Raw genomic sequence first — 461373 nt, forward strand, 5'->3', positions numbered from 1 at the left:
CGAACTGCGGATCGGCACCGCCGACCATGGCGCGCACTTCACCGCTGAAGCGGTCCACTACCACCATCGCGGTTTCCAGATCTTTCAGGCCACGCTGTTTTTTCAGCGTTGGAATGCCTTCAATCACCGCTTTCTCTGCGGCATCCTGCGAAATCGCATCCAGCGTGGTGAAAATCTTCACGCCGGAGAGATCTTTCATTTTGTCGCCGAGCTTAGCCTGCAGCTCGTTACGCACCATCTGCATAAATGCCGGCTGAGGCGTGATCACGCCGCCTTTTGGCTGCACGCCAAGCGGACGCGCCGACAGCATGTCATACAGTTCCTGATCGATGACGTTCTGCTGCTGCAACAAACGCAGCACCAGATTACGTCGCTCCAGCGCCAGTTTCGGGTTACGCCACGGATTGTACAGCGACGCACCTTTCACCATGCCGACCAGCATCGCCTGCTGATCGAGGCTCAGCTCATCCACCGGACGACCAAAGTAGTAAAGGCTCGCCAGCGGGAAACCGCGGATCTGGTCATTACCGGTCTGGCCGAGATACACCTCGTTGAGATACAGCTCGAGGATGCGATCTTTGCTGTAGCGCGCATCCATGATCACCGCCATATAGGCTTCACGCGCTTTACGCCACAGCGAACGCTCGTTGGTGAGGAACAGGTTTTTCACCAGCTGCTGCGTCAGCGTACTACCGCCCTGCACCGCTTTACCGGCGGTGATGTTGGCGAGGAACGCACGACCAATCGAATACGGGCTAATGCCGTCGTGCTCGTAGAAGTGGCGATCTTCAGTGGCGATCAAGGTACTCACCAGCAGATCCGGGAAACCGGCGCGCGGCACGAACAGACGCTGTTCACCGTTCGGCGACTGCAACATGGTGATCAGGCGCGGATCGAGGCGGAAGAAGCCAAAATCGCGGCCGGTATCAAGGTTTTTAATCTCGCTCAGCTCATTGTTGCTAAAGGTCAGGCGCGCGTTGATCTGCCCCTCTTTGCTGTCCGGGAAATCAAACGGACGGCGCAGCAGATCAATGGTGTTGCCTTTGACGCTAAACTCGCCCGGACGGGTAATGCGCGACACTTCGCGATACTGCGTGCCTTCCAGCAGCGCAATCATCTCTTTTTTGTCGTACGACATGCCCGGTTCAAGGCTGACCATGCGGCCATAAACGGCGGCCGGCAGTTGCCACACTTTACCGTCGATGCGGCTGCGGATTTCCGAGTCGAGATAGACGCCCCAGGCGGCCATCACCACCACAAAGACCAGGAAGAGTTTAATCAACCAGCCCAACCAGCGACGTTTGCCGCGTGGCGGACGTTTTTTACTTTTTGGTGGCACCGGTCCACTCTCCTCATCTTCTTCGTCAAAATCGTCCTGATCGATATCATCATCAAGTTCCCTGCGGCGACCCCGCCGCGCACTGCTGCGCGGCGGCTTTGGCGCTTTTCCTTTGCGCCCGATAGGTTCGCGATCGTTCCCAGACATGCTTTTATTCTCCAGGTATTGCTACGGCGGCGGCCGTTACTCTATATACGTCATAATTCGATTTGCAGATGCGTTGGCTGCTCTCGCTCACCCGAATCACTTACTGAAGTAAGCTCATCGGGATTCTCTCGTTTGCCGCCTTCCTGAAAATCGAATTATTTAGTCTACAACTGCTTTCTCGTGCTGCGCATGGCAGAACCCTCTGAATTCGATCCACAGCGTTTCACGATGAAAATTTCTTGGTCCGCCTTGTGGGTAAGGCGTTGGCCGGATCGTCCGGCCACGGATGCTTTGGATAGCGCCCTTTCATCTCTTTCTGCACTTCGGGATACGCACCACGCCAGAACGCCGCGAGGTCACGGGTGATCTGCAGCGGACGGTGCGCGGGCGAGAGCAGCTCTAACACCAGCGGTACGCGGCCATCGGCCACCGCCGGATTCTGTGCTTCGCCAAACATCTCCTGAATCCGCACCGCCAGCGCGGGTGGCTTCTCTGCATCGTAGCGGATCGGCAGGCGGCTTCCGGTCGGCACAGTGTAATGAGTTGGCAGCACAGTATCCAGCCGCTGACGTTGTGACCATGTCAGCAAATGTAATAATGCGCTGACAAGGTTGATGCTCTGCAATCCTTTCAGATCGCGTACCGCGCTCATCTCCGGCAGCAGCCAGCTTTCAAGCGTATCGAGCAGGCTTTCATCGTCCAGCGCCGGCCACGCCTCTTCCGGCAGCCACTGCGCGGCACAGTGCACCCGCAAGCGTAGCTGTTCGGCGTCTTCTTTCCAGCCCAGCACCGACAATCCTTTTTCGCGGATCCAGCGCAGCATCGCCGGATGCAATATTTCCGCCTCCGGGCGTGCCTGCGGCTGCGCTTTTAGGACCAGCGCGCCGATCAGTTCGCGTTTCCACGCGCGCAAAGTGCCTTTATCTTCATCCCACTCCACGTCGGTACGCTGCTCAATTAAGGTGGGGCATTCGCGGCGCAGCGCGTCGATATCCACCGGCAGCGCCAGTAACATGCGCGCCTCGGCGGCGCTGGCGCCCTGCAGCAGTGTCGGTGCAATCAGCCACTCATAGCGGCTCAAACCATCCTGCTCGTTAAGCATCGCGCCAATGCCGTTCGCCAGCTGATAGCGCGCGCTGTCGCCACGACGCTGCGCCAGACGATCGGCAAAACCGGCGGCCAGCAGCTGCGGGAACAGGTCGGGATTAATGGTGCCGCCGCTGGCGTTGAGGCGCTTCTGCCACTGACGCGCGCGGCGCTGCCAGTGCGACTGCGGATGGTTAAGCGCATCACGCAGATCGGCGCTGCCGCTGCGTGGCGGATCTTCCAGAATCGCCACCAGCAGCGCGGCGCTGGCGATGGCATCGTTGTTTTGCCCGGCAGCCACCAGAATCGCGCTCAGGCGCGGATCGCTGCCCAACGCGGCCATTTTTCGACCGCGCGCGTTGAGCTGGTGATTCTCCAGCGCGCCTAGCTGGGTTAACCGCTCGCACGCCGCACGCACGTTGCGCGGCGGCGGCGCGTCAAGCCACATAAGCTGCGACGCATTCTGACATCCCCATTGCAGCAGATCGATCTGCAGCGAGGTCAAATCGCTATTGAGAATTTCCGGTTCACTCTGCGCCGCCGCACGCAGCGCCTGCTCTTGCGGCAGTAAATGCAGGCAGATGCCAGGTTCCAGTCGACCAGCACGACCGGCGCGCTGCGTCATCGACGCCTGGCTGATACGCTGCGTTTGCAGCCGCGTCACGCCGCTGCGCACGTCAAACTGCGCCGAGCGCTCCAGCGCGCTATCGACCACTAAGCGGATACCTTCGATGGTCAAGCTGGTTTCGGCGATGTTGGTCGCCAGCACCACTTTGCGGCGGTCCGCCGGAGACGGCAGGATGGCGCGGCGTTGCGCCTCCAGCGACAGCGCGCCATATAAAGGAGAAAGATCCACCTCGTCACTGACCCGCGCTTCCAGCTCGCGCTTAACCCGTTCGATCTCCGCCACGCCGGGCAGGAACAGCAGCAGCGATCCTGACTCTTCGCGCAGCAGTTGCGCCACCTCGCGCGCTACCGCTTCTTCAAAACGTTGCTGGCTGTTGAGCGAAGCATAGCGGCGCGTGACCGGGAAGCTGCGGCCCTCAGAGACCACAAAGGGCGCATCCGGCAGCAGCTGACGCAAACGCTGATTATCGAGCGTGGCCGACATCAGCAGAATTTTCAGATCGTCGCGCAATCCTTGCTGCACATCGAGCAGCAGCGCCAGCGCGAGATCGGCCTGCAGGCTGCGTTCATGGAATTCATCGAGGATCACCAGCGAGACGCCTTCCAGCATCGGATCGCGCTGCAACATGCGCGTCAAAATGCCCTCGGTGACCACTTCGAGGCGCGTGTTGGCACCGCAGCAGTTTTCACCGCGCATGCGATAGCCAACGATGCCGCCCGGCTGCTCGCCAAGCTGTTCTGCCAGACGCTGCGCCACGTTGCGTGCCGCCAGTCGGCGCGGCTCCAGCATGATGATGCGGCCGGGCAATGGGGCGTGTTGCAGCAGTTGTAATGGCAGCCAGGTTGATTTACCTGCGCCGGTCGGCGCCGCCAGCAACACCTGCGGCGACTGCGCCAGCGCGTCCAGCAACGCAGGCAGCACCTCGCTTACCGGTAACTCACTCAAACTCAACTCCCAAAATGCCTGTGCTAAGATGGCGCGCATTGTAGCACTCTGAGGCGCGGATTACCGGAGGCCAACCTGGCAACGCAACGTCTGTTTTTTGCTCTTGAACTGCCCGCTCCGCTCCAGCAACAACTGGTGCAGTGGCGCGCGGATAATTTTGCTGCCGAAGCCGGGAAACCGGTGGCGGCGGCCAACCTGCACCTGACGCTGGCGTTTCTCGGCGAGGTCAGCGATGAGACGTCACGCAAGCTGCAGCGGCTGGCCTCACGCATCGAACAGCCCGGTTTTGCCCTCGATTTGGATGACGCCGGTCACTGGCCGCGTCCCGGCGTGGTGTGGCTCGGTTGTCAGCGGGCGCCGCGCGGATTACTGCAGCTCGCCAGCCTGCTGCGCGCGCAAGCGGCACGTCATGGCTGCGCACAGAGCCCGCAGCCGTTTCATCCGCATGTCACGCTGTTGCGCCACGCAGCGTCACAGATCGCGCTGCCGCCGCGCGGTTTTCACTGGCGCGCCGATATCCGCCATTTTGCGCTGTTCGCTTCGAACGTGACGCGCGGCCGCACACGTTATCAGGCGCTGACCCGCTGGCCGCTACTATCATCCACAGGAGAGTAAATGGAGTTCGACCCACCGCTCAAACCCGCCCGCTTGATTGCCCGTTACAAACGCTTTTTAGCCGATGTAGTTACGCCAGAAGGTGAAACGCTGACCATTCACTGCGCCAATACCGGCGTGATGACCGGCTGCGCCACGCCGGGCGATACCGTGTGGTATTCGACGTCCAGCAGTGCCACGCGGAAATATCCGCACAGTTGGGAACTCACCGAGACCCAACAAGGCCACTGGATCTGCGTGAATACGCTGCGCGCCAATCAGCTGGTGCGCGAGGCGCTGACGCTCGACACGATTCCGGAATTATCCGCTTACAGCCGCTGCCAGCCTGAAGTGAAATACGGCACGGAAAAAAGCCGAATTGACTTCCTGCTGCAAGCGGATGGCCGATCCAACTGCTATATTGAAGTCAAGTCCGTCACCCTTTTACAAGCAGGTAAAGGCTATTTTCCGGATGCGGTGACGGCTCGTGGACAGAAACATCTGCGCGAATTGAGCACCATCGTGGCAGAAGGTCATCGAGCCGTTTTGTTGTTCGCAGTTCTGCATACGGGGATTGAGGACGTTTCCCCGGCACGCCATATCGACGTGCACTACGCAGAACTACTGGAACAGGCGCAGCGTGGTGGTGTGGAAGTTTTGGCGTATCAAGCTCAAATTTCACCGTTAAAGATATTACTTACGCAACCGATTAACGTAGCGTTGTAATATTTAAGGCAATTTGGTGTGATAGGAATGTTCTGGGCGAGGCGCTGAATACGCGATTGTTCAGAGGCTTGTCAAGTAGTGGTCAGGAATAATTGCCAACCTTGATTGCTTCTGCTATTTATAGCGGCCTGTTTTTTTCCCTTTATGGGAATCGATAAGCCCTAAATCGTTTAGGTTGCAGGCACACAGTCAACACATGCAACTTGACGTATCTAGGGAAGTGCGTGTTATCCAGGAGAAACAACATGCAAGAAGGGCAAAACCGTAAAACATCGTCCCTGAGTATCCTCGCCATCGCTGGAGTGGAGCCGTATCAGGTGAAACCGGGCGAAGAGTATATGAACGACGCCCAGCTAGGCCATTTCCGTAAGATTCTGGAAGCCTGGCGCAACCAACTTCGGGATGAAGTAGATCGCACTGTGTCACATATGCAGGACGAAGCTGCCAACTTCCCGGATCCGGTCGACCGTGCTGCGCAGGAAGAAGAGTTCAGCCTGGAATTGCGTAACCGCGATCGTGAGCGCAAACTCATTAAAAAGATTGAGAAAACGCTCAAGAAAGTGGATGACGACGATTTCGGTTACTGCGACTCCTGCGGTGTAGAAATTGGTATTCGCCGCCTTGAAGCGCGTCCGACTGCCGATCTCTGCATTGACTGCAAAACGCTGGCAGAAATCCGCGAGAAGCAGATGGCTGGCTAATGGCCGTAAGCAAATTGCTACCGCACAGCCGGGAAAATCCCTGTTTTCCCGACGTGCGGTACACTTCGTTATGAATCCCTCAAACTGCATTGGGCGTTTCGCTCCCTCCCCTTCTGGTGACCTCCATTTTGGTTCGCTGATTGCTGCGTTAGGCAGTTACCTGAGTGCGCGCGCGCAACAGGGACGCTGGCTGGTGCGCATCGAAGATATCGATCCCCCGCGTGAAGTTCCCGGTGCCGCAACGCGTATTTTGCAGCAGCTGGAACATTATGGTCTTTACTGGGATGGCGACGTTTTATGGCAGTCACAGCGCCACGATGCCTATCGCGCCGCGCTAAGCTGGCTGCAAACGCATCGACAAAGTTACTTCTGCACCTGCACGCGTAGCCGCATCCAGCAGCTGGGCGGTTTTTACGATGGTCACTGCCGCGATTTGCAGCTGCCGCCGGACAACGCCGCGCTGCGCCTGCGTCAGCATGCGCCGGTTAGCGGCTTTGACGATCGCCTGCGTGGCCATTTACAGGCTGAAGCGCAGCTGGCGCAGGAAGATTTTATTATCCATCGCCGTGATGGGCTGTTTGCCTACAATCTCGCGGTGGTGGTTGATGACCATTTTCAGGGCGTAACGGAAATCGTGCGCGGCGCGGATTTGATTGAGCCCACGGTGCGCCAGATTGCGCTGTATCAGCAGTTTGCCTGGCCAGTGCCGGATTATCTGCATTTGCCGCTGGCGGTCAATCGCGATGGCAACAAGCTTTCCAAGCAGAATCATGCGCCCGCGCTGCCCGCTGGCGATGCGCGGCCGCTGCTGGTGCAGGCTTTACGCTTTCTTGGCCAGCCGGTTTCGGCTGGCTGGCAGGATGAATCGCTGGAAAGTCTGTTGAAACAGGCCGTCGCGCAGTGGAATATCCGCCTGATTCCGTTGCAGAACGGTCTTAAAGAGGATGAAACGACATCACCATTCCTAAATGGTTCTCAACAGGCTATGATTAGCCGCTGATTTTATTAACACCCTTTTTCTCACTGTCGAGGTGTCCCATTTTTACCCGAGTCGCTAATTTTTGCCGGAGAGTCCTCAAGCGTGATGAGGAGGCGCCTGAAGAGGTGGAAGCTGAAAGTCCTGGTCAGATGACTGTCATTCCACGAGAAAGCCACAACATCTCACGCAAAGATATCAGCGAAAACGCCCTCAAAGTGCTCTATCGCCTGAACAAAGCCGGATTCGAAGCCTACCTGGTTGGCGGCGGCGTGCGCGATTTGCTGCTCGGCAGCAAGCCGAAAGACTTTGATATCACCACCAACGCCACGCCTGAACAGATGCGCAAGCTGTTCCGCAACTGCCGTTTGGTGGGTCGTCGTTTTCGTCTGGCACATGTGATGTTCGGTCCGGAAGTGATCGAAGTCGCCACCTTCCGTGGTCATCATCATGAAGAGAGCGAAGAAGATCGCAACAGCTCGCAGCGCGGCCAGAACGGCATGCTGCTGCGCGACAACATTTTCGGCAGCATTGAAGACGATGCCCAACGCCGCGATCTCACCATCAACAGCCTCTATTACAGCGTGGCCGATTTCACCGTACGTGATTACGTCGGTGGCTTGCACGATTTGCACGAAGGCATCATTCGCATGATTGGCGATCCGGAAACGCGCTACCGCGAAGATCCGGTGCGCATGCTGCGTGTGGTGCGCTTCGCTGCCAAGCTGCAGATGCGTATCGCGGCAGAAACGGCCGAGCCGATCCCGCGTCTGGCGACGCTGCTGAATGACATTCCGCCGGCGCGCATGTTTGAAGAGTCACTCAAGCTGCTGCAGGCCGGTTACGGCTACCGCACCTATCAGATGATGCGTGAATATCAGCTGTTCCAGCCGCTGTTCCCGATGCTGACGCGCGGTTTCACCGCCGAAAGCGACAGCCTGATGGAGCGTATGCTGGCGCAGGTTCTGAAAAATACGGATACTCGCCTGCAAAATGATATGCGCGTCAATCCGGCTTTCCTGTTTGCCGCAATGTTCTGGTATCCGCAGCTGGAATCCGCCGAACGCATTGCGCAGGAAAGCGGCCTGACTTATTACGATGCTTTCGCCTTGTCGATGAACGAAACGCTTGATGAAGCCTGCCGCGCGCTGGCGATTCCCAAGCGTATCACCACGCTGATTCGTGATATCTGGCAGCTGCAGCTGCGCATGTCGCGTCGTCACGGCAAACGTGCATGGAAGCTGATGGAGCATCCTAAGTTCCGTGCCGCTTACGATTTGATGGCGCTGCGTGCCGACGTGGAAAACAATCCTGAGCTGCAAAAGCTGACGCATTGGTGGGGCGAGTTCCAGGCGGCGGCACCGGTGCAGCAGAAAACCATGATGACCACGCTGGGCGACGATCCGGCCCCGCGCCGTAAACCGCGCCGTCCGCGTCGCCGTCCAACCGGGCCTCGCACAAACAGTCCGCAATGACCCGCGTTTACCTCGCTTTAGGCAGTAATCTGGCCGATCCGCTGCATCAGGTTGATGCAGCGTTGGCCGCGCTCGATGCCATTCCACATACCTCGCGCATCGCCACATCTTCCCTGTATCGCACGCCGCCGTACGGCCCGCCGGATCAGCCTGATTACCTTAATGCGGTAGTGGCGCTGGAAACCGCGCTAGACGCTGAGGCGCTGCTCGATCATACCCAGCGCATTGAGCTGCAACACGGTCGCGTGCGCAAAGCTGAACGCTGGGGACCGCGCACGCTGGATCTCGATATCATGCTGTTTGGCAACCAGACCATTAACACGCCGCGCCTGACCGTGCCGCACTACGACATGCACAATCGCGCATTTATGCTGGTACCGCTGCTGGAAATTGCCCCGCAATTGTCGATGCCGAATGGACAAGCCTTATCTGTGATTCTTGCCACCCTGGATCGCAGCGCTATCCGTTTGTGGTCTGAGTAAGCCGTAGTACACTGCGCGCATCAGAAAACTCTGGAGCGTGTGATGAAACCAACAACCCTCTCCCATTTACGCCAACTCAAAACCAGCGGGCGCAAATTTGCCACGCTGACGGCGTACGACTTCAGTTTTGCCCGCCTGTTTGCCGATGAAGGCATTCAGGTAATGCTGATTGGCGATTCGCTCGGCATGACCGTGCAGGGCCATGAATCGACCTTGCCGGTCACCGTGGACGATATCGCCTATCACACCGCCGCCGTGCGCCGTGGCGCACCGCTGGCGCTGCTGATGGCCGATCTGCCGTTTATGAGTTACCCCACGCCAGAACAGACGTTTACTAACGCCGCACAGCTGATGCGCGCCGGCGCCAATATGGTGAAGCTGGAAGGCGGCGAGTGGCTGGCAGAAACCGTGCGTATGCTAACCGAGCGCGCCGTGCCGGTGTGCGGCCATTTGGGCCTGACGCCGCAGTCGGTGAACATCTTCGGTGGCTACAAAGTGCAGGGCCGCGATGAAGCCGCCGCTGAACGTCTGCTGGCCGATGCGCTGGCGCTGGAAGCCGCCGGTATGCAGCTGCTGGTGCTGGAGTGCGTACCGGTGGCGCTGGCGGAACGCGTTACGAAAGCGCTGTCGGTGCCGGTGATCGGCATCGGCGCGGGCAACGTCACTGACGGCCAGATTCTGGTGATGCACGACGCCTTTGGCATTACCGGCGGTCACATTCCCAAATTTGCCAAAAATTTCCTCGCAGAAACCGGCGACATTCGTGCAGCGATTCGCCACTATATCGCCGACGTTGAAGCGGGCCTCTATCCAGCCGCTGAACACAGTTTCCAGTAAATCAGGAGATTTGCAGTGCTGATCATTGAAACACTGCCGATGCTGCGTCGTGAGATTCGTCGCTGGCGTCAGGCAGGTAAACGTATTGCGCTGGTGCCCACCATGGGCAACCTGCACGACGGTCATCTGACGTTGGTCGATGAAGCGCGCGAGCGCGCTGACGTTGTAGTGGTCTCGATTTTCGTCAATCCGATGCAGTTTGATCGTCCCGACGATTTAGCGCGCTATCCGCGCACGCTGCAGGACGACTGCGAGAAGCTGAATCGTCATAGCGTGGATCTGGTGTTTGCGCCCGCGCCCGCCGATGTCTATCCCAAAGGCCTGGATAGCCAAACCTTCGTGGAAGTGCCGGGTTTATCATCGCTGCTGGAAGGCGCCAGCCGTCCGGGACACTTCCGCGGCGTCTCCACCATCGTCAGCAAACTGTTTAATCTGGTGCAGCCAGATATCGCCTGCTTCGGCGAGAAGGATTTCCAGCAGTTGGCGATTATCCGCAAGATGGTGGCGGATATGGGCTTCGATATCGAGATTGTGGGCGTGCCAACGGTACGCGCAAAAGATGGCCTGGCGTTGAGTTCGCGCAATGGCTATCTCACCGCCGACGAGCGTAATATTGCAGCCGGTCTTAGCCAGGTGATGAACAGCATGGCCGAACGTCTGAGCAACGGCGAGCGCCATGTTGAAGAGATTATCGAGCAAGCGGAAGTGGCGTTGCGTGAGAAGGGGTTCCGTCCGGATGGACTGGCGATTTGCGATGCCGAAACCTTACAAGCGCTGAACGTGGACAGCCAGCGCGCGGTGATATTGATGGCCGCATGGCTCGGCAATGCGCGTCTGATTGATAATCAGCAAGTGGATCTGACGGAGTAGTTTTCCGTTGTTTATTGGCAGCTTAACAAGGTTAGACAGTTATGATTCGCACCGTACTTCAAGGCAAACTGCATCGCGTTAAAGTCACTCAGGCAGATTTGCATTACGAAGGTTCCTGCGCCATTGACCAGGATTTCCTCGACGCCTCCGGCATTCTGCAATACGAAGCCATCGACATTTACAACGTCACCAACGGCCAGCGTTTTTCCACCTACGCGATTGCCGCTGAACGTGGCTCGAAGATCATCTCAGTCAACGGTGCCGCCGCACGCTGCGCCTGCGCTGGTGACATCATGATCATCTGCTCTTACGTGCAGGTCGAAGATGAAGTCGCACGCAGCTGGCAGCCGAAAGTTGCCTACTTCGAAGGCGATAACGAAATGAAGCGCCTCGCTAAGGCGTTACCAGTTCAGGTCGCCTAAACTCAGGGGCGCCCAAAGCGGCGCCCTTTTCCGATTCCCACAACCCGCAGCCTGCTACGGAATGCCGGTTTCGACTTTAAATTCCAGCCTCAGCGTGCCTGAGTACTGACCCGCCGCCTTAGTCGCGTGATCAAAGGCCGGCGTCGATAAGCGTAATCGTCCCAGCGTACAGGCCACCGGAACATTGATTCCCGGCAACATCACCAAGCGGTAGTCACCGTAGTCGTTACGGGGAATGACCAGCGCGTACTGGTTAGTGAATTGACGCGTCATGCCATTCCACTCCACGAATGCCTGAAAATCGATACGCTGGCTTTTATCCGTGTTCAAAGCGCCTTGTTTAATAATCGTGAAATCGGTACTGCTGCGATCGGGCAACATTACGCCATCAGAGAGCGTTAATTGCAGAGATTGACTGTTGGCGCCATAACCATCGTACATGCACATATCCAGATAGCTGTGGCCTGCGCCCGCCATATTTTTTCCCGTATCACGCAAGTTAAGCGCCATACGCGGCGTAGCGGTATGAAACGCGGGAAAATAGAGTTGCGCCGCATTGTCATCGATATTCAATTGGATATTTACGCGCCATTCCGCGGCTTTTTGAAACGGCTCTCCCTGCATCACATTTATTTTTAAATCGGCTTCCCATATGCCGCCGCTGGGCAACAGCGCGAGCTGATCTGCACTGATATAGACGCTCAGGCCCGATCCCTGGCGCAGATAGCCGCCACAGTTGGGCGAGAACTTATCGTTAATGGCATAGTGTTCATGGGTAAAATAGCCTCCGGTGCAGCGTGCAGCCTCGCCACGCCCATAAGGCTGCCGGTAAGCGATCAATTTCAGATTGACGCTATTTTTCGTTTTACGCTCGGTGAAAGTTAATACGATTTCAGATTCCGCTTCGCCGCCAGAATATTTCGCGCTCGTTTCACATGCCCCGTGCTGCGGATCAGTTGATGAGTCGCACAAATAGGTGCCATAGCCCCAGCGCCGGGCATCATCCACCTTCCAGCCAGCAATTTCGCGTACAAAAATATCAATTTTGCTCGGTAGTTTTTGTTTGGATACAGCGGCGGTGACAATTTTATTAATATCACTCGCTTCCTGATCGGCATGGGCCATCGGCGTGATTAACATCGTGCCGCATATTATTATGCCTACCCACTTATATATGCGTGAGCTCAGGGTTAAAAAGTGCATTGTTTGTCACTCGCTTTTGAAGCCATTAAGGGTTATTAAACGCAGCGAGGTTTATATTCTTGCGCATCGCGTCTGGTAGCGCCGCCACATCTATAAGCGGACACATCACTTCACCAACAAACTGCACAGCATTTTTACGCTGCTTTACACGTAGCGCGCAGGCGTATATCTGCATCGACTCCTGCAGATAAAGCGTGGTGATGCGCTGTGCGCTATCAAATAACATGCCGCCGTCGCTATCTAATTGCGCCGGTGTATTTATCACCCTGGCGTCGCGCAATGGCATACCATTTTCTTTGAGCGCCCGTCCGACATAGGTTAAATTCAGCCGCGCTTTTACCTTGCGCTGCACAATTTTACCCGGCAGCAAAAACAATGATTGTTCACTGCCACCGGTACTGAGCGTGGCGGCCTGCTGATTATCACTCGATGTGCTCTCACGAATGCGGTGCGTGCCCGATTGATATCCCACCGCCGGAAGAAAAGCACTGTCGCCAAAATTGAGCGCATAAGTATGGCCATTGGCCATGACTTCTGCCGCTGGACCCGATAACGCGCTGTCAGCATCCACGCTTACCACCACACCCGCCGGAGAATCCGTGCTGCCTGCGCTGCTGCCCGACCACAATCCCTGAGGCGTGGCGGCGAAGGCCGAGTTATAGCTTCCGGTTAAACTGGTTCCACCCTGGTTATGGGATAAGGTTCCATAGACGTTGCCATGCATCCCATCACGTCGCCCCGAGAGCTGAGAATACATTTCGCCTCCCTGGCTGCCCGTCGCGGTCACGCTTAATTCACGATATTCCGGAGCAAACCATGAAACCGCATGTGAAGCCTGCCAACCCATTTCAGCCCCCTGGCTGTGTTGGCGGCGATACTCGCCTCCAATCTGCGAAGTGTGACGCCGATCCGAAGCGGCTTCCTCGCGCGGCACATAGGACAGGGAAATACCGATGTATCCACCGCGATCGGGTTCCTGACCACTACTTATGCTACGAAAGATGCCCGCACGCGCCGACACTAATAGCGTGTTAAGTGTGAAAGTGCGGCTGATATCCAGCTGCCAGCGCGTCTGTTTGCTGGCCTGCTGATCTGTATAGCGCGGATATGAAGGCGCGGTATCAACCCTAACGTCAGGCGTTACTGAGGCGCGGCTCTTGCTGTATCCCAGCGACACCGCGCTGCCCGCAAGCTGACCAGAAAGCGTTGCATTCAGACTCTGTGAACAACGATATTGACCTGCGTGCGTGGCCGATATGCAGGTATTACCTTGCTGCTGATAACGATATAAGGAAAGCGTTGCGCCTTTAGTCATCGCAAGCTGCTGAATATTGCCAGCCAGCCCATGTTTGCTCGCCATTGCCCCGATTCCCAAATTGACTATTCCGAGGGATGAGACGTTTTGCCAATCCAGACGGGTTTCATTAAAGCTTTCTCCTGCCAGCACTGAAACGGCGCTGGTGATCGTCAGCGGTTCGGCAAGGCGCGTTCTGAAGCCACTCTGCAAAGCAAAAGGGGGAGGATTTTTAACGTCTGGCACCGAATTAACGGCCTCAGCCACCTTCCCCAGCTGTGTGAACCATTGAAAATCTGCCGGACCCTGCTGCAGCGTCGTTTTGCTAAACGGGTATTGTTGTACGCGGCTTAATGCGCCCTCTTCATAGAATTTCAACGTTAAAAGATAACGTCCCTGGGGAAATGCCTGACTATTTAGTTTCACCACGCCTGCGGGCAGGTATTGCGTACCCAACAGTTCATCATCGCGATAAACATCCACCCGCGTGGTTCGCGATAATAATAAGGTGATAGGTGTTGTTGTTTCGCTCTCTTCACTGTTATTAACGTAACTTTGGGTGGTGCCCAGCCGTACTCCATAAAATTTAGGCAGCGGTAATAACGATAAATTAAAATTTCCGCCGAGCGCGCCATAGAGATTGCGCTTATCCATTTCGCCAGCCTGAACATAGCGGCGTGTGCCAATATCATGACGAACATACAGATCATCATGGCGAAATGTTTTTTCCGTGTAATGTGATTGTTGATTGAACAATGCTTGCCAGCTACCGGAGAGATAACTTTTTTCGCCCAATCCCAATGCACCATTTCCTATAATGCTGATATTTTTAGTTGTGTCAGACGTAGCGATATTGATTTGCTGCTGATGGATAAGTGCATTGTGCGCGTTCAGCGCAGGTGCGTAATAGCCAGTACCCGCAGGGGCTAGTGGCAGCCATGTGACGTTAATAAACAGATCAACATCATTGCGGCTTTCATTATAAATTAGCGCAGCACTTTCGGTATCCAATTGCCCACAACGTATTGAGGAAACATCATTTAAACAGGCTTTATGCCCATTACGGGCGAGTGGCTGACGCAAAGCCGTTGTTAGCTTTTTTTCGTGTTCCTCACTTAAACCATAAATTTCTTTGATCCGCTTAACCAATTTTTCTGGTTGCGAAAACTGGATTTCATCAGGTTTTACCAGCGCATCATAAAGCCCTAAGTCATGGCTGGCTAAACGCACAGACAGTAATTCATGCTGACCCAGTAATAACTCTTCAAAACCTAATGGCACGTTCTCCTGGCTCTGCGCCAGGCAGGGATAAATCGCTGCACCGACCAAAAATAGAATTAACCAGGAGAACGTCTTCACAATTAAAATCTCAAGCCAGAAATATTACGATTGTCACAACAGCATTAAGGTGCCTGCACCACTGCCAGTCTTACCAGACCGGTATAAAAACCTGCTGCAGGCGTAACATTGCCGCTGGAGATTTCCAATGGAATGGAACGCGACGCACCGGCACCTTTTGCCGTTGAAAACAGGCTGGTCGCGGTAAAAGTAGTGTTAGCCGTCGTCAACGCTTTCCCATCAAATTTAACCGTCAGCTGAATGGTGTTTGCTGGCGTCAGGGTGTGCGTCAATTGCGCTGCGTTATACAGTTTGATGTTGAGGTCTTTTTCAACATCATTGGTATGCACGCGGGTATTAATAATTTTAGGCGCCAATTTATTCATATCGGCCAGATACTTCATTTCAATCGCTGAGGGTAGATTTGAGCCATCTTCCATCATTAATGTCATCATGGGATCAATGGATGCCGTGACGGTAATATCCTGATCAACCGCATAGGCATTTAAGGCCATGCCTCCCATTAAAGCCATTGCCGCGAGTAATTTCACTTTCATTTCCTATTCCTTTATTCACTTTTATTGAATTGGCTAAAGTTAGCCATTACGCAGGACAATCAAGGGAAGACACTTATTTTCTCTTGATCCTCTCCTTGTAATTTAAATACCAGCCTTAAAGCACCATGCTTAGGCTGATTTTTCAGCGTGTAACGTTCACCGGGATAGACACTGCGTTGATCCTGGATCCATTGACATGCATTCTCTTTCATCTCTTTTTTGCAATAACTATAACGTTGCAGAATCACGCGAACATTACCGCGATTATGCAACTGCTGTTTATGTCGATCATATTCCACGGCAGGCTGAGCGATTAATGGTTGCTGGCGCACCAGCACGCCCCAAATTAAGCTCATACCAATCGAAGCATTGATTTTATTGGTCACAGCCGGTGCATCACTGTCTAAAGCGGCGACCGGCTCAAAGTAAATACGGTAAACATGCTCATGACTCACCGGCTGCAGCGCTATAATCCGCACGAGTTTATTCGCTCCGGCAGGCAAAGCGAACTTAACCGGGGATACCACAATATTTTTACCCTGCCAGCTTTTTACTTCGCGTTCTTGTTCCTCTGGCGTTGCAGGATGAATAACCTCTTTAACCACCACACGTACATATTGGGTATTTTCGCTTTTAGAGGTGATTTGAATGGGCGTGTTTTCATTACGCTTTTCATCCAGGTTTATTACCATGGGATAAACGCTCATATTGGCCATCGCGGCATGAATCCCCATTAAGCCCAAAAGAATGGCGCTCAATACTGCTGTTAACTGCTTCATAATGCCTAAACGTCTTATGCTGTTCCGATAGCCTTTTATGACGACAATCTATTGTGGAAATTAAGTCACATCAGGGAAGACGTTTCGGGATAAGGCAGCGAGGAGAAAAGCGGATGCGGTTAAAATTTTAATAAGACCAGTTTCTTCAATATTTTAAGTCCAACCTTTAGAAGGTATTGGCTGTTAGCATCAGTCTTAAGCGCCAAAACAGGGCAGCGTTTGAGACATATCTCAATCTCAACCTGACCCGTTAAGAAGGTGTTAATGCCACAGGCGACAAACTCAGGACGAAAAAAAAGGCCATAAAATGGCCTTTACAAAGGAGGGGACAGAGGTGCTATGCCAGGTTAGGTCCGTAACCCGCGCCCACGCTGAATCAGCGAATACACCAGCACATAAAACACCACGATAAAGGCGATCAGCACAGATAGCGTGAACACCAGCGGCACATCGTTGATGCCGAGGAAACCATAACGGAAGCCGCTGATCATATACACCACCGGATTCAGCTTCGACACCGCTTGCCAGAACGGCGGCAGCAGCGTCAGCGAGTAGAATACGCCGCCGAGATAGGTTAACGGCGTGAGCACGAAGGTGGGAATCAGGCTGATATCGTCAAAAGTGCGCGCGAATACCGCATTCAGCAGGCCCGCCAGTGAGAACAGAATCGCCGTCAGCAACAGCGTCAGCGCCACCATCGACCACGAATGCACGTGGAACGGCACGAAGAACAACGAAATCGCGGTAACCAAAATCCCCACGCACACGCCGCGCGCCACGCCGCCGCCGACATAACCGGCGATAATGATGTGCGTTGGCACCGGTGCCACCAGCAGCTCTTCAATGTTGCGCTGGAACTTGGCGCTAAAGAACGACGATGCCACGTTGGCGTAAGCGTTAGTGATCACCGCCATCATAATCAGGCCCGGCACGATAAACTGCATGTAGCTGAAACCGTGCATATCGCCGATGCGTGAACCGATCAGATTGCCGAAGATAATGAAGTAGAGCGTCATGGTGATCACAGGCGGCACCAGCGTCTGAATCCAGATGCGGGCGAAGCGATTGATCTCTTTGCTCCAGATGCTCTTGAGCGCCACCCAATACAAGTGCGTCATGCTTTCACTCCTGTTTTTCCCTGTGTCAGGCTGACGAACAGCTCCTCAAGGCGGTTAGCTTTGTTACGCATGCTCAGCACCTGCACGCCCTGCGTGCTCAGCTGGCTGAACACGCTGTTCAGACCTTGCTCACGCATCACTTCCACTTCCAGCGTCGAGGTATCGACCAGTCGATACTGGAAGCCCTCCAGCTGCGGCAGCGGGCTACGCGGCGCCAGATCGAGGATAAAGGTTTCGGATTGCAGCTTGGAGAGCAACCCTTTCATCGAGGTGTTCTCCACCAGCTCGCCGCTCTGAATAATACCGATATTGCGGCACAGCATTTCCGCCTCTTCCAAATAGTGCGTGGTGAGGATGATGGTGGTGCCTTTAATGTTCAGCTCTTTCAGGAAACTCCACATCGAACGGCGCAGTTCGATATCTACGCCCGCGGTCGGTTCATCGAGGATCAGCAGCTTCGGCTCATGCATCAGCGCACGCGCGATCATCAGGCGGCGCTTCATACCGCCCGAAAGCATGCGCGCACGTTCGTTGCGTTTGCCCCACAGGTCGAGCTGATTGAGGTATTTTTCCGCGCGCTTGTTAGCTTCAGCGCGTTCAACACCGTAATAACCAGCCTGATTGACCACGATCTGCATTACGGTTTCAAACGGGTTGAAGTTGAACTCCTGCGGCACCAGCCCAAGCTGGCGCTTGGCGTTGACCACATCTTTTTGCAGGTCATAGCCAAACACGCGCACGCTGCCGCCGGTTTTATTCACTAACGAGCTGATAATACCGATGGTGGTGGATTTACCGGCGCCGTTTGGCCCCAGCAGGGCGTAAAAGTCGCCCGCTTCCACGTTGAGATCGAGTCCTTTCAGCGCCTGTACGCCGCCGGGATAGGTTTTGGTCAGCCCGGAAATTTCCAGTGCATATGTCATTGCGAATCCATACCTTGTTGTAGAGACATCAAAGGCCTATGAAAATGGTAATGCGCACGAGCGATGTCGCGGTCATTAACATTAAGAAATCAATGGAGTTTAGCAGAGAGTCGAGCCAGCCCATAAACCGTTGGCTTACGGGCTGCGCAGTGTATCGCAGGCGGGGAAGTTTAGCCTTGGACGATTGTGCGGTTATTCACCGGTCGGGATAACTTTGCCGATATACGGCAGATGGCGATAGCGCTGGGCGTAATCGATACCAAAGCCGACCACGAACTCATCGGGAATGGTAAAGCCAACAAATTCGACGGTGACGTCCACTTCACGACGCTCTGGCTTATCCAGCAAGGTACAAATCGCCAGTGACTTTGGCTCGCGCAGGCGCAGGATTTCACGCACTTTGCTCAGCGTATTGCCGGAATCGATGATGTCTTCCACGATCAGCACATCCTTGCCGCGAATATCTTCATCGAGATCTTTGAGGATTTTCACATCGCGGCTGCTCGACATGCCGCTGCCGTAGCTTGACGCCGTCATAAAGTCGACTTCATGCGGCACGTCGATGGCGCGGCACAGATCGGCCATAAACATAAAGGAGCCGCGCAGCAAACCCACCAGCACCATTTCGCTGCCGCTATTGCGGTAGTGCTCGTTGATCTGTTTGCCCAGTTCGGCAATTCGGGTTGCGATCTCTTGCTCGGAGATCATCACGTCGACGGTATGTTTCATTGCATGCGTCCAGTTACGGTTTTTGGAAAGCCACGAAGTCTATCATAGACGAGCCAGCGTCTAACGCCGCGCACAGAACGCAAACGATTCCGTGGCGAAATTTATCGCGCTGGCGTTAACTGTAGGAACACGTCCGCCCCTTTACCGCCGAGTTCTGGAGTTCCTATGACCGCTTCATTCAGTAAAAAAACCAAGATTGGTACGCGCGATCTGCACCCGGAAACGCAGATGCTGAATTACGGTTACGATCCGCAGTTATCGGAAGGCGCGGTGAAACCGCCGGTGTTTCTCACCTCCACCTTCGTGTTTAACAGTGCCGAAGAGGGGCAGGATTTTTTCGATTTCGTCGCCGGGCGCAAGCAGCCGCCGGAAGGCAAAACTGGCGGGCTGGTCTATTCACGCTTCAATCATCCCAACAGCGAAATCGTAGAAGATCGGCTGGCGGTGTATGAAGGCGCGGAAAGCGCGGCGCTGTTCTCTTCCGGCATGTCGGCGATTGCCACCACGCTGCTGACGTTTGCGCGTCCGGGCGAAGTGATTCTGCATTCCCAGCCGCTGTACGGCGGCACCGAAACGCTGCTGAGCAAAACGCTGCACGATTTGGAGATCAAAGCGGTGGGTTTCAGCGATGGCACCGATGAAGATAAGGTGCATGAAGCGGCGAAGCTGGCATGGCAGCGCGGACGCGTGGCGCTGATTCTGATTGAGACGCCCGCCAATCCCACCAACAGCCTGGTGGATATTCAGTTGATGCAGCAGGTGGCGGATGTGATTGCGCAGCAGCAGGGTTCACGGCCGATTCTCGCCTGCGATAACACGCTGCTCGGGCCGGTGTTTCAACAGCCGTTGCAGCATGGCGCAGATTTGTCGCTCTATTCACTGACCAAATATGTCGGCGGCCATTCGGACCTGATTGCCGGTGCGGTGCTGGGTAGCAAAGCGTTGATCGGCAAGGTACGTTCGCTGCGCAGCGCCATCGGCACGCAGCTGGATCCGCACTCCAGCTGGATGATTGGCCGCTCGCTGGAAACGCTGTCGCTGCGTATGGAGAAAGCCACCAGCAATGCCGAAAACGTGGCGGCGTTTTTACGCGATCATCCGCAGGTTGAAAAACTGCATTGGCTGCCGTATCTGGCGGCAGAAAGTCCGGCGGGCAAAACGTATCAGCACCAGTGCAGCGGCGCGGGTTCAACCTTCTCGTTTGATATCCGTGGCGGGCAAGCGGCGGCGTTCCGTTTCCTTAATACGCTGGAACTGTTCAAGCTGGCGGTGAGCCTCGGCGGCACCGAATCGCTTGCCAGCCATCCTGCCAGCACCACCCATTCGGGCGTGCCGCAGGATGTGCGGCAACGTATTGGCATCACCGATGCGACCGTGCGCTTGTCGATTGGTATCGAACATCCTGACGACCTGATCGAGGATATCCGCCTGGCGCTGGAGGCGTCGGTTAACTGACGCTAAAACCGAGCATCATGCCGGTATCTTCATGCTCCAGCAGATGGCAATGCGCCATGTACGCATTGTCGGCGTTAGCGACATAGTTGAAGCGCACCAGCACTTCGCTGCGCCAGCCGTTAACGCTGACGATGTCCTTCCAGCCTGCGCGATGCGGCGCAGGCGGCTTGCCGTTTTCTGACAGGATGCGGAACTGCGTGCCGTGAATGTGGAACGGATGCAGCATGTGATCGCCTTCACCGGAAATCGTCCACTTCTCCACTTTGCCCAATTCCACGTTGAACATCGGCTTGGTCATATTAAATGCCTGACCGTTAATCTTGTTGCCATTATGGAAATCATAGGCGGCAGTTTTGCCGTGGCTGCCGTGATCCATCGCCATATCGCCATGATCCATCGGCTTCGCGCTATCACTCATCGCCATGTTGCCATGATCCATTTTCATGCCGCCCATGGCTTTATCGCCGTAACGATCCATCAGCGCCTGCATACCTTGCTGATCAAGCTGCGGATCCATCATCAGCTGCAGCCAGCGGCTTTGCAGGCCTTCGGTGGCGGGAATGGGCGGCAGATCCACCAGCTTGTCCGGCAGCGTACCGCTGGCCATCACGCGCAGCGGCAGAATGTTGACCAGCGGCAGCGGTTGGTCAAACGGCGCCAGCGTCATGCCCATCTGCGTCACCGGCAGCGTCACCACGTCGAAGGCTTTGCCATCTGACGTATCCACCAGCACTTCAAAACGCTCGCCCGGCAGCAGCGGCAAGCTATCCACTTTCACCGGCTCGGCCAGCAAACCGCCGTCGCTGCCAATCACATACAGCGGACGTCGATCGCTGGTGGCGATATGCAGCGAACGCGCGTTACAGCCGTTAAGCAAACGCAGACGCAGCCAGCCGCGTGGCACCGCATGCTGCGGATATTGCACGCCGTTGGTGAGCATCATGTCGCCAAACCAGCCGACGGCGGCACGCATGATATCGAGCTGATAATCGATTTGCGTTCCCGCTTTATTTAGCTGCTTATCCTGGAAAATCAGCGGCACATCGTCTTCGCCCCACTGCATCGGCAAACGCAGCTTGCCGGACGCTTCATCTTCCAGCAGCACCAAACCCGCCAGACCTTGCGCCACCTGATAACCGGTTTTGCCGTGGTGATGCGGATGGAACCAGCAGGTCGCTGCGGGTTGATCAGGGGTGAAACTGACCTGACGCGTCGCGCCGGGCGCAATAATCCCTTGCGGGCCGCCATCAACATCGCCGGGGATCTCCAGCCCGTGCCAGTGCAAGGTGGTGGCTTCCGGCAGTTGATTATGGATATTCACCGTGACGGCTTTTTCGCGTTGCAGACGCAGCGCGGGTCCGAGCAATCCACCGTTGTATCCCCAGGTAGGCACCGCTTTGCCATTCCATTGGCTGCTACCGGTCATGGCGGTCAAGGTGTATTGCCCGCGGGCATCAGGCTGCAAAATGGAGGGAATCGGTAATAATGGGCGCGTGGCGGCCATTAGTGAGCGGCTCCACAGCGGCAGCGCACCGGCGGCGCTGAGTGCGGCAGTCAACTTTAGAAAATGACGACGTTGCATATTCTTATCCTTGTCGTGAATAAGGGCACAGCGTAAACCTTTACCCTGCGGGAGGGTCAAGCCCTGAAACAGATTGCACTGATAAAAAGGGTGGGAATGGCCCGAAAGGGCAAATTTAGCGGAATAGCGGCAATAACTGTGCTAACGTCAATAAATTGTCCCTTGTTGAGAATGATTATGACGAAAAGCATCAAGATCCTGCTGCTGGCGGGACTCCTTGGCTTCTCCTCCACCAGTTTTGCCCTGAGCGAATCCGAAGCAGAAGATCTGGCCGACCTCACCGCCGTGTTCGTTTATCTCAAGAACGATTGTGGCTATCAGGATTTGCCGGACGCACAGATTCGTAAAGCACTGGTGTTTTTCGCCCAACAGAACCGTTGGGATTTAAGCAACTACAGCAATTACAACATGAAGTCGCTGGGCGAAGAGAGCTACAAGGATTTGAGCGGTATCGCCATTACCAACGACAAGAAGTGTAAGTCGCTGGCGCGCGATTCGTTGAGTTTGCTGGCTTACGTTAAGTAATCATTGCCCGCAGGTTGGTGCTTGCTGTCCCCCTCCTCGGTCCTCCCCCACAAGTGGGGGAGGAAGATGCTGCAATATGTCAGTTCGAGAGTTGCATGTGGCAGCGTCTCCTTCCCCCGCTGGCGGGGGAAGGCCGGGATGGGGGGCAGCCAGCACAATCTCAATCTAAATCTAAACCGTCAACTCCAATCCAATACCCCGCTCGCGCAGGTCGCGGCACACCGCTTCATCCAGACGTGCATCCGTCACCACATCAGTCAGGCTATCAATCGGCGCGGCGCAATACAGCGACCATGAACCGTATTTACTGCTGTCAGCCAGCAGAACGCGGCGGCGCGCGTTGGCCAGCAGATCCATCTTCAATCCGGCTTTCTCTTCGGTTGGCGTGGTAATCCCGCGTTCGATGCTCCACGAGTTGCAGCTGACAAAGGCAATATCAGGATTGATGCTGCGCAGCAAACGGCGACCATGTTCGCCAATGCACGACTGGCTGGAATCGTCGATGCGTCCACCAATAATGGTGGTTTCGATTTGCTTAAACTCCGACAGAAACAGCGCGATATGCAGATCGGCGGTGATGACCCGCAGCTTGAGGTGCGTCAGCTGGCGCGCCAGCTCCAGCATGGTGGTGCCGGCATCCAGCACCACCGCATCACCCGACTGCACGTAGCTGGCGGCAAACTGCGCGATGGCCTGCTTCTCGGCGAGATTACGCTGCATCTTCTCCAGCGTGGTCGGCTGATTGGGGATAAAGCGATTCAGCGTAACGCCGCCGTGGCTGCGGCTGATAACGCCCTCTTTATCCAGCTTGATCAGATCGCGGCGGATCGTCGCTGGCGAGGCAGAAATCGCGCTCACCAGTTGTTCAACAGTGACCAAATTATGGCTCTTCAGATAATCCATAATCTGGTCGAGACGGCTTTGTCCCTTCATATTTCCCTATGCAAGCTGCATCGCGAGTTTAATGGAGATCGCCATGCTCGCAGAGTTCGCTTTACCTGTCCAGGCGATATCAAACGCGGTGCCGTGGTCCGCCGAGGTGCGGATAAACGGCAGGCCCGCAGTGATGTTAACACCATCATAAAAGCCTAGTAATTTCAGCGGAATATGGCCTTGATCGTGGTACATCGCTACCACCATATCGTACTGTCCTTCCTGACACTGCAGGAACACGGTATCGGGCGGACACGGGCCACTGACATCAATGCCCTGCGCTTTCATGGCGTTAATGGCAGGCGCGACGATGGTGATCTCTTCATCACCAAACAGACCGTTTTCACCGGCATGCGGATTAACGCCTGCCACCGCGATGCGGGGCTGGTCGAAACCGACGCGGCGCAGGAAGCTGTCGGCCATGCCGATCACCGTTTGAATGCGCTCGCCGTTTAAGGTATCGAGGAACTTACGCAGCGCAATATGTGTGGTGACGTGAATCACTTTCAGCTTATCGGTGTAGAGCACCATGGCGTAATTTTTGGTGTTGGTCAGTTGCGCCAGCAGTTCGGTGTGGCCGGGATAGATATGACCCGCCGAGTGCAGCGCCTCTTTGTTTAACGGTGCGGTGGCGATCGCCTGCACGTCGCCAGCCAGCGCCAGTTCGGTGGCGCGTTTAACGCAACGCCAGGCCAAATCACCCGCTGCTTTCTGCACCACGCCAGGCTGCAGCGCGGCGGCATCCGCCAGCGGCTCATCAATCACGTTGATCATGCCGGGCGCGAAATGCGCATCCTTGACCTGGTCGAGCACGCGCAGTTCAGCCTGCGGCGTGACATGTAAACCCATCACCCGACGCAGCGTGTTAGCACAACCGACCACGACGGCAGGCACGCCCGCTAACTCACCTTCTGCCAGCGCTTTAATGATGATCTCCGGGCCGATGCCCGCCGGATCGCCCATGGTAATCGCAATAATTTTACTCACTCGACTTCTCCTCAATAAAACGAATGGCTTCTACCAGGGTGTTTTCATCACCAAAGCCACCTGCTTTGGTCATCACCGGCAGGTGTAATTCACTGTTAAGCAAAACCCCGTGCGGCACGCAGCCCGCTACAAGGCCCTGAATCTGAAAACCGCGGGCACCTGATGCCTGGGCCACGGCAATCGCCACATCGCCGCCAGAGAGATAAAGCCCAGCAGGCTGCACCTCGCGGCACACGCGGCGGGTTAACTGCGCGAGAAACTGGCAGATGCGTTCGCCCAATAGCTGACGAGAAACCTGATGCTGTTGGCACAACTGCGCAATCTCATGACGCTGCCCGGCATGTTGGGTAGTGCGTACCACGCAATGCGCGCCGTCGTGCAGCGCCTGCTGTATCTCTTGCTGCCACCGTTCAGCCTGCGGCCAGGCCGGTTGGGCAAACAGCTGACGGATATCAATGTCGATAATGCGGATGTCACGCTGGCTGGCGAGGCGTGTAATCTGCTGCTGCGCAATGGCGCTCATCGAACCGACCACCGCCAGCACCGGACGCGACTGACGTGCCGCCAGCAACGCGCCGAGCGCATCGCTGAGCCCGGACGCTCCGGCCAACAACGGTCGCGTCTCCAGCGTGGCTGCCGCGGCCATCAACAAGGCAATGTCGGCGTCCTGCTCGATATCCACCACCAGCAAGCCTTGCTTGCTGGCCAGCACCTGCGCCAGTTGATCGCTGCGCAGCGTGGCGAGATCGAGGGTTTCACCCGGCAATGTGCTCTGCATCTGCAGACGCGTCAGCACATGGCCGCTGGTGACCGGCGTTTTGGGATCGCTGGCGAATTCGCTGTCGATCAAACGCTGCTGATGGATCCACACGTCACCCGCACGCGTGGTGCGTCCGAGCTTCGGCACCGCCGGCACCACTAAGGCTAATGTTTTACCGCTGGCCTGCATCGCGGCTTCGATCTCCGCGCCGGGATTGCCGCGCAGCGTGGAATCGATCTTCTTAAATAACCAACCGTCGTTAGCGATGGCCTGATGTTGCTCAATGGCAGCTCGCGTGCGCCGGGCCGCTTCTTGTGCGCTGGTTGCACGGCTATCGGTGCTGATCACCAGCACATCGGCAGCACCAGCGTCGTGTGGCGTGCTGCTCTCAAACAGCACATGCACACGCGCCCCGGCTTGTGCCAGCCCGCTGCCCGCGTCATTGGCGCCGGTAAAGTCATCGGCAATCACTAAGACTGGCGTTTTCCATGGCTGTGAAGTCATGCTCTCTCCTCTTCCGGCCGCTGCCGGGTCGCAATGATTATATTCAATCATGATTGATTATATGTGAGCAAGATCAAATTAATCGAAATCAATTTGCCCTATAAAATTAGGCACTGCAGTGATGGAACTCGCGGCGATTGAGCAAAATCAATCATTCCGCGCAAAAAACGTAAGGGTAAGAGATGAATATCAACAGCACCGTGATCAGTGGCTTTCAGGCGCTTAATGACCTCAGCTATTTACTGCAAGGTAAAGACAAAGCGCTGCTGGTGACCGATAAAAATATTGAAGGCATTCCGGCGGTACAAAAGCTGATCGCCCAGCTCACGCAGCAGATTGCCAGCCTGAGCATCGTTAACACGGTGCCGCCAGAGCCTAGCCAGCACGATGTGGCGGCCATTGTCGCCGCGCTGCCGAGCACCGATGTGGATCTGGTGATTGGCATCGGCGGTGGTAGCGTACTGGATGTCGCTAAGCTGCTGTCGATTCTGTGTGTCGAAGATGCGCCGACACTGGAGGCGTTACTGGCTGGTGAGAAGCCGCACACGCGCACCACTTCGCTGCTGATTCCGACCACCGCAGGTACTGGCTCGGAAGCCACGCCCAACGCGATTCTGGCGATCCCCGAGAAAGAGACCAAAGTCGGCATTATCACGCCGGTGATGCTGCCAGATTATGTCGCGCTGGTGCCAGAACTCACCACCAGCATGCCAGCGCACATCGCTTCTTCCACCGGTATCGATGCGCTGTGCCATTTGATTGAGTGCTTTACCGCGACCGTGGCGAACCCGGTGAGCGATAACTATGCGCTGATCGGCATGAAAAAGCTGTTTGCCAGCCTCGAAACCACTATCGCCGAACCCGACAATCTCGAAGCGCGCCTGAATATGCTGTGGGCGTCTTATTACGGTGGTGCATCGATTGCGCATGCCGGTACGCATCTGGTACATGCCATGTCTTATCCGCTGGGCGGCAAATATCACCTGCCGCACGGCGTCGCCAATGCCATTCTCCTCGCGCCCTGCATGCGCTTTGTACGACCGGCGGCGGTGAGCAAATTCGCTCAGGTTTACGATCTGCTGCCGGATGCCGATATCACGCTGGACGACGAAGCCAAATCCCACGCGCTGGTGGCATATTTTGCCGCGCTGGTGAAGCGCCTGAAGCTGCCCGCCAGCCTGGAAGAGCTGGGTATCGGCCCGGATCATCTGCCGTATCTGGTGGAAGCCGCGCTCGACGTGCAGCGCCTGATGAAGAATGTACCGATGAAAGTGGGCGCCGATGACGTACGAAACGTCTACCTGACGCTGTTTCCGGCTTTGAATCACTAAGGATTATTGAGGACACCATGAGTAAGAAAATTCAGGGCGTATTAACCGCCATCGTCACCACCTTCGATCGCGACGGCGCATTCAACCCAGCCGCCCAGCGCGAGCAGGTACAACGCCAGTTAAGCGCCGGCAACGGTATCTTCTGCGGCGGCACCAACGGCGAATTCTTCGTGCTGAACGAACAGGAGAAGCTGGCGGTGACGCAGACCTGCGTCGATGAAGTGAACGGCAGCGCGCCGGTGGTGGCGCACATTGGCGAGATCTCCACGCGTGAAACCATTCGCCTTGGGAAACAAGTGGCGAAGCTGGGCGTGGATGCGGTTTCGGTCATCACACCCTATTTCGTGCCGCTAAAGCAGGAAGAGCTGATTGCCCACTATCGCGCGGTGGCTGACGCCATCGACGTGCCGCTGTTCCTTTACAACATTCCGGCGCGCACCGGCAACACGCTGCAACCGGAAACTGTACGCACGCTGGCCGCACACCCAAACATCATCGGTATCAAAGACAGCGCCGGCAGCTATGAGAGCCTGAGCGGCTTTCTGCAAGCGGCTGCAGGCATCAACAGTTTTGATGTGCTGAACGGCCCGGATTCGCTGATCCATCAGGGCTTTGTCGACGGCTGCTCGGCCTGCATTTCTGGCCTTGCTAACGTGGCGCCTAAAGAGATCAACGCGATTTGGGCGCGCTTCCATGCTGGCGATATCGAAGGTTCGCGCCTGGCGCAAGAGAATGTGACCGGTCTGCGCACCGATCTGTATAGCGTCGGCTTCTCTCCCGCTGCAGTGAAAAAAGCAGTGACGCTGCTTGGTTTTGAGGTTGGTGACAGCCGCTACGCGGTGAGTTTCTCAGCCGAAGAAGAGCAGAAGATCCGCCAGATTGTGAATCAGTATTTGCAGTAATTAGAGTCATCACCATAGCAGCGTGAAGCCGATTTCAATCGCCGCACAAGCCGTAGCGGCGCGATTTTTCGCGCAATAAATTGCGCCGCTACGATGCATGCGATCCGCGGGAACGGTATTTATTTTCAACATCGGGAAGAATTATGAAAGTCATCTGTACCTCACCGTCGTTTGCAAAATATGACGCGACGCCGATAACTACGCTGCAACAGCACGGTTTTGAGCTGATCACGCTGCCCGCCGATGCGCCGCTGAGCGCACTCCAGCCGCATCTGGCTGACACCGTGGCGCTGATCGTGGCTTTTACAGACATCAATGAAGAGCTGCTGGCGTTAGCACCTCAGTTGAAAATCGTCTGTAAGCACGGCGTTGGGGTCGACAACATCAATCTGGATGCCACGCGTGCACGCGGGATTTACGTCACCAACGTGCCGGATGCCAATAAACATGCTGTCGCTGATTTCGCCTTTGCTTTGATCCTTAACAGCGCGCGTCAGATCACCCAAGCCGCCATCGAAACCCGAGCGGGCTGCTGGCCGCGTATTTTTGCCACCGACGTGTACGGCAAAACGCTGGGCATCATCGGGCTGGGCAATATTGGCAAGCAGGTCGCGCTGCGCGCCAGAGGTTTCAACATGCGGGTGATCGCATTTGATTTTTATCCTGATGAGCCGTTTGCTGCTGAACACGGCATCGAATTCGTCACGCTGGATCAGCTGACCGAAACCAGCGATTTCATCACTCTGCACATGCCGCTTACCGACAAAACGCAGAATCTGTTTGATGCCGCGCGCCTCAAACGCATGAAGAAAAATGCCTTCCTGATTAATGCCTCACGCGGCGGTGTGGTGAATGAGCAGGATCTTTATCAGGCGCTGCTGGATAACGTGATCGCCGGAGCAGCGGCTGACGTGTTTGTGCAGGAACCGCTGACCGAGCATCCGCTGTTTACGCTCAGCAACTTCATTCCCACTTCGCATATCGCCGGTTACACCGACGGTGCGATCAGCGCGATTGGTGAACGCTGCGTGACGCAAATTGTGCAGTGCATCCAACAGGGCGAACGCCCAATCAACGTGATGAACGGGCTGGAATAACACGCCGCCTTATCCTGTAACCTTTTTCGAGTGGATAATTACTATGACTAACTCTGCGCGCTCGAGTCGTATCCGTTGGTGGATTGCTGGCCTGATGTGGCTGGCCATCGCCATTAACTACATTGACCGCACCGTTCTCTCGGCAGCGGCTCCGCATCTGATCAAAGAACTCGATATCAATCCTGAAATGATGGGCTTCATCATGGCGGCGTTCTTCTGGTCTTATGCGCTGTTGCAGATCCCAGCGGGCTGGTTTGCCGATCGCTTCGGCCAGAAAAAAGGGCTTGGTATCGCCGTCGGCTGGTGGTCGATCGCCACCATGGCGATGGGACTGGCGACCGGCTTTAAATCGCTGCTGGCGCTGCGTTTAGCGCTCGGCGTCGGTGAAGCCGCCGCCTATCCCAGCAACGCGGGCATTACCGCGCGCTGGTTCCCGGATCGCGAACGCGCCACGGTTTCTGGCCTGTTCGACAGTGCCTCCAAATTTGGTGGTGCGGTGGCCATGCCGCTAATCGTCTTTATGATCGCCCTGTTCGACTGGCGTCTGACCTTCCTCGCTATAGGCGCGCTGGGCTTGTTCTGGGTGATTGCCTGGTACTTTATCTACGCCGAGAATCCGGAAGATCATAAGTCGATAAGCCAGCAAGAAGTGCGCTTCATCCGTAATGGTCAGACGCAAAAGCACGGCGACAAAAGCGTGCGTCCGATGAAGTGGTACAAGCTGCTGCGCTATCGCAATATCTGGGCAATGTGCATTGGCTTTTTCACCATCAACTACACCTCCTATTTCTTTATTACCTGGTTGCCGACCTATCTGGTGAAAGATAAAGGCATGGATTTCCTCAAAATGGGGATGGTGGCTGCGCTGCCGCTGATCTGTGGCATGGTGATTGAAGTGCTGGCGGGTTGGGCATCGGATCGGATGGTGCATAACAAAGTGCTGTCGCTGACCGCTACACGCAAACTGTTTCTCACCATCGGCCTGCTGATGGCGCTGTGTATCGGATTTGCCCCGTTCACCGATTCGGTGTTTATGACCGTGCTGCTGCTGTGTATCGCCAAATCCGGCACCACCGTGGCGGCATCACAAGTGTGGGCCTTGCCGGGCGATGTGGCACCGCAAAACAGCGTGTCGATTGTGGCGGGGCTGCAGAATACCGTTTCAAACATGGGCGGCGCGGTGGGTCCAATCATAACCGGCGCGATTGTTGGCGCAACCGGTCACTTTACCTGGGCGCTGGTGTTCTCGGCGGTGCTGGTGGTTATTGGCATTCTTAACTATCTGTTCCTGATGGGTAAAGTTGAACCTATCGTCGATGAGGAACAGGTGACGCATGCGCATTCCGTGGCAAGTGGCGCGGCGCGGTAATCGTCTGGGTCGCCATCAATGGCGACCTTACTGTTTAGTTATTTACCGGCAATAAACAGCCGATAAGCGGCAATCACTGCGAGAAAATCGTCGACGCCACAGAAAGAGAGGCTCTCTTCGTCGTAATAAGTCATGCCCTCTTCCATGCCGTCATCTTCCAGCGCCAGCTGGTTGGCACGAATCATCACCTCTTCATCATCCAGCCACAGCGTGTATTCATGCCCGACACGCTGCCACTGATTGATGGTGCCTTTCACCTGTTGGGCGGCGGCCTCAACCTCATCCAGCAATGGCAGATTGTCTTTGACCTCTTCGTTGAACCAGTGCCCCACCGCTTCGTGGTCCATCGACATACGCACTTTGACCTGACCGGTCAAATCACGCAGAAATTCATATTCCATGATTGCCTCATATTGATGACGCGCTGCGCAGCACAGTGTTAGTGCATTTTGTGCGCAGCACGCTGAATAAAGTGGGATCGCGCTCGCATTATGCCTGGAGATGTCAGCGGAAAAAAGGGCATAAAAAAAGGGACGATTTTCATCGTCCCCTTGTTCATCCCGATAACCGATTAAACGGCAGTCTGGAAGATCACTGTGTCGGCTTTGTCAGTGTATTGTCCCAGCTGATCAAAGTTGAGGTAGCGATACGTGTCAGCCGCGGTCTTATCAACCTGCAGCATGAACTGCTGATACTCGTCCGGCGTTGGCAGCTTGCCAAGCAGCGAAGCGACCGCCGCCAGCTCTGCTGACGCCAGGAAGACGTTCGCGCCGGTACCCAGACGGTTCGGGAAGTTACGGGTTGAGGTGGAAACCACCGTCGCGCCGTCTGCCACACGCGCCTGGTTACCCATGCACAGTGAACAGCCCGGAATCTCGATACGCGCACCGCTCTTACCAAAGACGCTGTAATAGCCCTCTTCGGTCAGCTGGGCGGCGTCCATTTTGGTTGGCGGCGCAACCCACAGACGGGTTGGCAGCTGGCCTTTATGGGCATCCAGCAGCTTACCGGCCGCGCGGAAGTGACCGATGTTGGTCATGCACGAACCGATGAACACTTCGTCAATCTTCTCACCCTGCACGTCAGACAACCAACGCGCGTCGTCTGGATCGTTCGGTGCGCACAGAATTGGCTCTTTGATCTCGGCCAGATCGATATCGATCACCGCCGCGTACTCAGCATCCGCATCGCCTTCCAGCAGTTGCGGATCGGCCAGCCATTTCTGCATGCCTTCAATGCGGCGCTCCAGCGTACGACGATCGCCGTAGCCTTCCGAGATCATCCACTTCAGCAGCACGATGTTCGAGTTGAGATACTCGATGATCGGCTCTTTATCCAGCTTGATGGTACAGCCGGCAGCAGAGCGCTCAGCCGAGGCATCGGTCAGCTCAAATGCCTGCTCAACTTTCAGTTTCGGTAGACCTTCGATTTCCAGCACGCGGCCAGAGAAGATGTTTTTCTTCCCTTTCTTCTCAACGGTCAGCAAGCCAGCTTTGATCGCATACAGCGGGATGGCGTGTACCAGATCGCGCAGGGTGATACCCGGCTGCATTTCGCCTTTGAAGCGCACCAGCACCGATTCCGGCATATCCAGCGGCATCACGCCCGTCGCAGCAGCAAACGCCACCAGACCAGAACCTGCCGGGAAGGAAATACCGATTGGGAAACGGGTGTGTGAGTCACCGCCGGTACCAACGGTATCTGGCAGCAGCATACGGTTCAGCCAGCTATGGATAACGCCATCGCCCGGACGCAGCGACACGCCGCCACGGTTCATGATGAAGTCTGGCAGCGTATGGTGCGTGGTCACGTCGACCGGCTTCGGATAGGCGGCGGTGTGGCAGAATGACTGCATCACCAGGTCAGCGGAGAAGCCGAGGCACGCCAGGTCTTTCAGTTCATCACGGGTCATTGGACCGGTGGTGTCCTGAGAACCCACTGAGGTCATTTTTGGTTCGCAGTATGAACCCGGACGGACACCCTCTACGCCGCACGCGCGGCCGACCATTTTCTGCGCCAGCGAGTAACCGCGGGTGCTAACAGCCACATCTTTGGCTTGCACGAACACATCGCTATGCGGCAGACCCAGCGATTCGCGCGCTTTGGTGGTCAGGCCGCGACCGATGATCAGCGGAATACGACCGCCAGCACGGACTTCGTCCAGCAGCACGTCGGTTTTCAGCTCAAAGGTCGCCAACAATTCGTCGGTTTCGTGATTGCGCACTTCGCCTTTGTACGGGTAAACGTCAATGACATCGCCCATGTTCAGACGATCAACGTCGAGCTCGATCGGCAAGGCGCCCGCATCTTCCATGGTGTTGAAGAAGATTGGAGCAATTTTACCGCCGAGGCACAGACCGCCGCCCTTTTTGTTTGGCACGTAAGGGATATCATCGCCCATAAACCACAGCACCGAGTTGGTGGCGGATTTACGTGAAGAACCGGTACCGACCACGTCGCCGACGTAAGTCAACGGGAAGCCTTTGGTCTGCAGTGCTTCGATCTGTTTGATCGGGCCAATGTTACCCGCATCGTCGGGTTCGATGCCTTCACGGGCGTTCTTCAGCATTGCCAGCGCGTGCAGTGGAATATCCGGACGTGACCATGCATCCGGCGCCGGAGAGAGGTCGTCGGTGTTGGTTTCGCCGGTCACTTTGAACACGGTGGTGGTAATTTTTTCAGCCAGTTTTGGACGCTTCAGGAACCATTCGGCATCGGCCCATGACTGGATAATTTTTTTCGCGTGTGGGTTACCCGCTTTGGCTTTCTCTTCGACATCGTAGAAGTTATCGAACATCAGCAGCGTGTGAGACAGGGCTTCGGCAGCAATCGGTGCTAAGGCTTCATCTTCTAGCGCTTCAATCAGCGCATGGATGTTATAACCGCCCTGCATGGTGCCCAGCAGCTCAACGGCTTTTTCGCGAGTAACCAGAGGAGAGTGGGCTTCGCCCTTAGTGACAGCTGCCAGGAAACCGGCTTTTACGTACGCCGCTTCATCAACACCTGGTGGGACACGGTTGACCAACAGGTCGGTCAGGAATTCTTCTTCACCCGCTGGCGGGTTTTTCAGCAGTTCAACCAGCGCGGCCATTTGGGAAGCATCTAACGGCTTAGGTACGATTCCCTGGGCAGCACGCTCGGCAACGTGCTTACGGTATTCTTCTAGCACGACGTTCTCCTCGCTCTCATTGTATAGCTTTCCGGTGCACCCCTTGATGCTGTCGAACAGTAGGGTGAGGTGCCCGGTTCCGCGTGGGGCAGCATAGCAGCATTTCGCCTGATTGTTAATCTGTTTACAAAAAAGCAACATTCGTGCGTTTTTTAGCAGCTTCATCTGCAAATTGAGCGGGATCACATAAAAAAGCAGGCTATGAAAGCCTGCTTGTTCTCATGTACGCAGAAGAGTGTTAACGATCAACCAGCACAAATTCGCTGTCGCTATAGCGTTCGCCCAGAATATTTTTCTCGCTAAACAACTCGTCCAGCGTGGCGACATCCGCATGACGTAATGCTAAATCGGCGGCGGCACAGCTCTGTTCCAGATGGGCGATTTTGCTGGCACCGGGAATCGGCACAATAAACTCGCCTTGTGCCAGCACCCACGCTAACGCTAGTTGAGCGGCTGTTACATCATAACCTCCAGCCATCTCGGTAAGTTGATTCACTAACTTCTGGTTATGAGCCTGCGCATTCTGCAGGGTAGTAATGAGCGGATATTACAGGCAGCCCGTGCGGGCGTAGGCATTGCCTTTCTGCATGAGGCTACGGTGCGGGAAGATTTAATTCGCGGTGACTTAGTAGAAATACTGGCGGACTTCACTCAGGTAGAAGAAGGATTCTGGCTCTACTATCCGAGCCGTAAATATCTTTCTGCTCCGCTAAGGCATTTTATTGATTGGCTTAAAGAAATTAATAGATAATTAAAAACATCCATTGCTCGATCTATTTAAATGGTTAGATAATATATGAATCCATTAATCATAAATAATTTTAGAATTAAGGTGAAATATAAAAAGTTTGGCGTACACTGCCTGCGGGCGCTTGAGGCAACTTGCTTCAAGCTGAAAAGATTGGGGTAGGTTGTGGAGAGTGAACCCGTGAGATTAATTTTCATTAACCACACGGGTGAGCGACTTAACACCCTAACACCTAGACAATGTCAGGGTAGTCGCTTGCTCGTGCTAAATCAAGAGGAACGTGACTATGAAGTCTATATTCAGCAAGCTGATTATCAGCGGACTCATTCTATTAGGATTGTGTCTGGTTAATCGCAGTTCACTCTGTGAATTACGATTACGGATATTCACTGCTGAATTATCGGCTGTTATGGCTTACGAAGCACAACAGTAAAACTTCACTAGCGGGAGTTCGCTCCCGCTATTCCGGCATTGCGCATGTGTTAGCTCTCGCGCCTTTTTTATTTGTTTATGTAAATAGAACCACTAATAAAAAACGGCTCCTTAAAGGAGCCGTTAATTTATTCGAAGCGCAAACTTATTTCTTTTTCGCTTTAGGGTTCGGCAGGTCCGTGATGCTACCTTCGAACACTTCGGCAGCCAGGCCGACAGACTCATGCAGCGTTGGGTGCGCGTGAATGGTCAGAGCGATATCTTCGGCATCACAGCCCATTTCAATCGCCAGACCGATTTCACCCAGCAGCTCGCCGCCGTTGGTACCGACAATCGCACCACCGATAACACGGTGAGTCTCTTTGTCGAAGATCAGTTTAGTCATACCGTCTGCACAATCAGACGCGATAGCACGGCCTGAAGCGGCCCACGGGAAGGTGGACACTTCGTAGCTGATGCCTTTCTCTTTGGCTTCTTTCTCGGTCAGACCAACCCAGGCAACTTCTGGCTCGGTGTAAGCAATGGATGGGATCACTTTCGGGTCGAAGTAGTGCTTCAGACCCGAGATCACTTCCGCCGCTACGTGGCCTTCGTGCACACCTTTGTGCGCCAGCATTGGCTGACCCACGATGTCACCGATAGCGTAGATGTGCGGTACGTTGGTGCGCATCTGCTTGTCGACGCGGATAAAGCCGCGATCGTCCACTTCCACGCCTGCTTTACCCGCATCAAGGCCTTTACCGTTCGGTACGCGACCAATCGCCACCAGCACCGCATCATAACGCTGTGCGTCAGCTGGCGCTTTTTTGCCTTCCATTGATACGTAGATACCATCGTCTTTCGCTTCAACAGCGGTCACTTTGGTTTCCAGCATCAGGTTGAATTTCTTGCTGATACGCTTGGTAAAGACTTTCACTACGTCTTTATCGGCAGCCGGGATCACCTGGTCGAACATCTCAACCACGTCGATCTCTGAACCCAGCGCTTTATAAACGGTGGCCATTTCCAGACCGATGATGCCGCCGCCCATAACCAGCAGACGCTTCGGCACTTCTTTCAGTTCCAGCGCATCGGTTGAATCCCACACGCGCGGATCGTTGTGCGGAATGAATGGCAGTTCGATTGGACGAGAACCGGCCGCGATGATCGCGTTATCGAAGTTAATGGTGGTTGCGCCACCTTCACCTTCGACCACCAGCGTGTTAGCACCGGTGAATTTGCCGAGGCCAGTCACCACTTTCACTTTACGACCTTTCGCCATACCCGCGAGGCCGCCAGTGAGCTGGTTGATCACCTTCTCTTTCCACGAACGAATTTTGTCGATGTCAGTTTGCGGCTGGCCAAACACGATACCGTGCTCTTCCAGGGCTTTTGCTTCGTCGATCACTTTGGCGACGTGCAGCAGCGCTTTTGACGGGATACAGCCTACGTTCAGACAAACACCGCCAAGGGTGCTGTAACGCTCAACGATTACGGTTTCCAGACCTAAATCAGCGCAACGGAAGGCTGCAGAGTAACCTGCAGGACCTGCCCCAAGTACCACGACTTGAGTTTTAATCTCTGTACTCATCATGACCTCTTGTTTGATTACCGGCAGTCAGGAAAAAGCTTTTCCCAAGCTCTAATGCCCTATATCCGCCGGGACATTTCACCGCGAGAGTTTACAGAATTGTTAACAAACTGCCAACCGCGGCAACATTGAATGCTTACAACAAGGCCGGCTTTCGCCGGCCTTGATTAACTTCACATCACCAGACGGCGAATGTCGGACAGTGTGTTGTTGATGATGGTGATAAAGCGCGCACCATCAGCACCGTCGATCACGCGGTGGTCGAAGGAGAGTGAGATCGGCATCATCAGACGCGGCTCAAACTCTTTACCGTTCCACACCGGCTCCATCGCTGACTTGGAAACACCGAGGATAGCCACTTCCGGCGCGTTGACGATTGGCGCGAAGTGCGTGGTGCCCAGGCCGCCAAGGCTGGAGATGGTGAAGCAACCGCCCTGCATGTCGCCGGCGGTCAGCTTGCCATCACGCGCTTTCTTCGAAATCGCCATCAGCTCGCGGGACAGTTCAGTGATGCCTTTCTTGTTCACATCTTTGAACACTGGAACCACCAGACCGTTTGGCGTATCAACCGCCACACCGATGTTGATGTATTTCTTCAGCGTCAGTTTCTGTGCATCTTCAGACAGTGAACTGTTGAAGCGTGGCATCTGCTCAAGAGCAGCGGCAACGGCTTTCATGATGAACACCACTGGCGTGAATTTCACATCCAGTTTGCGTTTCTCTGCTTCGGCATTCTGCTGTTTGCGGAACGCTTCCAGATCGGTGATATCGGTTTTGTCGAAGTGTGTAACGTGCGGGATCACCACCCAGTTACGGCTCAGGTTGGCACCGGAGATTTTCTGGATACGGCCCAGTTCAACTTCTTCGATTTCGCCGAACTTGCTGAAGTCCACTTTCGGCCAAGGCAACAGACCTGGCAGGCTTCCGCCACTGGCTGCTGCAGCCGGAGCCGCTTCAGCGCGTTTCACTGCGTCTTTGACGTAAGTCTGCACGTCTTCTTTCAGGATGCGACCTTTACGGCCGGTACCTTTGACTTTTGCCAGGTTAACGCCGAACTCGCGCGCCAGGCGACGAATCACCGGCGTCGCGTGTACGTAAGCATCGTTCTCAGCGAACTCGCCTTTCGCATCCGCTTTCGCTGCTGCTGGGGCCGCTGCCGGTTTCGCGGCTTCTGCCGCTGGAGCCGCTTCCTGCTTAGCCGCAGGCGCCGCAGCCGGTGCCGCGCCTTCCACTTCGAACACCATGATCAGTTTACCGGTGCTGACTTTATCGCCAGTCGACACTTTCAACTCTTTCACGGTACCAGCGAACGGTGCAGGCACTTCCATTGAGGCTTTGTCGCCTTCAACCACGATCAGGGATTGCTCAGCAGTGACTTTGTCGCCCACTTTCACCAGGATCTCGGTGACTTCAACTTCGTCGCCACCAATGTCCGGCACGTTGACGTCTTTAGCGCCAGACGCCGCAGGTGCTGCTGCTGGAGCCGCTTCCTGTTTAGCTGCTGGAGCAGCCGCCGGCGCTGCGCCTTCTGCTTCGAACACCATGATCAGTGAACCGGTGTTCACTTTGTCGCCGGTGGAGATTTTGATCTCTTTCACCACGCCCGCGAACGGTGCCGGGACTTCCATTGAGGCTTTGTCGCCTTCAACGGTGATCAACGACTGCTCAGCCGTTACGGTGTCGCCCACTTTGACCAGGATCTCAGTGACTTCAACTTCGTCGCCGCCGATGTCCGGTACGTTGACTTCTTTGCTGACCGCAGCAGCGGCAGCAGCTGGAGCAGGAGCGGCTTCCGCTTTCTTCTCTTCTGCTGGCGCTGGCGCCGCTTCTGCGGCACCTTCTGCGTCAAAAATCATAATCAGCGAGCCGGTTTCTACTTTGTCGCCGGTCGAGATTTTGATCTCTTTAACCACGCCCGCCTGCGGCGAAGGCACTTCCATGGAGGCTTTATCGCCTTCCACGGTGATCAGCGACTGTTCAGCTTCAACTTTGTCGCCCACCTTTACCAGGATTTCGGTGACTTCAACTTCGTCTGCCCCGATGTCCGGTACGTTAATTTCGATAGCCATTACTCTCTTACCTCTTATGCCAGACGCGGGTTAACTTTATCGGCGTCGATATTGAATTTGGTGATGGCTTCTGCCACCACTTTCTTATCGATTTCACCGCGTTTAGCCAGCTCACCCAGCGCAGCCACAACCACATACGATGCATCCACTTCGAAGTGGTGACGCAGGTTTTCACGGCTGTCAGAACGACCGAAGCCATCGGTACCCAACACGCGATAATCGCTGGAAGGCACGTAGCTGCGAACTTGTTCTGCGAACAGCTTCATGTAGTCGGTCGATGCGACGGCCGGTGCTTCGTTCATCACTTGCGCGATGTAAGGTACGCGTGGCTCATCGGTTGGATGCAGCATGTTCCAGCGCTCACAATCCTGACCATCACGCGCCAGTTCGGTGAACGAGGTCACGCTGTAGACGTCAGAAGCGATGCCGTAATCTTTCGCCAGGATCTGCGCGGCTTCACGCACGTGACGCAGAATTGAACCTGAACCCAGCAGCTGCACTTTGCCTTTGCTACCTTCTACGGTTTCCAGCTTGTAGATACCCTTACGGATACCCTCTTCCGCACCCTGCGGCATCGCAGGCATGTGGTAGTTTTCGTTCAGCGTGGTGATGTAGTAGTAGATGTTTTCCTGCGCTTCGCCGTACATACGCACCAGGCCATCTTGCATGATGACCGCGATTTCGTACGCGTAAGACGGATCGTAAGAGATACAGTTCGGGATAGTCAGCGACTGAATGTGGCTGTGACCATCTTCGTGCTGCAAGCCTTCGCCGTTCAGCGTAGTACGACCTGAAGTACCGCCCACCAGGAAGCCGCGTGCCTGCATATCGCCGGCCAGCCACATCAGATCGCCGATGCGCTGGAAGCCGAACATCGAGTAATAGATGTAGAACGGAATCATCGGCAGGTTGTTGGTGCTGTAAGAGGTCGCCGCCGCCAGCCAGGATGAACCTGCGCCCAGCTCGTTGATCCCTTCCTGCAGAATCTGGCCTTTCTCGTCTTCTTTATAGTACGCAACCTGCTCGCGGTCCTGCGGGGTGTACTGCTGACCGTTCGGGCTGTAGATACCAATCTGACGGAACAGACCTTCCATACCGAAGGTACGGGCTTCGTCGGCAAGGATTGGAACCAGACGATCTTTGATCGACTTGTTCTTCAGCATCACGTTCAATGCACGCACAAAGGCGATGGTGGTGGAGATCTCTTTATTCTGCTCTTCCAGCAGTGGACGGAACTCTTCCAGCGTTGGCATTTCCAGCTTCTCGCTGAACTCAGCCTGACGCGTTGGCAGGTAGCCGCCCAACTTCTCACGCTGACCGTGCAGATAGTTGTACTCTTCAGAGCCTTTTTCGAAGGTGACGTATGGCAGCTCTTCGATTTTGTCATCGGCCACCGGCACATTGAAGCGATCGCGGATGTAGCGAACGCCATCCATGTTCATCTTCTTAACCTGGTGGGCGATGTTTTTACCTTCAGCAGTGTCACCCATGCCATAACCTTTGATGGTATGGGCCAGAATCAGCGTTGGCTGACCTTTGGTTTCCTGCGCTTTTTTCAGTGCAGCGTAGACTTTCTTCGGATCGTGGCCGCCGCGGTTCAGCGCGAAGATCTCTTCGTCTGACCAGTCTTTCACCAGAGCTGCGGTTTCCGGATATTTACCGAAGAAGTGCTCACGTACGTACGCGCCGTTACGGGATTTGAAGGTCTGATAATCGCCATCAACGGTTTCGTTCATCAGCTGAATCAGCTTGCCGCTGGTGTCCTGACGCAGCAGTTCATCCCAACGACCGCCCCAAATCACTTTGATCACGTTCCAGCCAGCACCGGCAAAGATGCCTTCCAACTCGTTGATGATCTTACCGTTACCGGTGACCGGGCCGTCCAGACGCTGCAGGTTACAGTTGATGATGAACACCAGGTTGTCCAGCTTCTCGCGGGTGGCGATGGTGATCGCACCTTTGGATTCCGGCTCATCCATCTCGCCATCACCGAGGAAGGCGTAAACGGTTTGTGCTGAGGTGTCTTTCAGACCGCGGTGTTCCAGATACTTCAGGAATTTCGCCTGATAGATCGCGTTCAACGGACCCAGGCCCATTGATACGGTTGGGAACTGCCAGAAGTCCGGCATCAGTTTCGGGTGCGGGTAAGAAGAGAGACCTTTGCCCTGCACTTCCTGACGGAAGTTGTTCATTTGGTCTTCGCTCAGACGACCTTCAAGGAAGGCGCGGGCGTAGATACCTGGAGAAATGTGACCCTGGAAGAAAACCAGATCGCCGCCGTCTTTGTCGCTACGCGCGCGGAAGAAGTGGTTAAAGCACACTTCATAAATGGTCGCGGAAGACTGGAAGGAGGACATATGGCCACCCAACTCCAGATCTTTCTTCGACGCACGCAACACCGACATGATGGCGTTCCAACGAATTGCGGAACGGATACGACGTTCAAGAGAGGTGTTGCCCGGATAGTCCGGCTCATCTTCAACAGCAATAGAGTTAATGTAGTTGCTGATTGCAGAGGAACCTGCGGCAACTTTCACGCCACCTTTGCGTGCTGCACTCATTACCTGATCAATCAGATACTGCGCGCGCTCAACACCTTCTTCACGGATGACCGATTCGATCGCTTGTAGCCAATCACGAGTTTCGATCGGATCCACGTCATTCTGTAAACGTTCTGACATGGGGTGTATTCCTTATCTGTGTCTAATACGTTGAAATTATCAGGAGCCTGTCTTCTTGTGCTTTGCTTCTGGTTCACAGCACAAGAAGACAGGCCCGTCGTGTTTTCCGCACGTTCGTTGCCGTGCGTTATTCCTTACGTTGCTGTAAACGACGCAGGGAGCGTTCACGACGACTCTGCTCCCGACTTCTATCCAGCAAGATTTCCTCAATGAACGCCAGGTGACGATGAGATGCCTCGCGTGCTTGTTCTGGCTCACGAGCTACAATCGCCTCGTAGATACTGGCGCGGTGACCGCTCACTTTCGCCAGCATTTCCCGACGAGCGTAGAGCAATTCAAAATTCTGACGGACGTTTTGTTCCAGCATAGGGCCCATGGAACGCAGCAGATGCAGCAACACCACATTATGGGCGGCTTCTGTGACAGCGATCTGATACTTCATCACTGCATCCGCTTCGGCGTCGAGATCGCCGCTGTCCTGTGCCTGCTGAATATGAACATGGCAGTCGCGGATGCGCTGCAGATCTTCATCGGTGCCACGCAGTGCCGCGTAATAGGCTGCCACGCCTTCCAGCGCATGGCGGGTTTCCAGCAGGTCAAACTGAGATTCTGGATGTTCGGCAAGCAGACCGACCAGCGGGTCGCTCAGGCTTTGCCAGAGATTTTTTTGGACGAAGGTGCCGCCGCCCTGACGACGTAGCAGCAGGCCTTTAGCTTCCAGGCTCTGAATCGCTTCGCGCAGGGATGGACGTGAGACATCAAACTGTTTCGCCAGTTCACGCTCGGGGAGCAGTTTTTCACCCGGCTGGAGCGTCCCTTCCATAATGAGGGATTCCAGCTGTTGCTCAATCGCATCGGAGAGCTTGGGTTGGCGAATTTTACTGTAGGCCATCTTCCCTTCTTATCAGCCAAACGTCCGGAGTAAATTGGTAATACCAATTGAAAAATGGTGCCGGTAAAGTAACAAAGTATTCACCTTGTGTCTATATGGGTGCGGTCACACTTCAGGGGAGGATCGTAGCGCTGGTGCGCTAACCTACCGGCATCAAGCGAGAAATCCCCCGCACGCGGCAAATGTTAATGAATTGCACTTTTACCTAACCTTACACTGAGTTAGCGCCCAGAAAACGGCCCAACCATAAGGGAAACCTATTCGTGTTCACCCTTTTTTCATGGCAGAAATACTGCGACGGGCGCGCAGAGGATGCTGCTGCTTTTTCAGTCATCTCTCAGCACAAAAAGCAAAAGCAGGTGCAAACTGACGCGCTTATCACTATTCTGAACGCCGTGGTAGCTCATGCATGCACACAGCACGCCAGATACCGTAAAGAAAAGAATACATTAAGGTAAACAGCCTTACAGTGCGCGCACTGCAGGTGCACAATAACAACATCACGAGGTTTGTATGGAACAACAGCATGGCGACACGCTGCACCGCGGCTTAAAGAATCGCCATATTCAGCTGATTGCGCTGGGCGGAGCCGTAGGTACTGGCCTGTTTCTGGGTAGCGCATCAGTGATTCAATCGGCCGGTCCGGCCGTGATTCTGGGATATGCGATTGCCGGTTTTATTGCCTTTCTGATCATGCGCCAACTCGGCGAGATGGTGGTTGAAGAGCCGGTTGCCGGCAGCTTCAGTCACTTCGCCTACAAATATTGGGGCAACTTCGCCGGTTTCGCCTCGGGCTGGAACTATTGGGTGCTGTATGTGCTGGTTGCCATGGCCGAACTCACCGCTGTGGGCAAGTACGTACAATTTTGGTGGCCGGATTTTCCTACCTGGGCCACCGCCGCCATCTTCTTTGTATTGATCAACGCCATTAACCTGACCAACGTCAAAGTGTTCGGTGAGATGGAGTTCTGGTTCGCGATTATCAAAGTGGTCGCGGTCATCGGCATGATTCTTTTCGGTGGCTGGTTGCTGTTTAGCGGCAACGGAGGCCCGCAGGCGAGCGTCAGCAACCTGTGGGATCAGGGCGGCTTCCTGCCGCACGGCATGACCGGATTGGTGATGATGATGGCAATCATTATGTTCTCGTTTGGTGGTCTGGAGCTGGTGGGCATCACTGCCGCAGAAGCCGACAATCCACAAGAGAGCATCCCGAAAGCCACCAATCAGGTGCTGTGGCGTATTCTGATTTTCTATATTGGCTCACTGGCGGTGCTGCTTTCGCTGCTGCCTTGGACGCGAGTCACTGCCGATACCAGCCCGTTCGTGCTGATTTTCCATGAGCTGGGCGATGCCTTTGTGGCCAACGCGCTGAACGTGGTAATCCTGACGGCGGCGCTGTCGGTCTACAACAGCTGCGTTTACTGCAACAGCCGCATGCTGTTCGGCCTGGCGCAACAGGGTAACGCGCCGAAAGCATTGCTGAAAGTGGACAGTCGCGGCGTGCCGGTCGCCACCATTCTGGTCTCAGCCGTAGCGACCCTGCTGTGTGTACTAATCAACTACCTGATGCCAGGCGAAGCCTTTGGCCTGCTGATGGCGCTAGTGGTTTCCGCACTGGTGATCAACTGGGCGATGATCAGCCTCGCGCATCTGAAATTCCGTAAAAAGAAAGACCAACAAGGTGTCACCACGCGCTTTAAAGCTGTTCTCTATCCGCTGGGTAACTGGATCTGCCTGGTGTTCCTCGCCGGTGTGTTGGTCATTATGCTGATGACGCCGGGCATGGCGATATCGGTATGGTTGATTCCGGTATGGCTGGTGATTCTGGCTATCGGTTACACCATCAAGAACAAACTACAGAAAGCGTAATGTTGTTCCCTGCCCGGCACGCTGATGCCGGGCAGCACTTCTGATCTGGCTCACACTTTTCCCCGCCCGCGCGTTTTGTCCATCTACCCGACCATTTGCTCCCCAGCAGATTACTGATTTTGCACAGATAATTCCTGCTCATCATATCGCTGGAGACGATCAATGAAAGGAGCAGCCCTCTCGTTCAGAGAGAAACTGGGATATGGCATGGGCGATGCCGGATGCAACATGATTGGCGGTGCCATCATGCTGTTCCTCAATTATTTCTACACTGATGTGTTTGGTTTAGCCCCGGCGCTGGTCGGTACGCTATTACTGTCGGTACGCGTACTTGATGCGGTAACCGATCCGATCATGGGGGCGATTGCCGATCGTACGCACAGTCGCTGGGGCCGCTTTCGTCCGTGGCTGCTGTGGGTTTCCGTGCCTTACGTGCTGTTTAGCGTGCTGATGTTCACCACGCCGGAGTGGAGCTACGACAACAAGGTTATCTGGGCGTTTGTCACTTACTTCCTGATGTCACTCACTTACACCGCCATCAACATTCCTTACTGCTCGCTGGGCGGTGTGATCACCAACGATCCGGGTGAGCGCGTGTCATGTCAGTCCTATCGCTTTGTGATGGTGGGCATTGCCACGCTGATCCTCTCACTTTCGCTGTTACCGATGGCCGAATGGTTTGGAGGCGACAACAAAGCGCGCGGTTACCAAATGGCCATGGGCGTGCTAGCGCTGATCGGTTTGGCGATGTTCCTGTTCTGTTTTGCCAATGTGCGTGAACGCATTCATCCTGCGACGCCAAGCAACGATGATTTGAAACAAGATCTGCGCGACGTGTGGAAAAACGATCAGTGGGTGCGCATTCTGCTGCTCACCTTCTGCAACGTCTGCCCCGGTTTTATCCGCATGGCCGCCACCATGTATTACGTTACCTGGGTGATGGGGCAATCAACGCACTTTGCCACGCTATTTATCAGCCTTGGCGTCATCGGCATGATGTTCGGCAGCACGCTGGCGAAAATCCTCACCGATCGCTGGTGCAAGCTCAAGGTGTTCTTCTGGACCAACATCGCACTGGCGCTGTTCTCCTGCGGCTTCTACTGGATTGATCCGCACGCCACCGTCGCGGTGGTCATCGCCTACTTCCTGCTGAATATCCTGCACCAGATTCCCTCGCCGCTACACTGGTCGCTGATGGCCGACGTGGATGATTACGGCGAATGGAAAACCGGCAAACGCATCACTGGTATGAGCTTCTCCGGCAACCTGTTCTTCCTCAAAGTGGGGCTGGCGGTGGCGGGGGCGATGGTCGGTTTCCTGCTGTCGATTTATGGCTACGATGCCGGCGCAAAACAGCAGGCTCCTAACGCGATTAACGGCATCATGCTGCTGTTCACGGTCATTCCGGGCGTGGGATATCTGATCACTGCCGGCGTCGTGCGTTTAATGAAAGTGGATCGCAACTTAATGCGTACGATTCAGGCCGATCTGGCGCTGCGCCGTGCCCATTCACACCACGAATCCCCTATCGCGTCCTCTGCGACTGCGCAACCCGGAGAGATCAAATGAGCTGGCCCAATCCTTTTATTACGCAACGCGCCGATCCCTTTATTCTGCGCCATGCCGATGGCTACTATTTTATCGCCTCGGTGCCGGAATATGACCGACTGGAGATTCGCTATGCCTCAACGCTGACTGGCCTGATTGAGGCAGAAGCAGTAACGGTGTGGCACAAACCGGATACCGGCCCGTTTAGCGCGCTGATCTGGGCGCCAGAACTGCATCACATCAACGGGCAATGGGTGATCTATTTCGCCGCCGCACCGACGCGGGCGATAAAAGATGGCCTGTTCCAGCACCGCATGTATGCGCTGGTGTGTAATGATGCCGATCCGCTGAGCGGTTACTGGCAGCCCTGCCGCCGCGTACATACGCCCATCGACTCCTTCTCACTGGACGCCACCTACTTCCACCATCAAGGTAAACACTGGTATCTGTGGGCGCAAAAAGATCCGGCGATTCCCGGAAACTCTAACCTGTATCTCGCCGAGTTGCTCAATCCGTGGACGCTAAAAAGCGCCCCGCTGATGCTGAGCCGACCGGAGTATGAATGGGAGTGCGCAGGATTTAGCGTTAATGAAGGACCGGCGGTGATTCAGCATGGCGACCAGCTGTTTGTCACCTATTCCGCTAGCGCGACCGATGAAAATTACTGTCTAGGGATATTAAGCATTGATGTGTTGGCCGATCCGCTCAACATCAACGCCTGGCGTAAATCCGCGCGACCGGTATTTGCCACCAGCTGGGATAATCAGCAGTACGGGCCGGGACACAACAGCTTTACGGTGGATGAAGCGGGAAGAGCGGTCCTGGTGTATCACGCGCGTAATTACACCGAAATTGAGGGCGATCCGCTGTGGGATCCGAATCGCCATACGCGCTTGAAATATTTCGACTGGCGCGAAGACGGCACACCGGATTTTGGCGTGCCGCCAGCCGATCACACCAGCGTGCCGTAGATCGTCAACAGCGCGACCACCACCACCAGCACCAGAGAAATACGTTTCGCCAACGCCACTGCAACACGTGGCGTTTCAACTTTATCCATGTGCGGATCGCGCGCCAGCGAGAACTGCGCCAGGCTGGTCAGCACCTGATATTGCGGGCGATGCAGATCGCCCAGCGCGGCAAACCACGCTGGCAGCGCACGTTCGCCGTGGCCGAGCAACGCGTAAGCCACGCCGGCCAAACGCACGGGGATCCAGTCCAAAACGTGCAGCAGACGATCAACGCCAGACTGCGAGCGCGCCAGCGGCGTCTGATGCTTAGCCAGCCAGCTCTGCCAGGTTCGCAGAAACGCATAACCCACCAGCAGCACCGGGCCGTAAGGTCCACCGACCACAAACCAGAACAGCGGCGCAAGATAGAAGCGGAAGTTAATCCAAATCAGCGCGTTCTGCAGTTCACGCAGGAACTCGCGCTCGCTGCACTCAACCGGCACGCCGTGAATCAGCGTCAGTTCGGCCGCCATCGCCTGATGCGCCGCTTCATCGTCATGGCTCGCGGCTTTGAGATAGCTGTGATAGTGCAGTCGCACCGAACCCGCGCCGATACACAGCAATCCCACCAAAATCCAGAACAGCAGTTGCGCCACGCCAAACAAGATGCCTTTCAGGCTCCACACCACCAGCCAGACGATCAGCATCGCTACCACTGTCATCATCAGCGTGCGCAGCAGGGAAAAACGCTGGCGGCCACGAAACAGCGGCTCCAGCCGATGGTCCAGTTGCCAATGCTCACCCAACTTAAACAGGCGTTCCCAACCTAAAACCAATAACAAGCTAAACAACGTCATACCCGCTCCTGCTGTCTCAGGGATTCTCCTGCCTGATGGATTCTTTATAGCGCAACCAGTCAAAAGAGGAACCGGGATCGGTTTTCCGCTCTGGTGCGATATCGCTATGGCCGGTGATGCGCGCAGGCGTCAACGGATAGTGCTGCAGCAGGAGTTGAGTCACCTGTTGCAAAGTCGCGTACTGGGCATCGGTATAGGGCAGCGTATCAGTGCCTTCCAGTTCAATGCCCATGGAAAAATCGTTGCAGCTTTCACGTCCTTCAAACTGCGACACGCCGGCGTGCCAGGCGCGCTGATCGAAAGAGACGTATTGCACCAGCTCGCCGTCGCGACGGATTAAACAGTGCGCCGCCACACGTAAATGGGCGATGTCCGCAAAATAGGGATGCACATCGGCAGGCAACGTGCCGGTAAATAAGCGATCAATCCACGGCCCGCCAAACTCACCGGGCGGTAAGCTGATGTTGTGAATCACCAACAGCGAGGGCACTTCATCATTTGGACGCTGATTGAAGTGTGGTGAAGGTACTTTACGCGCGCTGGTAATCCAGCCCTCTTCCAGTTTCATGCTGTTAAATCCTAAGCAAAATCAGGCTGAGAATAACATGTTTCACCCAGCAGACTTGCGACTTAATGCGCCGACACAGTTGAGTTCAGGATACTAAACATTTCACCGCCAGCAACTGGCAATCGTCGATAAATCAGGCTAAGGTGAGCGCACGAAATTTCGTCTTGTGAAGGGGCAAACCATGGCAACGCGTCGTTACGATCCCGATCATCGCCGTCAGGAACTGATTAAACGTATAGAACAGGATATCCCGGAGGCCGTTGCCCGGGCGCTTCAGGAGGATTTAGGTGGCGAAGTGGATGCGAATCGCGATATCACCGCGTTGCTGCTGCCAGCAGAAAAGCAGGCGGTGGCAAAAGTCATCACCCGTGAAGCCGGTGTTTTTTGTGGTAAACGCTGGGTAGAGGAAGTATTTATCCAGCTCGGTAATAAAGTTACTCTTAACTGGCATGTAGAAGATGGACAAGCGCTGGTTGCCGATCAGCTGCTGTTCGAGCTTACCGGCCCGGCGCGCCTGCTGTTAACCGCAGAACGCACCGCACTCAACTTCGTGCAGACGCTCTCTGGCGTGGCCACCGAGGTTAGCCGTTATGTCGCCCTGCTGGCGGGCAGTGAAACCCAGTTGCTTGATACACGCAAGACCTTGCCAGGCCTGCGTACCGCGCTGAAATATGCGGTGTTGTGCGGTGGCGGTAATAACCACCGTTTAGGCCTTTCGGATGCTTTCCTGATAAAAGAAAACCACATTATCGCCAGCGGCTCGGTGCGTAACGCCGTAGAAAAAGCGCTGTGGCTGTCGCCGGATGTGCCGGTAGAAGTTGAAGTTGAATCGCTGGCGGAACTGCAGGATGCCATCGATGCCGGAGCGGACATCATCATGCTCGACAACTTTAGCCTTGAGATGATGCATGCAGCGGTTGCGCTAACCCACAAACGCGCGCTGCTGGAAGTCTCTGGCAACGTAACCGAAACCACGCTGCCACAAATTGCCCAGACCGGCGTTGATTATGTCTCTGTTGGTGCGCTGACCAAACATGTACGTGCGCTGGATCTGTCGATGCGTTTCCGCGAGCTTTAATGCCCCGTTCTGCCGCGTGTTAGTGCGGCAGATATGCGAGCTGGCTTCCAAAATGCTGTTATCTCCGCTGTAAATCTGACGATTCTCTGCGCGATGCTTTCCAGCATCGCGCCGCCATGACTTCCGCTTTCCCTCGTCCTTTTCTACCGTAGCGGCTCCACAACAAGGAGCCTCACTATGGACAGACAACGCGGTTTTACCCTTATCGAATTAATGATTGTGATTGGCATCGTCGCCATTCTCAGCGCCATCGGTTTACCGGCCTATCAAAACTACCTGCAACGCGCAGCGCTCACCGACATGCTACAAACCATGGTGCCGTACAAAACAGCAGTAGAACTCTGTGCCATTGAGCGCGGCGGACCGGCGCAGTGTCAGGCAGGAGAACGCGGCATTCCGGTGGCCAAAGGTTCGCGCTATGTGGCAACGCTGAGCGTGGTCAACGGAACCATCAACCTGACCGGCCAGGAAAGTCTCAGCGGATTAACGGTTGAAATGCTGCCGATTTGGAGCGCAACGGATGGCACGTTGAGCTGGCAACGCACTTGTACCAGCGATAACAGCAGCCTGCGCGATAGCTGCCTCGAGCAGTTTCGCTTTGCCGACAAGGATGCCAACTGATGGACAACCCTAATAGTGCGCTGCACACGTTGTGCGCCCGTTATCAGGCGGTGATTCTGCACCATGACGCCACGCTACTGCGCGTAGCGGTAGCCGACACACCCGATCCGCTGCTGCTGGAAGCGCTACAGTTCGCCAGCCAGTGCAAGGTGGAGGTCGAGTGCTGGCCTGCGGCACGGCTTGAGCAGTTGCTACACGAGCCGGATGCCGCTGCAGCACCACGTGAACAGGCCAGCGCTGAGTCAGCGATTAACGCGGTCGATCAGATTTTGCGCCAGGCCATTCAGCGGCGCGCCTCAGATGTGCATTTTGAACCGCAGCGCCATGGACTGCGGGTGCGTCTGCGCATCGATGGCGTGTTGCACAAACTACCTCAGCCTTCTGAAGCACAACCCGCTGCGATTCTGGCGCGCCTGAAAATTCTTGGAGGATTGGATATCGCCGAACGGCGTCTGCCGCAGGACGGACAGTTTACGCTGGAAATAGAGGACAAACTGGCGGCGTTTCGACTCTCTACGCTACCGGTAAGCCAGGGTGAAAAAGCCGTGGTGCGGCTGCTACAAAGTGAAAACAGCGCCATCACCCTCGATAAACTCGGCATGCCCGCAGCACAACTGCGTTTACTGAAAAACGCGCTGGCGAAACCGCAGGGTTTAATTCTGGTCACCGGACCGACCGGCAGCGGTAAAACCTTCACGCTCTATAGCGGGTTAAGCGCGCTTAATGTGCCAGAGAAGAACGTTTGTAGCGTGGAAGATCCGGTTGAGATCCCGCTGGATGGTATTAATCAAACGCAGATCCAGCCGCGTAGCGGGCTCGATTTCAATCGTGTGCTGCGCGCACTACTGCGCCAGGATCCCGATGTGATTATGGTGGGGGAAATCCGTGATGCCGAGACGGCCAGCATCGCCGTTAAAGCAGCGCAGACCGGCCATCTGGTGCTTTCCACACTGCATACTAACTCGACTGCTGAAACCCTGACGCGCCTGCGCCAGATGGATATTCCCGGTTATCTGCTGGGCCCCGCTTTGCAGTTGGTGGTGGCGCAGCGTCTGGTCAGACGCTTGTGCGTGCATTGCCGTCAGCCGGGACAAGCCATCGCCCATCTGCCGGCCGAACTCTGGCCGGGCACACTGCAAACCTGGCGAGCGCCGGGCTGTGATCACTGCTTCTCCGGCTATTACGGGCGGCTGGCGCTGTTTGAAGTCTTGCCGCTAACCAGCAAATTGCAGAATGCTATCTCGGCAGATATGCCGCTGGAACATCTGCTAACGCTGGCAAATGAACAGGGAATGAAAACATTGCTAGCTGCGGGGCTGGAAGCAGTAAGTCGCGGCGATACTTCTTTCGAAGAGATGCAGCGCGTGGTGGGACTGGGCGATGGCTAATCTCTATCATTTCCGCTGGCAGGCTCTTGATACCATGGGTGTGCTGCAGGAGGGCGAATCACTTAATGCCAGCCAGGATGCGTTGCTCAATCAACTCTCCGATCGCGGCATGCTGCCGGTGAACTGGCAGCGTGGAAAATGCTGGCGTTCGCGCGACTGGAAGTGGCAGCAAAAAATCGATTTGGTGCGGCAACTGGCGACGCTGCTAAAGGCCGGCTTACCGCTGGCGGAAAGTCTGATTCTGCTGGCAGAAGGCCATCCTCATGCCGGTTGGCGGGTATTACTGAAAGGATTGCAGCGCCGCGTCATCGCCGGTGAGCCCTTCTCGCAAGCCTTGCAGGAGTGGCCGCAGATCTTTCCCCCGCTGTTTCCCGCTTTGATGCAAGTGGGTGAATTAACCGGCCAACTCGACGAGTGCTGTCGCCAGCTGGCGCAGCAGCAAAGCAAGCAGCAATACTTACGGCAAAAAGTGGTGAAGGCGCTGCGCTATCCTCTGTTTATCTTGCTGGTAGCGCTCGCGGTCAGTGCTGGCATGCTGCTTTTTGTTTTGCCAGAATTTGTCTCTGTCTATGCCAGTTTTGATGCGCCGCTGCCCGCTTTTACTGCTGCAGTGATGTCGCTGTCAGAACTGCTGCAGAAGGCCGCGCTGCCGCTGTCGCTAGTAGGTGCCGTATTAGTGATGATTGTGCATCAGACTTATCGACGTTCGGTACCGTGGCAAAAGCGCGTACATCAATGGTTACTGCGTATGCCACTGTTATCTCCGCTGTGGCGCGGCGGGCAGCTCAGCCAGATATACGCCATCCTGCAACTTACACAACAATCCGGTTTGACCTTGTTGCAAAGCCTGCAGGCGGTTGAAGTGACCTTGGTATCGCGATTGTGGCGCGATGCCATCGTTCAGTTGCAGCAGCACATTGCTGCGGGTGCGCCGCTGCATCAGGCGCTGCAACAGCATCTGCTGTTTACACCCCTGTGTGCCCAACTCATCCGAGTGGGTGAAGAAGCAGGTGCGTTAGATGTGATGCTGGCACGGCTGGCGGAGTGGCACGAGGCGCAAACATTAGCGCGCGCTGATGCTCTGGCGGCATCGCTGGAACCGATGATGATGGTGGTAATCGGCGGGATTGTTGGCACCTTAGTGATTGCAATGTATCTGCCGGTATTTGGTCTTGGCGATGCCATTCGATGACGGGCACGCGCGATGCGCGCCCGTTGGCAGAGATTAACGAGTGAACACGCGGTTCTCTTGTTCAGCGACGCGGATAAAGGTGGTGCGTTTCGTCAGCTCTTTCAATCGTTCAGCACCGACGTAGGTACAGGCCGAACGTAAACCGCCGAGGATATCTTTAACCGTCTCCTCAACCGGGCCGCGCACTGGTAACCGCACGGTTTTGCCTTCCGCCGCACGGTATTGTGCGACACCGCCAACGTGGCGTTTCATCGCCGATTCGGAGCTCATGCCGTAGAACAGCATAAATTTCTCACCCTGTTCTTCGACGATGGTTCCTTCACACTCGTCATGTGCCGCAAGCATGCCGCCGAGCATGGTGAAATCTGCACCGCCCCCGAAAGCTTTGGCAATGTCACCTGGAACCGAGCAGCCGCCGTCGCTGACGATTTGTCCGCCTAAACCGTGTGCCGCATCTGCGCACTCGATAACGGCAGAAAGCTGAGGATAACCAACGCCGGTCTTCACGCGTGTAGTGCACACTGAGCCGGGGCCAATACCCACTTTGACGATATCTGCGCCAGACAAAATCAGCTCTTCCACCATTTCACCGGTAACCACGTTGCCTGCGCAGATGGTTTTACCTGGGAAGCTTTCACGCACGCGCAGCAGGAACTGAACGAAGTGCTCAGAGTAGCCGTTAGCAACGTCGATGCAGATAAAGTTGAGCTGCGATGATAACGCCAGAATGGCGGATAACTTCGTGAAATCTGATTCTGATGTACCAGATGAGACCATCACATGACTCAGCACCGCCGCTGGCACGCGTTGTACAAATGCCTGCCACTCTTGCACGCTGTAATGTTTATGCACTGCGGTCAGTACGTTAAAACTCGCCAGGGCTTCAGCCATCGTGAAAGTACCGACGGTATCCATGTTGGCGGCAATAATCGGTATGCCACTCCAGTTCAAGCCTGAGTGTTTAAAGGTGAAGGTGCGTTCCAGCTCAACCTCGGAACGGCTTTTCAAAGTGGAACGTTTTGGGCGGATCAAAACATCTTTAAAGCCCAGTTTTAAATCTTCTTCAATGCGCATAGCTGATTATCCTGGTTAGTGACGACGAACCGCGGTTCGGGTAGCGCTCACGGCTCCAGTGTCGTTATCATACGCGCCATTCGTTCCGCGACAAGACTGCGAATTTCACTTTATTTAGGCTACAATCCCTTAAATTTAGCTGAGAAAATTGATTGTGATCATGCTCTCATCTTGCTGTGGTTAATCGCCGCTCACGATATAAATTTTGCGAGAACGCTATGCCTTATACCGTTGCGCTCACCGGCGGCATTGGCAGTGGTAAAACCACTATTGCCAACGCTTTCGCAGCGCTAGGCGTTGATATTATTGACGCTGACGTCATTGCCAGAGAAGTTGTTGAGCCCGGAACGCCTGCTCTAAAGGCGATTGCTCAGCGTCATGGAGATACCATTTTGACGGCAGAAGGCACGCTCTATCGTGCGCGGCTTCGTGAAATTATTTTCCAACAGCCACAAGAGAAAAATTGGCTCAATCAGTTGCTTCATCCACTCATCAACGCCCGCACGCAACAATTAAAATTATTGGCCACCTCACCTTATGTGCTTTGGGTGGTGCCGCTGTTGGTCGAAAACGGCTTACAGCATCAGGCCGATCGCGTGTTGGTCGTGGATGTGGATACCGCCACGCAGTTGCAACGCACCCAACAGCGAGATGGTATTTCGCTAAGTCAGGCGAAAAATATTCTTGCCGCACAGGCTAGTCGCGAACAGCGTCGGGCCTGTGCGGATGACATCATTGATAACAGTGGTACGCCTGAACAGGTGCTACCGCGCGTTGCTGAGCTTCACCAGCGCTATCTACGCCTGGCAGCAACCGGAAAGGATTAACATCATGAGCACAATTGTTCTGTTTGAACACCCATTGAATGAGAAGATGCGCACCTGGCTGCGCGTCGAATATCTGATTGATCAGCTGCATGAAACGGTGCCGGTTAACGGTTCGGTATCAGCACTCGGCGTTTTCCGTATTCTTAGCGATTTACTGGATATTTTTGAGCGTGGAGATATGCGCACTGAATTGTTAAAAGAACTGGAGCGCCAGCAACAAAAATTACGCGCCTGGCTGGATGTGCCAGGCATTGATGAACTGCGCGTGAATGATCTGCGTCAGCAGCTGAAGCAATGCTCAAGCGAACTCATGGCGGCACCGCGCATGGGCCAACAGTTACGTGAAGATCGCCTGGTTGCTCTGGTACGTCAGCGTTTGAGCATTCCCGGCGGCTGCTGCAGTTTCGATCTACCCAGCCTGCACATCTGGCTGCATCAGGAGCAAGCGGTGCGAGATGTTCAGGTGAATGGCTGGCTGGCATCACTGAATCCGCTGCGTAATAGTTTGACGATGATCCTCGATTTGGTGCGTCAGTCTGGCATATTTCGTCATCAAACCAGCCTCAACGGTTTTTATCAGGATAACGCCGAAGGATCCGATTTACTGCGCCTGCAATTAACTCTGGAAGACGCGCTGTACCCACAAGTCTCGGGTCACAAAAGCCGTTATGCGATTCGTTTCCTGCCATTAGACAGCGAACGCGGAGAAGTACCAGCCCGACTGAATTTTGAATTAGCTTGTTGTTAGAGGAAGTTATGCCGGAAGAGATAATTAACGTACCTTGCCCCAATTGTCGTCGCGATGTGATTTGGGATGAGTTGAGCCCGTGGCGGCCATTCTGCAGCAAACGTTGCCAGCTGATTGATTTAGGTGAATGGGCAGCAGAAGAGAAACGTATTCCCAGCAGCGGTGACCAGATGGACAGCGATGACTGGAGCGAAGAACAGCAGTAAAAAGTAAGGGGCTTAGCGCCCCTTCACTTAAATCTCGCCAGCCACTAATCGGCTGATCAATTCATGGTTCGCAGGCGGAAATTCATCCGCGACCAAATCCTGCTGTTCGACCCAACGCTGTGGCTGACCTTCACGACCATAAGGTTCGCCGTTCCAGCCTTCAACCAGGAAGAAATGCAGCGTAACGCGCAGATCTTCATAACTGTGATCGGCCTGACCAATCGCGCTTGCCGACGTGACTTCAATACCGGTTTCTTCCATCAGCTCACGCTTGAGCGCCTGCTCGGCAGATTCATCTTGTTCAATTTTTCCGCCGGGAAACTCCCACTTATTCGCCATATAGGAGCTTGCCGCACGCTGGGCAAGGAAGATTTGACGTTCTGTATTGCGAATGATGCCCACCGCAACCTGCAGGTGTTTCATAAGCTGGATTCCGCTTTTTTAATAAAATGAGCGCTGAGTGTAAATCAGACATCGAGTGATGTTAACCTTTGAGAGGAAAGTGACGTCCCACGCCCTACAAAAGCCAGTGATTAAGACATGTCGTAAGGATCGCAACCGGGAATGTTGGGAATACTCGCAGCACTTTCTTCTGTTAAACCCGACTACCTATGGAATTCAAAGAAACAACGTTTCTGGCGCAAACTACGCCGGAACAATTACATGCCCTACGCCATCTGGTATTTCATGACATCCTGACGTTAGACAGCGCAAAGAACACCTTAACATGGTGGCCTGAACACAAAGTTATTTCGTTGAATGAAGCGCAAAAACGATTCTTCTCCTGTCTGTTGCTGCGGATTACCTCGAAGCGTCAGATTATTGCCACCGTTTGGAATGAGAGCTATCCGAGCATCAGCGATAACAATTACCATCAGCTACTGTTCCAAAGCCGGGCGCTGTTGAAGCGAGCTGGCTTACCGGATGGTTTGCTGGTCACGCTGCCGTATCATGGCGTGCGCCTAAACGAAGAGAAACTCATGGCGATAACACGCTAAATCGTCAGCAAAAAAAATGGAGCCCGAAGGCTCCTTTTTTTATCAGGCCAGACGGCCGTGACACTGCTTGTATTTTTTGCCGGAACCACATGGGCAGAGATCATTACGGCCCACTTTACGCTCCCCGCCTTGTGCGGCTAACGCTTCGGCTGCTGCGGTGGCATCATCAACATGGCTCAGCTGCTGCTGTTGCGCTAAACGCTCCGCTTCTTCACGGCGCTGCTGCTCCATCGCTTCCACTTCTTCTGGCATGCGTACCTGAACTTTGCTCAGGGTGCTAATCACTTCGTACTTCAGTGATTCAAGCATCGCCGCAAACATAGAGAAGGATTCGCGCTTGTATTCCTGCTTCGGATCTTTCTGGGCATAACCGCGCAGGTGGATGCCCTGACGCAGGTAATCCATCGCTGCCAGATGCTCTTTCCACAACGAATCCAGCGTTTGCAGCATCACGCCTTTCTCAAAGTTGCGCATCATCTCTTCGCCAACCACTTCTTCTTTAGCAGCATAGCTTTCTGCGGCGTGGGTCATGATACGTTCGCGCAGCGTCTCTTCGTGAAGATCGGGCTCTTTATCCAACCACTCAGCAATAGGCAAGTTGAGATCGAAGTCGTTACGCAGACGCTCTTCCAGGCCGGCAACATCCCACATCTCTTCCAGTGACTGCGGCGGAATGTAGGTATCAATGGTAGTTTTATAGACATCTTCACGGATGCTATTGATGGTTTCAGACACATCAGACACATCCAGCAGTTCGTTACGCTGGCTGTAGATGGCGCGACGCTGATCGTTGGCAACGTCATCGTATTCCAGCAGCTGTTTACGAATATCGAAGTTGCGGCTTTCCACTTTACGCTGCGCGTTGGCAATCGCTTTAGTCACCCATGGATGCTCGATTGCTTCGCCTGGCTTCATGCCCAGTTTACGCATCATGTTCGATACGCGATCTGAAGCGAAGATACGCATTAATGCATCTTCCATCGACAGGTAGAAGCGTGAAGAACCGGCATCACCCTGACGACCCGCACGACCACGCAGCTGGTTATCGATACGGCGAGATTCGTGACGCTCAGTACCAATAATGTGCAGACCGCCTGCAGCCAGCACCGCATCGTGACGCAGTTCCCACGCTTCTTTCATCGCCTGAATCTGCTCTTCGGTTGGCTCGTCCATTGCGGCGAGCTCAGCCTGCCAGCTCCCGCCCAGCACGATATCGGTACCACGACCGGCCATGTTGGTTGCGATAGTAACCGCTGCAGGTTGACCCGCCTGAGCAACGATATCCGCTTCGCTGGCATGGAATTTGGCATTCAGTACGCTGTGTTTAATGCCCGCGCGCGTCAGTTCATTGGAAACGACTTCAGATTTCTCAATCGAAATTGTGCCCACTAACACCGGCTGCCCTTTAGCAGTGCAGGCACGGATGTCTTCGATAATGGCGTCAATCTTCTCTTTCTCGGTCATATAGACCAGATCGGCCATATCTTTACGCACCATCGGACGGTTGGTTGGCACCACGATAGTATCGAGCTTGTAGATGGAGCTGAATTCGAATGCTTCGGTATCTGCGGTACCGGTCATACCGGCCAGTTTCTCGTAGATACGGAAGTAGTTCTGGAAGGTAATGGAAGCCAGCGTCTGGTTTTCATTCTGGATTTCCACGCCTTCTTTCGCTTCAACCGCCTGATGCAGACCATCTGACCAGCGGCGACCTTGCATGGTACGGCCGGTGTGTTCATCAACGATGACCACTTCGCCATCTTTAACGATGTAATCAACATCGCGGGTGAAGAGTGCATGAGCACGCAGCGCCGCAGTAACGTGGTGCATCAGCATGATGTTGGTTGGGGAGTAGAGTGACTCGCCCTCTACCATGATGTTTTGGCTAACCAGTAGCTCTTCAACTTTTACCAGGCCGCGCTCGCTCATGTGTGCCTGGCGCGCTTTTTCATCGACCCAGAAATCGCCTTCGCCCTGGAAGGTTTCAGAGTCTTCTTTTTCCTGACGCACCAGATGCGGGATGATCTTGTTAACTTTGGTATACAGCTCAGAGCTGTCTTCCGCCGGACCAGAGATGATCAATGGCGTACGTGCTTCATCGATCAGGATTGAGTCGACTTCATCCACTAATGCGTAATGCAGCTTACGCTGCACGCGCTCTTCCGGACTGAACGCCATGTTGTCGCGCAGGTAGTCGAAGCCGTATTCGTTGTTGGTGCCGTAGGTGATGTCAGCGGCATAAGCTGCACGCTTAGCCACGGCTGGCATGTTTGGCAGGTTAATGCCGATGGTCAGGCCAAGGAATTCAAACAGTGCACGGTTATTTTCGGCATCACGCTGCGCCAGATAGTCATTGACGGTAACAACGTGCACGCCTTTGCCGCTCAGCGCGTTCAGGTAAGCGGGCAGAGTCGCGGTCAGGGTTTTACCTTCACCGGTGCGCATCTCTGCGATGCAACGTTCGTTGAGCACCATGCCGCCAATCAGCTGCACATCAAAGTGACGCATACCGAAGACGCGCTTACTTGCTTCACGTACGGTGGCAAAGGCCTCAGGAATCAGGCTCTCAAGGCTTTCGCCTTTTTTCAGGCGCTCGCGGAACAGGTCAGTTTTCGCTTTCAGTTCATCGTCAGAGAGCTTTACGAAATCCGGCTCCATCTTATTGATGACGTCGACGATTTTGCGCATACGGCGCAGAGTACGATCATTGCTGCTGCCGAATACTTTAGTTAATAATTTGATTAACATGATAAATTTTTCTCAATTCAGCCGTGATTTCACGGGCTGCAAAATCTGATTCAGGATGTGGAAAAAACGTTAGCAGTTAAGCAATGAAAGGCCCGGCGCGGATGCCATGAATAGCAGCCTGCCAATCAGCAGAGGAAAGAATTTGTGGTTCGTTGTGACGCAGTTTTTGTTGCGGCTCAACAACAGTCAGCGATTGCGCCGGAGAAGTCAGCAACGCCTGAAGCGAACCTATCAACGCCAGCTTTTGTGCCGTCAGCGGCAGAGCTTGATCGGCTTCCGCCTGAGCGGGCGGCGTCATACTAAAGGAAAGATGGCGAATAACGGTGCGAATCGCATGCTGGTGCCAGTAGTCGACGTTGAAATTCGGTCGACGCGCGCTTTCCTGCAGACGAATCAGATGATCAAAGTGGACAACATTGCCGACAAACAGGCTGCTGATCGGCGAATCATTCGCTTTCGGCTCAGCACTTTGCGCACAGGCAGGCAAACCTAAACTGGCCGCCACCATCCCCAACAGGAGATGTGGCCAGAAATAGCGTCTGCCTAATTGTCGCCAGCGTGAGAAAATCCCGATCACAATCCGTCCACAATGCATTGAATAAAGTAATAAAGCGGTAGCAAAAATCTGCGTTACCCAGCTTATGTGAGCGCCAGATGATAGCACTTATGTGGGGCTTCGACACCAGTGATTAAAGGGGCTTCGGCGGAATTCACGTTTTTTTGTACAGGGTTTCGCCAGTTGCTACAGCGAATTGAGATCGGCTTGGCAGGAATAAAAATGAGGCAATAAAAAACGGCAGGTTCAACTGACCGGAGAGGGTGTCAGCGAAACCTGCCGTTTTATGTCTGACTTACGCCAGAACTAAATTTGGTGCTTTGAATGCCAGTGGCAGTTCAGCTTCATCTTCGAAGGTCGCCCATTCCCAGGCTTCCTGCTTAGCCAGAACCGCTTGTAGCAACTTGTTGTTCAACGCATGGCCCGATTTAAAGGCGGTAAACGCGCCAATAACATTATGACCGCACATGAACAGGTCGCCAATCGCATCGAGCATTTTATGACGAACAAATTCGTCTTCAAAGCGCAGACCGTCTTCGTTTAATACGCGGAAATCATCAAGGCCAATCGCACAATCTAAACTACCGCCCAGGCACAGGCCTTTAGACTGCAGATATTCGATTTCACGCATAAAGCCAAAAGTGCGCGCACGGCTGATTTGACGAACAAAGTTCTCAGCCGAGAAGTTGAGCTGGTAACGCTGCGAGCTTGAGTCGATTGCTGGATGTTTGAAGTCGATAGTAAAGTCGAGTGAGAAACCGTTATACGGCTTGATCTCGGCCCACTTATCGCCATCTTCCACACGCACCGTTTGCTTAACGCGTACGAATTTCTTCGCGCTGCTTAGCTCTTCGATGCCAGCGTCCATCAGCAAATAGACAAAAGGCGCGGCACTGCCATCCATGATCGGGATTTCCGGTGCATCAACTTCAACAATAATGTTGTCGATGCCCAAGCCCGCCAATGCGGCGTTCAGGTGTTCAACGGTTGAAATACGCACGCCTTCATCGTTCACCAGGCAAGTACTCAGCATGGTGTCGCGCACATATTTTGCATCAGCCGGGAAATCTACCGGTGGATTCAAGTCAGTGCGACGATAGATGACCCCGGTGTTAGCCGACGCAGGGCGTAACGTCAGTGTGACTTTCTTGCCGGTATGTAAACCGACACCAGTCGCCTGAACAATACGTTTTAATGTCCTTTGTTTGATCATCGCTTTATCTCGCAATATTACCTGTCCGACCGCCAGTATAAATTACCAGCGGGCGAATACTTTAGCACAAAGAGCGGAGAATCCCAATTCTCGGGATATTCTTAATCAGCCTGCTTACGCAAGAAGGCTGGAATATCAAGGTAATCGGGTTCTTTGCTGGATGCCGCCGGTTGGTCATTCACCACTTTCGCAGCCGGTTTCTGCTCCTGCGGCAGCGGCGCCATGCCGTGCTGCTGGTAGCGATGATCCATCACTGGCTGAGTGGCCGGCTTGTTGGTCACCAGCGTGATTTCCGGACGCTTATCCATGCCGATGCCGGTTGCAACTACGGTCACACGCAGTTCGTCGTTCATCTCTGGATCCAGAGAAGTACCGATAACCACGGTTGCGTTGTCAGAAGCGAAGGCGCGGATGGTGTTACCCACGGTTTCAAACTCATCAAGACGCAGGTCGAAGCCCGCAGTAATGTTGACCAGTACGCCGCGCGCGCCGGACAGATCGATGTCTTCCAACAGCGGAGAAGAGATAGCCATCTCTGCCGCTTCTTCCGCACGATCTTCACCACATGCCACGCCTGAACCCATCATGGCGTAACCCATTTCTGACATCACGGTACGCACGTCCGCAAAGTCAACGTTCATCAGGCCAGGACGGGTAATCAGTTCAGCGATACCCTGTACAGCGCCTTTCAATACGTCGTTGGCTGCGCCGAACGCATCCAACAGAGAAATACCGCGACCCAGAACTTTCAGCAGCTTGTCGTTTGGAATAGTAATCAGTGAATCGACATGCTTAGACAGTTCAGCGATACCTTGCTCAGCAAAAGCCATACGCTTTTTGCCTTCAAAGTTGAACGGTTTAGTTACCACCGCAACGGTCAGGATACCCAAATCTTTTGCCACTTCAGCCACAACTGGCGCTGCACCAGTACCGGTACCGCCGCCCATGCCAGCTGCGATGAACACCATGTCTGCACCATCCAGCGCAGCACGCAGTGCTTCGCGATCCTCTTCTGCAGAGTTACGGCCCACTTCTGGGTTCGCACCTGCACCAAGACCTTTGGTGATATTGGTCCCGATCTGGATCGTCTGGCCGACCGCTGTCTTACGCAACGCTTGCGCGTCGGTGTTCACAGCGAAGAATTCCACACCTTCGATACGCTCGCGTACCATGTGCTCTACGGCGTTGCCACCGCCACCGCCGACGCCGATGACTTTAATCACCGCGTCATTGGTTAATTCCATAGGTTCAAACATGATTTCTCTCCGTTATGTGCCTGTCGCCTGGAGATCATAAACATTGCCAGCATGATCTCCTTTTTCAAAAATTAAAACTCTTTCTTCAGCCAGCTGTTGATTCGTTTGAACCAGTTGCCCACTGAAGCACGTTTTTCCGTTTCTGCATCACCGTTCATGTGTGACTCTTTGCCGTAATGCAGCAGGCCAACCGCCGTAGAGTAATACGGCTCCTGCGCATAGTCCGTCAGGCCGGTGATGTTAAGCGGCTGTCCGATGCGCACTTGCGTGTGGAACACGCGCTGTGCGCAGGCTGCCAAACCTTCAATCTGCGCCGCACCACCGGTCAGCACGATACCGGCCGCCAGATGATGTTTTACGCCTTGCTGGCGCAGCTGCTCCTGTAATTGCAGAATCTCGTCGTTGACCAGATTCAACAGTTCGGTGTAACGCGGCTCGATGACTTCAGCCAGCGTTTGACGCTGCAGGCTACGTGGTGGACGTCCACCTACGCTCGGCACTTCAACATTTTCGTCTTTGCCGACAATCGAGCCCAATGCACAACCGTGACGCACTTTAATCGCTTCTGCGTCGGTCGGCGGTGTACCAAAAGCGTAAGCGATATCGCTGGTTACCACGTTCCCGGCATACGGGATCACTTTGGTGTGACGCAGTGCACCGCCAGTATAGACAGCGATATCCATTGTACCGCCACCGATATCAACAACACAGACGCCCAGCTCACGTTCATCTTCCGTCAGTACGGAGAAACTGGATGCCAACCCGGCAAAAATCAGTTGGTCAACTTTCAGGCCGCAACGTTCAACGGCTTTGACAATATTTTTTGCCATATCGTTGTGGCAAGTGATCAAATGTACTTTCGCCTGCATACGTACGCCAGAAAGTCCCACTGGATTCTTAATGCCTTCCTGATAATCGATGGCATATTCCTGCGGGATAACATGCAGAATACGATGCTCATCGCGTACGCGAACGGATTTCGCCGTATGCACCACGTTCTCTACATCATCCTGAGTCACTTCCTCTTCCGAAATCGGAACCATCCCGATTTCGTTCTGGCAACTGATATGTTTGCCCGATAAAGCAAGGTAGACCGAAGAAATCTGGCAGTCCGCCATCAATTCAGCCTGATCGATGGCGCGCTGTACGCATTTCACCACCGATTCCAGATCGTTTACGCCGCCTTTATCCATGCCGCGAGACGGGCAACTGCCCACCCCAATAATATTGACCATACCATCGGGCAGAATTTCCCCAACCAGGGCGGACACCTTCGCGGTGCCAATTTCGAGTCCTACTACCAGTTTTCTGTCCGTTGCCTTGATCATTGTGGTTTAGCCTGTGCCTGGTTCTGTTGCTGATTACTGTCCTGTGGCTCTATCGGTGCAGCGGCCCAACCGACTGCGGCGCCCGAATCGTAGCGCAAATCAACGTACGTGATGCGCTGGTTCTGACTCTGGCCCTGCTGCTGCAAATCCGGATAAAGCTCAATAAAACGGTTCAGACGCTTCATGGTATCGCTACGACCTAATTCGATGCGCACATCGTCACTGGTCACTAACTGCCACGAGCGCCGCGCCGTCATCGACGCGACCTTCAGGGTAAACTTGTTAGCCTTTAATACATCACTCATGGTGTGATAGCCGGCTAACACCTCGTTTTCACTGCCTTCCGGACCGTACAGCATCGGCAACGTTTCTTTGCCAACGTGACTGGCCGGAACGCTGAAGGAGACGCCAGCGGCGTCCACCATATGTGAGTCATTCCAGCGTGCAACCGGAACATACTCCACCAGATTAATCTTCAGCTCATCAGGCCACTGCTTGCGCACACTGACCTGCTTAATCCAGGGTAAACGCTCAATCTGCTGCTGGATGATATCCACGTTCTGCGACATGAAGGTTCCCGGCGCGCCAAGCGATAAAATGGCCTGACGAATATCATCATGCGTGGTGTAGTGGGTTTGCCCGGTCACCACCAGCTTCGATAACGGCAAGCGTGACGCGTCATTCATCCACTTCAGCACCACGAGGCCACCCGCCACCATAATGCCCAACACAATCAACAGGAACACCATGCCAAACAGTCGCGCACCGTTACTGCGCCCGGAGCGTGTCCGCTCCTGAGGTTCGCGATTGCGTACTCGTATCGCTGCCTGAGACATATCAGTCAGCCAGCTCCAGAATACGCGCCACCAGCTGCGGGAAGCTGTATCCCGCTTGCTTCGCGGCCATCGGCACTAAACTGTGGCTGGTCATGCCGGGCGAAGTATTCACTTCCAGCAGCTGGAAGTTGCCCTCACCGTCAGCCATCACGTCCACGCGACCCCAGCCGCTGCAACCCAATGCGCGCCAGGCTGACCACACCAACGTCTGCAATTCTGCTTCCTGCTCGGCGCTTAATCCGCTCGGGCAGAAGTATTCAGTATCGTCAGAAATGTATTTAGCTTCATAGTCATAGAACTCGCTGGCGGTTTTAATTCTGATAGAAGGCAGAATTTGCTCACCCACGATGCCCACGGTGTATTCCGCGCCGCTCAGAAAAGCTTCGATCAGCACGTCATCATCATGACGAAAGGCTTCTTCAAGCGCTGCGGGTAATGCATCCGCATGGTTCACGCGGCTGATACCGACGCTAGAACCTTCGCAGCTTGGCTTGACAAACAGCGGTAAACCCAGCGCCTCAATGGCTTTGATGGTATCCGCGTTTAAACCTTGTTCATGTTGCTGACGCGTCAGCCAGACAAATTTGCCTGAGGGTAATCCCCTGCCCTGCCACAGCAATTTGCTGCGCAGCTTATCCATGGTGATGGCGGAAGCCATCACACCGCTGCCGGTGTAGGGCAGTTGCAGGAACTCCAGCACCGCTTGCAGCGTGCCGTCTTCACCACCACGACCGTGCAAAGCAATAAACGCTTTAGCGAAGCCTTGCTGTTTCAGGTCAATCACCGACACATCACGCGTATCGACTGCATGCGCATCAATGCCCATTTCACGCAGTCCGGCCAGCACTGCCGCACCGGACATCAGCGACACATCACGCTCGGCCGAGGTGCCGCCCATCAATACTGCAACCTTCTCAGTCATGGCGCGCCTCCGACTTAACGGCAGGCTGTAATTCGTTTTCGGCCAGCTTGCGGGCAATCTTGCCGATGTTGCCTGCACCCTGCACGATCACCAGATCGTCGCCCGACAGCAACGGTGCCAGCGCATCTGGCAGCGCGTCATGCTCAGAGACCAGAATCGGATCAACTTTGCCACGGTTACGAATCGCGCGGCACAGCGAGCGGCTATCAGCGCCGGGAATTGCCGCTTCACCCGCCGGATAGACATCCAGCATCAGCAACACATCCACCTGCGACAGCACATTCGCGAAATCATCAAACAGGTCACGCGTACGCGTGTAGCGATGTGGCTGGAACACCATCACTAGCTTCTTGTCAGGCCAGCCCGCACGTGCGGCTTTGATGGTGACATCCACTTCGGTGGGATGGTGGCCGTAATCGTCGACCAGCATCGCACTGCCTGGATTACCGTTGACGGCGGCGGTATCGAACTCGCCCAGCACGTCAAAGCGGCGTCCGGTGCCCTGGAAGCTCTCCAGCGCGGCCAGAATCGCGTTATCTTCAATCCCCTCTTCGCTGGCAACAGCTACCGCGGCGGCTGCGTTCAGCGCGTTATGACGGCCAGGCGCATTCAGCGTCACTTTCAGCACCGGCTTATCCTGACGAATAATGGTGAAGTGGCCTTGTGCGCCACGCTGCTCGTAATTCTCGATACGCACATCCGCGTCATCGCTGAAGCCGTAGGTTGTTACCTGACGGCCTACGCGCGGGATCAGGTCACGAATCACTGCATCATCCACGCACATTACCGCGCGTCCATAGAATGGCAGGTTGTGCAGGAAGTTAATGAACGTCTGCTTCAGGTTCTCGAAATCGCCCTGATAAGTGTCCATGTGATCCGCTTCGATGTTGGTGACAATTGCCACCATCGGTTGCAGATGCAGGAAGGACGCATCACTTTCATCTGCTTCAGCAATCAGATAACGGCTGCTGCCCAGGCGCGCATGCGTACCTGCGGCTTTAACCAAGCCACCGTTAACGAAGGTGGGATCCAGTCCGCCTTCCGCGTAAATGCTGGTCACCATCGCGGTGGTGGTGGTTTTACCGTGCGTGCCCGCAACGGCGATGCCGTGACGGAAACGCATCAGTTCAGCCAACATCTCAGCACGACGAATCACGGGAATACGCTGCTCACGAGCGGCAACCAGTTCAGGATTATCCTGCGCTACGGCCGTCGACACCACGACAACGCTGGCATCGGTGACGTTTTCCGGACGATGGTTGAAATAAATCGTCGCACCCAGCGCAGCCAGATGCTGTGTCACCGCGTTCGGCGCCAGATCAGAACCGCTGATGTGATAGCCTTCGTTCGCCAACACCTCGGCAATACCGCCCATGCCAGCACCACCGATGCCGACAAAGTGAATGTGCCGGACGCGACGCATCTCGGGCACAATAGAACGCAGTTTTGCCAATTGTTGTGTATTCATCTGTTTCAATTACCTGTTTTTCCCGTTTGTACCTGCTAAAAGGTACGGGCCAAATCAACTGGCCGATTAATTTACTTCGCGACGCGCGCCACTTCATTTGCAACCCGCTCGGTTGCATCGGGAATCGCGACCTGACGGGCTTTTTCTGCCATCGCCAACAATGTGGTGCGATCCCAGTGACGCAGCGTGTCCGCTACCACAGCCGCGGTGAACTGCGGCTGCTCGAAAATTTTGGCTGCGCCCGCTTTTTCCAGCGGCAACGCATTCCAGTACTGCTGACGATCTTTGTGCTGAAACGGTACGAAGATTGCCGGTAAACCTGCGGCCGCCACTTCACTTACCGTCAATGCGCCCGAGCGGCACACTACGACATCGGCCCAGGCGTAAGCTTCGGCCATGTCATCGATAAACTCGGTGACTTTGTGCTGCGGCTGACCCGCTGCGCGGTAAGCCTGCTGCACGGTTTCCAGTCCGCCTTTACCGGTTTGATGCCAAACCGTAATGGCTTCGCCCAACGCTGCGGCCACTTGCGGCACGGTCTGGTTAAGGATGCGCGCGCCCTGGCTGCCGCCAACCACCAGCACGCGAATCGGGCCGAAACGTGCGCTCAGTCGCTCTGCCGGTAACGGCAGCGCTAACACGTCGGTACGCACCGGATTGCCAACCACTTCAGCATTTGGAAACGCCCCCGGAAACGCCTGCATCACTTTGGTGGCGATCTTCGCCAGCCACTTGTTGGTCAGTCCGGCAATGCCGTTCTGCTCATGCAGCACCACCGGAATACCGCAGCTCCACGCCGCTAAGCCGCCAGGACCCGAAACGTAGCCGCCCATTCCCAGCACCACATCCGGCTGCCAGCTCTTCATGATGCGACGCGCCTGGCGCCATGCATTGAAGATGCGTACCGGTGCCAGCAACTGCGCTTTAACACCTTTACCGCGTAAACCGCTGATGCGGATAAAATCAATTTCAATGCCGTGTTTCGGCACCAAATCCGCTTCCATTCGGTCAGCGGTTCCCAGCCAGCGCACCTGCCAGCCTTGTTCCATCAGGTGATGGGCAACGGCCAGACCGGGGAACACATGTCCGCCAGTACCGCCTGCCATGACCATCAACCGTTTGCCACTCATCGTGCACCTCGGGTAAACGCCTGCGCTTTTGCCAAACGCGTTTCATAATCTATGCGCAATAAAAATACGATGGCGGTCGACATGATGATCAGACTCGAACCACCGTAACTGATCAGCGGCAGCGTCAGACCTTTCGTCGGCAGCATGCCAGCAGCTGCACCCACGTTAACCAGCGCCTGGAAGCTAAACCACACGCCAATTGAGCAAGCGAGGAAGCCTGAGAAGCGCTGATCGATCTCCAGAGCACGGCGACCAATCGACATCGCGCGAAAAGCGACGAAGAATACCATCAACAGCGCTAAAACCACACCGACATAACCCAACTCTTCACCGATGATGGAGAAGATGAAGTCAGTATGTGCTTCCGGCAGATATTCCAGTTTCTGCACCGAGTTGCCTAAGCCCTGCCCCCAGAACTCACCGCGCCCAAACGCCATCAACGATTGCGTCAGCTGGTAGCCGCTGCCGAAGGGATCTTCCCACGGGTTCCAGAAGGAGGTCACACGGCGCATACGGTACGGTTCGGCGATGATCAGCAGCACCACGGCGAAAATGCCGGAGCCGATGATCGCCAGGAACTGCCACATTTTCGCCCCGGCGAGGAACAGCATCGCCAGCGTGGTAACAAACAGTACAACCACGGTACCGAGGTCCGGCTGCGCCAGCAGCAGCACGGCCAGTACCACCATCACGCCCATCGGCTTACAGAAGCCCCAGAAGTTGTTACGCACCTCTTCGACTTTGCGCACCAGATAGCTGGCGAGATAGCAAAACAGCGTCAACTTCGAAAGCTCGGCTGGCTGAATACGCAGCGGGCCAAGGGCAATCCAGCGCGATGCACCGTTCACCGAGCTACCGACGACCAGGACGATCAGCAGCATCACCACGGACACCATCAGCATCACGTTGCTGTAGCGCTGCCAGAAATCCATCGGGATGCGTAAGGTCACCAGCGCCATGCCAAACGCCAAAGCGATATAAAACGCATCACGCTTGGCAAAGTAGAACGGATCTTCATTCAGACGTTGACCGACCGGCATCGACGCCGACGTCACCATCACAAAACCGATCAGCGCCAGCCCAAAGGTGAGCCACAGCAACGTGCGATCGTACAGCACCACCGGCGCATCATCACTGTCGCGCGCGCCCATCACCCACTCACGCAGGCGCAACGACAGATAGTTGGCGATACCGGCTCCAGGAATGCGCATCAGCTCAACTCCTTCGCCAGTTGCGCGAACTGATCGCCGCGCTGTTCAAAATTACGGAACTGGTCAAGGCTGGCGCAGGCCGGTGATAACAGCACCATATCGCCGGCTTTAACCTGGGCGGCAATCTGCGTCATCGCCTGCTGCATGGTTTCAGTGCGCGTGGCGATCTCCGGACGCAATGCCGCTAACGCATCACCATCTCGACCAAAACAGAACAGCTTCACGTTGTCGCCCTGCAGATAGCGCGCCAGCGGGCTGAAATCAGCCGACTTGCCGTCGCCGCCCAGCAGCAGCCACAAGGTACCTTTCACCTGCAAGCCATTCAGCGCCGCTTCGGTGCTGCCAACATTGGTGGCTTTGGAATCGTTAATCCAGCGCACACCGTGGGCTTCATGCACCAGCTGGAAGCGGTGCGCCAGGCCGGTAAATGTGGTTAACGCTTTCAGGCTGGAAGCACGCGGGATGTTCACCGCGTCGGCCAATGCCAGCGCTGCCAGCGCGTTGGTGTAATTGTGTTGACCGACCAGCGTCATCTCATCGGTGTTCAGGACTTTCTCGCCCTTTGCCCGCAGCCAGGTGCTGCCCTGCTGCTGATTGAGATGATAATCGCCGAGATTGATGCCGAAGCTTACGCAGCGCTGATCAACACCGCGCACCGGCATGGTCATACCATCGTCGGCATTCACCACGCAGACGCTGGCGTTTTCGTAAATGCGCAGCTTGGCGGCACGATACTGCTGCATGCCGAGCGGATAGCGATCCATGTGATCCTCGGTGAGATTGAGGATCGTCGCCGCCGCCGCCTTCAGGCTGTGGGTGGTTTCCAGCTGGAAGCTGGAGAGTTCGAGTACATAAAGCTGTGCTGGCGATTTCAACAGCGTCAGCGCCGGCAAACCGATGTTGCCGCCCACGCCCACCTGCCAACCTGCAGCACGTGCCATTTCGCCTACCAGCGTCGTCACGGTGCTTTTGCCGTTCGAACCGGTGATCGCCACAATCGGAGCCTGCGCTTCACGGCAGAACAGCTCAATATCGCCGATGATTTCAATCCCGGCATCGGCGGCTTCGCTTAATGCAGGATGCGCCAGCGCGATGCCGGGGCTGGCGATAATCAGATCGGAGGCCAGCAACCAATCACTATTCATACCGCCAACATAGCGCTCCACCGAAGCTGGCAGTTTGTCCAGCCCCGGCGGCGAGACACGGGTATCCATCACGCGTGGCGTTACGCCTTGCGCGAGGAAGAAATCAACACAGGAGAGGCCAGTAATGCCTAATCCAATGATGACGACTTTTCTGCCCCGATAGTCAGCCATGATTAACGTACCTTCAGCGTTGCCAGGCCAATCAGCACCAGCATCAGCGAAATAATCCAGAAGCGCACGATGACGCGCGGCTCCGGCCAGCCTTTCAATTCATAGTGATGGTGAATCGGTGCCATGCGGAAAATGCGTTGACCGCGCAGCTTGAACGATCCCACCTGCAGAATCACCGACAGCGTTTCGACCACAAACACGCCGCCCATGATTAACAGCAAGAATTCCTGACGCAGCAGCACGGCGATGGTGCCGAGCGCGCCACCCAGCGCCAGGGAGCCGACATCGCCCATGAACACTTGCGCTGGATAGGTGTTGAACCACAAAAATCCGAGTCCAGCTCCGACAATCGCGGTGCAGACAATCACTAATTCGCCCGCGTGCCGTAAATAAGGAATGTGCAGATATTCGGCAAACTTGACGTTACCGGTCGCCCACGCCACCAGCGCAAAGCCTGCTGCCACGAACACCGTTGGCATAATGGCTAAGCCATCAAGGCCATCCGTTAAGTTAACTGCGTTGCCGGTACCGACAATCACGAAGTAGGCCAGCACCACGTAGAACAGGCCCAGCTGCGGCATCACGTCTTTAAAGAATGGCACCACCAGCTGCGTTGCAGGCGTATCTTTACCAGCGATAAACAGCGCGAACGCAACCGCCAGCGAAATCACTGACATCCAGAAATATTTCCAGCGCGCGATCAGGCCTTTGGTGTCTTTGCGCACCACCTTACGATAGTCATCCACAAAGCCGATGATGCCAAAACCGACCAGCACCACCAGTACGCACCAGACGTATGGATTAGACGGATAGGCCCACATCAGCACCGAAATAGTGATGGAGGTGAGGATCATTACGCCGCCCATGGTTGGCGTGCCGCGTTTGCTGAAGTGTGACTCTGGACCGTCGTTACGCACCACCTGACCGATCTGCAGCTTCTGCAGCCAGGCAATCAGGCGCGGGCCCATCCACAGAGAAATGAACAAGGCGGTCAGCAGGCTGACAATGGCGCGAAACGTCAGATACGAGAAGACGTTAAAGCCGGAATAAAATGCGACCAGATGTTCGGCCAGCCAGACTAGCATGTTCCTTTCTCCTGTAAGCTCTGTACTACCTGCTCCATGGCGGCACTACGTGAACCTTTAACCAAAATAGTGATGTCCTGATGTTCGGACAGCAATGTGCGTAAACGTTCAGTTAGCGCGGCTTTCGTTGCGAAATGCTCGCCTTTACCGCTGTTTTCGCCAATCAGCTGGCTCAGAGTTCCAATGCTCAGCACGCGATCGATACCTGCCGCTTTGGCCGCATCGCCGACCTGGCGATGACACAATTCGGCTTCATCACCCAATTCAGCCATATCGCCCACTACCATCACGCGGTAGCCCGGCATATCGCCTAGCACCTGTGCGGCGGCAGTCATAGAACCGACATTGGCGTTGTAGCTGTCATCCAGCAGCAGTTGATTGGCCGCCAGGCGAATCGGGAACAGTCGACCAGGAACAGCCTGCAAGGTTTTAAGGCCAGCTTGAATCGCCGATAGCGGCGCATCTACTGACAATGCCAACGCTGCAGCGGCTAACGCATTCGAGATGTTATGACGGCCCGGCAGCGGCAGCTCCACGGCGATATCACCGCGTGGCGTATGCAGCGTGAACAGCGTGGCATCGGCTCGCAGCACGATTTCGCTGGCGCGGAATTCTGCATCAGCCATCGGCTGCGGCGAGAAGCGCCACAAGGTTTTATCTGCAAACTGTGATTGCCAGTTGGCCAGATCGTTGCTGTCAGCGTTGACGATCGCGGTGCCGTGTACCGGCAAGCCGCCAAAAATTTCGCCTTTGGCTTTCGCCACGCCCGCCAGCGAGCCAAAGCCTTCCAGATGGGCGGCAGCAAGGTTATTCACCAGCGCAGTTTCCGGACGCACCAGATCGGTGGTGTAGGCAATTTCACCCTGATGGTTGGCACCTAACTCGATCACCGCGTAAGCATGCTCTTTGGTGAGACGCAGCAGCGTCATCGGTACACCGAAGTCGTTGTTCAGGTTGCCTGCGGTGTAGAGCGTTTCGCCACACTGACGCAAAATCGCGGCGGTCATCTCTTTGACCGAGGTTTTGCCGGATGAACCGGTCAGCGCAACTACGCGAGCGTTCGCCTGTTGGCGTACCCACGCGGCGAGTTGCCCAAAAGCAATCCGCGTATCAGCCACAACCACTTGCGGGACAGAAACCGGCAGCAGTTGACTGACCAGCAGCGCCTGCGCACCGTTGGCAATGGCATCGTTAGCGAAATCGTGAGCATCAAAACGTTCACCCACCAGCGCCACAAACAGGCTGCCGGCGGTGACTTTTCGTGTATCGGTGGTGACATCGGCAAGGGTTAAATCCGCGCCGTGCAGTTGACCGCCACTGAGTTCGGCCAGCGTATTGAGAGAAACGGGAATCATGCCATCACCCCCAACAATCGGGCGACGGTGTCGCGGTCGGAGTAATCCAAACGGCGGTTGCCAATGATTTGATAATCTTCGTGGCCTTTTCCGGCCACCAACACGATGTCATCGGCGCTGGCTTGCATCACGGCGTTGGTGACCGCCTGCGCACGACCGGAAACCACGCGTGCGCGGCCCGGATCGAGCAAGCCGGTGAGAATGTCATTCACAATCGCCATCGGCTCTTCGCTGCGTGGATTATCGTCGGTGATCACGACGATGTCGGAGAATTGCTCAGCAATCGCGCCCATTAGCGGACGTTTGCCTTTGTCACGATCGCCACCGCAGCCAAACACGCACCACAGCTGGCCTTTACAGTGCAGACGCGCCGCTTCCAGCGCTTTTTCCAGCGCATCCGGCGTGTGAGCGTAATCGACAACCACCGTAGGTTTGTCTGGCGCAGTGAATACTTCCATGCGACCACATACTGGCTGCAGCTGTGGTGCAGTGGCAACCAGCGCATCAAGCGGATAATCCAGCGCCAGCAGCGTACCCAGCGCCAGCAACAGGTTGCTCACGTTGAAAGCGCCCATCAGGCGGCTATCAAACTCGCCGTTGCCCCAGCTGGAGCTGAACAGAATATGCGCACCGCCGTCGTGATAATCCACCGCCGTAGCTTTCAGCCAGCGGCCATGACAACCCGATTGCAGATTGTCTTCCATGGTGACCGCTACCGCATCCGGCAATTTTGCCAGCCAGCGACGCCCCACTTCATCATCAGCATTGATGATGGCTTCAGCGACCTGATGCTCAGAGAACAGTAACCATTTAGCGGATTCATAACTCTGCATATCACCGTGATAATCGAGGTGATCGCGGCTCAGGTTAGTAAATACCGCGGCCGCAAACGGCAAGGCGGCAACGCGATGCTGCACCAAACCGTGTGAGGAGACTTCCATTGCCGTCAGGGTTGCGCCCTGCCCGACTAAATCATTCAGCACATGCTGCACATCCACCGCAGAACCGGTGGTGTTTTCGGTTGCCACCAGTTGACCGTAAAGGCCATTGCCTACCGTGCCCATCACTGCGCCGGTTTCACCGAGCAGATTGGCCCACTGCGCCATCAGTTGCGTGGTGGTGGTTTTGCCGTTAGTGCCAGTAACACCAATCAATTTCAGTTTGCTTGCAGGCTGCTGATAAAAGCGTCCGGCCAGTGCAGAGAGACGCTGCTGCAACTGCGCCAGATAGATAACCGGGACGCCATGCATCTCGCGGATATCTCCATCGCTGGCTTCGCCTTCGGCTTCGGCAATCACTGCCGCTACGCCTTGTGCAATAGCCTGCGGAATAAAACGACGTCCATCAGCATGATGGCCCGCCACGGCGATAAACAGATCGCCAGAAGCCGCCGCGCGGCTATCTAGTGTCATGTCACGGAGTGGACGCGCCGGCGCACCCGGCACCCACGGGGCCAGTAAGTCGCGCAGGTTACGATCTGTCACTTGATCCCTCACTTCTATTCTTCACCAACTCGTTCTTATCAACTGTCGGCAGCGCATCAGGTTCGATATTCATGGTACGCAATACGCCGCCCATGATGGCGCCAAACACCGGTGCTGAAACCGCACCACCATAATATTTACCGGCCTGGGGATCGTTGATCACCACCACCAGCGCAAAACGAGGACGGCTGGCAGGCGCAACGCCTGCGGTATAAGCAATGTATTTGTTGACGTAACGTCCATCCGGTCCAACTTTCTTGGCGGTACCGGTTTTGATGGCAATGCGATAGCCCTTGATGGCGGCTTTCACCCCACCACCGCCAGGCAACGCAACGCTTTCCATCATGTGCATCACCGTTTTCACCAGGTCTTCCTGGAAAACGCGTTCACCCGCCACTGGCGGGTCAACTTTGGTGATCGACAGCGGGCGATTAATGCCGTAGCTGCCAATGGTTGCGTAGACTCGCGCTAACTGTAACGGCGTTACCATTAGCCCGTAGCCGAAAGAGAAGGTGGCCCTCTCTATGTCAGACCACCGTTGTTTTTGAGGGTATAAGCCACTACTTTCCCCGACCAGCCCCAAATTGGTCGGTTTACCCAGTCCAAAGCGCGCGTAAGTATCTACAAGTGCTGAGGAGGGCATCGCTAACGCCAAACGTGAAACCCCGACGTTACTCGACTTCTGTAAAACCCCGGTAAGGGTCAATTCGTTGTAGCGCGCCACGTCTTTGATCTCATGACCATTGACGCGGTACGGCACGGTATTCAGTACGCTGTTCTCTTTCACCACACCGCGCTGCAAAGCCGTCATCACCACCATCGGTTTCACGGTGGAACCTGGCTCGAAGATGTCGGTAATAGCGCGGTTACGCATCACGTCTTTCGGCGTGTTGCTGAGATTATTCGGGTTGTAAGCGGGGCTGTTCGCCATCGCCAGCACTTCGCCGGTGTTTACATCCACCAGCACCGCGGTGCCTGATTCGGCTTTGTTGAACGCCACGGCATTATTCAGTTCGCGGTACACCAGCGCCTGCAGACGTTCATCAATGCTCAGCGTCAGGTTGTGCGCGGCGCGGCTATCTACCGAGGAGATATCTTCAATGACGCGGCCGTTGCGGTCTTTACGCACCGTACGTTCACCCGGTGCGCCGGTCAGCCATTTGTCGAAGCTTTTTTCGATGCCTTCAATGCCCTGGCCATCAATGTTGGTAAAACCAATCAGGTGCGCAGTCACCTGGCCCGCCGGATAGTAGCGGCGCGACTCTTCACGCAGATAGATGCCCGGCAGCTTAAGCTTTTTCACATACTCGCCAATCGCTGGATTCACCTGACGCGCCAGATAGACAAAGCGCCCTTTCGGGTTGGCATTGATACGTGCAGCAAGTTGATCGAGCGGGATCGATAAGGCATCCGACAGCGCTTTCCAGCGACTATCCAGCGAGACGCCGCCGTGTTCGGTCAGCTCTTTCGGATCGGCCCAGATCGCATTCACCGGCACGCTCACCGCCAGCGGACGACCGGCACGATCGCTGATCATACCGCGCGCGGTTGGCACCGATTGCACGCGCAGCGAACGCAAATCGCCCTCTTTCACCAGCTTGTCAGGGTTGATCACCTGCAGCCACGCTACGCGCGACAGCAGTCCGCCCAGCGCCAGTAAAATGCACCCGCACAGTAACGCAAAGCGCCAGCTTACAAAGCTGGCCTTATCTTCTTGTTTTTTTAACTTTAGCGTTTTGCCTGCGCCACTCATTGAGTTCTGCGATTCCTTATTTCTGCACCACAATATTTTCCTGCGAAGGATCTACATGCTGCATTTGCAGTTTATCGGTTGCTATCCGCTCTACACGGCTGTGATCGCCCAGTGCGTTCTCTTCAAGAATCAGGTTGCGCCATTCGATATCGAGCGCATCACGCTCCAGCACCAGCTGTTCACGCTGCGCAGTTAACAGGCGCGTCTTGTGCGTGGTGGTCACGACCATTACCGAGGACACCAGCACCGCGATCAACAGCAACAGCGGGATCTTGCCAAATCGCAGCAAGTCCCCACCAATGACACCGGGTAAGCTGTGGCGCTCGTTGCCAATCATGAGGCCGTTCGCTCCGCGATACGCAATACCGAACTGCGCGCACGTGGATTTTCGTTCACTTCGGCTTCGCCAGGAATCAATTTGCCCAGCGTTTTCAGCTCACGACCGCCTAAGGCTTTAAGCTGCGACTCCGTCATCGGAATGCCTGCTGGCACCTGAGGACCGCGGCTCTGATCGCGCATAAAACGCTTCACTAGGCGATCTTCCAGTGAGTGGAAGCTGATGATCGACAACCTGCCGCCTGGCGCGAGAACCGACAAGGCCCCTTTCAGCGCGGTATCGATCTCTTCCAGCTCACTGTTGATCCAGATACGAATCGCCTGGAAAGTACGCGTTGCCGGGTGCTTAAATTTGTCTTTGACGGGCATTGCGGCGGCAATCACCGTCGCCAGCTCTTTGGTGCGCGTCATCGGCTGGTCGCGGTTACGCTCTACGATGGCGCGCGCAATACGTTTACCGAAACGCTCTTCACCGTAGGTCTTGATCACGAAAGCGATATCCGCCTCCTCTGCGCTCATCAGCCATTCGGCGGCCGATTGCCCGCGTGTTGGATCCATACGCATATCCAGTGGCCCATCACGCATAAAGGAGAAGCCACGTTCGGCATCATCCAGTTGCGGAGAAGAGACGCCCAGATCGAGCAGAACGCCATCGATCTGGCCGGTCAGCCCGCGCTCTTCAACGTATTCTGCCAAAGCCGAAAACGGCCCATGGACGATCGAGAAGCGCGGATCGTTTATCTCAGCGGCTGCGGCTATCGCTTGCGGATCGCGATCAATCGCTATCAGTTGCCCTTTCTCGCCAAGCTGCGAAAGGATTAAGCGCGAGTGACCGCCGCGACCAAAAGTGCCATCGATATAAATGCCGTCTTCCCTGATATTGAGGCCGTTTACCGCCTCATCCAGCAGCACTGTGGTGTGTTTGAAATTTTCCTGCATAGCTATAGCGACAAGTCCTGCAACCGCTCAGATAAAGGCTCCTGAGCCGACTGTTCTGTGTCAATATCATCCTTAACTTGTTGATACCAGGTCTGTTCATCCCACAGCTCAAACTTATTGAACTGTCCAACCAGCATCACTTCTTTGGTCAGGCCGGCATGTTGACGTAACGTGTTCGCCAACAACAAACGACCCGCATTATCCATCTGGCATTCACTGGCATGTCCCAACAGCAGTCGCTGTACGCGACGCTCGGCAGGATTCATGCTGGATAAGCGAGACAGCTTTTTCTCAATGATTTCCCATTCGGGCAGGGTATAAAGCAGCAGGCATGGCTGGTGGAGGTCAATGGTGCATACCATTTGCCCCTGAGACTCTGCGACAAGCAATTCACGATAGCGCGTTGGTACTGCTAATCGTCCTTTGCTGTCGAGATTGACTAACGTTGCTCCACGGAACATGCCAGCCTTACCCCTCAATCACCCGTTTTCACCACTTTATCCCACTTTTTACCACGAAACGAGTTTACGGAGCCGATGAAATCCTTGTCAAGCCGCAACGGCAAGTGAATATCACTATTTACATCGGGTGAAATTAATCAATGAGGGAATTAATCGGCATGGATTCGTAAAATAAAAAATTAACCTGATGAATAATTGAATAAAATTTTCTGCACGAGGATAAATGGCGAAAAATAAAGCGCTTCGGCGCAAAAGTATAATTGCCCCGCAATCTGCGACAGCGGCGGCATTTTAGGGGATTTCTGAAAGGATGCCCAGCATCATCGCGCCAGCTCTGCCACGCCTCACTGATGAACATGTAAACAATTAAGAAAAGTCAGCAAGGTTAATTTGTTAGCTGGAGTGGCGATTATTTACGCTTATTTACGCCGTAAGGTTTCAAAATATCGACAGGATTAATAAATGCTGGGCAGCGAACTGCCCAGCATTTCATTTAGAGCGGCGACTTAATTGTCCGCGGCGGAATAAATTGCGACGAATACGGGTTAAACCAGGCTTGGGTTTACGTGGTTCATCTAGCGAGGCTAACACCAGTTCCAGCACGCGCTCAGCCACGTCGCGATGACGTTGCCCCACCGCCAGCACCGGGCACTCGAGGAAATCCAGCAATTCGTGGTCGCCAAAGGTGGCGATCGCTAAATCCGTCGGCAGGCGACCATCACGCTTCAGCGTAATGTCCATTACGCCCTGCAGCAGCCCAAACGACGTGGTGAACAGCGCCTCCGGCATCGGATGATCTTCGAGGTACTTCTCAAACAGCGCGGCAGCGGCGGCCCGATCAAAACTGTTGCAGTAGATGTAATCAATTGGCCGCTCATCATCTTTCCACGCATCGCGGAAACCTAACTCACGCAGGAAGCTGACCGACAACTCAGGCAGCGCGCCGAGGAACAGCACATTTTTCACCGGTAGCTGACGCAATTCAGCCGCCAGCGCCTGCGCATCATCCTGATCGGCACCCACTACGCTGGTAAAGTGTTCACGATCCAGCGCACGGTCCAGCGCGATAATCGGTAGCGGATCGTTGATCCAACGCTGATAGAACGGATGCTCTGGTGGCAGTGAAGTTGAAACGATGATGGCATCAACCTGGCGCTGCAACAAATGCTCGATGCAGCGCATTTCGTTGTCTGGCTGATCTTCTGAGCAGGCAATCAGCAGCTGATAGCCGCGCTGACGCGCCTGACGCTCCAGATAATTCGCAATGCGCGTGTAACTGGTGTTTTCCAGATCGGGGATCACGAGGCCAATCGAACGTGTGCGCCCGGCGCGCAGCCCAGCCGCGACGGCATTGGGGTGATAGTTGTGTTCACGCACCACCGCCATCACTTTTTCGACGGTTTTTTCGCTGACACGATACTGCCGCGCTTTGCCATTAATTACATAGCTGGCCGTGGTGCGCGACACGCCTGCCAGGCGCGCAATTTCATCCAGTTTCACGGTGACACCTTAATTCTGATAAGCCAGCGCTGACGAAAATATCCGCAGAGTAGCTATGGGTAAAACATTTGTAACATCTAACCGCAGAACACTACGCCGAGCAACCGCTTTTCTCTCGCATCCTGGTTAAGCGCATAAAATAAAAAAACCCGGCATTTCGCCGGGTTAGAATCAGATAAAATCGTTACTTTGGGTGATTAACGCATCACGCGATCGCCGCGCGACACACCCACAATTCCTGAGCGCGCCACTTCGACAATTTCTGCCACGTCACGCACGGTGTTGAGAAACGCATCGAGTTTATCGCTGGTGCCTGCCAGCTGAACCGTGTAAAGCGTTGGCGTGACATCGATAATCTGCCCACGGAAAATTTCCGCGCTGCGCTTCACTTCTTCACGGCCGTAACCGCTGGCCTGGATTTTCACCAGCATGATCTCACGCTCAACGTAAGCGCCCTGACCCAGCTCGCTGACACGTAACACGTCCACCAGCTTGTGCAGCTGCTTCTCAATCTGCTCCAGCACTTTCGCGTCGCCGACCGTTTGAATGGTCATGCGTGACAAGGTGGGATCATCGGTCGGTGCCACAGTCAGGCTTTCGATGTTATAGCCACGTTGAGAGAACAGCCCCACTACGCGGGACAATGCGCCGGATTCGTTTTCCAGCAGAACCGATAAAATACGACGCATAATTAAGTCCTCTCCGTTTTGCTCAGCCACATCTCATCCATCGAACCACCACGAATTTGCATCGGGTAAACGTGCTCGCTGCCGTCAATGTTTACATCGACAAACACCAGACGGCCTTTCGCCAGCGTATCCAGTGCCAGCTGCAGCTTCTCTTCCAGCTCCGCCGGATGCGCAATGGAAATGCCCACATGCCCATACGCTTCGGCCAGACGCACGAAGTCAGGCAGCGATTGCATGTAGGACTGCGAGTGGCGGCCCGAGTAAATCATGTCCTGCCACTGCTTAACCATGCCGAGGAAGCCGTTGTTGAGGTTTAATACCAGCACCGGTAAATCGTACTGCAGTGCGGTCGACAGCTCCTGAATGTTCATCTGGATACTGCCATCGCCGGTCACGCAGATAACCGTCTCATCCGGCAGCGCCATCTTCACGCCTAACGCTGCAGGCAAGCCGAAGCCCATGGTGCCTAAGCCGCCGGAGTTGATCCAGCGACGCGGCTTGTCGAACTGGTAGTAAAGTGCGGCAAACATCTGATGCTGACCAACGTCAGACGTCACGTAAGCTTCGCCTTTGGTCAAACGACAGATGGTCTCGATGACTGCCTGCGGTTTGATTTTGTCGCTGGTACGATCGAATTCCAGGCACTTGCGACCGCGCCAGCCTTCAATGGTCTGCCACCAGTCGCGCAGGCTATCAAGTTCCTGCTTCGCATCGCTTTGCGCCAGCAGCTCTAACATCTGTGCCAGCGTCTGCTTCGCATCGCCAACGATTGGAATGTCGGCGCTGACCGTTTTGGAGATCGACGTCGGATCGACATCGATATGCATGATGGTGGCGTTCGGGCAGTACTTCGCCAGATTGTTGGTGGTGCGGTCGTCGAAGCGCACGCCAATACCGAAAATCAGATCGGCATTGTGCATGGTCATGTTGGCTTCGTAAGTGCCGTGCATCCCCAGCATGCCGACACACTGACGATGTGTGCCAGGGAACACGCCCAAGCCCATCAGCGAGGTCGTTACCGGAATATTCAGTTGCTCTGCCAGCTGCAGCAGCTCGGCTTCGCAGCCCGACATAATCGCGCCGCCGCCGGCGTAAATTACCGGCTTGTGTGCTGCCAGTAATGTTTGCAGCGCGCGCTTAATCTGTCCTTTGTGGCCTTGAATGGTCGGATTGTATGAGCGCATGCTCACCGTTTCCGGCCAGACGTACGGCAGCTTGTTGGCTGGGTTCAGGATATCTTTTGGAAGATCGATCACCACCGGACCCGGGCGACCGCTTGCTGCCAGCCAGAAGGCCTTTTTCAACACGGTTGGGATCTCTTCGGCGTTTTTCACCAGGAAGCTGTGCTTCACCACCGGGCGGGAGATGCCGACCATGTCGCACTCCTGGAACGCATCGTAACCAATCAGTGACGAAGGCACCTGACCCGACAGAATTACCATCGGGATCGAATCCATATAGGCGGTTGCAATACCGGTAATCGCGTTGGTGGCGCCCGGACCGGAGGTCACTAGCACCACGCCCACTTCACCGGTCGCACGCGCAAGGCCATCGGCCATGTGCACCGCGCCTTGTTCATGACGGACTAATACGTGGTCAATACCACCGACCGTTTGCAGCGCATCGTAAATATCGAGCACCGCTCCGCCCGGATAACCGAATACCTGCTTAACGCCCTGATCGATCAACGAACGGACGACCATTTCGGCTCCTGACAACATCTCCATTTTCTGCCTCCAGGCTTGAGGGACTGAATCCACTGACGTTCGCGTTTCCCGCACGCCACTGATATCCGGCCCCCGATCGCCAATTAAGATCAAAACCTTATGTTTATGCTCAGAAGGCGGCGTTCTGTCCGCCTTCCAGGTACAGGGAATCTACTTGAGTTAATTATATGAGAGTAGGTCGATTACCATAACCGCAGACAACCCGCCCTGCAAACGCCAGGACGCCACGTCGCGCCCGATCCGGCAATAAAGGCACTGATGCGTGATTATTGCCTGCGAGGATTAAACTAATGCTTCGTCATAACCACAGAGGAAAATGCTGGTTTATAGATTATTTGCAGCGTGTTCTAAGAAATATGATTTTCATATTGCCTGACCACTCAGTCCACAATCTTTTGTGATAATTACTTTCTGGCGTGATTATCTATAAAACGACCTGATCACATCATATTCTTCTTAACAACAAGCCTAATCTTGTTTTATCAGTAATGCGCATTAGCAACTTAAAATTTTAATTATCAACAATTTAAAATAAATTCTATTTTCTAAACGATTTTTTAAGTGGATGGATTCACTTATTCTGTTGCTAATTAATGTCATTGCTCTGCGCAGCCGAAAAATCACAGCACATCGCCCTTCTGACTTCACAGAAATACCCTTGTACTTAAGGTTGACTTCACACGTCAATTCCAGTACCAATATGTGCAGCACTCAATTTACGAGGTTTGACTCATGTTTCATTCTTTCCGCCTACTCGGTCTACTACTAAACGCATCCAGTTTGCGCGGTAGACTAGTGGGCGGAATCAACAACTGATTCGAACCTGCAGAAGTTTAAGAAACCCGCGCCAATGCGCGGGTTTTTTTATGCTCGTAGCACCGGCAAAGTTAATGCATAAGGAAGATTACGATGAGCCAGCAAGTTATTATTTTCGATACCACTCTGCGTGATGGCGAACAGGCTTTACAGGCCAGCCTGAGTGTTAAAGAAAAACTGCAAATCGCTCTGGCGTTGGAACGTATGGGCGTGGATGTAATGGAAGTGGGTTTCCCCGTTTCCTCTCCAGGCGATTTTGAATCCGTACAAACCATCGCTCGTACCATTAAAAACAGCCGCGTCTGCGGACTGGCACGCTGCGTTGAGAAGGACATTGACGCCGCTTACGAATCACTGCGTGTGGCTGAAGCGTTCCGTATTCACACCTTCATCGCGACTTCGCCGATGCACATCGCCACCAAATTGCGAAGCACACTGCCAGAAGTGATTGAACGCGCAGTGCACATGATCAAACGCGCCCGCAACTACACCGACGACGTTGAGTTCTCCTGTGAAGATGGCGGTCGTACGCCAATCGACGATTTGTGCCGCATGGTTGAAGCCGCGATCAATGCCGGTGCAACCACCATCAACATCCCGGACACCGTCGGCTACACCTTGCCAGGCGAATACGCTAACATCATTGGCCAATTGGTGGCACGCGTTCCAAATATCGATAAAGCCATCTTGTCGGTTCACACCCACGACGATTTGGGTATGGCGACCGGCAACGCCATCGCTGCGGTATTGGCCGGTGCGCGTCAGGTTGAAGGTACGCTGAACGGTTTAGGCGAGCGCGCCGGTAACTGTGCGCTGGAAGAAGTGATCATGGCGATCAAAACCCGCCAGCAGATCATGAACGTCCACACCAACATCAATCATCAGGAAATCTACCGCACCAGCCAAACCGTGAGCCAAATCTGCAACATGCCGATTCCAGCTAACAAAGCGGTGGTCGGTTCTAACGCCTTCGCCCACTCTTCCGGTATTCACCAGGATGGCGTGCTGAAGAACCGCGAAAACTACGAAATCCTGACGCCAGAATCCATCGGCCTGCACAAAATCCAGCTGAACCTGACTTCCCGTTCTGGCCGCGCGGCGGTGAAACACCGCATGGAAGAGATGGGCTACAAAGAGTCTGATTACAACCTCGACACTTTGTACGACGCCTTCCTGAAGCTGGCCGACAAGAAAGGTCAGGTCTTCGATTACGACCTGGAAGCGTTGGCCTTCATCAACAAGCAGAACGAAGAGCCGGAATATTTCGAGCTTAACGAATTCAACGTGCAGACCGGCTCCAGCGTAACCGCAACGGCCTCCGTGCAGTTGGGCTGCGGTGAAGAGACCAAAGCTGACGCCGCAACCGGTAACGGTCCGGTTGATGCGGTCTATCAGGCTATCAACCGCATCACCGGCTTTGAAGCTGAACTGATTAACTACAAGCTGACGGCGAAAGGCCACGGCGAGAACGCGCTGGGTCAGGTCGATATCGTGGTCAACTACAACGGTCGTAAATTCCACGGCGTTGGCCTGGCGACCGATATCGTCGAATCATCGGCGAAAGCGATGGTGAACGCGTTGAACAATATTTGGCGTGCTAAGCAGGTGGAAAAAGAACTGCAGCGTAAATTTAAAGATCAGAAGGAAACGGTGTAACTATGTCTAAGTCTTCTCATATCGCGGTATTGCCAGGCGACGGAATTGGTCCGGAAGTGATGGCGCAGGCCCTGAAAGTTCTCGATGCAATTCGTACGCGTTTCGACATGCGTATCACCACCAGCGAATATGATGTTGGCGGTATTGCCATCGATCGTCACGGTGAACCGCTGCCACCGGCTACCGTTGCCGGCGCAGAGCAAGCGGATGCGATTCTGTTTGGCTCGGTAGGTGGTCCGAAATGGGAACATCTGCCGCCTGCGCAGCAACCTGAGCGCGGTGCGCTGTTGCCGCTGCGTAAGCACTTCAAGCTGTTCAGCAACCTGCGCCCTGCTGCGCTGTATAAAGGTCTGGAAGCGTTCTGCCCGTTGCGCAGCGACATCGCCGAGCGCGGTTTCGACATCCTGTGCGTGCGTGAGCTGACCGGCGGCATCTACTTCGGTCAACCGAAAGGCCGCGAAGGCAGCGGCCCGCACGAGCGCGCTTTCGATACCGAGGTTTATCACCGTTTCGAAATTGAGCGCATCGCGCGTATCGCCTTTGAATCAGCGCGTAAGCGCCGCAACATCGTCACCTCAATCGACAAAGCCAACGTTTTGCAGACTTCCGTCATGTGGCGCGAGATTGTGAACGAAGTGGCAAAAGATTATCCGGATGTGCAGTTGAGCCACATGTACATCGATAACGCCACCATGCAGCTGATTAAAGATCCATCACGGTTTGACGTGCTGCTCTGTTCTAACCTGTTTGGCGACATCCTGTCAGACGAATGCGCGATGATTACCGGTTCCATGGGCTTGCTGCCTTCCGCCAGCCTGAATGAAGAAGGTTTTGGCCTGTTTGAGCCAGCGGGCGGTTCCGCACCGGATATCGCCGGCCAGAACATCGCTAACCCGATTGCGCAGATTCTGTCGCTGTCACTGCTGTTGCGTTACAGCCTGAATGCGGATGAAGCCGCCGCAAGCATTGAACGCGCCGTGAGCCGTGCGCTGGAAGCGGGTTATCGCACCCGTGATTTGGCCGGTGACGGCAAAGCCGTGAGCACAGATGAGATGGGCAGCATCATTGCCGGTTTCATCGCAGAGGAAAAATAATAAAATGAAAAGCTTATACCAGAAGTTATTTGATGCACATGTCGTTAACGAAACCCCGAACGAAACGCCGTTACTCTATATCGATCGCCATCTGATCCATGAAGTGACATCGCCGCAGGCCTTTGATGGTCTGCGTGCGCACGGCCGCAAAGTGCGACAGCCGTCGAAAACCTTCGCTACCATGGATCACAACGTTTCGACGCAGACCAAAGATATCAATGCGTCTGGCGAGATGGCGCGTATTCAGATGCAAGAGCTGATGAAAAACTGTGCTGAGTTCGGCATTCAGCTGTATGACCTGAATCACCCATTCCAGGGCATCGTGCACGTCATTGGGCCAGAGCAAGGTATGACGTTGCCGGGCATGACCATCGTCTGCGGTGATTCCCACACCGCCACGCACGGCGCGTTTGGTTCGCTGGCATTCGGTATCGGTACTTCCGAAGTTGAGCACGTGTTTGCCACGCAAACCCTGAAACAGGGCCGCGCGAAAACCATGAAGATTGAAGTGCTGGGCGAAGCGGCGCCAGGCATTACCGCCAAAGACATTGTGTTGGCCATTATCGGTAAAACCGGCAGCGCTGGCGGTACCGGTCACGTTGTCGAATTCTGTGGCCCAGCGATCGAAGCGCTGAGCATGGAAGGCCGCATGACGCTGTGTAACATGGCGATTGAAATGGGCGCCAAAGCGGGCCTGGTCGCGCCGGACGACACCACTTTCAATTATCTGAAAGACAAGCAGTTCTCGCCGAAGGGCGAGCAGTGGGAACAAGCGGTCGCTTACTGGCGCACGCTGAAGTCTGACAGCGATGCCAAATTCGACAGCATCGTCACGCTGCACGCGGAAGATATCGCTCCGCAAGTGACCTGGGGCACCAATCCAGGCCAGGTAATGGCGGTAGATCAAGCGATTCCGAATCCACAATCCTTTGCCGATCCGGTTGAGCGCGCCTCAGCAGAGAAAGCGCTGGCTTACATGGATCTGCAGCCCGGCATCAAACTGACTGACGTGGCGATCGATAAAGTGTTTATCGGTTCCTGCACCAACTCACGTATTGAAGATTTGCGCGCCGCTGCTGCGATTGCCAAAGGCCGTAAAGTGGCGCCGGGCGTGGTGGCGATGGTGGTGCCAGGTTCGGGTCCGGTAAAAGCACAAGCCGAAGCCGAAGGTCTGGACAAAATCTTCCTCGAAGCCGGTTTTGAATGGCGTTTACCGGGTTGCTCCATGTGTCTGGCCATGAACAACGACCGCCTCAATCCAGGCGAACGTTGCGCATCAACCAGCAACCGTAACTTTGAAGGCCGTCAGGGCCGCGGTGGACGTACTCACCTGGTGAGCCCGGCAATGGCTGCTGCGGCTGCCGTAACCGGTCGCTTTGCCGACATTCGTGAATTGACTCAGGGAGCGTAAGCCATGGCGAACAAATTTACTCAACACACCGGCATTGTGGCGCCATTGGATGCGGCCAACGTCGATACTGATGCCATTATTCCAAAGCAGTTCCTGCAGAAAGTGACGCGCACCGGTTTTGGCGCGCATCTGTTCCACGACTGGCGTTTTGAAGATGATGCGGGCACCGTGCCAACCGCCAGCTTTGTCCTGAACAAACCGGAGTTCAAAGGCACCAGCATTTTGCTGGCGCGTGAGAACTTTGGCTGTGGTTCATCGCGTGAGCACGCGCCGTGGGCGCTGACCGACTTCGGCTTCCATGTAGTGATTGCGCCAAGCTTCGCCGACATTTTCTACGGCAACAGCTTTAACAACCAGCTGCTGCCGGTGAAGCTGAGCGATGAAGAAGTGGATGAGATGTTCAAACTGGTTGCCGCGCAGCCGGGCATCACCTTCACCGTGGATCTGGAAGCGCAAACTGTAACCGCAGGCGATAAGACTTATAGCTTCGAAATCGACAGCTTTCGCCGTCACTGCATGATCAACGGCCTCGACAGCATTGGCCTGACGCTGCAACACGAAGCGTCTATCTCCAGCTACGAGACCAATCAGCCCGCGTTCTTACGCTGAGGCAACAAGGGCGACATCCTGTCGCCCTTCTCTTTGCTAGCTATCAACCACATCCCGCACGCGCGACGCCAATCCCAACGCCAGCACCGCCAGCCCCAACGCCAGCCAGTAAACCGACTCATGACCAAAGCGTTCGCTCATGGTGCCCTGAATGATGCCGGCGATAATCATGCCGGTGGAAATTGAGGTGGTGAACAGCGTCGTCGCCGCACCTGCGCGGCCCGGCATTAAATCCTGGAACCACAACATGCCAATTCCGGCGATGATGCCAACAAACGCGGCATTAAACAGTTGCAGCACCATCAACGCTGTCCGCGACTGGAACATCACCAATCCGAGATAAAACACAATCGCCGCCACCAGCGCCAGCAGCATCAGGTTGCGTTTGCCGGTGCGCCGCGCGTAATGCCCGGCCAGCAGCATAATAGGAATCTCCAGCCCGGCGGCGGTGCCCATCAGCAAGCCCGCCAGCTTCTCCGGCAGGCCAAGCGTGGTACTGATATACAGCGGCATATCAATGATATACATGGTGTTGCACGCCCACATGGTGACCGAGGCGATAAACAGTAACCGCACCTGACTGTCCTTCCACGGGCTCAGCTGCGTCAGCACCTCTTCAGGCGAGGCCACCACGCGCGGCACCGAGGGCAAGGTGCGCCAGACCAGCAGCATGCTTAGCAGGAAAATCCCCGCCGCCACGCAAAACAGCGTCACAAAACCGTAATTAAGCGCCAGCGCAAACGACAGCGGTGGCCCGATCACCCACGCCAGCGACAGCTGCGCACGCATCACCGAGCTGAACATCACCACTTCACGCGCCGACTGATCGGCATATTCCCGCGCGAGGGCGAACACCTGCGGAATCGACACGCTGGCCAGCGCCGACAAAAACACGCCCAGCGTCACCAGCGTTAAATAGTGGCGATTGAAGGCAAACAGCAGCGCATTCAGCGTCGCCATCAGGCAGCAAAACAGAATCAGATTGCGGCGATCGCCCTGATTATCGGAGCGTTTCGCCATTAGCAGGCTGACCACAATCCCCGCGATCGCATTGATGGTAAAGAACAAGCCGACCCAGAACGGACTTACCTGTACTTCGCGCGTCAGAAACAGGCTCAGCGTCGGCGCCTGCAGCGCACCGGCCACGCCGGTCATAAACGACACCGCCATAAACGAGAGGTAGACCGGATTGATGCGACGTTGACGCGTTAACAGCGATTTCATGCAGAAATCCCTTTGCGAATAAAAAAGGTAGAGAAATGAGGGTAGAAGATTCTACAGTAAAACGAAAAAAGCCAGCAGATAAAGCGCTGCTGGCGGTGAAAATGCACCCTACTCAGAAAGGGGTTCCACGTCGGCGGAACCGCTGGCAGAGCGCCATTCATTACTGAATGCCTCCCGCTCTTCCATTGCCGGGCAGTATGCCTCTAATATGAGGCAGGAAAAACTGAGCGATTCTGACAAGGAGTTCCCCTTTTATGTCCTCTTCACGTCTGCAGCAGCAATTTATCCGCCTATGGCAAAGCTGTCAGGGGCAGGATCAGGAAACCACGCTCAGCGAGCTGGCCGATCTGCTGCACTGCTCGCGTCGCCATATGCGTAACCTGCTCAACGCCATGCAAAGCCAAGGCTGGCTGATTTGGCAGGCAGAAGCGGGACGCGGCAAGCGCTCAATGCTGAGTTTTTGCTACACCGGCCTGGCGCTCCAGCAGCAGCGCGCCGAGGATCTGCTGGAACAAGATCGTATCGAACAGTTAGTGCAGCTGGTGGGCGATAAAAACCAGGTGCGCCAGATGATTGCGGCACATTTAGGCCGCAGCTTCCGCCAGGGCAAACACATCCTGCGCGTGCTCTATTATCGCCCGCTGCCCAATCTGCTGCCCGGTTCGCCGCTGCGCCGCTCGGAAACCCATCTGGCGCGACAAATTTTCAACGGCCTGATGCGCATAAATGAGGAAAAGGGGGAAATCGAACCCGATATCGCCCATCACTGGCAGCAAACCTCGCCGCTGCAGTGGCGTTTCTTCCTGCGCCCGGCGATTCGTTTTCATCATGGCCGTGAACTGGAAATGGCGGATGTGATTGCTTCGCTGGAGCGCGTGCGCAGCCAGCCGCTGTTTTCTCACATCAGTAAACTGGATTCGCCCGCGCCCTGGACGCTGGATATCCATCTGAGCCAGCCGGACGATTGGTTGCCGTGGCTGCTGGCCAGCGTCAGCGCGATGATCCTGCCGCGCGAATGGCCCACGTTACGCCAGTTTGCCCGCCAGCCGCTTGGCACCGGTCCGTACAGCGTGGTGCGCAATCAGCAAACGCAGCTGAAGATCGCCGCCTTTGATGATTACTTTGGCTATCGCGCGCTGATTGACGATGTGTCGATTTGGGTGCTGCCGGAGATCAGCGACGAGCTGGTGTATGCCGGAGTCAAGTTGCAGGGCGAAACCGCCGATGAAAAATCGGAAGAGAGTCGTCTGGAAGAAGGCTGCTACTTCCTGCTGTACGATCAGCGCTCCGAGTTGGGTCGCGATGCGCATTTCCGCCGCTGGGTAAGCTATCTGTTTAATCCCATCGCCTTACTGAATCATGCAGGCGTCGGCTATCAGCGTTATTGGTTCCCGGCTTATGGCTTGCTGCCGCGCTGGCACCATCGCCGCGATCTCACCTCCGCCGATAAACCGGCAGGCTTAACTCAGCTGACGCTGAGCTGGTACAGCCATCACGTTGAGCATGAAGGTATCGCTAACGCGCTGCGACCGCTGTTGGCGCAGCAAGGTGTTGAGCTAATTACTCGTGTCGTGAGCTACGAAGCGTGGTTCGAGGGCGAAGGTGAAAGTGATATCTGGCTCGGCAGCGTCAACTTTACCCTGCCGCTGGAGTACGCGCTGTTCGCGCAACTGTTCGAGCTGCCGTTGATGCATCACTGCATTCCGATTGACTGGCAAGCCGATGCCGCGCGCTGGCGGCAGAAAGCGTTACCGCTGGCGGAATGGAGTAAACAGCTGATCGACCGCGACTATCTGCATCCGCTGTTCCATCACTGGCTGCTGCTGGAAGGGCAACGCAGTATGCGCGGCGTGCGGCTGAATACGCTCGGCTGGTTTGACTTCAAATCAGCCTGGTTTGCACCACCGGAGCTGTGATCCTTTCGCGCTGTCATATAAATGTCTAGAATGAGCCGTTCTCAACGGGGTGCCTTGATATCAGGGCTGAGAGAAACCCGTCGAACCTGATCCGGCTAATACCGGCGTAGGGATTTGAGATGCCTCACGCCTCAGATCCTTTGCGACTCAACATCTCTTCTCCTCAAGGAGCGCAAAGTGTTAAACAAAGTTCTGCCTGTGTTGCTGCTGGTTACGGCACCGGCTTTCGCTGCTAAACCGGTTCTGACCGTTTACACCTACGATTCGTTCTCTGCCGATTGGGGCCCCGGCCCAGCGGTAAAAAAAGCCTTTGAAGCGCAGTGCGACTGCGAATTGAAGTATGTGGCGCTGGAAGATGGCGTATCGCTGCTCAATCGCGTGCGCATGGAAGGCAAAAACAGCAAAGCCGATGTAGTGCTGGGGCTGGATAACAATCTGGTGCAGGCGGCGGAGAAAACCGGCTTGTTTGCTAACAGCAGCGTGGATACCCGCAGCTTAAAACTGCCGGATGGCTGGAACAATCAAACCTTTATCCCGTTCGATTATGGCTACTTCGCTTTCGTCTACGATAAAAACAAACTGAAGAACCCGCCGAAAAGCCTGAAAGAGCTGGTCGAAAGCCCGGAAAAATGGCGAGTGATTTATGAAGATCCGCGCACCAGCACGCCGGGTCTTGGCCTGCTGTTGTGGATGCAAAAAGTGTATGGCGATAACGCAGCTGATGCGTGGCAGAAGCTGGCGCAAAAAACCGTTACCGTCACTAAAGGCTGGAGCGAAGCTTACGGTCTGTTCCTGAAGGGCGAAGGCGATCTGGTGTTGAGCTACACCACTTCTCCGGCTTATCACATTATCGAAGAGAAGAAAGAGAACTACGCTGCGGCCGAATTTAGCGAAGGCCACTATTTGCAGGTGGAAGTCGCCGCGCAGCTCGCCAGCAGCAAACAGCCCAAGCTGGCGCAGCAGTTCATGCAGTTTATGGTTTCTCCGGCCTTCCAGCAGACCATTCCCACCGGCAACTGGATGTATCCGGTGATCAAAAGCGATCTGCCAGCCGGTTATCAAACGTTGCAGGTGCCCGCGAAGGCGTTGCAATTCACGTCAGCCGAAGTCGCCGACCATCGCGCCGCGTGGATCAGCGCATGGCAACGCGCCGTTAGCCGTTAATGCCCGGCTGGTTGATTCCCGGTAGCGCCATCGCGCTGTTGCTGTGCGCGGTAGCGCTGCTGGCGTTTGGTGCATTGGTGATGGTCGCTCCGGCCACTGACTGGCGCGCGCTACTCGACGACAGCTATCTGCATCATGTGCTGCTGTTCTCCTTTGAGCAGGCGCTGCTGTCGGCGCTGCTTTCGGTGCTGCCCGCGATCCTGCTGGCGCGCGCGCTCTATCGCCGCCGTTTTCCGGGACGCAATCTGTTGCTGCGCCTGTGCGCCATGACGCTGGTGCTGCCGGTGCTGGTGGCGGTGTTTGGCTTGCTCAGCGTGTACGGTCGCAGCGGCTGGCTGGCGCAACTGTGCGCGGCCATCGGCCTTGACTACCACTTTTCGCCGTATGGCCTGCAGGGCATTCTGCTAGCGCACGTCTTCTTTAACCTGCCGCTGGCGACGCGCCTGCTGTTACAGGCGCTGGAGAGCATTCCCGGCGAGCAGCGGCAAGTCGCCGCCCAGCTCGGCCTGCGCGGCTGGAATCTGTTTCGCTTGCTTGAGTGGCCGTGGCTACGCCGTCAGATTCTGCCGACGGCCGCGCTGATCTTTATGCTCTGTTTCGCCAGCTTCGCCACGGTGCTGGCGCTGGGCGGCGGACCACAAGCGACCACGCTGGAACTGGCGATCTACCAGGCGCTGAATTTCGATTACGATCCCGGCCGCGCGGCGCTGCTGGCGCTGTTACAGCTCGCTTGCTGTTTACTGCTGGTGCTGCTGAGCCAGCGCTTTAGCAAAGCCATTCCCACCGGCAGCCAGAGCATTCGCGGCTGGCGCGATCCGCAGGATTCATGGCAGGCGCGCATCAGCGATACGTTGCTGATTGGCCTGGCGCTGCTGCTGCTGTTACCGCCATTGGCGGCGGTTATCGTCGATGGTTTGCGCGGCGGCGTCGCCGGTGCGCTACAACAAGCGGCGCTGTGGCAAGCCACCTTTACCTCGCTGCGTATTGCCGTGGGCGCCGGCGTGCTCTGCGTGGTGCTGACCATGATGCTGCTGTGGAGCAGCCGCGAACTGCGGCAGCGCCAGAACAGAGTCGCCGCGCAGGCGATGGAGATGAGCGGCATGCTGATTCTGGCGATGCCGGGCATTGTGCTGGCGAGCGGTTTCTTTCTGCTGTTCAACGCCACCGTGGGGTTACCGCAGCGCGCCGATGGTTTGGTGATCTTTACTAACGCCCTGATCGCCATTCCTTATGCGATGAAAGTGCTGGAGAATCCGATGCGCGATATCAGCGCCCGTTACAGCCAGCTCTGCGCTTCACTCGGCATCTCCGGTTTCAACCGCTTGCGGCTGATTGAGCTGCGCGCGCTGAAACGCCCGATTGCTCAGGCGCTGGCGTTTGCCTGCGTGCTGTCGATTGGCGATTTTGGCGTCGTCGCGTTGTTTGGCAGCGCCGATTTCCGCACGCTGCCCTTCTATCTGTTCCAGCAGATTGGCGCCTATCGCGGTGCTGACGGTGCCGTCACCGCACTGCTGCTGCTGCTGCTCTGCTTGCTACTCTTCACTCTGATGGAAAAATTACCGGGTCGCCATGCTGACACTGAATAACCTTACTTACCTTTATCAGCATCTGCCGATGCGCTTCAGTTTTGCGGCACAGGCGGGTGAACGTCTGGCGATCCTCGGTCCGAGCGGCGCGGGGAAAAGTACCTTGCTGAGTCTGATTGGCGGCTTTTTGCCGATCAATCAAGGCGCGCTGATGATGAACGGCGTTGATCATACCCACAGCGTGCCGTCGGCGCGCCCGGTTTCCATGCTGTTCCAGGAGAACAATCTGTTTCCGCATCTCACGGTGCAGCAAAACATGGCGTTGGGCTTACATCCGGGCCTGAAATTGACGCGCGAACAGCAGCAGCAAGTGGTGGATATCGCCGAGCAAACCGGCTTGCAGGCGATGCTCACGCGTTTGCCTGGTCAGCTTTCCGGTGGCCAGCGTCAGCGCGTGGCATTGGCGCGTTGCCTGCTGCGCAATCAACCGATTTTGCTGCTGGATGAACCCTTCTCAGCGCTGGATCCGGCGCTGCGCAACGAGATGCTGCAGCTGGTACGTTCGGTATGCGAAAACCGCAACATCACCTTGTTGATGGTGTCGCACAGCCTGGAAGATGCTCAGCAGATTGCGCCGCGCAGTTTGGTGATCGTCGACGGGCGCATCTATTGGGATGGCAGTACAGAGAGTTTGGTGCGCGGTGAAAGTGCCGCAGCCGCCATCCTTGGCGTGACAGCGCGTTAAGCGAAGAAAACTTTCCACAGCAGGTGGCGGAAGATTGGCATCATCGGATGGAACTGGATCGCGATAAACGCGCCCAGGCCAATCGCCGCCACCAGCGGTGCCAGCCAGCGCAAACGCGATGCAGGCAGATACTTAGTCGCCCAATCCACCGTTTTACCGCTGCGCGACCAGCGCCACAGCAACCAGCCACCGATCCACAGCAGCAGCGCCACCAGCAACAGCAGCCATTTAAAGCTGCCACCCTGCGCGGCCTGCGGTACATCAATCGCCACGCCCGCCAGAATGCCCGGCATCAAATACGCGGGCGGCCAGAGAATGCAGCCAATCAGGTTAGGCGGCAGGAATTTGCGCACCGGCAACTCCAGCATGCCCGCTGCCAGCGGAATCAGCGGACGCGTCGGGCCGACAAATCGCCCCACCAGAATGGTGAACATGCTGTGTTGATGCAGCGCATGCTCGGTTTTATCCAGCAAACCCTTGTACTTTTTCAGATATTTCCAGCGATGCAGCGGCCCCTGAAACTTCCAGCCAATGCCGTAAGAGACCCAATCGCCGATTAAACAGCCAACGAATCCGGCCGCCCACGCAGGGTAAAGACCAATTTGTCCGCTTCCGACCAGCGCCCCAAGGCTGGCCATTAATACCGTGCCCGGCAACAGCAATCCCACGAAGGCCAGCGACTCAAGGAAGGTCACCAGCGCCACAGCGATCAGCGCGTACTCCAGCGATTGCGAAAACAGGTGTTGAATCCAGGCTTCCATAAATATCCTCTGCGGAATATAGAGGCTGGATTGTCCAGAGCATACACATGGTCGTCAAGGCAAGAATTGTAGAACGATGTTGACAAAGTGGTGACAATTTCGCCTGCAGGACACTGTATAAACATCCATGTTATACTCAATGCAATTCATTCTCTGGAGTTCACGTGACCGATCCGCGCGCAGGTTTTCTGCTTACCCGACATTGGCGAGATACGCCGACCGGCAGCGAAGTGGTGCTGTGGCTGGCCACCGACAGCGGCCCGCAGCGGCTGGTACTGCCTGCCCAGGAATCCGTGGCGTTTGTGCCCGAGGAGTTTCGCACGCCAACCGAAGCGCTGATCCGCGACGAACGTCATACGCGCCTGCAAACGCTGGAGCTGAAGGATTTCCGCCGCCGCCCGGTGTTTGGCCTCTATTGCCGCAGCAATCGCCAGCTGCAAAATCTGGAAAAGCGCCTGCGTGAAAACGGCATTCCGGTCTATGAAGCGGATATTCGTCCACCCGAACGCTATTTGATGGAGCGCTTTATCACCGCGCCGGTGTGGTTTAGCGGTGAAATACGCGGTGACAGCGTGGTCAACGCGCGTCTGAAACCGCATCCTGATTACCGTCCGCAGCTGAAATGGGTATCGCTGGATATCGAAACCACGCAGCACGGTGAGCTCTACTGCATCGGGCTGGAAGGCTGCGGTCAGCGCCAGGTTTACATGCTCGGTCCGCCCAACGGCGATGCCAGCACGCTCGATTTTGAACTGATCTATGTTGATAGCCGCCCGCAGCTGCTTGAGCAGCTCAACGCATGGTTCGAGCGGCATGAACCGGATGTGATTATTGGCTGGAATGTAGTGCAGTTCGATCTACGCGTACTGCAGAAACACGCCGATCGCTACGGCATTCCGCTGCGTTTAGGGCGTCAGAAGCAGGCGCTGGAGTGGCGCGAGCACGGCTTCAAACCTGGTGTGTTCTTCGCGCAGGCAACGGGCCGCTTAATTATTGATGGTATCGACGCGCTCAAATCCGCGTTTTGGGATTTCCCGTCATTCAGCCTCGAAGCGGTCTCGCGCCAGCTGCTCGGTGAAGGCAAGGCCATCAATAATCCGTGGGATCGCATGGAAGAGATCAACTGGCGCTTTGCCAACGATAAGCCAGCGCTGGCGAAATATAATCTCAAGGATTGCGAGCTGGTGACGCGCATTTTCCAGCACACCGCCATCATGCCGTTCCTGCTGGAACGCGCCACGGTAAATGGTTTAGCGGTGGATCGTCACGGCGGTTCGGTGGCGGCCTTTGGTCATCTCTATATCCCGCGCATGCACCGCGCCGGTTTCGTGGCGCCGAATCTCGGCGAAGTGGCGCCGGAAGCCAGCCCCGGCGGCTACGTGATGGATTCGCGGCCCGGCTTGTACGACTCGGTGCTGGTGCTGGATTACAAAAGCCTCTATCCCTCAATTATTCGCACCTTCCTTATCGATCCGGTGGGTTTGGTGGAGGGTCTGGCGCACCCGGATGACGCCGATTCCGTGCCCGGCTTCCGCAATGCGCGCTTTTCCCGTGAGACCCACTGTTTACCGGCAATTGTCGAGCAGATTTGGCAAGGGCGTGAAGCCGCCAAGCGCGACAACAACAAACCGCTGTCGCAGGCGCTGAAAATCATCATGAATGCTTTTTATGGTGTGCTCGGCACCAGCGCCTGCCGCTTCTTCGATCCGCGCCTCGCGTCATCCATCACCCTACGCGGCCACGCCATCATGCAGCAAACGCGCGAGCTGATTGAAGCGGAAGGCTTTGATGTGATTTACGGCGATACCGATTCCACCTTCGTCTGGCTGAAAGGCGCGCACAGTGAAGCGGAGGCGACGGCGATTGGTCGTCATCTCGCTGAACAGGTTAACGGCTGGTGGCGGCAGCATCTGCAATCAACTTATGGGCTGGAGAGCGCGCTGGAGCTGGAGTATGAAACGCACTTCAGCCGTTTCCTGATGCCTACCATTCGCGGCGCCGAACAGGGCAGCAAAAAGCGCTATGCCGGGATGATTCGCAGCGAGGGCGGCGAGCGGCTGGTGTTTAAAGGCCTCGAATCCGTGCGCACCGACTGGACGCCGCTGGCGCAGCAGTTCCAGCAAAATCTGTATGGCCGTATTTTCCGTGGCGAGCCGTGGCAGGATTACATTCGCGAAACGGTGGCGCAGCTGCTGAACGGTGAACTCGACGATCAGCTGGTGTATAAAAAACGCCTGCGGCGCGCGCTGAAAGATTACGAGCGCAATGTGCCGCCACATGTGCGCGCTGCGCGTCTCGCCGATGAGCAAAATCGCAAGCTGCAGCGCCCGCTGCAGTATCAAAACGGTGGCTCGATCCGCTATGTGATGGCCACGGCCGGACCGGAACCGCTAGAGGCGCGTAATACGCCCCTCGACTACGATCATTACGTCACCAAACAGCTGCAGCCGGTGGCTGACGGCATTTTGCCGTTCGTCGGTGACGACTTTGCTACACTCATTACTGGGCAGCTGGGGCTTTTTTGACAGGTGACGAATGCCTTGCCATCCAGTACCATAGCGCCCTTCCTGATTCTCACCGCACTCACAATCTGACCAAACACCCGTTTGGCGGTTGGGTATTGCCTGAGTACAGGTGAACTTCTTTATGGCATGTCAGAGAGTCGAGCAAAAAATATATGGTTTTTACACTGGGTCAGCGCTGGATTAGTGATACGGAAAGTGAACTGGGATTGGGCACGGTGGTCGCGCTCGATACGCGCATGATCACCATGCTTTTTCCGGCAACCGGCGAAAACCGCCTGTATGCCCGAAACGATTCTCCGGTCACTCGTGTGATTTTCAATCCGGGTGACACCATCACCAGCCACGAAGGCTGGCAGATGACCGTCGATGAAGTCCGCAACGAAAACGATTTAATGACTTACATCGGCACACGTCTCGACACCGAAGAAGCGGGCGTCGTCATGCGCGAAGTGATGCTGGACAGCAAACTGGTGTTCAGCAAGCCGCAGGATCGCCTGTTCGCCGGTCAGCTCGACCGCATGGACCGTTTTGCGCTGCGTTTCCGCGCACGCAAATACCACAGCGAGCAATACCGCCTGCCGATCAGCGGCCTGCGCGGGATGCGCACCAATTTGATTCCGCATCAGCTGCACATCGCTCACGATGTCGGCCGTCGCCACGCGCCGCGCGTGCTGCTGGCGGATGAAGTGGGCTTGGGTAAAACCATTGAAGCCGGGATGATCATCCAGCAACAGCTGCTGGCCGGTCGTGCCGAGCGCGTGCTGATTGTGGTGCCGGAAACGCTGCAACATCAGTGGCTGGTGGAAATGCTGCGTCGCTTTAACCTGCGCTTTGCGCTGTTTGATGACGATCGCTACACCGAAGCGCAGCACGACAGCGACAATGCCTTTGAAACCGAGCAGCTGATTATCTGTTCGCTCGATTTTGTACGCCGTAACAAGCAGCGTCTTGAGCTGCTGGCCGATGCCGAGTGGGATCTGCTGGTGGTTGATGAAGCGCACCATCTGGCATGGAGCGAAGACGCACCAAGCCGCGAATATCAGGTTATCGAGCAGCTGGCAGAGAAAACCGCTGGCGTACTGTTGCTGACTGCCACGCCAGAACAGCTGGGCTTAGAGAGCCACTTTGCGCGTCTGCGTCTGCTCGACCCAAATCGTTTCCACGATTTCGGCCAGTTTGTCGAAGAGCAGCAGCATTATCGTCCGGTGGCCGATGCGGTGAGCTCGCTGCTGGCCGACCACGCCATCAGCAAAGATGAGATGAACCTGATTAACGATCTGATCGGTGAACAGGATATCGAGCCGCTGCTGCAAGTGGCGAACAGCGATCGCGATGGCAAAGAAGACGCGCGTAAAGAGCTGGTCTCGATGCTAATGGATCGCCACGGCACCAGCCGCGTGCTGTTCCGTAACACCCGTAACGGCGTGAAAGGCTTCCCGAAACGCGAGCTGCACCAGATTCGTCTGCCGCTGCCGGCGCAGTATCAAACCGCGATTAAAGTCTCCGGCATCATGGGCACGCGCAAAAGCGCAGAAGAGCGCGCGCGTGACATGCTGTATCCCGAGCAGATTTATCAGGAATTTGAAGGCGATAGCGGCACATGGTGGAACTTCGATCCGCGCGTTGAGTGGCTGATGGGTTACCTCACCAGCAACCGCAAAGAGAAAGTGCTGGTGATCTGCGCCAAAGCCGCCACCGCGCTGCAACTGGAGCAGGTGCTGCGTGAGCGCGAAGGCATCCGTGCCGCCGTGTTCCACGAAGGCCTATCGATTATCGAACGCGACCGCGCAGCAGCCTTCTTCGCCTCCGAAGAGGATGGCGCGCAGGTGTTGCTGTGTTCCGAAATCGGTTCTGAAGGCCGTAACTTCCAGTTCGCCAGCCGTTTGGTGATGTTCGATTTGCCGTTCAACCCGGATCTGCTGGAGCAGCGTATCGGTCGTCTCGATCGTATCGGCCAGATGCATGACATCCAGATTCTGGTGCCGTGGCTGGAAAAAACCGCGCAGGCGGTGCTGCTGCGCTGGTATCACGAAGGGTTGGATGCGTTTGAACACACCTGCCCAACTGGCCGCGCCATTTATGACAACGAGTACAATCAGCTGATTGAATATCTTGCCGCGCCGGAAAATCCGCAGGGACTCGATGAGTTCATCAGCGCAAGCCGCAAGCAGCACGATGCGCTGAAATCACAGCTGGAACAGGGACGCGATCGCTTACTGGAACTGAACTCCAACGGCGGTGAAGCCGCTCAGGAGCTGGCAAATGCCATCGGCGAGCAGGACAACGATACCGATCTGGTTAACTTTGCGCTGAACCTGTTCGATATCGTCGGCATCAATCAGGAAGACCGCAGCGATAGCCTGATCGTGCTGACGCCGTCCGATCACATGCTGGTGCCTGATTTCCCTGGCCTGCCGGAAGAGGGTTGCACCGTGACCTTTAACCGTAACCAGGCGCTGTCGCGTGAAGATACCCAGTTTATTACCTGGGAACATCCGCTGATCCTCAACGGCCTCGACCTGATTCTTTCGGGCGATACCGGTAGCTGTGCGCTGTCGCTGCTGAAGAACAAGGCGCTGCCGGTCGGGACGCTGCTGGTCGAGATGATCTATGTGGTTGAAGCGCAAGCGCCGAAAAGCCTGCAGCTCACCCGCTTCCTGCCGCCAACGCCGGTGCGTTTGCTGATGGATCGCGCCGGGAACAATCTGGCGGGCAAAGTGGAGTTTGAAAGCTTTAACCGTCAGCTGAATGCGGTGAATCGCCATACCGGCAGCAAGCTGGTGAATGCGGTGCAGCAAGACGTGCACGAGATTCTGACCCAGGCCGAAAAAGCGATCGTTCCGGAAGCGCAGGCGATTATCGCGGCAGCGAAAGTGGAAGCCGAAGAGAAACTCGGTGCTGAGCTGTCACGTCTCGAAGCGCTGCGCGCGGTTAACCCCAACATCCGTGATGACGAGGTTGAAGCGCTGGAAAGCAATCGCGAACAGGTATTGGAAAGCCTGGGCGATGCAGTCTGGCGTCTCGATGCGCTGCGTCTGATCGTTGTCACGCACCAATAATGTTCAGGACCGCGACATCATGCTGATGGAAGCTTACAACCCGCCGCTCGAACCCTGGCTGCATATTCTGTATCAGGACGAGCACATTATGGTGGTGAATAAACCGAGCGGGTTGCTGTCGGTGCCGGGCCGTCTCGAAGAGCACAAGGATAGCGTGATGACGCGCATCCAGCGTGATTTCCCACAGGCGGAATCGGTGCACCGTCTCGATATGGCAACCAGCGGCGTGATCGTCGTGGCCCTGAATAAAGCGGCTGAGCGTGAGCTCAAGCGCCAGTTCCGTGAGCGCGAGCCTTCTAAATACTATGTGGCGCGCGTGTGGGGCCATCCAGCGGCAGAAGAGGGTTTGATCGATCTGCCGCTGATTTGCGACTGGCCGAATCGGCCGAAGCAAATGGTGTGTTTCGAGAACGGCAAAGCGGCGCAGACCGAGTATCAGGTGCTGGAGTATGAAGCCACGAACAGTGCGCGCGTCAAGCTTAAGCCAATTACCGGACGCTCACACCAGCTGCGTGTGCATCTGCTGGCGCTGGGGCATCCGATTCTTGGCGACCGCTTTTATGCACATGATGAGGCGCTGGCGATGGCGTCGCGTTTGCAGTTGCATGCGGAGTCGCTGACGATCACCCATCCGGCGTTTGGCAATAGCATGACGTTCAGGCAGCCGGCGGGATTTTAGTGTTGGAGATGCTGCCCCTCCTCGGTCCGTGCTTGCAGTCCCCCTCCTCGTTCCGTGCTTGCTGCCCCCCACCTCGGTCCGTGCTTGCAGTCCCCCTCCTCGGTCCTCCCCCATGGATGGGGGAGGAAGATGTTGCTACATGTTAGTGATGAAGCTGCATGTGGCAGTATCTCCTTCCCCCGTTTGCGGGGGAAGGCCGGGATGGGGGACAGCAATAAAATTATTTAAACCCTTTCTCCTTACGAATCAGATCGTAAGCCGCCTGAATCTCCTGCGCTTTCTGCTTCGCCATCTCCATCATTTCCGGCGGTAAACCTTTCGCCACCAGCTTGTCAGGATGATGTTCGCTCATCAGCTTACGGTACGCGCGCTTGATGGTGGTGCCATCATCGCTGCTTTTCACGCCCAGCACGCTGCAGGCATCTTCCAGCGTAGGACCGCGTTGCGCCTGCTGATAGGCGCCGCCGCGGGAAGAACCGCCGCCACCAAACTGCTGACCGCCTTCCATCATGCGCAGGAACTGATCGAACTGTGCGCGTGAAATACCCAGCTCTTCGGCAATCACATACAGCACCTGACGTTCGTTGGGATGCAGTGAACCATCGGCGAAGGCGGCCTGGATTTGGATTTCCAGAAACATCCGAATCAGATCAAACCGGCCAAAGCAGGCGCTGCGCAGCTCGCGCAGTTTACTGCGCAACGGATAGTCGCTCTGTTTACCTTCACGGAACGCACGCTGCGCGGCAGTGCGCGCATCGCCATGCAGCTGCATGCGATCCATAAATAAGGAAGCAATCTGGATATCCGCTTCGGTGACGCGCCCTTTTGATTTGGTCAAATGGCCCATCACCTGAAATGTGGTACTGAAAAACAGCGTCTGACGCGCCTGGTTATTGGCGAAATAGCCCTGTCCTTTTACGCTGCGCACTTTGTCAAACATGTGACCAATGATCAGACCCAGTACAATGCCCCAAAAGCCTGCCCCGGAAAATATCCCGAGCGCCAGACCAATTACTTTTCCCCAGTAGCGCATAAACTCCTCAATTCGCCATGCTTGCGGCTGAAAATTGCATTATCATACCTGTCATTTATCTCAGCGCCTAACGGCAACGCGGACAGACAAGGATTAACACTGGCGCAACGCCGGGCAGTAAGTTAGTCTCTGACCGGATTGTCGGCATGATGCCAGTTTTCATGGAATTATCGAAACCGCGTATGAAAAAACGTATACCTACCTTGCTGGCTACCATGATTGGTGCAGCGCTTTATAGCCAGTCATCACTCGCCGACGATCTGATGTCGCAGTGCATGCTGGGCGTGCCGAGTTACAACCGCCCGCTGGTCAATGGCGACACCAACTCGCTGCCGGTCACCATCCATTCTGATTCCGCCAAAGGCAACTATCCGGATGATGCGGTGTTCACCGGTAACGTCGACGTGCAGCAAGGCAATAGCCGCCTGCGTTCCGACGAAGTGCAGCTGCATCAACGTCAGCAGGAAGGCCAAACCACGCCGGTTCGTACCGTGGATGCGCTGGGTAATGTGCACTATGACGACAATCAGGTCATCCTCAAAGGTCCGAAAGCCTGGTCAAATCTGAACACCAAAGACACCAACGTGTGGAACGGTGATTATCAGATGGTTGGCCGTCAGGGCCGCGGCGATGCCGATCAGATGAAACTGCGCGGTAACAATCGCTACACCATTCTGGAAAACGGCAGCTTTACCTCTTGTTTGCCGGGTTCCAACAGCTGGAGCGTGGTCGGTTCCGAAGTGATTCAGGACCGCGAAGAAGAAGTCGCGGAAATCTGGAACGCCCGCTTTAAGCTCGGCAATGTGCCGGTATTCTACAGCCCTTATTTACAGCTACCGATTGGCGATCGCCGCCGCTCCGGTTTCCTGATCCCGAATGCGAAATACGGCAGTAATAACGGCTTCGAATTCATGCTGCCGTATTACTGGAACATCGCGCCGCAGGCCGATGCCACCATCACGCCACACTATATGGAAAAACGCGGTCTGCAGCTGCAGAACGAATTCCGCTATTTGACGGTATTTGGCGCAGGCTTGATGGAGCTGGATTATCTGCAGTCAGATAAGCAGTACGACAATGACAAAGCAGTGCGTGGTATCGCGCAGGACGATAGCTCCGATCGCTGGCTGTTCTACTGGCGCCATTCGGGTGTATACGACCAGCACTGGCGCTTCAACGCTGACTACACCAAAGTAAGCGATCCCTATTACTTCAACGATCTTGAGTCGAAGTACTACAGCTCCACCGATGGTTACGCCACGCAGAAATTCAGCCTTGGCTACGCGGATACCAACTGGGACGCGACGCTGTCGACCAAAGACTTCCAGGTGTTTGGTAACACCAGCAACAGCAACGTCTATCGTGCGATGCCGCAGCTCGATCTGAACTTCTATCAGAACGATATGGGGCCGTTTGATGGTCGAATCTTTGCGCAGGCGGTGAAATTTACCAACGTCAATAGCCAGATGCCTGAAACCACGCGTCTGCATGTTGAGCCAACGTTGAATTTGCCGCTGTCTAACGGCTGGGCGAGTCTCGATACCGAAGCGAAATTCCTGGCAACCCATTATCAGCAGGATGACGTTGAGTATTACAACACCTCGGTAAATACCGCTCGTGATAATCAGCTGGAAAACTCGGTCAACCGCACGCTGCCCCAGTTCAAAGTGGATGGCCGCCTGGTGTTTGACCGCGATATGGACTGGGAACCAGGCTATACGCAAACGCTGGAACCGCGTGTTCAGTACCTTTACGTCCCCTATCGTAACCAGAGCAATATCTATCCGTACGACTCGACGTTGCTGCAAACCGACTACACCGGCCTGTTCCGCGATCGTACCTATAGCGGCCTGGATCGCATCGCTTCAGCAAATGAAGTGGCGACCGGCGTAACCACGCGTATTTATGATAACGATCTGGTTGAACGTTTTAACGTTTCTGTGGGTCAAATCTACTCGTTTACCCCGTCTCGTACCGGCGTAAACCAGACGAACAAAGAAGATGACACCGGCAGCTTGGTTTGGGCCGGCGACACGTACTGGAAAATCAGCGATCGCTGGGGGGCGCGTGGCGGTCTGCAATATGACACCCGCCTCGATAACGTCGCGCAGGGCAATGCGGTAGTTGAGTATCGTCAGGATGCCGATCGTATGGTGCAGCTGAGCTATCGCTACAGCAGCCCGGAATATGTGGCGCAGGCGCTGAATAACTCAAGCCTGGTGACTAACCCGATCTATAAAAACGGGATTTCACAGGTGGGCGGCACTGCCAGCTGGCCGATTGCGGATGCCTGGTCACTGGTGGGCGGTTATTACTACGATACCCGCAACAGTCGTCCGGCTGAACAGCTGGTCGGCCTGCAGTACAGCTCGTGCTGCTATGCCATTCGTTTGGGTTACGAACGCAAGATCAACGGTTGGGAAAACAACGACAGTAAGTATGACAACCAAATCTCATTCAACATTGAGCTGCGTGGTCTGAGTTCTAACTATGGCTTAGGCACCAACGAAATGCTGCGTCAGGGCATCATCCCTTACCAGCGCGCTTTCTGATGTTGTGATGTTTGACAGGCTCTCCCGCAGTGCGGAAACAACAATGGATAAAGTATGAAGAACTGGAGAATGCTGATTCTTGGTGTAGCGATTACCGCTAACACTGCGTTCGCAGCCCCACAAGTGGTTGATAAAGTTGCCGCAGTCGTGAACAACGGCGTGGTACTGGAAAGTGACATTGATAACATGATGCGCACCGTGAAATCACAGGCGCAGCAGGCAAACCAGCAACTCCCTGATGACAAAACCTTGCGTCATCAGATCCTTGAACGCCAGGTCATGGATGCCATCATTCTGCAAATGGGTGAAAGAGCGGGCGTGCAGATTACCGATCAGCAGCTGGATCAGGCAATTCAGAACATTGCCGCGCAAAACCGCATGAGCCTCGATCAGCTGCGTAGCCGTCTGGCCTATGACGGTATGAACTACAACGATTACCGTGCGCAAATCCGCAAAGAGATGCTGATTTCAGAAGTGCGTAACAACGAAGTGCGTCGCCGCGTCACTATCCTGCCGCAGGAAGTGGATACGCTGGCTACGCAGGTGGGTGCGCAGAACACGCAAGGTACTGAGCTGAATATCAGCCAGATCTTGCTGCCGCTGTCAGAAAACCCGACGCAGCAGCAGGTTGACGACCAGGAAACGCTGGCGCGCCAACTGGTTGCTCAGCTGAAAGGCGGTGCCGACTTCGGCAAGCTGGCCGTGACTTACTCAGCCGATCCGCAGGCGCTGAAAGGCGGCAACATGGGTTGGGGCAAAATTGAAGAGCTGCCAACGCTGTTCTCGCAGGCGCTGAGCACCGCGAAGAAAGGCGATATCGTCGGTCCAATCCGTTCAGGTGTTGGTTTCCACATCCTGAAGGTGAACGACCTGCGTGGCGAAAGCAAAAGCATCTCTGTGACTGAAGTGCATGCGCGTCACATTCTGCTGAAGCCGTCACCGATCCTGACCGACGCTCAGGCGCAGGCCAAAATCGAACAAATTGCAGCTGATATTAAAAGCGGTAAAACCACCTTCGCCGCAGCGGCCAAACAGTTCTCCGACGATCCGGGTTCGGCTAACCAGGGCGGCGATCTCGGCTGGGCATCTCCAGAGATTTACGATCCGGCATTCCGCGATGCATTGCTGAAGTTGCAGAAAGGCCAGGTCAGCCAGCCGGTTCACTCCTCATTTGGCTGGCACTTGATTCAGTTGCTGGATACGCGTCAGGTTGATAAGACCGATGCCGCGCAGAAAGAGCGCGCCTATCGCATGCTGTTCAACCGTAAATTCGCGGAAGAAGCGCAAACCTGGATGCAGGAACAGCGCGCCAGTGCTTACGTGAAAATTCTGGATAACAATGGTCAGTAATTATCGAGTGGTGATCACGCCCGGCGAACCCGCCGGGATTGGTCCCGACCTCACCCTGCAACTGGCGCAGCAAAACTGGCCGGTTGAATTGGTGGTCTGCTGCGACGGCGAGCTTTTGCGCCGTCGCGCTGCTTTATTGGGTTTGCCGCTGACGCTGCGTGACTATCAGCCTGCCGTTGCGGCACAACCGCAGCAGGCCGGCACGCTTACGCTGCTGCAGGTCGATACCGCTCAGCCAGTGACCGCCGGAGAACTCTGCGTCGCAAACAGTCACTACGTGCTGGAAACCCTGACGCGCGCCTGTGACGGTTGTCTGAACGGCGAATTTGCCGCGCTGATTACCGGTCCGGTGCACAAAGGCGTGATCAACGATGCGGGCATTCCGTTTACCGGTCATACCGAGTTTTTTGCCGATCGCGCCGGTGGCAATGTAGTGGTGATGATGCTGGCAACAGAAGAGTTGCGTGTGGCATTGGCTACCACACATCTGCCGCTGAAAGATGTTTCTACCGCAATTACCCGCGACACGCTGCATGAAGTGATCACCATTCTGCATCGGGATCTGCAGCAGAAGTTTGGTTTACCGCATCCTCATATTTTCGTCTGCGGCCTTAATCCGCATGCCGGCGAGAGCGGCCATATGGGCCGCGAAGAGATTGATACTATCATTCCGGCCCTCAACGAACTGCGCCAGCAAGGCATCCAACTTACCGGACCTCTGCCAGCCGATACGCTGTTCCAGCCGAAATACCTGCAACATGCCGATGCAGTTCTGGCGATGTATCACGACCAGGGCTTGCCGGTGCTAAAATTTCAGGGGTTTGGCCGCGCGGTGAATATCACACTTGGCCTGCCCTTTATCCGGACTTCTGTCGATCACGGCACCGCGCTTGAATTAGCCGGTCTCGGTCAGGCAGAACCGGGCAGCTTTATCACGGCGCTTAATCTCGCCATCACTATGATCAAGAGCAGTAATGAATAATCGCGTCCATCAGGGGCATTACGCCCGTAAACGTTTCGGGCAGAACTTCCTGAACGATCAGTACATTATCGATAGCATTGTCTCCGCCATTCACCCGCAAAAAGGTGAAGCTATCGTGGAAATCGGCCCCGGCTTGGGTGCATTAACCGAGCCGGTAGGCGAACGTCTGGATGAGCTGACCGTGGTCGAGCTGGACCGCGACCTTGCTGCGCGTCTGCAAACGCACCCGTTCCTCGGTCCTAAGCTGACCATTTTCCAGCAGGATGCCATGACCTTTGATTTCTCTGCGCTGGCGCAAGAGAAAGGCCAGCCGCTGCGCGTGTTCGGCAACCTGCCGTACAACATCTCGACGCCGCTGATGTTCCACCTTTTCAGCTATACTGGTTCGATTAAAGATATGCACTTCATGCTGCAGAAAGAAGTGGTGAATCGTTTAGTCGCCGGTCCGGGCAGCAAAGCTTACGGTCGTTTGAGCGTGATGGCGCAGTACTATTGCCAGGTTATTCCTGTGCTCGAAGTGCCACCAGAATCCTTCACGCCGGCACCGAAAGTGGAATCAGCCGTGGTGCGTTTAGTGCCGTACATGCAGCCACAGTATCCGGTCAGCGATATTCGACTGCTGAGCCGTATCACCACGGAAGCCTTTGGTAAACGCCGAAAAACGCTGCGCAACAGCCTTGCTCATATGTTTGCGGCTGGTGCGCTGGATCAATTAGAAATCGATGCCTCGCTGCGTGCAGAGAACGTCTCTGTGGCGCAATATTGCCAACTGGCAAACTGGTTGAGCAAGCATCAGGCAGAAACTCCGGAGAGTTGAGTGCATGAGTGATTTGGCCCGCGTCTGTATCCATGTGCATAGTCAGTATGTGGAGTCGCAATCCTTGCCCGACGAGGATCGCTACGTGTTTGCCTACACCATCACCATTCGCAATTTGGGGCGCAGCAACGTCCAGCTGCGTAGCCGCTATTGGCTGATCACCAACGGCAACGGTCGCGAGACTGAAGTGCAAGGTGAAGGCGTGGTCGGCGAACAGCCGCACATTGCGGCCGGCGGCGAGTATCAGTACACCAGCGGCGCGATTCTGGAGACGCCGATGGGCACCATGCAAGGCCACTATGTGATGATCGACGATGCGGGCGAAGAGTTCCACGTCGAGATTCCGGTGTTCCGACTCGCGGTGCAAACCCACATTCACTAATCCTCCTCCGCCCGGCCCGTCCGGGCGGCGCGTTTTAATCGGACTGACAATGAGTACATACCTGATTGGCGATGTTCATGGCTGTTATGACGAGCTTCGTGCGCTGTTGGCGCAGGTTGACTTCGATCCGCAGCAGGACACCTTATGGCTTACCGGCGATTTGGTGGCGCGCGGCCCCGGTTCGCTCGATGTGCTGCGCTATGTAAAATCGCTGGGAAATTGCGTGCGCCTGGTGCTGGGTAATCACGACCTGCATTTGCTGGCGGTGTATGCCGGTATCAGCCGTAACAAGCCGAAAGATCGCCTAACGCCGCTGCTGGAAGCCGATGATGCCGATGAGTTGATCAACTGGTTACGTCGTCAGCCACTGTTGCAGGTAGATGAAGAGAAGAAGCTGTTGATGGCGCATGCGGGCATTACGCCGCAATGGGATTTAGAGACGGCGCAGCTGTGCGCGCGTGAAGTGGAAGCGGTGCTCTCCAGCGACAGCTATCCGCTGTTTCTGGATGCGATGTATGGCGACATGCCAAACAACTGGACGCCGGAACTCAGCGGTCTGGCGCGACTGCGCTTTAGCACTAATGCGCTGACGCGCATGCGCTTCTGCTTCCCGAACGGCCAGCTGGATATGATCTGCAAAGAGTCGCCTGAATCCGCGCCGCCGCCGCTCAAGCCGTGGTTTAAGGTGCCGGGCAAAATCGACAGCGACTATACGCAGATCTTTGGTCACTGGGCATCGCTGGAAGGTAAAGGCACACCGGAACATGTGATTGGTCTGGATACCGGCTGCTGCTGGGGCGGAACATTGACGCTGCTGCATTGGGAAACCAAACAGTATTACGTACAGGCATCCAATCGCGAACAGGCAATGGCCGACAGCGCGGTGAGTGCGCATCCACCGTTAAGTGATACGCCGTAAATAAAAAACCCCGCATAAGCGGGGTTTTTTATGGGTCGCCATCACTGGCAACGTTACTTGCGGCGATCCAGGATCTCGAAGCAGTAGCTGTGCGAGTTCTGCTCATCGGCGTCATGGAATTCGCTGAAGGTTGACTGCCACTCGTCCGGTTCGTAATCCGGGAACTGCGTATCCCCTTCCACTTCCGCATCGATATGGGTCAGGTAGAGGCGATCCGCGCGAGCCAGCATCTGCTCGTAAACGCGTCCACCACCAATCACCATCATCTCTTCGACATCACCCGCCGCTTTTACCGCCTCTTCCAGCGATGTCACCCAGGTGACGCCTTCATGGTTGCCCGGCTGGCTGCTGACCACAATGTTCAAGCGTCCAGGAAGCGGGCGGCCTATCGATTCAAAGGTCAGACGACCCATAATCACCGGCTTATTCAAGGTATTACGTTTGAACCATGCCAAATCTGCTGGCAGGTTCCATGGCATGGCGTTTTCCATACCAATAATGCGATCCGCTGCCAGTGCCGCGATCAGACTAATCATGTTAAAAGACCTACTGGAAAAAATTGGCGCCATCATACGTAAAGGCGAAACTTTCGTCGATAGGCCGCCCCCGCTATTTGCGTAAAGCTCCGATGCCACCGCACTTTTGTTATTGGACAGAGTTTTACACCGACTTTCCCGGCAATTGCGGGGCGAGGAGCCAGAAATTGCTGACGAGGCGGCACAACTCCGCGCGAAACGTCGCGTTATTGGTATCGCAGTGTAAAGAAAAGCGCACTCTGTGCAAAAAAAGAAAACGGCTCCCGCAGGAGCCGTTGAAACGCTTTAGAAATCGTAGCGTAGACGCACCAGATTCACGTTGCCCAGTGACTTGTCGGTGCTGGAGGTGATGACATATTCGTAGTCGACACGGAAGCCGTAATCCAGCTGCGCACTCACACCAACGCCGTTATCAATACGCTTGTAGTCACGTCCGTTGACGAACTCCAGACGGTCGCCCATGAAGTAAGGCTGAATAGATTTCACCGCATACTGGCCAATTGGGAATTTGTAGCCGGCAAAGTATTCGATGCCCCACGCGTCATCCGCGAAGTAATTGTTAACGGTATTACGTTTGGTTGGGGAGAAGTTCTCATACCAACCCGCTCCGGCTGACAGCGTCCAGTTATCCGGCGTCCAGCTCAGAGCGGTACCGTAGATATTCTGGTCATAGCGTTTGCTGTCGCCATTGCCTGGATTGCGGATATCGGCGCGGGTGTAGTTCCACGCGGTTCCCCACGCCAGGTCTTTGGTGATGTGATAGTTCACACCCAGCGAGCCGCCGCCTTTACGCTTATAGCGCAGGCCGTTACCTGGCAGGAACTCATTATCTTCAAACAGGTACGACGCATACACATCCGCATCGCCGAAGGTATTTTTGTACTTCAGCATTTTGCGCGAACGGTAAGAACCATCGTAATCACCATTGATGCCGTTGCCCGGCGCCTGCGCCAGCATGTCGTAATCCCAGATATCGGTCTTCGCTCCTACGACATCGTAGTAAACGCTGTTCTGCTGACCAAAGTAGAGCTCACCCAAGGTGGCGCTTTTGAAGCCAGTATAAAGTTGGCGGCGCGAGGTGTTATTCGCACCATCTGCATGATGATTGTCCCAACCCCACCAGGCCGGGAAGTTAACGCCCAGCTCGTAGTAACCGACCCAGCTTACGTCGTCAAACAGGTAATAATTGGCGCTGAAGCGGAAGCGTGAGCCACCGTCGTAGCCATTACGTTTGTACGATTTGTCGTTCACGCCATTCTGATGTTGGAACTGCGGACGAATACTGCCGCCCACTTTGAAGTCGAGACGGCTTAGCGCATCGCCCGCCTGTGGATCCTGCTTGAGTAAAGTAATTTCCGCCTGGCTGGCGAGTGGCGCCGCTGCGAGTAACGCAGCAATAGCGCTGAGAGTGAAAGCACGCATTTGCATTTTTTATATCCCAGTTAAGGTGAGCGCTCTATTGGTGAGCGAGCGAAATAGTACGGTGCGCTAACTGGGATCTTATTTATAATTTTGTGCGGATATTCCGAGGTGTAACGCTTTCCGCATCAACTGATAAAACATATGTCAAATCAATAGGATTTTTACAGATAAGGAAATGCGGGCATTGGTAAAAGGATAAAAAAACGGCCCCCGCAGGAGCCGTTAATGGGTAGCCAGTTGGAATCAGCCTTTAATTTGCGCGTGCATTTCCTGCACCGAAATTACCTGCTCCGTTGGATCCGCGTTCAGCGCCATCGCTGTGGCAAAACCGCCGTTCAGCGTGGTGTCGTAATGCACTTTGTACTGTAGCGCGCTACGACGAATCAGCTTGGAGTCTTCAATCGCCTGACGTCCCGCCGTGGTGTTGACGATGTAGGTATATTCGCCATTCTTCAGGCGATCCTGAATGTGCGGACGACCTTCATGCACCTTGTTCACCAGACGTGGATTGATGCCCGCTTCGCCCAGCACCACTGCGGTACCGTGTGTCGCATCCAGCTCGAAACCAAACTTCTGCAGTTTTGCCGCCAGGTCGACGATGCGTTTCTTATCGCCTTCACGCACTGACAGCAACGCGCGACCGGTTTTCTTCATGTTGCTCTGCGCACCCAACATCGCTTTGGCGAAGGCTTCAGCGAAGGTGCGACCGACGCCCATCACTTCACCGGTAGAGCGCATTTCTGGGCCGAGGATTGGGTCAACGCCTGGGAACTTGTTGAACGGCAGCACCACTTCTTTCACCGAGTAATACGGTGGAATCACTTCTTTGGTGACGCCCTGTTCAGCCAGCGTTTTACCTGCCATCACGCGCGCGGCAACCTTCGCTAGCGCCACGCCAGTGGCTTTCGACACGAACGGCACGGTACGCGCGGCACGTGGGTTGACCTCAATCAGGTAAACTTCATTGTCCTTCACCGCGAACTGCACGTTCATCAGGCCACGTACGTTCAGCTCGAAGGCCAGTTTTTCCACCTGCTGACGCATCACGTTCTGGATTTCAGTGCTCAGCGTGTAGGCCGGCAGTGAACATGCGGAGTCACCGGAGTGCACGCCCGCCTGCTCGATGTGCTCCATGATGCCGCCAATCAGCACGCGCTCGCCGTCGCAAATCGCATCAACATCCACTTCAACCGCATCATCGAGGAAGCGATCCAGCAGCACTGGCGCATCGTTAGAGACCGACACCGCCGTCTGGAAGTAACGCTTCAGGTCGATTTCGTCGTAAACGATCTCCATCGCGCGGCCGCCCAGCACATAAGAAGGACGCACCACCAGCGGATAACCGATCCCAGCTGCTTTCTCAACGGCCTGTTCCAGCGTGGCAACGGTGGCGTTAGCCGGCTGCTTCAGGCTCAGGCGATCAACCGCCTGCTGGAAACGCTCACGGTCTTCTGCACGGTCAATCGAGTCCGGGCTGGTACCAATCACCGGCACGCCAGCCGCTTCCAGCGCGCGTGCCAGTTTCAGCGGCGTCTGGCCGCCGTACTGTACGATGACGCCTTTCGGCTTCTCGATACGCACGATTTCCAGCACATCTTCCAGCGTGACCGGCTCGAAGTAGAGGCGATCCGAGGTGTCGTAGTCGGTTGAGACGGTTTCCGGGTTACAGTTGACCATGATGGTCTCGTAACCGTCTTCACGCAGCGCCAGCGCCGCATGCACGCAGCAGTAATCGAACTCAATGCCCTGGCCGATACGGTTTGGACCGCCGCCCAGAATCATGATTTTTTCACGATCCTGGTTTGGATTGGCTTCGCACTCTTCCTCGTAGGTTGAGTACATATAGGCGGTGTCGGTGGCGAATTCAGCCGCGCAGGTATCAACGCGTTTATAAACCGGATGCAGGTTAAATTGCTGACGCAGCTTACGGATTTCGCCTTCAGATACGCCCGCCAGCGCGGCCAGACGGACATCAGCAAAGCCTTTACGCTTCAGCGCGCGCAGGAACTCCGCGTTCAGCGAGTTCACACCTTCGCGTTCAACCTGCTCTTCCAGACGCACCAGCTCTTCAATCTGCACCAGGAACCAGCGATCAATGTTGGTGAGGTTGAACACACCATCAACTGACATGCCGGCGCGGAACGCATCGGCGATGTACCAGATACGGTCAGAACCGGCATCTTTCAGTTCGCGGCGAATGCGCGTTAACGCTTCTGGATCGTCGAGGCTGACTTTCGGGTCGAAACCGTTGGCACCGACTTCCAGACCGCGCAGCGCTTTCTGCATCGATTCCTGGAAGGTGCGGCCAATCGCCATCACTTCACCGACCGATTTCATCTGCGTGGTCAGACGATCGTTGGCACCGGCGAACTTCTCGAAGTTGAAGCGAGGAATCTTGGTAACGACGTAGTCGATAGAGGGTTCGAACGACGCAGGCGTTAAGCCGCCGGTGATGTCGTTCATCAGCTCATCAAGGGTAAAGCCCACCGCCAGTTTCGCCGCCACTTTGGCAATCGGGAAGCCGGTCGCTTTTGAAGCCAGCGCTGATGAACGCGATACGCGCGGGTTCATTTCAATGACGATCATACGGCCATCTTTCGGGTTCACCGAGAACTGGACGTTCGAACCACCGGTTTCGACACCGATTTCACGCAGTACCGCCAGCGAGGCGTTACGCATGATTTGATACTCTTTGTCGGTCAGAGTTTGCGCGGGCGCCACGGTGATAGAGTCACCGGTGTGGATGCCCATTGCATCGAAGTTTTCGATCGAGCAGACGATGATGCAGTTGTCGTTTTTATCACGTACCACTTCCATCTCGTACTCTTTCCAGCCAATCAGCGACTCATCAATCAGCAGCTCATTGGTTGGCGACAAGTCCAGACCGCGTTCGCAAATCTCTTCGAACTCTTCGCGGTTATAGGCGATACCGCCGCCGGTGCCGCCCATCGTAAAGGAAGGGCGGATGATGCACGGGAAGCCAACGTCTTCGGCCACCGCCAGCGCTTCTTCCATGGTATGCGCGATACCGGAACGTGCGGTGCCCAGACCAATGCTCTTCATCGCCACGTCGAAGCGACGACGATCTTCGGCTTTATCAATGGCATCGGCAGTCGCACCAATCATGGTGACGCCGAACTCAGCCAGCACGCCCTGACGCTCCAGCTCCAGCGCACAGTTCAGCGCTGTCTGGCCGCCCATGGTTGGCAGCACCGCATCCGGACGCTCTTTTTCGATAATCTTGCGTACCACTTCCCAGTGAATCGGCTCGATGTAAGTCGCATCGGCCATTTCCGGGTCGGTCATAATAGTTGCCGGGTTCGAGTTCACCAGAATGACGCGGTAGCCCTCTTCACGCAGCGCTTTACACGCCTGCGCACCGGAGTAGTCAAATTCACATGCCTGGCCGATAACGATCGGGCCAGCACCAAGAATCAGGATGGATTTTATGTCTGTACGTTTTGGCATCGTGGGCTCCTGATTACTTCGCGTTAGAACGGTATGCTTTGATCAATTCGTTAAAGTGATCGAACAGTGGCGCCGCATCGTGCGGGCCTGGGCTCGCTTCCGGGTGTCCCTGGAAGCTGAAGGCCGGTTTGTCAGTGCGATGAATGCCCTGCACGGTTTGGTCGAACAGCGACACATGCGTCACGCGCAGATTGGCCGGTAATTGGCTGTCATCAACCGCAAAACCGTGGTTCTGTGCGGTGATCATCACGGTGTTGTTATCAAGATCTTTTACCGGATGGTTGCCGCCGTGGTGGCCGAGTTTCATCTTGATGGTTTTGGCACCGCTCGCCAGCGCTAACAGCTGGTGCCCAAGGCAGATACCGAATACCGGAACATCGGTTTTCAGGAACGCCTGAATGGCGTTAATGGCGTAGTCGCATGGCTCCGGGTCGCCAGGACCGTTCGACAGAAAAATACCGTCTGGATTAAGTGCCAGAACCTCTTCCGCCGGAGTTTGCGCCGGCACGACCGTCAGGCGGCAGCCGCGATCCACCAGCATGCGCAGGATGTTGCGCTTGGCGCCGTAATCGTACGCCACCACATGGAACGGCAGCTCTTCCGCCGTTTTCTGCTCCGGCAGGTCACCTTCCAGTGTCCAGCTGCCCTGCTGCCACGCGTAGGTTTCCGCGGTGGTCACTTCTTTCGCCAGATCCATGCCTTTCAAGCCTGGGAACGCCTGCGCTTTCTGCAGCGCCAGTGCGGCATCCGGATTATCACCCGCAATAATGCAGCCGCTCTGTGCACCCTTCTCGCGCAGCAAACGGGTCAGTTTGCGCGTGTCGATATCGGCGATGCCAACGATGTTATTGCGCTGCAGGTAAGCTGCCAGACTTTCTTCGCTGCGGAAGTTGCTGGTAATCAGCGGCAGATCGCGAATAACGAGGCCTTGAGCATGGATTTGGCTGGATTCTTCATCGGCTGCGTTAACGCCAACATTGCCGATATGGGGATAAGTGAGGGTAACGATTTGGCGGGAATAGGAAGGATCAGTGAGGATTTCTTGATAACCGGTCATTGAAGTGTTGAAAACAACTTCCCCCACTGCCGACCCCGTAGCCCCGATGGCCCGACCGTGGAATTGGGTTCCGTCTTCCAGAACCAAGAGCGCTGACTTAATCAAAACATCCTCCAGGGAATAAACAGTCACAATATTTGCATATTAATTCAAAAGCAGTACCAGAATCAATGCAAAACCCGCCTGAGTACTCGAATTTTGGCAAATTGCGCGCATTCTAATGATCGCCCCGCACCTTGTCTACAACATGTGGTTATTTTTTTGTATATTTCGGGCAACTGAATGTTAAAAACGGTGAAAGGCGATAAAAGAGTGAGATAACTCGGAAAAATAATCGGTTGCCTGACGGCGATAATGGCAAAGTGGTGCTGGCGCGCATAAATTTTTGACCAAACGGTCAAAATTAGCCATCACAAGCCTGATAATTACACATTTACTACCATAAATAAGCATTTCGAACCCATAATAAAGCAAAGCGGTCATTTACAGATAAAATAAAGGGCAATGATCACATTGCCCTCGTCAATCAAGGTCTTACCGATTGAAATAACCACATCACGATGGTTCACAACACTCACAACATCGATAAATCCAGCACATCACGCATATCATAAAGGCCAGATTTCTTGTTCTTTAACCAGCTTGCCGCTTTAACTGCACCATTTGCAAAGGTCATACGGCTGGAAGCCTTGTGGGTAATCTCTACGCGCTCACCAATATCTGCAAACATCGCGGTGTGTTCGCCGACGATATCACCAGCGCGCACGGTAGCAAATCCGATGGTTTGCGCTTTACGCTCACCGGTATGACCTTCACGGGCATACACCGCGTGCTCATCCAGATTCCACTTCATGGCATCGGCAATCGCTTCGCCCATCGCCAGCGCAGTACCTGATGGTGCATCAACTTTGTGACGATGGTGCGCTTCAACGATTTCGATGTCCGCGTAGTCGCCCATCACCTTCGCCGCCTGCTGCAGCAGATTCAGCACCAGGTTGACGCCCACGCTGAAGTTAGCGGCGAACACGATGCCAATCTCTTCAGCAGCCGCGCGAATCGCCGCTTTACCGGCTTCATCAAAACCGGTGGTACCGATCACCATCGCTTTGCTGTGCTGTCGGCAAAATGCCAGATACTCCAGCGTGCCTTCCGGACGGGTGAAATCGATCAGGACATCGAAGTCGTTAACCACCTTTTGCAGGTCGTCAGAGACGATCACGCCCGTTTTGCCGATGCCCGCCAGTTCGCCAGCATCTACGCCCAGCAATGACGAACCGCTACGCGCCAGTGCTGCGCCTAGCGCAACACCTTCCGCCTGCTGTACGGCCTGAATCAAATTGCGTCCCATGCGACCCGGCGCACCAACAATAGCAATGCGGATTTCACTCATAATTATTCATTCCTGATACAAATCTATGCATGTAAAGCGTAAACAGGTTAACGGTCAGATAACAGTCACGCCACAATAATAAAGGGATATAAGAATTTTATGCCAGCCGCGAAACATTATCAGTAAAAGCAATCCCGCATGCTGGAAGAAGGATTTTCTACAGCGACAGGCAAAGAAAAGGCCGAACAATGTCGGCCTGATTTTACTGCGGTGTAAACCGCTTACTGCACGTTTCGCACGTCGACGCGCAGCTCTTTTGGTACTTCAAACACGATGTTCTCTTCACGGCCAATCAGCTCAATCGCCGCTTCACCGCCGAGCTCACGCAGACGCTGAATCACCTGTTGCACCAGAATATCAGGAGCAGAAGCGCCCGCGGTGACGCCGATGACCTGCTTGTCTTTGACCCACTCTTCCTGGATGTCATCAGCCGAATCAATCAGCTTCGCCAGCTTACCAGCACGCTGCGCCAGTTCGGCCAGACGGTTCGAGTTAGAGGAGTTTTTCGATCCCACTACCAGCACCACTTCAGCATCACGCGCTAAGACGCGTACCGCTTCCTGACGGTTGGTGGTGGCGTAGCAGATGTCATCTTTTCGTGGACCGATAATCGCCGGGAAGCGCTGACGCAGTGCATCAATCACGTCCGAAGTATCATCGACTGAAAGTGTGGTCTGCGTCATAAAGCACAGGTTGCTCTCATCTTTGACGTTCAGCTTGAACACATCTTCCGGCGACTCCACCAGATACATGCCGCCGTTAGGATTGCTGTATTGGCCCATGGTGCCTTCGACTTCCGGATGCCCCGCGTGACCAATAAGAATCGCTTCAACACCTTTACGGCTAGCGCGCGCCACTTCCATATGCACTTTGGTCACCAGCGGACAGGTTGCATCAAACAGCATGGTGAGGTTACGCGCTTTGGCTTCGGCGCGAACCGCTTGCGATACGCCGTGCGCGGAGAAGATCAGAATGGCGTTATCCGGCACTTCAGCGATCTCTTCAATAAAGATCGCCCCACGTTCGCGCAAGCTACTCACCACGTAGCGGTTATGCACCACTTCGTGACGCACGTAGATGGGCGCGCCGTACATCTCCAGCGCGCGCTCAACGATGCTGATGGCGCGATCAACGCCTGCGCAGAAACCGCGTGGGTTAGCTAACAGGATTTGCATCGTTGGCCTCCAGCGCCGGATCAATCTCCAGCACTTCAATGTCAAACTGAATGCGCTGGCCCGCCAGCGGATGGTTGAAGTCTACGGTGATCGAGTCACCGGAAACTTCACGGATCACGCCAGGCATTTCGCTGCCGCCGCGGCCGCTGAACAGCATGATGGCACCCACTTCCGGCTCGCCCGCATCGTTAAAGTCACGACGTGAGAAGTACTGAACCAGATCCGGGCTGGTGCCGCCAAACGCATCTTGCGGCTCCAGCGTAAATGCGTGCTTGTCGCCCACTTTACGCCCGAGTAGCTGCTGTTCCAGCGCGCCCGACAGGCTGCCATCACCCAGACGGAACAGCGCAGGTTTGCCGTTGGCGCGCGTGGATTCGGCCGTCGAGCCATCCTCCAGCTTCAGCGTAAAATGCACCAGCAACGCGCTATCGCGCTGAACTAAGTCTGTCATCAGTTACCCTTTCTGTTTAGCCGGTTTGCCGTTCGGGCTGAGAAAACCTTCCAGCACCACCAGCGCCGCGCCGATGCAGATGGCACAGTCGGCGATGTTAAAAGTCGCGAAGTGCCAGTCACCGACATAGAAGTCGATAAAATCGACCACAAAGCCGTGATACGAACGGTCAAACAGGTTACCCAACGCCCCGCCGATAATCAGCGCGTAGGCAATATTGGTTAATTTGTTGCTGGCAGCGTTGCGATACATCATCACCAACAGCGCCACCACGATAGCAATGGCGATGCCGGCGAAGAACCAGCGCTGCCAGCCGCCTTTGTCGGCCAGGAAGCTGAACGCCGCGCCATAATTATGTGCGTAGAACAGGTTCAGGAACGGCATCAGCGTCTGCGTTTCATGCAGCATCATGTTGTTGATGACCCACATCTTGCTGCCAAAATCGATGGCAATCACCACCAGCACCAGCCAAAGCCAGCGCAAACCGGTTGAAGAGAGCGCTTTACTCATCAGGCAAATTTCCGCTGTTCGCCATTGCCGGCGACGTTGGTGTAGCAACGACCACACACCGCAGCATGCTCCGGGTTCTGGCCAACGTCAGTAGTGTAATGCCAGCAGCGCGGACATTTCTCACCTTCTGCTTTATGCAGCGCGATTTTCAGACCTTTGAACAGCTCGCTCTGCTGCGCTTCATCGCTGGCAGTGGCGTAATCCGCCACGGTCGCGCCTGAAGTTAACAGCACGAAACGCAGCTCATCACCCAGCGCCTGCAGCTTGGCTGCCAGCTCGGCATCCGCATACAGCGTAACCGTCGCTTCCAGTGCGCCGCCGATGCGTTTGTCGCTACGCGCTTGCTCAATCACCTTGTTCACTTCACCGCGGACTTTCAGCACATCATCCCAATAGGCATCGTTCAGCGTTTCGTTATCTGCCAGACCAAACAGATCCTGATACCACTCTTCGGTGAACACGTACTTCGCGCGATCGCCCGGCAGGTAGCCCCAGATTTCGTCTGCGGTGAAGGACATGATTGGCGCCATCCAGCGTACCAGCGCTTCAACAATGTGCCACAGCGCGGTTTGGCAGCTGCGACGCGCCAGGCTGTCGCCTTTTGCGGTGTACTGACGATCTTTGATCACATCGAGATAGAACGAGCCCATTTCGATTGAGCAGAAGTGCATCAGACGCTGCACCACTTCGTGGAAATCATAGTTTTCGTAGGAGTGCACGATATCCTGCTGCGCTGCCAGCGCACGGCCAACCGCCCAGCAATCCACCACCACCATCTCTTCCGGCTTGACGCAATCGGTCGCCGGGTTAAAGCCAGCAAGGTTTGCCAGCAGGAAACGCGCGGTGTTACGGATACGACGATAGCTGTCTGCGGCACGCTTCAGGATTTCGTCGGAAACCGCCATCTCACCGGAATAATCGGTAGAAGCGACCCACAGACGCAGAATGTCCGCACCCAGCTTATCCATCACATCCTGCGGCGCCACGGTGTTGCCGATCGATTTCGACATCTTGCGGCCCTGACCATCCACGGTGAAACCGTGCGTCAGTACCTGACGATAAGGCGCTTTGCCTTTCATCGCCGTGGAGATCATCAGTGAAGACATGAACCAGCCGCGATGCTGATCCGAACCTTCCAGGTACATATCTGGCGTATGGCCGCCGAATTCAGGACGCGCATCCACCACTGAGTAGCTGGTAGATCCAGAGTCGAACCAGACGTCTAAGGTGTCTGGCACTTTGACGTAGTGGTCAGCGTCGTCGCCCATCAGGTCGCGCGGATCGAGATCCCACCACGCCTGGATGCCGTCCTGCTCAACCCGTTTCGCGACTTTCTCCATCAGCTCCAGAGTCTCCGGATGCAGCTGCTCGCTCTCTTTATGCACGAACAGCGCCATCGGCACGCCCCACGTACGCTGACGGGAGATACACCAGTCCGGACGGTTCGCTACCATCGCTTCGATACGCGCCTGGCCCCAATCCGGGATCCACTGCACGCCTTTGATCTCTTTCAGCGACTGCGCACGCAGGCCTTTCTGATCCATGCTGATGAACCATTGTGGCGTGGCACGGAAGATGATTGGCGTTTTATGACGCCAGCAGTGCGGGTAGCTGTGCAGCAGTTTCTCAACGTGCAGCAGCGCGCCCTTCTCTTTCAGCAGCTCAACGATCATGTCGTTGGCTTTAAAGACGTTTACACCATCCAGCGTCGGGTAGGTGCCTGGCAGATACGCGCCATCCGGCCCCACTGGATTGGCGGTTTCCAGACCGTATTTCTGACCGATAACATAGTCATCCGGGCCGTGGCCTGGCGCAGTATGTACCGCACCGGTACCGGCCTCCAGCGTCACGTGATCACCCAATACCACTTTCGATTGGATCTGCTCGAGGAACGGATGCTGGAACAGCTGCAGCTCCAGCGCCGCGCCGTTGCATTCGCCCAGCACGGTCCAGTCGCTGATACCCGCGCGCTTCATCACGCTCTCAACCATCTCTTTGGCGAGAATCAGGCTGCGACCGTCGATCTGCAGTAGCTGGTATTCAAATTCTGGATGCAGCGAGATACCGCGGTTAGCTGGCATGGTCCACGGCGTGGTGGTCCAGATCACCAGTGAAACCGGGCCTTCTGAAGCAGCGACGCCAAACTTCGCGCGCACCGCATCGGCATCCACGGCATTGAACATCACATCGATGGATGGCGAAGTTTTGTCGTAATACTCCACTTCCGCTTCAGCCAGCGCCGAACGGCAATCCATGCACCAGTGCACCGGCTTAGCGCCTTTGTGCAGATGGCCGTTGCCGATGATTTTACCCAGCGCACGGATGATGTTGGCTTCGGTCTGGAAATTCATCGTCAGATAAGGACGATCCCAGTCACCGAGCACGCCGAGGCGGATGAAGTCATTTTTCTGGCCTTCAACCTGCTCTGCCGCATATTGGCGGCAAGCGGCACGAAATTCAGCCGCGCTCACTTTTTCGCCCGGCTTACCAATCATCTGCTCAACTTTGTGCTCAATCGGCAAGCCGTGGCAGTCCCAACCTGGAACGTACGGCGAGTCGTAGCCCGCCATGCCTTTCGACTTAACGATAATGTCTTTCAGAATCTTGTTAACTGAGTGACCAATATGAATGCTGCCGTTCGCATAAGGAGGGCCATCGTGCAAAATAAAGGTTTTTTTCCCTTTTTTGGCTTCGCGGATGATGCCGTACAGGTTGTCATCATACCAACGTTGCAGCATTCCCGGTTCACGCTTGGCCAGATCGCCACGCATCGGGAACCCCGTTTCCGGCAAATTCAGGGTAGATTTATAGTCACTCATCAGATTCTCGATTCCGTATTTCGGTCATTAAACCGGTGTTTTTAGCCCAAAGAATTGGCGGGCTGTCACCACATCTTTCGCAATTTGTTCTTTCAGCGCGTCCAGCGAAGCGAAACGCTGTTCATCGCGAATCTTCTGTTTCAGCACCACTTCAATGTGACGCCCATAGAGATTCATATGTGTGTCGAGCAGATGAACTTCAAGCTGCTGACGTAAACCTTTTACCGTTGGGCGCGTACCAATATTGGCCACGCCGGGCAGCGGCTGATCGCCAAGGCCCAACACTGCCACCGCAAACACGCCTTTAACCGGCGTAACGGTGCGACGCAAAGGGAGATTAGCCGTTGGGAAACCGATAGTGCGCCCGAGTGCATCGCCGTGCACTACGCGGCCTGAGATGCTGAACGGATGGCCCAGCAGCGCTTCGGCTTGCGCAAAATCATCCTGCGCCAGCGCCTGACGAACGGCGGTACTGCTGATGCGCTTGCCGCTGTCACAATAAGTCTGGGTGCTGATAACCTCAAAGCCATACTCCGCACCGGCTTTCTGTAATAACAGGAAATCCCCCTGGCGACCAGCGCCGAAGCGGAAATCATCGCCGACGGCCAGGAACTTGACGTTGAGCTTGTCTACCAGCAATTCAGAAATAAAACTCTGCGCCGAATGCGCAGCGAAGCGACGATCAAAACGTACGCAGAGTACGGCATCAACACCCGCTTGTTCGAGGTACTTCAGCTTTTCACGCAAACGCGTAAGGCGCGCCGGGGCTTTGTCGCCGGCAAACAGCTCAAGCGGTTGTGGCTCAAATACCATCACCACCACCGGCAGATTGCGTTTTCGTCCTTCGGCAATCAGCTGCGCCATCAAAGCCTGGTGGCCGCGATGTACGCCGTCGAAATTGCCAATGGTCAGGACGCAGCCGCGATGCTGCTCTTTCAGATTATAAATACCGCGGATAAACTTCATGGCTGACTCAAACCGGTGGAAATCGGCGGATTATACCCTTGAATGGCGTTTAGGTTAACCCGTATACGTGCCTTTCCTGCTTCTGGCGCGGCTTATTCCACGCGTGGGCAATTGCTTAGCAAGGATCTGAAGATTTTTGCTGCGAAATACTGTATTCAACGCCGCGTTGCTGGTAGAATCCTGCGCCATCAATTACGTAATCGAGTGTTGTTTTTAAAACGACGCTTATTTGCACAAATCCATTGACATAAGAAGGCGCAAAAGGCATAGTCCTCGGCCTTTGATTTGTCCATATAGATCACATTTGGGAGTTGGACCTTGGCTAATATCAAATCAGCTAAGAAACGCGCCGTAACATCTGAGAAACGTCGCAAGCATAACGCAAGCAACCGTTCAATGATGCGTACTTTCATCAAGAAAGTATACGCGGCTATCGCAACAGGCGACAAAGCTGCTGCGCAGAACGCATTCAACGAAATGCAACCACTCGTGGACCGTCAGGCTGCTAAAGGTCTGATCCACAAAAACAAAGCTGCACGTCATAAAGCAAACCTGACTGCTCAGATCAACAAACTGGCTTAATCGCCCGTCTGTTAATCGCTTTGTAAAAAAGAACCGGCGTTTAGCCGGTTTTTTTATGCCTGCAATTCAGGGGTAAACAGCGCACTAAAGTCGCGATGGCAGATCCGCTGTACCGCCGGATGCTGAATCATCCGTTCGGCAAAGATCACGTGATACTCCTCCATCACCGCATCCAACCGCCCAATCTCTTTGATGGCGTCATCCCGGTAAATCTCGTCGCCATACAGCGTCGGAGCCACAAATATCGCGTTGTTAAGCGCACCAAAAGCTTTCATTAATGCCGCATCATCAAACTCGCCCAGAATCTCCACCTGCAATCCCTGGCTGTGAATCCAGTTCAGCAGTTTGCGACCCAGCATCGAGCGACGCCCCGGAATCAGCAAACGCCGCTCTTCCAGGCTGGCAGGAAACGGCAGCGTCGGTAACGGTGTGTTGCACCAGAAGCTGATCGGACACTCGCCCAGCTTGACCGAAAACAGCCCTTCCTGCTGAGTCGAATCAATTGGGCAATCGGAAAGAATCATATCCAGCTTGTGCTGGCTTAACTGTTCCAGCAGCATCTCGTGCGTTGATTCAAAGCAGCGCAGATGGATTCCCTCTTCAGCCACCACCGCAGCCTGCAGCACCTTGCTCACCAGTTGCTTAGACAAGGCATCCGCTACGCCAACATCAAACAGCAGATGCGACTCTTTGCGGTAGTTAACGATATCGAGCATCTCCTGGCTCAGCATGAACATGCGGTCGGCATAGCGGAACACCAGCTGACCAAGCTCCGTCGGCACTAAACCGCGCCCCTGACGACGAAACAGCACGCCGCCGAGTTGCTCTTCCAGCGATTTAATCTGGCCAGTGACCGTCTGTGGCGCCAGGCACAGCACATCCGCCGCGCGCACTACCGAACCGGTTTTACACACCTGCCAGAAATAGTAGAGATGATTAAAGTTGAGCTGATTCATCGGCAAAAAAAGGAGGCTTTCGCCCCCTTCCTCTTTTAACGCAATTTGATGCGCAGCAGCGTGTAACCAATCACCGCTGAGAGCAGCGAGCCACTGAGAATCCCTAGCTTGGAGAAGGTCACCAGTTGCTCATGGGCGGCATCAAACGCCAGCGAACTGATAAAGATTGACATGGTGAAGCCGATACCGCACAGCACACCAATCGCCATGATATCGCGTATCGTGGTGCCCGCCGGCAACACCGCCAGCCGCCACTTCACCGCCAGCCAGCAGAACAGCGTGATACCCAACGGTTTACCAATCAGCAAGCCGAGAATGATGCCCAGCGGCTCTGGCGACAGCGTATCCATAAAGGTAATGCCGCTCAGCGAAATGCCGGCGTTGGCAAAAGCGAACAGCGGCAGAATCAGCCAGTTTACCCACGGCATTAAACCATGCGCCAGGTGCTCGGCTGGAGAATGGCCGTTCTTCTCTTCCAGCGGCACGAAGAAGCCAACAATCACGCCCGCTAACGTTGCGTGCACACCCGATTTGAGCACCGCCGTCCACAGCACAATGCCGACCAACATATAGATGGCAATGTTACGCACGCCGCAACGATTGAGAATCGCCAGCAGCACAATCGCACCTGCCGCTACGCTCAGCGACAGCACGGATAGATCGCTGGTGTAGAACAGCGCGATAATTACGATAGCGCCGAGATCATCAATAATCGCCAGCGCCATCAGGAACACTTTCAGCGCGGTTGGCACGCGGCTGCCCAACAGTGCCAGCACGCCCAAAGCAAAGGCGATATCAGTAGCAGTAGGAATTGCCCAGCCGTTACGTGCAATAGGATCGCCATGATTGAGCAGCAGGAAAATCAGTCCCGGCATAACCATGCCGCCAATTGCCGCAATCACCGGGAAAATGGCGCGATCGCGGCTGGCGAGTTCACCGGTGATCAGTTCACGTTTCACTTCCAAACCAATTAACAGGAAAAACAGCGCCATCATGGCATCGTTGATCCACAGCAGCAGGTTTTTGCTGATGTCTAATGCACCGAAGCGAATCTGCACCGGTTCGGCGAGAAACGATTGATAAGCTTGAGCGGTTTCCGCGCTGTTAGCCAAAATCATTGCCGCGACGGCCGCCAGAATCAGCACCATGCCGTTGCTGGCATCACTGGCAATAAAGCTTTTCAGTAAGCTTCGAAGAGAACGGGGTTTGTTCACAACTCCTCCTGAGTAGAGACATTTAGGCTGTGAAGTGTAGCGACTCAAACACCTCGTTAAAAGCAGCTTATTTCTCGTTAACGACTCGATAATACCGATGCATTATGAGAAGGTTTCTGCTTTTATCTCACGCCAGGCAGATTGAGCTTATATCAGGAGCGACGCGTTGGCGGGAAAACATAAAAAAAGCGGAGAGTTTCCTCTCCGCTTTATTAAGCATGCCAGACGGGATTAACGTGTTAAATCGTCAAAAAACTTCTTCACGCCATCGAGGAAGCTTTTAGAGCGCGGGCTGTTTTTCTCGCCGCTCGGGCCGCCAAAACTCTCTTCCAGTTCACGCAGTAACGCTTTCTGTTTGTCATTGAGGCTAACTGGCGTTTCCACCACCACACGACACAGCAAATCGCCTACCGCCCCGCCACGCACCGATTTCACGCCTTTACCGCGCATGCGGAACAGCTTACCGGTTTGCGTCTCAGAAGGCACTTTCAGGTTCACACGGCCATCAAGCGTCGGCACTTCAATCTCGCCGCCCAATGCTGCCATCGCGAAGTTAATCGGCACTTCGCAATACAGGTTGTTATCTTCACGCTCGAAGATCGGGTGCTTTTTCACCGAAACCTGAACGTACAGATCGCCCGCTGGTGCGCCCTGTTCGCCCGCTTCACCTTCGCCGGTCAGACGAATGCGATCACCGGTATCCACGCCTGCTGGAATTTTCACCGACAGGGTTTTACTGCGCTCAACGCGACCGTGACCATGACAAGCATTGCACGGATCTTTGATCACTGAACCGCGACCGTGACAGGTCGGACACGCCTGCTGCACGGTGAAGAAGCCCTGACGCATCTGCACCTGGCCTGCACCATGACAGGTATGACAGGTCTGCGGTTTGGTCCCCGCTTTCGCGCCGCTGCCGTGGCAGACATCGCACTCTTCCAGTGTTGGAATGCGGATCTCTTTGGTCACGCCGCGTACCGCTTCTTCCAGCGTTAGCTCCATGTTGTAGCGTAAATCGGCGCCACGAGCGGCACGCTGACGGCGGCCACCACCAAAAATATCGCCAAATACGTCGCCAAAGATATCGCTGAAGTCAGCACCGCCGCCGCCGAAGCCACCACCGCCGCCCATGCCGCCTTGTTCAAAGGCTGCGTGACCATATTGGTCGTAGGCCGCACGCTTCTGTGCGTCGGTCAGAATTTCGTAGGCTTCCTTAATTTCTTTAAACTTCGCTTCGGCTTCTTTATTGTCCGGATTACGGTCCGGATGGTATTTCATCGCGAGGCGCTTATAAGCCTTTTTGATTTCACGCTCATCTGCGGATTTAGAGACGCCTAAGATCTCGTATAAATCACTCTTAGCCATATTTGTTCTGCCCTTAACATGATCGCACGGGCGTGGAGAGATCTCCTACGCCCGTGCTGGTTTCAACGGCTGTCAGGCCAGCCGTCGCGCCCGGTCAGGGGCAATTATTTTTTGTCTTTAACTTCTTCGAACTCAGCGTCGACAACGTCGTCTTCTTTCTGTGCAGAAGCATCGCCTGCATCAGCTGCCTGACCCTGCTGCTGTGCCAGCTCCATCAGTTTGCTGGACACTTCCATCAATGCCTGCATTTTGGCTTCGATTTCTGCTTTGTCTTCGCCTTTCAGCGCGGTGTTCAGCTCGGTCAACGCAGCTTCGATTGGCGCTTTGTCGTCAGCAGACAGTTTGTCGCCCGCTTCGTCCAGCTGCTTACGGGTGCTGTGCGAAATCTGATCGCCCTGGTTACGGGTCTGAACCAGCTCTTCGAACTTGCGGTCAGACTCCGCGTTCGCTTCCGCGTCACGCACCATTTTTTCGATCTCTTCTTCATTCAGACCAGAAGAAGCCTTGATGGTGATCTTCTGCTCTTTACCGCTGTTTTTGTCTTTCGCAGACACGTGCAGGATACCATCCGCATCGATATCGAAGGTGACTTCGATCTGCGGCATACCGCGCGGTGCAGCCTGGATACCGTCGAGGTTGAACTGGCCCAGGGATTTGTTATCACCTGAACGCTTACGCTCACCCTGCAGCACGTGAATCGTCACGGCAGACTGGTTATCTTCAGCGGTAGAGAACACCTGGCTGTGCTTGGTTGGGATGGTGGTGTTCTTGCTAATCAGCGAAGTCATCACGCCGCCCATGGTTTCGATACCCAGCGACAGCGGAGTCACGTCCAGCAGCAGAACGTCTTTCACTTCACCCGCTAACACGCCGCCCTGAACCGCAGCACCCACGGCTACCGCTTCATCCGGGTTCACATCTTTACGTGGCTCTTTACCAAAGAACTCAGTCACTTTCGCCTGAACCATTGGCATACGCGTTTGACCGCCCACCAGGATCACGTCGTTGATGTCTGAAACAGACAAACCTGCATCCTGCAGAGCCACTTTCAACGGCTCGATAGAGCGAGAAACAAGGTCTTCAACCAGTGATTCCAGTTTCGCACGTGTTACTTTGATGTTCAGGTGCTTAGGACCGGTCGCATCCGCCGTGATGTACGGCAGGTTAACGTCGGTCTGCTGTGCTGAAGACAGCTCGATCTTGGCTTTCTCTGCCGCTTCTTTCAGACGCTGCATGGCCAGCGGATCGTTGTGCAGATCGATGCCCTGATCTTTCTTAAATTCAGCCACCAGATAGTTAATCAGACGGCTATCGAAGTCTTCACCACCAAGGTGGGTATCACCGTTGGTTGCCAGAACTTCAAAGGTTTTCTCGCCATCAACGTCATCGATCTCAATGATTGAGATATCGAAAGTACCGCCGCCCAGGTCGTATACCGCGATGGTGCGGTTGCCCTGACCTTTATCCAGGCCGTAAGCCAGTGCAGCTGCGGTTGGTTCGTTGATGATACGTTTTACTTCCAGACCCGCGATACGGCCGGCGTCTTTGGTCGCCTGACGCTGCGCATCGTTGAAGTAAGCTGGAACGGTAATAACCGCTTCAGTGACGGCTTCACCGAGGAAATCTTCCGCGGTTTTCTTCATCTTTTTCAGCACTTCAGCCGAGATCTGCGGCGGTGCCATTTTCTGGCCTTTTACGTCCAGCCATGCGTCGCCGTTATCTGCGCCGATGATTTTGTACGGCATAATTTTAATATCACGCTGTACTTCTTCGTCCTGGAAGCGACGGCCAATCAGGCGCTTGATCGCAAACAGGGTGTTCTGCGGGTTGGTCACAGACTGACGTTTAGCCGGTTGACCCACCAGAGTTTCGCCATCCTGTGCATACGCAATGATCGACGGCGTGGTGCGATCGCCTTCGGCGTTTTCCAGTACGCGTGCTTTACCACCATCCATAACTGCAACACATGAGTTGGTTGTACCCAAGTCAATACCAATAATCTTGCCCATCTAAACGTCTCCTACTTAAATTCTTTGCCAATTTGGGTTGTGAAACAGAGATGCGGTCAAACTGACCACTTTCAACTGCTGAAGCAGGCTTTTTTTGCTGCCTCACAACGCTCGATGACAAGTAAATGGGGCCGGTTCGATGCGCATCAAGGGTTAAAACTAAAAAAAATTTCATTCTCTCGTCGATTCAGATCAAAGTTGGGCAAAAAGAGGCCGCTTATTATGCAGCGCCTCGCGCCCCCAGCGGTTTGCGCGGGTGTAAAACACGAACAACATCTTCAACGCTGCTTCTGAGGAATTATGAGCAATACCACGCTGGCGAATCCCGCCCCGTTGGGCCTGATGGGATTCGGTATGACCACCATCCTGCTCAACTTACACAACACCGGCCTGTTTGCGATGGATGTGATCATCCTGGCGATGGGGATTTTCTACGGTGGCATCGCGCAAATTTTTGCCGGGCTGCTGGAGTATAAGAAAGGCAACACCTTCGGGCTGACCGCCTTTACCTCTTACGGCAGCTTCTGGTTAACGTTGGTGGCGATTCTACTGCTGCCAAAACTGGGGCTGGCAGAGGCGGCCGACGGCCACTTCCTTGGCGCGTATCTCGCGCTGTGGGGCGTGTTCACTGCATTCCTATTTTTCGGCACGCTGAAGTCACCGAAAATGCTGCAGTTCATCTTCGCCAGCCTGACGCTGCTGTTTGCGCTGCTGGCTATCGGCCACCTGACCGATAACGCGGGGTTGCTGCGCGTTGCCGGCTGGATTGGCATTATTTGCGGTTCGAGTGCGTTCTATCTGGCGATGGGCGAAGTGCTGAACGAGAAGTTTGGTCGTACGGTATTGCCGATTGGCGAGTGACAAATGAATAGCGGAGCTGTTTGGCTCCGCTTTTTGCATTATGACGAGTGCAGCGACATATCTAACTGCGCATACTGCTGACGGCTATCGCGCCACAGCCAGATTCCCACCATAAAGCCAATTATCGCCAGCGCCAGCACATACCAGGCAGGCGCCATTGGCGTCAGGCTCATCATCAGCGTTACGCTAATCGGCGTCAGACCACCGAAAATCGCGTAAGCAACATTGTACGAGAATGAGATGCCGGTAAAGCGCACCGCCGCCGGGAATGCGCGCACCATCACAAACGGCACTACACCGACGACCCCCACGCTCAGGCCCGCTAAACCGTACCAAACAAACAGCATTTCCGGCGTGCTACTTAACTGATGGAAGAAGTTCCAGCTGCCGATCGCCAGCAGTATTGAACCGACCATCAGCGAACGCGCCGCGCCGAAGCGATCCACCAGCCATCCGGCGATAACACAACCCAGCAGCAGCATAATGGTGGCGAAGCTGTTGGCCTGCAGACTGAGCGCGGCGGGAATGCCATGCTGTTTTTGCATCAGCGTCGGCGCCATCAAAATCACCACCACAATGCAGGCCGACAGAAGCCAGGTGAGCAGCATCGAAATTACGATGCCGCGCTTATGGCTGGCAAAAATGGTTTGCAGCGGCATTTTTTCTGCCAGCGCTTTACGCTGCTGCATCTGCTGGAACACCGGGGTTTCATGCAGCCAGCGACGCAGATACATCGCCAGCAAGCCAAACACACCGCCGAGGAAGAAAGGAATGCGCCAGCCATGATCGCGCATCGCAGCCGGTGACAGCGTGGTGTTCAGCACCGTTGCCACCAGCGAACCGAGCAGAATCCCTGCGGTTAAGCCTGCGGTCAGCGTGCCGCAGGCAAAACCAATGCGTTTTTCAGGCACATGTTCGGCGACAAACACCCACGCGCCAGGCACTTCACCGCCGATAGCCGCGCCTTGCAGCACGCGCATTAGCAGCATCAATAACGGCGCAGCGATGCCAATGCTGGCATAAGTGGGCAATGCGCCCATCGCTAACGTCGGCAGCGCCATCAGCAGAATACTGAGGCTGAACATCTTCTTACGCCCCACTTTGTCACCAAAGTGCGCCATGATAATGCCGCCTAACGGACGCGCCAGATAACCCGCAGCAAAGATGGCGAAAGTCTGCACCTGACGCAACCATTCAGGAATGTCAGGCGGGAAGAACAGTTCGCCAATCACGGCGGCAAAGAAGACGAAGATAATGAAGTCGTAGAATTCCAGCGCCCCACCAAGGGCGGCCAGCGACAGGGTTTTGTAATCCTGCCCGTTGAGTCGGCGCGTTGCGTGCGTATCCATAATCCAGCGGTATCCAGAGGCAAAACAACTTATGTAAAGATTGAATTACTATACCGTCAATATTTTGCCACACCAGTGCCGCTGGATTTTATGCCTGAAAATGCCGATTTTTAGTCATTTGTCTCACAACGGGCGCTTTTCGGGCGAAAAGCTGCTACCACATCGGCATGAGTTTCCACATACGGCCCTTCCAGTAGCTGTAAACAATAAGGTACAGCGGCAAAAATCCCCGGCACCTTTACCGTTCCATCTTCCGCTTTCAGCCCTTCCAGCGTCTCTTTAATGGATTTTGGCTGGCCCGGCAGATTGAGGATCAGCGACTGCTTGCGGATCACGCCAACCTGGCGAGACAAAATAGCGGTCGGCACAAATTGCAGGCTAATTTGGCGCATCTGCTCGCCGAAGCCCGGCATTTCACGGTCGGCAACCGCCAATGTGGCATCTGGCGTCACATCACGCCGCGCCGGTCCAGTGCCGCCGGTGGTGAGGACCAAATTGCAGAACAGCTCATCGACCAGCTCGCAAATCGCCTGCTCAATCATTGGCTGCTCATCCGGCACCAGACGCGTTTCGATTTCAAACGGCGTAGCCAGCGCAGCGGTGAGCCAGCTCTCTAACGCCGGAATGCCCTGATCCTGATAGATGCCGTTAGCAGCACGATCGGAAACGGAAATTAATCCAATTCGTAAAGTATCCATAGAGTTATCGCTGTGGTTAGCTGCATGGCAGCAAATGACGTGAGTAGTTAGAAGGATAATACAAGAAGCGGGGGAAAAACGTAAAACCGTGGCAGCGGTTGCCGCCACGGCCAATCACCTTACAGCAGTTCGGCGATCATCTTCTCAAGTTTGCCCTGATCGATAGCAAAGTTGCGGATACCTTCAGCCAGTTTGGTAACGGCCATTGGATCCTGGTTGTGCTGCCAGAAGAACTCAGCTTCGGTCATCTTCGCTGGACGCGCTTTCACTTCGCCGGTGTAGCTCAGCTTACGCTCAACGGTGCCTTCGCTCTCAGCCAGCTCTTTCAGCAGGCCCGGAGAGATGGTCAGACGGTCGCAGCCAGCCAGCTCAATGATTTCACCAACGTTACGGAAGCTTGCGCCCATTACCACGGTTTCATAACCGTGCTGCTTGTAGTAGCTGTAGATTTCAGCCACAGACACCACGCCTGGATCTTCGTGGGCTGCATACTCTTTCTTATCGGTGTTCTGCTTGTACCAGTCGAGGATACGGCCAACGAATGGAGAGATCAGGAACACGCCCGCTTCGGCACAGGCACGCGCCTGCGCGAAGGAGAACAGCAGCGTCAGGTTACAGTTGATACCTTCTTTTTCCAGCTGCTCAGCAGCACGAATGCCCTGCCAGGTTGACGCCAGTTTGATCAGGATACGGTCATTGCTGACGCCCGCATCGTTGTACAGTTTGATCAGGCTACGCGCTTTAGCGATGCTCGCTTCAGTGTCGTAAGAGAGGCGCGCATCGACTTCAGTCGAGATGCGACCAGGGATCAGTTTGAGAATTTCCAGACCAATGTTGACGGCCAGCTTGTCAGAAACCAGCGCCAGCTGATCTTCTTTGTTGCTGCTCTGCTGACGTGCCCAGGTAATGGCTTCGTCAATCAGTTTGCGGTATTCAGGGATTTGAGCGGCGTTGAGAATCAAAGAAGGGTTCGTGGTCGCGTCCTGCGGCTGGTAAAGTTTCATCGCCGCGATATCACCGGTGTCGGCGACCACAGTAGTCAGCTGACGCAAGGAAGTAAGTTTGTCCGTCATGGTTCTCTTTCTCTTAGGTTGACTGTCAGGGTGTAAAAGGCTGTTGCGATAATATCACGCACAAGTGACGGCGCAACACCACGAAGTGCCCTTTACGATAGCGCTAACAAATGGGAGCGATTTGCCGATCCATGCCGCTTTTTTGCTACACTCCTTGCGACATTTTCCCTTCAATTCCCTGATAAACCTGCGGGTCAAAGAGGACGTACACGATGCTGATGGTTATCTCACCAGCGAAGACACTGGACTATGAAAGCCCGCTGGCGACACAACGTTTTACCCAACCGGCGCTGTTAGAAAAATCACACCAATTAATTGACGTTGCGCGCGATCTTTCACCGGCGCAAATCAGCTCACTGATGGGCATTAGCGACAAGCTGGCGCACCTGAATGCCGATCGTTTTAACCAATGGCAGCCGCCCTTCTCGCTGGAGAATGCGCGTCAGGCGATCCTGGCGTTCAAAGGCGATGTGTATACCGGTTTGCAGGCCGAAACTTTTAGCGACGACGATTTTGACTTTGCCCAGCAGCACCTGCGCATGTTGTCGGGTCTTTACGGCCTGCTGCGCCCACTCGATTTGATGCAGCCTTATCGCCTGGAGATGGGCATCAAGCTGGCGAATCCGGCCGGGAAAGATCTTTACGGCTTCTGGGGCGATTTGCTGACTGAGAAGTTAAACGAGGCGATTGCTGAGCAAGGCGATGACGTGCTGATCAATCTGGCATCCGATGAGTATTTCAAAGCCATCAAGCCGAAGAAACTCAACGCCGAGTTGATCAAGCCGGTGTTCCTCGATGAGAAGAATGGCAAATTTAAAGTCATCAGCTTTTACGCCAAGAAAGCGCGCGGTTTGATGAGCCGCTATGTGATTCAGAACCGCCTGACCAACCCTGCGCAGCTGAAGAAATTCGATGTGGATGGGTATTTCTTTGACACGGCAGAAAGTAAAGATAACGAGCTGGTGTTTAAGCGCCGCGAACAGAAATAGTTCAACAAGCGCTGTCCTGGATCGTGCTCGCTGCCCCCCTCCTTGGTTCGTGCTCGCTGTCCCCCTCCTCGGTCCTCCCCCATAAATGGGGGAGGAAGATGCTGCAATATGTGAGTTTGGAGGCTGCATGTGGCAGCGTCTCCTTCCCCCGCTAGCGGGGGAAGGCCGGGATGGGGGACAGCGAGCACTGACCCCAGTCAGCACTTACTTCAGCAAGAACGCCCGCAGCTCCGCGAAATCGCCTTTCAGGTTGTGCGACAGCAGCGGCAAATCGGCGCGCTCGGCCAGCTCTTTTGGCAGCGGCAGATCCTGACCCAGAATCTCATCCACGCTCTCTTTGAACTTCGCCGGATGCGCAGTCCCGAGGAACAGGCCATATTCGCCCTCCTGCAGGTTGTCGCGCAGCAAACGGTAAGCAATCGCCGCATGCGGTTCAGAGATGTAGCCAATCTCCGCCAGCTCGCGCATGGTGGATTTGGTGGTTTCATCGGTTACCGCGCCGTACGCCAGATCGGTCAAACGCCAGGTTTTGCGGCGGAACAGCTCTTCCACGCGCGGCCAGTTGTTCGGCTGGCTGACATCCATGGCGTTCGACAGCGTTGCTACCGTGGCGTTTGGCTGCCATGCGCCGTTGCCGAGGAAACGCGGCACGGTATCGTTAGCATTGGTCGCAGCGATAAAGCGCTTGATCGGCAGACCCAATGATTTCGCCAGCAGGCCAGCCGTTAAGTCACCGAAGTTTCCGCTCGGCACCGACACCACCAGCTGATTACGCTTCTCTTGTGGCAGCTGCGCCACCGCTTCGAAGTAGTAGCAAATCTGCGCCAGCAGACGGCTGATGTTGATGGAGTTCGCCGAGTTCAGGCCAATCGCCTTTTTCAGCTCTTCATCATCAAACGCCTGTTTCACCAACGCCTGACACGCATCGAAATCGCCTTCAACCGCGATGGTTTCGATGTTGCCGCCCAGCGTACAGAACAGTTTCTCCTGCAGCGGGCTGATTTTACCCTGCGGATAGAGAATCACCACGCGCACGTTTTCCATGCCGTAGAAGGCATGCGCCACGGCGGCGCCGGTATCGCCGGACGTGGCGGTCAGAATGGTGATCTGCTCATCCGCACCGCTCACATAGGAAAGCATCTGCGCCATAAAGCGGCCGCCGAAGTCTTTAAACGCCAGCGTTGGACCGTGGAACAGCTCGAGGCAGGCTACATCATCGCTGACCTTTGCCACCGGCGCCGGGAAAGCAAAGGCGTTTTTTACGCGCTCGGCCAGCTGATGCGCCGCAATTTCATCACCAATGTAGGCAGAGAGAATTTTGCTGCTGCGGCTGACGAAATCCATCTCCAGCATGGCATCGATATCGGTCAGTTCGAATTCCGGCAGTTCGAGCGGGAAAAACAGCCCTTGCTGCGAGCCGAGGCCCTGTTTAACGGCCTGAGCAAAACTAACCTGCTCGTTGTGATCCTTAAGGTTGTAGAGTTTCATGCGTTATCCCAATTTACGTGCGCCAGCCGTATCAAGACGGCAGATGTGGACGAAACCTTCTTCATTCTGCAGATAGTGCTGGCTCAGCCAGTCCGCCATCCGCTGTGCCGTTGCCATCTCGTTGCAAACGGCGAAAAGTGTCGGGCCGGAGCCCGAAATGCCGCACGCCAGCGCACCAATATCCTGCGCTGCTTTACGCGCATCGGCGAAGCCTGGCAGCAGTTTGGTGCGATACGGCTCGGCGATAACATCCTGCATAAGTTTAGCCGCAAGCCCAGGCTGACGCGTATGACAAGCGTGAATAAAGCCCGCCAGCAGGCGGCCATGCTTAATGGCATCCTCTTTGCGGTACTGTGCCGGCAGAATGGCACGCGCTTCGGCGGTGGAGACTTTAATCCCCGGATACGCCATCACCCACAGCCATTCGTCAAAGCACGGCACGTCCTGACTGATGATGCCGTTCTCTTCAATCATCAGCTGCACGCCGCCAAGGAAGCACGGCGCAACGTTATCAAAGTGTACGCTGCCGGAAATACGCCCTTCCAGCTCGCCCATCAGCGCCAGCAGTTCGGTGTCGTTGAGCGGTTTGCCGCAGAATTCGTTCATCGCCATCAAACCGGCAACCACCGAACAAGCACTTGAGCCGAGTCCGGAACCAATCGGCATATTCTTTTCCAGCGTCATCGCCACCGGAATTTGTTTACCAATCGCCTGGCAAAAACGCTCCCAGCACTGATAAACGATGTTCTCCTGCGGATTGGTCGGCAGTTTGCTGACAAAACGCCCCGAGTTCACCAGGCTAAAGCTGTCGGCGGCTTCCACGGAAACGCAGTCACCCAGCAAGGTGCCATCCACCGGCGAAACCGCCGCGCCAAGCACATCAAAGCCGACGCTGACGTTACCTATCGAGGCCGGTGCATAAATTTTTACCATCATCAAACTCCCAACTTCCACGACAGCGTACGCAGCAGGTCAGCAAACACGCCCGCTGCTGTGACATCATTCCCTGCACCATATCCACGCAGAACCAGCGGGATTGGCTGATAGTAGCGGCTGTAGAATGCCAGCGCATTCTCACCGTTCTTCACTTTGTACAGAGGATCGTTGCCGTCCACCGCGTCAATCTTCACTTTGCAGACGCCACCCTCTTCTATCGCGCCGACGAAGCGTAATACTTTACCTTCGTCACGCGCTTTGGCAACGCGCGCGGCAAAGGCGTTATCCAGCTCCGGCAGACGTTGCATAAACTGCTCCACGTCGGCGATCTCCGTCAGGCTGGCGGGCAGCAGCGGTTCGATATCGATATCGCTAAGCTCCAGCTGATGCCCCGCTTCACGCGCCAGAATCAGCAGCTTACGCGCCACATCGGTGCCAGAAAGATCGTCACGTGGATCCGGCTCGGTAAAGCCCATCTCACGCGCCATTTTGGTCGCTTCCGACAGCGAAACGCCCTCATCAAGCTTGCCGAAGATAAAAGAGAGCGAGCCAGAGAGAATACCGGAAAATTTGATCAGTTCATCCCCGGCATTCATCAGGTTTTGCAGGTTTTCGATCACCGGTAAACCGGCACCAACGTTGGTGTCGTACAGGAACTTACGGCGCGATTTTGCTGCCGCTGCACGCATCTGCTGGTAATAATTCCACGACGACGTGTTGGCCTTTTTGTTCGGCGTGACGACATGGAAACCTTCGGCAAGGAAATCGGCATACTGATCGGCAACCGCCTGGCTGGAGGTACAATCGACGATCACCGGGTTTAGCAGATGATACTCTTTCACCAAACGCATCAGTCGACCAAGATTGAACGGCTCTTTGGCTTCGTTCAGTTCTGCCTTCCAGTTGCTGAGATCGATACCGTGTACGTTGGTCAACAGCGCCCGCGAGTTAGCGATGCCGCACACGCGCAGATCGATGTGCTTCTGTTTCAGCCACGTCTGCTGGCGATGCAGCTGATCCAGCAACGCTGCGCCCACACCGCCAACGCCGACCACGAACACTTCAATGACCTGATCGGTAGCGAACAGCATCTGATGCACCACACGCACGCCGGTGGTGACTTCATCGTTGCTCACTACCACCGAGATGGAACGCTCAGACGAGCCCTGCGCAATCGCCACGATATTGATGTTGGCTCGCGCCAGCGCCGAGAAGAATTTAGCCGAGATGCCGCGCAGCGTACGCATGCCATCACCGACCACCGAGATCACCGCCAGCTGTTCCAGCACGTCCAGCGGATCGAGTAAGCCATCTTTCAACTCCAGATAGAACTCCTCCTCCAGCACGCGACGCGCACGCGCCTGCTCGCTTTGCGGTACGCAGAAGCTGATGCTGTATTCCGAAGAGGATTGGGTGATCAGCACCACGGAGATGCCGGTGCGTGACATTGCGGCGAAAACGCGCGCCGCCATGCCGACCATGCCTTTCATGCCCGGACCTGACACGTTGAACATCGCCATATTATTCAGGTTAGTAATGCCTTTCACCGGATTCTCATCCAGCTCGCCTTCGCCACCAATTAAGGTGCCCGGCGCTTGCGGGTTAGCGGTGTTTTTGATCAGGCAAGGAATCTGGAACTGGGCGATGGGCGCGATGGTACGCGGGTGCAAGACTTTGGCGCCGAAGTAGGAGAGCTCCATTGCTTCCTGATACGACATCGATTTCAGTAAGCGCGCATCAGGTACCTGGCGCGGGTCGCAGGTATACACGCCGTCAACATCGGTCCAGATTTCACAGCAATCAGCGCGCAAACACGCAGCCAACACGGCAGCGGAGTAGTCAGAACCGTTGCGGCCCAGCACCACCAGTTCGCCCTTCTCATTACCGGCGGTGAAACCGGCCATCAGGATAAAGTGATCGGCTGGGATCTGGCTGGCGGCGATGCGACGCGTGGACTCGGCGATATCAACGGTGGATTCAAGGTAATGACCAATCGCCAGCAACTTCTCCACCGGATCGATAACGGTAACTTTGTGGCCGCGCGCCTGCAGCAGCGCTTCCATAATAGCAATCGACAGCTTTTCGCCACGGCAGATGATGGCGGCATTCACAGCGTCCGGACATTGGCCCAGCAGGCTGATGCCGTGCAGCACTTGTTTTAGCTGTGCAAATTCCAGTTCAACGCGGGTTTTCAGTCCGTCATAATCAAATCCCGGCTGCGCATCACGCAAGCCTTGCAACAGATCGGCAAAAATACGTTCGGCATCGCTGATATTCGGCAACGTGTCCAGGCCGCTGATGGTTTTCTCAATCATCGCCACCAGATGATTGGTAATTTTTGCTGGTGCAGAGAGTACGGTCGCAACCTGTCCCTGTTGTGCATTGCTTTCCAGAATATCCGCCACACGGAGAAAACGTTCCGCATTGGCTACTGAGGTTCCGCCGAATTTCAGCACTCGCATATTTGAAGCTCTCCTGAATTTTTGCCGAAAAAAAAGCCCGCACTGTTTAGGTGCGGGCTTTTTTCTTTGTTTTTCCTGTATGCGTCAGCCCGCACCGTTACCTGTGGTAATGGTGGTGGTAATAATAATTGTGGTGTTCAGGCTGAGTTTACGCATTTAGATTTTTTTCTGTCTGTCTTTGTCTTGTCCGTCTGCCTTCCAGAAGTAAAGCAAAGCGCACGTTAAGTCAACGAATTTGTCTTAGCCGCGCCGTCCCTGGCGTTGCGCAGTGCTGCGCTTGCTGAGGCAAAAATTATCGCGATCGTTCAGGAGATGCGGCGGATTGCCGCATCAGTCACTAGCATCTCAGGATTTATCCGAGCAATTATCTATAAGTTTTTTTTCTACGTCGTGTAACAAACGATGCAGCATGGCGCTGTCACGCTGTTCCAGCAGGCCGATGCGCTGATCGATCCAGTCCGCCATTTTGACGTCATCACTCACATCCAGCTTGACCAGCAACTGATGAAAGCGCTGGCGCAATGCCTGCAACTGCTGCTCATTCGCCACTTCTGCGGTCTCAGCCGCAATCTGATTGAGCGCCGACAGCTGATAGCAATACACCATCACTGCCTGACCGAGATTCAGCGACGGATAATCATTGGCCATCGGAATGCCGGTTAACAGATCGACCTGCTCCAGCTCTTCATTGGTTAAGCCGCTGTCTTCACGGCCAAACACCAACGCGATGCGGCTCAGCCATTGGCGCTTCTCATGCAGGATGTTTTCAACCTGGCTGGGCGTAGCGTAATAGCGGAATTTCGCGCGGCTACGTGCGGTGGTCGCTACGGAAAAATCGACATCCTTTAGCGCCTCGCTCAGCGTGGCGTAGGTTTTGACGTTATCGAGGATCTCACCGGCGCCGTGCGCCACTCGACGTGCTGCGGGATCTTGCCAGGCATCGCTGGCGACAATGCGCAGCTCGCTAAATCCCATGGTTTTCATAGCGCGAGCAGCCGCACCGATATTTTCCGGACGAGCGGGAGAGACAAGGATTAAGGGGAAATGCATGATTTTTCCATCGAACTGTTAACAACTCGCATTATGTTGGCATGTAGGAGAGAAAATACCAACTGCGGCTAGAGGAGAAAATAAGATGTTAACGATGTTAAAAGAGGGATAAATCCAGCTGCAGTGGAAATTCGCGGGCATAAGCAAAATTATCGGACCTATTGAATATAAAACCCTTTTCTTTCATATCATTGAAATATAATTTCCTGCGTGTTTTAGTTTTGGTTATATAAGGACGAAATGTAGCAAAAATGCTGCATTTTGTGAGCTAAACTAGCAATCCTGGAGAAGTTTTTCATAAAAGTGTTAACGTGCTACACTTGCATTTGATATAAGTCAACGAAGCGTTGTTTTTATGCTTATCGGTTGTTGTTGGTGCTGTTAGGTTGCTGTTAATACGGTTAGGATGAGCGCCTGTCCGAGATCCTCGGGGCGTGCAAATATCCATCCTGACTGGCTGAGCTAACACTGAAGTTGACGTAGATGGATGGTGTATTCCGAAGATTATTTCGTATACCGGTTGCAGCACATTAGCGTAACCGACGTACGCCCTGTTTTCGATTTGTTGGCAAATTTTAGGTAGCGAAACATGCAGACCCCGCACATTCTTATCGTTGAAGACGAACTGGTCACGCGTAACACCCTCAAAAGTATCTTTGAGGCAGAAGGTTACGTGGTCTATGAAGCCACCGACGGCGCCGAGATGCATCAGGTTTTGACGGAAAATGACGTCAATCTGGTGATTATGGATATCAACCTGCCAGGTAAAAACGGTTTGCTGTTGGCGCGCGAATTGCGTGAGCAAGCAAACGTCGCGCTGATGTTCCTTACCGGCCGTGATAATGAAGTGGATAAAATCCTCGGTCTGGAAATCGGTGCCGATGATTACATCACCAAACCGTTCAACCCGCGTGAGTTGACGATTCGTGCACGCAATTTGCTGTCGCGCACCATGAATCTGGCGATGCCAAGTGAAGAACGCCGTACCGTTGAAAGCTATCGCTTCAACGGTTGGGAGCTGGATATCAACAGCCGCTCACTGATCAGTCCGAACGGCGACCAGTACAAGCTGCCGCGCAGTGAATTCCGCGCCATGCTGCACTTCTGTGAAAACCCTGGCAAAATCCAGACGCGTGGTGACTTGCTGAAGAAGATGACCGGCCGCGAGCTGAAGCCGCATGACCGTACCGTGGATGTCACCATCCGCCGCATCCGTAAGCATTTCGAATCCACGCCAGACACGCCAGAAATCATCGCCACCATTCACGGCGAAGGTTACCGCTTCTGCGGCGAACTGCAGGATTAAGCGTTGAAAGAAAAAACGCCCGTCAGGGCGTTTTTTTATGCCTGCATTAATGCCACGGCATAATCGGCACGGCGCTCAGCGCATTCTTCGGCGATCCATCCACCACCTTGTCGGAATAGCTTAGGTACACCAGCGCATGACGTTTCTGGTCAAAGAAGCGCACCACCTGCAGCTTCTTAAACACCAGTGATGTGCGTTTTTTGAACACCACTTCACCTTGCGCCTTGCCTTGTGCGATTTTCTCGCTAAGCTCTACCGGTCCCACCTGTTGACAGGAGATGGCCGCGTCGGACGTGTCTTCCGCCAAACCTAATCCCCCTTTAATACCGCCGGTTTTTGCCCGGCTGATATAACAGGTTACATTTTTTACGTCGGGGTCATCGAAGGCTTCTACCACGATCTTATGATCGGGGCCAAATATCTTGAATACCGTGTCAACTGAGCCGATCTCTTCGGCCTGAACGCCAGCACTGAATACATATGTTGCCAACGTGATTATAAGAATACGAGCTATTGTCATTGAGTTACCATTGCCAATCGAATAGATGAGAATGTAATGTACTGTCAATCGAACAGAGAACCAAACCTAAAAGGGTTTTAACCCGCTTTGACTTAGCACACTCGATTAGCAAACCGCCCCCACGCTTTTGTGCATTTCGTGCTATTATTCGACGACTTCATAGTTGCGCCACCAGAGAGTTATGAGGATGTTTTATGGACCAAGCCGGTATCATTCGCGATTTGCTTGTCTGGCTGGAGAGCCATCTGGATCAACCGCTTTCATTAGATAACGTTGCGCAGAAAGCAGGCTACTCCAAGTGGCATCTACAGCGGATGTTCAAGGAAGTAACCAGCCACGCGATTGGTGCGTACATTCGCGCGCGTCGGCTGTCGAAAGCCGCGGTGGCGCTTCGCCTGACCAGCCGCCCCATCCTCGACATCGCGTTACAATATCGCTTCGATTCGCAGCAGACCTTTACCCGTGCGTTTAAAAAGCAATTCAACCAAACGCCTGCCTGGTATCGTCGCTCATCGGAGTGGAACTCGTTTGGCATTCGCCCGCCAATTCGTCTCGACAATAACAGCATGCCGGAAGCGCAGTTTGTCACGCTGCCAGAAACGGTGCTGGTCGGCCAGACGCAGAGTTACTCCTGTACGCTGGAGCAGATTTCCAGCTATCGCGATGAGATGCGCCTGCATTTCTGGAAGCAGTTCCTGCTGGAAACCGACACGGTGCCGCCGGTGCTGTATGGCTTGCATCAGGTGCGCGCCAGCCATGAAAAAGATGATGAGCAGGAGATTCTTTACACCACTGCGGTGCCTGCCGATCAGCTGGCAAAAAGCATGCAGTCGAATCAGAGCGTGATTGTGGAAGCCGGTGATTACGTGCAGTTCACCTACAACGGTGCGCGCAGCGCGCTGGGTGAATTTATCCTGCTGCTGTACGGCACTTGTATGCCAACGCTGGGATTAGTGCGTCGTCAGGGACAGGACATCGAGCGTTTCTACACGCACGGGGGTAAAAAACGTAGCGAGCCGCCAACGGAAATCCGCTGCGAATACCTGATTCCGATTCGCCAACAGAATAACTAATAAAAAATGCCGTCATCGCGACGGCATTTTTTTTTGGCTTAGCGTTGAAGCTCGTCTAACGCTGGCGCATCCAGATGCGACACATCGCCCGCCGTCTCAACCACCCAACCGGCCGCCAGCCACGCGCTCTGCTGATGATCCACGCGCGAGATCGAGCAATTCCGCAAACGCAAACGACGTTCCGCATGCGCAGGCAAACCGAGAATGGTACTGACCAACACGCCCAGCGCCATCCCGTGGCTGACAATCAGCGGACGGCTACCGGCAGGCAACTCCAGCAGTGCATTCAGCGCTTCGTGCATCCGCGTCGCCATCTCCGCCATCGATTCGCCACCCGGAATACGTCCAGCAGTGGTGCCATCCACCAGCGTTTTCCGCCAGTGTTCCTCTTCTTCGGTTAAGCCATCGAGTGGACGTTGTTCCAGGCAGCCCATATTGAGCTCGCGCAGACGCGCATCAAGCGTCACGGTGCAGCCACACGCATCGGCGATAATCTCTGCCGTACGCCGCGTCCGTCCCAAATCGCTGGCAATCACATGGGTAATGCCCAGCGATTTCACTCGCTCGCCCACTTGCTGAGCCTGCTGCTCACCTTTTTCCGTTAACGGGCTGTCAGACTGCCCCTGAATGCGCCGAGCCGCATTCCATACCGTTTCACCGTGACGAACAAGATAGACCTGTAGCATGCTTAATTTCCGTTATACTGCGACAAATTTGCCTCGAGGGTTCAAACAATTATGTACCATGTTGTCGCAGCCACCATCAACCCGGCAAAAATTCGCGCGATTGCTCAGGCGTTCAACGACGTTTTCGGCGAAGGATCCTGCCACATCGAAGGGGTTGAGGTCGAGAGCGGCGTCGCAGCCCAGCCACTTAGTGATGTTGAAACGCGAACTGGCGCACGTCAGCGGGTTGAGAACGCGCGTCAAACGCGTCCACGGGCCGATTACTGGGTGGCGATCGAAGCGGGCATTGAAGGCGATTGCGCCTTTGCGTGGATGGTGGTTGAAAACGCGCAGCAGCGCGGAGAATCACGTTCGGCCAGCTTTACGCTGCCGCCGATTGTCGTGGCAGGCTTGGCTGCCGGGCATGAACTGGGTGATGAGATGGCACGCTTAACCGGCGTGGAGAATATCAAACACAAAGGTGGCGCGATTGGTGCCCTCACCCACGGCCTGCTTAGCCGCTCCAGCGTCTACCATCAGGCGTTGATTCTGGCGCTGTGTCCGTTCACCCATCCGCTCTACAGCCAGCGTTAACCGCGGCCGAGACGCGCTTCCAGCCAGCGTTTTAGCTCTGGCGGCGCCTCTTTCAGACTATTAGACCCGCGCGTAATGGTGGCGATGCCGACGCCCAACTCATTCTTCAGTTCACGCTGGCTCATATCGCCGTTCATCAGCTCTTCAATAATGCGCAAACGCGTCCCGTAGGATTCACGTTCATCCGGCGTCATCATCAGTTGTAATAACGGCAGCGCCACGCCATCGGCAAAGGCATTTTGCATCAGTTCGATAAATCGCAGCCAGTTATCTTCAACAGGCTGAGCCGATTCCGGCTGGGAAGAAAGGGGTTGGCTCATGAAGGGCTTCCGTACTCATTAACGAGTACGGAAGCATAGCACAGTCAATACTGGCGATTCCACTCACTGTCGGCGAGAATCTTGTCCGGCTTGCCCATGAAGTAGCGGTAATAGGCATCGTAGGCCAGCACGTTTTTCACGTAGCCACGCGTTTCTGAGAACGGGATGGTTTCGATAAACGCCACCGCATCCAGATTACCGCCGCTGGTTTTCTGCCAGCTGCGCACGCGTCCCGGACCGGCATTATAGGCGGCCGAAGAGAAGATTCGGTTCTGACCAAACTGCTGATAGACATACTCCAGATACTGCGTACCGATCTGAATATTGGTCTGCGGATCCAGCAGCTGGCTGCTGTTCACATAGCCGGGAATGTTATACATCTTCACGGTATGCGTCGCCGTAGCGGGCATCACCTGCATCAATCCGCTGGCGCCCACCGGTGAACGCGCTTTCGGGTTCCACGCGCTCTCCTGGCGTGAAATCGCCATCGCATAACTCTGCGGAATGCCTTTGTCGCTGGTGTATTGCTGGTAAAGGTTTTGCCACGCCAGCGGGAAGCGCTCTTTCAGGCTATCCCACATTTTCGCGGTGATGGTGGCCTGCACGCTGAGATCCCACCAATCCTGCTCGTTAGCGTAACGCGCCAGCATCTGCTGCTGCGAACGGGTTTTGCTGGAGATCAGATTGGCCCACTCGCTGCGTGCCAGGTTATCCAGCCCCCAATACATCAGCTCACGCACGCGCGCCATTTCCGCACCTTGCGTCACGCTGCTGTCGGCTGCCGGAGCCTTGTCGACCTGCAACGGATACTCCACGCCCAAACGCTGCGCCGCGACCATCGGATAGAAGCCGCGCGCCTGCATCAGCTTCCGCAGAATATCGTTGGCTTCCTCTTTGCGGCCCTGCGAAATCAGCAGATCCGCCTGCCAGTATTGCCACTCATCTTTCTCTTTGGCTTCCACCGGCAAACGCGCGATCCAGGTATTGAGACCACGACGATCGTTCTGGCTCAGCGCCAGGCGTACGCGGCGCTCCACCAGCGCGGTAGATTCGCTGTTCATCACCACCGCATCACGCCAGCGCGCCTGCTCGCTGGTGAGATCCGCGCCCATCATGCGCCACACCACGGTCTCTTTCAGATCCTGCTCATCGACCTGGCTCATCTTCTGCGCCTGCACCAGCTGCGGGATCATCATACGCGCGTTATCCATATCCTCACGCGCCACGCGGGCGAAGGCATAGCTGGTCGCCATGCGGGTGAAATCGGTGGGTCCCATGCTGCTGGCAAAGGTGGTGACGGTTTGCGGATTCTGCTGCAGCGCAATCAGCGCGCTGGCGGTGGTTTGATAATCCGCCGGCAGCATTTTCGCCAGGTAATTCACCAGGCTGTCGTTACCGGCTTTCATCGCCAGACGAATACGCTCGAGAATGGTGATCGGCGAGAGTTGCCCGCTGGCTTGCCATACCGAAAACAGCTTGTCGCAGTCGTTCGGTAACGCGGTGCCGCGCAGCCAAATCTCTTTCGCACCGGCAAACGCCGCCTGCTGCTGGCCGGTCGCCCACTTAGCGTAATACCAGTTACAGCGCGCCTGCACCGGTTTCGGTTCATCCGGGCTGAAGCTGAGTACGCCCTGCCAATCCTGACGGTTCGCCAGCACATTCACAAAGCGCGTTGAGAGCGAGCGTGCCGGTGGCAGCGTAGGATACTGTTGAATAAAGTTCTTCACAGCCAGCGGCGTCTCTTGATCGAGATCCTGCGCCAGCAGGCGATATTGCAGATACGGGTAGAGCGGATAATCCTGCAGCGTCGGCATCAGCTGCGTCACCTGGTCCATCTGTTTGTTATCCCAGGCTTGCTTGATTTGCGCATAGCGCTGTCGCTGCTGATCCAGCGAATCGGCCCATACGCTGCTGGCCGTGCTGACCAGACAGATCCCTAGCATCCAGTAACGCCACTTCTCCATTACGCTCTCCTCTCAGTGCTGCGATCCAGCTCATGCCAGACTTCCTTCATGCTAACCAGGCCAACCGTCTCTTGCCATGTTCTTCACAAAATTTACGCTCGCGCACCGCCATTGCGCAGCGTTTGCGCCGCCGTTGTGCAATTTATCATCAGAAAAACGTATTACACATCAATTAACTACGCGGTTTCATCGGCTTACAAAAATGGCACGCGCTTTGCTCTGTTGAATTCCATCTTGTATACCAGTTGGAATTCACTCATGGCATCGACCTTTGGCTTTACGCTCCAGGATTGGCAACGCAGTTACCAACAGGATCCACAACAGATTACCGCCTTGCTGGCGGCTCATCTCGACGCCCTCGACGCGCAGGATAACGCGTGGCTCTATCTTGCCACGCCCGCGCAGCTGCAGGCACAGATTGAACCGCTGCTGGCGAGCTATCAGCGCAACCCGGCGGCGCTGCCGCTGTTTGGCGTGCCGTTTGCGGTAAAAGATAATATTGATGTCGCCGGCTGGCCGACCAGCGCCGCCTGCCCGGCCTTCACCTACACCGCCGAAGCCGATGCCTTTGTTGTCGCGCAGCTCAAAGCAGCAGGCGCGGTGGTGATTGGCAAAACCAACCTCGACCAATACGCCACCGGCTTAGTCGGCACGCGTTCGCCGTTTGGTGCCGTGAGCAACACCTTCAATCCTGATTACGTCAGCGGCGGTTCCAGCTCCGGTTCTGCGTCGGTGCTGGCGCGCGGTCTGGTGGGCTTCTCACTCGGCACCGACACCGCCGGTTCGGGCCGCGTGCCCGCCGGTTTCAACAACATCGTTGGCCTCAAGCCGACCAAAGGTTGGTTCTCTGCCAGCGGCGTGGTGCCGGCTTGCCGCCTCAATGACACCATTTCCGTGTTTGCGTTAACCGTCGAAGATGCCTTCGCGGTGGCTACCGCAGCGGGCGGCTATGACGCGGGCGATGCCTATTCGCGCAGCAATCCGCACACCGCGCCAGCTAGCTTCAAAGCGCAGCCCGATTTCGCCATTCCCGCCACGCCCGAGTTCTTCGGCGACAAACAGGCAGAAGCGGCCTGGCTGGCGGCGCTGGAGCAATTGCAGGCCGGCGGCGCCACGCTGCATCCGATCGATTTTTCCCTGTTCCATCAACTCGCCGAGCAGCTCTATTACGGTCCGTGGGTTGCCGAGCGCACCGTGGCGGTGGGCGAGATGATCCATCGCCCGGAAGAGATGGATCCGGTGGTGTACGGCATCGTCAACAGCGGCCTGAAATACACGGCGGTGGAAGCCTATCAGGCGGAATACCTACGCGCCGAACTGACGCGCCAGATTCAGCAAACGCTGGCGCAGTTCGATGCGCTGGTGGTGCCCACCTCGCCAACCATCCATACGCTGGACGAAATGCAGCAGGAGCCGGTGCATTACAACTCGCAGTTCGGCACCTACACCAACTTCACCAACCTGGCCGATCTCAGCGCGCTGGCGCTGCCTGCGCCGTTCCGCGCCGATGGATTGCCTGCCGGCATCACGCTGATTGCACCTGCGTGGCACGATCGCGCGCTGGCTGGTTTTGGCCTGCGCTGGCAGCAGCAGATGGCGCTGCCGCTCGGTGCTACTGGCAAGGCGCAGCCTACTCAGCAAGGCGCATTGCCGGTTTCCGCCGATCACGTCCGCGTGGCGGTGGTGGGTGCGCATCTCACCGGCATGCCGCTCAACTTCCAGCTCACCACGCGCCAGGCGGTGCTGGTCGAGGAGACGCAAACCGCCAGCCATTACCGTCTGTTCGCCCTGCTCGATGGCCCGATTAAAAAGCCAGGCCTGCTGCGTGGCGAGAGCGGTGCGGCAATCACCGTGGAACTGTGGGATATCCCGCTGGCGCGCTTTGGCGAGTTCGTGGCGGAAATCCCGGCCCCGCTCGGCATTGGCTCGCTGACGCTGGCCGACGGACGCATCGTAAAAGGCTTTATCTGTGAACCGGCGGTGCTGTCGCAGGCGCTGGAAATTACCGAATTTGGCGGCTGGCGCAACTGGCTGGCCTCTCTGGGGAGTAAATAAGCATGTTCAGCACCGTTCTGATTGCTAACCGTGGCGAAATCGCCTGCCGCGCCATTCGCACCTTAAAACGCCTCGGCGTGAAAAGCGTCGCCGTCTATTCCGATGCTGACCGCAACGCGCGCCACGTCAAAGAAGCAGACGTCGCCATCGCCCTCGGCGGCGACAAAGCCAGCGACAGCTATTTACGCATCGATAAAATCCTCGCCGCCGCGCAGGAAACCGGCGCGCAAGCCATCTGGCCGGGCTACGGTTTCCTGTCAGAAAGCCTGCCGTTTGCCGATGCCTGTGAAAAAGCCGGCATCGCCTTTGTCGGCCCCACCGCGCAGCAGATTGGCGAGTTTGGCCTGAAACACCGCGCGCGTGAGCTCGCCGCCAGCGCAGGCGTGCCGATGACGCCGGGCACGCCGCTGCTGAGTTCGCTGGAAGAAGCTTTAAGCGCCGCCGACACCATCGGCTATCCGGTGATGCTGAAAAGCACCGCGGGCGGCGGCGGCATTGGCCTGACGCGCTGCGCCGACGCCGATGCGCTGCGCAATGCGTGGGAGAGCGTGCGCCGCCTTGGCGAGCAGTTCTTCAGCGATGCGGGCGTGTTTTTAGAACGCTGCATCGATCGCGCGCGCCACGTTGAAGTGCAGATTTTTGGCGACGGCAGCGGCAAAGTGATCGCGCTCGGCGAACGCGACTGTTCGCTGCAGCGTCGCAATCAGAAAGTGGTGGAAGAAACGCCAGCACCGAATCTGCCGCAGGCAACGCGTGAAGCGCTGCTCTCTTCTGCGGTGCGCCTCGGCGAGCTGGTGAATTATCGCAGCGCCGGTACGGTGGAATACATCTACGACGCCGAACAAGATGCCTTCTACTTCCTCGAAGTGAACACCCGCCTGCAGGTTGAACATCCGGTCACCGAATGCGTCACCGGCCTTGATTTGGTTGAGTGCATGCTGAAAGTCGCCGCTGGCGATGCCCTCGACTGGGCGCGCCTGCAGCAAGCGCCCGCTGGCGCATCGATTGAAGTGCGTATCTACGCCGAAGATCCGCTGAAAAACTTCCAGCCCAGCCCCGGCGTGCTGACCCACGTCAGTTTCCCGGATGACGTGCGCGTTGATGGCTGGATCGCTACCGGCACCGAAGTCTCGGCGTTTTACGATCCGATGGTCGCCAAACTGATCGTGCATGCCGACACGCGCGCAGCGGCGCTGGCGAAGATGCAGCAGGCGCTCGACGCCACGCAGCTGCACGGCATCGCCAGCAATCTCGATTATCTGCGCCAGATCGTCGCCACAGACGCCTTCCGCAGCGGCAACGTGTGGACGCGCTTCCTCGATAGCTTCACACCAGCCGCCAGCGTGATTGAAGTGCTGCAACCCGGCACCTTCAGCAGCATTCAGGATTTCCCTGGCCGCCTCGGCTACTGGGATATCGGCGTGCCGCCATCCGGCCCAATGGACGATTTCGCCTTCCGCCTCGCCAACCGCATTGTCGGCAACCACGACAGCGCCGCCGGTCTGGAATTCACGCTGCAAGGCCCCACGCTGCGCTTCCACAGCGATGCCATCATCGCCCTGACCGGTGCTGATTGCCCAGCCGACGTCGATGGCGAAAACATCGCCTACTGGCAGCCCGTCAGCGTCAAAGCGGGACAAACCCTGACGCTGGGCCGCGCGCAGAGCGGCTGCCGCACCTACTTAGCGGTGCGCAACGGGTTCGACGTGCCGGAATATCTCGGCAGCCGATCCACCTTCTCGCTCGGCCAGTTTGGCGGCCACGCCGGACGCACTCTGCGCGTCGCCGACATGCTGCCAATTTCTCAGCCGCAGCTTGCCGCCTGCACCACGCCCGCGCCGGTCAGCGCCCCGCAGGCGCTCGATCATGCGCTGGTGCCGCACTACGGCACTGAATGGCGCATCGGCGTGCTGTATGGACCGCACGGCGCACCGGATTTCTTCACTCAGGCGGCGATTGATGAGTTCTTTGCCAGCGACTGGCAGGTGCACTACAACTCCAACCGCCTCGGCGTGCGTTTGGTTGGCCCGAAACCGACATGGACGCGCGCCAACGGCGGGGAAGCCGGCCTGCATCCGTCCAACGTGCATGACTGCGAATACGCCATCGGCGCGGTGAACTTCACCGGCGACTTCCCGGTGATCCTGACGCACGACGGCCCTAGCCTCGGCGGCTTCGTCTGCCCGGTGACCATCGCCAAAGCCGAACTGTGGAAAGTCGGCCAGGTGAAACCGGGCGATAAAATCCGTTTCCACCCAATCAGCGCCGACGAAGCGGTGGCGCTGGAAAAAGCCCAGGCGCACAGCGTGGCCACGCTGCGCAGCAGCCACGCGCCGGCCTTTGCGGTGCCCTCTTTAGCAGCCAGCGCTATCGGTTCCGCCACCTTGCTGGCGGCGCTCCCCGCCACGGCAACCACGCCAGCGGCGGTTTATCGCCAGGCGGGCGACAAATATGTGCTGATTGAGTACGGCGATAACGTGCTGGATCTGGCGCTGCGTCTGCGCGTGCATCTGCTGATGAATGCGCTACGTGAACGCGCGGTGCCGGGCGTGGAAGAGCTGTCGCCGGGCGTGCGCTCTCTGCAGGTACGCTACGACAGCCTGATTCTCAGCCAGAAACAGCTGATGCAGCTGCTGCTGGAACTGGAAGCCGGGCTCGGCGATGTCAGCCAGCTGAAAGTGCCGTCGCGCATTGTCTGGATGCCGATGGCCTTCGAAGACAGCGCCACACTCGGCGCGGTCGAACGTTATCAGGAAACCGTGCGTGCCAGCGCGCCGTGGCTGCCAAATAACGTCGATTTTATCCAGCGTATTAATGGCCTGGCGAGCCGCGAAGCGGTGCGCGACACCCTTTTTGATGCCAGCTACCTGATTCTCGGCCTCGGCGATGTCTATCTCGGCGCGCCGTGCGCGGTACCGATCGATCCACGCCATCGCCTGCTGAGCTCCAAATACAGCCCGGCGCGCACCTTTACCGCTGAAGGCACGGTTGGCATTGGCGGCATGTACATGTGCATCTACGGCATGGATTCACCCGGCGGTTATCAGCTGGTGGGCCGCACGCTACCAATCTGGAACAAGTTCCTGAAAAACGAGCAGTTTGCGGCCGACGAGCCGTGGCTGCTGCACTTCTTCGATCAGGTGCGCTTTTATCCGGTAACGGAAAACGAACTGACGCAGCTGCGCGATGACTTCCGCGAAGGCCGCGCCACGGTGCGCATCGAAGAAACGGTCTTCGACTTCGCCGCCCATCATCAATTCCTGGCGGAAAATGCCGCATCGATCAGCGATTTCCGCCAGCGTCAGTCCACCGCCTTCGAACAGGAAGTGACGCTGTGGGCGCAGGAAGAGCAGAACGCGCCGCTCACCAGCGAGGAGACGCTGGTGGTGGCCGAAGCCGACGACGATGCGCTGGCGGTGTGCGCCGATATGAACGGCAACATCTGGAAAGTGCTGGTTCAGCCGGGCGACGCGGTGGAAGCCGGTCAAACGCTGATTATCGTGGAAGCGATGAAAATGGAACTGGCGATTGTCGCGCCGCAGGCAGGCATGGTGAAACGCATTGCCTGCCAGGCTGGACGTCCGGTGAGTCCGGGCGATGCCCTGCTGTGGCTGGAATAAGGAGTCGGCATGAACACGAGCCCTCGTAGCAAAGGTCGTCCGGAAGCGCTGGCCGAGAAGGTTTATCAGGCGCTGAAACAGGACATTTTTGAGTTCCGACTGATGCCGGGCGATCGCTTCAGCGAAAACGAAATCGCCGATCGGCTGGAAGTGAGCCGCACGCCGGTGCGTCAGGCGCTGTTCTGGCTGGAGCGCGAGGGCTACGTCGAAGTGTGGTTCCGCAGCGGCTGGCAGGTGAAGCCGTTTGACTTTGAATATTTCGAAGAGCTGTACGACTTTCGCACCGTGCTGGAGTGCGAAGCGGTGCGCCGCTTGTGCGCACTGCCCGCACCGCAGTGCATCGACATGCTCACCGCGCTGAAAAGCTTCTGGATGGATGCACCGCCGCTGGCCGATGGCAAAGCGGTTTCGGCGCAGGATGAAGCCTTTCACATGGCGCTGGTGGCCGCCGCTGGCAATCAGGAGATGGCGCGCATCCACGCCGAACTGACCGAAAAAATCCGCATCATTCGCCGTCTCGATTTTACCCGAGACGACCGAATGGAGGCGACATACCGCGAGCACGCTCAGATTTTACGGGCGATTTTCCAGCAACAAACCGAGGAGGCGCAGCGCATTTTAACCGACCACATCGCCGTCAGTAAGGCAGAGGTCAGAAAGATCACATTGCATATGTTACAGCAGGCTCGACTTCAACCCATTGAATAACAATACAAACATCGTGAGGGGTTTACTGATGAAAAGACGTTCGTTGCTCAAGGCTTTCGCGCTCTCTGCCTCTGTGGCCAGCATGGGCTTTGCCTTTGCGGCGCAGGCTGCTGACACCATCAAGGTCGGTATTATGTCCTCGCTCTCCGGCACCATGGCGATCTCCGAAACGCCGCTGAAGGATGTGGCGCTGATGACTATCGATGAGATCAACGCCAAAGGCGGCGTGCTGGGCAAAAAGCTGGAACCGGTGGTGGTCGATCCGGCCTCCAACTGGCCGCTTTTCGCTGAGAAAGCGCGCCAGCTGCTGACCCAGGACAAAGTGGCGGCGGTGTTTGGCTGCTGGACTTCGGTATCGCGTAAATCGGTGCTACCGGTGTTTGAGGAGCTGAACGGCCTGCTGTTCTATCCGGTGCAGTACGAAGGCGAAGAGATGTCACCGAACGTGTTTTACACCGGCGCCGCGCCGAACCAGCAGGCGATTCCGGCGGTGGAATACCTGATGAGTGAAGATGGCGGCAGCGCGAAACGCTTCTTCCTGCTGGGCACCGACTACGTCTACCCGCGCACCACCAACAAGATTCTGCGCGCCTTCCTGCACACCAAAGGGGTACAGGATAAAGATATCGAAGAGGTCTATACGCCGTTTGGTTACAGCGATTATCAGACCATCGTCTCCAACATTAAGAAGTTCTCTGCCGGTGGCAAAACTGCGGTGATCTCCACCATCAACGGCGACTCCAACGTGCCATTCTACAAAGAGCTGGCCAATCAGGGCATCAAAGCCACGGATATCCCGGTGATCGCCTTCTCGGTCGGCGAGGAAGAGTTGCGCGGCATTGATACCAAACCGCTGGTCGGACAGTTAGCGGCGTGGAACTACTTCGAGTCGGTGGATAACCCAACTAACCAGAAGTTCGTCGCGGATTACCGCGCCTACGCCAAGGCGCATAACCTGCCGAACGCCAACACCGTGGTGACCAACGACCCGATGGAAGCGACCTACGTTGGCCTGCACATGTGGGCGCAGGCGGTAGAGAAAGCGGGCACCACCGATGTGGATAAAGTGCGCGCGGCGATGGCGGGACAGACCTTTAAAGCCCCGGACGGTTTCACCCTGACCATGGATAAAACCAACCATCACCTGCATAAGCCAGTGATGATTGGTGAAGTGGAAGAGAACGGTCAGTTCAACGTGGTGTGGCAGACCGAGCAACCGGTACGCGCCCAGCCGTGGAGCCCGTACATTGCGGGTAATGATAAGAAGCCGGACCATCCGGTGAAATCAACGCAGTAGGGGTTGTGCTGGCTGTCCCCCTCCTCGGTCCTCCCCCATGAATGGGGGAGGAAGACGTTGCCCAATGCCAGCAATGAACATGCATGTGGCAGCGTCTCCTTCCCCCATTTATGGGGGAAGGCCGGGATGGGGGACAGCCACACCAATCCAAACCAAAACAACTTCTCACCATCAGGGCCAGAACCATGACAATCCGCCGTTATCTCTGCTGTCTGCTGTTACTGCTGCCCTGGCTCGCCCAGGCGGGCGATGGCGCAGACTTCGCGGCCGCCAGCCGCGCGCAACAAGCCACGCTGCTCCAGCAGTGGGCCGCCGCACCGCAGGCCAGTCGCTTGCCGCTGCTGCAGGCGCTGCGCAATGAAACCGTGGTCATCGACCAAAAACAGCAGCCGTTCAGCAAACAAGGCGAAGCGTTGCAGCCGCTCGACAGCGCGCAACAGCCCGACGGCGACACCAAAAAGCTGTTCATGAACAACCGCCTGCGCGTATTGATTGCCAGCGCCCTCGCCGCCCATCAGCTGGTGAGCGATGATGCCGCGATCCGTTTACATGCCGCACAACAACTACAAAACGATGGCGTCGCCGATATGCTGCCGCTGATTGAGCAGCGTCTCGCGCTGGAAAAAGACACGAAAGTGCACGACGTACTGCTGATGGCAGCGGCCAACCTGCAGCTCGCCAGCCCGGATGCCGCGCTGCGCCTGAAGGCTGTCAAACTGCTCGGCGAATCCAGCGATCCCAACATGCAGGCCAGCCTCACGCGCTTAACCCAGGCCAGCAATGAACCCGATACCAGCGTGCGTGATGCCGCCGCCGCCAGCCTGAAGCAGATTAAACAGCGCCTGATGTGGGGCGATCTGCTCGGTCAGGCGTTTACCGGCCTGTCGCTCGGTTCGATTCTGCTGCTGGCCGCGCTCGGTCTGGCGATCACCTACGGCCTGCTGGGCGTAATCAACATGGCGCACGGCGAAATGCTGATGCTGGGTGCCTACGCCACTTGGTTTGTGCAAAGCCTGTTCCAGCAGTTCGCACCGCAGTGGCTGGCCTGGTATCCGCTGCTGGCGCTGCCGGTGGCCTTTCTGGTCACCGCCTGCATGGGCATGCTGCTGGAGCGCACCATCATCCGCCATCTGTACGGACGTCCACTGGAAACGCTGCTCGCCACCTGGGGTATCAGCCTGATGCTGATTCAACTGGTGCGCATGCTGTTTGGCGCGCAGAACCTGGAAGTGGCGAACCCAGGCTGGCTCTCCGGCGGGCTGCAGCTATTACCGAATCTGGTGCTGCCGTACAACCGTATCGCGGTGATCCTGTTCGTGTTTGCCGTGCTGGCCCTCACCTGGCTGCTGCTGAATAAAACCCGTCTCGGCCTGAGCGTGCGCGCCGTGACGCAGAACCGCGCAATGGCCGACTGCTGCGGCGTGCCGACCGGACGTATCGATATGCTGGCGTTTGGCCTCGGTTCTGGCATCGCCGGACTCGGCGGCGTGGCGCTGTCGCAGCTCGGCAACGTCGGGCCGGAGCTCGGTCAGGGCTACATCATCGACTCCTTCCTCGTGGTGGTGCTGGGTGGCGTCGGCCAACTGGCGGGCACCGTGGTCGCGGCCTTTGGTCTTGGCATTCTTAACAAAGTGCTGGAGCCGCAGATTGGCGCGGTGCTGGGAAAAATCCTCATTCTCGTGCTGATCGTGCTGTTTATCCAGAAACGTCCGCAGGGCCTGTTTGCCTTCAAAGGGAGGGTGATTGACTGATGAGCCAGCCAATGACGTTAACTATTGCGCGCAAAGCGCCACGCCTGACGCTCAGCCTCGGCGTGGTGATCGCTGTGCTGCTGCTGGCGCTGCCGTTCTGCGCCCTGCTGCCCGCCACCCATCCGCTGGCGATCTCCACCTACACGCTAACGCTGGTCGGCAAGATTCTCTGTTACGCCGTGGTCGCGGTGGCGCTCGATTTGGTGTGGGGTTACGCCGGGCTACTGTCGCTCGGTCACGGCCTGTTCTTCGCGCTTGGCGGCTATGCGATGGGCATGTATTTGATGCGCCAGGCTTCCGGCGACGGCCTGCCCGCGTTCATGTCTTTTCTTTCATGGAGTGAGCTGCCGTGGTTTTGGGCGGGCACGCAACATTTTGCCTGGGCGCTGTGCCTGATCATGCTGGTGCCGGGTTTACTGGCGCTGGTGTTTGGCTTCTTCGCCTTCCGCTCGAAAATCAAAGGCGTTTACTTCTCAATCATGACGCAGGCGCTGACCTACGCTGGCATGCTGCTGTTTTTCCGCAACGAAACCGGCTTCGGCGGTAATAACGGCTTTACCGGCTTCACCACATTGCTCGGCTTTAACGTCACCGCTACCGGCACGCGTATTGGACTGTTTGTCGCCACGGTGCTGCTGCTGCTGGTCAGCCTCGGCATTGGCTTCGCGCTGGCACGCAGCAAGTTTGGCCGCGTGTTGACCGCGGTGCGCGATGCGGAGAACCGCCTGATGTTCATCGGATACGATCCCAAAGGCTTCAAGCTGTTTGTCTGGACGCTGTCGGCGGTGCTGTGCGGGCTGGCGGGCGCGCTCTACGTGCCGCAGGTTGGCATTATCAACCCCAGCGAAATGTCGCCAACCAACTCGATTGAAGCGGCGATATGGGTGGCGCTGGGCGGACGCGGCACGCTGATTGGTCCGCTGCTTGGCGCGGCCATCGTTAACGGAGCCAAAAGCTGGTTCACCGTCGCCTTCCCGGAATATTGGCTGTTCTTCCTTGGCCTGATGTTTATCCTGGTCACGCTGTTCCTGCCGCGTGGTGTGATTGGCCTGCTGCGCCGGAGGCGTGATGACTGAACACCTGTTTACCCAACCTCATCCCTCGGATCGCTATCGTGAACAAAGCGATCCGGTATTGCAGCTGGAGAAGATCAACGTGTCGTTCGACGGCTTTCGCGCGCTCACCGATCTCTCACTGAAGATCGGCGTGGGCGAACTGCGCTGTGTGATCGGCCCCAACGGCGCGGGAAAAACCACGCTGATGGATGTGATCACCGGTAAAACCCGGCCGGATAATGGCCAGGTGATCTACGACCAGGATACCGCTCTCAGCAAAATGTCGCCGGTGGAGATCGCGCGCGCCGGTATTGGGCGCAAGTTCCAGAAACCCACGGTATTCGAAGCGCTAACGGTATTTGAGAATCTGGAAATCGCGCTGAAAAACGACAAATCGGTGTGGGCCAGCCTGCGCGCGCGGCTTAACGGCGAGCAGCGGGATCGCATTGATGAGGTACTAAAACTGCTGCGGCTGGGTGCCGAACGTCAGCGCAAAGCCGGTTTGCTGTCGCACGGCCAGAAGCAGTTTCTGGAAATCGGCATGCTGTTGGTGCAGGACCCGCATCTGCTGCTGCTGGATGAACCGGCAGCCGGCATGACCGATGCCGAAACCGAATACACCGCCGAGCTGTTTCGCAGCCTCGCCGGCAAGCATTCGCTGATGGTGGTCGAGCACGACATGGGCTTTGTTGAAACCATTGCCGATCACGTCACCGTGCTGCATCAGGGCCAGGTTTTGGCCGAGGGATCGTTACGCGAAGTGCAGGCGGACGATCGGGTTATCGACGTTTATCTGGGGCGTTAACATGCTGCAAGTCGCGGAACTGAATCAATATTACGGCGGCAGTCACATCCTGCGCGGCCTGTCGTTTGAAGCGAAACCGGGCGAAATTACCTGCCTGCTGGGACGTAACGGCGTGGGTAAAACCACGCTGTTGAAGTGTTTGATGGGGCTGATTCCGGCTAAATCCGGCGAAATTCGCTGGCAGGATAATGTGATCAACAGCCGCAAGCCGCATCAGCGCGTGCAGGCCGGTATCGCTTATGTGCCGCAGGGGCGCGAAATCTTCCCGCGTCTGACGGTGGAAGAGAATCTGCTGATGGGACTGGCGCGTTTTTCCGGCGCACAGGCCAAAGCGGTGCCGGAGGAGATCTATCAACTGTTTCCGGTGCTGCGTGAGATGAAAGCGCGCCGCGGCGGCGACCTGTCGGGCGGACAACAGCAGCAATTAGCGATTGGCCGCGCCCTCGCCTGTTCACCAAAGCTATTGATCCTCGATGAGCCAACCGAAGGGATCCAGCCGTCGGTGATCAAGGAGATCGGGGCGGTGATCCGCCAGTTGGCGCAGCGCGGTGATATGGCGATCCTGCTCGTCGAGCAGTTTTACGATTTCGCCGCCGAACTGGCCGACAGCTATCTGGTGATGTCACGCGGCGAGATCGTGCAGCGCGGCGCCGGATCCGCCATGGAAGCCGAGGGCGTACGTGGATTAGTGGCGATTTAGTTGAGCTTGATAATTCAAAAGAGCGGCCTAACGGCCGCGTCTACAAGCAGGAGGCACGTCGTTTAGAGCATTTTAAATATTTTATTTAATTTTCAAATTCAAAATCTGCCATGTCAACTTTACTGCTCACTGACACTATTTTTCCACTCCATCCAAAGGTGATATGCCCATTAGCTGATATATTAATTGAGCGGATGCTTCCTACACCTTCAATGAGAGGTTCCAACGTTTTAAGTTTATTTAAAACTTGTTTTTCGTTGCCGGTAATCTCACTGGTTAAATAATATCGATAAATAACTGGAACAGTGGCACCGCCAGCACTGTATTCAGTCATATATAGCCAGGAAGATTGATTGATTTTTTGACTACGCTTCAACACATCATTATCACGTGAGCTTTCATTACCGATGACTAAAAAACCAATAATAATCAGCAAAAGAAGAGTCAGTATCAAATGAAATCGCTTAATAACCGTGCTGTTTAGCATACTCAATTCCTTCGCGTATATTGCGTTGGTCTGTGGGATCATCTCCATAGGGAGGAACATCATACCACTTTCCCCAGCGAGGTTTTGATGTGCCAGCGAGTGTTTGAGCAAATCCCGCGCCCATCAGCAAAATGTCATCGGGTATGCCAGCCGCTCTGCCTGTAGCGCCAAAATTGAAGTTTCCAAAAGCAGCCCAATTGAAGTCGAATTGTTTGTAATCCCAAGAGCCGCGATTGCGTACTTTTTGATAAAACCAGTAATAGGTTGCCGGTGTCGCCATACCTCTCGACATACCATTACATCTGGCTTCACGCATATTATTCTGAATAATTAATGCACCAGGTCCTATCGGTACAGATGCCATAATCTTTCCCTGAACTTAAATTTAAATCAGTTAACTATAATGCACATCCTCTTATTTAATAATTTGATCTAAATCATTAGGTCATTGCAATTAACCGAGGGGAGATAGGGGTATATTTGATATTTTTTAAATGATTTTTAATATCAACATCCGCTGTTGATATTGATTTTAAAATGGCGATCCAAAGACCGCCATTGATTACAAAATCCCGGTCTCTACGCTGAAGTGACGCTGCTCGCCGGGGGCCAGCTCAATCAGCGTGCTGGCGCGCTGTGCGGCTTTGAAACCCTCCGGGCGGCAGGTTGACGGCAGCACATAGGCGGCGACCTGCTGATCGCGGTTATGCAGCATCCAGCGCGTGGCGTGCGGGAACTGTTGGCTGGAGAAGCGCGTCATCAGGGCAAACCCTTGCGGTGAGTGCAGCTCGAACTGCATCTCATCGCCGTACTGCTGGAGATCGTCGGCGAAAAACACGATCTCCGGATCGCACATCTGCGGCTGATCCAGCTGCTGAAACGCCTGCGGATCGCGCGCCAGTTGATCGGTGTATGCGCGCCACTGCGGGGTAGGTTTGACGTGCGCCGGGATCGAACTGCGCAGCTGGAACGCATCGGTCGGAATCGACTGCTGGAAACGCCCTTGATCCAGCCAGGCGCTGTTCAGATGACACATATACTGCAGCGGCATCGGCGCGCCTGCCAGGTTAGTGACGTTCATCTCAATGTGCAGGCGCGCAGCATTGGCCTCAAGGCGCACCGCCGGTGCCGCAAGATAGTGATGGCCAAAGCCCTTCACATACTCGGTTTCGCCCTCCAGCGACAGGCGATCGTCCTCCAGCACGATCCATGCGCTGTCCATGCGCGCGCAGGCCATTTCGCCATGCAGCGGATGATCGTCATCCTCTGCCGGACAGCCGTTGGCCAGCAGCCCGGAGTGGAAAGCGAAACAGCCGTAGGTATCAATGATCGAACTGCCGGGCAGCGGCTGCTTAAAGCTGTGGCCCATGGTCAGCGAATGGCCGTCAAAGTTGGCGTCCCACACCATCTGACCGTAAAACGGCAGTACGATCACCGTGCCGCGTGGATTGCTGATGCGCACCGCTTCCACGCCTGCGGGATAGCGAAACAGCTCGACGTGGAACGTCTCGTTGCGCAGCAGCGTGGCTGGCGTTTCATGAAACTGCTCACGACGTAACGGTAAACGGGTTTTCATGGCATCTCCTCAACTAAACGACCGGCTGCTTCTGCCTGTTTTTTATGACGCAGCTCGCCCCAGAAGAAGTAACCCACCCAGGCGAAGCACAGCAGCGAAACGCCGAACGCCAGCTGCATCGATCCCAGATGATCGGAGACGAAGCCCTGAATCGCAGGAATAAAGGCAGCACCGACAATCGACATCACGATAAACGCGCCCGCCACTTCGGTGTATTTGTTATCGACGGTAGCCAGCGTTCCAGCGTAGATCGTCGCCCAGCACGGACCAAACAGCGCACTGACCAGGATGGCGGCATAGACAGCGGTAAAGTTTGGCACAAACATCACATACGCCAGCGCCAGAACACCCAGCAGCGAGTAGGCAATCAACACTTTTTCCGCACGGAAGCGCGTCATCAGGACGTTGGCGATAAATTTACCGATAAAGAAGCCGATGAAGCTGTAAATCATAAAGTTAGAGGCATGGCGCTCATTGACCGCGCCGAGCGTCAGCGCCAGACGAATGGTGAACGACCATACCGCCACCTGCATGCCAACATACAAGAACTGCGCCAGAATCCCGCGTTTGAAGTGACGATTCGCCGCCAGGTAGCGGAAAGTCTCGCCGAGCGACGGCAACGATTTTTCACTGCTTTCCGGTTTGCAGCGCGGATAGCGGGTGAAAAGGAACAGCAGCATCACTACCACCAGCACCATCACCAGATATTTGTAGGGTTCCAGCGTATGCTCCAGCATGGTGAGACGGAACGCATGCGCCTGTTCCGCATTCATGCCGGCCAGCTGACTTTCCAGACTGTCGCCCTCCTGAAACACCAGATATTTGCCCAGCACGATGCCCATCAGTGCGCCCACCGGATAGAAGGTCTGGCTGATATTCAGGCGCAGCGTGGCGTGATCGCGATGACCAATCATCGAGCTGTAGGTGTTGGCGGCGGTTTCGAGGAAGCTCAAACCGATGGCGATGGCGAAAATCGCCGCCAGGAACATGGTGTAGGTTGCCATGTGCGACGCGGGATAGAACAGCACGCAGCCCACGATATACAGCGCCAGTCCCAATAAAATCGCCAGTTTATAGGTGGCTTTGCGGATCACCAGCGAGGCCGGAATAGCGATCAGGAAATAGCCGCCATAGAACGCGCTCTGCACCAGCGCGCTGGCGAAATCGCTTAACGCGAACACGCTTTTGAACTGGGTGATCAGGATGTCGTTCAGACTCGCCGCACAGCCCCACAACGGGAACAGGCACGAGAGCAAAATGAACTGGAACAGCGGCGTTTTATTCAGATAGCCATCAGATTGCTGAACAATGTTCGGTTGCATAACTCGACCTCAGTGAACGTTGAGAAAACGCTGGAAGGTTTCCGCGTCGGGATAGGAGCGCTGCGTGCCGCGACCGGTCACGCTGTAGGCGGCGTAAGCCGAGGCTTGCGCCATCGCGGCCGGGATATCGCCGCTTTTCACCAGCTCGTGGGCGAAGCAGCCAATAAAGGCATCGCCCGCGCCGCTGGTGTCCACCGCTTTTACCGCGGTGGGGGCAACCTGATGCACGCTGTCGCCAGACATCCACAGCGAACCGCGCCCGCCCAGCGTGATGATCAGGTTTTTTAGCCCGCGTTTGAGCAGCGATTGCCCCGCCAGCTTCACCTCTTCATCCGTGGTGACCGGCATGCCGGTGAGGATCTCCAGCTCGGTTTCATTCGGCATGAAAAAGTCGCATTTGCAGGCGTAGTCGATATTGAGATCCGCCACCGCCGGTGCCGGATTGAGGATCACTTTGATGTCATGCTGACGGGCAAAATCAATGGCGTAATAAACGGTCTCCAGCGGGATCTCCAGCTGCAGGATGATCAACTGGCAGCTTTTCAACGCGTCAGCGGCGGCATCGATATCGGCTGGCTTCAACTGTTGGTTGGCACCTTTAATAATCAGAATGCGGTTCTGCGACTCATCGTCGACGAAGATCGGTGCCACGCCGCTGGAGGTGCCTGGCGCGGTGGTGACGAAGCGGGTATCAACGCCTTGCTGCTGCAGATTGGCCACGGTATTCGGCGCGAACAGATCGTCGCCGACTTTACTCACCATCATCACGCTGCCGCCCATCTTCGCTGCTGCCACAGCCTGATTGGCACCTTTACCCCCGCAGCCGATGGCAAAATCGGGTGCTTCCAGCGTTTCGCCCGCTTTAGGCAGCTGATTGGTATAGGTAATGAGGTCCACCATATTTGACCCAATAACCGCAATATCCATTGTTTTCTCCCGGTGAATTTTTAACTTGATAATGTTATTAAAATAACAATATCAGGTTAATAAAGTTAATTGTGTGATAAATTTCACACCTCGACATCCTAATAAAAAGCCGATAAACAGCCATTAATTGGTAGAAATGAATGTTATTATTCTAACAATTGAACAACATTGAGAATCAGAGCGAAGCGGCTTGAGAGCAACACGTTGGCGGCATTGCATGAGGTTTGCGGGCCGATCTCATTACAGGTAAGATTGAAAACTGGCCTGCTGGATACGTCGCAAATCATTAAAATATGTGAGATTTATCGTGATTTTTGACCAGGCCACTTCGACTTCAGGATTAATTACGCAGAGATGATCATGGAAACCCGGCGCGACGAACGTATTCACAAGTTGGCTCAGGCGCTGAAACGCACCGATAAACTGCACCTGAAAGACGCGGCGCAGCTGCTGGGTGTGTCGGAAATGACCATTCGCCGCGATCTCACCGAACCGGCTTCAACCGTGGTGCTGCTGGGCGGCTATATCGTCAGCGATCCGAAAAGCCACGCCGGACACTACTTCATCTCCGATCAGCACGGTCAAAACGCCGCACGCAAACAGCGCCTGGCGCAGGCTGCTGCGGATCTGATCAGTGAAAATGACACGGTATTTTTTGATTGCGGCACCACGCTGCCGTACATCGTAGATGCGATTCCTGACACCTTGCCGTTCACCGCCATCTGCTGCGCGATGAACACTTTCCTGGCGTTGAAAGAGAAACCGGCCTGCAACGTGATCCTGAGCGGCGGTGAGTTCCACGCCGATAACGCGCTGTTCACGCCGATTGGCGCGCATTCGATCCTCGACGATCTCTGCCCGACGCTGGCGTTTATTTCGGCGGCAGGTATCGATCAGGAACAGGGCGCCACCTGCTACAACATTAACGAGCTGGCGATGAAGCACCACGCGATGCTGCGCGCACGTCAGCGCGTGCTGGTGGCGGACAGCAGTAAATTTGGCAAAGTGCTGCCCGCGCGTATCAGTGAATTGCGCCGTTTTGATTTGCTGGTCAGCGATAGCGCACCGGAACCGGCGCTGAAGAGCTGGCTGGCACAACAGAATATTCCGCTGCGATTGCCTAAAGCTTAGAATTCCTCTGTTTCTATTACCGGGAAACAAAACCAGACCCTAAATACTTCGTGTTGCAGGAAGGCGGCAAGTGGGTTCATCCCCAGGAGCATACATTAGTATGTGACTGGGGTGGACACACGCAGCCAACGCACCTGCAGCGCGAAGTATGACGGGTATGAATAAAGGGTGAAAACAGCTAAACTTCTGTACCTAAAGTTCATAACTCACAGACCAAAAGGCTCAATACAACGTGGCTCAATTCGTCTATAGCATGCATCGCGTCGGCAAGGTCGTTCCGCCGAAGCGTCACATCCTGAAGAATATTTCTCTTAGCTTCTTCCCTGGAGCAAAAATCGGTGTACTCGGCCTGAACGGCTCGGGTAAATCGACGCTGCTGCGCATCATGGCCGGTATCGATACCGATATCGAAGGGGAAGCACGCCCACAGCCGGGCATCAATGTGGGTTATCTGCCGCAGGAACCGCAGTTGAACCCGGAGCACACCGTGCGTGAATCCGTTGAAGAAGCGGTTTCAGAAGTGGTGGGCGCGCTGAAGCGCCTCGACGAAGTGTATGCGCTGTATGCCGATCCCGATGCGGATTTCGACAAGCTGGCCGCTGAACAGGGCCGTCTGGAAGAAGTGATCCAGGCGCACGATGGTCACAACCTCGATACCCAGCTGGACCGTGCCGCCGACGCGATGCGTCTGCCAGACTGGGACGCCAAAATCGCTACCCTTTCCGGTGGTGAGCGCCGCCGCGTTGCGCTGTGCCGTCTGCTGCTGGAAAAGCCAGACATGCTGCTGCTCGATGAACCGACCAACCACCTGGATGCCGAATCCGTGGCGTGGCTCGAGCGCTTCCTGCACGACTTCGAAGGCACCGTTGTGGCGATCACGCATGACCGTTACTTCCTGGATAACGTGGCTGGCTGGATTCTGGAACTGGACCGCGGTGAAGGTATTCCGTGGGAAGGTAACTACTCTTCCTGGCTGGAGCAAAAAGATCAGCGTCTGGCGCAGGAAGCTTCTTCTGAAGCGGCGCGTCGCAAATCTATCGAGAAAGAGCTGGAGTGGGTGCGTCAAGGCGCGAAAGGCCGTCAGTCGAAGGGCAAAGCCCGTCTGGCACGCTTTGAAGAGTTGAACAACACCGATTACCAGAAGCGTAACGAAACCAACGAACTCTTCATTCCACCTGGCGCTCGCCTCGGCGACAAAGTGCTGGAAGTGACCAACCTGAAGAAATCGTATGGCGATCGCGTGCTGATCGACGATCTGACCTTCTCTGTACCGAAAGGTGCAATTGTTGGCATCATCGGTCCGAACGGCGCGGGTAAATCTACGCTGTTCCGCATGATGTCAGGTCAGGAGCAACCGGATTCCGGCACCATCGAGCTGGGCGAAACCGTCAAGCTGGCGTCAGTTGATCAGTTCCGTGACGCGATGGACAATTCCAAAACCGTGTTTGAAGAAGTGTCTGGCGGTCAGGACATTATGCGCGTTGGCAACACCGAGATGCCAAGCCGTGCTTACGTCGGTCGCTTCAACTTTAAAGGCACCGATCAGGGCAAACGCGTGGGCGAGTTGTCAGGTGGTGAGCGCGGTCGTCTGCACCTTGCCAAGCTGCTGCAAGTCGGCGGTAACCTGCTGCTGCTCGATGAACCTACCAACGACCTCGACATCGAAACTCTGCGCGCGCTGGAAAACGCCCTGCTGGAATTCCCAGGCTGTGCCATGGTGATCTCGCATGACCGTTGGTTCCTGGACCGTATCGCCACCCACATCATCGATTATCAGGATGAAGGCAAGGTGGAGTTCTTCGAAGGTAACTTTACCGAGTACGAAGAGTACAAGAAACGCACCCTCGGCGCCGATGCGCTCGAGCCGAAGCGTATCAAGTACAAGCGTATGACGAAGTAAGCCTGTTGCTGTGAAAAAGGCGCCATTAGGCGCCTTTTTTTATGGCTGAATCAGCTGCCCAGCATCTGCTTTACTAACTCGACGCAACGCAGGAAGCGCGTGTCATAGTCATCTTCTTTAACGTGCACAAACTCGATATTGTTTTCACGCAGCATGGTGATCAGCAGGGTCTGGAACTCGCGACGATCCATTGAGCTGCCGAGGCTGCGCAATCCATCCGCCACCCAGGGCACGTTGTTTTCCAGTAAAATCACCAGGTCGAAACGGTACTCATCAATCAACGCCTGCACAAACGGATGCTCGCGACCTTCGTACTTGAGGCAAAACGCCTGCGTAGTGATGAAATCGGTATCGATAAAGGCGACTTTACTGGCGTACTTCACTGCGAAGTCGATGTACTGGGCCTGACCGAGCGCGATTTTGTCGTAATCGGAATATTGCAGCGCCATTTCGTCGCCACCGAGGTGTGAGAAGACATAATCACGGCCATATTCCCATGCGCTGGTGGTGTTGAAGATGTTCGCCAGCTTGTTCACCAGCGTTGATTTGCCGCTCGACTCGCCGCCCAGCACCGCCACGGTGCGCACGAAGAATGGCTTCACTTCGGTCGGGATGTATTCCCAGTAGCGGAACGGATCCTGACGAATCTGCCCGCCGCTGATGTTCATAAAGGATCGATTGGGATCGATCACCACCGCCGGAATGCCGAGGTGCTGCTCATACATCGCGGCATCCGGCTCTTCACTGGTGTAGACACAATTCGGCTCAATGCCCTGCTCAGCCAGAAAGGTTTTGACGCCGCCGCTCCACACATCCCAGCCGTGCGGATAAGGTTCAATGCCCTCTTCATCAAACGAATGGATGCGGATATTTTTCTGGTATTTGAAGGTTTGCAGCAACCAGCGTAGTCGATCGCTGATGGTCGGCTGCTGCGACATGGCGCTGTTTTCAAACAGTTCACGATCGCGCGGCTCGTCGTGGCCCATGATGATATGCAGCTCATCCACCTGACTGCAGGCGCGCTGGATTAAATAGATGTGGCCGGTATGCAGCGGATAAAATTTCCCGAACACCACGCCAACGGTTTTATCGCGGCGCGGAAACTCCAGGCCAAGAAAACGGTGCAGCGCTTCCAGCTTCTGCGCGCTCGGGCTTTTAATTTTGGCGTTGAGCAGCTGGCTTAAGTAGCCTTTGGTCATTCCGCTGGCGTCGGCAACCTGCTGCAGCGTGTGGCCTTGCTGGCGAATGGCTGTTTTCAGGTAGTCAAACGATGACATTTAGTGCCTCCTGCGTGGAATAAAGGGCGGTGCGGCCTTTAAGACGGTGCGCATAAATGCGCACCCTACAAACGTAGGGTCGGCATTCATGCCGACCGGTAAAACTTACAACTCATCCAGAATCGCTAACGCATCCGCCAGCTTCTTCGCGCTGTACACCTTCATCCCTTCGACCGGTTTCTTCGGTGCATTACCGGCCGGGACGATGGCGCGCTTAAAGCCGTGTTTCGCCGCTTCGGAAATGCGCTCCTGGCCGCTCGGCACCGGGCGAATTTCGCCGGCAAGGCCCACTTCACCAAAGATCACCAGATCCTGCGGCAGCGGACGATCGCGGAAGCTCGATACCATCGCCATCAGCAGCGCCAAATCGACGCTGGTTTCGGTGACTTTTACGCCGCCGACCACGTTAACGAACACATCCTGATCCGCCATCTGCAAGCCACCGTGGCGATGCAGTACCGCTAACAGGATTGCCAGGCGATTCTGCTCCAGACCCACCGCGACGCGGCGTGGGTTGCCCATCATCGAATGGTCCACCAGCGCCTGAATCTCGACCAGCAGCGGACGCGTACCTTCCCACAGCACCATCACCGAACTGCCCGAGGTGATCTCATCACCGCGTGACAGGAAGATGGCCGACGGATTGCTGACTTCGCGCATGCCTTGTTCGGTCATGGCGAACACGCCCAGCTCATTCACCGCGCCAAAGCGGTTTTTATGGCTGCGTAAGGTGCGGAAACGGGAATCAGCGTCGCCATCCAGCATCACCGAACAGTCGATACAGTGTTCCAGCACTTTCGGGCCGGCCAGCGAACCGTCTTTGGTGACGTGACCGACCATGATGATCGCCACGCCGCGCGTTTTGGCGAAGCGTGTCAGGTAGGCGGCCGTTTCACGCACCTGCGCTACGCTGCCCGGCGAGGATTGGATCTCCGCCATGTGCATTACCTGAATCGAGTCGATCACCATCAATTTCGGCTGCTCCTGCTCGGCGATCAGGCAGATCTGCTCGATGCTGGTTTCCGACAACATATTGAGGTTTTCGGTCGGTAATCCCAGACGATGGGCGCGCATCGCCACCTGTTGCAGTGACTCTTCGCCGGTGACATACAGAGTTTTCATCCCTTCTGCCAGCTTGCACATCACCTGCAGCAGCAGCGTCGATTTACCGGCACCCGGATTACCACCAATTAAGATGGCGCTGCCCGGCACCACGCCGCCGCCCAATACGCGATCGAACTCTTTGAAACTGGTTGAGAAACGCGGCAGGGCTTCGAGGCTGATCTCCGACAGCTTCTGCACGCGGCTAACGCCCGCGTTGCCGCCGGCATAACCGCTCAGGCGCTCATTACGCGCCGCCGCAGGCGAGGCGGCAATGCGCACCTCGGTGATGGTGTTCCACGCATGGCAGGCGCTGCATTGCCCCTGCCAGCGCGGATAATCAGCGCCGCATTCGTTACAAACGAAGGCGCGTTTTGCCGCTTTGGCCAAATCAAATCCTCAGTTAACGCTCTTCGTGAATCAGGCTGCCGGTCAGGATGCAGAACACACCCATCAGGTCAGCATGACGGATGATGATTTCCGTCTGCTCATTCACTTTAGGTTTAGCATGATAGGCGATACCCAGCGCCGCGGTTTTAATCATCGGCAGATCGTTGGCACCATCGCCAATCGCCACGGTTTGTTCCGGAGCAATTTCAAAGCGCTGTGCCAGATCGTTCAGGGTATCGGCTTTAAATTGGGCGTCGACAATTTGTCCCAGCACCTGGCCGGTTAACTTACCGTCGCGAATTTCCAGCTCGTTGGCCACCGCCGCGGCTAAATGCAGCGTCTGGCGCAAATAGTCGGCGTAGAAGGTAAAGCCGCCCGAGGCGATCGCCACCTGCCAGCCCAGCGCCTGCAGCTTCTGCACCAGCGTGGTTAAGCCTGGCATCAGCGGCAGCGCATCGCGCACTTGCATCAGGATATTGGCATCGGCGCCCGCCAGGGTGCCGACGCGCTCGCGCAGGCTGGCTTTGAAATCCAGCTCGCCGCGCATCGCGCGCTCGGTGACTTCCGCCACCTGCTCGCCGCAGCCCGCCAGTTTGGCGATCTCATCGATGCACTCAATCTGGATCGCGGTGGAATCCATGTCCATCACCAGCAAACCTGGCGTTTTCAGATGCGGGATTTTGCCGAGCGGTGCCACATCAAAACCGGCTTCATGCGCCAGTTTGCTGGCGCGCGGCGTCAGCGAGCCTGCCAGACGTATCACCTGATACTCATCGACATTCCAGGCGCTGACGATCACCATCGCCGCCCCCAGCTTATGCTGATAATCGGTGAGTTTTTGTTTATCGAGCCCGCGCCCATACAGCAACCAGCCAGTCCGACCAGCACGGTAATCCAGCGGCATCACTTCATCACCGCTGAGGGAAAGGGGTAAACCCGGCCAAAGTGAAACATCGGCGGGCAGATCGCACCAGGTAAGACGATTTGGCATTACAGCTCCTGTAGGGACAACAAAACCACGCAAGAGGCTACCTTGTCTGCGCGGGTTCTGGCAACATAATTGCCAGCCTTTCTGCTGTTACATCACACGGGTTTCTGATGGTTAAAACCGCACTGAAATTTCGCCTGCATCGCACGGTGATTGTTCTTATCTCGCTGGCTCTGTTAGTGGTTCTGATGCAAGGCGCATCCTGGTTTAGCCTCGGCCATCAAATGGCTCGCTCTGAACAAGTGGAAGAACTGGCGCGCACGCTGACCAAACAGGTGGCGTTTAGCCTTAAACCGTTGATGGATAACAGCGACGATAACCGCACGCAGATTGCCGCCATCCTCAATCAGATGACCGACAACAGCCGCATTCTTGATGCTTCCGTCTACGCCGATGATGGCAGCCTGGTGGCGCACAGCGGCGAAAGCATTAATGTGCGCGATCGACTGTCGCTGGATGGCAAACGTGCCGGCAGCTACTTCAATCATCAAATTGTGCAGCCGCTGGAAGGCAAAGATGGCCCGCAAGGTTTCCTGCGCGTCACGCTGGATACTCACGTGCTGGTGACGGAATCGCGTCAGGTGGATAACACCACCAACATCCTGCGCCTGATGATGTTACTGGCGCTGGCCATCGGCATTATCCTGACGCGCACCCTGCTGCGCGACCGCCGCACCCGCTGGCAGCAATCGCCGTTCCTGCTTACAGCGAGCCGCACGGTGAAAGAGGATAAAGAGAAAGAGGAAGAAGCGGCGGCTGCAGCAACCACAGAGACTGAAAAAGAGCGTTAAGCCATTTTATGCATTGTTACTTCCATCGCTTCCAGTTGCTGTAATGCCTGCCCGGCAATGCTTCGGAAGTTCGCGCTAAACTCAGCATCCTCTGCAATCGCCTGCCAGTAGATTTTCGCCATAGCGCTGGCAGCGCGCCACACGGCGCCTGGCAGCGCGAAATCCAGCGTCAGTTTGACTTCATCGCGCATGTGCCCCTGAGAATTGGGCGCCAGCGCCATCGGCAGCATGTCGTAAGCCGGTGTCAGGCTGAAACGTTCTTCATCAGTAAAGAAAGACAGATTGCCCGCGTGCATGTCGCTATTGGCAATCAGTCGTCCAAACGCCCACTGCAAAGTCCCGCGTTCAACCGCTACCGCATCAACACGTTGCTGACGCTGCAACTCACGCAGCGCATCCGGCCAGTGTTGTTGATGGCCGATAAACTCTGCGCTTACCGCTTCTAATGAACTCATGCAGCGTCGACCACGTTGATGAATGCGATCAAAACGCTGCACTTCGAGGAAAAATTGTCCTTCACTATCAATCAGCTGGCTATGTGCGGCAGGCAATCCCGCCGCCAGTAAATGTTGCAACGCCAGATGCTCCGCGCGTAACAAATCACGCCAGCGCTCAGCATTATCACTTTGACGGGCGACGGTAAATTTCACCAGACAATGACGATCGCCATTCGCCGTTGCGGCATAGCACAGGAATTTCGGTTGTTCGCCGCCAGCCGATGAGCCCGGTTCATCGCCGCTCAGCGCCTGTTGTGCCATCAGCGGATAACGCGCGATTTTTTGCGCCTCGCTGATGGCTTGCGGTGCGGGCTGTTGCAGCCAACGCTGGTATGTCATGTCGCCAACAATAAAAGCGCCCGGCATATCGATGCCGCCGCTTGCCAGCGCCATCAGGCACTGCTCATCACTCCAGAGACGAATATCATCCGTCAGCCCGAGCTGTGGCGCGTATTCACGGCCCCATTGTCGGCCCAGAAAACCTTGCGGACGCATCTCCTGCAGGAACCACGGTAAGCCGTCATAAAAGCGGCCTTGATCGTGCTGGTCCAGATGCAGACAACTGCCCTGCGGCCAGGTTGGCAAAAGGATGCCAGCGGGCGATGCCTGACCTTCAGCGGAAATACGATACAGCGGGAAGCGGCTTTCACCCCGGATGGGCCGCAGCAACGCATAACGCGTCGCGCGCGCTTTGCCCCATTTGATAATCTGCGGCTGCTGACGCAGTTGGCGTGAAAGCGTGGCCTGGCTGATATGCAATCGAGCCAGCAGATCCGCCGCGCTAAGCGGTCCTTCCAGCAGCAAACTTTGTAGCTCAGCCATTGCCGCCACCTTGCCTGATGAATAGATTCATGCATAGATAATAACATAAAAAAAAGCCCGCACAGCGGGCTTCTCAGCATCATCACGATGGTAACGATGAATAGATACTTTTAACCTTCCGTCAGAATCGTTTCCAGCTCGGCCAGCGTTTTCACCTGCCAGGTTGGCGTGATGTGATCGGGTAACGGACGCGTACCGTGATCGATCCAGCAGGTCTTCAGGCCGGCATTCATGCCGCCGAGAATATCTGATTCTGGCGTATCGCCGACCATCAGCACGCGGCTGCGATCCGGGTTGCCCAGCAAGGCCAGCGTGTGATCAAAAATCGCCACGTCAGGTTTCGGTACGCCAACTTCTTCAGAAATCACCAGCGCATCAAACACATCGAGGAATCCGGTACGTTCTAGTCGCGCCTGCTGTAACGCAGTGAAACCGTTGGTGATGATAGCGATTTTCACTTTGCCTTTCAGCGTTGATAACAGATGAGCTGCGCCTTCCAGCGGCAGGCAGATATCGGCCATTGCGCTGAGGAAATCACTGTTGAGTACTTCGGGTGCGACGCTCAGCTTTTCGCCCCACAAGGTGAAGCGGCGCGTTTGCAGCTGCAGTGCGGAAATGGTGCCGTTCTGGTAATCGACCCACAGCGGCTTGTTGATCGCCTGATAATCGGTGTAATCCTGCGCAGAAAATTGCACGTCATAGCGGGCAAACATGCGCTGCAAACCAGCGTAAGCATCGAAATGGAAAAGCGTTTCGTCTGCATCAAACAGGATGCAGTCCCAATCGTTAAGCATGGTGCTCCTTAAAGCGTTAGCGCCATAATGATGGCATCTTCTCGTCCGCTGGCAGTGGGATAATAGTTGGGGCGTACGCTCACCTGATGGAAATCCAGCTGCTCATACAACGCAATCGCCGGCATATTTGAGGCGCGCACTTCCAGCCACAGCGTCATCACGTCGCGCTGCTCGAGCTCAGCAATCAGATGCTGCAACAGCTGGCGCGCCAGGCCGCGGCGCTGGAAGTCGGGATCCACCGCAATATTGAACAGCGACGCTTCATCCAGCACCACTTGGGTGATGGCAAATCCGGCCAGCTTACCTTCAACTTCAATGCGGAAATTAACGAAACGTTCGCCTTGATTGCTGCTAAACGTCTGCTCGCTCCACGGAAAAGCATGTGCGCGGCGCTCGATCGCCAGCAGCTGCGGCTGGTCTTCAGGGGTGACTAAAGAGATGGCTGTCATGGTTACACATCTGTTGCCACAGGGCGCGTTTTGCTGCGCCGCTGCTGATCAGTTCATTGAAAACGGCGGTGTTGAAGGTAATGCCGTTAAAGGGATGTTCGCTCTCAACGCCCAGCAGCCAACCGGCGCAATCGACCTGCTCCGGCAGCATTTGCAGCTGGTCTGGCGTTAACGCCATGACCTGCGCGGGTTGAATGTTCAGCGCGCGCAGCACGTCGCGAATCAGCGGTTCTTGTAGCGTGGGTGCCTGTTCGGCCACCAAAACCAAACGCGTGTCGGGCAAAAGCGTGACGGCAATTTCCCCTTGCAGCACGCGCGGACGCCGCAGCTGATACTGCGTAATCCCCATTTGCTGTAGAAGCCAGTCGCGCCTTGTGCTCATGCTATTACCCTTTATGCTGCCAGAATGCGACGCTATGCTAGCAAACCCATCGAACATGCGCCAACAAAGCACCCTACACAAAATAATTCGAGTTAGAGGAAGGCGGCAAACGAGTGAAGCCCGATGAGCTTACTTCAGGTAAGTGATTCGGGTGAGCGAGAGCAGCCAACGCACCTGTAACTTGAAGTATGACGTGTATATAATCGTCGCTCTGATTTAACAGGAGTGCTCCATGTCTGCTTTTACCCCGGCCAGCGAAGTGATTCTGCGCCACAGTGATGAATTTACTGCCCGCAACGTTCTGTTTGCTGGCGACCTGCAGGATGACCTGCCCGCCCAGCTAGAAACCGCGTCGAGCCGCGTGCATACCCAGCAATATCATCACTGGCAGAACCTTAGCCATCGCCTTGGTGAACGTGCGGTTTACAGCATGGTTGCAACCGCTGCCGATGTTGAAGGCTGCGATACGCTGGTTTATTACTGGTCGAAGAACAAACCCGAAGCGCAGTACCAGCTGCAAAACCTGCTCTCTCTGCTGCCGGTAGGCTGCGATATTTTCGTGGTGGGTGAAAACCGCAGCGGCGTGCGCAGCGCCGAAGGCATGCTGGAAGCGTGGGCGACGCTGGAGAAAGTTGATAGCGCGCGTCGTTGTGGCCTGTATCACGGTCGTCTCGATAAGCAGCCAACCTTTGATGCCAGCAGCTACGGCCATACTTATCAGCTCGAGGATCTCACCATCCATACCTTACCGGGCGTGTTCAGCCGTGATGGTCTGGATATCGGCAGCGATCTGCTGCTCTCCACGCTGACGCCGCATTTCCGTGGCAAAGTGCTGGATATCGGTTGTGGCAGCGGCGTGCTGGCAACTGTGATGGCGAAAGTGTCGCCGCGCGTGCGTCTGTGGCTGTGTGATGTGCATGCTGCTGCGATTGAAGCGAGTAAAGCCACGCTGGCCGCCAATGAACTGGAAGGTGAAGTGTTTGCCAGTAACGTTTTCTCTGACGTTACCGGCCGTTTCGATATGATCATCTCCAACCCGCCGTTCCACGATGGCCTGCAAACCAGCCTTGAAGCGGCTAACACGCTGATTCGCGGTGCGCTTAAGCATCTGAACAGCGGCGGCGAACTGCGTATCGTGGCTAACGCCTTCCTGCCGTATCCACAGATTCTGGATGAAACCTTCGGCAATCACGAAGTGCTGGCGCAAACCGGACGCTTCAAAGTCTATCGCGCCGTATATGGTCGCGGTGCCAAAACGCGTTAACAGCAGCGCGGCGGCAGAAACGTTGCTTTTTACAGCGATCGTTTTGCCGTCGCGAAATATGTGTTGACGCAATGAGTAAAATCTCTAAAATGCGCCTCCGTGGTTAGCAATACTTTAGGGTGTTGTTAGTTTGCGATGGTGGCGGAATTGGTAGACGCGCTAGCTTCAGGTGTTAGTGTCCTTACGGACGTGAGGGTTCAAGTCCCTCCCTTCGCACCAAACTAAAATCACACAGTTTATATCTGCGCACTGAGCGATGGTGGCGGAATTGGTAGACGCGCTAGCTTCAGGTGTTAGTGTTCTTACGGACGTGAGGGTTCAAGTCCCTCCCTTCGCACCAATGCGACGATATAAACAGACAACTAAGATGCGATGGTGGCGGAATTGGTAGACGCGCTAGCTTCAGGTGTTAGTGTTCTTACGGACGTGAGGGTTCAAGTCCCTCCCTTCGCACCAACAGTTGTCACTCCTTTCGAGCAGTAAATCCCCCGAAAGATTTTTCAACGAACTTCACGCTCTCAGCGTGATGTTGTCGTTTCTGCGATTTGATCAGATAACGTGGAAATTGACCGACACCGCCGCTAAGCCGCCCGCCAAAGCCAGACAAGACGGCAGCAACAGATAGTGACGCAGGCGATGGTGAAACAGCATCACCACGGTCAGCAGCAACGCCACAATCATCACTACTCGCCATTGACTGAAACTCGGTTCCCATAACGCGAAAACCGGCATCGCCGCGCAGGGTAATAACACGCCCCAGCCGCTATCCAGACGTTTACCCATTACCCAGCTCACGCCCCATAGTCCGCAGGCGGCCATTATCGCCATGATCATCGCGCAACCCTCAAATGATAAACATTCGCATTATCATATGACAATATTTCTCATCTTGCAGCGAATTTTTGTCGCAAGCCATGCCGGATGACAGAATTACTGGAAAATGTTAAATTGCCGCCGATAACAATATCGCTAACACAACAATAACGTGCTCTCTATCCGGGTAGGTAAACTATTACTTGCGGGTAGCGCTTTGATATATCAGGGCTGTCACGAGAATAATAATGAAATTACAATCTTATGATGAGTTGAAACAGAGTAAATATCGGCTGTCGCTGATGCTCTTTCTGTTTCTTAATGTCGCCGTTTCGCTTTTTTGCCTGCTGCCGATTTTAGGCAGCGATAGCCCAATACGCTCGCTGCCGGTGGACGTTGTAGCGGGCTTCAGCTCCACGCTACTGGTTATTTGCTTAATGGCGTCAAAACAAAAATTACCGCTATTAAATCCTGTGGCTTTTATTTTGGGTGCGCTGTGGGCGTGGCATATTAACCACAGATATCATCTGGTTTACTATTTTGATGGCAGCTTTTTAATTATCAGCCTGTTAAGCGTGTTCTTTATCAGTGCCATTGCGCTGAGTGACTATTTGATTGCATTCTGTTTACACATCACACCGCCGGTATTAACCGTGCTGTTATTGGATGATGGTCAGCATTTAATGATGATCTTGTTCACCATTACGCTGCCATTAATCGGCTTTTCACTGCACCATTTAATGCGTCGTCGCTTTGATACTTTTACCCGTCGGCTGGTGAGCCAGCTGTACGAGGAAAAAGAGAGCTTCAGCGATTTGAGCATGCTCGATCCGCTTACCGGCCTGTACAACCGCCGTGGATTGAAGAATCGCCTTGATACCATTATGGAAAACCACGCCGGCAGCCACTTTGTGCTGCTGCTGGATATCGACCACTTCAAAGCCTACAACGACAATTACGGCCATGCGATGGGCGATCAGGCGCTGGCGCGCGTGTCCGTGGCGATCCGCGACGCGGTTCGTTCGCGCGATGTCGTCACACGCTACGGAGGCGAAGAGTTTCTGGTGCTGATGACCAATGTGAATGCCTCAATCGCGATGAAACTGGCTGAACGCATTCGTCAGTACGTGGTGGATTTAGAAATTCCGCACCGCTTCAATGAGAAAGTCTCGACGCACGTCACCATCAGCGCTGGTATCGCGCCCATCTTTGCTGACGATTTCGACCAGGCAGTCGCCAATGCCGACCGCGCGCTGTATGTGGCGAAAAATCAGGGACGTAACACTATTCTGGCGTGGGAAGATTTGCCGAAATTGACGCAGGCGAGTAATGAACTGATATAAAGCCTTGTCATTACCCAACGCACACCTCGTCGCGGCGCAATTTATTGCGCGATAAAACGCGCCGCGACGAAATGTGCGTTAACAGTTGCATGTGCAGAAATGTTGTTCAAAATGCTGGGAACGATTATCATTTGTCTCTCGATTCCCGTTATCACTCAGGACCGGCATGGCCATCATCACGCGTCAGGATCATCGCTTCAGCGAGCATCCACTGATCTTTATGCAGAGCGATCGCAGTTTAGCGAGCGCGCTGGAAGATCTGATGCGCGATCAACGCAGCTACATGCTGGATAACCTCAAGCTTGGCCAGCCGGCACCCGCCGGGACGTTAACTTTGGCTGAATGGTCCAATCCGCTTCATTATCGCCGCCTGACACAGCGCTATAGCGATTATCTCTATCGCGATCATCCTGATGTGCACCAGGAAGCTAAGCCGCTGCAATCGCTGTGGGCGCAGTGGTATTTTGGCCTGCTGCTGCCACCGCTGATGATGGCGTTATTGCAGGAACCGCGTGCGCTGAACTGCTCGCCGCATCTGATTCACGTTGAGTTTCACGAAAACGGCCATCCGTGCGCATTCTGGCTGGATGTGCAGGAAGATGAGGATGCGCGCTACCTCAATGCCCAACAGCGTATCGATCGCCTGATTCAGCAATGCCTGATCCCGGCGGTTAACGGCATGACGCAGCACGGTGATATCAATGCGAAACTTATCTGGAACAACATGGGCTTTTCGTTTTACTGGTTCCTTGGTGAGCTGAAAAACCAGTTGCCGGAAGAGACGATTTTGCAGCTGGAACAGGCGCTATTTTTCAGCAAATCCCTGCTCGATGGCAGCGATAATCCGCTGTATCGCACCATGATCCCGCGTAATGGCGAAATGGAACGACGCAGCTGCTGCCAGCGCTATCGTATCCCCGATGTAGAACGTTGCGGTAACTGCACGTTAAAAGCGGTGTAGCACCCGCGCATTCTGTTACAGATTCTCCTTTTCTCCCGTTTACACTTTTCCAGGCTTGTGGCATTTTTTCGGCTCTGTTTTTACCGGAGATAACAATGAGCCTGGAGTCGGTACGGCACTTCTTTGCCGAACATGCACCGGATATCGACATCATCGAGATGCCGGAAAGCACCGCCACCGTTGAGCTGGCCGCACGCGTTCATGGCGTTCAGCCTGGGCAAATCGCCAAAACCCTGTCGCTGAAAGTGAAAGATGCCATCGTGCTGATCGTTACGCGCGGCGATGCGCGTCTCGACAACCGCAAGCTGAAAGCAGCGCTCGGCGCCAAGGCGCGCATGTTAAGCGTGGATGAAGTGGTGAACTGGACCGGACATCCGGTCGGCGGCGTTTGCCCGTTCGGACTGGAAAATCCGCTTACCGTCTATTGCGATGTGTCGCTGCGCAGCTTTAACGAAGTGCTGCCCGCAGCCGGATCGATTCATAGCGCGGTGCGCATTTCGCCGCAGCGCATGGCAGAACTCACCGCGGCGAAATGGGTTGACGTTTGCGAGGCGCTTTAAGACGACTCGCGCGCGGCGGCACCGGAGATTTCGATGCCGCGCGTCTCGCGACCCAAGGCCACTAACACGCAAATCAGCACCGCCACCGTTCCGGCGACAATCGCCATACCCAAACCATAATTGCCGCCGTGCGCCTCGGCGATACGCGACTGCAGCGTTGCATTCACGGAGGCGATCAAATTCCCCAACTGATAGACAAAGCCCGGCAGCACCGCGCGCGCATTGGCGGGCACCAGTTCGGTGAGATAGGTCGGCACCACGCCCCACGCGCCCTGCACCATAAACTGCATCAGGAACGCGCCGATACCGATCATCCATGAACCGCTGGAGAAGGCCCACAGCGGCAACACCGGCAGCGCGAGGAATGACGCCAGAATAATCGCGCGCTTACGGCCAATGCGCTCGGACAATGCACCAAAGGTAATGCCGCCCAGCATCGCCGCGATGTTGTAGCTGATGGCAATGATGCTGACGGTGTGCGGATCAAACTGATGCTGCACTTTCAGGAAGGTGGGATAGAGATCCTGCGTACCGTGGCTGAAGAAGTTAAAGCAGGCCATCAGCAGCACCATATAGATACAGATTTTCCAGTGCTGGCGGATAATCGGCAGCAGCGCATTGCTCTCTTTCCGCTCGCGCGCCGCCAGCCACACCGGCGATTCCGGCACTTTGAAGTAGATAAACGGCAGCAGCAGAATCGGCAACGCGCCAATCAGGAACATACCGCGCCAGCCGACCGTTTCGAATAACAAACCAAAAATCACCGACGCCAGCAGATAGCCGCACGGATAACCAGCCTGGAAGATGCCGGACATCAAGCCGCGCGATCGATCCGGAATGGTTTCCAGCGCCAGCGACGACGCCACGCCCCAAATCCCCCCCATCGCCACGCCGTAAATCACGCGGAAACCGAGGAACGCCGTGAAGGTGGGCGACCACGCCGACAGCAGCTCAAACGCCGAGAACATCACGATATTGAGCATCAAAATCGGTCGGCGGCCGTACTTCTCCGCCAGCCGACCAAACAATAGCGCGCCGATCGGACGCACGGCGAGCGTGAGCATGATGGCGAGGGAAACATCGGAGACGCTGGTATGGAAATATTGGGCAAGATCGCTGAGGACAAACACTAAGATGAAGAAGTCGAACGCATCCAGCGTCCAGCTCGCGAAACTGGCAAAAGCCACGTTGCGCTGGGTCGCAGTCCAGTTGAACATGTTGGTATCCTGTCTGATGAGCTTCCGGTTCGTTGGCCGGATTTATTGTAGAAGTTACCGCGCGAATAATTTCACGGGTTACTAATTTGTTAACTATTTGTATATAGCATGTCAGAAAGGCGGGCTGTGGCGGGAATTGTCAGCGAGTGATGCGCGGTGTAAAAAAACGTGTCATTGATGGAGGCAATATCCTGTAGCGGCGCGTTTTATCGCGCCGTTACGGCAGGTGCAGTCAACGGTTTTATAACTGATTAAATGCCTTTTCGATCATCTCAAGCAGCAGCGCATTATTAACGGTTTGAATCACATGCACCAAGGCGCCGGTCTGCGGTGGCACGCCAATATCCAGCCGCAGCGGCGTGCGATAACGCCAGCTTTTGCCGCGCGTGGCGCCAGGCCGCAGCTCAATATCCACATGATAATCCACGCCGTCGGCGACACGCTGATTCAGCAGCCACGCCACCACCAGCGCATCATGTATCCAGCAACCTGGCAGATGACGGGTGCGGATCGAATAATCGATCCACGGCCGTAACGTCTCGCGCACAAACTGCGGCAACGGATGATCGTTAGCGGTCAGCCGCGTGAGATCCTGCTGCGTCATCAGAGTTTGCGTGGTGGCGTCCATCGGTACCAGCGTGATGGCAGCACCGCTGTGCAGCACCTGATGCGCGGCTTCCGGATCGAGGCCAAAATTGGTGTCTTTGATGTAATCATCCAGCGCGAACACGCCGCCCATAATCACAATCTCTGCCACCGATTCAGCCATCTCTGGATAACGCTGCAGCGCCAGCGCCACGTTGGTCAACGGGCCAATGGCTACCAGCGTAAACTCGCCGGGATTGTCACAAATCAGTTGGCCCATTACGCCAGCCGCATCATGTCCATCCGCCGGAATACGCTGCGGTTGACGAACGCCGCGCCACAGTTCACCGAGCTTTTCATCAGCAACGTTATCAAGACGCGCACGCCACGGCGCAGGATCTTCACGCAGCGCCTGCAGCGCGCCCTGCACCACCGGAATGTTGCGTCCCAGCCGCTGCAGCAGATCTTTCGCAACCTGCGCACCCACCGCGCTCGGCGTGTTGCCGGTCACAGTGGTAATCAGTTCCAGCGAAAGTGACTTTGAGGCCAATGCTAATGCCAGCGCGAGGCCATCGTCGGTGTTGGCGCCCGCTATACCGTTTCCCGGATCACAATCAATAATCAATCTTTTCATAGTGTTATAATTTTATTCTTGTTGAGTAAGCTGGCAGCCACAGGACTCACCAATTTCTAAATGGTGAGGAAATTCCGCCAGCTTCGCGTCGCCATCCCAATTTTTGAGCATAGCAATCGCACTGCGCGCCATATCGCGCAGCGGCTGACGTACGGTGGTGAGCGTCGGCACATGAAACGCCGACTGATCGGTACCGTTAAAACACACCAGCGCGACATCCTGCGGCACGCGCAGTCCATGCTCCGACAGCGCACGAATGCAGCCAATCGCCTGACCTTCATTACTGGTAAACAGCGCGCGCGGCACACGACCGCTGGCCACCATGCGCTGCGCGGCGTCGTAACCGCCCTGCCGCGTGTAGCTGGCAGGGAATATCATTGCCTCATCGGCCAGCAACCCTTTCTGCGCCAGCGCATCGCGCCAGCCGTGAATACGGTCCTGCGCGTTAAGCATGTCCAGTGGACCGCTGATCATGCCCACCTGCTGATAACCGTGGCTGAGCAGATGCGCGGTCACCTGGCACGCCGCTTCGCGCTCATTGACGCGCAGCATGCCAACGCCTGGACGCGGCTCAATGCGATCCAGCATCACCAGCGGCGTACCGCTGGCCTGAATCACATCGATGTAGGGATGGCGATCGACGCTGTTGTAAAACAGGCCATCAACCTGACGATTTAACAGGCCCTGAATAATCTCCAGCTCGCGTTTGCGATCGTCGCCGGCATCCCCCAACAGCATGACGTGGCCGTGATTCATCGACTCCTGCAACAGCATGTGCGCCATCGAGGCAACAAAGGGATTGCCGATGTTTGGCACCACTAAACCAAAGGTTTTAGTGCTGCCCGAAGCCAGCGCGCGCGCCACCGCGTTGGGGCGATAGCCGGTCTGTTTGATCGCCTCCAGCACGCGCTGACGCGTGGCTTCTGCCACCGGACGCGGGCCGTTATTGATCACGTAACTGACCACCGCCACCGAGGTGCCGGCGATTTTTGCCACGTCCGTGCGCGTTACGTTTCCGGTTGGAGATTTCGCCATTCCTTTGCCCCTGCGTAAATGCCATTGGCCGGAATATCCGGCCAATGGGGGTTATGATTTACGCGATCCTGCTGGTCAGATGGCATCTTCCGGCAGATTGAGATCGCGTCCGCGCGTTTCCGGCGCCACGAAAGTGGTGAGAAAACCGATGCTGGCCATCGCCGTGAAGTAAACCGCGATCGGCCACCAGTGTCCGGTAAACGACAGCAGCGCCGCCGCCACTAATGGTGCGGTGCCTCCTGAAAGGATAGACCCCAGCTCTTTCGCTACCGCCATCTTGGTATAACGACGCTTCACGCCAAACATCTCGACGCCCCACGCTGCCTGCACGCCGAAAATACCCAGCGATGCCAGCGCCATGCCGACCACAATCACCGCGATGACAATCGTCGGGTCGCGGCTGTCCATCAGGCTAAAGGCGGGCCAGGCGTAGAACATCAGCAATAAGCAGAAGCAACGATAGGTTATACGGCGACCAAAGCGATCCGACAGCCAACCGGCAAACGGAATAATCACGAAGCCAAGTAACGAGGCGATGAACACCGCGGTGGTGGGCACCGACTTATCGATCATTAGCACTTTGGCGACGTAACCGACGATAAAGCCCTGCGCCAGATAAGAAGGGCCGTTTTCGCCGATGCGTAAACCCACCATGGTCCAGAAGGCCCGGGTGCGACGCCAGAAACTGCGCGTATCAACTTCTGCTTTCACCTGCGCCAGCGTGGCGTTTCGTTCGGCCTGCAATTCCGCCTGTTGGCGTTCAAACACCGGCGTTTCTCGCAGATGACGACGGATCCACAACGCCACCACCGCAATCAGTACGCTGCTGAGGAACGGAATACGCCAGCCCCACGCCAGCAAGCTCTCTTTGTCCATCTGGATCACCGCCAGCCAAACCAGCGAGGCGATCAGCGTGCCGCTGTTCGAGCCCAGCGCAATCACCGATGAGACCAAACCACGACGCTCAACCGGCGCGTATTCGCCCAGCATCACTGTGCCGCCGGACAACTCTGCGCCCGCCCCCAAACCCTGGGTAAAGCGCAGCAGCACCAGACACGCCGGTGCCCAAACGCCAATGCTGGCATAGGAGGGAATCAAACCGATTAATGTTGTGGAGGCGCCCATCAGAATGATGGTCGAGATCATCACTGTTTTGCGGCCTTTACGATCGCCGATCCAGCCGAACAGCAAGGCACCAATCGGGCGGGCAATAAAGCCAACCGACCAGGTGGCAAAACTCGAGAGCAAGGCGATAGTCGGCGTGGCTTCGGGGAAGAAGACATCACCAAAGATAATGCCGGCAGCGAGGCCATACAGCGCAAAATCCGCATATTCCATCGCGGTGCCGAGCCAGCACGAGAAGGTGGCGCGCCAGAAATCTTTGCGGCCGGATGATGTTTCAAGCCGCGCGTCGGCAGCTGAGGAGGATGTCAGTGAGCTTTGTTGCGAAACCGTCATAACCCAATCCCTGAATGAGGTAAAAACAGCAAACGCCCTTCCGTGGGTCAGTTCCCTAGCAACAAGCGGAACTCCCCGGTGGCGACGTTCAGTAGGCAAACCTGGATGAAAAATCAGTAATGAATTCCCTGGTGTTGGAATCCGCTTCTTCGCCTGTTCCCGCCGATGTAATTTTCATCGATCGCATTAGTAAGGCAAATGTAACTGGGTCATCTCAAGGCCAACTTCGTCTCTGGCACCGTGAGTTATCACTATGGGCATAGTCTATCTACGCGCGTAGATAAATCAAGCAAAAATAGTGACATTTATTAGATAAACTTCACTATAACTCATGAGCACAAGATAAAAGAGGCGTTAATTCATGACATTACATCTAATGTGCGTATGCAAGAAATGTCTGATTACAACGTAATTAACGATTATTGCTTACCATTTAACGGCGCATACTGCATCTTCATCGCGCTGGTTTTCGCACAGTTCAGTTAAAGTTTAATGACACACCCGCAATATTCTTAAATGCCGTTACCGGTGCGCGACTGACTCAGCGTCTGCATTACACTGGAGAAAGATCACTCAGGAGCGCTATGACCATTATTCTTATGCGACACGGTAAACCCAATCATCCGGTCACGGGGCGCTTCACGGCTCGGGCGCTGGCCGACTGGTGTGAAGGTTACGATCAGGCTGATATTTGCGACTCCCCGCCGCCGCGCAGTCAGACTATTGCGCGCCTGGCGAGTGTGATCGCCACCAGCCCGCTGCCGCGCGCCCGCTCGTCGTTAACGCGGCTGGGCTTGCAGCCAAACGCGGTGGATGAGGTGTTCAGCGAAGTGGCGATACCGACGTTGCCGTTTGAACGCTTGCATCTGCCGCTCAACGTCTGGCTGGCGCTATTACGCTTGTTGTGGCTGTGCGGCTATGCCGGCCATGTCGAATCGGTGCAGCATGCGCGAGAACGTGCCCGTCTGGCGGCGGATAAACTGGTGGTGCTGTCGCAGCAAGGCACGGTGTTATTGGTTGGGCACGGCATCATGAATAAGCTGATTGCACGCGAGTTACGCAAGCGCGGCTGGCAAGCCGAAAAACATGCCAGCAGCCGCCACTGGAGCAGTGCGATTTATCATCGCCCGTTTATTTAAGATTTGAGCTGAAAGTAACTCAGCACTTCGCAACCGGTACCGGCCTGCGGCGTGGCAATCACTTTCATCTGCTGCAGATCAATCAGGCTGAGCGAACCGTCGCCCTCATTAGCAATCAGCAAGCTGTAATTATCCTCACTGAAGCAGCCATCCATCGGCTTGTTGCCAACATGAATATCGCCGAGCGGATTGAGCAGCTCGTCAAACAGCGTCACTACCGGCTCCTGATCGCCAATCGCCACCAGTCGCTCGCCGTTGGCACTGAAGCGCACCACCTGACACGGTTGCTGGTGGCCCGGCAACGTCAGGCGCTGGCGGATACGATGGCTTTGCCGATCCACCACATACAGCAGCGGCGCATCGGCGGCGCTCGCCACCAGATAAGGATGTTTCGGCGAGGCGGCGATGCCGGAAATCGGGCCGGGCATCAGAATATTGTCAATAATCCGCCCTTCCGCCTCACACAGATCCACCACGGTAATGCTGGCGTCCTCTTCATTCTCGGTGAACAACTTGCGACCGCTGGGCGACAAAGTGAGTCGGTGCGCATTGTGCGAAGGTAGCTGAATGGTTTTCTCCACGCGATCGCTAACGGGATCAATCACCGCCACCGCCGCGCTGTTTTCACAGCAGAGATAAACTTTACCGTCTCGTCCCAGCTGGCCGCTGTGCGGTGCTTTTAACGGCGACAGATCGATAAAACCGCTGATCTGCCGCAGGCGCAGATCGATGATCGCCACTTTGTGGCCGGGATGCGGATTGTCGCCGTGAATGCCGTCGCCGTAGATCGGCACGTAAGCTTTCTCCAGCTGCGGCAGCATCAGAAGCTCGTGTGGACGCGGCGGAAAGGCATTTAACTCTTGTTCAACGGCAAAGGTTTCGGGATTGAGAAACAGCACGCGATTGCCCTGCTTATCGACCGCCAGTAATCCACGGTGGTGTCGCTGCATAGTGTCTCCTTTTGTTCGTCACCTCCTTTAAGCGTAGCCAACCCGCAATCAGGAGGGGATTTTCGCGGCAGGCCAGCGAAAAATGCAGCGAGGTTAACACGTGATCTCACACGCAATTTTTAATCCGCCCCGCGACTTACGCCACGCTATTGTTATTTTATTAGGAATAGTCTCAATGAGATAAAATAGAATAATCAACAATCCACGCGGTTATTTATCGTTAATTTAAAGCTTAACGGATCCTTGATTTTCCGGTTTATCTGAAAGGATCAAAAAGTGATAGCCGCGCCGCACAGAATGTTTTATTAAGCATAGGAGAGTACTTTTTTACACACAGCCTAAAGGACAATCAAGAGCGCTCAGCGCCGCGATCAGGGACGCCTTGCCACCATAATCACAATAATCAGGTGCATCATGAATAAAAAACGCCTTCAGCCAGCGTTAACCCTCTGGCATAACTGGAAAAGACTCGCTTTTACCAGCCAGACTTTCCTGCAGAAAAAACAGCATAATGCGCTCTGTGCGCCGGAATACGATCCCAGCCAGGAGGACAATATCGTGTTACTTTCTGGCGAAAAAGATCTGCCAGAGATTCCAAAGAAAGTCTGGATGTATTGGGATAATGAATATTTACCGAAATCAATGGCGTTAAATATTAAAAAGATTCGTCAGGATAATCCCGATCATGAAATTCATTTATTAAATCGTTTAACGATAAAAGAAGTTTTACCGGATTTTATCTTTACCTCGACCCAATTAACCGCCCAACAACGCAGCGAAGTGATTCGTCTGGAATTACTGTTGCGTTATGGCGGCATTGCCATTGATTGCAGCACTTTATTATTTGAAGATCTCTCCTGGGTACATCGCGCGCATCAGGAACGTCGCATGGATGTGATTGGTTATTATCACGAAAACGCCACCGTCAACTATCTCGCGCCGGTGATTGAGAGCTGGTTCCTGGCGGCAACCGCCAATAATCCCTTTATCCGCGAGTGGCAAAAACATTACGCGCCGATCAAACATCTCGGCGAACAGAATTACTTCAGTGAATTGACCAAGCGCGATGATTATTCCCTGCTGACGCAGAAAATTGCGCAGCCGCAGCAGCAATTAGGTTCTCTGGCGCAGCAGATCGCCATGCGCGAACATCGCCGGGTGAATCTCTATCTGCGTAAATGCGAGGCGAACGCTTATTACTATCAGCGTTTAAGCGGCTGGAAAAGCGAGGCGTTTGCCCACGCGGTGCTGTTTCACCAGCGTCCACTCACGCCGCCACCGGTGATTAAACTCAGCGGCAATGAGCAGTTGCATCTCGACTTCAACCTGCGGCTCGGTAATTACAACCGCAGCAGTTTGTTGGGCCAGATGATGCAAACGCCTGCGCCGATCGCGCTGGCATCACCCATCAACAAAGCGCGCGCGTAACCAGTGAATTAAGGTGGTCACCGCCCGTGGCACCTGTGCGGCATACGGGCGCACCACCCACAACCGGTCGGCGAACGCATCCACCGCTTGCCACTGCGGCAGCACCTGCTGCAGCGTGCCGCTGGCGAGTGCCGCGCTGGCACTGAAATCCGGTAGCATCGCAATGCCCAAACCCTGCAATGCGGCATCGCGGATCGACTCGCTGTTGTTGGTGGCAAAGTTGCCCTGAATCTTCACCTGCACGGTTTCGCTGCCGCCGTCCGCCAATCGAAAGCGCCACTGCGGCGACTCAAGTCCGCGTGGATAATAAAGACAATTGTGCTGCTGCAATGCCTGCGGTGAATCCGGCAGGCCGTTTTGCGCCAGATATGCCGGCGACGCCACCAGCAGCGCGCGGGTTTCACACAGCGGCAGCGCAACATGGGTTTCCGGCAGGCTATCACTGTGGCGAATCGCCAGATCAAAGCCTTCACTGCCGAGCGACACCAGACGATCGGTGACATCCAGCTGCAAGCGCACCTGCGGATAGTCACGCAGGAAATCGCCAATGATTGGCACCAACTGCTGACGCGCAAACGCCACCGGCGCTGTGACGCGCACCATGCCACGCACCGGACCGGCTTCATCGCGCACGCTGAAAAAGCTCTGTGCGATACGCGCGAAGGGATCGCGCAGCTCATCCACCAGCTTTTCACCGGCGGAAGTCAGCCGCACGCTGCGCGTGGTGCGCTGCACCAACGCCACGCCCGCCATCTTTTCCAGCTCTTTAATCTTCTGACTCATCGCCGCTTTGCTGACGTCTAATCGTTCCGCCGCGCGCGTAAAACTGCCGAGCTCAGCCAGCACGGTTAACCAGTGCAAATGGACCCAAAGGCTATCGGTTTTAATTTCTTTCATATCGATTGTTCAAAATAATAAATAATCAATTCAACCAGCGCGCTTTTTCTTTCCGGCAGCAAGCGGCAGCATAGCGCCACATCCTACTCTTTTCATATGAGCAAAAACGAGGTTTTATTTATGCCGTTACTGACATTCGACGTTATTCAGGGCCGTTCAGAATCAGAAATCCGCACATTGCTGGATGCCGCACACCGTGCGGTCTTAACCGCCTTCAAAGTCCCGGCGCGCGATCGTTATCAGATTGTTCACGAAAACAAAGGTTATCAGATGGTCTTTCAGGATACCGGCTTGGGCTTTGCGCGAACCGACAATCTGGTCATGGTGCGCGTATATACCAGCCCGAGAAGTGAAGAACAGAAGTGCCTGTTTATGGCAGAGTTAGCACGCGAGCTGCTGGAAAATTGTGGCGTACAGGGCACGGATTTGATGATTAGTTTTATCACCAACAGTAAAGGCGACTGGAGCTTTGCCGACGGCGAAGCGCAATACCTCACTGGAAAACTCTGATTCCCTTCTCTGCCCTCACTGGCAGCAGCCCGTCCGTTGCTGCCAGGCTAAACCACAGTCAGCCTGAACCCGCCTTAAACGAATCGGAATGCATCGCACAAATCTGGTTGGATGTGTTGCAGCCATGTGACACCCAATATAGATTGTCGCAAAATCCCCGCAGAGGGTCGTTGGCGCAAGGATTGCGTATTCATTCAAAATGAGGATCTGACGTTGTCCGAATTGGTTTCGGTTGTACTCTTTTTGGCTGCGATTGCAGTCTACTCCTTCAAAGCCGGGCGAAATAAATTTTGGTTTAGTCTGATCCTGCTGCTGCTCACGCTATTTATCGTGCTTAACGTCACGCTGGTCGCCAGCAACTATTTTACCGGCGATGGCATTAACGACGCGGTGCTGTATACCCTGACCAACAGCCTGACCGGCGCGGGCGTGAGCAAATATGTGGTGCCAGCCATCGGACTGATCATCGCGTTGTTCTCGCTATTTTGCCTGCTTTCATGGTTACTGCGCCGCCGTAAGCGGCCGCATCACCTCGGCTGGAGTTTGCTGGCGATTGCCTGTGCTGCGGGTTCGGTACAAACCACGCCTGCGTTCCGCCAGGTGAAAGAGCTGATCGCCTCACATTCGCGCCTCGCCGATTCGGACTTCGAAACCTATTACAAAACGCCTAATAAGGTGATCGCCGAGCCAAAGCTCAACCTGGTCTACATTTATGGCGAAAGTCTTGAACGCACCTACTTCGATCAGCAGGCATTTCCCGGTCTGGCCCCGGAACTCAGCCGCGAAAAAGATAACAGCATCGATTTCAGCCAAACCGAACAATTGCCTGGCACTGATTACACCATCGCGGGCATGGTGGCTTCCCAGTGCGGCATCCCGCTGTTTGCGCCTTTTGATGGCAACGCCTCGGCCTCGCTCTCCAGCTTCTATCCGCAGAATATTTGTCTGGGCGACATCCTGAAAAACTCTGGCTATGAGAACTGGTTTATTCAGGGCGCCGATTTACGCTTCGCCGGTAAAGACACTTTTCTGCTGTCGCATGGCTTTGATGCGGCCAATATGTATGGCTCGCAGGAGCTGAAAAGTCGCGTCGCCGATCCCGGCTATCGTAATAACTGGGGCTACTACGATGACACGGTGATGGACGAGGTGTTTGAGAAATACGAAGAGCTGTCGCGCGCGCAAAAACGCTTCGCATTGTTCACCCTTACCGTCGACACCCATCACCCGGATGGTTTTATCTCGCGCAGCTGCCAGCGCAAAAGCTACAGCTATGATGGCAAACCAAACCAATCCTTTAGCGCGGTCGCCTGCTCGCAGGAGCATGTGGCGCGTCTGATTGAACGCATCAAAGCGTCGCCGTGGTTTAAAAACACCATCATCGTGGTGACCTCCGATCATCTGGCGATGAATAACACCGCGCATCAATACCTGATCAAGCAGTCGCGCCGTGACCTGTTTATGGTGATTCGTGGCGATCAGCCTCAGGCGGAAGTGCTCGACGCCAAACGCAGTACGCTGGATAACGGCGCCACGGTGCTGGATATTCTCGGTGGGGATAACGCGATTGGACTTGGTCGCAGCGGCCTCTCTTCCACCTCGCTGTCAACCGAGTTTGAAGACATGGCGAAGCGCGTCACGGCGTGGAAAGCGGATATCATTCAACTGTGGAATTTCCCCAGTAAGATGGACAGCTTTACCGTCGATCAACAAAAAAACACCTTCACCTTCTCCGGCGCAACCTTCAAATTGCCGATTCTGTTCCGCGTCTCCGATAAGCATGTTGAACCGCTGCCCGAAGGCGAATACGCGGAGCCACTGCGTTATCAGCTGGCTAAATTTGCTGCCGACGACAAATTCGTTTGGGTTGATCGCTGCTTTAAAATGGCGCGCCTGTGGCAGCCAGATTTAGCTCTGTCGAACGATTTGTGTGTTTCGATGGGACAGATGGGCGCCAAACCCAGCGTTACCCGCATTGATAAACCGCAGTGGAAAGCGAAAGTCAGCTTCCCCAAAGCCGAAGTGAGTGCGGCAACCTTCCAGCTCAACGAGCAGCAGATTCGGATTGAAGACAATGCGATTCGCTACAACGCGGACAGCTTCCTGTTATTAGTGCCCGGCGCGCCAACCAGCGTGAAGAGTTTTAAAGGGATCTCTCGCCCGGAAGAGTGGGGACGCTGGTCAAATGCCAATCTGGCACCGGAAGTGAATATTGAGTACACCGATCCGCTGCCAGAACGCTTTGATGTGGTGATCACTGCGCGGGCGTTCGGTCCGAATGCGCACCGTCCGATTCCGGTGCGCGTTGGCGATGAAGAGCAGCAACTGAATTTAGGTGAGGATTTCTCCACCACCACGCTGCATTTCACCAATCCAACCGGCAGCCGCAATTTGATCATTGCGCCGCCGGAGCCGCAGGAGTCAAATGTCGGCAATATTATCGGCCAGGATCCCCGCAAACTGGGGATCGGCATGGTGGATATAAAAATAATTCCGCAAAACTAACGTAGGGTGCGCAGCGCCTCCAGCTTTTCGCGTTGCGTCCCCTCCGCCGTAAAGTTCTCTGCCGCCAGCCAGCGTTCGAAGCCCTGTTTCACCTGCGGCCAATCGCTATCAATAATCGAGAACCAGCAGGTATCCCGGCTGCGGCCTTTATAGACAATCGCCTGACGGAAAGTCCCTTCGAACTGAAACCCTAAACGCTGTGCCGCGTTTCGTGATGGCTGATTGCAGCTGTCGCACTTCCACTCGTAGCGCCGGTAGCCCAGTTGCTCAAAGGCGTAGCGCATCAGCAGATAGTGCGCTTCAGTGGACATGCGCGTTTGTTTGAGCAACGGCGAGAAGGCGACGTGGCCGATCTCCACCGATCCGTTTGTCGCATCGATGCGCATTAACGCCAGGCTACCGACCGCGCGGTTGCTAACGGGATCGATCACCGCGAAATGCATCGGATCACGCCCGTTTTCCAGCTGACGCGCATAGGCAACATAGGCCGCTTCATCGGCAAAAGGTTCGGCGAACATATAGGTCCAGTCACGGCCATCTTCAGCCAGCGCATAGGCAGCATAGAGTTCGCGGCCATGACGCTCGGCACTCAGCGGTTCAAGGCGGCAATAGTCACCGGTGAAGGTTTCATAGCTCGGCCAGGCGCGGGGTTGCCAATCTGGCAGCGGAAATCCTACCGGTTGTCCGTAATCATTCGTGTGTTGCGACATAGCTTAATTCCTTTATCAGTCAGGGCCAGAAACGCAGAGTGCCACTTTGCTGGTGTGTTAAAAAGCGCCACAATGGTTGAAATTGATGGATCCACGGAACCGCGGAAATGAGTGATATTGCACTGCATCGATTATTATTGGCCCCGCTAGAGACCAACGGCGAGCTGACGCTGCAACAGCAGCTGTTCCAGCGTATCAAGCAGGCGATTCTGAGCGGCAAACTCGCTGCCGGTACGCGTTTGCCCGCAACACGCCAGCTGGCGCTGGATCTCGCGGTTTCACGCAATACGGTGATCGCCGTCTGGGCGCAACTGCAGGCTGAAGGATTTTTGCTGAGCGATCGCCAGGGCAGTCGCATCAGCAATATGGCGCAGCTACCGCAGGAAACTCAGCCGGCCGCCAGCAGCGAAATTGTCTTGTCACCGCGCATCGCTCAGTTGCGATCCAGCCATCGCACATTGAGTCAGGAGATGGCGCTGCGGCCCGGTGTTCCTTCGTTAGCACATTTCCCGCTGGCTCAGTGGCGACGGGCGCTGAACCGCGTGATGCTGCATCAGCCGCAGCAACTGCTGGGCTATGGCGATCCGCTCGGCGAACGCACGCTACGCGCCGCGCTGGCGCAGCATCTGGCATTAGCGCGCGGCGTGCGCTGTACGCCCGAACAAATCGTGATTACCGAAGGCGCGCAGCAGGCATTAACGCTGTGCGTGGCGCTGCTCAGCAGCCCTGGCGACATCGGTTGGGTGGAGGAGCCGGGATATCGCGGGGCGAAAGCGGCGATGCGGCTGGGAGATATGCGTATTGAACCGATAGCGGTCGATGCACAAGGTCTGGCGCCGCAGCCGCAGGACTGGCAGCAGCGTCCGCCGCGCCTGATTTACACCACGCCAACGCACCAATATCCCACCGGCGCAATCATGAGCGCACCGCGTCGTCTGGCGCTGCTGGCGGCCGCGCGGCAACAGCAAACGTGGATTATCGAAGATGATTACGACAGCGATTTTCGTTACAGCGGCGAGCCAATCGCCGCCATGCAAGGCATGACGCAGCCAACGCCGGTGATCTACGTCGGCTCGTTCAGCAAAACGCTGTTTCCGGCGCTACGCCTCGGGTTTATGGTGTTGCCGCCGCAGTTGGTCGCGCCGCTGCGCCCTGCGCTGCATGAACTGCTGCGCGGCGGGAATCGTCCTGAGCAGCAGGCGCTGGCGCTGTTTTTACGCAGCGGTGATTTTAGCCGTCATCTGAGCAAAATGCGCCGTCTGTATCGCCAACGGCAGGCGACGTTGCGACAGGCATTGCAGCAAACGTTTGGCGCACAGGTTCCGTTGCTGGGCGGCGAATGCGGCATGCATCTGGTGTTATCACTGGCTGCGGATCAAAACGATATGGCGTTGGTGGATCGACTGATCCAGAGTGGCTACGCGCCGGGCGCGCTGTCAGGATTTTATCTCGGTGAGCAGAAGCAACAAGGGCTGGTGCTGGGTTACGGTAACACCAGCACCAGCCAGATTACGGCGGGCGTTGCGCAGTTAGCGCGTCTGCTGCGCGGGAATTAACCGCGGAAGAAGATTTCGCCTGATTTGCCCATCACGATCTTACCGGTGTCATCGGTGATCAGGATGTAGTTGGCATTGATGTACGCCCAGTGCGTGCCTGGCTGCGGCGCTGGCAGATGGCGTGGCTTCCACTCAACAATGGTGTACTGCTTTTTACGGTACTCATCTGGCACCACATCGCCCACTTTGTACTCTTTGTAGTCGATGATGATGGTGTTCAGATCGTAGTTGTTTGGCGCAGCCGCATTGCCGCTTTGCGGTGGACGAATCGGCGCGACATCGCCGCTGGATTCAGCCGGTTCATTGCTGACAGGCGCATCGGCGGCCGGCGCCTGAGCGGGTGCATCAGCGGCGGGTGCCTGGGTTTGCGCGTCGGGTGCGGTTTGCTGCACCTGTGGCGGCATGGGTACGGCGTCTGTTTGCTCGCCTTCCGCCAGCGCGGCCGGAGCAAGGCTTAAAGCGCCCAGAAAAATTCCTGCAGAAAGAAGATTGACGTGTGTCCTGCGCATGGGTGATTTCCACTCTGGTTAATTATTAACTGTCCATTTAACTGACACGTTAAGCACGCAGAAGGTTCCCCCGGCGCGCTTAGCGCGTCAAATTTCGCTGCTCAGCATACCTCAGCTCAGGCGCTTTTTGGCGCAGTAAAATTGCAAGCAACCATGTTAGTTTTTGTCGTGCGCTTTATTTGCCAGATCCATCAATAACGCGATGCCCAGATAGTTACTCCAGTTAAACGCGTTCTGCAGCACCACAATCGCATTGCCGTTCTGTTTATCAAAGCCAATAAAGCTGGAGTAACCGCCGATATAGCCAACCTGATAGGTAATCTGCTGATCGCCGTAGGTATCAGTAACCCAGGCGATATTTTGTGACTGATTGCCGTGCTGTTCGTAGCCGTGATTGACCTGCGCAAACGCCGCATTGAGCGAAGCGCCCGCGCCGTCATGCAGGTGCGCATCAAGATAGCGAATCAAATCGCGCGCGTTGCTGTAGAGACTGGCGGCCGCCACCATATTGTTGTTAAACGCCCAGTCCGGCGTGATTTGCCCGCGAGGAATCAGCTTAGGCTGATCGCCGGCATGGCCGAGCGCACGCCAAGGATAGCCGCGCAGGCTCTGCGGCTTGAAGCTGCTGCTGGTCATGCCCAGCGGCTGGAACAGATTACGCTGCGCCAGCGTTTCGATGTCCTGATGGAAGCGATATTTAAGGATGTAGCCCAACAGCGCATAGCCGAGATTGGAATAGCGCGCGCCAGGATGCGCGGGCGCGTCAAAGTCGGCCAGATAATCCAGCACGGCGTCGCTGTCGAGGTTGCCATAAAAGTTCTCGCCGCTACGCAGATAGCCCATAAATTTCATGAACATCGGCAAATCCATATCCTGACGCGGCAAGCCCGAGGTGTGCGTTACCAGCTGCAACAGCGTGATGCGTTTGGCATCGGCGCTGAGCGGCACGTTGGGCGGCAAAAGCGTCGCTAAGGTGTCGTTCCAGTGCAGTTCACCGCGATCCACCAGCTCAATAATCACCTCCGCGGTGATGCCTTTACTCAGCGAGCCGAGCGCAAATAAAGTGTCTGGCGTAATGGGATAACGGTGCAGCGCATCGGTGACACCAAAACTGTAGAATTCAGGCTGGCTGCGTTGATGGATAATGGCGATGCTGATGCCGGAAACCTGCTTTTGCTGCATGTAATGGCGCACGATGTCATCGACGTTTTCATTAAAAGTCGCGTGTGAAAGATAGACTTTATCGCTGACGGGCGCGGAGGTTTGCGACAAGGTGCCGCAGGCGCTGAGCAATACGCTCATGCCCAGCACAATGATGCATATTGTTAAACGATGGCACAGCACCCGTTTATTCCTGGCGAAGGTAATCATGGCAATGGATTGAGCGAATTTTTATGTTTTATAAAGGGTGCGACGGGTGTTGGTGGCGAAATATAGCACAGAAGAAAGTCAGCGCCACCTGCCAAAAACAGGTGGCGGCGGGGATTATTGATTAACGGGAATAACCGATCCTTTATAGTGCTGGTTAATAAATTCAGCAGTTTGCTTTGACTCCAGATCTTTCGCTAGTTCCAGAATACGCGGATCGTGCGCCAGTTTCGGCGTGGTGACCAGCACGTTGGCATACGGATTATCTTTCGCCTGTTCCAGCGCCAGCGCATCCTTCGACGGCACTAAACCGGCCTGCAACGCGTAGTTGCCATTGATGATCGCCAATTGCGCATCATCCAGCGCGCGCGGCAGCTGCGGCGCTTCCACTTCGATAATCTTCAGATGGTGCGGGTTGTCAGTAATGTCTGCGGAAGTCACCAGCGTATTGGCGCTGCTGCTTTTCAGTTTGATCAAACCATTGGCCTGCAACAGATAAAGTGCGCGGCTCAGATTGGTGACATTATTCGGTACCGCCACCTGCGCGCCATCAGGCAGATCTTTCAGTGATTTCACTTTGTGCGAGTAGATGCCAAGTGGCTCAATATGCACGGTGGCGACCACAGAAAATTTCTCGCCCAGCGCTTTTTCCTGATCGCGCAGATAAGGCACATGCTGGAAGTAGTTGGCATCCACGTCACCGCGCGCCAGCAGTTCGTTGGCGTTGAGGTTGCCGTTGAGTTCAATCACTTTGAGATCGAGTTTCTTGTCGCTCTGTTTGATGTGGTTGAGGATTTCGCTGTGCGGTACGGCATCGGCCGCCACGCGCAGCGCGGCCGCCGAGGCGTAAGTGCTGAACACCGAAACCATCGCCAACGCGGCTATCACCTTTTTATTCATCTGCTTCCCTTAGTTTCTTATGATTTAACGCTATTGAGAGTGTCAGCGTAATAACGCTGCGCCACGTCGCGATGCGATCGCAAACGTCCTTTGAGATAGTTCCAGCCCACTTCACGCAGCAGCGGATTGCTGGGATCGCTGGTCGGTCCGTGCGCTTCTGCCGCTAGCTGCGGCGGTAATTGATACAGCGGCACTTCGGCGTCGAGCTGCGCGCCGAGGAAGAAAGCGATGGAGATGCGCTGCTGTTTTGCCGGCGGCGACACTACACGATGCACGGTGGCGCGCAGATAACCGTTGGTGGCGATCTCCAGCAGTTCGCCGATGTTCACCACAAAAGCACCCGGTTTCGGCAGCGCATCAATCCACTGATCTGGCGTGACTTCAACCTGCAATCCGGGTTGATCGTCCTGCAACAGAAAGGTCAGAAAGCCGGAATCCTTATGCGCGCCGACACCTTGCTGGCTGGCAGCGGCATCCTGACCCGGATAGCGAATCAGCTTCACATGTTCGTTGGGGTGCGTGCCGTACAGCGCGTCAAACGCGTCCGGCGGCAGCGACAGGGATTTGGCGAAGGCGCGCAGTAAACGCAGCGCCACGTCAGTCATCGCCTGCTGCCACGCGTGGATCACCGGACGCAGCTGCGGTAGCGCCTGCGGCCACAAATTGGGTCCTTGCAGCTGCTTCCACGCCGGATCGTCTGCTTGCAACGTCAGGGCGGCCCGTTCTGCACCGATATCAAACTGCTCACGCTGATCGCGCTGCTCACGGGTGTATTCCACGCCCGCGCGGTTGTAGCCGCGAAAATGCGGTGAATGGATCATCGAAACGCGCTGCTTCTCTTCATCCGGCAAGGCAAAGAACGCGCGCGTGATGCTTTGCACGTTCTGTAACAGCTGCGGATTGATGCCATGATTCACCAGATAGAAGAAGCCGACGTCACGCGCGGTTTCGCGCAGCTCGGCGAGGTATTGCGCCTGTTCCGCATCCGGCAGTTCCAGCAGGGCTAAATCCAGTACCGGCAATGTGCTGGCCATACTTTTGCATCCTTCATGCAGAAAAATTCTGCCTTTACGCTGCCATCTGCTGACAAATGCAGCCAATACTGTTGCGCGATAAGTTATGGCGAATCATTTTTAGGAGAGGTTCAGCAATCGATATGCAAAAAGCGATAAATCGTGCCCGCTTCCCGCTATAATCGCCGCCAATTAACTTTGGGCATGGCCCATCAATGAACAGCAGGAGACGCCGTATGAACCAGGGTCCGTTAACCGAAAAAGAGCTCAACTGGCTTGAAGATATGCTGGAGAAATACGGCAATGAACACTCGGTGGTGGATACCGCTGAGCTGGACGGCATGCTGACGGCGTTGCTCTCAGGCCCGAACGACATCGAACCGAGCGAATGGCTGGTGGCGATGTGGGGCGGCAAAAAGCACATTCCAAAGTGGTCGAATGAGCGCGAGATGGATCGCTTTATGACGCTGACCTTCCAGCATCTGAACGACATCGCCGAGCGTCTGGCCGAGTTCCCGGAGCAGTTTGATCCGCTGTTTGGCACCCAAGAGATGGAAGGCCAGGAATTCACCGTGGTGGAAGATTGGTGCTATGGCTATTTGCGCGGCGTGGCGCTGGATGCGGACTGGTCGCTGCTGCCAGAATCACTGCAGCCGATGATGGAGGCGATTGCCTTGCACGGCAGCGAAGATCATCTGGCGAAGCGCGAAGCCTTCACCCCGGAAGAGTTTGAAGCCAGCATTGAAGCGATCCGCCCTGCGGCGCTGGAGCTGCATGAATACTGGCAGGAACAGCGCATGGCGCAGCCCGATCCTGAACCTCAACTGCCGCACTTTGCCGGCGAGAAAACCGGCCGTAACGATCCTTGCCCGTGCGGCAGCGGTAAAAAATATAAGCAGTGCTGCGGTAAATAATATGTGCACCTTCCGTAGCGGCGCAATTTATTGCGCGTCCCTGGCCTTTTAATCGCGCCGCTACCGATATGTGCGGTTTTTATCAGGGAGCCGCTTTCACCTCGGTCACCCATGTTGGCAACTGCCATGCGCCGCCCGCACGAACCGCGCGGCACATGCCGGTGGTGGCATCGCTGCTCTGCTCAAACGCTTTGCCATCCCACACCCACGCCGCTGTACTCCAGCAATCGCCGATGCCGCGCCCTTTCTGCGCTTCTGAGATCACACCTTCACTGTAATCAGAGCCGGAATCCGTCACCAGCTGCGGCGTGCCCTGCAATGCTTTATCGATCAGCCAATAGCCATAACCTTCGTTATACGCTCCGCGCCAGCACAGCGCGGCGATCAGCACATGCGCATCATCAACCGGCGTTAAGGTCAGCGGCTCCGCGCCCTCTTCCGGCTGATCGTCGGACGGAGCCAGATTGTCGCAGCTGTCGTCGTCGGTGAGTGAGGCAATCAGCTTTGGCTTCAACAGCGCCAGCTCATCGGCCGTCAACGGACGCGCATCGGCCTTAGCCACTTTTACCTGCTGAATCACCGGCATCGCCATCGCTGCCGGTACGCTGCTTTCCGGCTTGTTGCCTTTGCGCACCAACGCGCCCGGCGTACTAAGACGACCTTGCGCATCATCCATCTTCAGCAGCACAGCAAATGCGCCATTGCTGGAGAGATCGAAAGGCTCATCACCACCGCGAAACTCCACTTTGCCGCTGCCTTTAATGCCGTTAATTAGCGCCTGGGTTTGTTCATCCGTCAGCGTCCATTCGTCGTTATCGGCTTTCGCCACGTCGCCCAGCGCACGATCATCAATCCACAACGCTAAGTTGTTCACCACTTTAGAATCATCATCGCCGGTATCGGCCAGCACCACACGGCCGTGCGTCACCGCATTGGGACCGCCCGCGCGCACCAGCAACACCGAGCCGCCCGCGCCCTCTTCGGCGCTGTAACCAGCGGCACGACAGGTCAGCGTGTTATCGCAGGCCAGTTCCCAGTCTTTGTGGCTAAAGGAGACGCCGTCTTGATCTGCCAACAGCGGCGCACTCAGGCTGGCAAGTAGCGACATCGCCAGCAGCAATCGGGTAATCATGCCATCTCTCCATAATGGTAAAGGTGGCTAGTGTGATGATTTTTGTGACGCGGGAGAAGTGAATTTTTTGCGGCGATGCTGATTTCATTATCGCGCTTTGTCGAAACATCAATCATGAAGAAACCTCTTCAGATTTCACGTTAACTGGTCAGCTATTGAACGGTTCAGGGCTTAAGCACATACTTCGGCCAGACCCAATAAAATTAGGTAATCCATGACAACTGCCAATATCAATCCAGCGATGCTCAGATGGTCCCGTGAACGGGCCGGCATCGCCGTGGAAAAATTTGCGCAGAAGTGTAACGTCACATTCGAGCGTCTGCAGGAATGGGAAAATGGGCAACATCCTCTGACATTTAACCAGGCGATGGCCTTTGCTGAAAAAGCACATGTCCCTTTTGGTTATCTTTTTTTGACGACGCCGCCGCAAGAACTCTTGCCCATTCCTGACTTACGCACATTGGATGGAAAAGCACCGCAGCGTCCGAGCGCAGAATTGATCGATTTATTAAAGATCATGCTCATGCGCCAGGAATGGTATCGCGATTATTTACAGCAGCAGATGGTGACGCCACTGGAAATGAGTGGCCGTTTCACCTCGCGGAGCTCAATTGACGCGATTGTGAATGACATGCGCCACAAGCTACATGTGCCTATACATCCGATGCGCGGAAGCTGGGAAAATTACTACAGCGATTTGGTAAAACGCATTGAAGACATGGGTATTCTGGTGATGCGCTCTCCTTATCTCCATCACCACACTCGTCCCTTCAGCGTTGATGAATTTAGAGGCTTTGCCATTGCGGATGACCTCGCGCCAATCATCTTTGTAAACCATGCAGATGCACCCGGTGCACGATTGTTCACCTTAATTCACGAGCTTTGTCATATCTGGATTGGACAGTCAGGCGTCTCTGACGGCGGTGCAAGTACACATCGCCATGAAGAAGTACTGTGTAATGCGGTTGCCGCTGAGTTTCTGGTACCCGCAGATGAATTTTTACCTTTGTGGGATCGTGATGTTGAGAACTGGCAGGAAAATCTTGCCCCGCTGGAAAGCCATTTTCACGTCAGTAGTTGGGTACTGGCACGTCGCGCTTTAACGATGAGTTTGATCGGCAGAGAAGATTATCAGCATTTTATCCATGAGCAGAAACTCGCTCATCAGCAACGCGCTAAAAAAGAGAGCGGTGGACCAAGCTATTTCAGGACTAGGAAAGCGCAAATCAGCGTTTCTTTCTCTCGTGCCGTATTGAGCCAGGCTCTCAGCGGCCAAATGCTATTACGTGAAGCCAGTGATTTATTGGATGGAATACAGCCATCAAAGTTGTCGAAATTTGCAGAGGAGTTGGGGCTTTGAAATATTTGCTGGATGCAAACACTTATATCATGGCGAAAAATTTCTATTATGGGATGGATATCTGTCCGGGATATTGGCAATGGTTAGATATTCAATTCGCATCACATGTTGTCGGCAGCGTCGATATGATTGCCCGAGAGCTGCGTGCAGGCAATGATGAACTATCCGAGTGGGTCAAAGCACGGCCAACTCATTTCATTGCTAATGACGACCAGGATACGCAGATTATTTTTCAACAAATTGTTGAATGCGTAATGATGGCTGATTTCAATGCTGGTTCCCGTGATACGTTTCTGGCAAAAGCCGATCCCTGGATTATCGCTAAGAGTAAGAGCATTGGCGCTACCGTGATAACGCATGAGCTTCCTGTGCCAGCGAATGCTCGCAAAGTAAAAGTCCCCAATATCTGTCACCAGTTTGATGTGCCATGTATGACGACATTCGAATTTTTAAGAAAGCTGAATGCGCGCTTCATTTTGGAACAATAGCTGAAGAGCCATTCATTCTGTTATCTAGAGCGCCGCCACAATCTGCTGCCGCAACCACTGCTGGGCCGGATCGCGGTGCAGACGTTCATGCCACAGCAGCAAAATATCAAAGCCCGGCACTTCCAGCGGTAGATCGATAACCGCGAGGTGCGAAGCGTGACGCACTAACCGCTCGGGCAGCACCGCCACTAAATCACTGCTCGCCAGCGTTTCCTGCATAAACAAGAAGTGCGGCACCGACAGCACCACGCGGCGTGAACGCCCGAGCTTCGCCAGCGCATTATCGGTGGCGGCGCTAAAGCCACCGCCATCGGGCGATACCATGACAAATTCCAGCTGACAGAATTGATCCAGCGTCGGCAGACGTTGCAACTGCGGGTGATCGCACCGTCCCGCCAGCACGTAGCGCTCGCTGAACAGTTTGCGTTGATGCAGCGTCGGCGGCGCGTTATCGCCCGTATGAAACACCACATCCAGCTCGCCTTTTTCCAACTGCTGCGCCACCAGCGGCGGATTCAGCGCCAATATCGCCATGCGACTTTGCGGCGCAGCAGCGCGGATCAGGTTGAGCGCAGGCAGCACCAACGCTGACGAGGTGTAATCGGTGGCGGCGATGCGCCAGGTGTTATCGGCATTGGCCGGATTAAAGGCATCGGGCGGCGCGACCGCACGCTCAACCGCTTCCAGCGCCAGACGCAGCGGCTCACGCAGAGCTGCTGCGCGCGCCGTTGGCAGCATGCCACGCGGCCCCGGTAACAATAGCGGATCGTCAAAATGCCTACGCAATCGCGCCAACTGAGCGCTGACGGAAGGCTGCGAGAGATGCAAACGCTGCGCCGCGCGCGTAACGTTAAGTTCGCTTAACAGCACGTTGAGCGTCTGCAGCAGATTCAAATCCAGCGAGTCGATATTCACTATGACTATACCTGAGATATCAGCAATTGATTTCCACTATAGCCAGCGCCGACTTAATCTGCAGTGGTTTTCATCTCACAGGATTAAGCCCATGAATGTACTGATTGTGTATGCCCATCCGGAACCACGTTCGCTGAGCGGTTCACTCAAAGACTTTGCCGTGCAGCATTTGCAGCATGCCGGACATCAGGTGCAGGTCTCTGATCTCTATGCGTTGCAGTGGAAAGCGCCGCTCGACGCTGCCGACACGCGCGCCCCGTTAGTGGGCGACCACTTCGATGCTACGGTGGATTCCCGCTTCGCCTACGATCATCAGTTGCAGGCCGCCGATATCGCCGCGGAGCAGGAAAAATTGCGCTGGGCCGATACGGTGATTTTTCAATTTCCACTGTGGTGGTTTTCGATGCCCGCCATCATGAAAGGCTGGTTTGACCGCGTTTACGCCAACGGTTTTGCTTACGGCGTGGGCGAGCACAACGAACAGCATTGGGGCGATCGTTACGGCGAAGGCAATCTTAGCGGCAAACGTGCAATGCTGGTGGTGACGACCGGCGGATGGGAATCGCATTACAGCCCGCGCGGCATTAACGGCCCGATCAACGATCTGCTGTTCCCGATTCAGCACGGCATGCTGTTTTATCCCGGCTTTAGCGTGCTGCCGCCGCTGGTTTTCTATCGGGTACAAAAGTCAGCAGCAGAACATTTTGCTGGCTGGTGCGATGCGCTGGCTACAAGGCTGAATACGTTGGCGGAAACCGCGCCCATTGCCTATCGTCAGCAGAACAGCGGCGACTATGAAATCCCTGCGCTGACGCTAAAGGCGGAGTTTGTCCCGGAAGAGAGTGGCTTGGGCGTGCATGTAAAGCGGTGAAAGGTGGCAGACTCGGCGCTGAGCCTGCTGTTACTCGTACAGCCAGCGCCCCGCTTTTGCTGATTCAATCAACATTCCCAGCGTGAAATCGGGTACCACCGGCACTTCACGCTTATTAAATGGATTGAGAATCTGCGCCAGCGAGGGCTCATCGGGATAGTAGGTTTCAATGACGAATCCGCCGCGATCGACGCTGAACTCGCCGAAGAACTCATCCATCAGCGCAGCGGCTTCTTCACGCTCGAAGTTAAGATCGCTATCGATATCAATTTGCGGCGTCAGCGTTTTTTGCTTAAACAGGTAAACGCCATCGTAACGTCGCACCAACTCGTAGATACGCTGCTCAATTTCAACTGTCATCGCTTCTGCACCTCCACTGATTTCACCGGAGCGCCATTCTGCCATGCAATCCCAACAGTTGGATGAAAAAAATCTCCGCGGGAGAATTTTGAGACAAAGAGCCAGTTTTCCAGCCGGAATGCCTGGTTTATTGCGTTAATGCATGCTGCGCTTCTTTCAACTCATCACGCGCGTCAGCCAGTTTACGCTGCTGCTTCTCAATTTTATCGCTGCGGCCTTTGGCCTGCGCTTCCCTTAGATCTTGTTCGCGCTCCTGCACTTTCAATTGCTTCTCGGCCACTTTCTGCTGGCGCGCTTTGAGCAAGCCGCTGTCGGTGCAGTTTGCATTGGTTTCGCGTAACGCCTTTTCGAGACCGGCGATGCGCGCAGCATTGCCATGCTCACGCGCCATCGCCAGCTCTTGCTGGATATCCTGCTTTTTAGCGGCGCAGCCGGTGGCTGGGTTGGCAGCCTGAACAGACGTCACGGTCAAAGCAGAGAAAAGAATCGAAAGGGAAATCAGGGTGTTTTTCATGGTGAACTCTTGGTTTACGTTGATGGGCGCTATTATACGAAGAGTTCTTAAGAGGATCTTAAAGGTGCAAGCAACTTACTAAGCCGTTTCCATTAAGCTGCCGTTTGACGGTGAAAAAAGGCTTGGCGCTATTAATTTGATACACATAACGCCAAACTCACCTCGGACATGATGTGGCTCCGCCTCACAATTGGCGTTGAATCAAACTCGTGTGAATCGTTTTAATTTCACCTTTTAAGTTATCTCCGCGATACACCATCGACGTATCGTACCGTTGATACTTATCTTCTCGTGTGGCGCTAAACCAATTAAACGAACCAACACACAGTAAACGCTCGTCCCCAATTACGATTTTACTGTGAACGCGATTGACCAGCTTAGTAGTAACACCAAACTCATTCAGTTTTTCCAGTGCGCTGTGAAGCCGCCGCTGTTTTTCTTGACGCTTTTCATAATCACTATGTTCGGTATTGTAATGCTTGTCCGTCACCACAGTAATATCAACACCGCGAGCACGTGCCTGAATCATTGAGTTTAAAAAGCCAGTTTGCTCAAGCATTTGCCAGGTCAACCAAGGAGAGACAATGGTAATGCTCTTCTCGATTGTACCCAATGTCTGATTCAGAAATGCATCATGCTGATCTACCCCATGTAGCGTAGAAACGGGCATCTGGGCTGCGTTCAAGTCTTTACGTACCTGAAATTCAAACGCTAATGCGTTGCTGTCTTGTGCAAACAAGTATTTTGCCAATAATCCTCTTGGCGAAGAGGCAGGTTGGATCTCAAATAAATCCATGTCCCCAAAGACCAGGAAACTATCTTTAGCGCGGGAGACCGCAACGTTCAACATGCTGCTGTCGCTGTCGATAAATCCACCATCCTCATGTTTGGAATAAACTGGGGAGAAGATCACGATTGCTCTTTCTGCACCTTGCAGGGAGTGAACAGTGCCGACGGTCAGTGAATCATCATCTCCACCACAGTTAATACCCAGCTTACTCAATGAGGCTCTAATAGCGTTCACCTGCGCCGAAAATGGCGTTACGATTCCCACCGTTTGATGCAGTGGTTTGTCATAATGATGCTCTATTTCTTCTTTATGGGTCGCCAGCCAAGCCGCTATTGTCTCGGCTTCACAAGTGTTGTATCGGCTGCCACCGTTTGCCCGTTTACCCAACCCATTAATATGCAGATAACCCATCGCTGGAAAAAGTGTCTCTTTTTCACCGCCCCGTTTTGGCTGTAACTTGCCGTGGTAGCAGAGCGCGTTACAGTAACCGATGATGTTATCGAAACAGCGGCGATGCTCATACAGATACATGCCGCGGGCCAGATCCGGGTCATACTGGTAGCGCGAGCTAAATTGGGCGATTTTCATCACGCTGCCCGATGCCGAGCTTTTCCCTGAATCACATATAAGCGCATAAGACTCCGCTAGCGCTTCCTGTGTACCGACAGGGAGGAGGTTCTCCTCAACCATATTGCCGATATCAATGCCCGGCAAACTGTTCCAGATGGGTGCGATCTGTTCCGTATCGCCAATTACTAACGCTTTTTTTGCTAATGCGAAGGAGGCTGCGGCTACCTCCGGCAATACCTGCCCCGCTTCATCAACAATTAATAAATCGGCAAAATTATAAAAATATCCGGATTCAAATTTCTTAGCGCCGCCAACATGTTCGCTGATGACCATATGACGAGGCAGCATGTAACAGGTCATCACCACACAAGGGGTGAGCTTCATTCTTCGATGCCAGCGAGCCAGGGTAGCTTTCGCCCCCTTACGACCTTTTTCCTTTCGAAGATCGCCAATGGCGGCCATGTCCATCAGCCATCGCCCCTCCCAGTAGTGAGATGCAGTAAGAAATGCCGGGAATCGGATAGCCGTATCGGCGAGCGCATCAGCCACAGCAAGGGTTATCTCATCTTTGCCCGCATGTCCCAGGGAAACCGAGAAACCATGCCAAACTCGCAGAGCTTCGCTTTCACGTCTGGAAACGTCCTGAGCAAAATCAATCTGCTGCTGGTACTTGGCCTGCTCTTTTTGGGCGCGAGCAATAAGCCCGTCGATATAAGCATCAACATCTTCCGGCGCTGAGCCCTTAAACTCGGCCATTCTTGTACCAAACGTAGTGTCGAGTAAGAGGTTAATCTGATAGTGGCGCTTTGTACGAACCGCGGGAATCCAGGAGAAGATCGCATAGAGCATCGACTCGCTGGCACGATACTGTTGCCACTGCTTTTTACCCTGAGTTAACAACGCAATGTCTTTTGTGCTATCGAGCAGTAGCTTACTTTTATCGTGAATATAAAGGTCGAGGTCTTCGCTAAGGTGGATCCGCTCCTCGCGAATGCGGATCAAATTCCCCCAAGCCTGCTCAATATGTTTAAGCTGAGCTAACTGCGTGGTTAATCGCTCATGTAGTAGATTCACAACTTGTTCTGGAGAACGGCATTCCGCAGATGGGAAGGCTACTTTTGCCCTCTCCAGATAAAGTACCAGCGCATCTTCAACGTATTCGGTAGATTCCACACGGTTGAAAAAGTCTTCAGTCTGGTACTTTTTAGCGGCCTCAGCTTCACGCATTTGAGAAGGGAAATAAGCACCATAACTTTTTAGTTCCGGTAGCCAGCGCCCGGCCATAGCCCCTGTTCCAGTGGAAAAGTCTTTACCGAAGGCCTCAATGATATTGGTAACGGCTTGGTTGTTGGTTGAGGTGGCAATCACTACCGGTGGTTCAGATTTGTTAAATGCCGCTTTAACCCATTCAGTAGCAATGATTGAGAGAACAAGTGTAGTTTTTCCAGTTCCCGGCGGACCATTGACGGCAAGGATATCGCCCGACTGCTGCGTGAGATAATGGTTAAGAGCGTCGCGCTGCGCCACAGCAAGCGGGAATTCATCTCCTGAATGGCCTAATCGCTCGCTGAATTTCGCATTAGATGCAAGCAACGGTTCCAGGATCGGCCTGGCAGTCGAAGCAAAGCGTGTTAATAGCGGAACCTCTTTCTTGCACACCCGAAGATGATCATACAGAGGGAGGATATGGCGGCTGGCACCGCCGGGCTGGTTGGCTTTTATAACGTAACCATATTCGGCGAGTTCATATTGCTCGTGGGTGGCGACCCATTGTCCGATTACGTATTCCAGCAAATTGCTTATTTCAGTCTGAAATTTTTGCCACTGCAGCTGATGCTTCTCATACCGCTGGGCTCGCTGCTCGTCATTTTCCTCTTCGTATTGCTGTTCGTAATCCACTTCAAAGGTGGTCGAGTTATGCGTGGTTTTATATCTATCATATTGCGCCATCTCGCCAATTGAGAAGGTGCCTTTTGGGAGAGGCTCTAATAGATCACGGGGGATAGTGGCCGATGAAGTAGGGAACAAAAAACCTTCGCGATTAAGTAGCGCAGATGATACCAGCGGTGTGACTATTCCAGGAGCGCCTGCCGTTCGCTCTTTGCCGTGCTGTAGCAAACGTAACCAGGCTTTAGGTCGTAGCACTACCTCAACGGTTTTTACCGTGTCACCTTCACCCTCAAAAAACGCATTAACAGTCTCTTCATCCAGCCGTCCCGTGCTGATGTCCACCCAACGAGTAAATTTATCCGCATCCTTACGCTCAAATGCCCCTTTCCCTGATTCGGCATCGGCTAAAGAATTACGCCAGTATGATGTGAATCCCTGAGTATTCCTGTCCATTATCCATCCCTTGACATAATAAAATTATTGATTTAATTGATATTAACGCAACCCATGGTTGAACATTGTCCACGATGAGAACGCGATCGCAATAATTTGTTTATGTTGCTAAGGGAGTGAGATTAGGTAAAAAGCCAGATTTCAGACACAAAAAAAGCCGCTCGTAAGCGACTTAATTTTGCATCAATCGATGGTGCCGAAGGCCGGACTCGAACCGGCACGTATCTCTACGGTTGATTTTGAATCAACTGCGTCTACCGATTTCGCCACTTCGGCACTGAAGAGGATGCGGAAAACGTTGGGGATTATACCGTTACGAACAGCGTGCGCAACCGGAATCGTTAGGGATGTGCGCTAAGCGTTGAAAAAAACATCACTTCGCGGATAACTGCTTGTTATAACATCGATCCCATCAAACGGATCCCAAAAACCTAAATCCAGAACGGTCCCAATTTTCCCCAATCAGCCCGGTTAACTGGAACTTTCCGAATTCAAACCTCTCTTAACCAAAACTGACGCAGTCAGAACATAAAAGACAACGAGGTTGAGATGAAAGTACAACGCATGATTTGGGGATGGGGCATCGCGGCAGCCATGGTTGCGGGGAGCGCATCGGCAGCAAGCTGGCAGGATCAGCTGAGCAGCGCGGCATCGCAGCTGTCACAGCAAAACAACAGCACCAGCAACACCAGCACCACGCAGAATGGCGGCATGTCGCTCTCATCGCTTACCGGCCTGCTGAACGGCGGCGATAAAGCGGTGAGTTCCAACAGCATGACCAACGCCGCCGGCGTGATGTCCTACTGCGTGCAGCACAACGTGGTGGATAACAACGTGAAGTCGGTAAAAGATCAGGTGCTGAGCAAACTCGGCCTGAACAGCACCACCGCGCAAGAGCAGAAAACCGATTACCAGCAGGGTTTGCAAGGCTTGCTTAACACTGGCAACGGTCAGCAACTGAATTTGCAAAGTCTGAGCAACTCGCCGATGGGTGAGAAGCTGAAAACCAAAGCCTGCGATGTGGTTCTGAAGCAAGGCAAAAAATATATCGGCATGTAAGGACGCGCCGATATCAAGGCGCGAGCTGTCCCTCGCGCCTTTTCTTTAGTCCAGTAACGCTCGCGTCTCCAGCACCGTTCTCTGCAACAACTCCCGCGCCTGGTCCAGCGACCGAATGTTGGTATAGCCAATCACCAGGCCATAGCGTTTCTGCGTCTGCATATACCAACCGGAGAGCGGCAATACGCGCAGCTGATGCCGCTGCCAAATCTCCGCCAGCGCTGTGTCCTGCGTGCCATGCGGCAGGAAGGCGACAATGTGCATGCCGCCATCCGTCAGTTCAAAATCAAACACATCCGGAAAACATGCCTGCAAGGCATCCAGCATCATGCGGCGTCGCTGCTGATAAAGCGTGCGCATCTTTTTGATGTGGCGATAGAAATGCCCTTCGCTGAGGAACTGCGCCAGAATCTTTTGCGGCAGCAGCGACATACCGGTTTCAAGGATTTCCCCCAACTCGCTGAAGCGCGCGATGGTCTCTTTCGGCATCACCAGATAACCCACGCGCATCGCCGGCATCATGGTTTTGCTGAAGGTGCCGGTGTAAATCACCCGATCGTGCACATCCAGGCTTTTCAGCGCCGGAATCACTTTGCGCGTGTAGTGAAACTCGCCGTCGTAATCATCTTCAATAATCCAGCTGTCATTGTGCTGTGCCCACTCCAGCAGTTGATGTTTGCGCGGCAGCGATAAGGTTACCGCCAGCGGGCTGTGATGCGTAGGCGTGACGATGGCGAAACGCGCATCGGCGTGATAGCGCAGCAGATAATCCACATCCATGCCTTGCCGATCGACCGGCACGTAATGCAGATTCGGCGCGATGCGCTTCAGCAGTTTTTGCCCGAAGAAATAGCCGGGATCTTCAAACAACACCTTGTCGCTTGGCTGCGCCAGCACCGCCAGAATCAGTCGCAGGTTGGCGCGATAGCCGCTGGTGATGAAAATCTGTTCCGGCTGGCAGTTAAGTCCACGCGAAATATTCAGGTAGCTGGCGATGGCTTCCCGCAGCGGCTGATAACCCATGACCGGCGGCAAAATCATCTCATCGGCGCGCAGGCTGCGCGCCGCTTTGCCGGAAATAAGCAGCCATTTTTTGTGCGGAAACGCATCCAGCGCCGGGATGCCAAGCCGCAGCTCGCCTTTGCTCTCGCGCTGGATTAACGCGCTCACTGGCGGCGCAGGCACTGCCGTTTTCCCGGTTTTTTCCGGCAGAATCAGTTCAGGATTAACGCGCGTGCCCTTCGCGCCCTGACTGACAAAATAGCCTTCGCCGATCAGGATTTCATAAGCGGCTTCCACCGTTTTTCGCGCCACTTGCAACTCACTCGCCGGTACGCGGTCGCCCGGCTTCAGCTGCCCTGCAAGAATCTGCTGGCGATATCGCGCATAAATCTCTTTATAACCCACGCCATGCCCTACCTGTTTTCACGTTTTTTGACCCTTTTCACTCAGACATGGAAGTTTAAGATGCCCGCATCACCTTCGCATTGAAAAACGACTGACCTGAGGATAAAACATGACTGCACGCGTTAACCACTTTAAAACCGTACCGACACTGGTCAAAGCCATGTACGATCTCTCCATGAACGTCAGTAATGTTTCATTAGAAACCTCACTGAAGCATCTGGTCGATCTGCGCGCCTCGCAGCTCAACCAATGCGCGTTCTGCGTCGATATGCATGTGAAAGAAGCCAAACTGCATGGCGAGCGCGAGCTGCGTCTGCATCATGTGGCAATCTGGCGCGAATCACCGCTGTTCACCGCCAAAGAGAAAGCGGCGCTGGCGCTGACCGAAGCGCTGACGCGTCTGGGCGATCACGGCATCGACGAAGCGCTGTACAGCGAGGTGCGCGCGCACTTTTCCGAAGTGGAGACCAGCGAGCTGACATTTTGTATCGCGGTGATCAACACCTGGAACCGCCTGATGGTGCTGTCGCAGATGACGCCGGGCGCACTCGACAGCGCTTATGGGTTGGATCGTGCTGATTTACGTTAATTTTTACCGCCAGTAGCCCATGCTGCTGGCAGCACCATGTTCATCTGCGCTGCCTGAGGCTATAGTGAGATTTTGCACCACACAGGACAGCGCACATGAAAGGCATCAACATTGCGATTTACTTCGATCCCGACCAGATTCACATCTGCGTTCACCAGCAGGATGACAGCTATCTCAGCCAACACTTTATTTACGACGACAGCGTAATTGAAGAGATCTATCAATGGCTGGAGCAGTTCACGCCTAATCGCACCCACATTTGCCTGATTGAGCACGATACCGCCGATATCCTTGCCGATGAGTTGGTGGATAACGGTTATCACGTCCATCAGGTGACGCAGCACGATCTCTTGACCTGGTTCGCCAACGAACCGCCTGCCGAACCCGATGGTTCACCGGTGCGCGCGCTGCTGCGTTATCTGGAGAACGAGCAGCCATCCGAATACCAGTCACGCACGCCGCAGATTGAAGCGTTGATGGATCTGCTGGATGAGCTGGACGATCTCGAAGGTGTGGATGAAGTTGAAGATGAAGACAATCTGCCGGATGACGTGCTGCGCCTGATGAAGCAGAAGAAGATCAGTGCGCAAGACGCCGCCCAACGCCTGCTGCCGGATGTGAATGAGCGCATTCGCGAGCATTTAATCAATTATCCCGAACTGATGACGCCTGAGCTGCTGCAGGATTTCTTCCCTGAGCTGATCGAGGCGCTGGATACGCCGAAGCACTAATCAATGAACGCACACACCGTAGCGGCGCGATTTATCGCGCGGTTTTGACCGACTCTTCATCCTCTTAACGCGCAATAAATTGCGTCGCTACGAGCCGTGCGATTATCGAATAATTTTTCAAATGGGACATTTCATGCTGGAGTTGTTTAAAGCCATCGGGCTGGGATTGGTGGTGATTTTGCCGCTCGCCAATCCGCTGACCACGGTGGCGCTGTTTCTCGGCCTGGCCGGAGAGATGAATTTCCAGGAGCGTAATCGCCAGGCGATGCAGGCCTCGATCTACGTGTTCCTGATCATGATGGTGGCGTGGTATGCCGGCAGCGCGGTGTTGCACACCTTTGGCATCTCCATTCCCGGCCTGCGCATGGCGGGCGGATTGATTGTGGCGTTTATCGGTTTTCGCATGCTATTTCCGGCGAAACCGGTCGGGCATTCGGTCGAAGCCGAGCACAAGCAGGATGAACTGGACGCGACCGACAGCAACCGTGAAACCGTCAACATCGCATTTGTGCCGCTGGCGATGCCGAGCACCGCGGGACCGGGCACCATTGCGATGATCATCAGTTCCGCGTCGACGGTTAAATCGGGCGTAGATTTCCCGGCATGGGTGGTTGCCGTCGCCCCGGTGCTGACGTTTTTGGCCGTGTCGGTGATTTTGTGGATTTCGCTGCGCAGTTCGGGCGCCATCATGAAGCTGGTTGGTAAAGGTGGCATCGAAGCGATTTCACGTCTGATGGGCTTTTTGCTGGTGTGTATGGGCGTGCAGTTCGTGATTAATGGCGTGTTAGAAGTGATTCACAATTATCATTGAGACCACGTTGAAGACGCGCAATGAATTGCGCCGCTACGGTATTTGCGCCTATCCGTAGCGGCGCGGTTTATCGCGCAGTTTTAAGCGATTTATTCACCTTTCAACGTTTTACGCACTTCTGCTACCTGATCTTTCGTCACCGCTGGTGCACTGTTGCTCCAGCCCTGACGAATGAAGGTCGCCAGTTTAGCCACTTGATCATCATCCAGACGCTTAGCAAAATCCGGCATCGCCAGCGTTGATGGCGCTTTCTCAGTGGATGGCTGCTGCGCACCGGCCAGAATGGTGTGGATCAAACCACCAGGATCCTTGGCATTGACGATGGTCGCCTGATCCAGCTCCGGGAAGATCCCCGGCGCACCTTTACCGGTGACAAAGTGGCAGGCGCCGCAGTTGTCGATATACAGACGCTCACCTTCCGACAAGCCTTTCGCCGCGGTCAGTTTCGCTTCCGTCGCCTGCTGTTTCTTCACGTCATACGCCTGCAGCGCCGGGTTGCCGCCAAGGAACTTCAGATAGGAGGCAATCGCTTTCAAGTCGGCATCGGTCATGTGCGAGCTCGAGTGCTCAATCACTGACTTCATCTCACCGCCCACTGCTGCCTTATCGTTACGACCGGTTTGCAGGTAATCGACAATCTCCTGCTCGCTCCAGCGCGGCAGACCGCGCAGTGACGGCACATCCCAGTTGTTCAGGCTGCCACCGGCAAGGAACTGATCGTCGCCGCTATCCAGCGCTTTCTCGTTCATGCCGAGGCCGCGTGGCGTATGGCAGCTGCCGCAGTGCCCCAGGCTTTCGACGATGTAAGCACCGCGATTAACCTCTTCTGACGCGCCGCCAATCGGCTGGAATGGCTTGTCAGAGGTAAACGCCCAGTTCCAGAAGCGCATGCCCCAACGCTGGCTGAACGGGAAGCTCAGATCGGTTTCCGGCGGCTGCTCGCTGCTTGGCTTCACGCCTTTCATGAAATAGACGTAAAGCGCGTGCATATCGGCGTCGGAGATTTTGGCGTAATCCGGGTACGGCATCGCCGGATAGAGACGCGACCCGTTCGGCAATACGCCTTTGCGCACCGCGTCGGAGAACTGCTGCTCGCTGTAGTTGCCGATGCCGTGCTCTTTGTCCGGCGTGATGTTGGTGGAGTAAATGGTGCCGAGATTCGACTCAATCGCCAAACCACCAGCGTAATCCCCTTTACCGGAAACGGTATGGCACGCCATACAGTCGCCGAGACGCGACAGGTATTCACCCTGCTTGATCAATTGAGCTTCATCTTCCGCGTGTGCCTGCAGTGCAAAGCTGCCCAGCAGCACGGCGTTGGCGATTAACAATGATTTTAATTTCATGCGCTTATGCCTGTACCAGTGGACCGGGATTTTTCAGATAATGTTCTTTAATGGCTTGTGCCGCCATCAAGGTGATCGCGCCGATGGTATCGGTCGGGTTCGCCTGGAAGTTTTGCGGGAAGGCGTTGCCGCCCGGTACAAACACGTTATGAACATCCCAGCTCTGCAGGTACTTGTTCAGTGCAGAAGTTTTCGGGTTATCGCCCATCACCGCGCCGCCCACGTTGTGGGTCGAAACGTATTTGGTGAGGTCAAAGTCCGCGCCCATTGGCAAGAAGCTCATGCTCATGCTGTCTGGGTTCAGCTCTTTGGCGATGTTGCCGACGATGCCTTTCAGGTGCTGTTGCAGCTTCAGTTCATTCTCTTTCCAGTTGAACGTCATGCGCAGCAACGGCTGACCGCGATGGTCGGTGTAATTCGGATCCAGATCCAGATAGATATCGCGATACGACTGGCAGGTAGTGGTGATGCTGATCTTCATGGAATGGTTGTACCACTCCTCCAGACCTTCTTTGTAACCCATGCCCCACGATGGCGTGCCTTTCGGCAGCGCAGCAGCCATTGGCGTGCCGGTGGCTTGCGAGCTGTGGATCTTGGCGCCGCCGAGGAAGCCAAGGCCCGGACCATCGAAGTTGCCTGGTGAGATGTCGTTGAACATCTGGCCGGTGGCGCCGGCGGTGGCGTAAGAGTTGAAGTTTTTGTCTTTGAAGAACAGGGTTGCGCCGCCGTTTGACAGGAACGCGTAGTTACGCCCCACCACACCTTCTTCGGTGATTGGGTTATACGGCTTGCCGATACCGGAGAGCAGCATCAGGCGTACGTTATAGAGCTGGAAGCTGGAGAGCACCACGATCTTCGCCGGCTGGAATACTTCGTTGCCGTCCACATCGTAGTAAATCACACCCTTGGCAGTTTTCTGGTCGTCATGCAGTACCACTTTCACCACTTCCGCATGCACTTCGTATGAGAAGTTCGGCATACGTTTCAACGCATCCATCACCGCCGTTTGTGGTGAGGCTTTTGAGTAGTTGAGGCACGGATATTTCGAGCAGTAGCCGCAGTAGTTACACGGCGCGATCTGGTTGCCGTACGGGTTTTTCCACGCGCGTGATACGCACGCAGATGGGTTCGGGAACGGATGATAGCCGAGTTTGGTGGCCGCCTCTTTGAACATCACGTTGTTCAGCGTATCTTCCAGTGCAGGCAACGGATAAGGTTCAGAACGCGGACCTTCAAACGGATCGCCGCCCGGCAGAATCTGGCCGCGCAGGTTGCCGGTGTTACCGGATTGACCGCAGATCAGCTCAAACTTGTAGTAATACGGCTCGATCTCTTCCCAGGTAAACGGGAAGTCCATCACGCGCATATCTTCCTGCAGGATGCCCGGCTTGTAGGCCTCATCGACGTAGGTTTTCAGCTTCAGGTCGGTTGGGGTTGGACGAATCAGCACCGCCGTCCAGTGCATGCCCGCGCCGCCCACGCCGGTACCCGGCGCAAACGCGCCCCATTTACGGGTGGGCAACGCCGTCTGGCTGCTGTTGTAACGCACGGTGACCGCCACTTCTTTTGGCGTCGCGAACACTTTATTCCGCACGTTGTAGGCGTATTCATCAGCCGGTTTCGGATAAGCGAAATCCGGGTAATCACGCTCGCCGCCGCGCTCTAATGCGCGCACTTCGAGTCCCGCCATCGCCAGTTCGATACTCATCAACGAGCCGGCCCAGCCGAGGCCGCAAACGACGACGTCGACTTCTTTCTTTGTAATCTGTGCCATGTTAATCCTGTCTCACATACCAAAAACGGGGGTGTGCTTACGCGCTTTCACCCAAGAGGCTGACCGGTCCCAGCGGGTACGGCACGTTGTGCTGCTTCACCCATTCGGTAAAGCTGGCGCGTGCGCCCGGGAAGCCGATGGCAATCCAGGCTTTCATGCCTTTGTTGCCGCCGTACATCGGGTCAGCGAGGTAGCCATGTTTGGTATCTGAGAGCAGTTGGCCGAAGAACTGCGAGGCCTTCAGGTTCTCTTCGCCCAGGGCGGCGAAGTCAATGCCGTCGTTTTTGTTCACTTTGGTGAGCACCGCATCTTTCTCTTCCAGTGACAGCTCATGGAACGGTTTCTGGAAGTTGCTTTGCGTCCACTGATTCACCAGCTTGATACCGGTTTGGTACATCTGCTGTGGCGTGAACGGGATTTGATAACCCATGGTGGCAGGCGCATGCACGTTGAACGGACCCTGCATGTAAATCTCTGCCCCGAACTCCGGGCTGTGCAGCTGCTGATCAATAAAGATCGGCACGTTGGTTTCCAGTGCACCTGGCGCTTTACCTTTGCCGCCGGCTGGAATCAGGCGATCGGTTGCGGCCAGAATAAATTGCCACTCATCGGCACTGAAAAAGATCGGTTTATAGTCGGCGAGCTCGGGTGCTGCCATTTCCGCAGCTTGAGCCGCAGTTAATCCCTTAAATACCAGGTCACTTAATGGCAAAGCCAAAAGCGACCCAAGTAAAAACTTACGTCTGGTGGTCGGTTTATTTAGAAGCATGGCGCGACGACTCTCACTTGCTAAGAAAGATAATTATTTTTGTTAATAGCTTTATAAATCGGTAAATAACCTGGCAATCTTAGGGATATAGGTATTTCAGAATGTAAAAATTCAATTATGGATGTGTTTTGATGAAATTCAGTCATCATGTTGAATTTAGGTTAAGGCTTGGTAAAAGGCTTTCGAGGCGAAAAAACAGGGTTTAACCGTACATTTGATGGGAAAGTGGCACGAATCAGTGGGCATTTGACCAGGGATTATCGCGCAAAGAAATAATCGCAGAAATGAATCAATGAAAAAAAATCATACTTCCATACCAGAGAACTATTCTCATTTATAACATCTTATTTACTTTATTGACCAGCAGATGAACGATCTATTTCGTGGAAATAGCAAGTCGCGCACAAAATAAACGCAATAATTCCCCCAGGTAATCAATTGTAATATTCCGGCACAGCTCAGAACAAACCGGCATTTTGCCAAAGCGACGGCAGAGATAGAGTGAATTTATCTATCACTCAGGACAATAATAATGCGCTCACTGATTTTGCTCGTCGCTTTATGGGGCAGCAGTTTTGCACTGCATGCCGCCACACCGAAAGATACCCTTGTCGTCGCCGTCCCGCTCGACGGCATTATTAGCTTCGATCCCGCTGAAAGCTTCGAAACCGTCAGTAACAGCGTGCAGCGCAACATCTACCAAACATTAGTGGAGGCAGATCGTAATGATCCGCAGAAGCTGGCACCGCTGCTGGCCACCCACTGGCAACAGGGCAGCACGCCGCACAGCTTAGTGTTCAACATCAAACCCAACGCACACTTCTCCAGCGGCAATCCGGTGACGGCGCAGGATGTGATCTTCTCACTGACGCGCGCGGTGCAGCTGAACAAAGCGCCCTCTTTCATCCTCGCCGAATTTGGCTGGACCAATGAAAACATCGCCAGCCAGTTCAAAGTGCTGAATGACCATCAGTTGGAGATTCAGTGGCCAGCGCAGATTGGTCAGAATCTGGCGTTGCGCCTGCTGACCGCGCCGGTGGCCTCGGTGGTGGATAGCAAAACCGTGCAGCAACACGTCGCCAATAACGATCTCGGCAACGGCTGGCTGCATACCCATTCCGCCGGCAGCGGCGCATTTATCCTTCAGCAATATGTGCCACAGCAGGCGCTGGTGCTGAGCGCTAACCAACAAGCGAATCCGCAGCCGAAGCTGAAACGCATTCTGCTGAAAGGCGTGGCGGATGCCAGTGCGCGTCGTCTGCTGATTCAGCAAGGCGATGTTGATGTGGCGTATCAGCTTGGCCCGGATCAAATTGATGCGCTGAAGAGCGACAAGAATCTGCGCATTGAAGCCTTCCCTTCGAGCCTGGTTTACTACCTCGGTTTCAATACTAAAGATAAAGCGCAACCGGCGTTAGGCAATCCGGCGCTGTGGCAAGCCGCGCGCTGGTTGGTGGACTACAACACCCTCTCGAAGGATTTGCTGAAAGGTCAGTACCGCATTCATCAGAGCTTCCTGCCGCAGGGCTTTGACGGCGCGCTGGACGATCAGCCGTTCCACTACGATGTGGCGAAAGCCAAAGAGATTTTAGCCAAAGGCGGCATCAAGCCGGGGACGAAGTTTGCGCTGACGGTGATCAATCAGCCGCCCTACATTGACGTGGCGCAGGCGCTGCAGGCCAGCTTCGCCCAAGCGGATGTGCAGATTGAGTTGCAGCCGGTGGCGGAATCGGAGCTGTGGAGCAAAATGCGCGGTCGCGATTTCCAGTCGATCTTCATTTACTGGGGCGCAGACTATGTCGATCCAAACACCAACGCCAGCGCCTTTGCCTATAACGTGCCGGGCGGTTCCAAAACCCTGGCGTGGCGCGTCGGCTGGGATATTCCGGATCTGAGTGCGAAAACCCGCGCAGCGGCCGGTGAAAGCGATGCGGTTAAGCGCCGTGCGCTCTATACCGATTTGCAGAAAACCGTGCAGCAGAACTCACCGTTCGTGGTGACGCTGCAGGGCGCGCAGCAGGTTGCGGTGCGGAATAACGTGAATCATGTGCAGCAAGGGATTGGTGTGAGTTTGCTGTTTTTTGATACGGTGCAGAAATAGTTTTGGATTGTGCTCGCTTTCCCCCTCCTCGGTCCTCCCACCAAAATTGTGCTCGCATTCCCCCTCCTCGGTCCTCCCCCATAAATGGGGGAGGAAGATGCTGCCATATGTTCGTTCAGAAGCTGCATGTGGCAGCATCTCCTTCCCCCGTTTACGGGGGAAGGCCGGGATGGGGGATAGCAGGCACATAATTACGCCTTTTTCGGCACAATCCTCCTCCCTCCTCGCGCGCCGCTTGCTATCCTTCTGGCATAACCTATTGCCTGAGAGCGAAAAAATCATGACCACTCCGTTACTGATTGCCCAAACGCCTGACGTTCAACTGCATCTTCTCTCCAACATGGCGAACCGCCACGGTTTGATCACCGGCGCTACCGGCACCGGCAAAACCGTTACGCTGCAAAAGCTGGCGGAATCCTTCTCCGATATCGGCGTGCCGGTGTTTATGGCCGATGTGAAAGGCGATCTCACCGGCATTTCCGCCGCAGGTGAAGGATCCGAGAAGCTGCTGGCGCGCCTGGCGAAGATTGGCGTCAGCGACTGGCAGGCGCAGAAAAATCCGGTGATGGTGTGGGATATTTTTGGTCAGCAAGGCCATCCAGTGCGTGCCACGGTATCCGATCTCGGCCCGCTGCTGCTGGCGCGGCTGCTCAACCTTAACGACGTGCAATCGGGCGTGCTGCAAATCATCTTCCGCATCGCCGACGATCAGGGCTTGTTGCTGCTGGATTTCAAAGATCTGCGCGCCATGACGCAATACATCGGCGACAACGCCAAAGCCTTCCAGACGCAATACGGCAACATCAACAGCGCGTCCGTTGGGGCGATTCAGCGCGGATTACTGGCGCTGGAGCAGCAAGGTGCTGAGCACTTCTTTGGCGAGCCGATGCTGGATATTCGCGACTGGATGCGCTGCGATAGCAACGGCAAAGGCTTTATCAACATCCTCTCGGCAGAAAAGCTTTATCAAATGCCAAAACTCTACGCCACCAGCCTGCTGTGGCTGCTGGCCGAGCTGTATGAGCACTTGCCCGAAGCTGGCGATCTCGATAAGCCGAAAATGGTGTTTTTCTTCGACGAAGCGCATCTGCTGTTTACCGACGCGCCGCCGGTGCTGCTGGAGAAAGTTGAGCAGGTGATTCGCCTGATCCGTTCGAAAGGCGTTGGCGTCTATTTCGTCACGCAGAATCCCGCTGATATTCCCGATAACGTGCTGGGCCAGCTCGGCAACCGCGTGCAGCATGCGCTGCGCGCCTTTACACCCAAAGATCAGAAAGCGGTAAAAAGTGCCGCCGAAACCATGCGCGCCAATCCGGCGTTTGATACCGTCGAGGCGATTCAGGCGCTCGGCACTGGCGAAGCGCTGATCTCCTTTCTCGATGAAAAAGGCAGTCCATCGATGGTGCAGCGAGCGATGGTGATTGCGCCCGGCTCGCGCATGGGACCGGTTACGCAGGATGAACGCAATGGCCTGATCAACAATTCGCCGCTGTACGGTAAATACGATAGCGAAGTCGATCGCGAGTCGGCATTCGAAATGCTGCAAAAAGGCGTGCAGGCCACCACGCAGCAAGCCAATGCGCCGGAAGCCAAAGGCAACAAGGTTGCCGTTGATGACGGTATTCTCGGCGGCCTGAAGGACATTCTGTTCGGCACCACTGGCCCACGCGGCGGCAAGCGCGACGGCGTGGTGCAGAGCGTGGCGAAGAGTGCCGCGCGCCAGGTCACCAATCAGATCATTCGAGGTGTATTAGGAAGCCTTCTTGGCGGCCGCCGTCGCTAATACCCGGCATACTTCAAGCCGCAGGTGCGTTAGCTGTATGTCTTCCTGCAACTCGAATTGTTTAGGGTATTTAAGGAACTATGGATAAATTCCAACAACTTAAGCGCAGCAAACGTCTGGCGCTGTCACTGCTGCTGATTGCGGCAGCCACCTTTATTGTGACGCTGTTTCTGCCAGCCAACTTTTGGGTGCTTGGGCTGAAGGCAATCGCAGAAGCGGCGATGGTCGGCGCATTAGCCGACTGGTTCGCCGTGGTGGCGCTGTTCCGGCGCGTGCCGGTGCCGTTTATCTCGCGTCATACAGCAATTATTCCGCGCAATAAAGATCGCATTGGCGAGAATCTGGGTCGCTTCGTGCAGGAGAAATTCCTCGATACCGATTCGCTGCTGGCGCTGATTCGCCGCCACGATCCGTCGCAGAAGCTGGCGCAGTGGCTGAACACGCCGGGCAACGCCGATCGCATTGGTCGTCATCTGTTACAGGTGATGCGCGGTTTTCTCGATCTCACCGATGATCAGCGCATTCAGCGCTTTCTGCGCCGTGCGGTGCATCGTGCGCTGGATAAGGTTGATCTTACCCAATCCAGCGCGCTGCTGCTGGATAGCCTGACGAAAAATAATCGCCATCAGGAGCTGCTGGATGCGGCGGTACAACAGCTGCTGCGCTTGCTGCACAAGCCCGGTACGCGCGAGTTTATCGCCGCGCAGATTGTGCGCTGGCTCAAGCGCGAACATCCGATCAAAGCCAAAATGCTGCCCACCGAATGGCTGGGCGAACACAGCGCCGATTTGGTGGCGAATGCGGTGGATTCGATACTCGATCAGGTCGCGCTCGATCAGGGGCATGAGTTGCGCCTGGGCTTCGACCGCGCGGTGCAGCGGCTGATTGAGCGGCTGAAAAGCGATCCCGAAATGGCGGAACGTGCTGAAAGCATCAAGAGCTGGCTGAAGGAAGATGAGTCGTTCAATCGCTACATTGGCGAGCTGTGGCAGGATTTACGGGGCTGGCTGAAAGACGATCTAAATAGTGAGGATTCACGAGTGCAGGAGCGCGTCAGACTGGCCGCGCTGTGGCTGGGCGAGACGCTGGCTGCTGACGAAGCGCTGCGCGCCTCGATGAATCAGCATCTGGAAGATGCCGCACGCAGCGTAGCGCCGGAGTTTGCTGCCTTCCTGACGCGCCATATTAGCGATACGGTGAAAAGCTGGGATGCGCGCGATATGTCGCAGCAAATTGAGCTGAATATCGGCCGCGACCTGCAGTTTATCCGCATTAACGGCACGCTGGTTGGCGGAACGATTGGGCTGATTTTGTATGTGTTGTCGCAGGTGCCGGGTTGGATCGAGCGTATTCAGTAAAAAGGTCGCCATGAATGGCGACCTTACAAGGCTTAGCGGCGTTTCATCAGCAGGAACAAGCTGATGGCGAAGAATGCACCGCTCGGCAGAATCGCACCCAGAATCGGCGGCAAACCGTATACCAGGCTTAGCGGGCCAAAAATCTGGTCCAACACGTAGAACAGGAAGCCAAAGCTAATCCCCGTCACCACGCGCACGCCCATCGATACGCTTCGCAGCGGACCAAAGATAAACGACAGCGCCATCAGCATCATCACCGCCACAGAGAGCGGCTGGAAGATTTTGCTCCACATATTCAGCTGGTAGCGCCCTGCAACCTGGCCGCTCTGCTTGAGGTATTTGCTGTAGTTATACAGGCCGGTGATCGAGAGCGCGTCCGGGTCCAGCGCCACTACGCCGAGCTTGTCAGGCGTCAGGTTGGTTTTCCATTCGCCGCTCAGGCTTTGCGAGCCGGTAATTTGTTTGGCATCTTGCAGATCCGATTCATCGACCTGCGACAGCGCCCAGACCTTTTTATCCGCATCCCAGGCGGCACTCGCCGCATAGCGTACGCTGAGTAAACGGCGCTGATCGCTGAACTTGTAGATGCTGACGCCATCAATCTCGTTATCACCTTTGATGCGCTCGATGTAGATGAAGTCGTTGCCGTCCTTCGCCCACAGGCCGTTTTGCGTTGAAACCAGCGAGCCGCCGTACAGCTGCTGTGCACGGTAGTTACGCGCCATCTGTTCACCCTGCGGTGCAACGAATTCGCCCACCGCCATGGTCAATAGCACCAGCGGAATCGCCGTTTTCATCACCGCCAGCGCCACCTGCATACGGGTAAAGCCCGATGCCTGCATCACCACCAGTTCACTACGCTGCGCCAGCGTGCCCAAACCGAGCAGTGCGCCTAGCAGCGCCGCCATCGGGAAGAAGATTTCGATATCTTTCGGTACACTGAGCAACGTGTAGTAACCGGCGTCGAGTGCGGTGTAAGCGCCCTGCCCGGTTTTCCGCAGCTGATCGACGAACTTGATAATGCCCGACAGCGACACCAGCATGAACAGCGTCAGCATGATGGTGTTAAAGATGGTTTTGCCGATATAGCGGTCAAGAACCTTAAACATCAGACCGATCCTCCACGGCTAAAGCGCGCGCGGATGCGACGCATCGGCACGGTATCCCACATGTTCAGCAGCACCGCCAAAGCCAGATAGGAGAAGTTCACCACCCACATCCAGATGGCCGGATCGAAGCGGCCTTTCGCGGCGTTGGAACGCAGAGAACTTTGCAGTAAGAAGAAGATCAGATACAGCAGCATGGCAGGCAGCATCGACAGCACGCGGCCCTGACGCGGGTTCACCACGCTAAGCGGCACCACCATCAACGCCATAACCAGGACGGCAAAGATCAGCGTCAAGCGCCAGTGCAGCTCCGCCTGGAACTGCGGGGTTTTGGTCTTGAGCAGCGTGCTAATATCCGCCTGATCGGCATCGTTCGGATCGAGCGTGGCTTCTTTGTAGCCTATCACCGCCTGATAGTTGACGAAGTCCGTGATGCGGAAGTCACGCAGCAAGGCAGTGCCTTCAAAACGCGTGCCTTTATCCAGCGTCACCACCTGCGAGCCATCTTTGTGTTGCTCCATGTGGCCGCTATCAGCCAGCACCACCGAAGGACGCGCGTTGCCTTTCGGACGCAGCTGCGCCAGGAACACGTTGCCGAAGGTATTGCCCTTCACATCTTCAACAAACAGCACCGCATTGCCGTCGCTAGAGGTCTGGAACTGCCCAGCCGCCAGCGCCGCCGCGCCTGGGTTAGATTTGGCGTTTTGCGTCACTTCCTGCTGATAACGTGATGACCATGGCCCTAACCAAATGACGTTGACCGCCGCCACAAGCGAGGTGAACAGCATCAGGATCATCGCGGCTTTAATCAGCACACTTTTGCCCAGGCCGCAGGCATGCATCACCGTGATTTCACTTTCGGTGTACAGCCGCCCAAGGGTCATTAAAATCGCCAGAAACAGGCTTAGGGGCAGGATAAGTTGTGCCATTTCAGGCACGCCGAGTCCTAACAATGTCAGAACTAAGTTTGTTGGGATTTCGCCATCCACCGCAGCTCCCAAAATCCGCACTAACTTCTGACAAAAGAAGATCAGCAGCAGGATGAAGAGGATAGCCAGCTGGCTTTTGAGCGTTTCCCGAACCAGATATCTAATGATGATCACGCTTAGTACGCCTGTGATAACTTGTCTTTTTGCAGGAAAATCGCTAGTTTCAACGCTTATCAGCCATTTTTCTTCATCAATGGCCGTCATCGTAGCTAAAATAGTATGACGAACGCGTTAGTGTGGTGAAAAAACAACATACTTGTCACCACCACTCATTATGACTACCGGCGTTGAATTGTCATGGCGTCGCAACGAATTAATGAGTTACGAGCGCGCTACATTCTAACGACAGCCAAGGCCGTTGTCTTTAAGATTCAGGAGAGTGCATGGAGTTCAGTGTAAAAAGCGGTAGCCCGGAAAAACAGCGTAGCGCCTGCATTGTTGTTGGCGTTTTCGAACCGCGCCGTTTGTCACCCATTGCTGAGCAGCTGGATAAAATCAGCGATGGCTACATCAGCGCCCTGCTGCGCCGCGGTGAACTGGAAGGAAAAGTGGGCCAAACGCTGCTGCTGCACCATGTGCCGAATATCCTCTCCGAACGCATCCTGCTGATTGGCTGCGGTAAAGAGCGCGAGCTTGATGAGCGCCAGTATAAGCAGGTCATTCAGAAGACAATCAATACTTTGAACGACACCGGCTCAATGGAAGCGGTGTGCTTCCTGACTGAACTGCACGTCAAAGGTCGCAATACTTACTGGAAAGTGCGTCAGGCGGTCGAAACCTCTAAAGAAGCGCTCTACAACTTTGATCAGCTGAAAAGCAACAAAGTCGAGCCGCGCCGTCCGCTGCGTAAACTGGTGTTCAACGTGCCGACCCGCCGTGAACTTACCAGCGGCGAGCGTGCCATTCAGCACGGTTTGGCCGTGGCTGCCGGTGTGAAAGCCGCCAAAGATCTCAGCAATATGCCGCCAAATATTTGTAACGCCGCGTATCTGGCGTCGCAGGCGCGTCAGCTGGCGGATGCGTACAGCAAAAATGTCACCACCCGCGTCATCGGCGAACAGCAGATGAAAGAGTTGGGGATGAACGCCTATCTGGCGGTCGGCGCAGGTTCGCACAATGAATCGCTGATGTCGGTGATTGAGTACAAAGGCAATCATGATCCCGAAGCGCGCCCCATCGTGCTGGTTGGCAAAGGCTTAACCTTTGATTCCGGCGGTATCTCGATCAAACCGGCCGATTCCATGGATGAGATGAAGTACGACATGTGCGGTGCGGCGTCCGTTTACGGCGTGATGCGCATGGTGGCGGAACTTAATTTACCGCTGAACGTGGTGGGCGTGCTGGTGGGCTGTGAAAACATGCCTGATGGCAAATCGATGCGTCCGGGCGACGTGCTGACCACTATGTCAGGTCAAACCGTTGAAGTGCTGAATACCGATGCCGAAGGCCGTCTGGTACTGTGCGATGCGCTGACCTACGTTGAACGCTTCGAGCCAGAAGTGGTGATTGACGTGGCCACACTGACCGGCGCCTGCGTGATTGCGCTGGGTCACCATGTCAGCGGTTTGATGTCGAACCACAATCCGCTGGCACACGAGCTGATCAGCGCATCTGAGCAGTCCGGCGACCGCGCCTGGCGTCTGCCGATGGCGGATGAGTATCAGGAGCAGCTGGAATCCAACTTTGCTGATATGGCGAACATTGGCGGCCGTCCTGGCGGTGCGATTACCGCCGCCTGCTTCCTCGCGCGCTTTGCGCGTAAGTTTAACTGGGCGCACCTGGATATTGCCGGTACCGCATGGCGTTCCGGTAAAGCCAAAGGCGCAACCGGCCGTCCGGTACCGCTGCTGTCGCAGTTCCTGCTGAATCGCGCAGGGTTGAACGGCGACGATTGATTTGGTGATGGCTGTCCCCCATCCCGGCCTTCCCCCACAAGTGGGGGAAGGAGACGCTGCTACATGCGAATTCACAACTAACATAGGGCAGCATCTTCTTCCCCCACTTGTGGGGGAGGACCGAGGTGGGGGACAGCAAGCACCCAGCCCCCCCCTCTCATCCAAAGGATCCCATGAAAAACGCCACTTTCTATGTGATGGAGTCTGAGAGCGCCGGCGATGGCCTAACCGCAATCGAAGCGTTGGTGTGCTCTCTTGCCGAAACACGCTGGCGTGACGGCAAACGCATCCTGATTGCCTGCGAAAACGAAGAACAAGCCAATCGGCTGGATGAAGCGCTCTGGCAACTTCCGGCAAACGCCTTTGTGCCGCACAATCTGGCTGGAGAAGGCCCGCGCTACGGCGCTCCGGTTGAGCTGGCCTGGCCACAGCGTCGCGGTAGTTCACCGCGCGATCTGCTGATCAGCCTTCTGCCACAGTTCGCAGATTTTGCTACTGGTTTCCATGAAGTGATAGACTTCGTTCCTTATGAAGAATCCCTAAAACAACTGGCGCGCGATCGCTACAAAGCCTATCGCAGCGTTGGTTTCCAATTGAATACGGCGACGCCACCCTCGCCGCAAACGACAGTGTAGAAATGGAAAAGACATATAACCCGCAAGATATCGAGCAGCCGCTCTACGAGCACTGGGAACAGCAGGGCTACTTTAAACCGAATGGCGATACCAGCCAGGAAAGCTTTTGCATCATGATCCCGCCGCCGAACGTCACCGGCAGCTTGCATATGGGTCACGCTTTCCAGCAGACCATCATGGATACCATGATTCGCTACCAGCGCATGCAGGGTAAAAATACCTTGTGGCAGGCCGGTACCGATCACGCCGGTATCGCCACGCAGATGGTGGTAGAACGCAAAATCGCCGCTGAAGAGGGCAAAACGCGCCAGGATTATGGCCGCGATGCGTTCATCGACAAAATCTGGCAGTGGAAAGCGGAATCCGGCGGCACCATTACTCGCCAGATGCGTCGTCTCGGCAACTCGGTTGACTGGGAGCGCGAGCGCTTCACCATGGACGAAGGTCTGTCCAACGCAGTGCGCGAAGTGTTTGTCCGCCTGTACAAAGAGAACCTGATTTACCGTGGCAAACGCCTGGTAAACTGGGATCCAAAACTGCGTACCGCAATCTCCGATCTGGAAGTGGAAAACCGCGAGAGCAAAGGCTCGATGTGGCACATCCGCTATCCGCTGGCTGACGGCGTGAAAACCGCTGAAGGCAAAGATTATTTGGTGGTGGCAACCACGCGTCCGGAAACCCTGCTGGGCGATACCGGCGTCGCGGTTAACCCGGAAGATCCGCGTTATAAAGATCTGATCGGCAAAGAGCTGATCCTGCCGCTGGTGAACCGTCGTATTCCGATCGTTGGCGATGAACACGCTGATATGGAAAAAGGCACCGGCTGCGTGAAGATCACGCCTGCGCATGACTTCAACGACTACGAAGTGGGTCGTCGTCATAAGCTGCCGATGATCAACATTCTGACCTTTGATGGCGACATCCGCGAGCGCGCGGAAGTGTTCGATACCAATGGCGAAGTCAGCGACGCGTGCGCAGACGACATCCCGGCACAGTTCCAGAAAATGGAGCGTTTCGCCGCGCGTAAAGCGATGGTTGCCGCCATTGATGAGATTGGCCTGCTGGAAGAGATCAAACCGCACGACCTCACCGTGCCTTACGGCGATCGCGGCGGCGTGGTGATCGAGCCAATGCTGACCGACCAATGGTATGTGCGCACCGCACCGCTGGCGAAAGTCGCGGTTGAAGCGGTAGAAAACGGTGATATCCAGTTCGTGCCGAAGCAGTACGAAAACATGTACTTCTCATGGATGCGTGACATTCAGGATTGGTGTATTTCACGTCAGCTGTGGTGGGGACACCGCATCCCAGCATGGTACGACAACGACGGCAACGTCTATGTTGGCCGCACCGAGGACGAAGTGCGTCAGGAAAACAATCTGGCTGCCGATGTGGCGCTGCGCCAGGATGACGACGTGCTGGATACCTGGTTCTCGTCCGGTCTGTGGACCTTCTCGACGCTGGGCTGGCCGGAGAACACCGAAGCGCTGCGTACCTTCCATCCAACCAGCGTGCTGGTGAGCGGCTTCGACATCATCTTCTTCTGGATTGCGCGCATGATCATGCTGACCATGCACTTTATCAAAGATGAAAACGGCAAGCCGCAGGTGCCGTTCAAAACCGTTTATATGACCGGTTTGATCCGCGATGAAGAAGGCCAGAAGATGTCCAAGTCGAAAGGTAACGTCATCGATCCGCTGGATATGATTGACGGCATTTCGCTGGAAGATCTGCTGGAGAAACGTACCGGCAACATGATGCAGCCGCAGCTGGCTGAGAAGATCCGCAAACGTACCGAAAAGCAGTTCCCGGACGGCATCGTGCCTTCAGGTACCGATGCGCTGCGCTTCACCCTTGCCGCGCTGGCTTCTACCGGTCGTGACATCAACTGGGATATGAAGCGCCTCGAAGGCTACCGCAACTTCTGCAACAAGTTGTGGAACGCCAGCCGCTTCGTGCTGATGAATACCGAAGAGCAGGATTGCGGACAAAATGGCGGCGAAATGAAGCTGTCGCTGGCGGATCGCTGGATTCTGAGCGAGTTCAACCGCAGCGTGAAAGCCTATCGCGAAGCGCTGGATAACTATCGCTTTGATATCGCGGCCAACATTCTGTACGACTTCACCTGGAACCAGTTCTGTGACTGGTATCTGGAGCTGACCAAGCCGGTGATGACCAGCGGTAGCGAAGCGGAACTGCGCGGTACGCGTAATACGCTGGTCACCGTGCTGGAAGCGCTGCTGCGTCTGGCGCACCCGATCATTCCTTACATCACCGAAACCATCTGGCAGCGTGTGAAAGGCCTGAAAAACATCGATCACGATACCATCATGCTGCAGCCGTTCCCGCAGTATGACGCGGCGAAAGAGGATGCCGAAGCGCAAGCCGATATCGAGTGGATGAAGCAGGCGATCGTCGCGGTACGTAATATCCGTGCTGAGATGAACATCGCACCAAGCAAGCCGCTCGACGTGCTGCTGCGTGACTGCTCTGCCGCCGCGCAGCGTCGCGTCGAAGAGAACCGCACCTTCCTGTCGCGTCTGGCGCGTCTGGAAAGCCTGACCATTCTGCCTGCAGGCGAGAAAGGCCCGGTTTCGGTCACTAAGATTGTTGAAGGCGCTGAGTTGCTGATTCCGATGGCGGATCTGGTCAACAAAGAAGCCGAGCTGGAGCGTCTGGCGAAAGAGCTGGTGAAACTTGATGTCGAAATTGAGAAGATCCAGACCAAGCTGGCGAACGAAGGCTTTGTCTCACGAGCGCCGGAAGCGGTTGTCGCCAAAGAGCGTGAGCGCGTGGCTGAGCTTGAGCAATCAAAAGCAAAACTGTTTGAACAGCAGGGCGTGATTGCGGCATTGTAAGCGCTTCAGTCCAACTGCTTAATCGAAGCCGGGCACTGCCCGGCTTTTTTATACCGGAAGATAATGATGACCACCGACGCTCCCATCAATTTAAAGGTGCGCCCCATTACAGCCGCCGATAACCCGCTGATTGCACAGGTGATCCGTGATGTGTCAGCCGAATTTGGCCTGACGGCGGATAAAGGCTACACCGTGTCCGATCCCCATCTCGATCGCCTGTTCGAACTCTACAGCGAAGCCAACAGCGCTTACTGGATTGTGGAACATGATGGTGTGGTGGTGGGCGGCGGCGGCGTTGCACCGCTGGCCTGCAGCGCGCCGGATATCTGTGAGCTGCAGAAAATGTATTTCCTGCCGCAGGTGCGCGGCTTAGGTCTGGCGCGCGATCTGGCGCTGCGTGCCATGGAATTCGCCCGTCAGCAGGGCTTTCAGCGCTGCTATCTGGAAACCACCGGCAGTTTGACGCGTGCGATTAAGTTGTATGAGTCGTTGGGGTTTGAGCTGATTGATAGCGCGATGGGTTGTACCGGGCATGTGGATTGTGAAGTGCGGATGCTGAAGGTGTTGTGATTTGCTCGCTGTGTGTGCTCGCTGTCCCCCTCCTCGGTCCTCCCCCATAAATGGGGGAGGAAGATGCTGCCACATGTCAGCGTTGAAGCTGCATGTGGCAGCATCTCCTTCCCCCGCTAGCGGGGGAAGGCCGGGATGGGGGACAGCGCGCACAAACCTAAACCGCCGGCACCCCACTATGAAACCGCAGTTCGCCATCCGGCTCGCTGATTAAGCGCGCTTCTGCCTCGCCAAACACCTGCACGCGCGGCGCAATCTCCTTCGGCGAAATCTGCTGCGCCAGCTTCAGGTAATCCTGATAGTGACGCGCTTCCGAGCGCAGCAGCGAAATATAGAACTTCTCCAGTTGCTCATCCAGATACGGCGCCAGGCTGGCGAAACGTTCGCAGGATCGCGCTTCGATGTACGCCCCGCAAATTAGCTTATCCACCAGCGCTTCCGGCTCGTATGTGCGAATCTCGCGAATCAAACCTTTGGCATAGCGGCTGGCAGTGATTTTGCGATACGGCAAACCGCGCGACTGCATGATTTCCCACACCTGATAGAAGTGGTGCAGCTCCTCTTTCACCAGCAGCACCATCATCTCCACCAAATCATCGGCCCACGGCAGCTCGTTGCGCACGATAATGCTTTTGGTCAGATTCTTGTGGGCATTGATAAAGTTACCGTCCTGCTCGTCGCGGTAGATAAAATCTTCATACGGCTTGAGCCACGCCAGAATGGCATCACCACTTGGCTTATCCGCCACGTATTTACGGATGATGAACACCGCGGTTTGCGCGGCTTTCAATTCACAAACCATGTGATCGGTGAGCAGCAACGTCAGATTTTCCGGCTTGCGTGCTTCATCAATCCACGCTTGTGGCGTGCGGCAATGCAGGAATTGATAGATCGGTTCTAATAGCGGAGCGTAATTCATGGGCAGTCTTTTGTCTTACGGGGAAACGTGTTCAGGGCGGCGAGTGCCGCCCATTAATGCTTAGTGACGCACACCGTTGTCTTCTTCGTCGTCGATGAACTCGCCATCGTCATCTTCATCTTCGGCATCAGGATCTTCAAAGTAGGTGCCCCACCCGTCGTAATCGACGTTGTAGCTGCCTGCCAGATTCACCAGCTGCTCAACCTGCGCATCAATCAGCTCTGGCTTCAACGCGCCTTCGCTCAGGATATCCACACACATTACGGTAGTGCCGTCTTCCAGCTCCAGCTCTTCTGGCTCGCTCACTTCGTAGCCCAGCTTGAAGGCATCAACCGCCACCTTCTCCAGCGAGTCGAAGTTGTTGCAGGAGAGATGATGCTCAATAGTGTAAAGCGCATCTGGATCGCTGCCGTCTTCCAGCAACTCTTCAATGATCAGTCGCGTCTCTTCGCGCTGTTCTTCCAGCAATGCTTCATATGCCATGGGTGTGTCCTCAAATATTCGGCTGAATTCAATTATTTTCCCACACTGCCTCGCGCGCCACTACACAAAACAACAAGTTTCTTAACGCTGGGGTTGAAAATGCATATTCATACGGTTAGATTGAATTTTAATTCATTTAATGTAGGCATCTGGAGCGCTGTATGAGTCAGCTACATCAAAGACATTTCCTGAGATTGCTGGATTTCACCCCAGCCGAAATCGATTCTCTGCTGAGTCTGGCAGGTGAATTAAAACACGCAAAGAAAAATGCCAGCGAAACGCAGTACCTGAAAGGCAAAAACATCGCGCTCATCTTCGAAAAAGACTCGACTCGTACCCGATGCTCTTTCGAAGTTGCCGCTTACGATCAGGGCGCTAACGTCACCTATCTCGGCCCAAGCGGCAGCCAAATCGGCCATAAAGAGTCGATGAAAGACACCGCGCGCGTGCTGGGAGGCATGTATGACGGTATTCAGTATCGCGGCTACGGCCAGGAACTGGTGGAAACCTTAGCGGAATTCGCTGGCGTGCCAGTGTGGAACGGCCTGACCACCGAATTCCATCCCACGCAACTGCTGGCCGATCTGCTGACAATGCAGGAGCATCTGCCGGGTAAATCGCTGAATGAAATGACGCTGGTTTACGTCGGCGATGCACGCAACAACATGGGCAACAGCATGCTGGAAGCCGCTGCGCTGGTCGGCCTCGATCTGCGTCTGGTGGCGCCAAAAGGCTGCTGGCCGGAAGCGGAACTGGTGGAGCAATGCCGCGTGGCCGCACAGCAAACCGGTGGCAAAATCACCCTGACTGAAGATATCGCTGAAGGGGTGCAAGGTGCCGACTTCATCTACACGGATGTGTGGGTGTCGATGGGCGAAGCCAAATCGGTGTGGGAAGATCGCATCGCCCTGCTGCGTCCTTATCAGGTTAATAGCGCGATGCTGGCGCTGACCGGCAATCCGCAGGTGAAGTTCCTGCACTGCTTACCGGCCTTCCATGACGACAAAACCACGCTGGGCCGTCAAATGGCCGAGCAGCACGGTTTGCACGATGGCATGGAAGTGAGTAATGAGGTGTTTGAATCTGCGCACAGCATCGTGTTCGATCAGGCTGAAAACCGCATGCACACCATTAAAGCGGTGATGGTCGCGACGCTCGGCAAGCTATGATTGGTGGCGCCGCAAACGTTTACCTCGCGCGCGATATTTGCTTGATGCAAATCAGTGAATGCGTATAATGCGGCCCAATTTGCCGGAGGAAACATGCAACAGCGCAGCGCACAATTTGACGCTCAACGACGCCTGACAGCGGGCGGCGCATCTGTTTCTTTCCGTCATCAATCGATCGTAAAAAAAGCCCCTTAAGCAGGGGCTTTTTTTTGTCCGCAATCCGGCAGCGCAGAGGAGAACGCTATGGCCAACCCGCTATATCGCAAGCACATCATTTCCATCAACGATCTCAACCGCGACGAGCTGGAGCTGGTGCTGCATACCGCTGCCCAGCTGAAAGCCAATCCCCAGCCGGAGCTGCTGAAACACAATGTGATCGCCAGCTGCTTCTTTGAGGCTTCAACGCGTACGCGTTTGTCGTTTGAAACCGCGATGCATCGTCTCGGCGCGTCAGTGGTGGGCTTCGCCGACGGTAGCAACACCTCGCTCGGCAAGAAAGGCGAAACCCTCGCCGATACCATTTCGGTGATTGGGACTTACGTTGATGCCATCGTGATGCGTCATCCGCAGGAAGGCGCCGCGCGTCTGGCGACGGAATTCTCCGGCGGCATTCCGATTCTCAACGCCGGTGATGGCGCTAACCAGCATCCAACGCAAACGCTGCTCGATCTCTTCACCATCCGCGAAACGCAAAATCGCCTGGATAACCTGAATGTGGCAATGGTCGGCGACCTGAAATATGGCCGCACCGTGCATTCACTGACGCAGGCGCTGGCGAAGTTTGATGGCAACCGCTTCTTCTTTATCGCGCCGGATGCGCTGGCGATGCCTGCGTACATCACCGATATGCTGGATGAGCAGAACATTGCCTGGTCACGCCACGACACCATCGAAGAAGTGATGCCACAACTCGATATTCTGTATATGACGCGCGTGCAGAAAGAGCGCCTCGATCCGTCGGAATACGCCAACGTTAAAGCACAGTTCATTCTGCGTGCCGCTGATTTAGCCGGTGCGCGCGACAACATGAAAGTGCTGCATCCGCTGCCGCGTATCGACGAGATCACCACCGACGTGGATAGCACGCCGCACGCCTGGTATTTTCAGCAGGCTGGAAATGGCATCTTCGCTCGCCAGGCGCTGCTGGCGCTGGTACTGAATCGCGAACTGGCACTGTAAGGAGAAAGCGATGACTCACGATAATAAATTGCAGGTTGAAGCCATTAAACGCGGCACGGTGATTGACCATATCCCGGCGCAGGTCGGCTTCAAGTTACTGTCGCTGTTTCGTCTGACCGAAACCGATCAGCGCATCACTATCGGCCTCAACTTGCCGTCGGGCGAGATGGGCCGCAAAGATCTGATCAAGATCGAAAATACCTTCCTGACCGACGATCAGATCAATCAGCTGGCGGTGTATGCGCCGCTCGCCACGGTGAACCGCATTGATGAATACGAAGTGGTGGCGAAGATCGCCCCCACCTTGCCGGATCGTATTGATCGCGTGCTGACCTGCCCGAACAGCAACTGCATCAGCCGTAACGAGCCGGTATTCACCAGTTTTGCGGTGAAAAAGCGCGAAGATGATGTGCATCTGAAGTGCAAATATTGCGAGAAAGAGTTCGCGCGCCACGTGGTGCTCGGTCACTGGTAATCGCCCGCGTCGTCCCTATAATGGGACGATTCATTTCGCGGCGGACATCGGTCGGCCGCGCACTTTCAAGGAGAAACAATGTCTCGCGAAATCAGTACTTCAAACGCACCCGCAGCGATTGGCCCTTACGTGCAGGGCGTGGATCTCGGCAGCATGATCATCACTTCAGGCCAGATCCCGGTTGATCCGGCCACCGGCGCCGTTGCCGACGATGTTTCCGCGCAGGCACGTCAATCACTGGAAAATGTGAAGGCGATTGTCGAAGCCGCCGGCCTGAAAGTGGGCGATATCGTGAAAACCACCGTGTTTGTTAAGGATTTGAATGACTTCGCCACGGTGAACGCAACCTATGAAGCGTTCTTCACCGAGCACAACGCCAGCTTCCCGGCGCGTTCGTGCGTGGAAGTGGCGCGCCTGCCGAAAGATGTGAAGATTGAGATCGAGGCGATTGCGGTACGTCGTTGATTTGGTTGGTTGGTGCTGGCTGTCCCCCATCCCGGCCTTCCCCCGCAAGCGGGGGAAGGAGATGCTGCCACATGCAGCTTCATCACTGACATATGGCAGCCTCTTCCTCCCCCATTTATGGGGGAGGACCGAGGAGGGGGAAAGCCAGCACAATATTTATTTAAACGATCGCAGCAACCTCTCCAGCGGCCGCACCAGCGCCAGCACTGTTTCATCCTGCACCTGCGCTGCCGTATCAAGTTGTGAATGCATCTGCGCCACCTCACCTGCGCCATACGCCTGATTACGTTCCAGCGCATTGACCAAATCCAGTCCCATCCGGCTCAACTCTGCTACTTGCTGTACTTGCTGCTGCAGCGGCTTGAGCTGATAGCTGCGCAGAATTAGCGGCATCACCGCATCGCTGTTGTTCTGCCAGCGCTGCAATTGCTGACGGATGGCATGCGCCGCCGCATGATCGGCGCGATTGGCGATCAAGCGATCCACCTGCTTATCCAGCACACGCACCGCATTGCTCTCGGCCGGCAACACATCCGCCAAACGATTGAGCGGTTCAAAATAGTCATAATGTCCCGCCTGAAATTTCAGATGCTGGCGCGTGTAGTACTGCGCTGGCTCCAGCACTTCGGCCAATATGCGCAGCGGCGTGATGTCACTGCTGTTCGCCAGTCGCATCATCTGCACTTCAGCCTGCTGATGCTGCTGCAAGCCGACTGAAACAGTGCCCCAGCGATCCACCGCGCTCAGGCGCTGATACATGTTATCGCTGTCGGTGACATCCTGCGCCGACCATAAACGCTCCGCCACCACAAAGGCGCGCGGCCACAGGCGTGTGTCGATTACCCGGCTGTTAACGTTCTCCGCCCACAGCGCCGCTTCGCCGCCAATCAGGTTGTTCTGCATCTGTTGCGGCGTCGGCAGCGATGGCGCAATGCCGGTTGGCACCTGAGGCAACTTGCTGCCTTCTGCGGGATAGCGCACGTTGCCCACCAGCATATAACCGGTCAGCTTGTCTTGCGTTAGCGTCACCATCGGCTGGAATGGCCCCATCCACGTATCGACGCTGAACGTCAGCTGTGTGGGCGACAGCCAGCGAATATCACTGACCATGCGACGCGCTTTGCCGCTGAAATCGATAAAGCCGCGCCAGCCGTTTTTCCCTTCTATCAGGGTAAAGCTGCCTTTCAGCGCGCTGCCTTTCAAACGCGGCATGGTGAATTGCCAGCTCTGCGCCTGCTCACCAGCCTGCACCTGATCCGCGCCGTTGAGCCCCTGCGGCCAGGGTTCATTGCGATAGTGGTAAGCGGCGGTTTGCGGCTGATCGAGATAGAAACCGGTGGAGAGAATGCCGCGAAAGTCGTTTTTCGCCACCGTGCCCAACGCATCCTGTCCTTGCCACGATTGAATCAGAATGCTTTTAGGCAGATCAGGATGGTAAACCTCATCCCAGCCGATCATGCGGCGCTGATGCGCTTCAAGGATTTTCTCAACGCGCTGATTAAACCAGGCTTGCAGCGCATGCGTATCCTTTAAACCGTGGTCGCGCATAAACTGCTGAATGCGTGTGGAATCATTCCACTGGGTTGGATCAACCTCATCACCGCCAATGTGGATGTAGGGATCGGGGAAGATCGCCGTCACTTCGCCCATTAAGGTGTCGATAAAGCGAAATACCGCTTCGTTGCTGGGATCGAGCAGCGGCTTAAACACGCCCCAGCCGCGCTCCATCTGATACGGTCCCGGCGCGCTCATTAACTCCGGCATCGCCACTGCTATCGCCGACGCATGGCCGGGCAGATCGATTTCCGGTACCACGCGTACGCCGCGCTGCGTGGCGTAGCGCACCACATCGCGCATCTGCTGCTGCGTGTAGTACAAGCCGTCGCTGGCTTTCTCCTGCAGCTGCGGATAGTGGCTGGAGGCAAATCGCCAACCTTGATCGTCGGTTAAGTGCCAGTGAAACACGTTCATACGCGCGGCGGCGATGCCGTCGATTTGTCGTTTCACGGTTTCAATTGGCAGGAAGTGGCGCGCCGAATCGATCAGCACGCCGCGCCACGGAAAGCGCGGTTTGTCATCAATGGTGACGTAGGGAATTTCGGTGCCGTTTTCGGTGTTTTCAATCAGCTGCAGTACGGTTTCCATGCCGCGCATCGCGCCAAAGCGCGTGTTGGCTTTCAGCAAGACGCCATCGCTGTTAACCAGCAGATGATAACTTTCGTCGCTGTCTGGTTGGGGAAGCGGATCAACCGCCTGCGCGATTTGTACCTGAATGCTGGGATGATCGCTGGATGCGCTGGCCGGCAGCAGCGGCCAGCCGGTTTGCCGCGCAATGCGCGCGCGCCAGCGCGATTCAGCACCTTCCAGATGATCGCCCGAGATATGCAACGTGAGCTGCGGTGTTAACGCATACGCCCCGCCGCCGCCTGGCTGGACAACGCTTTGTGGCCACGGCATCAGCGGTAAATCTCCAGCCGGCGCGGCGAAGGCGGAAAAAGTCATGGATAAACAACAGGCAAGCAGAGTTCTTTGCAATGGCATCTGGGCATCCTTGTAAATGAAACAACGGACCAAAATGGGCAAAAGGCCCATTAAACCTGTTTCGCATTGCAAAGCAAGTGGCCGCAAACTGAAATCAAGGCGGGTTAATACTTTTGTATTTTAGCCAGATTAACCATTGCGCGGCTTTCGTTCCTGGTTGTGGCTTCTTTGTTGTAGGTCAAACCGCCGGCGATTAATCTCAGCGCAAACACCACATATAGCGATTAAACTCCTTAAAATTATCTACATATAGTTTCATGGAGAAGAAATGGCGACGGTGGTGATTAAGCGTGACGGCTGCAGAGTGCCGTTTGATGCGCAGCGGATCGAGGCGGCAGTCAACGCGGCTGCAGCTGCGGTACAAATCGATGATACGACGTGGTGCGCGCAAGTGGCGGCGCAGGTCAGTCAACAGCTGGCTGACAAGGCTGAAGTGGATATCCGCGACATTCAGTGTGCGGTGGAAGAGACGCTAATGAGCGGACGCTGGCCGCAGCTGGCGCGTGCCTACATCGAATATCGCCATGACCGCGATTTAGCACGCGAGCAGCGCGGTAAACTGCATCACGCTATTCGCGGTTTAGTGGAGCAAACCAACGCCGCACTGCTCAATGAAAACGCGAATAAAGACAGTAAAGTGATTCCCACCCAGCGCGATTTGCTGGCTGGCATCGTCGCCAAACATTACGCTCAGCAGCAACTCTTGCCACGCGATGTGGTGCTGGCGCATGAACGTGGTGACATCCACTATCACGATCTCGACTATTCCCCGTTCTTCCCGATGTTTAACTGCATGCTAATCGATCTGCACGGCATGCTGACCCACGGTTTTAAGATGGGCAACGCCGAGATCGAGCCGCCCAAATCAATCGCCACCGCCACGGCGGTGACCGCACAGATCATCGCGCAGGTCGCCAGCCACATTTACGGCGGCACCACCATCAATCGCATTGATGAAGTGCTGGCACCGTTCGTTACGCTCAGTCTGGAAAAACACCGCGCGGTGGCGCTGGAATGGCAGATTCCGGATGCCGAAGCCTATGCGCGCGTTCGCACCGAGAAAGAGTGCTACGACGCGTTTCAGTCGCTGGAATATGAAGTGAATACGCTGCACACCGCCAACGGCCAGACGCCGTTTGTCACCTTTGGCTTTGGCCTCGGCACCGACTGGGCCGCGCGCCTGATCCAGCAATCCATTCTGCGCAACCGCATTGCCGGATTGGGCAAAAATCACAAAACCGCGGTATTCCCGAAACTGGTGTTTGCTATCCGCGAAGGCGTGAATCATCGGCCTGGCGATGTTAATTACGATATCAAGCAGCTGGCGTTAGAGTGCGCCAGCAAGCGCATGTATCCGGATATCCTCAACTACGAAAAAGTGGTGGAAGTGACCGGCTCGTTTAAAACGCCGATGGGCTGCCGTAGCTTCCTTGGCGTCTACGAGGAGAACGGCGAGCAGATTCACGAAGGCCGCAACAATATTGGCGTCATTAGCCTCAATCTGCCACGTATCGCGCTGCAAGCCAAAGGCGATGAAGCGCAGTTCTGGCGCTTGCTCGATGAACGTCTGGCGCTGGCGAAACATGCCTTAATGACGCGTATCGCCCGGTTGGAAAAAACCAAAGCGCGTGTGGCACCGATTCTCTATATGGAAGGTGCCTGCGGCGTGCGCCTGAAAGCGGATGACGAAGTGGGCGCCATTTTCCGCAACGGCCGCGCCTCAATTTCCCTTGGCTACATCGGCTTGCATGAAACGCTGAATGCGCTGAGCGGCAACCAAGTGCATCCGTATGACGCCGATTACCTGCGGGAAAAAGGCGTGGCGATTGTCACGCACCTGCGCCGCGCGGTGGATGCGTGGAAAGCGGAAACCGGCTACGGCTTCAGCTTGTACAGCACGCCGAGCGAGAATCTGTGCGACCGCTTCTGTCGCCTCGATGCCGCCGAATTTGGCGTGGTGGCCGGCGTTACCGACAAAGGGTATTACACCAATAGCTTCCATCTCGACGTGGAGAAGAAGGTCAATCCGTACGACAAGATCGACTTTGAAGCGCCCTATCCCGCCATCGCTAACGGCGGATTCATCTGTTACGGCGAATATCCCAACATCCAGCACAACCTCAAGGCGCTCGAAGATGTCTGGGATTACAGCTATCACCGCGTGCCCTATTACGGCACCAATACGCCGATTGATGAGTGCTACGAATGCGGCTTTAGCGGCGAGTTCAGCTGCACCAGCAAAGGGTTTACCTGCCCATGCTGTGGTAATCACGATCCGGCGCGCGTGTCGGTGACGCGCCGCGTGTGCGGCTATCTCGGCAGCCCGGATGCGCGTCCGTTTAACGCCGGTAAGCAGCAAGAAGTACAGCGGCGCGTTAAACATCTGGAGACAGGAAAACTGGGATGATGCGCATCCACGGCTATTATCCGGTTGATATCGTTAACGGGCCCGGCACGCGCTGCACGCTGTTTGTCGCGGGCTGCGAACATCAATGTCGCGGCTGCTACAACCAAAGCACGTGGCGGCTGGATTCCGGCGTGCCGTTTACGCTGGAGATGGAAGAGCAGCTGATCGCCGATCTTAACGATCGGCGCATTGCGCGCCAGGGCTTGTCGCTGAGCGGCGGCGATCCGCTGCATCCGCACAACGTGCCGCATATACGTCGTCTGGTGAAACGCGTGCGCCGTGAGTGTCCGGATAAGGATATCTGGCTGTGGACCGGATATCAGATGGCAGAACTCAGTGCGGCGCAGCGCGAAGTGGTGGATGAAATTGATGTGCTGATTGATGGACGCTTTATCGAAGCGGAGAAAGATGCGCGGCTGCTGTGGCGCGGCAGCCGCAATCAGAAGATTTGGTGGTTACGCCAGCCACAAGGCGAGCACGCCGAGCAGCATGCCGCTGCCTGCCACGCCGATCAGCGCGATCCACAGCGCCCGTGCGGGAAAGGCGCGATGCAGCATCAATAACGACGGCACACTCACGGCGGGCAGCGTGACTAATAACGCCAGCGCGGGCGCAATGCCCATGCCCGCCAACATCATGGTCTGCACAATCGGGATTTCCGCGGCGGTAGGAATCACAAACAGGCAGCCGGCGATTGCCATCAACATCACCCAAAACAGCGTATTACCCACCGCGCCATCCGCGTGCGGGAACAGCCACACGCGCGCGGCGCCGAGCAACAATACCGCGACGATATACAGCGGAATGGTGTTGCAGAACAGTCGCCACATCACCCGCAGCCAGCGTGACAGAAACGGCTGCTCATCGCGGGCCGGGATAACGGGGGCGGTAACGGCCTGATCCGGCACGCTGCGCTGCACCAACCACGCGATGCCTAACACCATCAGCAAACCCGCTACCAGCCGAATCGCCGCAAAATGCCAGCCGAGCACAAAGCCCATAAAAATCAGCGTGGCAGGATTGAGCAGCGGATTCGCCAGCCAGAACGCCATCGCCGCACCGCTGGAAACCTGTGACTGACGTAAGCCAGCGGTTACCGGCGCCGCACAGCAGCTGCACATCATGCCCGGCAAACCTAATCCAGTGCCCATCAGCGTCGAGCCAAAGCGTGAGCTGCCCATCAGACGCAGCAGCCAGGCGCGCGGAATCAGCTCCTGCACCAACGATCCGAGGATCACCCCGAGCACGGCCGCTTTCCACACGGCGAGGAAATAGACCATGGCGTAATCAAGCGCCGCGCGCCACGGTGAGTCCGCCGCATTGGCCAGAATCGATTTACCGATCGAATGCGTTTCGGCAGCAGTAAAGGCTTTGCCGTAATAAGGCTGCCATTTGACATACCACAGGCCGATTACTACCACGGCGAGGAACAGCAGCGGTTTCCACCAGGCGAAGCGTGTCGCCGGGGCATGAGAAGGGAGTTGGGTCATCACGGAATTCCGTATTCAACTGAATAACAATGCCGCGTTAGGATACGCGGCGGAAAGGCCGTAGTGTCATTCAGGTCATTTCATTGCGCCATGTGGAAATCGCCTAAACTTGATCCGGCACGAAAATTTACCTCCCGGAAGAATTGCCGGCTGGCTTGCTTTTTGCGACATGGCTACCAGACTTGTTGGGTTAGAAGTGCAACGAACATAAGGTTCGTGATCAACAAGGAGGAAAAAAGATGAGCAAGAAAATAGCGGTACTGATTACCGATGAATTTGAAGACTCAGAGTTTACCTCACCGGCGGAGGCTTACACTCAGGCGGGCCATGAAGTGGTTACCATCGAGTTTAAGGCCGGCAACATCGTTAAAGGGAAACAGGGTAAAGCTGAGGTCAACATCGACAAGGCTATTGATGATGTGAATGCAGCCGAGTTCGATGCGCTGCTGCTGCCCGGCGGACACTCTCCCGATGCCCTGCGCGGTGACGATCGCTTCGTCAACTTCACCAGGGAGTTTGTCGCCAGCGGCAAGCCGGTGTTTGCCATTTGCCATGGCCCGCAGCTGCTGATCAGCGCGAACGGCGTGCGCGGCCGCAAAATGACCAGCGTAAAAGCCATCGCCATCGATCTGCGTAATGCCGGTGCGGATTTTTACGATAAAGAAGTGGTGGTGGATGATGACAAGTTAGTTACCAGCCGCACGCCTGAAGACCTGCCCGCGTTTAATCGCGAGTCGCTGCGGATTTTGAACGCGGCCTGATAGTTTTTCCTGCATTGGGGTCGCCGTGAATGGCGGCCCTAAGGCCGGGTCCAGATAATCTTTTTGCCAAAGCCCAGCGCATTGTCGGTCATCTTCACTTCGTCGAGCACGATTTCCCATAGCGGTGCGGTGACTTTCTTTGCCACTGGAAAACGCTTCTGATAGGCGTGACGCGCAATAACTTCCCTTTCTCCGCTTAGCAGCTGAATCACGCCGCGATACTGCACGCCTTTAATCAGCAGCACACTTTTGGGCTGGCCATTCACCGTGCCCGCCACGCGCGGATTTGACTGGATTAATGCGCCATGGCGCGTGTCTGGTTTAGTCATCAGCCAGAACGCCATGTTCGCGGCATCAAACACATAAAAGCAGTTGGCGCACCACAGATCGTCGCCATGGCTGGCAGATAACGACAGCACGTGCTGTTTTTTTAAGTAGCGAATCAGATGAGCATGGTCGGACAAAATTGGACTCCGTGCGGCGAATAGCGATGCAGCCTGAAGCGCGCTACACTGCCTGCCAGCTAATTTTCGGGATAAGTATGATGGAACAAGGCTGGCAGCTTTATCTGCTACAAACCGCCGCAGGCATGCTGTATACCGGCATCACCACCGATGTTAATCGTCGGCTGCAACAGCATCAGCAGGGACGCGGCGCGCGTTCGCTGCGTGGCAAGGGCCCGCTGACGCTGGTGTTTCACTGCGATGCGGGCGATCGGGCGGCGGCGTCACGCCTGGAATATCAGGTGAAGCAGCTGAGCCGCGCGCAAAAGCTGCTGCTGGTTGCACAGCAGCCGCCCTGCTTAGTGGCCTGGTTTAGTCGAAACGGTTAAACGGCAGCGCGAATTCGATCAGCCCTTCTGCACCGACAAACGCATCGTCGGCCAGTTTGTAAACCTGAAAGGCCGCTTCACTGCCTAACCAGCGACAGTGCAAACCATGACGTGCCGCCGGTTCAAAGCCGAGTGGATTGTAGAACTCAGGATCGCCCAGCACCACCACGGCGCTGTAGCTGAACTCATTCAGTGAATCCAACCCTTCACACACCATCCGTTTAGCCAGGCCCTGTTTGCGCACCGATTCATCCACGGCGAGCGGCGCCAACGCGACCCAATTGCGGTCTTCTCCCTGCAGGGTCACCGGACTGAAAGCGGCATAACCCAGCACCTGACCTTCATCATCTGTGGCAACTACACCGAGAGTCAGCAAGCCATCTTCGCGCAGTTGCTGTATCAGTTCCGCTTCGGCAGCGGTAGCAAAACTGCGCTTTAACAGGCTATCGATGCCTGCTGCATCAACGCCAATTTCAGTACGAATCAACATGAGATCCCCGCGCGCGCCTCAGCGGCCTTCGCGTCCTGTTTCATTCCTGTCTCAATAAAAGCAGCGAGCTGCTGCAATCCCGTGCGTAATGGCGTGGGCATGGCATCCAGTTCAATGGCATCCATCAGGTTTTTCACCTCAAGTCCCAGCTCAGTGTCACCTTCAATCACCAGACGGCGTTGAAAGAACAACATATCGGGATCCGCTTTGCGTGCTGCCACCAGCAACAGATCGTTGGCTTCACCGCGAAACCAGACATCAGCCTCGGTGTCGCGCGAAACGGTCAGGCGCCCTGCTTGCAGGGTGGTGATCCAGCGCAGATTCACATCGGCAACCTCAATCCCCAGATAACGCCCTTCCAGAAAGTCTAACTCACCTTCAGACAAAGCATGACGAAATTGCCAGTTTAGGAGTTGTTGCAGAATAGCTTTTTTTAGCGGGAAAGGGGTAATGGAAACAGGTAAAGCAAGGAATTCTGGCCCTTTTTCAACAATCAGACCGCGTAAGCGCGCAAACATCATCGTCATTCCCTTCAGAAAGTTTCATCTATTTTGCCACATCTGACCGGCTTCGCCTCCACTGAGATCAAGGAAATCGCCGCCTGGCTGGACGAAAAACCTTCACTCCCGATCATCAATGCCGCTTTCACTGCCTTAAATCAACATTGCTGTCGGGTCAGTTATTTACACTCTTCGGCTTCAGAATCCGGGGAGGAAAATGTATGGAACTGCTGTGTCCGGCGGGGAATTTGCCTGCGCTGAAATCGGCGGTGGAGCATGGTGCTGACGCGGTGTATGTCGGCCTGAAAGACGATACCAATGCCCGCCACTTTGCTGGCCTCAATTTTACCGATAAGAAACTGGCTGAAGCCGCACGCTATCTGCATCAGCATCGGCGCAAACTGCATGTGGCAATCAACACCTTCGCCCATCCTGATGGCATCAATCGCTGGCAAAGCGCGATTGATGTTGCCGCTCAGAACGGCGCGGATGCGTTGATTCTGGCCGATATTGCCACGCTGGAGTACGCGGCAAAACATTATCCGCAGGTTGAGCGTCATCTTTCGGTACAGGCCTCCGCCACCAATCTGCAGGCCATCCATTTTTACCATCGTCATTTTCAACTCAGCCGCGTGGTGCTGCCGCGCGTGCTGTCGATGCATCAGGTCAAACAGCTGGCGCGTGAAACGCCGGTACCGCTGGAAGTGTTCGCCTTCGGTAGCCTGTGCATTATGGCTGAAGGCCGCTGCTACCTCTCTTCCTGGCTGACCGGCGAGTCGCCTAATAGCGCGGGAGCCTGCTCGCCGGCGAAATTTGTCCGCTGGCAGCAGACGCCAAAAGGCATGGAATCGCGCCTGAATGAGGTGCTGATTGACCGTTATGCGCCCGACGAGAGCGCTGGCTATCCCACCTTGTGCAAAGGCCGTTATGAAGTGGATAACCAGCTCTATCACGTATTGGAAGAACCCACCAGCCTGAACACCTTGTCGCTGCTGCCTGAACTGCTGCGCGCCAACATTGCCTCGGTGAAAATTGAAGGACGCCAGCGCAGCCCGGCCTATGTGGCGCAGGTAGCGAAAGTGTGGCGTCAGGCCATTGATCGCTGCATGGCATCGCCGGAACAATATGCCGTGCAGGAACCCTGGATGCAGGCGTTGGGCGAGTTATCAGAAGGCAGCCAAACCACGCTCGGTGCTTATCACCGTGACTGGCAATAAGGAGATCGCATGAAATACGCCATCGGGCCGGTGCTGTGGTACTGGCCAACTGCAACGCTGGAAACCTTTTATCAACGCGCCGCCGAGAGCAGCGCGGAGATCATTTATCTCGGCGAAGCCGTCTGCAGTAAAAGACGCGCCACCTCGTTCCATCAATGGATGGACATCGCGCGCATGCTAGCGCTGCAGGGCAAGCAAGTGGTGCTGAGTACGTTGGCACTGCTGCAGTCGCCATCGGAAGTCAAAGAGCTGCGCCGCTATGTCGAGAACGGTGAGTTCCTGCTGGAAGCCAATGATATCGGTACCGTGAATATGGCGGCGGAGCGCAAATTGCCGTTTGTCGCCGGCCCAACGCTGAATGTGTATAACGCGCAGACGCTGCAACTGTTGCTGAAAGAAGGCATGACGCGCTGGTGCATTCCGGTGGAGATGTCCCGCGACTGGCTGATTCAACTGCTGCAACAGTGCGATGCGGCGGGTGTGCGCGAACAATTTGAGGTGGAAGTGCTCGGCTATGGTCATCTGCCGCTGGCGCTGTCAGCACGCTGCTTTACCGCACGCGCCGAGAATCGTGGCAAAGATGATTGCCAAACCTGCTGCATCAATTACCCAACCGGCCGTCGCGTGCTCTCGCAGGAAGGCCAGCAGGTGTTTGTGCTCAACGGCATTCAGACCATGAGCGGCTATTGTTACAACCTCGGCAATGACCTGAGCGGCATGCATAACTGGATCGACATTGTACGTTTGTCGCCCCAGGGCGAAAGTACGCTCGCCGAAGTGGATCGCTTCCGCGCCAACGAAGCCGGTCAGGCACCGCTGATGATGGCGCGCGGCAGTGATTGTAATGGTTATTGGCGTCGCCTGGCGGGAATGGCACTGGAAGGCGGCAGGTAAAGGCACATTCCGGCTATATTCCTGCTGTTATTAGCAGTTTTAATATAGGTAACGATGAGTAATACTCACAAGCGCAGGTCCGACTAAACACCTGCGCCATCCCTATTTGGAGTGCCCATGTCTGAGAAAAAAACTGTTCGCCTGTCCGTGTTGGATCTGGCCCCTATTCCACAAGGTTCCACTGCACGCGACGCGTTCCATAATTCGCTGGCACTGGCCCGTCAATCCGAAGCACTGGGCTTTCACCGCTACTGGCTGGCGGAACACCATAATATGACGGGGATTGCCAGCGCCGCGACGTCAGTGCTGATTGGCTATTTAGCGGCTAATACCGAAACGCTGCGCCTCGGTTCAGGCGGCATTATGCTGCCCAATCACGCGCCGCTGGTGATCGCCGAACAGTTTGGTACCCTCGAGTCACTCTATCCTGGGCGCATCGATTTGGGACTGGGCCGCGCGCCGGGTTCCGACCAACGCACCATGCTGGCGTTGCGTCGTCATCTTTCCAGCGGCCAGGCAGATAGTTTTCCAGAAGATGTCTCTGAACTGATTCGCTGGTTTGACGCCGAAGAGGGAGAACATCCGCCAGTACAACCGGTTCCAGGTTTAGGATTGAAAATTCCGGTGTGGCTGCTCGGTTCCAGCCTGTACAGCGCGCAACTGGCCGCTCAGCTGGGTTTGCCGTTTGCATTTGCCTCGCATTTCGCGCCGGATCTGCTGTTCCAGGCGCTGCATCTCTATCGTGAGAAATTCAAACCTTCCACACGTCTGGCGAAGCCGTATGCGATGGTGTGCGTCAACGTCGTTGCAGCCGATAGCGAACGTGACGCTCGCTTCCTGTTCACCTCGATGCAGCAGCAGTTTATTAACCTGCGTCGCGGCAAACCGGGTCCGCTACCTGCGCCGGTGGAGAACATGGATCATCTGTGGTCGCCGTCCGAGCAATATGGCGTGCAGCAGGCACTCAGCATGTCGATTGTCGGCGATAGCGATAAAGTCCGCAGCGGCCTCGCCGCGCTGATGCGTGAAACCCAGGCGGACGAGATTATGGTTAACGGCCAGATTTACGATTCGCAGGCGCGTCTGCGCTCCTTCGCGCTGGCAATGGAAGCAGCGCGCACGCTGTAAACCTCATTGCGGTGGGTTTAACCACTCTGGGCCCACCGCAAGGGTTCGCACGTCTCGCGCCGGTGACTGACCGTGAAAACGGCTGTATTCGCGACTGAACTGCGAAGCACTTTGATAACCCACCCGATAACCCGCCGTGCCGGCATCCAGCTTCTCAATCAACATCAAACGCCGCGCCTCGTTGAGCCGCAGCTGCTTTTGATACTGCATCGGCGTCATCGCCGTTACCGCTTTAAAGTGATGATGCAGCGACGAAATACTCATCCCTACGCTGCTCGCCAGAAAATCCATTTTCAACGGCTGATGAAAGTTTTCGCGTAGCCAACGCGCGGCGCGCGCCACTTTGTTGCCTGGCCGTTCCGTCAACGCCATGTTGAGAATGCGCGGCCCTTCGGGTCCAGTCAGCAAACGATAGAAAATCTCCTGCTCAATCAACGGTGCCAGCGCAGCAATGTCCTGCGGGTGATCCAGCAACTCGACCAAACGCATCACCGCATCCACCAACGGGGGCGCGACTTTATGCACGGCGATACCGCGCTCGCTCACCGCCGTGCTGCCGAGTTGATGGTGCGGAAAGTGTTCCAGATAACGCATCAGACGCGTTTCGTTGATGGTGATGCCCACACCAAGATTCGGTTTCTCTGGCGTTGCCATGACCACGCAGGATTGCACCGGCATATCAAGCGTCACCAACAGTAAATCGCCCGGCCCGTAATGCATCACTTCATCACCCATGCGCAGCGCTTTTTGCCCCTGCGCGATCAGGGCAAAGCTCGCCCAGGTCGCCACGTGCGCCAAACTGGTGGGCTGAGAACTGCGGCCGAAAGAGAGAAAGTCGATTGGGCAATAGTGACGACCATCCTGCGGTGCGTGGCGGGCAATAATTGCCACCAACTGCTGCCATTGTTCCTGATGAATCATGCGCTCGGTGCTCCGCGGTAAGAAATCACTGATTTGATATTCTCGCTTGTGGTTGGCGCTGCGACTAGTCCTTGAACAGCAGATTTGCAGGATCGTGCAAGAAGCTTGCAGGATTGCGCTACCACCTGAATGTATGGACAGCGCATGCTTTATCTTCCCCGAAATCTCAGGTGGAGAGACACGATGAAAACACTTGAAGGCAAAATTGCGCTGGTGACGGGCGCTTCGAAAGGCATTGGTGCCGCCATCGCCATGACTTTCGCGGCGGCCGGTGCTCGGGTGGTGGTGAATTATCTTCAGGATGAAGTGGGTGCGGCGGATGTGGTGACCGACATTCAGGCGCTGGGTAGCGACGCCATCGCCGTACAGGCTGATATTTCACGCGAGGCCGATGTGCAGCGCTTGTTCGCTAGCAGCAATGAGCAGTTTGACGCACCCGATATTGTGGTGAATAACGCCGGCATTTTTCACCACGGTGACTTTGCCGAGCTTAGCCTCAGCGAGATGCAGCAGCAGCTGAATGTGAATCTGCTGGGCACCTTGCTGGTGTGTCAGCAGGCGGCAAAACATTTCCCCGCACGCGGCGGTTCCATCATCAACCTTAGCGCTTTAAATAGCCAACGCAGCACGCCCGGCTCGGTGCTTTGGGCAGCAACCAAAGGCGCGATCGATACCTTAACGCAGGGCCTCGCACGCGAGCTTGGGCCACGTAATATTCGCGTCAATGCGTTAGCACCCGGCATTATTTTGACTGAAGGTTTGCTGGCGGCGAAGAAGATGCACCCGGAGTTGAAAGCACAGCTGATAGCGGCAACGCCGCTCGGACGCTTTGGCTTGCCGGAAGATGTGGCGCAGGTGGCGCTGTTTCTGGCGTCAGAAGAGTCAGCTTACGTTAGCGGTGAACGCGTGCTGATTGCTGGTGGCGTGTAAAATTCACCTTCCACGCGCATAAAAAAAGGGACGCGTTAGCGTCCCTTTTTACTTTTCGCGTTTATCGCTTATGCGTCACGACGACGTGGTGCAGCAGCGCCTTCTGGACGCGGGCCACGACCACCTTCACGGCTGAAGCGTCCGCCTTCACGGCCACCTTCACGACGTTCGGAGAAGCGACGTGGAGCGCCTTCGCCACGTGGAGCACCATCACCGCGCGGTGCGCCATTGCCACGACGTTCGCCGCCAGCAGATGGACGACGTTCGCTACGCTCGTGCACTGGCGCATCACCCATCAGCTGCATATTCATCGGTTTGTTCAGAATACGCGTACGAGTAAAGTGCTGCAGCACTTCGCCCGGCATGCCTTTCGGCAGCTCGATGGTTGAGTGAGTACCAAACAGCTTGATGTTACCGATGTAACGGCTGCTGATGTCACCTTCGTTAGCGATCGCGCCAACGATGTGACGAACTTCAACACCATCATCACGGCCCACTTCAATGCGGTACAGCTGCATTTCGCCAACGTCACGACGTTCACGACGTGGACGATCGCCATCGCGGCTGTCACGGCTTTCGCGTGGACCACGAGAATCACGTGAATCGCGACGCTCACCACGGTCAGGACGATCGCTGAACTCGCGACGCGCTGGACGCGGTGCTTCTGGTGGCAGAATCAGTGGACGTTCGCCCTGAGCCATTTTCAGCAGTGCTGCGGCCAGCGTTTCGATATCCAGATCTTCGCCCGGCTGCATTTTGCTCAGCAGTGCGCGGTACTGATCCAGATCGCTGCTTTCCAGCTGCTGCTGTACTTTCGCCGCGAACTTAGCCAGACGACGCTCACCCAGCAGTTCTGCGTTCGGCAGCTCAACTTCTGGAATGGTCAGCTTCATGGTGCGTTCGATGTTGCGCAGCAGACGACGCTCGCGGTTCTCAACGAACAGCAACGCACGACCTGCACGACCAGCACGGCCGGTACGACCGATACGGTGAACGTAAGACTCTGCATCCATCGGGATATCAAAGTTTACGACCAGACTGATACGCTCAACGTCCAGACCACGTGCTGCAACGTCGGTCGCGATCAGGATGTCGAGACGACCATCTTTCAAACGCTCCAGCGTCTGCTCACGCAGTGCCTGATTCATGTCACCGTTCAGTGCTGCACTGTTGTAACCGCTGCGCTCCAGCGCTTCGGCCACTTCCAGCGTGGCATTTTTGGTACGCACGAAGATGATGGCTGCATCGAAATCTTCCGCTTCCAGGAAACGAACCAGCGCATCAGTTTTACGGCCGTATGCGGTCCAGTAAGACTGAGAAATGTCCGGGCGCGTAGTCAGGCTTGACTGGATGCGAACTTCCTGTGGGTCTTTCATGAAACGCTTGGTAATACGGCGAATCGCTTCTGGCATGGTGGCTGAGAACAGCGCGGTCTGATGACCGTCTGGAATCTGCGCCATGATGGTTTCAACGTCTTCGATGAAGCCCATACGCAGCATTTCATCCGCTTCGTCCAGCACCAGACCGCGCAGGTTAGACAGATCTAACGTGCCACGCTTCAGGTGATCCAGCAGACGACCAGGGGTACCGACAACAACTTGTGGTCCCTGACGCAGTGCGCGCAGCTGTACGTCATAACGTTGGCCGCCGTACAGGGCTACCACGTTAATGCCACGCATGTGTTTAGAGAATTCTGTGACGGCTTCAGCAACCTGTACCGCCAATTCGCGGGTAGGTGCCAGCACCAAAATTTGCGGTGCTTTAACAGTAGGATCAATGTTGTTTAGCAGCGGCAGTGAGAATGCCGCAGTTTTACCACTACCGGTCTGCGCCATACCCAACACGTCACGGCCAGCCAGCAGGTGAGGAATACACTCAGCCTGGATTGGAGAAGGCTTTACGTAGCCCATACCGTTCAGTGATTCGAGGATGTCGGCGTTCAGGCCAAGGTCAGCAAAAGTGGTTTGAATATCAGTCATGTAGTACACGTGCCTCTTAGATTGCGGCGGCCAGTCTACATAACTCGTCGTGAAAACTTTCAGTCATTTTCATCAAAAAGTGTGAACCGGCTCAAATTAGAAGTTTTGACGAACAGAAAAGCCCTCATCTCTGAAGATGATGACTTTACAGGTATTCAGGCAATAAAAGTTCGTCAGCTATTGCTGGTCAGATTCTGATAAATCGTCTTGTGTCTGGCCGAGTTGCGCCAGTTCCAACAATGCGTATCGGTGCTCAACAAAGTTATTTACGTTGTTGGCCACCGCCAGTTTGAACAACGCTTTCGCGTCGTCCTTCTCCCCCAGACTTAGGTAATACTTACCTAAATAGAAGTTGGTTTCACTGAGATGTTCAGCGAGCGAGGTGTTATCCGTTGCGTCCGCCTTGAGACGTTCCATCAGCGTTTTTTCACTGATGTCGCCAAGGTAGAACTCGACAATATTCCATCCCCATTGATCGCGAACCGCTTTGTCATGACGCTGTCTCAGCGTAACTTTTGCCTTGTCGGCATCCATATCGCTTTCAACGAGATAGAGCCAAAGGCTGCGGAATGGATCGTTAGGATCGTCTTGATAAAACGCCAGCAGATCATCTTGCGCTAACTTGTATCGACCGCCGTAATAGAGGGCGATACCACGGTTTAAATGCGCATAGTTGTAAGTTGGATCAAGCTCAAGTACAGAATCAAACGCTTCATAGGCAGCATCAAAGTTGCCTGCCTGCGTTAAGTATATACCGAGATAGTTAAATACCTCAGGCATATCTGGTCTTATAGACAGCGCTTGCGAAAAATCGTTCCGCGCTAATGCCCTCAGACCCAAACTATCATACAACACTCCGCGCTCATATAATAGCTGTGCGCGTTCATCATCGGTAAGGGCACGACTGGCAAGAATTTGTTCCATTCGCGCCAGGATCACCTCTTGCTGCAGTGTGGGCTGCAAAGGTACTGCCAGAACTTCGTTCTTACGCCAATTGGAGTTGCTGCATCCTGCCAGCGTGATAGCTGTCGCAACAAAACACCAGCGCAAAAAAGGCTTCATTTCCCACTCCCGAATACAAACATTGGGACAACCATCCTGTCATCCTCCTGCTGTGCACAAGGATTCCCGCCCTCGCGATGATCTAAACACCTCTCCCCGCAAAGCAGGGAGAGGTAAATCGGTAAACGCTTACTCGGCGTCAGATGCATCAGATGCAGCGGTAGCAACTTCTTCCGCTGGTTTCTGCTCTGTCGCTTCTTTGATGCTCAGGCGTACACGGCCCTGACGGTCCACTTCCATGACTTTCACTGGAACTTCCTGGCCCATCTGCAGGTAATCGGTCACTTTCTCTACGCGCTTATCGGCGATCTGAGAGATGTGCACCAAACCTTCTTTACCGCCGCCGATTGCCACGAAGGCACCGAAATCAACGATACGTGTCACTTTACCAGAGTAAACGCGGCCAACTTCGATCTCAGCAGTGATCTCTTCGATACGACGAATGGCTTCTTTGGCTTTCAGGCCATCAGTAGCAGCAATCTTCACGGTACCGTCATCTTCGATTTCGATGGTGGTGCCGGTTTCTTCGGTCAGCGCACGGATCACTGAGCCGCCTTTACCGATGACATCTTTGATCTTGTCTGAACTGATTTTGATGGTGTAAATGCGCGGCGCGAACTCAGAAATTTCCTGACGCGGCGTGCTGATTGCCTGTTCCATCACGCTCAGAATGTGCAGACGCGCACCCTTCGCTTGGTTCAGAGCAACCTGCATGATTTCGCGGGTGATGCCTTCGATTTTGATATCCATCTGCAGCGCAGTGATACCATCGCGGCTACCCGCTACTTTAAAGTCCATATCGCCGAGGTGATCTTCGTCACCCAGGATGTCAGACAGAACCACAAAGTTGTCGGCTTCTTTAACCAGACCCATCGCAATACCGGCTACGGCAGCTTTAATCGGTACGCCAGCGTCCATCAGTGCCAGAGATGCACCGCACACGGAAGCCATCGAAGAAGAACCGTTAGATTCTGTGATCTCTGAAACCACACGCACGGTGTAGGGGAAATCAGCTTGCTTAGGCATTACTGCCAGCACGCCGCGCTTCGCCAGACGACCGTGACCAATTTCACGACGCTTCGGTGAGCCAACCATACCGGTTTCGCCCACGCAGTATGGAGGGAAGTTGTAGTGGAACAGGAAGCTATCGGTACGCTCGCCCATTAACTCATCCAGATTCTGCGCATCACGTGCGGTACCCAATGTTGCGGTAACCAGCGCTTGCGTTTCACCACGCGTAAACAGTGAAGAACCGTGCGTGCGTGGCAGTACGCCAGTGCGCACATCCAGGCCACGAATCATATCTTTCTCACGGCCATCGATACGCGGTTCGCCACGGATGATGCGGCTTCGAACAACACTCTTCTCAAGGTCGTGAACGATGTCAGCGATATCGCCAGCATCCAGCGTTTCATCTTCAGCCTGCAGTGCAGCAATGGTCGCGTCTTTCACTGCGCCAACCTGAGTGTAACGCTCTTGCTTATCAGTGATGCGATAGGCATCGCTGATGCCCGCTTCTGCCAGTGCAGTAACGCGTGCGATCAGTGCATCGTTAGTTGGCAGTGGCTGCCAATCCCAACGTGGTTTACCCGCTTCGGCAACCAGCGCATTGATGTTTTCGATAACGATCTGCTGTTGGTCGTGGCCGTATACCACAGCGCCCAGCATCTGCTCTTCAGTAAGGATGTCAGCTTCTGATTCCACCATCAGCACCGCGTTCTGGGTACCGGCAACAACCAGGTTCAGACGTGATTCGTTGATTTCATCAGCAGTTGGGTTCAGTACGTACTGATCGTTGATATAACCCACGCGCGCTGCGCCGATTGGGCCATTGAACGGCAGACCTGACAGAGCCAGCGCAGCAGATGCGCCGATCATCGCAACGATGTCTGGGTTAACCTGTGGGTTAACAGAAACAACGGTTGCAATAACCTGCACTTCGTTAATGAAGCCTTCCGGGAACAGCGGACGAACTGGACGGTCAATCAGGCGTGAGATCAGGGTTTCGCCTTCGCTTGGACGGCCTTCACGACGGAAGAAGCTACCCGGGATACGACCAGCAGCGTAAGTACGCTCCTGATAGTTAACCGTCAGCGGGAAGAAATCCTGACCTGGTTTAGTTTTTTTCTGGCCAACAACGGTAACGAATACAGCAGTGTCATCCATGCTCACCATTACTGCAGCGGTAGCCTGGCGCGCCATCATGCCGGTTTCCAGCGTGACGGTATGCTGACCATATTGGAATTTGCGTACGATCGGGTTCAGCAAAATTTAAGTCCTTAAATTCAGAGGCGCAGCCCATTCTGGCGCGCCGGGGATTACCGATCTTCAGTTGCATCCTCGCGACTAATGACAACCTTAACCGCCCATGCGGTAAAGCCTCTCATTAGCCGCGCGAACCTCTGCAAGCAAAGATCACTCTCTGCAACAATACATGAGTTTGGTCCGGATTGCTGCGGATTGCTCGAAAAAAGGGGCCATAAAGGCCCCCTTTTCGCGAAACTCGCACAAATCTGATCGTCAGATGCGTTTTTTTGCATGGTGCATGCGCTACATCCTTGATCAGATTCTTCAGACTTAGCGACGCAGACCCAGGCTTTCGATCAGACCGGTGTAGCGAGCAACGTCTTTACGCTTCAGGTAGTCCAGCAGCTTACGACGCTGAGATACCATGCGCAGCAGACCGCGACGGCTGTGGTGATCTTTCTTGTGCTCAGAGAAGTGACCCTGCAGGTGGTTAATCTGAGCAGTCAGCAGAGCAACCTGAACTTCAGTTGAACCGCTGTCGTTGGTACCACGACCGTATTTAGCAACGATCTCTGCTTTAGCTTCTACGCTTAGAGACATAATAAACTCCGTTGGATAATGAATGTATGGGTGCCGATCTCTAATTCAGCAGCCCGCTTTTAAAGCCGCGCCATTCTACTCTTCGCCTGATAGCAACGCAATTGCGCCGTTAGGTCAAATGCGAGAGGCTTGATTACGCAGGAAATTCTACCACCAGACGACGCGGCGCCACGCGCCCATCGTCGGCGATTTCGGCCATACCAATGAATTTGTGCTCATCACCTTCCGTCACGCGCACCAATCCCTGTTCCGGCGCATCCGCCACCTGAACCGGCATACCTTGTTTGAAATAAGCCGCCACCGTAGGCAGCAAATTCACCATCGGGAACTCTTCTGCCGGACTATCCATCGGCAGCAATAACGCATCGAGCGCACTGTAATCCGGCGTTTCCGCCATGTTGACGGTGGCCGCCACTTCCTGCAGCTGCTCCAGCGTCACCATTCTTTCGATCGGATAACGCGCCACCTGCAGACGACGCAGCATGATAACGTGCGCACCGCAGCCAAGCCGTTCACCGAGATCGTCGATGATAGTGCGGATGTAAGTGCCTTTAGAGACGTGAATCTCCAGCTCCAGTTCATCACCTTCCCAGCGAATAAACTGCAGCTCAAACACTTTGATCGGGCGCGCTTCACGCGGCACGGTTATGCCTTCACGTGCGTACTCGTACAGCTTGCGTCCCTGATACTTCAGCGCGGAGAACATGGTCGGCACCTGCATGGTGTCGCCACGAAAATAGTCCAGCGCTGCATCCAGTGCCGCCTGATCAAAAGTAATCGGACGCGTCTCAACAATATTACCGTCGGCATCAGACGTATCGGTGCGTTCACCCAGGCGAGCAATGACGCGATAACGCTTGTCCGAATCGAGCAGATACTGCGAAAACTTGGTGGCTTCGCCGAGGCAAACCGGCAGCATGCCGGTCGCCAGAGGATCGAGGGCGCCGGTGTGGCCCGCTTTGTTCGCGTTGAACAGACGTTTTACTTTCTGCAGCACATCATTGGAAGATGCGCCTTGGTGCTTATCCAGCAGAAACACACCGTGGACGTCGCGACCGCGACGACGAGGACGGCTCATTAGTCCTCCTTGTCATCTTCCGCCGGGCTATCGCCACGACGCTCAACATCGCTCTTAATAACGTTGCTGACCAGGTTCGACATGCGCATACCTTCGATCAGCGAGTTGTCGTAGAAGAAGGTTAGCTCCGGCACGATGCGCAGGCGCATCGCTTTACCTACCAGCGTACGGATATAGCCAGAGGCTTCTTTCAGCGCCTTCAGGCCGTTTTGCACTGCTTCTTCATCTTTGTCATTCAAAAAGGTCACAAACACCTTGGCATAGGCAAGATCGCGCGACACTTCGACGCCCGAAACCGTCACCATCATACCGAGACGTGGATCTTTAATTTCGCGCTGCAGGATAATTGCGATCTCTTTCTGCAACTCCTGAGAAACGCGCTGTTGGCGGCCAAATTCTTTTGCCATTATTCTTTCTCCCAAATAATTCGGGAGGCCAGAGGCCTCCCAAATTGCAACACATCAAATGATGATCAATCGATGGTGCGTTTAATTTCAATCACTTCGAACACTTCGATCATATCGCCAACGCGAACGTCGTTATAGTTCTTCACGCCAATACCACATTCCATGCCGTTACGAACTTCGTTGACGTCATCTTTGAAGCGACGCAGAGATTCCAGCTCGCCTTCATAGATAACCACGTTGTCACGCAGTACACGGATTGGGTTGTGACGTTTGATGATACCTTCAGTGACCATACAGCCCGCGATGGCACCAAATTTCGGTGATTTGAACACGTCACGTACTGCAGCCAGACCGATAATCTGCTGTTTGAACTCTGGAGCCAGCATACCGCTCATCGCAGCTTTCACTTCGTCAATCAGATTATAGATGACGGAGTAGTAACGCAGGTCAACGTTTTCAGCGTCAATCACGCGGCGAGCAGATGCATCAGCACGCACGTTGAAGCCGAGAATGATGGCGTTGGATGCTGCAGCCAGCGTGGCGTCGGTTTCGGTGATACCACCCACGCCTGAACCGATAATGCGTACTTTCACTTCGTCGGTAGAGAGTTTCAGCAGCGAATCAGAGATGGCTTCGACAGAACCCTGTACGTCAGATTTCAGCACGATGTTCAGCTCAGACACTTCGCCTTCAGTCATGTTGGCGAACATGTTCTCCAACTTAGACTTCTGCTGACGCGCCAGCTTAACTTCGCGGAATTTGCCCTGACGATACAGTGCAACTTCACGCGCTTTCTTCTCATCACGTACTACAGTCGCTTCATCACCCGCAGCCGGCACACCGGACAGACCGAGGATTTCGACTGGAATGGATGGACCCGCTTCCAGTACTTCACGACCCAGTTCGTCACGCATCGCACGTACACGGCCATATTCGAAGCCGCACAGCACGATATCGCCTTTGTTCAGCGTACCTTCACGTACCAGCACGGTAGCAACCGGGCCACGACCTTTGTCGAGGAACGATTCAATCACCACGCCGCTCGCCATACCTTCACGGATAGCAGACAGTTCCAGAACTTCAGCTTGCAGCAGAATCGCATTCAGCAGGTCGTCGATACCGGTACCGGCTTTCGCAGAGACGTTAACGAACATGTTCTCACCGCCCCACTCTTCCGGAAGAATTCCGTACTGGGTCAGTTCGTTCTTAACGCGGTCTGGATCAGCATCAGGCTTATCAATTTTGTTAACCGCAACAACCACTGGCACACCGGCTGCTTTCGCATGCTGGATAGCTTCAACGGTCTGAGGCATCACGCCATCGTCAGCAGCCACAACCAGGATAACGATATCCGTGGCCTGCGCACCACGAGCACGCATTGCGGTAAACGCGGCGTGTCCCGGGGTATCGAGGAAGGTGATCATACCGTTGTCAGTTTCAACGTGGTAAGCACCAATGTGCTGGGTAATACCGCCCGCTTCGCCTGATGCCACTTTCGTTGAACGAATGTAGTCAAGCAGCGAGGTTTTACCGTGGTCAACGTGACCCATGATGGTGACGACTGGCGCACGGCTTTCCTGCGCAGCATCGGTGTCACGATCGTCCATTACCGCTTCTTCCAGCTCATTCTCGCGGCGCAGGATCACTTTGTGACCCATCTCTTCCGCAACCATCTGAGCGGTTTCTTGATCGATAACCTGGTTAATGGTCGCCATGGCGCCCATCTTCATCATCGCTTTAACGACCAGAGAACCTTTGATCGCCATTTTGTTGGCCAGTTCAGCAACGGTGATGGTTTCACCGATGACAACATCGCGGTTAACCGCCTGAGCCGGCTTGTTAAAGCCCTGCTGCAGGGTGCTTGGCTTACGATGCTTACCGCCTTTGCCGCCACGCACCTGAGCACGCGCTTCTTCGCGATCGGTTTTAGCTTCAGAATGCTTGTTGCCTTTCTTAACCGGACGAGCCGCTTTGGTGGTGCGAGCACGTGCACGGCCAGCTTCTACCTGGCGATCGTTCTCGTCTTCTGCCTGACGGGCGTGAGTAGAGGTAGTGACGTGATAGTCGCCTTTATCCTCTTCTTCAGGTTTTGCCCATTCAGCGCCTTTCTCTTCAGCCAGGCGGCGGGCTTCTTCAGCCACGCGGCGCGCATCTTCTTCCAGCTTACGGCGTGCTTCTTCTTCTGCTTTACGTTTCAGTTCGGCAGCTTCTGCTTCACGACGGGCTTTATCAGATTGCGCAGCCTTGGCTACTACATCGGTAGGTTGATTAGTCAATTTCTCTTTTTCCGCTGCTTCACGTTTAGCCTTGTCAGCGGCTTCGCGCTTGGCTTTGTCTTCGGCTTCACGTTGCGCTTTCTGTTCAGCTTCGCGACGGGCTTGTTCTTCCGCCTCGCGACGCGCCTGCTCTTCCGCTTCACGCTGCGCCTCGGCTTCCGCTTCTGCCTGAGCTTGCTCAGACTCTGCATCGCCTTTCACGTATGTGCGCTTTTTGCGGACTTCGATTTGTACCGACTTACTTTTACCCCCGGTGACGGGAATATTCAAGGTGCTGCGCGTCTTGCGCTGCAAAGTCAGCTTGCTTGAACCGGTCTGACCGTGCTCACGATTCAGGTGAGACAGTAAGGTTTCTTTCTCTTGCTGGGATACCGCATCGTTTTCAGACTTACGAATCCCTGCATCAGCAAATTGCTGTACCAGGCGATCGACCGGGGTCTGAATTTCGGCGGCCAGCGATTTTACGGTTACATCTGTCATGCTGTTCCTTCCTGTTATTACGCGTCATCGCCGAACCAGCAGATATTACGTGCAGCCATAATCAGCGCACCGGCTTTCTCGTCATCCAGCCCTTCAATATCTGTCAGATCGTCAACACCTTGCTCAGCGAGATCTTCCAGCGTGCAAACGCCTTTCGACGCCAGGCGATACGCCAGCGCACGATCCAAGCCCTCAAGATTCAGAAGATCCTCAGCGGGCTCCTGATTACCAAGGCTCTCTTCTTTCGCTAATGCCAGGGTGGTTAACGCATTTTTTGCTCGTTCACGCAGGGCTTCAATGGTCTCTTCATCGAGGCCGTCGATTTCCAGCAGCTCGTTGATTGGCACATAAGCCAATTCTTCCAGCGAAGAGAAGCCCTCTTCCACCAGAATGGTGGCGAACTCTTCGTCGATGTCGAGATGTTTGGTGAACATATCGATCGCTGCATGGGCTTCAGCTTGGTGCTTAGCCTGCAGATCATCGACGGTCATCACGTTTAGTTCCCAACCGCTCAGTTGGGAAGCCAGACGCACGTTTTGGCCGTTACGGCCGATCGCCTGAGCCAGATTGCCGGCTTCAACAGCGATATCCATGGTGTGATTGTCTTCATCCACCACAATTGACGCCACATCGGCTGGCGCCATAGCGTTGATAACGAACTGCGCCGGGTTGTCGTCCCACAGCACAATGTCGATACGCTCGCCACCCAGCTCGCTCGAAACCGCCTGGACACGCGCACCGCGCATACCGACGCAAGCGCCCACTGGATCAATACGTTTATCGTTGGTCTTCACCGCGATTTTGGCGCGTGAACCCGGATCGCGCGCTGCCGCTTTGATCTCGATAACTTCTTCGCCAATTTCTGGCACCTCAATGCGGAACAACTCGATTAGCATTTCTGGTTTAGAACGGGTGACGAACAGCTGCGCGCCACGCGCTTCAGGGCGAACGGCATACAGCACACCGCGGATACGGTCACCTGGACGGAAGTTTTCACGCGGCAGCATGTCTTCACGCAAAATCACGGCTTCAGCATTGCTGCCGAGGTCCAGTGAAATGTTGTCACGGTTCACTTTCTTCACCACGCCGGTGATGATTTCGCCTTCGTGCTGACGGAACTGATCAACCACCATTGCGCGCTCAGCTTCACGTACTTTTTGTACGATAACCTGCTTAGCAGTTTGGGTGGTGATACGGTCGAAGGTGACAGATTCAATCTGATCTTCGACAAATTCGCCCAGATTGAACGCTTCGTCTTCATAACGGGCTGCATCCAGCGTGATCTCGCGAGTCGGCTGCGTGACTTCTTCTACAATCTGCCAGCGACGAAAGGTGTCGAAATCGCCGCTGCGGCGATCGATGCTGACACGCACTTCGATCTCTTGCTCATACTTCTTTTTGGTCGCAGTGGCCAAAGCGCTCTCCAGCGCTTCGAAGATTTTCTCACGCGGCAGGGCTTTTTCGTTAGAAACGGCTTCTACTACAGCTAAGATCTCTTTGTTCATCCTGGTTAGCCTCAATCCGGACTTTTAAAAGTGGGGGACCAGGTTCGCTTTCTGAATGTTGCTCAGCGCGAACACTTCATCGTTACCCTCAACGGTCACCGTGATCATCTCGCCTTCAACAGACTTGATGATACCCTGCCATTTACGGCGGTTTTGTACGGCCATGCGTAGTACCAGGCTCACCTCGTCACCGACAAAACGTGCATAGTGTTCAGCAGTGAAAAGAGGACGTTCGAGACCCGGCGAGGAAACTTCAAGGTTGTAAGCCACGGTAATTGGATCTTCCACATCCATTACTGCGCTAACCTGGTGGCTAACATCGGCGCAATCATCAACATTGATACCCTCTTCACTATCAATATAGATGCGCAGGGTTGATGTGCGACCACGAATAAACTCAATACCGACTAATTCGTAGCCAAGCGCTTCTACTGGAGCAGAGATCAACTCTGTCAATTTTTGCTCTAATGTGGACAAGCCCACCCCCAAGACATAAAAAAAGGGCCTATAGCCCAGTGTTTCGATTTCCTGATAACAAAAAACCCCGAATATTCGGGGCTTTTTGTGACTGGACCCTGTACGCCGCATAGCGGCTTCGGAGCACAATCCAAAAGAATTTTTTTCAAAAATCACTGAGATTGCGTCCGTCGATGCATACAGTATATTTGAAAAAGAACTCTAAGGGAAAGTGGTTGCGGGGGCCGGATTTGAACCGACGACCTTCGGGTTATGAGCCCGACGAGCTACCAGGCTGCTCCACCCCGCGTCCGAAAACGTGGCGAATAATACGCCGACCTTGCAAAAAATGCAAGTTAAACTGAGATTTGGTACCGAGGACGGGACTTGAACCCGTAAGCCCTTTCGAGCACTACCACCTCAAGGTAGCGTGTCTACCAATTTCACCACCTCGGTACATCACTAGACTGCGACGTTGTTTTATCGCACTACAGCGTTGACGATCTTACTGCGGGATATCATTGCCCGGCGTTGCCGGTTTAGCTGGCTGAGTCTGCTGTTCAGACTGCGCCGGCGCAGTGAGGTTATCCCACTCGCTACCTTTGGCTGTTTTATTACTGTTCAGGTTACCCAGAACCAGGCTGATGATGAAGAACAGCGTAGCCAGTACCGCGGTCATGCGAGTCATAAAGTTGCCAGACCCGTTTGAACCGAACAGCGTACCAGAAGCGCCTGCACCGAATGAGGCTCCCATATCAGCGCCTTTGCCTTGCTGCAGCATGATCAAACCCACGAGGCCAATCGCTACAATAAGGAAAACAACTAACAGAGCTTCGTACATAATCAACCTGTTTCCTTGCGCGTATCTGCACAGTTAAAGCTTCAACCAATATCGATGGGGAGTCTCGTCATCACCCATCAGAAGCGGGTGTGAATACTAACCAAAGGCACATACCTCTGCAAGTGCAATTTTCACCATCGCTTTCGATTGCGGAAAAAAGCACCATCCCGGTGATTTTGCAGGCGGAAAGTTTAAAAACTCCCCGCCTGAAAACTTACACCGCTTTTACTGCATCCGCGATTTTATGCGCCAGCGCACTGACCTGCGCCTCATCTTCACCTTCCACCATCACACGAATCAGGGGTTCAGTGCCGGATTTGCGCAGCAACACGCGACCGCGTCCCGCCAGCGTTTTTTCAGCTTCCGCAGTGACAGCTTTCACGCTTTCGCTTTCCAGCGGATCGTGCTCGCCAGCGAAGCGCACATTGACCAGAATCTGCGGCAGCATTTTCATGCCACTGCACAGGTCGTGTAGCGTCATATGGTTGCGTACGATTGCAGTAAGCACTTGCAAACTTGCTACGATGCCGTCGCCGGTGGTGGTTTTATCCAGCAGAATGACGTGACCGGAGTTTTCGGCTCCTAGACGCCAGCCCTTCTCCTGCATTTTTTCCAGCACATAGCGGTCGCCCACTTTCGCACGGGTAAACGGAATACCCAGCTGTTTCAGCGCCAGTTCCAGACCCATGTTGCTCATTAACGTGCCCACCACGCCACCGCGCAGCTGGCCCTGACGCAGCCCTTCACGCGCAATGATGTAGAGAATTTGATCGCCATCGACTTTGTGACCTAAATGGTCAACCATCATGATGCGGTCGCCATCACCGTCGTACGCCAGTCCGAGATCGGCCTTCTCTTCCAACACGCGATGCTGCAGCAAACGCAGATCGGTCGCACCGCAATCTTTGTTGATGTTCATGCCATCCGGCTGCACGCCGATAGCAATCACATTCGCACCCAGCTCACGCAGCACATTAGGCGCAATGTGATACGTCGCGCCATTCGCACAATCGACCACAATCTTTAGCCCATTCAGGCTCAGCTCGCTTGGGAAAGTCCCTTTGCAGAATTCGATGTAACGACCAGCAGCATCGACAATGCGACTGGCGCGGCCCAGTTCAGCCGACTCTACGCAGGTGATCGGCTTTTCCATCTCCAGTTCGATGGCTTCTTCAACTTCATCTGGCAGCTTGGTACCTTCAGCCGAGAAGAATTTGATGCCATTGTCGTCAAAGGGATTATGAGAAGCTGAAATGACAATACCCGCTTCCGCGCGGAAAGTGCGGGTCAGATAAGCAATTGCAGGTGTCGGCATCGGGCCGGTGAAAGCCGCCGACAATCCCGCCGCCGCCAGGCCAGCTTCCAGTGCCGATTCCAGCATATAGCCTGAAATACGCGTATCTTTACCAATCAATACTTTGCGTGAACCCTGGCGCGCCAGCACCTTACCCGCCGCCCAGCCCAACTTGAGGACAAAATCAGGGGTAATCGGTGCTTCACCGACTTTGCCGCGAATCCCATCTGTACCGAAATATTTACGATTACTCATGCTTTATCCTTTTGCTCTCCGTGTCGCTTCGACGACGCGCATCGCTTCGACAGTCTCTTTCACATCATGCACGCGAATAATTTGCGCCCCTTGCATGGCGGCAATCACCGCACAGCTGAGGCTTCCGGTCAGACGCTGGGCCGGACCGACATTTAGCAACTGCCCAACCATCGACTTGCGTGACATTCCTACCAACAGCGGTAAGCCGTAGTGGTGGAAATGGCTGAGGTTGGCCAGCAGTTCATAGTTGTGGCTGAGATTCTTACCGAAACCGAAGCCAGGATCGAGCATCAGATTATCTTTTTTGATGCCGGCTGCTTCACATCGCGCAATCTGTGCAGCGAAGTAAGCATCCACTTCGCTCACGATGTGGCTATATTCCGGTGCCTGCTGCATGGTGCGCGGTTCTCCTTGCATATGCATCAGACACACCGGCAAGCCTGTTTCTGCCGCCGCCGCCAGCGCGCCCGGTTCGGACAAAGAACGAATGTCATTGATAATGTGAGCACCCACTCGCGCCGCTTCACGGATCACTTCTGGCTTAGAAGTATCGACCGAAATCCACACCTCAAAACGCTGCGCGATGGCTTCCACCACCGGAATAACGCGTGCCAGCTCCTCTTCCACGCTAACTTCATCAGCGCCCGGACGCGTTGATTCACCGCCCACATCAATAATGGTGGCACCGGCATTCACCATTTCATTAGTGTGCGTCAGCGCATCGACCAGCGTGTTGTGACTTCCACCATCAGAGAAAGAGTCCGGCGTGACATTCAAAATACCCATCACATGGGGAAAAGAGAGATCGAGATGGGAATCACGGGCGAACAACTTCATGGCGAGAATCTCCTTGAGGAATCACTGAATCGCGGAATGTAAAAAACCCCGGACTGGCCGGGGTTTGCATTGTAACAAGTATTGCGGGAGGGAGAACTGGCGGTGAGCAACGCATCCCGCCAGAATGCCATCACATGATCTTGTCTGAACCCGGCGTTTTCGGGTCATCAACAGGACGTGGAGCCTGCGTAGAGTCGCCGTTACCCACAGCAACTTTCGCCTCTTCCCAACCTGCTGGTGGACGCACTTCGCGACGTGCCATCAGATCGCTGATCTGCGGTGCATCGATGGTCTCATACTTCATCAGCGCGTCTTTCATCGCGTGAAGGATATCCATGTTTTCATTCAGAATACGGCGTGCACGCTGGTAGTTGGTATCGATAAGGTGTTTAACTTCCTGATCGATAATGCGCGCCGTTTCATCTGACATGTGTTTTGCTTTCGCCACTGAGCGACCGAGGAACACTTCGCCCTCTTCTTCAGCGTAAAGCAATGGACCCAGCTTCTCAGAGAAGCCCCACTGCGTAACCATGTTGCGTGCTACGCTGGTCGCCATTTTGATGTCAGATGAAGCACCGGTAGAAACATAGTCCGGACCATAAATGATCTCTTCCGCCAGACGTCCGCCGTAAGCCACAGAAATACGGCTTTCCAGCTTCTGACGGTTGGCGCTGATCTCATCGCCTACTGGCAAGAAGAAAGCCACACCCAGAGCACGACCACGCGGAATGATGGTGACCTTGTGCACCGGATCGTAACCCGGAACCAGCGTACCCACAATCGCGTGACCCGCTTCATGATAAGCCGTCGATTCTTTCTGCTCTTCGGTCATCACCATGGAGCGACGTTCCGCACCCATCATGATTTTGTCTTTGGCTTTTTCAAACTCAACCATCGAAACAACACGCTTGTTGCCGCGAGCAGCAAACAGCGCAGCTTCGTTGACCAGGTTAGCCAAATCCGCACCGGAGAAACCAGGCGTACCACGTGCGATAACTGATGGATCCATATCGGTTGCCAGCGGCACACGACGCATATGGACTTTCAGAATCTGCTCACGACCACGCACGTCTGGCAGACCCACCACAACCTGACGGTCGAAGCGGCCTGGACGCAGCAGCGCCGGGTCAAGAACATCTGGACGGTTAGTTGCCGCGATAACGATGATGCCTTCATTACCTTCAAAGCCATCCATCTCAACCAGCATCTGGTTCAGCGTTTGTTCACGTTCATCGTGACCACCGCCTAAACCGGCGCCACGCTGACGGCCAACCGCATCGATTTCATCGATAAAGATGATGCACGGTGCCGCTTTCTTCGCTTGTTCGAACATGTCACGCACACGAGATGCACCTACACCGACAAACATTTCCACAAAGTCAGAACCGGAAATGGTAAAGAACGGGACTTTGGCTTCACCAGCAATCGCTTTCGCCAGCAGCGTTTTACCGGTACCCGGAGGGCCGACCATCAGGACGCCTTTCGGAATTTTACCGCCCAGCTTCTGGAAACGGCTCGGCTCACGTAGATACTCAACCAGCTCCCCAACTTCTTCTTTGGCCTCATCACAACCGGCCACGTCAGCAAAAGTAGTTTTGATCTGATCTTCGGTCAGCATGCGGGCTTTGCTCTTGCCGAAGGACATCGCGCCCTTGCCGCCGCCGCCCTGCATCTGCCGCATAAAGAAGATCCACACGCCAATCAGCAGCAGCATTGGGAACCATGAGATGAAGATGGAAGCCAGCAGGCTTGGTTCTTCAGGCGGTTCGCCAACTACTTTGACGTTTTTAGTCAACAGGTTATCGAGTAACTTAGGATCGTTGACGGGGATATAGGTGGTGTATTTATTGCTGTCTTTTTTGACAACGTTAATCTCACGCCCGTTAATTCGTGCCTCGCGGACCTGATCTTGGTTCACTTCCGATAGGAAAGTTGAATAATCAACCCTACGGCCATTCGACTCGCTGGGCCCAAAGCTCTGGAATACAGACATCAGCACGACCGCGATGACTAACCAGAGAATCAGGTTTTTCGCCATGTCACTCAAGGGATTAACCTCATATTACAACGATGTTAACAGACAGCGTAGGGTACTATAGATCCTTCATACCTGGAATCGCAGTGCGGATGATTTTGCTTGTTTACCCTGAAACTCAGAATTACACATCAGAGTAAACGCATTGGTCGTCTTGCTTTGATTCCGGCATTTCGGGCTAAAGTTTGCGCCCCGTCGCCACAATGTACACTTCGCGCGAACGTAATCGCGAAGCGTCCGGCTTACGAATTTTCACTTTCGTAAACAGGGAGCGAATTTCCCGCAGGTATTCATCGAAGCCATCTCCCTGAAACACTTTCACGACAAAACTGCCGCCTGGGGCCAGGATATCCCGACACATTTCCAGCGCCAATTCTACCAAATACATCGAACGTGGAATATCAACCGCAGGTGTACCGCTCATGTTGGGTGCCATATCAGACATCACCACCTGCACCTTTTGGTCGCCTACGCGCTCCAGCAAGGCGCCAAGTACCGCCTCATCGCGAAAATCGCCCTGCAAAAAATCAACGCCAACAATCGGATCCATTGGTAACAGATCGCAGGCTATGATACGACCACTTGATCCGATAAGCTGAACCACATATTGCGACCAACCGCCGGGTGCCGCACCGAGATCGACAACCGTCATCCCGGGTTTGAAAATCTTGTCACCCTGCTGAATTTCTTCAAGTTTAAACCAGGCACGCGAACGTAACCCTTTTTTCTGTGCCTGCAGCACATATTTATCGCTAAAGTGTTCCTGTAGCCAGCGACTGGAACTGGCCGAACGCTTTTTACCCGTCATAATTTTTCCAATTAAATCGTCATCGTAGCGATAAATCAGCACGCAATGGTCGCGTTGATTTGGCGATATACCCGAGATGGCGGTAGAATGAACCGTTTTCAATCCCTGAGTAAGCAAAAAATACGATGAATCTGAGTACCAAACAAAAACAGCACCTCAAAGGCCTTGCCCATCCGCTTAAGCCGGTTGTCATGCTGGGCGGAAATGGCCTGACCGAAGGCGTGCTCGCCGAAATCGAACTGGCGCTCGAGCATCACGAATTGATCAAGGTAAAAATTGCCTCGGAAGATCGTGAAACTAAGCAGCTGATCGTGGACGCTATCGTGCGTGAAACTAAAGCAGGCAACGTACAGGTAATCGGCAACACGCTGGTGCTGTATCGCCCTGCCAAAGAGCGTAAAATTACTCTTCCGCGTTAATCATGCCTTTAAAGGCGGCGACGGGCAAAGAAAGTGCCACGCTCCTGCATGTGATAAAAGGCCGCAGTGCGGCCTTTTTCCTTTCTTTACAAAATGCAGCGACATATTGCAAAGCGTAGCAATATCTTAAAGGTATTCCACCTTCAGGACTTCATATTCCACATCCCCGCCTGGGGTTTTCACAATCGCGACATCGTCGGCTGATTTTCCAACCAATCCACGCGCCATCGGCGAATTCACTGAAATCAGGTTCTGTTTGAAGTCAGCTTCATCGTCACCCACGATGCGATAGGTGAACTCTTCATCCGTATCCACATTGAGGATGGTCACGGTAGCGCCAAAAATCACGCGACCGGTTTTCGGCATGGCAGTCACATCAATGACTTGCGCATTCGAAAGCTTGGCTTCGATCTCCTGAATACGACCCTCGCAGAAACCCTGTTCTTCGCGAGCCGCATGATATTCGGCATTCTCTTTCAAATCGCCGTGCTCACGGGCTGTGGCGATGGAGGCGATAATGCGCGGACGCTTCACGGATTTCAGTTCGTTCAGCTCTTCGCGTAGCTTCTCAGCGCCTTTCAACGTCATCGGAATCTGATTCATTTTTGGCTCCTCGTCATCTATCCTGGTTAACGGCGTCATCCTGACCGGTGACAGCAGAAAACAGCTTCTGCGGCGCGTTACCTCTTTTCACAAGCAAAAGAAGCCTGACCCGGAAAGCTTTCCGGGTCAGGTTCGGTTTTGCATTTTGATACGTATTTTACCCCAGAGTTCCCTGTGGGTCATCGTTTACTTTGCACCGTCCGGGGACGTAGTATTGACGCCTTCACCCGTCAGTTACCGCGAGATTATGCGATTTTCACGACTTGTTACCGGATTAACCTGTGCGTTTATGCTGCAGGCACAAGCAGCTCCCGTTGAAGAATACATGCAGTATTTGCCAGACGGCGCAAACCTGGCGCTGATGGTACAAAAAGTGGGCGCATCCACCCCGATAATCGATTATCACGGCAAACAGATGGCGTTACCGGCCAGCACCATGAAAGTGGTGACAGCGCTGGCGGCTTTATTAGAGCTCGGGCCCGATTTTCGTTTCCAGACCACCATGGAAACCAAAGGAGCGGTCAATGACGGCACCCTGAATGGCGATTTAGTGGCACGATTTGGCGGCGATCCTACGCTGAGCCGCCAGGATCTGCGCAACATGGTCACAGCGCTGAAAAAACAGGGCATCACCCATATTAAGGGCAATCTGGTGATCGACACTTCGGTGTTCGCCAGCCACGATATGGCGCCAGGCTGGCCGTGGAACGATTTGACGCAGTGCTTTAGTGCGCCACCGGCAGCGGCCATCGTCGATAAAAACTGTTTCTCCGTGTCGCTGTATAGCGCCAATACGCCGGGCGAAAACGCCTTTGTGCGTATCGCCTCCTATTATCCGGCCCACATGTTCAGTCAGGTGCGCACCATTGGCCGCAACAGCGGTGACGGACAATATTGCGAGCTGGATGTGGTACCAGGCGAGCTCAATCGTTACACCTTAACCGGCTGCATGCGTCAACGTTCAGAGCCGCTACCGCTGGCCTTTGCCGTGCAGGATGGTGCTGCGTGGGCCGGTGAGATACTTAAAGCCGAGCTGCGCGCCGCCGATATTGATTACAGCGGTCATCTGGTTCGCCAGGCGCAAGTGACGTCGCCGGGTACCGTGTTGGCTTCAACGCAATCAGCGCCGCTGCACACGCTGCTGCACACCATGCTGAAGAAGTCGGACAACATGATTGCCGACACCGTGTTCCGCACCATCGGCCATCATTACTTCAACGTGCCGGGCACCTTCCGTGCGGGTTCAGATGCGGTACGTCGTATTCTGCGCGAAAAAGCCGGGGTCGATCTGGGCAACAGCATTCAGGTTGATGGTTCCGGGCTGTCGCGTCATGACCTGATCGCGCCAGAGACCATGATGCAAGTGCTGCAATACATTGCGAAAAATGATTCGACGCTGAATTACATTTCGATGCTGCCGCTGGCCGGTTACGACGGCACGCTGCAATATCGCGGCGGTCTGCATGAAGCAGGGCTGGATGGCAAAGTCTCGGCGAAAACCGGTTCGCTGCAGGGCGTCTATAATCTGGCAGGATTCATCACCACCTCCAGCGGCGCGCGCGTCGCCTTTGTCCAGTTCCTGTCCGGTTACGCGGTTCCGCCGGAAAATCAGAAAACGCGCCGCATTCCGCTGGTACGTTTTGAGAGCCGCCTCTATACGGATATCAACAAGAACAACTGATGAAACTGCTAATCGTTGAAGATGATGCGCTGTTGCAATCGGGCCTTGCGCAGGCGTTAAGCTCGCAAGGCTACGCCATCGACTGCGCCAGTACCGCCGCAGAGAGCAACGCGCTGCTGCGTAGCGGTCAGTACAGCCTGATCGTGCTCGATCTCGGCTTGCCGGATCGCGATGGCGCATCACTGCTGCGACAATGGCGACGTGACGGCATTGCGGTGCCGGTACTGATCCTCACGGCGCGCGATGCGCTGGAGGATCGCGTTGATGGTCTGGATGCCGGCGCTGACGATTATCTGGTGAAGCCGTTTGCGTTGGTTGAACTGCAGGCACGCGTGCGGGCGCTGATCCGCCGTTATCAGGGCCACAGCGATAACCTGCTGCACCAGGGCGATCTGACGCTCAATCTCAGTTCACAACAGGTTCTGCTGGAAGATCAGCCGCTGGAGATCACGCCCAAAGAGTTCGCACTGCTCACCCGCTTACTGATGCGCGTGGGGCAAAACGTACACCGCGAAACGCTGCAGCAGGATCTCTACAGCTGGAATGACGATCCCGGCTCCAACACTCTCGAAGTTCACATCCACAATTTGCGTCGCAAGCTCGGAAAAGATCGCATCAAAACCGTGCGCGGCGTCGGTTACCGTCTGGAAATCCGCGAATGAACAGCATGCGTCAGCGGTTATTGATTATGCTGGCGCTGATTCTCCTCACCTGTCAGGTGATGAGCGCCATCTGGCTGTGGCATGAAAGCCGCGAGCAGATCAGTTTTTTAGTCAACGAAACGCTCTCTGCGCAGGCGCGTAACGATCGGGTAGAAAACGAGATCCGTGAAGCCATTGCCTCGTTGCTGCTGCCTTCCTTAGTCATGGTCGCCCTCACCTTGCTGCTGTCGTTTTGGGCGATTAACTGGATTATTCGTCCGCTGAAATCGCTGCAGGACAGCCTTGCGCATCGTTCAGCGGATAATCTGACACCGTTGCCGATCTACTCCGAAATGGATGAGATCGTGGCGGTAACCACCTCGATCAACCAACTGTTTTCACGCCTCGATCACACGTTGCAGCAGGAACGCCTGTTCACCGCCGATGCGGCACACGAGCTGCGCACGCCGCTGGCCGGATTGCGCCTGCATCTCGAGCTGCTCCACCAGCAGAACGTGCCGCAGAGCGAGATGCTAATTGAACGTATCGATCAGTTGATGCACACCGTGGAACAGCTGTTGATGTTATCGCGCGCCGGGCAAGCGCTGGCGGGCGGTCACTATCAGCAGTTGCAGTGGCAACAAGACATCATGCAACCGCTGAAACCAGAAATGACCGAGCTGTATCAACAGCGTCAGCAAATCCTGTGCTGGCCGCAGAACGACGATGTGCCGCAGCAAGGTGAAGCAGTGCTGCTGCGCCTGATGCTGCGCAATCTGCTGGAAAACGCCTCGCGCTACAGCCCGGAAGGCAGCGAAGTCGCGGTGAAGATGCAGCAGGACCAGCAGCAGGTGATCATCGAAGTGTGGGATCAGGGTCCCGGCATTGAAGCCGCCGCTGCGGAAGAGCTAACACAGGCGTTTCGTCGTCGCGATCAGCGTTATGGCGGCAGCGGTTTGGGTTTGAATATCGTGCTGCGCATCGTGCAGATGCATCGCGGCAGGCTGGAGCTGGTGAACCGTGAAGATCGCAGCGGGCTGATTGCCCGCTGCTATTTACCGCATCAACTGATTGGCTAAGCGCCGTTAGAAGTGGGTATTCAGGCTCATAAAGTAAGTACGTCCAGATTCGTTGTAGGTATTCGCACCCGCTCCATACAGATAAGAGTTGGTGTTGGCGTTACCGGTGGTTTGCGCATTACCTTCGCGATAGTGACGTTTATCGAACAGGTTATCAATGCCCACCGTGACGCTGGCGTACTTGTTGATATCGTAGGTACCGCTCATACCGATAATTGAGTAAGGACTCACTTTATCCGTTGCGCTGCCGGTCGAAAGATTCCCTTTGTAATCATACTTCTTCGGCGTCTGCGTGCCGTACCAGGTCAGCGTGGTTTGCAGCGACAGATCCTGCGTCGCCTGCCAGCTCAGCGTCGAATTCAGCGTGTATTCCGGAATCACCGATAAACGATCGCCGGTCTCTTTGTTCTTACTCTGCAGCATATAGGTGAAGTTGTTATTCCACATCACGCTGTCGGAGAACGGCACGTTGACGGTGCCTTCCAGCCCTTCCACCACCGCTTTCGGTACGTTTTCCCACTTATAAATATCCGTGGTGCCATTGGATGCTTTGCTCACAGGCGAGTAACCGGCTTCGATCTTGTTGCGATAATCGTTGCGGAACCAGGTTAAACCGGCCTGATAACCTTCGTGTTTCCACTCCAGACCAATCTCTTTGTTGATGCTGTTTTCCGCTTTCAGGTCGCTGTTACCCTGCAGATAACAGGCGCCGGTGCTGGCCGCACAACCCTGACCGTTGCTGTACAACAAGTAGTTCGGGTTGGTCTGATACAGGCTCGGCGCTTTATAGGCGCGACCAATCCCCATCTTCAGCGTGAAGTCATCGCCCAAACCTTGTGACAGGTTGAGCGACGGGCTCCAGTTATTGCCAACAATCGAGTGATGATCGAAACGCAGGCTTGGCGTCAGCATGGTGCTATCGGTCAGCTCCATGTTGTCTTCCGCAAACAGTGAGAAAATCTCTGCCTGGGAATACGGGCTGCGACCGGTGTTATCGATGCCCGGCACCGAACCGTAGCTCGCCGCCTGCGTGTTGGAAGAGCCATCCTTCATGCGCTGCTGGTTCCATTCGGTACCCAGCGTCGCCGTTTGGTTAAACAGCAGCTCAAACGGAATGCTGACTTCGCTATGCAGCAGCACGTCATCCAGCTGAATGGTGTTGAAACCGCTGTTAGAGAAGATGCCTTCGGTGCCGCCGGCCAAACCTTCATTGATACGCGAGTTGCGGGTTTTCTCGTAGCGCGCGTAGGTATTGGTGCTGACGCCGTTATCCCATGCGCCGGTCCATTTTAATGAGACGTTCTGGCGATACAGGCGGTTAGTTTCATCACCGTACAGGCTTTTCACCAGCGCGCTGGTGTTGGTGTTCTGCGTATCACCCGCATACAGGTTGCCCTGACGGCTGTAACCGGCCTGCAGCTCCAGCGTCTGCATCGGTGCAAACGCCCAGCTCAGCAAAGCATTAATATCTTTATTAACCGAACCTTCACGACCGGCCGGATAGCTGCCCGCATAGCTGCCGGTGCGCGCCGCCGCATGCCCTTCGTTGATGTCATAGGCATCGGCCTGGGTTTTGGCTAAACCACCGTACAAACGGAAGTTGAAATCATCGCCCAGCGGCCCTTCCAGACTGAAGTTAGTGCGCTTAGTGGCGCCTTCCGCTTTATGTTCCGGCACGTTGTAATAGGTGTTCCAGGAACCGTGCCACTGCTGATCGGTCTGTTTTTTAGTGATGATATTCACCACACCGCCCGCCGCGCCGTTACCGTAACGCACCGCCGCCGGTCCGCGAATCACGTCGATGTGATCGATCATCTCCGGCGGCACCCAGTTGGTGTCGCCACGCGTATCACGCTCGCCACGCCAGCCAAGGCGCACCGAGTTGCGGCTGGTGATCGGCATGCCGTCCACCATGATCAAGGTGTTTTCCGGGCCCATACCACGAATATCGATCTGGCGATTGTTACCGCGCTGGCCGCTGGTGGAGTTGCCTGTCAGGTTAACGCCTGGCATGGTACGGATAATTTCAGACACATCACGCGCGGGCGGATGTTTTTTGATTTCGTCGGCGGTAATGGTTGAGACGCCCGGCGCTTGCAGGTTCTGCTGCTGCGCGGTGACCATCAAGGTGCCGCCGTCCATTGATTGTGCGTCAGTCGTGCTGGCAGAGGTTTTGCTGGAGGAAGTCTCTGCTGCCCAGGCGCTGCTGGAAAGCAGTGAGGCGCTGAGCCCAAGTTCAATCAGAATGGCTAACGATAACCGTGAGTAATTTTTCATTTTATACGTTCCTGGATGGCCAGCAAAAAGCCGTTGGATGCTTAACTGGCGAGCCGGTGAGAAGATCCCTGTCCATATCGCGCCCAGTTCCAGACCCTTCAAACCATCCGTAGCGCAACCTTACCGAACGGTAAGCATCAGGCGGAACAGGCGTGCTCATTTTTGAGCGCAGTCACCCTATTGCAAATGCAAATTATTATCAATAGTATTATTCATCAAGCTTATGTAAATCTCCGCGTAAACACCGACTGGCAGCCCTATGACCTGGCGAAATGATGTAACCGGCAGTGCAGCCTGGTGGCAGGCGCAACAATCCCAAGGCATTCCCCGCATTGAGTTAGCAGACGATGGCCAATGTCAGGTCACCTTCTTCTGGCGTGACCCGCAAGGCGATGAGACGCAATCGTCGACCCAGCGCGTGTGGATCAACATCACCGGCGTGACCGATCACCACCAGCGCCGCCCGCCGCAATCATTGATGCGCGTGGCCGGCACCAACGTCTGGTATTGGCAGACCTCGCTACCCGCCAACTGGCGCGGCAGTTACTGTTTGATCCCTGATGAGCAGGCCACGGACTTCACCGGCATTGCCGAAATGTCCACGCTGCGCAACTGGTGGCGCGACAAATTCCCAACGGCGCAGGCCGATCCGCTCAATAGCTTACGTGGCTGGTCCGGTGGCCGCGGCATGGGCGTTTCGCCGCTGCATCTGCCCCACGCGCCCGATCAACAGCTGTGGCAAGCGGTGGATAACGGCACAGCGCCAACCCTTGAACTGCAACAGCAGCAATGGGATAGCACGCTATTAGGCAACGGCCGCAAGGTGTGGATTTACACCACCGGCGGAGCCAATCCCGCACAGCGTCCGCTGGCCATCATGCTTGACGGGCAATTCTGGGCGCACAGCATGCCGATTGCCGGACCGCTGCAGCAGCTCACTGATGCCGGTTCTTTGCCGCCAGCGGTGTATCTGTTTATCGACATCATTGACCGCGAACACCGCAGCCGCGAGCTGCCGTGTAACGCGCAGTTTTGGCAAGCCATTCAGCAAGAACTGTTACCGCAAGTTGCACAATCAACGCCTTATCGCCAGCAGGCGGACAGTACCATCGTCGCCGGACAAAGCTTTGGCGGCCTGGCGTCGGTGTTTGCCGCGCTGCACTGGCCGGAAACCTTTGGCAACGCGCTCAGCTTATCGGGCTCCTTCTGGTGGCCGGAACGCGGCAATCCGCACGGCTGGCTGCTGCAGGCGCTGGATAACGGTCTTGCACCGCGTCAACCGCTGCGTTTCTGGCTCGAAGCGGGCAAACGCGAAGGCTTGATTCTGCAAGCTAATCAACAACTTCAACAGCAGCTTAGCGCTGCCGGCTATCAGGTGAATTACCTGCCGGTGGAAGGCGGCCATGACGCGCTCTGTTGGCGCGGCGGCCTGCTGAATGGCCTGCAAGCGCTGTGGAGCAAACCGGAGCATCCATGTCCGAATCCCTGATGAATAAGCCTATGACCGACCAACAAACCTTGCCGTTAGTCGCGGCACAGCCCGGCATCTGGATTGCCGATCAGCTGTCACCTCACCACAACGCTTACGCGGTGGCGCACTTTGTCGAACTGCGCGGTGAGATTGATAGCGCCCTGTTGGCGAAGGCGATCGTTGCGGGCATGCAGGAAGCCGACACGCTGAATATGGCCTTTGGTGAGGTGGAAGGCGAAGCGTTGCAGTGGCCGCAGCCACACGCCTTTAGCCTGCCGCAGATTGTCGATTTGCGCGCGGAGGCCGATGCGGCCGCCAAAGCGCGCGCGCTGATGCGTGACGACATGAATGGCGATCTGCGCGTATTGAGCGGCGCAAAGCTGTGGCATCACCGCCTGTTCCGTCTCGACGATCAGCATTGGTTTTGGTATCAGCGCTATCATCATTTGGTGGTGGATGGCTTCAGCTTTACCGCGCTGACGCGCCGCATCGCCAATCTCTACAGCGCGGCCGTACGCCAGCAAGCCGCTGAACCGACGCCGTTTATTCCGTTTAGCGAAGTGGTGGACGAGTATCAGCGCTACCGCGAATCCTCCTCTTTTGCGCGTGACAGCCAGTTCTGGCGCGAAAAAGGCGCGGCGCTGCCCTCACCGGCTTCGCTCTCGCCGCTGCCGCTCGCCGGTCAACACGCCAGCACCGATCTGCTGCGCCATAGCGTTACGCTGGATCGCAGCACCTTCCAGACGCTGGTGCAGCAGCATCCGCACGCCAGCGCGGCCGATCTCGCCTTTGCGCTGGTGGCGCTGTGGCTGGCACGTCTCAGCGGGCAAAACGACTTTGCCGCTGGCTTCATCTTTATGCGCCGCATCGGCTCGGCCGCCTTGTGCGCCACCGGTCCGGTGATCAACGTATTGCCGATGGCAATCCATTACGATCCCGCGCAGCCGATCGGCGCGCTCGCCGCGCAGCTGGCGGGTGAAGTGAAAAAGATGCGTCGTCATCAGCGCTATGACGCCGAACAGGTGCAGCGCGATCTCGGCCGCCTCGGCGATGGCGACCCGCTGTACGGTCCGGTGATCAACCTGAAGATGTTTGACTACCAGCTCGATTTCGCTGGCGTGGAAGGCATCACCCATCAACTGGCGTCCGGGCCGGTGCGCGATCTGGAGATCGCCATTTACATCAGCGAGCACGGTGAACTGACGCTGGAGCTGCTGGCCAATGCCGAACGCTATAGCGAACAAACCTTGCAGCGTCATGCCAGCCGCTTTGCCCTGCTGCTCGATCAGCTGGCGCAACAGCCGCAGCGGCCGTGCGGCGAACTCGATCTGCTCACTGCCGAAGAGCATGCGCAGATTGCCGCAATCAACCAAACCGCCTATCCGCTGCCAGCAGAAACGCTGGCTTCCCTGTTAGCGCAGCAGGCGGCACGCACCCCCGATGCACCGGCGCTGGCCGATGCGCAGCATCAGCTTAGCTATCGCGCGATGCAACAGCAGGTGTTTGCGCTGGCCGCCGATCTCAGCGCCGCCGGCGTGCAGCGTGGCGATATTGTCGCCGTGGCGCTGCCGCGTTCAGTGCAGCTCTCCCTGGCGCTACAGGCGATTGTTTCGCTCGGCGCTGCCTATTTGCCGCTCGATACGGGTTATCCGGATGACCGCTTACAGCTGATGCTGGAAGACGCCGCGCCAAAAACGCTGATCACCTGCGCAGCGCTCAGCGCGCGCTTCAGCGCCATCGCGTCGGTCAATCAGCTGCATTTTGATGTGCTGTATCACAATGCCCATGCACCGCAGCCGGCCAGCGCGCCGACGCCGCAGGATGGCGCCTACATTATTTACACCTCAGGTTCGACCGGTCGCCCTAAAGGCGTGCTGGTGGGGCATGAAGCCATCGTCAATCGCCTGTTGTGGATGCAGGATCGCTATCCGCTGCAAGCCGATGACGTGGTGCTGCAAAAAACCCCGAGCAGCTTCGACGTTTCGGTGTGGGAATTCTTCTGGCCGCTGCTGGTCGGTGCGCAGTTGGTGATGGCACCGCCAGAAGCCCATCGCGACCCGGAAGCGCTGCAGCAGCTGTTTGCCCGCTACCAAGTCACCACCACGCATTTCGTCCCCTCAATGCTGGCGGCCTTTGTCGCGGCGCTGGATGATCAACCGGCAATTGCCTGCTGCGCCAGCCTGCGTAACGTGTTCTGCAGCGGTGAAGCGCTGCCGACGGATTTATCGCGCGAGTGGGAAAAACTGACGCGCGTGCCGCTGCACAATCTGTATGGCCCAACCGAAGCGGCGGTGGATGTCAGCTGGTATCCGGCGTTTGGTGCTGCCCTGGCCGCCGTCGAAGGTGCCAGCGTGCCGATTGGTTTCCCGGTGTGGAATACCGGCCTGCGCATCCTTGATGCCCGCATGCAGCCGGTGCCGCCGGGCGTGGCGGGCGATCTCTACTTAACCGGCGTGCAGCTGGCGCATGGCTATCTCGGCCGTCCCGATCTCACCGCCAGCCGCTTTATCGCCGATCCTTTCATGCCTGGCGAGCGCATGTATCTCACCGGCGACGTAGCGCGCTGGCTGGATAACGGCGCAGTGGAATATCTCGGTCGCAGCGACGATCAGCTGAAGATCCGCGGTCAGCGTATCGAACTGAATGAGATCGATCATGTGCTCAGCGCGCAGCCCGGCATTGAGCAGGCGGTCACACACGCGGTGGTGCTTGGCGGCACGGCAGCGCAAGGTGATGCGCGTCAGCTGGTTGGCTACGTGATTGCCGGGCAGCCGGTTGATAGCGACGCGCTGCGTCAGGCGCTGGCGCAACACTTGCCCGCGCATATGGTGCCGGTAGTCATTGTGCAGCTCGACGCCTTCCCGCTCAGCAGCAATGGCAAGCTGGATCGCAAAGCGCTGCCGTTGCCCGAATCCGCCAGTGCCCACGCGGGACGGGCACCGCACGCCGGGCTGGAAACCACCTTAGCCAATGCTTTCTGTCAGCTGCTGGCGCGCGAGGAAATCAGCGCGCAGGATGACTTTTTCGCCCTCGGCGGCCATTCGCTGCTGGCGATGCGCTTGGCGGCGCAGCTGCGCCGTGAGCTGCAACAGCCGGTGTCGGTGGGACAAATCATGGTGGCCTCCACGGTGGAGAAGCTGGCAACGCTGCTCAGTGATACGCAGTCACATCAGCAAGCCGGTTTCGAAGCGGTGCTGCCGCTGCGTCAGGGCAACGGACCAACGCTGTTCTGCTTCCATCCGGCGTCAGGGTTTGCCTGGCAATTCAGCATCCTGCAGCGTTATCTCGATGATCGCTGGTCGCTGGTCGGCATTCAGTCGCCGGATATCAGCAGCCCGCTGAACCAAAGCGCGCATCTGGATGACGTGTGCAATGCCCATTTGCAAACCCTGCGCGACGTGCAGCCGCACGGACCTTACTATTTCCTCGGCTATTCGCTTGGCGGCACCCTGGCGCAAGGCATCGCGGCACGGCTGGAAGCGGCCGGTGAAGAGGTGGCGTTCCTCGGCCTGCTGGATACCTGGCCACCAGAAACGCAAAACTGGGATGAGAAACGTGGCGAGAACGTGCTGGATCCGGCGGTGCTGGAAGAGGTGAACCGCGAACGCGAGCAGTTTATCGCCGCGCAGCGCCATCAGGCCGGTGAAGAGATGCGTGCGATGTTCGACACCATCGAGGCCAACTACGCCAGTTCGGTGCGCCTGCTGGCGACCGCACGCAGCGCGCGTTTCAACGGTCGCGCCACGCTGTTCCTCGCCGAACAGACGCAGCAGCCAGGACAAGATGCGCGCCGCGCCTGGGCGCCGTATATCGGTGAACTGGAAGTGTGGCCGATGGATTGCGCCCACGTGGAGATCATTTCACCGCAGATGTTTGAGCAGATTGGGCCGTTGTTGCAGCGGTTGTTGCAATAGCGATTTTTCCCTCACCCTAACCCTCTCCCGCAAGCGGGAGAGGGAACAATCAGGAGCCGCTGGCGGGAGAGGGAATGTTTAGGTGTGGTAACGGGTGTAACATACAAGCTGGGTCGGCCCCTTCTCCCGCAAGCGGGAGAAGGCTGGGATGAGGGCCCGCGCGCACCGTGTTTAATTATCCCCCGCGCCCCAGCGGCACAATCATTGGCGTATGCACCACCGGATCGTCCACAATCACGCAGCGCAAGCCATACACCTGCTCGATCAACGCGGGCGTCACGATCTCCGACGGCTTCCCTTCGGCGACAATCCTGCCGTCACGCATCGCAATCAAATGCGTGGCATAGCGACAAGCGTGATTAAGATCGTGCAGCACCACCACCAGCGTTCGCCCATGCTGTTGATTCAGCTCCTGCATCAATTCCAGCAGCTCAATTTGATGGGTGATATCCAGCCAGGTGGTCGGTTCGTCCAGCAGCAGCAGCGGCGTTTCCTGCGCCAGCACCATGGCAATCCACACGCGCTGACGCTGACCGCCCGATAACGTATCCACCGACTGCTGGGCCAAATCGGCCACGCCGGTGGCGCGCATCGCGTTCTGCACCGCCGCTTCATCTTCCGCACGCCAGCGACCAAACAGCGCCTGATGCGGATAACGTCCGCGCGCCACCAGCTCGGTGACGCTGATGCCCGCCGGCGCGTTGGAACTTTGCGGTAGCAGACCCAGACGCCGCGCCACTTCTTTGGTGGGATAGCTGGCAATGGCCGCGCCATCCAGCAACACCTCACCTTTTAACGGCGTATGCAGGCGACTCAACGTGCGCAGCAGCGTCGATTTTCCGCAGGCGTTAGGACCGATAATCACCGTCAGCTCACCTTGCGGAATCGTCACTGACAGATTCTCTGCCACCACCTTTTTGTCATAGCCCAGCGTCAGGCTATCGCCGCGCAGACGTGAAGGGATATCGGTCATTGGCGTCGCGCCTCCCGCACCAGTAAAGCGATCAGATAAAGTCCACCGAGAATGACGGTTATCACGCCAACCGGTAATTGATAAGGCAGGAACAGGTGCTGCGCGGCGAAGTCTGCGGCAATCAGCAACAGCGCGCCGCACAGCGCCGCCAGCGGCAAGGCACCTTTAACGCCGCCGCCAAGACGACGGGCAATCTGCGGCGCCAGCAGCGCGACAAACGAAATCGGCCCGACCAGCGCGGTTGACGCCGCCGTGAGCACCACGCCAATCAGCATCAGCCACATGCGGCTGCGCTCCACCGGCACGCCAAGCGCGCAGGCGGTATCGTCGCCCATCTCCAGCAAACGCATCCGCCGCGCCAGCAGCGCCATCAACAGTAACGCCAGCAGCAGCACCGCAATCACCGGCGGCGTTTTTGCCCAGGTAATGCCGTTGAGCGATCCGGCGCTCCACAAGCCCGCACTCAGCGCCGACTCCAGCGAGGCGCTGATAATCAGCCAGGAATTCAACGCCATCAGCAGCGCGCGCACGCTGATGCCGACGATAATCAGCCGGAAGGTCTCTACGCCGTTGCGCCAGGCAAACAGATAGACCAGCGCCGCCGTGGCGATGCCGCCAATCAACGCTGCGCCGGTCATCGCCGTGACGCTTTGATTAAACAGCACCAGCGCCACCAGCACGCCGCTGTAAGCGCCGGTGTTGAAACCGAGAATGTCCGGGCTGCCAAGCGGATTACGCAGCAGCGACTGGAAAATCGCGCCGCTGATGCCTAACGCCGCACCAATCAGCAGCGCCATTAGCACGCGCGGCAAGCGCCATTCCAGCACGATCAGTTTGACGTTGCTGGCGCCCTGCCCGAGCAGAATTTGCCAGATTTGATCACTGCTGATCTGCAATGCACCGCGCGTCATCGCCAGATAAGCCAGCAGAGCGCAGGCGCACAGCAGCCAAAGCGTATGTAACCCGACACGACGCGTCATAGTGCACCCCGGCCCAATTTACGGCGCACCAGCACAATCAGCATCGGCGCACCGAGCATCGCCGTGACGATGGAAACCCGCAGCTCACCCGCCACCAGCAGGCGGCCAAGGATATCGGCGGCGAGCAGCAAAATCGGCGTGATCAGCGCGGTCGCAGGCAGCATCAAGCGGTGATCGTTGCCCACCAGCCAGCGGGCAAAGTGCGGCGTCATTAAACCGACAAAGGCAATCGGGCCCACCGCCGCGGTGGCTGCGCCGCACAGCAGCGCAATCGCCAACAGGCCAAGCAGTTGGGTGCGCGCCACCCGCGTGCCGAGCGCGGTCGCCATGTCGCCGCCCATACTCAAACTGTTCAGCGCCTGCGATAGCGCAATGGCGACCACACTGCCGATCAGCACCGCCGGGAACAGCGTGCGCAGCGTAGTGAAATTGCGAATATCCAGCGAGCCGCTGTGCCAGAAGCGCAGATGATCGTAAATATCGGGATTGAGCAGCGACAGGCCAGAAGTTAATCCTTCCAGCACCGCGCCCAGCGCCACGCCGGCCAGCGTCAGACGCACCGGATTGACGCGCCCGCCGCCAATCGCGCCGGTCATCGCCACCAGCACGGACGCCAGCAGCGCGCCGCCAAAGGCGAAGCCGAGCCAATCCACCGGCGAGTCAGCACCGAACAGCGCAATGCCAATCACCACCGCGAAACCTGCTCCGGCGTTGACGCCAAGAATGCCCGGATCGGCCAGCGGATTGCGCGTCAGGCTCTGCATCAACGCACCGGCGAGGCCGAGCGCCACGCCCGCCAGCAAACCGGCCAGCGTACGCGGCAGGCGCGCGTCACGCACGATGACGCACTCCGCGCTGTGACAGGAAGTGGTAAGCGAATGATAAACATCGGGAAGCGGTATCGATTTTGCCCCCAGCATTAAGCTGAGCGCGATGAGGAGCAAGAGCAGAATCCCTGAGCCTGCTAATGCACGAATCTGGCGCATAGCGTTCTAAACCTTCACTGTTCAACGTCGTCGCATGCGCGATGTAACTTGATAATGGTTATCGTTATTACTCGCGTTTAGCTATGTTACCATGACTCGCCTCGCGGACGATGAGGAAAATTGGTGCAATAAGGCGAACACATGAACAAATCTTCCCACTTTATCGATCTCTCGCTGCTGAAAACCCATCCGGCTTTTCGCGCGGTGTTTATCGCGCGTTTTATCTCGATTGTCGCGCTCGGCATGCTCGCCGTGGCGGTGCCGGTGCAGATTCAGCACATGACCCATTCACCGCTGCTGGTGGGCTTGGCGGTGACGCTGGCCGCTGCCGGCATGTTTATCGGCCTGCTCACCGGCGGCGTTTTGGCGGATCGCCATGAACGCAAAAAGCTGATTTTGTTTGCCCGATCCACCTGCGGCTTAGGTTTTATCGCGCTGGCCATTAACGCCGCGCTGCCAGAACCCTCTCTGATCGCGGTTTATCTGCTGGGTTTCTGGGATGGTTTTTTCGGCGCGATTGGCGTCACCGCGCTGCTGGCGGCGACGCCCGCGCTGGTCGGTAGGGAAAACATTATGCAGGCGGGCGCTATCACCATGTTGACGGTGCGCTTCGGCTCCATTTTATCGCCCGCGATTGCCGGTCTGGTGATTGCTCACGGCGGCGTGACGTGGAACTACGCACTCGCTGCCTTTGGCACCTTACTTACCGTGTTAACGCTGCTGAAATTGCCCACTTTGCCGCCGCCGCCGCAGCCGCGTGAACATCCGCTGAAATCCCTCGCCGCTGGCGTGCAGTTTCTTTTCGCCAGCCCGATTGTCGGCATGGTGGCGCTGATTGGCGCATTAGTCACGCTGGCCAGCGCGGTGCGCGTGCTCTATCCGTCGCTCGCGCCGCATTGGTCTGTAAGCGCTGACCAGCTTGGCCTGATGTATGCCGCCGTGCCGCTCGGCGCAGCTATCGGCGCGTTCACCAGCGGTAAACTGAAACACGCCGCGCGTCCCGGACAGCTGGTGCTCGGCAGTGCGATTGCAGCATTTGTCGCGCTGGGTTTGTTTAGCCTGATGCCGAACCTGCCGCTGGCGTTAGCCGGTTTAGTCGCTTTCGGTTACTTCAGCGCCATCAACAGCCTGGTGCAGTACGCGATGATTCAGGCATTAACGCCAGATCATCTGTTAGGCCGCATCAACGGCTTGTGGACCGCGCAGAACGTGACCGGCGATGCGATTGGTGCGGCGGTGATTGGTGCGATGGGTTCATGGTTGCTGCCACCGCAGGCCGCCGCGGTATTTGGCTTTACGGCGGCGCTGCTCGGCATCGTGATGTGGTGGGTGATGGGCCGTTTACGTCGTTACCATCCGCCAGCACCGGAGCTGACGGAACAGGCATCATGATTTAACGAACAGCTTCTCCAGGCGCGCCAGCAGATTGCTGGCGCTGTAGTAATCAAGACGGAAGGAATCGACGCCCAGCTCGTAAACCTGCTTGCCCTGCACCGCCGCGTTTTGTGCAAGGAACGGATTGTTCAACACCGATTGCGTGGTTTTATCGTCAGCGGCGAACAGCAGGAAGGTTTTACCGGTCAGGCCGCTGGCAATGTTTTCGCCTGACAGCTGAATGATGTCTTTGCGCTGTCCCATGCTGTGTCCCTGCTCAACCGTCGCCGGTGGCGTTGCCAGGGTGAAGCCAAGTTGTTCCAGCAGCTTGCCCTGCGCCGAAGCCGCGGTCCACACATTGACTGCGCGTCCGCCGCCGTTCCACACCATGGCGGAGACCGGCTGCGGTGGCAGCGTGATGGCTTTTTTCAGCGCCGCTTCACGATCGTCGAAAGCTTTAATGCGCTGCGCCGCCTGCGCTTCATGCCCGGTCGCCTGGCCTAACTGCGTGACGACATCCTGCCAGCTTTTGTCGTCGTAATTGACCACCAGCGTCGGTGCAATAGCCGAAAACTGTTCGGCGAGCTTGATGGCAGAATCGTTACCGGTGGCGCTGACGATAATCAGATCCGGCGCTTGCGCGGCAACCGCTTCGGCATTCGGCTCACCGATGTACAGGCGTTGAAGATGTTGCTTTTTGGCAACATCGCTCCACTGGCGGAAGAAACCCTGATCGTCGGCCAGGCGACTGTTCGGCGCAGTCGCGCCGGAAGCAATCACCGGCGCATCAATGGCCAGCAGCGATCCGGTCAGCGTGACGCTGGTCGAGACAATGCGCTGCGGCGCGTGATTGAGCGTGATCGATCCGTTGGCACCCTGAACGGTGCGCGGCCAACCCTGTTCGGCATGAGCGACGCTGGTGAAAATCTGGAAAATACCTATAAGGGCTGCAATGCCCCAAAAACCGCATTTATTCATAAGTTTTGGTCCACTTTTTAGCATATTGCCCTGCTGAGCGTCAGCGCCTGATTACGGCTAAACGCAGCTGAAATCCCGCGAATGGATTGACACTTTTGCCCAATCGACGTAGGTTACAGGCCCATAATAAAAATGATAATCATTCTTAATAATCTTATCATTTATAGGTGAAAATTATGGTGGAATCTTCCACGTTTGAAAATGCCTGGCTGAAGGATTATTCCGCGCTAAGCCGTGGTTTCCTCTTTACCTCGCCGTGGCGTAGTTTGGCAACGCAAGGATGCTATACCACCGTTACCGCGCCGGTAGATGACGCCGCGTGGCTGGACGGTGATTTCCAACAACAGTTACATCAGCATTTTGCCGCGGCGAAAAAACAGGGCATCGACAATCCGATTTTGGTCGGGGCGATCCCGTTTGACGTCAGCCAGCCCGCCGCGCTGTTTATTCCTGAATCCTATCAGACGTTTAATCGCGCTGACCTGCAAAACGCGTTGCCGGAAAACGTCAGCGATCTGCCGCAGGTGCGACGTCGCACCGCAGTGCCGGATCACGATGTGTTTACCGCGATGGTGGCAGATGCGGTGGCGGCCACGCAGCGCGGCGATCTGGATAAAGTGGTGCTGTCGCGTCTGATGGATATCGTTACCGAACAGCCGGTTGATACCGCAGCGCTGATGCAGCGCGTGATTGCGCAGAACCCCAACAGCTACCATTTCCATCTGCCGCTGCCGCAAGGCGGTGCGCTGATTGGTGCCAGTCCGGAGCTGATGCTGCGCAAACAGGGGCGCGATTTTAGCTCTTGTCCGCTGGCGGGCTCAGCGCGGCGCAATCACGACGATGCCCAGCAGGATCGTGCCGCTGGCGATACGCTGATGGATTCCGGCAAAGATCGTCATGAGCACAAACTGGTAACCGACGCGATGCGCGACACCTTGCAGCCGCGCAGCCGTTTGCTGTCGGTGCCGACCATTCCGTCGCTGATTACCACCGCCACGCTGTGGCATCTCGCCACGCAAATCGACGGCGAAGTGCAGGATGAGCGCGAAAATGCGCTGTCGCTGGCCTGCCTGCTGCACCCGACGCCTGCGTTGAGCGGTTTCCCCCATCAGCGCGCGCAGCAGCTTATTCAGCAGCTGGAACCTTTTGATCGCCAACTATTTGGCGGCATCGTCGGCTGGTGCGATAGCCAGGGCAATGGCGAATGGGTGGTCACCATCCGCTGCGGCACCGTGCATGGCACGCGGGTGCGCCTGTTTGCCGGTGCGGGCATCGTGGCCGACTCCCAACCTGAATCAGAATGGCGTGAAACCGGCGTGAAGCTGGACACCATGTTGCGCGCCTTTGGACTGCAATAAAGGAAAGAACATGAGCATTCCCTATACTCGCTGGCCGGACGACCTGGCTGCGCGCTATCGCGAAAAAGGTTACTGGCTGGATGTGCCGATGACCGACATTCTGACGCGTCATCAGCATAATGATGCCATCGCGGTGATTGATGGCGATCGCCAGATCAGCTATCGCGAAATGGACGTGCTGAGCAGCAACCTGGCCGCCGCGCTGCAGCGTCGTGGCCTGCAAAATGGCGATACTGCGCTGGTGCAGCTTGGCAACGTGGCCGATTTTTATGTCACGGCATTTGCGCTGTTTAAGCTCGGCGTAGCGTCAGTATTTGCGCTGTTCAGCCATCAGCGCACCGAACTAAGCGCCTATGCGGCGCAGATCGAACCTAAACTGCTGATTGCCGATCGCACTCACACGCTGTTTGCTGATGATAGCTTTATCAACGCGCTGTGCGCCGCGCAGCCTTCGCTGCAGCAGGTGATTCTGCGTAATGACAACCAGCCGGAAAATACGCTGGAAGCGCTGATGGCGGAAGCCGCGGGTGATTACCTCGCCACACCAACCGCCGCTGATGAAGTGGCGTTTTTCCAGCTCTCCGGCGGCAGCACCGGCACGCCGAAGCTGATTCCGCGCACCCACAACGACTATTACTACAGCATTCGCGCCAGTGATGAGATTTGTCAGGTGACCGCCGATACGCGTTATCTCATCGCCCTGCCCGCGCCGCATAACTTTGCCATGAGCTCCCCGGGTTCGCTCGGTGTGTTTTATGCCGGTGGTCAGGTGATTCTGGCTGCCGATCCCAGCGCCACGCTCTGCTTCCCGCTGATTGAGAAGCATCAGGTCACCGATACCGGTTTGGTGCCGCCGGCGGTGAGTTTGTGGCTACAGGCGATTCAGGAATGGGGCAGTAATAAACAGCTGGCTTCGCTGCAGCGCATTCAGGTGGGCGGCGCCAAGCTGGGCGAAACCCTCGCGGCACGCATTCAGCGTGAAATTGGCTGTCAGCTGCAGCAGGTTTTCGGCATGGCCGAAGGTCTGGTGAACTACACGCGTTTTGGCGACGATGAGAACATCATTCTCACCACGCAAGGCCGCCCGATCTCTGAAGATGACGAAGTGTGGGTCGCTGACGAGCACGGCAACGCGCTGCCAACCGGCACCATCGGTCGCCTGATGACGCGCGGCCCCTACACCTTCCGTGGCTATTACAAGAGCCCGGAACATAACGCCGCCAGCTTCGACGCCAACGGGTTTTACTGTTCGGGCGATCTGATTGAGATCGACGCGCAGGGCTACATCACCGTGCAAGGGCGCGAAAAGGATCAGATCAATCGCGGTGGCGAGAAGATCGCCGCGGAAGAGATCGAAAATCTGTTGCAACGCCATCCGGATGTGATCCACGCCGCGCTGGTGTCGATGAACGACGAATTGATGGGTGAAAAGAGCTGCGCCTTTATCGTTGCCAGCCAACCGATCAAAGCAGTGGCGTTGCGTCGTCACCTGCGAGAACTGGGCGTGGCCGAGTTCAAATTACCTGACCGTATTACCTGCGTCGATGCCCTGCCGCTGACGCCTGTCGGCAAGGTGGATAAAAAACGTTTACGCCAACAGCTTGCCGACCAACAAGCGCAAGCCTGACCTGTTCCGGAGATTGTAATGGCTATTCCAAAACTGAACGCTTACGCGCTGCCCGCAGCGACTGAACTGCCTACCAACAAAGTGAAGTGGGCGCTTGAGCCTCAGCGTGCCGCGCTGCTGATTCACGATATGCAGGCTTACTTCCTTAATTTCTGGGGCGAAAACAGCCCGCTGGTTAATCAGGTGGTGGAAAACATCGCTCGTCTGCGTGCTTACTGCAAAGCGCAGGGCATACCGGTGTTCTATACCGCTCAGCCGAACGAACAGAGCGATGCCGATCGCGCACTCCTCAACGACATGTGGGGACCGGGCCTGAACAAACATCCGGATCAGCAGAAGATCGTGGATGCGCTGGCGCCGGATCAGGACGATCAGGTACTGACCAAATGGCGATACAGCGCCTTCGTGCGCTCACCGCTGGAATCGATCCTGCAGGAGATGGGCCGCGATCAGTTGATCATCACCGGCGTGTACGCGCATATCGGTTGCCTGACCACCGCGACTGACGCCTTTATGCGTAATATCCAGCCGTTTATGGTGGCGGATGCGCTGGCCGACTTCACGCGCGAAGAGCACATGATGGCGCTGACTTACACCGCAGGTCGCAGCGGTAAAGTAGTGATGACCGCCGACCTGATGCCGCTGCCGTTGAGCAAAGACGATCTGCGTGCGCTGATTCTGCCGCTGCTGGAAGATGACGATGTGCCTGCAGATGACGAGAACCTGATCGATTACGGTCTGGATTCAGTACGCGTGATGGCGCTGGCGGCGCGCTGGCGTCAGGTGCACAGCGACATCGATTTCGTCAGTCTGGCAAAAAATCCGACCATCGATGGCTGGTGGGCGCTGTTATCAAGGGTGCCAGCTAAATGAGTGCAACTTTCGATTTCAGTGGAAAAATCGTCTGGGTAACCGGCGCAGGCAAAGGGATTGGTTACCACACCGCGCTGAGCTTCCATCAGGCGGGCGCGCAGGTTATCGGCTTCGATCTGCGTTTCGAACAGGCCGACTATCCTTTCACCACGCAAGTGCTGGATGTGGCGAACGCCGCCGAGGTGAAAGCGGTTTGTCAGCGTTTGCTGGCAGATCAGCCGCGTCTCGATGTGCTGGTGAACGGTGCCGGCATCCTGCGTATTGGCAGCACCGATGAACTGTCGTTCGACGATTGGCAGGCGTGTCTGGCGGTGAATGCTGGCGGCGCGTTCAACCTGTTCCAGCAAACCTTGCCAGTGTTTCGCCAGCAGCGTGCGGGTGCGATTGTGACTATCGCCTCTAATGCGGCACATGCGCCGCGCCTTGGTATGTCCGCTTATGGCGCTTCCAAAGCGGCGTTGCGCAGCTTGTGTCTGACCGTGGGTTTAGAGATGGCGCCTTACGGCGTGCGCTGCAATATCGTTTCTCCGGGTTCCACCGATACCGATATGCAACGCAGCCTGTGGCATACGCCAGAAGCCGAGCAGGAGATGATCAATGGTTTCCCGGATCAGTACAAGCTGGGGATCCCGCTGCGTAAGATCGCTAAACCGCAGGAGATCGTTGCTAACGTGATGTTCCTCGCGTCGGATCTTGCCAGCCACGTGGTGCTGCAGGATATTGTGGTCGACGGTGGCGCAACGCTGGGATCCTAAGTTATGGCAATCTGGAAACGTTCGGTCGATGTTGAAACGTTGAATAAGATGGGTGAAAACTCGCTGGTGGCACACGTTGGCATTGTGTTTACCACCATCGGTGAAGATTATCTCGAAGCCACCATGCCGGTGGATGCCCGCACGCATCAGCCGTTTGGCCTGCTGCACGGCGGCGCTTCTGTGGTGCTGGCGGAGTCGATGGGATCGATTGCCGGTTATCTCAGCATCGAAGAAGGTAAAAGCGTGGTGGGGATTGAGGTGAGCGCCAGCCACCATCGTGCAGTAAGCAGCGGTGAAGTGCGCGGTATTTGCCGCCCGTTACACCTTGGTGCGCGTAATCAAAGCTGGCAGATTGAGATTCGTAACGCCCGCGACCAACTGTGCTGCACCTCGAGATTGACGGTGGCGGTGCTGGGTTAAGACATAAAAAAAGCGGCCTTCGGGCCGCTTTTTTTGTGCGATTAACGCTGGTAAATGATTTCGACGCCTTCGTCGTCCTCTTCGTCCCAGTCGTCATCCCAATCGTCGTCTTCTTCCACTTCCTGCGCCGTTTCCATGGCTTCACGGTGATAATCATCCCACATGAAGGCCACTTTCTCTGGCTCTTTAGCTTCTTCTTCGGCTTCTTTTGGATTTTCGATGATAAAGCTCATCACATCCCAGCAAAGATCTTTCACGCCATCATGGCTAGCCGCAGAGATTAGGTAATATTTTTCTTCCCAGCCTAATGCTTCCACTACCGCTTTGGCACGGCTTTCCGCTTCTTCGCGGCTCAGCAGGTCACATTTGTTGAATACTAACCAGCGCGGCTTCTGGAACAGTTTATCGCTGTATTTCTCCAGTTCGCCGAGAATGATGCGGGCATTTTCTACCGGATCAGATTCATCGATAGGGGCAAGATCGATCAGGTGCAACAGCACGCGGCAGCGCTCAAGGTGCTTCAGGAAGCGAATACCCAGACCTGCGCCATCCGCTGCGCCTTCAATCAGGCCCGGAATGTCGGCGACAACAAAGCTCTTTTCATTGTCCATACGCACCACGCCAAGGCTTGGCACCAGCGTAGTGAACGGATAATCCGCGACCTTGGGTTTCGCTGCGGATACCGAGCGAATAAAGGTCGATTTACCGGCATTCGGCAGACCCAACATACCAACGTCAGCCAGCAGCATCAGTTCCAGTTGCAGATCACGCTTCTCGCCCGGTGTTCCCATGGTTTTTTGACGCGGGGAACGGTTAACTGAGGATTTAAAGCGCGTGTTACCAAGGCCATGCCAGCCGCCTTTCGCCACCATCAGCTTCTGCTCATGACGCGTCATGTCGCCCAGCGTTTCGCCGGTACCCTGGTCAATTACGCGGGTACCAACGGGCACTTTAACGATAATGTCTTTACCACGTTTACCGGTGCAATCACGGCTTTGGCCATTCTGGCCACGTTCGGCACGGAAAGACTTTTCAAAGCGATAATCGATCAGGGTGTTGAGGTTTTCATCCGCCAACAAATACACGTCGCCGCCGTCGCCGCCGTCGCCGCCATCCGGGCCGCCTCTTGGAATATATTTTTCACGGCGGAAGCTTACGCAACCATTGCCGCCATCACCCGCGACCGCAAGGATCGTCGCTTCATCTACAAACTTCATTTTATTTCTCCGTCACGCTGTCGTTCACGGCAGCTTGCAGGCCGCAAACGGGTCCGCCAGGGTCTTCTGCGCTGACCGACGGCGGATAATACAAGACTGGCAAAGCCAGGAGTACATAAATTGTACAACAACTGTGCTAAAGCGTAACTGTTATCCAGCAAGCTCAGTAGCAGAATGTAAAAAGCCCCGCAAAGCTGCGGGGCCTTTCATTCGTGTATTCAGACGTTAGACGTCTGCAGCACGACAACCTTACTCAGCAACGATGCTGATATATTTACGGTTGTTCGGGCCTTTAATCTCGAATTTTACTTTGCCGTCTGCGGTGGCAAACAGGGTGTGGTCACGACCACAACCTACGTTGCTACCTGCGTGGAATTTAGTGCCACGCTGACGAACGATGATGCTACCTGCCAGAACAGATTCGCCACCGAAACGTTTTACACCCAGACGTTTTGCGTTGGAGTCGCGACCGTTACGGGTCGAGCCACCAGCCTTCTTATGTGCCATTTGTCAGATCTCCTCTTACGCGCCGATCACAGTGATTTTCACATCTGTGAACCACTGACGGTGACCAGCTTGCTTACGGTAGTGTTTACGACGACGAAACTTAACGATTTTAATTTTCTCGCCACGACCGTGAGCAACAACTTCTGCCTTGATCACACCGCCTGAAACCAGTGGCGCGCCGATTTTCACGTCTTCGCCATTTGCGATCATCAGAACCTGGTCAAACTCAATGGTTTCACCGGTTGCGATGTCCAGCTTTTCCAGGCGAACGGTCTGACCTTCGCTTACTCGGTGTTGTTTACCACCACTTTGGAAAACCGCGTACATATAAAACTCCGCTTCTGCGCGTGCCTTTCTATTCATCAGGCGGCGCGATAAATATTCACAATAGGGCGCGAATTCTACGCAATACTCCAGCAGAAGACAAGAGCACTTTGCACTCTCTTGCAGAAAAAAAGCGCAAGGCGAATGCAAACGTTTCGCAACCCGATTTTTCAAGTACAATCAGTAACAGATTACCTGAACTCACGCTGTGTAAAGCGCTTACCATGCAAAAAACGAGTAAAGCTGAAAAGACGAATGAACTTAGAACAGATTAATGAATTAACCGCGCAGGACATGGCGGCCGTCAACCAGACCATCCTCGAGCAGCTGAATTCAGAAGTCTCACTGATTAACCAGTTGGGCTATTACATCATCAGCGGCGGGGGCAAACGCATCCGTCCGATGATCGCTGTGCTGTCGGCACGCGCGCTGAATTATCAGGGATCGTTGCACATCACTAATGCGGCGCTGATCGAATTTATCCATACGGCGACGCTGCTGCACGATGATGTGGTGGATGAATCCGATATGCGCCGTGGCAAAGCCACCGCTAACGCCGCGTTCGGTAATGCGGCAAGCGTGCTGGTGGGCGATTTTATCTATACGCGCTCATTCCAGATGATGACCAGCATGGGATCCTTAAAGATCCTTGCGCTGATGTCGGAAGCGGTCAACGTGATCGCCGAAGGAGAAGTGCTGCAGTTAATGAACTGCAACGATCCCGATATCACTGAAGAGAGCTACATGCGGGTGATCTACAGCAAAACCGCTCGCCTGTTCGAAGCTGCTTCGCAAGCGTCGGCGATTTTAGCTGAGGCGACGCCCGCGCAGGAAAAGGCGTTACAGGATTATGGTCGCTACCTTGGCACCGCTTTCCAGTTAATTGATGATTTGCTGGATTACAGCGCAGATGGTGAAACGCTGGGCAAAAATACCGGTGATGACCTGAGCGAAGGTAAACCGACGCTGCCATTGCTGCACGCGATGCACAACGGAACGCTTGAGCAGGCGCAGATGATCCGTAAAGCCATTGAAGAAGGTAACGGTCGTCATCTGCTGGAACCGGTGCTGGCAGCGATGCAACAGACTGGCTCGCTGGAGTGGACGCGCAAACGCGCTGAAGAAGAGGCAGATAAAGCCATCGCAGCCCTGCAGGTATTACCCGAAAGCCCGTGGCGCAGCGCCCTCGAAGCGCTGGCGCACATGTCAGTACAGCGCGATTTCTGATTTCAACGGGGCCTTCTCTGGCCCCGTTTCCTTCCTCACTCTTCTCCCTTTTTACTTACATCTCTTGCATCGCTTTTGCGAAAAGCGACGCAGTTTCGTGCGCCGGCCAAACATTTACTGGAAAATTACGGGAAACATTTGCTATAAAAACGCGGGTTTTTTCCAGATATCTCTGCCACGGGAGCGCCTTTTTACAGCGGAGATGAAGTAATAACACGGACATGGAGAAGAGAGTTATGTACACAAGGAAAGCGGATTGGCACCCGGCAGATATCATTGCTGCATTACGTAAGAAAGGCACATCACTGGCAGCGCTGTCACGCGAATCAGGGCTCAGCTCCTCAACGCTGGCCAATGCGCTGTCGCGTCCCTGGCCCAAAGGTGAGTGGCTAATCGCCAATGCGATCAAGGTTCATCCGGCAGACATCTGGCCAAGCCGATATTACGATCCTGTTACCGGCCAGTTATTGGATCGCAAGAAGTGCATACGATCGCCGAAGGATCGTAAAAAGATCTGACTGTAATACCAATGAAAAAAAACCAGCCGCGTTGCCGTGACTGGTTTTTTTGATCTACGAAGCAGAAATTATTCGCCGCTTACGCGCTCGATATTTGCACCCATCGCTTTCAACTTATCTTCGATGTGCTCGTAGCCACGGTCGATGTGATAGATACGATCCACTATCGTGGTGCCTTCCGCGATACAACCCGCCAGCACCAGACTCGCTGATGCACGCAGATCGGTGGCCATCACCTGCGCGCCCGACAAGGTTTCTACGCCATGACAAATCGCTGTATTGCTCTCAATTTCCGCGTGCGCGCCCATACGAATCAGCTCAGGGATATGCATAAAGCGGTTTTCGAAGATGGTTTCGGTAATCACACCGGTTCCTTCTGCCACCAGGTTCAACAGTGTGAACTGCGCCTGCATGTCAGTAGGGAAGCCAGGATGCGGCGCGGTACGGATATTCACCGCTTTTGGACGCTTACCGTGCATATCCAGGCTGATCCAATCTTCGCCCACTTCGATCTCTGCACCAGCCTCACGCAATTTAGACAGCACGGCATCCAGCGTATCTGGCTTCGTGTTGTGGCAAACAACTTTGCCCCGTGAAATGGCTGCTGCGACCAGAAAAGTACCGGTTTCGATACGATCTGGCAGCACGCGATAAACGCCGCCGCCCAGACGCTCAACACCTTCAATGGTAATTTTGTCTGTGCCCGCGCCGGTGATTTTCGCACCCAGCGTGTTGAGGAAGTTTGCCGTATCGACAATCTCCGGCTCACGCGCGGCGTTCTCAATGATGGTGATGCCGGTGGCCAGCGTGGCCGCGCTCATAATGGTAACGGTAGCGCCGACAGACACTTTATCCATCACGATATGCGCGCCCTTCAGACGGCCATTGACAGAAGCTTTAACGTAGCCCTCTTCCAGCTTAATTTCCGCACCCAGCTGTTCCAGGCCAGTAATGTGCAGATCGACTGGGCGTGCACCGATAGCGCAGCCGCCCGGCAGTGAAACCTGGCCCTGACCAAAACGCGCCACCAGCGGACCCAGCGCCCAAATCGAAGCACGCATGGTTTTCACTAAATCGTATGGCGCACTGAAAACATTAACTTCGCGAGCATCAACGTGGACCGAACCATTGCGCTCAACGCGCGCACCCAGCAGATTCAGCAGCTTCATGGTGGTATCGATATCACGCAGCTTCGGTACGTTCTGAATCTCTACCGGCTCTTCAGCCAGCAGCGCAGCAAACAGAATCGGCAACGCAGCATTCTTCGCCCCGGAAATGGTCACTTCACCACTTAAACGGGTGGGGCCTTGCACACGAAATTTGTCCATTAACACCGCTCTCAATTATCTATCAATAAAACAACCGGTGAGGCACTTAGAAACCGTTGAGTTTACGGTCGCGCGCCCACTCGGCTGGGGTATAAGTTTTGATGGAAACCGCATGAATACGGTTATCCGCAATATATTCCATCAGCGGCGCGTACACAGCCTGCTGCTTCTTCACGCGGCTCAGTTCGCCGAACATTTCGCCCACCGCGATGACCTGAAAATGGCTGCCATCGTTGCTGAGTACGTGTACTTCTTCTAATGCCAGCGCCTGCATCAGCACGGCCTGAACTTCACTATTTTCCATCGCTCGTTACTTCGCTTAATAATAATAAGGCAGACATCTTAGAGGAAAGCGTCTGACTCTTAAATACGCAAAAGCCCCTGAAAAAATCAGGGGCTTAGCATCGACATCATTTGATCAGGCGATTTTTTCCGCAGAAACAATAATCTGCTGCAGGTTATACAGCGTGATCAGTGACTGGAGTTTATCGGAGATCCCAGAGAAAAGTGGTGCGCTGCCTTGAGCACGCGCAATTTCACGTAGATGCACCAATAGCGCTAAACCCGCTGAATCCACCCTTTCCAGCCCGGCGACATCAATGGTGGTGATATCAGCCACCGCAGTGTCACGTTCCTGCCACAAGGTCAGCAAAGTATCACGATCTAATTTGCCGCTTAAGGCCAGCGTGCTGGCAGTGCGCTGCCAGCTTAACGGTTCACTCATTATTGCTTTTTATCCAGGGTGATCGGCTGTGCGGCATAGGTTTTCAGCTGAGCCGTCAAGCCATCAATGCCTTTGGTACGCAGCAGATCGCCCCACTCATTCTGTTTCGTGGTGATCATGCTGATGCCCTCGGCCACCATATCATACGCCTGCCAGTTGCCAGTTTGGCTGTTCTTACGCCACTGGAAATCGAGACGCACAGGCGGACGCCCATTAGGATCGATGATGGTGACGCGAATCGCCACGATATTGGCATCGCCAATCGGCTGCTCCGGCTGAATCTGGTAGGTTTGACCGTTGTACAGCGCCAGCGCCTGGCCGTAAGCCTGTGCCAGATAATCACCGAACGCGGCAAAGTAGGCATCACGTTGCGCCGGTGTCGCATCGCGATAATAGCGACCAAGAACCAACGCACCGGCATATTTTATCTGTACGTACGGCATCAGTTCCTGACGTACCACTTCGCGTAGATAGTTCGGATCCTGCTTAATCTTCGGCTGTTCGTTTTTCAGGCGGGTGAAGGTCTTTTCCGCCGCTTCGTTCATCAGCTTGTAAGGATTAGTTTGATCCGCTGCGGCGTTGGCTGCCAGCGGTGCGATTGCCAACAGGGCAATCATCAGTAAACGTTTAAACATCATGTTTTACCTCGTAGGTTATTCCGTTGTTGCAGGTGCTGCCGGTGCACTCTGCGCACCCTGTGATTTATCGTCAGATTTGTTATCGCCGCTTTTATAGAGGAATTGACCGATCAGGTCTTCCAGTACCAGCGCCGACTTGGTGTCACGCAGCGTGCCGCCATCTTTCAGCATAGAAGAGCCAAGCTCGGGATCGTCAAAACCTAAATTCAGCGCCAGGAACTGCTCACCGAGCAGGCCTTGAGTGCGGATGGCTAATGAGCTGGTGTCGGGAATCTTATTAGCGTATTTATCGCTAATATCCATGGTCACACGCGGTGAGAGGGTTTTCTCATCCAGCGCAATATCTGACACCCGGCCAATCAACACGCCGCCAATTTTCACCGGAGAACTGACTTTCAGTCCGCCGATATTATCGAAGGTGGCATACATCTTCCACGTTGGTTCGGTGCCGATAGTTTTGAGATCGGCAACGCGCAGGCCGAGGAATAACAGCGCCAGCAGCGCAGCCAGCATGAAGACGCCAACCCAGATTTCGTTTTTCTTGCTTTGCATTGCATCAATTCCCAAACATCAGTGCTGTCAGCACAAAATCCAAACCGAGTACCGCCAGTGAAGCATGCACCACGGTACGCGTTGTCGCACGACTGATCCCTTCCGAGGTCGGGATGGCATCATAGCCATTAAAGAGCGCAATCCAGGTTACCGTGACGGCAAAGACTGCGCTTTTGATCATGCAGTTAACGACATCAGTGCGGAAATCTACCGCGTTCTGCATCGCCGACCAGAAGAAACCGGGATCGATCCCTTTCCAGCTCACGCCAACCAGCGCGCCACCGGCAATACCAACGGCGGTAAAGATCAACGCCAGCAACGGCATGCTGATAAATCCGGCCCAGAAACGCGGTGATACCACGCGACGTAGCGGATCGACGGCCATCATCTCCATGCTGGAGAGCTGTTCGGTGGCTTTCATCAGCCCGATTTCAGCGGTTAACGCTGAACCCGCACGGCCTGCAAACAGCAACGCCGTGACGACCGGACCGAGCTCACGCAGCAGCGAGAGCGCCACCAGCATGCCAAGGCTGGTTTCCGCATTGTAAGTGGTGAGCACCAGATAGCCTTGCAGCCCCAGCACCATGCCAATAAACAAGCCAGATACCACGATGATCAGTAACGATAACACGCCCACGCTATACAGCTGTTTCACCAGCAGCGGCGCATGGCGACGAAACGCCGGCTTACCGACTAACGCATGAAATAACATGAGGCCTGCGCGGCCAAAAGCGGCACAGGTATTGATTCCCTGACGTCCAAATGACGCTAGCGCCTGTAACAACATCAGTTTACGTTCTCCCTGAGCGGGTCAAGTCGCTGAGATAATCGCCAGCGGCAAAGCGGAAAGGCACCGGACCATCCGCATGACCCTCGATAAACTGGCGCACACGCGGATCGGGATTTTCCCGCAGTTCCGGCGCGCTACCCTGAGCAATGATTTTTTGTCCGGCAACAATATAGGCATGATCGGCAATGCTCAAGACCTCAGGCACATCGTGTGAAACCACGATGCAGGTCAGGCCCAGGGCATGATTCAGTTCGTCAATTAACTTCACCAGCACGCCCATGGTAATCGGATCCTGGCCGACAAAAGGCTCATCGAACATGATCAGTTCGGGTTCCAGCGCGATAGCGCGCGCCAGCGCCGCACGGCGGGCCATACCGCCAGAAAGTTCGGCAGGCATTAGTTTAGCGGCTCCACGCAAACCCACCGCTTCCAGCTTCATCAATACGGTGCTGTGCAACAGCTCTGGCGGCAGCTGCGTATGTTCACGCAACGGCCAGGCAACGTTTTCATACACGTTGAGATCGGTAAACAGCGCGCCGGACTGAAACAGCATGCTCATTTTTTTACGCGCTTCGTACAATTTGGTGCGGGAAAGCGTCGGGATATTTTGATCGCGGAACCAAATCTCGCCTTTATCGGGCTGTAATTGCCCACCGATCAGACGCAATAATGTGGTTTTGCCAATTCCAGACGGGCCCATAATCGCGGTGACTTTACCGGCAGGTACCGTTAACGAGATGTCGTCGAAGATAGTACGATCTCCGCGCGTGAAACTGACGCCACGAACCTCAACCAGATTCGTTTGCTGCTGGATCATCTTTACCTCTTTATGCGGATCGGGCGCTATCAAAGCTGTGGATGGTAGCCTGGTAGCCTCGAATGCACGATAGTTTTACAGAAACTTACCCACTTAGTGTGGCGAAAACGGCCTTAAAATTTACTTTTGCCTCTCAGACAGTCAAAATCAGCGCCTGTTAGTGCGTGCAGAATGTTTTTACCCGTCGGACAAGGTTCGCCGACACCTCCATCCATCAAGGATTTTTAATGTTCGTAGCCTCTGCCTTGCTGTTTATCGGATTGATTTTACTGGTTTACGGTGCCGACCGTTTGGTATTTAGCGCCGCGATCCTCTGTCGATCCTTTGGCATCCCACCGCTGATCATTGGTATGACGGTGGTAAGCATTGGCACATCATTACCGGAATTGATCGTCTCGTTTTCGGCCGCACAGCATGGGCAGATGGATTTAGCGGTTGGCACCGCGTTGGGCTCGAACATCACCAATATTCTATTAATTCTGGGCGGCGCGGCACTGCTCCACCCATTGACAGTACACTCCAATCTGATTCGGCGCGAATTGCCATTAATGCTGTTAGTCTCACTGCTCTGCGGCATCATGCTGTTTGATAACTATTTAAGTCGACTCGACGGCATCGCGTTACTGCTGATTGCATTGGGTTATCTGCTGGTGGTAATTCGCATTGCTCGCCGTGCTGAACGCGATAATAACGACACGCTAACCCGCGAACAGCTGGCGGAGCTGCCGCGCGATGAGGCCGGCAACACCGTGGCCTTTCTGTGGCTGGCGGTTGCACTGATTATTTTACCGATGTCGACGCGTATGGTGATCGACAACGCCACCGTCTTTGCCGACTACTTTGGTGTGAGCGAACTGGTGATGGGCCTGACGCTGATCGCCGTCGGCACCAGTTTGCCCGAACTGGCCACCGTGGTGGCTGGCGCGCTGAAAGGTGAGGACGATATCGCGATCGGTAACCTGATCGGCGCCAATATTTTCAATCTGGCGATTGTTCTCGGCCTGCCGGCGCTGATTCATCCCGGCAGCGTTGATGCGCATGCCTTCGCACGTGATTACTGGGTGATGCTGGCAGTGAGCGTACTGTTCGCCCTGCTCTGCCTGCTGCGCAAACGCCGTATTGGTCGTATCGCAGGCACACTATTATTAGGTGGTTTTATCGCGTGGGTGCTGTGGCTATGGCTGAGCCCCATGCTTATCACAAGCTATTAAGGACGGACTGACCATGTCACATCAGCAACCGGATTTCGATTTTCAGCAAGCAGGCAAAGCGGTGCTGCGCATCGAACGCGAAGGGCTGGAGCAGCTTGATCAATATATCAATGATGATTTCGATCGCGCCTGCGCGATGATCTTTGCCTGCCGCGGCAAAGTGGTGGTGATGGGCATGGGCAAATCCGGGCATATCGGTAAAAAAATGGCCGCGACTTTTGCCAGCACCGGTACACCTTCGTTCTTTGTGCATCCCGGCGAAGCCAGCCACGGCGATCTCGGCATGGTCAGCACCAATGATGTGGTGATCGCGATTTCTAACAGCGGTGAATCCGGAGAAATCCTTGCGTTGGTGCCGGTGTTAAAGCGCCAGAAAGTGCAGCTGATTTGTATCACCGGCCGTCCTGAGAGCGCGATGGGCCGCGCTGCAGATGTGCATCTGTGCGTGAAAGTGCCGCAGGAAGCTTGTCCGCTCGGCCTGGCACCAACCACCAGCACCACCGCGACTTTAGTGATGGGCGATGCGCTGGCCGTGGCGTTATTGGAAGCGCGCGGATTTACCCAGGAAGATTTTGCGCTGTCGCATCCCGGCGGTGCGCTGGGCCGCAAACTGCTGCTGCACGTCAGCGATATCATGCACAGCGGCGATGAAATTCCTCACGTTAGCCGTGATGCGTCGATGCGGGATGCGCTGCTGGAAATTACCCGTAAGAATCTCGGTTTGACGGTGATCGTCGATGACCTAATGAAAATCGAAGGCATCTTTACCGATGGTGACTTGCGTCGCGTGTTCGATATGGGCATCGATTTCCAGAAAGCCACCATTCAGGAAGTGATGACCAGCGGCGGCATTCGCGTGCGCCCCAATATGCTGGCCGTTGACGCCCTTAATTTGATGCAAAACAAAAACATCACCGCCCTGCTGGTGGCCGATGACGATCGCCTGCTGGGTGTGGTACATATGCATGACATGCTGCGCGCTGGCGTGGTCTAACAGGAAGAAATAATGAGTGCTGAAACGGCGATGGTCGAGACTTGCTACGGTCCGGTGAGCGCGGACGTCATGGCGCGTGCTGCGAAGATTCGCCTGCTGATTTGTGACGTTGATGGCGTGATGTCCGATGGCGTCATTTATATGGGCAACAGTGGTGAAGAGCTGAAAGCTTTTAACGTGCGTGATGGTTATGGCGTGCGTTGCCTGCTGACCTCCGGCGTCGAAGTGGCTATTATTACCGGCCGCAAAGCAAAACTGCTGGAAGATCGCTGTAAGACGCTCGGCATTACGCATCTTTACCAGGGACAATCGGATAAGCTTTTGGCCTGGCGGGAACTCCTGGATAAACTGTCATTAACGGCCGATCAGGTCGCCTACATTGGCGATGACCTGATCGACTGGCCGGTAATGGCGCAGGCGGGGTTGGGCGTTGCCGTTGCTGATGCTCACCCGATTTTACTGCCGCGCGCGCATTATGTGACCCGCATTGCCGGTGGTCGCGGCGCGGTACGTGAGTTGTGCGATCTGATTTTGATGGCGCAGAACAAATTTGAGGATGCCAAAGGGCAATCAATATGAGTAAGAGCAGGCGTTGGATGACGCTGATCCTGGCCTTGATCGCCTTAGTGCTGATCGGCTGGAATCTCACCAACCAGGATGACGACAGAACGCCGGTGGCAACCAACGATCAAGCGCCAACCTACACCAGCGAGAAATCGAACACGGTGGTGTATAACCCCACAGGCGCGCTGGGCTATAAGCTGGTCTCCGATAAAGTGACCTACTTTGCTGCCGATGAGATAAGTTGGTTCGATAATCCGGTGATGACCACCTATGACGTAAATAAAGTGGCGACATGGTCGGTGCGCGCCGATAAGGCAAAGCTGACCAAAGATCGTATGCTTTATCTTTACGGCAACGTTGTTGTCAATTCTTTGACTCAGGATTCACAGCTTGAGCGCATCCTCACCGATAACGCTCAGGTTAATTTGGTCACCCAGGATGTGACATCTGACGATCAAGTCACCCTTTTTGGCCGCAGTTTTAATTCCACTGGCATGAAAATGCGCGGCAATTTACGGACGAAACATGCTGAGCTGCTTGAAAAGGTCAAAACTTCCTATGAAATTCAAAATGAACAAAAATAGCCTTAAGTTATTGCTGGTGAGTACGCTGCTGGCAACGAGCCTGCCTGCGCTGGCATTAACCGGCGACTCAGACAAGCCGGTAAATATCGACTCCGTTAACCAGGCGCTGGATCTGCAGGGCAACGTTGCGACCTTTACCGGCAACGTAATTGTGACGCAGGGTTCCATCAAGATTACCGCCGATAAAGTGGTGGTCACTCGTCCGGGCGGCGATAGCAAAAAAACCATCGTTGATGCTTACGGCACGCCAGCCACCTTCTATCAGATGCAGGATAACGGCAAGCCGGTGCAAGGCCACGCCAGTAAACTGCACTATGAATTGGCGAACGATTTTGTTGAGCTGACCGGCAATGCCTTCATTCAGCAGCAGGACAGCAACATCAAAGGTGACCGCATCACTTACCTGGTGAAAGAGCAGAAAATGCAGGCGTTCAGCCAGGGCGACAGCAAGCGCGTGACTACCGTTCTGGTACCGTCGCAGCTGCAGGACAAAAACGGTTCGTCCGCGAGCCCTAAAAAGAGTAACTGATTGCTATGGCTACACTAATCGCTGAAAACCTGGCGAAAGCCTACAAAGGCCGCCGCGTGGTGGAAGATGTTAGCCTGCAGGTAAAATCCGGCGAGATTGTCGGCCTGCTGGGCCCAAACGGTGCCGGTAAAACCACCACCTTCTACATGGTGGTGGGCATTGTGCCGCGCGATGCCGGCCGCATCGTGATTGATGATGAAGACATCAGCATTCTGCCGCTGCATGCGCGCGCCCGTCGCGGCATCGGCTATCTGCCGCAGGAAGCTTCGATCTTCCGTCGCCTGAGCGTGTACGACAACCTGATGGCTGTGCTGCAGATCCGTGATGATTTAACCGAAGAACAGCGTCAGGATCGGGCCAACGAGCTGATGGAAGAGTTCCATATTGGCCATCTGCGCGACAGCATGGGCCAGGCGCTGTCGGGTGGTGAACGCCGTCGTGTGGAAATTGCCCGCGCGCTGGCGGCTAATCCGAAATTCATCCTGCTGGATGAGCCTTTTGCCGGTGTTGACCCGATCTCGGTTATCGACATCAAGAAAATCATCGAGCATCTGCGTGACAGCGGTCTTGGCGTGCTGATTACCGACCACAACGTGCGTGAAACCCTCGCGGTGTGTGAACGCGCTTATATCGTCAGCCAGGGACATTTAATTGCCCATGGCACGCCTGATGAAATTCTTGTAGATGAGCAGGTTAAGCGTGTTTATTTGGGCGAAGAGTTCAGACTCTGATAAGGTGTTGTAACACCCTACGTTTGCTTAGGAAATTCTTACCGAATTATGAAGCAAGGTTTGCAACTCAGGCTCAGCCAACAGCTGGCGATGACTCCACAGTTGCAGCAAGCCATTCGCTTGCTGCAACTCTCTACGCTTGAACTCCAGCAAGAACTGCAACTGGCGCTGGAAAGCAATCCGCTGCTTGAACAAACCGAACTGCACGAAGAAGTTGACGCACGTGAATTTCAGGATCAGGAAAGTGATTCGTTAGACACGCGCGAAGCGCTTGAACAGAAAGATATGCCTGAAGAGCTTCCGCTCGACGCTACCTGGGACGAAATCTACACCGCAGGCACACCGTCAGGCACCGGCACCGATTACCAGGATGACGAACTGCCGATCTACCAAGGCGAAACCACCCAATCGCTGCAGGATTACCTGATGTGGCAGGTTGAGTTAACGCCGTTCACTGATACCGATCGCGCGATTGCCACGTCAATTGTTGATGCCATTGATGACACCGGCTATCTCACCGTCAGCTTACAAGACATTTATGACAGTATTGGTGATGAAGAGCTGGCGCTGGAAGAAGTCGAAGCCGTGCTCAAGCGCGTGCAGCGTTTCGATCCGATTGGCGTCGGTGCACGTGATTTGCGTGATTGCCTGTTAGTCCAGCTGTCGCAATATGCTGCCGACACGCCCATGCTGGCGGAAGCACGCCTGATTGTTAGCGAACATCTCGATCTGCTGGCCAACCATGATTTCCGCAGCCTAATGCGCGTAACCCGTCTGAAGGAAGAAGTGCTGAAAGAGGCGATGCTGCTGATTCAGTCACTCGATCCGCGCCCAGGCCAGTCAATTAACACCAGCGAACCGGAATATGTCATTCCCGATGTTCTGGTGCGCAAAATCAGCAAGCGCTGGACGGTTGAACTCAATTCCGACAGCATGCCGCGCCTGAAAATCAATCAGCAGTACGCGGCGATGGGCGGAGCTGGCCGTAATGAAAGCGATAACCAGTTTATTCGCAGCAACTTACAGGAAGCCAAGTGGCTGATTAAGAGCCTGGAGAGCCGCAACGACACGCTGCTGAAAGTGACACGCTGTATCGTTGAACAGCAGCAGGCGTTTTTTGAGCAGGGTGAGGAGTACATGCGTCCGATGGTGTTGGCGGATATCGCTCAAGCTGTTGATATGCATGAATCCACCATTTCCCGCGTGACCACGCAAAAGTATTTACACAGCCCGCGTGGCATCTTTGAACTGAAGTATTTTTTCTCCAGTCACGTCAACACCGAAGGCGGCGGCGAAGCCTCTTCCACGGCGATTCGTGCATTAGTGAAAAAATTAATCTCGGCGGAAAACCCCGCAAAACCCTTGAGCGACAGCAAACTGACCTCCATGTTATCCGAACAGGGCATCATGGTTGCGCGACGTACGGTTGCTAAATATCGCGAGTCTTTATCTATACCGCCATCAAACCAGCGCAAGCAATTGGTTTGACCGAACGAAGAAGGAAGACCTATGCAGCTAAACCTTACCGGACTTAATGTTGAAATTACCGAACCTCTGCGTGAATTTGTAAATACCAAATTTGCCAAACTGGAACACTATTTTGATCGTATCAATCAGGTTTATATTGTTCTGAAGGTAGAGAAGGTGACGCAGGTTGCGGATGCAACACTGCACGTTAACGGCGGAGAGCTGCACGCCACATCGGAAGCGGAAGACATGTACGCGGCCATCGACGGGTTAATCGATAAACTTTCCCGTCAGCTGACCAAACACAAAGACAAACTGAAAAAACACTAACCTTCACGCTTGCAGAGTGCTGACTGATTCGGCACTTAGAGCATAAATGGGGCGGAACTTACCGCCCCGTTTTGTCATCTGCGCAAGCGCCAGCGGGTGAACGGTAATGAAATCAATTGCCTGAAACTCGCGGCTATGTGAACTCGCAAGTGAAACGATGATGAACAACGATCTAACACTGGAATTGAGCTCGGTCCTATCACTGGACTGTACCCGTAGCGGCGTACACTGCCAGAGTAAAAAACGCGCGCTGGAGATTATCAGCGAGCTGGCAGCGAAGCAGCTCAATCTGCCGCACCAGACGCTTTTCGAAGCCATCCTGACCCGCGAACGCATGGGCAGTACCGGTATTGGTAACGGCATCGCCATTCCACATGGCAAGCTGGAAGAGGACACCTTACGCGCTGTCGGCGTGTTTATTAGCCTCGATCAGCCTATCGCTTTTGATGCGGTAGATAATCAGCCGGTTGACCTGCTGTTTGCCCTGCTGGTACCCGCGGACCAGTGTAAAACCCACTTACACACGCTTTCGCTGGTTGCCAAACGCCTCGCAGATAAAACCGTCTGTCGTCGTTTGCGCGCGGCACAGAGCGACCAAGAGCTCTACGCCATTATCACAGAAGCTCAGGAAGCACACTCTTAAGCGAGAAACACTTTTACCGGCGTATTCGCCGGTTTAAAACGGGAGAAATGTGATGGTGCTGATGATCGTTAGCGGTCGGTCAGGCTCAGGAAAATCAGTCGCGCTGCGTGCCCTCGAAGATATGGGCTTTTACTGTGTCGACAACTTGCCGGTAGTCCTGCTACCGGAGCTGGCGAATACCTTAACCGAACGCAATATTTCTGCGGCAGTCAGCATTGATGTGCGTAACATGCCGGAATCACCGGAAGTCTTTGAAGCGGCGCTCAACAATCTGCCCGATGCCTTTTCGCCGCAGCTGCTGTTTCTTGATACCGATCGCAACACGTTGATTCGCCGCTACAGCGATACGCGTCGCCTGCATCCGCTCTCCAGCAAAAACTTGTCGCTGGAGAGTGCTATCGATGAAGAGAACGATCTGCTGGAGCCACTGCGCTCACGCGCCGATCTGATTATCGATACCTCTGAGATGTCGGTTCATGAGCTGGCGGAGATGCTGCGTACCCGCCTGTTAGGCAAGCGTGAGCGTGAACTGACCATGGTGTTTGAGTCATTCGGCTTCAAACACGGCATTCCGATCGACGCCGATTATGTCTTCGATGTGCGCTTCCTGCCAAACCCGCACTGGGATCCTAAGCTGCGTCCGATGACCGGCCTGGATCGTCCGGTGGCCGCCTTCCTCGATCGTCACACCGAAGTGCACAACTTTATCTATCAAACGCGCAGCTATCTGGAACTGTGGCTGCCGATGCTGGAAACCAATAACCGTAGCTATCTCACCGTCGCCATTGGCTGTACCGGCGGTAAGCATCGTTCGGTGTATATCGCGGAACAACTGGCGGATTATTTCCGTTCACGCGGTAAAAACGTGCAGTCTCGTCATCGCACTCTGGAAAAACGCAAATCATGACCGTGAAGCAAACCGTTGAAATTCGTAACAAGCTGGGCATGCACGCGCGCCCAGCGATGAAGCTGTTCGAGCTGGTGCAGAGTTTTGATGCTGAAGTGTTGCTGCGTAACGAATCGGGCACCGAAGCGGAAGCCAGCAGCGTGATTGCGTTGCTGATGCTCGACTCAGCGAAAGGCGGTCATATTGAAATCGAAGCCAGCGGCCCGCAGGAAGAGCAGGCGCTGGCAGCGGTTATCGAACTGTTTGAAGCGGGCTTTGACGAAGATTAAGCCTTTCAATGCAGCTTGTAGCGATTCAGGAAACCCTCGCCGCCTAACTGGCGCATCTGCCGCATAATCCACTGCTGACGCTGTCGCGTGTAGCCTGAAGGCGCATCGGCACGGAAGCGGATCGGATTGGGCAGAACCGCCGCCAGTAATGCGGCTTCAGACATCGTCAGGCGGCTGGCGGGTTTATGGAAATAGCGCTGTGAGGCCTCTTCCACGCCAAATACGCCATCGCCAAATTCTGCAATATTGAGATAAACCGTCAGGATGCGCCGCTTAGTCCACACGGTTTCGATTCCCACCGTGAGTCCTGCTTCCAGCCCTTTACGCACCCAGCTGCGGCCATCCCATAGAAACAGGTTTTTCGCCGTCTGCTGAGACAAGGTTGAAGCTCCGCGCATGCGTTCATTCCCATCGTTATCCAGCACTGATTGAATGGCATCAACATCAAAGCCCCAATGCTCGGGAAACTTTTGATCTTCAGAAGTGATAACCGCTAAAGCCATCCACGGCGAGATCTCATCCATGCCGACCCAATCCGAGTGCGCCACATAATCAAAACGCCCTGTAAACCAGGCACCGATTTGCCGCTCCACCATTACCGCCGAGAACGGTACCGGTAAAAAAGCAAACAGCAGAATGCCCGCTAACCAGATGCCGAGCCAGGCCAGCAGCACTTTAGCAATCAGTACTTTAATACGTTTTCCCAGCGTCCCTTTACTCTTGCTCATGCAATTTTCTCTTACCTGTTCCCTGTATTAATCAATCACCCAAGTCACAATAGCTAATACCAACGATTAACCACTAAATTTTATCCTCTGATTGGCAAAAACGTCAGTGAAATTGTTGCCTGCGCAATCAACGTTCCTCTATTAGAGCCAATCACATCAAGCACTTCCGCCAAAAAGGAATCGGTTCCATGATGTTAAATGCACCAGGCGCTGCGTGCATGAACACTTAACTGAATGTGATATCGCTCACGCAAAAGCTTTCATGAAGCTTAACTATAATTTTTTATGATGTTCGAACTTGTCCATTGATTACAGAGACCAATCTGAAAAATGCGACCAAATCTGTATGATCCTGCCTGCATTGGGCCTCAATGATGGTAAAGCGATTTACCGCACAATTGGTTTACATCATTCAATAAACTATAAACTGGAACTTTCCGTTTAAGGTTTCCAAAACGTTTTGGATAAGCCGTCAGAAAACCTTACTTTATTCATCAATATCAGCATGTTAATCTAACTTAACTTCAATTTTTTGTCAGAATCACATTTTCCATGCTCGTGTCGGGCTTTTCCTGCTAACGACTGAAGCAAAACCAGGCAAAAAGCAGAACAATTGGTCAAAAAAGGTGCAATATGGCAAAGAAATTAATTCCTTGCTTGACTGTGTCAGCAAATTAATGTTTTCTGTATTTAATCGCTGCTCAACATCACACAATTTAATGAATCTTGTCGCAAGCATTGGCGAATTTGTTAAGGTGATTTGGAAGCGTTAACCAATACCGAACTGCTGCTTTCTTATTCGATTTCTAATAATAGCAGCAGTGCCCATTTCCCTGGTGTTGGCGCAGTATTCGCGCACCCCAGTTTCGACTGGGGTCATTTTTTTCTAACGTCCTGTAATTTTTCCCGCTCCGCTACCCATTCACGTAACACGTTCACGTCTTTCAGCCACTCTTGTTTTAACTCATCGACCCACTCTTGCACGTTGTCCCACCACGCTGGCAATTCCGGCGACTGAATCTGCTTCGCCAACTGCTGTATATGCAGTAAGCCAACCGAACCTGCCGCACCTTTGATCTTGTGCCCTTCTTCAGCAATGCCTTTTTGATCGCGCGCCATCATGTTGGAATCCAGCACCTCGAGATAGCCCGGCATCATCTGCTCAAACATGGTCAGGCTTTGGGTAATCAATCCAGGGCCAACCAGTTCAAGGTATTGCTCCAGCATCGCCACATCTAGCAGCGTGCGCGACTGCGCGTCTGATGATTCGGTGGCGATCTCTTCCAGCTCCGGCTGATAATCCCAGAACTTCTTGATCACCGCCGTAAGCGCTGGCACAGCAAGCGGTTTGCTCAACACATCATCCATGCCGGCATCGAGATACTCTTTTTTGTCTTTCAGCACATTGGCGGTCAATGCCACCAGCGGCGGCAGGGCCACATCTGCGTAACGCTGATGGATGGCACGTGACACGTCGAGGCCCGTCATATCCGGAAGCTGAATATCGAGCAGCACCAGATCGAACTCCTGCGGATCAAACATCGCCAGCGCATCCGTACCGGTCATCGCGACTTCGACGCTGCAACCCAGCTTCTCCAGTACCGAGCGCGCAACGATGACGTTGAGTTCAATATCTTCCACCAGCAACACGTGCAGCGCCGGCAACGGCATACTGTCATCCAGATTGTCGTCTTCCACTTCCTCAGCGACGCGTGGCGCGTTGATCTCTACGGTGAAGCAGGAACCCTGCCCCGCGACGCTACTCACGCTGATATCGCCGCCCATCGCCTGGGCTAAACGACGCGAGACCGCTAAACCGATGCCGGTGCCCGTCGCCGGCTTGCCGCCGTGCTGATCTTTCACCTGGTAATACATGGCGAAGATCTTATCCTGCTCTTCCTGCGGAATGCCCATGCCAGAATCCTGTACTTCAAAGTGCAGCGTTTCATCCTGACGATAGGCAACGCGCACCACAATCTCGCCCTGCTGAGTAAATTTCACGGCATTGCCGATCAGGTTCCACAGAATCTGACGCAGGCGCGTGCCATCCGCCGAAATTTTATGGGGCAGCGGCAGCTCTGGCGCCATGACAAATTTCAGCCCTTTTGGCTGCGCCAGCAGACCGGAGAGGTTTTCCAGATCGGCGAGGAAACCGGTGAAATCCAGCGGCTGATTATCCAGCTGCACTTTGCGGCGTTCGATTTTGTCCACTTCAATTACATCATTGAAGATGTTGCCCAGCGTGATGGCCGACACGTGGATGGTTTTGAGGTACTTCAGCTGCTCCTGATTGAGATCGGTATCCAGCAGGATGCGGCTCAGCCCGACGATGCCATTCAGCGGCGTACGCAGCTCATGGCTGATAGTCGAAATAAAAGTAGTCTTCTCACGGCTGGCGTTCTCCAGCGCGTCCTGATAGCGCTTACGCTCGGTAATGTCGCGGCCAAAGCCCATCAGGCCACTGCGTTTTCCGACACGGTCGTAATAGGGCACTTTACGGATTTCGAAACAGGCTTTGCGCCCGTCGGGATATTGCAGCCACTGTTCGTAGGTTAGCGACACATTGTGGCGGAACACCTTCTCATCGGTTTCCAGCACTTTGGTGGCGGCTTCGTCATCGTAGATATCGCGTGGTGTCAGGCCAATCAGCTGCTTTTCACTCATGCCGGTTAGCAGTTCCATGGCGCGATTACAGCCGGAGAACTGCTTATCAATGTTGCGGTAGAACACCAAATCCGGTGACGCATCAAGGAAGGAGCGCAGGAAGGAGGATTGCTGTTCCAGCTCAATTTGCGCCTGCTCGCGTCGTGCCATCTCTTCGCGCAGCTTATCCATCACCTGCTCGCGCGCCTGCTCGGCTTTAATACGGTCGTTAATTTCCTGATTAAGCTGGGTGATGGTCTCTTTCATCTGCTGGTTCAGCTCGAGATCGCGCGTACGCATCTCTTCCAGCTTATCCACCAGTTTCGACAGGCGCTGGCGCGACTCTTCCAGCTGATCGACCACCACTGAGAGGAAATAGACGGCCCAGGGCGTAATCAACAGACCGAAGAAGATGGAGCGGACGACGTCGATGCTCTCCACATGCCCACGCAATACCATGGTGACGGCCATCTGTACCACCATCGCCAGCACCACCAGCGCTGAGGCTAACAGCAGCGAAAAGCGTACCAGGCCGAGTTTGACCATCAAATCAACGTAGTACTGCGCTAAAAGACGAATCTGTTTCATTACGAGCTCCCTGAACGAAATCTGGCTCATGATAGCGTAATTATCGCTGCGCTGCCCCGCTTCACCCGGCCATATCGCGCAGGTTATGCCCTGTAATGGTGCATCGCAGCGTGATTTCGCCGACGTTCCCTTCTATATGCGCAAAGCGCTTGACTAATTCTGCCAACTGAATAATCTGGAGGGCCGCGCTTTTGCGGACCTTTCCTCAACATCTGGTGCTAATCAGCACCCTGGCAGCCATTCATCCTGATGGTTGCACCTCTTTATTGCATACCCATTCAATTTAAATGACTTTCTACGCATGCTTTGCGTGATTAATTTTACTAATGCCAGCGCCATTTTGATTCAAATATGACGCCATAAGAAAAACAGATACATGCTGTGTATCAACTGCCCCTAACAGCATTAAATGCTGTTATAAGCCTTTCCGCCAGCATTGTTTGGATATTAGAGGGCTGGGTCACAGTGAGACGGCTCACACTTCCTGGGGGAATGCGCAGCGGGATATTGACATAAATTTACGCAATAAATTCTTATTAATCATTTAATTAAGTGACAAGAAAGCCTATTACCCGCATCAAAGCTGGCTATTTGACCTGAGTTCGCTTTCCCGATAAGTTGGAATTCCACTGGAAGCTTTCCTGGTGGGCCTGTGTCTCGGCATATCTATGCAGCAAGAAGCCTCCCTCTGGATGCAAGCTATCTCCCGAAAGAGACCGGAATAAAAAGAGCAGCTCATTAAGGACGTGACAACAGTGTCTTGAGAGCCCTTGCTCGGTGCTGCGACGCCTGCTCTTTACTGAGCGGCACAAGAATTGATACCGCCGCGCTGGCTTACATTGTCACGCTGCGGTACACGAAATAATGCAGGTAATGTCAAAAGAAGTTTAAGGAGACTCTCAATGTCCACGCAAAAACCGAATCCCTATGGTTTGTATGACCCATCAGCTGGCAGTGACAGCTGTGGTGTAGGTTTCATTACCCGTAAGGACGGCGAGCAGACTCATGAGATTCTGCGGATGGCCCATAGCGCGCTGTGCACGGTTCCGCACCGAGGCGGCATGTCTGCCGAAGGCGTGGGCGATGGCGCGGGTGTGAACGTCGATCTCTCCCTGAACTTCTTCCGCAAGGTCACCGGTCTGGCGCTGGAAGCCGGCCGTTTTGGCGTCGGTAACTTCTTTGTACCAAAAGACGCAGAGCTGCGTGCAAACGCTGAGCGTCTGGTTGAAGAAACGCTGGCGGCGCATAACTTCCCGGTATTAGTGAAACGCGATATGCCGCTGGACGGCAGCGTGACGCGCCCGGCCGCCCTGCAATTCCAGCTGCCGATTGTGCAGTGGATTTTTGCCGCGCCGCAGGAAGTGACTGAACAACTCGAATTCGAGCGCCAGATTTATCGCGCGCTGCTGGATATCGAAGCGCGCGCCTTTACCGAAAGCGAATTCGGCGGCCTCTATCCGCTGTCGCTCTCTTCGCGCACGCAGGTATTTAAAGCGCGTCTGAACTCCAACGAAGTAATTCCTTACTTCAAAGATTTGACCGATGCCGATCATCAGGTGCGCGGGCTGTTCTTCCACACCCGTTTCTCGACCAACACCGATCCGCATACCACCATGGCGCAGCCGTTCCGCTTAATGGCGCACAACGGCGAGCTGAACACCGATCGTAAGAACCGCATTGCCGAAGCGGCACTGATGCTGGCGCGCGGTAAAAAAATCGTGCGTCCAAAAGGTCAGTCCGACAGTTCGCGTCTCGACCAGAGCATCCACAGCCGTTTGATGGAAGATAACCTCGACCTGATCAACGCCGTGGTTTCGATGATGCCGCCAGCGTGGGAGAACGATACCTCGCTCTCGAACGAAGTGCGCGCCATGCTCGAGTACTTCTCTTTATATGAAGAGAAGAACGATGGCCCAGCTGCGCTGATCTTCGGTAACGGTGAAGTGATCGGCGCGCGACTTGACCGCCTCGGTCTGCGTCCGCTGCGTTCCGTTGAAACCGCGGAGTACATCGGTGCGATGTCTGAAGCGGGCCAGATCGCCTTCCCACCGGAAAGCGTGCTGCGTCGTGGCCGTATCGAAGCGGGCGGCATGCTCTATTACGATCACAAAGAGAAACGCTCTTACACCACGGTTGAAGCGCTGGAAAAACTGGCAGCTGAAAAAGATTACCTGTCACTGCTGAGCAAAGCGCGTATCGATCTGGCTGACCTGCCAGAAATTCAGGCAGAGCAGCTCGGCTCGCCGCTGCGTTATCGTGGTGACCTCAAAACCTATCAACGTTTTGTCGCCTACTACTACAACCAGGAAAGCTTCAAATTCATGATGGATCCGATGCTGCAAACCGGCGCTGAGAAGATCTCAGCCATGGGTTACGGCAACGCCATCAACGGCCTGTCTGACCACGAAGGCGGCATGGCGCACTACTTCTCACAACGATTTGCCCAGGTTACCAACCCGCCGCTCGACTCCATTCGTGAAGCGGACGGCATGACGCTGCGTGTTGCGCTGGGTGCGAAGCCGCATCTCGGCCGCAGCAAAGGTCAGCAAATCATTGTTCCGACGCCAATCCTGACGCACCTCGACATGCTGCGCCTGCGCGAGCAAACCGTCGCTCCTTATGCGCGTTTCGAGATGCTGTATGAGCCGGTGGTCGGCAAAGATATCGTCAGCCGTGCGGCCAACGCCAACGCGCTGGAAAAAGCCATTGATGACTTAGCCCAGCAGGTTGTCGATTTCGCACGCCAGCAAGGCGGCATCGCGGTGATCACCGATCGTCATATCTCTTCAACTCACGCAGCGATCCCGATGCTGCTGATGGTGTCGGCGATCAACCAACGTCTGGTGCAGGAAGGTCTGCGTCTGGATGTTTCGCTGGTGGTCGAAAGTGGTCAAAGCATCTCTTCACACCATATCGCGGCGACGCTGGGCTTCGGTGCTTCTGCCGTTTACCCACTCGGCGTGCAGATGCGTGCGGAAGAGAAATTCGGTGAAGGCGAAGAAGGCAATAAAGCCTTTAAACGCTATGCCAAAGCAGCCGAAAAAGCGCTGATGAAAACCATGGGTAAAGTCGGCCTGTGTACCGTTGAGAGCTACAGCTGCGGCGAGTTCTTCGAGCCGAACTTCCTGAATACCGACGATCCGGTATTGAAAAAGTATTTCCCGAATATCAAAACGCCGGTTGGCGGTGCGGGCTTCCCGGCGATCGCCCAGATGGCAGTAGACTGGCATCAAAGCGCCTTAAAAATTCAGGGCGAGGCGGAAGTGCCGTTGCTCGGCCTGTTCAAAGAGCGTGCTGAAGGCGCGGGCCACTCATACGGCACCATTGCGGTGCGTACCTTCATTGATATGACGGAACAACCGATTCGCTTTGCTAACAAAGAGCGCGAAGAGGACAACTTTATTCGTTTGATGACGCTGGCCAAACTGGATAATGCGTTCAACATCAAAGCGGAAGCCTTTAAAGACAGCAGCTTCGAGCGCATCCCAAATGAGGTGATCGACAGCTTTGCCATCACGCCAGATTATCGTCAGTTCTCCAGCCTGATGCATGCCGAGCGTAAACGCCGTCCTGCGGCGCTACGTGACATCCTCGCGCTGCCGTGCGATTTGACCCACGTGGACAGCGAAGCCGAATTCGGCCGCAAACTGGGCCGCTACTCGCTGGTGAACAACGGCTTCGCTACGCGTGGCCTGAAATGTGAAGCAGTGAACGGCAGCCTGAACCAGTTCGAGCTGCGTCTGATCGATGCAATTGCTGGCCTGAAACCAGAAAGCGAGCGCCTGGAAGCGCTGGCACGGGCACTGAAAACCCGTTTCACCGACGATATTGAAAGCAGCAACGTAGCGGATGGCGTGCTGCACATCACCGCTTACGGCAAAGCAGCCGATTATCTGTCGCTGATCTTCACCGCGCTGCCATCGCTGCCGCTGGAAGAGATTCAGCCAGCCCACGAAATCACGCGTACCTTTGCTTCCGGTGCGATGAGCCACGGTGCGTTGGTTGCGCCGGCGCACGAAGCTGTCGCGCACGGTACTAACATGGTTGGCGGCATGAGTAACTGTGGTGAAGGTGGCGAGCACTATTCACGTCACGGCACCATCCGCGCGTCACGTATCAAGCAGTTGGCATCCGGGCGTTTCGGCGTGTGGGCGGCTTATCTTGCTGATCCAATGCTGGAAGAGCTGGAGATCAAAATCGGTCAGGGCGCGAAGCCCGGTGAAGGCGGCCAGCTGCCGGCACCAAAAGTGACCGTTGAGATTGCCGCAGCGCGTGGCGGTACGCCGGGCGTTGAGCTGGTTTCACCGCCGCCGCACCACGACACTTACTCCATCGAGGATTTGGCGCAGCTGATCCACGACTGTAAAGCCGCGCGCGTGCGCGTCATCGTCAAACTGGTTTCATCTGAAGGTATCGGCACCATCGCCGTCGGCGTGGCGAAAGCCGGCGCGGATGTCATTAACGTCGCGGGTAACACCGGCGGCACCGGCGCAGCGTCCGTTACCAGCCTGAAATATACCGGCCGCGTCGCGGAAATCGGCATCGCTGAAGTGCATCAGGCGCTGTGTGCCAACGGCCTGCGCGACAAAGTGCAGCTGCGCTGCTCCGGCGCGCAGCAAACCGGCAGCGATGTGATCAAATCTGCCCTGCTCGGCGGCGATAGCTTCGAGTTCGGCACCACCGCGCTGATGATGCTGAAATGCGTGATGGCGAAAAACTGTAACGTCAAATGCCCGGCCGGTTTAACCACCAACGCCGAAGCCTTTGATGGTGATCCGCGTCAGCTGGCGCAGTACTTCATCAACGTGGCGCAGGAAGTGCGTGAGTTCCTCGCCCGCCTCGGTCTGCGTTCTCTGCGTGAAGCGCGTGGCCGTTCGGATCTGCTGCACTTGATGGATCATCCGCTGGAAGTTGGCAAACTGGATCTGCGTGCGATGTTAACCGTGGTGCCAGAGCAGAAAATTGCCAAGCCGGTGTATCTGGAAAAAGACTTTGAGCTGGATGATGGCTGGGTCAGCGAGCTGAAAACGCAGCTGGTTGGCGCGTCAAGCTGTGAAATCGCGCTGGGCGCGGGCATCACGCTGAACAACCGTAACAAAAGCGTCGGTGGTCAACTGGCGATCGATATCGAACGCATGCTGAACCATGAACTCTCGAAAGAGCAGCTGGCTGCATTGCCAGCGGTGCTGAAAGACGATCGCGGTCGTCACTATCTGGCGCCAGCCACCGTGCTGATTAACACCAGCGGTTCTGCCGGCCAGTCGTTCGGCGCGTTCTGCAACGACGGCATGCAGATGAAGCATTACGGCACCTGTAACGACGGTGTCGGCAAAGGCCAGTGCGGCGGCGAGTTGGTGGTGATGTCACCAGGCGGCGGCGCACAGGATAGCGATGGCAACGTGTTGATCGGTAACTTTGCGCTGTTTGGCGCCACCGGCGGCCGTCTGTTCGTTCAGGGCCAGGCGGGTGACCGCTTCGCCGTGCGTAACTCCGGCGCAACCGCGGTAGTGGAAGGCGTTGGTGACTTCTGCTGCGAATACATGACCAACGGCGCCATCCTCAACCTTGGCACCTTTGGTAAAGGCTTTGGCAACGGCATGAGCGGCGGTTTCGCTTACCAGTACGATCCGTATGGATCGCTGGCAGCCCACGCAGCAGGTGATTCGGTGCTGTTTGGCTCTATCGCCGATGAAGATGAAATGGCGCAGGTGCACAAACAAGCGGTGCTGACCATGCTGAACTGGCATCTGGAAGCAACCCAATCGCCACGCGCGGCCTGGCTGCTGGATAACTGGGAAACCGAGTGCCACCACTTTGTTTATGTGATGCCGCGTTCACTGCTGCTGTATCAGGATGGCACCGAGATCCTGAAAGCCAAATCACGTAAAGACCTGCTTGAAGAGCTGTCAACCTCGCTGGCTGCGCATCAGGTTGCGAAGTTCAAATCAGCGTGGCGTGACGGTAAAACCATTGCCAACGGCGCAGTTCCGGCTTATGGCGCGACCGATACGCTGGAGATGTTTGTTCTGCTGAACAATTACACCGTTCTCAGCCTCGCGCAGCAGCTGGCGCTGGGCAAGCTGCCGAAAGGCACGGCGGTGGAAGATCCAGCAGTAGAAAAAGCGGTACGTAATCTTCTGATGACCGAAGATTTCACGCTCATCAGCAAGCTGCAACGTCATGCACGCTCGGCGATTGAGAGTTACAGCGATGACGAGCTGGCAAGCCTGATCGCCGCGAAACGAATGTCAGATTACAAAGCGGCATTAACGCAGCGCAACATTCGCTCGATGGACAGCCTGGCGACTTACGGCTGGATCATCTATCAGGATGCCTGCAACCGTGAAGTGCTTGGTCATCTACCTGATTTTGAAGAGCTGTTTGCGCGTGCTGCCTTGCCAGAAATCGCTGCTGCGGTCGGGAAACTTTCCTGATTACAGCGCCAATGAACAAGTGTAATTTTGACCTCTCCCTCAATACTTCATGGTGCAGAAAGGCGGCAAACGCATCTGCAACCTGAAGTATGACAGGGATAAAATTTTGAACAGGATTGAGCCTTACCGATGAAAATTCCTTACATTCCTGAAGATGCACCGTTTAACGGTGAGCAGAAATACTGGCTGGCGGGCTTCCTCGCTGGCCTCCATTCGCGCCTGCTGGTATTAGAAGACAAGCAGAGCGCACCGGCTGCAGGTGCCAGCACCAATACGCAGTTGCACATCCTGTTCGGTTCACAGACCGGCAACGCTGAAGCGCTGTCGCAAACGGCCGCTAAAGCCGCACGCGCCAAAGGTTTGGTGCCGGTGGTTCAAGCGCTGGGCGAAGTGGATCTGGATGTGTTCGCTACCATGCGTCACGTGCTGATCGTCACCTCGACCTACGGCGAAGGCGAAATGCCGGACAACGCCCAGCTGTTCTGGAACGCGATTTCAGCCAGCACCGCGCCGCGTCTGGAGCAGATGCACTTTGCGGTATTGGCGATTGGCGACACCGGCTACGACGGTTTCTGCCAGGCAGGTAAATTCATCGATATGCGTCTTGAGCAGCTCGGTGCAAAACGCGTCGCCGATCGTATCGACTGCGATATCGACTTCGAAGAGCCATCCAGCGCGTGGATTGGTACGGCGATGCCGCAATTCGCCGCCAGTGCAGGCAGCAGCGGTACAGCATTAGAAAGCGCGCCAGAAGCGCCGGTCATTCCGGGCAGCAATAAGCAAAACCCATATGCGGCTGCGTTGGTGACTAACAAGCGTCTTTCGGCAGAAGAGTCGGCGAAAGATATTCGTCACTTCGAGTTTGATCTCACCGACAGCGGTTTGAAATATGAAGCGGGCGATGCGCTGGGTGTGATCCCGGTGAACGACGCAGCACTGGTTTCACTGCTGCTGACTCAGCTCAAAGCAGATTACGAAACGCCAGTTCCCAGCTTTGATCGCAACCTCGGCGATCTGCTGACTTATCAGTTCGAAATTTCCGAGCCATCACGCAAACTGATTGAGTGGGTTGGCCAGCACACCACCAACCAGGAACTGCGTCACGTCCTGCAGCACGACGATAAAGATACCCTTGCCGTTTGGCTGTGGGGCAAAGACACGCTGGATCTGCTGCAGCTCGAGCTGACGCGCAGCCTGTCGGTGCCGGAATTCGTTGCCATGCTGCGTCCGTTACAGCATCGCGCTTACTCCATCTCGTCGAGCTCGAAAGCCCACCCAAATCAGGTACATCTGACCATTGCTTCCGTGCGCTATCACAGCAGCGGCCGCGAGCGTAAAGGCGTGTGCTCAACTTATCTGGCTGAACGTGTACGTCGCGGCGAAAAGCCGGCGATCTTCATCTCACCAAATAAAGCGTTCCGTGTACCGTCAAACGGCAATGCGCCGCTGATCATGGTTGGGCCAGGCACCGGTATCGCACCGTTCCGCGCCTTCCTGCAGGAACGTCAGGCAACGGGCGCAGAAGGTAAAAACTGGCTGTTCTTCGGTGACCAGCATCAGGCACACGATTACATCTACGAAGAAGAGTTGCAGGCATGGCAGGAGAAAGGTCTGCTGACTAATCTGGATCTGGCCTTCTCGCGCGATCAGGAAGAGAAGATTTACGTGCAGAACCGCATGCTGGAGAAAGGCGCTGAGCTGTACGCCTGGCTGCAGGATGGCGCTTACTTCTACGTGTGTGGCGACGCATCTCGCATGGCAAAAGACGTTGATGCGGCGCTGTATGAAGTGGTTCGTCAGTTCGGTGGTTTGTCCAGCGAGCGCGCGGCAGCTTACGTTGATCAGCTGAAGAAAGATAAACGCTACCTGCGCGACGTCTACTAAGACGCGCAGGCATAAAAAAAACGGGCCAATCGGCCCGTTTTTTATTGCACGTTTTACTTCACCACACGGAGTGAAGGTCGTCCGCCACGCGGCGGCGGCTCATCATCTGGCGAATGATCGTCGTCAGTCGCATCATCCGGACGATCGCCATCAATCACAGACATCATTGTCTCTTCCTGACCGCTCCCTTCCTGCTCGTCCGTCGCCAGCTCATAAGCCGGTTCCGGCTCGAACATGGTGCCAGCGCCGTTTTCACGGGCATAAATCGCCAGAACTGCAGCCATCGGCACAGAAACCTGACGCGGTACGCCACCGAAACGCGCGTTGAAACGCACTTCATCATTGGCGAGGTCAAGATTGCCTACCGCACGCGGCGCGATGTTCAGAACAATCTGTCCATCACGCGCATATTCCAGCGGCACCTGCACACCAGGCAGATTGATGTCGACCACCAAATGCGGCGTCAACTGGTTATCCAGCAACCAGTCGTAGAACGCCCGCAACAGGTAAGGACGACGCGCCGTTAGTTGCGACATTTCCATACATTAGCCCCGAGCTTGCAGGCGCATTTCACGTTCTGCTTCCGTCAGTGACGCAAGGAAAGAGTCACGTTCAAACACACGCGTCATATAGCCTTTCAGCTCTTTAGAACCGGCGCCAGACAGGTCAACGCCCATCTGCGGCAGACGCCACAGCAGCGGCGCCAGATAGCAATCCACCAGGCTGAACTCTTCGCTCATGAAGAACGGTGTGCGTGCGAACAGTGGTGCAATCGCCAGCAGCTCTTCGCGCAGTTGCTTGCGCGCTGCATCGGCTTCGGCACCGTTGGCGGTTTCGATGGTGCGCATCAGGCTGTACCAATCCTGCTCAATGCGGTGCATCATCAGACGGCTTTCACCGCGCGCTACCGGGTAAACCGGCATCAGCGGTGGATGCGGGAAACGCTCATCGAGGTATTCCATGATGATGCGTGATTCATACAGCGTCAGTTCACGGTCGACCAGCGTCGGTACGGTGCGATACGGGTTGAGGTCAATCAGATCCTGCGGCAGGTTATCCGTTTCAACCTGCTCGATCTCCACGCTGACGCCCTTCTCAGCCAGTACAATACGTACCTGATGGCTGAAAATGTCAGTCGGACCAGAAAACAGCGTCATTACCGAACGTTTGTTGGCAGCGACAGCCATGAAAACCTCCAAGTTTGTTCACAAAAAGATACTGCGAATAGCCAACCACGCGGCGACTCACCGGCTCATCAGATTCGCCTACCGTCAGCGTCAGGAGCATCGACCGGTCTTCCGGACAGGGACGACATGCACAACGCTGCGTCTTGCAGGCGCAAAGTGACAGTGAGTTTACCAGATTTTAAGCAGCTTGTGGGGCGGGCGTGATGATTTGCGGGCAAAATGCGGGTAAAGCTCGCGTTTTTCGTGGGAAAAAATCATTAATGCAGGCAATAAAAAACCCGCCGAAGCGGGTTTTTTGAGCCAACTGCCGCTGCCGGAGCAGCAAACAATTAACGCTTGGAGAACTGCGGACGACGACGTGCTTTACGCAGGCCGACTTTCTTACGTTCAACTTCACGCGCATCACGGGTAACGAAGCCCGCTTTACGCAGTTCAGAACGCAGAGACTCGTCGTACTCCATCAGAGCGCGTGTGATACCGTGACGGATCGCACCAGCCTGACCAGAAATACCACCACCTTTAACAGTGATGTACAGGTCAAATTTACCAACCATATCAACCAGCTCCAGCGGCTGACGCACGACCATACGTGCAGTCTCGCGACCGAAGTACTGCTCCAAAGAGCGCTGGTTAATTACGATGTTACCGCTACCCGGCTTGATGAAGACGCGAGCGGCAGAGCTTTTGCGGCGACCAGTGCCGTAGTTTTGAGTTTCAGCCATTGCCTATAATCCCGATTAAATGTCAAGAACTTGCGGTTGCTGCGCCGCGTGGTTGTGCTCGTTGCCTGCGTAAACTTTCAGTTTACGGTACATAGCACGACCCAGTGGGCCTTTCGGCAGCATGCCTTTAACCGCGATTTCAATCACACGCTCAGGACGGCGCTCGATCATCTCTGCAAAGGTCGCTTGCTTGATACCACCGATGTGGCCAGTGTGGTGATAGTAAATCTTGTCAGTACGCTTGTTGCCGGTTACAGCAACTTTTTCTGCGTTCAGAACGATGATGTAATCACCGGTATCAACGTGCGGAGTGTATTCCGCTTTGTGCTTACCACGCAGACGGCGCGCCAGTTCAGTCGCCAGGCGACCCAAGGTTTTGCCCGTTGCGTCAACAACATACCAGTCACGCTGTACGGTTTCTGGTTTAGCTGTAAAAGTTTTCATTGAAAAGCTTACCCAAATAAAAAGTTACACGTTGGTGAAATCCCAAACGCTAAGTAAACGATTGAGGCTCACACGACCATTTTGCCCAGCAAGCCACCCCTTCAAGTGAGTTACCGGATCACATCGAGTTCTTGGGAAAGAAAACCGATGCTGTAACGTGGGGTCGCAAGATTATAGAGAAGTCGAACTCAAAGATCGAACCTTTTTGCATCTAAAACCTACGATTTATGCCACGTCATCAGGGCAGATGCGGCAGACGCAAATACTCTTCGCTCTGCATCTCCTGCAAACGCGACAAGCAGCGCTGATACTCAAACTTCAAGCGTGTGCCCTGATAAATTTCAAACAGTGATGTTTCAGCCGCGACAACCAGTTTCACGTGGCGTTCGTAGAACTCATCGACCAACGCAAGGAAGCGGCGCGCCTGATCTTCGGTCTTATAAATCATCACCGGCACATCATACAGCAAGACGCTGTGAAAACGGCGCGAGAGCTCAATATAGTCGTGCTGACTGCGCCCTTCGCCGCACAGCGTCAGGAAATTGATCGCCAGCACGCCTTCATGCACGCCCAGCGTGGGCATCTGGCGATGGTTAATTTCCAGCACCGGCGCGTCTTCACGCGCTTTGCCGGACAGCGCGCGGAACATGCGCTCCATTTCGCTATGCGTGGCCTCGTTGAGCGGGAAGTTCCACAAATGCGCCGACGTTAGTGTGCGCAAGCGGTAATCGATACCCGCGTCCACATTCATCACTTCACAATGACGCTTGATTTGTTCGATGGCAGGTAGGAAACGCGGGCGCTGCAGGCCGTTGCGATAGAGCTCATCCGGCGGAATGTTCGAGGTGGCTACCAGCGAGATGCCGCGCGCAAACAGCGCTTCCATCAGCGTGCCGAGCAGCATGGCGTCGGTGATATCCGAGACAAAAAACTCATCGAAACAGAGAATGTCAGTTTCCGCTTTAAAGCGATCGGCGACAATCAGCAGCGGATCGCTGTGGCCTTGCAGCTGCGTCAGTTCCTGATGGACACGTAGCATAAAGCGGTGGAAATGCAGGCGCAGCTTACGATCACCAGGAATTGACTGAAAAAACAGATCCATCACCCAGGTTTTACCGCGTCCCACACCGCCCCACATATACAGGCCGCGCACTGGCGCTTCGCGGGTGCTTTTCTCTTTATTCATTATCTTAGACAAGCGTCCAAACAGACCTTTGGCAGCCGGTTCAACCTGTTGCTGGCGGGCAATCAATCCTTGCTGGATGGTATCTAAGCGGGTAATCGCTTCTCGTTGTACGTCATCCGGGCGAAATTCGCCCTGCGACAGCGCCTGCTCGTAGCGTGCAAGCGGAGATGAGGTTTGCATGGTTCTCACAGAATCCCTGAAAAAGTCCGATTCACGGGTCGGTTGACGAAAATTAGGCCGCTCTACACTAAGCGATGCAGCCCGATAGTTCCACTTCCAATAGATTATTGGGTATAGTGGCTGCTATTGAAGTTGATGTTGCAACAGAAGCAATGCCCTACGAAACAACGGAAATTACACGGGAGTCATTATGACCTGGGAATACGGGCTGATTGGTTTAGTGATTGGCATTATTGTCGGCGCAGTCGTCATGCGTTTTGGCAACAAGAAGCTGCGTGAGCAGCGTAGCATGCAGTATGAACTGGAAAAATCGAAGGCTGAGCTGGCGGATTACCGCGAGGAGCTCACCAACCACTTCGCCCGCAGCGCCGAGCTGCTGGACAATATGGCGCATGATTATCGCCAGCTGTATCAGCACATGGCGAAAGGGTCTAACGACCTGCTGCCAAATCTGCCCGGCGAGAAAAATCCGTTTGCCTACCAGTTAACGGAAGCCGAAGCGGATAACGATCAGGCGCCGGTGCAGATGCCGCGTGATTACTCTGAAGGCGCATCCGGCCTGTTACGTGGCAGCGACCGCGCTCCGCGTAATTAATCCTTTTGGGGCACAGCTTAGCTGTGCCCTTTTTGTTTTCGAACACAAACCACAAACTACTGTCACACTTCTTTTATCCCTTTCGCAGCGAGAGCGTTGTAGCAATGAAAAAACAAGCACGTCTGTTAAGCGCATTAGCCTTAGGTATCGGGATGAGTTTGGCTGCGGCGCCGAGTGCGCTGGCAACTCTTCCCGCCCAGATTCAGGGACAAGCATTGCCAAGCCTGGCACCGATGCTGGAAAAAGTTCTGCCCGCAGTAGTGAGCGTGCGTGTTGAAGGTACCGACAGCGGTCAGCAGGCGCAGGATATTCCTGAACCACTGAAACGCTTTTTTGGTCAGGCACCGGGACAATCGCAGCCGCAGCCTTTTGAAGGTCTGGGTTCTGGCGTGATCATTGATGCCGCTAAAGGCTATATCCTCACCAATAACCATGTGGTCAGCAACGCCGATAAAATCAGCGTGCAGCTGGGTGACGGCAACGAATATGACGCTAAGTTAATTGGTCACGATGAACAAACCGACATCGCATTGATCCAGGTTGAAGGCGCGAAAAATCTGACACAGGTGAAAATCGCCGACTCTGATTCGCTGAAAGTGGGTGATTTTGCCGTGGCCATCGGTAATCCGTTTGGTCTGGGTCAAACCGCCACGTCGGGCATCATCTCTGCGCTCGGTCGTAGCGGCCTGAATCTGGAAGGACTGGAAAACTTCATTCAGACCGATGCCGCGATTAACCGCGGTAACTCCGGTGGTGCGCTGGTGAACCTGAATGGTGAGTTGATTGGTATCAACACCGCGATTCTGGCGTCAAGCGGCGGCAACATCGGCATTGGCTTCGCCATTCCCGCCAATATGGCGATGAACCTGGCGCAGCAGCTGATTCAGTTCGGCGAAGTGAAGCGCGGTCAGCTTGGTATCAAAGGTACGGAAATGACCGCCGATATCGCCAAAGCGTTTAACGTTGATGCGCAGCGCGGCGCCTTTGTTTCGGAAGTGCTGCCGAAGTCAGCCGCCGAGAAAGCGGGCATCAAAGCCGGCGATATCATCACCTCCATCAATGATAAGCCAATCACCAGCTTTGCTGAGCTGCGTGTGAAAGTCGGCACCACGCCGCCGGGCCAGGATGTGAAAATCGGCCTGCTGCGTGAAGGCAAACCGGTCAACGTCACCGTCACGTTGGAACAGAGCGCGCAAACCACCGCCAGCGCGCAGCTGATGTCGCCTGCACTGCAAGGCGCAACGCTGAGCGACGGCGCGACCAAAACCGGTGATAAAGGCGTGAAAGTCGATGCCATTGAAAAAGGCACGCCAGCGGAGCAAGTCGGTTTGCAGAAAGATGATGTGATCATCGGCGTAAACCGCAATCGCGTCGCTTCTATTGCCGAAATGCGCAAAGTGCTGGAAGGCAAACCGCCGGTGCTGGCACTGAACGTGGTGCGCGGCGAAGAGACGATTTACCTGCTTCTGCGATAATCCTCGCAACAGGCGGACAAGCAGGTGTTTGTCCGCCTTTCTCATGCTATTCTGCCCTGCGATCTCACCTGGCTTGAAATAACACCATGTTTCTTAAACTTTTGCGTTCTGTGGTGATGGGCCTGATCGTGGCTGGCTTACTGCTCGTCGCGATCCCTGCGCTGCGTATGGGCAGCAACGTCACCTTTGATCAAGACAACAGCGACGATGAAGCACCCGTTAGTTTTAATCAGGGTGTGCGACGTGCCGTGCCCGCGGTCGTTAACGTCTATAACCGCAGCGCCCACGGCAACAATAATCGCGGCATCACGACGCTGGGTTCCGGCGTCATCATGAACGGCAAAGGCTACATCCTCACTAACAAACACGTGATTAATAACGCCGACCAAATCATCGTCGCGCTGCAGGATGGACGCTTCTTCGAAGCCACCTTAGTGGGTTCCGATGCCATGACCGATTTAGCGGTGCTGAAAATCAGCGCCTCCAACTTGCCGGTTATCCCCATCAACGCCAAACGTATCGCGCACATCGGCGACGTCGTCATGGCGATCGGCAACCCATACAACCTCGGCCAAACCGTGACGCAAGGCATTATCAGCGCCACCGGACGCGTGGGTCTGAGCTCATCCGGACGACAAAACTTCCTGCAGACCGATGCCTCGATCAATCAGGGCAACTCGGGCGGCGCATTGATTAACTCGCTGGGTGAACTGATGGGCATTAACACCCTGACGTTTGATAAAAGCAGCGATGGCGAAACGCCGGAAGGGATTGGTTTCGCCATTCCCACCGCGCTGGCGAGCAAAATCATGGATAAGCTGATTCGTGATGGTCGGGTGATTCGCGGCTACATCGGCATCACCGGGCGCGAACTGCCGCCGCTGCACGGCCAGGGAAGTAATCTTGATCGCGTGCAGGGCATTATCGTTAGCGACGTCACGCCTGGCGGCCCCGCCGATAGCGCCGGCATTCAGGCCAATGACGTGCTGCTGGAAGTGAATGGTAAACCGGCGCTCTCGGCGCAGGAAACCATGGATCAGGTGGCAGAAATTCGTCCGGGCTCGGTGATTGACGTGCAGATCTTGCGTAATGAAAAGAAAATGACCTTGCCGGTGACGATTCAGGAATTCCCGGAAGTGACCGCGCCCGCCACCACCACGCCATAAGGGCGCTTGCGCGCCCTGATGATTTAGCTGCGATCGACCGGGAAGGCGATCACTTCGCTTAGCGAGCTGGCTTTCAGCGCCAGCATGATCAAACGATCCACGCCCAACGCCACGCCAGAACAGGCAGGCATACCGTGCGCCAGCGCGTCCAGCAGATAGGTATCGATAGGATGTTGCGGCAGGCCACGCGCGGCTCGACGACGATTGTCCTGCTCAAAGCGCTGACGCTGCTCGCGGCTATCGGTTAATTCACGGAAACCGTTCGCCAGCTCAATCCCTTTGTAATAGACCTCAAATCGCTCGGCGACGCGGTGATCTTCCGTACTGATCTCCGCCAGCGCGGCCTGCGTCGCCGGGAAATGGTAGACGAAGCACGGCTTATCGTTACCAATCTTCGGCTCAACGCCCAGCATAAACAGCAGTTGCAGCAGCGTATCGCGGTCTTCTTCACGATTGGCCAACTCGCCCTCGCCCAGCTTCTCCGCCACTTCGCGTAGCTGCGCTTTATCAGCCGATAACGGATCGACTTCCAGATGGCGGATAAACGCCTGCTGATACGATAGGGATTCCGCGCTGTCGCACTCCAGCACCTGCTGCATCAAATCGTCCACCTCATTCATGAGGCGGTACATGTCGTAGTGCGGACGATACCACTCCAGCATGGTGAACTCGGGATTGTGGTGACGCCCGGCCTCCTCATTACGGAAGCTGCGACCCATCTGGTAAATCGGACCACTTCCGGCCGCCAGCAGGCGCTTCATGTGATATTCCGGACTGGTCATCAGCCACAGATCGCGCCCTTCGGCTGCGCCTGGCCCAACAAAACGCGTCTGGAACGGCACCAGATGGATGTCAGTGATGGTCGCCTGGCTCATCGCCGGGGTATCGACCTCCAGCACGCCGCGATCGGCAAAGAAACGACGTATTTCCGCCATGATAGCGGCGCGTTTCAACAAATTGGCAATGGGTGCGCTCGGCTGCCAGCTTGCCGTTTCGCTCATGTTGATGACTCCTCATACAGATAAGGGGTGGAAGTCTACCCGCAATGCCGATGGCAAACAACGGCAGCGGGCGCAGGCGGCAATTTGCTAGCGGGCAGCTATACTTAACCCATTAAAATCGTAGAGGAATCCCACAATGTCCCCATGGAAAACCCTGCTTGCCAGCCTGAGCGCTTTTCTCTCCGTTGCCTGCTCAACCGCGCCGCCTAAAGGTGTCACGGTAGTAGAGGGTTTCGACAGTCAGCGCTATCTCGGCCAATGGTATGAAATCGCCCGCCTCGATCACCGCTTTGAGCGCGGATTACAACAGGTTACCGCTAATTATAGTCCGCGCGAGGATGGCGGTTTGAAGGTGATCAATCGCGGCTACAATCAGCAGAAACAGCGCTGGCAAGAGAGCGTTGGCAAAGCCTACTTCACCGGCGATAAACAGCGCGCCGCGCTGAAAGTGTCGTTCTTTGGCCCGTTCTATGGCGGCTACAACGTGATTGCACTGGATCCTGACTATCGCTATGCGCTGGTGTGCGGGCCGAATCGTAGCTACTTGTGGATTCTGTCACGTACGCCGCAGCTGGATGAAAATGTTAAGCAACGCCTGGTTGAACAGGCCAGAAGTGCCGGATTCCCGGTGGATGAGCTGATTTGGGTGGAGCAGAAATAGAGAGGACCGGTGCGAAAGTCGCTTTCGCACCGGACTATCTTACTGTGCGCTGCGCTGGATTGCCTTGCCGCCCGCCGAAACGTCTTCGCCAACACCACGCGTGGTGTTACAAGCGGTCAGAACGGATGAGAGCACCAGCACGGAAAAAATCGCGACAATACTTTTCTTTAACATAGCCATATCCTTTTTGGTTGCAGTAAAAGTACAGCTCTTAAAGCATAGTCTTGATCTGTAAAACTGCGGATTGGACGGATGAAAAAAGAGAAGGGAAACACACAGTGAGAAAAAAGGCGCATCAATGATGCGCCTGATTTGACGATTATTTTACGCGAGAAACGTATTCGCCAGAGCGGGTATCTACTTTTACCACTTCGCCAATCTGCACGAACAATGGCACTTTGATTACTGCGCCAGTCGACAGCGTAGCGGGCTTACCGCCGGTACCTGCGGTATCACCCTTCAGGCCTGGATCGGTTTCAATAACTTCCGCTTCGATGAAGTTCGGTGGCTGAACAGCGATCGCTTTATCGTTCCACAGGGTAACGATACAATCCGCATTGTCCTGCAGCCACTTGGTCACGTCATCCAGCACTTTAGATTCGATCTGATACTGCTCGAAAGATTCCGGGTGCATGAAGTAGTAGAAGTCGCCGTCGTTGTAAGAGTATTGCAGCGTCATATCACGAACGTCTGCGCCTTCGGCAGAGTCAGTAGATTTGAAGGTCTTCTCAACGCGAGAACCGGTCAGCAGACGACGCATTTTAACGCGCGCAAATGCCTGGCCTTTACCCGGCTTAACGAACTCACTGGCTTCGATGGCATATGGCTCGCCTTCGAACATGATTTTAAGACCGGGACGGAAATCGTTGCTAAGATAAGTCGCCATAAAGGCCCTCTGTAAATATTGAACTGGTAAATAGCCAAAAAAATGGCACACATTGTAACCCTAAATCCCCCCGTCAGAGAAGATTGGTTGCAGCAACTAGCTGATGTTGTCACCGAACCTGCTGAATTACTGCAACTTTTATCTCTTGATCAGCATGCTGATCTGGCTGCAGGCGCGGATGCGCGCAAGCTTTTCGCCCTGCGCGTACCGCGCGCCTTCATCGCACGCATGAAAAAAGGCGATGCGACGGACCCGCTGCTGCTGCAAGTGCTCACCAGCCGTCAGGAATTTATCGATGCGCCAGGTTATAGCACCGATCCGCTGGATGAACAAAGCAGCGTGGTGCCGGGTTTACTGCATAAGTATAGAAATCGTGCGCTGCTGCTGGTAAAAGGTGGCTGTGCGGTCAACTGCCGCTACTGTTTCCGCCGCCATTTCCCCTATCAGGATAATCAGGGCAACAAGCGCAACTGGCAGGCAGCGATTGACTACATCGCCACGCATCCGGAACTGGACGAGATCATCTTCTCCGGCGGCGATCCGCTGATGGCGAAAGATCATGAGCTGGCATGGCTGGTGGGCGCGCTGGAGAAAATTCCGCATCTCAAACGCCTGCGTATTCACAGCCGCTTGCCGGTGGTGATCCCGTCGCGTATCACCGAAAGCTTGTGTCAGATTCTGGCGGACACGCGCCTGCAGGTATTGATGGTGAGCCATATCAACCATGCGCAGGAAATTGATGATGAGCTGCGTTACGGCATGCAGATGCTGAAGCGTGTCGGCGTGACGCTGCTCAATCAGAGCGTGTTGCTGCGTGATGTGAATGATGATGCGCAGACGCTAGCGGATCTCAGTAATGCGCTGTTTGATGCTGGCATTCTGCCCTACTACCTGCACGTGCTGGATAAGGTGCAAGGCGCGGCGCACTTCTTTGTGTCAGATGAGGAAGCACGTGGGCTGATGCGCCAGCTGCTGCCGATGGTTTCCGGTTATATGGTGCCGAAACTGGCGCGCGAGATTGGCGGCGAGCCAAGCAAGACGCCGCTGGATTTGCAGCTGCGTCAGGCATAAAAAAAGCCGCATCAGCGGCTTTTTTTACAACTGCAACTTACGGGCACTTATACACCTGACCGGTCATTTTGCTGTCGAGTGGCGCGAAAGCTGACAGCAGATTCTGCGTCGGGCTGGTGGCGCCATAAATCACGTTGCCGCCCATTTCTGCCGCGCGGTTGCGTAGGTCGTTAGCTGCGCCACGCAGTGAACTGCCTTCACCGCCTGAACCGCTCAGCCAGTTGCTCTGAGAGCCGGTAAGCGTTCCCAGCAGCTGACATTGACTTGCGGGTTGTTGGTCGACGAAGGTCACGCGTTCGCCGCCAGCACTCAGTTGATTGGAGCTGCTACAGCCCGCCAGCAGTAAAGTTCCGACTGCCAGACCGAGCAAGAGGTTAATCCGCATTGTAATCCCCATTTATTATCATCAGTGTCGGGCGGCAGCGTAGCAGAAAAGCGCACTTTTTTTCTGAACATTCATTGCCCTAAACCCGTAAAGCCGAAGTATTGCGCCCTTACTTATACCTTGTTCCCCAGCAAAAGAAAAACCCCCGACCGTTTCCGATCGGGGGTTTTCCAGATGACTTAAGCAGTCAGGGGCAATTACATCATGCCGCCCATTCCGCCCATGCCACCCATACCACCAGCGCCGCCTAAATCAGGTGCGTCGCTTTTTGGCAGGTCAGTCACCATCGCTTCGGTGGTGATCATCAGGCCCGCAACCGATGAAGCGTACTGCAGCGCAGAACGGGTCACTTTGGTTGGATCCAGGATACCGAAGTCGATCATGTTGCCGTACTCTTCAGTCTGCGCATTGTAACCGTAGTTACCGTCGCCTGCTTTCACGTTGTTAGCAACAACTGAAGGCTCTTCGCCGGCGTTGGAAACGATCTGACGCAGTGGCGCTTCCATTGCGCGCAGCGCAACTTTGATACCCACGTTCTGATCTTCGTTATCGCCTTTCAGGCCAGATGCGGCGATTTTCGCTGCAACGCGAACCAGCGCCACACCACCACCGGCAACCACGCCTTCTTCAACCGCAGCACGGGTCGCGTGCAGGGCATCTTCAACGCGTGCTTTCTTCTCTTTCATTTCAACTTCAGTTGCTGCGCCCACTTTCAGCACGGCTACGCCGCCTGCCAGTTTCGCTACGCGCTCCTGCAGTTTCTCTTTGTCGTAATCAGAGGTTGCTTCTTCGATCTGCTGACGAATCTGCGTTACGCGGCCAGAGATAGCGCCTTGATCACCCACGCCATCGATGATGGTGGTGGTGTCTTTGTTGATCACAACGCGTTTTGCCTGACCCAGATCTTCCAGGGTGGCTTTCTCCAGCTCCATACCGATCTCTTCAGAGATCACGGTACCGCCGGTCAGGATAGCGATATCCTGCAGCATCGCTTTACGACGGTCGCCGAAGCCAGGTGCTTTAACCGCAGCTACTTTGACGATACCGCGCATGGTGTTCACCACCAGCGTTGCCAGGGCTTCACCTTCCACGTCTTCTGCAATGATCAGCAGTGGCTTACCGGCTTTCGCAACGGCTTCCAGCACGGGCAGCATTTCGCGGATATTGGAGATTTTCTTGTCAGCCAGCAGGATGAACGGGGTTTCCAGCTCAACTGCGCCTGTTTCTGGCTTGTTGATGAAGTACGGAGACAGGTAGCCGCGGTCAAACTGCATACCTTCAACCACATCCAGCTCGTCTTGCAGGCCGGTGCCTTCTTCAACGGTGATAACGCCTTCTTTGCCCACTTTGTCCATCGCGTCGGCAATTAGTTTGCCCACGGTTTCATCGGAGTTAGCAGAGATGGTACCAACCTGTGCAATCGCGCGAGAATCCTGGCAAGGCACAGACAGGGTTTTCAGTTCTTCAACGGCGGCGATAACGGCTTTATCGATACCGCGCTTCAGATCCATCGGGTTCATGCCCGCAGCGACGGCTTTAAGGCCTTCGGTGATGATGGCCTGAGCCAGTACAGTTGCGGTGGTGGTGCCGTCGCCTGCTGCGTCGTTCGCTTTAGAGGCCACTTCTTTCACCATCTGTGCGCCCATGTTTTCGAACTTGTCTTCCAGCTCGATTTCACGCGCAACAGAAACACCATCTTTGGTGATGGTCGGTGCACCAAAAGATTTATCCAGAACCACGTTACGGCCTTTCGGGCCCAGGGTAACTTTTACTGCATCTGCCAGTACGTTTACGCCGCGCAGCATTTTTACGCGTGCGTCATTACCGAATTTTACGTCTTTAGCTGCCATTTCAAATATCCCTTAAATTCGTTTCGTTCAGTGAATTGCGCGTAAATTACGCTTCAACAACTGCCAGGATGTCGCTTTCGGAGATGATCAGAACTTCTTCGTTGTCGATTTTCTCGGTTTTAGCACCGTAGCCTTCGCTGAAAATCACCAGATCACCCACTTTTACGTCCAGTGGCTTAACTTCACCGTTTTCCAGGATGCGGCCTTTGCCAACAGCCAGGATTTCACCGCGGGTAGATTTACCGGCAGCTGAACCGGTCAGCACGATGCCGCCCGCTGATTTAGCTTCGACTTCTTTACGCTTGACGATAACGCGATCGTGCAATGGACGAATTTTCATTTGATAGCTCTCCTTTAGAAAGTCCAATCATTCATTTTTGGGGTTGAGCCGGACAGCAGGGCTTCCAGCCTCGTGCTGGAAGAGATAGGGGCAATAAGTGGGCTTTCAAGGGCAAAAAATATAAATATTTTCGTTTCTGCAACAGACGGCGAAAAAAGCAACAAAAAGGCGGCTTGCGCCGCCTTAATAATCTAATGGTCTTTGTCATGACCTATTTGGTCCTGATCTTTGCGCTCATATTCACCGTCCACGGTGAAACCCGCATCCGGACCGGCGCCCGGACCTCGCCATACGCGCAAGTGCGGCATCAGCTTCAACGTCAGATGCTTCTGCACCGGCGGCAACAGCAGCAGTAAGCCGAGGAAGTCGGTGAAGAAACCGGGCAACAGCAGCAGGAAGCCGGAGATAATCAGCGAAACGCTTTTGGTCATCTCAGCCGCCGGGCTTTCGTTACGCGCCAGCTTCTCCTGCATCAAACGGAAGTTCTTCATGCCCTGATTTTTCACCAGCGACACACCAATACACGAGGTGAAGATCACCAATAGCATGGTGAGCAGCACGCCCAGCGCATGCGCAACCTGAATAAAGATAGAGATCTCAATCCAGGCCAAAACAAAAAAAATCACGAACGGTAACCAGCGCACCGAGTTCTCCTGTGAGTTGGAGCTGCCCCGCAAATGGCCAGGCAGCAGAAAGGGAGGGTCTTTACGACCGTATTGATAGAGATGGGCATTTGCACCGGCATTTTCAACCGATCCTGCCATTTTTTTCCCACTGACTTAAAATTGCGAAGTACATCACATATCGTTATTACCGCTGGGCCTGCAAAAGCCCGTAAAGTGATCTGTGCACAAACAATTCTGTAACATCAGAATATGATCGTGCCCGTCAGTGCGAAGATGGATAATATGTCGGCGCTGACATTCCACGACAATATAATCGCTTCACCTGCACGTTGTTTGCCGCCCGTCCATCCCGACGCCCGGCAGTAACCAGGCAGCAATAACAAGAAGGTAATCATGGCGAACAACATTCGTATCGAAGAAGACCTGTTAGGCATGCGCGAAGTTCCGGCAGACGCTTACTACGGTGTTCATACTCTGCGTGCGATTGAAAACTTCTACATTAGTAACAATAAAATCAGCGACATACCGGAGTTTGTCCGCGGTATGGTGATGGTGAAGAAAGCAGCCGCGCTCGCCAACAAAGAGTTGCAGACCATTCCCCGCAATATCGCCAACACCATTATTCAGGCCTGTGATGAAGTGCTGAATAACGGTAAATGCATGGATCAGTTCCCGGTTGACGTCTATCAGGGCGGCGCGGGCACCTCGGTCAACATGAACACCAATGAAGTGCTGGCCAACATCGGCCTGGAGCTGATGGGCCACCAGAAAGGTGAATATCAGTACCTCAATCCCAACGATCACGTGAACAAGTGTCAGTCCACCAACGATGCTTATCCAACCGGTTTTCGTATCGCGGTGTACGCTTCGATCCTGAAACTGCTCGACGGCATTAATCAACTGAGCGAAGGTTTCCAGCGCAAAGCGGTTGAATTCGAAAGCATTCTGAAAATGGGCCGTACTCAGCTGCAGGATGCGGTGCCGATGACGCTTGGCCAGGAGTTCCACGCGTTTAACGTGCTGCTGAATGAAGAGACTCGCAGCATTCTGCGCACCGCTGAACTGCTGCTGGAAGTGAACCTCGGCGCCACCGCCATCGGCACACGTCTCAATACGCCGGATGGCTATCAGCAGCTGGCGGTACAGCGTCTGGCGGAAGTGAGCAATCTGCCGGTGGTGCCTGCAGAAGATTTGATTGAAGCCACCTCCGACTGCGGCGCGTACGTGATGGTGCACTCGGCGCTGAAACGCCTGGCCGTGAAACTGTCGAAAATCTGTAACGACCTGCGCTTGCTCTCCTCCGGTCCGCGCGCCGGCCTGAATGAGATCAATCTGCCTGAACTGCAGGCCGGTTCATCAATCATGCCCGCCAAAGTCAATCCGGTGGTGCCAGAAGTGGTGAATCAGGTGTGTTTCAAAGTGATCGGCAATGACATCACCGTCACCATGGCGTCAGAAGCGGGTCAGCTGCAGCTCAACGTGATGGAGCCAGTGATTGGCCAGGCGCTGTTTGAATCGATCAGCATCCTGACTAACGCCTGCTTCAACCTGCTGGAAAAATGCGTCAACGGCATCACCGCCAACAAAGCGGTGTGTGAAGCTTACGTGTTCAACTCGATTGGTATCGTCACTTACCTCAACCCGTACATCGGCCACCACAACGGCGATATCGTCGGTAAGATTTGCGCCGAAACCGGTAAGAGCGTACGTGAAGTGGTGCTGGAGCGCGGCCTGCTGACGGAAACCGAACTGGATGACATTTTCTCCATTCAGAACCTGATGCATCCGGCGTACAAAGCCAAACGCTACACCGACGAAAACGAACAGTAATCCGTTCCGGATCAAGTTGCCAACAGCACGCCCATATACAATGCGGCGTGCTTTTTTCATTTTGGCGGCTACAACTTTAAGAGTCGGGATTTCTCCGCGGCTCAGGGAGTGGAACGAATGGTAGTAGTGGAGTTGTTTATTGTCCTGCTGGCAATCTGGCTCGGTGCGCGTCTGGGCGGCATCGGTATTGGTTTCGCGGGCGGTTTAGGTGTGCTGGCGTTGACGCTGATTTGCGGCTTGAAACCTGGCGCGATTCCCTTTGATGTAATCGAAATTATCATGGCGGTGATTGCCGCAATTGCCGCGATGCAGATCGCCGGCGGTCTCGATTATCTGGTGGGATTAGCAGAACGCCTGCTGCGCCGCCATCCACGCTATGTCACCTTCCTTGCGCCGCTGGTCACCTATGTCATGACGCTGCTGGCCGGCACCGGTCACACCGCGTTCTCCACCTTGCCGGTGATTGCCGAAGTGGCGAAAGAGCAAGGCGTGCGCCCGTCGCGTCCGCTGTCGATTGCGGTCGTCGCCTCGCAGATTGCCATTACTGCCTCGCCGCTCTCGGCGGCGGTGGTATTCTTCGCTTCAATCCTTGAACCGCATGGCGTGAGTTATCTGGTGCTGCTGGGTGTGGCGATTCCCTCTACCATGGCAGCGATCTTCTGCGCCGCCATCATCACCAGTTTTCTCGGCAAGGAGCTCAGGGATGATGAGAAATATCAGGCACGTTTAGCGAAAGGTGAAGTGAAACTGCGCGGTGAGCAGGTTTATGACATCAAACCGGGCGCGAAGCGTGCCGTATTGCTGTTCCTGATCGGCATCGCCGCCGTGGTGCTCTACGCCACCGCGATTAGCGACAGCGTTGGCCTGATCAGCAATCCCGTGCTGCCGCGCAACGAAGCCATCGTGGTGTTTATGCTGACCGTTGCCACGCTGATCTGCCTGACCTGTAAAGTCGATACCGGTGAAATCCTCAGCGCCAGCACTTTTAAATCGGGCATGAGCGCCTGTATCTGCGTAATGGGCGTGGCATGGCTGGGCGATACCTTTGTCAAAGCGCACCTCAACGATATTCAGGCGTTAGCCGGCGACATGCTGCAAGGTTATCCGTGGATGCTGGCGCTGGTGCTGTTCTTCGCCTCCACGCTGCTCTATTCGCAAGCCGCCACCACCAAAGCGTTGATGCCTGCCGCGTTGATGCTTGGCGTCTCGCCGCTGGCCGCCGTCGCGTCCTTTGCGGCGGTTTCCGCGCTGTTTGTGCTGCCAACCTATCCTACGCTGCTGGCCGCGGTCGAAATGGATGACACCGGATCAACCCGTATCGGCAAGTTTGTGTTTAACCACTCCTTTATTATTCCGGGCGTGTTAGCGATTGCCTTCTCGGTGGCGTTTGGCTTCCTGTTTGGCAGCCTGATTCTGTAGCGCGGTTACATCCTGAAAACCTCGTGGCGAAGCGGTCGTGTTATTATCGCGGCCTATTCGCCACCGGAGCTCACTCATTCGCTATGGCTGCACGACTCTTTCGCCTTGCCGGCTTTTGCCTGGCGCTGGTTTTCTGCCTTTCGGCACAAGCCTCACTCTTCTCCCCGAACAACAACAGCCGCTTTGTGCCGGTTGATCAGGCGTTTGGCTTCGACTTCACTCAGCAAGACAATCAGCTGACGCTCAGCTGGAAAGTGAAGGATGGCTACTATCTCTATCGCCAGCAAATCCACGTCACGCCACAAAAAGCGCAAATTGCTCCACTCACGCTGCCGCCGGGCCAGCCGCATGAAGATGAGTTCTACGGCAAAAGTGAAATCTATCCGCAGGATCTGCAACTGCCGATCACGCTGCGCCAGGCCGCTGCCGGCGCGACCGTCACCGTGACCTATCAGGGCTGTGCGGCTGCGGGCTTCTGCTATCCGCCGGAAACCCGCGCGGTGCCGCTGAGCGCGGTTGCCGCCAATCAGGCTGCGCCTGCGGTCAGTGCGCAGCCCGCCAATCACAGCACGCCGCTGCCGTTTTCACCGCTTTGGGCGCTGCTGATTGGTATTGGCGTCGCTTTCACGCCGTGTGTGCTGCCGATGTATCCGCTGATCTCCAGCATCATTTTAGGAGGCCCGCGCCGCTATTCGATGGGGCGATTGTTCGCGCTGGCGATGGTGTATGTGCAAGGTATGGCGCTGACGTACACCGTGCTCGGCATGGTTGTGGCAGCGGCCGGATTACGCTTCCAGGCGGCGCTGCAACATCCTTACGTGCTGATTGGCCTGTCGGCGCTGTTTATCGTGCTGGCGCTGTCGATGTTTGGCCTGTTCTCGCTGCAATTACCTGCCAGCCTGCAAACGCGCCTCACGCTGTGGAGTAATCGCCAGCAAGGTGGCTCGCTGCCGGGCGTCTTGATGATGGGTGCATTGGCCGGGTTGATCTGCTCGCCCTGCACCACCGCACCGCTCAGCGCCATTCTGCTGTACATCGCGCAGAGCGGTAATCTGTGGGCCGGAGCCGGCACGCTGTGGTTGTATGCCTTCGGCATGGGCCTGCCGCTGATTGCCGTGACGATGTTTGGCAACAAGCTGCTGCCAAAAAGTGGGCCGTGGATGCAAACCGTCAAAGAAGGTTTTGGCTTTGTGATTCTGGCGCTGCCGGTATTCCTGCTGGAACGCGTGATTGGCGATCTGTGGGGCATCCGTCTGTGGAGCCTGCTTGGCGTGGCATTTTTTGCCTGGGCATTCAGCCTCAGCCTGCGCGCCAGCGGCAAATGGCGCGTGCTGCAAGTCATCATGCTTGCCGCCGCGCTGGTCAGTGCGCGCCCGCTACAGGATTGGGCGTTTGGCAGCAGCAACAGTGCGCAAGCCGTGGCGCATCTGCCGTTCCACACCATCAATAGCAGCGAGCAGCTCGACAGCGCGCTACAGCAGGCGCAAGGCCGCATCACCATGGTTGATCTCTACGCCGACTGGTGTGTGGCCTGCAAAGAGTTCGAAAAATACACCTTCAGCGATGAGGGCGTGCGTAACGCGCTAAGTCAGGTACAACTGCTGCAAGCCAATGTCACCGCCAATAACGCGCAGGACAACGCGCTGTTGCAGCATCTGCAGGTTTTAGGTTTGCCCACCATTCTGTTCTTCGATGCGCAAGGCAAAGAGATCCCCGATTCGCGCGTCACCGGCTTCCTCAACGCCGCCGATTTCCGCGCACATTTGCAGAATGTGTCACGTTAAACGACACTGTCAGCAGGACACTGCCCGTTCGTCCGCGAGCGGGCCCGCATTCCAGAGGAGAGTCACTTGCAACGTGAACAAATACTCGAGCATGCGTTGAATGTGCTCGAACAAAGCGGCCTGGCCGCCACCACTTCCCTAACTCAGCTGGCTGGCGCAACCGGTCTTGAAGCCGAACAACTGACGCGTTTCTGGCCCGATCGTGATGCTTTGCTGTATGACGCGCTGCGCTATCACGGCCAGCAGATTGACAGCTGGCGTCGTCAGGTACAGCTTGATGAACACCTCAGCGCCGAACAAAAGTTGTTAGCCCGCTACGAAGTGCTGAGTGAGCACGTCAGCAAAGGCCGTTTTCCCGGTTGCCTGTTTATCGCCGCCTGCAGCTTCTATCCACAACCCGATCAGCCGGTGCATCAGCTAGCCGAACAGCAAAAGCGCAGTTCCTGGCAATTTACCCATGAAATTCTGGTCGATTTAGCGCTGGATAATCCCACCATGGTGGCCGATCAGATGGAGCTGATTCTGGAAGGCTGCCTGAGCAAACTGCTGGTGAAACGCAACGTGCAGGATGTCGCGACGGCGCGCCGTCTGGCGGAAGATGTGCTCGGCATCGCGCTGTGCCGCAAAAATGGTGCGCTGGCGTAGCCTTTTTATCCATCTTGTCTGAAAAGCAAGCAATCAATCACGATTGCACCGCTTTTTTGACGAAAGCCGTTGACGGCTGTAAGCCATTAGGGTTTAATGCGCCCCGTTGCCCGGATAGCTCAGTCGGTAGAGCAGGGGATTGAAAATCCCCGTGTCCGTGGTTCGATTCCGCGTCCGGGCACCAACATTCTGAAAACCCAGCTTATGGCTGGGTTTTTGCTTTTCTGCGTTCTGAAAAAGATGCCGGTTTCTCACGGACATCTTCCTCCACATCAGATCTGAAATATCCGACCATCTCCGGTGGGAAGTTCAACATTCAGACTTAACTTACCGCCTAACGCCTCTACATACTTTTTCAGGCTGGAAAGTTTTATCTCGTCGCCTCGCGCCTCAATCGCTGCGATAGCAGGTTGCGAGATACCCATCTTTTCAGCCAGCTGAACCTGTGAAAGTTCCAGCTCCTCACGCAACTGACGCAGGCGGATTTCCATGATTTTTTGATCGGCCTTATTTTTAATACGCTCCTGAGATTCAGGGGAACGCTGCGCAATCAGTTCTTCAAGTTTTGGCATGGGTTAATTCCTCCAGATGCTGCTTGTACTCTTTATCGGCCAATTTGATCATCGATTGGTAGAAACGCTTCTGATTCACTCCAGTTTTATCCCCCGCACACAGCACGATAGCCTTCCTCACGGGATCAAACGCGAAAAATGCACGAATCGGCCTTCCATTGCTTTGAACGCGAAGTTCCTTCATGTTGGCAAAACGAGAGCCGATGACGGTATCGACATCCGGTCGCCCCAACATTGGGCCAAACACCTTCAGCAGTTCGAGACTCGACAGCACATCTTCAACCATTTCATCATCTTGTTCTTGCAGCCATGCTGCGAAGAGCAAAGTAATTTCGACTTCCCAACTGTTCAAAATTGCCTCTCATAAACTGTAGTTTATATCTATGCCATATAAACTGGAAGTTATATTTTGAGAGATGATTTGCATCATGATTTCTACTTGCCGCTGCACTTAACGTTTAGATTTGAGAGTTGCCTCTGATAAATAATTAAATACTCAGCTAATACTTTTAATCTATCTCCCCATAATAAAATCCAATAAAATTAATTATCAGTGAGTTAAATTCATCCGAAATAGTAATTCGTGATCCTGTCTCGGTTAGCCGTAACATCCTCTGCGTAACATCTGCGTAATCGCGTAAGCTTAATCACGTTCCAGTAATCATCCGATGATTCAGCTTGTTAGCTGAACACCCTATTCAATGAAGTAATGGCTCATCAAAACGAAAAATAAAGCGTCTCACTTTCATCTTTAATTATTTATTCAGAAACACGATTCGATTAATTAAATCACTCCCTACAGGAAAATAACCATGAGCGCAGGAAACCGAATCTATTTACGTCGTCCCGCCGATGCCGAACCGCTGCTGGAAGCCTTTCGCCGGTTACCGGCTGCGGTGGTGGCGGATTGCATGAGCCGTTTACCCGCGTTGTCGGCCGAGATCAGCCTGAAAACTGCGCCGCGTCAACCGATCATGTGTGGCCTGGCGGTAACGGTTAAAGCGCGTTCCGGCGACAACCTGATGCTGCACAAAGCGCTGGATATGGCGGGCCGAAACGATGTGATTATTCTGTCGAATGAGGGCGATCGCAGCCAGTCGCTGATGGGCGAAGTGATGGCGACCTATGCCAGACAGCGGGGTATGGAAGGCATTGTGCTGGACGGACCGGTCCGGGATATCGAAGGGTTGTCACGCATGGACTTTCCCATCTACGCCGCCGGTCACACGCCGGGCGGCCCGTTCAAGGATGGTCCGGGCGAGATCAACGTGCCGATTGCCTGCGGTAAAATTCACGTCTCACCGGGCGATATCGTGCTGGGCGATGCGGATGGTGTGATTGTGATTCCTCGCCAGGATGCCGCACGTATTCTCGAAGCGGCCCAGGCGTATTTAATCGTTGATGAACACAACTTCGAGCTGGCGAAAACCGGCTCACTCGAACGCAGCTGGCTGGATGAGACGCTGCGCACCAAGCAGGTTGAAATCATTGATGATGTGTTCCGCTAATCTTTCGCCGTTGTAGGGTGCGCATTTATGCGCACCAGGTCGCCATAAATGGCGCCCCTACGGCGTACTACTCACCATCGCCAGTTTGCGCTGGCGATTTTCACGCCACACCGCGAAAATCCCGGCCAGCGCAACAATTGATGCGCCCAGTAAGGTGCTGCTGCCCGGCAGGCTGTTCAGGAACAGATAACCAATCAGCATCGACCACACCAGCGTGGTGTAATCGAACGGTGCCAGCAGTGACGCATCGGCGTAACGCAGGCTAAGCGTCACCAGAATCTGTGCCAGACCGCCAAACAGGCCGCATCCCACCAGCAATAACAGCTGCATCGCGCTGGGTTTCGTCCAGCCAAACAGCGCCGTCGCCAGGCCGATTACGGTAGTCATCAGCGAGAAATAGAACACGATCGCGCCCGGTTTTTCGATGCCGTTGAGGAAGCGAATTTGCACGTTAGAGGTCGCGGAGCACAGCGCCGCCAGCAACGCACATGCCACACCAATACTCGTCGTCGCGTTGCTGGCCCCATGGGAAAACAGCGCGCCGCTGGTGCTCAGGCTGGAAGAGAGCATGATCAAAATGCCGGATAATCCCACCACCACGGCGACCCAACGCGAAACCCGCACCCGCTCTTTCAACAATATCGCCGCCAGGATTACGGTAAACAGCGGCGCCGCATAGCTCAGCGCGGTGGCATCGGCCAGCGAAATATAGACCAGCGCCAGATAGTTAAAATACATGCCGCCGGTGCCGGAGAAGCCGCGAATAAAGTGACCAAACAGGTTACGCGTCTTGAGATTGTCCAGCACGTTGCCCTGCATTTTCAGCCAAATCAGCAGCGGCAACAGCGCGATAAAACTGCGGAAAAAAATCACTTCGCCGGTGGGAAGGGTGCCGTTCAGCCCCTTCACACACGCCAGCATCAAGGTGGCGCACAGCGCGGCCAGTATCTTCAGTAACACGCCTAATCGGGCATTCATGCTTTTTCACTTCTCTCTACCACATGCAATCGGCGGGACTGCCGAGAGGACATGCGATCAAGCCTGGCGAGAAAAGTGTGCGCTGGATAACACTTTTTTGCTCTGCCCGAATAGAAAGAACTTATGCGCCGCTTAGCCATATTTTTTTGCTATTGCACGACAGGGTTTCCCTCTTTTTCGCCTGAAAACAAAGCCGATATAGTCCAGAAAAGCGAGAACGCAGGCGCTCCGTCCCGGTGACGCCGTGGTATTCATCATTGAGGAAGTTCACATGACCATGAAAAGACCTACCACCATCGGGCTGGCACTGCTGCCGCTGCTGGCTATTTCGGCTGCGCATGCCGACATGATGGCCAACATCAAATCCAGCGGCGAGCTAAAGTGCGCGGTCTATTCGGACGTGCCGCCCTTCTCTTCTCCGGATCCGAAAACACGTCAGCTGGCGGGCATGGATATCGATCTATGTAACGCGCTGGCGAAGCAGATGAACGTCAAACTGACGCTGGTGCCCACTTCGGTGGAAGCGCGTATTGCGGTGATTGCTACCGGCCGCGCCGACGTGCTGATCGCCAATCTGGCCTACACCAAAACCCGCGGCAACCAGATTCAATTCAGCGATCCCTATTACGTCGCCAAGGAGATGCTGCTGGTAAAAGCACCGCTGGCCGACAAGCCGCTGAGCTATTTCAAGGGGAAACGCATCAGCGCCACCAAAGGCACCACTTCTGAGCAATCAATCCATATCAAAGGCGGCAAAGCGGTGACCTTCCAGGATTCAGCCTCCGCGTTCCTCGCGCTGGAGCAGAACAAATCGGTGGGCTTCGTCACCAACACCATGACCGGCATCAAAACCATTTCGCAGGCAAAAAAAGACGGCATCAATCTGGCGATGATCAAAGAACCGATGGCGCTGGAGCCGATTGGTGTCGGCATGAAGCGTGATGAACCGGCGTTGCTGGCCAGCGTCAACAGCAGCCTGAAGGCGATGGACGATGACGGCACCATCGACAAAATCTGGGATACGTGGATTGGGCCCAACACCGAATACAAAATGGTGCGCGAAGAGCGCGTACAGCCGCTCTCCAGTCTGAAATTTGAACCGCTGGAATAACCATGCCCGTGACGTCGCACTCTGCTCTCCAGCCTGCCAGCGTTCCCGCGCTGGCTTGCTCCTCTGCTATCAAGCTCTCCACCATCGGCGCACGCGCGTGGCTGGTGGAAGCGCCAGGCGGTTTCGATCTCCCGGCGCAGCGCCGCATCTGGTCGCTGGCGCGCCTGCTGCATGCCGATGAAGCGATTGAAGCGCTGATCCCCGGCGTCACCAATCTGCTGGTACTGTTCCGCCATATTCCAGCTGATGAAATCGCCGTGCGTATGCAGCTGCATGCCGCATGGGATCAGGCGCAGGCGATCAGTCCGCAGGGCAAACTGATTGAAATTCCGGTGCATTACGGCGGTGAACACGCCACCGATCTCGAGGCGGTGTGCCGCCATACCGGCTTGAGCTCACGCGAAGTGGTGCGCCTGCATCATCAAAGTGAATACACGGTGTTTGCGCTGGGCAGCGCGCCGGGCTTCGGCTATCTGCACGGCTTGGATCCGCTGCTGGCGACACCGCGCAAGAAAGTGCCGTCGCTCAGCATGTTGAAAGGCACCGTCACCATCGGTGGCGCGCAGGCGGGCGTTTCGGCGCTGACCGGCCCGAACGGCTGGAACGCGATTGGTTTTGCCGAGCTGGTGGTGTTTGACCCGCTGGCCGCATCGCCCGCGCTGATGGCACCGGGCGATCGCATCCGTTTTCTGCCGCAGAGGATTGAGCTGTGATTGAGATCGAACAGAGCGGTGCGCTCAACACGGTGCAGGATTTAGGTCGCTTCAACTATCGCCACATCGGCGTGTCGGTGAGCGGCGCGATGGATCCGCTGGCGCTGCGTGCCGGTAATTTACTCCTCGGCAACGACGAAAATGCGGCGGCAATTGAAGTGCAGCTGTTCCCGTTCCGCGTGCGATTTATGCAAAACAGCAGCATCGCGGTGACCGGCGCGGATTGCCGCGCCACGCTGGATGGCACGCCGCTGCCGCCGTGGTGGGGCCGCAGCGTGCGGGCCGGGCAAGTGCTGGAGCTGCGTTATCCGCGCAGCGGCGCGCGTGGCTATCTGTGTGTTGCTGGCGGCATCGATGTGCCGCTGGTGCTTGGCTCGCGCAGTACCGCGCTGCGCGGTGGCTTCGGCGGCGTTGAAGGACGTCCGTTGCAGCGTGGCGATCGGCTGGCACTCGGCGAAAATCGCGGCCCAGCACTTCCGCACAGCGGTATCGGCATTGAACCGCCAGACAGCGCATTACACGCCAGTTTTCCCCGCAACAGCGCCGGAGACATTCAGCTACGCGCCATTCCCTCCGGCGAATACCCGCTGTTTGCCGCCGATGCCGCGCGCTTCTGGCAGCAATCCTGGCTGGTATCAAATCAAAGCAATCGCACCGGCTATCGGCTGTCAGGCGATCCGATCTTCCCGTCAGAAACCGTTGAGATGCGATCGTACGGGCTGATCCCCGGCATTGTGCAGGTGCCGCCGGGGGGGGAACCGATCATCCAGCTAAGCGATGCCAATACCGCCGGCGGTTATCCGAAGATCGCTGGTGTGATCGAGCAGGATCTGTGGCGGCTTGGGCAAGTGCTGCCGGGCCAGTCGATCCAGCTGATCCACAGCGATGTGCGTGAAGCGATCGCCATCGAACAGGAAGTGGCGCGCTGGCTGAGCCGTTTGCGCTTCAGCTGCCAGCCACTGCGTAAAGCGCTTACCGTTTAATCCGCACAAGGAAACCAGACATGAAGATTGATGTGAATTCCGATATGGGCGAAGGCTTCGGCGTTTACCAGTTGTGCGATGACGCCGCGCTAATGAAAGTGGTGTCATCCGCCAATATCGCCTGCGGTTTCCACGCTGGCGATCCGGCGATCATGACCAACATGGTGCGGCTGGCGAAGGCACATGGCGTGGGCATTGGCGCGCATCCCGGCTTGCCGGATCGCCAGGGTTTTGGCCGCCGTGAACTGCCGTTTAGCGCCGAAGAGATTTGTCAGCAGGTGGCCTATCAGCTCGGCGCGCTGACGGCGATTGCCCGCGCGGAAGGCACCCACGTTTCCCACTTCAGTTTCCACGCCGCGATGGGCAACATCGTCAACCGCGATGCCACCCTGGCGCAACAGGTGATGGAGTTAGTGGCGCGCATTAATAACGATCTGATCATCTTCGCCCAGCCCGATACGATCATTGAAGTCGCGGCGCAGGCGGCTGGCCTGAAAACGCTGACGCTGTTTCTGGCTGACCGCGCCTATGACGCGCGAGGCCGTCTGGTGCCGCGCGGCATTGCCGGTGCGGTGATCAACGAGGAAAGCGCGCTGCGCGCCCGCGTGCGCCAGTTTTTGCAGCACGGCACGGTGACGACGATTGAGGGTGAAGAGATTGCGGTGCGTGCGCGCTCGATTCTGGTTCACAGCGACACGCCAGGCTCCCTGGCGCTCGCCACCATTGTGCGCAGCGAAATCGAAGCCAGCGGCCATCAGGTAGCCCCGGCGGCGGAGGTGGTCATTGATTAGCGGCCTGCTTATCAATCGCACCGATACGTAGCGGCGCGATTTATCGCGCAATAAATTGCGCCGCTACAGTTTTTGCATCTCTCCGCAACGGCGCGATAATTATTTCAATGAATCAAACACATCCACCACAAAACGCCGCAATGCGATCGCATCCCGTCTCTAACCGCTCCATGCTCGTGGCATACGACAAGCGGATAAATGGGCTCATGCCGTACGCCGCGCCCTGCACCGTCACCACGTGCTGCTCCTCAATCAGCGCCAGCACAAAATCGGCATCATTGGTGATCAATCTGCCACCGGCGCTGGTTTTGCCGATGTAGCCCGCGATATTCACAAACAGATAAAATGCGCCCTGCGGTTTGTGGCAGCGCAGGCCATCGATCGACGTCAGGCGCTCCAGTACATAATCACGGCGCTGGCGATAGATGCGCGCGCGCTCCTGCAGCAGATCCTGCGGGCCTTCCAGCACCGCCACCGCCGCGGCCTGCGTTAAGGTGCAAACGCCGCCGCTGTTCTGGGTATTCACGTTGCTCATCGCTTTGATCAACGACGCCGGGCCGCCGCAGAAACCCAATCGCCAGCCGGTCATGGACCAGGCTTTCGACACGCCGTTCACCGTCAGCACGCGGTCAACCAGGCGCGGCTCAACCTGCGCCAGCGTGTAAAAATGCACATCGTCATAAATCAGGTGTTCATAGATATCGTCGGTCATGATCCACACCTGCGGATGGCGCAGCAGCACCTCGCCCAGCGCGTGCAGCTCCGCTTGGCTCGCCACCGAACCGGTGGGATTGCTCGGGTAGTTGAGCAGCAACCATTTGGTTTTATCGGTGATGGCGGCGTCCAAATCGGCCGGCAGCGGTTTGAAGCCGTTCTCCTGCGTGCAGGGTAGCGCCACCGGCACGCCACCAGCGAATTTGACGATATCGGCATAGCTGATCCACGACGGCGTCGGGATCACCACTTCATCGCCAGGATTGATGGTCGCGAGGATCGCGTTAAAAATGATCTGCTTAGCGCCGCCGGCGGTGAGGATCTGGCTGACGTCGTAATCGAGCTGATTATCGCGTTTGAACTTCAGCTGGATCGCTTTGCGCAGCGCCGGCGTGCCGTCGGTGGGCGGATAGCGCGTATCCCCGGCGCGCGCAGCGGCATAAGCGGCTTCAATCGCGTGAGGTGGCGTGGGGAAATCGGGTTCACCGGTAGAAAGCGCCACCACATCAATGCCCTGCGCCGCGAGATCGCGGGCCTTTTGGGTCATGGCAACGGAGGCAGAAACGGTCACATTCTTTAATCGATCGGCTATCTCGGGCATGGGTTAATCCTGGCTCAGTGTCAGCATGAACGGCTTGCAGCAAGCTGCAAACACGACGTTTACCAGAGGATAGGTTTTTGCCCGAAGCGGCGGTTAATAGTGCTTTGTTGTGGTGATATAACACAAAGCGATGACTGAACCGACCGCACACTTTCGGCATAAAGATGGCGAGCCTGATGTGGAAATGCGCGGCAGGTCACGCGCTAGCGCCTGACGCAATGTTAATAGAGTGTTACTTTGAGTGCCGGATAACAGCGCGTAACGCCGGTTTACTCACTCCCATCATCGCCAAATCTAATGAGTGAATCGCACCATACCAGTGCAAAGGTCGCTGTTTTACCCTCGCCGTCTCGGCAACTGTCCAACTCAGCACCTGCCGTAGGAGGCACTGTGGCTCTACCCTCCTGTCTGAGTTCATTCGCGAAAGCTTATTTGGCATCAACTTTGCTTGATACCCGCTATGCGTTCTGTTGGAGGAAGCGTTCATGAATCTTCGTCGCCTGAAGTACTTTGTTAAAATTGTTGATGTGGGCAGCCTGACCCAGGCCGCCGATATTTTGCATATTGCCCAGCCCGCGCTGAGCCAGCAGCTGGCTACGCTGGAAGGGGAAGTGAATCAGCAACTGCTCATTCGTACCAAGCGCGGCGTGACGCCGACCGAAGCCGGGAAAACCCTCTATTCCCACGCGCAGGCGATTTTACGCCAGTGCGAGCAGGCACAAAGCGCCATCGAGCTGGTCGGCGCGTCACTGAGCGGCAGCGTCTCAGTGGGCTTAGCGCCGGGCACCGCGGCACAAAACCTCGCATTACCGCTGATGATGGAAGTGCAGCAGCAGCATCCCGGCATCGTGCTCTACTTCAATGAGAACTTCGGCACCACGCTGAGCGAACTGATCATGAATGGCCGCATGGATATGGCGGTAATTTACGATCACCGCACCATTCACGGCCTGCGCTTTATGCCGCTGATGAAAGAGGATCTCTACTTCGTCTGTCCGTTCAGCCTCGCGCAACCGGTGAAAGAGATCCCGCTGGCGCAGGTGGCGCAATACGATCTGTTCCTGCCGCGCGTCTACAACATCATGCGCAAAGTGCTCGACGATGCCTTCGTACACAACAATCTGCAGTACCGCGTGAAATGCGAGATCGAGTCGCAAACCACGCTGAATGCCGCCCTGAGCGCCGGTCTCGGCACCACCATCATGCCGGAATCCGCAGCGCGCGCGATGTTGAAAAGCGGCGATGCGTGGATGGCGAAGATCGTCGATCCGGATGTGCAGGTGTCGCTGTCGTTCTGCATGTCGGATCACTTGCCGCTGTCACAGCCAGCCGAAGCGGTGAAATCGATCCTGCTGTCGCTGATGTCGCGCCGCAACGTTGAGAATCATCCTTTGACGTTGGTGGGATAAGTCCCGCTTATTGCCGCAAAGCGAAACCCTCTTACTGCCCGTATTGCGAACGCGCTAGATTACGATTTTGCCCGCTCAGGCGGGCGTGTTTCGCTTTGACGGGAATTCCATGGATAAAACCGCAATACCGCTGCCGACGCTGCGTGCGCTGGCGCGCAAGATGCAATCCTCCGGGCTGAACAGCCTGGCGCTCGATGGCAAGCACTGGTCAGTGCGGTTGACCTTCGCCGCCACGCCAGCCACGCCCGCGCCTGTCACGCTTCCCGCCGCAGAAATCCCCCCCATCCCGCAACGCATCGGCGCACCGATGCCCGGCACGCTGCTGCGCCGCCATCCGCATAGTCCGCAGGATTTTGTCGCGCCTGGCCAGCACATCGAGGCCGGTGCGGTGGTGGCGCTGGTGCAGGTTGGCCCGCTGTATGTGCCGGTGATCAGCCCGGATAGCGGCACGGTGCAGTCGTTCGCGGTAGAGCATTTGTCTGCGGTGGAGTATGGCGAGGACGTGTTGATGTTTCGGTCGCCATGAATGGCGGCCCTGCGGGGTTATAAGGGGCGCTTATTGCCTCAAAATTTTTATGTCTTATGCCCTTGCGGCATAACTGCATACAGTCAAAAGACGCCATAACGAGGAGAGGCAGATGCCATTTTCAGATTACAAAACCGCGCTGGTGACCGGCGCATCGGCGGGAATGGGCGAAGCGATTGTTGAGCGCCTGTGCCAGGAGGGCATCACCGTGCACGCGGTGGCGCGCCGTAAAGAGCAGCTGGCAGCGCTGGCCGATCGTACCGGCTGTATTCCGCACGCGGTGGATGTCAGTGACATAAAGGCGCTGACCGCGCTATGCCAGGATCTCGAAATCGACATTCTGGTGAATAACGCTGGCCTGTCGCATCCGGGCTCGATCCTCGATGCCGATGAGAACGTGATTGAAACCCAGGTGGACGTCAATCTGCGCGCGGTGCTGCATCTGTGCCGTTTGCTGGTGCCGGGCATGGTGGCGCGCGATCGTGGCCACGTCTTCAACATCACCTCGATTGCTGCCATCTACAACTTCAACGGTAACTCGGTGTATCACGCCACCAAAGCCGGCGTGCATGCCCTTTCGCGCCAGCTACGCGTCGATTGCTACGGCGCGCGCGTGCGCATCACCGAAATCTGTCCGGGCCGCGTCGCCACCGATATCTTCGGCAACGTGTCAGGCGATCATGAAGAGGCGCGCCGCCGCTTCATTGATGGCTTTGAATTGCCTCAGGCCAAAGATATCGCCGACTGCGTTGCTTTCGCGCTCGCGGCACCGCTGGCGGTAAATATCGGCAACATCGAAATCACCCCGACATTACAGGTGCCGGGCGGTCTTTCCACCATGCGACCGGGCGAGCACAGCGCGTAGCAGGCGAAGATGAGGTAACAGAATGGCTCTCGATTTCAGCAGTGTGATAACCGGCCAATACGGCCAGATGATCGTTGACGGAACGGTGATCACCCTTGAACTGGCGTTGGGTGCCTGGCTGCTGGCGATGGTGCTGGCGCTGCTGCTGGTGGTGATTCGCCTGACTGAAAACCGCATCGCGGTTGGGCTGGTCAAAGCCTATGTCTCTTATCACCGCAATGTGCCGACGCTGATCCAGTTGATGATGTGGTACTTCGCCATTCCCACGCTGCTGCCGGAAGCGCTGCAGATGTGGATCAACAACTACAACGCCGAGTTCCTGTTCTCCCTCACCGCGCTGGGTCTGTGTCAGGCGGCGTACTTCTCCGAAGATATCCGCAGCGGCCTGCGCGCCATTCCCGACGGGCAGAACGAAGCTGCGCGCGCACTCGGCATGAGCTACGTGCGCGCCATGCACGGCGTGATTCTGCCGCAGGGCATTCGCAATGCGATGCCCGCGATGATCAACCACACGGTGCTGCTGTTTAAAAACACCAGCCTGGCGATGGTGATTGGCGTGGCGGATCTCACCTATGTAACGCGCGATATTGAGAACCAAACGTTCCGTACCTTCGAATCCTACATCGTGGCGACCGTGGGCTATCTGTTCTTCTCCCTGCTGCTGATGGGCCTTGGCGCATTGCTGGCCCGCCGCTTCCAGCGCGTCTATGCGAGGTAATGGCGATGTTTGAGATGTTCACCATTTTGCATGACAACGGCATGCTGCTGTTGATGGGGCAATACCCAAACGGTCCGATTGGCGGCGTGCTTTGTACGCTGCTGATCTCGGTGCTGGCGGTGCTGCTGGCGTTTCCGATTGGTGTGCTGCTGGGCCTGGCGCGTCTGTCGCCGTGGCGCTGGCTGAGCTGGCCCGCCACCGGCTGGGTTTACCTGCTGCGCGGCATCCCGCTGATGATGGTAGTGTTCTGGACTTACTTCTGTGTACCGCTGCTGATTGGCCACAACATCAGCGGTTTCGCCACCATGCTGTGTACGCTGGTGATTTATGAGAGTGCCTATATCGCCGAAATCGTGCGCGGCGGCATTCAGGCGCTGCCGCACGGCCAATACGAAGCCTCGCGCGCGCTGGGCATGAGCCACCTGAAAACCCTGCGTCTGGTTATTCTGCCGCAGGCGCTGTTCAACACCTTGCCCAGCCTGGTTAGCCAGCTGGTGTCGATTATCAAAGACAGTACGCTGGGCTATGTGATTAACGTGCCGGAGCTGACCTTTGCCGCCAATCAGGTGAGTAATCAGCTGCTGACCAAACCGTTTCAGGTGTTCGCCATTGTGGCGCTGAGCTACTACCTCATCTGCTTCAGCCTCACCTGGCTGGCCAATAAACTCGAAGCGCACATTGCGCAGAAACGTCGTCAAGCGCCGCAACCTGCTGCCAGCATGGCGCCCGCGGTGATGCTGACTAAAACCTCTTCGCAATAAGGAAACCGCATGGGACCGATGATCATGTTTAATCAGGTTAATAAATGGTACGGCGCGTATCAGGCGCTGACCAACCTGAGCGCTGAGATTAATCCCGGCGAAGTGGTGGTGGTGTGCGGCCCTTCCGGCTCGGGCAAATCGACGCTGATCCGCACCGTTAACCGTTTAGAACCGATCGATGACGGCCAGATTGTGTTTGATGGCACCGATATTCACGGCAGCAGCACGCGCCTCAATCAGCTGCGCACGCGCATCGGCTTTGTGTTTCAGAGCTTCAACCTGTTCCCGCATGTGACGGTGGCCGAGAACATCATGATGTCGCCGATGAAAGTGCTGGGCGTAAAGCGCAGCGAAGCGCGTCGTCAGGCGGGTGAATTGCTGGAGCGCGTGGGCTTAGCGCATAAAGCCGATGCTTATCCGGCGCAGCTTTCCGGCGGCCAGCAGCAGCGCGTGGCGATTGCCCGCGCGCTGGCGATGAAGCCGCCGGTGATGCTGTTCGATGAACCGACCTCGGCGCTCGATCCGGAGATGGTCGGCGAAGTGTTATCGGTGATGCGCGGTCTGGCGCAGGAAGGGATGACGATGATGTGCGTGACCCACGAAATGAACTTTGCCCGTGAGGTGGCAGATACCATCTGGTTTATGGACCAGGGACAGATTCTGGAGAAATCACAGCCAGAACAGTTCTTCACCCAGCCGCAGCACCCGCGCGCGCAGCGCTTCCTCAGCGACCTGCGATCGCATTAAGGGGGATATTTTTTCAGTATCGCCATTTTTAATTAAAGTTTGGTCCTAACTTGTCGTTCTTCTTTATGCCACCACCAGGAGAAGACCGATGAAAACAGCATTCGTATTATTTTCTGGTTTGCTATTTGCCCAAGCCGTTCTGGCAGAGGGCGGTACCGTTACTTTTACCGGTGCGATAGTTGAGCCTGCCTGTACGACGATGACCAATAGCCAGCATGCCGCAGTGCAATGTAGCCATAATGGTGTCGATAAAGTGCGTCAGGTTAGATTCAATAAGCAACAGCAGACGCTGCCGTTTCAACTCGGCAATGTCAGCGTGCAATCATCGGGTCATATTAAAGCTGTTGAAGTGATCTATCGGTGAGTCATCACTGACAATCTTCCCCCGCCAGGGGGAAGATTATTTATTGATAGGTCAGTGTGAAAGTCGCGGAACTGTTAGCTGTGCCGGGTGTAATGGTTGCGGTCGTTTGGTAATAACGCGCCTGAAGCGGAATGTTATAATTCCCCGCGCTGGCCGAGGTTCCGGCAACAATATTAGTGCCCAGTTGCACAGGCGCATTGTTAAACAGCAGCTGCACGCCCACTCCACTTGCCGTATTGGCACCTGATGTCAGATTTAATACTCCATTGGCGGAGTTTTGGGCATTTCCATCAATTTTCACATTGATGCGGGTGCCGGCATTACAGTTAAGCGGAAGGGTAAAATTACGCGTAAAGCTGGCATCGGGTGAACTGCCTGTCCCATTGAACGCACGCTTATCCACGTTGCCCATATTCACGGCGATGGCTGTATTGCTTACTGAACACGCCAGCGTTGTGACACTAAAACCATTCATAAGAATCGTCGATCCCGGTGAATGCCAGAGCGCCTGGTTGTTGCGCAAAATAAACGCTCCGGCCTCCTGCGCGGCAACCATCCCTGAACCGGTTGGCCCCGTTTTATAGAACTGTAACAACGCTTGCTCGCGCAGAGGTTGTCCCGCCATTAAGCCATTGACCGAACACAGCAACCTATTGTTCGCATTACCATCTCCCGTACCGGTTCCATCAACCCAGCCACTAAAGTTATTGCAGTTGTTCACTGAGATGGCACCGATAGCAAAGCCTATTCCCGCAATATTGGTGCTGTAAATTCGTCTGCCTCCAATGGTCGTGACATAGTTACCGGTGCCTTTTACGCCCACACTTTGGTAAGTCAACGCCGGCGCCGTGTTAGTACAGTTAAACGTGTTCACCGCACCCGAGGTGATCTGGCTGCCAATCAACGATCCCACCGGTAAATCCCGTTGAATCACTATCGCAGGTGGAGAAATTGTTGTCGCTGCTGTGGTGGTAGTACAGGTATAAGCCTGCGCAAAGTTAACGTACAACCCAATAAAAAATATGCTCGGTAATAAAAGAAATAAACGCATAAATGCTTCCTTTAGCGGCATTGTGCCGTCACAGAATTGACACCAAACTGAGCCTTTCCTAACGTAAACGGAGCCTGACATTCGCCGCCCTTCCAGTTCACCTTAACCACGCCCGCTGCGGGCACGCCGCTGAGGTAAACATGTTGTTTGTCATCAACGATGCCATGCGAAAGGGTTTCGCCGTTGGCAACGCTGGCACGTGCGCCGAACGGCACTTGACGCCCACGCAAGGTAACGACCATTTTTGCCCCCGATACCGTGGGATAATTGGCTAATGCTACGGCCCCCTGCGTAGGCACCACTGTTTGGCTGTCACTCAGCAGATCGACGTTATCGCCGAGCGAATTGGCATCAAGCGAAAGCGAGGTGCGGCGATAAGGTGTTACGTTAGGTACGACGGCATAACCTCTGCCATCAGTCAGCACGCCGGTTTGGTTGAGCACGCGAACCGCTTCCGCGTCTTCAGCACGCACTAAGGCCATGGTGTCACCCAACGGCTGGCTCAGAGTCACACCATAGGGATGCACCACGATGCCGCCCGTTGCGCCGTAATTCAGTTGTCGGGTATTACGCGAGTAGTTATAGCCAGCCTGGTATTCGCCAAAGCGTGCTTTATAGTTGACTGACGCATTGCCATTGGCGCCAACCCCTCGATTGGTGTAACCCTGCTGCACGCTATAGCTCAGGTTATTGTCTGCCAGTGCAGTGCCTGACAACCCCACCGCGCCAGTGGTTTTATCGCGATTGTCGGTGCTGCCCGAGAAGTTCAGCCAGCTTTTGGGTAAAAATCGGTCAAAGGGAATCTGCACCGCCAGCGAAAAAATTTGATCGTGTTTGGTGTAGAACGGCGTCTGTGAATAGCTGTAGTTAAAGGAGTAATTGATGGCGTTGAAGCTGGTGTTATAGCCCAGCGTCAAACTGCGCTCCTTGTCTGTCACGCCCCAATATTGTTGCTGGTAAGCGGAGAGAAAAAGACTGCCATAATCACCCAACGATTGATTAACGTTGAGTTGGGATTTACTGCGTCTGTTATGGCTATAACGCCAGTTTCGCCATTCGCGTCGGGCTTGTTCAACTTCATTGCGGTTGTTGGGATTACCCCGGAAACCCGGCGGCAGTGTATTCGCGTAATAGCCATTAGCTTCATTAAAATCGTAATAACCAGACGTGGAATAACGGTAGCCAGCCAGAGTAAAAGTGGTGCCGCTCATTGCGACATCTTTTGCATATTGAAAACGAAATGAGCCACCGCGATGAGTTTCTTCCATTAAACGGGCATTGGCGAATGTTCCGTCCAGCGAAATCGAACCCAATAACCCCAGACCTTTCCCCACACCAACCGATGCTGACGTGTAATCACCCGACAGGATAGATCCACCATAAACGGTTGAGCTATAAGGCAAACCATAAATACCTGTGCCTTGTATAAAGCCCGGTTTTTTTGCCGATCCCCCGGTTGAACGATATTGCCCGGCCGTGAAAGCATATTTGAAACGCCCTTCACGCTGCATGATAGGCACCGCAGAAAATGGCTGAACAAACTGTCGGACGCTGCCATTCGCTTCTTTTATTACCACCTCAAGATCGCCACTGGCCGAGGTAGGATAAAGATCGTTTATGGCGAAAGGTCCGGGTGGCACATAGGCTTGCCAAATGATGTTACCGTCCTGACGAATGGTAACTTGCGCATTGCTCTGCGCAATGCCTCGTACAACGGGTGCGAATCCTCGTAAGCTTTCAGGCTGCATATTGTCGTCTGAGTAGAGCTGAGCTCCACGAAAGGGGAAGCTATCGAATACCTCTGATGGCGTATAGCTCTCTCCCAATACCAGCTGGCTTTTCCAGGGTTTGATGTCACGCTGAACGTAGGTATTAATACTGTTCCACTTATCATCACCCTGACTATGGCTATAGGTGGTGTAATTGCGCGCGCGCCAGGCCCCGAGATTGATACCGCTACGCAAATTGAGATACGCGTTGTTATCACTTCCCTGACGATAATCACTCCAGTTATTGGCACCTGAATAGCCATAATTCATAAATAGCGCGTTGACACCATCGTCCCACTCATCTGGGCCAACATACCCTTGTGCGTTTTGTCGCACATATTCTTGTGGAATGGAGACATTTAAGCGTTGCTGGCTTAAATCAAAGCGGGTTTGCGCCTGCGGGATGATGGCAGCGATATTCGTCACTTCCTGCGCAGGTGAGATTTTCACGAAAGCGGGTGTGGCATTCTCTTTCACGCCCCACCGCATAAAATCGGCTTTCATTAATAGGGGCTGCAGACCCTTCGCACCGGGTTCAAAGCGTATGCTTTTTGATCCAACAAAATTGTCGTTCAGGTAAACGTCGGCGTTGTAAACGCCCGCCGCTTGACCCCCACTGCGACTAAAAGTGGAAAGATCCAGATTTGCACGCTGGCCGCTGTGTCGTTCCACCGTGTCAGGATCAAAATAATCCTCTGCAGCCACATCATTAATGGGCATTGCAGCCAGTATTACCATGTTAAGTAAGGTGCGCTGAAAAGCAGGCCTCAGCGTTAAAGGTATATTTTGTCTCATCGACATGGCCCTCTCCTTTAATCGGTGCCCACTTTTAATGTTTGTTCTGCTGTAATGCCGCCGAAATCATTAATCGCTCGCCAGCTCACCGGATTGCCAACGTGCACTTTTTGGCCAAGAACGATTTCCTGTGAAGGCAACACCATCGGCGGTTTGGTCATGGTTGAACCGTTTACGGTCAGGTCGTAGAGCGAAACGCTGTAAGGCGTGGGATTAAACACGGCGAGTTTGCCCTCACGCTGGCGAAATTTGAGCCTGGTAAAAGCCAATGCGGGATCGCCGCTTAACTCTGCGGGCCGGTAAAATAACTTCATCTTGTTTTTAATGGTGATAACGAGATCGTTAGTGGCCTGACGATTGACCGTCGGGATAATCTTGATATTCAACCAGTGCACGGATTCCTGATCGTCTGGCAACGTGTGACCACTGTAGATAACGCGCACCGAATTCTGGCTATGAGGCTCAAGGCGGAAGAGCGGGGGCGTGGTGATGAAAGTGTCATCAGCGGTATCACTCTCTTCCTGACTGCTAACCCAGGATTGAATCAAATAGGGACGATCGTCTGGATTAGTCACACTTATCGCGGCCAGCTTGTTTTTACCGTCATAAACCAGACGTGTGCCACCAATCTGCACACCAGACTGAGCCATAGGCGACAGGCACAAAAGTGCCATGGCCAATGGCCAAAGACTTTTTTTAAACATCCATCTCTCTCCGTGACGAAAGAAAGAGCCGCATGACGCGGCTCTGAAACTACTTAGTTGTAAGCAATGGTGAAGGTCGCCGTGGAGTTTGCTGTACCCGCAGTAACTGGCGTAGCCGTAGCGTAATATTTCGCTATGTAGGTCAGTACATTAGGGCCGGCTGCCGTGATCGGACGATCAGCCGATTTGCTGGCGATAGGGATGAGAGTGGAACTGTCTTGCTCATACAGCGCGACACCCACATTAGTGGCAGTTTGCCCTGAGTTCAGAGCGAGGATTTGGTTATTTCCCGCAGAGGTTGCGCCATCGAAACGTACGCTGGCCGAGGTTACCGCAGCAGGACAACTTGTCAGATTAATGTTGAAGCGAGTCGGTGCCGCGGTGACACCGGCTCCGGTGAAGGTTTTGCTCGAAACGGTGCCCAGATTCACGGTTTGGTTGGCAGAGCCAGTATCCACCGTGCAAGCGTTATCGGTAATTGTACCCGTGAAATTAATCGTGCCATCAGCAGCAGTTGTCGTGCCAATAAATCCAAGAGAAGCCGTAATTGCAACCAATACTGCGAACTTGCTTTTCATGATTAAGCCTCAAAAATCGTCATAAAAAATGTCTCTGCTCAAGCAATGAACTTTCATTTCCACAGCAGATAAAACATTAATCGAAGTAATGTTGGAGCCCTTCGACCGCTTTAAGTAAATGACAATTTTCAGGCTATTGAAAGTTTTTTTGACTATTCGTGCTTAATTTGAAATATAACCCTAAAAAAATTAGCGCGACGGTTAATTTACAGATCTTTGATCTTTTTTAAGATCTTTTTTTAGAATAAAAAACTTAACATTTGTATTTTAACGATCTAAAGATCTAAAAAATTACCTAAGACAGCATTTTATGCGAATGAGACAAAATGCGACTTCTCCAGGATATGTCTTCTTTTTCTGCTATTACCGTCAAAGATGCCCCTTTATTTTCAGGAAGACAGCATGAATTCGGTTTTTATTTGTACAATAGTTATAAGCCAGGTTTAACTATTACAGAAATAAAACTGTTATATTGCGTTGGGTTAATGATGAGGAGTGTGATTATTGGTTGCAGACAGAATATTGTTCTACGCTTGGTATAAAAGCGCATAAAGGCGCCAAAAAGCGCGTAAAAACGCAGAGAAATCGAAGATAAAATGGCATCAAATTTTTAGGTAAAGCGTGAAAAAAACGGCAAGTATGACGCCTGAACTGATATCGCATCAAGCCAGCGCTTTACACACTTGCCTATCTACAGGTCGCCTCGTAAGCGTATGTGTTGTTGTCCATCTAGCGGTATTTTCGTCCTATCCTCCTTTTAATCTTGTTCCTCGCAAGTCGTTCCTGCCTTGCTTTTTTCAAATCACTTAAAAGGTTTAAGACCCGTCTCAAGCGCTAACAACTTCTCCCCGCGTGAGAATTCCCCCTCACCTACTTCATGACCCCCTTTTAGCCAAAACACGAGAATTTTATGGACAACACACGTTCGTCAGCGTCACGCGCCGATGCCTCATCCCGCTGGATGCGACCGCTCATCTTTACCCAGATTGCCGTCCAGGTGGGCATGGCACTCACACCCTTTTGGGCATTATCTGTTGAAGCCGCCATCCGTCCGGGCGAAGAGACCTCACTCAGCAGCGCTGCCCAGCAGGCCAGTGGACTGGCTGAGGCGCATCAATCCGGTAACCTAAGCGGCTATCTCAGCCAGCAGGTCACTGGCGCCGCCGTAGGCCAGGCGCAAGAATGGCTAAAACAATGGGGTACCGCACGCGTCGAGCTTGGCACGGATGAGCACTTTAAGCCGCAGACTGGCTCGTTTGACCTGCTGTTACCGCTCAATCAGACGCCGGACCGCCTACTTTTCGCTCAACAAGGCCTGCGCAATAAAGACGGTCAATTTACTGGTAACTTCGGTCTCGGCCAGCGCCACTTCACCAGCCGCTGGATGCTTGGCTACAACGCCTTTTACGACCAGAACATCAGTCGCAGTCATAAACGAATGGGCATTGGTGCCGAAGCCTGGCGCGACTACCTCAAGCTTTCCGGAAATGGTTATTATCGCCTGAGCAGCTGGCGCAACTCTGTAGATGTTGAAGACTACGATGCTCGCCCGGCAAACGGGTTCGACCTTCGGGCCGAGGCCTGGCTACCCGTCTACCCGGCGATTGGCGGGCGTTTTATGTACGAAAAATACTACGGTGACGAAGTTGCATTGTTCAGCAAAGAGAGGCGCCAAAGTAACCCTGCTGCCTTCACCGCAGGTTTGAGCTATACCCCGGTGCCATTGGTGTCGTTCACACTGGACCATAAAGCCAGTGGTCATCAGCGCGAATCCCAATTAGGCCTCCAGTTCAACTATCAATTGGGTCAGACGCTCAGTAGCCAGCTCGATCCCAGCGCCGTAAATCTAAACCGCACTTTAGCTGCTAACCGTATGGCGCTGGTTGAGCGTAATAACAATATCGTGCTGGAATATCGCAAACAGGAGCTGATTCAACTTGGCCTGCCGACCGAAATCAATGGCCGCAGCGGTAAAACCGTGACTCTGAATTACAAGATCATCAGCAAGTACGGTCTGGCATCAATTATCTGGAACGACGCCGAGATCGTCGCTGCGGGTGGTCACATTCAGGACCTGGGTAACAACCAATACCAAATCGTGTTACCGCGCTTTATCGCTGGCGGCCATAACCGCTATACCCTGAGCGGCGTGGCCATAGACACACGTAATAACCGTTCGAAAGTTTCCTCGACTGTGGTCAACGTCAGTAGCCCGGCGATAAATGCCAGCACTAGCACGCTGAGCGCCTCGCCTGCCACTTTGCTTGCCGACGGTAAGGCCACGTCGCAGATCAGCATCCTGCTGCGCGATGAAAACGAGCAGCCAGTGACCGATGTGGCTGCGTCCATCGCGCTAAGTGCTACCGAGTTGAGCAACGCCCCGGAGAAAGCCGGTGTTGGTGCTCGCCCCAGCACCCATGCGGCTACCGCTGCCGCGAAGACGCCGGTGTTGAGTGCTGTCACAGAAAAAGGCAATGGCGAATACCTCGCCACGCTAACCGCCGGTACGCGTGCAGCAGACGTTAAACTCAGCGCCACCATCGATACGCTGCAACTGAGCCCGCTGACCATTAAACAAATTAGCGACATCGGTAGCGCCACCGTGGCTGACGGCGATCTACGTCTGACACGGGATAATGTAGTGGCCAACGGCAGTGCCATTGCTCGCGCAGAAGCTCGCGTGACAGATGCCATGGGCAACCCGGTTGCGGGTGTGACCGTGACCTTTGCATTGAGTGGCTCCGCGCAAGTCGCAGCAGGCAGTAGCCTGACGGCCATCAGCGACGACAACGGCATGGTGGTAATCGCCTTTACCGATACCGCGGCAGAAACCATTACAGTTACCGCGTCTACCGCCAACGGCAGCGCCAACGCCCTGGCGAATTTCATTGCCGACGCATCCACCGCCGCACTGGATAGGAGTAACCTTACAGTTGATCGAACCACTGCCATCGCCAATGGTAGCGATTCTGTCACTTTCAGCGCGCTGATTAAGGATGCCAATGGCAATCCAGTACCGGGCGTGAAGCTCAACTGGCACAGTAACGGTGGTGCATTGAGTGCTGCTGAGAGTCAGAGTGGCAAAAACGGTATTGCCATCGTCACCTTGAAAGATACTGCGGCGCATGATGTGCAGGTACAGGCACAGCTTGGCACGCAGGCCGCCGTGGATGCACCCGTCATCAGCTTTACCGCCGATGCCGCTAGCGCCACCATCGACGCGCGCGACTTTATTGTGGATAAAACCAGTGCCGTGGCCGATGGCAGCGATCTCGTGACTTACACCATTACTGTGAAGGACAAAAACGGAAACCCGCTGCCCGCACAAGTTGTAAACTGGCAGACCTCACTCGGAACACTTAGCCAGACAACAAGCGTGACAGGGCCAGACGGCAAAACCCAGGTCACGCTGACCTCAACCCAAATGGGCCAGGCGGGTGTAAGCGCAGCGCTGGTTGGCAAACCCGCGCTAAGTGCCGTCCTCGTGACTTTCGCCGCCGATGCCAGCAGCGCGCGAATCGGCAGCGGCGATTTGACCGTGGATAAAACCACCATTGTAAGTAGCGGCACGGATGCAGCACGCTTTACGGCGGTGGTTAAAGACGCTAACGGCAACCCAGTGGCGCATCAGCAGGTCAACTGGACCAGCAATCTTGGCAAACTCAGCGATGCAACGTCTGTCACCAACGTCAACGGTGAGGCCACGGTTACTTTCACCGGTACCACTGTAGGGTCGGCGCAGATCATCGCTGCGGTCAACGGCAACCCGGCAAATGCACCGAGGGTAAACATCGTCGCCGACGCGGCATCGGCCCGTCTGGACAGCGGTGATCTCACCGCCAACAAAACTAGCGCGCTGGCTAACGGCAGCGACAGCGTGTCTTATACGGCACGGGTCATCGATGCCGCCGGTAACCTGGTGAGTGGCGTAACCGTTGGATGGAGTAGCGATCGCGGCACGCTGAGCAGTGCGGCCAGCGTGACTGGTCCGGACGGTAAGGCAACCATAACGTTAACGTCTACGGCTGCAGGTAACGCGCAAGTAAAGGCGGTGGTGAACAGCCGCGCAGCGGTTAATGCGCCGGTGGTTGACTTCAAGGCTGACGCCGCTTCGGCTAGCATCAGCGACGGTGATTTAACGGTAAACAAAACCAGCATCACAGCGGGCACTCTTGACATGGCGATCTTCCGCGCCGTAGTGAAAGACGCCCACGGCAACCCCGTAGCCAACCTGCCTGTGTCTTGGGCAACCAGCGGTGGAACGCTGAGCGGTACGACGTCTACCACCAATACCGCTGGTGAGGCCACTATCTCACTCACCGCCACATTAGCAGGCACCGTGCAGGTTAACGCTCGCGTCAACAGCAGCGCGGCTGTGAATGCACCGCCAGTGACGGTGACGGCAGATACCGCCAGTGCACAAATCGCCAATGGCGGTGTGACGGCGGACAAAGTCAGCGCCATCGCGAATAGCGGTGAGAAAATTACTTACAGTGCAACGATTAAGGATGCCTATGGCAACCCGCTGAGCAATTTATCTGTGAGCTGGAGCACCGACCGCGGCAACCTGGCGCAGAATAGCAGTAAAACCAACGTCTCAGGCGTGGCGACGGTAACGTTAAGCTCAACGGTTTTGGGAGCAGCTATCGTCACGGCGCAGCCGGGTAGCGGCACGGCGGTGGCGGCGACGGCGGTGGAGTTCACGGCGGAGAGCAGTAGCGCCAGCCTTAACGCCGGTGATCTGATCGTGGATGCACGACAAATTCCAGCGGACAACACCAGTAAAGCGACCTATACCGCACTGGTGAAAGATCGCTATGGCAATCCCGTGAAAGGGCTGCTTATCAACTGGACCACCAACTTTGGCCAACTTAACGGGCAAACACAGCGCACAGATGATGAGGGAAAATCGCATAATACCTTGCAATCAGGTGCACCAGGCAAAGGGATTGTCAGCGTGAGTGTCGGAGCCAACGCGCCAGTTACCGCACCGGAAGTCGAATTTGTGGTCGATAGCTCCACCGCCACGATTACATCAATGCAAACCTCTAAAAACGCGGTATACGGTTTTGGTGGCGATAATCCAGTGATTAGCGTGGTGGTAAAAAATGCGCAAAATCAGGCGGTACCCAATTACAAAGTTAACTGGTCGACCGATATTGGTAGCATCGATAGCGAATCATTCACTGATGCTACAGGTACGGCGACCGCCACTCTTGATAGCTTGCATGTGAACAGCAATAAGAGACAGGGCACTGTTCAAGCGTTGCTGGCTAACACTTCTCAGAAAACGATCAGTCAGACCATTACTCCGGTATACAGAGCCGGCAATCATCAATACCTTGCCCTTGCCTATGACTCGACTGGGGTAACACCGCCTGTTCAGGAGGTGAGAGATTTTTGTAACAATATGGGTGCCCATCTAGCTGGTTCCGCAGAATTGGCGGTATTTGCCCAGGAAGGCGGCGACTTTGTTGAAGCCAGAACGCTGTTAACACAAAGTGGATTCATCAGCACTTGGTATGCATTGAGTGATAGCTGGAAAGGCCTCAAAGGCAATTTCGATTCCACCCTAGGCACCGTAGGAGATATCGCCTCAAAATCAACAGCTCCTACTGTTTACATTGTTTGCACGCGATAAGTCATTCGGTATGCTCATTTTGGGTCGGCTGGACATGCCGACCCATTTTCTTTACCGCCCCCTTAGCACGTCACCCACACTGATCCCGCATCCGCAGACTTCACGCACTGCTCCACCCATCGCACGCCCATCAAACCGGCATGCGCGCCCGGATACCAGAAGTCTTTCAGGAATGCCTGATCGCTACGATCGGTGGCATCCATTGCCAGCGCAAAACGGCGATAGAGATTGGACCAGGCTTCAAACAATCCTTCCGGATGTCCGCCGCCAATACGGTCGTCAGCCAGCGCACTCGGATGCAGATAACCCATGCCGCGCTCGAGAATCTGCACCGGCTCGCCCTGCACTTCATAGCGCAGCTGATTCGGCTGCTCATCCCACCACTCCAGGCTGGCTTTCTCGCCGATCACCCGCACCTTCTGGCCGTGCATCGAACCGCAGTTCACCGCCGATGCCCACATAGTGCCGACTGCGCCGTTGTCGTACTCCATCATCACGAAGGCGTTATCCTCCAGCGGCGCACGGGTTTTGACAAAGCTCTGGCGGCTGCACAGCAGGCGTTTGATCTGCAGATGCGGCACCATGGTTTCGGCGATAAACAGCGGATGTGTCGCCAAATCGCCCAGCACATAGCTCGGCCCGACGAAGCGCGGATCGACGCGCCACTTGGTGCTTTCGTTCTGCAATTCAACCGCTTCGTTATGGAAGCCGTGCGCGAACTGCATGTTGATGATGCGGATCTCACCCAGCAAACCTGCGGCAATCATTTCGCGTGCCTGATGAATCAGCTGATGTCCGGCGTAACCATAAGTCACACCGATGATTTTCTTCTTCTCAGCACACAGCTGTTCCAGCTCATCGGCCTCGGCAGCGGTGAAGCACAGCGGCTTCTCACACACCACATGGAGACCCGCATTCAGTGCGGCGCGGCAGATGGCGAAGTGCGTGTTATTGGGTGTGGCGATCGACACCGCTTCGATGCCGTCCGGACGCGCCGCTTCTGCCGCAAACAGGGTTTCGTAATCTGCGTAGCAGCGATCGGCTTCGATACCTAGCGAAGTGCCAAAGGCGCGGCCGCGCTCGGCGTTGATATCGAATGCGCCTGCCAGCAGCGTGAAGTTGTTATCACGCGTGGCCGCCGAACGGTGAATGTAACCAATCTGGCTGGTGCCGCCACCGCCAACCATGCCCCAGCGTAGCGAGCGATCCAGAGCCTTAATGCCGTTGATCATGTTGTTCTCCTCAGAATCCGACCGATTGCAAATAGTGCAGGCTGGCGGTGACGTCACGCAGGCTGGTGTCGGCATCACGCGGATCGCGCTCCTGCTCGACGGTGATCCAGCCCTGATAATTGCGCTCCGCCAGGAAGGCGCGCACCGCTGGATAATCAATTGCCCCTTTGCCAATCGGGCACATCACGCCTTCTGCGCAGGCGGCAAAGAAATCGACGCCGCGCGCAATCACGTCGCGCCATACCGCATCGTTAACGTCTTTGAAGTGCAGATAATCGATGCGATCCCAGTAGCGGCTGAGGTAAGGAATCGGATCCATGCCGGAGTAGTACAGATGGCCGGTGTCGAGGCACAAACCAGCGACTTCATGCGGAATGTCTTCCACCAGCTGTTGCAGCTCGTCGGCGAACTCAATGCATCCGCCGGCATGCGGATGGATCACCGCACGCACGCCGTATTCGTTCCAGGCAATCTGGCTCAGCGTGGTGATGTGCTGCATCATGCGCTGCCACGCTTCAGCTGACAGGCGCGGCGCCTTGGCGGATTGACCAGCGTATTTGGCGCGTTCTGGATTACCGAAGTCGATAATGACCAGATAAGGTGCGGGCTTGTTGTCCGCATGGGTTTTGGTCGCGGTCGGTACCAGAGACAGGTTACGACAGATGTTGTGCGTCAGCTCAACCATCGCCGGGAAATTGGCTTCACTCACCAAATCATCAAAAATGGTGCCCGCCACCAGCGACAAGTCGTGCGCTTCCAGCTGCTGACGCAGTTCGGCAGGCTCAACCGGCAGATAGCTCCATGGGCCCAGCTCAATGCTTTTATAACCGGCCTGCGACGCTTCACTCAGGACTTTCTGCCACGGCGGCAGGAAGGGATTTTTCGGGTCATCAACGCCCCAGCTACAGGGCGCGTTAGCAATATGGATAGTCATGATCGTTCCTTGCGGTAGTAGATGGCGCAAGTATCAAATAAATATTTCATCATCAACAACCATGAAACATTCATTTTTTGATAGCGATCATGGTATTTCGTATCATTAAAATGATAGAAAATATATCAAATACAGCAACGACGCGGCCTACAGGTTTTCACGCGTGACGATATCAAACGGCAGGATGATCTGGGAGAAATGATCGCCCGGCTGCTCATGATGCTGCTGCACCATCTGCGCCAGGCGCATGGCCATTTCGTCGATGCGGTTGCGGATCATCACCGTAATGGTGCCATCAATCAGCGCCAGCTCGCCCTCTTTCACCGGACCATGACATATCAACGCCACCTTACGCTGCGGCTGCTGGCGCAACGCATGAATCACGCCCTCAATGCCGCCGCAAGGCGCGAAGATCAGTGCCAAATCGGCATGTTCTTCCAGTAGCTGACGCGTGGAACGGTAGCCGCCATCAATCGATTCATTGGTTTTCAGCGGCTCCAGCACGCGTCGCGCGCTGTCCTGCTCACGCAGATAGGAGCGGAAACTGATCTCATTGCTCTCCTGACAGATAAAGCGATGGTCGCCCACCAGCACGCCGACCGAACCCGGCTGATGCAACAGGTGCGTGGCAATCCACGCGGCGGTGCGTCCGGCTTTCTGGTTATCCAGACCGACATAACCGGCGTGACCGCACGGCGAAAAGTTGGAAAACAGCGCATAAACCCGCACGCCCTGACGCGATATGTTTTCTATCGCATGGCGAATCAGCGGGTGGTCCAGCGCAACTAAGCCAATCGCATCCACCTGCCCGGCCAGCGCATACAGCGAGGCCACCACCGCTTCCACATCATCAATGTCGTGCCAGGTAAAAAGCGGTTCGCTGCCTGCCGGATGAAACGGCTGCGTATGCTGGCGTAGCGCATCAGTGAGGGAATGATAGAACGAGTAGGATTTTGACAGCAGGATAAAGCCCATGCGCAGCGTCACGCTGGCGGCTGGCACGGTGCCGCTCAGCAGCGGCACATTGCCGATGCGATAACCGAGGCGATTAGCAGCTTCCAGCACCTTCTGCTCCGTTGCGGCGCGCACCGGTGCACGACGGTTTAACACGCGATCGACGGTCGCCACGCCAACACCGGCGGCGGCGGCAATCGCGGTCATGGTGATTTTACTCATGCGCTACTTCCCTGAATGAAATGATAATAAATTATCAAAAATAATGCCCTAATCTGCGGTAAATCACCAATCATCCCGCACAGGAATCATCAGTAATTGGCTTCAAGTGATAGGGAATCTCTCATTATTTTGATCGCTCTCGCAAAAATGAAATAACTCATTTCATCTTAATACCATTCAGAATAAATGTTTGATATTCATGTGCGTATTCAAAGCGGTCTGGCTGATGGTTTCACATCAGAATACGTGATGAAGCGCGTAAAAAGATCGGTATGGTCATCATCAAAGTCCGCACCGCTTAACGCTCAGGAGAAAACAATGAAAATCGCTTTTGATGTGGATGTAATCAGGGATCTCGGCATCACGCGCATGGTGCATCAGGTGGCGGAATGGGGCTACAAGTACATCGAGCAGTCGCCGCACCCGCAGATCAACCCGTTTTATAAACATCCGAAAGCCAGCCGTGAAATCATGCGCGAATACAAAAACGCGCTGAATGCCACCGGGCTGGAGATCTCCTCGTTTATTACCGTATATCGCTGGTCTGGCCCGGATGAACTGCGTCGTCAGGCGGCGGTGAAGAACTGGAAACGCATGATCGAGATTGCCGTCGAAATGGGCGTGCAGGTGATCAACACCGAGCTGTCGGGCAATCCCAACGAGCCAGAAATTTGTGAAGAGATGTTCTATCGTTCGATGGAAGAGCTGCTGCCGATCATCGAACGTGAAGGCATCCGCGTCGAAATTCAGGCGCATCCGTGGGATTTCTGTGAGCAGAGCAACGAAACTGCAGACATTGTGAAGTCGTTCCGCAGCGAAAACGTGAAGTACATCTACAGCGCGCCGCACACCTTCTATTACGACAAAGGTGTGGGCGATGTGAAGAACATGCTGCATTACGCCGGCGACGATCTTTCACATATGCTGATCGCCGATACCATGAACCACACCAAGCACTGCCGTTATATCGTCAACCCGCCAGGCGTGGATGCCACCATCCACCAGCACGTGGCGGTCGGTGAAGGCGAAGTGAATTTCGATGCGCTGTTTGAAGCACTGCGCGAGATGAATTTTGCCAACCGCACCTTTATGGTTGGCGGCGAGTCGATTATTTCGGCGGCGCTGTTCGGTTATCCGGAGAAGATGAAGTATCAGGCGGTGGAAACCCGCGAACTGATTGAGCGTGAGCTGTTGGGATAGTTGAGTGCGCGCTGATGCCCTCACCCTAACCCTCTCCCACCGGGAGAGAGAACTGGATGGTGCGGCTTACTCGATCGGTCCTTTCTCCCGCTGGCGGGAGAAGGTTAGGATGAGGGCCCGCTCTATTGGAATGCACGCAACATGAAAGCAGTAACGCTGGCCGAGCTGGCAAAACAACTGGGCGTCGGTGTCGCCACGGTTGACCGGGTACTCAACGATCGCGGTGGCGTATCGCCCGCCATGAGCAAAAAAATCCTGCAGGCCGCGCGTGACGCCGGTTTAAAACGCATTTTGCCCGAGGAACATCGCCATCCGTGGCAGATCGAAGTGCTGCTCAGCGGCAACGCCTCCTTCTTCTTTCAGCAATTAGCGCAAGACTTTGCCAAACTCGCCGACCAACTCGGTTATCGCCGCCTGCGTCTGCATCGCACGCTGATCCCGGAAAATGCACCGGAAAAACTCGCCGCACACATCACCACCAGCAGTAAAAAGATGGATGCGCTGATCGTCTTCGCCCATCAAAACCCGCTAATCTACGATGCGCTCGCCGCCTGTAAAGCGCGCGGCGTGCCGGTGATCACGCTGGTCGCCGATCTGCCCGATGCCGCGCGGCTGTGCCACGTCGGTATCGATCAATACAAAGCCGGGCGCACCGCCGGTTTGATGCTCGGTAGCATGCTGTCGCAGCCGGGTGAAGTGGTGTTGATGAGCGGACGCGCGGATTACGCTGCCCACCGCCTGCGCATTGAGGGCTTTCAGGCGGTGCTGGCCGAACGCTTTCCGCAGCTGCGCCTGCGCGAGATTCTTGCCGGTCAGGATGAGCGCGAACGCATCAGCCGCCTGTTAGAAAAAACGCTGGCCGCCTCGCCGCCGATTGTCGGGCTGTATAACACCGGCATTGGCAACACACAGGTGCACGAAGCGCTGGCGCGTCATCGTCTCGACGGTAAAGTGCTGTACGTCACGCACGAGTTGTACAGCACCACACGCCGACTGTTGCAGGATCGCGTGCTGAACCTCACCCTCGATCAAAACACCCTGCGCCATGCTCAGCTTGCCTTAACGCTGATGCTGCGGCATCTGGAAGAGGGCGACATCCCCGACACCTATCAGCCTGGTAGAGTGGACTTTATGCTGTTTACGCAAGAGAACTTTACATAATCGGACTTTGCGTCCCACCGCCAGCGCGGTTAAATCGCCTGTATCACGCGCTGCTACACTCAGTAGCAGCAAAAATACAATCACAACAAGGCGAAACCACTATGTCGGAACATCAGTATCAGCCCGCGAAAGTCTGGACCTGGGACCCGGAAGCCAAAGGTAACGGCGCGAAAACCAACCGTCCAACCGCCGGGCCGACGCATGACAAAACCTTGCCGGTCGGCAAACATCCGCTGCAGCTATACTCGCTCGGCACGCCAAACGGCCAGAAAATTACTATCCTGCTGGAAGAGTTACTGGCGGTGGGTGCCAAAGACGCCGAGTACGATGCCTGGCTGATCCGTATCGGCGATGGCGATCAGTTCTCCAGCGGTTTTGTCGATGTAAACCCGAACTCGAAAATCCCGGCGCTGAGCGACCATTCCGTCACGCCACCGCAGCGCGTGTTTGAATCCGGCAATATCCTGCTCTATCTGGCCGAGAAGTTCGGTCACTTCCTGCCGACCTCGCTGGCAGGCCGCACCGAAACCCTGAACTGGCTGTTCTGGCTGCAAGGTTCTGCGCCGTATCTCGGCGGCGGCTTTGGTCACTTCTATCACTACGCGCCCGAAAAAATCGAATACGCCATCAACCGCTTCACGCTGGAAGCTAAACGTCAGCTGGACGTGCTGGATCGTCAGTTGGCCGACCATCGCTTCCTCGCCGGTGACGAATACACCATCGCCGATATCGCCACCTGGCCGTGGTACGGCAATCTGGTGCTGAACAACCAATATGGCGGCAGCGAATTCCTTGATGTGCAGTCGTACAAAAATGTGGTGCGCTGGGCGAAAGAGATTGCCGAGCGTCCGGCGGTGATTCGCGGGCGTAAAGTGAATCGTGCCTTTGGTGCCGAGCCGCAGGATCAGCTGCTGGAGCGCCATGATGCCGCCGATTTCGATAACAACACTGAAGACAAACGCCAGGCGCGAGGAGAGAAATAATGGCTGCATATGTGGTGTTTATTAAGGACGAAACCTTAGACCAGGACGAGCTGGCGACGTATGCCGAGAAAGCCGGACAGGCGCGCGGCGACCATCCCATCACCCCGCTGGCGTTTTATGGCGCCCTGGAAACGCTGGAAGGCCCGGAAGCGGAAGGCGTGGTGGTGCTCGAATTCCCGGATGCTGAGGCGGCGAAAGGCTGGTATTTCAGCCCGGCGTATCAGGAAGCCAAAGCGCATCGCCTGAAAGGCGCGAAATACCGCGTGCTGCTGGTTAATGGCGTAGAGTAATTAACGTAAGGTCGCCATTCATGGCGACCTTTGCAAAGGTCACGCTTATCCCAACTTAAATAACGAAATCGCCTGCTTCAGCGCATTGGCCTGCTGCTGTTGCTGCTGCGCCACTTGCAGCGTTTCGGCCACGTGCTGCACGTTATGATGCACGCTGTGATCAATGCTATTGATGCTCTGCTGAATCTGCTCAATGCTCAAATTCTGCTGCTCACTCATCGCCGACAGTTCCGTCACCAGCTGCGATAACCCGCTAATACTGCTGTGAATCTCGCGCATGGTTTGCGCCGCATGCTCCACCTGCACGGTGCCGTGTTCGGTGCTGGTGGAACTGGCATCCATCAGTTGACGGATTTCGCGTGCCGCACTTTCGCTGCGCATCGCCAGATTACGCACTTCGCTGGCGACCACGGCAAAACCGCGTCCCTGATTACCAGCACGCGCCGCTTCCACCGAGGCGTTCAGCGACAGAATGTTGGTCTGAAACGCAATGCCGTCGATCAGCTCCAGGATGATCTTCACCCTTCTCGACTCTTCGCTGATTTTCTCCATCGAGCGAATCGCCGACTGGATATTCTCTTCACCACGCGACGCCACCGCGCGGGTTTCACTCGCCAGCTCGCACGCGCTTTGCGCTTTGTCCCGGGTTAAGCTGGCAGCGATACTGATTTCGGTCATGGCGCTGGCCGCCACTTCCAGCGCTTGCGCCTGCTCGTCGGTACGCGTCGAGAGCGCGGCGTTGCGCTCCAGAATGCTGTCGGATTCCGCCAGCAGTTGACCGACGCCGTCGCTGACCTGATGCAAAGTGCCGTGTAGGGTCCCAAGCGTAGTACTGAAGGTGCGCGCGAACGGCGTTTCACTCCGCTGAGTATCGGCACGCAGCGTGAGATAACCGGCTTGCTGATTAATGTGTGCCGCCAGTTGCGCCACTTCGCTGGCCGAGCGCGCATCCGCTGCCATCTGGCGTGCAATCACCAGCAGCATCGCGGTTTGCACCACGACAAACAGCGCGTGGAAAAACACCATGTCCCAGCCGGGATGATGAAACACCACCACGCCAAACAGATCATTTTCCTGCAGATAATTGAATAACACATGATGCGTGGCTGCCGCCGCAGCGCCCATTACTAACGGGCGCACATCTCGCCACGCCAGCAGCGCCGACATCAACACAAACACCGAGAAGTGGTATTCGGTTGCGCCACCGCCAACCTGAATAAGCAGCCCAGCCCAGCCGATTAACAGCGCGGATAAGACCATGCGCGACGTGAGCGTACCGCGCAGCGCGGTGCCGAAAAACGTCGCCAGCAGCGCCAATACCAAACCCGCAATTAGCGCCACCAGCACGCTGTCATTTAGCCAGCCAACGCCAAGTGCAATCGGCAACAGCGCCCAACTGAGGATCACCGCCAGGCTATCCGCGCGCTGTGCGATACGTTTGAGCGAAACCATCTCCACCGGCGAAGCCGCCGGGCCTGACAAGGGCGTTGCGATCATGACATTTTTCCACACCAGAAGTTGATCGTAGAGCCCCAAAATCGTGGGGCAAAGCGCACGGACTCAGTGGTAAAAAACATCGGCAAGACGGGAGGAAAGTTTAGTTGTGCTGATTAACGACGCGCAGAGCTGTGAGTATGATCACCTAAACCATGCAACACAATTTCATTCCCTTCGGCGTAGAAAGCGATAGACTTGTTAGCAATGAATGCTCTCAGAACATTAACGGATAGATGCTAACTATGGATTCACCTTGCACTCTCAGCGTCCTGGTCACGGCTCACAATTGCGAAAAATACATTGTTGAGACGTTAAACAGCCTCAAAAAGGCCTGCTCTGGCGTTGAGGATGCGGTCGAGGTTGTGTTGGTGAATGACGCATCCACAGATAACACCAGCGCGTTGCTGCACAGCTTTGCCGCTTCATTCAGCCAGGTGAAAATTTTTGACGTGCTGTTCCGTAACATCGGCAAAGTGAGAAATTTTGGCGTCAGCAAATGCAGCGGCCACTTCGTCACGATGCTGGATGGTGACGATCAGCTTTTGCCGAACTCTTTTGCTGACATCGTGCAGTTTTTGCAGGCGCAACAACCCGATATTCTGCTGGCGCCGCTGAATGAAATTTATGAAAAGAAGACCAAACTACACCAGTGGAAAGGTTTGCAGGTTAACGCCTTGTCGCAACATCAGGTGATTGAAAAATTCCTCATCCATCGTGATATCCAGGCGCATTTTATCGGTCAGTTTATTAAACGCTCGCTGTTGGAAGATAACCATTTCCCTGACTTCAGTTGCTACGAAGATGCGTATTTATTCCCCTCGATTCTGAAAGCCAGTCAGACGATATTTTTAGCGAAGCAGAGCCCGTATCTCTATTTCAAACGAGAAAAAAGTCTCTCCAGCGCGCTGGATGCCGATAAAATATCGATGCTGATCAAAGCCACGCAACAGATGGATAATGTGCTCGGTGAAAGCTACCGCAACCTGCTCGCTTGTCATTGGATCAATCTGGCGCATAAGTTTTACCCGCTGATTAACGCTGAACATGAGAAACAGGTGGTGAAGCAGGCGATACAAAACGTCTCTTTCGTTTCATTCCTGCTGGATAGTAAAGTCAGATTTAGTTTGAAGAAAAAATATCTGAGAATGAAATTGCGGAGAATGAGCTGAAACGTTGAGAAAATCGGTCGCCTTCAATGGCGACCTTACAAATATTAGATATGCGTTCGGGGCTTATGCTGCATCAGCGCATAGCTCATAATAATCGATGCCATCAGAATAAACACTGAACTGCTTTGAATCCATACGGTATCAGTCAAACCGAATATAAAAATGGAAACAGGAAGCAGCGCGACATCCAATGCCCGACGACGCATTGCCGCCACAATTAAACCCACATAAAAAAGAATCAGGGTGACAGCACCCGCGATACCTTGCAGCGAAAGCGTTTCTAAAAAATCATCGTGCAAGTGATACATCACATTTTTATAAGCCTCAGGATTAGCGCGTTCATAGGTTTTAATATAAACGCGCGCTTTATCCGTTCTGTCATCCGGACTTTGCCCCAGCAGCGACCAGGAAACGCTGTGATAGCCACTTTTCCAGATCGAGAAGCGCGCACCAATTGAGGTATCATTATTTTTCTGATAGCTGTCTATTTCGTTCTGGATGTTGTCCAACCGATGCATAATGGAGCTGGGCATGAAGAACAGCCCCCCCGCAATGCACAGAACTAAAATCACCAGCGAATATTTTCCTGCCCAGCGATGAACCAGATAAAAACAGAGCAAGTATAAAACGGGCAGCACCAACACCGCCGCACGTGACTCAGTGAGGAACATCAGCAGCATATTCACCACAAAGATAGCGGTGAACAGCAGAATTTGATTAAGGCGGCGAACTATCACCTTATTCACAATAAACAGGGCAGTTAATGCTAACGCCGTCATCAGGTATGAAACGGTACCGGCTGAATCGGTGAGTAATTTAATGCGTTGCTGCGTCTGAGCATGTTCGTACCAGCCGGCGCCCAGCGTCAGCAGCAAGCCAAAAATTAACAAGCATACGCTAATGCGCAGAACTTTCGCTGACAAACAGTGACGCCACGCAATGAAAAAATAGCTGACAAAAGCGGAGATAATGAAAAGTTTACCGCCCTGAAAATAGTTATCCACTACATCGCTAAAATAGGCATCGGCATAAACACGCGACCATATTACCCTGACTATGCCCAATAATAGAATGGGAATAGCGACGATGAAAGCACTCTTATCGATAATGAATTTTCTTTTTATTCCCTGGGCCAGCAGAAAAAATAGCGTTAAATAACCCACCAGATAAAATGTTTTCTTAGGATATGCGGGGATAACTAACGAGGTCGCAAATGCCAAGGTTAACAGCAAAAAGCACAGCTGATAAATATTGCTTTCGGTTAACAGCGGCTTCAAACGTAAAGTCTGCACTCAAAAATACCTCATTTTAAAATACTTAATGCGCCAATAGAGTGCCGGCATCCATTGATGACTACGGAACAAAAATTTGTACATTCTCTTCGCTTGTTGCGCGTTTTTCGGTGTTTCAAAAGAGACGTCGGCTAATGGCGAAATCTGATAAAGATCGCGATAGTAATGGCCAACGTGCTGTTGATTCCACCGCTGCCAGGGTTTATCGGCACCCGCATAATGCAATAAGCAGGTATTTTTCGGCACATCCTGTGTATAACCGCTATCATCGTGTGAGAGCATATTAATGGTGTTAAAGCGCGTTTCCGTAAATATCACACGGTCCTCAAGCAACGTATTCAACGCATCCTGATCAAGATACTGGAATTGTTTTCCCTTTTCGCTAAGCAAATTAAAAGCGCGTTCACTGATCTGCTCGCGGTTCCACTTTTGAACATCAATCAGCATCATGCCGGCATTAAAATAGCGCTTTCCACGCAAGCCCACCTTTTCAGCCAACTGCGGTTGCAATGCCTGAATCTCGCCAACCACCAAGGCAATAACGTCAGCTGGCATGGCAATCTGCCATAATTCATCAAGAGGATTCAGACACACCATATCGGCATCGAGATAAAGCAATTTAGTGGCATGCGGCAAGATAAGCGGAGCGAGAAAACGATAATAGGTCGCGCGAGTGAACAACTCTGTGGTAGGGAACGCGCTAAACAAACTATCCTGAATATGATGCAGCGTTAACCCATGTGGCGATCCAGCGAATATTTTTTCCAGACGCGCAGTATCAACTGCAGATATTTCCGAAGAGATAAGATGAAAGTGATAACGAACATCATTGGCATGCTTGATTATCGACATGATGGTAATCAGCGAGTGGCCAATGAATTTACCATCAACACCAAAAAAAATATGCCGGTCGCTGTGCGCGGGAAAAAGGTGCTGAGAATTTATGGTGTTGAGAATCTCTTTATCCATCCTGCACTTCTCTCCGGTCGAAAGCATGCGTTCTGTTAATGCATCATGCCTGAGCAATCATTAACCAGAGACAATTCTGGTTGCAGCCGGAGTTTATCAGTCAGAGTTAGGCAAATAAAGCGAAGTGGAGGAGGAATAAATCGGGTTTCCAGCGTAAAACTCTCCTGCGAGCAGGAGAGTTTTGGTAAATAAAAATGTTATTTCGCCGCGAACTGCGCATAGTTCTCAGGCGTGATGGTTTGATACGGAATCCAGTTGAACTCCTGCACTTTCTGCTTCTCCAGCAGCGCTTTAGTCACCTGCACCGCGCCGGTCGCCTGCCCTTTCGCGTCCTGGAAAATGGTCAGCGTCATTTTGCCTTTCTTCACGAACTGCTGACCATCCGGCGTGCCGTCGATACCGGCGACCAAAATCTTCTCATTTTTCGCCTGGTTGAGCGCCATGATGGCACCAATCGCCATTTCATCATTATTCGCCGCGATAGCGTCAATCGGGCGCTGATTCAGCAGCCAGCTCGATACCACATCCACCGCTTCGTTGCGCTGCCATTTGGCGCTCTGCTTTTCAATCACCTTCATATCTTTGTATTTGGCAATCACGGCTTCCACCGCGCGGGTGCGTTCACGCGCTTCTTCATTCGACAGCGCGCCCATCAAAATCGCCACGTTACCTTTGTAATTCATCTTCTTCGCCAGCGCTTCCATCTGCATTTCGCCGCCCAACGCCGAGTCTGAACCAACATACGCCATGTCGGTTGGCAGTTTCACTTCTGGCTTACGATTGACGAAGATCAGCGGAATGCCGGCATTTTTCGCTGCGGTAATCATTGGCAATACGCCTTGAGTGTCCACCGGATTGAGGATGATGGCATCGACACCCTGATTAACAAAATCATCCACCTGCTGCACTTGCAGCGCGACATCGCCTTTGGCATCCACAAACTGGCTATTGAGCTGGTTAGCTTTCAGCTCTGCCTGCATCTGGGTGCGCAGAATCGAGACGAAGTTGAGATCAAGTTCGCCAGCGCGACGCCGACGGTGAAGGTTTTAGCGCTCACGCTCAGGCTGAGCAGCAGCGCGCAGAGGCAAAGCATCACATTTCTGATGTTCATGGGTTAGTCCTGTAGGGTTAAGATATTATTCATTTCATGAAGTTAACGCCGGGCAACAGGCGAATACCCGGCGGTGGAACCGTTAAAGCGTGAAGTGATCGCGAAACTGCTGCAGCGCGGCGCCACTTTCGCCGCTGGCCCAGCCTTCCAGCGCCACGGTGCCCTGATAGCCAACATCGTGTAGCGCACGGGCGATGGCGCGATAGTTAATCTCGCCGGTGCCCGGCTGCTGACGCCCCGGCACATCGGCCACCTGAATCTCACCTATCGCCGAACCACAGCGACGAATCAGTTCGATCAAATTGCCTTCGCCAATCTGCGCGTGATACAGGTCGAGGTTCATCTTCAGCGCCGGGCTGTTAACCGCTTCCACCAGCGCCAGCGTGTCGGCCGCCAGCGCGAACGGTGTACCGGGATGATCAACCGGCAAGTTAAGGTTCTCCAGCGTGAAGACGCGTCCGGCGCGCTCGCCCAGCTGCGCCACTTTGCGCAGCGTGTCGGCCGCTTTCAGCCACATCGCGCCGGTCACCACGTCAACCGGTTTGACCGGCAAACCTTTGTCATCCAGTCCGGTACCGTGCAGGTTCAACGCCGGACAGTTGAGCCGCTCGGCCACCGCCAGTGACGCTTCAGCACTTTGCAGCAGTTGCTGAATCTCATCATCATCGGTCAGGTTGCCGCTGAGGTAGCCGGTCATCGAGGTGAAACGCGCGCCGGTCGCCGCCAGCGCATCGATATCTTTGTTGGCCCAGCCCCAGATTTCGACGCCAAAGCCCAGTGCATGAATGCGTTTCACGCGCTCGACAAAAGGCAGATCGAGAAACACCATTTCGGCACATACCGACAGCTGATAACCGGCCATTAGCGCGCTCCCAGTTTAATGGGTTGCTGCTGCTGCACCGAGTCGATACAGGCCAGCGCGATTACCAGCGCGTTGCGTGCATCTTCACCGGTAGCGCGCGGCGTTTCGCCACTGCGAATGCAGCGGGCAAACTCGGCCATCTCCGCCACATAGGCTTCGCGCAGCAGGTCTGAATCCATGCGTGAGGTTTCAATCGCGATGCCATCCTGGTGATAGCGCACACAGTTGTTAACGTTGATGTGGCCCGCCTGCAACATGCCTTTGCTACCGAACACTTCGCCGCGCACGTCGTAGCCATACACCGCCTGGAAGTTGGCTTCGGCGGTGGCGATCGCGCCGTTATCAAAGCGGATGGTAACCACCGATGTGTCGAGCAAGCCTTTGTCTTTGAAATCCGGACGCACCAGCGCATCGGCCAGCGCATAGACTTCCACCGGCTTCGCGCCAGGGTTGAAGTGCAGCAGCGTGTCGAAATCGTGGATCAGGGTTTCAAGGAAGATCGTCCACTGTGGGATGCGCGAAGGATCGTGCAGGCCCGGATCGCGCGTCAGCGATCGGCTCAGCTGCGTGGTGCCATTTTCACCCGCTTTCACCGCCGCGATCGCTGCAGCAAAGCCGGAATCAAAGCGGCGGTTAAAACCGACCTGCAACACCACGCCGGCCGCTTTCGCGGCAGCAATCGCTCGATCCGCCTCTTCCAGCGTCACCGCCATCGGCTTCTCACAGAACACATGTTTGCCCGCCTCAGCGGCAGCGATCACCCATTCGGCGTGCGTGCGCGCTGGTGCGGCAATCGCCACCGCCTCAATTTCGGGATCCTGCAGCAGCGCATGCAGATCGCTATAGGCTTTAGCGACGCCGAGCTTATTGGTCAGCGCGTCGGCCGCGCCCGGTTGCGGATCGGCCACCGCTGCGAGGATCGCACCCGGCACGCGCCAGGCCAGGTTTTCCGCGTGGAAGCTGCCCATGCGTCCGGCGCCAATCAGGCCGACGCGTACTGGCTTAAGATGAAATGTCATGACCTAGTCCTTATTGTTTTGGATATGCTCATTCGAGCGCAGGGATGTGCAATCGGTAGTGCAAAGGCGATGCCAACTGCAATTCGCCGCTTTATGTGAGGCATGACACAGATATTGCTCACAATTTGGCAACAAAATTTACATGTCAACTTCACATGTCAATAAAATGGACATTCCATCTTGTTCAGGAGTGTCACATGCGTGCCAGTGAGCGTTTGCCGTTTAAAGATGAAAGCGATCCGATCTTCAGCTTGCCGGACAGCGCGGAGGTGGGCGAATGGGATACGTTGTTGTGGCAGGGCTGGCACAGCTTCGAACGCGGTGAACAGCCCGGCTGGATGCGGCACAGCATTTTGCAGTCGTGGCGGCGATCGCAGCAGCGCGCGATCGATCCCGCCACCTTTGCCTATGTCTCGCCACCCGCTGCGGAACTGGCGGCGATCCTTGAGCACAATGCCGAGTTGATCCTCGCGGCGCGCAGCATCATGGAAAACCTGCTGGCGTATAACCCGGATGGCCACATCAATCTGACCGATGCGCAAGGCGTGACGCTGCACTTCTGCGGCGCGGATCTGACGCCGGTCGGCAGCATCCTGCGCGAAGAAGTGCTCGGCACCAATTGCACCGCGCGCTGCCTGATTGAGCAGCGGCTGGTGTACGTGTTGAGCGGCGAAAACTGGAAGCTGGATCTGCGCAAACGCCATCGCCAATGTGCTGCCGCACCGGTGCGCGATGCCAGCGGCCAGCTGCTTGGCGTGCTCACGCTAACCGCCACGCCCGACAACTTTAATGCTCATACGCTCGGTACGGTGCAGGCGGCAGCCGAAGCGGTCGGTCAGCAGCTGATGCTACGTCGTTTGCTGGCCGAGCAGCAGTCGATCCTCGAAACCCTGAACGAAGGCGTAATCGTCTGCGATCGTCACGGTCGCATCAAAACGCTGAATCGCTATGCGCGCCAGATCTTTAGCGGCCTCGATCCCAGCGCCGGACCGATCGACGTGCTGCTGCAACCGCAAGGCGGATCGCTGCTCACCATGCCGTTCTGCAATGACCGCGAGCTGCAATTTATGCCGGATGGCGTGCATCCCCTTTCCTGCCTGATTTCGCTGATGCCCGCGCCAGACGGTGGCCGCGTGCTGTCGCTGCGCGAGAATCAACGTATCCGCGCCATTACGCGCCGCGTGATGGGCGTCGGCGCCAGCTACACCTTTGAGATGATTCGCGGGCACGCGCCGCGCGTGCTGCAAGCGATTCAGAAAGCGCGCGCCAGCAGCCGCAGCGACAGCACGGTATTATTAACCGGCGAAAGCGGCACCGGTAAAGAGCTGTTCGCACAGGCGATTCACAACGCCAGCCCGCGCCAGCAGGAAGCCTTTATCGCGCTGAACTGCGGCGCATTGCCACGTGATTTAGTGCAGAGCGAACTGTTTGGCTATGTCGACGGCGCTTTTACCGGATCGCGACGCGGCGGCTCGGCAGGCAAATTTGAGCTGGCCGATGGCGGCACCTTGTTCCTTGATGAGATTGGCGAGATGCCGCTCGAGGCGCAGACCAGCCTGCTGCGCGTGCTGCAGGAGGGCGAAGTGGTGCGAATCGGCGCGGCCCATCCCATCAAGGTCAATGTGCGCATCATCGCCGCTACCCACTGCAATCTGCTGGATGCGGTGGAAAAAGGCGCGTTCCGCCGCGACCTCTACTATCGCCTGAATGTGATTTCGCTGGAGATCCCGCCGCTGCGCGAGCGTCAGGAGGATATTCCCGGCCTGGTGAATACCTTTATTCAGGCGCTCTGCACCCGGCTGAAGCGCATCGCGCCGCAGCTTTCCGCTGAGGCGATGCGCTGTTTACAGGCGTGGCACTGGCCCGGCAACGTGCGTGAGCTGGAGAATCTGGTCGAGCGCATGGTGAATTTGTGTGAAGGGCTGGAGATTGATCGTCACGATCTGCCGGAAGAGATGGTGCAGCGTAACGCGCCTGTCGCCAGCGAATTGACCTCGCTGCAGGAGAATGAGCGCCAGCATGTGATGCAGGTGGTGCGTGAGCAAAAAGGTAACCTGCGCCAGTCCGCGCAGCTGCTGGGGATTTCACGCACCGCGCTGTATAACAAGCTGCATCAGTGGCAGGTGGATGTGGCGGGATTGCGGCGCGGTTAGGTGCGACTTGTTGCCCTCACCCCAGCCCTCTCCCACTGGGAGAGGGAGTTAGTCGGTGCACTATTCCATTCCTTCTCCCACTGGGAGAGGGAGTTAGTCGGTGCACTATTCCATTCCTTCTCCCACTGGGAGAGGGAGTTAGTCGGTGCACTATTCCATTCCTTCTCCCACTGGGAGAGGGAGCTAGTCGGTGCACTATTCAATTCCCTCTCCCTGTGGGAGAGGGTTAGGGTGAGGGAAAAAACTACAACGACGCCCCACCACAGATCACCAACTCCTGCCCGGTAATCGCATCGGCGGCAGGCGACAGCACAAACCCTGCCAGCGCCGCCACTTCCTGTGGCTTGATATAGCGCCCCATCGGCGGCAGCTTTGGGGGTGAACTGGCGCGGCCGGGCTGCAGCAGCATTGGCGTCTCCGTCGCCCCCGGCGCAATCACATTCACCGTGATGCCTTTGGGTGCCAGTTCCGCCGCCCAGCTGCGTGCCATGCCCACCATTGCCGCCTTGGTGCTCACGTACTGGCTGCGATTCGCCGCGCCGCGTGACGTGCGGCTGCCAACCAGCAAGATACGATCGCCCTGCGCCATCTGCGGCTGCAAGACATTTGCCATTATCTCCGCCACCTGCACGTGCAGGTACCACAAACGCGCGCTCTGCTCCTCATCCAGCTCACCGAGCGGCGCAGCCGCCATCATGCCTGCGGCATGCACCAGCGCATCCACCTTCGGCAGCGCCAGTAGCGCCTGCTTCAGCAGATTGGCATCCAACAGATCCACGCTGACCGAGGTGAACGCTGGATGATCGTTCTGCACCGACGTGCGGCTAAAACCGGTCACCTGCCAACCTTGTTGCAACAGATGATCGGCGATGGCGGCGCCTATGCCAGAGCTGACGCCCGTCACCAGCGCGTGTCGCTGCCTGCTCATCCTTTCACCCAGCTTTCATCGACGCGCACATATTTAATCGCCTGACGAAAATAGGTGTAAGCCACATGCAGCGCGCCATCGTCACTTTGTTTGATGCTCGGATAGGAGAACTCGCGGTTAAGCTTTTGCTGCGAATTATTGGTCATGCAGTAGCCGTCGCCCTCGTCGAGATTACGCTGCCATGGCCAGCTTTTGCCGCCATCGGCGGAAATCGCCAGCGTCATTGGCGCGCGGGGTGCGCCCCAAAACGCGGTGCGTCCGCTGTGCACCAGCGGCTCTGCCGCCACCGCCACATCGCCGTCATCCTCTTCATCTTCGATTTCATCATACAGCGATAAGCGGCGCTCGCTGGCATCTCTGGCGCTCATGGCATTAAACACCAGCGCCAGATGGCCGTTGTGCAATGTCGTGACCTGAATCGACGAGTTGTTGTTTGGCAAGTCAGTCGCCAGCGGCGTACTCCAGCTTTCGCCGCCGTCGATCGAACGACTTTGATAGATGAAATCGGCCCAGCGGCTGCGATACAGCGCCAGTAAGCTGCCATCCTGCAGCAACGTGATGTTCATATGCACGCAGCCCAGGCTGTCTGGCACCGCCACATCGCGCCAGCTTTGGCCTTTATCACTGGAGATTTTCACCGCGCTGATATCATCGTTACCCACCCATTTCACGCCGGGCTGCGTTCGGCAATAAAACACCGGCAGCAGCCAGTTACCGTTTGGCAGCACCACAATCGGCTGGCGAATAAAGGTGCCGGGCTGATCGAGCAAAGTGTCGATTGCCCCCCAGCTGCGGCCAAAATCGCGTGACTGACGATAGCGCACAATCGCGGTGTCCTGATTGCCGGATTTCTGCGCCGTCCACAGCAGCCAAAGCACCTGTTCGGGATCGAGGAACAGCAGCGGATTTTGCTCCGATCGCGTGGGATCGTCCGATAGCTTTTGCGCCTCGCTCCACTGTGTGCTGCCGCTTTTCAGCCGCGAGCACCACACAGAAATATCGGCGATCCCTTCCTGCGTGCCGCCAAACCACACACACAGCAAGTCGCCATTGGGTAGCGGCAGCAGATTCGCCGCATGGTTCTGCGGGCATACCGAAGGCAGCATCGCCGTGAGCTGTTGCGCATCCTGCGCGTGCGGATGGAGGTTACCGCTGCGTTCAACGGTAAAGGTTAAATCACTCATTTCAGGCTCCACTGTTTTGCATTGAAGATTTCGGGGCTTTTTTCTCATGGGTTTGGCTTGAAGGGATCAGGCGGTCAATCACCATGATGACCGCAGGCGTGATCAACGCCACGTACATGTTGTTGATACCTAATGGATCGCCGAGCAGATACCACACTGACGTCATGACGCACGCACCAATCAGGCCTGCATTGGCGCCGCGCGTGCTTTTAAAGAACGGCAGATAAAAGGCGATGATTGCCACCACTGAAATCGATAGCCGAATAGCGCGGGTGAAGAAGGAGAGCTTCAATACTTCCGGCACGAACAGCACGAAAATCAGCGGCAGGAAACCGATCAGCAGCGACAGCCAGCGCGTCATGCGGAACTCACGCTCCGGCGTCGGATTGCGATAGGGCACGTAGAAATCTTTTACCACCAGCGAAGCAATCGCCAGCGCTACGGTGCTGACGCTGACAAAGATCGACGCCACGAGTGAGGTGGTGACAATCCCCGCCAGCCAGGGACTCATGTCCTGCAGGAACACCGGCAGCGCATAGAGACTTTTAATATCGGGATGCAGGTATTTCGCCGCCACGCCAATCAGCGCGATAGCAATGGCAATCGGCATGCAGAAGAAGAACGCCACCCAGGTTGCACGTTTGGCGGACTCGGCACTTTTGGTCGAGGCAATCGCCTGAATTACAAACTGAGTACAGAAGATCGAGCCGATAGTACCAATCATCCAGGCGAAAATAGTGCTGCCGCCAACGTTGCCGTCCCACGTCCAGTAGAAATGCGGCATCTCTTTGATCATTGGGCTGACGCCGCCGGTCATGTGCAGGGCCACGCCGAGAATGATCAGAATACCGATATATTTCAGTCCGCTGTGCAGCAGCGTGACCCAGGCGATGCCTTTCATGCCGCCGAACATAAAATAGAACGTACTGACGATCGCGGTGATCACCGCAGCGGTAGTGAGATCGAGGTTGAGCACCGTTGAGATCGCCGCCGCACCGCTAACGTAGTTACCGACGTTAACCAGCAACAGCGCATAGATCATGATTAGCGAGATGATGTTTTTGGTGGAGTTGCCATAACGTTCAGCGATCGCCGCAGAGATGGTGATTTTGCCGGTATTGTAGATGCGCTTTACCAGCAAAAAACCAAACAGCGGGAAACCGATGGCGGCACCAATCACCGACCATGAAGCGGCAAAGCCATCTTCGAAAGCTGCCTGAGCCGTACCGATGGTGGATTTGGCGCCGATGTATTCCGACATCAGCATCACGCCCACCACAAATGCCGGCATCACATTGGAGCCAGCCATAAAGTCGCCGCTGTTTTTACTGCGCAGACGCCAGGTGAGCCAGGTGGTGAACAGGATGTACACAATGACAATCCCGACAATAATCACCATCCCTTCTGTAGAGAATTGTTTCATTTCAGCCTCATCGATAACGTAGGGTCGTGGAACGCGCTGGGCTTCACGCGTCCCGTTGATGAGGTGGCCGATGTTGTTATTCACCGTGTCTGCGCACTTCGCCACCCCACTTATGCTTATGATTCATTTCGCTCAAAGAAGAATGAATTTACGCATATTAGAGGCGTTTTATAGGCTAAACAGGGCTTAATTTGTTTGATGCTGCTCACAAAGCATCAAATATGATTACAAATAATCAAAATCAACGCATTAATTACAGCGCCTTTGAATCGGCACCCGATATCGCCGGTAAAGGCGTGAACAACCCGATTGGTCAGATTTGGAGTGGCGCGATGATGCTGGAGCACCTCGATTACGCCGAAGCGGGCGCAGCGGTGTTGGATGCCATCGAGCTTACGCTGGCGGCGGGCAACAGCCTGACGCGCGACCTCGACGGCCGCGCGTCAACCGAGGAGCTGGGCGCGGCTATCGCTGCTGCGTTGTAACATCCAGGCGTGCCCTAAAGAATCTGCACTGTTTCCGCATGCCAGCCGTGGGGCAACGGCTGCGGGCGCGTAATCACCACGTTATGCAGCTGCAGATTCTCCACGCCGCGCGCAAACACGCCCGGCAAGCCATCCGGATAGGCGGCAACACCGTACGCTAAGCCCGATGCGCTATCCAGTTTGTACGCATTGTCCAACCCCATGCCGGTCGGCGATTCGGGGTTACACGGCGGGCGCACATCGTAATGCCCTTGATCCGCACCTGCTGCTACCACTTGCCGCAGCTGCAGATTCGCCAGCATCACATCACGGATCTGTCCCGGTTGTTCCGCATGCAGGTTAATTGCTCCTTCCATCACACCGCTGACGTTGCTGAATTGCAGTTGCTCAATGCTGCCCGGCGCTATCGCCGGATCGCGTGCGCGCACTGAAATAAACAGCGCATCGGCTTTACCCCAATGGCACGGCGGCGCGTGACGGCAGGCCAGCGTGATATTGCTGAACAGCAAACGGCGGAACTGGCCGCCATCACGCGACAGCAAGCCAATCGCGCGGTTGGAATCAAAGAGGGTGCAGCCGGAGACGGTGACATCTTCCACATCATCGAAGGTTTCGGTGCCGATTTTGAACGCGCAGCTGTAGGAACGCAGCAGGCAGTTGCTGATCATGATTTGTCGCGCGGCACGTCGTAGATGCGCGGGTTTTTGGCTGGTTTTGATGCAGATGGCATCATCGGCCGCGCTCAGATAGCTGTTGCTGACAAACACCGCTTCACAGCTGTCGATATCCAACGCATCGGTGTTCGGCATGCTCATGCTGTTATTGATGGTGAGATGGTCGACATGTACATGGCGGCAACTCACCAGATGTACCGTCCACATCGGCGCCTGAATGATGGTGAAATCTTGCAGCGTCACCTGCTCGCAATCCTCAAACACCACGATGCGCGGGCGCTGCGCACGCGGCAGGCGATAACCCTGCTCGTCCTTTTCCGCAGCAAACCACGCATCGCCGTTACCGTCGATCACCCCTTTGCCACTGATGCTGATATTGCGCTGTCCGACGGCGTACAGCAGCACATGCTGCGACAGTTCAGCCTGGCTCTGCGCCAGCTGCTGCTGATAATCCTCAACGCGTGAGCTGGCGAGCAACGTGGCGCCCGCTTCGAGATGCAGATTAATGTTGGAACCCAGCGTCAGCGTGCCGAGATGATAGCGGCCAGGCGGCACTGATAAGGTGCCGCCGCCGCGCGTTGCCAGATGATTGAGTGCGCGCTGGAAGCAGTGTGTATCCAGCGTTTCGCCATCGGCGATGGGGTAGAAATCAGCCAGTGAAACGTGCATGCGGTTCTCCTGAATAGCGGCGATGCGCTATTGCAGCACGCGCCGCATGACCAAAACCTTTTGCTGGTGGACAAGATGGTTATTTCACCGCGCCTTCGGTGACGCCGCTGATAAATTTGCGCTGGAACACCAGGAACACCGCCACCAGTGGCAGGATGACAATCATCGCGCCCGCCATCAGCACCGGAATATCGATGGTGTTTTTGTTCTGGAAAAACATCATGCCGATCGGCAAGGTGCGCAGCTCATCTTTATTTACCAGAATCAGCGGGATAAGGAACTCGTTCCACGTCCAGATAAACAGCAGCAGCGCCAGCGTGGACAGCGTCGGCCAAATCGCCGGCACCAGCAGGCCCCAGAGAATTTTGCGGCGTGATGCACCATCCATCACCGCCGCTTCCACCAGCTCGCGCGGCACCTGCTGCAACGCGGTGGCAATCATCAGCGTGGTAAACGGCAGCGACAAGGCAATTTGCGGCAGAATCAGCGCCAGATAGGTGTTGGTGAGGCCCATCCAGCGCAGCTCGTGATAGAGCGGAATAATAAAGGCTTCACTCGGTAGCACCATGCCAAGGCCCAGCAGCGCGGCAACCACCGTTTTGCCGGGGATCTTCAGCCAGGCGAAACCGAATCCCGCCAGAATGCCGAGCAGGATGCTGCAGATCACCACCGGAATCACCACCAGCACCGAGTTCATGAAGTAGACGTTGAAATGTCCCTGCTGCCATGCGGTGATGTAGTTTTTAAAATTGAGCGACGAGGGCAAGGTAAACACGCCCTGAAATAGCTCCATCTGGGTTTTGAACGAGGTCATCAGCGCCATTAAAAACGGCAGGATGGTCATCAACGCGACAATCCAGATCAGCGCGCGTGAGACAGTTGGTGTGCCGCGCATCAGTGACGCTCCCGTAGACATAGATGAATTAAGCCGTTGATCATTAACACAATCAGCATACTGAACACCGCCACGGCGGAGGCATAGCCGAAGTAGTGCAGGTCAAAGCCCTGCTTATACATAAAGATGTTGGTCACCATGGTGGAAGTGCCCGGCCCGCCTTGCGTCATCACGTAAACCAGATCGAAAGCTTTCAGGCTGGCGATTACCGTCAGCAGTAGCGCGATACGCAGTTCCGGACGCAGCGACGGCAGCGTGATGCGCATAAATTTCTGCCGGCGTGATGAACCATCGAGATCGGCCGCTTCCAGCAGCGACGGATCCATGCGTTGCAAGCCCGCCATAAACAGCACCAGGCAGAAACCAAAGAAGTACCAGGTGGCGACAAAGCCGACCGCGGGCAGAGCCCAGGTAAAATCCCCCAGCCATGACTTCGCCAGCTGCGGCAAACCCACGGCGCGCAGGAACTGATCGATAGGGCCAAACGCCGGGTTATACAGCCAGCGCCACACCACGCCGAGCACCGCCATCGGCATGATGTACGGCAGGAAGAAGAGGATGCGCAGCACGCTGCGCTCTTTGTTATTGCGCGTCTCATACAGGAAGCTGCACAGCAGCAGTCCAACGCCAATCGGAAACAGCGTGTAGAACAGCATCAGCAAGGCGTTATTGCCAAGCGCCACCCAGAACACTGGATCCTGGAACATGCGCAGATAGTTGCCCATGCCGATGAAAATCGGCCACGAGGTGCCGTCCCATTCGGTGAAGCTGATCCCTAACGAGGCCAATAGCGGCATCAGCAGAAACACCGCATACACCAGCACCGCGGGCAGAAGATAGAGCGCATTGCGCCAGGCAGATTTATTCAGCATAACCTTACTCGCTTGCGGGCCTGTTCGCGGCCCGGCCACTTACGCCGGGCCGTACGTCATCAGTGCTTGAGGGTTTTCAGGTAACGTTGATAGTTGTTATCGAAGTTGATCACCATCTGGTCGGCGGTTTGACGTCCCGCCAGCAGCAGCTGCACATTCTGATTCAACTCGGCGTTCATGGTTGGCGTGGCCCAGTCGAGATAATGGCCGAGACCATCATTCTCATTCAGCGTCACCCACACCTGATACGCTTCCGCCAGCAGCGGGTTATCCGCTGGAATCTGTGCATTTTTGCTGGTGCCAGCCGGCAGGAAGCCCACTTTTAGCCAGCGGTTAGCCATCTCATCCGAGACGATGTAATCGATGAACTTCGCTGCTGCGTCCTGCTGCGTTTTGTCTTTAGCGGTGCTGGTGATGGAGAACGCCAGATCGGTGCCGCCCACCATCAATGGATGCTGCACGCCCTCACCCGCTGGCATCGCGGCGAAGTGCAGATCTTTGTTGTCTTTAAACTGGCCGAGATACCAGGTTCCGCTCACCAGGAACGCTGCCTGACCATTCTGGAACAGGGTCGCCGCATCGTCGTGCCCAATGCCCTGGAAGCCGGGGAACAGATAGCCTTTGTCATTCCAGCCTTTCATCATATTGGCGGCTTTCACCAGCTTGTCGTCTTTGAACGTGCCGCCCACGTCGTAAATCAGATCGTCGAGTTTTTTCCGGTCGCTGCTCTCAATCTGCGCTTCCCACAAGGTGCTGAGCAGCTGCTGGCCCATGTTGCCGTCGAGCAGGCCGAGCATCATCGGCGGTGTGCCGGCGGCTTTGAGTTTCTCCATCGCCTGTTCGAGTTCCGGCAAGGTTTTAGGCACCGCGACACCGGCTTTATCCAGCAGCGCTTTGTTGTAGAACAAACCCACCATCTCGCCAAGGCTCGCCACGCCGTAGAGTTTGCCGCTGCCGAAATCTTGTTTATCTGACCAGCGGTTACGTTTCAGGATTGAATCCGGGAAGCGCGTGGTCCAGCCGTAAGTTTTGGCGTAATCATCCAGCGGCCACAGCAGCTTGTCTTTCACCAGCGAGCCCATATCGCCGCCGCCCTGATTCACCTGGGCGATTTGCGGGCCGTCACCGGCGGTCAGCGCCAGCTTAAGCGGAATGCGCGTGTCTTCGAAGGAGTGCACCGAACGCTGAATCACAATGCCCGGATTCTTTTGCTGGAACGCTTTTACCGCTTCATCCACCGCTTCGGTCTGCTGCGGATAGTTGTAAATGTCCCACTCATTCAGGGTAACGGCCTGCGCGGCTGCCATGGTCGCACCGAGCAGAATCCCGGCGGAGACCAGACGCGACACCGTGCGCAGTGAGCTTTGCAAACGGGAAGGACGATTGGTTGAATCACACATCATGCTCGGTTTCTCCAACAGATGACTGGCATCCCTTCATCTCGACACCTGCGATTCCCGGCAGGTTGATTCAGCAGCGACAACGCATATAATTCATACTTACTTTATGCACAAAAGAAAGTCAAACATCGCCACTGCGGAATTTTTGCTCTGTGATACAGTGCAAAGAGTAAGAAGAAAAGCCGCCAGAACAGCAGAGGATGCTGCGATTCAGCGCGCAAACCGGACAGCGCCGCACAGTAAAGCCTGAGCATCGGTATAAATCACTCAGCCAAGAGAGACGCATTAACTCACTGATAGAGCATACGAAAATCCTATAGTTATCATCACAGCAATAGATAAGCGAAAGGCAATGTGCTTTCAACCAGCGCTCATACCGGCGTTGCGCGTGAGTTTGTCAGCCGCCCAGTCATGCTTTGTGGTTATAGTTCGCATCAGCTTTGTGCGCCAGCGCAATTATTACACCTTGAAAACTAAGTCGGCTTTCTTTACCGTAAAATCTGTTCATCTCCTGACCACAGAGGCTCCACCATGACGGCTGAAGGTGTTATTCGTCGCGCCAGCGAGGCAGATTTTCCCGCCTTGTCGCGCATCTGCTTAGAGACCGCCAATGCCGGCACCGATGCCAGCGCGCTCTACTCCGATCCCGTGCTGCCCGGCCTGCGCTTTGTCATTCCCTACGCGCGCTTTGCGCCCGAATTTGCTTATGTGCTGGAACAGCACGGCGAGGTAGTCGGCTACGCGGTCGCCGCGCCCGATACGCGCGCCTTCGAAGCAAAGTTGAATACTGATTGGTGGCCACAGCTGCAACAGCAGTATCGCGATTACGCGCCGCAGGCGCCGCTCGACAGCAAAGTGCTGGAAGCGATTCATCAGCCCGATGCGGCAGCGGATCAGCTGGTGACGCAATGGCCTGCGCATCTGCACATCAATTTGTTACCCGCCGCGCAGCAAGGTGGCTGGGGGCGCAAGCTGATTGAACAGCTGCTACACGATCTGCGTGCCGCGGGCGTGCCGGGCGTTTATCTCGGCGTCAGCCTGCAAAACGAGCAGGTGTGCGGCTTTTATCAGCGCCTTGGCTTCACGCCGATTATGCGCAGCAACGCCATTTATATGGGCCAACTTCTCTGAGTCGAGGCATCGCATGACCAGCCTGCATCTGCAAAACGTTAAAAAGTCCTACGAAAATGTAAACGTGATTCATGGCATCGATCTCACCATTAACAGCGGCGAATTCGTGGTGTTTGTCGGCCCTTCCGGCTGCGGGAAATCTACGCTGCTGCGCATGATTGCCGGGCTAGAGGAGATCACCGACGGTAAGTTGCTGATTGAAGGCGCCGATATGACCGATCAGCACGCCACCGAGCGCGGCATCGCCATGGTGTTTCAGTCCTATGCGCTCTACCCGAACATGACGGTGCGCGGCAATCTGGCCTATCCGCTGGAAGTAATGAAGCGCCCGAAAGCGGAAATTGAGCAGGCGATCAAACAGACTGCGGCGCGCCTGCATCTCACCGAATTTCTTGACCGCTTACCGCGCGCGCTGTCCGGCGGACAGCGGCAACGTGTGGCGATTGGCCGGGCGATAATCCGCCATCCGCGCATTTTTCTGTTTGATGAGCCGCTGTCGAACCTTGATGCCGAGCTGCGTTTGCAGATGCGCATTGAGATTGCTCGCCTGCACGCTTCGCTGGGCAACACCATGATCTACGTGACGCACGATCAGCTGGAGGCGATGACGCTGGCGGATCGCATCGTGGTGCTGCGTCAGGGCCGCATTGAGCAGGTCGGCGCGCCGATGGCGCTGTATCGCGATCCCGATAACCTATTTGTCGCCGGGTTTATTGGCTCGCCGAAGATGAATTTCCTCACTGCCGAAGTGGCCGCGATCGCGCCGGGCGCGGTGCAGTTACGCGTGCCGGCGCTGGGCATTAATCAGCTTACGCTGCCGATCGCCGCGTCGTGCCGCGAAGGGCAGAAAATCACGCTGGGCGTACGTCCAGAGCATTTCCAGCCAGTGAGCAGCAATGAGGATGCCCTGAGTTTTAGCGGCGAGTTGTCGTTTAGCGAGATGCTGGGACACACCAATTATCTCTATCTCGATATTGGCGAAGAGAAGCTGCTGGTGATTGAGGAACGTAACGTGGCGGAACACGCGATTGGCGAGCGGCTGAGTTATCAGCTGCGTGCCGAGCACTGTTTATTGTTTGATGAGCAGGGTTTGCGACTCAGATAAGGTAAAAGCCGCATCTTTTCGTCGCGGCGCGATAAATCGCGCCGCGACGGAATGGGCGGGGATTTATCGCGTGATTCATTATTGCGGTGCGATCTCTTCATCGGCCTGTGCGGCCAACAAATCCAGCAGCTTATTCACCGCAAACCCGGCAGCGCCCTGCGCCCACATGCGGTTGGATTCCGTAAGGAACTGCAGCGGCGTCATGTGCGGCGTCAGCTTCAAACGGTAAGTCTGGAAACTCTGCGTAACGTGGTCGAGCAAAATGCGCGAAGCCATTTGCGGCTCCATCGCCAGATACACCACGTCCGGATCGTAAGCCACCGACAGATTCGCCAGCGACATCCCCAGATGCTGCCCGGCCTCGGCCAGCGCGCTCAGCACCTCCGGCGTTGGACGCGCATCGAGATCGCGCAGCGTATGCGGCACCTCTTCTTTGGTGGTGGCCGCCACGCGCTGCAGAATCGCCTGCGACGACGCCACATCCTCCAGCAGACGCTCAGAACCATCGCCCAGCAGCGACACGCCAATCTCCCCTGCTTTGCCGTGACGACCACGATAAAGCTGGCGATCGAGCAGAATCCCCGCGCCGATGCCTTTGCCGAACGTAGCTATCACCGCCGACTGCGCATGACCGAGCTGACCAAACACCAGCGCCGCCATCGCCAGCGCGTTGGCGTCATTTTCAATAAATACCGGCAGCGAGAAGCGCTCTTCCAGCAGACGGGCAATCGGCACGTTATCCCAGCCCAGCGCGCGTGACAGCACGCAAACGCCATTGCTGGCATCGACTAAGCCCGACAGCGCCAGACCAATCGCCCCAACCTTTTTGCCCTCAACGCCACGCAAAAACTTCGCCAGCGCATCGCCGAGCTGTTTGGGCGTCATCGCGCCGGAAGGAATTTGCTGCTCGCCGATGATGTTGCCGCTGAGATCGGTCAGCACCATCAGGTTACGTTCGGCATTAAGCTGAATCCCCACCACGCTGGCGTGATCCGGATTGAGGCCGAGCAGCGTTTTGGGCCGCCCCATTGAGACGCGACGTAGCCCCAGCTCCTGCACGATGCCGCCGGTCAGCAGACGATTGGTGGCTTGCGACACCGTCGACATGCTCAGGCCGCTGCGCACTTTGAGATCGGATTGACTAATAGGCGCATTTTCGACAATCAGCCGCAGAATGCGCGCGGTTACGTTGGGAGCGCTCATGAGCCTCTTTATCTGAAGTTAAGCGGGAAGTGTCAGGCTGAACTGCATGGCCAGGCGAAGCGCACCGCTTAGGGCATCGCCCTGCGGCGGCACCAGCAGCGCGGCGATATCCGCCGGTAGCCACGCCTGAATGGGCGCGGCTAATCCGCCCATCAAAGCCAGCTTGCCGTGGCTGCGCGCCAGCAGCGGCTGCACCATCTGCACGATATCCGCGGCGGATTGCTGCACCAGCGCTGTGCCGTGCACATCGCCCTGCTGCGCGGCAGCGAACACCTCAGGCACCACGCGGCCCCAATCAGCGGGTGTCGCCTGTTTCGACCACATCAGCAGCTGTTCCGGACTGTTTTGATAGCTTGCCATGATGCGCTGCGTTAACGCCGAGGCGGGCACAATCTCTTCGTGCGCCAGCAGCGCCAGCCGCAGCGCGCGTTGGCCGAGAATCGCACCCGAACCGGCATCTGACAGGGCAAAACCCCAGCCGCCGAGCAGCGTGAAGTGCGTGCCATCCCAGGCCGCGCCCTGGCTGCCGGTGCCAATAATAAACACTGCGCCTGGCGCACCGGCGTGCGCACCGGCACAGGCGATTTCGACATCGGTAAACAGATAGCGCGCCTGACAGCGTGGCTGCCAGCTGGCGAGACGGCTTTGCACCGAGGCGACGTTCGCGCCCGCCAAACCGGCGACGATCACCGTGCGGTCGCGCGCTTCAACGGGTAAATTCGCCTGCGTAAATAGATCGTCAATGACCTGATCAATGGCCACGATGGCGGCATCAAACTGCGACCAGACGTTAGCGGGACCGCCTTTGGCTTCCGCCAGCAGGCGTCCGGCGCTGTCGGTCAGGCGTCCACGACAGTGCGTACCACCGCCATCAATACCCAGCATTAGTGATTGCACGCGCTTCCTCCTGCCAGCCCGAAACGGTATGACGCTTATAGATGTGCGAAAGATAGGGGAAAAAAACTTAAATCGCAATAATAAATAAATAGGCAATCCGTATAGTTAATTAAAATAGATATAAATCATATAAATAACATTTTTTCACCAATTGAGATCAGCCACACGGATTGACATTAGTTTTTCTGTCGTAATAAGTTAGCGGTCAGATTATCAGCAGCCTGACAGGTCGGGCGGCTTAAAGGCAACGGGCTTCAGGGGTACAACATGAAAGTGGGCATTATTGGTCTGGGCTTTCGGCTTTCCCATGTGGTGAAAGAGTTCAACAAAGCCGACACAGCGTTTTCCGTGGTGGGTTATGTCGATCCGGCTCCGGCGGGATTACCGAATCTGCACAGCTTTGGCATCGACGCGGGCACCGCGTTTGCTAGCGTGGATGCGCTGCTGCAACACGGCGGCTTTGATCTGCTGCTGGTGGGTTCGCCGAACTTTATGCACCTTGAACACATTCGTCAGGGCTTAGCGGCGGGCTACACGGTGTTCACCGAGAAGCCGGTGGTGATCAACGAAGAGCAGACCATGGCGATGGCGCAGCTGGTGCAGCAATATGGTCACGAGCGCATTCTGGTCGGCTTGGTGTTGCGCTACTCACCGCTCTATCGCGACCTGCTCACCGCGCGTGATGAAAATCGCCTCGGCGAAATCACCTCAATTGAAGCCACCGAACACATCAAGCCGTATCACGGTGCGTTCTTCCAGCGCGACTGGCGCCGTCTGGAGAAGTACGCCGGCCCGTATATTCTGGAAAAATGCTGCCACGATATCGATCTTTACCAGGGTTTGGTCGGCGAGCGTCCGGTACGTGTTGCCAGCTTTGGCGGACGCAAAAACTTCACCCCGCAGCACGCGCCTAAAGGTGCGGTAACAGCGCAGTCAGAGGTGTATCACGTTAAACCGAGCGGCTGGTCGAGTACCGATGCGGTGTTTGACGGCGATGCCGACATCGTCGATTACCAAACCGCGCTGATTGAGTATGCCGGTGGCGCGACCCTCGCCTTCCATGCCAACCTTAACGTACCGGATGAGTTCCGCCGCTTCTGCGTGATGGGCACCGATGGCATGGCCGAAGGTGACTTCGTGCGTAACTACTTCCGCGTGCACAACGCGCGCACCGGTGCGCGCGAAGTGGATACTGAGTATGACGGCAACGCCTATGACGGCCATTACGGCGCAGATGCGCTGATGGCCGAAGAGATTGTGAAACACATTACACAGGGAACGCCGCTGAAGGTTTCAGTGGTGGACGCACTGGAAGCGGGCCTCACTGCGATCAAAATCGATGAAGCGCGAAAATCGAAAACCGTGGTGGATATGACGGAGAGTTGGAAAAAATTTGACGCCAACCTGGGGAAAGCAGCAACCGCGTAAGACACGCGCAATAAATTGCGCCGCTACAAACCGTAGCGGCGCGATTCATCGCGCGATGTTGAAGTTAGGTAACGGTTTCGTTTTCCAGCTTCTGCCGCTTACGCAGATGCGGGAAAATCGTCATCCACACGCCCACCACGATCAGCGTGCCGATGCCGCCAATCGCCGCCGCGGGCACCGCGCCCATCCATGCCGCCAGTAAACCTGACTCAAACTCGCCGAGCTGATTCGAAGTATTAATGAAGATGGCGTTGACCGCATTCACGCGGCCACGCATGTCATCCGGCGTATCGAGTTGCACCAGCGCGCCGCGAATCACCATACTGACCATATCGAAGCCGCCCAACGCCGCCAGCGCGATCACCGATAGCCACAGCTGCGTGGAGAGCGCGAACACCAGCGTCGCCACGCCAAAACCGGCCACCGAGCCGAACATGATCATGCCGACGTTCTTTTCCAGCTTGTGACGACTCAGCCACACGCCAACCAGCAGCGCACCGACCGACGGCGCGCCGCGCAGGATGCCCAAGCCCCACGGCCCGGTATGCAGGATATCTTGCGCGAAGATCGGCAGCAGCGCGGTGGCGCCACCTAGCAGCACGGCAAACAGATCGAGTGAAATCACGCCGAGCACATCTTTGCGATCGCGGATAAAGCGCACGCCCGCAAACAGGTTCGGCAGATTCATCGGCAAGCGCGCCTGCGGCGGCCGCTCATAGCGCAGTCGGCTCACCAGCACGATGGAGAACAGATAGAACAGCGCCGAGACGCCATACACCACTTGCGGACCGGCGACATAAAGGAAGCCACCGAGCGTTGGGCCGATAATCACCGCCGCCTGTCCGCCCACCGAACTGGCGGCCATGGCGCGCGCCAGAATCGGCGGCGGCACCAGCGCCGGCAGCATCGAGGTAATCGCTGGCCACTCAAGCGCCTTGGCGACGGAGATCAGAAACACCAATCCCCAAATCTCGATCTTGCCCGCCCAGTTCATCAGCGTGAGCGCAACCAGCCCCAGCAGCGCCAGCCACTCAATAAATTGTCCGAGCAATACGATACGACGACGGTCAAGCTGATCGGCCAGATGCCCGGCGGGCAGCGCCAGCAGTACAGAAGGCAGAAACTGCATCAGACCGATCATGCCGAGCGCCATCGCGCTGTGGGTCAGCGCATAAATTTGCCAGCTGACCGCGACCGAAAACATCTGGAAACCAAACGATGAACAGGTGCGCGCCAGCCAAAAGGCGACAAACGACCTGTGCCGCAGCAATGAATCCTCTGCTGCGGAGACTGGAGAACCCATAGTTTTATCCCATCCTAAACAATTACATCGGTTAGCGTCGTTGCACTAACCTGGTGAAAAGCCACGTTGCGGCTTCCGCTTTATTTTTTCAGGCCACAGAGTGCGGCATCTTACTGAGCCAGGCAATGGCTAGCCGTGCTGTTTAAAAACAGAAGCTTATCCAAAAATTAGCTAAGCATGGAGCTCTTAATATTAGCAGGCTGATGGTTATGAGATGAAAATATCCAAAAGTTTCCCAATATGGCAATAGTCGATTAATTCATCCTGCGTGGCACCTAATATCTCTCTATCAGTGACAGTTAAAAAAAGGTGATCTTGATAAACAAAACGATCTATATTGACTGTGTTTAGATTTCATTATCCCGCCGTCCTTATAATAATTAAGACGCTCCAGTTAATTAATTTATTCACAGAGATAAATGGAAAACAGTTCTTATAATCCTTATGTTACTGAGCGCATCCATCGCTTCGACGGGGCGCTAGCTGGCGTGTGTTATTCAGCCCCCTTTATGCATTGTGAACAGGAAAACACAGCAATACTTAATGGACACAACATAATTTCGCTGCATAATCAGTTGCCGGATACACCCGAATTAATAATCATCCCGTTAACGGGAAATAACCTTGTGCGTTTTTTACAGGATCCGGAAATTTATTCCAGCCTGCAGGATGAGAATGTACAGCTGGCAATCAATTATGCCGATTTAGTTCAGCAAGATAGTGCTTTACGTAGGGCCGCAGAGCGTTTCTCATTTTGGCTCTATGATTTGGCACCGCCCGGCACCTGCTGGAAGAATATCGCAACGTTTCCATTTAGCGGTATTGCGCTGACCGACGAGTTTTTTCACGATAATTATCTCAAGTTCAGCTTTCCTTTTCTGCTGGAATCCTGTCGTGAAAGAGAAGTGGAAGTAATATTACGCACGCCACAGTTAACGTTGCCCGCTGAGCACTATGCGCAACTTAATTTGAGCGGCTGGCAGGAACAACGCACCAGCAGCACACTGTTTGAAGGGTAAACGTTTACACAATGTGTTGCTCTTAGGTGTTGTGGCCCGATCTAACCGGACATAACACCTTTATTCCCTCATAAAATGTCGCACTACTTCCCTTCAACGAGTGCAAAGCACTAAAAATATCAAACCCTTTAACGTTTTTAAGATAAAATTTAACGCAAAGGGAACATCTCGCCGCACGGAAAGCGTCGCTCGAACCGTTTCGTTATTTCGTACTCTATGTCGGGAAGCAACCCAACGCGTTGTTTCCTTTTTAGTTTTTAATGGCAAAGAAAGAGGTCAATATTATGGGGAAAGCTTCCTCATCTTTTGGCGTAATCCGTTTTCTCACAGTGCTGTTTGCACTGCTGACGGGCGCGTTTATGCTGGTTGGTGGCGTTTGGTTAGCCGCCATTGGTGGTTCCTGGTACTACGTTATTGGCGGTGTGGTCATGTTGATCACCGCTATTCTGCTGTGGCGCCGTAGCGGCTCAGCATTACTGCTGTACGCATTGCTGCTGTTGGCAACGCTGGTGTGGGGCGTGTGGGAAGTCGGTTTCGACTTCTGGGCGCTGGCACCGCGTACCGATGTGCTGGTGATCTTCGGCATCTGGCTGATTCTGCCGTTTGTGTATCGCGGTCTGAATAATGCCGGCAAAGGCGCTCTGGCGCTGCTGTCAGTGGCGCTGCTTGCCAGCGTACTGGTGCTGGCGTGGGCGGTATTCCACGATCCGCAAGAGCTGAACGGTGAAATTCCAGCGACAGCAGCCAATGCTCCGCAGGCACAGCCGCTGAGCAACATCGCTGATGCTGACTGGCCGGCGTATGCGCGTGACCAGCAAGGCACCCGCTTCTCCCCGCTGAAGCAGATCAACACCGGTAACGTTAAAGAGCTGCAGGTTGCCTGGCAGTTCCAGACCGGCGATTTGAAGACGCCAAACGATCCGGGCGAAATCACCGATGAAGTCACGCCAATCAAAATCCGTGACACCCTGTATCTCTGCTCACCGCACCAGATTCTGTTTGCGCTGGATGCCAAAACCGGTAAGCAGAAGTGGAAATTTGATCCGGGCCTGAAGCCGAATCCAACCTTCCAGCACGTTACCTGCCGTGGCGTTTCTTATCACGAAGTGCCTGCTGCGGCCGATGCGGCCAATACTCAACCTGCGCTGTGCTCACGCCGCATTTACCTGCCGGTGAATGATGGCCGCATGTTCGCGCTGGATGCGGAAACCGGTGAACGTTGTGCTGCCTTTGGCAACAACGGTGAACTGGATCTGCAGCACAAGCAGCCGGTATTGACGCCAGGCCAGTATGAGCCGACGTCGCCGCCGGTCATCACCGACACCACCATCGTGGTCGCGGGTGCGGTCACCGATAACTACTCTACCCGTGAGCCGTCAGGCGCCATCCGTGGCTTCGACGTTAACACCGGTAAACTGCTGTGGGTGTTCGATCCGGGTGCCAAAGATCCAAACGCGATTCCAGCGGATGAACACAGCTTCACCATGAATTCACCGAACTCATGGGCACCGGCGGTGTACGATCCGAAACTGGATATCGTTTACCTGCCGATGGGTGTGTCAACGCCAGATATCTGGGGCGGCAACCGCACACCAGAGCAGGAACGTTATGCAAGCAGCGTACTGGCGCTGAACGCCACCACCGGTAAACTGGTGTGGTCGTATCAGACCGTGCATCACGACCTGTGGGATATGGACCTGCCGTCGCAGCCGACGCTGGCCGATATCACGACTAAAGATGGCAAAACCGTACCGGTGATTTATGCACCGGCGAAAACCGGTAACATCTTTGTCCTGGATCGTCGTACCGGTGAGCCGGTTGTCCCTGCGCCGGAAACTCCGGTTCCACAGGGCGCCGCCAAAGGTGACCACGTTGCGCCTACTCAGCCGTACTCCGAACTGACCTTCCGTCCGAAACAGAATCTGACGGACAAGGACATGTGGGGCGCGACCCTGTACGACCAGCTGGTGTGCCGCGTGATCTTCAAGCGTCTGCGCTATGAAGGTCCGTTCACCCCGCCGTCTGAGCAAGGTACGCTGGTGTTCCCAGGCAACCTCGGCATGTTCGAGTGGGGCGGTATCGCAGTTGACCCACATCGTCAGATTGCGATTGCTAACCCAATGGCGCTGCCGTTTGTGTCCAAGCTGGTTCCGCGCGGTCCGGGCAACCCGATCGAGCCACCGGCTGACGACAAAGGCGGTTCAGGTACCGAAACCGGTATCCAGCCACAGTACGGCGTACCGTACGGCGTGGAGCTGAATCCGTTCCTGTCACCGTTTGGTCTGCCATGTAAACAACCGGCGTGGGGCTATGTCTCCGCAGTTGATCTGAAGACCAACGAAACCGTGTGGAAAAAACGCATTGGTACGGTTCGCGATAGCGCGCCAGTGCCGCTGCCGTTCAAAATGGGTATGCCAATGCTGGGCGGCCCAATCACCACCGCTGGTAACGTGTTCTTCATTGGTGCTACCGCAGATAACTACCTGCGTGCGTTCGACACCAACACCGGTGAAATGCTGTGGCAGGCACGTCTGCCAGCAGGCGGCCAGGCAACGCCGATGACCTATGAAGTGGATGGCAAGCAGTACGTTGTTATCGCTGCCGGTGGTCACGGTTCGTTTGGCACCAAGCTGGGCGATTATGTGATTGCTTATGCACTGCCTGATGCGAAGTAAGTTTTCGCGTTGAGGTGTTGAAGTAATGAAAAGGCGGACTGTGAAGTCCGCCTTTTTTTATGCTCGATGTTTCGTTATTGCACACTTCGTAGCGGCGCGATTCATCGCGCATATCAATGGCGGCTCGACGCCCATCCAGGCATTGCGCAATAAATTGCGCCGCTACGGTATGTGCGGGTTTTAACTTCAACGCTTGCGCAGCACCCGGGCATTTAACAGCGCGCACAGCGCCATGATCACACAGGTCGCCAGAAACACCGGACGCATACCAAACGCGCCGCCAATAAAGCCGCCGAACAGCGGGCCTGAAACCTGGCCGACATACTGCGCCGAGGTTGAATAACCCAGCATCTTGCCCACCTGCGACTGCGGCACGCTGTGACGAATCAGCGCGGTGACGCACGGCATCAATCCACCCAGCGCCATGCCCATCAGAAAACGCAGCACCACCAATTGCCACGCTTCGCAGATAAACGCCTGCGGGATCAGCAGCAGCGCGCAGGCTATCAGCCCATACACCAGCACGCGACCATGCCCGACGCGATCGGCCAGCCGTCCCAGACGTGGCGCGGAAATAATGCTGCCGAGCGCAGCGGCGGCCATCACCAATCCGGCGGTGACGGTGATGGCGTGATCGCCGTTAACAAACTGGCCGATATACAGCGTGATGATCGGCTCAATCGACATATTGGCGAAAATCAGCAGCATGCCCGACAGCCACATCAGGCGCACCACCGGCAGATTCGGCGGTGCCTCATCGGCTGCACTGCTTTGCACGGTTTTCTTACCAGAGGAGCGCGGCACCTCTTTCAGCAAAAAGGTGGTTGCGAGGAAGGCGAGGAAAATCACCGCGCCGGTCAGCCAGAAGGTGTGACGAATGCCAATCAGCGGCGGCAATACGCCGCCCAGCAGCGGCCCCACCACGTTGCCGGCCATAATGCCGGATGACAACACGCCGAGCGCCCAGCCGGTTTGTTCTTTCGGCGTTTGCGCCGCCACCAGAATGGTCGATCCCGAGGCGTAGCCGCCGAGCAAACCCGCCAGCAAACGCAGCGCCACCAGCTGCCACGGCGCGGTGGCCATACCAATCAGCGACATGGCAATCGCCATGCCGAGGCTGGCGCGGATCAGCATCAGTTTGCGGCCATAGCGATCGGCCAGTTTGCCCCACAGCGGCGCGGTCAGGGCGGCGCTGAGGAAGGTGGCGCCGTAGGCCGCACCCGACCAGCGCGCAATCGCCGCGGGTTCCTGCACGCCGAGTTGCTGCACGTAGAGCGGCAGAAACGGCAACAGCAGCGTCATCGCCACAATGGTGCTGAACGAACCCAGCACGCAGACACACAAATTTCGCTTCCAGTGTTGCTGTTCGGGCGCTAACGCGAGTGGAGGTTGCTGCATGGCAATATCCCTGTTTTTTGCTTTTTTAGCAGGCTAACAGTGACGCTGCGTAGAAAACAGAGTAGCGCGGATAATTGCCAGGCGGCGCAGTATTGTTGCCAGATAACAACAATTAGGCTGTACCAAGGGTGTTGATTAACGCATCGCACAGCAAAGTGACCGGCGAAGAGGGTTGCGGCTGCTCTTTCAGCAACAGATAGCTGTGCAGGCGGTCCATTTGCCAATCTGATAGCACCTGCTGGATTTCGCCGCGCGCTAAGGCATCTTGCGTCATATAAGCGGGCAGATAAGCGATGCCGGTGCCCGCCAGTGCGGCATTGAGCAGCGCCATACTGTTGTTGGCGCGGAAACGGCTGTGCACATCCAGCGCCAGGCGCTGTTTATCACGGCGAAACGGCAGCGCGGCGGTGTGCGCCGGGCCATGAAACAGCAGCAAGTCGTGGCGCGTCAGGCGGTCGGGATGATCGATGGGCGCATGCGCCGCCAGATAATCTGGCGTGGCGTATAAGCCCCAATCAATGCTGGCGAGTTCACGATAATTAGCCGCGTCGGGCGCACGCGCGCGGATCACAATCGCCACGTCAGCGCTGGGTTGCGGGTCATCGCTGGTGGTGAGGTCGAGATCGACGTTGATGTGAATATGGCGGCGAATAAAGTCATTCAGCGTCGGCACCACGCACTGACAGCCGTAGGTGATCGGCGCCTGCAAGCGCACGTTGCCTGCGGGCAGTTGATGTACCTGCTGCACAAAGGCGTCGGCGCGATGCATCTCTTCCAGCATGCGCACGCAGAACGGATAGTAAGCCTGGCCGAGCTCCGTCAGCACCACTTTGCGCGTGGTGCGCTGCAGTAGCTTAATGCCGAGGCGCACTTCCAGGCGCGCCACTTCACGGCTGACGTGGGATTTGGAGACGCCTAAGGTGCGTGCGGCTTCGCTAAAGCTTTGCCGTTCCACGACGCGTGCAAATAGCATCATGGCGGAGAGATTGTCGCTGTTGTCCATGTTCTCTGGCAGTTAAGAGAGTGAGAACAGCAGCTTAAAAGCAAAAGGCGTCATTAGTCCATCAGCGTACATTTCGTAGCGGCGCGATTCATCGCGCTTATCAATGATGGCAACGAGCCCATCCAGATATTGCGCAATAAATTGCGCCGCTACGAATGATGCGCATAGGCATACATCAACTCGCCATCGCCAATGGGAACAATAAACGATCCGGCTCAACGCGACGCTGGCGGCGCAGCTGGCCTGGCGTCACCATGAAGTAGTTTTTGAAGGTGCGAGTATAAGCCTGCTGCGTATCGAAGCCGTAACTCATCGCCACCTGCAAAATCGCCTCATCGCTGTTAATCAGCGTCAGCGCAGATTCGGTTAACCGGCGCTGGCGAATGTACTCGGCCAGTGAAAAGCCGGTGTGCTGACGGAACAGACGTTGCAGATGCCAGCGGGAGTATCCCGAGCGGCGTGCGACTTCATCCAGATGCAGATCGTGCCCTAAGTTATTCTCTATCCAGTCCAGCAAACTACGGATAAATTCGCGCTGATTCATGGGATTCTCCTGCGTTGGCAATATGTCCAGTGCCGCCACAATAGCGCGTTAAATTTATCCCTTAATTAGCAGAAAATTAGCGCAGAATTAGCAAGCGGGAAAATGGGTATAATTCTGGCCTAATTATCTGTCGCTACACTGCGTTCAGTTAAGTTGGAGGGCATCATGCGTGTGCTGCTGGTAGAAGATGACGAAATGATTGGCGCGAATCTGCAGCAAGCGCTGGAAGCGGCAGGTTGGTCGGTGGATTGGGTACGCGACGGCGTGTATGCCAGCAATGCCTGGGCTGAAGGCGGCTATACCTGCGTGTTACTGGATCTGGGCTTGCCGCGTGAAGATGGCCTGCAGGTGCTGCGTCGTGCGCGCACGCGCGGCGACATGACGCCGGTGCTGGTGCTCACCGCCCGCGATACCGTGCAGCAACGTATTCAGGGATTGGACAGCGGCGCTGACGACTATTTGCTGAAACCCTTTGATCTGCAAGAAGTGCTGGCGCGTATGCGCGCCATTACCCGCCGTCGCCACGGTGCAGCAGATTCTCTGCTCGGCAGCGGCGATGTGCAGATCGACATCATGACGCGCGAGGTGCTGTACAAAGGCCAGCGCGAACAACTTACCGCACGCGAATATGCCCTGCTCTACGCCTTGCTGGAGCGGCCGGGCGCCATTCTTTCGCGCGAACAGTTAGAAAACCGCATTTACGGCTGGGGCGAAGAGGTCAGCAGCAACGCGGTGGATGTGCTGATCCACGGAATGCGTCGCAAACTGGATAACGAAGTGATCCGCAACGTACGCGGACTTGGCTGGCGGGTACCAGCAATATGAAACCTTTCACCTTTATGCGCTCGCTGCGTAACAAGCTGCTCGCCACGCTGGTGATTCTGCATCTGGCGATGATTGGCGGCGTCACCTGGTATTTCTATCACTGCTACGGCGACATGATGGGCACCATGAAAGACGACCAGCTCGCCAAGATCGCCGATGCGTGGGCCAGCAGCCAACGTATGCCGGCCCTAATGCCGATGGTGATGCATGAAGAGAAACTGAAAAGCACCTATATCGTCCAGCTGTGGGACGAAAGCAATCATCTGCGCGCCAGCTCCTGGCCGGGCCTGCATGCGCCATTGCAGCTGAAAAAAGGCTGGACCGATTTGAAAGTCGGTGACTGTGGTGATGACTGCGAATGGCGTGTCTATACGCGGCCCGGCGAGCTGGGCAGTGAAATCGGCAATATTCAGGTGCTGCATAATATTGGCTACATGAAAAGTATCATGGTCAAGCGAGCGCTCTCCGCCATCATTCCGCTGGTGCTGATGATGCCGCTCTCACTGATTGTGATATGGCTGGTGGTGCGGGCCATAACGCGCGATTTGCGTGTGGCGTCGCGCCATATCGCGGCACAGGAAACCATGCATCCTCATTCAGTCTCGCCCGATGGCCTACCGGATGAAGTGCTGCCGCTGGTGGCGGCTTACAACTCCTTGCTGGATAAACTGCGCGCGGCCTGGTCATCGCAGCGCCAGTTCCTTGAAGATGCGGCGCATGAGCTGCGCACGCCGGTCACCGCCGTCACTTTGCAGCTGGAGAATCTGCGGCAACATATTCAACCGGGTGAAGCCAGCCGCCAGTTTGACCAGCTGGAAGCGGGCGTGACGCGCACGCGCCATCTGGTGACGCAGCTGCTGAATATCTCGCGTCAGGAAGATCAATCGGTGGTCGCCACGGTGGAAAGCATCGAGCTGGACGATCTGCTGAAAGAGAGCATTGAGCAGCTAATGGTGGTGGCGGATAAACGCGGCATCGATATCGGCTTCAACGGCACCACGCACTATCGCCTGCACGCCAGCCGCTCCGATCTGCGCAGCCTGTTCGATAACCTGATTGGCAATGCGATGCTGCATACGCCGGAAGGCAGTTTGGTCGATGTGCTGCTGCATCGCGTCGGCAATCACACCGTGGTGGATATCGTCGATAACGGGCCCGGCATGGCCGAATCCTTTATTGAACGTGCCTTTGACCGCTTCACCCGTTCGCCGGATGTGCAGGCGCAAGGCAGCGGACTGGGCTTGTCGATTGTGCGCAGCGTGGCGCAGAAACATCAGATGCAGGTTGCGCTGTCGAACCGCCACGATCCGCAGGGCCAGATTGCCGGCCTGCAGGTGCGCGTGACATTGCCATAAACTTCACCGTGCCGTAGCGGCGCAATTTATTGCGCAAAGTTGCTGTGGGCACGGTGCGACATCAAAACAACGCGATAAACCGCGCCGCTACATCCTTTCCCTACATCAATAACTTTCCCTGCTGTACGCGACACGTAAACGGTTGCGGGGTTCCGTTCGCTACACGGGCCTAATGTGATATCGATCACATTTCCAGTGAATCAAACTGCAACACTTTTTGACAAACGTGACCAAAATCTATTTTCTATGCCTCTGTTACAGGCACATTACGCAAGCTTGAAAATCTGGCGATGCAGACCGGATACGACAACTCACTGCCCATCCCCTGGGATCAATTTCACCCGATCGCGGCGACGGCCCGGCGATCAAAAGCATGTGGTTAACAATAATGAAATATAAAGCGTTGATAGCAGGGGCCTTATTGGCCAGCAGCTGGACTGGTGCGGCACAAGCGGCAGACAGCGATCCGCAGTACGTTTCTGACTGGTGGCATCAGAGCGTGAACGTGGTGGGCAGCTACCACACCCGTTTTGGACCCCAGTTCAACAACGACGTGTACCTGGAATATGAAGCCTTTGCCAAAAAGGATTGGTTCGATTTCTATGGCTACCTCGATCTGACCAACTTCTTCGGCGTAGGCAACAGCAACGCTAACGGCGTGTTCGACCACGGTTCGCCGATGTTCATGGAAATTGAGCCACGTTTCTCCATCGATAAGCTGACCGGCACCGATCTCTCTTTTGGTCCGTTTAAAGAGTGGTACTTCGCCAACAACTACATCTACGACATGGGTCGCAACAGCGATAACCGTCAGAACACCTGGTACATGGGTCTTGGCACCGACATCGATACGCACAGCGATATCGGCCTGTCGCTGAACGTTTACGCTAAATACCAGTGGGAAAACTACGGTGCGGCGAACGAAAACAGCTGGGATGGTTATCGCTTTAAGGTGAAATACTTTGTGCCGATTACCGATCTGTGGGGCGGCAAGCTGAGCTATATCGGCTTCACCAACTTCGACTGGGGTTCAGATCTGCGTGATAAGTCCGATCGTTCACGCACCAGCAACTCGATTGCGTCCAGCCACATTCTGTCGCTGAACTACGATCACTGGCATGTTTCTACTGTGGCGCGTTATTTCCACAACGGCGGCCAGTGGGCTGACGGCCAGGAGCTGAACTTCGGTAACGGTCCATTTGAAGTGAAATCAACCGGTTGGGGTTACTATTTGGTGGTGGGTTACAACTTCTAAGTTGTTGGTTTCCCTCACCCCGGCCCTCTCCCGCAAGCGGGCGAGGGAGTAAATAGGCTCGATCGGTTCCCTGTCCCACTTGTGGGAGAGGAAATAATTCGCTTGATCGGTTCCCTCTCCCACCTGTGGGAGAGGGTTAGGGTGAGGGCCAGCGCGCACCCTCTACTCAAATCTGCGGCTTATACGCATTCACCATCCACGGCACGCCGAACTTATCGGTCAACATGCCAAAGCCATTAGCCCAAAACGTCGGTGCCCAGCTTTTCGTCACCTCACCGCCCGCTGACAACGCATCAAACCAACGCTTGCCCTGCGCCTCATCCGGCGTGGATAAACTCACGGCAAAACCGCCATACGCCGCCTGCGGTGCGCCGTCACTCATCATCAATTCACCCTGCCCGATACGCAGATGGGCATGCATGATCTGCTCCGGCGAGAAGCTCACGCCCGAGATGCAACCTTCATCCTCCACCGGCGTTTCATCCGGCATATCGCCATAGGTCATCTTGAACAGCAGCTCGCCGTCGGTGGCGTCGAGGTAGAAGGCAATCGCCTCTTCGCAGCGACCGCTGTAAAACACATACGGGGTAACTTGCATGGTCTGTTCTCCATAAAGGGAATGTCCACTGCAAGTGTAGTGCGCATTATTTAATCGGTTGCGAGCCGGGCCGCACTCTTACCTTTGCTGACAGTAGCGCCGGAACAGCTGCGCCATGTAGGCACTCATCGGCGTCAACGCGGTGTCTTTGCGCTGAATAAGATAGAAAGTGGCTTTCGGTAAAGGTTCGTCGAGAACGAGGGAAATCAGCTGGCCGCCGTGCGTCGGGTCTTCAATCACATCGCGCGAAATAATGCTGACGAAATCGCTCTGCGCCACCAGGCTGGTGCAGGCCATAAAGGTCTCGCAGGTGACGACAATTTTCGGCGCCATGCCGCGCTCGCCAAACAGATCGTGTAGCAGCCGATAATAGCTCCCTTGCGGTGTCGGCATGGTCCAGTCGCAGTGTTGCAGCTCAGCCAGCGTGCGCGCATGCGCCATCGGATGCCCTTTGCGCATCACCACCTGATAATCGCGTTCCATCAGCCGTTCAAAAACTAACTCCTGATCGAGATGATTTTTATCGTAGGTATTGATGGTGAAATCCAGTTCGCCCTGGCGCAGCTCGTGCACCATTGAAACCAGCTGACCTTCAACAATTCGCACCTTTACCAGCGGATACTCGCGATGAAACTGATTGATCACCTGCGGCATGACCGTGCGCGCAATACTGCCGCCCACGCCGATGTTGACGCGCCCGCCGGCTAATCCCAGCCGCTGCTGAATATCTTCCTGCGCCACCCGCAGCTCTTCCAAAACCAGACTGGCATGCTTGAAAAAGTTATCACCGATATCAGTCAGCGTAACGCCCTGCTGTCGCCGCTCGAACAGGCGCGCGCCCAGCGCCAGCTCCAGTTCCTGGATCGCTTTGGTCAGCGCAGGCTGTGAAAGCCCGGACAAGCGGCTGGCGGCGCGGATGCTGCCCTGACGCGCCACAGCAACAAAAGCGCGCAGCTGATGAAGTTTGAGGTTCGCAGACATAGTTTGGTGATAACCCTTGTTTATCAGTAGCAAGATATTCGCATCTTATGCGCGGCAAAACCAATGTGTAGATTCGGATGAATGCATAAAAAACCAACACAAAGGAAATGCCGATGAAAACCCTTTCTGACCTCGTCAACGCGCGCATCCCACAGATGCAGGCCTGGCGACGCGATCTGCACCACTTTGCCGAATCGGGCTGGCTGGAGTTCCGCACCGCCACGTTGGTGGCTGAAGAGCTGCATCGTCTTGGTTATCAACTCAAGCTGGGCCGCGAGGTGATCGATGCCGACTCGCGCATGGGATTGCCCCCTGATGAAGTGCTGGAGCAACAGGAAGCGCGCGCGCTGGCGCAAGGCGCGCTGCCGCAGTGGATTAAACACTTCTCCGGCGGATTTTGTGGCGTGGTCGCTACACTGGAAACCGGTCGTCCCGGCCCGGTGATGGGTTTCCGCGTAGATATGGATGCGCTTGATCAGAACGAAAGTCGCGCCGCCGATCATCTGCCAACGCGCGAAGGCTTTGCCTCCTGCAATCCCGGCATGATGCACGCCTGCGGTCACGACGGCCACACCACCATCGGCCTGGCGCTGGCGGGCGTGTTGATGGAGATGAAAGCGCAGCTGAGCGGCAGCATCAAAATCATTTTCCAGCCAGCGGAAGAAGGCGTACGCGGTGCGAAGGCGATGGTGGCCGCTGGCGTGGTGGATGATGTCGATCTGTTCACCGCCATTCATCTTGGTACCGGCGTGCCCGCCGGCGAAATCGTTTGTGGCAGCGACAGCTTCCTCGCCACCACCAAACTCGACGTCAGTTTCACCGGCGTCGGCGCGCACGCCGGCGGCAAACCAGAAGAAGGCCGCAACGCCCTGCTGGCAGCGGCGCAGGCCACGCTGGCGCTGCACAACCTGCCGCAGCACAGCGGCGGTGTGGCGCGCGTCAACGTCGGCGTATTGCAGGCCGGAACCGGACGCAACGTGGTGCCCGACTGCGCGCTGATGAAGGTGGAAACGCGCGGCGTCAGCAACCAGGTTAACGACGATATCTATCAGCAGGCGCTGCGCGTGATTGGCGGTGCGGCGGCGATGTACGGCGTGGAATATGACGTCAAGCTGATGGGCGGCGCGCGCAGCTGCACACCGAGCCCGCCGTGGGTGGCGTTCATCCACCAGCAGGCCGAGGCGCTGGGCATTTTCACCTCAGTGGTCGATACGAAACAGCAGGCGGCGGGCTCGGAAGATGCCACTTACATGCTGGAGCGCGTGCAGCAGCGCGGCGGCCAATCCTCCTACGTGATTTTCGGCTGCGATCTGGCGGCGGGCCATCACAACGCGAAGTTTGATTTTGACGAAGCGATCATGGCGACCGCGGTGCAAACGCTGGCGACGCTGGCCCTCAATCACGCACAGTTTGGAGGCCAGCGATGAGCCACAGCGAATTTATTGATCGCTACATCAACCAAAACCAGCCGCGTTTTGCCGCCCTCAGCGATGCCATCTGGGACGTACCGGAAACCCGTTTTGAAGAGACAAAGTCCTCCGCACTGCTGGCCGATGCGCTGGAGCAAGAAGGTTTTCGCGTGGAGCGCGGCGTCGGCAACATCGATACCGCGTTTATTGCCAGCATTGGCAGCGGCAAACCGGTGATCGCCATTCTCGGCGAGTTCGATGCGCTGGCCGGTTTAAGCCAGCGAGCGGGGTGCGCCACGCCACAGCCGCTGGTGGAAAACGGCAACGGCCACGGCTGCGGACACAATCTGCTCGGCACCGCCGGTTTGGCCGCCGCTTTCGCCATCAAAGCCTGGTGGGCGCAACACGGCCAGCGCGGCACGCTGCGCTTTTACGGCTGTCCCGGCGAAGAAGGCGGATCCGGCAAAACCTTTATGGTGCGCGAAGGCTTGTTCGACGATGTCGACGCGGCGGTGACCTGGCATCCCGAAGGTTTTAGCGGCATGTTCAACCTCAGCACGCTGGCCAATATTCAGGCCGCCTTCCGCTTCAAAGGCGTGGCGGCGCATGCGGCCAACTCCCCGCATTTAGGGCGCAGCGCGCTGGATGCGGTGACGCTGATGAACACCGGCGCCAACTTTCTGCGCGAGCACATCGTGCAGGAAGCGCGTCTGCACTACGCGGTGACCAATGCCGGCGGCGTCTCCCCCAATGTGGTGCAAGCCGATGCCGAAGTGCTGTACCTGATTCGCGCGCCGCAGCTCGATCAGGCGCAGGATATCTATCAGCGCGTCATCAACATCGCCAAAGGCGCGGCGCTGATGACCGACACGCAGATGACGGTGCGCTTCGATAAAGCCTGCTCCAATTACGTGCCGAATCGCGCGCTGGAAAGCGTGATGGAGCGCTATTTGCATCAGTTTGGTTTGCCTGACTACAGTGATGCGGAACAGGCATTTGCCGCCGAGATGCGATCCACGCTGAGCAAAGACGATCTGCGTAACGCGCGTCTCAATGCGGCGCGCACCGGCGGTGAAGCGGGCGTTGCCTGGGCAGCGGCGCTGGGCGACAAGATTTTGATGGATGAAGTGGCGCCCTATGCAGTGACGCGCGAGATCCTTTACGGCTCAACCGACGTTGGCGATGTGAGTTGGGTGACGCCCACCGCGCAATGCTTTGCGCCCTGCTTCGCCTTCGGCACGCCGCTGCACACCTGGCAGCTGGTGGCGCAGGGCCGCACGTCCATTGCGCACAAAGGCATGTGTCTGGCCGCCAAAGTGATGGCCGCCACCGCGCTGACCTTGCTGCAGGATGACGCGGCGCTGGCGCGCTGCCGCGACGAGTTCCAGCGCGTACGCCGCGAGCAGCCTTACGTCTGCCCGATTCCAGCGGATGTCACACCGTCGAAGTTAACGTCCTAGGATTTACCTCTCGCGTTTATAAACGCGGGCAAAAAAAAATATAAAAACTAAAGCCCAAAATAATTCGAGCTGCAGGAAGGCGGCAAGTGCGGGCATCCCCAGGAGCTTACTCAAGTAAGTGACTGGGGTGCACGCACGCAGCCAACGCACCTGCAGCTCGAAGTATGAAGGGCTTGCAAACACAATAAGACGACTGATGAGGACCTGCCATGGAAATAACAACGGAGAACCGCAGCCCTGGAAAGCTGTTTAGCTGGATTGAACGCGTCGGCAACAAAGTGCCGAACCCGTTTTTACTGTTTGTCTATTTGATTGTGGTGCTGATGGTGGCCACCGCCGTGCTCAGCAGCCTCGACGTGGCGGTGAAAAACCCGGCCAACGGCGAGCTGGTGCGGGTCAACAACCTGCTGAGCGTGGCAGGGATTCAATGGATCCTGCCCAACATCATCAAAAACTTCAGCGGCTTCACGCCGTTGGGATCGATTCTGGCGCTGGTGATTGGTGCTGGCCTGGCGGAAAAAGTCGGCCTGCTGCAGTCGCTGATGGTGAAGATGGCTTCGCGCGTGAGCCGTCGCTACGCCAGCTACATGGTGCTGTTTATCGCCTTCTTCAGCCATATTTCCTCCGATGCCGCGCTGGTGGTGATGCCGCCGCTCGGCGCGCTGATTTTTCTCGCGGTGGGACGTCATCCGGTGGCGGGATTAATGGCGGCGATCGCGGGCGTGGCGTCCGGTTTTACCGCCAATCTGCTGATTGTCACCACCGATGTGCTGCTGTCCGGCATCAGTAGCGAAGCCGCCAAAGCGGTGAGCGACACCGTACACGTTAGCGTGATCGACAACTGGTACTTTATGGCCAGTTCGGTGATTGTGCTGACCATCGCCGGTGCGCTGCTGACCGACAAGTTTGTCGAGCCGCGCCTGCCCGCGTGGAACGGCGGAAATAGCGATCGTCTGCCGCCGCTCACCGCGCTGGAGAATCGCGGCCTGAAAGCCGCCGGTATCGCCGCGCTGGTGTTTATCGCGCTGATGGCGCTGCTGGTGGTGCCGGAACACGCGCCGCTGCGCAATCCAAAAACCGGCGGCATTATTCCCTCGCCGTTTATTCAGGGCATTGTGCCGATCATCATCCTGTTCTTCTTTGTGGTGGCGATTGCCTATGGCGCGGTAACCAAGCAGATTCGCCGCGCGGATGATATCCCGCAGCTGCTGGTGGATCCGATGAAGAGCATGGCGGGCTTTATTGTGATGGTGTTTCCACTGTCGCAGTTCGTGGCCTTCTTCAACTGGAGCAACATGGGCAAGTTCATGGCCATTGGCCTGACCGATGTGCTGGAGAGCGCGGGTATCAGCGGTGCACCGGCGTTTATGGGCTTGATGTTCCTGTCGGCGTTTCTGTGCATGTTTATCGCCAGCGGCTCGGCGATCTGGTCGATTCTGGCGCCGGTATTTGTGCCGATGTTTATGCTGCTTGGCTTCCATCCGGCGTTTGCCCAGATGATTTTCCGCATCGCCGATTCTGCGGTGTTGCCGCTGGCACCGATGTCACCGTTCCTGCCGCTGTTCCTCGGCTTCCTGCAGCGCTATCAAAAAGATGCGCAACTGGGCACCTATTACGTGCTGATCTTCCCCTATCCGCTGGTGTTCTTCACCACCTGGATTGTGCTGCTGCTGGCGTGGTACGCGCTCGGTTTACCGATCGGTCCCGGCGTCTACCCAAGTCTGCACTAATCCTGCGCCACGGATGGCGATCACTTTTCTGTGAACTGCAACGTATGTTGCCAAAATGTCACCGTCCTGCCTCTCGGCAACTCTCAGCGAATTTATTATCCTGCTATTCCTTCGCTTGCTAACGGTTAATTATTTTTAAAACCTATCTCAGCCGTCAGCGGGTTCTGCAAACACCGAGGTATACATAATAATGACAACCATCACGTCGACAGGGATGGCGAACGATCACATGAGCGCGGATCGCCACACCTTAGCCGGGCGCATTGATGCGCTGCCCTCGTCTGCCGGCCTGTGGCGCTTTATCACGCTGCTGGCGCTGGGCGGCTTCTTTGAGCTCTACGATCTGTTTGAAACCGGCTATATCAGCTCCGGCCTGGTGGCGGCGGGCGTGTTTCATACCGGTTCTGCGGGCGTGTTCGGCATCGCCGACCAGGCCGCATTTGCCTCCGCTACTTTCCTCGGTTTGTTTGTCGGCGCGAGTTTGCTTGCGCCCTACGCCGACCGTTTTGGTCGCCGCCTGACCTTTATGTGCGCGCTGGCGTGGTACGGCGCGTTTTCGCTGCTGATGGCGTTCCAGCAGAGCGCAGAGATGATTATCCTGTTCCGCTTCCTGGTCGGCATTGGCCTCGGCGTCGAACTGGTGACCATCGATACCTATCTTTCCGAATGGGTGCCGGCGCATCTGCGCAGCCGCGCGTTCGCCTTCTCCTTCTTTATCCAATTCCTGTCGGTACCGACGGTGGCGCTGATGTCGTGGTGGCTGGTGCCGCAAACTATTCTCAGCCTCGAAGGCTGGCGCTGGGTGGTGATTGCCGGTGCGGTCTGCTCGCTGGTGATTTGGCTGATTCGAAAAAAACTGCCCGAATCGGCGCGCTGGCTGGCGCAACAAGGACGACATCAGGAAGCGCATCAGGTGCTGAGTGCGATGGAAAAGCGCTGTGGTATCGCTTCTCCCCTTCCCCCTGTTGCGGAGGAAGGCCGGGATGGCGGACAGTTCGCACCTGAGCAACCTAAGCAAGGGCGTTTCAGCGAGATTTGGGCACCGGCCTATCGCAAGCGCACGCTGATGCTGGTGGTGATGAACTTCTTTCAGGCGATCGGCTTTTTTGGCTTCGGCAACTGGCTGCCGGCGCTGCTGTCGGGCAAAGGCGCCACCGTCACGCACAGCCTGCTGTATGCGTTTTTCATTACGCTGGCCTATCCGCTCGGCTCGCTGATTTGCAGCCGCTACGCCGATAAGCTCGAGAATAAATGGCAGATCGTGTTTTCATCGCTGATGACGGTGGTGTTCGGCACGCTGTTTGCGTTTATGACCAATCCGGTGCTGATGATCATCTGCGGCTTCCTGATCACCTACAGCAACGCATGGCTAACCTTCAGCTATCACGCTTATCAGACCGAGATTTTCCCGACGCACATTCGCGCCCGCGCGGTGGGTTTCTGCTACTCGTTTAGCCGCCTGTCGACGGTGTTCAGCAGTATTTTGATTGGCCTTATTTTGCAGTATGCCGGCAGCCAGGGCGTGATCGCCTTTATCGTGCTAAGCATGCTGATTGTGATGCTGTCGGTGGGGATTTACGGGCCGAAAACCCGAGGGATGGATTTGGAGAATATTTGAAGACTAATAAAGAAATGGCGGCCAATATTGCCGCCATGATTAGACGCGGTTAAACCAGATCGATTTTCACGCCTTGTTCTACCAGTAATTCAACATCCAAGCCGTCGTGGGTATATATCTGATATTTCAAGCCTGCCACTGATACATTTCCTTTCTGCCGATGCCAATCACCTTCATCAATGCCATTGCCTAACAAATCATCAAGCTTAATGACATCATTTTTATTGCCGTGCACCACCATTTGCGTTTTGCCATCCTGAATAAAGAGATCTTTGCTACCCGCGCTAAGGATGTCACTGACATTAATACTCAGTGTATTCCCAGCAGTGCTATTAGCCATATTCACAATCGATTTTTGGCTGCTGGTAGCGAGTAAGTCAGCTGAGTAATCGGATGAAATGCCATTCATTTCGGATGTAAAACTATCGGGTTTGGCGTCAAAGGTGAAAATAGTCGCTTTAGGATCCCGTACCGTGCTGCCGGATACCTGGAAATCGTGCCTGCCGTATGCGGTGAGCTGCGGCACATTAAATGTCCATTCGCCATTGGCATTAGCCTTCGCACTGCCACTGATCCACCATGTGCCGTTGTCATGCCTGGCATGAATGTAAACGGTGCTGTTAGCCGATGTATAGCCTTTCAGGGTCGGCGTCAAATCGTCAGTCCGGCCACCGTTCTCAACACTGCCCTGGAGCAGACCATTGTTGTCATGGGCAGAAACAATGACCGGAACAACCAAACTATCAGGCGCGGCATACAGCGAGAAAATGCTGGCGCTGGGATCGCGTACTTCACGGCCAGAGACCTGGAATGCGTAGGTGCCGTAGGCAGTCAACTGCGGCATATCATATGCCCACTCTCCTTTGGCGTTGGCTTTCGTGCTGCCACTTATCCACCATGTGCCATTTTCATGCTTAGCATAAACGTAGACGGTATCGTTAGCAGGGGCACTGCCTTTCAGGGTTGGCTTCAGGTCGTCGGTACGTCCACTGTTCGCAATGGTGCCCTTGATCAGGCCAATATTGTCGTAAACGGAATCAATCACCGGAGCATCAGGAGCCGCATACAACGTGAAAGTAGCGGCTTTGGGATCGTGGGTCGCGCTGCCCGAAGCCTGAAAATCGTAGATGCCGTAATTAGGCAGTTGCGGCATATCATATGACCACTCACCTTTGGCATCCGCTTTCGCACTGCCGCTAACCCACCATTTGCCGCTTTCATGCTTGGCATGAATGTAGACAATTGCGCCCGCAGAGGCATGCCCTTTCAGAGTTGGCGTCAGGTCATCGGTTCGGCCATTATGCTCGATTGTGCCCTGCCTCAGACCGTTGTTGTCGATGAGGTAATCAATGACCGGTGGAATCTGCACGTCCGGGCCCGCATACAGCGTGAAAGTCGCGGCTTTTGGATCGCGTGTCGCGCTGCCAGAGGCCTCGAAATTATAGTTGCCGTAGGCGGACAGCTGAGGTAAATCAAATGTCCACTCCCCCTGGGCGTTGGCCTTGGCACTGCCGCTGACCACCCAGGTACCGTTTTCATGTTTAGTATGAACGTAGACAATCGCGCCAGCAGAGGCATGCCCTTTCAGGGTTGGTGTCAGATCGTCGGTACGCCCGCCGTTCTGGATGGTGCCCTGAAGATAGCCATTATTGTCGTAGGCAGAATCAATGACCGGCGTAATCTGCACGTCCGGGCCCGCATACAACGTGAAAGTCGCTGCTTTTGGATCGCGTGTCGCGCTGCTGGAGGCCTCGAAATCGTAGTTGCCATAGGCGGAAAGCTGCGGTAAATCAAATGTCCACTCTCCCTGAGCGTTGACCTTCGCACTGCCGCTGACCACCCAGGTGCCCTTTTCATGTTTAGTATGAATGTAGACAATACTGTTAGCAGTGGCATGCCCTTTCAGGGTTGGCGTCAAATCGTCGGTACGACCACCGTTCTGGATAGTGCCCTGAACGTAGCCATTATTGTCGTAGGCGGAATCAATGACTGGTTGCACATATGCATTGATCTGGAGAGAGAATTCGCCACTCTTACCGTTATAACTCGTTGAGTTAGATGCCTGGAAATCATACACGCCATTGCCGTTAGTCAGCTCAGCTACTTCAATATTCCAGAATCCGTTTGCATCGGCTACGGCACTGCCTTTAAGGGACCAGCTGCCATTTTGATGACGCGCATGAAGGTAGACAATACTGTGAGCTTCAGCACTGCCACTAAAGGATGGCGTAAAATCATCGGTGTCAGCACCAGAAGCGAGTTTGCCCTGCGAATTACCGAAATTATCCCATGCATACTCAATCTTTACGGTAGTGGGGGCAACTGCAATCACGTCAAACGCTGCGGTTGGCTGGCTTAATTCACCTCGGTTGTTCTGCGAACGCAGAGTAATGCTGTTTTTGCCATAGTGCAGAACATCTGAGTTTGCTTCCCAATCCCACTTTCCATTCTCAACCGGAGCAATCCCTACGCGCTTTCCATTAACATAAATATGTACGGATTCGGCGCCAACTGGCGCATTACCACTCAGTGATGGACGAAGATCATCTGTATTTTCGCCATGTTTGATGACACCGGTTTCCTGGCCGTAATTGTCATACACCTCCAGCAATTGAGGTTTATTGATGGTGGGTTCATTGATAAATAGCGTGAAGACATCAGAATCTTCACTGACTTGACCAAAACGATCGGTAGCGGTGATGTAGATACGGTGTTCACCATCACTCAATTTAGGTTCCATTGTCCACTGGCCATTTTTCTCAGCCTGCACACTACCCAATAAGATGCCATTGCTGTATACACGAACAATACTGTCTGGCTCGGCATAACCAGAAATCGTCGGCTTAGGGTCATCAGTAAATCCCTTATTTCCAACTGGCCCCTTAACACTCCCCACATCATCCATAACACTTGTGATACCAGGCTTATCCGGTGCGCTGAGATCAACATTGATGCGTGATTGATAAACATCACCACGATTACCCGCTGCATCATAAAAACGGATGGCAACATTATGTCCACCTTCAGCCAGTTGGAGAGGCAACTGGAATTCCCAATCACCGTTTTCTGCAACTTTGGTCCGGAATGTTTTTCCATTAATAGTAAACTCAACGGTACCATTTTTTACATCAATATAATTTCCTTTCCAGTATTGATACGGCGTGTTTACCCAAATTTCCAGACCTGGCAGAGTGGGATCATAAGATTTTAACATAACAACTCCTTGTGTTAATTTGTTAACAAATCATATAAACTCATCTTGAGGTCCGGATTTTAAATAATTACATAATAATAAAATAACAGAACGGTCTTAAAAAAAAGAAGAGCAATCAATAATATAATAATAAAAAAACAATACTCAAAGTTAATCGCTTCACATTACCCCTCACTATCGCAAAATTAAAAAAAAGCATACCAATATATAAAAAAAATTTAATTATGTAAAAATCAAACAAACCACAGTTAATTTTACACAAATACTTAAAGTAAGATAATATTAAAGGAGTAAGGATATTTTGATAAGTGTACATGATTAAAAAATGGAGGCCATACTGGCCTCCTGTAATATTACTGCCCTTCCAACACCTTAATATCCGCATTACCCTGCTTCGGCTGCACGGTTTCGTCTTTACGCAATTCGGCCACATCTTTCGCCGACACGCTCGACTTCACGCCATTGCCCCAGCTGCCACGGATAAAGTTCACCACATCCGCCACCTGCTGATCGTTCAGACGCCAGCCGAACGCCGGCATGGTGATCGCCGTCGGTGCGCCTTTCACGCCAGGCAAAGTGCCGCCGACCAATACGATGTGAATCAGCGAGGTCGGATCATCTGCCATCACCACCGGATTGCCGCGCAGCGCCGGATAGAAGCGCTGATAGCCGCTGCCGTCGGTTTTGTGGCACGCCGCGCAGCTATCGACATAAGTCGATGCGCCCGGCTGGCTGTCGTCACCTTTCCACAACGCCTGAGACACCGCATCATCCTGCTTAAATACTGCCTGATTCGGATCTTTCGCGCCTAGGGATTTCAGATACTTAGCAATCGCGCTGATATCGTCATCGCTCAGGTACTGCAGGCTGTGCTGCACCACATCGGTCATGCCACCGAATACGGCGGTGTGATCGTTGCGGCCAAAGCGCAGGAACTGCCTGAGATCCTCTTCGCTCCAGCGGCCTAAGCCATCGCGGTTATCGCCACGCAGGTTGCTGGCGGTCCAGCCATCAATCGGCGCGCTGCTGCCGGCAAGATAGTTGTTGCCTTCGCCGTTGTTGAGCGCTTTTTCCTGCATGGTGATGCTACGCGGCGTATGGCAAGCGCCACAGTGGCCGAGACCTTCCACCAGATAGCGACCGCGTGCCAGTTGCGGATCTTCCTGTGCCGCCGGCTGGAACGCTTTCACATCCGGCGCAAAGATGCCGCGCCAGATGGACAACGGCCAGCGCATCGACAGCGGCCACGGAATGTCGCTCTCTTTGTTGGCCTGAGAAACCGGCTGCACGCCGTGCATGAAGTACGCATACATCGCCTTCATGTCGTCATCGCTGACCACCGCGTACGACGGATACGGCATCGCCGGATAAAGCGTGTCGCCGTTTTTCGCTACGCCGTGACGCACCGCTTTCTGGAAATCGTCGTAGCTGTAGTCACCAATGCCGGTGGTTTTATCCGGCGTGATGTTGGTGGAGTAAATGGTGCCGATCGGCGTCGCCATCGGCAGTCCACCGGCAAACGGCTGGCCGCCCTGCGCGCTGTGACACGCCACGCAGTCGCCCGCGCGCGCCAGATACTCACCGCGCTTCACCAACGCGTCCGAACCTGCTTCGTCCGCCACTGCGGCGAACGTCATGGTGCCCAGAAACAGGGCTAAAATGCTTTTGATCATCGCCGTGTTCCTTATGCCTGTACCAGCGGGCCGGGGTTCTTCAGATACTGTTCACGAATCGCTTTGGCTGACCAATAGGTCAACGCGGCGACCATGCCCGTTGGGTTGTAGCCGAGTCCCTGCGGGAACGCCGACGCACCTGGCACAAACACGTTCGGCACATCCCAGCTCTGCAGGTAACGGTTCACCGCGCTGGTGTTCGGATCTTCACCCATGATCGCGCCGCCGCTCATGTGCGTGGTTTGATACACGGTGGTGTCGAAGTGCGAGCCCGGCCCTTTCGCGCCGCCGATGATCATTTTCGGGTTCATCGCTTCGGTGATTTTGCGCATCTTACCAATCATGAACTGCGCCATCTTGATGTCGTTATCCTGCCAGTCAAAGGTCATACGCAGCAGCGGCTGGCCGTAGGCATCTTTGTAGTTCGGATCGAGATCGAGATAGTTGGCGCGATACGACTGGTGCGCGCCGTGCGCATCCATCGAGATGTGATGGTTGTAGGTATCCGCGACCGCGGATTTCCACTGGCTGCCCCAGTTTGGCGTGCCTTTCGGCGTCGGCAAACCCGAGATCGGCTTGGTACCGGCCTGGTTCACCCAGAATGGCGAACCGCCCACGAAGCCGTGCGGACCGTGATCGAAGTTGTCGGCGTTGAAATCATCCACCGCCACACCTGCGCCACCGGCACCGATAAACGGGTTGGTGGTGGTGTTTTTGTCGAACAGCGCTTTCAGCGTTGAGATGTTCTGATAGGCGAAGTTACGCCCGACCACACCTTCGTTGGAAATCGGGTTATAGGGCTTGCCAATGCCGGAGAGCAGCATCAGATGCACGTTGTGGAACTGGAACGCCGACAGGATCACCAGATCAGCAGGCTGCACCACTTCGCGGCCCTGACCATCGAGATAGGTCACGCCAGTGGCGCGTTTTTTATCGTCGGTCAGATTGACGCGCAGCACGTAGGCGTTGTTGCGCAGCTCGAACTTCGGTTCCTGACGCAGCGCGGGCAGGATGTTGACGTTCGGCGAGGCTTTGGAATACATGTAGCAGGCGTAACCGCTGCAGAAACCGCAGAAGTTGCACGGGCCCATCTGTGCGCCGTAGGTGTTGGTGTAGGGGCCTGAGGTGTTGGCCGACGGCATATCATAAGGGTGATAACCCACTGATTCCGCCGCTTGCGCGAACAGCTGCGCCGAGTAGGTGCGCTTCTGCGCCGGCAGCGGGAAGTCGCTGGAACGATCTGGCGCGTACGGGTTGCCGCCCTTCTCTTTGCCCAGCAGTTTGCCTTTGATTGACCAGGCGCTGCCCGAGGTGCCGAACACTTTCTCGGCCTGATCGAAGAAGGGTTCGAGCTCGTCATAGTTGACGCCGAAATCCTGGATCGTCATGCCTTCCGGGATGAAGTTTTTACCGTAACGCTGCTCGTAATGGCTGCGCAGGTTCAGTTCTACCGGGTCAACGCGGAAATGCACGCCTGACCAGTGCAGACCCGCGCCGCCAGTGCCGGTGCCGGGCAGAAACGCTGCCAGCTGGCGATAAGGTACGGCGGTTTGCGAGGCATCGTGACGAATCGTTACGGTGCTTTTCGACAGATCCTGGAACAGCTTTTTGCGGATGTTATAGGTCAGTTCGTCAATCGACTGCGGATAAGATCCATCCGGGTAGGTATCGCGATGCGGACCGCGCTCCAGCGCCACCACATTCAGGCCCGCTTCGGTCAGCTCTTTCGCCATGATGGCACCCGCCCAGCCGAAACCGACGACGACCGCATCCACTTTTTTCAATTCATTTGCCACGCTTACGTCCTCTCCCCGCGAATATCCACTGACGGGAACGGATAACGTTCGCCGCGTTCTACCCAATCCATAAAGTCAGCGCGTGCGCCTGGGAAGCCAATCAGCTTCCAGCCCACCATGCCCTGGTTGCCGCCGTGGATCGGATCGCTGAAATAACCCTCGCGGGTGTTTTGCAGCAGGAAAGAGAAGAAGGTTTTCGCTGGCAGCTGCGGGAACTCGGCGGTGCCGCTTTCAAACGCGGTCAGCAGCGCGTCTTGCTGTTCGCCCGTCAGCTCGGCAAACACTTTGCCATGCTGTTTTTTGCTCCAGCCATCGGCATCGGCGAGGCCGAGACGGTAGATCTGCTGCGGCACCAGCGGCAGCTGATAACCTAACTCTTTTGGCAGATCGGGATTGAACGGACCTTGCATGTACCAGTTGTTACCGGTGGCATACGGCGTGTTCATTTGACGATCGATAAATTCCGGCACGCCGGCTTCCAGTGCGCCAGGACCGCGTTCGTCGTTGGGGATCAGGCGCGCCACGGCCGCAGTGATAAAGGCAAACTCTTCGGCGGTGAACCAGGTGGGCTGGTAGCTACGCGCCTGTTGTGGTGATGCGTTTTGTTCTGCTGCCCCAGCGGCCATCGGTGCCACCAGTGCGCCCATCGCCGTACTGCCCACCGCCATTGCCGGCGCCAGGGTGATGGTTCTCAGCAGAAAATCCCTGCGAGTGTGACCATTTTTTTGTTCTGACATGACATTGCCTCAGTACCACATATAATGCGGCATGAAAGTTAAGTAGTTGCGTTGTATTGTTTTTTTATTGATAGCTTAAGGGATACAGCAGCACTGTTACCGGTAACAGTGCAAATATTGTAACACCATTGCTGTGGATAATTTAGTTGTTAGAAACAAATTCGCACTAATTACTTAACAATTGCCGCTGTCGTTTTACATCGCAGCGGCGAAACTGACATCGTCAGATACAACCCACAACAGACAGATAGAGGTCTGAAGCGGTATAAAGGCGTACACACAACAGCGGAGTGCCTATGTTTAAGTCCTTTTTTCCGCGGCCAACGCTGTTTTTCAGCTCAGCTGCGATTTGGAGTTTGCTGGCGATTTTTGCCTGGTTTGGCTTTTTCAGTGATTTCCCGGCGCGCTGGCCTGCACTACAGGCGGCGATGCACGAACCCTTGCCAACCAATGCCAGCCGTTTTATTCACATCAGCCAACTGTGGTTTTACGCCTATTACTGGATCGTTGCTGGCCTCTTTGCGCTGGCGTGGCGCGTGATTGATAACCATCCGTGGCAGCGCTGGTCGGTTTGGGGTTCAATTCTGATCATCTTTGTCACCTGGTTTGGCGTGCAGGTCGGCGTGGGCGTTAACGCCTGGTACGGCCCGTTCTACGACATGATTCAACAGGCGCTGACCAAAGCCGGTTCCGTCGCCATCCACCAGTTCTATGTGCAAGTGCTGGCGTTTCTCGGTATCGCGCTGATTGCGGTGGTGATTGGCGTGATGAACTCGTTCTTCGTCAGCCATTGGGTATTCCGCTGGCGTACCGCGATGAACAATTACTACATGCACAACTGGCAGCGTCTGCGTCTGGTTGAGGGGGCGGCACAGCGTGTACAGGAAGACACCATGCGCTTCGCTGGCACGTTGCAGGATTGGGGCATCAACTTTATTCAGGCGATTATGACGCTGGTGGCGTTCCTGCCGGTGCTGGTCACGCTGTCGCACCATGTGAAAGAGGTGCCCATTCTTGGCAGCATTCCGTATGCATTGGTGATTGCCGCGCTGCTGTGGTCGCTGTTTGGTACCGCGCTGCTGGCGCTGGTGGGGATTAAACTGCCGGGGCTGGAGTTCCGCAATCAGCGGGTGGAAGCGGCCTACCGTAAAGAGCTGGTATATGGCGAAGACGATCCTGAACGCGCCTCACCGCCGACGGTGCAGGAGCTGTTTAGCCGCGTGCGTCAGAACTATTTCCGCCTCTATTTCCACTATTTGTACTTCAACATCACCCGCATTATGTATCTGCAGGTGGATAACGTGTTCGGGCTGTTTGTGCTGTTCCCGTCGATTGTGGCGGGTACCATTACGCTCGGTCTGCTGAACCAGATCACCAATGTGTTTGATCAGGTGCGCTCGTCGTTCCAGTATTTGATCACGTCGTGGTCAACGCTGATTACGCTGATGTCGATCTATAAACGTCTGCGCAGTTTCGAGCAGATTTTGCAGGATATTCCACACGAAGAGATGATGCGCGAAGCCGCGGAGTAAGGTGGTAGTGCGGTGCGGTCTGGTGCCCTCACTCCGGCCCTCTCCCACGGGGAGAGGGAGACGCTGCCAAATGTTAAATATGTGCTCGGTCAGTCCCCTCTCCCGCTTGCGGGAGAGGGTTAGGGTGAGGGGCCAGGCGCACTCTGTTTAACCCGCCAACACCGCAAACACCTTCTCAATCGCATACGCGCCCGGATCTTTCACGCCATCCAGACTCTGCTGGTTCAGATACGCGGAACGCCCCGCTTTGGCGCTCTGCATCTGCGCAGTGGCGTCGGCGCCTTTCTGCGCCGCTTCTGCCGCCGCAGCCAGCGACTCGCCCGCCACTAACGCTTCCAGCGCCGGTTGCAGCGCATCCACCAACGTACGATGACCCGGCTGCGCGCCGCCGTAATGTTTCATGCGCTCCAGCCCGTGCATCAAGGCCTGCGGCAGCGCGCTGCCCTCTTCCAGCTGCTGGCCGGCGCTGGTGAACAGAATTGACATCAACACGCCGCTCGATCCCCCCATCACCGTCGCCAGCTGTTCACCAATCAGCGCCAGCAAGGTTGGCAGCTCATCCAGCGGCAGCTGTTTTTCCTGCAGGCCGCGCTGAATTTTCTTCGCCCCGGCGGCAAAGGTTGAGCCGGTATCGCCATCGCCCACTTTGGCATCCAGCGCGTTCAGCTCGCTTTCCAGATCGATCAGCGTCTGCGTGACGCTGGCGACGATGCGTGCCACCTCCGCATTCTCAGAGGCATCAAAATCCAGCACGCTGCCGATTTTCTCTGCACGTTGCAGGCTGATCGGCGCAAAGTCATACACCGGCACCCAACCCAGCACCTGAACCGGCGCGTTTAACGCTTCAAGGAACGGCTCCTCCAGCGCCAGCAGCGTCAGCGAAAAACCTTTCATATCCAGCGCGCTGACCAGCGTTGCCGGCCCCAGCAGATGCGTGATGCGTGCCGCCAGCGGCGACTGCAACACTTCACGCGTTAACAGCGCCAGCTCCAGCTGCGAGAAGCCACCGAGATTGTTGATCAGCAACAGCGCTTGCTTGCCGTCCGGCAGCGCCTGCGCCAGTTTATCGGTCATGATGCTGGTGATTTGGCGGCTGTCTTGCCCATCCAGCGTGATTACACCCGGCTCGCCGTGAATGCCCATGCCGAGCTCGCTGTGCCCGGGCTCGACGCGCTCATCGCGTTTTTCGCCCGGCACATGACAAGTGGCGAAAGCCAAACCGATGGACGATGTGGCATCAATCGCACGCTGTGCCAGCGCTTTGACCTCATCCAGCGATTGTCCCTGCTCCGCCGCAAAGCCAGCGATTTTGTGCACCAGCACAGTCCCGGCGATACCGCGCGGCTGCGGGTTTTCCGGCAGCGCGATATCATCCTGCACCATCACCAGCTCAACTTTGTAGCCGAGGTTTTTGGCTTTCTCTGCCGCCAGACCGAAGTTAAGACGGTCGCCGGTATAGTTCTTCACAATCAGCAGGCAACCGGCATCGCCGGTGACGTTAACAATGGCGTTCAACACCGCATCGACGCTCGGCGAGGCGAAGATATCGCCGCACACCGCCGCCGTCAGCATGCCTTTGCCGACAAATCCGGCATGCGCCGGTTCATGGCCAGAACCGCCGCCCGAGATCAGCGCCACTTTGCTTTTATCCCAGTCCGAACGCACCACCACGCGAATCTCATCACCGAGATCGAGGCGACTGAGGTTGTGCCACGGCGTACTCAGCAAAACCCCTTCGATGGCTTCGTTAACCAGATCGTTTTTCTCATGCATAAAAAACTGGCTCATTGCATCCTCTCCATTGGTGTTGTCGTCCTACAAGGTAGCGTATGTGCGTAAAGAATAGGCGCAGCGAAGTGCGGAAATGCAAAGGGCGGCACAAGCCGCCCTTTAATTCAGACTATTACCGCTTATAAAGCGATACGCAGCACGCTATCTGGATTCTTTGGTGGTTCTTTGCGTGAACCCGGCTGCTTGATGCTGACAAACAGGGTTTTGCCATCGGCGGAAACCGCCAGGCTGTTTGGCAGACCCGGCGCTTTCACCGTGCGTTTTACCTGGTAACTGCTGGCGTCGATGATGCTGATTTCGCCCGCTTTACGGTGCGTGACGTACAGCTCATCACGATCGGCATTAAACAATACCGCCAGCGATTCCGGCACATCGATCTTGTGGATCACCTGCTGGGTGCGGGTATCCAGCACCAGCACCTGCGGTTGTTTTGAGTCGCTGAGGAAGGCGCGATGGCCTTTGGTATCCAGCGAGATATTGAGGAAGAAGTGATCGTTGTCGCCATCGATTTTCTGACGCTTTTCAATCGCGTTCAGGCGCGTATTGATGGTCACCAGTTCGCCATCGGAGTTAGTGACGTACAGTTTTTGCGCCGCAGAATCGAGCGCTAAACCGGTGCCCATTTTACCGGTGTTCGGCACGGTGCTGATCAGTTGCAGGGTTTTGCCATCCACCACCCACACCACGCTCTGCTCACCGAGGCCAGTGATGTAAACGCGATCGGTCGCCGGATCAACCGCCAACTGGCGCGGCTGCAGCGGACGCACGGTTTCACTGCGCTGACGACCATCCAGCACCAGCGTGTTGATCACCTTGCCGCTGGTGGCATCCACTGCAGTCAGTGCAGCATCGCGGGTGTTACCCAAATAGAGAATGTTGGTTTTCTGGTTGATCGCCGCGCCAAAGGTCGGCAGATCGGTGTTGATGGTTTGCTTTACCGCCAGATCCTGCGGATCGAGACGATAAACGGTGCCGCCTTTTTTGTCGGTGGTGCTCTGCGCGGTCGCCAGGAACAGCGCATTATCGCTGTTGCTGAACGCCAACTCGTAAGCGCCTTTTGAGATCGCCTGGTTCAACGGCTGAGACTCCGCCGCCATCACCGCAGAGGTTGAGAACAGCGCTGTTGCCAGCAGCAGTGGACGCAGCGCCCACGATTTTTTATTCGCCTTCATAACTTCTCCATAGCAAAAACACCGCCTGATGGCAGTGAAGTGAAAGCCCGACATTACAACCAATGTTAAAAAGACAGCCCGAGGCGAGCCGACGAAGGGTGCTACTTTTTGAGAATAGTAATCATTTCGAAGGGAAAGTGACAGGATTTTATCGGCTTACCAACGCCGCCAGGGCGCCCGAAGGCACCCTGTCAGCACAGAACGTTAATGCAACTTATTTGGTTAGTTCAGCAGTCATGTGCACGCCGTTGTTGAAGTTGGCTTCGGTCACTTTATAGGAAGCACCAGCTTCATGCGCCTGAGCAGCGATTTGCGCTTCTGCTCCATCCAGCGTTGAAGCAGTTGCAGTGATGCTTTGCGCAAAAGTAGCGAATGGCAGAACGGTCAGAGCAACAACAGCAGCAAAAGTTTTGATGGTTTTCATGGTCAATTCCTTAATGTACGTTTGATTGAGTAAGGCGTCATCGCCTTGTTGAGAGATATAATAGGCGCAGAATTGATCAGTAAAAAGCGGAGAGATTTGCCGTTGTCATTCGAATATTTTGAACATAAAAAGCACGTTTGGGTTAACCTTTGTGCAAAGGGTTAAAAATCTGACATTTAATTAAAAGGCAGGATATATGGCTGTGATAGCCCGAACGCATAACGCTGTCGCGGCGCGATTTATCGCGCCGCGACGGATGGCATAGGTGTTAACCGTGATGACGAACGCGGGTGAAGATGGTGATGGCCGCCAGCAGCATCAGCACGCCGCTGGCGAGGAACACGCCGCCGGCGCCTTGCAGATCAAACATCCAGCCGCCGGCTGCGGCACCGGCGGTGATCGCCAGCTGAATGGTGGCGACCAGCAAACCGCCGCCTGATTCCGCATCGTCTGGCACCGCGCGGGAGATCCACGTTGACCACCCGGTTGGCATCGAACCAAACGCCAGGCCCCACAGCGCCACGCCCGCCGCGACCAGCCACGACACCTCGCCGAAGCTCACCAGCAGCAGCGCGGTCACGCTCATCACCAGCGCCATCGCGGTTAACGTCAGCGATACGCTGCGCATCACCAGATATCCTGCCAGCGAAGTACCGAAGAAGTTCGCCACGCCAAACGCCAGCAGCACCAGCGACAGCTGATTGACGTTCAGCTGCGCGCTGCCTTCGAGGAACGGACGCAGATAAGTAAAGAAGGCGAAGTGGCCAGTAAACATCATGATCACCGCCAGCATGCCCCAGCGCATCACGCTTTTACGCAGCAGATCCAGCACACCGCCGCTGCGCGCTTTATTAATCGGCGGCATCGCGGGCAAGGTGAAGAACTGCCACAGCAGCGCCAGCACGCCTAATGCGGCGGTCAGAATGAAGATGTTACGCCAGCCAATAATGCCGCCCAGATAGCTGCCGAGCGGCGCAGCAATAATGGTCGCCAGCGAAATACCGCTAAACACGATGGATAGCGCGCGTGGCACCTGATCGCTCGGCACCAGACGCATGGTAATCGCGGTCGAGAGCGTCCAGAAGCCGCCAATTGCCACGCCCAGCAGCACGCGGGCCAGCAGAATCATTGGCAGATTCTCGGCAAAAGCCACCAGCAGCGCGGAGGCAATCAGCAGCAGCGTAAAGGCCAGCATCACCACGCGACGATCGAGCTGGCGCGTCACGTTGCCAATCACCAGGCTGGTGAGCAGTGCCACCAGCGCAGTCACGGTCACGGTTTGTCCCGCCTGCCCTTCGCTGATGCGCAGCGTGTCGGCAATCGGCGTCAGCAAGCTTACCGGCAGAAATTCTGCGGTAATCAGGCCGAATACGCCAAAGGCCATGGCAAACACCGCGCCCCACGCCGGTTTATCCACGTCTAACGGTGTTTCGACTATTTCAGTATCCAGGCTCATCTGTGATCCCCATCACAAAATATTTAGCGTTAAGCATAGTGACTGTTCACCAGACGATCTATGATGCAGAAACTTTGTTTTTTGATTATTCGTCTGGGATTGGTATGAGTCGCTATGAAGATCTGACCAGTGAATTGCTGATGGGCATGCGCCTGTACGGCGTCAAATACCAGCGTATCGCGCTGCACGCGCCTTTTGGCCTGCAATATGACGACGCGCCTGGTCGCGCGCAGCTGCATTTTGTTGGGCGCGGATCGTTACTGATTCGCTCGGCGTCAGGCGTGATCTATCCGCTGCAGGCCGGCGATGCGTTGCTGATCCCGCACGGCAAACCGCACGCGCTGATCTCCAGCGAAGAGGCCGCTTGCGAACCCATTTCGACGTTTAATAGCCGCCCGATTTGCGCCAGCGTCTGCGCCATCGACGACAGCACCGAACTCTGCCCGGATAACAGCGATGTAATTCTGTTCAGCGCCTGCATGGCGTTTGAACTGGGCGGCATGCAGCCGCTGGTGCACACCATGCCCGACGTGATGCTGGTGAGTACGCTGCTGGCGCAGTATCCGGAAATTCAGCCGATTCTCGATGCGATGGAGCGCGAAACGCGGCAGCGCAAAGCCGGTTTCGCCGGGATTTTGTCGCGGCTGGCGGATGTGGTGGCGGCGCAAATTGTGCGGGGCTGGGTGGAGAACGGCTGCGGCAAAGGCAGCGGCCTGGTGCAGGCGCTGCGCGATCCGCGTCTCAGCCTGGCGATGGCGGCGATGCATCGCGCACCCGGCGAAAACTGGACGGTGGAGCGGCTGGCGCGCGAATCCGGCAGTTCACGCTCGGTGTTTGCCGCGCGTTTCCAGACGGCAACCGGCATGACGCCGCTGCGCTATCTTACCGAGCTGCGCATGCGGCTGGCGGTGGAACGTATCGTGAACGAGGGCGAAGCGGTGGAAAGCGTCGCCTTCCACCTCGGTTACGGTTCGCTGGCGGCGTTTAGCCGCGCCTTCAAACGCATTGTTGGCACGCCACCCGGCGCACTGCGCGCCGAACGCGACATGCGTTAACGGAACACGCTGATCGCTTCCACCAGACGATTGGCCTGATGCTTCATGCGACCGGACGCTTCGGCGCTTTCCGCCACGCGCGCGGCGTTTTGATGGGTGATATCGTCGAGATCTTCCACCGCTGTGCTGACCTGCGTTAGGGCGATGGCCTGCTCGGCGGTCGCGCCGCTGATTTGCGCGATCAGCGCAGTGACATTCTGCACCTGATCGACAATCTCCTGCATGGTGTGCCCAGCCGCATCGGCGTGATCGCTGCCCGATTGCACGCGGCTGGCGCTGGTTTCCACCAGATGTTTGATTTCGCTGGCGGCCTTGGCGCTGCGTTGCGCGAGATTGCGCACTTCACCGGCCACCACCGCAAAGCCTTTGCCCTGCTCACCGGCGCGCGCGGCTTCCACTGCGGCGTTAAGCGCCAGAATATTGGTCTGAAAAGCGATACCGTCAATCACGCTGGTGATGTTGGCGATGCGCTTCGAGCTGTCGGCGATCTCCGCCATCATGCCCACCATCTCCTGCATCACTTCGCCGCCTTTGATCGCCGCATGACTGGTGTTTTCCGACAGCCCATTGACCTCTTTGGCGGTATCGGTGTTGCTCTTCACCGTGGCGGTCATTTCGTTCATGGTGGCGGCGGTTTGCTGCACGTTAGCCGCTGCTTGTTCGGTGCGGCGGCTCAATTCGTCGTTGCTGCGCGCGATGGCATCGCTGGCGCTCAGCACGTTGATCGCCTGGCCGCTGACATCATCCACCAGCCAGCGGAACATCAGACCAAGCTGGCCGATGGCGCGCAGCGTCACGCCAATCTCATCGACGCGGTCGATCTGCTCCACTTTATGGCTGGCGCCGGTCGCCACGCTCAATGCCTGACGGCACATGCGCTCCATCGGACGTGAAATTTGCTGCTCCAGCCACAGACTCGCCAGCAGTAAAAGGCCCGCCATGCCGCCGGCAAAGCAGCCAACGGCAAGAGGTGCAAGGCCCAGCAGCCAGACGCCAATCACCGAGAGCGGCAGCAGCGTTAATAAGGTTGAGCGGATGCGCCAGCGCAGCGGCAGAGTTTTCAGGATCGAGCCCAGGCGACGCCAGCCGGTGCCGACCATCAAGCCTTTATGGAAGCGGCGTCCTTTGACGCGCCCTTCGCGGAAGTCGCGGTACAGCGCTTCGGTCTGGCGAACCTCCTCCACCGACGGCTTGGTGCGCACCGACATAAAACCCTGCACCTTGCCTTCACGCACCACCGGAATGGCGTTGGCGCGCACCCAATAGTGATCGCCATTTTTACGCCGGTTTTTCACTAGCGCCGTCCACGGCTCGCCCTGTTTGAGGGTCGCCCACATATCGGCAAAGGCTTCCGGCGGCATATCCGGGTGGCGCACCATGTTGTGTGGCTGGCCATTCACCTCTTCCGGACTGAAGCCACTGACTTCAATAAAGGCATCGTTGGCATAGGTGATGTAGCTGTTGAGATCGGTAGTCGACATCAATGTGGCGTCATCGTCAAAAGCGAATTCACGCTGAGTGACGGGCTGGTTGTTACGCATGTGTGTGTCCTTGCAATACGCAGGCGAAAAGAAGCAATCGATAATACTTTTTTATCTTTTCGGCATCGTACGGCTTGAGCTTTAGCACCAGTTTCAAATTCAGGCCAATAAAAAAGCCGCTTTGCAGCGGCTTTCACACTTTTTCACTTAGCTCATCGATTAACCGGGTTTTACAATAAACCAAATCAATCTTTTATTAAAAACCCAGTTAGCAGACCTGCAGCGCAAAAGGCGCAGGGAAATGGGATTTCCCAAAGCCATTTGTGTTGCAGGAAGGCGGCAAGCTCGCTCATTCCCGGGAGCAGAGTGAACTCTGTGACCGGGGTGAGCGAGCGCAGCCAACGCACCTGCAACGCAAAGGGCGCAGGGAAATCAGAATTGCCAGCGAACCCCCACGTTATACCGCCACCCTTTAGCACCATTGCCAGCGATCTCTTTGCGATAATCCGCTTCCGCATACAATGAAACATCCTTCTGCAAGGTTGCAGTGCCGCCTGCGCCCAGTTCCCACATTTGACCAAATTTTCCGCTGCTGAAGGTTGCGCCAAATGCCGGATTATCCACCGATGACACCGAGGTATCTGCGCTGCCGCCCCAACCTTTGTAGTAGTTCGCGCGCAGATAAGGGGTGTATTGACGATTGCTGTCGTCGGTCCAGGTACGGTCGAGGCGCGCGCCGAGACGACCAATAGTTTGGTTATAGTCGCCGTAACGCACGTTGTTGCCGTCTTTATCGGTGAAATCATTCATATTCAGCTTCATGTACATCAGCTGCGCCTGCGGCTCAAGCTTGTAGCCATCGCCCAACGCAAACGGATAGCCGCTCTCCAGCGATGCCGTCCAGCCGTGGCCTTTCAGCTTCGCTACTTCTTGCGTGCGGGCGATATCGGTTTCGCCGCGATGCCAGTCAAATGACAACACACCGTCCAGATAGAATCCGCTCTGACGCTGCCAGGTGCCGTAAAACGCCAGGCTGTCGCTGTCGAAAGTGGTGCTGCTGTAACCGTCGGCCGCATGCGGACGAATGCGCGTATTACCGCGCGTATAGGCTAAACCGCCGCGCAGGCTATCCTGCTCGCCATCGAGTCGCAGCAGATTGCCGCCTACCTGCACCGCACTGTAATCGAGGTCAAAGTCGTAACCGAAGTCGCGGAAACTCTTATCGCTCTTGTACTTCAGGTTCGAGCCGATATAGCGCAGGAACATCTCGCCGCCGTTGCCTTGCGGACGTGTCTGCTCGTGGCGCAGTTCGCCGAGGCGTTTATGCAGATCGTCGATAATCGCCGAGGTGTAATAGGCCAGGCCAACCGGTGCCGACACATAAGATGGCACCTGCGGCACCACCGCCGGACGCGAATCGTAGCTTTGCGGCGTGCCAAAGGCATCGGTGACGAAGGTCGGCTGACAGTTAACGCTATCCTCACACACGTAGTAGTTCGCCAGACGGTAATCCCAATAGTTATTGCCGCTGCCGCTGACTAAACGCTGGCTGGGATCGCTGCTGCCCGGTGCAAAGGTGTAGAGCCGATATTGCCACGGCCCGGCACCGAGATAGCCATCCTTCAACGCGAAGCTGTTGGCGCTGGCATTACCGCCGACCTGCGCCAGCGAGATCCCTTCGTTGCCCTCTACGCCTCCATTTTGATTGAGATCGGTGAGTGCGCCGGTGCTGGCATCCGCCAGTTTCACATTCACCAGCGTGGTACCGCTGGCATTGCCGGTGACGTTAATGTGGTCGGTGAACTGATTGCTTAGCGCACCACCCTGGTTGAGGTTAGTGACCAGATTGAGCTGGCCGCCGCTCGACGCCAGCGATCCAGCGATATCCAGCGTGTTGCCCGGTGAACCCGCGCCGTTGGTGAGATCCAGCGTACCGGCGTTGTTCACCACCAGCGAATCGGCGGTGCCGCCGGATAGCGTCGGATGCACGTTATCGCCGGCATACAGCGTGGAATCCGCATCGACATTGATGGTGCTGTGCGCCAGCTGCAGATTATCGGTTAGTGTCCATTGGGTATTGGCGAAGTTGATGGTGCTCCAGCCGCTGCCAAGATTAACGCCTTTGCTGAGATCGTCGGCGCTGAAGCTGCCGCCGCGCGCGTCGATCTGATTGAAGGTCAAGGTGTTGCCGGTGCCATTACCGCTGGTGAGATGATAGGTGGTGCCGAGATCGACCTTGCTCACTTCAGCCGTGTTGTTGTTGTCGTTGCCCATGGTCAGGCTGCCGTTGAGCGTTCCGCCCGTCCAGCGGAACCGATCCGATCCGCCGCCCGGATTGATATCGCCCTGCACCGCGCCTTCGGTCAGCAGAATTTCGTCATCGGCGTTGCTGCCCGCTACCGCCACGGTTTGTGGGTTGGCGGTGATGATGTTGCCAAGGTTCTCGAAGATGGTTTTACCGCCGCGCAGATCCACCACCGGCGCCGTCAGGCTGTTGGAGGTGAAGTTGCCGGTATTGACGATGGTGCCCGCCGTGCTGGAGACCAGCGCCGATCCGCCCGCCGCATTACCGATATTCACATTGGCGGCGGTGGTGACATTGCCGGTGGTATTGGCGCGAATACCGGTGCCGCCTGCGCCGGTAACATTAAATTGATAGCCCGACCCCAACGTCAGATCGCCGCGGGTGGTGGAGCCATCGGCATTGGCGATATTCAGGCCGCTGCCGCTGCCAGAGACGTTGGTGGTCACCGTCGAAGCCGGATCAAATGGCACAGCGGTGCGAATCCCGTTGCCGTCGCCGACGTTAATGGTGAGATTGCTCAGACCAACGTTGCTCAGTTCGGCGCGGTTTTCGATGCCGTTGCCGCTGCCCAGCACGTTCACCGTGGCGTCGCTGGCGCTGAGTGCGGACGCACCGCTATCCAGCAAAATGCCGTGCGCGTTGCCGCGCGTGGTGATCACCGTGTCGCTGCCGGTAAGCGCCAGCTGCGCGCCGTCGCTGATGCGCACGCCCGCGATACCGTTATCGACATTGATGGTGCCGCCTTTCGCCAGCGTGCTGCCGCTGCCGGAGACATCCAGCCCGGTGCCGTTGGCTACGTTGACCACGCCGTTGTTGGTCAGCGTGCTGCCGGCGCGCGAACGGATCCCAATATTGTTGCTGCCGGTGAGGTTCACATTGCCGTTGTTGACCAGCTCTGCGCCGTTAGTGACATCAAAACCCATCGCGCCATTGCCCGCGCCGCTCACATTGCCGTTGCTGGTAACGCGGGTGGCCGCCGCGCTGCCATCCAGCGCGTTACTCAAATCGGTACGCAGATTATTAATCAGCACGCCGACCGCGTTGCTGCCGCTGAGGTTGATGCTGCTGCCGCTATCGAGCGTGGCGTTCGCACCGCCTTCGGCACGGATCGCCGTGCTGCCCTGGCCGCTGGCGATGAAGTTGGCGTTGCTGCTATTCAGGCTGCTGCCGCTGCCGGAGATAATCGCGCCGGTGCTGTTGCTGGCGCTGGCGGTGAGGGTGGTCGGCGTGGTGAAACTCAGCGCCGCGCCGTCATCAATGCGATAGCCGGTTGAGCCGCTGCTGTTAATATTTAAAGCGTTGGTGGCGGAGCTAATGCGCGATCCGCTGCCCGCCGCGTGATAAGCAATTTGGTCACTGTTGTTGAATACCGGCGCTGAACCGGCGGCGATATTCACCAGCGCGCCGTTGAGCGCTTCCGCCCCAATCGCGCCGGTGCCGTTAAGATTCAGCGTGCCACCGTTCAGGTTGGCTACCGCGCGATTGCCGCTGGCGCTGACGCCTCGGCTGCGGTTGGTGGTGCTGCCGCCATTAACATTGATGGTGCCGGTGTTATTGGCGGTGGTGGCAAAGGTGCTGCTGCCGCTGTTCACCGCGATGCCGGTGCCGCCATCGTTGATGTTGATATTGCCGCTGTTGGTGCCGGTCGCACCGCTCTCGACGCGAATGCCGGTGGCGTTGGCGCCGCTGAAGGTGATATCGCCGCTGTTGGTCAACTGCGCGCGATTGCGGGCCAGATAACCGGTCAATCCACTCTGTGACGCATTCAATAACGCCGCAGAGTTCAGGCGGGTGCTGGTCACCGGCGAGCCGCTGTTTCTGCCAAAGATATCGTGTTTTTGTCCGTCAACGATCGCGCCAATTGCGTTGCTACCGGTGAGATTCATGGTGGTTGCGGCATCAATAACACCTGTTGCGCCCCCTTCCACCGTAATGCCATTGGCACCGCTGCCGCTGACGTTGATCACCGCCGCATCGCTGCTCACTTCGGTGCCTGCGCCGCTGCCGAGCACGGCGGTAGAACCGGCACCCGACGCGGTGAGCGACAAGGCGTTACCGTTGAAGTCTGCGCCCTGCTCAACACGAAACAGCGTGGAGTTCTGCGTGGTCACATCAAACGGATTGTTGCCCAGCACGTTAATCAGCGCATTGGGGCCGTAGGCAAAGAAGGCGATCTGATTGGTACCGTTAGAAAAGGTCGGCACGGCAGCCGGATCCACGGTCACCGTGGAATTGCCGCGCGCATGTACGCCGATCGCGCCATTGCCGCTGAGATTGATCGGGCCATCGATGGTGGCCTGCGCCGTGCCGGTTGCACCTTGCCCTTCCACCCACACGCCATAGTTGCGCGTGCCGCTGGCCGGATCGGCGCCGCCTGCCACGTTGATGGTGCCAGTTGAGGTGGCGCTGGCGGTGTTGCCATTGGTCGCCAGCACTTTCAGGCCGGTGCCGTTCACGCCATTCAGGTTAATAGTACCCGCGTTATTGATGTTGCCGGCACTGTTGGTCACCAGCATGCCGACGTTTTCACGCGGAATGGTGGCAGCCGCACCGTTCACATTGATGGTGCCGGTGTTGATCATGGTGGCGTTATTCGCGCCGGTCGCCGACATCCCCGCCGCATTTTGCGTTCTCGTGCCGAGGGTAATGCTGCCGTTGTTAACCGCGTTGCCGTTGGCGACCAGGGCGATACCGCTGGTCAACCCGCTTTGGTTCATCGCGATATCCGCCGTCGCTTCACCCAGGCTGTTCTGCGGTCCGCGACCAATGTAGATATTGCCGCTGGCGTTATTGGTGAAGCTGGAAGTGGCGTCGGTCAGTAACACGCCAGACGCGGTGCCGCGCGCGCTCGAACCGTTGACGCCAACGTTGATATTGCCGCTGTTATTGGCGGTGGATGACACGCCAAGATTGATGCCCGCCACGCCATACTGTGAATTGCTGCCGGTGGTGGCGAGGTTGAGGATGCCGTTGTTGTTAAAGGTGCTACCGGTTTGCACGGCTACGCCGTTGGCACCGTAGCCGGTCGAACCAATGCCGGTACCATCCTGACGATTGAGGAAGCCGCCGTTAATTACCCCATTATTGGTTCCACTGCTGTTATCGGTTAACACCAGCGCCGTGCCGTTATTGGTGATGCTGCCGCGACTCGCCAGTTTGCCATCAATCACCGCTTGCGCGCCGTTGGAGGCTTTGATCGCACCGCCCGTCGCGCCCACCACTTCCAGCGTTTTACCCGCCGCCAGATTGACTCTCGCGTCCGCGCCATTGGCATTGATCACAATGCGATTGCCGATCGCCTGCGTCACCTCGTCTGGCGGCGTGGCGCTAACGTTGTAGACGATGTTGGCATTGGTGAAGGTGACGGCTTTGTTGAATTCAGGCAGATAACGGGTTTTATCAAGATTGCCCGCCTGCAGCTGACCGATCAGCCAGTTGTTGTAGCTTTGCAGCTGGCTGGCGTTGGTGACGGTAAAGCTGGTGCTTTTGCCATCCAGCGTCTGCACGCTGAATGCGCCGTTATAGGTGGCGAGGTTTTGCACCTGATAGCTGCTGGTGGCCGATCCCGCGCCGTCCGGCGTAGCGGTGGCACCGAAAAAGCTGATGCGGTTATTGCTGTTCCAGTTCACCGTGCCGGTGCCGCTCACATCAAATAGCTGTGTCTGTTTAGCGGCCATGGTCCAGCTGTTGGTGCTGGCGCTGCTGAGCGCATTCGCCTGCCCGATATTCACATCCAGCGTACCGCCGGTAACATCCGCAACGCGCGCATCGATGTACTGCGCATCATTGACGTTCTGCACATCCGGCACGCTGGTGGCGCTGGTGACGGGCGCTAAGGCGACAAGACTGGCGGAGTTATATACCTGGAATGTGCTGTTGGTGCCGGTTGCGGGATCGGGCGTAGTGATCGCAAAGTTTTGCGGGCCGGGATCCAGGCGATCCTGATTGAGATACTGCGATCCCGAGGTGATCGCCACTTGCCCGAGCGTGGTGGTGACCGCGCCATCCGTTCCTGCCGTGAATGCCTGATTGCCGGTCAGACTTTCATTGCCGCTGCTGACGGTAATTTTACCGGTTTGGTTGTCATTATTTTCTGGTGTGTAAGTCCCCAACGTAACAGCCTGACTTTGCATTGCTGGATAGATCAGCAATTGCGCCGCCAACATCCCTAATGCGATAGGATTTAATGTAAACCTCATACTTCCTCCAGTGGGCGTGCAGCGTCCGCGCTGTTATTGCAACAGCGTTAAATTCTTCGCGTGGGGATAAAGCGGCAGATAATGACCAATCCCGTGTAGCAATCTAATTTGAGAACAACTGTGTGAAGAAATACGGTGCAGTGAAAAAAGGGATGGAATTGTTGTTATAGATTAATTGGCTTTAGGTATAGACTTTTTCGCTGGTGAGTGCAAAAGACAATTATGAGTAACCTATTGTCATCTCGGGGAATTAATTGCGATGCAGGTTGGATATTCTAAATAATTTGAGGCCATTTTAAATATTAGGTCTGGCTTTCTATCTCCTTAATAAAAAATTTATTTTTTGCTAACGCTTTACTTACAAACGGTACTTAAGCAGTGAATGTGGCTGTGACGGATTAAGCGACTTGAGAGAGTTTAAAAGCGTGATCGTGATCACGGTTAGACCAGGTCACGCTTTATGCCGACCTGGTCGATATCCGTACTTCACTTAACTTAAATCCACATTGCGGGTGCCGCCCCACCAGGTAAAGGCGAACCCGCCAATCCACGCCACGATCAGCCCGGCGAGATACACCGCCATGCCGGCAAAAATGCCCTGCGATGAGGTCATTAGCGGCAATGTGACTAAACCTGAAGGGCCAAACACGGTGTTCATTCCCACTGGCAATCCCAGCCATGCCACCAGCCCGATAAAGAAGCCGCCCAGCGCACCGCCAAAACAGGCGGTGATAAAGGGTTTCAGACGCGGCAGCGTGACGCCATAAATCAGCGGTTCGCCGACACCGAGCAAGCCCGGCACAATGGCGCCTTTGATCTGTTTACGCAGCAGTGAGTCTTTATCCGCTTTGCACCATAACGCCAGTGACGCGCCGACCTGCCCGGCGCCAGCCATCGCCAGAATTGGGAAGAGCGAGTTAAAGCCCTGGGTTTCCATTAGCGCGAAATAGACCGGAATAAAGCCTTGATGAATGCCAAACATCACCGCGATCAAAAACAGTCCGGCCAGAATAGCGCAACCAAACGGATTGTTATTTAGATGAATGAACAACCACGACATGCCTTTAAATAATTCGCCGCCGATTGGCATAATCACCAGGAAAGTCACCGCGCCGGTAATTAATAACGTCAGCAACGATGTCAGGATCATATCGAGATTATCGGGAATGATTTTTCGCAGCTGTTTCTCAATCCAGGCACCAAATATTGCCGCCAGCAGCACGCCAATAATATTGCCGCGCGGATCGATCACCATGCCGAAGAAATCCTGCATCCCGCTGTAATAACCGACCTTCGCGTCAGGGACATAACCGAGCACAAACAGCGAGGCGATAATGGCCCCGTTGACGCCGGTACCGCCAAAGGCTTTCTGCGCGTTATAGCCAATCAAAATACTCAGGAAGGTGAACAACCCTTTGCCAAACACCTTCATGTACGCCACGGTATCCAGCAGCCAGCGTGCATGATCGCCAGGCTGATTAAGGTGGAAGATCTGCTCAATCAGCGTGGCGAAACCCAGAAGCAAGCCTGCACCGATAAAACCGGGGATCAGCGGCGTAAAGATGGTGGCGAAGCAGGAGAGAAAACGGTGCAATGCGCTGGTCTGCTTTGCCTTCATCTGCTGCCTTTGCGCGCTGGCGATGGCCTGCAGATCGCCCGGCGCCTGTTGATTAAGCAGTGCCTGCATTTTCTCTGCTGCAGTTTGCGCTTTACCGGGACCGAGCACGATCTGCAGCTGCGCATCGCTGTCGATCACGCCCAGCACGCCCGGCAGCGTTTTGAGTGTGGCGCTATCCACTCGCGCGGCATCGTTTAGTGTCAGACGCAGGCGCGTCATGCAGTTGCCGCACTGCACCACATTATTGGCGCCGCCCACCGCCAGCAAAATGTCGCGCACCAGATCTTCGGTAATGGCCGCCATTATTGCGCTCCTGCGTCACGCAAAGCGTTGCGAATGAAGCCCTGATTCTGACTCAGCAGCGATTTTGCTTCATCGGCCGTTAATCCCGCCAGCACCATGACAATCGCGGTTTTACAGTGCCCATTACTCGCCGCCAACGCCTGCTGCGCGGTAGCATCGTCACAGTCGGTGGCTTGTTTGACGATGTTCACCTGGCGCTGCACCAGCTTCTGGTTGGTGGCTTCCACATCGACCATCAGATTGCCGTACACCTTGCCGCTGCGAATCATCGCGCCGGTGGTGAGCATATTCAGCACCAGCTTCTGCGCCGTGCCGGCTTTCATGCGCGAAGAACCGGTGACCACTTCCGGGCCCACCACCGGCGTCAGCGCCACATCTGCGGCCTGCGACATTGGGCTGTTGGGATTACAGGTTAACGCTGCGGTAAATGCGCCTTGCTGACGCGCATACGCCAGCGCGCCCAGCACATAGGGCGTGCGGCCGCTGGCGGCAATCCCGACTAGCACATCGTTAGCGTTGAAAGTGATATCACGCAGATCCTGCGCGCCCTGCTCCACGTTGTCTTCGGCGTTTTCCACCGCCTGCAGAATCGCGGTGTGGCCGCCAGCAATTAGCCCAACCACCTGGCTGCGCGGCGTGCCGAAGGTCGGCGGACATTCGCTGGCATCCAGAATCCCCAGACGACCCGATGTGCCTGCGCCGCAATAGATCAGGCGACCGCCTTTGCTGAAGGCGTGGGTGATGGCATCCACCACCTGCGCAATCTGCGGCACAATGGCTTCCACCGCCAGCGCCACTTTTTTGTCTTCATCATTGATCACCCGCAGCATCGCTTCGGTGGTCAGCTCATCAATGTTGTGGCTGGCGGGATTACGACCTTCAGTGATCATCTGACTCAGATCGATCTGCATGAGACACTCCTGTGTGAGAATAATTTATTCGTAAAACTATATATCACACAGAATTGTTAATTCCTCTGCTGCGCGGGATTTTTTTGCTTTTTGCCGCAGCGGACATAAAAAAACCCGCCGAAGCGGGTCGTTTTCGTGGTTCAGGCGTTTGCCAATTCTTTGCGCGCTAACGCGGCCAAAAAACCGCTTCTGGAACCATATTCACGATGGTGATCGACATAGCTATCAATTTTAGTTAACAGATTCTGCGGCAAGGTGATGTTGAGCTTTACTGCTTTGCCTTCATAGCGACTGAGATCGATATCGACAAAGGCCCAATAACCACCCTGACAATTTTCATCCTCAATATGCGTTTCAATGTTCGTTGCCACAGGCACTTCGTAACCCGCATCAGTCGACGACTCAACATGCGAATCAATCGCAGCAGAAGCATCGGTTAATGCATCATCCACTGTCTCGCCAGCAAAAAAACATCCAACAACGTCCGGTACAAAGCCAGAATAGGTGTTGCTTTCTGTCTTATGAAGATAAACGGGGAATCTCATGTTGAGCCCTCACTTGAAAATGATTTTAAAAAGACTTTTAGAAGATATGAAAGCATCACAATACCCGCTGACATTGCCACTTTTACAAATCGGGGGCCAGGCCCCCGTGAAATTAGTCCATTAACTTAATTAGCTTACGTACTGTTCCAGTTGCCAGGTCTTTCTCAGGATGAGGAAGCGAAATATGGTAGGGCTTGTCCCTTCTTACGAATACATGATGGCTTCCCTTAACACGATCTAATACCCAACCTCGCTCAAGCAACATCCTGATCAGCTCCCTGCTGCTCAATACAACCTCCTGATGTCTCCAGCCTAATAAATATACCCACTATAACCACCGAAGAAAAGTTTTGGTGGTTATAGTGGGTATAGATTTAAGCAATGGTTTGAGGCAAAGGGTTATAAGACTTGTCTGTAGCAGGCATAAAAAAACCCGCCGAAGCGGGTTTCTGTGCGTAGCGGTCGCCATGAATGTCGCCCCCTACGGCGCAGGTGCGTTAGCTGGCGCTTTGCGTGCGCAGCTGTTGCTCGTAGGCGGCGGCTTGTTTGGTGTCGAACTGGTCTTCCCAGCGCGCAATCACCAGCACCGCCAGCGCGTTACCGATCACGTTCAGCGCGGTACGCGCCATGTCCATGATGCGATCGACACCAGCGATAAATGCCAGGCCTTCCAGCGGAATGCCCACGCTGCCCAGCGTTGCCAGCAGCACCACGAAGGAGACGCCCGGCACGCCAGCGATGCCTTTCGAGGTCACCATCAGCGTCAGCACCAGAATGATCTCGTCAGTCAGCGACAGATCAATGCCATACAGCTGGGCGATAAAGATCGCCGCGATACTCTGATACAGCGTTGAACCGTCAAGGTTGAACGAGTAACCGGTCGGCACCACGAAACTGGTGATGGCTTTCGGCGCACCGTAGGCTTCCATCTTCTGCATAATGCGCGGCAGCACGGTTTCTGAGCTGGAGGTGGAATAGGCAAGAATCAGCTCGTCTTTCAGAATGCGCATCAGCGTGGTAATGCGCAGCTTACAGAAGCGCGCCACCGTGCCGAGCACCACGAAAGCAAAGAACAGAATCGCCACGTACACCAGCAGCACCAGCTTGGCGAGTGGATAGAGCGACGCAAAACCGAAGTTCGCAATGGTGACCGCAATCAGCGCAAACACGCCGACTGGCGCATAACGCATGATCATGTGCGTCACTTTAAACATGGTTTCGGAAATCGAACGGAATACCGTGACCAGCGGATCGCGATGTTCCGATGGCAGCGCCGACAGGCCCATACCAAACAGCACCGAGAAGAAGATAATCGGCAGCATGTCGCCCTTCACCAGCGAGGCGAAGATGTTCTGTGGGATCAGCGACAAAATGGTGGTGACCAGACCGTGCGGTGCACCCTGAACCGCTTCGGTGGTGGCTTCGTATTTAGAGATGTCCACCGTTGCCAGCGTTGACATATCTATGCCGCTGCCGGGTTGGAATACGTTGGCCAGCGTAATGCCGACCACAATGGCAAGGGTGGTGATCACTTCAAAATAGATAATGGTTTTAACACCAATACGTCCGAGCTTTTTCGCATCACCCACGCCAGCAATGCCGACAATCAGTGAGGAGATAACAATCGGTACCACAATCATCTTGATCAGATGAATAAAGATGTCACCCGCGGGCGTCAGAATGTTAGTGATTAACCATTCACGATCGTCGGGCTGATTATGCAGCACGGTTCCCACAATCACGCCCAGAATCAGCGCGACTAAAATCTGCCATGCAAGGGTGAACTTAAAACCTTTCATAACGCGTTATTTCCTCAGTTAAAAACCCCTTTGCTCTGCTGCGAAGGTGCAGGAGAAATGTCACACAGGGAAGTGAGCAAAAGCCCGATAAAATAGAGGGTTATTTATGACTACGTCGGTTACAGCTGTGCAGGCATTTTGCGCCTGCGGGGTGATGCAGTCTGAGTTGATACCTGCTGAACAGGGCCGAGATAAGTACCATTTTCACTACGGTAAATGCAACCCCCGGCGTGATAGCGCAAATCTTATTCAGGTTAGTAGCATAAAATGCTGACGAAGGTTAACGGCCATAACTCGCTGTTATGAAAAGTGTTAATTCGATAAGTTTCAGCATAGCTATGCATTATTGCGCAAAAAGCGGCCCGGCTCGTTTGCTGATTATTTGCACAGCAGAGGCAGAGATCTCTTAGGCTTAAAGCAGAAGATCACGCTGCTGGCGCGGCGTTTTTGCCCGCCGTTCGCCGGGGATTTGGCAGTGATAAAAGGTCGTGATCCAGACTACAAAACAGAAACAAAGCCCTGTCGTGGTCTTCAATTAACCATTGATTGACATATGATTAACATCTTCAAGGAGGTCAGCCATGAGCCAAATACACAAGCATCCCGTACCCGCTGCCATTGCAGCGAATGCTCTCATTAATGCCGATCAGTATGCGGCGCTGTATCAACAATCGGTTGACGATCCCGACACCTTTTGGGGTGAGCAAGGCAAAATCCTCGACTGGATTAAGCCTTACAGCAAAGTGAAAAATACCTCCTTTGCCCCCGGCAATATTTCGATTCGCTGGTATGAAGATGGCGCACTGAACCTCGCCGCGAACTGCCTCGATCGCCATCTCGCCACGCGTGGCGACCATCCCGCCATCATCTGGGAAGGCGACGACGCCAGCGAAAGCAAAACCATTACCTTCCGCGAACTGCATGCGGACGTCTGCCGCTTTGCCAATGTGCTCGGCAGCCTGGGCGTAAAGAAAGGCGACGTGGTGGCGATCTACATGCCGATGGTGCCTGAAGCCGCCGTTGCGATGCTGGCCTGTGCGCGCATTGGCGCGGTGCACTCGGTGATTTTCGGTGGCTTCTCACCGGAAGCCGTCGCCGGGCGCGTGGTCGATTCCAACGCCAAACTGATTATTACCGCCGATGAAGGCGTACGCGCCGGACGCAGTATCCCGCTGAAGAAAAACGTTGATGATGCCCTGAACAATCCAAACGTCACCACGGTGAAAAATGTGGTGGTGTTTAAGCGCACCGGTAAAGATACCGGCTGGCGTGAAGGCCGCGATCTGTGGTGGCACGATTTAGTGGCGAAGGCCAGCGATCAGCATGAACCGGTCGCCGTTGATGCCGAACATCCGCTGTTTATCCTTTATACCTCCGGTTCCACCGGCAAGCCGAAAGGCGTGCTGCACACCACCGGCGGTTATCTGGTGTATGCCGCCAGCACCTTTAAGTATGTGTTTGATTATCATCCTGATGATGTTTACTGGTGTACCGCCGATGTCGGCTGGATCACCGGCCACAGCTATCTGATTTACGGCCCGCTGGCGTGCGGCGCGACCACGCTGATGTTTGAAGGCGTGCCGAACTGGCCAAAACCAAGCCGCATGGCGGAAGTGGTGGATAAACACAAGGTCACGCTGCTGTATACCGCGCCAACCGCGATTCGCGCGCTGATGGCCGAAGGCGATAAAGCGATTGAAGGCACCGATCGCAGTAGCCTGCGCATCATGGGTTCGGTGGGTGAACCGATCAACCCGGAAGCCTGGGAGTGGTATTACAAGAAGATTGGCGACAGCCGTTGCCCGATCGTCGATACCTGGTGGCAAACCGAAACCGGCGGCTTCATGATCACGCCGCTGCCGGGCGCGACCGAACTGAAAGCCGGTTCCGCCACTAAACCGTTCTTCGGTGTGCAGCCGGCGCTGGTGGATAACGAAGGCAATCCGCTCGAGGGTGCCACCGAAGGAAACCTGGTGATTGTCGATTCCTGGCCAGGCCAGGCGCGTACGCTGTATGGCGATCACGATCGTTTCGAACAGACCTACTTCTCCACCTTCAAAAATCGCTACTTCAGCGGTGACGGCGCGCGCCGTGATGAAGAGGGTTATTACTGGATCACCGGCCGCGTCGATGACGTGCTGAACGTCTCCGGCCACCGTCTCGGCACCGCCGAGATTGAATCGGCGCTGGTGTCGCATCCGAAGATTGCCGAAGCGGCGGTGGTGGGCATTCCGCACAGCATCAAAGGCCAGGCAATCTATGCGTATATCACGCTTAACCACGGCGAAGAGCCGTCGCCAGAGCTGTATACCGAAGTGCGTAACTGGGTGCGTAAAGAGATTGGCCCAATTGCCACGCCGGATGTACTGCACTGGACTGACTCGCTGCCAAAAACCCGCTCCGGCAAGATTATGCGTCGCATTCTGCGCAAAATCGCTACGGGCGATACCAGCAATCTCGGCGATACCTCTACGCTGGCCGATCCGGGCGTGGTAGAGAAATTGCTGGAGGAGAAACAGTCCATCACCATGCCGTAACCGGCTTCTGTTGTAGGGGCGACCATTTGGCCGCCCTTATATGCCACGTATTTCTGAGTTCGCACAACTTATAAAACTAGAATATTCAGCCAGTTAAATCATTTAATCGTGAGTATGCTGGCCGCCTTGCCTCTGGAGAAAATGTGATGAACGAAACCCCTGAACAGGAAGCAGTCTGGCAACAAGTCGAGAATAATCCGCGCTTTCATGAACTGGTGCACAAGCGCCAGGCGTTCGCGCTGCTGCTCAGCGTGATCATGCTGGTGCTCTATATCGGCTTTATTCTGCTGATCGCTTTTGCGCCCGCCTGGCTCGGTACGCAGCTGCACGCGGGCACTAACGTTACGCGCGGCATTCCGATTGGTGTCGGTTTGATCGTGATGTCATTCGTGCTGACCGGCGTCTACGTGTGGCGCGCCAACGGCGAGTTTGATCGTCTGACCAAACAGATCCTGAGCGAGGTGAAATCATGAAGCGCCTGCTTTCGGTATTTTTAGCCATCGTGCCCGCCAGCGTGTTTGCCGCCGATGCCATTACCGGCGCGGTGCAACGGCAAGCCACCAATTATGAAGCCATCATCATGTTCGTGGTGTTTGTCGCGGCGACGCTCGGCATTACCTATTGGGCCTCGAAACGCACCCGCTCGCGCAGCGATTACTACACTGCAGGCGGCAATATCACCGGTTTCCAGAATGGCCTCGCCATCGCCGGTGACTTTATGTCCGCTGCCTCTTTCCTCGGTATTTCTGCGCTGGTTTACACCTCGGGTTACGACGGGCTGATCTACTCGCTCGGCTTCCTCGTCGGCTGGCCGATGATCCTGTTTTTGATCGCCGAACGTCTGCGTAACCTTGGGCGCTACACCTTCGCCGATGTCGCCTCCTATCGCCTCGCGCAGAAACCGATTCGTACGCTGTCAGCCTGCGGCTCGCTGGTGGTGGTGGCGCTGTATCTGATTGCGCAGATGGTGGGTGCCGGTAAGCTGATCCAGCTGCTGTTCGGCCTTGATTACCATATCGCGGTAGTGATGGTCGGGATTCTGATGGTGCTGTACGTGCTGTTCGGCGGCATGCTGGCGACCACCTGGGTGCAGATCATCAAAGCGGTGCTGCTGCTGTTTGGTGCCAGCTTTATGGCGATTATGGTGATGAAAGCCACCGGCTTCAGCTTCAATACGCTGTTCACCGAAGCGATGGCGGTGCACCCGAAAGGCGCGGCGATTATGCAGCCGGGCGGGCTGGTGAAAGATCCCATCTCGGCGTTGTCATTGGGTCTCGGCTTGATGTTCGGTACCGCCGGTTTGCCGCATATTCTGATGCGTTTCTTCACCGTGGCCGATGCGCGTGAAGCACGTAAAAGCGTGTTCTGGGCCACCGGCTTTATGGGCTACTTCTACTTCCTGACCTTTATTATTGGCTTCGGCGCGATTTTGCTGGTGGGATCGAATCCAGCCTTTAAAGACGCCAGCGGCGCGCTGCTCGGCGGCACCAACATGGCAGCGGTGCATCTGGCGAACGCGGTCGGCGGCAGCCTGTTCCTCGGCTTTATCTCGGCCGTGGCCTTCGCCACCATTCTGGCGGTGGTGGCAGGTCTGACGCTGGCGGGAGCTTCGGCAGTTTCACACGATCTCTATGCCAGCGTGATCCGTGAAGGTAAAGCGACGGAACGCGATGAACTGCGCATCTCGAAGATCACCGTGCTGGTGTTAGGGGTAGTAGCGATTGCGTTAGGGATTCTGTTTGAAAAACAGAACATTGCCTTTATGGTCGGCCTGGCGTTCTCGATTGCCGCCAGCTGTAACTTCCCGATTATTTTGCTGTCGATGTACTGGTCAAAACTGACCACGCGCGGCGCGATGGTGGGCGGTTGGCTGGGACTCGTTACTGCGGTACTGCTGATGATCCTTGGCCCGACGATTTGGGTGCAGGTGCTCGGGCATGAGAAACCGATCTATCCGTATGAGTATCCGGCGCTGTTCTCAATGCTGGCGGCATTTATCGGTATCTGGCTGTTCTCAATTACCGACCATTCTGCACGCGGTGCCCAGGAACGTGCCCGCTTCCGTGGGCAGTTTATTCGCTCACAGACGGGGATTGGGATTTCGCAGGGGAAATCGCATTAAGTCCGTGCTGGCTTTCCCTCACCCTAACCCTCTCCCATAAATGGGAGAGGGAACCGATCGGCGCGTTTTCTCCTTCTCCCGCTTGCGGGAGAAGGCCGGGATGAGGGACTGACCGCACCCAAACAAAAATGGCGACCCATTGGGCCGCCATTTTTCATTCTAATTTAAACAATTAGAAACGCAGTGATGCGCCAACATACGGGCCATCGACCAGTACGTTATCTTTACGGCTACCTTTGTTGTTCAGCTCAATGTACTGATAACCCACACGCAGGTTCAGCAGCGAAATCGGCGTGAAGCTCAGGCCACCTGAGGCTTCCTGGTAGCTATCCAGACGATCGGAGAACGCTTCTGGCGCATAGTAATATTCGCCGTACAGGCCCCACATGCTGTTGAAGCTGTATTGCGCTGCGCCACCGACTGCCACGGTGAAGCCATCACGACCATCTTCCGGATGGGTGAACAGCGCTTTCGCAGTAGGCGCAATGCGGAAATCACCCACGTCGATGTTATAGCCGAGGCCCGCACCGTAGGTGCTGCCATCGTGATCGCTGCGCAGCCAGTTGCCTTTCAGGAACAGGCCCGGTGAAGTGGTGCCGAGGCCAAGGTTCAGGTTGGTGCTATGCTCACCCACGTCAACACTGCCCTCAATTGCCTGTGCGCCGCTGCTCAGCAGTGCCAGACCCAAAACGCTTCCAGTAACAAGTTGCTTTAACATGTGATTCCACTCCATGAAGGACAATTAATTCGGCGGCAAGGGTACCAGCCTGGCGACGAGAGACAACATTATTTGGAAAGCTTTACGTAAAAATGGATTACGGCGGGGAAAAAAGTGGCCCTTAAAGGCCACTTTTCAGATTAGAAGCGCCAGGCTGCGCCGATAAAAAGACCATCAATCGCACGATGGGTTTTATATTCGTGCAAGCCACTGCCGAGATAGCGGTAACCGGAACTCAGCGTTAACCAGTGGGCCGGTTGGTAGTAAACTCCGGCCTCAAACTGATGCAGATGATCCAGCTTATAGGTGCTGAAGTTAGGCGCCATGCTGAAATCGAGATAGAGCCAGGTATGGCGAGCTTGTGGCAGTGGAGCCATCGCGCGTATACCCGCGTTAACGCCGTAGCTGGACGTTTTATCGTGGTTCAATTCAGCCCAGAACAAACCGACGCGCGGCACAATGCGCATAGCGCCTACAGCCACGCCGTAACCCAGATTGGCGTCCAGCAATTCTGACTGATGTTTGGCATTCACGTATTCCACGCCATATTGCAGGCCTGGCGCGGTTTTTTGGCTGTTGATGGCGGCCGCAAAGAAATCACTGCCCCCCTTCACGCCGATTTCCTGAGCAGTTACCCCAGCGGAGGCCAACAGGAGCCCCATTGCAAAATACTGACTTTTCATTTTTCGCTTCCTTATCGTTTAAGCGGGCAAACAATAAGCAAAGCGATCGGGCTGCTGTATGAGCAATGACTCAAAACCAGCGGATTACGATACCCACAGTAAGTGGCTTAACAGCGGCGCGAGAATGACGGTGACGACGCCAGACAGCATCATCACCAGGCTCGACACCACGCCTTCCTGCTGGCCGAGTTGATACGCGCGCGCGGTGCCTGCGCCATGTGATGCAGCACCAAAACCGGCGCCTTTAGCCACGCCCTGCTTGATGGCGAGACGCAGAAACAGCACGTCGCCCACCGCCATACCAAACACACCGGTGATCACCACAAACAGCGCCACCAGATCCGGCTGGCCGCCAATCGGCTGCGCGGCTGCCAGCGCAAACGGCGTGGTGATTGAGCGTACCGCCAGGCTGCGCTGAATGGTTTCCGGTAACGTCAGCCAGCGCGCCAGCCACACCGAACTGCATACCGCCACCAGCGTGGCCGTCAGCACGCCCACGCTCAGCGACAGCCAGTGACGCTTGATGATCTTAAGGTTCTCATACACCGGCACGGCAAATGCCAGCGTCGCCGGGCCAAGCAGCCAAATCAGCCAGTGGCTTTCAGCGATGTAATTTTTCCAGCTGACGTGAGTGAGCAGCAACAGCGCCACCAGCACCAGCGGCGTCAATACCAGCGGCATCAACAGCAGCGTGCGCCAGCGGCGATAAAGAATTTTGTTGAGGTAGTAGACCAGCAGCGTGAACGCCAGACACAGCAGACTAATCAGCAGATCATTCATGATGCGCCTGCTTGCGTGCGGCGCGCGCCAATTCGAAGCGATATAAACGATCAACCACCAGTGACGTCGAAGCCAGCACCAGCAAGGTACTGACGCCGATCACCACGCAGATGCGCCAGCCTTCGCTGCGCAGCAAATCGCTGTAGTTCACTACCGCTACCACCGCTGGAATAAAGAACAGTAGCATTTCTGCCAGCAGCCAGTTGGCGCCAGCTTTCACCCAGCGCAGCGGCACGATGCGCGTCATGATCAACACCAGCAGCAGCACCATGCCCACTACGTTGGCGGGCAGCGGCAGATGCAGCCAGCTCACCAGCCTGTCGCTGAAAATAAACAAACCGACATACAGCACCAGCTGCAGCGGAACAAACGTACGTTGCAGGAGATCCGTTCTGCGCGGACTTAATGCCATCATTGCTTGTTACCTGGATGAAGAATTGAGGTGACCAGTATAAATCCGCCGCAAATTGTGAAAGAAATGAATTAAAATTATTCAAACTATGCCAAAAAGGAATGTTTATGGATGTGCGCGCCCTGCGCTACTTCACTGAAGTGGTACGCCAGCAAAGCTTCACCCGCGCCGCTGAGAAGCTGTTCGTGACACAGCCGACCATCAGCAAAATGCTGCGCCAGCTGGAAGAGGAGCTCGGCTGCACCTTACTGCTGCGCGAGGGCCGCAAACTGCATCTAACGGATAGCGGTCAGGCGGTTTACCAGCGCGGACTGGTGATTCTGCAAGAGTTCCACCAGCTTGAAGCGCAGTTGGGCGATATCAACCAGCTGAAAACCGGCGAGCTGCGGCTGGGTATTCCACCGATGGTCGGCATGCAGATGGCCGGTTCAATCTCCGCCTTTCGCCGCCGTTATCCTGGCGTACAGCTGAAAATATCCGAGTTCGGCGGACTGACGGCGCAGCAAGCGGTACTGAGTGGCGCGCTGGATATCGCCCTCACCGCGCTGCCGATCGAATCCGAACTGCCGCTCAATACGCTGGAGTTAATGCACCATCCGCTGTGCGTGCTGCTGCCGCGCAGTGAACAATGGCGCGATCACCGTAAAGTCGGTTTGGCAGAGTTAGCCGAACATCCGCTGCTGATCCTCAATGAAGAGTTCGCCTTGAATCGCCAGATTCGTAAAGCGTTTCAACGCCAGAACCTGACGCCAACTATTGCGCTGCGCAGCGCGCAGTGGGATTTTCTCGCCGCGATGGTGCAGGCGGGCATGGGGCTGGCGATTCTGCCGGAGCCCATTTGTCAGCGGCTGGATAAGCAGTCGCTGCTGTGGCTGCCACTGGAATCGGAGCTGCAGTGGAGTTTGGGGTTGATTTGGCGGGAAGGCAGTTATCTGTCGCGCAGCGCCGAGGCGTGGATTGAATGTTGCCGTGAACACTGGCCGGATAGTGCGCCACGGCTGTCGATGTGAAAACAACCGCAGCACATTAGCGTAGCGGCGCAATTTATTGTGCAATGAATTGCGCCGCTACCGATGAACAATATGGCTTGCCTCTATTCCTCTTTCTCAATCAGCAGCGCTTCCAGCAGATCAAGATCGTGCAGCAGTTTCTGCATTGTCTCGTTGGAGATCTCCTGCGTGGCGCGCAGATGATAGACCTCGGCACGTTCGGCACGCAGCGCATTGAGGCGGAAACGACGCTCGAGATTTTCGGCAAATTGCGCCTGCTCGATATCGTTTTTCCCCTCCGCGCGACGACGCAGATTACCAATCACGCGCAGGCTGACCTCTTTCAGCAGCTCAGGATCGATGTTCTCTTCGGTGTCGCTCTCAAGACGCTGCTCCATTTTATGCAGGCTCTCAATCGCCACACCCGCCATCGCGGCACGCGCAAACTGAATCTCACGACGATGGCCGACCTTATCGATGCTTTCTACATCGCGCAGCAGAATCGGCAGCAGCACCACGCCAACCAGCAGCGACACAAGAATCACGCCGGTAGCGATGAACACCAACTCATAGCGCGCCGGGAACGGATCGCCATTGCTCAGGAACAGCGGAATCGACAGCACACCGGCCAAGGTAATGGCACCGCGCACGCCGGCAAAAGAGGCAATCAGCAATTCACGCAGCGAGTAATTGGTAAACTCCAGCGGCTTCTTCTTCAGCAGACGCATGCTGGTGCGCTTCATGATCCACAACCAACCGAAACGCACCACCATCAGCGCGGCGTACACCAACAGAACGTCGGTAAACAGCATCCACAGTTCCACGTTAGGATCGGCTTGCGCCTGCGCAATCGAGGTGGAAAGGATGTCGGGCAGCTGCAGGCCGAGCATCAGGAACACCATGCCGTTGAACACGAACTCCAGCATCTGCCACACGCTGTTCGCGCGCAGACGCATCGCCAGCGGTGCCTGGCGGATAATGCCGGAACGCGTAATGGTCATACCGGCGGCGACGGCGGCGAGAATGCCCGACACGCCAAGGTGTTCCGCAATCAGGTACGAGGCGAACGGTAACAGCAGCAGCAGCACGGTTTGTGTTGCCGGGTCATCCCCGCTCCAGCGGCTCAGCAGACGCAGCGAGCGGCCATACAGCCAGCATATCGCCACACCAGCGACCAAACCGCCGACCGCCACTTTGAGAAACTCAACGCTGGCGCCGCCCCACGTAAACACCATGGTGCCCATCGCCACCGCGACGGCAAACTTCAGCGATACCAGGCCCGACGCGTCGTTCATCAGGGCTTCGCCCTGCACAATCGACATAATTTTTTTCGGGATGCGTCCTTCACCGACAATGCCGGATAGCGCCACGGCATCGGTTGGCGAAAGCACCGCCGCCAGCGCGAAGGCGGGAATCAGCGGAATCCCTGGCACCAGCCAGTAGATCAGGTAGCCAATCCCGACCACCGTGATCAGCACCAGAACCAGCGCCAGCCCCATGATTTCGCGACCGTGATGCAGGAACTCGTTTATCGGCGTTTTCCAGCCATCCGCAAACAGCAGCGGCGGAATGAACAGCACGAGGAACAGTTCCGGATCAAAATCGACATGCAGGCCGAAGACGGGAAATGCGAGCAGTGCACCGGCGGCAATTTGCACCAGCGGCAGGGGAATTTGAAACGGCAGAATACGTGCCGCCACGCTGGAGAGTGAAACCACCAGCGTCATGATGAGAATAGTAAAGAAGATTTCCATGCTTTCCTTAGGCGAATCAATTTCATTAAAGCGATGTTGTTGCGTGGGAAAGTGTAAAACAAAACGCCGCACAGCGGAGCAACCCGATGTGCGGCGTGATGCAGAAAGCGAATAATCCTGGAATTATTCAACTTTCAGGTCAGATGGCCCAGCCACCGGCATAGAACGCGACCAGCGCGACAGCAATCACCACGGTGCCCACGTTCAGCTTGCGCCACTCACCGGCAAACAGGCGTCCAATCACCAGTGAAGCGAAGCCGAGCATGATGCCGGTGACGATGTTGCAGGTCAGCACGATGAACACGGCGGTCAGCAAGCCGGACATCGCATCAACGAAATCGTTGAAGTCGATTTTTGCCACGTTACTCAGCATCAGCAAGCCAACGTACATCAGCGCCGGCGCGGTCGCGTAAGCCGGAACCAGATAGGCCAGCGGCGACATAAACAGGATCACCAGAAACAGCAAACCCACCACAATCGCCGTCAGACCGGTTTTACCACCCGCCGCCGTGCCCGCCGCCGATTCGATATAGACCGCAGCTGGCGAAGCGCCGACCAAGCCGGCAAACAGGCTGCTGACGGAATCGGTGGTTAACGCACGACCGCCGTTGATGATCTGCCCCTCTTTATCCAGCAGATTGGCCTGCCCCGCGACCGCGCGGATGGTACCGGTGGCATCAAAGACGGCGGTCATCACCAGCGCCAGCACGCTTGGCAACACCACCGGTTGCAGCGCACCCATGATATCGAGGCTAAACATCGCTGATTGCCCGTTAGCATCCTTCAGGCTCGGCATGGCAAACAGACCTTGATAGGTCACCGCCGGATCGAAAATCAGGCCGAGAATCGAGATGGCGATGATGGTCAGCAGAATGCCGCCCGGCACACGGCGTTTTTCCAGACCAAAAATCGCCGCCAGTCCCACCAGCGACATGATCACCGGGAACGAAGCGAATTGACCCAACGCCACCGGCAAGCCCGGAGCCGGATTTTTCACCACTAAACCAATGCCGTCAGCGGCGATCAGCAACAGGAACAAGCCGATACCTACGCCGGTGCCATGCGCCACGCCCATTGGTAAGTTGCGCAGAATCCATGCGCGGATGCCGGTAACCGAAATCAGCGTGAACAGCAAGCCCATCAGGAACACCGCACCAAGCGCCACCGGCACGCTAATGTGCTGGCCGAGCACCAGGCTGAACGCGGTGAAGGCGGTCAGCGAGATGGCGCAACCAATCGCCATCGGCAGATTGGCCCACAAACCCATGATGATCGATCCAAAACTGGCGACCAGACAGGTAGCGACGAACACCGCCGTTGGCGAGAAGCCCGCTTTGCCCAGCATGCCGGGCACCACGATGACGGAGTACACCATCGCCAGAAACGTTGTCAGACCCGCCAATACTTCCTGACGCACGCTGCTGCCGCGTGCAGAGATATTGAACCAGGCGTCCAGTTTTCCACTGGCCGGGCGCGATTCGCCAGACATAATTCTTCCTCAATTTTTTTGTGATGTGAGTCGCCGCGCGGCGCACGTTTGCCGTTCCCTGATGGCGGTTTTTCATGATGAAAATCCAGGCAAACGTTTACGTCGCCGCGTATTCCAGGCCGTAAAGGGGGACGCGGAGAAAAGGCAAACGATTATCTGGCGTTTGCCCTGGGGTTTTCAACTCTTAATCACGGGTATGACAGGATAAATCCAGGCAACTCACCCCGCAGGGCCACCAATTATGGCGGCCTGGCTGAACTCAGCGGCTTAATTCAATCGCGCCGCCCTGCTGGATCGCCCGCTGCCAGGCCGCGCGCTGCTGCATGGTTTCCAGCCAGCGGACGGTGGCGGGCGTATCGCTCAGGGAACCACGCAGTTGCAGCGCCAGAAGCGGGAAGCTCATCTGCACATCGGCGATGCTAAAACGTGAACCGGCAAAAAACGCATGCTGCGTGAGATGCTCTTCAATTACCCGACCATGTAGAGCCAGCTGTTTATTCAGCCAGGCTTTCTGAATCCCTTTGCTCAGGGCGATGCCGGCCGGGCGCAGCAGCCATGGCACCGGCTTTTTGCCAAACTGCGCAAACAGCAGTTTCATTACCAGTAATGGCATCAGCGAACCTTCAGCGTAATGCAGCCAGTAACGCGCCTGAATCTGCTCATCTTCATGACTCAACGTCAGCTGATGCTCGCTGTCGTACTTCAGTTGCAGGTATTCGAGAATCGCGCCTGACTCGGCAATCACGCGATTACCGTCGGTGATCACCGGGGATTTGCCCAGCGGATGCACTTTCTTTAAGGAATCGGGTGCCAGCAGGCTGTTTTCACGCTGATAGCGTTTGATTTGGTAAGGCACCGCGAGCTCTTCCAGTAGCCATAACACGCGATGCGAACGGGAGTTTTCCAGATGGTGAACGGTGATCATACGGTTTCCTTGCCGGTAAAAGTGTTCCGCCAAGTATAGTCGATCAGCGTTTTTGCTCGTCCTGTTCCGGATCGAGTAGCACCGCGCCCGAACCTTGCTCGCCCAGCCGGTCACCGGGATTGCGCAGCGGGCAATCGCGCATCGATAAACAGCCGCAGCCAATGCAGCCATCAAGATCGTTACGTAAGCGTGTGAGGGTTTCGATGCGTTTATCCAGCTCCTCGCGCCAGTGCTGCGTCAGCGCGTCCCACTCTTGCGTCGACATCCGTTTATTAGCCGGCACATGCGTCAGGCTGTCGCTCACCGTCGCCAGCGGAATGCCAATGCGTTGTGCAATTTTGATGATGGCAACGCGACGCAGCACGTCACGGCTGTAGCGACGTTGGTTGCCGCCGTTGCGCGAGCTACAGATCAATCCTTTGGTCTCATAGAAGTGCAGCGCCGACACCGCTACGCCGCTGCGCTTCGCCACTTCACCCGGCGTCAAAACCGGCTTCGGGTAATTGCGTTCTTTTTTCATTTAGGGCCTTTACCTCAAGTTAACTTGAGGAATTATACTCGCACCCCAGCAAAACTTCGAATTTCTTACCAGGCAAAAAACATCAGAAGGATGAGGCTATGATGCAACAGGAAATCATTCATTCGCTGTCCAACTGGATCGATCAGAATCTGGATAAAGCGCTGTCAATTGATGAAGTCGCGGCAAAATCAGGTTACTCAAAATGGCATCTGCAGCGTATGTTCCGTGCCGTCACGAAACAAACGCTGGGTGGCTATATTCGCGAACGTCGTCTGACCCTGGCCGCTGAAGCGCTGCGTCAAACCCAGCGTCCGGTGTTCGATATCGCGATGCAATACGGTTACGATTCGCAGCAGACGTTCTCGCGCGTGTTCCGCCGTCAGTTCTCGCAAACGCCAACCGCTTATCGTCATACCATGCGTCGCCAGGCGATGATTCAGCGTCCGCGCTTGCTCAGTTTTGACTGTGCAGACAACAACATGACTAGTTTTGCCCAGCGTACCACCGGCGAGTGCTGCCCGGTTAGCTAACCCTCTCTGCGCGCCCCTTGCGGGCGCACCTCGCTTTGCCTGCCTGTTTTTTTCCTCAGTTCGATAAAAATCTTTCTACCTGACCCGGTATAAATTTTGTTCAAAATTTAAAATCGAGTGATATAATGTGAGCCAAGTCACACTTTCCCGTATTCAGTAAGACGGCCAGAAGGACTTCCCTGACCTTCCTTCTCAGCCGCCAGTGATGTCGATTGAATGTCGGGGATATCACTGATTCTAAGAGGTTTTTGCAGATGGCCACCCTAACCACCAGTTTGATTGTAATGCGCTGGGAACTCCTGAGTGCGGTAATGATGTTTTTCGCCAGCACCATGAAAATTCGACTGCGTCAGAACAGTCACCACGTGATGGCGCTGCTGTGCGGTGGCATCGGCGTTGGCATGTCATGCTGGTTTGTTACTGGCCTACTCGGTATCACGCTGAGCATGGAGAATTTGCATAACTTTATGGAAATCTCCAAAAACGCCTTTATCGAAGTGATGAGCCAGACGCCAACCGATTGGCCAATGCCTTAATCGCCGCCAATAAAAAACCCCGCCGAAGCGGGGTTTTTTATTTTGCTGTGTGATTCTAAATTTTCTTCAATACGGCCGGAATGGTCACTTCCGCCACCGTGATGCCCGGTATCTTCGTACCGCGACGATCCTGAATCCACATATCACCCATCATTTGATTTAGCCCGCGATCCAGACCGGTCACCAAACCCGCGCCCGGCGTGAAGGTTAATTCGCCGAAGTAGATCTGCTCGTTATCGATGTACCAATCCACGCGCACATAATCGAAATCGCTCGCCAGCTTTTTACTCAACGCCAACGCGTGCTGCAACGAGGCCATTTGCGGCGTCACATCCAGGCCGGTATCACGAATTTTGTGATACGCCTCGTTGAGGTTGTTGACGTAGAAGTTCATCGACAACAGCGGATTGCAGCGGTTGTAGATCACCTGCAGCACATACTCAAAGCTGCCGTCGCGCTTGTTGAACATATGGAACTTGTAGTCAATCGGTGCCGATTTACCATCGCCAATGTACTGCTCCACCAGAATGCGTGGCTTGATGTAGCGATAGTGAATCTCGCGCGCTTCGTTGGCGAAATCGGTCTTCAGCCAGCGATGGCAATCGTTGATAATCTGCTGCTTCTTCAACGCATCCGGCTCTTCCAGCAGGATCTCCACCATGTTGGAGGCGTGATTCGGCTTGATAACGGTATTTTTCCAGCTCGGCAGCGTGTGCAATGAGCTGGGATCGCTGGTCTCGTAAACCAGCGGGATCAGGTATTCGCTGCCCACTTTCTCGGCGATATATTCACGCACCGAATATTTGTCCGACAGACGACCATAAATCTGATAATCGCCATGGATGAATTTGCGATACAGCACCTTCTCGTTAAACACTTTCGGCTCGCGCAGATTAGGCAATTTGCGGAACTTGTGAAAATAGTAGATACGATCCTGGTATGCCCAGGGCATCTTCTTGATGAAGTACTGAACGCTTCTTCTGAGTTCATCTTTCAACTTGAGCATATCTGACCTCATTTGTAGGTTTTGTAGTTGAGTGAGGAAACCTGGATTTTTTGGATGACGCCGTTTTTGAAGAAGTAATTCATTACGGTAAGAGACAGCAATTCTGAGATGAAAACGCTCCATGCGGCACCCATGATGCCGTAGCTCTGGATCAGCCACCACGACAGAGGCAAGCTGATGACCATCAGGCAAACGATTTTCTTCAACAGATAATTAAACCCGCCTTCTTTGACCATGTAGCGATACGCTACGGTCCCCATCGCCGAAAAGCAGGTTGCTAACGACAACAACGTAATGAGACTTCCTGACTGTGTGTACTCGTGACCATATAAAGCGATGATGATTTTTTCGCCGTACATCGCGATCACCGCTAACAACAACAATGAAACACCCATGACATAACCATTAAGCCGTGCTGTCAGCTTGATGGCGGTTTCTCCACGCTCACGGAAGATTTCCGAAAAGCAGGAAGTGATGATGGCGACCGGGATAAAAATCCAGGAGGCCGAAATGGTATTGGCGGCGGCGAACAAACCAAGATCGCGCGCTGAGGCGATGCCTGCCAGGAACATCTGTGCCGCTTTCACCTGCACCGAGATAAAGATGCTGGAGATGGCCAGCGGCAATCCGGCGTACAGCAAATAGCGCAGATAGGTGTTGCGCTTATCCTGCGGCGGCGCCACATCCTGATTTTCGCGATAAAAGTTAAAACGCTTAATGACGTACGGCACCAACGTGACGGCGACAATTGAAACGGTCAGCCATAGCGGATTGAGGTGCAGCCAGGCAATGGCGAAACTTAAGCTGAAGCCCAGCAGCAATCCGACAGAGTTGGCGATGGTATTCAGCCGCGACGCTAAGCGCGCATTGTTGTAGACACTGAAGGTGTCCTGCGTCACGAAAACCGAAGAGATAAATGAGGCCAGTGCAAAAGCGAGGAAGTTTTCCTGCATGTTGTACCAGACCCAAATCAAGACGGGCAGCGATGTGATCAACAGCAAAACCATGCGCATGTTGCGCGCTACGGTCATCAGGCGTAGCCCTTTCGGTGCACTCTTACTGATACGTTTAAACAGAATGGTTTCCGTACCGAAAATCGCCACGGTCTGCACCATGGAAAACAGTGAGGTAGAAAACGCCATTTGGCCAAAGATGGTTGGACCAAAGGATTTTGCCACGTAGGAGGTCACAAATATGACGCCGAACACGGAGACGATCTTTTCAGACATCATCCAGGCGGCATTCGACATTACGCTCAATTTCATTGACTGATCCTTAGTATTACGAACTACAACAACTTTCGGTACAACGTCCTTGAAATGAATTAACAAGCGCTCAGTGGGCCTGACTTAATTTATTAACTTCAAACCAAACTGGTCCGAAAAATGAGACTCGCGTCAGCAATTAGGAATTATATTCAGGAAAATTCCGATTATATCCGGTGCGAAACTCGGTGGATGTAAACGATTTCAGCCTAAATTCTAAGCAAAAGTTTACTGGCATACCCTGACATTTCTGCAAGTGGTTTATGCCGATTTTCCAATGAATGTAGTATTTTTCTGCATTTGGGATGGAGAGAATTTATATCAAAAACCTAAAGCCAGGAAGGCGTTCAATGCCATTCGGAATAAAATAAGATTTATCCCATGATGATATTTCTTCTAAATATCTTAATTTAACCCTCGCAATTCAAATCGCGCACTTTAATACTGCATTAATAGTGTTTTTGCAGTGCCAGATATTAATACAGTAATTCTCATCCACTAATTGATAAGAAAGGTAATAGCATTTATGAGAAAGTCACGATATAGCGAAGAGCAAATCACAAATGCCATTAAAGCTTCTGAAACGGGAGTGAAAGTCAGGGAGATTTGTGAGGAGCTTGGCATTTCCGAGGCCACTTTCTATAGCTGGAAGAAGAAGTTTTCTGGGCTCTCTTCCGAAGAAGGTAGAAAAATCAAGGAGCTGGAAGATCAGCTACTTAACCTCACGCGTGAGCTGCAATCACTGAGTTCCGATAAAGAGATGCTGCAAAGCGTATTGAAAAACTTCTTCACCACCAATGAAAAGCGTCAGGCGGTTAACTTTCTGCAAACGACATTCGACATAGGTACCCGTCGTAGCTGCCGTTTACTGGATATTAGCCGTAGCGTTTATCATTATCCTGCAGGTACAGATAATCGCTAATACCATTAAGGCCGATGTTATTTGACCTAATGCTGAGATTTGTTCTTACCAGAAGATATGAAGATCATTTAATACGGCGTTCACAACATAACAATTCGCACCAATTTTTCCTGATGAATACCATCGCGGAATTGCTTCCTTTTTTGCGGTAAAATAGATTCACATCAGCAAAAGTCTCTCTATTCAAGCCATTCTAACGAAGTCCAATCTCATTTCGGTGAGATTGGCGCTTCGATTATTACTTTACCAACATTAATCATCAGTCCTGAATGCGGATAGTTCTGTTAAGCATTAATGAACAACCGCGTGTAACCGCTCACACACAACCTCTGTTTTCATCTGGATCTGTTCTGAGATCGATTCGTCAATCGTTTGAAACGCGTAGACCATAACTCCCTCTTCTGTTGCCAGGAATAATCCTGATAACAAAGGTTACCTGCCCTAAACAATAACGGCCAAAAAGCGGGAAATAAGTTAAATTCCTGCACCCTATTCATCGCTACGCTTAATGGTTTTTTGCCAAAGGTTAATGGAATCTTTCTTAACATCTCTCGATTCCCTTAAGCAAAAAGTGGTTTTCAAGTGCCAATCTTCAGTGCCAAATGGCAATAAACGGTAGGTTAGATGCATGTTTTTGCGCGTTAATGCGTCGGTTTTTTCCGCTTTAGGGCCTGCGATAGCCAGGAAGATCGGAGATTCGTGAAGGTTCAGGAAGCCTCAATACGGTTAAACACTCATGCGCCGGATGAAACGGTATGACTTTTTATGACAAATCAGCGCTAAAAAGAGGGCTGCAATTAGCCAAAATGTTATATCGATGGCCAGGTGAGTGCCTGAATGGGCGAAGAGGCGAGTGAAAAGGGTTAGTCAAATTCTTAAAATACAGCGTAGTACGCTGCCAAAAGATTTTTCAGCAGCGCTGATTTTGATGACCTATACCGCAGTGATGCGCGGCTCGGGTTTGATACGCATCGCGTAGATCACGCCAATAATCAAACAACCAATGCCAAGCGCGGTTAGCAGCGGCGGCCAGCTTTGTCGCCACAGGAATGTCCACAGCAATCCGGCTAAGGTTTCGAACACAATCAGCGGCCCCATGATCACCGTCGGCACCCGTTGGCTGGCCGCATTCCAGCAGAGCGTGCCCAACCATGAGCAAATCAGCCCGATACCTAACATCAATAATAGAAAGCGTTGCGGTTGCGGCCCGAATGGCAGCGCAAATGCAGGTTGCTGCCAGTGAAGCTGCACGCAGACTAATAGATAGAACACTATTGCCAGCGGCAGCGTCACCAAACCTTGTGCCGTCGCCCAGCTGGATGGCTTGTGCTGGGGATGCGCGCGTAACCATAAACCATTACGCAGCGGATACCATGTCCAGCATGCCACCGCCAGAACCGCTAACCCTAAACCGGTGAGATAGCGCGTCCAATCAAAATCGGGGCCTTGCGTCTGGAGTTCGGCGGCATTCACGCAAGCCAGGCCCACAGCAATAATCAGCAACGCTGGCGTCAATTTACGCCACGGCAAGCGCCCTTCAAGATGGCCATAACAGAGATTGGCCGTCACGGTAATCACCACCGGCAAGGTGCCGATAATCATGGTAGAAATGGGCGCGCCTGTGCGTTGAATCGCGCTAGCGAGAAACGCGTAATAGAGCAAATTGCCAATCAGCGACAGTTTCAGCGCTTCAATCCAGTCTTTGCGCGCCAGCTGACGCAAACGACGGCGATCCAGCCAGGCAAGCGGCAACACCACCAAACCAAAGGCGACGTAGCGCCCGGCCGATTGCAAGGTGCCGGGATAATCCGGTATTAACAGCGGGCCCACAAAGATCAATCCCCACATCAGTCCCGCCGCCAGCGCAAACAGTATTCCAGCAAACATAAACTCTTCCTTTATATGCATTCCGCTGCAGTGTGACGCAGGTGGAGGCTAAAGGCTTGTAGCAGATTGCGGTTAGCGTGAAGGGAACACTTGTTTTTGATAGCGGCCCGGCGTGATGCCGTAGCGATGCGCGAAGGCGCGGGTGAGATGAGCCTGATCGGTAAGACCAACCGATGCCGCGACGGTTGCCGCACTGTCGCCGCGTGCCAACTGCTGTTTTGCTGCGAACAGACGAAAAGCCATCAGCATTTGATGCGGCGTGACGTGGAAGTGTTGTTTAAAACTGCGCAGGAAATGCCACGGCGATAGTGATGCCAGCGCAGCAAGTTCTTCGAGGCGCACCGGTTCGGCGAGATTTTCACGTAAATAGTCTCTTACCGCATCGAAGCGATGTGCACCTTCGACAGGTCGTTGCTGTCCCTGACGCGCCAGCGGACGCATTAACTCCAGCAGTTCGAGCAAAATGCTTTCACGCTCCAGCGGGGTTTCCGCCTGCCACATCTGCGCCAGCAATTGAGAAAACGGCTGCGCCAGACGCGCATCGGTGCGCAGAGCGTCGGTGAACCACCAATGACGATCGCCGGTCAGACGATCCATCTCCTGCGGATCGATATAGATCATGCGATAACGCCAGCCTTCGTCGCAGGCAGATTCACCGGTGTGCAGCTCGTCAGGATTCATCATCACCAGCGAATGCTGCGGCGCGGTGTAATTGGCGCCGCGATAGCGAAAGCGCTGGGCGCCGGATTCGATAGTGCCGATGCCAAAGGCTTCATGGGTATGCGGTTCAAAAGCGTAGCGGGAGATGTGCGCCTGATACAGCTCGATGCCCGGCAGCTCAGCGAAATGCTGAAACTGCGCACGATCTTGCTCACAAGGAAAGATTTCAGGAACCACCTTCACGACACACCTCCGGGAAAAATCGCTTATAAGCATGCGCGGCAGTGGCGATAAATGCAAAGCGGATTTGCTTTACCTCGTTGCGAGTTCACCGGACACTGTCAAAACTTAACAGGAGATCAAAATGGCTAATCGTGTAGTTGTGGTAGTGGATATGCAAAACGGCGTGCTGGCATCGCCGCGTTTTGATCGTGCCGGACGCTGCGAGCGGATCAATCAGTTAACCGCTGCGGCCGATCAGGTGATCTTCATCCAGCACGTTGGGCCAGGTTTAGAGGTCAATTCAGCAGGCTGGGCCATCGTCCCCGAGTTGCAGCAGCCGGCCAACGCCATCTTTGTCAATAAAACCGCCTGCGACAGTTTCTGGCAAACCGATCTCGCCGCTCAACTCGACCAACGCGGTATTAAAAGCTTCGTTATTTGCGGCTGCGCGACTGATTACTGTGTCGATACCACCATCAAAGTCGGCGCCAGCCTCGGCTATCACATCACCGTCGCCGCCGATGCGCATACCACCGCCGACCGCACCTATGTTTCCGCACAACAGCAAATTAATCAGCACAACGAAGTGTGGGCCGATTTGATTATGCCGGGCAACCCGGTGCTGGTACGTGAGACGGAAGCGTTATTGCGGGAATGGCGACCGCATTAAGGCTGCACCTTGTTTGGCTTGAGAAAAAAAATGCCACTCCTCGCGGAATGGCATTTCTGGATTCGACAACGTCCGGACTGAGATAGCTCAGGCGAGTTATCAGAACGGAATATCGTCGTCAAAATCCATTGGCGGTTCGTTGTTAGCAGGCGCGCTCTGCTGCTGTGGACGCTGCTGCGCACCGCCGCTGAACTGGTTGCCACCGCCCTGCGGCTGCTGTTGTGGCTGCTGTGGCTGGCCCCAACCGTTGTTATTGCCGCCGCCCTGGCCGCCCGCCGGTGCGCCACCTGCGTTCGCGCCCTGCTGACGTCCGCCCAGCATCTGCATGGTGCCGCCAACGTTAACCACCACTTCAGTGGTGTATTTTTCCTGGCCGGCTTGATCGGTCCATTTGCGGGTACGCAGCTGACCTTCGATGTAAACCTGAGAACCTTTACGCAGGTATTCGCCAGCCACTTCCGCCAGCTTGCCGAACAGCACAACGCGGTGCCATTCCGTGATCTCTTTGTTTTCACCGGTTGTCTTATCGCGCCAGCTTTCTGACGTGGCCAGCGTAATGTTGGCTACCGCGCCACCATTTGGCATGTAGCGCACTTCCGGATCCTGACCCAGATTCCCGACTAGAATCACTTTGTTTACGCCACGACTGGCCATGTTGCTGTCTCCCGATGAGTTGATGCTAAAAGTCTAAGCGAAAAATTGTATCACGTCACATTGGCGTGTGCCCACTTTAGAGCGGGATTCCAAAATTTATCGGCGGACAGAATAGCAAAAACACTGGATATTTATTCAGTTTATTTTTTGTGCCATAATGGACCGTTTCTGCTGGTCGTGCTGGCAATGCATGGCGAGTGTTGTTCAATCCGGGAAAGGTGAATGGATAAGATCGAAGTCCGCGGTGCTCGCACCCATAATTTGAAGAACATCAACCTGATCATCCCTCGCGATAAGCTCATTGTGGTCACCGGTCTGTCAGGTTCCGGTAAGTCTTCGCTGGCGTTTGATACGCTGTATGCGGAAGGCCAGCGTCGCTATGTCGAGTCGCTTTCGGCCTATGCGCGCCAGTTTCTTTCATTAATGGAGAAACCGGACGTTGACCATATTGAAGGTCTTTCGCCCGCCATCTCCATTGAGCAGAAATCGACTTCGCATAACCCGCGTTCCACTGTCGGCACCATTACCGAAATTCACGACTACCTGCGCCTGCTGTTCGCGCGCGTGGGTGAACCGCGCTGTCCGGATCATGACGTTCCTCTGGCAGCGCAAACCGTGAGTCAGATGGTCGATCAGGTGCTGTCGCAGGAAGAAGGCCGTCGTCTGATGCTGCTGGCACCGGTGGTGAAAGATCGCAAAGGCGAACACACCAAAACGCTGGAAAACCTCGCTGCGCAGGGCTATATCCGTGCGCGTATTGATGGCGAAGTGTGCGATCTGTCGGATCCGCCGAAGCTGGAGTTACAGAAGAAGCACACCATCGAAGTGGTGATTGACCGCTTCCGCGTGCGCGAGGACCTGGCAACGCGTCTGGCCGAATCCTTTGAGACCACGCTGGAACTGAGCGGTGGCACGGCGATCGTCGCCGATATGGACGATACCAGCGCCGAAGAGATGCTGTTCTCGGCCAACTTTGCCTGCCCAATCTGTGGCTACAGCATGCGTGAACTCGAACCGCGCCTGTTCTCGTTCAACAATCCGGCTGGCGCCTGCCCAACCTGCGATGGCCTGGGCGTGCAGCAATATTTCGATCCCGATCGAGTGGTGCAGAACCCCGAGCTGTCGCTGGCCGGAGGCGCCATCCGCGGCTGGGATCGCCGTAACTTCTACTACTTCCAGATGCTGCGCTCGCTGGCAGAGCATCTGCAATTCGATGTCGAAGCTCCGTTTAACAGCCTAAGCGACAAAGCGCGCGAAGTGATTCTGTACGGTTCCGGCAAAGAGAATATCGAATTCAAATACATCAACGATCGCGGTGACACCTCAGTGCGCCGCCATCCGTTTGAAGGCGTGCTGCACAACATGGAGCGCCGTTATAAAGAGACGGAATCCAACGCGGTGCGCGAAGAGCTGGCGAAATTTATCAGCAACCGTGCCTGCGCCAGCTGTGAAGGTACGCGTCTGCGTCGTGAAGCGCGTCATGTTTTTGTTGAAGACACCAACCTGCCGACCATCTCAGAAATGAGCATCGGTCATGCGATGGATTTCTTCGCCAACATGAAGCTGAGCGGCCAGCGT

Annotated in this window: 398 protein-coding genes, 7 tRNA genes, 2 pseudogenes, 1 riboswitch and 1 other annotated feature (2 of these 409 running past the window's edge); of the genes and pseudogenes, 182 read left to right on the top strand and 225 right to left on the bottom strand. The window is 55.4% G+C overall.

The annotated features are described in order from the left end of the window. Both mrcB and hrpB read right to left on the bottom strand, forming a co-directional pair. Positions 1 to 1486, bottom strand: partial view of a bifunctional glycosyl transferase/transpeptidase gene (gene mrcB, locus K5Y33_RS14500; protein WP_222234372.1) — the 5' portion only. It extends 1052 nt beyond the left edge of the window; the window shows 1486 of its 2538 coding nt (coding positions 1-1486); its start codon is at positions 1484 to 1486; the stop codon falls past the left edge of the window. Between the two features lie 223 nt (positions 1487 to 1709). Next, positions 1710 to 4184, bottom strand: coding sequence for an ATP-dependent helicase HrpB (hrpB, locus tag K5Y33_RS14505; protein WP_222234373.1), 2475 nt, complete (start codon positions 4182 to 4184; stop codon positions 1710 to 1712). A 36-nt stretch (positions 4185 to 4220) separates the two neighbouring features. Here hrpB and thpR point away from each other — a divergent pair, with 36 nt between their 5' ends. From thpR to panD, 9 genes are all read left to right on the top strand, one after another. Beyond that, a complete protein-coding gene (gene thpR, locus K5Y33_RS14510) occupies positions 4221 to 4760 on the top strand; it encodes an RNA 2',3'-cyclic phosphodiesterase (RefSeq protein ID WP_222234614.1) in 540 nt (179 codons plus the stop codon). Next, a complete protein-coding gene (gene sfsA / locus K5Y33_RS14515) occupies positions 4761 to 5465 on the top strand; it encodes a DNA/RNA nuclease SfsA (protein WP_222234374.1) in 705 nt (234 codons plus the stop codon). It abuts the gene before it with no gap. Between the two features lie 245 nt (positions 5466 to 5710). Next, complete coding sequence (gene dksA / locus K5Y33_RS14520; protein WP_007888770.1) at positions 5711 to 6166, top strand: RNA polymerase-binding protein DksA; 456 nt, start codon at positions 5711 to 5713, stop codon at positions 6164 to 6166. 70 nt (positions 6167 to 6236) lie between these two features. Continuing rightward, on the top strand, positions 6237 to 7166 hold the full coding sequence (gluQRS, locus tag K5Y33_RS14525; protein WP_101762066.1) for a tRNA glutamyl-Q(34) synthetase GluQRS: 930 nt from the start codon (positions 6237 to 6239) through the stop codon (positions 7164 to 7166). Between the two features lie 38 nt (positions 7167 to 7204). Continuing rightward, positions 7205 to 8617, top strand: a complete 1413-nt coding sequence (gene pcnB / locus K5Y33_RS14530; protein ID WP_206098210.1) for a polynucleotide adenylyltransferase PcnB — start codon at positions 7205 to 7207, stop codon at positions 8615 to 8617. Further along, positions 8614 to 9099, top strand: a complete 486-nt coding sequence (folK, locus tag K5Y33_RS14535; protein ID WP_222234375.1) for a 2-amino-4-hydroxy-6-hydroxymethyldihydropteridine diphosphokinase — start codon at positions 8614 to 8616, stop codon at positions 9097 to 9099. Before pcnB ends, folK begins: the two co-directional genes overlap by 4 nt. 42 nt (positions 9100 to 9141) lie before the next feature. Further along, positions 9142 to 9936 (top strand): 3-methyl-2-oxobutanoate hydroxymethyltransferase, encoded by a 795-nt coding sequence (gene panB, locus K5Y33_RS14540; RefSeq protein WP_110867552.1) that lies wholly within the window; start codon positions 9142 to 9144, stop codon positions 9934 to 9936. A 15-nt stretch (positions 9937 to 9951) separates the two neighbouring features. Continuing rightward, positions 9952 to 10806 carry a pantoate--beta-alanine ligase gene (panC, locus tag K5Y33_RS14545; protein ID WP_101762070.1) on the top strand — a complete coding sequence of 285 codons (855 nt, stop codon included), beginning with the start codon at positions 9952 to 9954 and terminating at the stop codon, positions 10804 to 10806. Positions 10807 to 10847: 41 nt separating this feature from the next. Next, positions 10848 to 11228 carry an aspartate 1-decarboxylase gene (gene panD, locus K5Y33_RS14550; protein ID WP_007888760.1) on the top strand — a complete coding sequence of 127 codons (381 nt, stop codon included), beginning with the start codon at positions 10848 to 10850 and terminating at the stop codon, positions 11226 to 11228. 54 nt (positions 11229 to 11282) lie between these two features. Here panD and K5Y33_RS14555 read toward each other — a convergent pair whose 3' ends face one another. The 7 genes from K5Y33_RS14555 to hpt form a co-directional block, all read right to left on the bottom strand. Continuing rightward, entirely contained in the window at positions 11283 to 12368 is a 1086-nt protein-coding gene (locus K5Y33_RS14555; protein ID WP_222234376.1) for a CfaE/CblD family pilus tip adhesin, read from the bottom strand. Positions 12369 to 12456: 88 nt separating this feature from the next. Further along, a complete protein-coding gene (locus K5Y33_RS14560; RefSeq protein ID WP_222234377.1) occupies positions 12457 to 15084 on the bottom strand; it encodes a TcfC E-set like domain-containing protein in 2628 nt (875 codons plus the stop codon). Positions 15085 to 15128: 44 nt separating this feature from the next. Then, a complete protein-coding gene (locus K5Y33_RS14565; protein ID WP_222234378.1) occupies positions 15129 to 15620 on the bottom strand; it encodes a CS1 type fimbrial major subunit in 492 nt (163 codons plus the stop codon). 59 nt (positions 15621 to 15679) lie between these two features. Then, complete coding sequence (locus K5Y33_RS14570) at positions 15680 to 16399, bottom strand: fimbrial protein TcfA (protein WP_192235686.1); 720 nt, start codon at positions 16397 to 16399, stop codon at positions 15680 to 15682. A 347-nt stretch (positions 16400 to 16746) separates the two neighbouring features. Further along, positions 16747 to 17517, bottom strand: a complete 771-nt coding sequence (locus tag K5Y33_RS14575; RefSeq protein WP_101762076.1) for an ABC transporter permease — start codon at positions 17515 to 17517, stop codon at positions 16747 to 16749. Next, positions 17514 to 18440: an ABC transporter ATP-binding protein gene (locus K5Y33_RS14580; protein WP_101762077.1), complete on the bottom strand. Its 927-nt coding sequence runs from the start codon at positions 18438 to 18440 to the stop codon at positions 17514 to 17516. Before K5Y33_RS14580 ends, K5Y33_RS14575 begins: the two co-directional genes overlap by 4 nt. A 192-nt stretch (positions 18441 to 18632) precedes the next feature. Further along, complete coding sequence (hpt, locus tag K5Y33_RS14585; RefSeq protein ID WP_192235688.1) at positions 18633 to 19169, bottom strand: hypoxanthine phosphoribosyltransferase; 537 nt, start codon at positions 19167 to 19169, stop codon at positions 18633 to 18635. Positions 19170 to 19334: 165 nt separating this feature from the next. On the opposite strand from hpt, the gene K5Y33_RS14590 reads away from it, so the two are divergent. Then, positions 19335 to 20624, top strand: a complete 1290-nt coding sequence (locus tag K5Y33_RS14590) for a cystathionine gamma-synthase family protein (RefSeq protein WP_222234379.1) — start codon at positions 19335 to 19337, stop codon at positions 20622 to 20624. On the opposite strand, the gene cueO is transcribed toward K5Y33_RS14590, so the two are convergent. Further along, the gene (gene cueO / locus K5Y33_RS14595; protein ID WP_110867549.1) at positions 20617 to 22206 is read right to left on the bottom strand and encodes a multicopper oxidase CueO; all 1590 of its coding nucleotides are present in this window, start codon (positions 22204 to 22206) and stop codon (positions 20617 to 20619) included. The genes K5Y33_RS14590 and cueO overlap by 8 nt on opposite strands. A gap of 177 nt (positions 22207 to 22383) precedes the next feature. On the opposite strand from cueO, the gene K5Y33_RS14600 reads away from it, so the two are divergent. Beyond that, complete coding sequence (locus tag K5Y33_RS14600; RefSeq protein ID WP_007888732.1) at positions 22384 to 22731, top strand: YacC family pilotin-like protein; 348 nt, start codon at positions 22384 to 22386, stop codon at positions 22729 to 22731. A gap of 171 nt (positions 22732 to 22902) precedes the next feature. Here the strand turns inward: K5Y33_RS14600 and K5Y33_RS14605 are convergent, their stop codons facing one another. The 3 genes from K5Y33_RS14605 to K5Y33_RS14615 are packed head-to-tail and all read right to left on the bottom strand — an operon-like array spanning position 22903 to position 25915. Beyond that, positions 22903 to 23664 carry a DeoR/GlpR family DNA-binding transcription regulator gene (locus tag K5Y33_RS14605; RefSeq protein ID WP_101762081.1) on the bottom strand — a complete coding sequence of 254 codons (762 nt, stop codon included), beginning with the start codon at positions 23662 to 23664 and terminating at the stop codon, positions 22903 to 22905. 6 nt (positions 23665 to 23670) lie between these two features. Continuing rightward, the gene (locus tag K5Y33_RS14610) at positions 23671 to 24651 is read right to left on the bottom strand and encodes a D-threonate 4-phosphate dehydrogenase (protein WP_101762082.1); all 981 of its coding nucleotides are present in this window, start codon (positions 24649 to 24651) and stop codon (positions 23671 to 23673) included. After that, positions 24644 to 25915, bottom strand: a complete 1272-nt coding sequence (locus K5Y33_RS14615; protein ID WP_222234380.1) for a four-carbon acid sugar kinase family protein — start codon at positions 25913 to 25915, stop codon at positions 24644 to 24646. The genes K5Y33_RS14610 and K5Y33_RS14615 overlap by 8 nt, the downstream gene beginning before the upstream one ends. A 182-nt stretch (positions 25916 to 26097) precedes the next feature. Between K5Y33_RS14615 and K5Y33_RS14620 the strand changes: the two genes are divergently transcribed. The 4 genes from K5Y33_RS14620 to K5Y33_RS14635 all read left to right on the top strand — a co-directional run bounded on the left by K5Y33_RS14620 (position 26098) and on the right by K5Y33_RS14635 (position 30614). Then, entirely contained in the window at positions 26098 to 27246 is a 1149-nt protein-coding gene (locus tag K5Y33_RS14620) for an iron-containing alcohol dehydrogenase (protein WP_222234381.1), read from the top strand. Positions 27247 to 27263: 17 nt separating this feature from the next. Next, complete coding sequence (locus K5Y33_RS14625) at positions 27264 to 28148, top strand: dihydrodipicolinate synthase family protein (protein WP_192235698.1); 885 nt, start codon at positions 27264 to 27266, stop codon at positions 28146 to 28148. Between the two features lie 143 nt (positions 28149 to 28291). Continuing rightward, positions 28292 to 29245: a phosphoglycerate dehydrogenase gene (locus K5Y33_RS14630; protein WP_222234382.1), complete on the top strand. Its 954-nt coding sequence runs from the start codon at positions 28292 to 28294 to the stop codon at positions 29243 to 29245. Between the two features lie 43 nt (positions 29246 to 29288). After that, a complete protein-coding gene (locus K5Y33_RS14635; protein ID WP_101762087.1) occupies positions 29289 to 30614 on the top strand; it encodes an MFS transporter in 1326 nt (441 codons plus the stop codon). 38 nt (positions 30615 to 30652) lie between these two features. On the opposite strand, the gene yacL is transcribed toward K5Y33_RS14635, so the two are convergent. The 3 genes from yacL to K5Y33_RS14650 all read right to left on the bottom strand — a co-directional run bounded on the left by yacL (position 30653) and on the right by K5Y33_RS14650 (position 34279). Continuing rightward, positions 30653 to 31015 carry a protein YacL gene (gene yacL / locus K5Y33_RS14640; protein ID WP_101762088.1) on the bottom strand — a complete coding sequence of 121 codons (363 nt, stop codon included), beginning with the start codon at positions 31013 to 31015 and terminating at the stop codon, positions 30653 to 30655. A gap of 170 nt (positions 31016 to 31185) precedes the next feature. Continuing rightward, entirely contained in the window at positions 31186 to 33783 is a 2598-nt protein-coding gene (acnB, locus tag K5Y33_RS14645; protein ID WP_101762089.1) for a bifunctional aconitate hydratase 2/2-methylisocitrate dehydratase, read from the bottom strand. Between the two features lie 238 nt (positions 33784 to 34021). Next, positions 34022 to 34279 carry an aldo/keto reductase gene (locus K5Y33_RS14650; protein ID WP_370634139.1) on the bottom strand — a complete coding sequence of 86 codons (258 nt, stop codon included), beginning with the start codon at positions 34277 to 34279 and terminating at the stop codon, positions 34022 to 34024. Positions 34280 to 34291: 12 nt separating this feature from the next. On the opposite strand from K5Y33_RS14650, the gene K5Y33_RS14655 reads away from it, so the two are divergent. Beyond that, the gene (locus K5Y33_RS14655) at positions 34292 to 34534 is read left to right on the top strand and encodes a LysR substrate-binding domain-containing protein (protein ID WP_255610343.1); all 243 of its coding nucleotides are present in this window, start codon (positions 34292 to 34294) and stop codon (positions 34532 to 34534) included. Positions 34535 to 34817: 283 nt separating this feature from the next. Continuing rightward, positions 34818 to 34964: a Hok/Gef family protein gene (locus K5Y33_RS23805; RefSeq protein ID WP_137385164.1), complete on the top strand. Its 147-nt coding sequence runs from the start codon at positions 34818 to 34820 to the stop codon at positions 34962 to 34964. 144 nt (positions 34965 to 35108) lie between these two features. On the opposite strand, the gene lpdA is transcribed toward K5Y33_RS23805, so the two are convergent. The 4 genes from lpdA to pdhR all read right to left on the bottom strand — a co-directional run bounded on the left by lpdA (position 35109) and on the right by pdhR (position 42175). Beyond that, positions 35109 to 36533, bottom strand: coding sequence for a dihydrolipoyl dehydrogenase (gene lpdA, locus K5Y33_RS14665; RefSeq protein ID WP_008108560.1), 1425 nt, complete (start codon positions 36531 to 36533; stop codon positions 35109 to 35111). Positions 36534 to 36706: 173 nt separating this feature from the next. Next, positions 36707 to 38602 (bottom strand): pyruvate dehydrogenase complex dihydrolipoyllysine-residue acetyltransferase, encoded by a 1896-nt coding sequence (gene aceF / locus K5Y33_RS14670; protein ID WP_222234383.1) that lies wholly within the window; start codon positions 38600 to 38602, stop codon positions 36707 to 36709. Between the two features lie 14 nt (positions 38603 to 38616). After that, complete coding sequence (aceE, locus tag K5Y33_RS14675) at positions 38617 to 41283, bottom strand: pyruvate dehydrogenase (acetyl-transferring), homodimeric type (RefSeq protein ID WP_101762093.1); 2667 nt, start codon at positions 41281 to 41283, stop codon at positions 38617 to 38619. Positions 41284 to 41410: 127 nt separating this feature from the next. Then, positions 41411 to 42175 (bottom strand): pyruvate dehydrogenase complex transcriptional repressor PdhR, encoded by a 765-nt coding sequence (gene pdhR, locus K5Y33_RS14680; protein ID WP_008108566.1) that lies wholly within the window; start codon positions 42173 to 42175, stop codon positions 41411 to 41413. 513 nt (positions 42176 to 42688) lie between these two features. Here pdhR and aroP point away from each other — a divergent pair. The 3 genes from aroP to K5Y33_RS14695 all read left to right on the top strand — a co-directional run bounded on the left by aroP (position 42689) and on the right by K5Y33_RS14695 (position 46563). Then, on the top strand, positions 42689 to 44044 hold the full coding sequence (gene aroP, locus K5Y33_RS14685; RefSeq protein ID WP_110867537.1) for an aromatic amino acid transporter AroP: 1356 nt from the start codon (positions 42689 to 42691) through the stop codon (positions 44042 to 44044). Positions 44045 to 44206: 162 nt separating this feature from the next. Beyond that, positions 44207 to 45613, top strand: a complete 1407-nt coding sequence (locus tag K5Y33_RS14690) for a glycoside-pentoside-hexuronide (GPH):cation symporter (RefSeq protein WP_217549097.1) — start codon at positions 44207 to 44209, stop codon at positions 45611 to 45613. After that, positions 45610 to 46563: a family 43 glycosylhydrolase gene (locus K5Y33_RS14695; RefSeq protein WP_222234384.1), complete on the top strand. Its 954-nt coding sequence runs from the start codon at positions 45610 to 45612 to the stop codon at positions 46561 to 46563. The genes K5Y33_RS14690 and K5Y33_RS14695 overlap by 4 nt, the downstream gene beginning before the upstream one ends. On the opposite strand, the gene ampE is transcribed toward K5Y33_RS14695, so the two are convergent. Beyond that, entirely contained in the window at positions 46545 to 47399 is an 855-nt protein-coding gene (gene ampE / locus K5Y33_RS14700; RefSeq protein WP_222234385.1) for a beta-lactamase regulator AmpE, read from the bottom strand. The two genes, K5Y33_RS14695 and ampE, sit on opposite strands and share 19 nt — an antisense overlap. 16 nt (positions 47400 to 47415) lie before the next feature. Then, on the bottom strand, positions 47416 to 47967 hold the full coding sequence (ampD, locus tag K5Y33_RS14705; protein ID WP_222234386.1) for a 1,6-anhydro-N-acetylmuramyl-L-alanine amidase AmpD: 552 nt from the start codon (positions 47965 to 47967) through the stop codon (positions 47416 to 47418). 181 nt (positions 47968 to 48148) lie between these two features. On the opposite strand from ampD, the gene nadC reads away from it, so the two are divergent. The 4 genes from nadC to hofC all read left to right on the top strand — a co-directional run bounded on the left by nadC (position 48149) and on the right by hofC (position 52246). Continuing rightward, entirely contained in the window at positions 48149 to 49045 is an 897-nt protein-coding gene (nadC, locus tag K5Y33_RS14710; RefSeq protein ID WP_222234387.1) for a carboxylating nicotinate-nucleotide diphosphorylase, read from the top strand. Positions 49046 to 49222: 177 nt separating this feature from the next. Continuing rightward, a complete protein-coding gene (ppdD, locus tag K5Y33_RS14715) occupies positions 49223 to 49666 on the top strand; it encodes a prepilin peptidase-dependent pilin (RefSeq protein WP_101762101.1) in 444 nt (147 codons plus the stop codon). Beyond that, entirely contained in the window at positions 49666 to 51054 is a 1389-nt protein-coding gene (gspE, locus tag K5Y33_RS14720; RefSeq protein WP_101762102.1) for a type II secretion system protein GspE, read from the top strand. The genes ppdD and gspE overlap by 1 nt, the downstream gene beginning before the upstream one ends. Beyond that, positions 51047 to 52246 carry a protein transport protein HofC gene (gene hofC, locus K5Y33_RS14725; protein WP_222234388.1) on the top strand — a complete coding sequence of 400 codons (1200 nt, stop codon included), beginning with the start codon at positions 51047 to 51049 and terminating at the stop codon, positions 52244 to 52246. The genes gspE and hofC overlap by 8 nt, the downstream gene beginning before the upstream one ends. 33 nt (positions 52247 to 52279) lie before the next feature. Here the strand turns inward: hofC and K5Y33_RS14730 are convergent, their stop codons facing one another. Further along, positions 52280 to 53320 (bottom strand): GMP reductase, encoded by a 1041-nt coding sequence (locus tag K5Y33_RS14730; RefSeq protein WP_110867529.1) that lies wholly within the window; start codon positions 53318 to 53320, stop codon positions 52280 to 52282. Between the two features lie 218 nt (positions 53321 to 53538). Between K5Y33_RS14730 and coaE the strand changes: the two genes are divergently transcribed. From coaE to yacG, 3 genes are read left to right on the top strand one after another with little or no spacing between them, the layout of a single operon-like run. Next, a complete protein-coding gene (gene coaE, locus K5Y33_RS14735) occupies positions 53539 to 54147 on the top strand; it encodes a dephospho-CoA kinase (RefSeq protein WP_101762105.1) in 609 nt (202 codons plus the stop codon). Positions 54148 to 54151: 4 nt separating this feature from the next. Further along, on the top strand, positions 54152 to 54895 hold the full coding sequence (zapD, locus tag K5Y33_RS14740; protein WP_101762106.1) for a cell division protein ZapD: 744 nt from the start codon (positions 54152 to 54154) through the stop codon (positions 54893 to 54895). Positions 54896 to 54903: 8 nt separating this feature from the next. Further along, positions 54904 to 55101 carry a DNA gyrase inhibitor YacG gene (gene yacG / locus K5Y33_RS14745; protein ID WP_222234389.1) on the top strand — a complete coding sequence of 66 codons (198 nt, stop codon included), beginning with the start codon at positions 54904 to 54906 and terminating at the stop codon, positions 55099 to 55101. Between the two features lie 27 nt (positions 55102 to 55128). Here yacG and mutT read toward each other — a convergent pair whose 3' ends face one another. Further along, on the bottom strand, positions 55129 to 55524 hold the full coding sequence (gene mutT / locus K5Y33_RS14750) for an 8-oxo-dGTP diphosphatase MutT (protein ID WP_101762107.1): 396 nt from the start codon (positions 55522 to 55524) through the stop codon (positions 55129 to 55131). A 188-nt stretch (positions 55525 to 55712) separates the two neighbouring features. Here mutT and K5Y33_RS14755 point away from each other — a divergent pair, with 188 nt between their 5' ends. Next, on the top strand, positions 55713 to 56099 hold the full coding sequence (locus K5Y33_RS14755) for a response regulator (RefSeq protein ID WP_101762108.1): 387 nt from the start codon (positions 55713 to 55715) through the stop codon (positions 56097 to 56099). A gap of 42 nt (positions 56100 to 56141) precedes the next feature. Here K5Y33_RS14755 and secA read toward each other — a convergent pair whose 3' ends face one another. The 21 genes from secA to ilvI form a co-directional block, all read right to left on the bottom strand. Continuing rightward, positions 56142 to 58847, bottom strand: coding sequence for a preprotein translocase subunit SecA (gene secA / locus K5Y33_RS14760; protein ID WP_222234390.1), 2706 nt, complete (start codon positions 58845 to 58847; stop codon positions 56142 to 56144). 76 nt (positions 58848 to 58923) lie between these two features. After that, on the bottom strand, positions 58924 to 59424 hold the full coding sequence (gene secM, locus K5Y33_RS14765; protein WP_370634140.1) for a secA translation cis-regulator SecM: 501 nt from the start codon (positions 59422 to 59424) through the stop codon (positions 58924 to 58926). 274 nt (positions 59425 to 59698) lie between these two features. Then, the gene (gene lpxC, locus K5Y33_RS14770; RefSeq protein ID WP_097094933.1) at positions 59699 to 60616 is read right to left on the bottom strand and encodes a UDP-3-O-acyl-N-acetylglucosamine deacetylase; all 918 of its coding nucleotides are present in this window, start codon (positions 60614 to 60616) and stop codon (positions 59699 to 59701) included. Positions 60617 to 60717: 101 nt separating this feature from the next. Next, positions 60718 to 61872, bottom strand: coding sequence for a cell division protein FtsZ (gene ftsZ / locus K5Y33_RS14775; RefSeq protein WP_008108602.1), 1155 nt, complete (start codon positions 61870 to 61872; stop codon positions 60718 to 60720). Positions 61873 to 61943: 71 nt separating this feature from the next. Next, complete coding sequence (ftsA, locus tag K5Y33_RS14780; RefSeq protein ID WP_007888634.1) at positions 61944 to 63200, bottom strand: cell division protein FtsA; 1257 nt, start codon at positions 63198 to 63200, stop codon at positions 61944 to 61946. After that, positions 63197 to 64036 (bottom strand): cell division protein FtsQ, encoded by an 840-nt coding sequence (gene ftsQ / locus K5Y33_RS14785; RefSeq protein WP_101762111.1) that lies wholly within the window; start codon positions 64034 to 64036, stop codon positions 63197 to 63199. Before ftsQ ends, ftsA begins: the two co-directional genes overlap by 4 nt. A gap of 1 nt (position 64037) precedes the next feature. Continuing rightward, positions 64038 to 64958, bottom strand: coding sequence for a D-alanine--D-alanine ligase (locus tag K5Y33_RS14790; RefSeq protein ID WP_222234392.1), 921 nt, complete (start codon positions 64956 to 64958; stop codon positions 64038 to 64040). Further along, a complete protein-coding gene (murC, locus tag K5Y33_RS14795; RefSeq protein WP_101762113.1) occupies positions 64951 to 66426 on the bottom strand; it encodes a UDP-N-acetylmuramate--L-alanine ligase in 1476 nt (491 codons plus the stop codon). Before murC ends, K5Y33_RS14790 begins: the two co-directional genes overlap by 8 nt. 71 nt (positions 66427 to 66497) lie before the next feature. Beyond that, positions 66498 to 67556 (bottom strand): undecaprenyldiphospho-muramoylpentapeptide beta-N-acetylglucosaminyltransferase, encoded by a 1059-nt coding sequence (murG, locus tag K5Y33_RS14800; protein WP_137385155.1) that lies wholly within the window; start codon positions 67554 to 67556, stop codon positions 66498 to 66500. Next, positions 67553 to 68767 (bottom strand): cell division protein FtsW, encoded by a 1215-nt coding sequence (gene ftsW, locus K5Y33_RS14805; protein WP_101762115.1) that lies wholly within the window; start codon positions 68765 to 68767, stop codon positions 67553 to 67555. The genes murG and ftsW overlap by 4 nt, the downstream gene beginning before the upstream one ends. Further along, positions 68767 to 70083, bottom strand: coding sequence for a UDP-N-acetylmuramoyl-L-alanine--D-glutamate ligase (murD, locus tag K5Y33_RS14810; protein WP_137385154.1), 1317 nt, complete (start codon positions 70081 to 70083; stop codon positions 68767 to 68769). Before murD ends, ftsW begins: the two co-directional genes overlap by 1 nt. A 2-nt stretch (positions 70084 to 70085) precedes the next feature. Next, entirely contained in the window at positions 70086 to 71168 is a 1083-nt protein-coding gene (gene mraY / locus K5Y33_RS14815) for a phospho-N-acetylmuramoyl-pentapeptide-transferase (protein ID WP_007888613.1), read from the bottom strand. Continuing rightward, a complete protein-coding gene (murF, locus tag K5Y33_RS14820; protein WP_222234393.1) occupies positions 71162 to 72523 on the bottom strand; it encodes a UDP-N-acetylmuramoyl-tripeptide--D-alanyl-D-alanine ligase in 1362 nt (453 codons plus the stop codon). The genes mraY and murF overlap by 7 nt, the downstream gene beginning before the upstream one ends. Then, positions 72520 to 74007, bottom strand: a complete 1488-nt coding sequence (gene murE / locus K5Y33_RS14825) for a UDP-N-acetylmuramoyl-L-alanyl-D-glutamate--2,6-diaminopimelate ligase (protein ID WP_222234394.1) — start codon at positions 74005 to 74007, stop codon at positions 72520 to 72522. Before murE ends, murF begins: the two co-directional genes overlap by 4 nt. Beyond that, entirely contained in the window at positions 73994 to 75760 is a 1767-nt protein-coding gene (locus K5Y33_RS14830; RefSeq protein ID WP_222234395.1) for a peptidoglycan glycosyltransferase FtsI, read from the bottom strand. Before K5Y33_RS14830 ends, murE begins: the two co-directional genes overlap by 14 nt. Before the next feature lie 16 nt (positions 75761 to 75776). Then, a complete protein-coding gene (ftsL, locus tag K5Y33_RS14835; protein ID WP_101762119.1) occupies positions 75777 to 76097 on the bottom strand; it encodes a cell division protein FtsL in 321 nt (106 codons plus the stop codon). Beyond that, on the bottom strand, positions 76094 to 77035 hold the full coding sequence (rsmH, locus tag K5Y33_RS14840) for a 16S rRNA (cytosine(1402)-N(4))-methyltransferase RsmH (RefSeq protein ID WP_222234396.1): 942 nt from the start codon (positions 77033 to 77035) through the stop codon (positions 76094 to 76096). The genes ftsL and rsmH overlap by 4 nt, the downstream gene beginning before the upstream one ends. A gap of 2 nt (positions 77036 to 77037) precedes the next feature. Continuing rightward, positions 77038 to 77496, bottom strand: coding sequence for a division/cell wall cluster transcriptional repressor MraZ (gene mraZ / locus K5Y33_RS14845; RefSeq protein WP_007885013.1), 459 nt, complete (start codon positions 77494 to 77496; stop codon positions 77038 to 77040). 489 nt (positions 77497 to 77985) lie between these two features. Then, positions 77986 to 78996 (bottom strand): catabolite repressor/activator, encoded by a 1011-nt coding sequence (cra, locus tag K5Y33_RS14850; RefSeq protein WP_101762121.1) that lies wholly within the window; start codon positions 78994 to 78996, stop codon positions 77986 to 77988. Positions 78997 to 79193: 197 nt separating this feature from the next. Beyond that, on the bottom strand, positions 79194 to 79685 hold the full coding sequence (gene ilvN, locus K5Y33_RS14855) for an acetolactate synthase small subunit (RefSeq protein WP_007885011.1): 492 nt from the start codon (positions 79683 to 79685) through the stop codon (positions 79194 to 79196). A 2-nt stretch (positions 79686 to 79687) separates the two neighbouring features. Then, positions 79688 to 81412, bottom strand: a complete 1725-nt coding sequence (gene ilvI, locus K5Y33_RS14860; RefSeq protein WP_137385150.1) for an acetolactate synthase 3 large subunit — start codon at positions 81410 to 81412, stop codon at positions 79688 to 79690. A gap of 732 nt (positions 81413 to 82144) precedes the next feature. Here ilvI and leuL point away from each other — a divergent pair. The 5 genes from leuL (at position 82145) to leuD (ending at position 86998) form a co-directional block, all read left to right on the top strand. After that, positions 82145 to 82228, top strand: a complete 84-nt coding sequence (gene leuL / locus K5Y33_RS23810; RefSeq protein ID WP_099686952.1) for a leu operon leader peptide — start codon at positions 82145 to 82147, stop codon at positions 82226 to 82228. Positions 82229 to 82321: 93 nt separating this feature from the next. Further along, entirely contained in the window at positions 82322 to 83884 is a 1563-nt protein-coding gene (gene leuA, locus K5Y33_RS14870) for a 2-isopropylmalate synthase (protein WP_101762123.1), read from the top strand. 2 nt (positions 83885 to 83886) lie between these two features. Then, positions 83887 to 84978, top strand: a complete 1092-nt coding sequence (gene leuB, locus K5Y33_RS14875) for a 3-isopropylmalate dehydrogenase (RefSeq protein ID WP_222234397.1) — start codon at positions 83887 to 83889, stop codon at positions 84976 to 84978. 4 nt (positions 84979 to 84982) lie between these two features. Next, positions 84983 to 86389, top strand: coding sequence for a 3-isopropylmalate dehydratase large subunit (gene leuC, locus K5Y33_RS14880; RefSeq protein ID WP_101762125.1), 1407 nt, complete (start codon positions 84983 to 84985; stop codon positions 86387 to 86389). Positions 86390 to 86392: 3 nt separating this feature from the next. Further along, positions 86393 to 86998 carry a 3-isopropylmalate dehydratase small subunit gene (gene leuD / locus K5Y33_RS14885; protein WP_101762126.1) on the top strand — a complete coding sequence of 202 codons (606 nt, stop codon included), beginning with the start codon at positions 86393 to 86395 and terminating at the stop codon, positions 86996 to 86998. A gap of 36 nt (positions 86999 to 87034) precedes the next feature. Here leuD and K5Y33_RS14890 read toward each other — a convergent pair whose 3' ends face one another. Then, complete coding sequence (locus tag K5Y33_RS14890; protein WP_222234398.1) at positions 87035 to 88222, bottom strand: MFS transporter; 1188 nt, start codon at positions 88220 to 88222, stop codon at positions 87035 to 87037. A 254-nt stretch (positions 88223 to 88476) separates the two neighbouring features. Here K5Y33_RS14890 and sgrR point away from each other — a divergent pair, with 254 nt between their 5' ends. The 4 genes from sgrR to thiQ all read left to right on the top strand — a co-directional run bounded on the left by sgrR (position 88477) and on the right by thiQ (position 93573). After that, the gene (gene sgrR, locus K5Y33_RS14895; RefSeq protein ID WP_192235733.1) at positions 88477 to 90138 is read left to right on the top strand and encodes an HTH-type transcriptional regulator SgrR; all 1662 of its coding nucleotides are present in this window, start codon (positions 88477 to 88479) and stop codon (positions 90136 to 90138) included. Between the two features lie 35 nt (positions 90139 to 90173). Next, positions 90174 to 90269: riboswitch (TPP riboswitch) on the top strand. A 46-nt stretch (positions 90270 to 90315) separates the two neighbouring features. After that, entirely contained in the window at positions 90316 to 91302 is a 987-nt protein-coding gene (gene thiB, locus K5Y33_RS14900; protein WP_222234399.1) for a thiamine ABC transporter substrate binding subunit, read from the top strand. Continuing rightward, a complete protein-coding gene (gene thiP, locus K5Y33_RS14905; protein WP_222234401.1) occupies positions 91302 to 92888 on the top strand; it encodes a thiamine/thiamine pyrophosphate ABC transporter permease ThiP in 1587 nt (528 codons plus the stop codon). Before thiB ends, thiP begins: the two co-directional genes overlap by 1 nt. Next, positions 92872 to 93573 carry a thiamine ABC transporter ATP-binding protein ThiQ gene (thiQ, locus tag K5Y33_RS14910; RefSeq protein WP_192235739.1) on the top strand — a complete coding sequence of 234 codons (702 nt, stop codon included), beginning with the start codon at positions 92872 to 92874 and terminating at the stop codon, positions 93571 to 93573. The genes thiP and thiQ overlap by 17 nt, the downstream gene beginning before the upstream one ends. Here thiQ and K5Y33_RS14915 read toward each other — a convergent pair. Beyond that, entirely contained in the window at positions 93570 to 94334 is a 765-nt protein-coding gene (locus K5Y33_RS14915) for a DedA family protein (RefSeq protein WP_222234403.1), read from the bottom strand. The genes thiQ and K5Y33_RS14915 overlap by 4 nt on opposite strands. A 164-nt stretch (positions 94335 to 94498) precedes the next feature. Between K5Y33_RS14915 and polB the strand changes: the two genes are divergently transcribed. From polB to rluA, 3 genes are all read left to right on the top strand, one after another. After that, the gene (gene polB / locus K5Y33_RS14920) at positions 94499 to 96859 is read left to right on the top strand and encodes a DNA polymerase II (RefSeq protein ID WP_222234405.1); all 2361 of its coding nucleotides are present in this window, start codon (positions 94499 to 94501) and stop codon (positions 96857 to 96859) included. 152 nt (positions 96860 to 97011) lie between these two features. Continuing rightward, the gene (rapA, locus tag K5Y33_RS14925) at positions 97012 to 99918 is read left to right on the top strand and encodes an RNA polymerase-associated protein RapA (RefSeq protein ID WP_222234406.1); all 2907 of its coding nucleotides are present in this window, start codon (positions 97012 to 97014) and stop codon (positions 99916 to 99918) included. A gap of 19 nt (positions 99919 to 99937) precedes the next feature. Further along, positions 99938 to 100597, top strand: coding sequence for a bifunctional tRNA pseudouridine(32) synthase/23S rRNA pseudouridine(746) synthase RluA (rluA, locus tag K5Y33_RS14930; protein WP_101762135.1), 660 nt, complete (start codon positions 99938 to 99940; stop codon positions 100595 to 100597). A 220-nt stretch (positions 100598 to 100817) separates the two neighbouring features. On the opposite strand, the gene djlA is transcribed toward rluA, so the two are convergent. After that, positions 100818 to 101630 (bottom strand): co-chaperone DjlA, encoded by an 813-nt coding sequence (djlA, locus tag K5Y33_RS14935; RefSeq protein WP_061718138.1) that lies wholly within the window; start codon positions 101628 to 101630, stop codon positions 100818 to 100820. 182 nt (positions 101631 to 101812) lie between these two features. Between djlA and lptD the strand changes: the two genes are divergently transcribed. From lptD to apaH, 6 genes are read left to right on the top strand one after another with little or no spacing between them, the layout of a single operon-like run. After that, positions 101813 to 104182, top strand: a complete 2370-nt coding sequence (lptD, locus tag K5Y33_RS14940) for an LPS assembly protein LptD (protein ID WP_240632902.1) — start codon at positions 101813 to 101815, stop codon at positions 104180 to 104182. A gap of 54 nt (positions 104183 to 104236) precedes the next feature. Continuing rightward, positions 104237 to 105532, top strand: a complete 1296-nt coding sequence (gene surA / locus K5Y33_RS14945; protein WP_222234407.1) for a peptidylprolyl isomerase SurA — start codon at positions 104237 to 104239, stop codon at positions 105530 to 105532. Next, positions 105522 to 106514: a 4-hydroxythreonine-4-phosphate dehydrogenase PdxA gene (gene pdxA, locus K5Y33_RS14950; RefSeq protein WP_222234409.1), complete on the top strand. Its 993-nt coding sequence runs from the start codon at positions 105522 to 105524 to the stop codon at positions 106512 to 106514. Before surA ends, pdxA begins: the two co-directional genes overlap by 11 nt. Further along, positions 106507 to 107331, top strand: coding sequence for a 16S rRNA (adenine(1518)-N(6)/adenine(1519)-N(6))-dimethyltransferase RsmA (gene rsmA / locus K5Y33_RS14955; RefSeq protein ID WP_008108647.1), 825 nt, complete (start codon positions 106507 to 106509; stop codon positions 107329 to 107331). The genes pdxA and rsmA overlap by 8 nt, the downstream gene beginning before the upstream one ends. A gap of 4 nt (positions 107332 to 107335) precedes the next feature. Further along, positions 107336 to 107713 carry a Co2+/Mg2+ efflux protein ApaG gene (gene apaG, locus K5Y33_RS14960; protein WP_101762139.1) on the top strand — a complete coding sequence of 126 codons (378 nt, stop codon included), beginning with the start codon at positions 107336 to 107338 and terminating at the stop codon, positions 107711 to 107713. Between the two features lie 49 nt (positions 107714 to 107762). Continuing rightward, positions 107763 to 108632: a bis(5'-nucleosyl)-tetraphosphatase (symmetrical) ApaH gene (gene apaH, locus K5Y33_RS14965; RefSeq protein ID WP_210080882.1), complete on the top strand. Its 870-nt coding sequence runs from the start codon at positions 107763 to 107765 to the stop codon at positions 108630 to 108632. 53 nt (positions 108633 to 108685) lie between these two features. On the opposite strand, the gene folA is transcribed toward apaH, so the two are convergent. The 10 genes from folA to ribF form a co-directional block, all read right to left on the bottom strand. After that, positions 108686 to 109168 (bottom strand): type 3 dihydrofolate reductase, encoded by a 483-nt coding sequence (folA, locus tag K5Y33_RS14970; RefSeq protein ID WP_101762141.1) that lies wholly within the window; start codon positions 109166 to 109168, stop codon positions 108686 to 108688. A 285-nt stretch (positions 109169 to 109453) separates the two neighbouring features. After that, the gene (locus K5Y33_RS14975; protein WP_101762142.1) at positions 109454 to 110596 is read right to left on the bottom strand and encodes a porin; all 1143 of its coding nucleotides are present in this window, start codon (positions 110594 to 110596) and stop codon (positions 109454 to 109456) included. Positions 110597 to 110833: 237 nt separating this feature from the next. Continuing rightward, positions 110834 to 114058, bottom strand: a complete 3225-nt coding sequence (carB, locus tag K5Y33_RS14980; RefSeq protein ID WP_101762143.1) for a carbamoyl-phosphate synthase large subunit — start codon at positions 114056 to 114058, stop codon at positions 110834 to 110836. 13 nt (positions 114059 to 114071) lie between these two features. Continuing rightward, entirely contained in the window at positions 114072 to 115220 is a 1149-nt protein-coding gene (gene carA / locus K5Y33_RS14985) for a glutamine-hydrolyzing carbamoyl-phosphate synthase small subunit (protein ID WP_222234411.1), read from the bottom strand. 469 nt (positions 115221 to 115689) lie between these two features. Continuing rightward, entirely contained in the window at positions 115690 to 116505 is an 816-nt protein-coding gene (gene dapB / locus K5Y33_RS14990; RefSeq protein ID WP_137385134.1) for a 4-hydroxy-tetrahydrodipicolinate reductase, read from the bottom strand. Between the two features lie 221 nt (positions 116506 to 116726). Continuing rightward, a complete protein-coding gene (gene ispH, locus K5Y33_RS14995) occupies positions 116727 to 117680 on the bottom strand; it encodes a 4-hydroxy-3-methylbut-2-enyl diphosphate reductase (RefSeq protein WP_064737614.1) in 954 nt (317 codons plus the stop codon). Continuing rightward, positions 117661 to 118131 carry an FKBP-type peptidyl-prolyl cis-trans isomerase gene (fkpB, locus tag K5Y33_RS15000; protein WP_222234413.1) on the bottom strand — a complete coding sequence of 157 codons (471 nt, stop codon included), beginning with the start codon at positions 118129 to 118131 and terminating at the stop codon, positions 117661 to 117663. The genes ispH and fkpB overlap by 20 nt, the downstream gene beginning before the upstream one ends. A gap of 3 nt (positions 118132 to 118134) precedes the next feature. Then, positions 118135 to 118641, bottom strand: a complete 507-nt coding sequence (lspA, locus tag K5Y33_RS15005) for a signal peptidase II (RefSeq protein WP_222234414.1) — start codon at positions 118639 to 118641, stop codon at positions 118135 to 118137. Further along, entirely contained in the window at positions 118641 to 121460 is a 2820-nt protein-coding gene (gene ileS / locus K5Y33_RS15010; protein ID WP_222234416.1) for an isoleucine--tRNA ligase, read from the bottom strand. Before ileS ends, lspA begins: the two co-directional genes overlap by 1 nt. Before the next feature lie 27 nt (positions 121461 to 121487). Next, positions 121488 to 122426, bottom strand: a complete 939-nt coding sequence (ribF, locus tag K5Y33_RS15015; RefSeq protein WP_101762149.1) for a bifunctional riboflavin kinase/FAD synthetase — start codon at positions 122424 to 122426, stop codon at positions 121488 to 121490. A 318-nt stretch (positions 122427 to 122744) separates the two neighbouring features. Here ribF and rpsT point away from each other — a divergent pair, with 318 nt between their 5' ends. Next, the gene (gene rpsT, locus K5Y33_RS15020; RefSeq protein ID WP_036619798.1) at positions 122745 to 123008 is read left to right on the top strand and encodes a 30S ribosomal protein S20; all 264 of its coding nucleotides are present in this window, start codon (positions 122745 to 122747) and stop codon (positions 123006 to 123008) included. Between the two features lie 53 nt (positions 123009 to 123061). Here the strand turns inward: rpsT and nhaR are convergent, their stop codons facing one another. From nhaR to dnaK, 4 genes are all read right to left on the bottom strand, one after another. Continuing rightward, entirely contained in the window at positions 123062 to 123964 is a 903-nt protein-coding gene (gene nhaR / locus K5Y33_RS15025) for a transcriptional activator NhaR (RefSeq protein ID WP_101762150.1), read from the bottom strand. A 35-nt stretch (positions 123965 to 123999) separates the two neighbouring features. Next, positions 124000 to 125178 carry a Na+/H+ antiporter NhaA gene (gene nhaA / locus K5Y33_RS15030; protein WP_210080887.1) on the bottom strand — a complete coding sequence of 393 codons (1179 nt, stop codon included), beginning with the start codon at positions 125176 to 125178 and terminating at the stop codon, positions 124000 to 124002. Positions 125179 to 125409: 231 nt separating this feature from the next. Beyond that, positions 125410 to 126543 carry a molecular chaperone DnaJ gene (gene dnaJ, locus K5Y33_RS15035; protein ID WP_101762152.1) on the bottom strand — a complete coding sequence of 378 codons (1134 nt, stop codon included), beginning with the start codon at positions 126541 to 126543 and terminating at the stop codon, positions 125410 to 125412. Between the two features lie 104 nt (positions 126544 to 126647). Then, complete coding sequence (gene dnaK, locus K5Y33_RS15040; protein WP_101762153.1) at positions 126648 to 128552, bottom strand: molecular chaperone DnaK; 1905 nt, start codon at positions 128550 to 128552, stop codon at positions 126648 to 126650. 300 nt (positions 128553 to 128852) lie between these two features. Between dnaK and satP the strand changes: the two genes are divergently transcribed. Continuing rightward, complete coding sequence (gene satP / locus K5Y33_RS15045) at positions 128853 to 129413, top strand: acetate uptake transporter (protein WP_101762154.1); 561 nt, start codon at positions 128853 to 128855, stop codon at positions 129411 to 129413. 38 nt (positions 129414 to 129451) lie between these two features. Here satP and K5Y33_RS15050 read toward each other — a convergent pair whose 3' ends face one another. The 3 genes from K5Y33_RS15050 to tal form a co-directional block, all read right to left on the bottom strand. Then, the gene (locus K5Y33_RS15050; protein ID WP_137385130.1) at positions 129452 to 130762 is read right to left on the bottom strand and encodes an MFS transporter; all 1311 of its coding nucleotides are present in this window, start codon (positions 130760 to 130762) and stop codon (positions 129452 to 129454) included. Between the two features lie 110 nt (positions 130763 to 130872). Continuing rightward, positions 130873 to 131460 (bottom strand): molybdopterin adenylyltransferase, encoded by a 588-nt coding sequence (gene mog, locus K5Y33_RS15055; protein WP_222234418.1) that lies wholly within the window; start codon positions 131458 to 131460, stop codon positions 130873 to 130875. A 119-nt stretch (positions 131461 to 131579) separates the two neighbouring features. After that, complete coding sequence (gene tal / locus K5Y33_RS15060) at positions 131580 to 132533, bottom strand: transaldolase (RefSeq protein ID WP_101762157.1); 954 nt, start codon at positions 132531 to 132533, stop codon at positions 131580 to 131582. Positions 132534 to 132745: 212 nt separating this feature from the next. Here tal and yaaA point away from each other — a divergent pair, with 212 nt between their 5' ends. Then, a complete protein-coding gene (yaaA, locus tag K5Y33_RS15065) occupies positions 132746 to 133522 on the top strand; it encodes a peroxide stress protein YaaA (protein WP_222234420.1) in 777 nt (258 codons plus the stop codon). Between the two features lie 204 nt (positions 133523 to 133726). Here yaaA and thrC read toward each other — a convergent pair whose 3' ends face one another. From thrC to K5Y33_RS15090, 5 genes are all read right to left on the bottom strand, one after another. Next, positions 133727 to 135010: a threonine synthase gene (gene thrC / locus K5Y33_RS15070; RefSeq protein ID WP_008108676.1), complete on the bottom strand. Its 1284-nt coding sequence runs from the start codon at positions 135008 to 135010 to the stop codon at positions 133727 to 133729. 3 nt (positions 135011 to 135013) lie between these two features. After that, on the bottom strand, positions 135014 to 135943 hold the full coding sequence (thrB, locus tag K5Y33_RS15075; protein WP_192236077.1) for a homoserine kinase: 930 nt from the start codon (positions 135941 to 135943) through the stop codon (positions 135014 to 135016). Between the two features lie 2 nt (positions 135944 to 135945). After that, positions 135946 to 138408, bottom strand: a complete 2463-nt coding sequence (gene thrA, locus K5Y33_RS15080; protein WP_110867500.1) for a bifunctional aspartate kinase/homoserine dehydrogenase I — start codon at positions 138406 to 138408, stop codon at positions 135946 to 135948. A gap of 26 nt (positions 138409 to 138434) precedes the next feature. Then, positions 138435 to 138557 (bottom strand) — a sequence feature (Thr leader region). Continuing rightward, on the bottom strand, positions 138493 to 138564 hold the full coding sequence (gene thrL, locus K5Y33_RS23815) for a thr operon leader peptide (protein ID WP_071531027.1): 72 nt from the start codon (positions 138562 to 138564) through the stop codon (positions 138493 to 138495). Its footprint overlaps the feature before it by 65 nt. A gap of 189 nt (positions 138565 to 138753) precedes the next feature. Further along, the gene (locus K5Y33_RS15090; RefSeq protein WP_222234422.1) at positions 138754 to 139458 is read right to left on the bottom strand and encodes a tRNA/rRNA methyltransferase; all 705 of its coding nucleotides are present in this window, start codon (positions 139456 to 139458) and stop codon (positions 138754 to 138756) included. Positions 139459 to 140047: 589 nt separating this feature from the next. Between K5Y33_RS15090 and arcA the strand changes: the two genes are divergently transcribed. Next, positions 140048 to 140764 carry a two-component system response regulator ArcA gene (arcA, locus tag K5Y33_RS15095; RefSeq protein ID WP_008108686.1) on the top strand — a complete coding sequence of 239 codons (717 nt, stop codon included), beginning with the start codon at positions 140048 to 140050 and terminating at the stop codon, positions 140762 to 140764. 46 nt (positions 140765 to 140810) lie between these two features. On the opposite strand, the gene creA is transcribed toward arcA, so the two are convergent. After that, positions 140811 to 141284 (bottom strand): protein CreA, encoded by a 474-nt coding sequence (creA, locus tag K5Y33_RS15100; RefSeq protein ID WP_101762161.1) that lies wholly within the window; start codon positions 141282 to 141284, stop codon positions 140811 to 140813. 194 nt (positions 141285 to 141478) lie between these two features. Here creA and robA point away from each other — a divergent pair, with 194 nt between their 5' ends. Beyond that, positions 141479 to 142357: an MDR efflux pump AcrAB transcriptional activator RobA gene (gene robA / locus K5Y33_RS15105; protein ID WP_110867499.1), complete on the top strand. Its 879-nt coding sequence runs from the start codon at positions 141479 to 141481 to the stop codon at positions 142355 to 142357. 38 nt (positions 142358 to 142395) lie between these two features. Here robA and gpmB read toward each other — a convergent pair whose 3' ends face one another. Continuing rightward, entirely contained in the window at positions 142396 to 143043 is a 648-nt protein-coding gene (gene gpmB / locus K5Y33_RS15110; RefSeq protein ID WP_101762163.1) for a 2,3-diphosphoglycerate-dependent phosphoglycerate mutase GpmB, read from the bottom strand. A gap of 51 nt (positions 143044 to 143094) precedes the next feature. Here gpmB and yjjX point away from each other — a divergent pair, with 51 nt between their 5' ends. Further along, complete coding sequence (gene yjjX / locus K5Y33_RS15115; RefSeq protein WP_217549141.1) at positions 143095 to 143616, top strand: inosine/xanthosine triphosphatase; 522 nt, start codon at positions 143095 to 143097, stop codon at positions 143614 to 143616. Here yjjX and trpR read toward each other — a convergent pair. Both trpR and sltY read right to left on the bottom strand, forming a co-directional pair. Continuing rightward, positions 143613 to 143936: a trp operon repressor gene (gene trpR / locus K5Y33_RS15120; protein ID WP_101762165.1), complete on the bottom strand. Its 324-nt coding sequence runs from the start codon at positions 143934 to 143936 to the stop codon at positions 143613 to 143615. The two genes, yjjX and trpR, sit on opposite strands and share 4 nt — an antisense overlap. Positions 143937 to 143980: 44 nt before the next feature. Then, positions 143981 to 145900: a murein transglycosylase gene (sltY, locus tag K5Y33_RS15125; RefSeq protein ID WP_222234423.1), complete on the bottom strand. Its 1920-nt coding sequence runs from the start codon at positions 145898 to 145900 to the stop codon at positions 143981 to 143983. Positions 145901 to 146158: 258 nt separating this feature from the next. On the opposite strand from sltY, the gene atzF reads away from it, so the two are divergent. The 8 genes from atzF (at position 146159) to urtE (ending at position 157891) form a co-directional block, all read left to right on the top strand. After that, positions 146159 to 147955, top strand: a complete 1797-nt coding sequence (gene atzF, locus K5Y33_RS15130) for an allophanate hydrolase (protein ID WP_222234424.1) — start codon at positions 146159 to 146161, stop codon at positions 147953 to 147955. Between the two features lie 2 nt (positions 147956 to 147957). Continuing rightward, positions 147958 to 151575 (top strand): urea carboxylase, encoded by a 3618-nt coding sequence (uca, locus tag K5Y33_RS15135; protein ID WP_222234425.1) that lies wholly within the window; start codon positions 147958 to 147960, stop codon positions 151573 to 151575. A 9-nt stretch (positions 151576 to 151584) separates the two neighbouring features. Beyond that, positions 151585 to 152283 carry a GntR family transcriptional regulator gene (locus tag K5Y33_RS15140; protein WP_192412422.1) on the top strand — a complete coding sequence of 233 codons (699 nt, stop codon included), beginning with the start codon at positions 151585 to 151587 and terminating at the stop codon, positions 152281 to 152283. Positions 152284 to 152311: 28 nt separating this feature from the next. Beyond that, a complete protein-coding gene (gene urtA / locus K5Y33_RS15145; protein WP_110867492.1) occupies positions 152312 to 153580 on the top strand; it encodes an urea ABC transporter substrate-binding protein in 1269 nt (422 codons plus the stop codon). 185 nt (positions 153581 to 153765) lie between these two features. Continuing rightward, positions 153766 to 155331, top strand: coding sequence for an urea ABC transporter permease subunit UrtB (gene urtB / locus K5Y33_RS15150; protein ID WP_192235770.1), 1566 nt, complete (start codon positions 153766 to 153768; stop codon positions 155329 to 155331). Beyond that, a complete protein-coding gene (urtC, locus tag K5Y33_RS15155; RefSeq protein WP_192412424.1) occupies positions 155331 to 156407 on the top strand; it encodes an urea ABC transporter permease subunit UrtC in 1077 nt (358 codons plus the stop codon). The genes urtB and urtC overlap by 1 nt, the downstream gene beginning before the upstream one ends. After that, on the top strand, positions 156400 to 157191 hold the full coding sequence (gene urtD / locus K5Y33_RS15160) for an urea ABC transporter ATP-binding protein UrtD (protein WP_222234426.1): 792 nt from the start codon (positions 156400 to 156402) through the stop codon (positions 157189 to 157191). The genes urtC and urtD overlap by 8 nt, the downstream gene beginning before the upstream one ends. A gap of 1 nt (position 157192) precedes the next feature. Next, complete coding sequence (urtE, locus tag K5Y33_RS15165) at positions 157193 to 157891, top strand: urea ABC transporter ATP-binding subunit UrtE (protein WP_101762174.1); 699 nt, start codon at positions 157193 to 157195, stop codon at positions 157889 to 157891. An 85-nt stretch (positions 157892 to 157976) separates the two neighbouring features. Here the strand turns inward: urtE and K5Y33_RS15170 are convergent, their stop codons facing one another. The 5 genes from K5Y33_RS15170 to rbsK form a co-directional block, all read right to left on the bottom strand. Then, the gene (locus K5Y33_RS15170; protein WP_222234427.1) at positions 157977 to 158378 is read right to left on the bottom strand and encodes a hypothetical protein; all 402 of its coding nucleotides are present in this window, start codon (positions 158376 to 158378) and stop codon (positions 157977 to 157979) included. Next, on the bottom strand, positions 158356 to 158742 hold the full coding sequence (locus K5Y33_RS15175) for a polymorphic toxin type 44 domain-containing protein (RefSeq protein ID WP_222234428.1): 387 nt from the start codon (positions 158740 to 158742) through the stop codon (positions 158356 to 158358). Before K5Y33_RS15175 ends, K5Y33_RS15170 begins: the two co-directional genes overlap by 23 nt. Positions 158743 to 158940: 198 nt before the next feature. Then, positions 158941 to 159954, bottom strand: coding sequence for an aldose 1-epimerase family protein (locus K5Y33_RS15180; protein WP_222234429.1), 1014 nt, complete (start codon positions 159952 to 159954; stop codon positions 158941 to 158943). Further along, on the bottom strand, positions 159951 to 161276 hold the full coding sequence (gene fucP / locus K5Y33_RS15185) for an L-fucose:H+ symporter permease (RefSeq protein WP_101762178.1): 1326 nt from the start codon (positions 161274 to 161276) through the stop codon (positions 159951 to 159953). The genes K5Y33_RS15180 and fucP overlap by 4 nt, the downstream gene beginning before the upstream one ends. Positions 161277 to 161285: 9 nt before the next feature. Beyond that, complete coding sequence (gene rbsK / locus K5Y33_RS15190; protein WP_222234431.1) at positions 161286 to 162203, bottom strand: ribokinase; 918 nt, start codon at positions 162201 to 162203, stop codon at positions 161286 to 161288. Between the two features lie 360 nt (positions 162204 to 162563). Between rbsK and deoR the strand changes: the two genes are divergently transcribed. Together deoR and ettA are read left to right on the top strand one after the other, a co-directional pair. Continuing rightward, on the top strand, positions 162564 to 163334 hold the full coding sequence (gene deoR / locus K5Y33_RS15195; RefSeq protein ID WP_222234615.1) for a DNA-binding transcriptional repressor DeoR: 771 nt from the start codon (positions 162564 to 162566) through the stop codon (positions 163332 to 163334). Positions 163335 to 163566: 232 nt separating this feature from the next. After that, positions 163567 to 165234 (top strand): energy-dependent translational throttle protein EttA, encoded by a 1668-nt coding sequence (ettA, locus tag K5Y33_RS15200; RefSeq protein WP_222234432.1) that lies wholly within the window; start codon positions 163567 to 163569, stop codon positions 165232 to 165234. 50 nt (positions 165235 to 165284) lie between these two features. Here ettA and nadR read toward each other — a convergent pair whose 3' ends face one another. From nadR to serB, 3 genes are all read right to left on the bottom strand, one after another. Then, a complete protein-coding gene (gene nadR, locus K5Y33_RS15205; protein WP_222234434.1) occupies positions 165285 to 166511 on the bottom strand; it encodes a multifunctional transcriptional regulator/nicotinamide-nucleotide adenylyltransferase/ribosylnicotinamide kinase NadR in 1227 nt (408 codons plus the stop codon). 105 nt (positions 166512 to 166616) lie between these two features. Then, positions 166617 to 168002 (bottom strand): DNA repair protein RadA, encoded by a 1386-nt coding sequence (radA, locus tag K5Y33_RS15210; RefSeq protein ID WP_007886867.1) that lies wholly within the window; start codon positions 168000 to 168002, stop codon positions 166617 to 166619. Between the two features lie 13 nt (positions 168003 to 168015). Further along, positions 168016 to 168993, bottom strand: coding sequence for a phosphoserine phosphatase (serB, locus tag K5Y33_RS15215; protein WP_101762181.1), 978 nt, complete (start codon positions 168991 to 168993; stop codon positions 168016 to 168018). A gap of 107 nt (positions 168994 to 169100) precedes the next feature. On the opposite strand from serB, the gene K5Y33_RS15220 reads away from it, so the two are divergent. Beyond that, on the top strand, positions 169101 to 169781 hold the full coding sequence (locus tag K5Y33_RS15220) for a YtjB family periplasmic protein (protein ID WP_222234436.1): 681 nt from the start codon (positions 169101 to 169103) through the stop codon (positions 169779 to 169781). On the opposite strand, the gene yjjJ is transcribed toward K5Y33_RS15220, so the two are convergent. The 4 genes from yjjJ to K5Y33_RS15240 form a co-directional block, all read right to left on the bottom strand. Next, positions 169778 to 171100, bottom strand: a complete 1323-nt coding sequence (gene yjjJ, locus K5Y33_RS15225) for a type II toxin-antitoxin system HipA family toxin YjjJ (RefSeq protein WP_222234437.1) — start codon at positions 171098 to 171100, stop codon at positions 169778 to 169780. The genes K5Y33_RS15220 and yjjJ overlap by 4 nt on opposite strands. A gap of 110 nt (positions 171101 to 171210) precedes the next feature. Further along, positions 171211 to 171894 (bottom strand): pyrimidine 5'-nucleotidase, encoded by a 684-nt coding sequence (gene yjjG, locus K5Y33_RS15230; protein WP_101762184.1) that lies wholly within the window; start codon positions 171892 to 171894, stop codon positions 171211 to 171213. 8 nt (positions 171895 to 171902) lie between these two features. Continuing rightward, on the bottom strand, positions 171903 to 172343 hold the full coding sequence (rimI, locus tag K5Y33_RS15235) for a ribosomal protein S18-alanine N-acetyltransferase (protein WP_192235784.1): 441 nt from the start codon (positions 172341 to 172343) through the stop codon (positions 171903 to 171905). Then, the gene (locus tag K5Y33_RS15240) at positions 172315 to 172725 is read right to left on the bottom strand and encodes a DNA polymerase III subunit psi (RefSeq protein ID WP_101762186.1); all 411 of its coding nucleotides are present in this window, start codon (positions 172723 to 172725) and stop codon (positions 172315 to 172317) included. The genes rimI and K5Y33_RS15240 overlap by 29 nt, the downstream gene beginning before the upstream one ends. Before the next feature lie 232 nt (positions 172726 to 172957). Here K5Y33_RS15240 and rsmC point away from each other — a divergent pair, with 232 nt between their 5' ends. From rsmC to K5Y33_RS15260, 4 genes are all read left to right on the top strand, one after another. Next, entirely contained in the window at positions 172958 to 173989 is a 1032-nt protein-coding gene (rsmC, locus tag K5Y33_RS15245; RefSeq protein ID WP_101762187.1) for a 16S rRNA (guanine(1207)-N(2))-methyltransferase RsmC, read from the top strand. A 132-nt stretch (positions 173990 to 174121) separates the two neighbouring features. Then, positions 174122 to 174208, top strand: a tRNA-Leu gene (locus K5Y33_RS15250). Positions 174209 to 174242: 34 nt separating this feature from the next. Beyond that, positions 174243 to 174329, top strand: a tRNA-Leu gene (locus tag K5Y33_RS15255). Between the two features lie 29 nt (positions 174330 to 174358). Beyond that, positions 174359 to 174445: transfer RNA gene (locus K5Y33_RS15260), tRNA-Leu, on the top strand. Between the two features lie 93 nt (positions 174446 to 174538). Here the strand turns inward: K5Y33_RS15260 and K5Y33_RS15265 are convergent. After that, complete coding sequence (locus tag K5Y33_RS15265; protein WP_137385110.1) at positions 174539 to 174823, bottom strand: DUF1435 domain-containing protein; 285 nt, start codon at positions 174821 to 174823, stop codon at positions 174539 to 174541. Between the two features lie 227 nt (positions 174824 to 175050). On the opposite strand from K5Y33_RS15265, the gene K5Y33_RS15270 reads away from it, so the two are divergent. The 3 genes from K5Y33_RS15270 to K5Y33_RS15280 all read left to right on the top strand — a co-directional run bounded on the left by K5Y33_RS15270 (position 175051) and on the right by K5Y33_RS15280 (position 177666). Further along, entirely contained in the window at positions 175051 to 176145 is a 1095-nt protein-coding gene (locus K5Y33_RS15270) for a diguanylate cyclase (RefSeq protein WP_210080903.1), read from the top strand. 166 nt (positions 176146 to 176311) lie between these two features. Next, positions 176312 to 177106, top strand: a complete 795-nt coding sequence (fhuF, locus tag K5Y33_RS15275) for a siderophore-iron reductase FhuF (protein ID WP_222234439.1) — start codon at positions 176312 to 176314, stop codon at positions 177104 to 177106. Positions 177107 to 177201: 95 nt separating this feature from the next. Next, positions 177202 to 177666: a YbaK/EbsC family protein gene (locus K5Y33_RS15280; protein WP_222234441.1), complete on the top strand. Its 465-nt coding sequence runs from the start codon at positions 177202 to 177204 to the stop codon at positions 177664 to 177666. On the opposite strand, the gene K5Y33_RS15285 is transcribed toward K5Y33_RS15280, so the two are convergent. From K5Y33_RS15285 to K5Y33_RS15300, 4 genes are all read right to left on the bottom strand, one after another. Continuing rightward, the gene (locus K5Y33_RS15285; RefSeq protein ID WP_222234442.1) at positions 177663 to 178883 is read right to left on the bottom strand and encodes an MFS transporter; all 1221 of its coding nucleotides are present in this window, start codon (positions 178881 to 178883) and stop codon (positions 177663 to 177665) included. The genes K5Y33_RS15280 and K5Y33_RS15285 overlap by 4 nt on opposite strands. A gap of 241 nt (positions 178884 to 179124) precedes the next feature. Then, positions 179125 to 180102 carry a nucleoside hydrolase gene (locus tag K5Y33_RS15290; RefSeq protein ID WP_101762193.1) on the bottom strand — a complete coding sequence of 326 codons (978 nt, stop codon included), beginning with the start codon at positions 180100 to 180102 and terminating at the stop codon, positions 179125 to 179127. A gap of 12 nt (positions 180103 to 180114) precedes the next feature. Beyond that, a complete protein-coding gene (locus K5Y33_RS15295; RefSeq protein ID WP_101762194.1) occupies positions 180115 to 181137 on the bottom strand; it encodes a LacI family DNA-binding transcriptional regulator in 1023 nt (340 codons plus the stop codon). Positions 181138 to 181212: 75 nt separating this feature from the next. After that, positions 181213 to 182595 carry an MFS transporter gene (locus K5Y33_RS15300; RefSeq protein ID WP_192235788.1) on the bottom strand — a complete coding sequence of 461 codons (1383 nt, stop codon included), beginning with the start codon at positions 182593 to 182595 and terminating at the stop codon, positions 181213 to 181215. A gap of 584 nt (positions 182596 to 183179) precedes the next feature. Between K5Y33_RS15300 and K5Y33_RS15305 the strand changes: the two genes are divergently transcribed. Beyond that, complete coding sequence (locus tag K5Y33_RS15305) at positions 183180 to 183734, top strand: histidine phosphatase family protein (protein WP_137385106.1); 555 nt, start codon at positions 183180 to 183182, stop codon at positions 183732 to 183734. On the opposite strand, the gene K5Y33_RS15310 is transcribed toward K5Y33_RS15305, so the two are convergent. Next, positions 183731 to 184684: a YncE family protein gene (locus tag K5Y33_RS15310; protein ID WP_222234444.1), complete on the bottom strand. Its 954-nt coding sequence runs from the start codon at positions 184682 to 184684 to the stop codon at positions 183731 to 183733. The two genes, K5Y33_RS15305 and K5Y33_RS15310, sit on opposite strands and share 4 nt — an antisense overlap. Positions 184685 to 185098: 414 nt before the next feature. Between K5Y33_RS15310 and K5Y33_RS15315 the strand changes: the two genes are divergently transcribed. Beyond that, on the top strand, positions 185099 to 186112 hold the full coding sequence (locus tag K5Y33_RS15315; protein WP_222185209.1) for a glycosyltransferase family 32 protein: 1014 nt from the start codon (positions 185099 to 185101) through the stop codon (positions 186110 to 186112). Here K5Y33_RS15315 and K5Y33_RS15320 read toward each other — a convergent pair. After that, complete coding sequence (locus tag K5Y33_RS15320; RefSeq protein WP_101762199.1) at positions 186086 to 187009, bottom strand: LysR family transcriptional regulator; 924 nt, start codon at positions 187007 to 187009, stop codon at positions 186086 to 186088. The two genes, K5Y33_RS15315 and K5Y33_RS15320, sit on opposite strands and share 27 nt — an antisense overlap. 120 nt (positions 187010 to 187129) lie before the next feature. Between K5Y33_RS15320 and K5Y33_RS15325 the strand changes: the two genes are divergently transcribed. Both K5Y33_RS15325 and opgB read left to right on the top strand, forming a co-directional pair. Beyond that, the gene (locus K5Y33_RS15325; protein WP_101762200.1) at positions 187130 to 187519 is read left to right on the top strand and encodes a tautomerase family protein; all 390 of its coding nucleotides are present in this window, start codon (positions 187130 to 187132) and stop codon (positions 187517 to 187519) included. Between the two features lie 213 nt (positions 187520 to 187732). Further along, entirely contained in the window at positions 187733 to 190024 is a 2292-nt protein-coding gene (gene opgB, locus K5Y33_RS15330) for a phosphatidylglycerol--membrane-oligosaccharide glycerophosphotransferase (RefSeq protein WP_222234446.1), read from the top strand. Here opgB and K5Y33_RS15335 read toward each other — a convergent pair. Then, entirely contained in the window at positions 190021 to 190734 is a 714-nt protein-coding gene (locus K5Y33_RS15335) for a GNAT family N-acetyltransferase (protein WP_222234448.1), read from the bottom strand. The genes opgB and K5Y33_RS15335 overlap by 4 nt on opposite strands. A 107-nt stretch (positions 190735 to 190841) precedes the next feature. Between K5Y33_RS15335 and K5Y33_RS15340 the strand changes: the two genes are divergently transcribed. After that, the gene (locus K5Y33_RS15340; RefSeq protein WP_222234450.1) at positions 190842 to 192290 is read left to right on the top strand and encodes a PLP-dependent aminotransferase family protein; all 1449 of its coding nucleotides are present in this window, start codon (positions 190842 to 190844) and stop codon (positions 192288 to 192290) included. Here K5Y33_RS15340 and K5Y33_RS15345 read toward each other — a convergent pair. The 4 genes from K5Y33_RS15345 to K5Y33_RS15360 form a co-directional block, all read right to left on the bottom strand. Further along, positions 192287 to 192799 carry an RcnB family protein gene (locus tag K5Y33_RS15345; RefSeq protein ID WP_101762204.1) on the bottom strand — a complete coding sequence of 171 codons (513 nt, stop codon included), beginning with the start codon at positions 192797 to 192799 and terminating at the stop codon, positions 192287 to 192289. The two genes, K5Y33_RS15340 and K5Y33_RS15345, sit on opposite strands and share 4 nt — an antisense overlap. A 156-nt stretch (positions 192800 to 192955) precedes the next feature. After that, on the bottom strand, positions 192956 to 194101 hold the full coding sequence (locus K5Y33_RS15350; RefSeq protein ID WP_225608296.1) for a serine hydrolase: 1146 nt from the start codon (positions 194099 to 194101) through the stop codon (positions 192956 to 192958). 183 nt (positions 194102 to 194284) lie between these two features. Continuing rightward, entirely contained in the window at positions 194285 to 195067 is a 783-nt protein-coding gene (locus tag K5Y33_RS15355) for a MetQ/NlpA family ABC transporter substrate-binding protein (protein ID WP_101762205.1), read from the bottom strand. A 17-nt stretch (positions 195068 to 195084) separates the two neighbouring features. Further along, complete coding sequence (locus tag K5Y33_RS15360) at positions 195085 to 196101, bottom strand: isopenicillin N synthase family oxygenase (RefSeq protein ID WP_222234452.1); 1017 nt, start codon at positions 196099 to 196101, stop codon at positions 195085 to 195087. Positions 196102 to 196316: 215 nt separating this feature from the next. Here K5Y33_RS15360 and K5Y33_RS15365 point away from each other — a divergent pair, with 215 nt between their 5' ends. Next, entirely contained in the window at positions 196317 to 196994 is a 678-nt protein-coding gene (locus tag K5Y33_RS15365; RefSeq protein WP_176970789.1) for a YecA family protein, read from the top strand. Positions 196995 to 197076: 82 nt separating this feature from the next. On the opposite strand, the gene K5Y33_RS15370 is transcribed toward K5Y33_RS15365, so the two are convergent. Then, a complete protein-coding gene (locus K5Y33_RS15370; protein ID WP_222234454.1) occupies positions 197077 to 198126 on the bottom strand; it encodes a DUF1176 domain-containing protein in 1050 nt (349 codons plus the stop codon). A 214-nt stretch (positions 198127 to 198340) separates the two neighbouring features. Here K5Y33_RS15370 and K5Y33_RS15375 point away from each other — a divergent pair, with 214 nt between their 5' ends. Beyond that, positions 198341 to 199486 carry an ImmA/IrrE family metallo-endopeptidase gene (locus K5Y33_RS15375; protein ID WP_222234455.1) on the top strand — a complete coding sequence of 382 codons (1146 nt, stop codon included), beginning with the start codon at positions 198341 to 198343 and terminating at the stop codon, positions 199484 to 199486. Continuing rightward, positions 199483 to 199974: a DUF4411 family protein gene (locus tag K5Y33_RS15380; RefSeq protein WP_222234456.1), complete on the top strand. Its 492-nt coding sequence runs from the start codon at positions 199483 to 199485 to the stop codon at positions 199972 to 199974. The genes K5Y33_RS15375 and K5Y33_RS15380 overlap by 4 nt, the downstream gene beginning before the upstream one ends. A gap of 24 nt (positions 199975 to 199998) precedes the next feature. On the opposite strand, the gene K5Y33_RS15385 is transcribed toward K5Y33_RS15380, so the two are convergent. Beyond that, positions 199999 to 200892, bottom strand: coding sequence for a LysR family transcriptional regulator (locus tag K5Y33_RS15385; protein ID WP_222234616.1), 894 nt, complete (start codon positions 200890 to 200892; stop codon positions 199999 to 200001). An 88-nt stretch (positions 200893 to 200980) separates the two neighbouring features. On the opposite strand from K5Y33_RS15385, the gene K5Y33_RS15390 reads away from it, so the two are divergent. Next, entirely contained in the window at positions 200981 to 201760 is a 780-nt protein-coding gene (locus K5Y33_RS15390) for an NAD(P)H-dependent oxidoreductase (RefSeq protein WP_222234457.1), read from the top strand. 30 nt (positions 201761 to 201790) lie between these two features. Here K5Y33_RS15390 and K5Y33_RS15395 read toward each other — a convergent pair whose 3' ends face one another. From K5Y33_RS15395 to K5Y33_RS15410, 4 genes are all read right to left on the bottom strand, one after another. Further along, positions 201791 to 202120 carry a DUF1493 family protein gene (locus K5Y33_RS15395; protein ID WP_008107769.1) on the bottom strand — a complete coding sequence of 110 codons (330 nt, stop codon included), beginning with the start codon at positions 202118 to 202120 and terminating at the stop codon, positions 201791 to 201793. A gap of 127 nt (positions 202121 to 202247) precedes the next feature. Further along, on the bottom strand, positions 202248 to 202634 hold the full coding sequence (locus K5Y33_RS15400; RefSeq protein WP_222234458.1) for a DUF1090 domain-containing protein: 387 nt from the start codon (positions 202632 to 202634) through the stop codon (positions 202248 to 202250). A 184-nt stretch (positions 202635 to 202818) separates the two neighbouring features. Further along, positions 202819 to 206337: an AAA domain-containing protein gene (locus tag K5Y33_RS15405; RefSeq protein ID WP_222234459.1), complete on the bottom strand. Its 3519-nt coding sequence runs from the start codon at positions 206335 to 206337 to the stop codon at positions 202819 to 202821. Between the two features lie 191 nt (positions 206338 to 206528). Continuing rightward, positions 206529 to 206613, bottom strand: a tRNA-Leu gene (locus K5Y33_RS15410). A gap of 273 nt (positions 206614 to 206886) precedes the next feature. On the opposite strand from K5Y33_RS15410, the gene K5Y33_RS15415 reads away from it, so the two are divergent. After that, positions 206887 to 207396, top strand: coding sequence for a DUF2501 domain-containing protein (locus tag K5Y33_RS15415; protein ID WP_101762213.1), 510 nt, complete (start codon positions 206887 to 206889; stop codon positions 207394 to 207396). A gap of 45 nt (positions 207397 to 207441) precedes the next feature. On the opposite strand, the gene K5Y33_RS15420 is transcribed toward K5Y33_RS15415, so the two are convergent. Continuing rightward, complete coding sequence (locus tag K5Y33_RS15420) at positions 207442 to 208803, bottom strand: PLP-dependent aminotransferase family protein (protein WP_222234460.1); 1362 nt, start codon at positions 208801 to 208803, stop codon at positions 207442 to 207444. A 109-nt stretch (positions 208804 to 208912) separates the two neighbouring features. Here K5Y33_RS15420 and K5Y33_RS15425 point away from each other — a divergent pair, with 109 nt between their 5' ends. The 3 genes from K5Y33_RS15425 (at position 208913) to K5Y33_RS15435 (ending at position 210934) form a co-directional block, all read left to right on the top strand. Then, a complete protein-coding gene (locus K5Y33_RS15425) occupies positions 208913 to 209392 on the top strand; it encodes a carboxymuconolactone decarboxylase family protein (protein ID WP_222234461.1) in 480 nt (159 codons plus the stop codon). 95 nt (positions 209393 to 209487) lie between these two features. Further along, entirely contained in the window at positions 209488 to 210123 is a 636-nt protein-coding gene (locus K5Y33_RS15430; RefSeq protein ID WP_101762216.1) for a hypothetical protein, read from the top strand. Between the two features lie 133 nt (positions 210124 to 210256). Continuing rightward, complete coding sequence (locus tag K5Y33_RS15435) at positions 210257 to 210934, top strand: MarC family NAAT transporter (RefSeq protein ID WP_110868046.1); 678 nt, start codon at positions 210257 to 210259, stop codon at positions 210932 to 210934. 89 nt (positions 210935 to 211023) lie between these two features. On the opposite strand, the gene K5Y33_RS15440 is transcribed toward K5Y33_RS15435, so the two are convergent. The 3 genes from K5Y33_RS15440 to K5Y33_RS15450 are packed head-to-tail and all read right to left on the bottom strand — an operon-like array spanning position 211024 to position 214823. Then, on the bottom strand, positions 211024 to 212280 hold the full coding sequence (locus tag K5Y33_RS15440; protein WP_222234462.1) for a cytochrome c: 1257 nt from the start codon (positions 212278 to 212280) through the stop codon (positions 211024 to 211026). Positions 212281 to 212284: 4 nt separating this feature from the next. Next, positions 212285 to 214054 carry a GMC family oxidoreductase gene (locus tag K5Y33_RS15445; RefSeq protein WP_222234463.1) on the bottom strand — a complete coding sequence of 590 codons (1770 nt, stop codon included), beginning with the start codon at positions 214052 to 214054 and terminating at the stop codon, positions 212285 to 212287. A gap of 37 nt (positions 214055 to 214091) precedes the next feature. Then, entirely contained in the window at positions 214092 to 214823 is a 732-nt protein-coding gene (locus tag K5Y33_RS15450) for a gluconate 2-dehydrogenase subunit 3 family protein (RefSeq protein ID WP_110868049.1), read from the bottom strand. Between the two features lie 532 nt (positions 214824 to 215355). On the opposite strand from K5Y33_RS15450, the gene K5Y33_RS15455 reads away from it, so the two are divergent. The 3 genes from K5Y33_RS15455 (at position 215356) to K5Y33_RS15465 (ending at position 220065) form a co-directional block, all read left to right on the top strand. Next, a complete protein-coding gene (locus tag K5Y33_RS15455) occupies positions 215356 to 216924 on the top strand; it encodes an ABC transporter substrate-binding protein (protein WP_222234465.1) in 1569 nt (522 codons plus the stop codon). Between the two features lie 280 nt (positions 216925 to 217204). After that, complete coding sequence (locus tag K5Y33_RS15460) at positions 217205 to 218707, top strand: helicase HerA-like C-terminal domain-containing protein (protein ID WP_101762223.1); 1503 nt, start codon at positions 217205 to 217207, stop codon at positions 218705 to 218707. Positions 218708 to 218787: 80 nt separating this feature from the next. Next, positions 218788 to 220065 carry a DUF445 domain-containing protein gene (locus K5Y33_RS15465; protein WP_222234467.1) on the top strand — a complete coding sequence of 426 codons (1278 nt, stop codon included), beginning with the start codon at positions 218788 to 218790 and terminating at the stop codon, positions 220063 to 220065. Between the two features lie 32 nt (positions 220066 to 220097). Here the strand turns inward: K5Y33_RS15465 and lptG are convergent, their stop codons facing one another. Together lptG and lptF are read right to left on the bottom strand one after the other, a co-directional pair. Continuing rightward, entirely contained in the window at positions 220098 to 221174 is a 1077-nt protein-coding gene (gene lptG, locus K5Y33_RS15470; protein ID WP_101762225.1) for an LPS export ABC transporter permease LptG, read from the bottom strand. After that, complete coding sequence (lptF, locus tag K5Y33_RS15475; protein ID WP_110868051.1) at positions 221174 to 222274, bottom strand: LPS export ABC transporter permease LptF; 1101 nt, start codon at positions 222272 to 222274, stop codon at positions 221174 to 221176. The genes lptG and lptF overlap by 1 nt, the downstream gene beginning before the upstream one ends. Positions 222275 to 222543: 269 nt before the next feature. Here lptF and pepA point away from each other — a divergent pair, with 269 nt between their 5' ends. The 4 genes from pepA to K5Y33_RS15495 all read left to right on the top strand — a co-directional run bounded on the left by pepA (position 222544) and on the right by K5Y33_RS15495 (position 228118). Continuing rightward, positions 222544 to 224055 carry a leucyl aminopeptidase gene (pepA, locus tag K5Y33_RS15480; RefSeq protein ID WP_101762227.1) on the top strand — a complete coding sequence of 504 codons (1512 nt, stop codon included), beginning with the start codon at positions 222544 to 222546 and terminating at the stop codon, positions 224053 to 224055. Positions 224056 to 224228: 173 nt separating this feature from the next. Beyond that, entirely contained in the window at positions 224229 to 224690 is a 462-nt protein-coding gene (locus tag K5Y33_RS15485) for a DNA polymerase III subunit chi (protein ID WP_110868052.1), read from the top strand. A gap of 2 nt (positions 224691 to 224692) precedes the next feature. Then, positions 224693 to 227548 (top strand): valine--tRNA ligase, encoded by a 2856-nt coding sequence (locus tag K5Y33_RS15490; RefSeq protein WP_101762228.1) that lies wholly within the window; start codon positions 224693 to 224695, stop codon positions 227546 to 227548. A gap of 66 nt (positions 227549 to 227614) precedes the next feature. Further along, positions 227615 to 228118, top strand: a complete 504-nt coding sequence (locus tag K5Y33_RS15495) for a GNAT family N-acetyltransferase (protein WP_137386840.1) — start codon at positions 227615 to 227617, stop codon at positions 228116 to 228118. A 157-nt stretch (positions 228119 to 228275) separates the two neighbouring features. Here K5Y33_RS15495 and K5Y33_RS15500 read toward each other — a convergent pair whose 3' ends face one another. Next, positions 228276 to 229037 carry a tRNA-(ms[2]io[6]A)-hydroxylase gene (locus K5Y33_RS15500; RefSeq protein ID WP_101762230.1) on the bottom strand — a complete coding sequence of 254 codons (762 nt, stop codon included), beginning with the start codon at positions 229035 to 229037 and terminating at the stop codon, positions 228276 to 228278. A gap of 60 nt (positions 229038 to 229097) precedes the next feature. Then, positions 229098 to 229520 carry a ribonuclease E inhibitor RraB gene (rraB, locus tag K5Y33_RS15505; protein ID WP_008104254.1) on the bottom strand — a complete coding sequence of 141 codons (423 nt, stop codon included), beginning with the start codon at positions 229518 to 229520 and terminating at the stop codon, positions 229098 to 229100. 161 nt (positions 229521 to 229681) lie between these two features. Between rraB and argF the strand changes: the two genes are divergently transcribed. The 4 genes from argF to ridA all read left to right on the top strand — a co-directional run bounded on the left by argF (position 229682) and on the right by ridA (position 232808). Next, a complete protein-coding gene (gene argF, locus K5Y33_RS15510; protein ID WP_222234468.1) occupies positions 229682 to 230689 on the top strand; it encodes an ornithine carbamoyltransferase in 1008 nt (335 codons plus the stop codon). 243 nt (positions 230690 to 230932) lie between these two features. Then, positions 230933 to 231868, top strand: coding sequence for an aspartate carbamoyltransferase (pyrB, locus tag K5Y33_RS15515; RefSeq protein ID WP_101762233.1), 936 nt, complete (start codon positions 230933 to 230935; stop codon positions 231866 to 231868). Positions 231869 to 231878: 10 nt separating this feature from the next. After that, positions 231879 to 232343, top strand: a complete 465-nt coding sequence (pyrI, locus tag K5Y33_RS15520) for an aspartate carbamoyltransferase regulatory subunit (protein WP_007886734.1) — start codon at positions 231879 to 231881, stop codon at positions 232341 to 232343. Between the two features lie 78 nt (positions 232344 to 232421). Then, the gene (gene ridA / locus K5Y33_RS15525) at positions 232422 to 232808 is read left to right on the top strand and encodes a 2-iminobutanoate/2-iminopropanoate deaminase (RefSeq protein ID WP_061718232.1); all 387 of its coding nucleotides are present in this window, start codon (positions 232422 to 232424) and stop codon (positions 232806 to 232808) included. Between the two features lie 156 nt (positions 232809 to 232964). Here the strand turns inward: ridA and K5Y33_RS15530 are convergent, their stop codons facing one another. Further along, positions 232965 to 235349, bottom strand: a complete 2385-nt coding sequence (locus K5Y33_RS15530) for a beta-N-acetylhexosaminidase (RefSeq protein WP_222234470.1) — start codon at positions 235347 to 235349, stop codon at positions 232965 to 232967. A 268-nt stretch (positions 235350 to 235617) separates the two neighbouring features. Between K5Y33_RS15530 and nrdD the strand changes: the two genes are divergently transcribed. Then, a complete protein-coding gene (gene nrdD, locus K5Y33_RS15535; protein ID WP_222234471.1) occupies positions 235618 to 237756 on the top strand; it encodes an anaerobic ribonucleoside-triphosphate reductase in 2139 nt (712 codons plus the stop codon). Continuing rightward, complete coding sequence (gene nrdG, locus K5Y33_RS15540; protein ID WP_222234473.1) at positions 237753 to 238319, top strand: anaerobic ribonucleoside-triphosphate reductase-activating protein; 567 nt, start codon at positions 237753 to 237755, stop codon at positions 238317 to 238319. Before nrdD ends, nrdG begins: the two co-directional genes overlap by 4 nt. Here nrdG and K5Y33_RS15545 read toward each other — a convergent pair. Further along, positions 238212 to 239246 (bottom strand): permease, encoded by a 1035-nt coding sequence (locus K5Y33_RS15545; RefSeq protein WP_222234474.1) that lies wholly within the window; start codon positions 239244 to 239246, stop codon positions 238212 to 238214. The two genes, nrdG and K5Y33_RS15545, sit on opposite strands and share 108 nt — an antisense overlap. A 239-nt stretch (positions 239247 to 239485) precedes the next feature. Here K5Y33_RS15545 and K5Y33_RS15550 point away from each other — a divergent pair, with 239 nt between their 5' ends. Next, positions 239486 to 240007, top strand: coding sequence for a type 1 glutamine amidotransferase domain-containing protein (locus tag K5Y33_RS15550; protein ID WP_101762238.1), 522 nt, complete (start codon positions 239486 to 239488; stop codon positions 240005 to 240007). A 38-nt stretch (positions 240008 to 240045) separates the two neighbouring features. Here K5Y33_RS15550 and K5Y33_RS15555 read toward each other — a convergent pair whose 3' ends face one another. Then, positions 240046 to 240471: a YhbP family protein gene (locus K5Y33_RS15555; RefSeq protein ID WP_222234476.1), complete on the bottom strand. Its 426-nt coding sequence runs from the start codon at positions 240469 to 240471 to the stop codon at positions 240046 to 240048. Positions 240472 to 240551: 80 nt separating this feature from the next. Between K5Y33_RS15555 and K5Y33_RS15560 the strand changes: the two genes are divergently transcribed. Further along, a complete protein-coding gene (locus K5Y33_RS15560; protein ID WP_101762240.1) occupies positions 240552 to 240839 on the top strand; it encodes a GIY-YIG nuclease family protein in 288 nt (95 codons plus the stop codon). Here the strand turns inward: K5Y33_RS15560 and K5Y33_RS15565 are convergent. Both K5Y33_RS15565 and K5Y33_RS15570 read right to left on the bottom strand, forming a co-directional pair. Continuing rightward, positions 240823 to 241329 carry a GNAT family N-acetyltransferase gene (locus K5Y33_RS15565; RefSeq protein WP_222234478.1) on the bottom strand — a complete coding sequence of 169 codons (507 nt, stop codon included), beginning with the start codon at positions 241327 to 241329 and terminating at the stop codon, positions 240823 to 240825. The genes K5Y33_RS15560 and K5Y33_RS15565 overlap by 17 nt on opposite strands. After that, on the bottom strand, positions 241323 to 241847 hold the full coding sequence (locus tag K5Y33_RS15570) for an SCP2 domain-containing protein (RefSeq protein WP_101762372.1): 525 nt from the start codon (positions 241845 to 241847) through the stop codon (positions 241323 to 241325). Before K5Y33_RS15570 ends, K5Y33_RS15565 begins: the two co-directional genes overlap by 7 nt. Before the next feature lie 203 nt (positions 241848 to 242050). On the opposite strand from K5Y33_RS15570, the gene K5Y33_RS15575 reads away from it, so the two are divergent. From K5Y33_RS15575 to K5Y33_RS15585, 3 genes are all read left to right on the top strand, one after another. After that, positions 242051 to 243046, top strand: coding sequence for a peptidase U32 family protein (locus K5Y33_RS15575; RefSeq protein WP_137385068.1), 996 nt, complete (start codon positions 242051 to 242053; stop codon positions 243044 to 243046). Between the two features lie 9 nt (positions 243047 to 243055). Further along, positions 243056 to 243940, top strand: coding sequence for a U32 family peptidase (locus tag K5Y33_RS15580; RefSeq protein WP_101762243.1), 885 nt, complete (start codon positions 243056 to 243058; stop codon positions 243938 to 243940). 117 nt (positions 243941 to 244057) lie between these two features. Further along, positions 244058 to 245068, top strand: a complete 1011-nt coding sequence (locus K5Y33_RS15585; RefSeq protein WP_222234479.1) for a luciferase-like monooxygenase — start codon at positions 244058 to 244060, stop codon at positions 245066 to 245068. 3 nt (positions 245069 to 245071) lie between these two features. On the opposite strand, the gene K5Y33_RS15590 is transcribed toward K5Y33_RS15585, so the two are convergent. Next, positions 245072 to 245989, bottom strand: a complete 918-nt coding sequence (locus K5Y33_RS15590) for an AraC family transcriptional regulator (protein WP_110868063.1) — start codon at positions 245987 to 245989, stop codon at positions 245072 to 245074. Positions 245990 to 246172: 183 nt separating this feature from the next. Here K5Y33_RS15590 and K5Y33_RS15595 point away from each other — a divergent pair, with 183 nt between their 5' ends. After that, positions 246173 to 246919, top strand: coding sequence for an SDR family NAD(P)-dependent oxidoreductase (locus tag K5Y33_RS15595; protein ID WP_222234480.1), 747 nt, complete (start codon positions 246173 to 246175; stop codon positions 246917 to 246919). 68 nt (positions 246920 to 246987) lie between these two features. Here K5Y33_RS15595 and K5Y33_RS15600 read toward each other — a convergent pair whose 3' ends face one another. The 17 genes from K5Y33_RS15600 to rlmE all read right to left on the bottom strand — a co-directional run bounded on the left by K5Y33_RS15600 (position 246988) and on the right by rlmE (position 265079). Continuing rightward, on the bottom strand, positions 246988 to 248898 hold the full coding sequence (locus tag K5Y33_RS15600; RefSeq protein ID WP_137385063.1) for a DEAD/DEAH family ATP-dependent RNA helicase: 1911 nt from the start codon (positions 248896 to 248898) through the stop codon (positions 246988 to 246990). 16 nt (positions 248899 to 248914) lie between these two features. Next, the gene (yrbN, locus tag K5Y33_RS23820) at positions 248915 to 248971 is read right to left on the bottom strand and encodes a protein YrbN (protein WP_098053093.1); all 57 of its coding nucleotides are present in this window, start codon (positions 248969 to 248971) and stop codon (positions 248915 to 248917) included. 104 nt (positions 248972 to 249075) lie between these two features. Then, positions 249076 to 249960, bottom strand: a complete 885-nt coding sequence (nlpI, locus tag K5Y33_RS15610; protein ID WP_008104288.1) for a lipoprotein NlpI — start codon at positions 249958 to 249960, stop codon at positions 249076 to 249078. Positions 249961 to 250089: 129 nt separating this feature from the next. After that, entirely contained in the window at positions 250090 to 252228 is a 2139-nt protein-coding gene (gene pnp / locus K5Y33_RS15615) for a polyribonucleotide nucleotidyltransferase (RefSeq protein ID WP_101762248.1), read from the bottom strand. A gap of 309 nt (positions 252229 to 252537) precedes the next feature. Continuing rightward, positions 252538 to 252807, bottom strand: coding sequence for a 30S ribosomal protein S15 (rpsO, locus tag K5Y33_RS15620; RefSeq protein ID WP_036620269.1), 270 nt, complete (start codon positions 252805 to 252807; stop codon positions 252538 to 252540). 133 nt (positions 252808 to 252940) lie between these two features. Further along, positions 252941 to 253885, bottom strand: a complete 945-nt coding sequence (gene truB, locus K5Y33_RS15625) for a tRNA pseudouridine(55) synthase TruB (protein ID WP_192412497.1) — start codon at positions 253883 to 253885, stop codon at positions 252941 to 252943. After that, positions 253885 to 254292, bottom strand: coding sequence for a 30S ribosome-binding factor RbfA (rbfA, locus tag K5Y33_RS15630; protein WP_101762250.1), 408 nt, complete (start codon positions 254290 to 254292; stop codon positions 253885 to 253887). The genes truB and rbfA overlap by 1 nt, the downstream gene beginning before the upstream one ends. A gap of 65 nt (positions 254293 to 254357) precedes the next feature. Next, positions 254358 to 257048, bottom strand: a complete 2691-nt coding sequence (gene infB, locus K5Y33_RS15635) for a translation initiation factor IF-2 (RefSeq protein WP_064737725.1) — start codon at positions 257046 to 257048, stop codon at positions 254358 to 254360. Positions 257049 to 257065: 17 nt separating this feature from the next. Beyond that, positions 257066 to 258553 (bottom strand): transcription termination factor NusA, encoded by a 1488-nt coding sequence (gene nusA / locus K5Y33_RS15640; protein WP_101762251.1) that lies wholly within the window; start codon positions 258551 to 258553, stop codon positions 257066 to 257068. 24 nt (positions 258554 to 258577) lie between these two features. Then, complete coding sequence (gene rimP / locus K5Y33_RS15645; RefSeq protein WP_137386838.1) at positions 258578 to 259030, bottom strand: ribosome maturation factor RimP; 453 nt, start codon at positions 259028 to 259030, stop codon at positions 258578 to 258580. A gap of 212 nt (positions 259031 to 259242) precedes the next feature. After that, positions 259243 to 259319, bottom strand: a tRNA-Met gene (locus K5Y33_RS15650). Positions 259320 to 259378: 59 nt separating this feature from the next. After that, a tRNA-Leu gene (locus K5Y33_RS15655) sits at positions 259379 to 259465 on the bottom strand. Positions 259466 to 259514: 49 nt separating this feature from the next. After that, positions 259515 to 259850 carry a preprotein translocase subunit SecG gene (gene secG, locus K5Y33_RS15660; RefSeq protein WP_007886689.1) on the bottom strand — a complete coding sequence of 112 codons (336 nt, stop codon included), beginning with the start codon at positions 259848 to 259850 and terminating at the stop codon, positions 259515 to 259517. A gap of 214 nt (positions 259851 to 260064) precedes the next feature. Next, on the bottom strand, positions 260065 to 261399 hold the full coding sequence (gene glmM, locus K5Y33_RS15665) for a phosphoglucosamine mutase (RefSeq protein WP_101762253.1): 1335 nt from the start codon (positions 261397 to 261399) through the stop codon (positions 260065 to 260067). Between the two features lie 3 nt (positions 261400 to 261402). Next, positions 261403 to 262236 (bottom strand): dihydropteroate synthase, encoded by an 834-nt coding sequence (folP, locus tag K5Y33_RS15670; RefSeq protein WP_101762254.1) that lies wholly within the window; start codon positions 262234 to 262236, stop codon positions 261403 to 261405. Positions 262237 to 262366: 130 nt separating this feature from the next. After that, entirely contained in the window at positions 262367 to 264274 is a 1908-nt protein-coding gene (ftsH, locus tag K5Y33_RS15675; RefSeq protein ID WP_036620266.1) for an ATP-dependent zinc metalloprotease FtsH, read from the bottom strand. A gap of 175 nt (positions 264275 to 264449) precedes the next feature. Further along, entirely contained in the window at positions 264450 to 265079 is a 630-nt protein-coding gene (gene rlmE, locus K5Y33_RS15680; RefSeq protein ID WP_176970223.1) for a 23S rRNA (uridine(2552)-2'-O)-methyltransferase RlmE, read from the bottom strand. A gap of 125 nt (positions 265080 to 265204) precedes the next feature. Here rlmE and yhbY point away from each other — a divergent pair, with 125 nt between their 5' ends. After that, positions 265205 to 265498, top strand: a complete 294-nt coding sequence (gene yhbY / locus K5Y33_RS15685) for a ribosome assembly RNA-binding protein YhbY (protein ID WP_007886683.1) — start codon at positions 265205 to 265207, stop codon at positions 265496 to 265498. Positions 265499 to 265624: 126 nt separating this feature from the next. Here the strand turns inward: yhbY and greA are convergent, their stop codons facing one another. After that, positions 265625 to 266101, bottom strand: a complete 477-nt coding sequence (greA, locus tag K5Y33_RS15690; protein ID WP_008104312.1) for a transcription elongation factor GreA — start codon at positions 266099 to 266101, stop codon at positions 265625 to 265627. Between the two features lie 247 nt (positions 266102 to 266348). Between greA and dacB the strand changes: the two genes are divergently transcribed. Genes dacB through pmrB form a run of 3 tightly spaced genes read left to right on the top strand, consistent with a single transcriptional unit; the run spans position 266349 to position 269502 of the window. After that, positions 266349 to 267782 (top strand): serine-type D-Ala-D-Ala carboxypeptidase, encoded by a 1434-nt coding sequence (gene dacB / locus K5Y33_RS15695; RefSeq protein WP_137386837.1) that lies wholly within the window; start codon positions 266349 to 266351, stop codon positions 267780 to 267782. Beyond that, positions 267782 to 268444: a two-component system response regulator PmrA gene (pmrA, locus tag K5Y33_RS15700; protein WP_222234481.1), complete on the top strand. Its 663-nt coding sequence runs from the start codon at positions 267782 to 267784 to the stop codon at positions 268442 to 268444. The genes dacB and pmrA overlap by 1 nt, the downstream gene beginning before the upstream one ends. Then, positions 268441 to 269502 (top strand): two-component system sensor histidine kinase PmrB, encoded by a 1062-nt coding sequence (pmrB, locus tag K5Y33_RS15705; protein ID WP_222234482.1) that lies wholly within the window; start codon positions 268441 to 268443, stop codon positions 269500 to 269502. Before pmrA ends, pmrB begins: the two co-directional genes overlap by 4 nt. 6 nt (positions 269503 to 269508) lie before the next feature. On the opposite strand, the gene K5Y33_RS15710 is transcribed toward pmrB, so the two are convergent. Beyond that, positions 269509 to 271779 carry a TonB-dependent siderophore receptor gene (locus tag K5Y33_RS15710; protein WP_222234483.1) on the bottom strand — a complete coding sequence of 757 codons (2271 nt, stop codon included), beginning with the start codon at positions 271777 to 271779 and terminating at the stop codon, positions 269509 to 269511. A 259-nt stretch (positions 271780 to 272038) separates the two neighbouring features. Between K5Y33_RS15710 and fes the strand changes: the two genes are divergently transcribed. Together fes and K5Y33_RS15720 are read left to right on the top strand one after the other, a co-directional pair. After that, positions 272039 to 273268, top strand: coding sequence for an enterochelin esterase (fes, locus tag K5Y33_RS15715; RefSeq protein WP_222234484.1), 1230 nt, complete (start codon positions 272039 to 272041; stop codon positions 273266 to 273268). Further along, positions 273253 to 277164, top strand: coding sequence for an enterobactin synthase subunit F (locus tag K5Y33_RS15720; RefSeq protein WP_222234485.1), 3912 nt, complete (start codon positions 273253 to 273255; stop codon positions 277162 to 277164). Before fes ends, K5Y33_RS15720 begins: the two co-directional genes overlap by 16 nt. A gap of 175 nt (positions 277165 to 277339) precedes the next feature. On the opposite strand, the gene K5Y33_RS15725 is transcribed toward K5Y33_RS15720, so the two are convergent. Genes K5Y33_RS15725 through fepD form a run of 3 tightly spaced genes read right to left on the bottom strand, consistent with a single transcriptional unit; the run spans position 277340 to position 280103 of the window. Continuing rightward, the gene (locus K5Y33_RS15725) at positions 277340 to 278137 is read right to left on the bottom strand and encodes an ATP-binding cassette domain-containing protein (protein ID WP_222234487.1); all 798 of its coding nucleotides are present in this window, start codon (positions 278135 to 278137) and stop codon (positions 277340 to 277342) included. Then, positions 278134 to 279117 carry an iron-enterobactin ABC transporter permease gene (gene fepG, locus K5Y33_RS15730; RefSeq protein ID WP_101762263.1) on the bottom strand — a complete coding sequence of 328 codons (984 nt, stop codon included), beginning with the start codon at positions 279115 to 279117 and terminating at the stop codon, positions 278134 to 278136. The genes K5Y33_RS15725 and fepG overlap by 4 nt, the downstream gene beginning before the upstream one ends. Next, entirely contained in the window at positions 279114 to 280103 is a 990-nt protein-coding gene (gene fepD / locus K5Y33_RS15735; RefSeq protein WP_222234488.1) for a Fe(3+)-siderophore ABC transporter permease, read from the bottom strand. Before fepD ends, fepG begins: the two co-directional genes overlap by 4 nt. Positions 280104 to 280244: 141 nt before the next feature. Here fepD and entS point away from each other — a divergent pair, with 141 nt between their 5' ends. After that, positions 280245 to 281495 (top strand): enterobactin transporter EntS, encoded by a 1251-nt coding sequence (gene entS / locus K5Y33_RS15740; protein ID WP_101762265.1) that lies wholly within the window; start codon positions 280245 to 280247, stop codon positions 281493 to 281495. On the opposite strand, the gene fepB is transcribed toward entS, so the two are convergent. Next, a complete protein-coding gene (gene fepB / locus K5Y33_RS15745) occupies positions 281490 to 282455 on the bottom strand; it encodes a Fe2+-enterobactin ABC transporter substrate-binding protein (RefSeq protein ID WP_222234490.1) in 966 nt (321 codons plus the stop codon). The genes entS and fepB overlap by 6 nt on opposite strands. A gap of 176 nt (positions 282456 to 282631) precedes the next feature. On the opposite strand from fepB, the gene K5Y33_RS15750 reads away from it, so the two are divergent. From K5Y33_RS15750 to K5Y33_RS15770, 5 genes are read left to right on the top strand one after another with little or no spacing between them, the layout of a single operon-like run. After that, positions 282632 to 283813 carry an isochorismate synthase gene (locus tag K5Y33_RS15750; RefSeq protein ID WP_255610347.1) on the top strand — a complete coding sequence of 394 codons (1182 nt, stop codon included), beginning with the start codon at positions 282632 to 282634 and terminating at the stop codon, positions 283811 to 283813. 10 nt (positions 283814 to 283823) lie between these two features. After that, positions 283824 to 285440: a (2,3-dihydroxybenzoyl)adenylate synthase gene (locus K5Y33_RS15755; protein WP_192235876.1), complete on the top strand. Its 1617-nt coding sequence runs from the start codon at positions 283824 to 283826 to the stop codon at positions 285438 to 285440. 18 nt (positions 285441 to 285458) lie between these two features. Beyond that, positions 285459 to 286313, top strand: a complete 855-nt coding sequence (locus tag K5Y33_RS15760) for an isochorismatase (protein ID WP_110868078.1) — start codon at positions 285459 to 285461, stop codon at positions 286311 to 286313. Next, positions 286310 to 287068 (top strand): 2,3-dihydro-2,3-dihydroxybenzoate dehydrogenase, encoded by a 759-nt coding sequence (dhbA, locus tag K5Y33_RS15765; RefSeq protein WP_101762269.1) that lies wholly within the window; start codon positions 286310 to 286312, stop codon positions 287066 to 287068. Before K5Y33_RS15760 ends, dhbA begins: the two co-directional genes overlap by 4 nt. Before the next feature lie 3 nt (positions 287069 to 287071). Beyond that, on the top strand, positions 287072 to 287488 hold the full coding sequence (locus tag K5Y33_RS15770) for a hotdog fold thioesterase (RefSeq protein ID WP_101762270.1): 417 nt from the start codon (positions 287072 to 287074) through the stop codon (positions 287486 to 287488). A gap of 41 nt (positions 287489 to 287529) precedes the next feature. Here the strand turns inward: K5Y33_RS15770 and cgtA are convergent, their stop codons facing one another. The 3 genes from cgtA to rplU all read right to left on the bottom strand — a co-directional run bounded on the left by cgtA (position 287530) and on the right by rplU (position 289539). Continuing rightward, entirely contained in the window at positions 287530 to 288705 is a 1176-nt protein-coding gene (gene cgtA / locus K5Y33_RS15775) for an Obg family GTPase CgtA (protein WP_008104343.1), read from the bottom strand. Positions 288706 to 288954: 249 nt separating this feature from the next. Further along, positions 288955 to 289212 carry a 50S ribosomal protein L27 gene (rpmA, locus tag K5Y33_RS15780; RefSeq protein WP_007886647.1) on the bottom strand — a complete coding sequence of 86 codons (258 nt, stop codon included), beginning with the start codon at positions 289210 to 289212 and terminating at the stop codon, positions 288955 to 288957. A gap of 15 nt (positions 289213 to 289227) precedes the next feature. Next, positions 289228 to 289539, bottom strand: a complete 312-nt coding sequence (gene rplU, locus K5Y33_RS15785) for a 50S ribosomal protein L21 (protein ID WP_007886644.1) — start codon at positions 289537 to 289539, stop codon at positions 289228 to 289230. A 252-nt stretch (positions 289540 to 289791) separates the two neighbouring features. Between rplU and ispB the strand changes: the two genes are divergently transcribed. Both ispB and K5Y33_RS15795 read left to right on the top strand, forming a co-directional pair. Continuing rightward, complete coding sequence (gene ispB, locus K5Y33_RS15790; protein WP_101762272.1) at positions 289792 to 290763, top strand: octaprenyl diphosphate synthase; 972 nt, start codon at positions 289792 to 289794, stop codon at positions 290761 to 290763. Between the two features lie 236 nt (positions 290764 to 290999). Beyond that, the gene (locus K5Y33_RS15795; RefSeq protein ID WP_101762273.1) at positions 291000 to 291281 is read left to right on the top strand and encodes a helix-turn-helix domain-containing protein; all 282 of its coding nucleotides are present in this window, start codon (positions 291000 to 291002) and stop codon (positions 291279 to 291281) included. A gap of 68 nt (positions 291282 to 291349) precedes the next feature. Here K5Y33_RS15795 and murA read toward each other — a convergent pair whose 3' ends face one another. The 7 genes from murA to mlaF all read right to left on the bottom strand — a co-directional run bounded on the left by murA (position 291350) and on the right by mlaF (position 296130). Next, positions 291350 to 292609, bottom strand: coding sequence for a UDP-N-acetylglucosamine 1-carboxyvinyltransferase (gene murA, locus K5Y33_RS15800; protein WP_110868080.1), 1260 nt, complete (start codon positions 292607 to 292609; stop codon positions 291350 to 291352). 46 nt (positions 292610 to 292655) lie between these two features. Next, complete coding sequence (gene ibaG, locus K5Y33_RS15805) at positions 292656 to 292913, bottom strand: BolA family iron metabolism protein IbaG (protein WP_008104351.1); 258 nt, start codon at positions 292911 to 292913, stop codon at positions 292656 to 292658. A gap of 114 nt (positions 292914 to 293027) precedes the next feature. Continuing rightward, a complete protein-coding gene (gene mlaB / locus K5Y33_RS15810) occupies positions 293028 to 293333 on the bottom strand; it encodes a lipid asymmetry maintenance protein MlaB (RefSeq protein WP_101762275.1) in 306 nt (101 codons plus the stop codon). Further along, positions 293333 to 293968, bottom strand: coding sequence for a phospholipid-binding protein MlaC (mlaC, locus tag K5Y33_RS15815; RefSeq protein ID WP_101762276.1), 636 nt, complete (start codon positions 293966 to 293968; stop codon positions 293333 to 293335). Before mlaC ends, mlaB begins: the two co-directional genes overlap by 1 nt. Before the next feature lie 18 nt (positions 293969 to 293986). Then, the gene (gene mlaD, locus K5Y33_RS15820; protein ID WP_101762277.1) at positions 293987 to 294523 is read right to left on the bottom strand and encodes an outer membrane lipid asymmetry maintenance protein MlaD; all 537 of its coding nucleotides are present in this window, start codon (positions 294521 to 294523) and stop codon (positions 293987 to 293989) included. A gap of 4 nt (positions 294524 to 294527) precedes the next feature. Continuing rightward, positions 294528 to 295310 carry a lipid asymmetry maintenance ABC transporter permease subunit MlaE gene (gene mlaE / locus K5Y33_RS15825; RefSeq protein ID WP_007886633.1) on the bottom strand — a complete coding sequence of 261 codons (783 nt, stop codon included), beginning with the start codon at positions 295308 to 295310 and terminating at the stop codon, positions 294528 to 294530. Between the two features lie 4 nt (positions 295311 to 295314). Beyond that, a complete protein-coding gene (mlaF, locus tag K5Y33_RS15830) occupies positions 295315 to 296130 on the bottom strand; it encodes a phospholipid ABC transporter ATP-binding protein MlaF (protein WP_008104360.1) in 816 nt (271 codons plus the stop codon). Between the two features lie 227 nt (positions 296131 to 296357). Here mlaF and K5Y33_RS15835 point away from each other — a divergent pair, with 227 nt between their 5' ends. From K5Y33_RS15835 to npr, 11 genes are all read left to right on the top strand, one after another. Next, positions 296358 to 297341, top strand: a complete 984-nt coding sequence (locus K5Y33_RS15835) for a calcium/sodium antiporter (protein WP_137385046.1) — start codon at positions 296358 to 296360, stop codon at positions 297339 to 297341. Between the two features lie 13 nt (positions 297342 to 297354). Beyond that, on the top strand, positions 297355 to 298335 hold the full coding sequence (kdsD, locus tag K5Y33_RS15840) for an arabinose-5-phosphate isomerase KdsD (protein ID WP_110868082.1): 981 nt from the start codon (positions 297355 to 297357) through the stop codon (positions 298333 to 298335). A 12-nt stretch (positions 298336 to 298347) separates the two neighbouring features. Next, entirely contained in the window at positions 298348 to 298914 is a 567-nt protein-coding gene (gene kdsC, locus K5Y33_RS15845) for a 3-deoxy-manno-octulosonate-8-phosphatase KdsC (RefSeq protein ID WP_222185112.1), read from the top strand. Beyond that, positions 298911 to 299483, top strand: a complete 573-nt coding sequence (gene lptC, locus K5Y33_RS15850) for an LPS export ABC transporter periplasmic protein LptC (protein WP_101762281.1) — start codon at positions 298911 to 298913, stop codon at positions 299481 to 299483. The genes kdsC and lptC overlap by 4 nt, the downstream gene beginning before the upstream one ends. Next, positions 299458 to 300012 carry a lipopolysaccharide ABC transporter substrate-binding protein LptA gene (lptA, locus tag K5Y33_RS15855; protein ID WP_036648348.1) on the top strand — a complete coding sequence of 185 codons (555 nt, stop codon included), beginning with the start codon at positions 299458 to 299460 and terminating at the stop codon, positions 300010 to 300012. The genes lptC and lptA overlap by 26 nt, the downstream gene beginning before the upstream one ends. A gap of 5 nt (positions 300013 to 300017) precedes the next feature. Continuing rightward, the gene (gene lptB, locus K5Y33_RS15860; protein WP_008104371.1) at positions 300018 to 300743 is read left to right on the top strand and encodes an LPS export ABC transporter ATP-binding protein; all 726 of its coding nucleotides are present in this window, start codon (positions 300018 to 300020) and stop codon (positions 300741 to 300743) included. Positions 300744 to 300791: 48 nt separating this feature from the next. Continuing rightward, a complete protein-coding gene (rpoN, locus tag K5Y33_RS15865; protein WP_101762282.1) occupies positions 300792 to 302231 on the top strand; it encodes an RNA polymerase factor sigma-54 in 1440 nt (479 codons plus the stop codon). 21 nt (positions 302232 to 302252) lie between these two features. Further along, positions 302253 to 302540, top strand: coding sequence for a ribosome hibernation promoting factor (hpf, locus tag K5Y33_RS15870; RefSeq protein ID WP_101762283.1), 288 nt, complete (start codon positions 302253 to 302255; stop codon positions 302538 to 302540). Between the two features lie 160 nt (positions 302541 to 302700). Further along, positions 302701 to 303183: a PTS IIA-like nitrogen regulatory protein PtsN gene (gene ptsN / locus K5Y33_RS15875; RefSeq protein ID WP_176970221.1), complete on the top strand. Its 483-nt coding sequence runs from the start codon at positions 302701 to 302703 to the stop codon at positions 303181 to 303183. Positions 303184 to 303235: 52 nt separating this feature from the next. Further along, positions 303236 to 304090, top strand: a complete 855-nt coding sequence (gene rapZ / locus K5Y33_RS15880; protein WP_101762285.1) for an RNase adapter RapZ — start codon at positions 303236 to 303238, stop codon at positions 304088 to 304090. Beyond that, the gene (gene npr / locus K5Y33_RS15885; RefSeq protein WP_008104379.1) at positions 304087 to 304359 is read left to right on the top strand and encodes a PTS phosphocarrier protein NPr; all 273 of its coding nucleotides are present in this window, start codon (positions 304087 to 304089) and stop codon (positions 304357 to 304359) included. The genes rapZ and npr overlap by 4 nt, the downstream gene beginning before the upstream one ends. A 5-nt stretch (positions 304360 to 304364) precedes the next feature. Here the strand turns inward: npr and mtgA are convergent, their stop codons facing one another. After that, on the bottom strand, positions 304365 to 305087 hold the full coding sequence (gene mtgA / locus K5Y33_RS15890) for a monofunctional biosynthetic peptidoglycan transglycosylase (protein WP_222234492.1): 723 nt from the start codon (positions 305085 to 305087) through the stop codon (positions 304365 to 304367). 876 nt (positions 305088 to 305963) lie between these two features. Then, a complete protein-coding gene (gene arcB, locus K5Y33_RS15895; protein WP_222234493.1) occupies positions 305964 to 308318 on the bottom strand; it encodes an aerobic respiration two-component sensor histidine kinase ArcB in 2355 nt (784 codons plus the stop codon). 902 nt (positions 308319 to 309220) lie between these two features. Between arcB and K5Y33_RS15900 the strand changes: the two genes are divergently transcribed. After that, complete coding sequence (locus tag K5Y33_RS15900; protein WP_222234495.1) at positions 309221 to 314752, top strand: glutamate synthase-related protein; 5532 nt, start codon at positions 309221 to 309223, stop codon at positions 314750 to 314752. A 129-nt stretch (positions 314753 to 314881) separates the two neighbouring features. Then, entirely contained in the window at positions 314882 to 316636 is a 1755-nt protein-coding gene (locus K5Y33_RS15905; RefSeq protein ID WP_101762289.1) for a sulfite reductase subunit alpha, read from the top strand. A 53-nt stretch (positions 316637 to 316689) separates the two neighbouring features. Here the strand turns inward: K5Y33_RS15905 and sspB are convergent, their stop codons facing one another. The 5 genes from sspB to zapE form a co-directional block, all read right to left on the bottom strand. Further along, the gene (gene sspB, locus K5Y33_RS15910; RefSeq protein WP_064737765.1) at positions 316690 to 317178 is read right to left on the bottom strand and encodes a ClpXP protease specificity-enhancing factor; all 489 of its coding nucleotides are present in this window, start codon (positions 317176 to 317178) and stop codon (positions 316690 to 316692) included. A gap of 3 nt (positions 317179 to 317181) precedes the next feature. Next, a complete protein-coding gene (sspA, locus tag K5Y33_RS15915; protein ID WP_008104394.1) occupies positions 317182 to 317823 on the bottom strand; it encodes a stringent starvation protein SspA in 642 nt (213 codons plus the stop codon). 329 nt (positions 317824 to 318152) lie between these two features. Continuing rightward, on the bottom strand, positions 318153 to 318545 hold the full coding sequence (gene rpsI, locus K5Y33_RS15920) for a 30S ribosomal protein S9 (RefSeq protein ID WP_007886600.1): 393 nt from the start codon (positions 318543 to 318545) through the stop codon (positions 318153 to 318155). A gap of 15 nt (positions 318546 to 318560) precedes the next feature. Further along, positions 318561 to 318989, bottom strand: a complete 429-nt coding sequence (rplM, locus tag K5Y33_RS15925; RefSeq protein ID WP_007886599.1) for a 50S ribosomal protein L13 — start codon at positions 318987 to 318989, stop codon at positions 318561 to 318563. Between the two features lie 238 nt (positions 318990 to 319227). Beyond that, on the bottom strand, positions 319228 to 320355 hold the full coding sequence (zapE, locus tag K5Y33_RS15930; protein ID WP_192412560.1) for a cell division protein ZapE: 1128 nt from the start codon (positions 320353 to 320355) through the stop codon (positions 319228 to 319230). 190 nt (positions 320356 to 320545) lie between these two features. Here zapE and zapG point away from each other — a divergent pair, with 190 nt between their 5' ends. The 3 genes from zapG (at position 320546) to degS (ending at position 323591) form a co-directional block, all read left to right on the top strand. Continuing rightward, the gene (gene zapG, locus K5Y33_RS15935; RefSeq protein WP_064737767.1) at positions 320546 to 320950 is read left to right on the top strand and encodes a Z-ring associated protein ZapG; all 405 of its coding nucleotides are present in this window, start codon (positions 320546 to 320548) and stop codon (positions 320948 to 320950) included. 104 nt (positions 320951 to 321054) lie between these two features. Next, positions 321055 to 322425: a serine endoprotease DegQ gene (degQ, locus tag K5Y33_RS15940; RefSeq protein ID WP_101762291.1), complete on the top strand. Its 1371-nt coding sequence runs from the start codon at positions 321055 to 321057 to the stop codon at positions 322423 to 322425. Positions 322426 to 322511: 86 nt separating this feature from the next. Further along, on the top strand, positions 322512 to 323591 hold the full coding sequence (degS, locus tag K5Y33_RS15945) for an outer membrane-stress sensor serine endopeptidase DegS (RefSeq protein WP_110868088.1): 1080 nt from the start codon (positions 322512 to 322514) through the stop codon (positions 323589 to 323591). A gap of 23 nt (positions 323592 to 323614) precedes the next feature. On the opposite strand, the gene epmA is transcribed toward degS, so the two are convergent. Next, positions 323615 to 324592 carry an elongation factor P--(R)-beta-lysine ligase gene (gene epmA, locus K5Y33_RS15950; protein WP_101762293.1) on the bottom strand — a complete coding sequence of 326 codons (978 nt, stop codon included), beginning with the start codon at positions 324590 to 324592 and terminating at the stop codon, positions 323615 to 323617. Between the two features lie 136 nt (positions 324593 to 324728). On the opposite strand from epmA, the gene K5Y33_RS15955 reads away from it, so the two are divergent. Beyond that, entirely contained in the window at positions 324729 to 325253 is a 525-nt protein-coding gene (locus tag K5Y33_RS15955; protein ID WP_101762294.1) for a lipocalin family protein, read from the top strand. A 39-nt stretch (positions 325254 to 325292) separates the two neighbouring features. Here K5Y33_RS15955 and K5Y33_RS15960 read toward each other — a convergent pair whose 3' ends face one another. Further along, a complete protein-coding gene (locus tag K5Y33_RS15960; protein WP_007886592.1) occupies positions 325293 to 325427 on the bottom strand; it encodes an entericidin A/B family lipoprotein in 135 nt (44 codons plus the stop codon). 145 nt (positions 325428 to 325572) lie between these two features. Further along, positions 325573 to 326139 carry an elongation factor P gene (efp, locus tag K5Y33_RS15965; protein ID WP_034826669.1) on the bottom strand — a complete coding sequence of 189 codons (567 nt, stop codon included), beginning with the start codon at positions 326137 to 326139 and terminating at the stop codon, positions 325573 to 325575. 42 nt (positions 326140 to 326181) lie between these two features. Here efp and epmB point away from each other — a divergent pair, with 42 nt between their 5' ends. Beyond that, positions 326182 to 327210, top strand: a complete 1029-nt coding sequence (epmB, locus tag K5Y33_RS15970; protein ID WP_222234497.1) for an EF-P beta-lysylation protein EpmB — start codon at positions 326182 to 326184, stop codon at positions 327208 to 327210. 37 nt (positions 327211 to 327247) lie between these two features. Here the strand turns inward: epmB and K5Y33_RS15975 are convergent, their stop codons facing one another. From K5Y33_RS15975 to K5Y33_RS15990, 4 genes are all read right to left on the bottom strand, one after another. Beyond that, positions 327248 to 327595 carry a DUF4156 domain-containing protein gene (locus tag K5Y33_RS15975; RefSeq protein ID WP_008104416.1) on the bottom strand — a complete coding sequence of 116 codons (348 nt, stop codon included), beginning with the start codon at positions 327593 to 327595 and terminating at the stop codon, positions 327248 to 327250. A gap of 197 nt (positions 327596 to 327792) precedes the next feature. Beyond that, on the bottom strand, positions 327793 to 329445 hold the full coding sequence (gene groL / locus K5Y33_RS15980) for a chaperonin GroEL (protein ID WP_101762297.1): 1653 nt from the start codon (positions 329443 to 329445) through the stop codon (positions 327793 to 327795). A 46-nt stretch (positions 329446 to 329491) separates the two neighbouring features. After that, a complete protein-coding gene (locus K5Y33_RS15985) occupies positions 329492 to 329785 on the bottom strand; it encodes a co-chaperone GroES (protein WP_101762298.1) in 294 nt (97 codons plus the stop codon). Positions 329786 to 329976: 191 nt separating this feature from the next. After that, entirely contained in the window at positions 329977 to 330429 is a 453-nt protein-coding gene (locus K5Y33_RS15990) for an FxsA family protein (RefSeq protein WP_192236087.1), read from the bottom strand. Positions 330430 to 330804: 375 nt separating this feature from the next. Between K5Y33_RS15990 and aspA the strand changes: the two genes are divergently transcribed. The 5 genes from aspA (at position 330805) to K5Y33_RS16015 (ending at position 336273) form a co-directional block, all read left to right on the top strand. Continuing rightward, positions 330805 to 332241 carry an aspartate ammonia-lyase gene (aspA, locus tag K5Y33_RS15995; RefSeq protein WP_101762300.1) on the top strand — a complete coding sequence of 479 codons (1437 nt, stop codon included), beginning with the start codon at positions 330805 to 330807 and terminating at the stop codon, positions 332239 to 332241. 117 nt (positions 332242 to 332358) lie between these two features. Next, positions 332359 to 333660, top strand: coding sequence for an anaerobic C4-dicarboxylate transporter (locus K5Y33_RS16000; RefSeq protein ID WP_222234499.1), 1302 nt, complete (start codon positions 332359 to 332361; stop codon positions 333658 to 333660). Positions 333661 to 333743: 83 nt separating this feature from the next. Next, positions 333744 to 335444 (top strand): protein-disulfide reductase DsbD, encoded by a 1701-nt coding sequence (locus K5Y33_RS16005; protein WP_222234500.1) that lies wholly within the window; start codon positions 333744 to 333746, stop codon positions 335442 to 335444. 66 nt (positions 335445 to 335510) lie between these two features. Further along, positions 335511 to 336089 carry a transcriptional regulator gene (locus K5Y33_RS16010; protein WP_222234501.1) on the top strand — a complete coding sequence of 193 codons (579 nt, stop codon included), beginning with the start codon at positions 335511 to 335513 and terminating at the stop codon, positions 336087 to 336089. Between the two features lie 108 nt (positions 336090 to 336197). After that, a tRNA-Phe gene (locus K5Y33_RS16015) sits at positions 336198 to 336273 on the top strand. A gap of 88 nt (positions 336274 to 336361) precedes the next feature. Here the strand turns inward: K5Y33_RS16015 and K5Y33_RS16020 are convergent. Together K5Y33_RS16020 and K5Y33_RS16025 are read right to left on the bottom strand one after the other, a co-directional pair. Beyond that, a complete protein-coding gene (locus K5Y33_RS16020) occupies positions 336362 to 336661 on the bottom strand; it encodes a helix-turn-helix domain-containing protein (protein ID WP_008109607.1) in 300 nt (99 codons plus the stop codon). Next, a complete protein-coding gene (locus K5Y33_RS16025) occupies positions 336648 to 337013 on the bottom strand; it encodes a type II toxin-antitoxin system RelE/ParE family toxin (protein ID WP_222234502.1) in 366 nt (121 codons plus the stop codon). The genes K5Y33_RS16020 and K5Y33_RS16025 overlap by 14 nt, the downstream gene beginning before the upstream one ends. Positions 337014 to 337473: 460 nt before the next feature. Between K5Y33_RS16025 and K5Y33_RS16030 the strand changes: the two genes are divergently transcribed. Beyond that, positions 337474 to 338169, top strand: a complete 696-nt coding sequence (locus K5Y33_RS16030) for an RraA family protein (RefSeq protein WP_101762304.1) — start codon at positions 337474 to 337476, stop codon at positions 338167 to 338169. 57 nt (positions 338170 to 338226) lie between these two features. Here the strand turns inward: K5Y33_RS16030 and K5Y33_RS16035 are convergent, their stop codons facing one another. Next, the gene (locus K5Y33_RS16035; protein ID WP_222234503.1) at positions 338227 to 339147 is read right to left on the bottom strand and encodes a DMT family transporter; all 921 of its coding nucleotides are present in this window, start codon (positions 339145 to 339147) and stop codon (positions 338227 to 338229) included. A gap of 271 nt (positions 339148 to 339418) precedes the next feature. On the opposite strand from K5Y33_RS16035, the gene K5Y33_RS16040 reads away from it, so the two are divergent. Genes K5Y33_RS16040 through K5Y33_RS16055 form a run of 4 tightly spaced genes read left to right on the top strand, consistent with a single transcriptional unit; the run spans position 339419 to position 342745 of the window. Continuing rightward, positions 339419 to 340258 carry a transporter substrate-binding domain-containing protein gene (locus K5Y33_RS16040; protein WP_110868094.1) on the top strand — a complete coding sequence of 280 codons (840 nt, stop codon included), beginning with the start codon at positions 339419 to 339421 and terminating at the stop codon, positions 340256 to 340258. Positions 340259 to 340260: 2 nt separating this feature from the next. After that, positions 340261 to 340971 carry a 5-oxoprolinase subunit PxpB gene (pxpB, locus tag K5Y33_RS16045; protein ID WP_222234504.1) on the top strand — a complete coding sequence of 237 codons (711 nt, stop codon included), beginning with the start codon at positions 340261 to 340263 and terminating at the stop codon, positions 340969 to 340971. Then, positions 340968 to 341954, top strand: a complete 987-nt coding sequence (locus K5Y33_RS16050; RefSeq protein WP_222234505.1) for a biotin-dependent carboxyltransferase family protein — start codon at positions 340968 to 340970, stop codon at positions 341952 to 341954. The genes pxpB and K5Y33_RS16050 overlap by 4 nt, the downstream gene beginning before the upstream one ends. 20 nt (positions 341955 to 341974) lie before the next feature. Next, positions 341975 to 342745: a 5-oxoprolinase subunit PxpA gene (locus K5Y33_RS16055; protein WP_217549976.1), complete on the top strand. Its 771-nt coding sequence runs from the start codon at positions 341975 to 341977 to the stop codon at positions 342743 to 342745. A 112-nt stretch (positions 342746 to 342857) separates the two neighbouring features. Here K5Y33_RS16055 and K5Y33_RS16060 read toward each other — a convergent pair whose 3' ends face one another. Continuing rightward, a complete protein-coding gene (locus tag K5Y33_RS16060) occupies positions 342858 to 344060 on the bottom strand; it encodes a pyridoxal phosphate-dependent aminotransferase (protein WP_222234506.1) in 1203 nt (400 codons plus the stop codon). A 485-nt stretch (positions 344061 to 344545) separates the two neighbouring features. Here K5Y33_RS16060 and nac point away from each other — a divergent pair, with 485 nt between their 5' ends. The 7 genes from nac (at position 344546) to K5Y33_RS16095 (ending at position 349450) form a co-directional block, all read left to right on the top strand. After that, positions 344546 to 345469, top strand: a complete 924-nt coding sequence (gene nac, locus K5Y33_RS16065; RefSeq protein ID WP_049851333.1) for a nitrogen assimilation transcriptional regulator NAC — start codon at positions 344546 to 344548, stop codon at positions 345467 to 345469. 109 nt (positions 345470 to 345578) lie between these two features. Continuing rightward, entirely contained in the window at positions 345579 to 345995 is a 417-nt protein-coding gene (locus K5Y33_RS16070; protein ID WP_222234508.1) for an acetyl-CoA carboxylase biotin carboxyl carrier protein subunit, read from the top strand. A 112-nt stretch (positions 345996 to 346107) separates the two neighbouring features. Then, positions 346108 to 346860: an SDR family oxidoreductase gene (locus K5Y33_RS16075; protein ID WP_222234510.1), complete on the top strand. Its 753-nt coding sequence runs from the start codon at positions 346108 to 346110 to the stop codon at positions 346858 to 346860. A 22-nt stretch (positions 346861 to 346882) separates the two neighbouring features. Next, positions 346883 to 347578, top strand: a complete 696-nt coding sequence (locus tag K5Y33_RS16080) for an amino acid ABC transporter permease (RefSeq protein ID WP_061718311.1) — start codon at positions 346883 to 346885, stop codon at positions 347576 to 347578. Between the two features lie 5 nt (positions 347579 to 347583). Next, a complete protein-coding gene (locus K5Y33_RS16085; protein ID WP_222234511.1) occupies positions 347584 to 348339 on the top strand; it encodes an amino acid ABC transporter permease in 756 nt (251 codons plus the stop codon). 9 nt (positions 348340 to 348348) lie between these two features. Continuing rightward, a complete protein-coding gene (locus tag K5Y33_RS16090; protein ID WP_101762314.1) occupies positions 348349 to 349086 on the top strand; it encodes an amino acid ABC transporter ATP-binding protein in 738 nt (245 codons plus the stop codon). Positions 349087 to 349174: 88 nt separating this feature from the next. Next, entirely contained in the window at positions 349175 to 349450 is a 276-nt protein-coding gene (locus K5Y33_RS16095; protein WP_222234513.1) for a hypothetical protein, read from the top strand. A 40-nt stretch (positions 349451 to 349490) separates the two neighbouring features. Here K5Y33_RS16095 and K5Y33_RS16100 read toward each other — a convergent pair whose 3' ends face one another. The 4 genes from K5Y33_RS16100 to K5Y33_RS16115 are packed head-to-tail and all read right to left on the bottom strand — an operon-like array spanning position 349491 to position 354347. Further along, positions 349491 to 350501, bottom strand: a complete 1011-nt coding sequence (locus tag K5Y33_RS16100) for a fimbrial protein (protein WP_222234514.1) — start codon at positions 350499 to 350501, stop codon at positions 349491 to 349493. Positions 350502 to 350512: 11 nt separating this feature from the next. Continuing rightward, entirely contained in the window at positions 350513 to 353071 is a 2559-nt protein-coding gene (locus K5Y33_RS16105; protein WP_222234516.1) for a fimbria/pilus outer membrane usher protein, read from the bottom strand. Positions 353072 to 353082: 11 nt separating this feature from the next. Further along, positions 353083 to 353769 (bottom strand): molecular chaperone, encoded by a 687-nt coding sequence (locus K5Y33_RS16110; RefSeq protein WP_101762318.1) that lies wholly within the window; start codon positions 353767 to 353769, stop codon positions 353083 to 353085. 53 nt (positions 353770 to 353822) lie between these two features. After that, on the bottom strand, positions 353823 to 354347 hold the full coding sequence (locus K5Y33_RS16115; RefSeq protein WP_101762319.1) for a fimbrial protein: 525 nt from the start codon (positions 354345 to 354347) through the stop codon (positions 353823 to 353825). Between the two features lie 910 nt (positions 354348 to 355257). On the opposite strand from K5Y33_RS16115, the gene K5Y33_RS16120 reads away from it, so the two are divergent. Beyond that, positions 355258 to 359988 (top strand): Ig-like domain-containing protein, encoded by a 4731-nt coding sequence (locus K5Y33_RS16120; protein WP_222234518.1) that lies wholly within the window; start codon positions 355258 to 355260, stop codon positions 359986 to 359988. A 62-nt stretch (positions 359989 to 360050) separates the two neighbouring features. Here K5Y33_RS16120 and K5Y33_RS16125 read toward each other — a convergent pair whose 3' ends face one another. The 3 genes from K5Y33_RS16125 to K5Y33_RS16135 all read right to left on the bottom strand — a co-directional run bounded on the left by K5Y33_RS16125 (position 360051) and on the right by K5Y33_RS16135 (position 363330). Next, positions 360051 to 361220, bottom strand: a complete 1170-nt coding sequence (locus K5Y33_RS16125) for a Gfo/Idh/MocA family protein (protein WP_217549988.1) — start codon at positions 361218 to 361220, stop codon at positions 360051 to 360053. A 10-nt stretch (positions 361221 to 361230) separates the two neighbouring features. Next, positions 361231 to 362154 (bottom strand): TIM barrel protein, encoded by a 924-nt coding sequence (locus tag K5Y33_RS16130; protein ID WP_110868105.1) that lies wholly within the window; start codon positions 362152 to 362154, stop codon positions 361231 to 361233. A gap of 147 nt (positions 362155 to 362301) precedes the next feature. Then, positions 362302 to 363330 (bottom strand): LacI family DNA-binding transcriptional regulator, encoded by a 1029-nt coding sequence (locus K5Y33_RS16135; protein ID WP_222234519.1) that lies wholly within the window; start codon positions 363328 to 363330, stop codon positions 362302 to 362304. Positions 363331 to 363648: 318 nt separating this feature from the next. On the opposite strand from K5Y33_RS16135, the gene K5Y33_RS16140 reads away from it, so the two are divergent. The 4 genes from K5Y33_RS16140 to K5Y33_RS16155 all read left to right on the top strand — a co-directional run bounded on the left by K5Y33_RS16140 (position 363649) and on the right by K5Y33_RS16155 (position 366964). Then, complete coding sequence (locus tag K5Y33_RS16140) at positions 363649 to 364530, top strand: sugar phosphate isomerase/epimerase family protein (RefSeq protein WP_222234521.1); 882 nt, start codon at positions 363649 to 363651, stop codon at positions 364528 to 364530. Positions 364531 to 364671: 141 nt separating this feature from the next. After that, entirely contained in the window at positions 364672 to 365691 is a 1020-nt protein-coding gene (locus K5Y33_RS16145) for a LacI family DNA-binding transcriptional regulator (RefSeq protein WP_222211658.1), read from the top strand. Between the two features lie 101 nt (positions 365692 to 365792). Beyond that, complete coding sequence (gene yghU / locus K5Y33_RS16150; RefSeq protein WP_137385013.1) at positions 365793 to 366674, top strand: glutathione-dependent disulfide-bond oxidoreductase; 882 nt, start codon at positions 365793 to 365795, stop codon at positions 366672 to 366674. After that, positions 366674 to 366964 (top strand): DUF1330 domain-containing protein, encoded by a 291-nt coding sequence (locus K5Y33_RS16155; protein ID WP_222234522.1) that lies wholly within the window; start codon positions 366674 to 366676, stop codon positions 366962 to 366964. Before yghU ends, K5Y33_RS16155 begins: the two co-directional genes overlap by 1 nt. 45 nt (positions 366965 to 367009) lie before the next feature. On the opposite strand, the gene K5Y33_RS16160 is transcribed toward K5Y33_RS16155, so the two are convergent. Then, entirely contained in the window at positions 367010 to 368461 is a 1452-nt protein-coding gene (locus K5Y33_RS16160; RefSeq protein WP_222234523.1) for a methyl-accepting chemotaxis protein, read from the bottom strand. 242 nt (positions 368462 to 368703) lie between these two features. Between K5Y33_RS16160 and K5Y33_RS16165 the strand changes: the two genes are divergently transcribed. After that, entirely contained in the window at positions 368704 to 369630 is a 927-nt protein-coding gene (locus tag K5Y33_RS16165; protein WP_222234524.1) for a glycosyltransferase family 2 protein, read from the top strand. 44 nt (positions 369631 to 369674) lie between these two features. Here the strand turns inward: K5Y33_RS16165 and K5Y33_RS16170 are convergent, their stop codons facing one another. The 5 genes and pseudogenes from K5Y33_RS16170 to K5Y33_RS16190 form a co-directional block, all read right to left on the bottom strand. Next, on the bottom strand, positions 369675 to 370922 hold the full coding sequence (locus tag K5Y33_RS16170) for an O-antigen ligase family protein (protein WP_222234525.1): 1248 nt from the start codon (positions 370920 to 370922) through the stop codon (positions 369675 to 369677). Further along, on the bottom strand, positions 370923 to 371891 hold the full coding sequence (locus K5Y33_RS16175) for a glycosyltransferase family 8 protein (RefSeq protein ID WP_101762332.1): 969 nt from the start codon (positions 371889 to 371891) through the stop codon (positions 370923 to 370925). It abuts the gene before it with no gap. Between the two features lie 197 nt (positions 371892 to 372088). Then, a pseudogene (locus K5Y33_RS16180) lies at positions 372089 to 373002 on the bottom strand (substrate-binding domain-containing protein). 82 nt (positions 373003 to 373084) lie between these two features. Continuing rightward, positions 373085 to 373864, bottom strand: a complete 780-nt coding sequence (locus K5Y33_RS16185; RefSeq protein ID WP_110868111.1) for a TIM barrel protein — start codon at positions 373862 to 373864, stop codon at positions 373085 to 373087. Continuing rightward, positions 373864 to 374883, bottom strand: a complete 1020-nt coding sequence (locus K5Y33_RS16190; RefSeq protein WP_222234526.1) for a Gfo/Idh/MocA family oxidoreductase — start codon at positions 374881 to 374883, stop codon at positions 373864 to 373866. The genes K5Y33_RS16185 and K5Y33_RS16190 overlap by 1 nt, the downstream gene beginning before the upstream one ends. A gap of 197 nt (positions 374884 to 375080) precedes the next feature. Here K5Y33_RS16190 and K5Y33_RS16195 point away from each other — a divergent pair, with 197 nt between their 5' ends. Next, positions 375081 to 377036, top strand: coding sequence for a sigma-54-dependent Fis family transcriptional regulator (locus tag K5Y33_RS16195; RefSeq protein WP_222234527.1), 1956 nt, complete (start codon positions 375081 to 375083; stop codon positions 377034 to 377036). Positions 377037 to 377280: 244 nt separating this feature from the next. Here the strand turns inward: K5Y33_RS16195 and K5Y33_RS16200 are convergent, their stop codons facing one another. The 3 genes from K5Y33_RS16200 to K5Y33_RS16210 are packed head-to-tail and all read right to left on the bottom strand — an operon-like array spanning position 377281 to position 380571. Next, complete coding sequence (locus tag K5Y33_RS16200; RefSeq protein WP_192412616.1) at positions 377281 to 377964, bottom strand: SDR family NAD(P)-dependent oxidoreductase; 684 nt, start codon at positions 377962 to 377964, stop codon at positions 377281 to 377283. Then, entirely contained in the window at positions 377961 to 379148 is a 1188-nt protein-coding gene (locus K5Y33_RS16205; RefSeq protein WP_222234529.1) for an exo-alpha-sialidase, read from the bottom strand. The genes K5Y33_RS16200 and K5Y33_RS16205 overlap by 4 nt, the downstream gene beginning before the upstream one ends. Before the next feature lies 1 nt (position 379149). After that, a complete protein-coding gene (locus K5Y33_RS16210) occupies positions 379150 to 380571 on the bottom strand; it encodes a sodium:solute symporter family protein (RefSeq protein ID WP_222234530.1) in 1422 nt (473 codons plus the stop codon). Between the two features lie 269 nt (positions 380572 to 380840). Between K5Y33_RS16210 and K5Y33_RS16215 the strand changes: the two are divergent. Further along, positions 380841 to 381056, top strand: a pseudogene (locus tag K5Y33_RS16215) (isocitrate/isopropylmalate family dehydrogenase); the annotation flags it as partial. Between the two features lie 14 nt (positions 381057 to 381070). On the opposite strand, the gene K5Y33_RS16220 reads toward K5Y33_RS16215, so the two are convergent. The 4 genes from K5Y33_RS16220 to K5Y33_RS16235 all read right to left on the bottom strand — a co-directional run bounded on the left by K5Y33_RS16220 (position 381071) and on the right by K5Y33_RS16235 (position 385569). Further along, positions 381071 to 382399, bottom strand: a complete 1329-nt coding sequence (locus tag K5Y33_RS16220; RefSeq protein WP_222234532.1) for a glycoside hydrolase family 28 protein — start codon at positions 382397 to 382399, stop codon at positions 381071 to 381073. A gap of 79 nt (positions 382400 to 382478) precedes the next feature. Next, positions 382479 to 383294, bottom strand: coding sequence for a carbohydrate ABC transporter permease (locus K5Y33_RS16225; protein ID WP_101762341.1), 816 nt, complete (start codon positions 383292 to 383294; stop codon positions 382479 to 382481). Next, positions 383294 to 384166 carry a carbohydrate ABC transporter permease gene (locus K5Y33_RS16230; RefSeq protein ID WP_101762375.1) on the bottom strand — a complete coding sequence of 291 codons (873 nt, stop codon included), beginning with the start codon at positions 384164 to 384166 and terminating at the stop codon, positions 383294 to 383296. The genes K5Y33_RS16225 and K5Y33_RS16230 overlap by 1 nt, the downstream gene beginning before the upstream one ends. 59 nt (positions 384167 to 384225) lie before the next feature. Continuing rightward, positions 384226 to 385569 carry an ABC transporter substrate-binding protein gene (locus K5Y33_RS16235; RefSeq protein WP_222234534.1) on the bottom strand — a complete coding sequence of 448 codons (1344 nt, stop codon included), beginning with the start codon at positions 385567 to 385569 and terminating at the stop codon, positions 384226 to 384228. Between the two features lie 528 nt (positions 385570 to 386097). Between K5Y33_RS16235 and K5Y33_RS16240 the strand changes: the two genes are divergently transcribed. Next, a complete protein-coding gene (locus K5Y33_RS16240) occupies positions 386098 to 386697 on the top strand; it encodes a GNAT family N-acetyltransferase (protein WP_210082031.1) in 600 nt (199 codons plus the stop codon). 13 nt (positions 386698 to 386710) lie between these two features. Continuing rightward, a complete protein-coding gene (locus K5Y33_RS16245; protein WP_137385000.1) occupies positions 386711 to 387802 on the top strand; it encodes an ABC transporter ATP-binding protein in 1092 nt (363 codons plus the stop codon). A 78-nt stretch (positions 387803 to 387880) separates the two neighbouring features. On the opposite strand, the gene K5Y33_RS16250 is transcribed toward K5Y33_RS16245, so the two are convergent. Next, on the bottom strand, positions 387881 to 389005 hold the full coding sequence (locus tag K5Y33_RS16250; protein ID WP_210082029.1) for an ROK family transcriptional regulator: 1125 nt from the start codon (positions 389003 to 389005) through the stop codon (positions 387881 to 387883). Positions 389006 to 389023: 18 nt separating this feature from the next. Continuing rightward, positions 389024 to 389902 (bottom strand): BadF/BadG/BcrA/BcrD ATPase family protein, encoded by an 879-nt coding sequence (locus K5Y33_RS16255; protein ID WP_192412628.1) that lies wholly within the window; start codon positions 389900 to 389902, stop codon positions 389024 to 389026. Between the two features lie 267 nt (positions 389903 to 390169). Here K5Y33_RS16255 and K5Y33_RS16260 point away from each other — a divergent pair, with 267 nt between their 5' ends. Then, complete coding sequence (locus tag K5Y33_RS16260; RefSeq protein ID WP_192412630.1) at positions 390170 to 391330, top strand: Gfo/Idh/MocA family protein; 1161 nt, start codon at positions 390170 to 390172, stop codon at positions 391328 to 391330. 64 nt (positions 391331 to 391394) lie between these two features. Here K5Y33_RS16260 and K5Y33_RS16265 read toward each other — a convergent pair whose 3' ends face one another. Beyond that, positions 391395 to 392633 (bottom strand): MFS transporter, encoded by a 1239-nt coding sequence (locus tag K5Y33_RS16265; protein ID WP_137384997.1) that lies wholly within the window; start codon positions 392631 to 392633, stop codon positions 391395 to 391397. A gap of 419 nt (positions 392634 to 393052) precedes the next feature. Here K5Y33_RS16265 and K5Y33_RS16270 point away from each other — a divergent pair, with 419 nt between their 5' ends. Then, entirely contained in the window at positions 393053 to 393652 is a 600-nt protein-coding gene (locus K5Y33_RS16270) for a hypothetical protein (RefSeq protein ID WP_222234535.1), read from the top strand. A gap of 284 nt (positions 393653 to 393936) precedes the next feature. Continuing rightward, entirely contained in the window at positions 393937 to 396327 is a 2391-nt protein-coding gene (locus K5Y33_RS16275; protein WP_222234537.1) for a glucose/quinate/shikimate family membrane-bound PQQ-dependent dehydrogenase, read from the top strand. A 186-nt stretch (positions 396328 to 396513) separates the two neighbouring features. Here the strand turns inward: K5Y33_RS16275 and K5Y33_RS16280 are convergent, their stop codons facing one another. From K5Y33_RS16280 to K5Y33_RS16290, 3 genes are all read right to left on the bottom strand, one after another. Then, on the bottom strand, positions 396514 to 397725 hold the full coding sequence (locus tag K5Y33_RS16280) for an MFS transporter (RefSeq protein WP_222234539.1): 1212 nt from the start codon (positions 397723 to 397725) through the stop codon (positions 396514 to 396516). Positions 397726 to 397837: 112 nt separating this feature from the next. After that, on the bottom strand, positions 397838 to 398728 hold the full coding sequence (locus K5Y33_RS16285; RefSeq protein WP_222234540.1) for a LysR family transcriptional regulator: 891 nt from the start codon (positions 398726 to 398728) through the stop codon (positions 397838 to 397840). Positions 398729 to 398903: 175 nt separating this feature from the next. Beyond that, a complete protein-coding gene (locus K5Y33_RS16290; protein ID WP_101762352.1) occupies positions 398904 to 399272 on the bottom strand; it encodes a helix-turn-helix domain-containing protein in 369 nt (122 codons plus the stop codon). A gap of 165 nt (positions 399273 to 399437) precedes the next feature. On the opposite strand from K5Y33_RS16290, the gene K5Y33_RS16295 reads away from it, so the two are divergent. From K5Y33_RS16295 to K5Y33_RS16305, 3 genes are all read left to right on the top strand, one after another. Beyond that, positions 399438 to 400097 (top strand): response regulator transcription factor, encoded by a 660-nt coding sequence (locus K5Y33_RS16295; protein ID WP_008105599.1) that lies wholly within the window; start codon positions 399438 to 399440, stop codon positions 400095 to 400097. After that, positions 400094 to 401452 (top strand): HAMP domain-containing sensor histidine kinase, encoded by a 1359-nt coding sequence (locus K5Y33_RS16300; protein ID WP_222234541.1) that lies wholly within the window; start codon positions 400094 to 400096, stop codon positions 401450 to 401452. Before K5Y33_RS16295 ends, K5Y33_RS16300 begins: the two co-directional genes overlap by 4 nt. A 388-nt stretch (positions 401453 to 401840) precedes the next feature. Then, a complete protein-coding gene (locus K5Y33_RS16305; protein ID WP_101762354.1) occupies positions 401841 to 402707 on the top strand; it encodes a nucleoside-specific channel-forming protein Tsx in 867 nt (288 codons plus the stop codon). A gap of 166 nt (positions 402708 to 402873) precedes the next feature. Here K5Y33_RS16305 and yjdN read toward each other — a convergent pair whose 3' ends face one another. Together yjdN and K5Y33_RS16315 are read right to left on the bottom strand one after the other, a co-directional pair. Continuing rightward, positions 402874 to 403305, bottom strand: a complete 432-nt coding sequence (gene yjdN, locus K5Y33_RS16310; protein WP_101762355.1) for a VOC family metalloprotein YjdN — start codon at positions 403303 to 403305, stop codon at positions 402874 to 402876. 78 nt (positions 403306 to 403383) lie between these two features. Then, complete coding sequence (locus tag K5Y33_RS16315; protein WP_101762356.1) at positions 403384 to 404286, bottom strand: LysR family transcriptional regulator; 903 nt, start codon at positions 404284 to 404286, stop codon at positions 403384 to 403386. 113 nt (positions 404287 to 404399) lie between these two features. On the opposite strand from K5Y33_RS16315, the gene K5Y33_RS16320 reads away from it, so the two are divergent. The 4 genes from K5Y33_RS16320 (at position 404400) to K5Y33_RS16335 (ending at position 410503) form a co-directional block, all read left to right on the top strand. Continuing rightward, complete coding sequence (locus K5Y33_RS16320; protein ID WP_222234542.1) at positions 404400 to 405713, top strand: amidohydrolase; 1314 nt, start codon at positions 404400 to 404402, stop codon at positions 405711 to 405713. Beyond that, a complete protein-coding gene (locus K5Y33_RS16325) occupies positions 405710 to 407155 on the top strand; it encodes a M20 family metallopeptidase (protein ID WP_222234543.1) in 1446 nt (481 codons plus the stop codon). Before K5Y33_RS16320 ends, K5Y33_RS16325 begins: the two co-directional genes overlap by 4 nt. Before the next feature lie 209 nt (positions 407156 to 407364). Beyond that, complete coding sequence (gene abgT / locus K5Y33_RS16330; protein ID WP_192235968.1) at positions 407365 to 408885, top strand: p-aminobenzoyl-glutamate transporter; 1521 nt, start codon at positions 407365 to 407367, stop codon at positions 408883 to 408885. A 190-nt stretch (positions 408886 to 409075) separates the two neighbouring features. Then, positions 409076 to 410503 (top strand): MFS transporter, encoded by a 1428-nt coding sequence (locus K5Y33_RS16335; protein ID WP_222234544.1) that lies wholly within the window; start codon positions 409076 to 409078, stop codon positions 410501 to 410503. Between the two features lie 49 nt (positions 410504 to 410552). On the opposite strand, the gene K5Y33_RS16340 is transcribed toward K5Y33_RS16335, so the two are convergent. The 4 genes from K5Y33_RS16340 to K5Y33_RS16355 form a co-directional block, all read right to left on the bottom strand. Then, entirely contained in the window at positions 410553 to 413717 is a 3165-nt protein-coding gene (locus tag K5Y33_RS16340) for an Ig-like domain-containing protein (protein WP_222234545.1), read from the bottom strand. Between the two features lie 353 nt (positions 413718 to 414070). Then, positions 414071 to 415390 carry a cytochrome c gene (locus tag K5Y33_RS16345; RefSeq protein ID WP_222234546.1) on the bottom strand — a complete coding sequence of 440 codons (1320 nt, stop codon included), beginning with the start codon at positions 415388 to 415390 and terminating at the stop codon, positions 414071 to 414073. Between the two features lie 11 nt (positions 415391 to 415401). After that, positions 415402 to 417186 (bottom strand): GMC family oxidoreductase, encoded by a 1785-nt coding sequence (locus K5Y33_RS16350; protein WP_192412642.1) that lies wholly within the window; start codon positions 417184 to 417186, stop codon positions 415402 to 415404. A gap of 2 nt (positions 417187 to 417188) precedes the next feature. Beyond that, positions 417189 to 417923 carry a gluconate 2-dehydrogenase subunit 3 family protein gene (locus K5Y33_RS16355; protein ID WP_101762365.1) on the bottom strand — a complete coding sequence of 245 codons (735 nt, stop codon included), beginning with the start codon at positions 417921 to 417923 and terminating at the stop codon, positions 417189 to 417191. 296 nt (positions 417924 to 418219) lie between these two features. Here K5Y33_RS16355 and sbmA point away from each other — a divergent pair, with 296 nt between their 5' ends. Continuing rightward, positions 418220 to 419455, top strand: coding sequence for a peptide antibiotic transporter SbmA (gene sbmA, locus K5Y33_RS16360; RefSeq protein WP_101762366.1), 1236 nt, complete (start codon positions 418220 to 418222; stop codon positions 419453 to 419455). A gap of 147 nt (positions 419456 to 419602) precedes the next feature. On the opposite strand, the gene K5Y33_RS16365 is transcribed toward sbmA, so the two are convergent. The 4 genes from K5Y33_RS16365 to K5Y33_RS16380 all read right to left on the bottom strand — a co-directional run bounded on the left by K5Y33_RS16365 (position 419603) and on the right by K5Y33_RS16380 (position 424298). Next, positions 419603 to 421243: a dihydroxyacetone kinase subunit DhaK gene (locus K5Y33_RS16365; protein ID WP_222234548.1), complete on the bottom strand. Its 1641-nt coding sequence runs from the start codon at positions 421241 to 421243 to the stop codon at positions 419603 to 419605. 122 nt (positions 421244 to 421365) lie between these two features. Continuing rightward, complete coding sequence (locus K5Y33_RS16370) at positions 421366 to 422418, bottom strand: YncE family protein (protein ID WP_222234549.1); 1053 nt, start codon at positions 422416 to 422418, stop codon at positions 421366 to 421368. 214 nt (positions 422419 to 422632) lie between these two features. Further along, a complete protein-coding gene (locus K5Y33_RS16375) occupies positions 422633 to 422842 on the bottom strand; it encodes a DUF1471 domain-containing protein (protein WP_101763034.1) in 210 nt (69 codons plus the stop codon). A gap of 268 nt (positions 422843 to 423110) precedes the next feature. Further along, complete coding sequence (locus K5Y33_RS16380) at positions 423111 to 424298, bottom strand: MFS transporter (RefSeq protein WP_222234551.1); 1188 nt, start codon at positions 424296 to 424298, stop codon at positions 423111 to 423113. Positions 424299 to 424402: 104 nt separating this feature from the next. Between K5Y33_RS16380 and K5Y33_RS16385 the strand changes: the two genes are divergently transcribed. Then, positions 424403 to 425353, top strand: a complete 951-nt coding sequence (locus K5Y33_RS16385) for an AraC family transcriptional regulator (RefSeq protein ID WP_222234552.1) — start codon at positions 424403 to 424405, stop codon at positions 425351 to 425353. Here the strand turns inward: K5Y33_RS16385 and K5Y33_RS16390 are convergent. From K5Y33_RS16390 to gltP, 7 genes are all read right to left on the bottom strand, one after another. Next, positions 425350 to 426894, bottom strand: a complete 1545-nt coding sequence (locus K5Y33_RS16390; RefSeq protein WP_101763036.1) for a PAS domain-containing methyl-accepting chemotaxis protein — start codon at positions 426892 to 426894, stop codon at positions 425350 to 425352. The two genes, K5Y33_RS16385 and K5Y33_RS16390, sit on opposite strands and share 4 nt — an antisense overlap. Before the next feature lie 372 nt (positions 426895 to 427266). Further along, entirely contained in the window at positions 427267 to 433338 is a 6072-nt protein-coding gene (locus K5Y33_RS16395) for an autotransporter outer membrane beta-barrel domain-containing protein (RefSeq protein ID WP_222234553.1), read from the bottom strand. Positions 433339 to 433828: 490 nt separating this feature from the next. Then, complete coding sequence (gene murP, locus K5Y33_RS16400) at positions 433829 to 435259, bottom strand: PTS N-acetylmuramic acid transporter subunit IIBC (RefSeq protein ID WP_222234554.1); 1431 nt, start codon at positions 435257 to 435259, stop codon at positions 433829 to 433831. Further along, complete coding sequence (gene murQ, locus K5Y33_RS16405; protein WP_222234555.1) at positions 435259 to 436170, bottom strand: N-acetylmuramic acid 6-phosphate etherase; 912 nt, start codon at positions 436168 to 436170, stop codon at positions 435259 to 435261. Before murQ ends, murP begins: the two co-directional genes overlap by 1 nt. Before the next feature lie 140 nt (positions 436171 to 436310). After that, on the bottom strand, positions 436311 to 436715 hold the full coding sequence (locus tag K5Y33_RS16410) for a type II toxin-antitoxin system HicB family antitoxin (RefSeq protein ID WP_101763040.1): 405 nt from the start codon (positions 436713 to 436715) through the stop codon (positions 436311 to 436313). A 112-nt stretch (positions 436716 to 436827) separates the two neighbouring features. Continuing rightward, complete coding sequence (locus tag K5Y33_RS16415; protein ID WP_222234556.1) at positions 436828 to 437004, bottom strand: type II toxin-antitoxin system HicA family toxin; 177 nt, start codon at positions 437002 to 437004, stop codon at positions 436828 to 436830. Positions 437005 to 437212: 208 nt separating this feature from the next. Further along, a complete protein-coding gene (gene gltP / locus K5Y33_RS16420; RefSeq protein WP_007888562.1) occupies positions 437213 to 438514 on the bottom strand; it encodes a glutamate/aspartate:proton symporter GltP in 1302 nt (433 codons plus the stop codon). 581 nt (positions 438515 to 439095) lie between these two features. Between gltP and acs the strand changes: the two genes are divergently transcribed. The 3 genes from acs to actP all read left to right on the top strand — a co-directional run bounded on the left by acs (position 439096) and on the right by actP (position 443173). Beyond that, positions 439096 to 441051: an acetate--CoA ligase gene (gene acs / locus K5Y33_RS16425; protein ID WP_110868166.1), complete on the top strand. Its 1956-nt coding sequence runs from the start codon at positions 439096 to 439098 to the stop codon at positions 441049 to 441051. 146 nt (positions 441052 to 441197) lie between these two features. Further along, positions 441198 to 441524 carry a DUF485 domain-containing protein gene (locus K5Y33_RS16430; RefSeq protein ID WP_222234558.1) on the top strand — a complete coding sequence of 109 codons (327 nt, stop codon included), beginning with the start codon at positions 441198 to 441200 and terminating at the stop codon, positions 441522 to 441524. Beyond that, a complete protein-coding gene (gene actP / locus K5Y33_RS16435) occupies positions 441521 to 443173 on the top strand; it encodes a cation/acetate symporter ActP (protein WP_110868165.1) in 1653 nt (550 codons plus the stop codon). The genes K5Y33_RS16430 and actP overlap by 4 nt, the downstream gene beginning before the upstream one ends. Positions 443174 to 443345: 172 nt before the next feature. Here the strand turns inward: actP and K5Y33_RS16440 are convergent, their stop codons facing one another. The 4 genes from K5Y33_RS16440 to K5Y33_RS16455 all read right to left on the bottom strand — a co-directional run bounded on the left by K5Y33_RS16440 (position 443346) and on the right by K5Y33_RS16455 (position 445769). After that, a complete protein-coding gene (locus tag K5Y33_RS16440) occupies positions 443346 to 443891 on the bottom strand; it encodes a YfaZ family outer membrane protein (RefSeq protein ID WP_008109987.1) in 546 nt (181 codons plus the stop codon). A gap of 140 nt (positions 443892 to 444031) precedes the next feature. Next, positions 444032 to 444505 carry a YfaZ family outer membrane protein gene (locus K5Y33_RS16445; RefSeq protein WP_312462913.1) on the bottom strand — a complete coding sequence of 158 codons (474 nt, stop codon included), beginning with the start codon at positions 444503 to 444505 and terminating at the stop codon, positions 444032 to 444034. A 153-nt stretch (positions 444506 to 444658) separates the two neighbouring features. Further along, positions 444659 to 445354, bottom strand: a complete 696-nt coding sequence (locus K5Y33_RS16450; RefSeq protein ID WP_222234560.1) for an LrgB family protein — start codon at positions 445352 to 445354, stop codon at positions 444659 to 444661. Continuing rightward, positions 445347 to 445769 carry a CidA/LrgA family protein gene (locus tag K5Y33_RS16455; protein WP_008109984.1) on the bottom strand — a complete coding sequence of 141 codons (423 nt, stop codon included), beginning with the start codon at positions 445767 to 445769 and terminating at the stop codon, positions 445347 to 445349. Before K5Y33_RS16455 ends, K5Y33_RS16450 begins: the two co-directional genes overlap by 8 nt. Before the next feature lie 104 nt (positions 445770 to 445873). Between K5Y33_RS16455 and K5Y33_RS16460 the strand changes: the two genes are divergently transcribed. Further along, positions 445874 to 446776 (top strand): LysR family transcriptional regulator, encoded by a 903-nt coding sequence (locus K5Y33_RS16460; protein WP_217550052.1) that lies wholly within the window; start codon positions 445874 to 445876, stop codon positions 446774 to 446776. An 83-nt stretch (positions 446777 to 446859) separates the two neighbouring features. Here K5Y33_RS16460 and K5Y33_RS16465 read toward each other — a convergent pair whose 3' ends face one another. The 4 genes from K5Y33_RS16465 to soxR form a co-directional block, all read right to left on the bottom strand. After that, entirely contained in the window at positions 446860 to 448509 is a 1650-nt protein-coding gene (locus K5Y33_RS16465) for a Na+/H+ antiporter (protein ID WP_101763047.1), read from the bottom strand. A 139-nt stretch (positions 448510 to 448648) separates the two neighbouring features. Then, the gene (locus K5Y33_RS16470) at positions 448649 to 449998 is read right to left on the bottom strand and encodes an NCS2 family permease (protein ID WP_101763048.1); all 1350 of its coding nucleotides are present in this window, start codon (positions 449996 to 449998) and stop codon (positions 448649 to 448651) included. Between the two features lie 259 nt (positions 449999 to 450257). After that, positions 450258 to 450923 (bottom strand): glutathione S-transferase family protein, encoded by a 666-nt coding sequence (locus K5Y33_RS16475; protein ID WP_222234561.1) that lies wholly within the window; start codon positions 450921 to 450923, stop codon positions 450258 to 450260. Positions 450924 to 450966: 43 nt separating this feature from the next. Then, positions 450967 to 451443 carry a redox-sensitive transcriptional activator SoxR gene (gene soxR / locus K5Y33_RS16480; protein WP_101763050.1) on the bottom strand — a complete coding sequence of 159 codons (477 nt, stop codon included), beginning with the start codon at positions 451441 to 451443 and terminating at the stop codon, positions 450967 to 450969. 98 nt (positions 451444 to 451541) lie between these two features. Between soxR and soxS the strand changes: the two genes are divergently transcribed. Both soxS and K5Y33_RS16490 read left to right on the top strand, forming a co-directional pair. Continuing rightward, positions 451542 to 451973 (top strand): superoxide response transcriptional regulator SoxS, encoded by a 432-nt coding sequence (gene soxS / locus K5Y33_RS16485; protein WP_036649992.1) that lies wholly within the window; start codon positions 451542 to 451544, stop codon positions 451971 to 451973. 254 nt (positions 451974 to 452227) lie between these two features. Beyond that, complete coding sequence (locus K5Y33_RS16490; RefSeq protein WP_008109973.1) at positions 452228 to 452509, top strand: YjcB family protein; 282 nt, start codon at positions 452228 to 452230, stop codon at positions 452507 to 452509. Between the two features lie 55 nt (positions 452510 to 452564). On the opposite strand, the gene K5Y33_RS16495 is transcribed toward K5Y33_RS16490, so the two are convergent. Together K5Y33_RS16495 and K5Y33_RS16500 are read right to left on the bottom strand one after the other, a co-directional pair. Continuing rightward, complete coding sequence (locus tag K5Y33_RS16495; RefSeq protein ID WP_101763051.1) at positions 452565 to 453515, bottom strand: ATP-grasp fold amidoligase family protein; 951 nt, start codon at positions 453513 to 453515, stop codon at positions 452565 to 452567. Between the two features lie 8 nt (positions 453516 to 453523). Beyond that, on the bottom strand, positions 453524 to 454780 hold the full coding sequence (locus tag K5Y33_RS16500) for a polysaccharide biosynthesis C-terminal domain-containing protein (protein ID WP_222234563.1): 1257 nt from the start codon (positions 454778 to 454780) through the stop codon (positions 453524 to 453526). A gap of 526 nt (positions 454781 to 455306) precedes the next feature. Between K5Y33_RS16500 and K5Y33_RS16505 the strand changes: the two genes are divergently transcribed. After that, positions 455307 to 455702, top strand: coding sequence for an IS3 family transposase (locus K5Y33_RS16505; RefSeq protein ID WP_008109970.1), 396 nt, complete (start codon positions 455307 to 455309; stop codon positions 455700 to 455702). Between the two features lie 933 nt (positions 455703 to 456635). Here K5Y33_RS16505 and K5Y33_RS16510 read toward each other — a convergent pair. Further along, positions 456636 to 457589, bottom strand: coding sequence for a DMT family transporter (locus tag K5Y33_RS16510; protein ID WP_222234564.1), 954 nt, complete (start codon positions 457587 to 457589; stop codon positions 456636 to 456638). A 72-nt stretch (positions 457590 to 457661) separates the two neighbouring features. Beyond that, the gene (locus K5Y33_RS16515; RefSeq protein WP_222234566.1) at positions 457662 to 458492 is read right to left on the bottom strand and encodes an AraC family transcriptional regulator; all 831 of its coding nucleotides are present in this window, start codon (positions 458490 to 458492) and stop codon (positions 457662 to 457664) included. Between the two features lie 121 nt (positions 458493 to 458613). Here K5Y33_RS16515 and K5Y33_RS16520 point away from each other — a divergent pair, with 121 nt between their 5' ends. Then, a complete protein-coding gene (locus K5Y33_RS16520) occupies positions 458614 to 459141 on the top strand; it encodes an isochorismatase family protein (protein ID WP_192235999.1) in 528 nt (175 codons plus the stop codon). Positions 459142 to 459240: 99 nt separating this feature from the next. Here the strand turns inward: K5Y33_RS16520 and ssb1 are convergent, their stop codons facing one another. Further along, positions 459241 to 459795 (bottom strand): single-stranded DNA-binding protein SSB1, encoded by a 555-nt coding sequence (gene ssb1 / locus K5Y33_RS16525; RefSeq protein ID WP_061718369.1) that lies wholly within the window; start codon positions 459793 to 459795, stop codon positions 459241 to 459243. Between the two features lie 222 nt (positions 459796 to 460017). Between ssb1 and uvrA the strand changes: the two genes are divergently transcribed. Beyond that, a protein-coding gene (gene uvrA / locus K5Y33_RS16530; RefSeq protein ID WP_101763058.1) for an excinuclease ABC subunit UvrA crosses the window boundary here: on the top strand, positions 460018 to 461373 show its beginning. 1473 nt of this gene lie beyond the right edge of the window; 1356 of the gene's 2829 nt are visible here — the first part of the coding sequence; the start codon lies at positions 460018 to 460020; the stop codon falls past the right edge of the window.

The sequence above is a fragment of the Pantoea sp. DY-17 genome (assembly GCF_019795975.1).
Taxonomy (GTDB): Bacteria; Pseudomonadota; Gammaproteobacteria; order Enterobacterales; family Enterobacteriaceae; genus Pantoea; species Pantoea leporis.

What these genes read in the sequence shown, in the direction of transcription:
- hrpB (WP_222234373.1), bottom strand. Translation starts at nt 4,184, where the DNA reads ATGCGCGCCATCTTAGCACAGGCATTTTGGGAGTTGAGTTTGAGTGAG.
- sfsA (WP_222234374.1), top strand. Translation starts at nt 4,761, where the DNA reads ATGGAGTTCGACCCACCGCTCAAACCCGCCCGCTTGATTGCCCGTTAC.
- dksA (WP_007888770.1), top strand. Translation starts at nt 5,711, where the DNA reads ATGCAAGAAGGGCAAAACCGTAAAACATCGTCCCTGAGTATCCTCGCC.
- gluQRS (WP_101762066.1), top strand. Translation starts at nt 6,237, where the DNA reads ATGAATCCCTCAAACTGCATTGGGCGTTTCGCTCCCTCCCCTTCTGGT.
- folK (WP_222234375.1), top strand. Translation starts at nt 8,614, where the DNA reads ATGACCCGCGTTTACCTCGCTTTAGGCAGTAATCTGGCCGATCCGCTG.
- panB (WP_110867552.1), top strand. Translation starts at nt 9,142, where the DNA reads ATGAAACCAACAACCCTCTCCCATTTACGCCAACTCAAAACCAGCGGG.
- panD (WP_007888760.1), top strand. Translation starts at nt 10,848, where the DNA reads ATGATTCGCACCGTACTTCAAGGCAAACTGCATCGCGTTAAAGTCACT.
- K5Y33_RS14555 (WP_222234376.1), bottom strand. Translation starts at nt 12,368, where the DNA reads ATGTTAATCACGCCGATGGCCCATGCCGATCAGGAAGCGAGTGATATT.
- K5Y33_RS14565 (WP_222234378.1), bottom strand. Translation starts at nt 15,620, where the DNA reads ATGAAAGTGAAATTACTCGCGGCAATGGCTTTAATGGGAGGCATGGCC.
- K5Y33_RS14570 (WP_192235686.1), bottom strand. Translation starts at nt 16,399, where the DNA reads ATGAAGCAGTTAACAGCAGTATTGAGCGCCATTCTTTTGGGCTTAATG.
- K5Y33_RS14575 (WP_101762076.1), bottom strand. Translation starts at nt 17,517, where the DNA reads ATGACGCACTTGTATTGGGTGGCGCTCAAGAGCATCTGGAGCAAAGAG.
- K5Y33_RS14580 (WP_101762077.1), bottom strand. Translation starts at nt 18,440, where the DNA reads ATGACATATGCACTGGAAATTTCCGGGCTGACCAAAACCTATCCCGGC.
- hpt (WP_192235688.1), bottom strand. Translation starts at nt 19,169, where the DNA reads ATGAAACATACCGTCGACGTGATGATCTCCGAGCAAGAGATCGCAACC.
- K5Y33_RS14590 (WP_222234379.1), top strand. Translation starts at nt 19,335, where the DNA reads ATGACCGCTTCATTCAGTAAAAAAACCAAGATTGGTACGCGCGATCTG.
- cueO (WP_110867549.1), bottom strand. Translation starts at nt 22,206, where the DNA reads ATGCAACGTCGTCATTTTCTAAAGTTGACTGCCGCACTCAGCGCCGCC.
- K5Y33_RS14600 (WP_007888732.1), top strand. Translation starts at nt 22,384, where the DNA reads ATGACGAAAAGCATCAAGATCCTGCTGCTGGCGGGACTCCTTGGCTTC.
- K5Y33_RS14605 (WP_101762081.1), bottom strand. Translation starts at nt 23,664, where the DNA reads ATGAAGGGACAAAGCCGTCTCGACCAGATTATGGATTATCTGAAGAGC.
- K5Y33_RS14615 (WP_222234380.1), bottom strand. Translation starts at nt 25,915, where the DNA reads ATGACTTCACAGCCATGGAAAACGCCAGTCTTAGTGATTGCCGATGAC.
- K5Y33_RS14620 (WP_222234381.1), top strand. Translation starts at nt 26,098, where the DNA reads ATGAATATCAACAGCACCGTGATCAGTGGCTTTCAGGCGCTTAATGAC.
- K5Y33_RS14625 (WP_192235698.1), top strand. Translation starts at nt 27,264, where the DNA reads ATGAGTAAGAAAATTCAGGGCGTATTAACCGCCATCGTCACCACCTTC.
- K5Y33_RS14630 (WP_222234382.1), top strand. Translation starts at nt 28,292, where the DNA reads ATGAAAGTCATCTGTACCTCACCGTCGTTTGCAAAATATGACGCGACG.
- K5Y33_RS14635 (WP_101762087.1), top strand. Translation starts at nt 29,289, where the DNA reads ATGACTAACTCTGCGCGCTCGAGTCGTATCCGTTGGTGGATTGCTGGC.
- yacL (WP_101762088.1), bottom strand. Translation starts at nt 31,015, where the DNA reads ATGGAATATGAATTTCTGCGTGATTTGACCGGTCAGGTCAAAGTGCGT.
- K5Y33_RS14655 (WP_255610343.1), top strand. Translation starts at nt 34,292, where the DNA reads ATGAGCCTGCGCATTCTGCAGGGTAGTAATGAGCGGATATTACAGGCA.
- K5Y33_RS23805 (WP_137385164.1), top strand. Translation starts at nt 34,818, where the DNA reads ATGAAGTCTATATTCAGCAAGCTGATTATCAGCGGACTCATTCTATTA.
- lpdA (WP_008108560.1), bottom strand. Translation starts at nt 36,533, where the DNA reads ATGAGTACAGAGATTAAAACTCAAGTCGTGGTACTTGGGGCAGGTCCT.
- aceF (WP_222234383.1), bottom strand. Translation starts at nt 38,602, where the DNA reads ATGGCTATCGAAATTAACGTACCGGACATCGGGGCAGACGAAGTTGAA.
- aceE (WP_101762093.1), bottom strand. Translation starts at nt 41,283, where the DNA reads ATGTCAGAACGTTTACAGAATGACGTGGATCCGATCGAAACTCGTGAT.
- pdhR (WP_008108566.1), bottom strand. Translation starts at nt 42,175, where the DNA reads ATGGCCTACAGTAAAATTCGCCAACCCAAGCTCTCCGATGCGATTGAG.
- aroP (WP_110867537.1), top strand. Translation starts at nt 42,689, where the DNA reads ATGGAACAACAGCATGGCGACACGCTGCACCGCGGCTTAAAGAATCGC.
- K5Y33_RS14690 (WP_217549097.1), top strand. Translation starts at nt 44,207, where the DNA reads ATGAAAGGAGCAGCCCTCTCGTTCAGAGAGAAACTGGGATATGGCATG.
- K5Y33_RS14695 (WP_222234384.1), top strand. Translation starts at nt 45,610, where the DNA reads ATGAGCTGGCCCAATCCTTTTATTACGCAACGCGCCGATCCCTTTATT.
- ampE (WP_222234385.1), bottom strand. Translation starts at nt 47,399, where the DNA reads ATGACGTTGTTTAGCTTGTTATTGGTTTTAGGTTGGGAACGCCTGTTT.
- ampD (WP_222234386.1), bottom strand. Translation starts at nt 47,967, where the DNA reads ATGAAACTGGAAGAGGGCTGGATTACCAGCGCGCGTAAAGTACCTTCA.
- nadC (WP_222234387.1), top strand. Translation starts at nt 48,149, where the DNA reads ATGGCAACGCGTCGTTACGATCCCGATCATCGCCGTCAGGAACTGATT.
- ppdD (WP_101762101.1), top strand. Translation starts at nt 49,223, where the DNA reads ATGGACAGACAACGCGGTTTTACCCTTATCGAATTAATGATTGTGATT.
- gspE (WP_101762102.1), top strand. Translation starts at nt 49,666, where the DNA reads ATGGACAACCCTAATAGTGCGCTGCACACGTTGTGCGCCCGTTATCAG.
- hofC (WP_222234388.1), top strand. Translation starts at nt 51,047, where the DNA reads ATGGCTAATCTCTATCATTTCCGCTGGCAGGCTCTTGATACCATGGGT.
- K5Y33_RS14730 (WP_110867529.1), bottom strand. Translation starts at nt 53,320, where the DNA reads ATGCGCATTGAAGAAGATTTAAAACTGGGCTTTAAAGATGTTTTGATC.
- coaE (WP_101762105.1), top strand. Translation starts at nt 53,539, where the DNA reads ATGCCTTATACCGTTGCGCTCACCGGCGGCATTGGCAGTGGTAAAACC.
- zapD (WP_101762106.1), top strand. Translation starts at nt 54,152, where the DNA reads ATGAGCACAATTGTTCTGTTTGAACACCCATTGAATGAGAAGATGCGC.
- yacG (WP_222234389.1), top strand. Translation starts at nt 54,904, where the DNA reads ATGCCGGAAGAGATAATTAACGTACCTTGCCCCAATTGTCGTCGCGAT.
- mutT (WP_101762107.1), bottom strand. Translation starts at nt 55,524, where the DNA reads ATGAAACACCTGCAGGTTGCGGTGGGCATCATTCGCAATACAGAACGT.
- K5Y33_RS14755 (WP_101762108.1), top strand. Translation starts at nt 55,713, where the DNA reads ATGGAATTCAAAGAAACAACGTTTCTGGCGCAAACTACGCCGGAACAA.
- secA (WP_222234390.1), bottom strand. Translation starts at nt 58,847, where the DNA reads ATGTTAATCAAATTATTAACTAAAGTATTCGGCAGCAGCAATGATCGT.
- lpxC (WP_097094933.1), bottom strand. Translation starts at nt 60,616, where the DNA reads ATGATCAAACAAAGGACATTAAAACGTATTGTTCAGGCGACTGGTGTC.
- ftsZ (WP_008108602.1), bottom strand. Translation starts at nt 61,872, where the DNA reads ATGTTTGAACCTATGGAATTAACCAATGACGCGGTGATTAAAGTCATC.
- ftsA (WP_007888634.1), bottom strand. Translation starts at nt 63,200, where the DNA reads ATGATCAAGGCAACGGACAGAAAACTGGTAGTAGGACTCGAAATTGGC.
- ftsQ (WP_101762111.1), bottom strand. Translation starts at nt 64,036, where the DNA reads ATGTCTCAGGCAGCGATACGAGTACGCAATCGCGAACCTCAGGAGCGG.
- K5Y33_RS14790 (WP_222234392.1), bottom strand. Translation starts at nt 64,958, where the DNA reads ATGACTGAGAAGGTTGCAGTATTGATGGGCGGCACCTCGGCCGAGCGT.
- murC (WP_101762113.1), bottom strand. Translation starts at nt 66,426, where the DNA reads ATGAATACACAACAATTGGCAAAACTGCGTTCTATTGTGCCCGAGATG.
- murG (WP_137385155.1), bottom strand. Translation starts at nt 67,556, where the DNA reads ATGAGTGGCAAACGGTTGATGGTCATGGCAGGCGGTACTGGCGGACAT.
- ftsW (WP_101762115.1), bottom strand. Translation starts at nt 68,767, where the DNA reads ATGCGCATTCCTGGAGCCGGTATCGCCAACTATCTGTCGTTGCGCCTG.
- murD (WP_137385154.1), bottom strand. Translation starts at nt 70,083, where the DNA reads ATGGCTGACTATCGGGGCAGAAAAGTCGTCATCATTGGATTAGGCATT.
- mraY (WP_007888613.1), bottom strand. Translation starts at nt 71,168, where the DNA reads ATGCTAGTCTGGCTGGCCGAACATCTGGTCGCATTTTATTCCGGCTTT.
- murF (WP_222234393.1), bottom strand. Translation starts at nt 72,523, where the DNA reads ATGATTCCCGTTTCTCTCAATACGCTGGCCGAACTCAGTGGCGGTCAA.
- K5Y33_RS14830 (WP_222234395.1), bottom strand. Translation starts at nt 75,760, where the DNA reads ATGAGTGGCGCAGGCAAAACGCTAAAGTTAAAAAAACAAGAAGATAAG.
- ftsL (WP_101762119.1), bottom strand. Translation starts at nt 76,097, where the DNA reads ATGATTGGCAACGAGCGCCACAGCTTACCCGGTGTCATTGGTGGGGAC.
- rsmH (WP_222234396.1), bottom strand. Translation starts at nt 77,035, where the DNA reads ATGCAGGAAAATTTCAAACACACCACAGTGCTGCTGGATGAGGCGGTA.
- mraZ (WP_007885013.1), bottom strand. Translation starts at nt 77,496, where the DNA reads ATGTTCCGTGGAGCAACGTTAGTCAATCTCGACAGCAAAGGACGATTA.
- ilvN (WP_007885011.1), bottom strand. Translation starts at nt 79,685, where the DNA reads ATGCGTCGTATTTTATCGGTTCTGCTGGAAAACGAATCCGGCGCATTG.
- ilvI (WP_137385150.1), bottom strand. Translation starts at nt 81,412, where the DNA reads ATGGAGATGTTGTCAGGAGCCGAAATGGTCGTCCGTTCGTTGATCGAT.
- leuL (WP_099686952.1), top strand. Translation starts at nt 82,145, where the DNA reads ATGTTTCATTCTTTCCGCCTACTCGGTCTACTACTAAACGCATCCAGT.
- leuA (WP_101762123.1), top strand. Translation starts at nt 82,322, where the DNA reads ATGAGCCAGCAAGTTATTATTTTCGATACCACTCTGCGTGATGGCGAA.
- leuB (WP_222234397.1), top strand. Translation starts at nt 83,887, where the DNA reads ATGTCTAAGTCTTCTCATATCGCGGTATTGCCAGGCGACGGAATTGGT.
- leuC (WP_101762125.1), top strand. Translation starts at nt 84,983, where the DNA reads ATGAAAAGCTTATACCAGAAGTTATTTGATGCACATGTCGTTAACGAA.
- leuD (WP_101762126.1), top strand. Translation starts at nt 86,393, where the DNA reads ATGGCGAACAAATTTACTCAACACACCGGCATTGTGGCGCCATTGGAT.
- K5Y33_RS14890 (WP_222234398.1), bottom strand. Translation starts at nt 88,222, where the DNA reads ATGAAATCGCTGTTAACGCGTCAACGTCGCATCAATCCGGTCTACCTC.
- sgrR (WP_192235733.1), top strand. Translation starts at nt 88,477, where the DNA reads ATGTCCTCTTCACGTCTGCAGCAGCAATTTATCCGCCTATGGCAAAGC.
- thiP (WP_222234401.1), top strand. Translation starts at nt 91,302, where the DNA reads ATGCCCGGCTGGTTGATTCCCGGTAGCGCCATCGCGCTGTTGCTGTGC.
- thiQ (WP_192235739.1), top strand. Translation starts at nt 92,872, where the DNA reads ATGCTGACACTGAATAACCTTACTTACCTTTATCAGCATCTGCCGATG.
- K5Y33_RS14915 (WP_222234403.1), bottom strand. Translation starts at nt 94,334, where the DNA reads ATGGAAGCCTGGATTCAACACCTGTTTTCGCAATCGCTGGAGTACGCG.
- rapA (WP_222234406.1), top strand. Translation starts at nt 97,012, where the DNA reads ATGGTTTTTACACTGGGTCAGCGCTGGATTAGTGATACGGAAAGTGAA.
- rluA (WP_101762135.1), top strand. Translation starts at nt 99,938, where the DNA reads ATGCTGATGGAAGCTTACAACCCGCCGCTCGAACCCTGGCTGCATATT.
- djlA (WP_061718138.1), bottom strand. Translation starts at nt 101,630, where the DNA reads ATGCGCTACTGGGGAAAAGTAATTGGTCTGGCGCTCGGGATATTTTCC.
- lptD (WP_240632902.1), top strand. Translation starts at nt 101,813, where the DNA reads ATGAAAAAACGTATACCTACCTTGCTGGCTACCATGATTGGTGCAGCG.
- surA (WP_222234407.1), top strand. Translation starts at nt 104,237, where the DNA reads ATGAAGAACTGGAGAATGCTGATTCTTGGTGTAGCGATTACCGCTAAC.
- pdxA (WP_222234409.1), top strand. Translation starts at nt 105,522, where the DNA reads ATGGTCAGTAATTATCGAGTGGTGATCACGCCCGGCGAACCCGCCGGG.
- rsmA (WP_008108647.1), top strand. Translation starts at nt 106,507, where the DNA reads ATGAATAATCGCGTCCATCAGGGGCATTACGCCCGTAAACGTTTCGGG.
- apaG (WP_101762139.1), top strand. Translation starts at nt 107,336, where the DNA reads ATGAGTGATTTGGCCCGCGTCTGTATCCATGTGCATAGTCAGTATGTG.
- apaH (WP_210080882.1), top strand. Translation starts at nt 107,763, where the DNA reads ATGAGTACATACCTGATTGGCGATGTTCATGGCTGTTATGACGAGCTT.
- folA (WP_101762141.1), bottom strand. Translation starts at nt 109,168, where the DNA reads ATGATTAGTCTGATCGCGGCACTGGCAGCGGATCGCATTATTGGTATG.
- K5Y33_RS14975 (WP_101762142.1), bottom strand. Translation starts at nt 110,596, where the DNA reads ATGCAAATGCGTGCTTTCACTCTCAGCGCTATTGCTGCGTTACTCGCA.
- carB (WP_101762143.1), bottom strand. Translation starts at nt 114,058, where the DNA reads ATGCCAAAACGTACAGACATAAAATCCATCCTGATTCTTGGTGCTGGC.
- dapB (WP_137385134.1), bottom strand. Translation starts at nt 116,505, where the DNA reads ATGAGTGAAATCCGCATTGCTATTGTTGGTGCGCCGGGTCGCATGGGA.
- ispH (WP_064737614.1), bottom strand. Translation starts at nt 117,680, where the DNA reads ATGCAAATCCTGTTAGCTAACCCACGCGGTTTCTGCGCAGGCGTTGAT.
- fkpB (WP_222234413.1), bottom strand. Translation starts at nt 118,131, where the DNA reads ATGACAGACTTAGTTCAGCGCGATAGCGCGTTGCTGGTGCATTTTACG.
- lspA (WP_222234414.1), bottom strand. Translation starts at nt 118,641, where the DNA reads ATGAGTAAAGCGCTCTCTTCAACCGGTTTGCGCTGGCTTTGGCTGGTG.
- ileS (WP_222234416.1), bottom strand. Translation starts at nt 121,460, where the DNA reads ATGAGTGACTATAAATCTACCCTGAATTTGCCGGAAACGGGGTTCCCG.
- ribF (WP_101762149.1), bottom strand. Translation starts at nt 122,426, where the DNA reads ATGAAGTTTATCCGCGGTATTTATAATCTGAAAGAGCAGCATCGCGGC.
- nhaR (WP_101762150.1), bottom strand. Translation starts at nt 123,964, where the DNA reads ATGAATCAGCTCAACTTTAATCATCTCTACTATTTCTGGCAGGTGTGT.
- dnaJ (WP_101762152.1), bottom strand. Translation starts at nt 126,543, where the DNA reads ATGGCTAAGAGTGATTTATACGAGATCTTAGGCGTCTCTAAATCCGCA.
- dnaK (WP_101762153.1), bottom strand. Translation starts at nt 128,552, where the DNA reads ATGGGCAAGATTATTGGTATTGACTTGGGTACAACCAACTCATGTGTT.
- satP (WP_101762154.1), top strand. Translation starts at nt 128,853, where the DNA reads ATGAGCAATACCACGCTGGCGAATCCCGCCCCGTTGGGCCTGATGGGA.
- K5Y33_RS15050 (WP_137385130.1), bottom strand. Translation starts at nt 130,762, where the DNA reads ATGGATACGCACGCAACGCGCCGACTCAACGGGCAGGATTACAAAACC.
- mog (WP_222234418.1), bottom strand. Translation starts at nt 131,460, where the DNA reads ATGGATACTTTACGAATTGGATTAATTTCCGTTTCCGATCGTGCTGCT.
- tal (WP_101762157.1), bottom strand. Translation starts at nt 132,533, where the DNA reads ATGACGGACAAACTTACTTCCTTGCGTCAGCTGACTACTGTGGTCGCC.
- yaaA (WP_222234420.1), top strand. Translation starts at nt 132,746, where the DNA reads ATGCTGATGGTTATCTCACCAGCGAAGACACTGGACTATGAAAGCCCG.
- thrC (WP_008108676.1), bottom strand. Translation starts at nt 135,010, where the DNA reads ATGAAACTCTACAACCTTAAGGATCACAACGAGCAGGTTAGTTTTGCT.
- thrB (WP_192236077.1), bottom strand. Translation starts at nt 135,943, where the DNA reads ATGGTAAAAATTTATGCACCGGCCTCGATAGGTAACGTCAGCGTCGGC.
- thrA (WP_110867500.1), bottom strand. Translation starts at nt 138,408, where the DNA reads ATGCGAGTGCTGAAATTCGGCGGAACCTCAGTAGCCAATGCGGAACGT.
- K5Y33_RS15090 (WP_222234422.1), bottom strand. Translation starts at nt 139,458, where the DNA reads ATGCATTTCCCCTTAATCCTTGTCTCTCCCGCTCGTCCGGAAAATATC.
- arcA (WP_008108686.1), top strand. Translation starts at nt 140,048, where the DNA reads ATGCAGACCCCGCACATTCTTATCGTTGAAGACGAACTGGTCACGCGT.
- creA (WP_101762161.1), bottom strand. Translation starts at nt 141,284, where the DNA reads ATGACAATAGCTCGTATTCTTATAATCACGTTGGCAACATATGTATTC.
- robA (WP_110867499.1), top strand. Translation starts at nt 141,479, where the DNA reads ATGGACCAAGCCGGTATCATTCGCGATTTGCTTGTCTGGCTGGAGAGC.
- gpmB (WP_101762163.1), bottom strand. Translation starts at nt 143,043, where the DNA reads ATGCTACAGGTCTATCTTGTTCGTCACGGTGAAACGGTATGGAATGCG.
- yjjX (WP_217549141.1), top strand. Translation starts at nt 143,095, where the DNA reads ATGTACCATGTTGTCGCAGCCACCATCAACCCGGCAAAAATTCGCGCG.
- trpR (WP_101762165.1), bottom strand. Translation starts at nt 143,936, where the DNA reads ATGAGCCAACCCCTTTCTTCCCAGCCGGAATCGGCTCAGCCTGTTGAA.
- sltY (WP_222234423.1), bottom strand. Translation starts at nt 145,900, where the DNA reads ATGGAGAAGTGGCGTTACTGGATGCTAGGGATCTGTCTGGTCAGCACG.
- atzF (WP_222234424.1), top strand. Translation starts at nt 146,159, where the DNA reads ATGGCATCGACCTTTGGCTTTACGCTCCAGGATTGGCAACGCAGTTAC.
- uca (WP_222234425.1), top strand. Translation starts at nt 147,958, where the DNA reads ATGTTCAGCACCGTTCTGATTGCTAACCGTGGCGAAATCGCCTGCCGC.
- K5Y33_RS15140 (WP_192412422.1), top strand. Translation starts at nt 151,585, where the DNA reads ATGAACACGAGCCCTCGTAGCAAAGGTCGTCCGGAAGCGCTGGCCGAG.
- urtA (WP_110867492.1), top strand. Translation starts at nt 152,312, where the DNA reads ATGAAAAGACGTTCGTTGCTCAAGGCTTTCGCGCTCTCTGCCTCTGTG.
- urtB (WP_192235770.1), top strand. Translation starts at nt 153,766, where the DNA reads ATGACAATCCGCCGTTATCTCTGCTGTCTGCTGTTACTGCTGCCCTGG.
- urtC (WP_192412424.1), top strand. Translation starts at nt 155,331, where the DNA reads ATGAGCCAGCCAATGACGTTAACTATTGCGCGCAAAGCGCCACGCCTG.
- urtD (WP_222234426.1), top strand. Translation starts at nt 156,400, where the DNA reads ATGACTGAACACCTGTTTACCCAACCTCATCCCTCGGATCGCTATCGT.
- urtE (WP_101762174.1), top strand. Translation starts at nt 157,193, where the DNA reads ATGCTGCAAGTCGCGGAACTGAATCAATATTACGGCGGCAGTCACATC.
- K5Y33_RS15170 (WP_222234427.1), bottom strand. Translation starts at nt 158,378, where the DNA reads ATGCTAAACAGCACGGTTATTAAGCGATTTCATTTGATACTGACTCTT.
- K5Y33_RS15175 (WP_222234428.1), bottom strand. Translation starts at nt 158,742, where the DNA reads ATGGCATCTGTACCGATAGGACCTGGTGCATTAATTATTCAGAATAAT.
- K5Y33_RS15180 (WP_222234429.1), bottom strand. Translation starts at nt 159,954, where the DNA reads ATGAAAACCCGTTTACCGTTACGTCGTGAGCAGTTTCATGAAACGCCA.
- fucP (WP_101762178.1), bottom strand. Translation starts at nt 161,276, where the DNA reads ATGCAACCGAACATTGTTCAGCAATCTGATGGCTATCTGAATAAAACG.
- rbsK (WP_222234431.1), bottom strand. Translation starts at nt 162,203, where the DNA reads ATGGATATTGCGGTTATTGGGTCAAATATGGTGGACCTCATTACCTAT.
- deoR (WP_222234615.1), top strand. Translation starts at nt 162,564, where the DNA reads ATGGAAACCCGGCGCGACGAACGTATTCACAAGTTGGCTCAGGCGCTG.
- nadR (WP_222234434.1), bottom strand. Translation starts at nt 166,511, where the DNA reads ATGTCATCGTTTGACTACCTGAAAACAGCCATTCGCCAGCAAGGCCAC.
- serB (WP_101762181.1), bottom strand. Translation starts at nt 168,993, where the DNA reads ATGCCAAATCGTCTTACCTGGTGCGATCTGCCCGCCGATGTTTCACTT.
- K5Y33_RS15220 (WP_222234436.1), top strand. Translation starts at nt 169,101, where the DNA reads ATGGTTAAAACCGCACTGAAATTTCGCCTGCATCGCACGGTGATTGTT.
- yjjJ (WP_222234437.1), bottom strand. Translation starts at nt 171,100, where the DNA reads ATGGCTGAGCTACAAAGTTTGCTGCTGGAAGGACCGCTTAGCGCGGCG.
- yjjG (WP_101762184.1), bottom strand. Translation starts at nt 171,894, where the DNA reads ATGCTTAACGATTGGGACTGCATCCTGTTTGATGCAGACGAAACGCTT.
- rimI (WP_192235784.1), bottom strand. Translation starts at nt 172,343, where the DNA reads ATGACAGCCATCTCTTTAGTCACCCCTGAAGACCAGCCGCAGCTGCTG.
- K5Y33_RS15240 (WP_101762186.1), bottom strand. Translation starts at nt 172,725, where the DNA reads ATGAGCACAAGGCGCGACTGGCTTCTACAGCAAATGGGGATTACGCAG.
- rsmC (WP_101762187.1), top strand. Translation starts at nt 172,958, where the DNA reads ATGTCTGCTTTTACCCCGGCCAGCGAAGTGATTCTGCGCCACAGTGAT.
- K5Y33_RS15265 (WP_137385110.1), bottom strand. Translation starts at nt 174,823, where the DNA reads ATGATCATGGCGATAATGGCCGCCTGCGGACTATGGGGCGTGAGCTGG.
- K5Y33_RS15270 (WP_210080903.1), top strand. Translation starts at nt 175,051, where the DNA reads ATGAAATTACAATCTTATGATGAGTTGAAACAGAGTAAATATCGGCTG.
- fhuF (WP_222234439.1), top strand. Translation starts at nt 176,312, where the DNA reads ATGGCCATCATCACGCGTCAGGATCATCGCTTCAGCGAGCATCCACTG.
- K5Y33_RS15280 (WP_222234441.1), top strand. Translation starts at nt 177,202, where the DNA reads ATGAGCCTGGAGTCGGTACGGCACTTCTTTGCCGAACATGCACCGGAT.
- K5Y33_RS15285 (WP_222234442.1), bottom strand. Translation starts at nt 178,883, where the DNA reads ATGTTCAACTGGACTGCGACCCAGCGCAACGTGGCTTTTGCCAGTTTC.
- K5Y33_RS15290 (WP_101762193.1), bottom strand. Translation starts at nt 180,102, where the DNA reads ATGAAAAGATTGATTATTGATTGTGATCCGGGAAACGGTATAGCGGGC.
- K5Y33_RS15295 (WP_101762194.1), bottom strand. Translation starts at nt 181,137, where the DNA reads ATGGCGAAATCTCCAACCGGAAACGTAACGCGCACGGACGTGGCAAAA.
- K5Y33_RS15300 (WP_192235788.1), bottom strand. Translation starts at nt 182,595, where the DNA reads ATGACGGTTTCGCAACAAAGCTCACTGACATCCTCCTCAGCTGCCGAC.
- K5Y33_RS15305 (WP_137385106.1), top strand. Translation starts at nt 183,180, where the DNA reads ATGACCATTATTCTTATGCGACACGGTAAACCCAATCATCCGGTCACG.
- K5Y33_RS15310 (WP_222234444.1), bottom strand. Translation starts at nt 184,684, where the DNA reads ATGCAGCGACACCACCGTGGATTACTGGCGGTCGATAAGCAGGGCAAT.
- K5Y33_RS15315 (WP_222185209.1), top strand. Translation starts at nt 185,099, where the DNA reads ATGAATAAAAAACGCCTTCAGCCAGCGTTAACCCTCTGGCATAACTGG.
- K5Y33_RS15320 (WP_101762199.1), bottom strand. Translation starts at nt 187,009, where the DNA reads ATGAAAGAAATTAAAACCGATAGCCTTTGGGTCCATTTGCACTGGTTA.
- K5Y33_RS15325 (WP_101762200.1), top strand. Translation starts at nt 187,130, where the DNA reads ATGCCGTTACTGACATTCGACGTTATTCAGGGCCGTTCAGAATCAGAA.
- K5Y33_RS15335 (WP_222234448.1), bottom strand. Translation starts at nt 190,734, where the DNA reads ATGTCGCAACACACGAATGATTACGGACAACCGGTAGGATTTCCGCTG.
- K5Y33_RS15340 (WP_222234450.1), top strand. Translation starts at nt 190,842, where the DNA reads ATGAGTGATATTGCACTGCATCGATTATTATTGGCCCCGCTAGAGACC.
- K5Y33_RS15345 (WP_101762204.1), bottom strand. Translation starts at nt 192,799, where the DNA reads ATGCGCAGGACACACGTCAATCTTCTTTCTGCAGGAATTTTTCTGGGC.
- K5Y33_RS15350 (WP_225608296.1), bottom strand. Translation starts at nt 194,101, where the DNA reads ATGAGCGTATTGCTCAGCGCCTGCGGCACCTTGTCGCAAACCTCCGCG.
- K5Y33_RS15355 (WP_101762205.1), bottom strand. Translation starts at nt 195,067, where the DNA reads ATGAATAAAAAGGTGATAGCCGCGTTGGCGATGGTTTCGGTGTTCAGC.
- K5Y33_RS15360 (WP_222234452.1), bottom strand. Translation starts at nt 196,101, where the DNA reads ATGGCCAGCACATTGCCGGTACTGGATTTAGCCCTGCTGGAACTGCCG.
- K5Y33_RS15365 (WP_176970789.1), top strand. Translation starts at nt 196,317, where the DNA reads ATGAACCAGGGTCCGTTAACCGAAAAAGAGCTCAACTGGCTTGAAGAT.
- K5Y33_RS15370 (WP_222234454.1), bottom strand. Translation starts at nt 198,126, where the DNA reads ATGATTACCCGATTGCTGCTGGCGATGTCGCTACTTGCCAGCCTGAGT.
- K5Y33_RS15375 (WP_222234455.1), top strand. Translation starts at nt 198,341, where the DNA reads ATGACAACTGCCAATATCAATCCAGCGATGCTCAGATGGTCCCGTGAA.
- K5Y33_RS15390 (WP_222234457.1), top strand. Translation starts at nt 200,981, where the DNA reads ATGAATGTACTGATTGTGTATGCCCATCCGGAACCACGTTCGCTGAGC.
- K5Y33_RS15395 (WP_008107769.1), bottom strand. Translation starts at nt 202,120, where the DNA reads ATGACAGTTGAAATTGAGCAGCGTATCTACGAGTTGGTGCGACGTTAC.
- K5Y33_RS15400 (WP_222234458.1), bottom strand. Translation starts at nt 202,634, where the DNA reads ATGAAAAACACCCTGATTTCCCTTTCGATTCTTTTCTCTGCTTTGACC.
- K5Y33_RS15405 (WP_222234459.1), bottom strand. Translation starts at nt 206,337, where the DNA reads ATGGACAGGAATACTCAGGGATTCACATCATACTGGCGTAATTCTTTA.
- K5Y33_RS15415 (WP_101762213.1), top strand. Translation starts at nt 206,887, where the DNA reads ATGAAAGTACAACGCATGATTTGGGGATGGGGCATCGCGGCAGCCATG.
- K5Y33_RS15425 (WP_222234461.1), top strand. Translation starts at nt 208,913, where the DNA reads ATGACTGCACGCGTTAACCACTTTAAAACCGTACCGACACTGGTCAAA.
- K5Y33_RS15430 (WP_101762216.1), top strand. Translation starts at nt 209,488, where the DNA reads ATGAAAGGCATCAACATTGCGATTTACTTCGATCCCGACCAGATTCAC.
- K5Y33_RS15435 (WP_110868046.1), top strand. Translation starts at nt 210,257, where the DNA reads ATGCTGGAGTTGTTTAAAGCCATCGGGCTGGGATTGGTGGTGATTTTG.
- K5Y33_RS15440 (WP_222234462.1), bottom strand. Translation starts at nt 212,280, where the DNA reads ATGAAATTAAAATCATTGTTAATCGCCAACGCCGTGCTGCTGGGCAGC.
- K5Y33_RS15445 (WP_222234463.1), bottom strand. Translation starts at nt 214,054, where the DNA reads ATGGCACAGATTACAAAGAAAGAAGTCGACGTCGTCGTTTGCGGCCTC.
- K5Y33_RS15450 (WP_110868049.1), bottom strand. Translation starts at nt 214,823, where the DNA reads ATGCTTCTAAATAAACCGACCACCAGACGTAAGTTTTTACTTGGGTCG.
- K5Y33_RS15455 (WP_222234465.1), top strand. Translation starts at nt 215,356, where the DNA reads ATGCGCTCACTGATTTTGCTCGTCGCTTTATGGGGCAGCAGTTTTGCA.
- K5Y33_RS15460 (WP_101762223.1), top strand. Translation starts at nt 217,205, where the DNA reads ATGACCACTCCGTTACTGATTGCCCAAACGCCTGACGTTCAACTGCAT.
- K5Y33_RS15465 (WP_222234467.1), top strand. Translation starts at nt 218,788, where the DNA reads ATGGATAAATTCCAACAACTTAAGCGCAGCAAACGTCTGGCGCTGTCA.
- lptG (WP_101762225.1), bottom strand. Translation starts at nt 221,174, where the DNA reads ATGTTTAAGGTTCTTGACCGCTATATCGGCAAAACCATCTTTAACACC.
- pepA (WP_101762227.1), top strand. Translation starts at nt 222,544, where the DNA reads ATGGAGTTCAGTGTAAAAAGCGGTAGCCCGGAAAAACAGCGTAGCGCC.
- K5Y33_RS15485 (WP_110868052.1), top strand. Translation starts at nt 224,229, where the DNA reads ATGAAAAACGCCACTTTCTATGTGATGGAGTCTGAGAGCGCCGGCGAT.
- K5Y33_RS15490 (WP_101762228.1), top strand. Translation starts at nt 224,693, where the DNA reads ATGGAAAAGACATATAACCCGCAAGATATCGAGCAGCCGCTCTACGAG.
- K5Y33_RS15495 (WP_137386840.1), top strand. Translation starts at nt 227,615, where the DNA reads ATGACCACCGACGCTCCCATCAATTTAAAGGTGCGCCCCATTACAGCC.
- K5Y33_RS15500 (WP_101762230.1), bottom strand. Translation starts at nt 229,037, where the DNA reads ATGAATTACGCTCCGCTATTAGAACCGATCTATCAATTCCTGCATTGC.
- rraB (WP_008104254.1), bottom strand. Translation starts at nt 229,520, where the DNA reads ATGGCATATGAAGCATTGCTGGAAGAACAGCGCGAAGAGACGCGACTG.
- argF (WP_222234468.1), top strand. Translation starts at nt 229,682, where the DNA reads ATGAGTCAGCTACATCAAAGACATTTCCTGAGATTGCTGGATTTCACC.
- pyrB (WP_101762233.1), top strand. Translation starts at nt 230,933, where the DNA reads ATGGCCAACCCGCTATATCGCAAGCACATCATTTCCATCAACGATCTC.
- pyrI (WP_007886734.1), top strand. Translation starts at nt 231,879, where the DNA reads ATGACTCACGATAATAAATTGCAGGTTGAAGCCATTAAACGCGGCACG.
- ridA (WP_061718232.1), top strand. Translation starts at nt 232,422, where the DNA reads ATGTCTCGCGAAATCAGTACTTCAAACGCACCCGCAGCGATTGGCCCT.
- K5Y33_RS15530 (WP_222234470.1), bottom strand. Translation starts at nt 235,349, where the DNA reads ATGCCATTGCAAAGAACTCTGCTTGCCTGTTGTTTATCCATGACTTTT.
- nrdD (WP_222234471.1), top strand. Translation starts at nt 235,618, where the DNA reads ATGGCGACGGTGGTGATTAAGCGTGACGGCTGCAGAGTGCCGTTTGAT.
- nrdG (WP_222234473.1), top strand. Translation starts at nt 237,753, where the DNA reads ATGATGCGCATCCACGGCTATTATCCGGTTGATATCGTTAACGGGCCC.
- K5Y33_RS15545 (WP_222234474.1), bottom strand. Translation starts at nt 239,246, where the DNA reads ATGACCCAACTCCCTTCTCATGCCCCGGCGACACGCTTCGCCTGGTGG.
- K5Y33_RS15550 (WP_101762238.1), top strand. Translation starts at nt 239,486, where the DNA reads ATGAGCAAGAAAATAGCGGTACTGATTACCGATGAATTTGAAGACTCA.
- K5Y33_RS15560 (WP_101762240.1), top strand. Translation starts at nt 240,552, where the DNA reads ATGGAACAAGGCTGGCAGCTTTATCTGCTACAAACCGCCGCAGGCATG.
- K5Y33_RS15565 (WP_222234478.1), bottom strand. Translation starts at nt 241,329, where the DNA reads ATGTTGATTCGTACTGAAATTGGCGTTGATGCAGCAGGCATCGATAGC.
- K5Y33_RS15570 (WP_101762372.1), bottom strand. Translation starts at nt 241,847, where the DNA reads ATGTTTGCGCGCTTACGCGGTCTGATTGTTGAAAAAGGGCCAGAATTC.
- K5Y33_RS15575 (WP_137385068.1), top strand. Translation starts at nt 242,051, where the DNA reads ATGGAACTGCTGTGTCCGGCGGGGAATTTGCCTGCGCTGAAATCGGCG.
- K5Y33_RS15580 (WP_101762243.1), top strand. Translation starts at nt 243,056, where the DNA reads ATGAAATACGCCATCGGGCCGGTGCTGTGGTACTGGCCAACTGCAACG.
- K5Y33_RS15585 (WP_222234479.1), top strand. Translation starts at nt 244,058, where the DNA reads ATGTCTGAGAAAAAAACTGTTCGCCTGTCCGTGTTGGATCTGGCCCCT.
- K5Y33_RS15590 (WP_110868063.1), bottom strand. Translation starts at nt 245,989, where the DNA reads ATGATTCATCAGGAACAATGGCAGCAGTTGGTGGCAATTATTGCCCGC.
- K5Y33_RS15595 (WP_222234480.1), top strand. Translation starts at nt 246,173, where the DNA reads ATGAAAACACTTGAAGGCAAAATTGCGCTGGTGACGGGCGCTTCGAAA.
- K5Y33_RS15600 (WP_137385063.1), bottom strand. Translation starts at nt 248,898, where the DNA reads ATGACTGATATTCAAACCACTTTTGCTGACCTTGGCCTGAACGCCGAC.
- nlpI (WP_008104288.1), bottom strand. Translation starts at nt 249,960, where the DNA reads ATGAAGCCTTTTTTGCGCTGGTGTTTTGTTGCGACAGCTATCACGCTG.
- rpsO (WP_036620269.1), bottom strand. Translation starts at nt 252,807, where the DNA reads ATGTCTCTAAGCGTAGAAGCTAAAGCAGAGATCGTTGCTAAATACGGT.
- truB (WP_192412497.1), bottom strand. Translation starts at nt 253,885, where the DNA reads ATGAGCCGTCCTCGTCGTCGCGGTCGCGACGTCCACGGTGTGTTTCTG.
- rbfA (WP_101762250.1), bottom strand. Translation starts at nt 254,292, where the DNA reads ATGGCAAAAGAATTTGGCCGCCAACAGCGCGTTTCTCAGGAGTTGCAG.
- infB (WP_064737725.1), bottom strand. Translation starts at nt 257,048, where the DNA reads ATGACAGATGTAACCGTAAAATCGCTGGCCGCCGAAATTCAGACCCCG.
- nusA (WP_101762251.1), bottom strand. Translation starts at nt 258,553, where the DNA reads ATGAACAAAGAGATCTTAGCTGTAGTAGAAGCCGTTTCTAACGAAAAA.
- secG (WP_007886689.1), bottom strand. Translation starts at nt 259,850, where the DNA reads ATGTACGAAGCTCTGTTAGTTGTTTTCCTTATTGTAGCGATTGGCCTC.
- glmM (WP_101762253.1), bottom strand. Translation starts at nt 261,399, where the DNA reads ATGAGTAATCGTAAATATTTCGGTACAGATGGGATTCGCGGCAAAGTC.
- folP (WP_101762254.1), bottom strand. Translation starts at nt 262,236, where the DNA reads ATGAAGTTGTTCGCCCGTGATTCCCATCTCGATCTCTCTTTTCCCCAT.
- ftsH (WP_036620266.1), bottom strand. Translation starts at nt 264,274, where the DNA reads ATGGCGAAAAACCTGATTCTCTGGTTAGTCATCGCGGTCGTGCTGATG.
- rlmE (WP_176970223.1), bottom strand. Translation starts at nt 265,079, where the DNA reads ATGACGGGTAAAAAGCGTTCGGCCAGTTCCAGTCGCTGGCTACAGGAA.
- yhbY (WP_007886683.1), top strand. Translation starts at nt 265,205, where the DNA reads ATGAATCTGAGTACCAAACAAAAACAGCACCTCAAAGGCCTTGCCCAT.
- greA (WP_008104312.1), bottom strand. Translation starts at nt 266,101, where the DNA reads ATGAATCAGATTCCGATGACGTTGAAAGGCGCTGAGAAGCTACGCGAA.
- dacB (WP_137386837.1), top strand. Translation starts at nt 266,349, where the DNA reads ATGCGATTTTCACGACTTGTTACCGGATTAACCTGTGCGTTTATGCTG.
- pmrA (WP_222234481.1), top strand. Translation starts at nt 267,782, where the DNA reads ATGAAACTGCTAATCGTTGAAGATGATGCGCTGTTGCAATCGGGCCTT.
- pmrB (WP_222234482.1), top strand. Translation starts at nt 268,441, where the DNA reads ATGAACAGCATGCGTCAGCGGTTATTGATTATGCTGGCGCTGATTCTC.
- K5Y33_RS15710 (WP_222234483.1), bottom strand. Translation starts at nt 271,779, where the DNA reads ATGAAAAATTACTCACGGTTATCGTTAGCCATTCTGATTGAACTTGGG.
- fes (WP_222234484.1), top strand. Translation starts at nt 272,039, where the DNA reads ATGACCTGGCGAAATGATGTAACCGGCAGTGCAGCCTGGTGGCAGGCG.
- K5Y33_RS15720 (WP_222234485.1), top strand. Translation starts at nt 273,253, where the DNA reads ATGTCCGAATCCCTGATGAATAAGCCTATGACCGACCAACAAACCTTG.
- K5Y33_RS15725 (WP_222234487.1), bottom strand. Translation starts at nt 278,137, where the DNA reads ATGACCGATATCCCTTCACGTCTGCGCGGCGATAGCCTGACGCTGGGC.
- fepG (WP_101762263.1), bottom strand. Translation starts at nt 279,117, where the DNA reads ATGACGCGTCGTGTCGGGTTACATACGCTTTGGCTGCTGTGCGCCTGC.
- fepD (WP_222234488.1), bottom strand. Translation starts at nt 280,103, where the DNA reads ATGCGCCAGATTCGTGCATTAGCAGGCTCAGGGATTCTGCTCTTGCTC.
- entS (WP_101762265.1), top strand. Translation starts at nt 280,245, where the DNA reads ATGAACAAATCTTCCCACTTTATCGATCTCTCGCTGCTGAAAACCCAT.
- fepB (WP_222234490.1), bottom strand. Translation starts at nt 282,455, where the DNA reads ATGAATAAATGCGGTTTTTGGGGCATTGCAGCCCTTATAGGTATTTTC.
- K5Y33_RS15750 (WP_255610347.1), top strand. Translation starts at nt 282,632, where the DNA reads ATGGTGGAATCTTCCACGTTTGAAAATGCCTGGCTGAAGGATTATTCC.
- K5Y33_RS15755 (WP_192235876.1), top strand. Translation starts at nt 283,824, where the DNA reads ATGAGCATTCCCTATACTCGCTGGCCGGACGACCTGGCTGCGCGCTAT.
- K5Y33_RS15760 (WP_110868078.1), top strand. Translation starts at nt 285,459, where the DNA reads ATGGCTATTCCAAAACTGAACGCTTACGCGCTGCCCGCAGCGACTGAA.
- dhbA (WP_101762269.1), top strand. Translation starts at nt 286,310, where the DNA reads ATGAGTGCAACTTTCGATTTCAGTGGAAAAATCGTCTGGGTAACCGGC.
- K5Y33_RS15770 (WP_101762270.1), top strand. Translation starts at nt 287,072, where the DNA reads ATGGCAATCTGGAAACGTTCGGTCGATGTTGAAACGTTGAATAAGATG.
- cgtA (WP_008104343.1), bottom strand. Translation starts at nt 288,705, where the DNA reads ATGAAGTTTGTAGATGAAGCGACGATCCTTGCGGTCGCGGGTGATGGC.
- rpmA (WP_007886647.1), bottom strand. Translation starts at nt 289,212, where the DNA reads ATGGCACATAAGAAGGCTGGTGGCTCGACCCGTAACGGTCGCGACTCC.
- rplU (WP_007886644.1), bottom strand. Translation starts at nt 289,539, where the DNA reads ATGTACGCGGTTTTCCAAAGTGGTGGTAAACAACACCGAGTAAGCGAA.
- ispB (WP_101762272.1), top strand. Translation starts at nt 289,792, where the DNA reads ATGAACTTAGAACAGATTAATGAATTAACCGCGCAGGACATGGCGGCC.
- K5Y33_RS15795 (WP_101762273.1), top strand. Translation starts at nt 291,000, where the DNA reads ATGTACACAAGGAAAGCGGATTGGCACCCGGCAGATATCATTGCTGCA.
- murA (WP_110868080.1), bottom strand. Translation starts at nt 292,609, where the DNA reads ATGGACAAATTTCGTGTGCAAGGCCCCACCCGTTTAAGTGGTGAAGTG.
- ibaG (WP_008104351.1), bottom strand. Translation starts at nt 292,913, where the DNA reads ATGGAAAATAGTGAAGTTCAGGCCGTGCTGATGCAGGCGCTGGCATTA.
- mlaB (WP_101762275.1), bottom strand. Translation starts at nt 293,333, where the DNA reads ATGAGTGAACCGTTAAGCTGGCAGCGCACTGCCAGCACGCTGGCCTTA.
- mlaC (WP_101762276.1), bottom strand. Translation starts at nt 293,968, where the DNA reads ATGTTTAAACGTTTACTGATGATTGCCCTGTTGGCAATCGCACCGCTG.
- mlaD (WP_101762277.1), bottom strand. Translation starts at nt 294,523, where the DNA reads ATGCAAAGCAAGAAAAACGAAATCTGGGTTGGCGTCTTCATGCTGGCT.
- mlaE (WP_007886633.1), bottom strand. Translation starts at nt 295,310, where the DNA reads ATGTTGTTACAGGCGCTAGCGTCATTTGGACGTCAGGGAATCAATACC.
- mlaF (WP_008104360.1), bottom strand. Translation starts at nt 296,130, where the DNA reads ATGATCCAGCAGCAAACGAATCTGGTTGAGGTTCGTGGCGTCAGTTTC.
- K5Y33_RS15835 (WP_137385046.1), top strand. Translation starts at nt 296,358, where the DNA reads ATGTTCGTAGCCTCTGCCTTGCTGTTTATCGGATTGATTTTACTGGTT.
- kdsD (WP_110868082.1), top strand. Translation starts at nt 297,355, where the DNA reads ATGTCACATCAGCAACCGGATTTCGATTTTCAGCAAGCAGGCAAAGCG.
- kdsC (WP_222185112.1), top strand. Translation starts at nt 298,348, where the DNA reads ATGAGTGCTGAAACGGCGATGGTCGAGACTTGCTACGGTCCGGTGAGC.
- lptC (WP_101762281.1), top strand. Translation starts at nt 298,911, where the DNA reads ATGAGTAAGAGCAGGCGTTGGATGACGCTGATCCTGGCCTTGATCGCC.
- lptA (WP_036648348.1), top strand. Translation starts at nt 299,458, where the DNA reads ATGAAATTCAAAATGAACAAAAATAGCCTTAAGTTATTGCTGGTGAGT.
- lptB (WP_008104371.1), top strand. Translation starts at nt 300,018, where the DNA reads ATGGCTACACTAATCGCTGAAAACCTGGCGAAAGCCTACAAAGGCCGC.
- rpoN (WP_101762282.1), top strand. Translation starts at nt 300,792, where the DNA reads ATGAAGCAAGGTTTGCAACTCAGGCTCAGCCAACAGCTGGCGATGACT.
- hpf (WP_101762283.1), top strand. Translation starts at nt 302,253, where the DNA reads ATGCAGCTAAACCTTACCGGACTTAATGTTGAAATTACCGAACCTCTG.
- ptsN (WP_176970221.1), top strand. Translation starts at nt 302,701, where the DNA reads ATGAACAACGATCTAACACTGGAATTGAGCTCGGTCCTATCACTGGAC.
- rapZ (WP_101762285.1), top strand. Translation starts at nt 303,236, where the DNA reads ATGGTGCTGATGATCGTTAGCGGTCGGTCAGGCTCAGGAAAATCAGTC.
- npr (WP_008104379.1), top strand. Translation starts at nt 304,087, where the DNA reads ATGACCGTGAAGCAAACCGTTGAAATTCGTAACAAGCTGGGCATGCAC.
- mtgA (WP_222234492.1), bottom strand. Translation starts at nt 305,087, where the DNA reads ATGAGCAAGAGTAAAGGGACGCTGGGAAAACGTATTAAAGTACTGATT.
- arcB (WP_222234493.1), bottom strand. Translation starts at nt 308,318, where the DNA reads ATGAAACAGATTCGTCTTTTAGCGCAGTACTACGTTGATTTGATGGTC.
- K5Y33_RS15900 (WP_222234495.1), top strand. Translation starts at nt 309,221, where the DNA reads ATGTCCACGCAAAAACCGAATCCCTATGGTTTGTATGACCCATCAGCT.
- K5Y33_RS15905 (WP_101762289.1), top strand. Translation starts at nt 314,882, where the DNA reads ATGAAAATTCCTTACATTCCTGAAGATGCACCGTTTAACGGTGAGCAG.
- sspB (WP_064737765.1), bottom strand. Translation starts at nt 317,178, where the DNA reads ATGGAAATGTCGCAACTAACGGCGCGTCGTCCTTACCTGTTGCGGGCG.
- sspA (WP_008104394.1), bottom strand. Translation starts at nt 317,823, where the DNA reads ATGGCTGTCGCTGCCAACAAACGTTCGGTAATGACGCTGTTTTCTGGT.
- rpsI (WP_007886600.1), bottom strand. Translation starts at nt 318,545, where the DNA reads ATGGCTGAAACTCAAAACTACGGCACTGGTCGCCGCAAAAGCTCTGCC.
- rplM (WP_007886599.1), bottom strand. Translation starts at nt 318,989, where the DNA reads ATGAAAACTTTTACAGCTAAACCAGAAACCGTACAGCGTGACTGGTAT.
- zapE (WP_192412560.1), bottom strand. Translation starts at nt 320,355, where the DNA reads ATGCAAACCTCATCTCCGCTTGCACGCTACGAGCAGGCGCTGTCGCAG.
- zapG (WP_064737767.1), top strand. Translation starts at nt 320,546, where the DNA reads ATGACCTGGGAATACGGGCTGATTGGTTTAGTGATTGGCATTATTGTC.
- degQ (WP_101762291.1), top strand. Translation starts at nt 321,055, where the DNA reads ATGAAAAAACAAGCACGTCTGTTAAGCGCATTAGCCTTAGGTATCGGG.
- degS (WP_110868088.1), top strand. Translation starts at nt 322,512, where the DNA reads ATGTTTCTTAAACTTTTGCGTTCTGTGGTGATGGGCCTGATCGTGGCT.
- epmA (WP_101762293.1), bottom strand. Translation starts at nt 324,592, where the DNA reads ATGAGCGAAACGGCAAGCTGGCAGCCGAGCGCACCCATTGCCAATTTG.
- K5Y33_RS15955 (WP_101762294.1), top strand. Translation starts at nt 324,729, where the DNA reads ATGTCCCCATGGAAAACCCTGCTTGCCAGCCTGAGCGCTTTTCTCTCC.
- K5Y33_RS15960 (WP_007886592.1), bottom strand. Translation starts at nt 325,427, where the DNA reads ATGTTAAAGAAAAGTATTGTCGCGATTTTTTCCGTGCTGGTGCTCTCA.
- efp (WP_034826669.1), bottom strand. Translation starts at nt 326,139, where the DNA reads ATGGCGACTTATCTTAGCAACGATTTCCGTCCCGGTCTTAAAATCATG.
- epmB (WP_222234497.1), top strand. Translation starts at nt 326,182, where the DNA reads ATGGCACACATTGTAACCCTAAATCCCCCCGTCAGAGAAGATTGGTTG.
- K5Y33_RS15975 (WP_008104416.1), bottom strand. Translation starts at nt 327,595, where the DNA reads ATGCGGATTAACCTCTTGCTCGGTCTGGCAGTCGGAACTTTACTGCTG.
- groL (WP_101762297.1), bottom strand. Translation starts at nt 329,445, where the DNA reads ATGGCAGCTAAAGACGTAAAATTCGGTAATGACGCACGCGTAAAAATG.
- K5Y33_RS15985 (WP_101762298.1), bottom strand. Translation starts at nt 329,785, where the DNA reads ATGAAAATTCGTCCATTGCACGATCGCGTTATCGTCAAGCGTAAAGAA.
- aspA (WP_101762300.1), top strand. Translation starts at nt 330,805, where the DNA reads ATGGCGAACAACATTCGTATCGAAGAAGACCTGTTAGGCATGCGCGAA.
- K5Y33_RS16000 (WP_222234499.1), top strand. Translation starts at nt 332,359, where the DNA reads ATGGTAGTAGTGGAGTTGTTTATTGTCCTGCTGGCAATCTGGCTCGGT.
- K5Y33_RS16005 (WP_222234500.1), top strand. Translation starts at nt 333,744, where the DNA reads ATGGCTGCACGACTCTTTCGCCTTGCCGGCTTTTGCCTGGCGCTGGTT.
- K5Y33_RS16020 (WP_008109607.1), bottom strand. Translation starts at nt 336,661, where the DNA reads ATGCCAAAACTTGAAGAACTGATTGCGCAGCGTTCCCCTGAATCTCAG.
- K5Y33_RS16030 (WP_101762304.1), top strand. Translation starts at nt 337,474, where the DNA reads ATGAGCGCAGGAAACCGAATCTATTTACGTCGTCCCGCCGATGCCGAA.
- K5Y33_RS16035 (WP_222234503.1), bottom strand. Translation starts at nt 339,147, where the DNA reads ATGAATGCCCGATTAGGCGTGTTACTGAAGATACTGGCCGCGCTGTGC.
- K5Y33_RS16040 (WP_110868094.1), top strand. Translation starts at nt 339,419, where the DNA reads ATGACCATGAAAAGACCTACCACCATCGGGCTGGCACTGCTGCCGCTG.
- pxpB (WP_222234504.1), top strand. Translation starts at nt 340,261, where the DNA reads ATGCCCGTGACGTCGCACTCTGCTCTCCAGCCTGCCAGCGTTCCCGCG.
- K5Y33_RS16055 (WP_217549976.1), top strand. Translation starts at nt 341,975, where the DNA reads ATGAAGATTGATGTGAATTCCGATATGGGCGAAGGCTTCGGCGTTTAC.
- K5Y33_RS16060 (WP_222234506.1), bottom strand. Translation starts at nt 344,060, where the DNA reads ATGCCCGAGATAGCCGATCGATTAAAGAATGTGACCGTTTCTGCCTCC.
- nac (WP_049851333.1), top strand. Translation starts at nt 344,546, where the DNA reads ATGAATCTTCGTCGCCTGAAGTACTTTGTTAAAATTGTTGATGTGGGC.
- K5Y33_RS16070 (WP_222234508.1), top strand. Translation starts at nt 345,579, where the DNA reads ATGGATAAAACCGCAATACCGCTGCCGACGCTGCGTGCGCTGGCGCGC.
- K5Y33_RS16075 (WP_222234510.1), top strand. Translation starts at nt 346,108, where the DNA reads ATGCCATTTTCAGATTACAAAACCGCGCTGGTGACCGGCGCATCGGCG.
- K5Y33_RS16080 (WP_061718311.1), top strand. Translation starts at nt 346,883, where the DNA reads ATGGCTCTCGATTTCAGCAGTGTGATAACCGGCCAATACGGCCAGATG.
- K5Y33_RS16085 (WP_222234511.1), top strand. Translation starts at nt 347,584, where the DNA reads ATGTTTGAGATGTTCACCATTTTGCATGACAACGGCATGCTGCTGTTG.
- K5Y33_RS16090 (WP_101762314.1), top strand. Translation starts at nt 348,349, where the DNA reads ATGGGACCGATGATCATGTTTAATCAGGTTAATAAATGGTACGGCGCG.
- K5Y33_RS16095 (WP_222234513.1), top strand. Translation starts at nt 349,175, where the DNA reads ATGAAAACAGCATTCGTATTATTTTCTGGTTTGCTATTTGCCCAAGCC.
- K5Y33_RS16100 (WP_222234514.1), bottom strand. Translation starts at nt 350,501, where the DNA reads ATGCGTTTATTTCTTTTATTACCGAGCATATTTTTTATTGGGTTGTAC.
- K5Y33_RS16105 (WP_222234516.1), bottom strand. Translation starts at nt 353,071, where the DNA reads ATGTCGATGAGACAAAATATACCTTTAACGCTGAGGCCTGCTTTTCAG.
- K5Y33_RS16110 (WP_101762318.1), bottom strand. Translation starts at nt 353,769, where the DNA reads ATGTTTAAAAAAAGTCTTTGGCCATTGGCCATGGCACTTTTGTGCCTG.
- K5Y33_RS16115 (WP_101762319.1), bottom strand. Translation starts at nt 354,347, where the DNA reads ATGAAAAGCAAGTTCGCAGTATTGGTTGCAATTACGGCTTCTCTTGGA.
- K5Y33_RS16120 (WP_222234518.1), top strand. Translation starts at nt 355,258, where the DNA reads ATGGACAACACACGTTCGTCAGCGTCACGCGCCGATGCCTCATCCCGC.
- K5Y33_RS16125 (WP_217549988.1), bottom strand. Translation starts at nt 361,220, where the DNA reads ATGATCAACGGCATTAAGGCTCTGGATCGCTCGCTACGCTGGGGCATG.
- K5Y33_RS16130 (WP_110868105.1), bottom strand. Translation starts at nt 362,154, where the DNA reads ATGACTATCCATATTGCTAACGCGCCCTGTAGCTGGGGCGTTGATGAC.
- K5Y33_RS16135 (WP_222234519.1), bottom strand. Translation starts at nt 363,330, where the DNA reads ATGAGTAAAATCACCATGACCGCGATTGCCGCCGCCGCCGGTGTTGGC.
- K5Y33_RS16140 (WP_222234521.1), top strand. Translation starts at nt 363,649, where the DNA reads ATGAAAATCGCTTTTGATGTGGATGTAATCAGGGATCTCGGCATCACG.
- K5Y33_RS16145 (WP_222211658.1), top strand. Translation starts at nt 364,672, where the DNA reads ATGAAAGCAGTAACGCTGGCCGAGCTGGCAAAACAACTGGGCGTCGGT.
- yghU (WP_137385013.1), top strand. Translation starts at nt 365,793, where the DNA reads ATGTCGGAACATCAGTATCAGCCCGCGAAAGTCTGGACCTGGGACCCG.
- K5Y33_RS16155 (WP_222234522.1), top strand. Translation starts at nt 366,674, where the DNA reads ATGGCTGCATATGTGGTGTTTATTAAGGACGAAACCTTAGACCAGGAC.
- K5Y33_RS16160 (WP_222234523.1), bottom strand. Translation starts at nt 368,461, where the DNA reads ATGATCGCAACGCCCTTGTCAGGCCCGGCGGCTTCGCCGGTGGAGATG.
- K5Y33_RS16165 (WP_222234524.1), top strand. Translation starts at nt 368,704, where the DNA reads ATGGATTCACCTTGCACTCTCAGCGTCCTGGTCACGGCTCACAATTGC.
- K5Y33_RS16175 (WP_101762332.1), bottom strand. Translation starts at nt 371,891, where the DNA reads ATGGATAAAGAGATTCTCAACACCATAAATTCTCAGCACCTTTTTCCC.
- K5Y33_RS16185 (WP_110868111.1), bottom strand. Translation starts at nt 373,864, where the DNA reads ATGGCCGGTTATCAGCTGTCGGTATGTGCCGAAATGGTGTTTCTCGAT.
- K5Y33_RS16190 (WP_222234526.1), bottom strand. Translation starts at nt 374,883, where the DNA reads ATGACATTTCATCTTAAGCCAGTACGCGTCGGCCTGATTGGCGCCGGA.
- K5Y33_RS16195 (WP_222234527.1), top strand. Translation starts at nt 375,081, where the DNA reads ATGCGTGCCAGTGAGCGTTTGCCGTTTAAAGATGAAAGCGATCCGATC.
- K5Y33_RS16200 (WP_192412616.1), bottom strand. Translation starts at nt 377,964, where the DNA reads ATGAGCAGGCAGCGACACGCGCTGGTGACGGGCGTCAGCTCTGGCATA.
- K5Y33_RS16205 (WP_222234529.1), bottom strand. Translation starts at nt 379,148, where the DNA reads ATGAGTGATTTAACCTTTACCGTTGAACGCAGCGGTAACCTCCATCCG.
- K5Y33_RS16210 (WP_222234530.1), bottom strand. Translation starts at nt 380,571, where the DNA reads ATGAAACAATTCTCTACAGAAGGGATGGTGATTATTGTCGGGATTGTC.
- K5Y33_RS16220 (WP_222234532.1), bottom strand. Translation starts at nt 382,399, where the DNA reads ATGCACGTTTCACTGGCTGATTTCTACCCCATCGCCGATGGCGAAACG.
- K5Y33_RS16225 (WP_101762341.1), bottom strand. Translation starts at nt 383,294, where the DNA reads ATGCGCGGCACACCAACTGTCTCACGCGCGCTGATCTGGATTGTCGCG.
- K5Y33_RS16230 (WP_101762375.1), bottom strand. Translation starts at nt 384,166, where the DNA reads ATGCTGAATAAATCTGCCTGGCGCAATGCGCTCTATCTTCTGCCCGCG.
- K5Y33_RS16235 (WP_222234534.1), bottom strand. Translation starts at nt 385,569, where the DNA reads ATGATGTGTGATTCAACCAATCGTCCTTCCCGTTTGCAAAGCTCACTG.
- K5Y33_RS16240 (WP_210082031.1), top strand. Translation starts at nt 386,098, where the DNA reads ATGACGGCTGAAGGTGTTATTCGTCGCGCCAGCGAGGCAGATTTTCCC.
- K5Y33_RS16245 (WP_137385000.1), top strand. Translation starts at nt 386,711, where the DNA reads ATGACCAGCCTGCATCTGCAAAACGTTAAAAAGTCCTACGAAAATGTA.
- K5Y33_RS16250 (WP_210082029.1), bottom strand. Translation starts at nt 389,005, where the DNA reads ATGAGCGCTCCCAACGTAACCGCGCGCATTCTGCGGCTGATTGTCGAA.
- K5Y33_RS16260 (WP_192412630.1), top strand. Translation starts at nt 390,170, where the DNA reads ATGAAAGTGGGCATTATTGGTCTGGGCTTTCGGCTTTCCCATGTGGTG.
- K5Y33_RS16265 (WP_137384997.1), bottom strand. Translation starts at nt 392,633, where the DNA reads ATGGGTTCTCCAGTCTCCGCAGCAGAGGATTCATTGCTGCGGCACAGG.
- K5Y33_RS16270 (WP_222234535.1), top strand. Translation starts at nt 393,053, where the DNA reads ATGGAAAACAGTTCTTATAATCCTTATGTTACTGAGCGCATCCATCGC.
- K5Y33_RS16275 (WP_222234537.1), top strand. Translation starts at nt 393,937, where the DNA reads ATGGGGAAAGCTTCCTCATCTTTTGGCGTAATCCGTTTTCTCACAGTG.
- K5Y33_RS16280 (WP_222234539.1), bottom strand. Translation starts at nt 397,725, where the DNA reads ATGCAGCAACCTCCACTCGCGTTAGCGCCCGAACAGCAACACTGGAAG.
- K5Y33_RS16285 (WP_222234540.1), bottom strand. Translation starts at nt 398,728, where the DNA reads ATGGACAACAGCGACAATCTCTCCGCCATGATGCTATTTGCACGCGTC.
- K5Y33_RS16290 (WP_101762352.1), bottom strand. Translation starts at nt 399,272, where the DNA reads ATGAATCAGCGCGAATTTATCCGTAGTTTGCTGGACTGGATAGAGAAT.
- K5Y33_RS16295 (WP_008105599.1), top strand. Translation starts at nt 399,438, where the DNA reads ATGCGTGTGCTGCTGGTAGAAGATGACGAAATGATTGGCGCGAATCTG.
- K5Y33_RS16300 (WP_222234541.1), top strand. Translation starts at nt 400,094, where the DNA reads ATGAAACCTTTCACCTTTATGCGCTCGCTGCGTAACAAGCTGCTCGCC.
- K5Y33_RS16305 (WP_101762354.1), top strand. Translation starts at nt 401,841, where the DNA reads ATGAAATATAAAGCGTTGATAGCAGGGGCCTTATTGGCCAGCAGCTGG.
- yjdN (WP_101762355.1), bottom strand. Translation starts at nt 403,305, where the DNA reads ATGCAAGTTACCCCGTATGTGTTTTACAGCGGTCGCTGCGAAGAGGCG.
- K5Y33_RS16315 (WP_101762356.1), bottom strand. Translation starts at nt 404,286, where the DNA reads ATGTCTGCGAACCTCAAACTTCATCAGCTGCGCGCTTTTGTTGCTGTG.
- K5Y33_RS16320 (WP_222234542.1), top strand. Translation starts at nt 404,400, where the DNA reads ATGAAAACCCTTTCTGACCTCGTCAACGCGCGCATCCCACAGATGCAG.
- K5Y33_RS16325 (WP_222234543.1), top strand. Translation starts at nt 405,710, where the DNA reads ATGAGCCACAGCGAATTTATTGATCGCTACATCAACCAAAACCAGCCG.
- abgT (WP_192235968.1), top strand. Translation starts at nt 407,365, where the DNA reads ATGGAAATAACAACGGAGAACCGCAGCCCTGGAAAGCTGTTTAGCTGG.
- K5Y33_RS16335 (WP_222234544.1), top strand. Translation starts at nt 409,076, where the DNA reads ATGACAACCATCACGTCGACAGGGATGGCGAACGATCACATGAGCGCG.
- K5Y33_RS16340 (WP_222234545.1), bottom strand. Translation starts at nt 413,717, where the DNA reads ATGTTAAAATCTTATGATCCCACTCTGCCAGGTCTGGAAATTTGGGTA.
- K5Y33_RS16345 (WP_222234546.1), bottom strand. Translation starts at nt 415,390, where the DNA reads ATGATCAAAAGCATTTTAGCCCTGTTTCTGGGCACCATGACGTTCGCC.
- K5Y33_RS16355 (WP_101762365.1), bottom strand. Translation starts at nt 417,923, where the DNA reads ATGTCAGAACAAAAAAATGGTCACACTCGCAGGGATTTTCTGCTGAGA.
- sbmA (WP_101762366.1), top strand. Translation starts at nt 418,220, where the DNA reads ATGTTTAAGTCCTTTTTTCCGCGGCCAACGCTGTTTTTCAGCTCAGCT.
- K5Y33_RS16365 (WP_222234548.1), bottom strand. Translation starts at nt 421,243, where the DNA reads ATGAGCCAGTTTTTTATGCATGAGAAAAACGATCTGGTTAACGAAGCC.
- K5Y33_RS16370 (WP_222234549.1), bottom strand. Translation starts at nt 422,418, where the DNA reads ATGAAGGCGAATAAAAAATCGTGGGCGCTGCGTCCACTGCTGCTGGCA.
- K5Y33_RS16375 (WP_101763034.1), bottom strand. Translation starts at nt 422,842, where the DNA reads ATGAAAACCATCAAAACTTTTGCTGCTGTTGTTGCTCTGACCGTTCTG.
- K5Y33_RS16380 (WP_222234551.1), bottom strand. Translation starts at nt 424,298, where the DNA reads ATGAGCCTGGATACTGAAATAGTCGAAACACCGTTAGACGTGGATAAA.
- K5Y33_RS16385 (WP_222234552.1), top strand. Translation starts at nt 424,403, where the DNA reads ATGAGTCGCTATGAAGATCTGACCAGTGAATTGCTGATGGGCATGCGC.
- K5Y33_RS16390 (WP_101763036.1), bottom strand. Translation starts at nt 426,894, where the DNA reads ATGCGTAACAACCAGCCCGTCACTCAGCGTGAATTCGCTTTTGACGAT.
- K5Y33_RS16395 (WP_222234553.1), bottom strand. Translation starts at nt 433,338, where the DNA reads ATGAGGTTTACATTAAATCCTATCGCATTAGGGATGTTGGCGGCGCAA.
- murP (WP_222234554.1), bottom strand. Translation starts at nt 435,259, where the DNA reads ATGGCGGCCATTACCGAAGATCTGGTGCGCGACATTTTGCTGGCGGTG.
- murQ (WP_222234555.1), bottom strand. Translation starts at nt 436,170, where the DNA reads ATGCAGATCGATCTGAGTCAGATGATCACTGAAGGTCGTAATCCCGCC.
- K5Y33_RS16410 (WP_101763040.1), bottom strand. Translation starts at nt 436,715, where the DNA reads ATGAGATTCCCCGTTTATCTTCATAAGACAGAAAGCAACACCTATTCT.
- gltP (WP_007888562.1), bottom strand. Translation starts at nt 438,514, where the DNA reads ATGAAAGGTTTTAAGTTCACCCTTGCATGGCAGATTTTAGTCGCGCTG.
- acs (WP_110868166.1), top strand. Translation starts at nt 439,096, where the DNA reads ATGAGCCAAATACACAAGCATCCCGTACCCGCTGCCATTGCAGCGAAT.
- K5Y33_RS16430 (WP_222234558.1), top strand. Translation starts at nt 441,198, where the DNA reads ATGAACGAAACCCCTGAACAGGAAGCAGTCTGGCAACAAGTCGAGAAT.
- actP (WP_110868165.1), top strand. Translation starts at nt 441,521, where the DNA reads ATGAAGCGCCTGCTTTCGGTATTTTTAGCCATCGTGCCCGCCAGCGTG.
- K5Y33_RS16440 (WP_008109987.1), bottom strand. Translation starts at nt 443,891, where the DNA reads ATGTTAAAGCAACTTGTTACTGGAAGCGTTTTGGGTCTGGCACTGCTG.
- K5Y33_RS16450 (WP_222234560.1), bottom strand. Translation starts at nt 445,354, where the DNA reads ATGAATGATCTGCTGATTAGTCTGCTGTGTCTGGCGTTCACGCTGCTG.
- K5Y33_RS16455 (WP_008109984.1), bottom strand. Translation starts at nt 445,769, where the DNA reads ATGATGGCATTAAGTCCGCGCAGAACGGATCTCCTGCAACGTACGTTT.
- K5Y33_RS16460 (WP_217550052.1), top strand. Translation starts at nt 445,874, where the DNA reads ATGGATGTGCGCGCCCTGCGCTACTTCACTGAAGTGGTACGCCAGCAA.
- K5Y33_RS16465 (WP_101763047.1), bottom strand. Translation starts at nt 448,509, where the DNA reads ATGGAAATCTTCTTTACTATTCTCATCATGACGCTGGTGGTTTCACTC.
- K5Y33_RS16470 (WP_101763048.1), bottom strand. Translation starts at nt 449,998, where the DNA reads ATGTCTGGCGAATCGCGCCCGGCCAGTGGAAAACTGGACGCCTGGTTC.
- K5Y33_RS16475 (WP_222234561.1), bottom strand. Translation starts at nt 450,923, where the DNA reads ATGATCACCGTTCACCATCTGGAAAACTCCCGTTCGCATCGCGTGTTA.
- soxR (WP_101763050.1), bottom strand. Translation starts at nt 451,443, where the DNA reads ATGAAAAAAGAACGCAATTACCCGAAGCCGGTTTTGACGCCGGGTGAA.
- soxS (WP_036649992.1), top strand. Translation starts at nt 451,542, where the DNA reads ATGATGCAACAGGAAATCATTCATTCGCTGTCCAACTGGATCGATCAG.
- K5Y33_RS16490 (WP_008109973.1), top strand. Translation starts at nt 452,228, where the DNA reads ATGGCCACCCTAACCACCAGTTTGATTGTAATGCGCTGGGAACTCCTG.
- K5Y33_RS16495 (WP_101763051.1), bottom strand. Translation starts at nt 453,515, where the DNA reads ATGCTCAAGTTGAAAGATGAACTCAGAAGAAGCGTTCAGTACTTCATC.
- K5Y33_RS16500 (WP_222234563.1), bottom strand. Translation starts at nt 454,780, where the DNA reads ATGAAATTGAGCGTAATGTCGAATGCCGCCTGGATGATGTCTGAAAAG.
- K5Y33_RS16505 (WP_008109970.1), top strand. Translation starts at nt 455,307, where the DNA reads ATGAGAAAGTCACGATATAGCGAAGAGCAAATCACAAATGCCATTAAA.
- K5Y33_RS16510 (WP_222234564.1), bottom strand. Translation starts at nt 457,589, where the DNA reads ATGTTTGCTGGAATACTGTTTGCGCTGGCGGCGGGACTGATGTGGGGA.
- K5Y33_RS16520 (WP_192235999.1), top strand. Translation starts at nt 458,614, where the DNA reads ATGGCTAATCGTGTAGTTGTGGTAGTGGATATGCAAAACGGCGTGCTG.
- ssb1 (WP_061718369.1), bottom strand. Translation starts at nt 459,795, where the DNA reads ATGGCCAGTCGTGGCGTAAACAAAGTGATTCTAGTCGGGAATCTGGGT.